Consider the following 461,373-nt stretch of genomic DNA (forward strand, 5'->3'; position numbering starts at 1 on the left):
ACGTCAGCCTGAGCAATCAGGCCAAGAATCTAAAGCAGCTTGAACAAAAGCTGGGCGATTATCCGGAAATGGATGACGACCGCATTGAACAAATCCGCTCCGCCCTAGAGAACGGCACTTACAAGATTGACGCCGAAAAACTGGCCCAGAAAATGCTTGAGATGGATGAAAGCATTTTTGGGTGAGTAAACCATGGCCGCAATTGATGATCTGAAGACTCTTCTTTCTCAGGATATCAGTCAGCTGGAAACACTGGCTGATATTCTCGAAAGGGAAAAGACCTGCCTTGCAAATTCCGACCTGCGCCAGCTGGAAGCTCTGACAAAAGAAAAGAACGATCTGCTGAGTGCTGTTCGGGAACGCGCTAAACAGAAAATCCGGACACTGGTCCAGATGGGATACCGCCCTGAGAGCGGTGAACCTTCACGTTTTATCCGCAGCGCCGGCTTTTCTGATCTTCTCCAACTCTGGAAGGAAGCCGACCAGAAGCTTCGAGCTTGCCAGACGCTGAACCAGACCAACGGTCGGGTGATCAGCCATCTCCAGAAACGCCTGTCGAAACTTACCGACATCTTCCGGGGCGCCACCGGCCAGCAAAAGCTTTACGGCGCCCAGGGACAGCAAACCACGGTATCAAGCAGCACGGTACTTGCCAGCGCCTGATGAGGGCCCTGGCAAACCGGCCTGTCTGGAGATTCACCGGGTATAAATGGTCATCTGTGAGTCCGGATGAAAACGGATGTCGTGGATACTCACGTTACCCATTGAGGCACCCTGGCTCCCGGTGACCCGGATGTTGTCCATCCTGATTTCCTCGATTCGCTCCGGGAACACCAGCATCAAAGCCCCATCCTCCCTGACCCGGTAACGAGGCTCCCCATAACGGTAGTGCACTCCAGAAATAGTCAGATCTGAATCCAGAAAATTCAGAACCGGTACGAAGATGTTGGCGGCAAGCTTCAGGCCCTCGATCACATCCGCCGATCCTTCGCCTCCCTGCTCGCCGCTACTCCCTGGATTCTCAGCCATACTGCTGACAACGCCGATACGCTGCAGCAGGGTGGGGTCTCCCTGCCCGGAAATTGTCGCCAGCTCAGTTTCACTCAGCGGGGCAAGATTCCCCCTTTCATAGAGCTCGCCCGCTTCGAGCGCCGATTGTGACGCTTCAGCCGAATTGCTCGCCGCAAAGGTAACCATGGGCTGGAAGGGCAACGTCACCATCGTGACGAGGGCCGCCGCGTTACGGTAACGGGATTGATGCTTGAGAACCCGGTAGAGTTCCTTTTCGCTGATCCAGCCGGCCTGGATGAACACCTCACCCAGGCGCTGCCCGGTTTCACGCTGAAGTCTCAGCCCCTCTGCCACCTGCCCTTTGGACACATAGCCACGATTGATAAGCAGTCGCCCAAGGCGTGATTTCTCTTCAAATCCCTGACGGATTCTCACCCAGTGTCTCCTTTTGAATAGTGAAAACCGTACTACCCGGCCCGGCCAATGTGGTCCATAACTCCCGATACCCGGAAGGTTAGCCGATCACAACACAATGTACGTGGACACAGTCCCCGTTTTACTGTCACCTTCTGGTAAGATCTGGCACCTGAAAACAGAATTCGCGGATTTGTCGCAGGAAACACTCCTGCTAGTAACACGGAGAACGGCTGCAAATGACAAACATGGTAAAACCCCTGAAAACTGTGACTCCCGCACTGCTTACGGCCCTCGCCTTACTGATGCCAACCACCACGGTGCTGGCCCAGAACAATGACCAGTCCGCCAGTGAACCTCTGCCGATGGTTCGTATGGTGACCAGCGAGGGCGCTATTGAACTTCAGCTACGTCCGGATGTCGCCCCGGATACGGTCGCCAATTTCCTGCAATATGCCAGGGATGGTTTTTTCGACGGCACCATTTTCCACCGCGTTATTCCCGGATTCATGATCCAGGGCGGTGGCTTTACCGAAGATCTCTCCCGCAAATCGACTCGGGCGCCCGTCCGCAATGAGGCGACAAAAACACTGCCGAACCTCCGTGGAACCATTGCCATGGCTCGGACCAGCGCGCCGGATTCGGCAACGTCCCAGTTCTTTATCAATCTTTCGGACAACGGGTTCCTGAACGCCGGAGTTCGCGGCCCGGGTTATGCGGTTTTTGGCAAGGTGACCCAGGGCATGGGCGTTGTCGATGCGATTGCCCGCAAACAGACCACCCGCAAACAGGGTATGGCCGACGTGCCGGTTGAGCCTGTGACCATTGAAACCGTGACTGTGGTTGAATCCGAAGGCTGACACCGTGACCTGGCCTCCTTTGCCCCCGGGGATCGAGCCCGCTGAACTTGCCTGGCACGATGGGGTCCCGGAATCGAAGCGGTATGGCGATGTCTACTTCAGCCGTGACAATGGCCTGGAGGAAACTCGCCACGTTTTTCTGAAGCATAATCAATTACCGGAGCGTTTCTCGCGGGTCCCCGAGGGCGGAAGTTTTGTTATTGCCGAAAACGGCTTCGGGACCGGCCTGAACTTTCTGGCAGCTTGGCAGGCCTGGCAGAGCCGGGCTCCAGCCAATAACGCCACCCTGCATTTTGTCTCCGTGGAACGTTTCCCCCTGACCCGGGAGGACCTTGCCCGGGCCCTGGCCTTGTGGCCAGAGTTAAAAGTGCTGGCTGATGAATTACTATCGCATTACCCGCCACTGGTACGAGGGGCTCACCGACTGGTTCTGGCCGGAGGGCGGGTTCGACTGACGCTGTTTTTCGGCGACATCAATGACGCCTGGCAATCCCTGGATTTTCACGCCGACGCCTGGTTTCTGGACGGGTTTGCCCCCGCCAGGAATCCGGATATGTGGCTGGAAACCACCATTAACCAGGTCCGAGCCCACAGTAAGCCGGGCACTACCCTGGCGACGTTCACCTCGGTCGGCCGGATTCGTCGAGCCCTGATCGACGCCGGGTTCCGCATGGAGAAAACCTCGGGATACGGTCGCAAACGGGAAATGCTGAAGGGTATTCTTGAGGCTGAGGAGCCGGCTCAACCCGAGGACCCCGGAACCATCGCCATCATTGGGGCGGGTATCGCAGGCTGTGCGCTGGCACGAAATCTGGCGGAACGGGGCTATCCGGTGAAATTAATCGACACTGGTGGGCCTGGCACCGGTGCGTCCGGAAACGCTCAGGGCGCCCTGTACGTGAAGCTTGGCGTGGAGTTCAATGACCAGACCGAACTGGCCCTTTCATCACTGACCTTTGCCCAACGCTTTTACGCCAACTGGCGCGGCAAGCACTGGCATCCGACCGGCCTGTTGCAGTTGGCTCACAGCCCGCAGGAAGAAGACCGACAGAAGAGATTCCTCCAACGCAACGATTACCCCCGGGACATTCTTTGGCCTGTTAACCGGGAGCAGGCCAGTTCAATTTCAGGCGTACCCACGGAGTCCGGCGGACTCTGGTTTCCAGGCAGTGGCTGGCTTGAACCTGCCAACCTTTGCCGGGAATTGGCAGACCATCCGCTGATTTCCACGGAATATCACGTGAAGGTTAAACGACTGCTCCCCTGCAACGGAAAATGGCATATCTCTGCGGACGATGGGAAAACCATTGCGGCCGACCGGGCGGTGATCAGCTCGGGCCATCTGAGCCCGGGGCTTATCCCGGTAAAAGGACACTTTCGGCTTAAAGCTATACGTGGCCAGGTTTCTCACCTTCCGGCACCAGCGGTCATCAACCCGAACGCCGTTATCTGTGGCAACCGGTACCTGAACCCGGCCCTCGGCGATATCGCCGTAACCGGGGCCACCTTTGACCTTCATGACAACAACCCGCTGCCTACCACCGAAAGCCATGACGAGAACATCCACGAACTCGGTTCGATGCTGCCGTCGCTTTTTTCTCCCAGAAGCGACAAACCGAGTGGCATTGATCTGGATGGCCGGGTTGCCTTTCGCTGCACCACCCATGACTATCAACCCGTTGCAGGCCCAGTTTTCGATGGCGAAAGCGCTAACCTGGATGACCTCTACCTGTTTACCGGGCTTGGTAGCAAAGGCCTGACGTACGCGCCGCTACTGGCCGAGTATCTGGCCGACCAGGTTACCGGGCAGCCTGCCTGCCTTCCGGCGAACCTCGTCAGACGTCTGGAAACCCGACGCCTATACCAGACGGATGTGGTGGTTTCGTAATAAACTCCAGCTGAAGTTTCCGGTCAGACTGCCGATAACCACTGGAAAAGTGGCGTAGTCACGGAGAGCACCCATGTCCATTTATGTCAGCGAACCCGGCCGCCCGGTCGGAACCCGACTACCGGAGACATTCCGGGCAAGGCCCGTAGGCGATGTCACTGAGCTGGCTGAAACCCAGGCCATCAATCCCGGCAGGAGTGAGGCGACGGACGCAGAGTTTCAGCAGGCAGCCAATGCCGGTCGGTATAAGGCGCTGGAAGAGTACGGCGCAGCCGCCGCAGGGGAGCGCCGTGAGGACCGCCCTTACCTGCCCGTGTCCAGTATTTCGTCGCCGACCCTGTTCACAGTTCAGGCCTCTGCAACCATTTCCGAAGCATTATCAGTGATGGATGAGCATCAGGTTCATCACCTGGTGATCATGGCGGAAAACAACGTGGCCGGCCTCGTGGATCTGCGCTGGCTCCTTGGCTGGCTTCACGAACATGAAGCCAATGCCATGAACCAGAGCCTGGTTCACATTGAGCTCCCCGCCTTCCTGACAGCGTCCCCCGAAACCGACGCCCACCAACTTGCGAGGCTGATGCTGGCCCACCAGCTCAACGCTGCTCTGGTGGTAGACGCCAGGGGCACAGCTGCGGGCATTGTGACCAGCACCGATTACCTGCGGCTATATGCCAGCGCCGGTCGCCATGAGGGAACGGTTTAGCTCCTGGCTGCCTAGTTCAAAGAAGTCAGTAGTTGCCCCTCGGGGCTGAACAGGAGCACGTACCAATCGCTGCCGGCTCTGCTTAGCGCCACAATCTCGTCATCCCGGTAATTCTCCAGATCAAGGATTTCCGAATTATCCAAGGCAAGCTGATAACGCCAGTTGTTCCTGAAGCCGGGGGCCTCCTCCACCTCCGGAACCAGCGATACCCGGGCGACGATGCCCTGCTCCAGGCCGGACACAACGCCTTCGCTGGCAAAGTCTCCGTCCGTGGCACCCGAGACAACCATGTCGCCGTCAAAAGCGGCCAACCCCTGGAGAGTTTCAGCGGCCTGATCGTTTTCGTCATTGAGGGAAAACGCCCGACTCACGATGCCTGAGGAGGAATACCCCAGAAGAAACCCTGCAGTGCTTGAGATCGACTCTCGCTCCAGCACAGGGTTGTCTTCTTCCTGCTCCAGCACCGAGTACAACCCGTCACTGGCGCCTATCAGCCAGAGTATGCTGCCCTGGAAAAGGCCAGCGGAAACCGGTTCGTCCCCGGTAGTGCCGATCTGGCTGACACTGAGTTCGCTGGTTGCGCTGGACGCGTTGAAAAAGAAGGCGTCAATGCCTCCGATTACGGGAGCCCCTTCCACAGAGCCCGCTGCGGAACCAAACAACGCCGGGCTGATGGACTGGGTACTGCCCCCTGCGACACTGTCATTGGCAGCGGAGCCAGCCTGACGGGTCCAAGCCACAGCCGGCTGCTGGGTATTGCCGTCCAGCTCGGTATCAATGCGCTGAAGGAAGCTGTCTTTGCCACCCGATGTCTGCTGCTGGTCAAACACGCCCGCAGTTTCCCCGGCCAGGACAATATAGCCGCTGTTCCGGTTGATTCCGACCCAACGCACCTGATCGTCGGCATCCGTTCCGGTCCGGGTCGTCCAGGTTGGAACGTACTCGCCCCCGTTGGTGGCCGAATCAAACCAGTACAGAGACGTTACGGCATCCTGGCCACCGAGTTCGGTTGTGCCCTCGACCGGTAGGTGCGTGCTGTAAGCAACAACAAACTCGAATCGGTCTACCTTGGTCCCGCCCTGGGTCACCTTTCGCTGTACTACGTTAATGACCGGATTTGGCGCGATCAGGCTGTCAGCGGCAGAGGATATGGCAACCTGCTGTAGCTGCCCACCACGCTGGTTGAAAATCCGCACCAGCACCCTGTCGTTATCCTGGCTGTCGTAGCCGGCAACAAATAGTCTGCCGTCGTGACCCATCGCAATGTCCGTGGCCACGAAGCCATCACTATCATTCAGCGGGAGGGGCGATGTCAGCTCGTTAAGACTGATCCGGATCAGGTTGTCAGATTCAGCCCGGGCGTAGTCCTCGCGGCCGGCCTGGAAGTTCTCATTGATGCCCATCAATATGAATAGGTCACTGAAGGCCGGATTGGCGTACCTGCCAGCGGGTACCCGTATCCGGAAAGGCACTTCATCGGTCCCCTCAGGGAAAACCAGTTCGTCATTCTCAACCCAGTTACCATCTTCCAGCCGCTCGATAACGAACTCGGAATCAAGCCGCGCCGTGGAGTCTTCAGTGTGGTTGAGCTTGGCGAAGATATCCCGGTCTCTGTCGCCGGAGAGCCTGGCAACGTACTCACGCACATCACCAACATTCAAGGTGTCCCGGCCGCCACCTTTTACGGTTTCCAGAGAAAGAACGGGCTCGTTATCCTGAATGGAAAGATTGGTGACCACGCCACCGTTACCGCTTCCGAGACCCGCCAGACCGGAACGCACTTCGGTAAGCGCCAGCCTGAGGGATTCAACGGGCTCTGGAAAGCTGTCCTCAACCACCTCAAGCGGGAGGAAGCATTCGGTGATACCTGGTTCCAGTGTGATTACACCCCGGGTATAGAAGCCCTGTTCATCGAGCTCATAGTCGATATAGTCGAGCTCATTCTCACCGGTCTCGTCCAGCGGCATCCGACTGTTGCTGCCCAACCCAACGATGTCCTTACCAGGAATAGCATCACCAGCGTTGGAGGCACTGTGATCGCAATTCTGGTGTGGAGGCGAGAATCCGACGTCGCAGCTGGATGCGTCGTAATCAGACAGAAGCTCAAAGGCCACCGCAACGCGGCTTACCGACGGTTGATCGAGGATAACCTTGACGAAGACGCGGCGCGTCGGAAGTGTCAGATCCCTGGTACCGGGGACCGAGCCGTCATCGTTGTAGAGATTGATAGTAAAGCTGTGCTCACCCTCGGTTTCCAGATCCGGCAAGGCGCACTGCTCACGGTTGCTTGCCGGGATTTCCAGGCTTTCGCCCTCCGTGAACGGCTCGGCATCGAGAGACATGACGTTGTATTTCACATCGATATCAAACGGTTGGGCGCCTGCCATGCGGCCGTCGGTTGTTACCAGGTTGATGCCTTCGGTCTTGCCCAGGTCCGCCTCGCCTCTGCTACCGCCGGTGAGGCCGGGAACGCCGCGCATTATTATGCCTTGCCGGGCCTTGTTGCTGGTGTCCTCAAGCGCCAGCCAGGACGGCGCGTTGGTGAGGGAGTAATCAAGAATTCCCTCACCACCGTAGGCCCCGAAGTTGTAGGAGTACTCAACACCGAGATAGGCAAACACCGGGGGTACGCCGAGAATGGTGGGCTGATCGGGATCTTTTTCCGTCTTGCAGCCTGACAGCCCAAGCGAAAGTAGAGCCAGAACGACAAGTTGGCGAACAGGATGAATGCGGGAGTAAAAATCGGCGCCCATGAAAAAATCCGTTGCAATCTTTGTTGTTATGGTGGGACCGCCCGGTTGATGCAGAAACACCGGGCGGTTTACACACCGTTACAGAACAACGCCATGGTAGCCAATTTGATACGCAGGGGATCTGCGCGAGTTCTCAGATTCGGTTAGCCCGCGCCCAGGCCGTGCTCTTCCAGCAACGCCACCAGCCCGGTTTCATCAAGAACAGGCACCTCTAACTGTTCAGCCTTGGCCAGTTTGGAACCGGCGGCCTCACCAGCCACCACGCAGGCCGTCTTTTTGGAAACGCTGCCGGCCACCTTGGCACCGAGGGATTCCAGCTTCTCTTTGGCTTCGTCCCGTGTCATTCCGGAAAGCGTACCGGTCAGCACCCAGGTCTGGCCTTTCAGAGGCTTCTCTCCCTCCCGGACTTCCTCTTCCTGCCACTTCACACCGGCTTCACGCAGGGCATCCAGGGTTTCGCGATTGTGGGTCTGCTCGAAAAAGCTACGGATATGACCCGCAACAATCGGCCCAACGTCGGGTACAGTTTGCAGGCTCTCCTCATCGGCTGCGGCAATGGCCTCCAGCGTTCCGAAGTGGCTCGCGAGGGCCTTGGCAGTGGCCTCACCCACCTCACGAATACCAAGGGCGTACAGGAAACGCCACAGAACCGGTTCCCTGCCCCGATCAATTGCAGCAACCAGATTGGCGGCCGACTTTTCCCCCATTCGCTCAAGTTTGACCAGGTCATCGGTTGTCAGGCGATACAGGTCGGCGACGGTCTCCACCATGCCCTGATCCACCATGATGTCGATCCACTTGTCACCCAGACCTTCAATGTCGAGGGCTTTCCGGGAAGCGTAGTGGCGGATGGCTTCCTTTCGCTGCGCGGGACAGAACAGGCCGCCTGAGCACCGGGCAACCGCTTCCCCTTCGATCTGGATGACATCCGAATCGCAGACAGGGCACTGTGAGGGTAGCTCCACTTCTTTCGCGCCTGGAGGACGTTTATCCGTTACCACCTTGACCACCTGCGGTATCACATCACCGGCGCGGCGGATAAAGACGGTATCGCCAATATGGACGTCCAGGCGACGGATTTCGTCCATGTTGTGCAGGGTAGCGTTGCTCACGGTCACCCCGCCCACAAACACGGGTTTTAACCTCGCAACCGGTGTCACAGCGCCAGTACGACCGACCTGAAACTCCACGTCCTCGATAACCGTCAGCTCTTCCTGTGCCGGAAACTTATGAGCAATCGCCCAGCGTGGTGCCCGGGAGACAAAACCAAGAGCATTCTGCTGGTCAAGCCGGTTAACCTTGAACACGATGCCGTCAATCTCGTAAGGGAGACTGTCCCGTTTTGCCATCAGTTCGTTATAGGCCTCAAGGCACTCCTCCACGCCTTTAGCCTTGCGCATCTCAGGATTAATTCGAAAACCCCAGCTCTGGACCCTCTTGAGACCATCCCATTGGGTATCTGGCAAGAAGCTTTCGTCCGTGACCGCAACGCTGTAGGCACACATTTCCAGCGGGCGCCTGGCCGTTACCGTCGACTTTTTCTGCCGAAGACTGCCGGCCGCCGCATTACGGGGATTAACGAAGGTCTTCTCGCCACGCTCCGCCAGCCGGCGATTAAGCTGCTCGAAACCGTCCTTCGGCATGTAAACTTCGCCGCGGACTTCCACCAGATCGGGCACGTCGTCGCCACGGAGCTTCAGCGGCACAGAGGGAATGGTTCGGATATTAGCGGTTATGTCCTCCCCGGAATAGCCATCCCCCCGGGTGGCGGCTGTAGTCAGGGCGCCATTCTCGTAATGCAGGCTCACCGCCAGCCCGTCCAGCTTTGGTTCGCAAACGTATTCCACGTCCTCGCTGATACCGAGCCGATCCTTTACCCGCCGGTCGAAGTCGCGGAGTTCGTCCTCGCTGAAGGCATTGTCCAGTGACAGCATGGGCAGCCGGTGAACCACTTCTTCAAAACTGGTTTCCGCGGCGCTTCCAACCCGCCGGGTGGGCGAGATGTCGGAAGCCAGCTCCGGGTAGTCGGTTTCAAGGGCCTGTAATTCCCGGAACAGCCTGTCGTATTCCGAATCGGGAACACGCGGGTCATCCAGCACGTAATAGCGGTAATTATGGTCATCAATCGCCGAACGGAGTTCTTCAACACGCTGAATGATGTCGGGCGTGGCTTTGCTCATGGACTGGCACTCTCGTCTCTCAAAAAAATGCCCGGAACAAACCGGGCATCTTGCCGTCTTTTAACGCCTGGCTTCAGACTCTCTGGGAACGCTGTTTACGCTCAAACTCCCGAATTCTCTGGCGGCAGTGCTCGATCGTTTGAGGAGTCATCACGCTGCGGCGCTCGTCTTTCAGCTCGCCGCCGAGGTTACGAACCACGGCCTGGGCAGTCTCGAGCATGAATTCGAACGCCTGCAGGGCATTGGTGGGCCCCGGCATGCTCATGAAAAAGCTGATCCCGGGCGTGGTCAGGGCCGGCATGTCCACTGGCTTGAAGGTACCGGGTTCAACGGCGTTAGCAACGCTGAACTGCACGGGGCTGGTGGTATCGGACTCTTCATGGCGGTGGTAAATATCCATGTCTCCGTGTTCCAGACCGCAGGCCTCAAACAACTTTTTAAGGGCCGGTCCCTTGAAGTCCTCACCGCTCTTCGCCAACACGTTGATCACAATCACTTCCCGGGCCTCGGGGCGATTCGCACCTGCCAGGGGCTGACCTGAATCGGGTCGTGAGGGTTCGCGCCGGGCTGTATCATCTTCCACTTCAGTCGTGACCATCGGCGGAACGGCGTCCACCTCGTCCTCGATGGCACCCCAGCCTGTTTCGAGTTCGGTTTCATCAGGCTCATGGCTGGAAAGCCCAAAATCGGAGTCCGACTCAACAGGCTCTTCGTAGTGCTCGGCCACTGACTCGGTTTCCGGTTGCGGATCCGGTTCTGGCGATTCTGGCTTCTCCGATTTGGCAGCGGCCGTTACCGGACGGGTCGGCTTGGGTTTCGGAGACCCGAATCGGCTGGGCTTTTCACGCTTTACATAGCCCCGCTCTTCAAGGGTGTCGCGGGAAATGGTCCTTGCTCCGCCATTAGGCAACTCGGGGTTGTATTCGTCATCGAGTGGCGAATCTTCAAGCTCATCAGCGCCCATACCCGATGAAATCGCAATGGATTCCTTCCGGGCACGCCGCATTCGGCGCACGCCATCAATGACAATGCCGATAATGACCAGGGTACCGATGGCAATTAACCATTCCCTAAGTGACATAGTGCTGCTGTCCTGTTTGCAGATCCTGTAACGTTGCTACTCTAAGAAAAGCCCGTAATGAATACAACGCGCACCCGGGCCAGATGGCGTTTTTGTCATGGTTGCCGGATTTCTGAGCAGCCTCAAGCCTCCGCGAGGGCCGCAGCCTCGTCAACATCGACCGACACCAGGCGCGAACACCCCGGTTCATGCATGGTTACACCCATTAACTGATCCCCCATCTCCATGGCAATCTTGTTGTGGGTAATGTAGATGAACTGAACCTGCTTGGACATCTCCTTGACCATGTTGGCATAGCGGCCCACGTTGGCATCATCCAGCGGCGCATCTACCTCGTCCAGCATACAGAAGGGTGCCGGGTTCAGCTGGAAAATCGAAAACACCAGTGCGATCGCCGTGAGGGCCTTTTCGCCGCCTGACAGCAGGTGAATGGTACTGTTCTTCTTGCCGGGCGGCCGTGCCATGATCGCAACGCCGGTTTCCAGAAGATCCTCGCCAGTCAGCTCCAGATAAGCGTTACCGCCCCCGAAGACCTTCGGGAACAGAGCCTGGAGGCCACCGTTCACCTGGTCAAAGGTTTCCTTGAAGCGCTGCCGGGTTTCCCGGTCAATCTTCCGTATGGCGTTGTCCAGTGTTTCCAGTGCTTCCATCAGATCTTCGTGCTGGGAATCCAGATAGGTCTTGCGCTCACTCTGAACCTGGTATTCCTCAATAGCCGCAAGATTGATCGCGCCCAGCCGCTGAATGCGGTTGCCGATGCGCTCCAACTCGTCCGCCCAGTCTCTCTCGTTCGCGCCCTCGGGCAACTGGGAGAGAATATCCTGCAGCTTTACGTCCAGCTCTTTTAACTGCTCAATGTGGTTGCCAGAGCGGATTTCCAGGGCCTGGGATTCCATCTTCAGTTTTTCCAGCCGGGACCGGACTTCCTGAATGCGATGATCGGTGCCGCTTCTGCCCTGCTCCTTTTCACGGACCTCCCGATCGATTTCTTCCAGGGAATCGCGGGCCGCCCCGAGCTTTTCCTCTTCCGCCAGTCGACGGTCCAGCAGTCCTTCAAGCTGCATCTGCAGATCTTCTATAGGTTCCTCGGCGCTTTCCCGGGATTCCCTCAGAATCTCCAGGCGCTCATCGATGCGTTCCTTCTGAAGCTGCATCCGGTCGATGGTCTGCCTGAGGCCGTCACGCTGACTGTGAAGAGTCTGAAGCTGAAGCTGCAACTGATGCGCGTGGTCACGGTCGTGCCGGGCCTCCTGACGTAGCCGGTCGAGATTCTCACGCAGGCTGTCGCGCTGCTCGAGAAGCCGTTCTTTTTCTTCATCGTTGTCTTCAGAGGATGCCAGTGCCAGTTGCCACTCTTCGCGGGCATCCTGCAGGCTCTCTTTCTGCCCCTCAAGGTTTTCAGAGACATCCTCAATATCGTCCCGGATTCGCTGCAGACGGGCATCAATCTGCTCGGCTCGGGCCCGCAGGCCACTTACCCTCGACGACAGGGTGCTCAGCTCACGATCCGCCTCGCTCAAACGAGTCTGGGCCTCGTCCCTGGCGGATTCCGAGCGTTCGGTGCGCTCCTGAAGTTCCTCCAGTCGCTCACTGGCCGCCTCCAGTGCTTCCTCCGCTTCCGCCAGTTGCGAGCTCAGTTCGGTCACTTTCTTCTGGCGTTCAATCACACCGACCTGGCCGGCGTCCGAGTCGGGCATCAGGACCCACTCCCGGGACACCCAGACGCCCTCCGGTGTCATCAGGCTCTGCCCGTCCCCAAGGGCAGATCGCATACCTATGGCGTCAGCGACGGTCTCTACCGCGTCGATGCCGCGAAGCAAGGAGGCAATTCCCGGTACACCTGAAACTTTCGCCGCCAGGCCGGTATTGCCCGTATCAACAGCCGCTCCGGCTTCAACGAGGGCAAGCCCCCTTGGTGCCTCTCTCATGGCGGATGAAAGCTGGTCAATGTCGGGAAGGCAAAGGCCCTGGGTAAAACGCCCAATAACCTGCTCAACGGCAAACTCCCAGCCATCGGCGATGTTGAGCTGACTGGCCACCCGGGGCATATCGCTCAGTGCGTTCTGTGAAAGCCAGGATTGCAGAACATCATCCCCGGCCCCCATTTGCTCATCCAGCAGCGCCTGCTGAGATTCCAGGGATGCGCGGAGGCTCTGGACCCTCTGGCGTTCGTCAGAAACGGTCTGCTCGGCGTCCCGTTGCTGCTGCCGGGCGTCGTAAAGCTCGTCCTGAATCGCAGCAATGCGCTCGGCCGCTTCTTCGCGCTTCAGTTCCAGTGTTTCCTGTTGCTCCAGCAACTCTTCCAGTTCCGCGCGATCCATCTGGCCTTCCAGCAATTCCTGCTCATCCTTGAGCTTGCGTTGGCGAGCCATAAACTGCTCAATGGCATCTTCAAGGGAACGAATCCTGGACTGGGCCAGCTCCGCCTGGCGCCGGGCGTCCGAAGAGCGGGCGCTGAAATCTTCCCACTGGTGCTGCCAGTCGCTCATCGCGTCTTCGGCCTGCTGCAGTTTCTCGCCCGATTCCTCGGAGCGCAGCGCCAGCGCTTCCTGTTCGGGCTCCATCATGTCGAGCTCTTCCTGGATACCCGCCAGCTTGTCCTCATCCTGCTCCAGTTCCCTGGCCAGTTCGCGCTGGTTGGCCATTGCCTGGTCCAGTTCCGCCGCCGTTTGCCGGCTTCGTTCACGCTGGTGCTCGAGGCTCTGCTCAATACGGGCGATATCGGCACCGGCTTCGTAATAGCGGGCCTGTGCCCGGTTAAAATGCTCGGTGCGTTCGTGATGATTGTCTCTCAAGGATTCCAGGGACGTCTCGAGGCTGACGCGCTCGGTGAGGTATTTCTCGAGCTCGAGTTCGGTATCCCGGATCTTGCCGTGCCAGCTTTGCAAATCAGTGTCGAGGGATTGCCAGCGAAGCACCGTCAGTTCGGCTTTTTTCTGGCGCTCTTCCTGCTTGTAAGCCTTGTACTTTTCCGCCGCTGCCGCCTGGCGTTCAAGGTGCTGCAGTTGCCGGCCAAGTTCTTCCCGCAGATCCGTCAGCCGCTCCAGGTTTTCCTGTGTGCGACGGATACGGTTTTCCGTTTCCCGGCGCCGCTCCTTGTATTTCGATATACCCGCGGCTTCCTCAATGTAGATCCGGAGTTCCTCTGGCTTGGCCTCAATCAATCGGGAGATCATGCCCTGCTCGATGATGGCGTAGCTCCGCGGGCCCAGGCCGGTACCCAGGAACAGATCAGTAATGTCACGGCGCCGACACTTGGAGCCATTCAGGAAGTACTCGGACTGCCCTTCCCGGGAAACCCGGCGACGAACGGAGATTTCGTTGAATTTCACGAATTCACCGGGCGCGGAACCATCGCTGTTATCAAAGACCAACTCAATGGAGGCCTGGCCCACGGGCTTTCTTGCGCTGGAACCGTTGAAAATGACGTCGGTCATGGATTCGCCGCGCAGGTACTTGGCGGAGCTTTCACCCATAACCCACCGAACCGCGTCGATGATGTTGGACTTGCCACAACCATTGGGGCCGACCACAGCCGTCATGTTGGATGGAAACGGAACCGTGGTGGGATCAACGAAAGATTTGAAGCCAGACAGTTTGATGGACTTCAGACGCATATCAGGCGCTCGCTTCCTGCCGTAGTATCGCCAACACCTGCTGCCTCTGGTGCTCTCCAAAGGCCTGAATCGCCGCTTGGAGACGTTCGGCGTCGTCGTTGATTGCTGCATCTGCCAGCTGGCGGAAGAAGAAAGCTGTTTCAGCGATTTCTTCCCGGAAATGCTCCAGAGCTACGAAATAGGTGCGGCTGATAGCCGGTCGAAAATTCTCAAGAGTTTCCTCGAGAAAGGGATTATCGACCAGCCCGTAAGCGTAGCGCATAACCCCGAAACCGGCGTCAATAACCTGTTCGGCGGCGTCCGCGCTGGTAGCGTTGAGAGCATCAATCACTGCCTGCAATTCGCGCACCTGGCCCATGACCCCGCCGAGCTCCTTACCGGACCAGCGTTCAAGCACCTTTCGCCCGAGCATGCACAGCAGATCGATGTAGATGTCATACAGGCTGTTGACACTCTCTGGCGTCAGGCTGGAGACCACCGCTCCCCGCCGGGGGAAAATCTCGATCAGATGGCGGCGCTCGAGAATGAGTAACGCTTCCCGCACAGAGCCACGGCTGACATTCAGTTCTCCCGACACCTTCAATTCCTGAATGCGCTCGCCGGGCTTGAGGTCTCGCGTGATGATTCGTTGCCCCAGATGCTGGGCAATTTGTTCAGACAGACTTTCCGGGGCCTGAAACCTCATAAAGTTGGTCACTCATTCCTGAAGACGGCACGATTTCAAACGCAGAAGTTTACCACAGGGAATCTATAGCCCCACCCCTTGTCTGACATTTTGCACAGCCCAGGAATGTCGCGGCAAATCACTGCCGGTTTTTTGACGGCAGTTCGTGAACTGTCACCGGACAATAAGAATTCAAGTGACTTTTTCTTTGTTACTGTATGTTTTTATTGATCTTTATTGATTAGGCACGGTTTCTGCTTTGGACAAACAGAGCACTGTAAACTTCTGCGACAGAGTGAACCGTAGTGAAAAACATACCGTCGATCCAAAAGTCTCCTTCCCAGCCCCAAAAGCTGGCTGCGCTGCGTCAGGCACATCACGACTGGAACAACACGCCGGATGTACTCACCAGGCTGACGCGCCGGCTGTCCACCACCCTGTCGCTGGAACAACAGCTGGCGATCCTGGCCGAAGAACTGGTCGCCATTATTCCTTTCGGTGCCCTCAACTACCGGCACCGGATCGGGAAACAGGATTTCGTCTATGCCACAGGCATGGGAGGCCCACACCGTTGCGAGTACCGGTTGAGCCTTGAAGGTGTCAATTATGGGACCCTGGTACTGCAACGCCGGCAGAGGTTCTCGGAACAGGAGCTGGAAGGCGTCGAGATGGTTCTGAGCGCGGCGATCTGCCCGATTCGCAACGCCTGCCAGTACGTGGCCATTGAGCAGGCATCCCTGACCGATTCCCTGACCGGCATACCCAACAAACGCGCCCTGGACGACGCTCTGCAACGCTCCAGCCTGTTATCGGAGCGCCATGGCGAGCCCTACTCGCTCGTCCTCTGCGATCTGGATCACTTCAAGACGGTCAACGACACTCACGGCCATGTAGTTGGCGACCATCTTCTGCAATTGGCAGCATCCGAGATCGAGAAGTCGATCCGAACATCAGATTCAGTCTACCGCTTTGGCGGCGAGGAGTTTGCTATCTTGCTCCCGCATACCTCGGAGCAGGATGCCAGGGATGTGGCGGAGCGAGTTCGCGAAGCGATCACCGCCATCCGGGTTGATGGCGGAGAGAAGGAGCTGAAGGTCACAACAAGTTGTGGCGTTGCCACATTCCTGCCCAAAGAGGCCCCCCAGGCATGGCTGGCAAGGGCAGACGAGGCACTTTACCGTGCCAAACACCAGGGCCGTAACTGCACCCGGGTGTTTGCCACCATTTCGTAACGATCAGCCCCGGGGCGTCTTGCTTCGAGCTCTTTCTGGCTTGGGAGCACGCCCCGCCGGTTTGGCAGGTTTGGTGTCGCTGACAGCCCATTTGTTGCCGGGGGTTTTCTTACCGGACCGCCCAGGGCTTTTCCGCCTCTGGCGGTCGTGGGCCGCTTTCTCATTTGGCGTTTTCTGGGGGATCTCAACCGCTTCGAGACCAACCGTCCGACTCAGAGTGTCTACTGCCCGCTGATCCAGCTCTTCCCATTTGCCCACGGTCAGCCTGCTCGGCAGGAAGATCGGCCCGTAGCGCACGCGTTTCAGCCGACTGACGCGAACACCCTGGGATTCCCAAAGGCGACGCACTTCCCGATTGCGCCCTTCCAGCAAGGTAACGTGGAACCACCGATTTATACCGCTACCGCCGGCCGGAGAGATATCGGTAAACTTGGCCATGCCATCTTCCAGGAGAACGCCCTGAAGCAGGCGCTCGATCATCGCGTCGTCCACTTCCCCGAAGATCCGCACCGCATATTCCCGATCAATCTGGTTGGACGGGTGCATCAGGCGATTCGCCAACTCGCCGTCTGTGGTGAAAAGCACGAGGCCCGTGGTATTGATATCCAGCCGTCCGATGGAAATCCACCGGTGCTCCTTGAGACGTGGCAAACGATCAAACACCGTCGGCCGCCCCTCGGGATCCTTTCGAGTGGTAACCTCACCCTCCGGCTTGTTATAGATCAGTACCCGGCGCATCACTTCCGCCGCCCCGGACACTTCCAGTCGCTTGCCGTCGAGTTCGAAGCGATCCTCAACAGTCGCTTTCTGCCCAGGCGCCACCGGTTGCCCATTGACCATCAGGCGGCCGGCTTCCATCCACCCTTCAATTTCCCGGCGCGAACCGATGCCCGCCCGGGCAAGCAATTTCTGAATACGCTCTGGCCCACCCTGACCCACGTTGTCCTTGGCTGGCCTGGCTGGTTTGTTGGGGCGTTCTGCCGCCATGAAATCAATCCTTACTTAGTCTCTGACTGACACCCGAATGGCGTCAGTGAAGTGTCTGGCTCGAAGATTCGTCGTCGTTCTCGGCAGTCGTCGATTCGAACTCGATCTCCGCCTGCATGTTCTTTTCAATTTCCCGGCCGATCTCTTCAAGATCGCGAACTTCATTCAGAGGCGGCATCTGGTCCAGGCCCGTGAGGTTGAAGTAGTCCAGAAACTGTTTCGTGGTCGCGTACATGGCCGGTCGACCGGGAACATCCCGGTGTCCTACGACACGCACCCACTCTCGCTCAAGCAGTGTACGAATGATATTGCTGCTTACCGTAACACCCCGGATGTCTTCGATTTCACCCCGGGTGATGGGCTGCCGGTAGGCAATCAGTGCCAGGGTTTCCAGCAGCGCCCGGGAATAGCGTTGGGGCTTTTCCTCGAACAAACGGCCCACCCAGGGCGCGAATTCCTCGCGTACCTGAATACGGTAGCCACTGGCGACCTTTTTCAATTCAAAACCGCGCCCCTCGCAGGCCGCTTCCAGAAGCACCATGACATGTTCCATCACCTGGCGCGCGGGACGCTCCTCTTCACTGAACAGTTCCCGGAGCTGGTCGAGAGACAAAGGTTTGCCCGCAGCCAACAGGGCCGCTTCGGCAATCGCCTGTATTCTCAGCAGGTGTTCTTCGTTCATGGTGTCTGATCCGTATTTCCGTGCTTTGATCGTTGTGAGGCCCTAGCTGGCTGCCCTGGCTCGAACATGAATCGGGCCCAGAACCTCGGCCTGAACAACCTCGATCAGCTGCTCTTTTACCAGTTCGAGGGTCGCCAGGAAGGTCACCACGACCCCGAGCCGTCCCTCTTCAATCGTAAACAGGCTTTCGAATGTCACGAAATGATCATCCTGAAGCACTGACAGGATTGCGGACATGCGCTCACGGGTCGAGAGCCTTTCCCGTTCAACATGGTGGCTGGTGAACAGGTCTGCCCGCTGCAGAACGCCCTGCAGCGCAAGCAGCATTTCCCGCAGGTCTACATCTGGGTGGGGCTGACTTGAGGGCATCTTCGGCAGGGCAGCCGAGGCGGCAAACGTATCCCGCTCCAGGCGCGGCAGTTCGTCGATATCTTCGGCAGCCTGCTTGAACCGTTCGTACTGCTGCAGCCGGCGAATCAGTTCGGCCCGCGGATCGACCTCTTCTTCATCGTCGCTTTCCTGTCGAGGCAGCAGCATTCTGGATTTGATTTCCGCCAATGTAGCCGCCATCACCAGATATTCAGCAGCCAGTTCGAAGCGCATGGCTTCCACGGCACCGATGTAATCCATGTATTGCCGGGTAATTTCACTGACGTCGATGTCCAGAATATTCATGTTCTGGCGACGGATAAGATACAGCAGAAGATCCAGCGGTCCTTCGAATGCCTCAAGGAAGACCGCAAGGGCATCCGGCGGAATGTAGAGGTCCTTGGGAAGATCCACCACCGGCTTGCCGGAAACCCGCGCCAGGGGCGACTGCTCCGGGGCAGCGTCCTGAGCTTCGGGCGTAGCCTGATCGGTGGATTCTTCGGTCATAACCTTTCACTCCGGATCGGCGCCCCGGCCGTATGCGCGCGGCACCGATTCCTGCGGATTCAGCGGTAATGAAGCCCCATGGCTGCCCGGACTTCCTCAAGGGTATCGCGAGCAGCATCGCGAGCGTGTTCGCGGCCTTCCTGCAGAATGGAATGCACCAGGTCCGGATTGCTCTCATACTCCCGGGCGCGTTCGTGGAGCGGGCGCTGCTCCTCGACAATCGCATCTATCAACGGCTTCTTGCAATCCAGGCAACCGATGCCCGCACTGCGACAACCGGTCTGCACCCACTCCTGGGTGTCGGCATCGGAATAGATCTTGTGCATTCCCCACACCGGGCACTTCTCGGGTTCACCCGGATCCGTGCGACGGACCCGCTGGGGATCGGTCTGCATGGTACGGACCTTCTGGGCAACGCTGTCCGGATCTTCCCGCAAACCGATATAGTTGTTGTAGGACTTGGACATTTTCTGACCGTCCAGCCCCGGCAACTTGGACTCCGGCGTCAGCAGTGGCTGCGGTTCCGGCAAAATCACCTTGCCGCCGCCCTCAATGTAGCCGTATAGACGCTCACGATCGCCAAGGGAGATATTCTGTTGCTCTTTCAGCAGAGCACGGGCCGTTTCCAGGGCGTCCATGTCGCCCTCTTCCTGGTAACGCCTCTTGAGATTGCGATAGAGCTTGGCGTTTTTCTTGCCCATCTTGACGATGGCGCCTTCCGCCTGCTCTTCAAACCCTGGCTCACGACCATAGATATGGTTGAATCGGCGGGCGATCTCCCGGGTGATTTCGACATGGGAAACCTGATCGGCACCAACCGGCACCTTTCCTGCCCGGTAGACCAGAATGTCTGCGCTCTGAAGCAGCGGGTAACCCAGGAACCCATAGGTCGCCAGATCTTTCTCCCGCAGCTTTTCCTGCTGGTCCTTGAACGTAGGCACACGTTCCAGCCAACCGAGGGGCGTGATCATCGACAACAGCAGGTGCAGTTCGGCATGCTCGGGCACCTGTGACTGAATGAACATCGTGGACGAGCCCGGGTTCACACCGGCCGCGAGCCAATCGATGACCATATCCCAGACGCTCTGTTCAATGCCGGAGGGATCGTCGTAATTGGTGGTCAGCGCGTGCCAGTCTGCCACAAAGAAGAAGCATTCAAATTCATGCTGGAGTTTAACCCAGTTTTTCAGCACACCGTGGTAGTGGCCAAGGTGAAGCTTGCCGGTCGGACGCATGCCGGACAAAACCCTTTGCTGGGAATCTACAGAACTCAAAGCACGAACTCCTTATTTGGTATTGGAACCGCCATCATAGTTCAGGCGACCCGGCATTATAAATAAAAAACCCCCGCTCTGCAGGGCAGAAACGGGGGTTTTTACTGAAAGAAGGCCAGCTTACCAGCCAGTGACTTCCTTCAGGGCCTGACCAATCTCGGCCAGACTGCGCACAGTGCGAACACCAGCGTCTTCCAGGGCGGCAAACTTGTCGTCTGCTGTACCCTTGCCACCGGAAATGATGGCACCAGCGTGGCCCATACGCTTGCCCGGAGGCGCAGTAACACCAGCGATGTAGGAAACCACCGGCTTGGAAACGTTCTGCTTGATGTAGGCCGCAGCTTCTTCCTCGGCGGTACCGCCGATCTCGCCAATCATCACAATGGCTTCGGTCTCGGGATCTTTCTCGAGCAGGGCCAGAATGTCGATGAAGTTGGAGCCCGGGATCGGGTCACCACCGATACCGATACAGGTGGACTGACCGTAGCCGAAGTCAGTGGTCTGCTTGACCGCTTCGTAAGTCAGGGTGCCTGAACGGGACACGATGCCAACCCTGCCCTTCTTGTGGATGTGGCCAGGCATGATGCCGATCTTGCACTCGTCCGGAGTGATAACACCCGGGCAGTTGGGACCAATCATGCGAACGCCCTTGCGATCCACGTATTCCTTGGCGTATAGCATATCGATGGTCGGGATACCTTCAGTGATACATACGATCAGCTGAATGCCGGCATCCGCCGCTTCGATGATGGCGTCTTTACAGAACGGCGCCGGTACGTAGATAACGGTAGCTTCTGCGCCAGTTGCTTCAACGGCGTCACGCACGGTGTTGAACACCGGCAGGCCCAGATGCTCGGTACCGCCCTTGCCGGGGCTGACGCCACCAACCATCTTGGTGCCGTAGGCAATCGCCTGCTCTGAGTGGAAGGTGCCCTGCGCGCCGGTAAAGCCCTGACAGATAACCTTGGTGTCTTTGTTAATCAGGATGCTCATTATTTACCCCCTGCGGCTTTAACAACTTGCTCTGCCGCATTCGACAGACTGGTAGCGGCAATGATGTTCAGGCCGCTCTCGGCGAGTACCTGAGTACCCTTCTCCGCGTTGTTGCCTTCAAGGCGAACCACAACAGGAACCTTGACGCCGACTTCCTTCACGGCACCGATGATGCCCTCTGCAATCATGTCGCAGCGAACGATACCACCGAAGATGTTGACCAGAACCGCCTTGACGTTGGAGTCAGACAGGATGATCTTGAATGCCTCGGAAACACGTTCCTTGGTTGCACCGCCGCCAACGTCAAGGAAGTTGGCCGGCTGGCCGCCGGACAGCTTGATGATGTCCATGGTACCCATGGCCAGGCCAGCACCGTTGACCATGCAGCCGATGTTGCCTTCCAGAGCCACGTAGTTGAGCTCCCACTTGGCCGCTTCCGCTTCCCGGGAATCTTCCTGGGACGGATCATGCATCTCGTGGATCTTCTTCTGACGGTACAGTGCGTTGCCGTCGACGCCGACTTTGGCGTCCAGGCAGTGCAGATCACCGGCCGGGGTAATAACCAGCGGGTTGATCTCTACCAGTGCCAGATCGCACTCTTCGAACAGCTTGGCCAGACCAACGAAGATCTTGGTAAACTGACCGATCTGCTTGCCTTCCAGGCCCAGCTTGAACGCGAGCTCACGGCCTTGGTACGGCTGAGCGCCAACCAGCGGGTCGATTTCCGCTTTCAGGATCTTCTCGGGCGTTTCTTCGGCAACCTTTTCGATCTCAACACCACCTTCGGTGGAGGCCATGAAAACGATGCGACGGGTGCCACGGTCGACTACCGCGCCCAGGTAAAGCTCCTGATCGATATCGGTGAGGGATTCAACCAGGATCTTGCTGACCGGCTGGCCGTTTTCATCAGTCTGGTAGGTTACCAGGTTCTGACCCAGCCACTTCTCGGCAAACTCACGGATCTCGTCTTTGCTCTTGACCAGCTTTACACCGCCAGCCTTACCACGGCCACCTGCGTGAACCTGGGCTTTTACAACCCATGCATCACCGCCGATTTCGCCAGCTGCGTCTACAGCTTCCTTGGGAGTATCACAGGCAATGCCCTTGGATACTGGCAGGCCATATTCAGCGAAAAGCTGTTTGCCCTGATATTCATGCAAATTCATAGTTAATGTCCCGAATTAAAAAATTCCTGGTTTGCGTTACTTCTTCTTGCGGCGGTTGGCGATATGGATCGCGCCACCACCGACGGCCAGAGCTGCTTCGTGCACGGACTCTGACAGAGTCGGATGTGCAAAGCAGGTCAGGGCCAGATCTTCGGCGCTGGAACCGAATTCCATGGCGATTACGCCCTGGGCAACGATTTCAGAGGCCTGGGGACCAACTACATGGAAACCGACAATGCGGTCAGTTTTTGCGTCAGCAATGATCTTGACCAGACCGGTCGCCGAGTTTGCAGCCATTGCACGACCGTTGGCCGCAAACGGGAAGGTACCTACGTTGTACTCTTCACCTTCTGCCTTCATCTGCTCTTCGGTTTTGCCAACCCAGGCAACTTCCGGGAAGGTGTAGACAACGTTCGGGATGCAGTCGTAGTTCACCTGGGGCTTGTGCCCGGCGATACGCTCAGCAACCATGATGCCTTCTTCCGACGCTTTGTGGGCCAGCATGGGTCCACGAACCACGTCACCGATCGCCCAGACACCCGGGGCTTCGGTTTTACAATTGTCATCAACAAAGATGAAGCCGCGCTCATCCATCTGGACGCCGGAGTCTTCCGACAACAGGTTGTCGGTGTAGGGCCGACGACCAACAGCAACAATCAGCTTGTCGAACTTGGCTTCGTGTTTGCCCTTGGAATCCTCATAGTTCACGTTCACCAACTTGCGCTTCACTTCCGCGCCAGTCATACGCGCGCCCATGACGATATTCAGCCCCTGCTTCTGGAACTGCTTCAGGGCATCTTTTGCCACCTGCTGGTCAACGGCCGGCAGGAAGGTGTCCTGGGCTTCCAGAACGGTCACTTCCGCGCCCAGACGAGCCCATACACTGCCGAGCTCCAGGCCTATAACGCCGGCACCAATAACGCCAAGGCGCTTCGGCACCTCGGTGAACTCCAGGGCGCCCTCGGAATCCACGATGTATTCGCCGTCGAAGGGCGCGGGCGGAATCTGGATCGGCTTGGAACCGGTGGCCAGAATGATGTTTTCGGCTTCGTAGGTCGTCGACTTGCCGTCCTTATCGGTTACTTCCACCTTGCGGTTGGCCAGCAGTTTGCCGTGGCCGTGGATGGAAGTAACGCCGTTGGACTTGAACAGGCCTGCGATACCGCCGGTCAACTGCTTAACGATGCCGCTCTTGCGCTCCATCATCTTGCCGATGTCCATTTTGACATCCTTGGCGATGATGCCCTGCATCTCGAAATCGTGGCTGGATTCCTCAAACTTGTGGGAAATCTCCAGCAACGCCTTGGAAGGAATGCAGCCAACGTTGAGGCACGTACCGCCAAGCACCTGTGCCTTGCCGTCTTCTGCAGTCCAGGATTCAACACACGCGGCCTTGAGACCCAGCTGTGCCGCTTTGATGGCCGCTACGTAGCCTCCGGGGCCTGCACCAATGACAATGACGTCGTACTTATCAGACATACTTTTATCCCGTTTCCGATTCGTTAAATGTCGGCTCAGACGTCCAGCAGAATACGTGCCGGGTCTTCAAGCATCTCCTTGATGGCAACAAGGAACTGCACCGCTTCCTTGCCATCAATCATCCGGTGGTCGTAAGAAAGCGCCAGGTACATCATCGGCTGAATCTCCACCTTGCCGTTCACGGCCATCGGACGCTCCTGGATCTTGTGCATGCCCAGGATCGCAGTCTGCGGCGGGTTCAGGATCGGAGTGGAAATCAGCGAACCGAAGATACCGCCGTTGGTAATCGTGAAGGTACCGCCGGTCATGTCTTCGATGGCCAGCTTGCCCTCTTTCGCCTTGGTGCCGTACTCGACGATCTTCTTCTCGATGTCGGCCAGGCCCATGGCGTCGGAATCGCGAAGGACCGGAACAACCAGGCCGCGATCAGTAGAAACCGCCACGCCGATATCCTGATAGCCGTGATAAACCATGTCGTTACCGTCGATGGACGCGTTCACCGCAGGGAAGCGTTTCAGGGCTTCGGTGGCAGCCTTGGTAAAGAAGGACATGAAGCCAAGCTTGATGCCGTGACGCTTCACAAAGCTGTCCTGGTAATGCTTGCGCATCTCCATGATCGGCGCCATGTTCACCTCGTTAAAGGTGGTCAGCATGGCGGCACTCTGCTGGGCATTAACCAGTCGCTTGGCGATGCTCGCACGCAGGCGGGTCATCGGCACGCGCTTCTCGGGACGTTCGCCCTGGCTAACGTTGACTTCCGGCATACCAGCCGCAGGCTGAGGCGCAGAAGCACCGCCGGAGGACTTGGCACTGTCAACGTGATTCTGAACGTCTTCCTTGGTTACACGGCCATCTTTGCCGGTACCCTTGATGCTGTTCGGATCAACGTTATTTTCCTCGGCCAGCTTGCGGGCTGCCGGACTCAGGATCGCCTCACCGGAAGATGCTTCGCTCTTGGCTTCTTCCTTTGGAGCCTCTTCCTTGCTCTCTTCTTTCTTGCCCTCGGCAGGCTTGGATTCGCCCTTGGCGCCTTCCTTGAACTTGCCGACTACCTCACCGCTTTCAACGGTATCGCCTTCGTTCTTGATAATTTCTTCAATCACACCGTCCGCCGGCGCAACAACCTCAAGAACAACCTTGTCGGTCTCGATATCGACAATCAGCTCGTCACGGGAGCAGGCTTCACCCGGCTGTTTGTGCCAGGTCGCGACGGTACCCTCTGCGACCGACTCCGGGAAAACGGGGGCTTTAATCTCAGTTGACATTACAGATCCTTAGTTCGGTAGCTCGTCAAATTTCAAACGCGTCGTTAACCAGTTTCTTCTGCTCTTCGATGTGGACAGACATATGGCCACAGGCAGGAGCAGCCGAAGCGTCACGACCGGCATACTGAAGGTACAGCTTGGGATTCTTGCGATGCAGCGCATTACGCATATGATGCTGACTGCAATACCAGGCACCCTGGTTCATCGGTTCTTCCTGACACCAGACAACGTGCTTGAGCTTGGTGTATTCGCTCAGAAGTTCGTCAAGGTCGTCTCCGGGGAAAGGATACAGCTGCTCGATCCGAACGATGGCGACGTCATCACGCTCGTCAGATTTCTTCTTCTCCAACAGATCGAAATACACCTTGCCAGAGCACAGAATCAGGCGGGTGACTTTCTTAGGATCGGACGGTTCTTTCTCTGGCAGGACGGTCTTGAAGGTACCTGAGGTCAAGTCATCAAGATCAGACGTCGCTTCCTTGTGCCGCAGCAAGCTCTTGGGCGTGATCGCTACCAGCGGCTTACGCAGCGGGCGTTTGACCTGGCGACGAAGCATATGGAATACCTGGGACGGCGTGGTCGGCACGCAGACCTGGATATTATGCTCGGCACTCAACTGCAGGAAACGCTCAAGGCGAGCGGAACTGTGCTCCGGGCCCTGCCCTTCGTAACCATGGGGCAACAGCAGGGTCAAACCGCACAGGCGTCCCCACTTGTGCTCACCACTGGTCAGGAACTGATCGATCACGACCTGTGCACCGTTGGCAAAGTCGCCGAACTGGGCTTCCCAGACCACAAGACCATCAGGCGCGGTGGTAGCATAGCCGTACTCAAAAGCCATGACCGCTTCTTCAGAAAGCAACGAGTCGTAGATTTCGAACTTGGGCTGGTCCTCAGCCAATTCAGCCAGAGCGATATGGGGCGAGCCGTCTTTCTGATTGTGAAGCACCGCATGACGGTGCGAGAACGTGCCTCGTCCAATATCCTGCCCCGTCAGGCGGATGGGGTGACCTTCATCCAACAGAGTCGCATAAGCCATGACTTCGCCGTAGCCCCAGTTGATGGACAGGGCACCCGCCGTCATTTTCTCGCGGTCCGTAACAATTTTGGAGACCTGACGCTGGATGCTGAACCCTTCAGGAACTGAGGTCAGCTTCTTGCCCAGCTTCTGGATGGTCTTCAGAGCAACGCTGGACTTGCACTTGGCAGTCCACTCGTGACCGAGGTACGGGGTCCAGTCAACGTAGAGCTCCTTGTTGGGCTCCTTGACCAGGGATTTGACCACGTGCTCGCCATTGTCCAGGGCGTCTCGGTATTCGTTCTCCATCTGCTTGGCTTCTTCCCCGGTGATCACCCCGGCTTCCACCAATTGATCCACGTACAGGTTGCGGGTGGTCTTCAGCTTACGGATCTTCTCGTACATGACCGGCTGGGTTGCTGCCGGCTCATCCGCCTCGTTGTGGCCGCGACGACGATAGCAGACCAGATCGATCACAACGTCGTTCTTGAATTCGTTGCGGTAATCCATGGCCATCTGCGTCACGAACATGACCGCTTCCGGGTCGTCCGCATTCACATGCAGGATCGGCGCCTGGATCATCTTGGCCACGTCGGTGCAGTATTCCGTGGACCGCGCATCTTCCTGCTTGCTGGTGGTGAAACCAACCTGGTTGTTGATGACGATATGGATCGTGCCACCAACGCCGAAACCGCGGGTTTGCGACATCTGGAAGGTTTCCATTACCACGCCCTGGCCGGCAAACGCCGCGTCGCCGTGCATGATAATCGGAACGACCTTGGTGCCTTCATCGTCATTGCGGCGGGTCTGGCGGGCGCGAACGGAGCCCTCAACAACCGGTGAAACGATTTCCAGGTGCGACGGGTTAAACGCCATCGCCAGGTGAACTTCGCCGCCCGGAGTCATCACGTTGGATGAGAAACCCTGGTGGTATTTCACGTCACCGGAACCGGAATCGGCGAGCTTCTTGCCTTCGAATTCGTCAAAGAGCTCCCGCGGATTCTTGCCCAGAGTGTTGACCAGAACGTTCAGGCGACCACGGTGAGCCATGCCCAGGACAATTTCCTTGGCACCGTAGGAACCGGCACGCTGAATCAGCTCGTCCAGGCAGGGGATCAGGGTCTCGCCACCCTCAAGACCAAACCGTTTCACGCCTGGATAACGGGATCCCAAGTACTTTTCAAGACCTTCAGCAGCCGTCAGACGCTCAAGGATGTGCTTACGGGTGCTATTTTCGTAGGCAGGACGTGAACGAACCGGCTCCATGCGTTGCTGGAACCAACGCTTGATGCGAGTATCGACGACATGCATGTATTCAGCGCCAATGCTTTCGCAATAGGTTTGGCGCAAGCCATCGACGATGTCTCCGAGCTTCATGGTCTCGGAACCAAGGTTCAGGGAGCCTGTCTGGAATTCCAGGTCACGGTCAGAGTCCGATAACTCATGAAATGCGGGATCAAGGTCTTCAACCTTGGGACGCTGCCATACGCCGAGCGGGTCCAGCTTCGCTTCCTGATGACCGCGGAAGCGGTAGGCGTTAATCAGCTGGAGAACACGGATCTGTTTTTTGTCCGCATCAGACGTTGCACTGGCAGGAACGCCGCCGCTGGCAAGAAAACGCTGATTACGGGAAATGTGTTCAAACTGTTCGCGGATGGAAGAGTGGACAACGTCACGGCCCTTATAGCCATCGACACTGGGAAGCTTGTCGAAATAGCTGCGCCACTCTTCGGAAACGGCATTGGGGTCTGTCAGGTAGGTTTCAAAAAGCTGTTCAACATAGGCGAGATTTCCACCCTGAAGGTGGGAAGTCTGCCATAACTGCTCCATTATGCTTTCGTGCATCTTGAATAGCTCACCTTGGGCTGGTGCGGGGGAGCCCGATATGGTCGGCCACGGGTATTTCTCAGTCAATACGGGTTTTTACGGGATCGACTTTGGCCACCACACCCGACATGGATGTTTTCCATTCCCCGGTGGTTTTTATACTCAGCAAAACAGGAGAAAACTTTGTAAGTTCCCGCCACGGCTTGCGTAGTGTGCACCCGGGTAAGACCTTTGACTATAAGCCTTTGGTTGAAGGCCCCGCAATCTTGCGAGGCCTTCCGGGTACTAACTTGATCAGAACAGTATAGCGTCTGTCGAAAATTCTGCTGCTTAAGTAGCCCTTTGCAGCAGAAGATTCCGAATGTGGCCGATAGCCCTTGTGGGGTTCAGACCTTTCGGGCAGACACTGACACAGTTCATGATTCCGCGGCAGCGGAATACGCTAAACGGGTCATCAAGGTTGGCAAGTCGCTCTTCCTGGGCTGTATCCCGGCTGTCCGCCAGGAAACGGTAGGCCTGAAGCAGGCCGGCAGGACCGATAAACTTGTCCGGATTCCACCAGAATGACGGGCAGGACGTGGAACAGCAGGCACAGAGAATACACTCGTACAGGCCGTCCAGCTTCTGGCGGTCTTCCGGAGACTGCAGACGCTCTATCGCGGGAGCAGGCTTGTCGTTAATCAGGTACGGCATGACCTTTTCGTACTGTTTGTAGAAAAGGCTCATATCAACAACCAGATCACGAATAACCGGCAGGCCCGGCAGCGGGCGAAGAACGAGCTTGTCGCCCTTCACCACCTGGGAAACAGGCGTGATACAGGCCAGGCCGTTCTTGCCGTTCATGTTCATGCCATCAGAGCCACAAACGCCCTCGCGGCAGGAACGACGGTAGGCCATTGAAGGATCCCGCTCCTTGACCAGGTTCAGCACATCAAGAACCATGAGATCCTTGCCTTCCGGAATCTCGACATCCACGTCCTGCATATAAGGCGCGTTGTCAGTCTCCGGGTTATAACGATAAAGGCTTACTAACATTTTCAGCGTCTCCCTTAGTAAGTCCGGACCTTCGGCTCAAATGTGTCGACAGTCTTCGGCGCGAAATTCACATCACGTTTACCAACACGCTTTTCCAGCGGGAAGTAAATGGAGTGCTTGAGCCAGTTTTCGTCGTCACGCTCGGTGAAGTCGTTCCGTGCGTGCGCACCACGGCTTTCCTTGCGCTCAAACGCGGAAATGGCAGTGGACAGGGCAACCTCATAAAGGTTATCCAGCTCGAGCGCTTCAATACGAGCGGTGTTGAAGGCGTTGCTGGTATCTGCCAGCTTGGTGTTGCGAACACGCTCACCAATCGCTTCCAGCTTCTTGAGGCCCTCTTCCATGCTCTTGCCATCACGGAATACACCGAAGTAAAGCTGCATGCAGTTCTGAAGATCCTTCCGAACCTCTGCAACACTTTCACCCTCAGACGCATTGTTCAGACGGTCAAGCCGCGCCATGGCGCGCTTGATGTCGTCCTCACTGGCACCGTCCACTTCAAAGCCGCCACGAAGCTGCTCTTCAATATGCAGACCCGCTGCGCGACCAAAGACCACGAGATCCAGCAGAGAGTTGCCGCCCAGACGGTTAGCGCCGTGTACAGATACACAGGCGGCCTCACCACAGGCAAACAGCCCGGGGATTGGCTTGTCTTTGCCATTCTCGTCCTGGGTCAGCGCCTGGCCACCAACGTTGGTCGGAATACCGCCCATCATGTAGTGGCAAGTCGGAACAACCGGGATCGGCTCTTTAACCGGATCAACGTGCGCAAAGGTGCGGGACAGCTCGCAGATACCTGGCAGACGCAGGTTCAGTGTCTCTTCACCCAGATGATCAAGCTTAAGCAGAACGTGATCCTTGTCGGGACCGCAGCCGCGACCTTCCAGGATCTCGATAACCATCGCACGGGCAACAACGTCCCGGCCCGCCAGGTCTTTCGCGTTCGGCGCATAGCGCTCCATGAAACGCTCGCCTTCGGCGTTGATCAGATAACCACCCTCACCCCGGCAACCCTCTGTTACCAGCGTGCCGGCACCGTAGATACCGGTCGGATGGAATTGCCACATTTCCATGTCCTGCATCGGGAAACCGGCGCGCAGCGCCATGCCGATACCATCGCCAGTGTTGATCAGGGCGTTGGTTGTGGAGGCGTAAATACGACCCGCACCACCGGTAGCCAGAACGGTCGCCTTGGACTTGATGTAGGCAACTTCGCCGGTCTCAACTTCGATGGCAACCACACCAACGACTTCGTCCTTGCTGTTCTTGACGAGATCAACTGCGTACCACTCGTTCAGGAACGTGGTACCGCCTTTGATATTGGCCTGATACAGAGTGTGCAGGAGCGCGTGACCCGTACGGTCAGCGGCGGCACAGGTGCGTGCTGCCTGGGTCGGATTATCCGGACCCTTTGACTGGCCACCGAAAGGACGCTGATAGATGCGGCCCTGCTCGGTACGGGAGAAAGGAAGACCCATGTGCTCAAGCTCGAATACCGCTTGAGGACCTACGGAACACATGTACTCAACGGCATCCTGGTCGGCGATGTAGTCCGAGCCTTTTACCGTGTCATACATGTGCCAGCGCCAGTCGTCATTCGGATCAGCACTGGCGATCGCACAGGTGATGCCGCCCTGGGCAGAGACCGTATGAGACCGCGTGGGAAAAACCTTGGTGATACACGCGGTATTGACGCCGGATTCGGTCAGCTGAAGTGCGGCGCGCATGCCGGACCCGCCACCGCCGATAACAATTGCGTCAAAGGACATGGTCTTGATATTAGCCATCGATTAAAGCCCCCAAATAATTTGAATACCCCAGACGACGTACACAAAAACACCGAGGATAACTACTGCCTGGGCCAGCAACCGTTGTCCAGCGGATTTCATGTAATCCGTTGTAACTGTCCACAACCCGACCCATGCATGCCCCGCAATCGACAACAAAGCCAGAAGCGTGAATATCTTCATCCATGCCTGGTCAAACAAAGCTGACCAGGTTTGATAGTCGACATCGGTGGAGATGAAAAAGCCGAGTAAAAACAGCGTGTACAGGGCTAATACGTAGGCCGAAACGCGCTGGATGATCCAATCCTGAATTCCGTTACGACCGATATTCGTGACACTGTTCATGCCCATACCCAAACTCCTGCCAAAAGGATAAGAATGACGGAAACCGCAACCGTGATCTTTGATGCCAGGCGGCCACTTTCGAGCTCTTCACCAATGCCCATGTCCATGAACAGGTGCTTGATGCCTGCAACCAGGTGGTACAACAGAGCAGACAAGATGCCCCAGGTAATCAGCTTGGCAAGGAAGCTGTCCAGCAGTTCACTTACGCGACTGAAGCCCTCTTCCCCCGACAGGGAAAGCTGGAGCCCGTAAAGCATGAACGCAACAGCAACAAACAGAATGATGCCGCTGATGCGGTGCAATATGGACGTGATGGCTGGCAGCGGAAAATGAAACTTGCCGAGATCGAGATTTACTGGTCGTTTGCTATTCACAGCGCTCTCACACTCTCTCTTAGTTCCGCGGGACCGGAAAACCGGGTGCGGATGGTTGGTATGTAAGGATCGGCATGCCGCTACGAAACCGGCATACGATTGGCTTGGAAGGAAAGAAACCTCCCCGCCAACCTGCTATTTACAGGCAGCGACAAAAGGTTTATCCCCGATTCCGGGCTACGGATTATAAGGAGTACCCTAACCAATTACAAACCTGCAAGGTCGCTCACGCCGCGTATTTCAGGGGGTTAAGCCAGCTATAAGGATGATTGACAAATCGTTTTCCTGCCCAAATCCGTTGTCATTCGGGATATCCCTCATTTACAGCCAATGTCAAATTATGGGTTTTCCCGACTCTTCCATTGACAAAAAAAGCCAACGCCCTATATTTTGCCGCCAGTTTTGCGATAATACGCGCCTTCTAGCGCATCTATAACTGTAGATAAAGCTGTCAAAGCTGATAAATAGGAGAGCACCATGACCGACAGGAAAGCCACGCTCTCGGTGGGGGACAAGTCCATTGAGCTACCGGTTTATTCAGGCACCGTCGGCCCTGACGTTATCGACGTACGAGGCCTAGTCCAGGAAGGCGTTTTCACATACGATCCCGGATTCGTATCCACGGCAGCCTGCGAATCGGCCATCACCTACATCGACGGTGCGAACGGTGTTCTCCTGCACCGCGGCTACCCGATTGAACAGCTGGCCGAACATTCCGACTACCTTGAAGTCTGTTATCTCCTCCTTCACGGCGAGCTCCCGAGCCCCGAAGAGAACCAGAAGTTCCACGACACCATCAAAAATCACACGATGCTGCACGACCAGATGCGGAACTTCTTCCAGGGTTTCCGTCGTGACGCACATCCGATGGCTATCATGTGCGGCGTGGTAGGCGCCTTATCTGCTTTCTATCATGGTGAAATGGACGTTGCCAGCCAGGAGCAGCGGGAAATTACCGCGCATCGCCTGATTGCAAAAATGCCGACCATTGCTGCTTGGTGCTACAAATACGCCATCGGCCAGCCTTTCATTTACCCGCGCAATGATCTCTCGTACTCCGAGAACTTCCTGCAGATGATGTTTGGCGTTCCCTGTGAGGAGTACAAGCCGAACCCGATCCTGGCCAAGGCCATGGACAAGATTTTCATCCTGCATGCGGATCATGAGCAGAACGCTTCAACGTCCACCGTGCGTCTGGCTGGCTCCACCGGTGCCAACCCCTACGCCTGTATTGCCTCCGGCATCGCTGCACTGTGGGGCCCTGCTCACGGCGGCGCAAACGAAGCAGTGCTTGATATGCTGGCCGAGATCGGCGACGAATCCAACATCGAGAAATACATCGCCAAGGCCAAGGATAAAGACGATCCATTCCGCTTGATGGGCTTCGGCCACCGGGTTTACAAAAACTTCGACCCGCGCGCCAAGGTCATGGCAGAGACCGCCCACGAGGTTCTGACGGAACTGGGCCTGGAGAACGACCCGCTGCTGAAGATCGCCCAGCGTCTCGAGAAGATCGCGCTGGAAGACGAATACTTCGTCAAGCGCAAGCTCTACCCCAACGTGGATTTCTATTCCGGCCTGATCCTCAAGGCAATCGGAATCCCGACGTCTATGTTCACCGTTATCTTCGCCCTGTCGCGGACCATTGGCTGGTTCTCGCACTGGAACGAAATGGTCAGCGGCGACTACCGCATCGGCCGCCCTCGCCAGCTCTACACCGGCTCGGATTCACGGGATTATCCTACCAAATAAGTCTGACTTTCCGGGTAAAGCACACAAAGGCCGCTGATTCAGCGGCCTTTTTTATTGCGTGCTGCCCTGCGCTTCTGTGCTAAGTTAACCCGACAAAAACACGAAAGGAGAAAGCAATGACTACAGCAGCATTTATCGGCCTTGGCGTTATGGGCTTCCCGATGGCCGGCCACCTGGCCAAGGCAGGGCTCGACGTCCGGGTCTGGAACCGGACCTCCGCCAAAGCCGAGCAATGGGCCAATGAATACTCCGGAACCAGTTGCGGCACCATTGCTGAAGCCGTTAAAGGGGCCGATATCGTGCTGACCTGTGTTGGAGCCGATACCGACCTGAAAGCGGTTTACGAAGGAGACGAAGGGATTCTCGTCAATGCCTCCGGGGGCGCAGTGCTGGTCGACCACACCACGGCTTCTGCCGGCATTGCCGAACATCTGGCCGATATCGCTCGGCAGAGGAAGATGGGGTTTGTTGATGCGCCCGTGTCCGGCGGTCAGCAAGGCGCAGAGAACGGCAAGCTGACCATTATGTGCGGAGGATCCGAACAGGACTACGCCAAAGCTGAACCGGTAATGACGCACTATGCCCGAGCGCTTAATCGAATGGGCCCGGCTGGCAGTGGCCAGAAAACCAAGATGGTAAACCAGATAGCCATCGCCGGTCTGGTACAGGGGCTCTCGGAGGCCCTGCACTTCGCCGAGCAGGCCGAGCTGGATGTGGCAAAAGTGGTGGACGTTATTTCCAAGGGCGCTGCCCAGTCGTGGCAAATGGAAAACCGTTCGGGAACCATGATTGCCGGAGAATTCGAGCACGGCTTTGCGGTTGACTGGATGCGGAAGGACCTGGGAATTTGCCTGGAAGAGGCAAGAAAAGTGAACGCGTCTCTGCCGGTTACCGCGTTGGTGGATCAGTTCTATGCAGACGTGCAGTCGATGGGTGGTAAACGCTGGGACACCTCATCGCTGATTCAGAGATTGAGGAAGTTTCGGTAGGCCTTTGAAAACGGGTCAGATGAAAGCTTTCATCTGACCCCGGCTCCATGAGTACTACTTTTTCTTATCCTGTGGCTGCCATTTCCCGTTCACATACCACGCTGACCAGCCCGTCGCTTTGCCGTCCTTCTCGGACATGACGTACTGCTCCTTACTCTTCCGGCTGTAACGGATCACCGTCGGGTTGCCCTCGGGGTCACGCTCGGGCGCGTCCATGAGGTAATCGTACTTCGGATCAACTTCCTTGCGGTGCGGTTTGATCTCCATCACCAGGGGCGGCCGCGTTTCCCGGTTTTTCGGGAACTTACTGGCGGCCAGGAACAATCCGGAGGCGCCGTCCCGAAGAACGTAGGTGTCATCTACCTTCTGGCACTGAAGCTCCGGCATAGGCACCGGGTCCATCTTGGGCGGGGCCGGCTCACCATTTTTCAGCAACTTACGGGTATTCTTGCACTCGGCATTGGTGCAACCGAAATACTTCCCGAACCGTCCCGTTTTCAGCTGCATCTCGGAGCCGCACTTGTCACACTCCAGGGTCGGGCCATCGTAGCCCTTGATGCGGAACGTGCCCTTTTCAACCTCGTAACCGGAGCAATCAGGGTTGTTACCACAAACGTGCAGTTTGCGGGTTTCGTCAACCAGATAGCTGTCCATGGCCGTGCCACACTTCGGACAACGCCGCTTCTTGCGCAGCAGGCGGGTTTCACCCTCACCTTCCACATCATCGTCAGCGCTGACCACTTCATCACCGGAAACCAGATTAATGGTGGTCTTGCAACGCTCTTTCGGCGGTAACGAATAACCGGAACAGCCGAGAAACACACCGGTGCTGGCAACACGAATCTGCATATTCCGACCACAGCTGGGACACGGAATATCGGTTTCGGTGGGCTTATTGGCGCGCATCCCTCCGTCTTCACCACTCTCGGCTTTTTCCAGCTGCTGCCGGAACCGGCCATAAAAGTCATTTAGGACTTTCTTCCACTCGACATCACCTTCGGCAATCTCATCGAGCTCATCTTCCATCCTCGCGGTGAAGTCGAAGTCCATCAGGTTCGGGAAAGATTCCGACAGGCGTTCAGTGACAATCTCGCCCATCTTTTCGGCATAGAACCGACGGTTCTGCAGCCTCACGTACCCACGATCCTGAATCGTGGAAATGATCGAGGCATAGGTAGACGGCCGACCAATGCCCTGTTTTTCAAGCTCTTTGACCAGACTTGCCTCAGTATACCTGGGTGAAGGTTTCGTGAAGTGCTGACTGGGATCAAGCTTCTTGAGATCCAGTACTTCATCCACCTTGATATCGGGCAGAGCGATGTCTTCATCTTTCTTGGCAGCCTGGGGAGCCGCTTTCAGGAAACCGTCGAACTTGATGATCCGGCCCCGGGTACGGAGCTCGTAATCGCCGTTGGCCACCACGATGGACGTGCTCAGGAATTCGGCATCGGACATCTGACAGGCAATAAACTGGCGCCAGATCAGGTCGTAGAGCTTCTCGGCATCCTTCTCAAGACCGCTGATATCCGCCGGACGACGGCTGACTTCGGTCGGACGAATGGCCTCGTGGGCCTCCTGAGCGCCCTCTTTGCTCCCGTAAACGCGGGGCTTCTCGGGCAGGTATTTGTCGCCAAACTGCTTTTCGATATAGGTCCGGCAACTGCTGATCGCATCCTGGCTCAGGTTGGTGGAGTCAGTACGCATATAGGTAATGAAACCCGCTTCATAGAGACGCTGGGCAAGCATCATTGTCTTCTTGACACTGAACCCCATACGGTTACTCGCTGCCTGCTGCAGCGTGGACGTAATAAACGGCGCTGAGGGGCGCGAACGCGTCGGTTTGTCTTCCCGCTTGGCGACCTTGAACGTGCCGGCCTTGAGGCTGCTGACGTGTTCACTGCTCTGCTGCTCGTTGACAGGTCGATACGGCTTGTCATCGTACCGGGTCACCTCAAAGCGGACCGGTTGATCAGCCTTGGCAGACGCAAGATCGGCGTGTAACTGCCAGAACTCCTCCGGAACAAACTTCCGGATTTCACGCTCCCGCTCGACGATCAGCCGCACGGCGACTGATTGCACACGGCCGGCAGACAGGCCACGGGCAATCTTGGCCCAAAGCAGAGGCGACACCATATAGCCCACAACCCGATCGAGGAAGCGACGGGCCTGCTGGGCATTCACACGGTTATTGTCCAGATTGCCAGGATCCTTGAAGGCCTCCTGGATCGCACGCTTGGTGATTTCGTTGAACACCACGCGTCGGTACTTCTCCGGTTCGCCACCAATGGTCTGCTGAAGGTGCCAGGCGATTGCCTCCCCTTCACGGTCCAAATCCGTTGCCAGATAGATATGGTCTGCTGATTTGGCCAGACGCTTGAGTTCGCTGACTACCTTCTCTTTGCCGGGAAGGATCTCGTAACGGGCGCTCCAGTCCTGGTCCGGGTCGACACCCATCCGGGCGACCAGCTGTTCACGGGACTTGCGCTTTTTATGCACCGCCTTTTCTTCAGGGCTCATCTTCCGGGTGATAGCAGCCTGCTTTGCACGCTCCTTGGGATCGGACTGGGATCCGCTGCCACTGACGGGAAGATCACGAATATGCCCGACGCTCGATTTGACGATAAAGTCAGAGCCCAGGTACTTGTTGATGGTCTTCGCTTTCGCTGGTGACTCGACAATTACGAGACTTTTACCCATATCGGAATTCTGTATCCTTGGCGATAAATCGGTCAATTAATCAGCAAACCGTAAACTCGCTGTAAAATCAGTCGGCTAGAAAACACACATACGCCGCCATCTTGTATAGGCTCACTGTTTTACAGGGTCAAGAATAGCAAGACAACCCATTCTTTTGTTTCAATCCTGCTTTTTTTCACATTCGGGAACCCTGTTGGGGCCGCCCGCTGAAACAGAAAGGCCCGGCATTTGCCGGGCCTTCTGAAACCGCTTGCTGCAATCTGGTTAACGGATTACAGACGCTCCCAGACCGTTGCAATGCCCTGGCCCAGACCGATACACATGGTGGAAACACCAAGCTTACCGCCTTTGGCCTGCATTACGTTCAGCAGGGTTGTGGAGATACGTGCACCAGAGCAGCCCAGCGGATGGCCCAGGGCAATCGCGCCGCCGTTCAGGTTCACTTTTTCTTCCATAACGCCCAGCAGTTTCAGGTCCTTGAGGACCGGCAGAGACTGGCCTGCAAAAGCTTCGTTCAGTTCCCAGAAATCGATATCTTCGACTTTCAGGCCTGCACGCTTGAGGGCTTTCTTGGTAGCAGGCACCGGGCCATAACCCATGATCGCGGGATCGCAGCCGGCAACGGCCATGCTGCGGATCTTGGCAATCGGCTTCAGTCCCAGGGCTTCAGCACGCTCTGCGGACATCAGCACCATTGCAGCCGCACCGTCGGTCAGCTGGGAAGAGGTCCCGGCAGTCACGGTACCATTTTTCGGATCAAACGCCGGCTTGAGCTGGCCCAGGGATTCCGCCGTGGTCTCCGGACGAATGGTCTCGTCCTCTTCGATCAGCTTCACAAAGCCATTCTCATCATGGCCTTGAATCGGCACGATCTCGTTCTTGAAACGGCCTTCTACGGTCGCTTCATGGGCCAGACGGTGGGAGCGGGCACCGAATTCATCCTGCTGCTCACGGGTAATCCCGTGCATCTTGGCCAGCATTTCCGCGGTCAGGCCCATCATGTTGGAGGCCTTGGCAGTGTACTTGGATGCCGCCGGATTGTGGTCGAAGCCTTCAGTCATGGGTACGTGCCCCATGTGCTCGACACCACCAACGAAGAACACATCACCGTTACCGGTCATGATGGCCTGTGCCGCAGTGTGAATCGCGCTCATGGCAGAGCCACACAGGCGGTTCACGGTCTGGGCTGCAGACTCGTGGGGAATGCGGGTCAGCAGGGAAATCTGACGCGCCACGTTGAAGCCCTGCTCCTTGGTCTGGTTTACACAGCCCCAGATAACATCTTCAACTTCTTTCGGGTCGAGCTTCGGGTTGCGCTCAAACAGTGCTTCGATCAGATTGGCGGACAGGGTCTCTGCACGCACGTTCCGGAAACAACCGTTTTTGGCACGACCCATCGGAGTCCGCACGCAATCGACGACGACAACGTCTCTCGGATTAAGGCTCATAGATCTTTCTCCGTTCGGAAATCTCGTTCAGGGTTAGCCAAAGAACTTTTCGCCAGTCTTGGCCATTTCACGCAGCTTCTCGGTCGGGTGATAAAGAGGACCAAGGTCTGCAAACTTGTCTGCGAGTTCGACGAACTTGTCCACACCCATATCGTCGATATAGCGCAGGGCACCACCACGGAATGGCGGGAAGCCGATACCGAAGATCAAGCCCATGTCTGCATCGGCGGGGTCTTCAACAATGCCGTCTTCCAGGCAGCGAACGGTTTCCAGGCACAAAGGCAGCATCATACGGGCGATGATGTCTTCGTCACTGAAATCGTTCTTACCCTGAACAACCGGTTCAAGCAACTTGTAGGTTTCTTCGTCGACAACCTTTTTCTGCTTGCCCTTGCGGTCCAGTTCATACTTGTAAAAGCCCTTGTCGTTCTTCTGTCCGTAACGGTTGTTATCGAACATCACATCAATGGCGGTTGTACCTTCATGCTTCATGCGATCCGGGAAGCCATCTGCCATCACTTCACCGGCGTGCTTACCGGTATCCATGCCGACAACGTCCAGCAGATACGCAGGGCCCATGGGCCACCCGAACTTTTCCATAACCTTGTCAACGTGCTGGAAGTCAGCACCGTCACGTACCAGGCCGATAAAGCCGCCGAAGTAAGGGAACAGAACACGGTTTACCAGGAACCCCGGGCAATCGTTAACAACGATCGGGGTCTTGCCCATGGCCTTGGCATAGGCAACGGTGGTCGCGATGGCGCGATCACTGGTCTTCTCGCCACGGATTACCTCAACCAGCGGCATCATGTGCACCGGGTTGAAGAAGTGCATGCCACAGAAGTTTTCCGGACGCTTCAGGTTCTTCGCCAGAAGATCAATGGAAATCGTCGAGGTGTTGGAAGTCAGGATGGCGTCGTCACGAACCGCATCTTCGGTTTCACGCAGAACCGCATCTTTCACCTTCGGGTTTTCAACAACCGCTTCAACCACCAGATCGACGTTCTTGAAATCGCCGTAGTTCAGGGTCGGCGTGATGCTATTGAGCACGTCGGCCATCTGATCCGGCTTCATCTTGCCTTTTTCAACACGCTTGGACAGAAGCTTCTTGGCTTCCTTCAGGCCCAGGGCGATACCGTCCTGATTGATGTCCTTCATGATGATCGGCGTGCCTTTCAGGGCAGACTGAAATGCAACACCACCACCCATAATACCGGCACCCAAAACGGCAGCCAGGTTCACGTCGTTGGCTTCTTTTTCCCAGGCCTTGGCTTTCTTCTTGAGTTCCTGGTCGTTCAGGAACAGGCCCACCAGGCACGCCGCAACGTTGGTTTTGGCCATCTTGGCGAAGCCTTTGGCTTCCACTTCGATCGCCTTGTCACGGGTCATACCGGCATGCTTCTGCATGACCTTGATGGCCTCGACAGGCGCCGGGTAGTTCTTGCCAGCCTTACCGGCAACGAATGCCTTGGAGATCTCGAACGCCATCATGCTTTCCATGGCATTGAGCTTGATCTTGCCCTTCTTCTCTTCGCGACGGGCTTCGTGGTCCAGCTTGCCTTCGTTGCACTGGTTGATAACGGCAACAGCAGCATCAACAAGCTTGTCGGACTCAAGCACAGCATCCACAGCGCCGACTTTCAGAGCCACATCTGCACGGTTCTCAGTACCACCGCTGATCCACTCAACGGCATTGTCCACACCCACCAGACGGGACAGACGCACGGTACCGCCGAAACCCGGGAAAATGCCCAGCTTCACTTCCGGCAGACCAACCTTGGCCTTTTTGTCCATCACCCGGTAGTCGGTTGCCAGACACATCTCGAAACCGCCACCCAGCGCCATACCGTTGATCGCGGTAACGGTGGGGAACGGCAGATCTTCAACAGCGTTGAAGACTTCGTTGGCCTTGAGGTTGTTGGCTACCAGATCTTCTTCGGAGCCGGCGAACAGCTCGGTGAATTCGGTAATATCGGCACCAACAATGAAGCTGTCCTTGGAGCTGGTCACTACCAGACCCTTCAGGTTCTTCTGCGCTTTCAGTGCGTCAGTCGCGGAGCGGAGCTCTTCAATAGTAAGACGGTTGAACTTGTTTACTGACTCGCCCTGCAAGTCGAAGTTCAACTGAGCGATCCCGCCTTCGATCTCTTTAACCGTGATGGCTTTACCTTCGTAAATCATCAACTGATCTCCAGTCTGTGTTTGGAACTGCTTCCAACCGGGCGGTACTTTTGGTTTACCGGCGCGGCTGTTTGTGCAGCGAGATTTCGGTCACTGCCCGACCATTCGATCCAAAAATTCATACAGTCGTTTGAATCGTGAGGGCACACGATGAAAAAAAACGGCGCATTTGTCAATTTGTTTCTTTCGGGAGGGCTGCAAAAGTCCCCGAAATACCGGGGGCAACCGAAGAAAATTGGAGCGGAATTGTTATATTTCAGTGAACTGGAAGCCACTGTTCAGAAAAAACCGGAACTTCGTCACGCAAATTTCAAAGTTATTTACATTTACGGGCAACAACGCCGCCAAAACTGCTTGATTGGCTGACAGAGTTACTTTACCTTCGATCTACGACTTTGGTCCACAATAATAAAACCGCATTACGGAGACCCATCCGATGAAAGACGCAAACCTGCGGATACGCTCCCTCGTAGCCGCACTTACTCTCCTTGCACTTACGTCCATGGGTGCCCGCGCCCAGGAGAGCGCCGATGGATTCCTCTCCGATCTTCACAATTTCCGGGTCAGTAACTATATGGCTCTGGATGCCTACTACCGTTTCAGCGGAACCGGAGACACCGATACCCTGAACGAGATTGTGCAGGGTATCAACTCGGCAAATGACTCCATGAACTCCATTGCTGGCAGCGATTCCGGCGTACTGTCAGGCGAAGATGTTGAAGGGCTGAATCAGGAGTTCGACAAATTCAAGAACCTGATGCGCGACAACATCAACGATGTGCGCAACCAGGGTTATCCCGATCTGCGCCTGGTCTCCGACATGGCCAACCAGGCACTGACCATGAGCGATAAAGCCACTGAACTATACCGGGTGGCCCAGAAAAGCTCCCAGACCGATACCAATCCGAGGGTTGAAGCCGCCCGCTCTGCTGCCGTAAAGATGGCCCAGATGATGGCCAAGTACTCGGTGAGGACTAATTCCTCCGTCGCCCAGACCTTCCAGGGCTCTTCTACCGAAACCCCGCTGGACGAACAGGCCCGGGAGCTGGATCAGCTACTGGCATCAGTTATACAGGGCCAGGGGACACCGGAACTTAAAGCGGCACTTAACGATATCTCATCCAAGTGGCAGTTCATCCGCGGCTCCTACATTAATTACAACGAAAACAACGTAGGCTTTGTGATCGACCGGTACTCCAAGGGCATTCTCAAGGGGCTTGCCACAACCATTGAGCTCCTCCAGGGTAACGCCTGACCACCTGACCTCTTTTTTCTGGCAGGCGTAATTGCCTGCCAGAAAAGCATTTTTCCGCCTCCGTTTTTGATACCCGTCAGTTTCGCGCTACACTTTCCCGACCGGATTTAAGGTACTATCCTCAGAACAATACCCCGCGTGCGAAGGAGCTATACGATGTCTGCCTATAAAAAGATGCTTGTTGCCATTGACCTCACCGAAGAAGCCCCGCAGGTGCTGAACAAGGCAAAAGCCATCAGTGAAGCCCACGGAGCCGAGCTGATGCTGGTCCACGTGGTTGAGCCTGTCGGATATGCCTATGGTGGCGATATCCCGATGGACCTTACGGAACTGCAGGACCAACTCGACAAAGCGGCCCGCGAACAGCTGGGAACCTACGGCGATCAGTACGGTGTGGCAAAGAACAATCAGGTGGTGACGGTCGGACGTCCGGAGTCTGAAATTCACAGGCTCGCCAAGGAACAGGAAGTGGACCTGGTCATCGTCGGCAGTCATGGACGCAAGGGTTTCCAGCTGTTGCTGGGCTCAACCGCCAACGGCGTTCTACATGGAACCGAATGCGATGTTCTGGCCGTTCGCATTCATTAAGGTTTGGCCAACAAAAAGGCCCGGGCATGGACCCGGGCCTACTGAGAGAGAAAGCCGCGATCAGCCCCCTTCCCCCTCCATTTTCGCCTCAAGTTTGCGAAGCTGACTTTCCAGCGAGAAACTGACACTCGAGGCCATCGAAAAGAAGTTCAGTAGTGCCTTCAGATTGCTGTCACCCTTGCAGACTGAGTGAATTCTCTGCCACAGGGCCTGGTTGACCAGCTGCAGCCTCTGGTTCCTTTCCACCAGCCCCTTCAACTCCCAGTCTGGCGTCTGATGATTCCGTTTCGCAAAGTATTGCTGCAACAGGTAGTGGGAAACGCTGCGCATAATGAATTCATCGGTGTTTGCGAACGGCAGATGATGAACGGCCATGGGCTTGAGCTCTGACAGAACCGGGCACCCGCTGGTCGCCATTTTCAGCCCGAGCAACGATCGAAGCGCCTCCTCGAGGGCCGTCTGCTTCTCATAGCTTCGACGATCATCGGTTACCTTTACTTCCACCTTCTGGTAGGCGTCCTCATCCCGAAAGGCCTCCACCACCGGCAGTATCTCGGTTGCCGCGGGACAATGGGATGATTCGGAAGCCTTCAAAGGACAGTTGCTACACTGGCAGTGTTCCAGCTGTGTCCACGACGGAAGTTTCCCGGAAGGCCGCGACGGCTTGTCCGTTACCTTGAACTCAACCGTACGACCGTCCTGAAATCTGAAATCGTAATGTACATTCATTGACTTGCCTGTTCTTCCAGCTCCATCCACCGCTCAATGACTTGCTCCAGACGGTTTTCCTTTTCCGTCAATGCTTCCAGAGTGGCCGAGACTTCATCCGGTGGGCCTGAATAGAAGTCAGCCCGCGAAATTTTTTCCTGCAGGCCGGCGACTTCCTGCTCAAGCTCCTCGATCTGCTCTGGTAACTGCTCCAGCTCGACCTTGAGCTTGTAACTCAGTTTCACGGGTTTGCCCTTCTCAGATTCTGCCCGCGATTTTGCGTTTTCTACCGGTTTCCTTGATACGGCCTTTTCGGTGTTACCGGATGTCTTGGCGTTTTTATCCTGCTTGTCCGGCCGGTTACCCGTGGCCTCTGAAGGGAAGCAACCGCCCTGCCGACGCCAGTCTGTGTAACCGCCAACGTACTCACGCACTTTGCCCGAACCGTCCAGGAAAACCGTTTCGGTGATCACATTATCAAGAAACTCACGGTCGTGACTGATCACGATCACTGTGCCGGCAAATTCCGCCAGCTGTTCTTCCAGCAACTCCAGTGTTTCAACGTCCAGATCATTGGTTGGTTCGTCGAGCACCAGGATATTCGCGGGCTTGCTGAACAGCTTGGCCAGGAGCAATCTGGCCCGCTCGCCACCAGAAAAGACGCTGACCGGAGATCTGGCTCGCTCCGGGGTAAACAGGAACTCCTGCAAATAGCCGAGCACGTGTTTGCTCTGGCCATTGATGTCGATGAACTCCCGGCCTTCGGAAAGGTTGTCCAATGCGTTCCGCGTCAGATCAAGCTCTCCGCGCAACTGATCGAAATAGGCAACCTGCAGATTGGTTCCCAGACGGATAGAACCCTCGGTTGGTTCCAGGTCCCCCAGTAAAAGCCGAACAAGTGTGGTCTTGCCGGTACCATTCTCGCCGACGAGCCCAATCTTGTCCCCCCGCAGGATAGTGAGATTCATATCCCTGATCACCGGGGTGCCATCCGGATAGGCAAAGCCCGCGTCCCTGGTTTCAACCACCAGTTTTCCGGAGCGCGCCGCATCTTCCACCGCAAAGCTTGCGGTTCCACCCCGCACCCGGCGCTGCCGGTGCTCCTCGCGCATGGCTTTGAGGGCCCGGACACGCCCCATATTACGGGTCCTGCGCGCCTTGATGCCCTGCCGGATCCAGGCCTCTTCCTGCTTGAGTCGCTTATCGAACAACGCGTTCTGCCGCTCTTCCTCTTCCAGCGCTTTCTCTTTCAGGTCGAGGTAGCGATCGTAGGTGGCAGCAAAGCTCACCAGCTTGCCCCTGTCCAACTCCACAATCCGCGTCGCCATACTCCGGATAAACGCACGATCGTGGCTGACAAACAGCATGGCGCCCCGGAATTGGCCAAGGGCCTCTTCCAACCAGGCAATTGCCGGCACATCCAGGTGGTTTGTCGGCTCATCCAACAACAGTATGTCCGGATCGGCAACCAATGCCTTGGCCAGCAGAACCCGGCGCTGCCAGCCGCCGGACAGAGTATCCAGGGTCTGATCCGGATCAACACCGTACTGCCCGAGAATGGTGGTGACCTTCTGGTCAAGGCGCCAGCCATCCAGGGCTTCGAGGCGCTCCTGGACCTTCATCAACCGGTCCAGGCTTGCCTCGTCGGCCTGCTGGGACAACTGATGGAATTCTGCAAGCAGCTTGCCGGTTTCCGGAAAGGCACCTGCGACGACTTCATAGGCCGTGCGTGCGTCCTGGGAAGGCAGGTTCTGCGGTAGCACCGCCAGAACAGCACCGTCGTCGAGACGAACCACGCCACCGTCGGGTGTCACCTCTCCGCTGACAATCTTCAACAGGGTCGACTTTCCCTCGCCGTTTCGTCCCAGCAAACACACACGCTCTCCGGCATCGATAACCAATGAGGCCTGATCCAGCAGCGGATGCATTCCATAAGCCAGGGAAACTGAGTCCAGCGTTAACAGTGGCACGTTTGGTTCTACTCCGATTTGTTGACAGTAACGGGATCACCCACCCGGATAATGCCCGGTGATTCATGAATGGCATTCTGGCCGAAGATAACGCCCTCCTGGGTTCTGCGATAGCCGGAGAGCGTCCTCAGGGGCTGCAGGGCAGCATCCTTCTGGCCCGTGGAAGGATCCACGGTGGTCATTACACAGCGCGAACAGGGCTTTACGATACTCAGATGATTGTCGCCGATCTTCAAAATCTGCCAATGATCTTCATCCCAGGCCCCCGCCCCCTCAATCACAATGTTGGGACGGAACCTGCGCATCTCCACGGGCGCCTCAAGCCGCGTATTCAGCTCTGCAAGCGAAGCAGTATTGGTCACCAGAAACGGAAATCCGTCGGCAAAACCTACCCGCCGGTATTCGTCGACACGGCCCGCATCAACGCGGCGAAAGGAGCTGTCAGGCATAAACACCAGGCGAACCGGCTTACCGCAGAACCGGCTAAGGGCATCATTTGCCTCCGGCAAACCTGTCCGGGCCTTCACCCAGTCTCGCCACACCAGGACCCGAGTCTCTTCTTCTGAGGCAATCAAGGAATACTCTCCCTCATCCGGAATACTGATAATTACCCGATCACTTTCCAGACGGGTTCCGACCCTGGCAAGTTCGGGATGCTCCCGCTGAGTGACGAATCGGCGATCGTCATCGACGATCATCCAGCGCCGATCCCCGACTGGCCCGAAATCGTCGGTATCAAAACGGGCCACTTCAATACCGGACAACGATTTGACGGGGTATACAAACAGCGAATGGACCTTCATGGCAGGCATGCCTCCTCATAGAACCAGGATGCGCAACAGGCAGCTGAGTATACCTGACCACACGCCGTGGCGCCGAGTTTACAGGTGCCCGGAAACGAAAAAACCCGGTCCTTTTCAGGACCGGGTTTTCGGAATCTGGAGCGGGAAACGAGATTCGAACTCGCGACCCCAACCTTGGCAAGGTTGTGCTCTACCAACTGAGCTATTCCCGCAATGCTGAACGGCTGTTACCGACAACGGAGGCGTATTCTACGGATCCCGACGGAGCCGTCAACCACTTTTTTGCAGGTTTTTTCCTGCCAGTGTCTTGCTGTCGCATTTCAGGAAACCGGAACTGTGCAGCCACTCTTGGTCAGGATAGTACTTGAACACCAACTGGCCGCCCTTCAGGTTATCCACCACACGCTTCACGATCTGGTTGTCCACGGCCGGGCACCCATGGCTACGACCTATACGGCCGTATTTACTGACCCAGGAATCATTCACATAGTCGGCGCCATGAATAACGATGGCACGCTGCCTGGCAAGGTCATTAATGCCCGGCTCAAGACCGTCCAGCCTGAGCGAGTAACCGTGCTTTCCGTAATAGGATTCCCCGGCCTGAAAAAGCCCGATACTGGACTGATAGCTGCCCTCGACATTGGAGAAGGCGGTCGATTCGAAATTCCCTGAATTTTTGCCATGTGCGACGAGATCACGCAGCAACAACTCACCCGTTTCGAGGTCAAAGATCCACAGTCTTTCCTGACTGGACGGCAACGAGAAATCGATAACCGCGAGCCGCTCCGGCATCTGCACACCATTGGAAACAGCGCAACGAGAAGCGTTGATTGCCGTCTTGAGAACCGCTGTGTCAATTTTCGGCGCGGCTTCACGAAGGCGATCAAGCAGCTGGTCATCCAGAGAGGCGGCAAACGAAGCCACAGGTAGCGCAGCCAACATGGCCAAAACCAGCCCAGCGGGCGAGAATCGCCGCGTTTTTTGCATTTCAATTCCCCGATAGAATGATTGAAGGACGAGAGTCGTATCGCGGTCCTGTCAGAAGTCAGTGTTAAGCATTTTATCAGGGAAAATTGCTAACCCCGTCAGAATGTACGTTTTTATACAAAACTTTAAGGAAACTGCGATTAGCTTACTGGCCGAACCGGCGCCCACCTTTAAGATACTCCAGCTCCTCCGGCGTTGATGTTCTGCCCAACGCAGTGTTGCGGTGGGGAAAGCGGCCGTACTTGTAAATGATGGCCCGGTGATCCCGGGCAGACTGCAGAAAGCTGGCCATGAAATCAGCCAGAATTCCCTGCGTAGACCTTGCAAGCTGCTCGTAACATTCCACGGACATATCCTGATCGTCCTTGAGCTCGGAATGTTGCAGAGGCATATAAAGAAACGCCCTGTGCACCGGGGCAAGCATCGTATCCTGCCCTTTCTGCATCGCTTGCCGGCAGAGCTTCCTGGCCTGGCGATCCTGATCAAATGCCATGGCACCGCCGCGGAATATATTCCGGGAAAACTGGTCAAGCAGGATGATTTCGGCCAGTACCCCGCCGGCCTCACGGCGCCAGTGGTCCAGGCCCTGCTCTGATGCAAACAGCACCATGGACAGGAAGCGCCGCCGGATTTCCTGATCGAACCTGCGATCGGACCGGAACCATTTGTTCCTATGGTCGCTGTCCGGCAGCCCATGTTTGTCCAATTCCCCAAACCAGAAATCCAGAATCTCTTTCCAATCGAACATTCACCGTCACCCTGTTACTTTAGCTATTGCCAGCCCCCTAATCTCGGCCGGCATTCCGGAATTACGACAGGCCCAACCAAATTGACTACCTCAGGAGCAGCAATGAAAGGCCCCCGCATTATTCTGTTGGCCCATGGAAGCAGTGACAAGCGCTGGTGTGAAACATTTGAACAACTTGCTGCGCCAACCCTTGCGTCCGTTAACAACGCTCGGGTTGCCTACATGGAACTGGCTAAACCATCCATGGATACAGTTATCAAAGAAGGTGTTTCGGAGGGCATAACAGAGTTTACGGTCGTCCCCCTGTTCCTTGCCGCCGGACGTCACTTGCGCAAGGACGTTCCCGCGATGATTGAAGATCTCGAAAAATCACATTGCGCAACCATTCAACTTGCGCCACCGATTGGAGAAAACCCTCTGCTGGGACAGGCGATCCGGGATGTTGTTATGCTTCAATTGGAACAGGCGCCAGCCTGAGCCGAATGTTTTGAAAACAGATTCGGCGGGCCGTGCGCAACAGGAGCAACAACTATGTCTAAAAGGATTCTGATTACCGGTGGTACCGGATTTATCGGCCATGTGCTGTGCCGCGAATTGCTGGCACGGAATTACGAGCTTACGGTTTTCAGCCGGCAATCGGCAGAAACGGTGAAGTCCAGTTGCGGTCGGGTCGAAGCGATCCGTGATCTGGAGCAGCTTCGCTCCCACCCTGGGTATGATGGTGTTATCAACCTCGCCGGTGAAGGCATCGCGAACAAACGTTGGTCAGAGGCCCGCAAACAGGAACTGCGGGACAGCCGGATTGGGGTAACCGAAACGCTGGTTGAGGTCATACGAAGTTGGGAAAGAGCGCCAGATGTTCTGGTCTCCGGATCGGCCGTTGGCTTTTACGGGGACCAGGGAGCTGCAACGGTAACCGAAGACACCAGCCCGAATGATGAGTTTACTCATCGTCTGTGCCGCGACTGGGAAAACGCGGCCAAACCCCTTGCCGACGATGGCGTGCGGGTTTGCTTCTCCCGGACCGGGGTGGTGGCAGGCCCGGATGGTGGCTTCCTTGAACGGATGATCCTACCCTTTAAATTAGGGCTGGGCGGTCGCCTTGGCAGTGGTACCCAGTACATGCCGTGGGTCCACAGGGCAGATGTGGTCGGCGCACTCATCTGGATGATGGAAAACCCGGAGGCGTCCGGCCCATACAATGTGGTGAGCCCGAACCCGGCAACGAACGCAGAATTCACTCGTAGCCTTGGAAAGGTCTTACATCGTCCTACCCTGTTTCCGGCACCTGCTCCGGTCCTCAAAGTGGCTCTGGGCGAAATGGCGCGGCTTCTTCTTACCGGCCAGAAGGCTATTCCGGAAAAGCTTGTCAGCCAACAGTTCCAGTTCCGGTATCCGGATCTGGAACAGGCGCTATCCCAATCCGTTGCTCCAGCGAAATCCCGATAAAAAGGATGAAACTCAAGGGGTGCATGATTCAGCACCCCTGATTTTTTCACAAAAGACGTTGACAGCGTTTCGAAGCTTTCTTAATATACGCGCCACCTCGACGAGGCAAGGTGTTGAAAACGTTGCGTCCCCTTCGTCTAGTGGCCTAGGACTCCGCCCTTTCACGGCGGCAACAGGGGTTCGAACCCCCTAGGGGACGCCAATTTTTCTACCTTGTTATGTAAGGGAAACCGAAGCTTCCCGATAACATCCTCAGACCGGCTTGTGGCCGTGTTTCCCTTCTTTTCTGTCTTGGTGTCCGTGCTCTTTCTGATCTTTCATCACGAAGATACCCACACCCACGAAAAAGCCAACCATCAGCAGTACAGTGGCAATACCCGCGATCACAACGGCGTCCATATACATTTTGTTTCTCCTTCCGGCGATTAACTTGATTAAACTCAGATTACGCCCGGGCCGCCCGCAAGGTATTGATCCAGGTCAACGTATTTGTCAGACCAGATGTAAGCATAAATACTGAACCACAACACATTTCCTTCGATTTTTCCTGTATTTGCAAGGCATTTGAAAGAAACTGCTGCTATAGTCAAAAGCAAAGAAAGTGTCCGATCACTTAACCGGTCTGGGTGGCTGAAGTTCAAGACATGCCAAAACTGTCGACGCGTCTTCAACGTTTTCGCACAGGCTCTCCCCTGTCTTTCAGGCTGTTGGCCTGGATTCTGCTATTCAGCTCGGCCTTTACACTTGTCGCATCCGCGCTCCAGATCTACTCCGATTATCGAAAAGACCTCTCGCAAATCGACAACCGCATGCAGGTTGTAGAGTCGGGTTACGCCTCCAGTCTTGCCCGGAGCTTGTGGGCCCTTGATCAGAAACTCCTGCAAACCCAGATGGAAGGCATACTCAGCCTACCCGATGTGGTGCACCTGCGCTTGCGAATAGAGCCGGATTCCGAGCTGGTTATGGGTGAGATCCCGAGGGCCGCGAAAACCACCTCTCACAGTTTCAGCCTCGTTCATCAGGGCGATGAAATGTTCAAGCTGGGCGAACTGACTGTCACTGCAGACCTGGACCGGGTCTACGAGGAGTTGAAACGGAAGGTGGGGGTTATTCTCCTGACCCAGTTCCTGAAAACGTTTTTTGTTTCAATCCTGATTATCGGGATCTTCCAGCACTTCGTCGCCCGTCATCTGACCACCATGGCGAATTACGCCCGGGACTTTTCCCTGCAAACCACCTCAAGACCACTGACGCTGGATAGGCCCAACACACCATCAAACCGCAACGACGAACTCGGTCGGGTCACAGATGCCATCAACCAGATGCGCGAGCGACTCAACGCAGATATGGAACGACAACAGAAGGACGCGGCTGAGATCCGGAAGTTTTCCAAAGCCATTGAACAAAGCCCCTCCTCTGTCCTGATCTGCGATCGTCAGTGGCGCATCGAGTTTGCCAACCAGAAGTTCACCCAGCTAACCGGGTACGAAGCCGCTTCGATTATCGGCAAGCACCCCGGCGCCCTTGGGAAGAACGATATTGAGAACCGTGAAAGCCGGCACCTGTGGCAATCCATCCGCCTTCAGGTTCAGCGGGTCGGCGTCTGGCAGGGGGAAGTGAATAGCGTGCGCCGTAACGGTGAGCGTTTCTGGGAGCAGCTGATTGTTACTCCCATTAAGGATGAATCCGGGGGAACTACCGGTTACCTTATCCTCGGTGAGGATATCAGCATCCGCAAACGTTATGAGCAGCAGCTCTTGCGCCAGGCCAACTACGACATCCTGACCGGACTGCCGAACCGGATGCTGGCCCTGGACCGGCTGAAGTTGGCGCTTGCCCAGGCACGCCGCGAGAGCACCCTTGTAGGGGTGATGTTCCTGGATCTGGACAACTTCAAGCACATTAACGATACGCTTGGCCATGATGCGGGCGACAATCTGCTGATTGAAGCAGCCCGGCGAATTTCGAGCTGCCTACGTGGTACCAGTACTGTTGCACGGCTGGGTGGCGATGAGTTCCTGGTAATCCTGCCGGGGCTGACTGGTCCAGAGGCCTCATCGCAGGTGGCAGAGCGTATCCTGAAAACGTTCTCTCCGCCCTACATACTCAATGGGCAGGAAGTTTTTGTAACAACGAGCATAGGCATTGCTATATTCCCAACGGATTCTGACAACAGCGGCACGCTGCTGCAGCACGCCGATGCCGCCATGTACCAGGCCAAGCATAAAGGTAAGAGTTCCTTTGCCCATTTCGCGCCGGAAATGACCGAAGTCTCCCACGAACGCCTGAAAATGGAGTCCAGCATGCGCAGGGCTCTGGAACTTAAGGAATTCGAACTGTATTTCCAGCCTATTGTTAATACTGACTCCGGCACACTTTGTTCGGTTGAAGCCCTGCTGCGGTGGAACAATCCGGCCATGGGCATGGTGATGCCCGATCGGTTCATTCCCCTGGCCGAGGAAACCGGCCTGATAACGCCTATCGGCGAGTGGGTTCTTGAGGAGGCTTGTCGTGCCGCCGTGGGATGGAAGCAGGCCACCGGAAAAGACATCGGCATTTCCGTGAACGTATCCCCACGCCAGTTCCGGGATCCGGGCTTTACCGAGGCCGTAATGCACGCCCTCTCGACCAGCGGCCTGGCACCAGAACAGCTGGAACTTGAAATTACCGAACGACTGATTCTGGACAACTCCATTGAAACTGCCGAAATCCTGCGCCAGCTCGACAAGGCCGGGATCCGATTGTCAGTAGACGATTTTGGTACAGGCTACTCTGCCCTCAGCTATCTGAAGAGTTACCCGTTTGATACCCTGAAAATTGACAAGTCCTTTGTCCAGGATGTCATGAAGGAGCCCGAGGATGCCTCTCTGGTGCGGGCCATTATCAACATGGCCCACAGCCTGGGCCTGCGGGTGATCGCTGAAGGGGTGGAAGAAGAGGCACAGACGCACTTCCTGAAAAAGGAAGGTTGCGACTTCTCCCAGGGGTACTTCTACAGTCGTCCTCTGCCAGCGCCAGATTTTGAAGCCTGGCTGGCCAGCAATGACCGGGTATAGATTCAAAACCGTTGGAACCTCACTCCCATGGAAGACACCGTACTTGTCGTGAACTGCGGCAGCTCATCCCTGAAACTCGCCTTGTTCGATAGCCAACACAGAAAGCTGGCGTCGGCTCTCGCCGAGCGCCTCGGCCAAAACGACGCCTTTGCCCACTTTGAAGGCCGGGAAGGAACCATTCCACTGGATCCCGGTGCCAGCCACGATCAGGCGCTGAATACCCTTGTTACGGCATTCCGGGATCAGGGACTGATGGCGTCGGCCCCTACGGCCGTTGGCCACCGGGTCGTTCATGGCGGCGAGACCTTCCGTGAGGCCGTACTTCTTGATGACGATGTCGTTGATGCCATTGAGGAATGTGCGGGTCTTGCGCCCCTTCACAATCCGGTCAATCTGTCCGGTATTCGCGCAACCCTGGCGCAGTTTCCCGAGGTGCCCCAGACTGCCGTTTTCGACACCGCCTTTCACCAGACCCTGCCCAAAAGGGCATTCCTCTATGCCCTGCCGGAGGCCTGGTATCGAGAGTGGGGAATTCGCCGTTATGGCTTCCACGGCACCAGTCATGCCTTCATGGCCGCCGAAGCTGCCCGTCTGCTGGGAAAAACACCCGCAACCACCTCCGTCATCTCGGCCCACCTGGGAAACGGATGCAGTATTACCGCCATCCGGGACGGGATCAGTGTCGATACCAGCATGGGTCTTACGCCATTGGAAGGCCTGGTGATGGGAACCCGTAGCGGCGATGTAGATCCTGGCCTGTTCGACTTTCTCCGCAGTAAGGGCATCGCCGCGGACGAGGTGCACCGGGTCCTGAACCAGGAAAGTGGCCTCCTAGGCCTGTCCGGGCAGACCAACGACATGCGTTCGCTCTGTGAGCTCGCGGACCATGGTCATGAGCCATCCCAAACCGCCATTGATGTGTTCTGCTTCCGCCTTGCCCGTTACGTTGGGGCCATGATGGCATCCCTCAGCCACCTGGACGCACTGGTTTTCACAGGCGGCATCGGGGAAAACAGCGCCCGGATCAGAGCGGAAACCATCAACCACCTCAAGCTCATGGGATTTGAACTCAGCCCGGACCTCAACAAGCATCATGGCGAATTCAGCGACGGCCGGATTGAAAGCGCCGACTCCAGGTTTCCCGTGTTGGTGATCCCCACCAACGAGGAACTGGTTATTGCCAGGGAAGCATCCCGGTTTGCCGGCGCTATTGCTGCAGTCTGACCCACACGCATTATCAGGAATACCATCATGGCAAAGAGTCTCTTTTTTGCACCAACATCCATGGATTCAGGGCTCACTTCGGTCTGTCTCGGTCTGCTGCGCGCCCTGGAACGGGTCGGCGTGAGCGTCGGCTTTTACAAGCCTTTCTGTCAGACCGTTCACCGCGCCGAATCCATGCATAACGCAGGTCAGGACTCCTCCGTCGCCTTCGTGCGGGCAAGCAGTCATCTGAATCCGCCAGATCCAATTGCCCTCAAAGAAGCCCAGCAACTGCTCAACAGGGGCAAATCTGATTATCTGCTCGAGACAGTGGTCGGCGAATACCAGAAAGTTGCCCAAGACGTGGACGTGGTGATCATCGAAGGCCTGGTTCCGGACCGCAGCGAAGCCTATATTGCCAGGTTAAACGTAGAGGTCGCCCGCAATCTCGGTTCCGAAGTCATCCTGGTAAGTACTCCCAAAAGCCTGGACGCCCGACAAATGGATGAAGAACTGGACTTCTCATCACGCCTTTTTGCCAACCCAAGCGACCCGGATGTCATTGGTGTCATACTGAACAAGGTGGGAGAACCGGAGCAGGCGGGGCTTGAACCCCGATCCAACAGCAACCACCCTGCTCCGCCTACCATTGATTACCGGAACCAGTGCAAAGTATTCAGCGAGGGCCGCTTTAGGCTGATTGCCGAGATTCCCTGGCAGCCGGAGCTGCTTGCACCGCGAGTCTCCGACATAACCAGGGAACTCGGGTTACCGGTTCTCAATGAGGGGCAGATGCATTCCAGGCGGGTCCAGAAGGTGTCAGTGTGTGCCCGAAGCATCCGCAATATGACCGATACCCTGAAACCCGGCACCTTGTTGGTCACACCAGGCGATCGGGAAGACATCGTAGTGACCACAGCTGTTGCTGCTCTGAACGGGGTCCCACTGGCCGGTCTGATGCTCACCGGTGGACTGATGCCGGACCAGCGCGTGATTGACCTCTGCCATCGGGCGCTGGAAACCGGTTTGCCGGTACTGGGCTCCGATGCCAATACCTATGAGACGGCCCACATGCTGGCCAATCTGTCTTCCGCCATTCCAACCGATGACCCCAACCGGATTGAAAAAGCGATGGAAGCGGTTGCGACCCGAATAGACACCGAATGGTTGCAGCAGCACCTCAAAGTCGCACGACAGAACAGACTTTCTCCTCCCGCTTTCCGGTATCAGCTATCAGAACGTGCCCGGGCAGCGAACAAACGCATCGTACTGCCTGAAGGGAGCGAACCAAGAACCGTACAGGCGGCCATCATCTGTCATAAGCGCAAGCTGGCGCGGTGTGCCCTGATCGGCAATACGGCGGAGATACGGCGGGTTGCAGATTCCCAGGATCTGGAACTGCCTGAGGACATCGAGATTATTGATCCAGCAGAAGTTCGCCAGCGCTATGTCGGTCCAATGGTAGACCTGCGCAAGCATAAGGGACTGACATCTGAAATGGCCGAAGCCATGCTCGAGGACAATGTCGTGCTCGGCACCATGATGGTGGCTCTTGATGAGGCCGATGGTCTGGTATCGGGAGCCATCCACACAACGGCCAATACCGTGCGCCCCGCACTTCAGCTGATCAAAACCCATGACAACGCGAAAGTAGTCTCTTCTGTGTTCTTCATGCTGCTTCCGCAACAGGTAGTCGTCTACGGGGACTGCGCCATTAATCCGGATCCAAATGCCGAGGAACTGGCAGACATTGCTATACAGAGCGCTGAATCAGCCGAAGCCTTCGGAATAGAGCCACTGGTCGCGATCATCAGCTACAGCACGGGTGAATCAGGCAGTGGCCAGGACGTGGACAAAGTCAGAGAAGCCACGAAAATTGCTCGTAAGCGCAGGCCGGATCTTTTGATAGACGGGCCGCTTCAATACGATGCTGCGGCCATTGAGAGCGTGGCCAGGAGCAAGGCGCCGGACAGCAAGGTTGCAGGCAAGGCTACAGTTTTCGTATTTCCGGATCTGAACACCGGTAACACCACCTACAAGGCCGTTCAGCGTAGTGCCAATGTGGTCAGTATCGGTCCAATGCTGCAGGGGCTGCGCAAGCCGGTCAACGATTTGTCCCGGGGCGCACTGGTGGAGGATATTGTGTTTACCGTTGCCTTGACCGCCGTTCAGGCCAAGCAGGTTGAAAGTGCCGGGCCTGGCTGAGGCAGCCTCCCCTTGCCCGGCCACGGGATCAGCGCTTGAGACTCTTCTGGCGCTGTTTCTTCGGACGATAGCCCTTCTTCTCGTCGTTGTCTTTTTTCACCTTCTGACGCGGCGTCAAGCGGTCCACTTTGCCGGCAAACGGGTTTTCGCCCGATTTGAACTCGAACCGGATTGGTGAACCGGTTACTTTCAGAACCTTGCGGAAGGTATTCTCAAGGTAACGCTTGTACGCGCCCGGCAGCGAATCCACCTGGTTACCGTGAACAACAATGACCGGCGGGTTAGAGCCGCCTTGGTGCGCGTAACGCAGTTTGATTCGACGCCCGTGCACCATGGGTGGCTGATGCTGGGCAATAGCATCCTGCAGAATGGCGGTCAGGCGATTGGTTGGCCATTTTGCCATGGCTGACTCGTAACACGCTTGCACCGACTCGTACATCACGCCCACACCGGAGCCATGAAGCGCCGAGATATAATGCTTATCAGCGTAATCCAGGAAGTCGAGACGACGCTGCACCTGCTCTTTGACCTTGGCGCGGTCATCGGGATCCATACCATCCCACTTGTTGATGGCAATCACCAGCGAACGGCCGGCATCAAGGACAAACCCGATCAGGTGAAGATCCTGATCCACCAACCCTTCCCGGGCATCAATGACCAGAATAACCACATGAGCGTCATCAATTGCCTGTAGCGTTTTGATAATGGAGAACTTCTCCACCACTTCGCTGACATTCTTGCGACGACGGACACCGGCGGTATCAATCAGTGTGTATTGACTGCCTTGGCGTTCGTACGGGATATAAACGCTATCCCGGGTAGTGCCCGGCATGTCGTAAACCACGACTCGCTCTTCACCGAGCATACGGTTGACCAGTGTGGATTTACCCACGTTCGGTCGGCCAACTATTCCGATACGAATGCCGGGATATCGGTCCGCCCGGTCCTCCTCTTCCCGCTCCTCCTCGGAGGGCAACAGGATTTCCAACATTGACCGGATCCCGCGATTGTGGGAAGCAGCAATCAGGAAGGTAGATTCGAAGCCAAGGCTGTAGAAATCGGATGCGGCGATGTCCGGATCCTGTCCATCTGTCTTGTTCACAACCAGATGAGCCTGCTTGCCGGACCGACGAAGACTGTCTGCAATAAGCTCATCGCCTGCGGTCAGGCCGGCACGGCCGTCCACCAGAAACAGAACAATGTCAGCCTCTTCTACCGCTTGCATGGACTGGCGGGCCATTTCGAGATCAAGGCCCTGCTCGTCACCGGTAAGACCACCGGTATCTATGACGATGAAGCGCTGCCCCTCGTAGCTGCCCTCACCGTATTTGCGGTCACGGGTAAGCCCCGGAAAATCCGCAACCAGGGCATCCCTGGAACGGGTCATCTGATTAAATAATGTCGATTTGCCGACGTTAGGGCGTCCGACAAGGGCAATAACTGGGGTCATAATTCGGGATCAATCCTGCGGCTTAACCTGGAATACGGCCATCTTTCCGCTGTTGCCAAAAACCAGCAGGTTACCATTCGGAAGGCGTTGTGCCGGTACGCGGATACCCTCATCGTCGAACTCCAGCTGCCCAACCAGCTTGCCATCCTCGCGGTCAATGGCATGCAGGTAGCCTTCGAAATCGCCTACCACCAGATAGTCTTCGTAAACCATTGGCTGGGTCAGCTGGCGCCAGGCAAGACGGTCCTGGGTCCAGACTTCCCGGCGGTCCGAGCCCCTAAGGGCAACAATGTCGCCATTGGCCGAGGCAAGATAGATCTGGCCGCCACCAATCATCGGCGAGTAAAGGCTGGATGCATTCCGGCTCCAGATCTCCTGCCCGGTGCGAATATCAACCAGGGCAAGTTTGCCCTGGTAACCAACCACCATGACCGCGGTCTCAATAACCAGGGGTTGCCCCGTCACGTCAACCAGCCTTTCGAGTTCGGTGCGCCCCTGGGCCTGGCCAACTTCGTACTGCCACATGGGCTGACCCGAGGCCGCAGTCAGCGCAATCAGTTTGCCACTGGCGAAAGAAGCAATGACCACGTCACCACCGACCAGGGGTGCCGCAGAAGCCCTCATGGACAGAACCGGCACTGTGCCATCGTACTGCCAGAGTTTTTCACCATCGGTGGTGCTGAAACCGAGAACTTTGCCATCGGTCGTCTGGGCCACCACGAGGGAGCCGTTGGACTGGGGCGACGACAGGACTTCCGTGGGCAAGGGCTGGCGCCATACCTCGGAACCATCCTCACGGGAAAGGGCTACCAGATCGGCGTTCTCGGTGGTCAGGTAGAGGTACTGCCCATCACCGCCAAGACCAGAAAAAATGCGCTCCTCAAATTCTGATTCCCAGACAACCCTGCCGGAATCCGTTTCCACTGCATAAAGCTCACCGTCCGCCGATGCCGCGTATATAAGATCACCCGTATTCAGTGGCGCCAAGTAGAGAAAATCACCATCATGACCGTCGCCCACGGACATGCTCCAGATTCTCTTGAATTCGGCGGAGGCCTCAATCTCGGGAACCGGAACAGGTTGTTCAAATGTATCCGTGGTGCTGCAGCCGGAAAGCGCAGCAAGAAGCGCCAGCCCCAGGAAAAATCCGCGTTTCGAGATCCTGTCGCGGAGTACCGGCATCAGGCATCCTCCCCGACGCCAAGGTCTGCCAGTTTCAGTTCCAGAATACCGCTACGGCCCTGTTGACTCTGCTCACGGGCAGCAAGGTAGGCCTCACGGGCGCCATCGCGGTCGCCCTGCGCAAGCAGGATATCGCCACGAAGTTCGGAATACATGGCATCAAACGAATCGGCATTGCCGGCACCGTCGATGGTGGCCAGAGCATCTTCGTACTGCCCTGCGGTAAACTGGGCGCGAGCCAGACGATTGCGGACCACAAGTGCCAAACCCTCGTGCTCACCGGTCTTTTCCAGCGCCCACTGCAGCGACTCAACAGCGGCCTCCGCATTGCCATCCTGCATCAGCTGCTGACGGGCCAGGATCAGGTTGCCGTATACCGCATAGGCACTGTCCGTGTAGTCTTCCCGGAGAGTCTGCGCCACGAAAGCGACGGTCTCACCGCTGGTCTCATCGGCCTGGTCACTGAAAGCATTGAGCAGGTTGGCGAACTGGTTGGCGGCCTCGGTCCGCTGCTGGGTCTGGTGGTTCTGCCAGGCCTGCCAGCCAAACACAATGGCCAGGGCCGCACCAATGCCGATCAGCAAAGAACTGCCGTTCTTTTTCCACCAGTCCTTGATCGCCTGGATCTGTTCTTCTTCGGTGCGCAACTCTGCCATGAGGACTCCTGTTGTCGAATTTTTGCTTTTGTATCAGTAAATTTGGTCAGAATCAGTTGGCCAACGCAGCTGCCAGAGTAGCGGCCAGCTCGTCCTGATGAATCTCGGTTTGCGGCTCATCAGCACGCAAGGGTTTCAGTCCCGCGGTTCCATTGGCCACCTCGTTCTCTCCCAGAACCACCGCGTACCTGGCACCACTTCGATCGGCCTTCTTCATCTGGCTTTTGAAACTACCGCCGCCACAATGGGAAACAATAACCCGCTCCGGCAAGGCTGCACGCAGTTTTTCAGCCAGTATAAGAGCTGGAGCCAACGCAACGTCACCCATTGCCGTCACATAAATATCGGCATTGCTGTTCACATAATCAGGAACCAGCTCAAGCGTTTCCAGCAGCAAAATTAGGCGCTCGAGGCCCATGGCAAAACCAACCGCAAACGTCGGCTTGCCACCGAGCTGTTCCACCAGGCCATCATATCGGCCACCAGCGCACACTGTGCCCTGGGCCCCAAGGCTGTCGGTTATCCATTCAAAGACGGTCTTGCCGTAATAATCCAGACCTCGAACCAACGCTGGATTCACTGAATACTCTACGCCCGCGGCATCCAGCAGTGCTCTCAGACGCTCGAAATGCCCACGGGATTCGTCATCAAGATAGGTGTCCAGGCTGGGCGCGTTTTCCAGGATCTTGCGGGTGGAAGGATCCTTGCTGTCAAGAATGCGAAGCGGATTGGATTCCAGACGACGTTGGCTGTCGGCATCCAGGTCCGACTTGAACTGACTCAGGTAATCCACCAGGGCTGTGCGGTAAACCCGACGGGACTCGGACGTTCCGATAGAATTGATTTCCAGCCGGGTATGCCCAGCAAGCCCCAGCTCTTTCCAGAGTCTTGCGGTCAGTATCAGCAACTCTGCATCGATGTCAGGACCAGTCATACCGAAACATTCCACGCCAATCTGGTGGAATTGGCGATAGCGCCCTTTTTGTGGACGTTCATGCCGGAACATGGATCCGGTATACCAGAGCCGGCGGGTCTGATTGAACAGCAAACCATGTTCCTCGGCTGCCCGAACACAACCAGCTGTACCCTCCGGGCGCAGCGTCAGGCTGTCACCGTTGCGATCTTCAAAGGTGTACATTTCCTTTTCGACAATGTCGGTGACTTCGCCAATCGATCGCTTGAACAGGTCGGTCTGTTCCACAATCGGCATGCGGATTTCCTGATAGCCATACTGGGCCAGTACCCGGCGCACCGTGGATTCCACAAACTGCCACACGGGCGTCTGCTCCGGCAGGATATCGTTCATCCCGCGAATTGCCTGAATCTTTGCCAATGTTAACCCTTAACTCTGTCTGGATGGTTATGCCCGGAAATCGAAACGATCAGCTGTCCGAACGTACAATGATCGAGTCTTCCTGTTCCTTGCGACGTGCCACTTCCTCGCGAATCAGGCGCTCCAGATCATCAGTCAGTGTGGCGTTGTCCAGCTTCTGGTTTGGCTTGCCTGCCATGTAGAAAAGATTCTTGGGGCTACCACCAGTAAGTCCGAGGTCGGCAACTTTAGCTTCACCCGGTCCATTGACGATGCATCCGATAATGGCCACATCGAGGGAGTCATTCACATCCTCCAGTCTCGCCTCCAGATCATTCATGGTCTGGATGACATCAAAGTTCTGACGTGAACAGCTCGGACAGGCGATGAAATTGATGCCGCGGCTTCGCAGGCGAAGACTCTTTAGAATATCGAAACCCACTTTGATTTCCTGCACCGGGTCCGCCGCGAGAGACACCCGTATGGTGTCGCCGATGCCATCCATCAGAAGCATGCCAAGACCAATGGAAGATTTAACCGTGCCCGAACGCAGGCCACCGGCTTCGGTAATACCCAAATGCAGCGGCTGCTCAATCTGTTGGGCGATCTTGCGGTAGGCATCCACGGTCATGAACACCTCGGACGCTTTCAGGCTCACCTTGAAGTCCTGGAAGTCATGACGATCCAGGATATCAATGTGGCGCATGGCGGATTCCACCAGCGCGTCTGCCGTGGGCTCACCGTATTTACGCTGAAGTGATTTCTCCAGAGAACCGGCATTCACACCGATACGAATAGGAATGTTGCCGTCCCGGGCTGCACTGATAACAGCACTGACGCGATCATCGCGACCGATATTCCCCGGGTTGATACGAAGACAGTCGACACCCAACTCCGCCACCCTGAGGGCGATTTTGTGATCGAAGTGTATGTCCGCGACCAGCGGCAGGGATACCTGCTCCCGAATCTTTCCGAACGCCTCTGCAGCGTCCATGGAAGGCACAGAAACCCGCACGATGTCCGCACCCGCTTCCTGCAGTGCTGTGATCTGGCCAACCGTGGCCTCCACGTCGCAGGTGTTGGTGTTGGTCATGCTCTGCACCGCAATCGGCGCGTCGCCACCCACAGGAACATTGCCCACCATGATCTGGCGGGACTTGCGTCTGATAATCGGAGAATCCTGTTTCATGTCTTACTGACCGATATAGAAAATTTGATCAAGTTTCAGATTGTCAGGGTAAATTCTGACCGGTTGTTGACAACCCGGTAGCCACCGATATCCACAGGCTCACCCTCGAAACGGATGGATTCGACCGCATCAACCGCGCCAATTACAACCCGTAGCGGTGCTGGTCCGGCAACATCAATCTGATCTCCGTTGCGCTGAAGCGAATTTACCAACCGGTTACCCGCGGCATCACTGACCTGAACCCAACAATCATCGCTGAAGCGAATCTCAAGGCGACCGGTGTCCGCCACTTCAGACAGCCCGTTTGGATTTTCAAGCACCGGCTCGGGAGTCTGAACAACCGCAGGAATCTGCTCGGTGACCGCCCCGGCAGGCTCCGACCGTGTGTCTTCAACAGTTGCCGTATCTGCCATTTCTATTGGAGCCTGAGCCTCGCCAGCATCCGGTTCAATCGCTTCCACCAACGATTCCCGCTGCTCTGCGGCCACCGCATCTGATTCCACGACCGCAGGCTCCGGATTTTCAACACGCGCTACCACTTCAGGCTCGGAGCGTTCTGACTCGGCCAATGCCTCCGTCTCACCCTGACCTTCTGGTGCAACCTCAGGCTCTGTTACCGCCTCCGAGGGCGCCGCACCCTGCTCAGGAACCAGGAAGGTAAAGGCCAGATAACCGGCAATGCCCAGAACGACCAGGAAGAAAAGAGCTTTTGCCAGCTGGCGTTTCCGACGTCTGCGACGCTCGATATCAACCAGAGGATTGGCTTCCTGCTCCTGTTCTCTCTGTTGCCGGATTGGCTCCAGTTCCTGATCCAGATCGGCAATCACCGCATCCGCATCCAGCCCCACCTGTTCTGCATAAGCCCTGACATACCCTTTCAGAAAGAGTTCACTGTCAATCTGGCTGTAATCTCCCGACTCTATCGCCTGTATGACTGACGGGCGCAAATGCTGCGCTGCGGCGACATCCCCGGTACCAAGACCGGCTTTTTCCCGTGCCTTCTGAAGCTGCTGCCCTACGGGCTCCTTCATCGCTGGCTGTGAGTTTTCTTCAGTTGCCATTAGAAATCAGCACCTTATATTGTTGGTATTCGACTGACTCCGGAAATTTGTTTCTGAGCTGAAGCGCAAGGCTCGCTTCCTGGTTTTCATCACTGTAATAGCGCGCAATACGGATGCCGGTAAGAAGGCTCTCCGGTGAGTGAACCAGGCGCTGATTTCTTTGCATCAGTGAAATCAGGCGCGAATAGTAACGAGCCGCATCGTCGTAATTGCCGGTTTCAACAGAAACCCGTGAAAGCGCCAACAAGGAGCGGGCATCGCCTCGAGTCAGCTCCACCGACCGGCGATAGGACGTGGCAGCAGCCTCAAGCTCGCCGAGCCGTTCCTGAGTCATGCCCAGGTTAAAGAATACGGAGCCGCGATCCTGATAACCGGTGTCCCGGGTGGCAGCGCGGAACTGGTCGCGAGCATCGTCCATCCGATCCTGCCCGAACAGAAAAGCACCGTAATAAACCCGCGCCCTGGTATAGGCCGGATCCTCGGAAATCGCCTTTTTGAAGTTACGCTCGGCCAGCTCCGGCTCACCCTCGGCGTTATAAACCAGGCCCATGGCTGCCCTGGCGCCAGGATCATCTGAATCCAGCTTGAGCGCTCTGTCCAGATGATGACGGGCCCGCTCAAGATTACCCTGGCCGATATAAGCGGTGGCCAGTTTCACATAGTTATCGAGGGCTTCCTGCCGATCCGCTTCCCGTGAAAAACGACTGTCAGTAGTAGTAACACAACCTGTAACCAGCAGAGTCAGCAGCATAGCGGCTAACATGGAAGAACGGCGGTTTGCTGGTGCTGTTATCACGGGTGTCCCCTTCCTCGATTGGGCTACAAGGCGTTCCTGGTTCAGGGGTTCACCTGCTGAACCTGAATGTACCTCTGGCTACGACGGGTTCTGTCTTCAACCCGACCTACCAGCTGACCACAAGCGGCATCGATATCGTCGCCCCGGGTGGTTCTGATGGTCGCAATATAGCCAGCCTCATTCAGAACCGTCTGGAACCGTCGGGTCGCATTCATACTCGGCCTTCGGAAATCGCTCTCCGGGAACGGGTTGAATGGGATCAGATTGATCTTGCACGGCAGATCCCGCAAAATCACCGCGAGCTCTTGGGCGTGCTCCGGTTGATCATTCATCCCCTCAATCACGGTGTACTCTATCGTAGCCTTGCGCTTGTCCGGCAACCGGGCAAAGTAGCGCTTGGTCGCGGCCAGCAATTCGGCAATCGGGTACTTTTTATTCAACGGAACCAGTTTGTTACGCAGTTCATCATTCGGCGCATGCAGGGAAATGGCCAGTGAAACATCGGTAACTTCCGACAACCGGTCCAAAGCCGGTACAACACCTGACGTGCTCAGGGTGACCCGGCGCTTGGAGATCCCATAGGCCAGATCCTCCATCATAAGGTTCATGGCATCTACGACATTGTCGAAATTGAGCAGGGGCTCGCCCATCCCCATCATCACCACATTGGTAATCGGCCGATCCGGGCCCGGCTCAAAAGGCATGAAGGCCTTGCGCGCAACCCAAACCTGGCCGATGACTTCTGCCGCGGTGAGATTGCGGTTGAACCCGCGCTTTCCCGTGGAGCAAAAGGTACAGTCGAGACTGCAACCGATCTGTGACGAAACGCAAAGCGTGCCTCGCTCCCCATCCGGAATCAGCACGGTCTCGACGCTGTTGCCATTGTCCATGCGCATCACCCATTTGCGGGTACCGTCTTTGGACGTTTCGTCGTAAACCACTTCGGGACCACGGATCTCGGCAACCTGCTTCAGTTTTTCCCGCAGCGCCTTGCTCATATTGGTCATTTGATCGAAGTCATCAGCGCCACGCTGATGGATCCACTGTAGAACCTGAGTGGCACGAAAACGCTTCTCCCCCAGGGTTTCGAAGAAAGCCTCGAGCTTTGCTTTCGGCATCCCCAGAAGATTGGTTTTTTCAGCGGCCGCTGTCATTTCATAACCTCGATCAGATAATCAATTCGGAGGCGACCGAACGATCGCCTCCGATCAACGCAATCAGCCCCGCGGGCAGATCTCGTTGTCATTGAAGAAGTAAGCGATTTCGCGCTCGGCAGAAGCCGCGGAATCAGAGCCGTGGACGGCGTTCGCGTCGATAGAAGATGCGAAATCCGCACGAATAGTGCCGGCATCGGCTTCTTTCGGATTGGTCGCGCCCATCAGATCACGATTTTTCAGGATCGCGCCTTCGCCTTCCAGGACCTGCACAACCACCGGACCGGAGGTCATGAATGCAACCAGGTCGTTAAAGAACGGACGCTCTTTGTGCTCTGCGTAAAAACCTTCTGCCTGCTCCTGGGTGAGGTGCATCATTTTGGCAGCAACAATGTTCAGGCCAGCTTTCTCGAAGCGGCTGTAGATTTCACCGATCACGTTTTTTGCTACCGCGTCAGGCTTGATAATCGAGAGCGTGCGCTCAGTTGCCATGGTCTTTCTCCAGTTTGTGGATGGTTAAAATTCTGGCCTGCGATTATACGCAGTCCGGGGCAAACTTCCTACCGCACTGCGCGGAGCCGGCTAACAACATCAACTATTTGCGAGCTGGCAAAGACCATTTCCTCTTCCGTGGTATACCGGCCGATGGAAAAACGCAGCGCCCGATGGGCCTGTTCATCACTCAACCCAATGCCACGGAGTACGTATGAGGGCTCTACCGTGGCTGAAGCGCAGGCCGAACCGGACGATACCGCCAGATCCCGGAGGCCCAGCATCAGGGACTCCGCATCTACCCCTTCAAAGGAAAGATTCAGGATGCCTGGAACGCGCCGGGATTCACTGCCGTTGAGGGTGACACCCTCGAGAGACTGGAGCCCCGCCAAAAACGACTCGCGCAGAGCCTCCAGCTTCTCCACCTCCTCCTCAAGCGCAGATTGGGCGATGGCGAACGCCTTCCCCATACCGACAATCTGGTGGGTAGGGAGTGTTCCTGAACGCATCCCTCGCTCATGCCCACCACCATGAATCTGCGCCTCAATACGAACATCCGGTGAACGCCTGACATACAAGGCGCCAACGCCCTTCGGGCCATAGACCTTGTGCCCGGAAAGCGCTAACAGATCCACTGGCATGGAGCTGACATCAATTGCCATCTTGCCGGCGGCCTGGGCGGCGTCCACGTGAAAAAGAATGCCCCTTTGACGCAATTCAGCACCAATGGCGGCAATATCGTTAATAGTTCCCAGCTCGTTATTCACCAACATCAGGCTCACGAGGACGGTATTTTTCTTCAGCGCATCCAACACCTGATCTAAACCGATGGCTCCATCGGCTGCCGGATCCAGCCAAGTGACTTCAGTACCCTGATGCTCGAGCCACTTGCAGGTATCAACAACCGCTTTGTGCTCGATCCTGGATGTAACAATATGAACGCCCTGCCGGCCGGCAACCGCACCCTTGATGGCAAGGTTGTCTGATTCCGTTGCACCCGATGTCCAGACAATTTCCCGTGGATCAGCGTGAACGAGGCTGGCGACCTGTTTGCGTGCAGCTTCCACTGCAGCTTCTGCCTGCCAACCATAGGCGTGGGTGCGGGATGCAGGATTGCCGAATACATCATCCAGCGTGAGGTATTTCATCATTTCATCGGCAACGGCTGGATCAACGGGCGTCGTAGCCGCGTAGTCCATATAAACGGGCTTTTTCATGGATTCCGGAAACTTGTTGATGTCAGGCCGGCGCCTGATCGGACAGGCGTTCGGTATTGATGGTTTCAGAGCCACTGTCGGACTGGCGGCGATTCTGCCGGTCCGCAACCTGGCGAATTTCATGCTTTCTCATCAGATCTCCGAGACTGATCTCACTGAGAAACTGATGAATCTGATCACTAAGATCAGACCAGAGATGGTGGGTCAGGCATTTCTCGCCATTCTGGCAATCACCTTTGTTGCCGCACCGCGTCGTATCCAGCGATTCGCTGACGGCATCAACAACTTCGGCAATGTACAGATCAGCCGCAGGACGACTGAGCCTGTATCCACCACCGGGACCGCGAATACTGACTACGAGCTTCTGGCGGCGGAGACGGGAGAAAAGCTGTTCCAGATAGGACAGTGAGATTTCCTGACGGGCCGAAATATCGGCGAGACTCACCGGCCCCTGGTCTCCATGCAGAGCCAGATCCAGCATTGCCGTTACGGCATAGCGGCCTTTGGTGGTCAACTTCATAGTGTCAGCCCCATGACGGGATTGAATCTCAAAAACGCAGCTGAGAGTATGAATTGACCAACCATTTCAGTCAAGTATTCACCGGCGCACCTCATCGTCGTCGCGAACGCAATCAAAGTCCTCTTCCTGTAACGGTGGCAACTCGCCGTTCTGGTACTCGCTGTTCACCTTGCGCAGAGCCTTGCACATGTTCTCGATGCGGTCATCCACCGCATGCATGTGATCAAGCAACGAGCGCATGGCCCGGGCAACCGGGTCTGGCATTTCCTCTGTGACACCATAGGCATCGAAGCCCATGCGTTCTTCCATCTCCTTGCGACGCGCATCATCTTCGCCTTTGCGCTTGATGATGACGCGCCCCGGAATACCAACCACCGTTGCACCCGCGGGCACTTCCTTGGTAACTACTGAATTGGAACCGATCTTGGCACCCTCGCCTACTTCAAACGGCCCCAGAATCTTCGCTCCGGCACCAACCACTACACTGTCACCGATCGTGGGATGGCGCTTACCCTTGTTCCAGCTGGTTCCGCCAAGGGTGACCCCTTGATAGAGGGTCACGTCATCGCCGATCACCGTGGTCTCGCCAATAACCACGCCCATGCCATGATCAATGAAGAACCGGCGGCCAATGGTTGCCCCAGGATGGATCTCGATGCCGGTTAGCCACCGGGCAATGGTGGAAATAGTGCGAGCAAGCCATTTCAGACCGAGACTCCACAACCAGTGAGAAAACCGATGAAAAAGCAGTGCGTGCAAACCGGGGTAATTAGTCAGCACCTCAAAGGTGTTCCTGGCGGCGGGATCCCGGTGGAACACGCTGTTTATGTCTTCCCGCAAACGCTCAAACATGGCCATTATCCTGTTCCGTCGCCGAAGTGCCGGCCTCGGTTGATTTGCTGTTATTCCGCGTGCCTGCCGCTTTTTGAACGGCAGTGAGAATACCCCTGAGAATATTGATTTCCATTTGATCCAGTCTGGCCCGCTGGAACAGTCGCCGCAAGCGCGTCATCAGTTGTCTCGGGTTCTCCCGTCGATGGAAATCCACATCAATAAGCACCTGCTCCAGGTGCCCGAAAAAGCCCTCGACATCGTGAACTTTGGCGGGCGGCACGTCCCAGCCTTCGTCCCCGGGCCTGGTCATCGACTTTAAGTATGGGCTCCCCTCACCACCTTCAAGGCTTCGCAGATAATACATCCGCAATTCATAGCACATGACCTGTACCGCCATGGCCAGATTAAGGGAGCTGTAATCCGGGTTGGAGGGAATATGGATGTGATAGTGACAACGCTGCAGCTCGTCGTTGCTGAGACCATGGTTTTCTCTTCCGAATACCATGGCAACCGGGCCGTTTTCAGCATGCCCTGCGGCAGCAGCTGCAGCCTCAGGTGGCGCACAGACCGGCCAGGGCACCTTCCTTCCCCGGGCACTCGTACCCATAACCAGCACACAATCAGCCAGAGCATCATCCAGAGAAGAAACAACCTGGGCATTATCGAGCACATCCGAAGCACCGGCTGCGCGCGCATACGAAGTCTCATCCGGAAAGGAACAGGGATTAACCAGCCACAAATTACCCAGCCCCATGTTCTTCATGGCCCGGGCGACAGCACCAATGTTGCCCGAATGGGATGTCTCTACGAGAACAATCCGGATCTGATCCTGAAATGTCTCCGTCCCTTCCTGTGGAAGTGCGCTTTTGTGCATTGTCAGCAAGCCCAAGGTTATTGATCAGGGCAGCAATGATAGCAGAAAGCACCCGCACCCTGCCCCTCCGGAGAACCCGTAACCTCTGGTTATCCGTGCTATTGCTGAGTCAAAAAACATACAAGCGGGGTGATCTTTTGCTATGATACCCGGCCTTCACACACCCGGATAATGAACACTCAGATGCAACCAGCTATTAAAATGGCCCTGCGCGTCGCGCGTCAGGGGTCCGATTATCTGAAAGCCCATTTCGAGCGTCAGGAACCCACTGGCAAGGACGACTCAGAACGCCGTCGTCAGCTGGAGCGGGTTGAGCAGTCTATCTACGACAACTTTGCCGAACAGCTCGAAAAAGCCTACAAGGACCACAGCATCGCGCCTTTGAACGAAGCGAATGCCGGAACCAGCGAGAAAAGCTGGCATATTTTTCCTGTCCTGGGCCGTGAGAATTTCCTTCGGGGTATTCCGGAGTTTGCTCTGGCACTGTCCCAGAAGAAGAATAACCGCACTGAAAACCTGCTTCTGGTAAATCCCGTTACCGGCGAAGAATACTCCGCCAGCCGCGGCCACGGCGCCGCGCTGAACAGCCGCCGGGTTCGCGCTTCGGAAATCAAACTGCCAGAGAAAGCAGCCATCGCCACCAACCTGCTGGACCAGGCCCGGAAGAGCGAGGATCCGATGCTCTGGGGCGAAATGGCCGCTGTACTGGCACGGGATTCCGGCATGTTCCGTACCTCCGGCTGTGTAGTACTGGATATCGCCCGGGTTTCCGCGGGCCTGATGGACGCGGCGATCATTTTCCGCCCCGAAGCATCCGATCTGGATCTTGGCGTCACACTCGCTATGGAATCCGGCGCACTGACTGGTGACTTCTCTGGCAACCCGTCTACCGGTAACGCCCGACAGCTGGTAGTGGCAAACCCGAAACTGTTCCGCGAAGTCCTGAAAGTGCTGCATCCGTTCCGGGGCCGCCTGCCTCGCTGAGGCTTCCGGCTCTAGCGGGCATAAAAAAACCGCCAACATTCTGTGGCGGTTTTTTTATGCCCGAAACTGGTGAAACAGATGCGGTTACATCCTGTTCAGCCACTCCGGCGGCTCTTCTTGCTCATCGGCGTTTTCCGCGCCTTCTTTTGGCGGCACGATCAGGTCGTCACGGGACACGCCCATAACCATCAGAAGGTTCGCGGACACGTAGATCGATGAGTAGGTACCAACAATCACACCAATAATCAAAGCCAGGGCGAAGTTGTTGATCGCCTCACCACCGAGGAAGTACAGCGCCAACAGTACAATCAAGGTAGTACCAGAGGTATTGATTGTCCGGGCAATGGTCTGATGAATTGACTCATTGATAATGTCCCAGGGTCCACCCACGCGCATCTTGCGGAAATTTTCCCGGATCCGGTCCGCAACAACGATGGTATCGTTCAGCGAGTAACCGATAACCGCAAGCAGGGCTGCCAGTACTGTAAGGTCGAAGGTCCACTGGAACAACGCAAAGACACCCAGAACGATAATTACATCGTGAGCAAGCGGTACCACCGAGGCAATACCGAACTTGAACTGGAATCGCATGCCCACATAGATCAGGACTACGGCAAGGGCGATCAACAAGCCAAGGCCGCTATCTTCCTTGAGCTCTTCACCAACCTGGGAGCCCACAAACTCGGAACTTACCAGTTCAAGCTCTGCGCCACCCTCCTCGAGGGTTCGGGTAACTTCCGGCGCCAGTTGATCATTATCAGCCTCGGCCATCCGCACCAACACCGTAGTGTCAGCCCCAAAGTTCTGGACAGAAAACTGCTCGTACCCGGCAGCCGTCAGCCTGGAGCGGATTTCATCAAGTTGCGGAGCCTCGGCGTATTCAAATTCAACAGAGGTACCGCCGGTGAAGTCCATACCCAGGTTCAGGCCACGGACAGCCAATAGGGCAATAGAAATAACGATCAGCGAAATGGAGATTACGGAAGCAATCTTCCGCAACCCCATGAAATCAAACGGTTGCTTTTGATCTTCAGACATTGGCGAGCTTTCCTCCGATCGACAGCTTCTCGACCCTGCGGCCGCCGTAAACAATGTTAACGATGCTGCGGCTGACCATCAGGCCAGAGAACATCGACGTCAGGATCCCGATGCAAAGTGTTACCGCAAAGCCTTTCACCGGACCGGAGCCCATGGCAAAGAGAATCACGGCAACCAGCAAAGTGGTGATGTTTGCATCAAAGATGGACACGAAAGCCCGGGAATAGCCGGAGTTGATCGCCGTCTGGGGCGGCACACCGGATTTCAGCTCTTCCTTTATCCGCTCAAAGATAAGCACGTTGGCATCCACCGCCATACCGACAGTCAGAACGATACCGGCAATGCCCGGCAAGGTCAGTGTCGCCGAGAGGATCGACATGCATGCAACAAGCAGCATCAGGTTCAGTGTCAGCGCAATGTTTGCTACCACGCCAAATCCGCGGTAGTAGACGAGCATGTAGAGCAGCACCAGACCGAAACCAAGCGCAACGGACATCATGCCGGCGTCTATGTTCTTCTGGCCAAGGCTCGGACCAATCGTCCTTTCCTGAACAAAGTACATTGGAGCGGCAAGTGCACCAGCACGCAAAAGCAGTGCGAGTTCTGCGGCTTCGGGAATGGAATCAAGCCCGGTGATCCGGAAACTGCTGCCCAGGGCGGATTGAACGGTGGCCAGGCTGATAATGCCTTTTTCAACCACGCGGTTCTCCACCTCCTGAGGCTCGCCCTCGACCATTCTGGTTTCGGTTTCCGTACGATACTCGATGAACAGCACTGCCATCCTGCGTCCAATGGCGTTGCGGGTGGCCCGGTTCATCAGATCACCACCGACGGAATCCATGGTGATATTGACCTGGGGCTGGCCGTTTTCGTCAAAGGCCTGCTGGGCATTGGCCACATTATTACCGGTGGCAATCACTTCCTGCTCGAGGCGCGCGGTACGCTGGGCCTGATCCCGGAAACTGAATTCCTCGGTTTCGCTGCCGGGGGCGTCCTGGCGGGCCTCCATGCGGAATTCAAGGTTGGCGGTGGCACCAAGTACACGCTTGGCCTGTGCAGTGTCCTGCACGCCGGGCAACTCAACAATAATCCGGTCAGAACCCTGCTGTTGAACAAGAGGTTCAGCGACGCCAAGCTCGTTCACCCGGTTGCGGATCGTTGTAAGGTTCTGCTCCAGGGCATAATCCTGAATCGCAGTGACCTCAGCTTCAGAGAGAGTCAGCACAAGAAGGAACTCATCGCCTTCGGTCTGCTCATCCAGAAGGAATTCGTTGTACTGGTCTCGCACCATGTTGAAGGCTTCGGTGCGGGAGGCCTCATCACGGAAGCTGAGAACGATCTCGCGGTTGTCCTGCACATCTCCGCCACGATAACGGATCCGCTCTTCGCGAAGCTCACGCTTGATCTGGCCAGACATGGCCTCCAGGCGCTGGCTAACCGCGGTTTCCATGTCGACTTCCAACAGGAAGTGGACACCGCCGCGAAGATCCAGACCCAACTTCATCGGGCCGGCGCCAAGACTCTTGAGCCAGCCCGGTGTTGAAGCAGCCATATTCAGTGCAACCAGGTATTCATTACCAAGAGCAGCCTGTACCAGCGGACGAGCCTGCAATTGATCCTCTGAGGTGGTGAGACGGATCAGAGCATCCCGATCCTGAAGAGTACTGCTTTTCACCTCGATGCCACGGCTTTCCAGCACATCAACGGCCCTGTCGAGCACACCGGCATTTACCTCGGTGCTACTGCGGGCGCCAGTAATCTGGATGGCGTAATCGTCGGGGAAGAGGTTGGGCAAAGCGTAGATAAACCCGATCACGAGCGCGACCAGGATAACCAGGTTTTTCCAAAGCGGATACTTGTTCAGCATGGGATCCCTTGTAGCCGGCCTAGCGGCCAGACTTGGTGTTTCAGCCAGGAAGATTCAGACCGGCCACCAGAGATGGCCGGCTAAATGGCCCCGCTCAGATGTCCTTGAGCGTGCCCTTTGGCAGCGCCGCAGCAACGGCTACTTTCTGGACTTTGATCTCTACATTGTCGGCAATTTCCACAACGATGAAATCGTCGGTTACCTTGGTGATCTTGCCGGCAACACCACCGGAGGTCACAATCTCATCACCTTTATTCAGGCCGGACATCAGAGCTTTGTGCTCTTTCGCGCGTTTGGACTGCGGACGCCAGATCAGGAAGTAGAAAATCAGGATGAAGCCTGCGAAAAAGATTACCTGGCCCATAACACCCATTCCCTGAGCAGCCGGGTCCTGTGCCATGGCAAGTGCGGGCATCAGAGCCAAAAGGCCGGCAACGAGCATTTTAATAGCTTTCATTGAATATCTCCGTTGGTTTAGCGAATAGATCAAACATTGCCCAGGGGCGGAACGGTCTCTCCGCGCAGAGCATAGAAGTCGGTTACAAAGTCCGACAATGTACCTGCTTCAATGGCCCCACGCAATCCAGCCATCAGGTTCTGATAGAACCGGAGGTTGTGGATGGTATTCAGTTGCGAGCCCAGCATTTCTCCACATTTATCCAGATGATGGAGATAACTTCTCGAAAAGCTCTCACAGGTATAACAGTCGCAGCGCTCATCCAGAGGAGCGGTGTCATGACGGTGCCGGGCATTGCGGATTTTTACAATACCGGTCGCGGTAAACAGATAGCCATTCCTGGCGTTGCGGGTCGGCATTACACAGTCGAACATGTCGACACCACGACGCACGGCCTCGACGATATCTTCCGGCCGCCCTACGCCCATCAGGTACCGCGGCTTGTCTGCCGGCATTTTCGGCGGCAAATGATCCAGAATCCGGATCATGTCTTCCTTTGGCTCGCCAACCGACAGGCCACCAATGGCGTAGCCATCGAAGCCGATGTCGGTGAGTCCTTCCAGGGACTGATCTCGCAGGCTCTCATACATGCCACCCTGAACGATGCCGAACAACGCGGCAGGGTTCCCCTCGTGGGCATCCTTGCTCCGTTGCGCCCATCGCAGCGACAACTCCATGGAGTCTTTTGCCTGTCGCTCGGTCGCCGGGTAAGGGGTGCACTCGTCAAAGATCATGACGATATCCGATCCCAGATCCCGCTGGACCTGGATAGCGATTTCCGGAGACAGCTCCACCGGTGAACCGTCTACCGGTGAGCGAAAGGTTACACCGTCCTCGGTGATCTTGCGCATCTCTCCCAGACTGAACACCTGGAAACCGCCGGAATCGGTCAGGATCGGCCCATGCCACTGGGTGAAATCGTGAAGGTCGCCGTGGGCCTTGACCACCTCGGTGCCCGGCCGGAGCATCAAGTGAAACGTATTACCCAGGATGATTTCTGCGCCGATTTCATGGATATCGCGGGGCAGCATACCCTTGACGGTGCCGTAGGTGCCAACGGGCATGAATGCGGGAGTCTCAACGGTTCCCCGGGGAAACGTCAGCCGGCCACGGCGAGCGCGCCCTTCTTCGCCCAGTTTTTCGAACGACATGAAACAGGTTTGTGTCACAAGGCCTCCCCGGCATTATCGTTACCGGCTTCATTGGATTCCACGGCTTCCCCCAGCAACATGCCCCGGCTGGGTTCCTGCCCAGTAATAAACATGGCGTCACCGTAACTGAAAAAACGGTAGCGTTCCTTCACCGCTTCACGGTAGGCCGCCATCACATTGTCATAGCCGGCGAACGCACTGACCAGCATGATCAGAGTAGATTCTGGCAGATGGAAGTTGGTTATCAGAGCATCCACAGTCTGGAACCGATAACCCGGGTAAATGAAGATGTCGGTTTCACCCGTAAACGCCCTAAGGCAACCGCCACGGCTTGCAGACTCAAGGGAGCGAACCGAGGTGGTGCCCACGGCAACCACACGCCCTCCCCTGGCACGGGTTTGCTCAATTGCATCAACTGTGTCCTGGGGAACGTTCACCACCTCACTATGCATGGTGTGATCTTCAATATTATCGACCCGGACCGGCTGGAAGGTACCGGCACCTACATGCAGCGTCACAAAGGTACTTTCAATACCACAGGCGGTCAGCTTCTCGAGCAGACGCTCATCGAAATGCAGACCCGCGGTTGGGGCTGCGACGGCCCCGGCTTCCTGGGCGTAAACAGTCTGGTAACGTTCCCGGTCGCTGGATTCGTCCGGCCGGTCAACATAAGGCGGCAGTGGCATGTGACCAATCCGCTCAAGCACTTCGAGTACTGGCTCGTCAGATTCACAGGTCAGATGAAACAGTGCTTCGTGCCGGCCCGACATTCTCAAAGAGGTGCCATCCTCGAGGATAACCTTCTGCCCCTCCTTCAATGCTTTCGAAGCACGGACATGGGCGACGATTTCGTGTTCCCCGGTCACCCGCTCTACCAGCACTTCCACCTGACCACCGGTCTCTTTTTTGCCGAAAAGGCGCGCAGGAATCACCCGGGTGTTGTTAAACACCAGCAGGTCGCCGGGCTGAAGGAGGCCAGGAAGTTCGCTGAATATATGGTGGTCGAGCTTGCCAGAGAGACCGTCAAGACAAAGCAGCCTGGACGCGCTGCGATCCTTGAGCGGATAGCGGGCGATCAATTCGTCCGGCAGGTCAAAATGAAAATCGGAGACATTCATGGAATGGACTGTTAACGACGCCGAAAGAAAGAAGATGGTAGCGGCGGGCGGACTCGAACCGCCACGGGTTTTACCCCAACGGATTTTGAATCCGTCGTGTCTACCAATTTCACCACGCCGCCATCGGAGAGTGATGGGGATTATACTGAGCTTAATCGCGAAAGCAATAAGCCAGCGGACACAACTGCCCGCTGATTCAGATATTTACAATCTGTCGAACAAGGACAGTTGCGAAACCTGCGCAAACGACTGCTGGGCCGCCTGTAGCACGAAGCTCTGGAAACTCAGGTTGCTGATCGCTTCTGCGTAGTCCACATCCTGCAACTGAGAGCGGATTTCATTGGTATAAACCGAAGAATCCTCAAGGAAGGTTTTGGTCGATTCCACCGCGTTCATCCGACCACCCAGCTCGGTCTGCTTGAGGATGATGCTCTCCTGGGCGTTGTCCAGGTTGATCAGGGAATTGGCAATCAGGTCATCGTACTGGGCCTGTCCGCCCGGACTTGTCTTGTCGATATTGTTCAAACCGGAAATCAGGTTTTCTATAGTACCGAACACCGACTGCTTTTCGTTGATCTTCAAAGTGTAGCTATCAACATCAGGGGCTGTTGGCAATGGCCCGGTAATCGTAGCTTCGACACCTGCGACTTCAAACGGCTCACCATTCTCATAGAGCCCCGGCGTAACCGACAACGGCCCGAGGCTGTTGGATGCGGTGATGACTCCATTGTCATCCACTTGAATATTGATGTCGTCCGGGAACGTGCCCGGGAAAGCCGCTTGAAGATCCGCCTCATTTACAAGTGAAACCCCGCTGATCGCGGAGCCTGACGTGACTGCGGTATTCTCCCCAGTCACCGCCGCAGGGACACGTACAAAGATATCCTTGCCGTTATCGCTGATTGGAACGGTGACGCCATCATCAATCTCGAGGACTCGCTGCCCCTCGTCGCCCTGGTATATCCAACTACCTGAGGGATCCTGCTCAAAGGCCTTTACCGAGCCCTGGAATCCGCTAAAGATATATTCGCCGGAGGCATCACGGGTATTGGCAATATTGGCCAGCTGCCCCAGGCGCTCCTCCAGCTCCGAAGAAATCGAGCGCCGGTCGTTGGCTGACAAGGATCCATTGCCCGCCTGAACCGTCAGTTCCCGTATCCGCTGAATCACATCGATCGAACTTGCAAGAGCATTCTCTTCCTGTTTCAAGCGGTTGTCCGCCAGGTCGACATTACGCTGGTAGGTTTCAACCCGAGAAAGCTCCTGGTCCAGCTTCAGAATTCGCGCCGCAGCGACCGGATCGTCGGAAGGTTTGTTTACCCTCTGGCCAGTCGAGATCTGTTGCTGGGTGCTATTCAGGCTGGTATTCAGCTCCTGGAGCCGGTTGATACCGCCTGAGAAAATCTGCTGTGATGAAATTCTGATCATGTCACATCACCTCAACCGTTACCGGAAACTCTGCAACAAGGTATTGAACAGGTCCTGAGCCACCGACATTACCTGGGCTGAGGCATTGTATGCAGCCTGATACTGGATCAGGCGGCCGGCTTCTTCATCCAGGTTGACGCCGGATACCGATTCCCGCTGATTGGTAGACTGCTCAAGCAGGGTTTTGCCGGCATCCACATCCAGTTGGCTCTGGCGGGTTTTCACACCGATATCTTCAACAAGCCCCGCGTAACCCTCGGAAAAATTCTGACTGCCGCCGTTCAGGGTATTGGCAGTGCCGAGGGCCGCCAGCAGTTCGGCATTCCGGTTGTCCGAAACGCCGTTGGAGTTGTAGTTGATCTCGAAGGTGTCACCGTCAGCCGGCTGACCGGTTATCTTGAACTGAAAGCCCTGATACTCGGCACCATCGGCCGGATTGTCGCTAAACAATTCATTGGCAACGCCCGGAGTGTAAGGCCGATTGGCCGGACCTATCGGGTTGCCACTGCCGTCCGTAACGGTAAACACCAGGCCGGTACCCGGATCATCAAATTCCACGGTAATCGGCCCGTTCGCCAACTGACCGGACGACTGAAAAGCGGGCAACAGGGAATTGGTGAACGGATTTCTCACGTTCAGCATGGTGCCCTGATCAATCTTGCCGGTTCCGATATTGTCATCTCCGGTCGTCGCTCGGACCGGGCTGGCGAAGGCCAGATCTTCCTCCCGGTTAACCACCAGGCCGATGCTTTCAGCGGCATTTCGGCTCGGCTGAATGAGGAATTTGTCTCCAGCGTTGAACGTGCCGCCTTCAACCCTGATGTTGAAGCCCGGCATGCTGATTTCCGACTGTACCGGGTCCGGGAGGCGTCCCTGGTTCACGGTTTTACCCGTGGCCTGGTCAATCAACTCGTAGCTCCGCCCGTCACCACTGAACTGCAGAGTCCAGCGTCCTGCAGGAAGCCTTGAGCTGTCGGTGATTTCGACGGCCAACTGCCCTGTCGTAGACGGGGCGTTGTTGCCATTGGGAACCACCCGGCTGCGTTGCGCCTCCAGCGAATTAATATTGGTGAAGAACAGGCCACCAAGCTCGCCCTCCAGGTCCATGCCGATTTCATGCTGATGGTTCATGGTATCCGACAGAGCAATAGCAATCCGGCCCAGCTCATCAAAGGCCGGCTTAAGACCTTCTGTATCGAAGCGCAAAAGACCGCCCAGCTTGCCACCGGTGATTTGCTCATCGATATTGAGAGTGCGCCCACCGTTGCTCAGAGTGAATTCCAGACGAGTCGGATCCTCGGCGTTTTCGCGGGTTCCAAGGGTCGACGCATTGCTGCCAACCACCAGGGAAAGACCGTTCGACAGAGACACATTGACCTGGCTGCCATCGGTCGGTGTCACCTTGATGCTGATCAGTTCGGAAAGCTGACGCAGTTTCTCATCCCGCTTATCCAGCAGTTCGTTTGGCATCTGCCCCTGGGCGATGCCCGGTGATTCAGAAATCGCCAGGTTCAGCTCCGCAATGCTCTTCAACAAGGTATTCGCATCTTTCACACCCTGCTGCATCTGGGTCTTGATAGATTCCCGCTGCTGGATAAATTCCTGGTTCAGCGCCTGGAAACGGTTTACAACCTGTTGCGCCTCACTCAGGACCAACTGGCGCTGCGGAAGGGAAGCCGGATCTTCGGCGGCATTCTGAAGGCTTGCAAAAAAGTTGTTCAGTGCATTGCTGAGGCCGGTAGATTCCCCCCCGAGCAGGTTATCAAGCCTGGCAAGCTCCGAATTGAGAGCTTGCTGTTCACCATACAGTGTGCTGTCTTCCCGCACCTGTTGAACCAGGTATTCATTGGCCAGGCGACGAATGTCCGCAACATTCACGCCGCTGCCGATGGTGCCGGCACCGGTGCGCTGGCCTTCCTGGGTTTCAAACAGCACTTCCTGGCGACTGTAACCCGGCGTGTTGGCGTTGGTTATATTGTTGCCAGTTGTGTTCAGCGCGGCCTGGTGACTGAGGATGCCGGTCAGACCAATACCTATGAGCCCTGCCATAAGCTTTACTCCTTCATCCCGTCACTGCCCATGGTCAGCGTCATCAGTGAGTCACGGTTCATGATCTGGCGGATCTTGTTGCCGTAGTTGGGGTCGGTTGCATAGCCGGCTTCCTGCAGCTTCTCTGCGAAAACCTCAGGCTGGTCTGCTACCGACAGGACGTCCCGGTATCGAGGATTGGATTCCAGGAAAGAGACATAATCCCGGAAGCTGGATTCGTAATCCCTGTAGGCCCGGAAATTGGCCTGCTCTTTCATGGGCAGCCCTTCCCGGTATTCCGTGGTGGTAATGGAGACCGCATTACCCTGCCAGCGGCTGTCCGCCTTGATACCGAAGAGGTTAAAACTGGGCTCGCCCTGCTCCCCTCGAATCATGTGCCGACCCCAGCCTGTTTCCAGTGCCGCCTGAGCCACCATGAGTTTCGGATCAATGCCCGAGTCGCGGGCAATCCGCTCGGCCACCGGCAACAGCTCCGTCACGAAGTGCTCCGGCGATTCAAATTGATGTGGCAAGTCCGCCGGTGTCGCGGCCACTGGCGATGCCGTTTTCTCAGCCACGGAAGCCACCTTTTGCAACCGCTCAGGCAGTTCGGCAGTCAGAGCGGGTAAGCTTCGGTCATAATCCGCAAGACTCGCCTTGTGGCCGGCAAGCCTGCCACCCTCGTTATCCATGCCCGGAATCTGCTGGCTCAGTTGACGTACCAGCGCCTCGGCAAGACCACTGCCCTTGCCCCCAGCCATGGTCAGACTCATCTGGCTGTCGAACATATCCCGGTACAGCTCGGACTGATTGCTCTTCAGGTAGTTGCCCTCGGCGAAGACATCACCGGCCTTGCGCATGGACTTCAGCATTTCAGACAGGAACAGGCTCTCGAACTGCCGCGCTACCTCTCGCAGAGCGGACTCTTTGTCAGTGCGAGCCTGGGCCTTCAACGCATTGAGACCGTTGAAGTCGGTGTAAACCTGGGCCTGTTGAACCTTGTAGTCCTGCATCACGCCACCTAGATAACAATCAGCTCGGCGCGCAGTGCACCGGCCTGTTTCAAGGCTTCAAGTACCGCCATGACATCACCAGGCGCCGCACCCACCTGGTTCACGGCCTGAACGATCTCGTTCAGGGTGACGGCGGGGCCGAACTTGAACATCCGCGCCGGCTCTTCAGTAATGGCAATCTGGGAATCCTGCTCAATGGCGGTGTCTCCACCGGCAAAGGGATTCGGCTGCTCAACATTGGGATTTTCCTGGATGGTCACCGTCAGATTGCCGTGTGTGACGGCAGCGGCACTGACCTGAACATTCTGGCCAACCACGATGGTGCCGGTACGGCTGTTGATGACCACTTTCGCGGCATCCTGAGCCGGATCAACCTCAATATTTTCGAGAATCGACAGAAAGCTGACCCGCTGGGACGGATCCCGCGGCGCGCGCACGGATACCGAGGTGGCATCGTGGGCATAGGCCATATCCGGTCCGAGACGATCATTAATAGCCTCGACTACACGGCGAGCCGTTGTGAAGTCCGGGCGCAGCAAATGGAAGGTAATGGTGTCGCCTTGACTGAACGGCGAAGCCACCTCCCGTTCGATAGTGGCGCCGTTGGGAATCCGGCCAACACTGGGAACGTTCACGGTGATTCGGGAGCCGTCCTGTCCCTGGGCACCAAAACCACCTACCACCAGACTGCCCTGGGCCATGGCGTAAACCTGTCCATCAGCACCTTTCAGCGGCGCCATCAGCAAGGTGCCTCCGCGCAGGCTGTCGGCGTTGCCGATGGACGACACAGTGATGTCGATTTCCTGCCCTGCTTTGGCAAAGGGCGGCAATGTCGCACTGACCGTAACCGCCGCCACGTTGGCCAAGTTCGGGTTGACGCCTTCCGGAAGGGTCACGCCAAACTGGTTCATCATGTTGCGGAAGGTCTGGTTGGTAAACGGCGCCTTGTCACCGGTTCCGTCAAGACCAACCACCAGGCCATACCCCACTAACTGGTTGTTACGCACACCTTTAATCCGGGAAAGGTCCTTAAGGCGGTCCGCCATTACCGGAGCAGCCATAACGGCCAGCGCCAGGAACCAGGCAAGAAGACGGCGCATGTTCATAGAGGCCACCACTCACTGTTGAAGAAGCGCGCAAGCCAGCCCATCTGGTTCGCCTGGTCAAAGTCGCCCGTGCCACCATAGGCAAAACGAGCATTGGCAATGCGATTGGATGCCACGGTGTTATCCGGCTGAATGTCCTGTGGGCGGACCAGCCCGGTCAGGCGGATGTACTCATCTCCATTAGTGAGCGACAGCCACTTTTCTCCACGAATCTTTAGAACACCATTCGGCAAAACTTCGGTAACTGTCACAGTGATACTGCCGGCAAGACTGTTGCTCTGATCCGCTTCCGCTGAGCCTTCGAAATCCCGCTCCTGGTTCAGGGACGTGGCAACGCCAAAGTTGCTCTTGCCCAGAACAGTCGGTTCCGGCAACGAAATGTCGTTGTCTTTAGTAATACTGGTTTCCGCATTCTTGCTGGCCCGCGTGGACTCTTCGAGATTCACGGTTAGTACATCACCCACGTTCAACGCCACGGTATCGCCGTAGAAGTTGTAGTTCCGGGAGACCTGATAAATGGAACCCGAGGCTCCGTCCCGCTGCATCATGGCCTGAGGGCGAACCGGCGCAAACTCGGGGTCATCCGGAATTGCCCGGGGGCGACTCATGGCCGTGCACCCCTGTAACACAATGAGAACCAACACAGTCGCCAATGTGCTGGCACTTCGGGTTCTCCGGTTTGATGTCATCAGTTTCATGACGTCACCTCTGGCGGCGTTAGCCAATGTTTTGAGTGATGAACTGGAGCATCTGGTCGGTTGTGGAGACCACTTTCGAGTTCATCTCGTAGGCCCGCTGGGTGGTAATCATGTTCACCAGCTCTTCCACCACCTCAACGTTGGACGCCTCTACGGAGCCCTGCTCAATACTGCCGAGTCCGGCCAGCCCGGGCTCACCTTCCGCAGGATCACCACTGGCGTTGGTCGCCTTGAACAGGTTGTTACCGATAGCCTGTAGACCCTGGGGGTTGATGAAATCCACCAGCGTAATCTGGCCCAGGTTTACCGGTGCCGCCTGATCGTCCGTTACTGCCGTCACGGTGCCGTCTTTACCAATCGTGATATTGGTGGCGTTCTCCGGCACATTGATGGCGGGCTCCAAAGGGTAGCCATCCGGGTTCACCACATCACCGTCAGCGTTGAGCTGGAACTGGCCGTCCCGGGTATAGGCAATCTGCCCGTCTGGCAACTGCACTTGCAGGAAGCCACGGCCATTGATGGCCATATCCAGGGGCTGCTCGGTTATCTGCAGGTTGCCCTGGGAGAATTGCTTGGCCGTACCCACAACCCGTACACCGGTACCCAGCTGCAGGCCGGAGGGCAGTTCCGAGTTCTGGGTTGTCAGACCGCCGGGCTGCCGGTTGATCTGGTATAGCAAATCCTGAAACACGGCCCTGTCCCGCTTGAAGCCGGTGGTGTTGACGTTCGCCAGGTTGTTGGAAATGGTGGACATGTTGGTGTCCTGAGCGCTCAACCCGGTCTTGCTGACCCAAAGTGCTGGATGCATGCTGCTTACTCCTTGCCGGGGGCAGTCAGGCGGCCATTTTTTGCCGCTTCAGGCCCCCAGGCCAATGTGTTCAGTCGTTACTTAAAGGTTCTGCAACAGCCGTGCCGTTGCTTCGGAATTCTCATTCGCGGTAGTCATTACCTTCACCTGCATCTCGTATTGCCGGGACAGCTGAAGGTTCGAAATCATCTCTTCCACCGCATTCACGTTGGAGCTCTCCAGAAACCCTGAGGCAACCCGCTGGTTTGCATCCGGTGGCTCGGGCCCATCCAGAGCCTGATCCGGCTTTCGGCGCATATGTCCGTCAAGGCCTTTCTCCAGGGCCTCCGGTGGCGGATTGACCAGTTTCAGGCGATCCACTTCAACCAGCTGGTCCGGCGGTCCACCGACAGGAACAATCGAGACGGTGCCATCGGCGCCAATCTCTACGTTATCGAAAGGGGGAAGCGCAACCGGCCCACCGTTGCCGAGTACCAGTTCGCCATTGGCCAATCGCACCAGCCCGTTTACATCCACCTGGAGGCTTCCGCTGCGGGTGAAGACTTCCTCGCCCTGATCGTTCTGAATGGCAAGCCATCCCTCGCCTTCCACAGCCACATCGAGTTTGCGACCGGTCTCCATCAGCGCACCGGCGGACAGATCGGTGCCAGGCCGTTCGGTCATGGCATAGGCACGAGTCGGGTGGTGTTCCCCGTAGACAGGCATACTGCGGGCCTGGGCGAAGTCTTTCTTGAAGCCGGTGGTGCTGACATTCGCCAGGTTATTGGCATGGGCCTGCTGGGCCAGCATATTCTGCTTGGCACCAGACATACCGATGTAGAGGGCTTTGTCCATGGGAAAACTCCTGCCGGAATTTTGACTGTTTCCAGTCTTCTTGCAGGAGTCATGCCATATTCGCTAAATTGAGGGATTAACGGAGGTTGATGATGGTCTGGGTGACCGCATCGGAGGTTTCAATGGTCTTGGCGTTGGCCTGATAGTTCCGCTGGGCGATGATCAGGTTGACCAGTTCCGCCGATAGGTCGACGTTGGATTCCTCTACCGAGCTGGCCTTGATGGAGCCGAGTGTGCCGGTATCCGGAGCACCAATGATTGGCTGACCGGATTCGAACGTTTCCACCCAGGAAGTATCGCCCACGGGAGACAAGCCGTTAGTGTTGTTAAATGACGCTAACGCGACCTGGCCCAGAGCCTGGGATTGGCCATTGGTGTATCGAGCAAACAGGACACCCTGATCCGATACGTCCAGGCCAGAAAGACGGCCGGTGGTATAGCCATTCTGCTGTTGGTCGTTCACGCCAAACGCAGCGCCATATTGCGTTGTGCCACTGAGATTGATCACGAAAGCCGATGTTGTCGGTGGCTCAGGAATGGGTGTTACTACCACCTCGCCGGCAGCTGGAGGGCCATCAGCTCCGTTAGGTTGCCCTGCGCTGTCTTTGGGTATCCAGTCATCAATGACGATTTCGCCACTGGGGTCGCCGTTTATCGACTGCAGAGCACCGTCCTGATCAAATCTTGCAGTGTATGGAGTCACGTCAGTGCCGCCAACAAACTCGCCGTCAATCTGGGCATACACCGACCATTCGCTCACCCCGACACCATTGCCTGGTGAAGGATTTTTTACAAAAAACTGTGTCAGTTCGTGAGAATTACCCAGACTGTCGTAGATCGTGGTTGATGTAGCGTGGTTATAGGTACGCTGATCCAGCGGATTGAATTGATTGGTGACGCGGATTGGTGACGCGTTGAACGCGACCTCAAAATCATTGTCAGCCGTGGTTGATGTAATCCCGGCCACCGACCGGTCCGCAGTCACGTTCACATCACCCTCGACGGTGCCGGTATCGCCGTTGCCATTACCATCGGCAAAGGTAAAGTCGAGCGTCTCACCCTGGTTATGAATCACTCGTAGAACATCGCTTCCCCCACCTCCGGTGACAATCGAGGCGGAAATCGCGGTCTCGCTGGAGTTATTGATTGAATCAACCAGATCCTGCAGAGAATTGATATTTGAGGTGTCCAGAGTCAGCGGCGAACCATTGATATCAAGGCTAAATGAAAACGAACTGGCCCCGGAGATGAAGGCGTCATCAAGAGCCGGAGTGCCGTCGAAAGTCGCCGTCGTCGTGGCCGAAGCACTCAATCCAGGCGCATCGTTTATGGTGGAGGCCGCTTCACGGGCACTGGCTGCAGGGTCAATATTCACGTTGAAGGCAGGCGAGCCGTCCGAATACTGCACATCAAAGCTCTCGCCCTGTATGGAAGCAAGAGTGAGAGGCCCGACATCCCGAACACGGGTCTCCAGCACGGACTCCCTGGAATCAAGATTCAGATCGGAGTCAAGGTTTGTCGTCCTCCTGGGAGCCAGGTTGTCTGTTGCAATCTGCAAATCTCCCCGAATTCCAGACAAATTGCCGTCCTCGTCCGCGGTGTATCCCTGTACCCGCATATTCTGGTTGTTCGTTACATAGCCTTCCTTATCGATGCCGAACTGTCCTGCACGGGAATAACGAATCTCGCCGCCGTTATTCAGGATAAAGAAACCATCGCCGGCAATCGCCATATCCAGACCGTTGTCAGTAAAGCTGATGTTGCCCTGGCCAAAGGACTGCTTCACATCCTGAACCCGGACACCGTCGCCGATCGGGTTGGTGCCTGCGCTCAGGAACCCGCTGGCGTATAGATCGCCAAACTGGGCCTTACTGCCCTTGAAGCCGACGGTGCTGGCGTTCGCAATGTTGTTGCCGGTGACGTCCAGATCCACCGATGCCGCACGAAGGCCGCTCAAACCTGTATTAAATGCCATGGTTCACCCCTTGGTGTTTCACCGGTCTCAGTTAATTTGTTTCACATCAGACAGAGCAATGGAGCCCATGCCTGCAAGATTCAGGGTTATCGAGCCGCCCTGGCCCAGGGATACGCTATCCACATTGGCGCTCACCATGGTGCCCAGTTGCTGTGGCCCATCGGGATAGGAAGCCTCCGCCACAATACGGTAGGGTCCCGGCGGCAAGGGATTGCCGTTGCCGTCCTGACCGTCCCAGCGGAAAGACGCCACACCCGCCTGACTTGCACCAAGATCAATCTGACGCACCCGCTCACCGTTTTGCCCCTCGATGGACAGGCGTAGACCGCCGGTCGATGCCGGCACCTCAATGGTTCCGGTAATTTCGCCTTCAGCGCCCAGGATCCCGATCTGGGAGGGCGCAAGTACAGTTTTACCAACCATGGCGGAGGCCTGCAGGGCCTGAGTGGAACGGAACTGTCCAACCACATCTTCCACTGTACCGGAGAGATTCTGCATCTCCTCCAGTGAGCTGAACTGGGCAAGCTGGGAGATAAATTCACCGTTGTCCTGAGGCTCCAACGGGTTCTGGTTTTTCAGCTGCGCCAACATCAGTTCCATGAACTCGTTCCGGCCCAACTCACTGGTGCCCTGGCCGCCATTCTGTTGCTTCAGCTGGTACTGGCTCAGAACATCCGACGCGTCTGTTGCATTTACTGCAGTCATGTTGTGCTCCTCACCCTGTTACTGCTGACCAAGAGTCAGAATGCGCTGCATCATGGACTTGGCTGTGTTCATGACATCCACATTCATCTGGAAACTTCTGGACGACGACATCATGTCTGCCATCTCCTCAACCACATTCACATTGGGATAAAAGACATAGCCGTCTTCGTTGGCCGCCGGGTGATGGGGCTCGTAACGCATCTGCAGCTCCGCATCACTCTCGACGATACCGTCAACCCTCACGCCGGCACCCGGGCCCTCATCGGCGCTCATGGGCAAGCCACCCTGCCCCGGAGTCATCAGAGACTGCTGAATCGCTGAGAAAACCGGCTTCCTGGCGCGATAGGTTTCCCCCGTGCTGGAACTCGCCGTCTCCGCATTGGCAATATTGGACGCGGTTGTATTCAGCCGCAGTGATTGCGCAGTCATGCCGGAACCGGCGATGTCAAAAATACTGCCCAGTGACATGAAAATTCTCCTTCGCTAATCCTGTGACTGCGGCTTATTCGCCCTTGAGGGCTTTGGTCAAACCGCTGAACTTGCTGTTCAAAAACTGGAAGCTGGCCTGGAAATCCATGGCGTTGCGCATGAAGCGGGTCTGCTCCTGCTGGGCGTCCACGGTATTACCGTCAACCGACGGCTGGTGGGGTACCCGATACATCAAATCGCTTTCCGAGGCCGACAGGGAGGTATCCATGTGCGCATCGTGCGTTTTGGCCATCTCGAATCCGCTGACCTGTTCCTGGGCCTTCTGCATCATCGCCTGGAAATCCAGATCGCGGGCTTTGAAACCCGGAGTATCAGCGTTCGCCAGGTTGTTTGCCAGAACTTCGGCACGTTTAACCCGCGCTTCAACCGCATGTTGATGAATACCCAGGGCCGAATCGAACGTAATTGCCATGCTGCCTCCCGAAAACTGCACCAGTAAGCCGACCTGTTTTTGCCGGCTGTGCTCTTTGGCAGGACTAAAGCAAGCTGAATGCCAGAATTCAGATGAGGAGTGAATTTGTCAGGAAAGCCAGTATTGACGGGCTCTGGCCAGTGGCGAATTGGCGGCCTGGGAAGAGCAGGCAGGGAACGGGCAGGAAAAAGCGGCAAGCTGCTTCCCCCGGCGCGGACCGGGGGGCGTAAAGGCAGGTTTTCAGGGCCAGTGCCGCACAAACTCATCAACCGCCGGCCTGGGGACAGCCGGCTTGGACGCGGAAACCGTTCCGGTGTAGAGAAAGCCAACGATCTGCTCATGCTCTTCAAGCCCCAGACCCGCGTGTACTGAAGAGTGGTAAGCGACAGCGCCGGTCCGCCACATCACACCGTAACCGGCATCCTGCAGAGCCAGCCCGACGAAACTCATGCCGGCCGCGGCCGACATCAACTGCTCGATTTCAGGTACTTTGGGATGCGTTTTCGGCGACGCGATACCCACAATCACCATCGGCGCTCGAAGAGGTGCACGCCTGAGCCTCTCAATCTCTTTCTCGTCGCTGTTATTGGCGCAAGTTGCGGCAAACAGTTCACCCAGAGCCTCCAGCCCTTCCCCTTCCACAACAAGGTAACGCCAAGGGCGCAGCAGGGCATGGTCAGGAGCGCGGGCGGCACAGGCGAAAGCCCGGTCGAGGGTCTCGGGGTCCGGCGCGGGCGACTCCAGCCTGGGTTCTGACGAACGGTTGAGGAGGAAATCGGTAACTGCTGTCATATATGCTCGCTGTCTGATCGCTGTTCTGATGAGTTTAAAAGAGTAGGTACAAGCCAAAACTCCCGGCTGTGAATTGTGGCTTGTACGTAATGCTGTTAACCTTTCGTCGTAGTCGGGTCTGCCAACAATTATAAATGACGCGGTCGTATAACGGTGAGTGGCAACACAATGAGCAACCAGCACACCTTCAACAACTTTTCCGAATTTTATCCTTACTACCTTGAAGAGCACAGCGACGTGACCTGTCGCCGTCTGCACTTTGCCGGCAGCCTTCTGGTTCTTATCGTGGCCTTGTGGGCACTGACTACAGGCAAGCTTTTGTGGCTTCTGGCTTTACCGGTCATCGGCTATGGCTTTGCCTGGGTGGGTCATTTCAAGTTTGAAAAGAACAGACCTGCCACCTTCAAGTACCCACTGTACAGCCTGATGGGCGACTGGGTCATGTTCCGCGACATGCTCATTGGCAGGATCCGTTTCTGAAATGATGAGTGCCCCGGCAGACCTGCGTAGTGCCAGCAGCTCAGCTGGCAGAGCCCTCTCGTCCGAGGCGGCGGGCAACCCGATCGCCATTCCCCCAATGCCCGACTACAATGGCCGGGTACTCGCATACACCTCAACGGCCGCCATTATCGTAACCGGTGCTCTCCAGGGCGCCTTTCCGCAATGGCTTCTCTGGCTGGTTGCCGGGGCCCTCACCTGGCCCCAAATCGCCCACGCCCTGACCCGCCGCACTTTCCTGAGGAATTCGCCACGCATCCGTCAGAAAATGCTGATATTTGATTGCGTTGTTGGTGGCGCTTTCATTGGCTGCATCGGGCTGATCGTCATCCCCTCCCTCGCCGTTGCACTGATGCTGATGTTCAGTTGCCTGATTGTTGGTGGTATACGTCAGTGGGTCCTGGGCACCGGCTTTATGGCGGCTTCCATTGCGGGTGCGGTTGCGATCGTCGGCCCGGCAGACGGACCACACTCGCCTCTGCTGACCAGTATTGTGTCGATTTTATCCACCGGGCTTTATATTTGCGTCACGGCTTACTACTCCCACCAGCAGGCACGGGCGTTGATGCTGGCAAAGACCCAGATCCAGAACCAGCGGGAGCAGTCCATCGCGCTTTCACACAAACTGTCCAAATACCTGTCGCCTCAGGTCTGGCAATCCATCTTTACTGGCGAGCGGGATGTGCGACTGGAAACTCAGCGCAAGAAACTTGCGGTGTTCTTCTCGGACATCAAGGGCTTCACCGAGCTGTCTGAGGAGATGGAGCCCGAGGCCCTGACCGAGCTACTTAACCACTACTTTAACGAGATGTCGGAAGTAGCCCTGAAGTATGGTGGCACCATCGACAAGATCGTCGGCGATTCCATCATGGTGTTCTTTGGCGACCCCACCAGCCGGGGCCAGCGGGAGGACGCCTTTGCCTGTGTCTCCATGGCCATCGAGATGCGCAAGCACATGAAAATCATGCGCCAGAAATGGCGCAGCCAGGGTATCAAGACCCCGCTGGAAATCCGCATGGGGATAAGCACCGGTTATACCACTGTCGGCAATTTCGGCGCGGAGAACCGGATGGATTACACCATTATCGGTAAGGAAGTGAATCTTGCCAGCCGGCTTGAGTCCCTCGCTGAGCCGGGTGAAATCCTGGTTTCCTACGAGACCTTCTCTCTGATCAAGGACAAGATCATGTGCCGGGACAAGGGCGAGATTACCGTGAAAGGCTTTGGCAAGCCGGTGCCGATCTACGAAGTGGTGGACTTCCGGCGTGATATGGGCCCCAACTGCAGCTTCCTGGAGCACGAACACAACGGTTTCGCCATGTATCTGGATTCAGACAAGATCACCGAGAAGGAACGCCAGGCCATTCTGACCGCCCTGGAAGACGCTGCAGACCGTCTGCGACGGGAAGAGGATGTTTCTTGAAGCGCGTCCCTGCGCTCACCGGGAATCGTACTACTGACGCACCAACCGCGGCCCCGCATCCCCACCGGTCTCCGTGCTTCTCCACGGATTAATATCCAACCCACCCCGACGAGTGTAACGGGCAACCACCGTGAGCGACTCTGGGCTACATCGGCCCATCAGATCGGTAAACACCGTTTCCACACAATGCTCATGGAAATCCTGTTTCTGCCGGAAGCTCACCACGTAACGCAGCAAACCAGCCCGGTCGATTTTCGGGCCAGTGTAGCTGACCAGCAGGGTGGCCCAGTCTGGTTGCCCCGTCACCGGGCAGTTGCTCTTGAGCAGATGGGAGCATAACTGCTCAGTTACCACCTCATCGCCGGCCTTGAGAGAGTCGGGTGAATACTCATACGCCACATCACTCACCGGTTCGTCATCAATGAGCTCAAAACCCTCAGGGCGACCTATCGCCTCCCCGGAGTCGTCCACGCTTAACAGGTTGACCTGGACCGCGCCACCGCAAGCGCTGGACAGATCCCTGGTAATCACTTCTGCAACCTGCTCCCGGGAGGAGTAAACCGCCTGGTTCAAAGAGTTGAGATACAGCTTCAGCGATTTGGACTCAATGATTGAAGGCGAAGCCGCAGGAAACACAATCTCTGCCCAGACCACCTCCGGCACGCCACTTGGCCGCAGCCAGGAAATTTCCCAGGCCTGCCACAGGTCCTCACCAAACCATGGCCAACGGCCGTCTTCCAGACCAAGGCGGCGGCGGTTTTCCTCCCTTGCCACGGGGAACAGCAGACCTGGGTCGTAGCTGTCCGGGTAATCACTTGCTTTGCCAAGCGGCGCGTCATTAAGTGCCATAGGTGTTCCTGAAATCAGTGGCGAATGCCTTTACCACGCTCGAGCATTCTGAGGGCAATGAATGCCAGAGCGGAGATGAAAACCAGAATCATACCAAGAGAAACGAACGGATTAACGTCTGACACGCCCAGAATCCCGTATCGGAAGCCATTCACCATATACAGGATGGGATTTGCCATGGAAACGCCCTGCCAGAACCCGGGCAGCAGATCGATACTGTAGAACACGCCCCCGAGGTACGTCAGAGGTGTCAATACGAACGTGGGCACGATGGAGATATCATCAAACTTGGTTGCGAGCATGGCGTTGATAAAGCCACCCAGCGCGAACAGCGCGGAAGTCAGGAATACAGTCACAATCATCATCGGCAGGTTGTGGATCGACAACCGGGTAAAGGCCAGTGACAGCAACGTGACAATCAGGCCGATACCGAGGCCGCGGGCCATACCTCCGGTCACGTAGCCGGCGAGGATCACCCAGTTCGGCACCGGCGACACCAGGAGCTCCTCAATGCTGCGCTGGAACTTCATCGAGAAAAACGAAGACACCACGTTGGCGTAGGAACTGGTAATCACCGCCATCATGATCAGCCCGGGCACGATAAACGACATATAATCGAAGCCGCCCATTTCGCCGATACGTGAGCCAATGAGGTTGCCAAAAATAATAAAATACAGGGTCATGGTGACTGCCGGAGGCAACAGGGTCTGCGCCCAGATGCGGGTAAACCTACGTATCTCACGGACCACAATGGTACTGAAGGCTGTGAACAAAGCATGCGGGGTCATGCTGCACCCTCCACTGCCTTGCTGGATTCTGCGGCGTTCTCCTCAACCATGCGAATGAACAGTTCCTCCAGCCGGTTGGCCTTGGTTCTCATGCTGACCACCTTGATACCCAACCGCTCAAGCTCCACGAATACCTGATTGAGCGCCTGACCTTTCTCCACTTCCACCTCCAGGGCGCCTTCCCCGTCGAGACATGTCGGAAAACCGTTAAGTTCCGGCGCGGAATCAAGGGCCTTCTCGGTATCCAGCACAAAAGTCTCCAGGCTCAGCTGCTGCAGCAAGGCTTTCTTGCTGGTGTGCTTGAGGATCTTGCCATGGTCGATAATGGCGATGTTGCGGCAAAGGGCTTCCGCTTCCTCAAGGTAATGGGTGGTCAGAATGATGGTGGTGCCCTGGCGGTTCATCTCTTCCAGGAAGGTCCACATGGAGCGGCGCAGCTCGATATCCACACCGGCGGTCGGCTCGTCCAGAATCAGCAGTTTCGGCTCGTGAACCAGGGCGCGGGCGATCATCAATCGGCGCTTCATGCCGCCGGACAACATCCGGGCCGGGGTATCCCGCTTGTCCCAGAGACCGAGCTTTTTCAGGTACTTTTCGGCCGACGCGGAGGCCTGCTTCAACGGAATTCCGTAGTAGCCGGCCTGGGTGGTGACGATATCAAAGACTTTTTCAAACTGATTGAAGTTGAACTCCTGGGGCACAACGCCGAGGTTCAGCTTGGCGTCGGAAAGATGGGTATCGGTGTCATACCCGAACACCCGTACCTTGCCTGCTGTCTTGTTCACCAGGGAGCAAACAATGCCCAGGGTGGTCGATTTGCCGGCTCCGTTGGGCCCCAGCAGGGCAAAGAAATCCCCTTCGGCGACATGTAGATCAATCCCCTTGAGAGCCTGAAACCCGTCACCATAGGTTTTGGTGAGGCCCTCAATTTCCAGTGCATTGGTCATAGATCATCCCGATTCGGTGATAAACGGCAATGAACGGCCCCAGCCGCCAGCCAAAATTTAGAATGCTATTTATTGTGACGAAGTCGCTGATTTCAAGGCCCTTATTGGCCGGAGGTGTTACCGAACCAATAACGGAAACTGCGACAGGAATCCCGATATGAGGCAAAACGCGCCCCTATAATGCGGTTACAACAAATTACAAAAGGGGCTGCCGCACCCTGAGTGCGGGCGCGCTGAATCGAAGGGAATGTACGACCAACCATGAAATCCGTTCACCGCATCCGACTAACGTTTACACTTCTGGGCGCCCTCGCCCTCTCTGGCTGCCTGGATGAAGACGGCGGTTCCGGAGACGACACCAGCAGCGGACAGGTCAACTTCAATGGCTTTAGCGGCCTCTCCTACCAAACTGCGAGCCAATCAGGCACCACTAACCCCGCAGGGGAGTTCCGCTACTACCCCGGCGAAACAATAACCTTCCGTGTTGGAGACCTGCCGTTAGTCAGTGGTGTGCCGGGCCGGCAATTCGTAACTTTGCTCGAGTTCTTCGAAGTCACGCGCACAGAGCTGGAAACGCCGATGGCGGATGATGAGGGTCTGAGCACCCACACACTGACCGAGCAACAGGTTCTGGAAAACACGACGCTGATGAACCTGTCCCGGTTTCTGATGCTTCTGAACTGGAGCCAGAATGTCTCTGAAGGAGACGGTATCGATATCCGCGACCGGGTTATTGCGCAGTTGAATACAGCCCTTCCCGACCTGACAGCACCTATTGATTTCAGTGTAAGCGAATCCGAGTTCACGGCCACCGACCCCATGTCTCCGGCCAACCAGTTACTGACTGCAATCTGCTTTTACCCGGAAGACGATGAGCTGTGTGATGAGTTACCCACCCAGGAAGAAATCGACAACGCGCCACCACGGCCGGAGAATGACGAGGATCGCGATCCGGACATTGAATACAGTGAAGACCTGCAAGCCAAAAAGGACCGGATTGAAAATGCCGTGCGTACCATGGAAGGCATCGACTCGGAGGATGCGCAGACCTATTTAACGCGCGAACTCAAGGCAATCAGTACAACCCTCGCGAACCGTTATTTCCTGGATGAGGACGTGGCCAGCCATCCGGCAACGGATACAGCTCTGAAGCAGGTTGCGGTGCGAAAGATCGGGGGCGGACTTTCCCTGGCCGAACTGGAGGCAATCAGCACACGCCCGCAGGATGTCCAGATCAATTCAGCCGACTGGCAAAGCGGAGAAGTGGAGTATTTTGTCGCCGGTCCCTCCGGCGGAGAATCCGAGCTTCTGCTCAGCTTCCGTCCGGAAGATACCTATCGCTGGGTTCGCAAACAGCTGCGTGTGATTATCCGCTGATCAGGCGGGAAAGGCTCCAACGTGACTCCACGCCGGTAACATCGTAACAGGACGGATCCAGACCCTCCGTGCCGTGCGGCAGGCAATCACGAATACGCACCGTTTCTTCAGCTTCCTTACCTTCGTTGTACCGGGCCAGATCAATGATTTTGGCGGTTTTTAACGGCCTGGAAGCAGCATCTGTCATAACCATTACACGGGGCCAGAGCCGGCGCTCCGGGGAATGTGAAACCACGATGCCCCGCTGGCCGTCGGTGAGCTCCACGAGGCTGCCGGTGGGATAGATACCAATCGCCTGAATGAAATTCTCCACCAGGTCCTCCTGGAACTCGATGTTGCGCATCTCGTAGAGCAGCGTTACCGCTTTCGCCGGCGTCATGGGCTCGGTGTGGGAACGGGGCGCAATCAAGGATTCGAAAAATTCCGCAATGCCGGCCACCTTCGCCAGCAACGGAATGCGATCCCCCCGGACACCTTCCGGGAAACCGGAACCGTTATGACGCTCGCGATGCCCTTGAACCACACTGAGCACAGCACGCGAAAGCCCACTGTCCTCCAGCATGGCAACACCACGGGTAACGTAACCACGGTAGGTAAGATATTCCTCGGCGCTCAACTGACCTTCCCGGGCCAGCACCTCGGGCGGCAAGGTTGTCTTGCCCACCTGTGACAGCAAACAACCCAAGCCGAGATGATTGAGAAGCCCTTCGTTCAAACCCAGATGTCGACCACACACCAGGGCCCAGACCGACGTGTTCAAGGCATGCCGGTAAAGGTAACTGTCATGCGCACGAGTGCGGCTGAGCCACAATAACGCATCAGGCTGGCGAACAACGCTGCTCACCATTTTGCTGGTGATCACGGCGATTGGCCTCAGATCCGGCATGCCGTGGGCAAGAAGTGTCTCGAAAAGCTGATCCAGCGCCACTTCCATATCATCCAGAAGGCGCTTGGACGTTTTCATTTCTTTCTTGAGGCTGGTAACGGTTTCGTAGGTTACCGGCTCCCGAATACTCAGCGGCGGTAATTGAAGCTGCTCTCGCCCGCCACCCCGCTTATTCAGTGTCTTGCCGAAGACCGGCTTGCTGCCGTCATTTACCTGGTTTGCTTCCCGCGCTTCCGCCACATCGACCATGACCCACTTACAGTGGGAAACCAGGGCGCGAACGTCATCCTGGGACCGAATATGAAAACCCTGGATCGGGAATGGGGTCTGGTGCCATGGTCTGTCCAGATCAGACACGAACATGCCCACTTCCAGATCATGCACTGCGACTTTCTTCTGTTGGACACCCACGGGACACCTCACACCAAACACTTTTCGATGGCTACCATTCTGACGGAACCGCCGGGAGACACAATTACAATATCGTATCGTCAGGTAACCCAAACGCGACAAAGCGTAACGCTAATCTTCAATGGGAAACAGAATGTAGCAACGTGATGGGAGTCACATATCAACGTCAGAAACTGTCACTCTGCGTCACATACCGACTCATCAAACGCAGGCAACCGGGCGCGCATCGACCCCCTTGGCGCCTTGCGCACGTAGACGGTGTAAGGCACTGAGGACGCCCGTAAGTAATCCAGGTTAAAGGCATCGTCGCCCTGCCCCTCTGTGACAACCACAGGGGTACAGGAAACCAGCAACTCCAGCTTGCTACCCACTTGAGCTATACGCGCGCCTGGAGCCGCAGGATTAATAGCCATGCAGCGGGTCGTGCCGGTTGCCGGCTGGCCGCTCCGTGCCACAAGATCCCTGCCCGGCTCGCCGCAGGCGCGAATCCCCGCCCCACAATCACCGGCGTCATCGCCATCGCGCAGACGCCAGACACGGTCACTGCATTGTGTTTCCAGTTTTACCGAGGTTGCTTTATCACTGGCCAACCACCAACCCGGGTATTCAGCGCTCTGCCAGGACAACCGCACGTGCCTCGGATCACCTGAGGAATTCTCCGCCGGAAACATTGCAGAGTGTGAGTAATAGCTGGCGCAGCCCGTTGTAAACAAAAGCATCAGGCTTGCAATAACTGGCTTGTAAGCTCTGGAAAACGCTGAAAAGATCATCTGACTGGCGTACCCCTGACGGCGGTTGATTTGGATCTGCCATTATCCATAGCAGCCGCCCTCAATCCGCCTATCAGTCACCATTTTGATCAAACTGAAGGCCATACCCGTCATTGGTTTTACGCACAACCACCATTTCAAGCACCGGTGCCGGAACAGGCAAACCCTGCACCTGAACGGTGACCTTGTCGCCAAGGCTTGGCACGAAAGGCTCAGTGTCGACAACGATAAAAACACCACCGTCGGAAATATCGCGGGTCGAGAATATGAATTCTCCCAACTCCGCGTGCACCACCTTTACTTTCGCACTCATGGCAGTGCGCATGTGCTCTCTTCGATCGTTCCCAACCATCTGAGGATTCCACTACTTTTTACATAGTTTTTATAGCCTTCCGAAGCATAACACCATTTTCAAAAAAATATGCCAACGGAGATATTGACTAAACAATTAATAGAAATGAGAATGGTTGGCGTTTTTAAACGACTGCAAATCTCAATGCAGGCACATAATACCGTAATCACCAGAAAAGGATGGGACTATGCGAATGAAACTGGCTGCCACCGCTGCAATCGCCCTCACTGCCATGCCCATGGCCGCCTCCGCAGACGGCGAGGTCAACATCTACTCCTACCGTCAGGCATACCTGCTTGAGCCCCTGCTGAACGCATTCGAGCAGGAAACCGGCATCAAGAGCAACGTTGTATTCGCCAAACAGGGCCTTGCAGAGCGTCTGGAACGTGAAGGCCGCAACAGCCCCGCTGATGTGGTGATGACCGTTGATATTTCACGCCTGAACGAGCTGGTAGAGCGTGATCTGGTACGGGGCGTGGACAACAACACCCTGGAAGAAAACATTCCGGAGAACCTTCGCCACCCAGAAGGCAAGTGGTATGCACTGACCACTCGCGGCCGTCTGATCTTCGCTTCCAAGGAGCGTGTTGAGGAAGGCGAGATTACCACCTACGAGCAACTGGCAGACGACAAGTGGGAAGGCCGCATCTGCACCCGCAGCGGCAAGCATCCTTACAACATCGCCCTGTTCTCCTCCATGCTCGCCCACCACGGTGAAGCCGAGACAGAGAAGTGGCTGGAAGGCCTGAAAGACAACCTGGCCCGCAAGCCCCAGGGTGGCGACCGTGACCAGATCAAAGCCATTGCCGAAGGGGTCTGTGATATCTCCATCGGTAACAGCTACTACTACGGCAACATGCTGCAAGATGAGAACCAGCGCCCGATCGCCGAGCAGGTTCGTCTTGTGTTCCCGAACGCCGAAGGCCGGGGAACCCACGTGAACATCAGTGGCATTTCCCTGACCAAGAGCGCGCCGAACCGCGAGAACGCCATCAAACTGATGGAATTCCTGTCCTCGCCGGAAGCCCAGCGGATCTATGCCGAGGCAAACACCGAATACCCGGCAAACCCGGAAGTACAGCCTTCCGGACTGGTTGCCGAGTGGGGTGAGATCAACCCGGACGACCTTTCTCTGCAGGAAATTGCCAACAACCGCAATGCCGCAGTCAAGCTGGTTGACCGCGTGGATTACGACGGCGAGTGATCGCCAATGGTGGGGGTGGTTCCGCCACCCTCACCCGCCATCAGGCACGCCATGACCCAAGCGGACCATGACACCGGTCATTGCAGGCACCAAACCAGGTGACTACAATCTCCCATCTTCAATTGGACAGACCCCACATCCAGATACAGGGACATTATGAGCGAGGCCGCAACCAGCGTTAATCCCGGGCTATCCCAGCCCCTGCTGGCAAAGCGTACCTCTCCAAAATGGATGATCAGCGCACTGCTGACCACCGCCATCGTCGCCCTTCCGGTTCTTTCAGTTATTTTTCTGGCGTTTTTTCCCGAAGAGAATATCTGGCCACACTTGATCGAGACCACGCTTCCCCGTTACCTGACCACGACACTCAAACTGATGATTGGTGTGGGCGCCCTTACTCTGTTGATAGGCCTGGCCTCGGCCTGGGCGGTCACTATGTGCGAGTTTCCCGGCCGCAAGTTCTTTGAATGGGCCATGCTGCTGCCTTTCGCAGTGCCGGCGTATGTTATTGCCTATGTATACACCAGCCTCCTGGACTACGCAGGGCCGGTTCAGGGCGCACTCAGAGACCTCTTCGGCTGGAGCAGTGCCGCCGATTACTGGTTCCCGGAAATCCGCAGCCTCGAAGGCGCCACGCTGATGATCGGGCTGGTCCTGTATCCTTACGTTTACCTGCTTGCCCGGGCTGCTTTTCTGGAGCAGTCCCCGTCTCTCTTCGCGGTCAGTCGCAGTCTCGGCCACTCTGCGCTGAGCACGTTCTTCAAGGTGGTTTTGCCCATCGCCCGCCCTGCGGTTGCTGTGGGTCTGTCGCTGGTGCTGATGGAAACACTGAACGATTTCGGCACCGTGGATTTCTTCGCGGTTCAGACCCTGACCGCCGGCCTGTTCGATACCTGGATGAACCTGGGCAACCTCGGCGGCGCGGCCCAGATAGCCACTACCATGCTGATCTTCGTAGTAATTCTGGTTACCCTTGAGCGTTACTCGCGAAGACGTCAGCAGCAATTCGCAGCCCGGGATAACCGGGACCCGATCCAGCGCTTCACCATGTCGTTTCCGCGCCAGATGATTTGCGTGGTCGTGTGCGCACTACCTGTACTGTTCGGGTTTATGATCCCCGGCGCAACACTTGGCCTGTATGCCTGGGAATACTTTGGTGAAAGCTGGAACCCGGATTTTGTCCGCAACACCTTCAACAGCCTGTTCCTCTCCGGCACAGCAGCTCTGACCACCCTGCTCATCGGTATCACGCTTGCCTACAGCCGCCGTCTGCACAACACTCGCAAAATGCAGGTGTTGATGCGTCTATCCAGTCTTGGTTATGCCATGCCAGGCGCGGTATTGGCCGTGGGCGTGATTGTGCCACTGGCAGGTTTTGACAATTGGCTGGACAGCCTCATGCGCGATATTTTCGGCATAAGTACCGGCCTGTTACTCAGCGGCTCGGCCTTTGCCCTGGTGTTCGCCTATACCGTGCGGTTCCTGGCGGTCTCCGCCGGTAGCGTGGAAAGTGCGTTGCAGAAAATCACACCAAGCATGGACATGGCGTCACGGTCCCTGGGACACAGTCCGGGCAACACCCTGGTGCGTGTTCACCTGCCCATGCTGAGGGGAACGCTGGTTACTGCAGCCCTGGTGGTATTCGTGGATTGCATGAAGGAATTGCCCGCCACTCTGATTCTCAGGCCATTTAACTTCGAGACACTGGCTACCTACGTGTACCAGTTTGCCTCTGACGAGCGTCTTTACCACAGCGCTCTGCCCGCCCTGATTATTGTCCTGGCAGGCATCATTCCGATCATTCTGATGAGCCGTTCAATCTCCAACAGCCGTTCAATCGCCTGACCGGTTCAAAAGTTCACCCGGGATTTCACATCCTGAACGACGAACCGCCCCTGGAATACCGCCACAGGGTCCCCTTGCGGCATAGAAGTTGGCTCCCCACAGAAGACTTCAGCCGTCAGATCAAGCCGTCCCTTGCCATGCCTCGCAAGGCTCTTGCGGAAACGTTCGGGTATCTCATCCCCTGGCAGCCGGCAGATCACGTAAAAATCGGATGTCACGGGTTCCAGATAGTCGATATTCCCGCTCTGCACCACAACGTTACCCCGGAGACCGAGGTCCCAGAGCGCCAGTTCCGTCAGGCCCCACGCAGCCGTTACCGCCGCCGAGTAAACACTGCCTCCGAACCCGGTACCCTGGTGGTTGCTGTTAGGCTCCAGAGGTGCACTGAGTAACAACGAATGGCCATCCCAGGAATGCAATTGAATCCCCAAGGCCCGAGAAAGGGGAATCTCGTCCTGGATACGTTTCTGGAAAAGGGACAACTGGCTCATAACATCCTCCTGATATCCCTTCAGTTTAGGCCTGCTTCCCCCGTTTCCCTATGCGACTTACGTCGGTTTTTTTTCCACTACAAAAAAGGCCCGGCAGAGCCGGGCCAAAACATCTTCACCTGTAATCGAAAGCGTTACTGCCAGATAACCGGCTGACGCTGCGCGTACCACTTGTCGACTTTCTCCTGGTATGCGTCTTCAACCACATTACGCTTGAGCTTCATCGTCGGCGTAAGGAAGCTGTTCTCGATCGACCACTCGTCGCTCACCACCGTAATAAATGCCAGCTGCTCGTGTGGATCCACAGTCTTGTTAACATCAGCTATCAGCTTTTTGAAGCTCTCTTCAATCTCCTGCCGGAACGCCTCATCCGCCATTTTCGGTCGGGCCTCTTCGCCCAGCATTATGAGGGCAAAGGGCTGAGTCTGATTGGCACCGGAGACACACACCATTTCGATAGCGTCGTGGGACATCAGGCGGTTCTCGATGGGTGCAGGGGCAATGTACTTGCCCTTGCTGGTCTTGAAGATTTCCTTGATGCGACCAGTGATCTTGAGTCGGCCCATCTCATCAATCTCACCCTTGTCGCCAGTTTTCAGGAAGCCGTCTTCGGTAAAGGTTTCCCGGGTTTTCTCTTCGTCCTTGTAGTAGCCCATCATGGTGGCCGGGCTCTTGATCTGGATTTCACCCTCCGGGCTGATCCGGGTTTCAACCCCCGGCGCTGACTCACCAACGTAACCCGTTCTCGACCGCCCTGGCTTGCTCATGTGGGAATAAGCAAAGTTTTCAGACATGCCATAACCTTCCAGCAACTCGAGGCCAAGGTTGCGGTACCAGTCCAGAACGTCGCTCGCCAGGGGCGCCGAGCCACTGCCGGCCAACTTGACCTTGTCCAGCCCGAGGCCTTTGAGAATCTTCTTCTTGATCAATTTGTTGACCACGGGAATCTTCAGCAACCGGTCCAGCTTCTTCTTTGGCAGTTTCTGGAGTACGCCGTGCTGGAATTTCACCCACAGGCGCGGCACGGAGAGGAACAGCGTTGGCTGGGCCCGCCGCAAATCTTCCACGAAGGTATCCAGAGATTCCGCAAAATAGAGGTGGAAGCCGGCATACAGTGATGCCAACTCAACAAAGGTACGCTCGAATACGTGAGCCAGCGGCAGGTACGATAGCATGCGCTCCTCGGAGCCCACACCGAGCACCTCCATGCCACCCTCTGCCGCATAGGCCATGTTGAAAAAGCTCAGCATGACGCCCTTGGGCTTACCGGTGCTGCCGGAGGTGTAAACAATGGTTGCCAATTCGTCCGCATCACGCTGAACGTTTTCTTCCAGGGGCGGATACCTGGCAACAATATCGTCCCAGGTTTCGAAATCATTGGGCGGGCTCAGCGGGAAGGAAATACACCGAACTGAATCCGGTACGCCCGGTTTCATCATGTCCCAGTCGTCCAGCTTGCCAACAAACACTACCTCACACTCAGCGTGATTGAGAATGTAATTGACAGTATCGGCGTTCAGGGTGGGATACAGCGGCACGGAAATGTGGCCGGCCATCCAGATGGCCCAGTCGGTCATGATCCAATGGGCGCAGTTTTTGGAGATCAGACCGATGCGGCTCTTTTCGGGGAGATTCAGGGACTTCAGGTACGACGCCATGCGCCTTGCCTCATCTACCGCCCGACCCCAGGTATAATCCACCGTTTTGCCGCCCCCGATGGGCTGAGTCATATAGACCGAATTCGCCTTGTCCTTCTCCCAGTGATAGACCATATCCAGGGGAAGTTTATTAGTTGTGTCCATGGACCTTCCTTGCAGTTCGTTGTTCGAATTATGGATGTTTTCTTATTAGACTTTCGTAGGGTATTTCAACATAGTATGAGCCGTCAAAACGTGACACAAGCAAAATAATTTGCAACTGCATCTATTACGATCATAGCACCGCTTACGGCAACATCCCCTACCCCTCCCGCCCTGTGCCTGTGGTAAACTTCCGCCCCTTCAGAATTGCAACATACCAGTTAACCTACCCGGAGATGGGCATATGGCCAAGACAACCCTGCGCACCCTGTTCAGTGCCACACTGCTGGCGCTGGCAACCCTAGTTCAGGCCCAGGAACCCCGCGTTGTAGCCATCACACAGATTGTGGAGCACCCGGCACTGGACGCCGTCTACCAGGGCATTAAAGACGAACTCGCCGAGCGCGGGTTCAAAGAAGGCGACAACCTGGAAGTGATGCATGAAAGTGCCCAGGGCAATTCCGCCATCGCCTCCCAGATTGCCCGCAAATTTGTTGGCGAAAGCCCAGACGTGATCGTGGCAATTGCTACGCCTTCTGCCCAGACCGTTGCCGCTGCGGCCCGCAATACACCGGTAATCTTTTCCGCTGTTACTGACCCGCTTGGAGCCAAGCTGGTAAGCAACATGGAAGCGCCGGGCGCCAACATCACCGGTGTGAGCGACATGCTGCCCATCGACAAACACCTGGATATGCTTCAGCGGGTGATGCCCGATGCAAAACGCATTGGCACCGTCTACAACCCGGGCGAAGCCAACGCCGTCTCCCTGGTGGAACTGCTGGAAGAGCGCCTCGCCGCCCGCGGTCTTGAACTGGTAAAAGGCGCTGCCACCAAAACCTCCGAGGTTCTGGGTGCCGCCCGCTCCCTGGTCGGCAAAGCCGATGCCATCTACCTGACCACTGATAACACCGTGATCAGTGCGGCCGAAGCTGTCATCTCTGTTGGTGAGCGCGCCGGCATTCCGGTATTCGCAGCAGACACCGCAACCGTTGAGCGCGGCGCGGTTGCGGCCCTCGGGTTTGATTACTACGACCATGGCCGCCAGACCGGCGTGATGGTTGCCCGGGTACTAAATGGCGAAAAGCCGGGCGACATGGCTGTTGAGACCATGGAAAAGCTGGATCTTTTCGTGAACCCGGCCGCCGCAGAGCGCATGGGCATCACCCTGTCCGATGATGTAATCGCAGACGCGAAGCAAGTTATCGACAGCGCCAAGTAACCCCCTGAACCCCACAGGCGGCCCTCACGAGGGGCTGCCCGTTTTATCATTGGTGATACCCGACCATGCTGAGTAACATCGCGCTTTATGGTGCCATTGAGACCGGACTGATCTACGGCCTGGTCGCCTTCGGCATCTACCTCTCCTTCCGGGTGCTCGACTTCCCGGACCTCACTGTAGACGGCAGCTTCCCCCTCGGTGCTGCCGTTGCAGCCGTACTGATCATTGAAGGCTGGAACCCCTGGCTGGCTACTGGCTGTGCGGTGATGGCCGGCATGGCCGCCGGCGCAGTCACTGCCCTGCTGAATGTAAAACTCAACATTCTGAACCTGCTGGCATCGATTCTGACCATGATCGCGCTCTACTCGGTCAACTTGCGCATCATGGGCCGCCCGAACGTGGCTCTGCTAACTGAAGAAACCGTGCTGACCCCCTGGTACAACCTGGATCTGGCCTACCATCAGGTGCCGGTGCTGCTCTTCGTCATTGTGGTCGTTGTCGCCCTGATACTTCTGTGGCGGTTTATGAAATCCGAAACCGGGCTGGCCATGCGAGCCACCGGCGCCAACGCCAGAATGGCCCGGGCACAGGGCATCGCCACCGGCGCCATGATTGTTCTTGGCGTTGCCGTCTCCAATGGCCTTGTTGGGCTCGCCGGTGCGCTCTTTGCCCAGAGCCAAGGCGCAGCTGATGTAACCATGGGCGTGGGTGTGATCGTTATTGGCCTTGCCTCCCTGATTGGCGGTGAAGCCGTAGTTACGCCATCTACGGTTGTACGTGCGCTCATCGCCTGCGTGGTTGGCGCAATCATCTACCGACTGGCCATTGCATTCGCCCTGAACGCGGATTTTCTCGGCCTGCAGGCCCAGGACCTGAACCTGATTACCGCGGTTCTGGTCACCCTGGCCATCGTGCTGCCAGGCGTGCGTTCATCCATTGCAGGCAAACTTTCCCGCAACTCTCCACGCAAAGGCGCCTGAGGAGGCAAAATGATCAGTGCAACCGATCTCCGGCTCACCTTTGGCAAAGGAACACCGCTGGAAAACCCGGCGCTCCGGGGCATGAGCCTGACCGTTAATCAGGGCGAATTCGTCACGGTGATAGGCAGTAACGGCGCCGGCAAGTCCACCTTCCTGAACGCGCTGGCCGGCGAAGTGCTGGTAGACAGCGGCCAGATCATTGTGGACAACCTGGACGTAACCAAACTGCCGACCCACAAACGGGCCGGCCGTGTTGCCCGGGTATTCCAGGACCCGCTGGCCGGAACTTGCGAAGGCCTGAGCATCGAAGAAAATCTCGCCCTGGCCATCAAGCGTGGCCAACGCCGGGGCCTGACAAGCGCCGTGAAAAGGCAGTACATGGAGAAGTTCAAGGACAGCCTTTCATCCCTGAACCTCGGCCTGGAAAAGCGCCTGGGCGACAAGATGGGCCTGCTGTCCGGCGGCCAACGCCAGGCCGTTAGCCTGCTGATGGCGAGCCTCACGCCCTCCAGCATCCTGCTGCTGGACGAACACACGGCCGCGCTGGACCCGAAAACCGCCGCATTCGTGCTGGAACTCACCACCAAGATCATCGAAGAGCAGAAGCTCACCGCACTGATGGTGACCCACAGCATGAAACAGGCGCTGGAAGTCGGCAGCCGCACGGTAATGTTGCACCAGGGTGAGGTGGTGTTTGATATCGAAGGCAGGGACCGCGAGGGCCTGGAAGTGAAGGATCTGCTCGGGTTGTTCGAAAAACAGCGCGGGTTGGAAGTGGACGACGACAGTCTGTTGCTGGGTTAATAAAAAACGGGGCCGGATTGGCCCCCGTTTTCGCTTCCTGATTGCCTGATTTTGCCAATTTCCGACCGGAATCGCACAATTTGCTATTGACACCGCAGCATCACAAAACCACAACATGTAGTGGTTTTGAACCTTTATCTCCAAACCTCTGTTTTAAAAAAAATTTCCCGGATTCAAGCCGGTTTTGATTGATTTTCTTTGCCCCGAAGCGTCTATCAATAGTTGCGTTCTTATTCACAGAACACTATATCCTGTTATACTCCTTCCAGATTCAGCCCATATATAGTGGTTAAAAAGAAAACAGGCCCAAGGCCAAAGACACGATTCTCAAGGGGTATGGCGCCGCCGGTACAAGGACTGGTGCCATCAAAAGAAGACATACCGGAAGATAGAGGGTGGAAATGAACGCTAAGGCACAGGCAGTGGTAACGACAATTCCGATGCAGGAAGCCTCGATCGACATCTGGCACAGCAAATACCAGTTGAAGACCAAGACCGGCGAGCCCGTAGACAAGAACATTAACGCAACCTACGAACGTGTTGCCAAAGCCCTTGCCGAGGTGGAGAACAAATCCGTACGCACCCAGCACATGAAGAATTTCATCTGGGCCCTGCAGAACGGTGCTATTCCCGCCGGCCGGATTACTTCCAATGCCGGTGCCGAAGCGCACAAGCCGGCAACCTCCACCATTAACTGTACCGTTTCCGGCACCGTTCAGGATTCCATGAACGACATTCTGGAAAAGAACCACGAAGCCGGCCTTACCCTCAAGGCAGGCTGTGGTATCGGTTACGAGTTCTCTACCCTGCGCCCGAAAGGCGCCTATGTGGCCGGCGCCGGTGCCACCACCTCCGGCCCGCTGTCGTTCATGGATATCTTCGACCGCATGTGCTTCACCGTGTCCTCTGCCGGTGGCCGCCGCGGCGCCCAGATGGCCACGTTCGATGTGCACCATCCAGACGTGATCGACTTCATCCAGGCCAAGCGTGAAGACGGTCGCCTGCGCCAGTTCAACCTCTCGCTGCTGATCACCGAAGACTTCATCGAAGCCGTGCGCAACGGTGATGACTGGCACCTCTCCTTCCCCGTTACCCAAAAGGAAGTGGAAGACGAGGAGCTGGACCTGAGCGACGAAAGCCAGTTTGTGTACCGGGATTTTCCGGAGCAGAAAGGCTACGTGGTAAACGATGAAGGCAAAGTTGCCTGCCGCATCTACCGCACCCTGAAAGCCCAGTTTATCTGGGACACCATCATGACCAGCACCTACGACTACGCCGAGCCGGGTTTCATCCTGATCGACAAGGTCAACCAGATGAACAACAACTGGTTCTGCGAAGACATCCGTGCCACCAACCCCTGCGGTGAGCAGCCGCTGCCCCCTTACGGCAGCTGCCTGCTGGGCTCTGTGAACCTGACCATGTTCGTGGACTACCCGTTTACCGACAAAGCCAGCTTCAACTACGAGAAATACCGCAAGGTGGTGGGCATCTTCACCCGCATGCTGGACAACGTGGTAGAGATCAACGGCCTGCCGCTGGCCGAGCAGCGCCACGAAATCACCTACAAGCGCCGCCACGGCATGGGCATCCTGGGCCTGGGTTCCACCCTAGCCATGCTGCGTATGCCCTACGGTTCTGAAGAGTCTGTGCAGTTCACCGAAGAAGTCGTACGTGAAATGGCTGTGGAGGGCTGGCGCCAGTCCCTCGCCCTGGCCGAGGAAAAAGGCGTTGCGCCGATCATGGACGACGAGTTCGAAATTACCCCCAAAATGCTCAGCAAGTGCCCGCAGCTGTCTGAAGACGGCTACAAGTTGGGCGACAAGCTCAAGGGCCGCGTACTGCACGCTAAATACAGCAAGTACATGCAACAGATTGCCAGCGTAGAGCCGAAGCTGGTGGAAGAACTGGCCGAAAAAGGTGGTCGCTTTACCCACCACACATCCATCGCACCGACCGGCACCATCAGCCTGTCACTGGCCAACAACGCCAGTAACGGCATTGAGCCGAGTTTCTCGCACCACTATGCGCGGAACATCATCCGCGAAGGCCGTAAGACAAAAGAGAAAGTCGACGTATTCTCTTTCGAGCTGCTCGCATACCGTCATATGGTGAACCCGGGCGCCATGCCTTTCTCTGAAGAGGACGACAAGAAGCTGCCGGCCTACTTCACCACCTCCGACGATGTATCGCCGGCGCAGCACGTAGACATTCAGGCCGCTGCCCAGAAGTGGGTAGATTCCTCGATTTCCAAGACCGCGAACGTTCCGACAGACTTCGACTATCAGGACTTCAAGGGCATTTACCTCTACGCCTACGACAAGGGCCTGAAGGGTTGCACCACCTTCCGCTTCAACCCGGAAGCCTTCCAGGGCGTACTGGTTAAAGAGAAGGATCTGGAAAACACCCTTTACGAGTTCACCCTGGACGACGGCAGCAAGGTCACCCTCAAGGGCAACGAACAGGTAGAGTACGACGGCGAAATCCACAACGCCGCAAACCTGTTTGACGCGCTTAAAGAAGGCACCTACGGCAAGTACTGATCCGGGAACCGACACAGGACAACGAACATGACAGTTAAAATCAGCAACAAAATCGTCGGCTACCGCGTAAAGAAGGCCGACCCAGAAGCAGCCCCCGAACACCAGGCACCGGTGCACGCGGAAACCAAGCCCGTTCAGATGAACGAATACATCGAACGGCCGGACTTCCTGCTGGGCACCACCTACAAGATCAAGCCGCCGGTGGCGGAGCACGCGATGTACATCACCATCAACGACATCCTGCTCAACGAGGGCACCGACCATGAGAGCCGGCAGCCGTACGAAGTGTTCATCAACTCCAAGTCGATGGAACACTTCCAGTGGGTTATCGCACTCACCCGCGTTATCTCCGCGGTATTCCGCAAGGGTGGCGACGTGACCTTCCTGGTGGAAGAGCTGCGCAGCGTGTACGACCCCAACGGCGGCTACTTCAAGAAAGGCGGCGTGTTCATGCCTTCCCTGGTCGCTGAAATCGGTGCCGTGATCGAGAAGCACCTGAAGGCCATCGGCCTTCTGGAAAGCGAGGAAATGAGCGAAACCACCAAACGCATCCTCGCCGAAAAGCGTGCCGAGTTCGAAGCCAACCACACCACGGCCACAAACGATGAAAAGGCCAGCGACTTCCCGCCCAACGCCACCATGTGTAGCAAGTGCAGCACAAAGGCGGTAATCGTCATGGACGGGTGTGCGACCTGTCTGTCCTGCGGCGATAGCAAATGCGGTTGAGGTGATTGACTGCAATGAGTGACGAGAAGGCCCGGAGTGAGAACTTCGGGCCTTTTTGTTTATGGGGAAAGACGATCGCTTTTAACGAAAAGTCGCTGATATCAGGAAAAACGCTCGTGGTGGTCGTTTCTATCGAAGCTCTGAGACAGGCTGGGAATCAGGACATTGAGTTTATAGAGTATTTGGTTAGATTGGCAAAGTGGTCAGCCTGGATAATTGGTCTGGAAAATGATCATCGCGACCGCTATACAAATGCTAGCGCACTAGGAATACTGATGACACCCGAAATCAATGAATTCATAAAGAAGATCACATCAGCAAAGGGTGTCACTGCGCTGTTAGTGCTCTTTTTTCTTGGGGTCTTTGTTTGAAAGAATTTGGGCTTTCTAACTGAGGTTTCCTTTACGTTCAAGCGTGTTGCTATCAGCAGCAATAACACAACAGGAGCCAAGGAATTAACACTCGGTGAATTCATGAGCGCGGGCAGTAACAATGGGCCTACATTTAGTGTTTTTATTATTCCTGGCTGGTGGCTTTCTCTTGGTAATTGTAGTTGCCCCCGCTAAACCAGACACCACCTCATTCATTTGATGCCAGTTCCGCCCGGTATTCCCAGGGCGATTTCATTTTCAGTCCCTTGTGTGGGTGACTGCGGTTATAGTCCTCGATCCATTCCGGCAACTTCGCCATCACAGAGGCGGCGTCGGGAAGATCGTTCAGGTAAATATAGTCCCTTTTGAACGTCTTCACGAAGGCCTCAGCCATGCCGTTGCTCTGCGGGCTTCTCACAGGCGTAGTGCACACCACAAAGCCCAGAGAAGATGCGAACGCTCGCGTTTCTTTGGCAATGTAGCAGCTGCCATTGTCCGTCAGCCATTCCAGCGGGTGTGGAACATGCTCTGACTGGCCGAAGCGGTATTCCAGGCTTTCCAGCAACAGGTCCTGGACCATCTCAGCGGTGACTCCCCCGGTCGTCGCCACATAGCGCATCAGTTCCCGATCACAGCAGTCCAGGCTGAAGGCCACGCGAACCACCTCCTTATTCCAACAGCGGATCTCGAAGCCGTCTGAGCACCAACGGAGGTCCGGCTTCAACGTAATGACCTGGCCGTTGTGACAACGCTCCTGAGGCCGGCCCGTGTAACGGGGCAACAACAGCCCATCCTGCTTCATCAGCCGGTACACACGCTTGTGGTTCACTCGCTCATCGTTGGCTGCAAGCAACCGATTCAAGCGTGCCGTAATCCTTCGATAGCCATTGGCCGCACGGACTTCACACAGCTCTCTGATAACCGGCAAATGCCGGTCATCGTCCTGTTTTTTGTATCTGGGACATCTACCTTTCTGGCGGCCGTGAAGGCGATCCAGAAGGTTGGAGCGCGATACCTTCAGTACCTCCGCTACCCGCTTCAGAGGGTATCGTCCGGTGGCAGCAACGGCATGCGCGAGATCAACTTTTTTGACTGAGCCACCTCCAGAGCTTCCCGGAGTATTTCAGCTTCCATCGTCTTGCGGCCCAACATCCGCTCCAGGTCCCGAACCTTTTTGTTCAGGGCCTTCACCTCGGATGCACTGACAACCTCATCACCGGATTCAATCGCGGACATGCCACCGTCTTTCATCAGCTTCTTCCAACGGAACAACAGACTTGCTGATATACCATGACGTCGCGCTACAAGCGACACTGACATGCCTGGCCGCTCACACTCAGCAACCATGAATGCCTTCTCCTGTGCGGAATACCGGCGACGACGTTGCACTCCGGTTATGACTTCGATTCTCTCCACCTTGGACACTCCTTTGCACTAGGTCTATGCCTAGGCCTTTGCTTCTACCAAGGTGTCCGGTTTAAATGGGGGCTACTACAGTAATGAGCGCCTTCTTTACTATTGCTCTCATATCAAAGCTTCAAAAATGGATGAAGTTAGATTTGTAAGTCTTCGCCTGTACTGTATTTTAGCCTCCTCGACTCAAGATGCGTAACCCATGCACTAGAGCAGGAGATACTGAATTTTCAGGGTGAGTTGATTGTTTCTTACAGCGGGTATAACTGAAGATAATCTAACAGTCGCAGGCACGGTGACCGCTTTTCCATTGCGGCTTCGCCTCCATTCCAAAGCCGCGCTTACTGCAGGCGTTATGCCTTAAAGAAGATGCCCTTCCGGCAACATGCGTTTGTGCAGGATGCGGATAACTTCAACAACACCCTCGGTGGCTACCCGATAAAAGATGCTATGGCTTCCCTGGGGGTACTGTCGGTAGCCGGAGCTGATCTCATCGCAGGATTGTCCCAGGTTCGGATTTTCACCCAGCAGATTAAAGCACTGGTCGAACTGAAAAATGTAGTGGTTTCGCTGATCCCGGCCCCATTCACGCTCCGTGTAAAGTGCTATAAATTTGAGGTCAGCTTTGGCCTTCCTGGAAAGCTTGAAATTCGGCATCAGCGCTCTTCGTTGTCCAGTTCGCGAATGAACGAGTCATAGGAGTAGTCTTCAAAACCACTGTCTTCGCCTTCTTTAAGCAGTTTGCGGAGCGTAGTCAGGCGGGTTTCGGACTCTTCAAGCAGGCGCAATCCTGCACGGACAACTTCGCTGGTTGAGCTGTACCGGCCATTTTTGAGTTGTTCCGCAATGAACGCATCAAAATGTTGGCCTAGAGTGATGCTGGTGTTCTTTTGCATGATGCCACCTCGTTAGTACCAATAATTGGTACAATTTTGTTCCAGAAAGCATAACAATGCAATCCGCGCGACAAGCGTGGCGAAACCAAGACAGATCTATTTTTCGTGACCTTCCCACTCAACCCGACTGAATCACCCAATCGATAACAGGAGACCGCGAATGACAGCCTACGTTATCGGCAACATCACCGTGAAAGACCCGGACAAATGGGCGGAATACCGTAGCCTGGTGCCAGAAACGCTGGTTCCCTGGGGTGCGGAACTGGTGCTTCGGGGTACAAAGGCAAAGGTACTTAGCGGGCAATACCGGCACACCGATACGGTTGTTATCCGCTTTCCGGATGCGGGTTCCGCCGCCGATTGGCACAACTCCGCTGCCTATCAGGCATTGGTGCCGTTGCGCACCCAGGCAGCGGATGTGGATCTGGTGACTTTCGAGGCCGATGAATAACTACTGCCAACGCCAGCACCCTGGCGCCTATACTGGATAGCAAACCACCAGAGAAACGCCATGGAACCCGAATCAACAACACTGAGCATGACCGTCCTGATGACGCCGGACAAAGCCAATTTCTCCGGCAATGTCCACGGCGGCACCCTGCTGAAGTACCTGGATGAGGTTGCCTATGCCTGCGCCAGCCGCTACGCGGGGACCTATGTCGTTACCCTGTCCGTCGACCAGGTGATGTTCCTCCAACCGATCCAAATTGGCGAGCTGGTCACCTTTCTGGCCAGTGTGAACTTCACCGGCCGTACCTCCATGGAGATCGGCATCAAAGTGGTTACCGAGAACATCCGCGACAAGTTGGTCCGGCATAGCAACAGCTGCTTTTTTACCATGGTGGCGGTTGATGACAACGGCAAAGCCGTCGCCGTGCCGCAGCTGGTTCCACGCACCGATGATCAGATCCGGCGATTTGCCAACGGTAAAGAGCGCCGCGCGATTCGTGCCGAACTCGAGGAACGCTACAGGGCGCTCCATCGCAAGTAAGCCCGGAGACCGAAAGGGAAACCAGTTCCCGAGAAAAGTCGGTTCCAGCATGTTTGAGCACTCGCGCTCGAATGGTAATGTTCAATGGTATCAGTCACCCAGATTCCGGAGGGCTCATGGCAGGTGGATGGTCAAAGGATGGTGCGGTGCAGGAACAGATCGACGCCAGTGTTGAAGACGAAATCCAACGCGCTCGCAGCCAGCTAGCCGGAGGCGAGAGCGCCGAGGAATGCGATGAGTGTGGTGTTCCGATTCCGGAGGCCCGGCGTAAGGCTATTCCCGGTGTCCGGTTGTGCATTGACTGCCAGTCGGCCCTTGAAAAGGAGCACCCTCACTCAGGCACAATCAATCGCAGAGGCAGCAAGGACAGCCAGCTTCGCTAGCCTGTCATCTCCTCATTGCATGAAAACTTTTTGATAGTGAAAACGGACCAAATGGAGAAACGCATTCCACCTGTCGCGCTGGTACTGATTGTGGGGTTACTGATGTGGCTCATCGCAGAATCAGGCCCGCGCGTAAACATTGGCGAAACGCTTCGTTTGGCAGTAGCAACCGCCCTGTTTCTGCTGGGTGCCCTGTTCGCACTGGCCGGTGTGCTTGCGTTCCGCTCCTCGAATACAACGGTAGACCCTCGCAAGCCGGAAGCCAGCTCCACGCTGGTCAGCTCAGGCGTATACCGCTATTCCCGCAATCCAATGTACCTGGGTTTCGGGTTGTGGCTCCTCGGCTGGGGCGTTTTCCTGGCGTCCGCCTGGGCCTTGATCGGCATCTTTGTCTTCATGGTGTATATGAACCGGTTCCAGATTGCACCGGAGGAGCGTGCCCTGCGGGAGATGTTCGGCGATGACTTCCGGGATTATGAGCGACGGGTGCGCCGGTGGCTTTAGATACCTTTAAAAAGTCATGACGAAGCCTGCAAGATACTTTTCGGACAACCTCGGCCAGAGTTTTCTGGTCTCCCCTACTAAGGCACCGGCAAAGACCTGGGCGCTGGTACCAGTGTTCGTCTTCATAGCCCTGTCAGTGGGCTTTAGCGCCGGCCTATTTCAACCGGGATGGCTGGATTCGCCAATCACTCCCCTGCTCCCCTTCATATTGTTTGTGTTCCCCTCATTGCTCGAAGAAGCCTTCTTCAGGGGCGTACTGATTCCGAGAAACATTCTCGAATCGGGGCGCATAAAAGCGTTTTGGCGTGTGGTGATCAGTACGTTGGTATTCGTTGCCTGGCATCCGCTCAATGCGCTGGCCTTTAATCCCACGGCTATTCCTCTTTTCCTCGATCCGTGGTTTCTCGTTATCGTGGCCGCTATGGGGCTTACCTGCGGCCACGCCTATGTGCTTTCCCGCTCTATCTGGGTACCGGTAATCATTCATTGGGCAGCGGTAACGGTTTGGGTGCTTTTTCTTGGTGGCAGAAATCTTGTGCTGGAGCTGTAACAGTTTTTCCTGCCCCCAAGCTACCAGCTGCTAACCTGTAAATGACGAAAGCATTTTCGGAGGTAGGCCCCATGCCCTACAACAACAATTCGGAATTACCAGCGAGCGTACGCAACAATTTGCCAGGCCATGCCCAGGAGATCTATCGCAAAGCATTCAACTCTGCCTGGGATGAATACAACGATCCCGAGGACCGCCGGGGCCATTCAGGCCGCGAAGAAACGGCCCACAAAGTTGCTTGGGCAGCGGTAAAACAGGAATATCACAAGGAAGGTGATAAATGGGTTAAGACTTGAACCGGTGTGCCGACAAGCAAACCTTCGGGCACAAGGCCTTGCGGGTGATGGGGCTTCGCCGAATTGCAGGCCTATGATTTAGAAGTCTTTCGTAATTGCTCGAAAATCCTCTCGTATTCGCTGGCTGAAATCGTCGGCTGCTACCTGCCCTATCTTTGGCTTCGTGAAGGCAAGACCATCTGGCTTTTGGTGCCAGGCGCGTTGATCAAATCACCCAGATCAGACCATTGAACGAACAGGCTTAATTGAGTGGTGAGCCCCCGGCCGTGTCCTGACGTACCTTTGTCGAGTGTTCTCCCTTTTAAAAACAGATAATCACGACCCTCGAAACTATGCGACGTTTATCAAGTTGGATTTTCGCACTTCTGCTACTGGTGCCCCTGCCAGGCCATTCAGAGATCGCCGACTGGCGAACAAATGTGTCGAGAGAGGCTGCGAACCTTGAGCGCCTTCACAGCCTGATTGTTGTCCATGAGGGTGAGGAAATTCTGGCATTGGATTTGAAGAACGCCGGCCTGGACACGCCAACCAACATCAAGTCGCTCTCCAAGACGGTGCTCGCTGCGCTGGTGGGTATCGGCATCGAAAAAGGCGTGTTCGAGGGAACCAATCAGCCGGTTATTGAAACTCTCGGTGACCGTGTACCAGCCTCCGCTACCGAGGGCGTGGACAGAATAACTTTAGGGCACCTTCTATCTTTGCAAGCGGGGTTACAGCGAACATCTGGCCGATACTATGGGCCGTGGGTGAACAGCGAGAACTGGGTGCGCCATGTGCTCACTCGCCCTTTTGTCGATGAGCCGGGCGGGCGCATGCTCTACTCAACCGGCAGCAGCCATCTGCTCTCCGCCGCGCTCACCGAAAGCGCCGGACGAAGCACCCTTGCCCTGGCGCGGGAGTGGTTGGGCGAGCCGCTGAATATCACGATTCCGGCCTGGGGCCGGGACCCTCAGGGAATCTATTTCGGTGGCAACAATATGCTTCTCTCGCCCCGCGACCTGGCAAAAATCGGCGAGCTGTATCGCAATGAGGGGCGTGTTGGCGACCAGCTTCTGTTTCCAGAGAACTGGGTGAGCGAATCATGGATGGAACGGGCAAGATCCGCTTACACCGATGATCCCTATGGCTACGGATGGTTCCAGCAGCCCCTAGCGGGCGAAATGGGGTATTACGGGCGGGGCTATGGCGGCCAGGTGATTTACGTAATGCCTGCTCTTCAAATGACCGTGGTGATGACGTCAGACCCTACCCCTCCGTCACCAGGTTCGTCCTTTCTGCGCCGCCAGTTCCAAATAATTGAAAATTACATTATCCCAGCCCTCAAGCACTGATTCGCCCGCCACAACGTCATTTCCTCAACTATACTCACGTGTGAAGAACACCAGGGAGGAAATGAGATGAACAGGATCGCAATTAGCCTATCTTTAGCTCTGTTGATTGCACCAGTAGCAGCGTTCGCAGAGAGCAAAATGTCTGAGGCACCGGCCAACGCTGGCGTGTATTTTGTCCAGCCAACCGATGGCGCAACCGTTGACCAAACCTTCAAAGTTGTCTTTGGCCTGCGGCATATGGGCGTGGCGCCCGCTGGCGTTGAAAAAGCAGGCACCGGGCACCACCACCTGCTGATCGATACCGATGTGCCTTCTGATTTAAGCCAATCCCTTCCGGCAACGGATCAGATCAAGCACTTTGGTGGCGGTCAAACCGAAACCGAGATCACGCTATCGCCGGGCAAACATACGCTGCAACTATTGGTGGGTGATCACATGCACGTGCCGCATAACCCGCCCGTGGTCTCCGAGCAGATCACGGTGATGGTGGAGTGACCGCCACGCTGAACGGAAAGGCCAAGCCAGAGCTGCGTTTCAGTCAATCCCATTGGTGTCCGATCATGGTACTGTGACGACAAATGACCAGAACGGATCCAAGGGATAACTGATGCGAAAGAACATTCTGATTACCGGTGCCAGCACCGGTCTCGGAGAAGGCATGGCCCGCGAATGGGCCGCCAAAGGCTGTAACCTTGCGCTGTGCGCACGTCGGGCTGACAAGCTAGAGGCTCTCCAGCGGGAATTGCAACAGGCATATCCGAATATCAGGGTGCTTGTTCGAGGCCTTGATGTCTGCAATTACGATCAGGTGTTCGAGGTGTTCCGTGGCTTCCGTGATGAGCTCGGCAGTCTCGACCGGGTGGTCGTGAACGCGGGTATTGGCAGCTCACAGCCCATAGGCCGTGGGCACTTTGCCGCCAACCGCCACACCGCAGAAACCAACTTCATCGCCGCCATTGCCCAGAGCGAGGCGGCCATGGAGATTTTCCGCGCGCAAAACAGTGGTCACCTGGTGCTGATGTCCTCGGTCAGTGGCGTCCGTGGATTCCGCGGCCCACTGAATGTTTACGCCGCCACCAAGGCCGCCGTGGCCTCCTTGGCCGAAGGCTTGCAACTGGATACCAAGGGCAAGCCCATCAACGTTAGCAACATCATGCCCGGCTACATTCTCACCGATATTAACCGCGATACGAAAAATGCGCCCTTCCGGGTGGATCTGGAAACCGGCGTGAAGGCTCTGGTGAAAGCCATCGAATCGGAAAAACGCCGGGCCTATGTGCCCTGGTGGCCCTGGACACCGCTGAGTTACGTGTTGAAGTCCCTGCCCTTCGGGATTTTCGCGAGAGCCATGTAGCCAGCCCGGAGTCCATCCGATGTTCAAATCCATCGCCCTGGCCACCCTGCTTTTCGTATTGGTGGCCTTTCTGGGATTTCAGTACTACATAACGTCAGTGCCCGACCTCGCAGAACCCGTTTCTGTAGAGGAAACCCGTTTCATTGAGCAAGACAACTCGCTCCTTATAACGCTCCGTGGCAATGGAGGCCGCCAATTCACCCTGGGCCTAAGGGGAAACATAGAGAACAAACCGGAAGAAACCGCCCTGTTCTTTATCAGCAATCCGGATTTAGTACCCTATGTCTATTGGCCAGGGCTTCGCAGCAACGATGAGAAGCGGGTGCTGGAATTAATTGAGGATGTGATAGAGAAAGGGGCTCAGGACGGAGCGATATCGCAGGTTTATGAGGTTCTGAAAAACCGGAACTGACCCTTGCGGTTTTGGAGCAGGAGAATGCACTACCCTCTTGCGGCTTGAAAATGGCTGGGGAAGCGGGTCCAAGAACTCCCCCAACCAGCGCCACGCCTGTGGCAACTTTTTAGCGCACTTTTGAGAGAAACTTCTGGGTGAGCGGGTTTTGCGGATCGGTAATCACCTGCCGTGCCTCACCGATCTCTGCAATCACACCCTCGTGGAAGTAAGCCACCCGATCAGAGACATCCCGTGCGAATCCCATTTCGTGGGTCACACAGATCATGGTCATCCCCTCTTCTGCCAACAGGCGCAGGGTATCCAGAACCTCGCCGACCAGCTCCGGGTCGAGCGCGGAGGTCACCTCGTCAAGCAGCATGTAGTCAGGCTTCATGGCCAGAGCACGGGCGATCGCCAGGCGCTGCTGCTGGCCGCCGGACATTTTCGTGGGATAGACGTCGAACTTGTCACCCAGGCCGACGTGCTCCAACTCTTTCTTGGCAATTTCAATTGCCTCTTCCTTGCTCATTTTCTTGACGATTCTGGGCGCCAGGGCGGCGTTCTCAAGCACAGTCATATGAGGAAAGGAATTCCATTGCTGAAAGACCATGCCCAGTTTCTGGCGCAGCTTGTCCTTGTTGGTCTCTTTGGCATGGACATCCACATCATCAACGAGGATCTTGCCCTTGTTGATAGGCTCAATGGCATTGATGCAATACAGGAGAGTCGACTTGCCACTGCCGGAGCCCCCGATAACGCTCACGACCTCGCCTTTCTTTACATCCAGGCTGACGCCTTTCAGTACTTCAAGATCGCCGAAGGATTTATGGACATTCTGTACGCTGATCATATTGCCATTTTCCTCTCAACATACCGGCCGTAGTGGGACAGCGGGTACGAAATAATGAAGTAAAAGATACCAACACCGATCAGGATCTCGAGCGGTTGCTGGGTTCTTGAAATCAGTTGCTCCGACGTGCGCAGCAATTCCATGTAACCGATGACCGAGACCAGGGCCGAGTCCTTGATTACACTGAGTGCAACACCCAGCCACGAGGGGAACACAGCACGCAAACCAATCGGTAACCGAATGTGGTAGATGGTTTGCCATTTGGTCATACCCAGTGAGCGCGCTGCTGTCTGCATTGAGGGACTGACGCTCTCAAAGCCACTGCGGAATACCTCGCTCATGAAGGCCATGGTATACAGCGAAAGCACAATGGAGCCCGCAACAAACGGCGCCAATGGATTCCCCATCGCACCGACAAAGGTGGAGAACAGAATAAGCTGGATGATCAGGGGAACACTTCTCAGCACGTCGAGCACGCTACCGAAAAGGACGTTGACGGCCTTGTTGCTCTCGGCACGGAGAAAGCCGACGATCAATCCCAGAATAGTGCCCACCACGATGGCGACAACAGAGATGATGATGGTATTCCAGACACCGGTCAGGATCAGACCGCTATCGCTCCAGGACAGGGGTGTGAATAAGGAATTCATCAGATTTCCCCCTTGAAGAGTCTACGAGCAAGCAGTGATGACCCAAACAACACGAGTTTGGTGATGATGAAGTACATCACAGCCGCCACAATGAAGAACTCCAGCGTTCGGAACGACAGTGACTGCAAACGCTGAGTCGTGCCAGAAAGCTCGCTCATACCCACGAGAATGCCCAGAGAGCTCATCAGGATGGACCAGACGAACTGGTTGGTCATCGGGTGGTAAATGCGCCTCAGCATCTGCGGAAGGATGATGTATCGATACGTCTGGATACTGGTCATGCCCAGGGACTTGGAGGCACTGTACTGGGTGCTCGGAATCGACTGAAAACCACCCCGGAACGTCTCCGTCAGGTAGCCCGCGTTGATGAAGACCAGTGCGCTCAGTACCGCCACATAGGGGCTGAGGTGGATACCAAATGCTCCAAGGCCGAAATAGGCCATGTAGATCTGGAACAGGGCCGGCGTATTCCGGGCGATCTCGACCCAGACCGTAGCAACCTGGCTGAAGAACTTCGTGTTATTCATTTTGGCGATCGCCAACAGTATTGCGATTACAACGCCCAGAAGCATCGCCAGAACGGATACGTGCAGGGTAACGAAGGCACCGTTCAGCAGCTGGGGCATGTTCTGGAACACAACGTTCCAGTGAAATTCGTAGTCCATACCTTGGCCATTTTATGAATGGTAGGAAACTCGACCAGAGCCCGGTAAGCAGGGCCTTGATCAGAATTTTAGGTCAGGACACCCGAGAATGAGTGCCCGACCCGGGAACCAATGCAATGACGGCCGCCTGTTTGGCGGCCGTCGGTTCGGGGCTTACTTGTTGTCCCGGAGGGACTGAATCAGATCGGCCGGCGCATCGGTACCGAAGTGCTTGTTGTAGGCTTCGTTCATGTTGCCGTCGCGAATCTGACGTACCAGGAACAGGTTCAGATAGTTGATCCAGGCAACCTCATCACGCTTGGCGATAATGCCCACCACGTCGTCATAGTTGGGAACGTAGGGACCGGCCTCAAAATCCGCGAACTCTTCGCTACGTAGTTTGGTTGCGATATTTGTGTTGGTTGAAATGATCGCGTCGACCTTGCCCTGGTAAAGGCCCAGATAGGCATCGTTCTCGGATTTGAAGGACGTGTAGTTGTCCTTCCCCCAACCCTGCTGCTCGGCATAGGCGAGGTATTCGGTTTCGTAAGTCGTGCCGAGTGCCGCACCGACCTTCAGATCCTTCAGGTCATCGAAGGATTCAATGTTCTTGTCCTCGTTGGCGATAACCTGGAATTTAAAAACGAAGTACGGGTAGGTGAAGCCAACGGTCTTGGCGCGCTCCAGTGTATCGGAGGTAGAACCGATAACCACATCAGTCTTGCCGGAGACCAGGGAGGGGATCCGCTCACCCCAGGTAAGATTTAGAACATTAACATCTACGCCGAGCGCTTCGCCCAGGTCATTACAGTAATCGACGTCGAAGCCGGCCGCCTCGTTGTTCTCGTCAAAATATCCCATTGGTGGGAAATCCAGAACCACGCCACAGTTCAGAGTGCCACGTTGAATCACGGTGTCCAGCTGATCGGCTGTCGCGCTTACGGAAGTTACCGCAGCACAAGCGAATACAAGCGGTGCTAGTTTGCGAATCATAGTTATTCTCTCTTTTTCTTTCGTGGGCGAAAAGTGTGTGTCCGTTATGCCTACACAACACGGGTTATGTGCAAAAAGCATACGTAAAAATACTACCGTAGATTATTTAGTGAAAATTTTTGAAATTTGCCATTTAGTAGGCAATTTTCCTTAATTTCCTCAATATAACCGGACTTTTTGAGCCTGCAACTCGTGATGGCGGCCAAAAAACGAACAAACGGTCATTTTTCATGTTCTTAGGTCTATGATTTAAATAATTTTTCCACCTCCTTAGTGAAAAAGACGAATTTATTACGATAACAGGCCATTTTAACTGTCTCTGAGCAACACAGCGGGGTTTAACCGCATTGCCCTGAGTGTGGGCAGGAGTCCACCCAGCAACGCCAGCGAGCTGACACCTCCGGCAACCAGCGCCCCAACCCACCATAAATCGCCTGCCGGTAGCTTCAAGGCGAGGTCAGCAACAGGTAAAGCAATTAGCGCACCAAGCGCCGTCGCAAAAACCGTTGCCAGGAAGGTCAGCAAACCGGTTTCCAGCAGCATGGATTGGCGGATAGCTCCGTGACGGGCGCCAAGGCAGTGCAACAGGTTGGCCTCGTACAGCTGGCGCCTGCGGCTGACACTGACCACGCTGGAAAGCACGAGCAGGCTGGCGAGAAGACTGACCGATGCCACAGCAGCCAGGCCCGCGGCTGCCTTGTTCAGCAGCTCGCCGGCGGTTTCCAGCCAGTCAGCGGTGCGCAGCGTGATTACATTGGGGATGTTCTGTGCCAGCCATTGCTGGGATTTCCTGGCCGCCTCATCGCTTTGGTAAACCGCGCCCACGTATAGGCTGATCAGGTCGTCGAGCGCGCCTTGCTGCAATATACCCTCGAACCAGAATCGGGTCTGGAGCCCTTTCTGCCGGTAAATTGCACGTATTTCGACGTCGATGCTCTTATCCTGTGCAGTAAAGGTGAGCTGGTCGCCTATACCCAGGCCAAGCTGGTATGCCTCCCGATCCTCCATGGCCATGTATGCGGGCTCCCCCTCGGGCGCCGGCGATTCCCACCAGTTTCCCTCTACCAGCTCCAGGGCTTCGGGGTTTCCCGAGAGATAACTCAGTTTGTATTCATCCCCCATGGCTTCCCGCCTGGCTTCGGCGTTGTCAGCAAGAACCTCCGCAATCGGCTGCTGGTTAATGGTGTCCAGACGGGAACGGACCATCGGAAGTAGCTCAACGCGACTGGAAGCATCCACCGCCTCCAGGCCGGTTTGCAGCGGTTCCATCTGATCCGGGAATACTTCGTAGAGAATTAGCGCCGGCGACTGCTCCGGTATGGTGGTTTCCAGCGCCCTCAGGAGTGTGGTAACCATCAACGTGCAGGCCACCACAAGAGTCAGCGCGGTGCCCAGTGACAGCAGCGTGGCCCGTAGCGGCGAATCCGGCCGGTGCAGATTGGCCAGGGCCAACCTCCGGGCAAACCTGCGGTCGGCAAAACCGCCGTTTTCCAGAGCCTTGGCACCGTGGCGCAATCCCTTGATCAACCCTTCCAGGAGGCCCCAGAGCAGCGTAACCGCCAGCAGGAACAGAAAGCCCAGATGAGGCGATGGGAGCCAGAAAAGAGTAGCGCAGATGTAAACGGCCAGCAGTAGATAGCTGGCAATCCGCCAGCTGCGCGGCTCGTTTGGAGCCGCCTCAACCTGTCCCCGGAAGAGTCCGGCCGGCGCAGCCGCCAGGGCTCGAGCCAGCGCCGGCAATGCAAACACATAAGCAGTAAGCACCGCGAAAAGCCAGCTCAGCAGCAAGGGAACGAACCACAAAGACAACCAGCTTCCGGCCCCCTCGGGGCCAGCCAATGCAAAGGCATCCCCCGCCAGGCTGATCGCCAGGGCGGAAAGACCTAGTCCGATACCACCACCAATCAGTCCGGCGAGGCTGCCCAATATGCCAATCTGCAGCAGGTATATGCCTACCAACGGTTTGCGGCGCAGCCCGAGTGTTTGCAGGGTGGCAATCGTGCCCAGCTTTTCATCGAGGTAGGCGTGGATGCTGTTGGCAACGCCGAGACCACCGATAAACAGTGTGGTGAAAGCGATAAGGATGAGTGCTGTGGCAATCTGGTCCAGTCGCTCGGAAATCCGTTCGCTGCGCTCGGCAAACGTGGTGATTTCCCATCGCGCATCCGGGAATGCCTGCTCGAATTCTTCAAGCCAGGTGTCGAGATTCTGCTCGGTTTGTACCCGGTATTCGTAATCCACGCGGCTGCCCGGGCGAATCAATCCGGTTGCCTCGACCGCCTGCTCAGAAATCATGATCGGCAGCCCGCGCCAATTGGCGTTCAGGCTCCGATCCGGCTGCTTCTGGATAAGACCGCTGATTCGAAAGGTGGCTGCGCCAATCTCAATCTGGTCGCCAACCGACTGGCCCAGCCGTTCTGCCAGCAAGGGATCGATAATGGCGCCCCACTGCCCTTCTTTCTGGTCTGTAAGAGCACCCAGCGGTTCATCCGGTGTGAGCTCCAGCTCGCCATAGAGAGGGTAAAGGGCATCCGGAACCAGTATTTCGGCTCGGAAGAAGCCGTCGCCGCCGCTACCGCTGACAATGGTATCGAATTCCCGCACCAGCGAAATATTTCCGGTAGCGCGAATCCATTCGAGGACATCATCGGGCAGAGGTTCGCTGGTATCCAGCTCCACGTCGCCGCCCAGCAGTGCACGGGTATCCGCCAGCAAACTCTGCTCGATCACCCTGTAAAGGCTGGCTGTAGCTGCCACGAGGGTGACGCCAAGAATCAGGCAGGCCAGGAAAATCTTCAATGCAGAAATACGTGAGCGCAGATCGGTAATCGCGAATCTGAGCATCCAGAGCGGGTTTGCGGAACGTTCAGGATGCATAGAGACGCCCACCGTCCATCCGGACCCTGTGCTGGCAACGCTCGGCAACGCGCTCGTCGTGGGTCACCAGCACCAGCGTGGATTTGCTGTCTTTATGCAAATCGAACAGCAGGGAGAGCACTTTCTCTCCGGTTTCATGGTCCAGGTTGCCTGTGGGCTCATCTCCCAATAACAGGCTCGGCTGATGAACGAGAGCCCTCGCGATCGCAACCCGTTGCTGCTCACCGCCAGAAAGCTGACCCGGGTAGTGCTGCAGTCGATGGCTGAGGCCAACCGCCTCCAGCATGGCAAGAGCTCGTTCCCGTGGCCTTGCCTCGCCGGCAATCTCGAGTGGCAGACTAACATTCCCCAGGGCCGTGAGGCCCGGCAACAGGTGAAAGGACTGGAAAATAATGCCAAGGTGCTCACTTCGCCAGTCCGCCAGAGCGTTGCCGTCCATGTCGCCCAGGCGTTGCTCACCAACCAGAATTTCGCCGCTGGTCGGGCGCTGCAGGCCAGAGAGCAACAAAAGCAGGGAGGTTTTCCCGCTGCCAGAGGGGCCTGTGATTGCCAGTGTTTCTCCCGGGGGCACCATGAGGGAGGCATTTTTGAGTACGGCGACTTTGCCGGACTCGGTGGGGTACTCGAGAAACAAACCGCTCATTTCAACACTGGTAGACACTTGCGCTCCTCTGGTTTGATGAATTTTCTGCTCTGGCGCGTATCACTGAATGATCGACGGCAGGATAAAGTTTAGAGTACGAACCCTATTTAAGAGTGGCGCACTCTCGTTTTTTGGCGCCCTCAGTCAAAACAGGAGCCCTGACCATGACCGGACCACTTGATGGCATCCGCATTATCGATCTGACGGCCATGATCTCGGGGCCGCTGGCTACCATGATGTTGGCGGATCAGGGTGCCGAGGTCATCAAGGTAGAAAATCCGGCAGGTGGCGACTTCACCCGATCCGCTGCTAATCGGCAGGGGGATATGTCGGCGCTGTACCTCAACAACAATCGCAACAAGAAGTCGGTAGCACTGAACCTGAAAGAGCAGGAAGGACGCGATGCGCTGCTTCGACTGGTGGCGACGGCCGATGTCTTCGTTCAGAACTTCCGGCCGGGTGTTATTGAAAGAATGGGGCTTGGCGAAGAGCAACTGCGTAAGGTGGCCCCGAACCTGATCATGGTATCAATCAGTGGTTTTGGGGACACCGGCCCCTACTCTCAGCGCCCGGTATACGACCCGCTGATACAGGGCCTGTCCGGATTAGCCACCGTGCAGGCGGGCGCCGATGAGCTTCGCCCCCAACTGGTGAGGACCATACTGCCCGACAAGCTCACCGGTGTAACGGCAGCCCAGGCGATTACCGCGGCTCTGTTTGCCCGCGAACGCACCGGAGAAAGCCAGCATGTCCGGTTGTCCATGCTGGACGCGATCATCGCGTTTCTCTGGAGCTCCGATATGGGCAGCCAGACCTTCATTCACAGTGAGGTGCCACAACAGGAGGCCGCGAGTCTTCAGGATCTGATCTATGAGACTACCACGGGCTACATCACCATTGCTGTCCAGAGCGACAGGGAGTGGCAGGCCCTCAGTCGCGCCCTGAACCGCCCGGAGTGGGCAGAGGATCCGCGCTTCCTGACCGCCAAACTGCGACAGGAGAATATTGACGCGAGGCTGGAGCTGATCCAGTCGGTTATCAAAACCGATACGGCCGAGCATTGGCTGGCAAGGCTTGAGGCCGAGCAAGTGCCCTGCGCCCCGGTGTTGACCCGCACCCAGGTGCTGGACCATCCCCAGGTACAGGCAAACGACGTGCTCTCGCACTACGATCACCCCCAGGCGGGCCGGCTTCGCCAGGCCCGCACGCCGTCGCGATTCTCGGCGACACCAGAGCGGCATTTTCAAGGAGCTCCGCGCCTCGGCGAGCAAACCAGCGAACTGTTGGAAGAATGCGGCTATTCCGCCGAGGACATCCAGGCGATGTGTGATTCAGGCATAGCAGCCGTGCCCGCCAGATAACACGCATACACAGCGAATCCACTGCAGCCGGACGATCCAATGCCCGTACCCGTGGTTCAACATCCAGACTACAGCTTCCCCTTTCCGGTCAGACACCGCTTCCCAATGGAAAAGTTCGGGCTGCTTGCTGACTACGCTCGCTCGAAAGGCCTTCTGACTCAAACTAACGGCTTTCGCCCTGCCCCGTGCCGGCAGGCCTGGCTGACCCGGACTCATTGCCCGGATTACCTTGCCCGCTTCGCCGGCGATCAACTCTCGGGGCGGGAGAAACGGCAGATGAATCTGCCCTGGAGCAAAGGCCTGGTCCGACGCACGTTCCTCGCCCCTTCCGGCACAGTGCTGACCGCCCAGTTGGCCCTTCAGCATGGCATTGCCTGTCATCTGGCCGGTGGCACTCATCATGCCCATTACGATTACGCTGCCGGCTTCTGCATCCTCAACGATCTGGCTATCGCCGCCAATGTGCTGTTGCAACAGGATGCCATTGAACGTGTGCTTATCTTCGATGTGGATGTGCATCAGGGTGACGGTACCGCTGCCTTGTTGGCGCAGGAGCCGAATGCCTTTACCTGCTCGATTCACTGTGAGCGCAATTACCCGTTCGAGAAAAAGGTAAGCGATCTCGATATCGCCTTACCGGATGGCCTCGAAGACGATGCCTATCTGGAGGTTGTCAGCGAGACGCTGCATAAAGCACTTGCGTTATCGCGACCGGACATCGTGCTCTACGACGCAGGGGTAGACGTTTTCAGGGATGATCCACTCGGCCGGCTGAACATTTCCGAGAAAGGGATTTTCGAGCGGGACTGTCAGGTGCTCAGTGAATTGAAACGTCGGGACATTCCGGTAGCAACGGTTATCGGCGGCGGCTACGATGATGACCGGGTGAAATTGGCAAAGCGACATGGGATTATTGTGGAAGCATCCAGCCGGGTTTTCGATTATGGCTGATCCAGCCAGTCTCTTGATGCATGGAGAAGGCTTCAGGCGGAATCAACCGGCGCGGGAGCAAGGACAGTCAGCTCAGATAAAAATGCGACCTCCGGCACAGCCGCCGGGGTCCAGTTAACGGTTCCCCCGCGAATGCAGGCAGCATAGGTCGATCTCGCAAACTTCGAAGCGGTTTAAAGGAAGACGTCTGATGCAATGCGCTCTCGTTTATGATTTCGATGGCACCCTCGCCAAAGGCAACTGCGCCGAGCACGGGCTCATGCCTACGCTAGGGCTGGATGAACATTCTGATTTCTGGCCAGCGGTGAATAGAAAGAACCGCGAGCGGGACGGCGATGAGATTCTCACCTATCTGGGAGAACTGGCCAAGCGAGCCCGGGATGTCGGGAAACACAATGAATTAAGTCCGGAGCGGCTTCAACTCCACGGGCAATCAATCCCCCTTTTCCCAGGCGTGGAAGAATGGTTCGACGACATCAATCGGTTCGCCAGCGACCAGGGAATTGCCTTGAGCCATTACATTGTTTCAAGTGGATTGGAAGAGATGATTCGTGGCACCCCTGTCGCCAAGCACTTCAAAAAGATCTTTGGTTGCCGTTACCACTACGACGCAGACTCAGGCCACGCCAAATGGCCTGCTGTTGCAATCGACTACACCACCAAGACACAGTACCTGTTTCGCATCAACAAAGGCATTGAAAACAGCTGGGACAATGTCACTATCAACGAATACATAGAGCCCGGTAACCGCGCCTACCCCTTCGACCATATGATCTATTTCGGCGACGGGGACACAGACATTCCGGCCATGAAAATGGTTAAGACTCAGGGCGGCTGCAGTCTCGCCGTATTCGACAGCGATAGGTGGGGCGAACAGAATACTCAGGAGAAGATCGAAAAACTCATCTCTGAGGAACGGGCTAACTACGTTGTGCCGGGAGACTACACAACAGGCAGCCAGTTGGATGTGACGGTTCGCGGGGTTTTGCGACTTTATAAGCGCAAGTACGGCTGAGATTTACGCATTTTTGGTCGGTTTCATTGACGCGCCCGGTTTGACATTTCGAAGCGAGGAAAGATGAGGAAACTCCTACTGATTCTGGGTCTCGCGACAGTCATTGCAGTAGCGTCGACGGTCACATCCCGTCCCATGCTGATTGAAGAGCGGGTGATCCAGATTCAGGCGGAGAGTACGCTAAGGGAATTCCCGAGTATTGAGACAGAGCCTCTGGAGTTCCAGGCTGCATTGCTGGACATGGCCGATGATGAGCTTCTTCTCCTCAAGGCCCGCGCGGCTTACATGAAATACCCGACAATGACCCGTGAAATCTTCCCTGTCTTCGGGCCAGAACCGGAATTCCGGGAGATTCTCAAGCTTTATGGCGAAAGCATCCTCCCGCCAATCCACTATTTCCTGAGCAACCCTATTGGCTCCATCGAACTGATGAACGATCTTGCCAATAAATACCAGGCGGCTGTGCAATTCTTCACCGGAAACGACAAAAGCGACACCGATGCTGCCGGCCAGCAAAGAGTTCCCAGCAAAGAGAAACTGACCCGGGAAGAACGCGGTTGGTACGCCGTGCGATTTATCGAGGAAGAAGGGCATGATTTCCTGGGTCAGTTTGTTGTGAACGAACAGGGCGACATTATCTGGGTCCGAACGGAACGGGTGTTGGAAAACATCAACCAGTTTTTCGCCAGTGGTATCCGCAACCTTGAGATCCAGCATCGTACGGGTGATGACGTGTCCGCAACCGACATTGGCTGGGCGTCGGTGGATGTACTGGTTTTTGCCAGTGCATTGAAAGTGCTTCGGGTGGGACGCGCCGCAGCAGTTTCTTCAAGAGGTGCCGCACAGGGAACACGGTCCGCAGCACTGGCTGCGCGCCTGAGTAATAGCGGACGAATGTTGATGACCACCGCCCGCTATGCGAAATGGCCAGCCGTCGTTGGCGTCGGGTACCTGGTGGTCACTCACCCGGGTATTATTAATGACTTTCTGGCCGAGGTATCTGAAGTCCTCGGCTACCCGGTCAAACTTGTGCAATTTGTCGGTTGGATGCTGATACTGCTGCCGGTGTTGTACATCGGCAGTTGGGTATTCCGTTTAATTGTGCGACCTGCCCTCGGATTGCTCGGAACCTTGATCACTGGCCTATCGCGCATTGGCCAGAGAAAATCACTTAACAGACTGGATTGATACAAATACCGCCATGTCATTTTCCCGCATTTACGAACAGGCCGTCCTCCAGAAGGGCGCCGAGAGTGAGGTTCGCGCACGACTGCCAAAGGTGGCTGAATCCGGCGAACTGGAGGCCGTTGGTGATGATCGATACCTTTCGGAAATCACCCGGTGCATCTTCAAGGCCGGTTTTGTCTGGCGGGTGATCGAAAATAAATGGCCGAAGTTTGAAGAGGCCTTCGAGGGCTTTGTGCCGCTCTACTGGCAGCAAGTTGCTCCCGAGGTCCTAGAGCGGTTAGCGGGCGATGAACGAATCGTCAGGAACTCGCAGAAAATACAGACGGTACCCGAGAATGCGCGGATGATTGTTGATGCCTCCCGGGAGCACGGCAGCTTTGGCAAGTTCCTCGCCGATTGGCCCAGCAGTGACCAGGCCGGCTTACTGATGTGGCTTAAACGCAACGGGGCCAGGCTCGGCGGCAACAGCGCCCAGTATTTTTTGCGCCGTGTAGGCTGGGACGGTTTTATTCTCTCCCGGGATGTCATTGCTGCGTTGCATCGGGAAGAGGTCCTGGATGCCTCGCCCACCAGCAAGAAGGGGCTATTGCAGGCCCAGAAAGCCTTCAAATGTTGGCACGAGGAGAGTGGCCTGCCCTACAGCCACCTCTCGAGAATCCTCTCGCTTACTATCGACTGAGCCAACCTCGATCAGTGCGATTTTTCTTGTTTATTTAATGATAATTGTTATCATTCGCCTCCGCATTAACAACGAAGGCGCATCATCCTATGAAAGTCACCTACTCCCAACGCTGCGGTTCTCTGGCACTGGTTTCACTGCTGGGCGCAAGTTCACTTGCCACGGCACAATCCCAAACCGATGGGGCTATCACACTTGAAGCTCTCGATGTGGTGTCCGATGCCATTACCGCTCCGGATTACATGCCTCTGGAAAAAACGCCGGAGGTTGGAAAACTAGACGTTCCGGTTGAAGAACAACCCTACTCGGTCTCGGTCGTCGATCGCGGATTCATCGAGGATTCCGGCGCCAAGAGTATTCAGGATGCCCTGCTTTACACACCGGGTGTCTATGCTGGCAACTTTGGTTTTGATACCCGAATTGATTCTGCAAAGGTTCGCGGAGTCGATGCCGGCCGCTATCTGGACGGTCTGCGTCAGATCTATGGCTCCTACAATACCGTTCGCACCAACGTGTATTCCCTGGAGAGCATCGAAGTGCTGAAAGGCCCCTCTTCCATGCTTTATGGCCAGAGCGATCTGGGCGGTATCGTAAACGGTGTATCCAAGCTACCCGAGGAAGAGAAGGCCGGGGAGATCTGGGCGCAGTACGGTACCTTTAATCGCAAGCAACTGGCGGTGGATGTAACCGGCCCGGTCAACGAGAGCGGTGATTTGCTCTACCGCCTAATCGCACTGGGACGCGACAGTGACACCCAGGTCGATTATGTGGAGGACGATGGCTACGTGCTGTCCCCTTCCCTGACCTGGCGTGCCACCGATGACACAAGCATTACCCTGATCCTGAACCGCCAGGAGAACAAAGGCCAGGTATCCGCCCAGTTCCTGCCACAGGCCGGCACGTTGGAGCTAGGATCACAGGGCTTCATCGGTTCCGAGCGGTTCGTTGGCGAGCCAGGCTGGGATCGCTATGACCGTGAAAAAACCGAAGCTACCCTGTTTGTTGATCACCAGCTGAACTCAAACTGGGAGGTTTCCGCTACGGCGCGTTACACCCGTTCCAGCACGGAAACCCGTGAACACTGGATCACCATTCCAAGCGTGCCCGATGCCAATGGTGAAGTACCACGTACGATTTTCACTGCAGATGCGGAAACTCGCATTCTCAACATGGATGCCCGCCTGGAAGGCGATGTTGAGCTGGGTATGACCCGCCACCGCATGATCATCGGCGCCGACCGCCAGGATGCCCTGTGGGAGCAGGATAACTACTTCTACGGCTACGGCCTGGGCGGTACCTTCAACGTATATGATCCGGAATACGGCAATCTTAACCCTGGAGTCATCAATCCTGCAGACCGGCCAGATAACGAGATTGAGCAGATTGGCCTCTATGTTGCTGACCACATCGAGATTGGCAACGTCGTTGTCTCCGCCGGGCTCCGCCATGATTGGGCCGAAAACCGCCGACTGGCCGTCTCCGGATCAGACACCGTCAGCGACGAAGAAGCCACCACCGGTCGCGCAGGTCTGATGTACCGGTTTGAAAACGGAATCTCCCCGTACATCAGCTATGCCGAAGCGTTCAGCATGAATCTGGGCTCCGACGGCACACCTGCAGCCAATACCCTGGAGCCGACCACCGGCGATCAGCAGGAAGCCGGTGTAAAGTATGTTTCCCCGGACCAGTCCCTCGGCATTACCGCCGCCTATTTCGACATCACCCAGGAAAACCGAATCAGCAATGGCAGCACACCCGGTGGCGTAGAGCAGACTGGCGCAGTGATCGATGGTTGGGAACTGCAGGTAAACAAGCGCTGGCAGCGTTTTGAAACCCAGCTTGCCTACACTGAACTGAATGCAAAGGACGACGCCTCCGGCAACCGCCTCCCCTATGTGGCTGAGCGTCAGGCTTCCTGGTGGAACCAGCTCTATATTGCCAGCAACTGGCGGTTCGGTGCCGGGGTTCGCTATGTCGGCGATAACGTTGGCTCAGGCGGCGGGCCCGTCGTTCCGTCTGTTACTCTCTTCGACGCCATGATTGGCTATACTTGGCATAACTGGGACTTCAGTGTGGATGCCAAAAACTTGGCCGATGAAGAGTACATAACCTGGTGTCGCTCCGAGGGCGCAGACTGCGGCTACGGAGAGCGGCGCACTGTGAATGCCAACGCAAAGTACCGTTTCTAAAAGGTCGCTCTGATACCCTGATTGCCGCAGGCTGTCCTCGTTTGCGGCAATCAGCTCTTCTTGCTCTTCTTCTTTTTTGCCTTCTCGTAAAGCTCTCGCAAAGCTTTCGGATTCTTCCCCTTGCCCGAACCGTGGGACTCAAGAATACGTGTCCAGATCGCCTGCTTTTCGTCCGGCGAGAGCTGTTTCCATTCCTTTTTCTCCTGTCTGGTACGACCGCAGGCTTTGCAGATAGCCTTCTTGTTGAATTCACAGGCATCAATGCAGGGTTTCTTGGTGACGGGCTCCATGGATCCTGGTTTCCTCTCCCTCTAAAGAAGTGGCTTAGTCCAAGACTGAGGACTGTGATTGTCGGATACAAGGCATGGTACCAGTGGAAAACCGAGACAGGACGCCCGCCAGTCGTCTCTAGCTAACTGAACAACGCGTTCGGGCGCCTCGGATAATGGCAGGGTCTTATCCTTCGATCCTGTTCAGTGAGGTTGCAAGTGCCGATACCCGCTGATTCGTCTCGTCTACCAGGCCATCAATTTCACCTGCCGAAGCGCTGGATTTCTGGGCCAATGAGCGCACTTCCTCAGCAACCACCGAAAAGCCCCTTCCTGCATCACCTGCCCTCGCGGCCTCAATGGCGGCGTTCAGTGCCAGAAGATTGGTCTGCTCGGCGATACCATTGATCGTGGAGACAATTCCGCTGATCTTGTTACTCACTTGCAGCACAGAATCCATGGCTTCCTGGGTTTCCTGCAGCGCAACATGACGGTCGGTGATGTCGATACCAAACAGAACGTATTTCCGGATCTCGCCGTTGAACTGCTTCAACGCAACAATCTGATAATCCAATGCCAACAGCGGCATGCCGTCCAACTGCACTGAGGATTTACCACTATATTCTCCGGTCTTCCTGAGAGCATCGATGCTTTCGCGGTTTAACCCAGACCAAAGCTTGTTCGCCGCCCGGGCTACCTTGTCCTCGGTTCCCCAGAGCTTGTAGATTAGGCCGTTAGCGCTGTGAAAACTGCCATCCGGATTGAACTCAATGGAAGCCATGGATCGTTCGATTGCTTGCAGTCGACGGGTAAAGTCCACGGTCTGCTGCTTGCTGCGGGTAATATCGGCTTCCACTGATATGAAACGCTGAACCCGACCTTTCTCATCGAACACCGGAGCAATGGACAGGGACACCCAGTAGGGCGTGCCGTTCTTGTGGTAGTTGAGGATCTCGGTGTAGAAGGGCTCCCGTCGGTCCAGATGCTCCCGGATCTGCCGTACCGTTTCAGGGTCAGTGCCATCGCCCTGTAGCAAGGGGCCTGGTTTCCGTCCCCTGCACTCTTCGAGGCTATAACCGGTCAGCTTTTCGAAGCCGGCATTGATGTATTCGATCTTGCCGTCGCCGTCGGTGATGATGATGCCGCTGTTGGCATGATCCGCCACCAGGGACAGCATCTCCATTTTCTCGCGTTTTTCGACTTCTTCCGTGACATCCTTAATGAAAGCCGTATAGGTAATGAGACCGTCAAATTCGATCTTGCTGATCGCAGCCTGGCCCCAGATTTTCGATCGGTCTTTTCGCTCAATTGTGAGTTCACGGTAACTGCCGACAATGCGGTTTTCGCCGGTTTGGCGGTTGCGGTTTACAAAGCTGTCATGCTGGCCGCGGATGGCTTCGGGCACCAGCATCTTGACGTTCTGACCAAGCACTTCCGCCCGGCTGTACCCCCACATAGCTTCAGCAGCCTTGTTAAAGAAAGTGACGTTATTGTGCTCGTCGATGGAAATGACAGCATCCATCGCCTGCTCCAACGTCTGGTTCATCATCTCGCGGGCGTACCGCTCCTCACTGATGTCCCGCACGAAAACGGTCATTTCCCCATTTGAGCCAGAATCGACGCCGGTTACCTCCAGATGGGCCCAGAATCCACGGCCCCGGGGGTTCTCCAGATAGACTTCTTCCGATTTGCCCTCCCCGTTTCTAAAGCTTCGAAGCACACCTGTGGGCAGGAGGTCGGAAGCGGCCAGGCCGATCACTTTGTCTCTGCCAATGCCCCACAACCCCTCTGCACTTGCGTTAAAGAAGGAAATTCTTTGCTGACGATCTATGGAGAGAATGGCTTGAGGCGCCTGCTCAAGAATCAGTGATGCACGGGACGGAAAAAACAGGCTGGATAGTAATTGGAGCATGGAGAACAAACCCTTGAAAGTGACGGCCCAGCCAGTGCCGGAATCCGTGAAGAACCTTTTAAAATTAATGTTATAGCGAATACGCTGGGCCCTGGAGAACAGACTTTGCCCGCATGTTTTTTATGGTAAGCGGTTTGTGAAATGGCGATAAAACCCGTCCAGCAGGCTGGGTTACCTATGCCGCCAGACCGTCTATAGTGAGACATACCAAACTGGTCGAGGCCCTTTGTGTTTTCGTCACTGACTACCGCCATTATTGCTTTTGCCATCGCCTCCTTCGTCATTGTGACAGCCGGCAGCCGACTTGCGCGGGTGGCCGATGAACTGGCTGATCGAACAGGCCTTGGAGAAGCATTGTTCGGCATCTTTCTGCTGGCCGGGGTAACATCACTACCCGACTTCGCCGCCACGCTGAGCGCGGCCATGGATTCAAGGCCGCATCTGGCCATGAGCAATGTGATGGGCAGCATGGCTGCGAACCTGGTCTTTCTGGGCATTGCGGACATCATGTACCGGAAAGCCAACCTGGAGCACGCGGCTGCGTCTTCCACCAACCTGATGCTGGCGGCGTTGTTAATCGTCTTGCTGGCGTTACCGCTATTGGCCATTGCCAGTCCACCGGTTTCCCTCTGGGGAATACACCCAATCACTCCGGTGATTACCGCAGCATATCTGTTCGGGCTGCACGTGGTTCGGACAACAGACAGTAAGCCCATGTGGTTTCCCCGACTGACACGCCAAACCGTTCCCGACAAGCCTGACAATTATCTTCATGGCGGCCTTACCCAGGCATGGGTCAGTTTCATTATTCTGGCCGCAATGACCGGCGTCGCCGGATGGGTATTGATGGAAGGGGCCAAGGTGATCAGCGACGAAACAGGTCTGTCTGATACCCTCATTGGCGGCCTGTTTACTGCGCTCGCTACATCCTCACCCGAGCTGGTCACCACCATTGCGGCCATACGCAGGAACGCGCTGACGCTGGCGGTGAGCAATATTTTCGGCACCAACTGCTTTAACATGCTGGTGATTGCATCCGCCGATATCGGCTACCCTGGCGGTTCAATCTATCACGACATTACCCCGATACAGATGACCTGGGGGCTTGTCAGCATACTGATGACAGCCACCTTGTTAATGGGAATGGTCCGGCGCCAACGCTATGGAATTGGCAAGATCGGGTTTGAAAGCGCTCTTATGCTTTCGGTCTATGCAGTGGCGCTGATCATCGTGACGATTAGCGAATAATAAGGAGATTACCCATGAAAACCATTGGTCTTCTAGGCGGCATGAGCTGGGAATCCACGCAGACCTATTACCGGCTCATCAACGAGGGCGTCAAAAACCGGCTGGGTGGGCTGCATTCAGCCAAACTGGTGCTTTTCAGCGTGGATTTCGCGGAGATTGAAGCGCTGCAACACAAGGGTGACTGGCCGGCTACTGCCGACATTCTGTCCGGGGCCGCACTGTCACTGCAGAAGGCCGGTGCGGATTTTCTGGTTATTGGCACCAACACCATGCACAAGGTTGCTCCGGAGATTGAACAGGCAATTCGGATTCCCACGCTGCACATAGCCGACGCCACAGCAAAGGTATTGGCAAAGGATGGCATTACCCGCGTCGGCCTGCTTGGTACGCGCTTCACCATGGAACAGGCATTCTACCGGGACCGGTTGGAAGATGCGGGTATTGAGGTCATTACGCCCGACGAGGTTCAGCGGGATGAGGTGCATCGGGTTATCTATGAAGAGCTTTGCCAAGGTCAGATCAAGTCCGCATCACGCAGTGCCTACCTGGATATCGTTGCGTCGCTTTCCGGGCGCGGCGCGCAGGCGGCGATACTGGGATGCACCGAAATCGGCCTGCTGATCAAGCAGGCCGATACCGAGGTTCCGCTCTACGACACCACGGAGATTCACGCCGCCCAGGCCGTCGAGCTGGCGTTAAGTCATCCGTAGAAGACCGACCAAGACGAACGCCTGCAAAAACTGGATAATGGCCGCCATTAAAAGCCATGACGCGCCAAATTCCCCGATCCAGGAATCTTTGTAATGGAAATCAACGTCAACTTTCTCGAGAACCTCAGACTTGAAGCCAAGTTTGACGATTTCACGGTCGTGACGGACCAGCCCATCCGCTACAAGGGCGACGGCTCGGCACCCAGCCCGTTTGATTACTTCCTCGCTTCCTCGGCCTTGTGCGCGGCCTACTTTGTTCGTGTTTACTGTCTGGCACGGGATATTCCCACCGAAAATATCCGCCTGTCTCAGAACAACATCGTGGATCCGGAAAACCGCTACAACCAGATCTTCAAGATCTCCGTTGAGTTGCCTGAAGACATCTCCGAGAAAGACCGGCAGGGCATTCTGCGTTCCATCGACCGCTGCACGGTGAAAAAAGTGGTCCAGACCGGCCCCACCTTCGAGATCGAGACCGTCGAGAATCTGGACGCTGATGCCCAGGCGCTACTGATGACGCAACCGGAGGGCGGCACCAAGACCTTTATCGAAGGCAAGGACCTGCCTCTGGAGCAGACCATCGCCAACATGACCGGCATCCTTGAAGACCTGGGCATGAAGATCGAGATTGCCTCCTGGCGCAACATCGTGCCCCATGTGTGGTCCCTGCATATCCGCGATGCCGCCTCGCTCATGTGCTTCACCAACGGCAAGGGCGCCACCAAGGAGAGTGCCCTCTGTTCTGCCCTGGGTGAGTTCATCGAGCGCCTGAGCTGCAACTTCTTCTACAACGACCAGTTCTTCGGGGAAGAGATCGCCAACAGTGAGTTCGTCCACTATCCGAATGAAAAGTGGTTTAAACCCGGCGCCAACGACGAGCTGCCTGAAGGCATTCTGGATGACCACTGCCGGACTATCTATAACCCGGACGGCGAGCTGGGCGGTTCCAACCTGATTGATACCAACTCCGGCAAAACCGAGCGCGGGATCGTTTCCCTGCCCTTCGTGCGCCAGTCCGATGGCGAGGTGGTGTATTTCCCCTCCAACCTGATTGAAAACCTGTTCCTCAGCAACGGCATGAGTGCCGGCAACACCCTGAACGAAGCAGAGGTGCAGTGTCTTTCGGAAATCTTCGAGCGGGCGGTGAAGAAACAGATTATTGAAGAGGAAATTGCCCTGCCGGACGTGCCCCGGGAGGTACTGAAAAAATACCCGCACATCCTGGAAGGCCTTGAGGCCCTTGAAGCCCAGGGCTTCCCGACATTGGTGAAAGACGCCTCCCTGGGCGGCCAGTTCCCGGTGATGTGCGTCACCCTGATGAACCCGCGAACCGGTGGCGTGTTTGCTTCCTTCGGTGCCCACCCTAGCTTTGAAGTGGCGCTTGAACGAAGCCTGACGGAGCTCCTGCAGGGCCGCAGCTTCGAAGGCCTAAATGATGTGCCGGCGCCCACCTTCAACAGTCTTGCCGTCACCGAACCGAACAACTTCGTGGAACACTTCATCGACTCCACCGGCGTTGTTTCCTGGCGGTTTTTCAGCGCCAGGTCCGATTATGATTTCGTTGAATGGGATTTTTCCGGCACCAACGCCGAGGAAGCCGAGTGTCTGTTCGGTATCCTCGAGGAGCTGGGCAAGGAAGTGTATGTCGCCGTCTACGAGGAACTGGGCGCGCCGGTCTGCCGAATCCTGGTTCCAGGCTATTCCGAGGTGTATCCGGTGGAAGACCTGATCATGGACAACACCAACATGGCTTTGGACTATCGGGAAGACATCCTCAACCTGCACCGCCTGGACGACGACCAACTGGCGGATCTGGTAGAGCGTTTGGAAGCCAGCCAACTGGACAATTACATGACGATCATCACCCTGATCGGCGTGGAGTTTGACGAAAACACCATCTGGGGCCAGCTCACGATCCTGGAGCTGAAGATTCTGATCTGCCTCGCCCTGGAGTGGCACGAAGAAGCCCTGGAGTTCGTCGACATGTTCCTGCAGTTCAACGACAACACCGTTGAGCGTGGTCTGTTCTACCGGGCCATGTATGGGGTGTTGGAAGTCACCCTGGATGAAGAGATGGAACTGGATGACTACATCACCAACTTCACTCGCATGTTCGGAGAGAACACTATGGAAGCGGTGGTCGGCTCGGTGAATGGTTCCGTTCGTTTCCATGGTCTTGAACCAACCAACATGCAGCTGGAAGGATTGGAAAAGCATCAGCGGTTGATTGAAAGCTACCAAAAGCTGCACGCAGCGCGCGCAGCCAAGGCGGGCCTGGCGGCCTGACCGTTGGCGGCTGAACCCTGATTATCGGGACCTGAGCTAACCGCGCTGCATTGGCGGCGCGGTCATTCCTGATCCACACTTGATCATTACAAGTAGCCTATTTGCGTTTAATGCCCGTACACCCTTGTACATTTCTGGCATACGCCAATCAAGGAGCCTTGCAATGAGCAATCCGGTGATCGCTGATAACAAGCCCAAGAAAGTCAGCCTGAAAAAAGGCGAAGAATACGCCTTCTGCGTTTGTGGCCGTTCCAACAACCAGCCCTTCTGCGACGGTTCCCATGGAGACACTGGGTTCAAACCCAAGGTCTTCAAGGCCGAAAAAGACGAAGAGGCGGTTCTGTGCCAGTGCAAACAGACCGGCAGCGCTCCTTATTGCGACGGCACCCACCAGCAATTCAGCGACGACCAGGTCGGCGAGGAAGCGCCGGATTCTGACGATGGCGGCGACGAGTCCGATGATGCGCCAAAGGCCAAATCTACGAAAGACGAACCAACGGTCGAATTTATTCACCAGCTGGCACGTGAAGGGCTGAGCAATATGGGCCATCACGGCCCCACGACCGCCATGGGCGTGCCACGACACACCCTGCCCCATTGGGATGATCTGCAGCTGATGGTAGCGCAGATGGCCAGCAAGCCGCTGGCTGACGACGCTGAAGTATCGAAAGAACTCGTGATCGGCCCTGAAGCCCGTAAGCCTCTTACCCTGACCATGCCCCTGTTCGTTTCCGACATGAGCTTTGGAGCCCTGTCGGAGGAAGCAAAGATTGCCCTGGCACGGGGCGCCGAGCTTGCCGGCACCGGCATCTGTTCCGGCGAAGGCGGCATGTTACCGGAGGAGCAGCAGGAAAATTCCCGGTACTTCTATGAACTTGCCAGCGCCAAGTTTGGCTACAAGGAGGAACTGCTCAAGAAAGTGCAGGCATTCCACTTCAAGGGTGGCCAGGGAGCCAAGACGGGTACCGGTGGCCATCTGCCCGGCAACAAGAACACCGGCAAGATATCGGAGGTCCGGAACATTCCCGAGGGGGAACCCGCCAACTCCCCTCCCACTTTCGACGATTTGCGCTCGGTTGAGGATTTCCAGCGCTTCGCCAGCCATGTTCGTGAAGTTACCGGTGGTATTCCTGTGGGTTTCAAGCTCAGTGCCAATCACATCGAGCGGGACGTGCAATTCGCCCTGGATGCCGGCGCCGACTACATCATTCTGGACGGCCGTGGCGGCGGCACCGGCGCAGCCCCCGAGATCTTCCGGGATCACATCAGTGTGCCAACCATTCCAGCCCTGGCCCGGGCCCGGCGCTACCTGGATGATCGCGGCGCAAGCGGACGGGTCACGTTGATCGTCACCGGCGGACTGCGAGTGCCTATCGATTTCGTGAAGGCCATGGCGCTGGGAGCAGACGGTATCGCCGTTGCCAACAGTGCCATGCAGTCCATTGGCTGTGTTGCGGCCCGGATCTGCAACACCAACAACTGCCCGGCAGGCATCGCGACCCAGAACAAGGATCTGCGCCAGCGGTTGAACGTGGACCAGTCAGCCAAACAACTGCAGAACTTCCTCGAGGCTTCCGTCTCGCTGATGCAGGTGATGGCCAGGGCCTGTGGCCACGACAGCCTGAGCAAACTGAATATTGATGACCTGTCCACCTGGCATCGTGAGATGGCCCTGCTCAGCGGCGTTCGCTATGCCGGTGTGCTTGATCCCTCAGCCTGATGCTCTTCGCTGGCCGCCAGGACTCGAACCCGTTCAAAATCCTCCTCGGTGAACACACCGTTCACCCCGGAAATGGCGGCCAGCTTCATGCCGTGCTTCAGGCCCAGCTTGTAGATCTCGCGCACCTTCTCCCACTCGATGTTCCGGCCCAGGGTGAAGTTCTCAAAACGCGCTTCCAGGGCCAGCACAATGGTTTCTGCCAGGCATGCATAGGCGATGCCCTTCGGCAGTCCGATGTCTTTCATGTGCACCTCGCCCGGTAGCTGGATCTCGCCGGATTCGATCACCAGCACATCCGGACGTTTGGCCACATCTTCTGCCGGAATATCCAGGGGTCGGGCTACGTCGGTGATCACGCATCCAGGCTTCACTTTCATGATATCCAGGATACGTTTGCCGGCGCCGGAAGTGGCCGTAACGATCATGTCCATTTCCGCAAGATCGCGTTCGGCCGAACCGGCAACATGCACAATGGCCCCCGGCGTTTCCTGTTCGATGCTTTCCTTGAGTGCCAACAGTTTGGCCGGCTCCGGTGCCGCAAGGTAAATCTCATCCACTGCCTTGGCCAGCAATCTGGCGCAGACCGAACCGATCGCACCCGTGGCACCCACCACCATGGCCTTGCCGGCAGCTTTGCCACTGGGACCAATACTTACCCGCCCTATTTTCTTCATGGCGTCATGGGCCGCCCACAGGGCGCCGGAGGCGCTGTAGCTGTTGCCGGTTGTGATCGGCAGCGGTGCCCGCTTGGCGACCGTTATTCCGGCATCACCCACGACCTTGGTAAACGCACCCAGGCCCATGATCTGGGCACCAAGCTTCTTCGCCAGTTTTGCCGCCTGCAGCAGCTTGGCGTAGGTAAATTCCGGCCCATGAGCCATGATCTCCCGTGGGGTGCCACCAACGGTAATGAGCCAGCCCTCTACCTCATCGCCATTCGGCGACCGGATTCCGGACACCTTCGAGTAGATGAATGGCGGTGAATACGCTATGGCCTTTTCAACCAGGTTCATCACCACTGGAGGCGAAACATTGGCAACCCAGTCCAGGGGCGGTGTTTTGGTAAGGTATTGCTGCGACAAGGGGTGAATGACAAACGCAAACCGGTTGACCCGACGGTAACCGTCCGGATACAGGATTCGTGGTTCGATACCCAGGCTCTGGATAACGTCCAGATAGTCATCCGGGCCCAACTGGTCCGGTGTCCTGGAAAGCGCCGCGCTGATCATCGCCTCCATGACATTTACCCCCACTGGGCGGCCCTCAAGCCACGGACTGTAGTCCACCACCATGGCAACCTTGCGCGAGCGCATCCAGTCCATGGCAGCATCCGTTACCCTTGAGGTAATCACGGTTTTTCCATCCAGCTCTTTAGCTGTGAAGTTCTCCAGATCGCCAATGGAGGCCACAATGACATGGGCCTCGGACACAGCGTGATGAAGCGAACCTTTTACGAGGTTCTCACCCAACCGATAAAGTGGTGTTCGGAGAATGGTCTCAACCGCTTTCACAGCCGCCGGCCTGAACATGATCGGTGCCGTCAGCGAGGTATAGGTCTCCAGTTGCTTCAGAGAGGTCAGCAACCTGGGCACTCCAAAATCTGTGTAGGGGTCCGCGAAGAACAGATTTTCAGTATGTTCTGACAGCGCCCTGGCAATTCGATAGCCGGCCTGTCCATTCATAAAGAGCACACGAGCGTTGTCGAAGAAATGCCCGAGTTCAGACTGAGTATGGCGTACGGCCCATTCCTGCAGGATAGCCCGCAAGCCCGCACCGGTGGTCACGGGCTTATCAGGCACACAGGCCTCGAGGCGAGCGGTATCGGGGTGCTCAAGCTGCTCCCGGCCCACCTCGTAATGATCGTGCACCATGCTCAGGCCGATGGCGTCTGCCTGCGTATGCACCGACTCCAGAACCGCCTCGGCCCGGGAAAGATCGCCATCCGTGCCAATTCGGATAATCCGGAAAGGCTGGCCGAGGAACGTGGTTTCCAGATCGTAATCGTATTCGGAAGATCCCTGGCTGACACTGACAACGGTTTTCATATTCAGGCTTCCCTTTTTCCTGTTGTTATCATTTACAGCCTAATTCAGGAGATCGATTTCTGCCTTAGCCCAGATCAAATTCCAGTGCACTATTCAACGTCTACAATAAGGTGATCGGCCGAACGACCACTCAGATTTTCAAGGATCAATCAGGAGCTCACTATGACCACTCAGGAAGAACTCAACGCCACCGTCCGGGAACTGGTTCAGCCCGGCAAGGGAATTCTCGCGGCAGATGAAAGCCACCCGACCATTGCCAAGCGCTTCAAAGCCGTTGGTGTAGAATCCAGCGAAGATAAACGTCGGGAGTACAGGAGCCTCATATTGTCAGCTTCCGGGCTCGGAGAATTCATCAGTGGGGTTATTCTGTTCGAAGAGACGCTGGGCCAGAACAGCCTGGATAATGTGGCCATGCCGAAGCTGCTGGCCAGCAAAGGCATCGTACCGGGCATCAAGGTAGACAAGGGCAAGGGACCCCTGGTCAATGCACCCGGCGATGAGATCACCTATGGCCTGGACGGCCTGGAGGACCGCCTGGAAATCTACAAGAACCAGGGGGCGCGGTTTGCCAAATGGCGAGACGTTTTCCATATCTCGGACACCCTGCCCTCACGGCAGGCGATCGAGGCGAATGCCGAGGTTCTCGCCCGTTACGCAGCTATCTGCCAGTCATTAGGCATCGTGCCCATCGTCGAGCCGGAAGTGTTGATCGACGGCAATCACAACGTCGAGCGCTGCGCGGAAGTCAGCGAGGCGGTGATTCGCGAGGTGTTCCATGCCCTTTACCGGCATAAGGTGGCACTGGAACACATGATCCTGAAACCCAGCATGGTGACGCCGGGCAAGGAAAGTCCGAAGGCAACGCCCGAAGAAGTGGCGAGCGCAACCCTCGACGTATTTCGAAGGGCAGTTCCGGCCGCGGTTCCCGGCATTTTCTTTCTCTCGGGCGGCCAGACCCCGGAAGAAGCCACCCTCAATCTGAACGCCATGAACAGCATGGGCGCCCAGCCCTGGGAGTTGAGCTTCTCCTACGGACGGGCGTTGCAGGAACCCGCGCAAAAGGCCTGGGCCGGCAATCTGGATAGTGGTCCAGAGGCTCAGGCAGCACTGCTCAAGCGCGCCCGCCTGAACGGTGCCGCTCGCTCGGGCAGTTACCGACCGGACATGGAGGACTGATCGGCAACTGACTCGCGTCAGCGTGTTCCCTCAGTCGCAGCCAGAGACGCAGCTCGCCATGCCGTTGAACGCCATGGTACGGCCACTGAGGGGCACATGGACCGGTACATTCACTGAATCCCGGAACAGAGCCGTGCGCGTTCCTTCCTGCACCTTGCCACCGGAGGTAGCCGGTTCGTTGGCATGGGAGGCTATAACCGCCTTCGGTTGCACCAGATCGTTGATCACGTATGCAGCCTGTTTGGGCCCGGTGGTGAAGGTATCACCGATGTTCATCACCACAAGTCCCGCACCGTAGTGATCCCTCACGACCAGCCTTTGCTCGGCGGTAATCCCGGTATCACCGGACAGGTAGACCACCAGGCCGTTGGAGAACCTGAGCACGTAGCCTGTGGGTGGTCCGACACTGGCACCCACACCGGCGGCAGCCAGATACTCCGCCAGCGGCCCGGTCAGGAACGAAGGCGATACTCCATTGCTGTGCACAGCCGGCACGGTAGTAATGGCCACGCCGTCAACCTCACGCTCGCCACCGAAACGTACCAACAGGGAGTTTGCAGGATCACCGCCGGCATCCTTCAACTTGGCAGCAAAGAAGGCAGGCATTTCGCTACCCGTAATAATTTTTGCACCGTGTTTTACCGCAATATCGACGGTATTGGATTGTGGCAATGTTGAAACGCCGGTGTCCGGAGATCCGCAAGTGCCCTGATTGGTCTTGCTGATACGCTGATCACCCACATGGTCCCCATGCATGTGGGAAACCAGAACAACATCAATTTCGCCCAGTCGGGGATCGTCCGGACCGGCGACGGTTCTGCCGGCGTCATAGAGAATTCGGGTGCCATTGGGATCTTCAAAGACCAGCGCCCGGTCCCGGCCACAGAACTCACCATCGTGGCTACCCAAGGGTGTGACTTTCACCACGTGGTCGTCGGCGACCGCCGGCATAGCGGCACCGAATAGCATAAAGACAGACATTCCGGCAGAGGCCAGCGTGTTGCGCAAACCTGCTTTGAACATGTTGTTCGTCCTCCCACTCGTTTTATTGTTGGTACCGGTATTGATACGAACGACAATGCCGTTGATACCAGTGTAGACGGCGGGCAGTTCAACATGCGCGGGGGGGGGGGTGGATCGGTGTCAGGCGGCGCGGGAGCCTGTCAGGATAACCCGCTGCTCCAGGCATGCCATCATGGGCGCCACCTGACGTATTTTCCGGGCCTCGGGCCAGAGCGCTTCCGCTTCAGCAAAACCCTGGCGGAGAAAGTTGAGCCACTGTTTTATGCGACCGGTGACATAGCGGTCTTCAAGCCAGCCCTGCAGAACGGTTGCGTACTCGCGAACAAGTTCTACAGCTTCCGGCCAGGTCATATCGGCCACCGTCTCGCCCTGCTGGCTAGCCTTGATCTTACGCGCCAGGTCCGGCCGGGCGATCAGGCCACGGCCAATCATCACGTCATCACAGCCCGACACTTCACGGCATCGCCAGTAGTCCGCGACGGTCCAGATCTCGCCGTTGGCAATAATGTGGGTCTTCACCGCTTCCCGTGCCCGGGCGATTTCCTCCCAGTAGGCCGGTGGTTTGTAGCCATCCACTTTGCTGCGAGCGTGGATTACAATCTCTTCGGCTCCGGCCGTTTCCAGGGCCTGGGCACAGGCTACACCCATGGAGCGGTCGTCATAGCCTAGCCGCATCTTGGCTGTGACGGGCACATGCACGGGCACAGCCTGACGTACCGCAGCCACAATCTCGTGCATCAGCTCCGGCTCGCGCATCAACACGCAGCCGCCCTTGTGCTTGTTCACCGTTTTGGCCGGGCAACCGAAGTTGATATCCAACTGGGTAGCGCCAAGTTCTGCCGCACGCGCGCCATGGCGTGCCATCTGGCGGGGGTCTGAACCCAGTAACTGAACGGCAACAGGGGTACCCACCTGGGTGAGCGACTGGTTTTGTAGCTCGGGGGCGTATTTGTAGAACACTCTTGGCGGCAGCATGCCGTGGGTCACGCGCACGAATTCCGTTACGCAGCGGTCAATGCCGCCAACCCTGGTGAGGGTTTCACGGATAGGTGCGTCAACCAGCCCTTCCATCGGTGCGAGAATGATCCGCATGAGTGCTCCAGCAATAACAGGGTCTGTTCAGGGTGAGGCTGATCAAAAATCAGACGGGATGGATTGTAAGGAATTTGGCGGGAAGTTGATAGACGGGCACCCCGATACCGGGGTGCCCAACCTCTTACTGACAGGTCTTATTTAACGTCGAAGCGATCGGCGTTCATGACCTTGGTCCAGGCTGCAACGAAGTCTTTCACGAACTTATCTTCGTTATCGTCCTGGGCGTATACCTCTGCGTAGGCACGCAGGATGGAGTTGGAACCGAACACAAGATCAACACGGGTCGCAGTGAACTTGGTGTTGCCGCTATTGCGATCCACGATGTTGTAAGAGTTCTTGCCAGTTGGCTCCCAACTGTTCGCCATGTCGGTCAGATTCACGAAGAAGTCATTGGTCAGCTGACCAACGCGATCCGTGAATACGCCGTGTTTGGTACCGCCATAGTTGGTGCCGAGCACCCGCATACCACCCAAAAGGACGGTCATTTCAGGCGCGGTCAGACCCATCAGCTGAGCACGGTCCAGAAGCATTTCTTCCGGCTTGACCACGTAATCCTTCTTCTGCCAGTTACGGAAGCCATCAGCGAGCGGCTCCAACGGTTCGAAGGACTCAGCATCCGTCATCTCGTCGGTGGCATCGCCACGGCCCTTGAGGAAGGGAACGTGAACTTCATGGCCTGCAGCTTTCGCCGCCATCTCGATACCCAGGTTACCACCCAGTACGATGACGTCAGCAACGCTGGAACCGGTGTCGGCAGAAATCTGTTCATACACCTTCAGCACCTTATCCAGCCGATCAGGCTCGTTACCCTGCCAGTCTCTCTGGGGAGCCAGGCGAATGCGGGCACCGTTGGCACCACCGCGCATATCAGAGCCGCGGAACGTACGGGCGCTGTCCCAGGCGGTCGTAATCAGCTCGTTCAGGCTCAGACCGGCTGCCGCAATTTTCTCTTTGACCACTTCTTCCGTGTAGTTGGTCTCTCCTTGAGGACACGGATCCTGCCAGATCAGATCTTCAGCCGGAACGCCCGGACCGATATAACGGGCTTTCGGCCCCATGTCCCGGTGCGTAAGCTTGAACCAGGCGCGGGCAAAACAGTCCTTGAAGTAGTCTGGATCTGCCATGAACTTCTCACAGATCGCACGATACTTCGGGTCCACCTTCATGGCCATGTCCGCATCGGTCATCATCGGCATGCGGCGAACAGATGGATCGCTGGTATCGACCGGCATGTGCTCTTCTTTGATATCCACCGGCTCCCACTGGTTTGCACCAGCCGGGCTCTTGGTCAACTGCCACTCATAGCCAAACAGAAGATCGAAGTAACCCATATCGAACTTGGTCGGGTTGGTCGTCCATGCGCCCTCGATGCCAGAAGTCACGGCATTGGTCGCCTTGCCCTGCAGGTTGGGGTTCATCCAACCGAGACCCTGGGTTTCCACATCAGCACCTTCCGGCTCTGCCCCAAGGGCATCGGCATCACCGTTACCGTGGGCTTTACCCACAGTGTGGCCGCCCGCGGTAAGCGCTGCAGTCTCTTCGTCATTCATCGCCATTCGGGCAAAGGTGGTGCGTACCTGCTCCGCGGTCTTCTGTGGATCCGGCTGGCCGTTCACGCCTTCCGGATTCACATAAATCAGACCCATCTGGACCGCAGCCAGCGGATTCTCCATGGTGTCCGGCTTCTCCACGTCTTCATACCGGCTGTCAGACGGTGCCAGCCACTCTTTTTCCGCACCCCAGTAAATATCTTTTTCCGGATGCCAGATATCCTCCCGGCCATAAGAGAAACCGAAGGTCTTCAGGCCAAAGGACTCGTAGGCAACATTACCGGCTAGGATATACAGATCAGCCCAGCTCACCTTGTTGCCGTATTTTTTCTTGAGCGGCCACAACAGACGGCGGGCCTTATCAAGGTTCCCGTTGTCCGGCCAGGAATTCAGTGGAGCAAATCGCTGGTTACCGGTACCTGCACCACCGCGGCCATCCGCCAGTCGATAAGTACCTGCGGCATGCCAGGCCAGACGAATCATAAGACCGCCGTAATGCCCCCAGTCAGCAGGCCACCATTCCTGGCTGTTGGTCATCAGCTCGTGCATGTCTTTTTCGAGGGCTTCGTGATCGAGCTTTTTGACTTCTTCCCGGTAGTCGAATTCTTCGCCGAGAGGGTTGGTCTTGCGGTCGTGCTGATGGAGGATGTCAAGATTGAGGTTCTCAGGCCACCAGCCGGCGACGTCGGCTTTTTCCTGAGTATTCGAGCCGTGCATTACGGGGCACTTTCCACCCGCACTGTTGTTGTCGGTCATTTCTCTCTCCTCATTGGGGTTGGCAAAACGACACTGCTTTGATTCAGGCACCTCTAACTATAGGACACAACGAATAATCTGCTCTGAGTATTTCTTATGTCCGGGATAGCGTGTGCCTATAGCGTTTCCCGCAATATTTGCGGCGTTCTTTTCGTTTACTGAGCACAAGCGTAATCACTTGAATAGTCCGCGAGGATATCGAGAAAATCCGGCCACGCGATCGAACGACTGAGTGAAAACACATTGGACATGGATCTGCTCCTGCCTAACGAGAACAGTTCCACGATAGCGTGAGGCAGATCGAACAATACAATTAATTAAAAATAAATTTATGAAAGCTTTTGTTTATCGATAGGACTTTGGCGGCCTAAAGCCGTTCAATTGAGGAGAACTTGCCGGCATCGTCAAAAACGATGCGGAAACTGCCGCGGATACCATCACGAAGGTAAAAACGGGAGAGAATACGGGCCGGGAACCGGACAGAGCGTCCGTCCCGGGCCGTGGTGTGAACATCGGTGGCAACGCCCTGATAGAGTTTGATCCACTCATCAGGGCTGATGCTGATATCCACAATGATCTGCTGCATTGGCTATCAGTTCGCCAATTCAAGCAGCAGACGGTTCAGGCGAGTAACGTAGGCACCCGGGTCCGGGAGCTGCTCACCGCTGGCCAGGGTGGCCTGATCCAGAATGACGGCTGAGAGTTCATTGAATCGCTCTTCGCCCTTTTCGCTCTCGAGGCGCTGAACCAGCGGATGGTCAACGTTGATCTCAAAGATCGGCTTGCTGTCCGGCACTTTCTGGCCAGCGGCTTCCATGATCTTCTTCATCTGGGCGCCCATGTCGAAATCGCCAACCACCAGACAAGCCGGTGAATCGGTCAGGCGATTGGTCACCCGCACTTCCTGCACACGGTCGCTCAGTGCATTCTTGATGCGCTCCAGCAGGTCCTTGTGCTCTTCGGCGGCTTCTTCCTTGTGTTTCTTGTCTTCCTCGGTCTCGATTTCGCCTAGGTCCAGGTCGCCACGGGCAACGTCCTCAAACTGCTTGCCGTCGTACTCACTGAGGTAACCCATCATCCACTCATCGATGCGATCTGTGAGGATCAGCACCTCAATGCCCTTCTTTCGGAACACTTCTAGGTGGGGGCTGCTCTTGGCCGCGGTGAAGTTGTCGGCGGTGATGTAGTAAAGCTTCTTCTGCCCTTCCTTCATCCGGCTGATGTAGTCATCCAGCGACACATTCTGTGCGCTTTCACCGGTATGGGTAGAGGCAAAGCGCAGCAGGCCGGCGATTTTCTCGCGGTTGCTGAAGTCTTCCGCCGGGCCTTCTTTCAGCACCGTGCCGAACTCGCCCCAGAACTTCTGGTACGGCTCAGGATCCTTCCTGGCCAGCTTGGACAGCATATCCAGAACCCGCTTGGTCAGCGCAGTGCGGATGCTTTCCACGGTGCTATCGTTCTGCAGGATCTCTCGGGACACGTTCAGAGACAGATCGTTGGAATCGATCACACCCTTGGCGAAGCGAAGGTACAGAGGCAGGAACTGCTCGGCGTCATCCATGATGAACACACGCTGCACATAAAGCTTCAGGCCACGGGGCGCCTCGCGGTTGTAAAGATCAAACGGTGCACGGGCCGGGATATACAGCAGGCTCGTGTAGTCCAGCTTGCCTTCCACCTTGTTGTGGGACCAGGTGAGCGGATCTTCGAAATCGTGTGCGATGTGCTTGTAAAACTCTTTGTACTCCTCGTCCTTGATTTCGGTACGCGGAAGTGTCCAGAGCGCGGTCGCATCGTTGACGGTCTCGTACTCGTCCTTCTTCTCGCCTTCATCGGACTCCGCCTTCATGACGACCGGGAAGGAGATGTGATCCGAATACTTCTTCACCAAGCTGCGCAGTTTCCAGCCGTTGGCGAATTCCTTGGTTTCGGATTTCAGGTGCAGGACGATCTGGGTACCACGGTTTTCCAGGTTCACCTGCTCAATGGAGAACTCGCCGTCGCCCCGGGATTCCCAATGCACGCCCTCTTCCGCAGGCGTACCAGCACGACGGGTGAACACATCTACCCTGTCGGCAACAATAAACGACGAGTAGAAACCCACACCAAACTGGCCGATCAGTTTGCTGTCCTTCTTTTCGTCGCCAGAAAGCTGCTGAAGGAATTCTGCGGTACCGGAACGGGCAATGGTACCGAGATTCTGGATAACATCGTCACGGGTCATGCCGATACCGTTATCGGTCAACGTGACGGTATTCGCCTCTTCATCAAAATCCAGACGAATCTTCAGCTCAGGATCGCTTTCATAGAGGCTGTCGTCCTTGAGAGCCGCAAAACGCAGTTTGTCTTCGGCATCTGAAGCGTTGGAAATCAGCTCACGAAGGAAGATTTCCTTATTGGAGTAGAGGGAATGGATCATCAAGTGAAGCAGCTGCTTCACTTCGGTCTGAAAACCCAGAGTCTCTTTTTGCGTCTCAACCGTCATGGCGTTTGTGTCTCCTGATACGAAAAAACAAGCACGAAGTTGTGCCCGAGTTACCTCATGGTTCGTGTTGAACAGAAATTGGGGGCACACCGGGGCATTTCAAGCCCCGTGGCATGAGCAAATTCAGTCTTCGAGGAGGAAATGCGCGCGGGCAGTTGCGATAGGTTGCGAACGGGATTTCTGCCAGGCGCTGACCATCACATTGGCAACCCGGTTGCCTTGGCGGGTCAGACGGCATTCAGCATAGGTTTCACGGTTGAGGCCTGCTCGAAGGTAATCCAGGGAAAAGTCGACGATGCGGGGCATACGCAGGCTTTCCTGGGACATGATCAGGTAGATATTGGCGGACATCTCCATGAAGCCGCCGATCACACCACCGTGGATGGCCGGCAGGATCGGATTTCCGAGGTTGGAGTCCTTGCAAGGCAAGCGGAAAATCAGGTCGTCCCCGAACCGCTCACACTGCAGACCAATCCAGGTGGCGTAGGGGATGCTGTTCAGCATGCGGCTGAAGTCACCGGTCTCCTGGGTATAGCGGAGGATTTCAGGATCGGTCATTCTTCACCTCCGGTTATCAGGTCCCGGTAGTGTTTTGGGCTGGCATCCTTCCCGATTCGCATAAAGGTGGCCACGCAGTTGGCAATGGTTTCACCGCCCTCCTGGTAAGCCTCACAGCGGGTAAAAATGATGTTCCGGGTTACCCGGTAGGTTTCAGCCCGGGCATAAACCGGCTTCCGGGGCTGGGCCGGGCGCATGTAGTCCACACGCAGGTCCAGCGTCGGGCAAAGTTCAAAATCTTCCAGGGCACAGAGGATCACGCAGCCTGACGTGGTATCCATCAAGGTGGTGATGGCCCCGCCGTGAATCACGCCGGTATCCGGGTTACCGATGATGCAGTCGCTGTATGGCAGGCAAAGTGTCAGGCTGCCTTTGTTGGCCTCGGTAACCGACAGGCCAAGCTCTTTGGCCTGATTGAGGGTGGCTATAAAACGGCTAACCCGTTTCCGTCGGATATCATCGTTCATTCAGGTTCAACCTGTGGATCAACTTTTGGGTTTTGGGCTGTTTTCCGACTTGCCCGGCAGCGGTTCCTCGAACACCTTACCTGCCCTCAACGCCTCCAGGGCGGTGGAACAGAACTCCCGACGGTAAAGAACAACAACCACCAATGTGGAGGCCGCCATGAAGACAATGGGATGAATGAACCAGCCTACCACGGCGAGTGCGTAATAGTAGGACCTCAGCCCAAGGTTAAATGCATCGCCAGCGAGATTGCAGATATTGCCGGCACTGCGGGCGAAAGCCTCCCGACCCGCTGGGCTGGTTTTGGTATCGTCTGGCGGAGGGGCGCTGCCCACCATCACCGAGACAAAATTGTACATCCGCATGGACCAGGTGAATTTGAAGAAGGCGTAGATAAACACCACCAACAGAACAACCATGCGCAGCTCCCAGATTTCCCGGGTGGGCAATGTGCCAAATGGCATGGTGCTGAACACTTCCATCACTTCCTGGGTGTAGCCAAGAGCGGTGATAATACCCGCGAGAATCAGCAGGCAACTGGAAGCGAAAAACGCGCCGTTCCGCTCCAGATTACCAACCACCGACGCATCGGCAATCCTGTTTTCCCGGCGCAACATGACGCGCATCCAGTCTTCCCGGTATAGGTCGAGCGTATTGGAGAGGCAGGGACGATCTGCAGCACGGCGTTTGGAGTATTCGGTATAACCGAGCCAGCAAACCAGGAACCAGAGCAAAGCGATCACTTCGAGTAGATTACCCATGGGTTGCCTTAGGTGCGAAAATGACGAAACAGTGCGGGAACAGGGGCTTATGATACGCCAAGGGCCTGCCCGTCACCACCGTCTAACACGGTGCAGTAATCCACTGATGGCCAATCATGTGCTATAAACTGCCCATTCAGGAAGCGGGCAAACGTTTCGAAAGTGCCCAACGTCGCATCATCCAAAAGGGAGCTTACTGTGAACCTGTCTGTTATCAAAACCAGCCTGGTAGCCATTGCCCTGGCACTGGCACTCAGCGGTTGCTCGGTCAATCCGGTTACCGGGGAAAAACAGCTTTCGCTGATCGGTGAAAGCCAGGAGCTCGCCATGGGCGCCGAACAGTACGTGCCCACACAGCAAACCCAGGGCGGCCGGTTTTATGTGGACCCGGAGCTGACGCTCTATGTGAGTGAGGTTGGCCAGAAAATGGCGGAGGCCAGTGACAGGCCGGATCTACCCTATGAGTTCGTGGTTCTGAACAGCAGCGTACCCAATGCCTGGGCCTTGCCCGGAGGCAAGATTGCCATTAACCGGGGCCTGCTGACCGAACTTGACGACGAAGCCCAGCTGGCCTCGGTTCTTGGTCACGAGATTGTCCATGCAGCGGCCAGACACAGTGTTCAGCGCATGCAGCAGGGCATGCTGATCAGCGCCGGTGTTGCCGGCCTTGGCTTTGCGTTATCGGATAACGAGTGGGCCGGGCTGATTATGGGTGGCGCTGCACTGGGGGCCCAGCTCGCGCTGGCGCAGTATAGCCAGGGCGATGAACTGGAATCCGATCATTACGGCATCCTCTACATGAAACAGGCGGGCTACGACCCCCAGGCTGCTGTGGAGCTGCAGGAGCTGTTCCTGAAGCTCTCCAAGGGCCGTCAGTCCAGTTTCATTGACGGCCTGTTCGCGACTCATCCTCCCTCGGCAAAACGCGTGCAGGAGAACCGCGAACTGGTACAGAAGGTTGGCGCAGGCGGTTACCGAGGCGAGGACGTCTACAAACGCAAGATGGCCAAACTCCGTTCGCTGCAACCGGCTTACGATGCCCACGACAAAGCCATGGAGCTGGCCTCAAAAGGTGAGATGAAGGCTGCGCTGGACAAGATCAACGAGGCCATTCGCCTGCTAACGCGGGAGGCCATGTTCTATGCTCTTCGCGGCCGCATTTATCAGGACCAGAAGGAAGCAGAGAAGGCCGCGGCCGACTTTGAAAAGGCGGTGGAGCTCTACCCCGAGATGTTCAAATATCGCCTGTACAATGGCCTGAATGCTCTGAGGCTCAACAATCTGGACAAGGCCAGGGAGAATCTGGCCAAAGCCAATGAAACCGTCCCCACTTCCATTGCCTTCCTGCGACTGGGCGATGTTGCGGTGAAACAGAAAAACCGGAATGAGGCCATAGCCTATTACAGCAAGGCCGCCGAGGCTGGTGGTGATGTTGCCGAGGAAGCCAGGCGGAAGCTGGCGGCCCTTACTCAGTAAAGTCCAACCGGATCATAGCGTTGCGAAGGCCGGAGTCCCGAAGGATTCCAGCCTTTTTCGTTGTCCGGATCGCAGGTTGCCGAGATGACGCGCAACTTCTGTCATCGCCTCCATTGACTTTTAGAGCAATAACTCTAAAAATCAGGTGACATCAACAACGATTGGATGACGGACATGCTAGCGAAACGTATCCAGCCCATGGTCTTCCAGGCGCGCCGCTTGTACGTGGAACTGATGTTCCAGGTGATGGGGCGAGCCCTGCAGGCCGTGAGCGAGGTGGACGAAAAGGTTCAGAACGAAGCTCGGGCCCTGCCTGACGGTTTCCTGTTTGAGATGATGGTGATGCCGGACGGCTCAAAGCTGATCGTCGAGCATACCGGCCAGGGGCGTTTCCATTACCACGGTGACAAGGCGCCGCGGCCCATCGACCTGTCGATTCAGTTCAAGCACATCGCCCATGCCTTTCTGGTGCTGTCTTTCCAGGAGAAAACGTCAGTGGCCTTCGCCAATGATCGCATGCTGGTGGATGGCGACATCAGCTATGCCGTGCGGATGACCCGGGTACTGAACCGGCTTGAGTCCTTCATCCTGCCGAAACTGGTCGCCGAGCGGGCCGTCAAGGAATACCCGGCCGACCTGCACCTGCCGGAAAAACTGATCAGCGCCGCGCGCATTTACCTGAAAGTTGCCACCAATTTCGTTGAGACAGTGAGAGCGTGATGACCAATAAATACTATGAGTTCTTCTGCCCGGTAAAAGTCATTGCCGGCAAGGCCGCCCTTGAACACATCCCTTACGAGCTGACCGGAATGGCTGCCAGGCGGCCAATGATCGTTACCGACAAGGGCGTGCGTGCTGCGGGCCTTCTGGAACCCGTGATCGCGGCTTGCGAGGAAAGCGGACTGGAAATTACCACCATCTACGATGACGTTCCGCCCGACTCCTCCACCACGGTGGTGCGCGATATTGCCGGCATCTATCGCCAGGAAAAGTGCGACTCCATCATCGCCGTGGGCGGCGGTTCGGCGATCGATACCGGCAAGGCCGTCAATATTCTGGTTTCCGAGGGTGGTGACGATATCGCCAAGTACAGCGGTGCCGGTGTGCTCAAGCATCCGCTCAAGCCCTTCTTCGTGGTGCCGACAACAGCCGGGACCGGTTCGGAAGTTACATCGGTTGCGGTCATCACCGATGAAGCCAAGGGCGTCAAGCTGCCCTTCACGTCTTCGTTCCTGCTGCCGAACGCGGCCATCATTGACCCGCGCATGACCCTCACCCTGCCGCCGCACATTACTGCCGCGACAGCGATGGACGCCATGACCCACGCGACCGAAGCGTTCACCTGCATGGCGAAAAACCCATTGAGTGACGCCTACGCGACCGCGGCCATCAAGAAAGTCAGCCAGTCGCTCCTGCAGGTCATGGACAACCCCAAAGACAGTGACGGACGACTGGAGCTCGCGCAAGCCTCTACCATGGCCGGCATTGCCTTCTCAAACTCCATGGTGGGTCTGGTGCACGCACTGGGGCACGCAACGGGGGCAGTCTGCCACCTGCCCCACGGCCTCTGCATGAGCCTGTACCTGCCCTACGCCCTGGAGTACAACCTGGAAACGATCCGGGAACCTCTGGGCGAGCTGTTGCTGTATCTTGAAGGTCCCGAGGTCTTCTCAGCGACGCCGGCAAGCCGCCGGGCAGAGGCCAGCATTTCCGCTATCCGGAAACTAAGGGATGCCCTTTACAAGCGGTGCCAGCTACCCCGAACACTGAAGGAAACCGGCAAGGTAACTGAAGCACAACTGGACCACATCGCAGAGATGGCGTTGGATGATGGCTCTATCATGTTCAATCCAAAGGAAGTAACGCTGGAGGATGCGCGCTCCGTTCTGCGCCGCGCCTGGGCATGATCGGGACACAGGGGCCTTGCGAGGCCCCTGTGTCCGGGTTGTTTTAAGATAGAAATCAAATCATTGAAATTGATCCATGAAGAGAGGAAAATTAGCAGCTTCTGGCAGGGATGATAGCCGGGTTCGTTGTCCACCTACAGTACCTTTCCGTAGAGAGCCCACTCCGCATGAAAAACCGACTTTCCTGCCTCACCTTCGCCATTCTGGGCGCCCTGCTGTTGATTTTGGCGCCACTCTCGTTTTCGGCATCAGCTTCCAAGGATATATCTGCAGAAAAACAGGTTTTCCGTTTCAATGTTTCTCCAAACGGTTACCCGCCCTACCTTATCGTGCATCAGAACCAACCCTCAGGAATCATGTGGGATGTGGTGTCCGTCGTTGCCCAGCGCCTTGGCTACAAGGTGATAGCGGAGCAGATACCGCGAAAGCGGGTTGATCAGATGCTGCTTGAGGGTTATATCGACGGAACGCCGAGGGCCCGGGAGTGGGCCGACGATCCGGAGCAATTCCTGTTTACCGACCCGGTGGTGGACATCGAAGAGGTGTTTTTCGTTCCAGCGAAATCGGGGTTCTCCTACCAGAGCCCCGACGATCTGATTTCAAAAACCATCGTCACCCATCTTGGCTACCGATACCCACTGCTCGAGCCCTACTTCGAAGAAGGTCGGATACGCCGCTTTGATGTTTCCCGGGACAAGGACATGTTTACCTTCGTGCTGCACGGCGACCGCTTTGATGCCGCCATCGCTGACCGGCTCGTGGGCAAGTGGATCCTGCGGAATGAGGGGCTGCGGCAGCAATTCGACATTTCCAGCGAGAGCATCAGCAATTATGGTTTCAGGCTGATGTTGCGTAAGGACTGGCAATCCTTTGCCAATCGGTTTAATGAAGAGTTGGCGAAGATGAAGAAGAATGGCGAACTGGACACCATTCTTGCCAATTACCGCTAGTCGCCGCCTCTACTCCAGACGCCTGAGCAACAGCATTGGCGACACGCTCAAAACCGGACGGAGCTGCCAACGACCAAACAGGGCCAGAACGACAGCGCTGACCAGCGGGATGGGCAGTACCACGTGCCAGTGCCATTGGAACGCACCTTCGAACATCCTGAACTGAAGTGCCCAGACCGCCGCCTCGGCGGCGACGACCCCAAGCACACCCGCAAAACCGCCCAGCAACGCGAATTCAAGCATGGTGCTGCGGACAAGTAGACTTTGCCGTCCACCCAGGGTGCGCAGCAGCGCCCCTTCCCGCTGTCGGTCCTGAAGCGTCGCACTGACCACCGCCGCCATCACCACAAGTGCAGCAGCAAGAATCAGCGCCAGAATCGCTTCAATAGCCTGGGTTACCTGCCGGACGATTTCCTGGATTCGCTCGATAATATGGTCGATTTCCAGTACCGATACGGTCGGGAACTGCCGGGAAAATTCATTCAATGCATCCTTCCTGTCCTTGGGCAGGTAAAAGCTGGTAATCCATGTTGCAGGCATGTCCGTCAGGCCGCCCTCCGGCGGAAAGGCCATGTAGAAGTTGGGCTTCATGCTGTCCCACTGCACCGTGCGGATGCTGGTGACGGTTTCCGTCACCTTCTCGGAGCCGATGGTGAAAGTCAGCTCATCGCCCAGTGACAGACCAAGCTGCCCGGCCAGTTCCGCTTCCACCGAGACGCCGTCCTTCTGGTTCTCGTCAAACCAAGTGCCTTGAACAATCTCGTTATCTACCGGCAAGGTAGACATCCAGGTCAGGTTCAGTTCACGGTTGAGCGCGTTGACGTTCTCGTCTTTGCTGACCGCCCGCTTGACGGGCTGACCGTTGAGTTCAGTCAGGCGTCCGCGAACCATCGGGTAAAGCTTGTCCAGAGGCTGGCCACGCTCCTGCCAGAACGCACCAACTTCCTCGACCGCTTCCGGCGCAATATTGATCAGGAAATGATTGGGAGCATCATCCGGCAACTGGGCCTGCCAATCCGCCAGCAGCGAAGTACGCACCAGTATCAGTGTGGCCGCCAGCATCAGCGTCATCGCAAATACGGCGATCTGGGACAGACTGGCCCGGCGATGCCGGTACAGGCCAACCAGGGCCAGGCGCCAGGAGTTACCGCCACCGCGGACCTTGCGCAGTGTCGCTACCATGAGCCAGCCCACCAGGCCCAGTGCACCAAGCAACAGTGCCAGACCGCCCAGTAGGGAGACCACCAGAGCCAGCTCACCGGCGTACATCCAGACCAACCCGAAAGCCGCCAAAATGGCGATAATGATATCCGGCAAGGCCTCACGCCCGGTTTCACCAGGCTGGCTTCGCAGGACACGCATGGCCGGGACATTCCGAAGTCTGCGCACCGGCGGATAGGCAAAGGCAAACAGGGAGACTAGCGCAGTCAGCAACGCAGGCACCAGGGCTGTAGGGTCGAGCTGGAAGTCCACGGGACGCTCCAGTACCTCGCTCAGCATACGAATCAGTAACCAGTAAAGCGGCATGGCCACCAACAGGCCACCGACGATACCGGTCACACCCCAGAGTGCCAGACGCTTTAGATACAAGCCGCCGATGCCGGCGCCGCTCAGGCCCAGGGTTTTCAGCAGCGCTACGGTATCGCGCTGGGACAGGGCATATTGGCGACTCGCCACAGCAACCGCCACAGCGGCCAGCAGAACCGCAAGGCTGCCACCGAGCAGCAGGAATCGTTCAGCACGTTCCAGGGAACGCGAAAAGGTTTCACCATCTCGTACGCCTTCCCATTCGTGGCTCGGCTCCAGCCGGGGCTCAAGCCATTGATAGTAAGATTCCAGCGCGGCTTCATCGCCGGCAAACAGGTAAATGTACTCAACCCGGCTGCCCTCCTGAATGACCCCGGTGGATGAGACATCGTCCACATGCATCATCACCCGCGGCGCCAGCGCTGAAAGCCGGAAACCTCCATCGGGCTCGCGAATAAGGAGGCCGGACACCGTCAGGCTCAGATTCCCGACTTCGAGGGACTCTCCGATTTCGAGATCCAGGAGTCTGAGCAGGCGCGGGTTGATCCAGACTTCTCCTGGACCGGGCCCCTGATTTACCAGCTCCCTCGGACCCGTTGGATCCCGCTGTATTTCGATATCACCTCGAAGCGGATATTCATTGCTGACGGCTTTTAACGACACCAGCTGGAAATTGTCGGCGCCCAACACCATGGTGGAGAATTCCACCATTCGTCCGGTTTTCAAACCCTGATCAGCCGCCTCTTGCATCCAGGAATCGGGAACGGGACGACCATTCTCTGCCTCCAGCTGACGATCTGCCGCCAGAAACGAACTGGCTGAAGAAACCAGGGTACGCTGCAGCTGATTGGCAAACAAAGCAATGGTGGCAACCGTGGCAACGGCAATGATCAGGGCGGCCAGAACGACGCGAACATCCCGTTCTCGCCAGTCCCTGCGAACTGACATGAGTTTTTTTGCAGCAGCCATCAGTGCGCCATCTCCTGCGCCGCTTCCGGTTCTGTCAGGACGCCGGCTTCAATATGGAACTGTCGATTGCATCGAGCCGCCAGGTGTTCGTCGTGGGTGACCATCACCAGCGTTGTACCCTGCTCCCGGTTCAGTGCCATCAAAAGATCGGAAACTGCCTGACCAGTGCGGTTATCCAGGTTTCCGGTCGGCTCATCGGCGAACAGAATCAGGGGGTCAGACGCAAATGCCCGGGCAATAGCTACCCTCTGCTGCTCACCGCCAGACAGCTGTCTGGGTGTGTGGGTCAGGCGCTCGCCTAACCCGACCCGCTCCAGCAGCTCCCGCGCCCTTTTTTCGGGGGACGCCATACCGGCAAGCTCCAGGGGCAACATGACGTTCTCAAGCGCGGTGAGCGCCGGCAAAAGCTGGAAGGACTGAAACACAAACCCGACCCGATGGGCCCGGAGCTTCGCCCGCTCGTCCTCGCTAAGTTTGCTGATCACTGATCCGTCCAGCTCGACAGTGCCCTCGCTGGGCGTGTCCAGCCCCGCCAGCAACCCCAAAAGGGTGGTTTTACCAGAACCGGATCGCCCGACAATGGCTACGGATTCTCCCCGATTGATTTCGAGAGTGACCCCTTGCAAGATCGTGAGCGTATCGGTTTCAACACTGACACGGTGAGTCAGGTTATTTACCCGTAACATTGGGCTCTGGCTATCCGGGTTAACATTGGTCATCTGATTCACGGAATCTCCCGATCCTGGGTCTCGAAAACGGCTTAAAGGTGTATTGGTTGTCTATGCATACGGCATTGGTGTACGTCAGATCAATTCTTTTTCTCGTGGTTGCCCTGCTGGCCCTGCCGGTGGCAGCCAACCAGAACACGCTGCTTATCGTCGGTGACAGCCTCAGTGCGGCCTATGGGGTGCCCTCCGAAACTTCCTGGGTGCAGCTTCTGAGAAACCGGCTCGAGAGCAACGGGTTGAAGGGCTGGGAAGTGGTCAATGCCAGCATAAGCGGAGAAACCACGGATGGCGGTGCCCGCCGGCTACCTGATCTCCTTGAGGAGAACGAACCCGATGTGGTGGTCATTGAATTGGGTGGCAACGATGGCCTTCGCGGTTTTCCGCCCAATGTTATCGAATCCAATCTCGCCTCCATGATCGAAAAGGTCCAGAACTCGGGTGCTCGCGCCGTGCTGGTGGGTATGCAGATACCTCCGAACTACGGACAGCGGTATACAGAAATGTTCGCCGGGATCTATCCGAAACTGTCTGACCAGTATGACACCGCGCTGGTTCCCTTTTTCCTGGACGGAATCTACAACCAGGCCGGGCTGATGCAGGACGACGGCATTCATCCTACCGAGGAAGCCCAGACCCAACTGTTGGAAAACGTCTGGCCGGTGCTCAAACCGATCCTGCAATAAAGCCGGCTCAGGCCAATCCTTGCAGGAAGGCCAGAGCCCGGCGCTCAGACCAGTAGAAGCCGTCGCGGGCATGTTCGACAAATCCCACATGGCCACCCCAACGGGGTGCTTCCAGACGCACATGGGCGCCGAGCTTCCGCCGCGATTCCGGAAAACAGTGCGCCGACAGGAACGGATCATCGGCAGCATTCACCATCAGCGCGGGCACCCGGATATCTCGCATCCGTCCCAGTGCCGAACACTGCGCCCAGTAATCCTGAGCATTACGGAAACCGTGCAGTGGAGCGGTGTAACGGTCATCAAACTCGTGAAAGCTGCGGATGGCATCAAACCCTGAAATATCAATCAGGTCCGGAAATCTTTCCGCCTTTTCCTGCATTTTGACCTTCAAATCCCGGAGAAAGCGCTGCATGTAGATCTTCCGGCTGGGCAACGCCAGCATATCGGCGCTGCCAGCCAGGTCACAGGGAACTGAATAGGCAACGGCGCCGCAGATCCGGCTGTCCACCCGCTCGCCCTGCTCCCCCAGGTAGAGCAACGTCAGGTTGCCTCCCATGCTGAAGCCCGACAGAAACAGGGTGTCGTAAGTGCCGGCCAGACCATGATCCACCACCAGGCTGAGGTCTTGTGTGGCGCCACTGTGGTAAAACCTTGGCTGTCGGTTCATCACACCGCCGCAGGAGCGGAAGTTCCAGGCCAGAACGTCCCAACCCTCCCGTAACAGGGCCCGGCTAAGGCCTAGCACATAGGGCCGGCGGCTGTGACCCTCCAGACCATGAGAGACAATGGCTAGGCGGTCACTGCCCTGCCGGTACCAATCCAGGTGCAGTTCGTCGTCATCTGGTGTGGTAATAATTTCCGGTTCCGGATCCACCATTGGCACCTTGCGAAACAGCGTGGGCCAGACAGACTGGACGTGGCCATTCCGCAACCACAGCGGCGGACGGTAGTGAAGGGTCCTGCTTTCGTACAATTTTTAGCCTTTCATATCAGGGGGTTGACCCCGTAAATCAAAGCGCTTAATATGCGCGCCACTTGATGCTGTTCCCCGATAGCTCAGTTGGTAGAGCAACGGACTGTTAATCCGTTTGTCGCTGGTTCGAGCCCAGCTCGGGGAGCCACTTATTCCAAAATGCCGCTGTTTCTTCAGAACCAGCGGCATTTTTCGTTTCAGACCTCAGAAAATCAGTTCGCGCTGCATGAACTCGGTCAGTACGCGGTACAACGTGAAACCATCCTCGGTGCCAATCAGTTCCCGAATGGAATGCATACCGAACTGGGGCACACCAATATCCAGAGTAGTTACGCCCAGATTCCCCGCCGTCAGTGGCCCGATGGTACTGCCACAGCCCATATCACTGCGAACCACGAACGTCTGGTGCGGCAAACCCAGCTCGTCACTAATGTGCCGATAGACCGCTGCCGAGCGGCTGTTGGTGGCGTAGCGCTGGTTGTGATTGACCTTGATCACCGGCCCCTGATTGAGAATCGGACCGTGATTCTCATCATGCTTGTCCATGTAATTCGGGTGAATGCCATGGGCGTTGTCCGCCGACACCATCATTGAGCGAGCAATAGCACGAGCCTTGCCAGAGCCGGCCCAGCGATCCAGAACCGTAGTCAGGAACGGCCCTTGTGCGCCTTCGGCCGACATGCTGCCAACTTCCTCGTGATCGTTGCAGACCAGCAGCGCGGCTTCGTCGCCGGAGGTTTTCAATAGTGATTGGAGACCAATGTAACAGCTCAGGAGATTGTCCAGGCGCGCCGAGGCAATGAAATCATCGCGCAAACCGACAAACGAAGCCTCACGGGCATCGTAGAAGCTGAGCTCGTAGCCTAGCACCTTGCGGACATTGAGTCCGGCTTCGGTCTTGACCTGTTGCGATAGCAGATCCACAAAGCTGGTCGTGTCGCTTTCGGGAACCTGCATCAGAACCGGTGGCAGATCGGTCTGGGGGTTAACCGTGCGATTGCTGTTGGCATCGCGGTCGAGATGGATGGCCAAGCTGGGAATGAATGCCACAGGCTTACGGAAATCCACCAGGGTGTCCCCTACCTTGCCGTCTTCGTCCAGCACGGTAACCCGACCGGCCAGGGAAAGATCCCGGTCAAACCAGGGATTCAGCAAAACACCGCCGTAAACCTCGACACCCAGCTGGAAAAAGCCATTGCGGCGAAGCTCCGGGTTGGGCTTGACCTTCAGGCAGGGGCTGTCGGTATGAGCGCCCACCATCCGGATCCCCGAGGTGGTGACATCTTTGCTGCCGGTTCGGAAGGCGATGATTGAGGAACCGTTGCGGATAACGTAGTAGCCCTGGTTGCTGGCCAGCGACCAGTCTTCCCGTTCGTCCAGCTCCTGAAACCCGGCCGCGCTGAGCCGTTGCTTCATGGTGTCGACTGCATGCCAGGGTGTGGGGGAAGTGTTCAGAAACTTCAATAAATCTTTGTTAAATTCAGCGTGTTCCATGATGTCCCTGATTAAAAGATAATTGCGCCAATAGTATGGCATGAAGCCGTAAAGCCTCATACTGGGTCAACGGACATTCCCTATAACCGGGTCACAAATCAACCACCACCGGGAGCCCAACGTGCCTGCACCGAGATTTCTCGACATTGAATACTGCCAGACCGACGACGCGCTTTTTCCCACCGCCATGGCCTGGTCGCTGGAGGACGGCCGAATGAAAACCGTGGTGATCGCACCTTCTGACGACTGGCTCCCGGAAGACGGTGACCTGGGTGATGTCGACCTTCTTTATCTCGAAGAACAGGGCGTGCCCCTGATTGAGCTGGCCCGGGAACTGCACCAGGACCTCCCAGACCAGATCGTTTTCGTGGACGGCCTTGATCCGGACGAGATTCTGGTAGACCTGATCTTCACGGCCGTGGCACAGGAGGCCCCGTTCGAAATCGCTCCCATCAGTGAGCTGATCACCGGTCTGGATAGCGAAACCCTGGAAGACCGCCGCCGTCAGCTCCTGTTCGAGGAAAGCCTGGAACCCCAGCTGCCTGAAAACGGCGTCTACGCTCTGCTACTGATGGCCCGGGAAGAAGGCCTGTTCGACGAGGACTGAGCAACAGACAGGACGGGCAAGGGGAAGTGTGACACGGGTCGACGTAACAAACGGTTACACGAGGCAGAATCAGCCCGTATTCGCCCACGTCAGGAATCCCGATAACAATGAACAAGGTTGTGCGAACGCCCGTCATCTGCCCGCTTGTCCCTGCGCTGCTCCTCGCCTCCCAAGCCGTTTTAGGCCAGGAGACTCCAAGGGCAGACAAACACTACATCGGCCTGCTGGCAACCACTTACAACCACCGCACCATCGGTGAAAACACCAAGGAAACCGCCTGGGGCACTGGCGGAACACTGGTGGTGGGTGGCCATATTACCGACCTGTTCCACGCCGAGCTGCGGGCCGGTGGTGGCTTCAAGGACGCCGAGATCCCTGACAGTGACCTGACCCTGAGCGTGGACTACTACGCCAGCTGGTATATGGGCCTGCACTACCCGATCACCGACTACGCCAATGTCTACGGCCAGTTCGGCTTTTCCTACATTCACGGTGAAGGCGAGGTCAGCGATCCGGCGAATGACCGCAACAGCCCCTACCTGGATCTAGATGGCGAATTTCCGGACAGCGGCTTCAGCATAAGCTGGATCGCCGGTCTCGACTTCGAGGTGATGGACAACACCTTCCTGGTGTTTGAGGGCGGAAAGCTGTTCGAAGACACCGGAACGGATGTGAATACCTTCCAGTTCTCCGGCGGCGTGCGCTACGAGTTCTAAAATGTAGGTCGGATTAGCGAAGCGTAATCCGACAATCTGCTGATACTTAATGCCGCTGAATTTTGTCGGATTACGCTTCGCTAATCCGACCTACGAATCCCGAAGAGTCAGGCCTTGTGGCGAATGTGCCAGCACCGGTGTATCCGGGCGTTGCGCTGAAAATCCTTGTCCAGGGTATCCCGCGTCACTTCAGCAACCTCGAACTCGCTTTCCAGCGTCTCGTCCAGCTTGAAGCGTCGGAAATTGCTGGAAAAGATCAGCAACCCGTCGGAACTCAACCGTGCCATGGCCTGCCTGACCAGCGTCGGATGATCCTTCTGGATATCCAGAACGCCGGCCATACGGGCAGAGTTGGAAAAGGTCGGCGGGTCCATGAAGATCAGGTCAAACCGTTGGTCCGCCGTTTTCCGGTCTGCCAGCCAGGCCAGGCAGTCTGCCTGCTCTACCCGATGCTTCTTGGGGTCGGCTCCGTTCAGCGCAAGGTTCTCCTCGGCCCAGCCGACATACGTCTTTGACATATCCAGACTGAGTGAGCGGCTGGCGCCTCCAGCCACGGCATGCACAGTAGCCGCGCCAGTATAGCAAAACAGGTTCAGAAAGCGCTGGTTTGCCGAGTGTTGCTGAATCCAGCGCCGCACCGGTCGATGATCCAGAAACAGACCGGTGTCCAGATAATCCTTGAGGTTTACCTTCAACACGCAGCCATGTTCGTGAACCTCGAAAAACTCGCCGCTGGCGGCCTGCTTCTCATACTGATTGGTACCCGTCTGTCGCTGACGCTGCTTGCACACCATGTCTTCCCGCTCCACGCCCAGTGCTTCGGGAATGATCGCAAGGGCTTCGGCCAGGCGTTCACGGGCGGAGCGCTCGTCCACTGATTTCGGAGCGGCATACTCCTGCACGTGAACGCGCCCCTCGTAGATATCGATCGCCAAGGCAAACTCCGGCATGTCCGCATCGTAAAGACGATAGCAACCAATGCCCTGCTTTCTTGCCCACTGGCCAATGCTCTTCATATTTTTCTTGAGCCGGTTACGGAGCATGGCCGCACGCTCCTCGTTGGCGATGCGAGGAGTAATCTCACCCGGAATATCAGGCGCCCGCGGTGTCATGGCGCTGACGTCATTGATCTCGAACAGCAACAACTGAGCGGGCAGCTTGCCGTTGAAAAGCCGGTATTGCTTGTAGCTTCGCAAACCGATGGACTTACCGAATTCCGGGGCCCCGGTGAATACGCCAAGGCGCCAGCCTGGAACGCTGCGTTTCACCGCGTCGCCCAGGGCCTGGTACAAGTCACCCAGCTTTCTGCGCTCACTCAACCGCTCACCGTATGGGGGATTGGTCAGCACCAGCCCCTGCGCAGACCAGTCGCCCTCAAGTTCCAGAGCATCGACCGCCCGGGCCTCAACGTGGACAACATTCTCCAGACCGGCCCTTTGAATGTTTTTCCAGGCAGTCGCGATGACCCGGCTGTCCTGATCAAAGCCCGCCATTTTGGGAATTCGCCCTTGTTTACCCTCATGGGCGCGGCGCTCCGCTTCCTGGCGCAGTGAGAACCACATCTCGGGCTGATGGCCTGGCCATTTCTCGAAGCCGAACCGTTCCTGCTTGCGGCCGGGCGCCATGTCCAGCGCCATCATGGCAGCTTCAATGACAAGAGTGCCGGACCCACACATCGGGTCCACGAAATCGCCGCCGGCCGCGGCAATCTCCGACCAGCCCGCGCGCATCAGCAATGCCGCAGCCAGGTTTTCTTTCAGTGGCGCTATGCCTTTATCCGTCCGGTAGCCGCGCATGTGCAGGCTGTGCCCGCTCAGATCAATGCCCAGGGACAAACGGCCACGATTGAGTCGGGCGGAGACAATGACATCCGGGTTTTTGGCATCCACTGAAGGACGCGGTCCGCCATTGGTCTGGAACCGGTCCACAATGCCGTCCTTGACCCTTTGGGCGCCATATTGCGTATTGCGGATGGCCTCGTTCTGCCCGAGAAACGTAACGCGAAAACTGCCGTGCACAGGAATGTGCTGTTGCCAATCCATGTGGACAACGCCGTCATAGAGCTGATCGCCGCTGTTGGCATCCACTTCGCCAATGTGAAGGATCACCCGGTTGGCGAGACGCGACCATAGACAGGCGCGATAACCACCCTCCAGGGAACCTTCCACCCAGACCCCGGCCGGGGCATTGCGCACGGTATCCAGACCAAAGGTGCTGAGCTCGTCCGCCAGTAGGTATTCCACCCCCTTCGGGCAGGTTACGAAAAATACAGATTTGGACAAGTTCAACTCCTGGTTCTTGGACGGCTTGAGGTAAGTTTCCGAAATAAGGGCTATTCCGAAAATCGAAGCAAAATTTTTAGTTCACATAACTATAAAAAAAGCGTCACATAGATGAAATAATTAGTGTACATCCGCTAAAGGTTCGACTTACCTTGTAAGTGACGCGTCGTTCCGGAAGGGTGCGAACCTTCCGTTAACAGGATCCTGACTGCTCTGGCTTGAGCTGACAATAGTGGGTTATCCCGGAGCGGGTAACACTTGTCGCAGCCACTGCAGATGTGTACACGCTTGTTCTGTTAATCCATCAGTGAGGAACGGCATGAAAAGACAGAAAAGAGACATGTACGCTCGTGCATTCAAGCGGGGTTATCTCGCTGGCGTGTCCGGAAAATCCAAAGACAGCTGCCCGATTGAACAGGCGGAAGTTCGACAGGAATGGCTGAACGGGTGGCGAGAAGGCCGCACAGATCAATGGGAGGGCATGACCGGCGTATCCGGCATCCATAAACTGGCTAACGTTACGACAGCGTGACGCCTTAACCAACCCCGATTCTTAATCTGATCTTTTTACACACAATTTGACGCAGTACCCAGAGCAACCCAAACGGGGCCTCCCGCCCCGTACCATGCGATGAAGCGCCACGGGGTACATTCCCCGCCAGGGCCCGCTAAGCGGGCCCACTTTCGTTATGGGGCACGGTAAATCACTTGACCTGCCGGATCGCCTCAACAGCTTCTTTAATCAGTTCAGGCCCCCGATAAATGAAGCCGGTGTAGATCTGGACCAGCCTGGCACCGGCCCGGACTTTCTCGGCCGCACTTTCACCGTCCATAATGCCACCCACACCAATAATCGGCAGTGATTCCCCCAGCTCCGCATAAAGCCCATGGATGACCCTGAGAGAAGCCTCCCTCACCGGTGCGCCGCTAAGGCCACCAGCTTCATCGGCATGGGTATGGCCTGCCACAGCATCCCGGCTGATCGTTGTATTGGCGGCAATCACGCCATCAAGCCCCGTCTCACGCAGTGCGGATGCCACGAAGCGGATACCATCATCATCCATGTCCGGAGCGATCTTCACCGCCACAGGCACGTACCGGCCATGCAACTTCTCGCACTGGAGCTGTTCGTCCTTGATCGCCTCCAGTAGGCCCTTCAGGGAGTCTCCAAACTGCAGATCCCGAAGACCGGGCGTGTTGGGCGAGGACACATTCACCGTTATGTAGTCGGCCCGACTGTAAACTGCCGATATCCCTTTCCGGTAATCTGACTCGGACTGGTCGTTGGGCGTATCCTTGTTCTTGCCAACATTGATTCCAAGCACGCCCTTGTAGCGGCGCTGATCCACACGGGCCAGCAAGTGGGCCAGCCCCTCGTTGTTGAAACCCATCCGGTTAATGATGGCCTGATGCTCCGGTAGCCGGAACATCCGCGGCTTGGGGTTGCCGGGCTGCGCCAGAGGCGTCACGGTACCGACTTCAATAAACCCGAAGCCCAGGGCGCCAAGCGCATCGATGTGATCGGCGTTCTTATCCAGACCTGCAGCAAGCCCGACGGGGTTCGGAAAATCCAGCCCCATAACATTTACTGGCAATGAATCTATCTTTGGTGAAAAAGCGTTCAAAACGCCTAATCGGTGCGCAAGATCGAGACCATTCAATGCAACATTGTGAGCCTGCTCCGCTGGAAGGCGGAAAAGCAGATTGCGGATAACGCCGTACATCTGAAAAAACTCCCCTGATCCAAGTGGGCGGAGTATACCGGAAGTTTTCCACAGCATCCCGGGATAGAACCAAATCAGCTCTAAATGACTGTATCATGGCACTCTCATGACCTTTTCCACGGAATCTGTGGATAAACCTGTTGAAAATCGCGGGGCAACGGTTGTCATCCCTTGATAACTGCGCCAATCTACAAATTGATCATTTTTTAACCAGTTATTTTTATGTTTATTTTCAATCGCTTATATATTTTTTTCCTAGCTGTCGACAAATACTAAACAAAATGTTAACCCGTCACCGTTTTGCAATGATGTGCATAAATCACTTGAAATCCTCCCTTTGAGGCGCCCCTGCCAAAGCCCCTGAGATTAACGTTATACTGACACCTGTCTTCTGATCTGGAGTGCTTCAATGCAAGAGCCGATTTCCCCCGCCCAACAGCACCGGGAAAACCTCGCGGGCGAAATGAAGGCCGCCTCGCGCGTGACCATTATCGGAATGATTCTCGATGCCGTGCTCGGGATCATAAAAGTCATTGGTGGTGCTCTTTTTCATTCCCAGGCCCTGCTGGTGGATGGCATTCACTCCTTTACGGATGTCGCCTCTGATCTGGTTGTTCTTGGCGTCATGAAGGTATCGCGCCAGGAGCCGGATGACGACCATCCCTACGGCCACCAGCGAATCGAAACCTTCGGCACTTTGGTTCTGGGCAGCATCCTGATTGCCGTTGGCGCCGCCCTGGCCTGGGAAAACACCCTACGCCTGATAGAGGGCGGCGTGGATACCGTGCCTGGCTGGCCGGTTCTGGTGGCAGCTGCAGCTTCTGTTGCGGGCAAGGAATGGATTTTCCGATACACACGCCATGTTGGTCTCAAGATCCGCTCGGACCTGATTATCGCCAACGCCTGGCACAGCCGAACCGATGCATTTTCCTCAGTCGTGGTTCTGGTGTCCACGGCCGGCGCCATGCTCGGCATGGTCTGGCTTGATGTGTTCGCGGCGGTGGTGATCGCAGGCATCATTATCCACATTGGCTGGAAGTTTACCTGGGACAGCGTCAAGGAGCTTGTGGATACCGGCCTCTCCCAGGAAGATACGGAGATGCTCAAAAGTATCGCCCGGGACACAAACGGAGTGCGCAACGTGCACGAACTTCGCAGCCGTCGTATGGGTCACGACATTCTGCTGGATATACACCTGGTGGTTCGCCCCGAAATCAGCGTTTCGGAAGGACATCAGATCGGCATGCAGGTTGTCTCTGGAATGCGGGATGCCCTGGACAACATTCGGGACATCAACTTCCATATCGACGCCGAAAACGACGAAGATCAGCCGCTGACCTCCGAGCGCCTGCCCTCCCGTGAAGACATCCGGGCCATCCTGGCCCGACACCTGGGAGAGTTGCCGCAACACAGCCGGCTTCGGTTGCACTATCTGAAAAACAAAGTCCATTTGGAGCTGTTCCTGGATGGCCCCGAGGGTGAGACCGTCTTCTCATCCTCGAACATCAGGGAAAAGCTCGGTGATTACCCGTGGTTTGGGAGTGTCCGGGTTTGGGTGTCCGGCCCCTGAAAGCAGCCGGCCATAGAGCCTAGCGACGCCTGTTCTCTTCCATCCTTGAAAGAAATTCATGCATGATAAGGGTATAGAGCTCACCCCCGAGGAAGCGGTCTTCCACGCCGGCATCAATGCTCGGATTGTCGTTGACTTCAATGACGGCAACGCGGTTGCCTGACTGCTTGATATCCACCCCGTACAGCCCGTTGCCGATAAGCTTGGTGGCATTCAGGGCCGCCTGAATGACATTTCTTGGCACCTCATACGTGGGCATGGTTTCAAAACCACCGCTCTCACTCTCCGACTCGCTGTGCTGATAGATCTGCCAATGGCCTTTGACCATCATGTACTTGCAGGCGTAGATGGCCCGTCCACCAAGCACACCAATGCGCCAGTCGTAATCGGTATACAGGTATTCCTGAGCCAGCACCAGGGCGGACTGCTTGAACAGATCCCTCAGGCCGGCGCGAAGGGTTTTCTCGTCTTCGGCCTTGGTAACGCCGCGGGAAAACGCACCATCCGGGATCTTGATGACCACCGGAAAGCCGAGTTCAGTGATGACCTGCTCGACAGCGTTCTTCTGATCTTTGGAAAGGATCAGTGTCTTTGGCGTGGGAACCTTGTTGTTCTTCAGGAGATCCGCAAGGAATACCTTGTTGGTACACTTGAGGATCGACACCGGGTCATCAATGACCACCATGCCTTCAGCGGCCGCCTTGCGGGCAAACCGGTAAGTGTGGTGGTCAATGGCGGTGGTCTCCCGAATGAACAACCCATCGTATTCCGGCAGGCGCATATAATCCCGGCGGGTAATCTGCTCAACGTTGATGCCCAGTTTACGTCCGGCCTTCTCGAAGCGCTTCAGGGCAACCTTGTCACTGGGCGGCATCTCCTCATCGGGATTGACCAGCACAGCCAGATCATAGCGGTAACGGCGACGGGTCCTGGGCTTCCGCCACACCATGCTGCTAAAACGATCCAGGGCGACAGCGAACACATCCTGTTCCTGTTCGCCAAGATCCGCCGGAGCGGCCGGTTTCATGGACTCGATCTGCCACTGTTTGCGGCGCTTGAAGACGATCTCAAGAATCGGGCACGGGAAACGCTCGAACAGCGCACGGGCAACCGGTCTGAGATCCGGATGCTGAGCCTGGCCAAAGTAGGTCCGGATCCGGACTTCGTGGGTCGCCGCCCGCTCGTCACTGGCGGGATCAATTGCCGAGCCGGCCGCTTCCAGCCAGTTGATGACGCTTTCATCAAGCTCTTCCAGCTCAAGGGAAAAGAGGCCTTTGCGTCCCAGGTCATTGAGCGTCATCACCGAAGGCACCACGTGGTGGCCACGGGCTTCTGCCAGAAGTGAGCAATAATAGCCCTTGCTCAGGTACCGGGCGCTCTGACACAGGTTGATGACTCTCACCCGGCTGGCGGGCGGAGCTGAGAACTGGAGGTACTGATCGAACGTCAGCACATCCTCACTGGGGTAATACGGCGCCCAGTCTTTGGCGCGGTCCACTACGATAAGCAATCGGGACATTAAAGGCATTCCTCCCTGAAAGGTCTTGCCTGTTATTTGAGGCCACAATACGCCGGCCACGATCGGTGCACAATCGGCGAATAATGCGTGCTTTTACGCATCCTTGCGGTCTTTGCGTTACCCTGACTCTCACACATAATCGCTGAGTACGGGAAGCCCACCAGCATGCCCTCCTCGCGTTTCGCAAGGCCGTCTCTCAATGCCTGATTTCCAGCTCCGACAAGCCGCCAGCAAGGATCTCGACGCCCTGGTCTTGCTCGAAAACCGGTGCTTCGCCGAAGACCGTCTTTCCAGGCGTAGCTTCCGTCGTTTTCTGGAGATGCCCAGAGACCGCTTGATTGTGGCCGAGGCCGATGGCGAACTGGTGGGCTACTGCCTGGTTCTGATGAGCGCTGCTACCCGGCTGGCCCGAATCTACTCCATTGCGGTGTCACCGGCTGTCCGTGGTCAGGGTGTGGGCGAGAAACTGGTACGGGAAGCAGAATCGGAGGCGGTGGACACTGGCCGTATCATCATGCGCCTGGAAGTCCGCGAAGATAACAAAGGCGCCATTGCCCTCTATAAGCGGCTCGGTTATCGCCAGTTTGGCACCTATCGGGATTATTACGAGGACCACGGCGACGCCCTCCGCTTTGAGCGACGGATACTTTTCTACGAGCCGTCAAGAGAGTTTCCGGCCATTCCCTACTACCCGCAGACCACGGATTTTTCCTGCGGACCGGCGGCGCTGATCATGGCGATGGCAGCTCTGGATGAGCAACAACCGGTCACTACTCTGGAAGAACTGAAAATCTGGCGGGAGGCGACTACTATTTTCATGCTCGCCGGCCATGGGGGTTGTGGCCCCCATGGTCTTGCGCTTTCAGCTTGGCATCGTGGTTTTGAAGCCAGTGCCTGGATCAGCATGGAGGGCGCCCTGTTCAAGGACACGGTCCGGAACGAGGACAAAAAAAGGGTTCTGGAGCTGGTTCACGAAGGTTTCCTGCATGACATCGGCCAGACCGACATCCAGCTGCACCATGACCCGCTGACTCTGGAAGCCATGGAAGAGGCCCTGCACGAGGGCCGCGTTCCGCTCATCCTGATCAGCACCTGGCAGTTGAACCGCAGCCGCGTTCCCCACTGGGTGACCGTGTGCGCGATCGATGACCAGTTCGTATACCTGCACGACCCGGAGATCGACGTGGAAGTCGGCGAAACCGTAGCCGACAAACAGTACCTGCCGGTCGACCGCCGGGTATTCAGCCAGATTTCCCGCTATGGCCGAAATCAGCCATTGCAGGCCGCAGTCATCGTGGGACCGAAACGGCCGGCCTGATTACCCGGTCCGCAAAGCCGCCTCTTTCAACTCGGCAATATCATCCCGTAGACGAGCGGCCGTTTCGAAATCCAGCTCGGACGCGGCCTTGTACATTTCATCCTCCAGCCGGGACACTTCCTTGAGGACTTCCTCCGGCGAGCGGTTGCCAGCCTTGGCCCGATACTGTTCCGCCTCTTCCGCCGCTTTCTGTCCCGGACGCTCAGCCTTGCGACGGCCCCGACCGCCGCCACCGGCGCCTTCCATGATATCGGCAATCTTCTTGTTCAGGCCCTGCGGGGTAATGCCCTGCTCGAGGTTATGGGCCTCCTGCTTGGCCCGGCGACGTTCTGTTTCATTAATGGCCCGCTGCATGGAGCCTGTAATCCGGTCGCCGTAGAGTATGGCCTTACCGTGAACATTTCGAGCGGCACGTCCCATGGTCTGGATCAGTGAACGCTCGGAGCGCAGGAAGCCTTCCTTGTCGGCATCCAGGATGGCTACCAGCGAGACCTCGGGCATGTCCAGACCTTCCCGCAAGAGGTTGATGCCCACCAGCACATCGAATTCACCCCGCCGGAGGTCCCGGATGATCTCGACCCGCTCCACAGTGTCGATGTCCGAGTGCAGATAGCGAACCTTGATGTCGTGTTCCATCAGAAAGTCGGTGAGGTCTTCTGCCATACGCTTGGTCAGCGTTGTCACCAGAACCCGCTCCTTCGCCTTCACCCGTGTGTGGATTTCGGAGAGCAGATCGTCCACCTGGGTAGAGGCCGGACGCACTTCGATTTCCGGGTCCAGCAGACCGGTGGGGCGCACCACCTGTTCCACCACCTGACCAGCATGCTCGGCCTCGTAAGTCGACGGGGTGGCCGACACGAAGATCATCTGCGGCGCAATTCGCTCCCATTCTTCAAACTTCATGGGCCGGTTATCCAGCGCTGATGGAAGGCGGAAACCGTACTCAACAAGGGTTTCCTTCCGGGATCGGTCGCCCTTGTACATGGCACCGATCTGGGGAATGGTCACATGGGATTCATCCACCACCAACAAGGCATTGGGCGGCAGGTAATCAAACAGTGTCGGCGGTGCCTCACCGGGTCGACGACCGGAGAGATAACGCGAGTAGTTCTCGATGCCGTTGCAATAGCCCAGCTCCAGCATCATCTCGATATCGTACCGGGTTCGCTCTTCCAGGCGCTGGGCCTCAACCAGCCGGTTGTTGTCTCTCAGCTGCTGTAGCCGCTCATCCAGCTCAACCTTGATATGCTCAACCGCATCCAGCACCGTCTGCCGGGGCGTCACATAATGCGATTTCGGGTAAATGGTTACCCGTGGCACCCGGCGCAGGACCTCGCCGGTCAACGGGTCGAAATAGCTGAGATTCTCCACCTCGTCATCGAAGAGCTCGATGCGGATAGCTTCCTTCTCGGATTCCGCCGGGAATACATCGATCACATCACCCCGAACCCGGTAATTGGCCCGGTGGAACTCGATATCGTTCCTGGTGTATTGAAGCTCGGCCAGGCGCCGGAGGATGTATCGCTGATCAATCTGATCGCCCCGGTCCAGATGCAGCATCATCTTCAGGTAGGACTGTGGGTCACCGAGGCCGTAGATGGACGAAACCGTCGCCACAATGATGGCATCCGGTCTTTCCAGTAATGCCTTGGTTGCCGACAGACGCATCTGCTCGATGTGCTCGTTAATGGACGCGTCTTTCTCGATAAACGTGTCCGACGAGGGCACGTAGGCTTCAGGCTGATAGTAGTCGTAATAGGAGACGAAATATTCTACCGCGTTGTCGGGAAAGAATTCCTTGAACTCACCATAGAGCTGGGCCGCCAGGGTCTTGTTGTGGGCCATGATAATGGTAGGCCGCTGGACCTGCTGGATGACATTGGCGATGGTGAAGGTTTTGCCGGAGCCGGTTACCCCCAGCAACGTCTGGTGTGCCAGACCGGAGTGGATACCATCCACCAGCCCCTCGATTGCCATGGGCTGATCGCCCGCTGGCTGGAACGGTGAATCCACTTTGAACGCACCTTCTCTGGCGGACACGTTTGCCTGATTACTGGCCATAACTGGCGGAAACCTCCGGTAAAACCGACGCACGGGCAAAACAGCCCCTGCCATTCGAGAAATTTAGCGATACACTGGCTTCATGATACCATCAGTGCGATCGACGGCTGGGCGAAAATCAGCCAGCAGCTCTGGCACCCGGCGGTCGCAGCCCTATCAGACGCAGCTTTAAGGAGCGCAAGTTTGGACCTTCAACTTTCCAGCCGAGTACAGGCAATCAAGCCCTCTCCCACCCTCGCAGTCACCAACAAGGCCGCGGAGCTACGCGCAGCAGGCCAGGACATCATCGGCCTGGGAGCCGGCGAGCCGGACTTCGACACACCTGATCACATCAAACAGGCAGCCATTGAAGCCATCAATAACGGCCAGACAAAGTACACCGCCGTGGATGGTACGCCAGCCCTGAAAAAAGCGATTATTGCGAAGTTCAAACGGGACAACGGCCTGGATTACGAAGCCAACCAGGTACTGGTAAGCAGTGGTGGCAAACAGAGCTTTTTCAACCTCGCACTTGCCACACTGAACCCGGGTGACGAAGCCATCATCCCTGCTCCGTACTGGGTTTCCTACCCGGATATGGTGCTGGTGGCTGAAGGCAAACCCGTGATTATCGAAACCGGCGCTGAAACCCGCTTCAAGATCACTCCGGAGCAGCTGGAAAACGCGATTACCGAGCGCACCCGCCTGTTCGTGATCAACAGCCCCTCGAACCCAAGCGGCATGGCCTACACCCTGGAAGAGCTGCAGGCCATCGGCGAGGTACTGAAGAAGCACCCGAACATCATGATCGCCACTGACGACATGTATGAGCCGATCCTCTGGACCGGCAAGCCGTTCTGCAACATCCTGAACGCCACGCCTGAGCTGTATGACCGCACCTTCGTCCTGAATGGCGTATCCAAGGCCTACTCCATGACTGGCTGGCGTATCGGCTACGCCGCGGGCCCGGCGAAAATCATCGGCGCCATGAAGAAGATCCAGTCCCAGAGCACCTCCAACCCCGCCTCCATCTCCCAGGCAGCGGCACAGGCTGCCCTTGATGGTGATCAGGGCTGCGTGGGCGAGATGATCAAGGCATTCAAAGAGCGCCACGACTGGTTGGTCGAGGCACTGAACAAGCTTCCGGGCGTCGAGTGCCTGAATGGCGACGGTACCTTTTACGTGTTCCCGAGCTTCCAGGGTGCCATCGATGCCGATTCCAGCGTCAGCACCGACGTCGAATTCGCCGAGAAACTGCTGACCGACGCCGGCGTGGCACTGGTCCCGGGCTCCGCCTTCGGCTGTCCCGGTCACATGCGCCTGAGCTTCGCGACCAGCATGGAAAACCTGGAAAAGGCTGTCGAACGTCTTCAGAAAGCGCTTGGCTAAAAAGTTCTGGCCAGGGGTTGACGGGGCGGTATTGCCAACTTAATATACGCGCCTCGTCACACGACGACGTTCCCCGATAGCTCAGTTGGTAGAGCAACGGACTGTTAATCCGTTTGTCGCTGGTTCGAGCCCAGCTCGGGGAGCCACTATTCTGAAAACCCGCTAATTCTTTGAGTTAGCGGGTTTTTTATTGCCTTCTTTTTTTGCATTACGTTTTTAACCACATCCTAGGTGGTGATGCATGCTCCTGCCCTGGCCTGCTGTCATTCGGGGCTGGTGGTGTGGGGTCGCCCTCCCAAAAACCGCTACGAGCACGTCCATGTGCGCTTGACTGTGGCCATCCATGGCCACAGACATTTTTGGGAGGGCGACCCCACACCACCGAACCAGAATTCAAAGATATACTCACGGGATATTTGCTGAGTTTCCGCAAGGTACCTAAGGATATGCAACTTGGATTTGCATAGACATGTAGGTCGGATTAGCGCAGCGTAATCCGACAAATCAGTTGAATCCCAGTTTCGCAATATCCCGCGTCGGATTACGCTGCGCTAATCCGACCTACACCCGCCTTTGTTTTTCAGGAAAAGGCGGTCAACTGAAAGGTCCAAACGGGACAGCTGGCACCATTACTCAAAGGCTAGGTCAGGATTCGAGGGCCGGACAGAGCTAGAGCCCTATCATCTCTGAGTGAATAGCCTCCAGGGCAGCCAGCGGGTCAGTTGCCTGGGTAATCGGACGGCCGATCACCAGGTAGTCGGAACCGGCTTTGAGGGCATCGGTGGGAGTCATGATGCGCTGCTGATCGCCTTTGTCAGCAGTCAACGGACGGATACCCGGTGTGATCAGCTTGAAGTCGGCGCCCTGCTCAGCTTTGAGCTTCGGTGCCTCTTGCGCGGAGCAGACGACGCCATCGAGGCCGCAGTTTTTGGTGAGGGTTGCCAGGCGGGACACCTGGGCTTCCGGGGAATCGGGGATGCCGATACCGGCGAGGTCGTCGGCGTTCATGCTGGTGAGGACCGTGACGGCGATCAACAGCGGGCGATCCGCACCAAAAGTTTCCAGGCGTTCCCGGCAGGCGGTCATCATTTTCTCGCCGCCAGAGGCGTGCACATTGACCATCCAGACACCGAGATCGGCTGCAGCCGCAACGGCTGCTGACGTGGTGTTCGGGATGTCATGAAACTTCAGGTCCAGGAATACGTCGAATCCACGCTTCTGAAGTCCTTCCACCAATTGCGGGCCGGAGCGGGTGAACAGTTCCTTGCCCACTTTCAGGCGGCATTTGCTCGGGTCCAGTTTGTCGACCAGCTCAAGGGCAGGATTCTGGGAAGGAAAATCGAGGGCGACGATGATCTTGGGATCGTTAGCGGTTTGCACGTTCACTTATCCTGCAGAAATTCGGTAAAGGTTTATTCGGCTTCAACACCCTGGATCGGGCGTACGGTTTCCCATTGCTTGCAGCTTGGGCAAAGCCAGTGCAGCTGACGGCCAGAGAAACCACAGCTGACACAGCGGTAGACGGGACGATTGGCGAGAATCAGGTGGCCAATACGGCTCACCAGCCTGCCCTCATCAGTGGTCATGCCCTTTTCATAGCCGGCCATTTCCACCAGCCTGAGCAAGCCACGGACGCTCGGGCGCGTTTCCAGTTCCTTTCTGAGCAAGTCGATCGCTCCCGGTCGTCCCGAGGCGCGCTCAACGGATTCCACCAGGGCCAGCAGCAAACTGGTACTCGGATAGCTTTCGTAGAGCTTGCGCAGCTTTTTAGCCAGCCGACCAATGTCACCGTGTTCGTGCTCGAGCTTCATCAAGCGGTCGATCGCTTCCGGCCCGAACTCGGGGTTCTGGTCAAACACTTTCAGGCACTGGTTGCCAGCCTCTCGATAACTGCCCTGACGAACCAGCAGCTTCATCAGAATCAGGTTAGCCCGAACACAGGAGCGATCGTATTCGAGCGCTTCCTTGGCCAGCTTCTGGGCGGCCCATCGGTCGTCCTGCTTCAAAGACTCTTCAGACAGCTCGCAAGTCAGGTAGGCGAGAACCTTGAACATGGCCGGGTCGGCATCGCCTCGGGTCAGGGTTCGTGCGACCTCGGCGGCTTTGCCCCATTCCTTCTCTTGCTGATAGAGGTCGATGAGCTGCTGCGAAGAGTGCCGGCCGTACTCCTTGTCGCCCATCAGCTGGTGCAATAGCGCCTCGGCGCGGTCGAGCAGACCGGCATTGAGGTAATCCCGGGCAAGCTCAAGGGTGACATGTGGCGAGAAACGTGGAGGCAACTCTGGCCTGGCTAGCAGATTCTGGTGAATCAATATGGCACGGTCCGTTTCACCCTTGTTGCGGAAATGGCTGCCAATGGAGAGGTGCAGGCTGACGGTGTCCTTGTTGACCGCAAGGGACTGTACGAAATTCTCAACCGCCTGGTCGGAGTAGTTGGTGAACAGGAACTGGAGACGGTCCTTTACCGATTCCTCATCGGAAATCGTTTTGCCGGATCGACTGTCACCGCTTCCCAGCCGGCCCACAAGCCAGCCAACGGCGACTGCAACTGTCAGCAGCAGCCACTGTAATACGATATCCATTAAAGAGTCCGGTCGTTCTGGGCCCTGGATTTCTCCAATGCCTGCTCGGCGCGATCAAGTCGTTTCTGAAGGGTTCTCCGGGACACCGAGGTGCGGACGGTGGCCAGCATGGTCATCAGCACGCCAACGAGGGCGCCGACAACGAATGCCATGATAATCCAGACGGCAACACCATGGGGTTGGGTTTCAAACAGAAGGAAGTTGAGGGAGACTGCCATTTGATTGTTGAGCGAGAATACCAGTGCCAGCAGAACCAGGACCAAAACCAACAGAATAATAAGGATCTTCTGCAATCCTGCCATAGCAATAGCACTCCCAAAGGGCTTTTATGCCCGAATTATACGCGTTCCCTGAGCAGCTGTTAAAAGCCTTTCTTCAAGCTGTCGTTGACCTGCTCTCTCAATTCTTTGCCGGGCTTGAAATGCGGCACATACTTGGCTGGTAGCTGGACAGCCTCACCGGTTTTCGGATTGCGCCCGGTACGCGCGGCCCGGTGATGAAGGGAAAAACTGCCAAATCCCCGGATTTCTATTCTCTGACCATCGGCGAGCGACTGGGACATGTGCTCAATGATGGTTTTTACAGCCAGTTCGACATCTTTAACGGAGAGCTGAGTCTGCTTGGAAGCAATCAGCTCGACCAGTTCGGACTTCGTCATGAGGCGTTTCCCTCTTTCATTTTTATTCGGCCGTCGGTTACCGGATTCCCATGACTACCTAGTTTAGCCAAACCAGAAAAAAACACAAAAAAACGGGCTCTTAGAGCCCGTTTTTTTCATACCAACCGGGATTTTAGTCCTTGTTGGCGTTTTGCTGCTGCATCTGCTCCTTGATGAGATCACCGATGGTGGTCGCACCAGAAGAGGTTTCTGCAGTCTTGGTCCGCACATTTTCCAGTGCCTGCTTGTCGTCCTCAACATCTTTGGACTTCACAGACAGGTTGATAATGCGGTTCTTGCGGTCGATGCTGATGATCTTCGCTTCAACTTCTTCGCCTTCCTTCAGCGCGTTGCGTGCGTCTTCAACACGGTCACGGCTGATTTCAGAGGCTTTCAGTACCGCTTCAACTTCGTCGTTGAGGGCGATGGTAGCCGCCTTGGCATCAACTGCAGACACAGTGCCCTTCACAATGGAGCCCTTGTCGTTCAGCTGAACGAACTCGGCGAACGGATCGCTCTCGAGCTGCTTGATACCCAGGGAAATACGCTCACGCTCCGGATCAACAGACAGGATAACGGTTTCAACTTCGTCACCCTTCTTGTATTCACGAACCGCTTCTTCGCCAGTCTCGTTCCAGCTGATGTCAGACAGGTGAACCAGACCGTCGATGCCACCATCCAGACCGATGAAGATACCAAAGTCAGTGATTGACTTGATCTTACCGGAGATGCGGTCGCCCTTGTTGAAGTTGCTGGAGAAATCTTCCCACGGGTTGGATACACACTGCTTGATACCCAGGGAAATACGACGACGCTCTTCGTCGATATCCAGAATCATCACGCCCACTTCGTCGCCTACCTGGACAACCTTGGACGGATGGATGTTCTTGTTGGTCCAGTCCATTTCAGATACGTGAACCAGCCCTTCAACACCTTCTTCCAGCTCAGCAAAGCAACCGTAGTCAGTCAGGTTGGTAACGCGTGCAGTAACCTTGCTGCCTTCCGGATAACGACCCTTGATATCAACCCAGGGATCTTCGCCCAGCTGCTTCAGGCCGAGAGAAACACGGTTGCGCTCACGATCGAACTTCAGAACCTTGACGCTGATTTCATCGCCAACATTAACGATTTCGCTCGGATGCTTGATGCGCTTCCAGGCCATATCGGTAATGTGCAGCAGGCCGTCAACACCGCCCAGATCCACGAACGCGCCGTAGTCTGTCAGGTTCTTGACGATACCCTTGATTTCCATACCCTCGGTCAGGGTTTCCAGCAGAGCTTCACGCTCGGCACTGTTCTCAGCTTCCAGAACGGCGCGGCGGGAAACAACCACATTGTTACGCTTCTGGTCGAGCTTGATAACCTTGAATTCGAGTTCTTTGTTCTCCAGGTGCGCGGTGTCGCGAACCGGACGAACGTCTACCAGCGAGCCAGGCAGGAAGGCACGGATACCGGCCAGATCGACGGTGAAACCACCCTTGACCTTGCCGTTGATGATACCTTTAACCACTTCCTCAGCTTCGAAGGACTTCTCGAGTACCTTCCAGGCTTCTGCACGCTTGGCCTTTTCACGGGACAGACGGGTCTCACCGAAGCCGTCTTCAACAGCGTCGAGAGCTACATCGACAACGTCGCCGATAGCAATTTCCAACTCGCCTTTTTCGTTAAGGAACTGGGAGGCGGGGATAACGCCTTCGGACTTCAGTCCGGCGTTAACGGTGACCCAGTCGTTATCGACGTCTACAACGGTTCCCTGGACGATGGAACCCGGTTGCATGTCAATTTCTTTTAGGCTTTCTTCAAAAAGATCCGCAAAGCTCTCGCTCATTATGAGTCCTATATGATCAACGCAAGTGTACTCCGTGCCACCAGCAACACGGTCTGTTAACAAGTTCCGGATTAAGCCTGTGGCTGGCAGATAACGCTACATCCGGCATTTCAACGACAAAAAGGTGTAGTCAGGTCTGGCCTGCTGCGGCCATACACCTGCCCAACACCTCTTCTATACTCAATCCCGTAGAATCAATGACTTGCGCATCATCTGCGGGCTTGAGAGGGGCTGCGGAACGGTTCATATCCCGTTCATCACGAACCCGTATCTCCTCTAAAAGGGCGTTAATATTAACATCGACACCCGCGTCCTTCAACTGGCTATAGCGCCGCTGGGCCCTCTCCTCGGCACTTGCCGTCAGGAAGATTTTCACCGGTGCATCCGGGAATACCACAGTCCCCATATCACGGCCATCGGCCACCAGTCCCGGCGCCTGCCGGAAATCGCGCTGGCGCTGCAAAAGGGCGTCACGGACCGGCTGCATCACAGCCACTTTTGAAGCATTGTCGCCCGCCGATTCTGTACGTATATCTGCGGTCACGTCCTGCCCTGCCAGAATGACTTTTACCGGCTCGCCTGCCGGCGTGGGCTCAAACGCCACATCCAGTCCGCCGGCAACTTTTACCAGCCCGTTCTCGTCATCCAGAGACACGCCCTGGCGAACCGCGGCGAGCGCCGTCAGCCGATACAAAGCACCACTATCAAGCAGGTGCCAGCCCAGCTTTCGGGCCAACATCTGGGTAATCGTGCCTTTGCCGGAACCCCCAGGACCATCCACGGTGATCACCGGTGCACTGCTACCAACCATTATTCAGCCCCCTCGGCTGAGATATTGATCCCCGTTCCTTGCGCAAGTTCCACAAACCCGGGGAAAGACGTTGCCACGTTGGCACAGTCGGTCACCGTGATTTCCCCCGCAGTGCGCAGGGATGCGACTGCAAAGGACATCGCGATGCGGTGGTCGCCGTGGCTGTTCACGGTACCGCCACTAATGGTCTGGCCGCCATCAATAATAATGCCGTCCGGGGTTACGGTAGTGTCCACGCCCAGTTCGGCAAGGCCATCTGCCATCACCTGGATCCGATCGCTTTCCTTGACCCGAAGCTCCTCAGCGCCCCGCAGAACCGTTCGGCCTTTGGCGCAAGCTGCAGCAATGAACAGCACCGGGAACTCGTCGATGGCCAGGGGCACCTGATCTTCAGGAATATCGATACCCTGCAACTCGGCCGAGCGGACCCGCAGGTCAGCAACCGGCTCGCCACCGATTTCGCGCTCGTCCAGAATCTCGATGCTGGCGCCCATCTGGTTCAGGATGTTGATCACACCCACCCGGGTCGGGTTCATACCAACGTGCCGAAGGATCAGATCCGAACCCGGGGCAATACTGGCCGCGACCAGGAAAAACGCCGACGAAGAAATATCGGCAGGTACATCAATATTGGTGGCCGTCAATTGACCGCCACCACTTACACTGGCCGTCGAGCCATCCCGATGAACGTGGTAGCCAAAGCCCGCCAGCATGCGCTCGGTGTGATCGCGGGTAGGGGCCGGCTCGGTGACCGACGTACTGCCCTCGGCATAAAGCCCGGCCAGCAGGAGGCACGATTTCACCTGGGCACTGGCAACGGGCATTTCATAATGAATACCGGACAGCTTCTGGCCACCACGGATTTTCAGGGGCGGGCGACCACCTTCAGCGGTATCAATAACGGCGCCCATCGCCCTGAGCGGATCGGCAACCCGCCCCATCGGGCGGCCAGAGAGACTCGCATCGCCGGTCAGCTCGGAATCAAAGGGCTGGGCCGCCAGCAATCCTGCAAACAACCGCATGGCCGTTCCGGAGTTCCCCAGATACAATGGTCCCCTTGGGGCCTGCAGCCCGTGCATGCCAACGCCATGGATGCGAACAAAGCCGTCATCCGGGCCTTCTATGGTCACGCCCATATCCCGGAATGCCTGGAGCGTGGCCAGGCTGTCCTCACCTTCCAGAAATCCTTTCACTTCGGTTACGCCGTCTGCCAGCGCACCCAGCATTATCGAACGGTGCGACATCGACTTGTCGCCTGGCACCCGGATATCACCGGTAATCGCGCCACCGGGCCGAAGACGGAACGTCACCTGCTTTTCACTGTTGTTTGTCACGTAAGCCTGTCCTGAGAGCATCTTCGAAAAGTGTTCACGCGCCGCCTTGGCGCGACTGAAAACCCGCAACAACGTGGCGCTGTCCTGATTGGCGATGGCAGTACGCAGTTGCTCGAGATCGTGGGTAAAGTGATCAATCACACGCAGAACCGCATCGCGGTTCGACAGAAAGATATCGTGCCACATCACCGGATCGCTGGCCGCAATCCGGGTAAAGTCCCTGAAGCCACCGGCGGCATAGCGGAAAATATCCATGTTCTCATCTTCACCCGCCAGGGTATCAACCAGGGAGAACGCAATGAGGTGCGGCAAGTGGCTTGTGGCTGCCAACACCTCATCGTGATACGCCACCGACATGGTCAGCACCGTGGCACCGCAGCCCTCCCACAACGCTTTCAACTGAGCAAGGTGCGACTGGCTAACGTCATCAGGCGGCGTAAGAATGACCTTGTGGTTAGCGAACAGCTCGGGGTTGGCCGCCCGAATGCCACTCTTCTCCGAACCGGCAATAGGATGGCCGGGAATGATCCGGGGCGACAGGCTGCCGAACACTGCCTCAACATCATTCACGAAACTGGACTTGGTGCTACCGACGTCGGTGAGGGTCGCGTCCGCCTCCAATGTCGGACGAATCTGCTCAAGAACCGCGCGGGTTGCCCTTACCGGCACAGCCAGCACAACCAGGTCCGCACCCCGGACAGCATCAGACACTGTTGATGCCGCCTGATCGATCACACCCAGCTCTTTGCCGAGCTGCAGCTCCTCGTCGCGCTGATCGGCTCCAACAACTGTGCCCGCCAGCCCGTTGCGACGGATTGCACAGGCCAGAGAGCCACCAATCAGCCCGAGGCCAATCACAGCTACCCGTTTAAACAGAGGCTCGAAAGACGCCATATCAGTCGCTGAGCCCCGATGCGGTCAGTGACTGGGCCAGAGCGTCGATAAAGCGCTCATTTTCTTCCGGAAGGCCGACAGACACCCGAAGATGCCGTGGCATGCCATAGCCCGCAATGGGCCGGACTATCACTCCGTGAGCCAGCAGGGACTGGTACACGCCCATGGCCTGCTCCCCCACTTCCACGGCAACAAAGTTCCCGGCCGACGGGATGTAAGCGAGCCCCATCCGGTCGAATGCCTCCTGCAACTGACGGAGACCGGCCGTATTCACATCCCGCGAACGCTGGAGGTAATCCTCATCCTCAAGCACAGCCGTGGCTGCAGACAGGGCAACCGTATCGACGTTAAAGGGCTGGCGCACCCGGTTCAGAATATCGGCAATGGCCGGCGAGCTGATGCTGTACCCGACCCTCAGGGCCGCGAGCCCCCAGGCTTTGGAAAACGTGCGGCAAACGATGAGATTCGGGAAGCGGGCCAACAATTCGACCCCGTCCGGGTATTGATCACCGGTCAGGTATTCGCAGTAGGCCTCATCCAGGACTACAAGCACATTCTCCGGAATCTTCGCCAGGAACGCCTCAATCGCATCCGCTGTGTGAACCGTGCCTGTGGGATTATTGGGGTTGGCAACAAACACCAGGCGAGTGCGATCGGTAACCGCCGCGGCCATGGCATCCAGATCGTGCCCCCACTCCCGTGCAGGCACAGACACGCCCCCGGCGCCGATGGCCTGGGTCACCAGAGGATAAACGGCAAAAGCATACTGGGAGAAGACGACGTCGGAGTCTGTATCAGCGAAGCAACGGGTAATCACTTCCAGAACATCGTTGGAGCCGTTGCCAAGGGTAATCTGATCCATCCCAACATTCAGACGCTTCGACAACGCCTGTTTCAGATTGAATCCGTTACCATCGGGATACAGACAAAGCTCGGATAACGCTTGGCGCGCCGCCTCAAGGGCCTTTTCGCTAGGCCCGAGCGGGTTTTCGTTGCTGGCAAGCTTGATGATTTCCGCCGGTTTGAGGCCCAGTTCACGGGCCAGCTCGTCGATCGGCTTGCCCGGCTGGTAGGGTGAGAGCGCCTGTACGCCGCGAACCGCCAGACTCTGGTAATCAATGGCCATAAATCGTCCTCGACACTCTTTGTTCAAAAACGCAGGTGCGGATACTCAAAGCACGCCAATCGGGTAGGAGCCCAGGCGTTTGAGCTCAACTGCCTCTTCGTCCACTTCTGCCAACACTTTCCGGACCTGCTCATCTTCCATGTGTCCCTCGAAATCGATGTAGAACACGTAGGCCCAGGTACCACTCGGCGAAGGCCGTGTTTCGATTCGGGTCAGGCTGAGGCCATGGCGGTGGAAAGGCTCTAGGAGCTGATATAGCGCTCCCGGCTTATTGCGCATGGACACCAGGATGGACGACTTGTCGTGACCGCTGGCTGGCACTTCCTCCCGGCCGATGATCAGGAATCTGGTGGTATTGTCCGGGCGATCCTCAATGCTGTTCGCCAGCTTCTCCAGACCGTAGAGCTCAGCTGCCATATCACCGGCAATGGCGGCCGTGCCCGGCTCCTCGGCAGCCCGACGGGCGGCTTCGGCATTGCTGGAGACGGTAACCCGCTCAATACCGTAGCGGTGAGTGTCCAACCACTGGCGGCACTGGGCAAACGACTGCTGATGGGAATAAATCCGGGTAATTTCCTGGTCGCCGTGCTTCGGACACACCAGCAGGTGATGGTGAATCCGCAACTGAACCTCGCCACAGATCTTCAGCGGCGAGGACATGAACATATCGAGGGTGTGGTTGATCATACCCTCGGTAGAGTTTTCGACCGGCACCACGCCATAGTGGGCGGCGCCGGATTCAACTTCCCGGAAAACCGCATCAATGGCAGGCAATGGCACACTGACTACCGAATGACCGAAATGCTTGAGCGCTGCAGCCTGGGTAAAGGTGCCAATCGGCCCCAGGAAGGCAATGTGCATGGGCTTTTCCAACGCCAGGCAGGCGGACATGATTTCCCGGAACAGGCGGGCCATTTCCTCGCCGGACAGCGGCCCCGGATTATGTTCCTTGATGCGCCTAAGCACCTGGGCTTCCCGCTCGGGGCGGTAGAAAAAGATGTCCTGCCCCGGATTGGCGGTCATTTTGACGTGGGCCACTTCCTGCGCACAGGCGGCCCTGGCACTGATCAGCTCCATGATCTTCTGATCAATCTGATCGATCTCTTCCCGAAGCTCTCCGAGCCGAACCTGCTCATCACTCATGATCAGCCACGCTCCTTCGCAAATTCGGTCATGTAGTTAATCAGCGCATCAACACCCGCCTCCGGCATCGCGTTGTAAATACTTGCGCGCATTCCGCCAACCGAGCGGTGTCCGGCGAGGTTCAGCAGGCCACGGGTATTGGCGCCCTTCAGGAACTCACCATTCAGGCCATCATCAGCCAGGGTGAACGGCACGTTCATCCAGGAGCGGAAGCGCGGGTCGATCGGGTTGGCGTAAAACTCGTTGGTATCGATAAAATCATAGAGCTTGCGGGCTTTGCGCAGGTTGATCTCACCCATCGCCTTCACACCGCCCTGCTCTTTCAGCCACTTGAAAACCAGACCGGCCAGGTACCAGGAATAGGTGGCCGGGGTGTTGTACATGGAGCCGTTATCCGCAATGACCTGATAGTTCATCATGGTCGGGGTCTCCTTGCGGGCCTTACCCAGGAGATCCTTGCGAATAATAACCACCACCAGTCCTGAGGGACCAATGTTCTTCTGGGCACCGGCATAGATCACACCGAACCTGGAGACGTCCACCGGCCTCGAAAGCATTGATGAGGACATGTCGGCGACCAGCGGTGTGCTCGGGATCTCCGGAATAAAACCGAACTCCAGACCACCGATGGTTTCGTTGGGCGTGTAGTGCAGGTAAGCCGCGTCGGCACTGGTCTGCCAGGAGGACTGGTCCGGAATGGTGGTAAAGCCACTGTCTTCCGAACTCGCCACTACGTTCACTTTGCCATAGCGACTGGCCTCGGCAATGGCCTTTTTGGACCAGATGCCGGTGTTCACGTAGTCAGCAGAACCTTTTTCGCCCAGCAGATTCAGAGGAATGGTGGAAAACTGGCTTGACGCCCCACCCTGCATAAACAGAACGGCGTAGTCGTCCGACACGCCGGCCAGTTCACGCAGATCTTTTTCTGCAGTTTCGGCAATCTGGACAAACTCGTCGCTGCGATGGCTCATTTCCATCACCGACATGCCGGTACTGCGCCAGTCGAGCATTTCATCCCGCGCCTGCCGAAGCACGCTCTCCGGCAAAGTGGCCGGACCTGCACAAAAGTTATACGCCCTGCTCATGTTGCTGCTTTCTCTCAAGTCTTACTGAATCTGTCTGTGGCAGTGCCGGCTTATTCGTCGCCGGCACCTTCACCTTTTTCGCCTTCTTCCGCGCTATCGTCTGCGGCATCGACTTCACCGTCGATTGGCTCACCGTCGATTTCTTCAGCGTCGGTTTCCGCAATCCGCTCAACACCCACCAGGCGTTCATCTTCCTGGCCAAGCTTGATCAAGCGGACGCCCTGGGTGTTACGACTCAGGACAGACACCTCATCGGTGCGGGTACGTACCAGCGTGCCCTTGTCAGAAATCAGCATCATTTCGTCCCCGTCAAACAGCTGTAGCGCTGTTACCAGGTTGCCGTTCCGCTCGGAACACTGCATCGCAATAACGCCCTGGCTACCCCGGCTGTAAGTCGGGAACTCTTCAATGGTGGTCCGCTTGCCGTACCCATTTTCAGACGCGGTCAGGATAACCCCGCCTTCCTGCGGAATAATCAGAGACACCACGTGGTGACCTTGTGGCATCTTGATGCCGCGAACACCACGGGCAGTCCGGCTCATCGGGCGCACTGCTTCCTCATTGAACCGCACAGCCTTGCCAGCGGTCGAGAACAGCATCACCTCTGCGTCGCCCTTGGTAATGGCGGCACCGATCAGGGTATCGCCCTCATCCAGGGACAGCGCAATCAGGCCGCTGCTGCGGGGACGTGAGAAGTTCGGCAGCGGCGTTTTCTTGACTACGCCAGCGGACGTGGCCATCAGTACAAACTGGTCTTCCGGATAGTCACGCACCGGCAGGAAGGTGGTGATACGTTCACCTTCTTCCAGCGGCAAAATGTTGACCATCGGACGACCACGGGAAGCCCGGCTGGCCCGCGGAATCTCGAACACCCGCAGCCAGTAGACCTTGCCGCGGTTGGAGAAGCACAGAATGGTGTCGTGGGAATTGGCAACCAGCAACTTCTCAACGAAGTCTTCATCCTTCATCGAGGTCGCAGCCTTGCCCCGGCCACCACGGCGCTGGGCCTGATAGTCTTCCACGGCCTGGGTCTTGGCATAACCACTGTGAGAAATGGTCACCACGAGGTCTTCTTCATCAATCAGGTCGGCAATCGTCAGATCACGCTGAGAGCTTGTGATCTCGGTACGGCGTTCGTCACCGAACTCGGAAACAACCGCTTCGAGTTCTTCACGGATAACCTGCATCAGGCGGTCCGGGTCGCCCAGAATCTCGAGCAGGCCAGCAATCTTCTCAAGGATGTCCTTGTACTCGTTCTGCAGCTTCTCGGTTTCCAGACCGGTCAGGCGATGCAGACGCATATCCAGAATTGCCTGGGTCTGCTCGGGGGACAGATAGTAAAGGCCATCACGCAGACCATAGATTTCCGGAAGATCGTCTGGACGACAGGCGTCCTCACCGGCCCGCTCCAGCATCGCCAGAACATCACCCGGAGCCCAGCCCCTGGCCATCAGCTTTTCTTTTGCTTCCACCGAGCTGGGCGACGCCTTGATCAGCTCAATCATCTCGTCGATGTTGGCGAGGGCAACTGTGAGGCCTTCAAGGATGTGGCCGCGTTCGCGGGCCTTGCGCAGCTCATAGATGGTCCGGCGGGTAACCACCTCTCGACGGTGCCGCACAAAGGCATCCAGCATCTGCTTCAGATTCAGCGTTTTCGGCTCGCCGTTGATCAGCGCAACCATGTTGATACCGAACACCGTCTGCAGCTGGGTGTGAGCGAACAGGTTATTGACCACCACATCCGGGTTTTCACCCCGACGCAGCTCGATCACCACACGGATACCTTCCTTGTTGGATTCGTCCCGCAGCTCGGTAATACCTTCGAGGCGCTTCTCTTTGACCAACTCGGCGATCTTTTCGATCAGGCGGGCCTTGTTAAGCTGGTACGGCAGCTCAGTAATGATGACAGCGTCGCGATTGGTTTTTTTGTCGTGCTCAATCTCATGGCGGGCACGGACATAAATACGGCCCCGGCCGGTACGGTAGGCTTCGACAATGCCGGCACGGCCATTGATGATGCCCTCGGTCGGGAAATCCGGGCCCGGGATGAATTCCATCAGCTCATCAACCGTGAGATCCGGATTATCAATCAGCGCCAGACAGCCGTTGACCACTTCCGTCAGGTTGTGGGGCGGAATATTGGTAGCCATGCCCACGGCGATACCGGAGGAACCGTTCACCAGCAGGTTCGGAACCCGGGTAGGAAGCACCTCGGGAATACGCTCGGTGCCGTCGTAGTTATCGACAAAATCGACGGTTTCCTTGTCCAGATCCGCCAACAGGGAGTGGGCGATCTTCTCCATGCGGATCTCGGTGTAACGCATGGCAGCCGCGTTATCGCCGTCAATGGAACCGAAGTTACCCTGACCGTCGACCAGCGGATAACGCAGGGAAAACGGCTGGGCCATACGTACAATGGTGTCGTAGACCGCAGAGTCACCGTGGGGGTGGTATTTACCGATAACGTCACCCACCACACGGGCGGACTTCTTGTAGGCCTTGTTCCAGTCGTTGTTCAGTTCGGACATCGCGAACAGAACACGGCGGTGAACCGGCTTGAGGCCATCCCTCACATCCGGAAGCGCCCGCCCGACGATTACACTCATGGCGTAATCGAGGTAGGACTGTTTTAACTCGTCTTCAATATTGACCGGCAGGATCTCTTTGGCTAACTCACCCATCGAGAAAGGTTCCTTTGCGTTACTGGAAGTCGTATCAGGGCCGTTTCCGGGCCCCATAGTTATTCTTCATCAAGCCGCCAAGTCTACCACAGTCGCGCCCTTTCCGGGGCAACTGTGAGGCAGCCTTAATCAAACACCACCGTCTTGTTTTCGTAGGTAATCACCCGGTCTTCGATGTGCGAACGCAGGCCCCGGGCCAACACGTTCTTTTCCACATCCTTGCCCAGACGAACCATATCCTCAATGGAATCGCTGTGGGTAATCCGGATAACGTCCTGCTCAATGATCGGGCCCTCGTCGAGATCCTGAGTCACGTAGTGGCAGGTAGCACCAATCAGCTTCACACCCCGGCTGTAGGCCTGATGGTAAGGGCGGGCACCGGCGAAGGACGGCAGGAAACTGTGATGGATGTTGATGACCTTGCCCGCGTACTTTTTACAAAGCTCACCGGGCAGAATCTGCATGTAGCGGGCAAGCACAACCACATCGGCCTCATATTTCTGGAACAGCTCATCAATGTGGGCGAAGGCGTCTGCCTTGTTTTCCTTGCTCACCGGCACATGGTGATAGGGAATCTCGTGCCACTCCACCATCCTGCGCAGGTCGTCGTGGTTGGAAATCACCGCCACAATCTCGGCGTTGATCTCCTTGCTGTGCCAGCGGTACAGCAGATCCGCCACGCAGTGGGATTCCTTGCTGCACATCAGGACAACCTTCTTCGGCTGAGCCGAATCGGCAATGTGCCAGTGCATGTTGAATTCGCGGGCAATGGGCTCGAACGCGGCACGGAACTGGTCCAGACCGAACGGAATCGAGTTGGCCTTGATTTCGTGCCGCATGAAAAACCAGCCGGTATGGGTATCCGAATGGTGACTCGCCTCGGTAATCCAGCCATTGTATGTAGACAGAAAATTACTCACCTTGGCGACAATTCCCACCCGGTCGGGGCAGGAAATCACAAGACGATAGGTATGCTCCATGAAAACCTTTCCTTAACTGAAATCCGGGAAAGCAGGTGCGTCGGGGAATCACCACCGGCATTAACGGCAGGTTAACGGTACGCACCTATGAAAATGACCGGCTATCATAGCCTATCTGAACGCCAGAAACGAGGAATGGAGAGATGGACAGAGACCTATACCAACACACTGCCAAAAACCTCGCCAAGGGGCGCTCAGGCCGCCTTTCGATTGTAGCGGCCCTGGCCTTTTTGATGACCGTCGGCCCGGCATTCGGCCAGGCCATTCTCGAAGGCGAGCGATTTCACCGGGTTACCGCGACCCAGGGCATGGTTGCCACTAGCCATACGCTGGCCACCGAGGTTGCACTCGACGTACTGAAGAACGGCGGCAATGCAATCGATGCGGCGGTAACAGCCGGTTTTGCCCTGGCCGTCACCCAGCCCCGCTCCGGCAACATTGGCGGGGGCGGCTTCATGCTGATCTCCAAAGGCGACGGCTCAGACCCGGAAGCCATCGATTATCGCGAAAAAGCGCCCGCCGCCGCCTCGGAGACCATGTTCCAGGACGAATCCGGAGGTGTGGTTAAAAACCGCAGCCGCTTCACCCACCTGGCCGCAGGCGTGCCCGGGACCGTCGCCGGCCTGGCACTGGCGCTGGAGAGACACGGCACCATCACCCTTAAACAGGCATTGGCTCCGGCCATCAAACTTGCCGAAGACGGGTTCGTGTTGCCTCAGCGTTTCACTGAAGGCCTGGAGCAGGCCCGTGAAAGGCTCGAGCGCTGGCCCGCCACCCGCGAGACCTTTTATAAGGAAGATGGGAGTTCCTGGCGCCCCGGAGAACGTTTTCGTCAGCCTGACCTGGCGGCAACGCTCCAGCGCATAGCCGATGACGGCGTGAAGGGCTTTTACGAGGGCAGAACTGCCGAGCTGATCGCCAGCGAGATGGACCGGCACGATGGGCTGATCACCCTGGAAGATCTGAAAAACTATCGCCCTGAGGTACGTACACCGGTGCACGGCACCTACCAGGGTTACGACATTTTCTCCATGTCACCCCCCTCTTCCGGTGGCACCCACATTGTCCAGATACTGAACATTCTCGAAGGGTTTCCCATGGCCGAGTTCGGCCATAACTCCGCTGATGCGATCCATCACATGGCCGAAGCCATGAAACTGGCCTACGCCGACCGTTCAAAATACCTTGGCGACACCGATTATGTGGATGTGCCGCTGACAGGGCTGACGAGCAAAGGCTACGCAGAGGAACTCCGCGAAGGCATTGATCCAGACAAGGCACGACCGGCCAGCGACATTAATCCCGGACAGCCGGCTGCCTGGGAAAGCCCGGAGACCACCCATTTCTCCGTGGTGGACAAATGGGGCAACGCGGTGTCTAACACCTACACCATCAATTTCAGTTACGGGTCCGGCATCACAGTGGAAGGCGCCGGTTTCCTGCTTAACAACGAAATGGACGATTTCAGCGCCAAGCCAGGGGTACCCAACGCCTACGGCCTGATCGGCGGCGAAGCCAACAAGGTCGAGCCAGGCAAACGCATGCTGAGCTCCATGTCGCCCACCATCGTGAAAAAGGATAGCAAGAATGTTCTGGTAACCGGCAGCCCGGGTGGCTCCCGGATCATTACCACCACCTTGCAGGTGATCCTCAATGTGATTGATCATGGCATGAACATTCAGACCGCCGTGAGCGCACCCCGCATGCACCACCAGTGGCTGCCGGATGAAATCCGGATTGAACAGGGCATCAGCCCCGACACTATCCGGCTGCTGCAGGAACGGGGGCACACGGTGGTTGGTGGTTCAGCCATGGGCGCCATCCAGAGTATCCTGATTGATGAAAAAGGAGTCCGTCACGGAGGTGCGGACCCGAGGAGGAGCACTTCGTCGGCCATGGGCTATTAACGGGCAATTGACCAGGGTCACTGACCTGAAAGGAGACTGTATGTATCTTTCTGTACAACTGAGCTGCTATCCCCTGAAAGAGGAATATAAGCAGCCAATCAAAGACCTTATCGCGCGCCTGGAGCAAACCGGGCTGGAAGTCTACCCGGGGCGAATGAGCACCGAGATTTTCGGCGACTATGATGAGGTTATGAGCGTGCTCTCGGATACCATGAAATGGTCATTCGAGACCTACGGCAAATCCGTCTTCGTGGCGAAGATCATGGAGGGCGACCGGAGACCGAAATGACAGCACCGAGCGGGCCAGACAACCAAAACCAAAAACAGAAGCCGGAGCAGAACCAACAGCCGGCAATCCCGAACCAGTTCGCGTTCCTGTGGCTCAGCGCGGCCATCTTTCTCATGGTGCTCTGGCTTCAGGACGGCGGACAACCCCGGCTTCAGGATCTGGCGTACTCCGAATTCAAAACCGCCGTCATGAATCAGCAGGTAGCGGAAGTTACTTTGAAAGAAGAAGCCATTACCGGTCTGTTTACCGACAGCGGTGCGGCAGACTTCAGCTCGGACAATCCAGCACGAACCAGCTCCCCGGGATTCCAGACCATCCGACCGCCCATGGAAGATCCTTCCCTGCTTGACCTGCTGGAAGAGCACGACGTCATCATCCGGGCCACACCCTCCGGACTACCCTGGTGGCAGGAGATGATCCGCGGCTTCCTGCCCTGGATCCTGCTGCTGGCGCTGATGTTCTGGTTCTGGGGCGCGGCCCAGAAGCGAATGACCCAGGGTGGTGGGCCGTTTGATTTCAGCCGTTCCAAAGCAAGACGGGCCCGCAAGGAAACCTCTACGGCAACGCTCGATGACGTGGCCGGCATTGAATCCGCCAAGCGGGAAATTGCCGAAATCATCGATTTTCTGAAATCCCCCGAGAAGTACCGGGCCCTCGGTGCCGTTATGCCCAAGGGCGTGCTTCTCGTCGGCCCACCGGGCACCGGTAAGACCCTGCTGGCCCGAGCTATCGCCGGCGAAGCCGAAGTGCCCTTCTACAGCATCAGTGCCTCGGAATTTATCGAGATGTTCGTGGGCGTCGGTGCCGCTCGCGTTCGGGATATGTTCAAGGAAGCCCGGAAAGACGCACCGGCGCTGATTTTCATCGACGAGCTGGACGCTATCGGCCGTTCACGGGGCGCCGGCCTGGGTGGCGGACACGATGAACGGGAACAGACTCTGAACCAGATCCTCACCGAAATGGACGGCTTCGAGGCCCATGAGAATGTTCTGGTTCTGGCGGCCACCAACCGACCGGACGTTCTGGACAGCGCCCTGCTCCGTCCGGGCCGTTTTGACCGCAAGATCACTCTGGATCGCCCACACAAAGAGGCCCGCGCGGCGATCCTGGCCGTTCACGTGCGAAAGGTACCACTGGCAAATGATGTCGACCTGGATCAACTGGCCGCGCGGACCATCGGTTTTTCCGGGGCGGACCTGAAGAACCTGGTAAATGAAGCAGCGCTCACCGCAGCCCGCGAAAGCCTGCACGAAGTGAATGCCCATTGCTTTGAGCTGGCCCGGGACAGAATTATTCTCGGCGAGGAGCGGGACACCAAGCTTAACCCGCAAGAGCGCGAGGCCGTTGCCTACCACGAGTGTGGTCACGCCATCATGGCTTACTATATGCCGAACGCAGACCCTCTCACCAAGTTGACCATCATTCCTCACGGCATGGCCATGGGAGTGACCGAGCAAACGCCCAAAGAAGACCACTATACGTATACCGAGAGCTACCTGAAGGATCGCATCAAGGTGATGCTTGGCGGTCGCTGTTCGGAAAAGCTGATCTATGGCGAAGTCAGCACCGGCGCCCAGAACGACCTCAAGGAAGCAACCGCACTGATACGCAAGATGATCGGTCAATGGGGTATGAGTGAAAAGATCGGCCCCCTCGGCCTGAGTATCGGAGAGGATCATGTATTCCTTGGCCGGGAGATGGGCATGCCAAGGGAATTCTCCGAAAAGATGGCCGAGATGATTGATGGGGAAATACAGTCCCAGCTGCTGGCCCTGGAGAAAGCGACTCTGGACTTCCTGAATGAGCACCGCAACCAATTGGAAGCATTGGCCAAAGCCGTATTGAAGCAAGAAACTCTTTCTGCCGAAGACGTCGAGGAAATCCTGCGCCAGGAAGATTCACGGAAGATTGCCTGATACTCCAATCATGGCCTAGATCACCAGGTCATGACTGAACAGCGTAATACAAAACCCAAGGACCGCTCCCAGAGGTGGACCCCAATGCCGGTCAAGCCTGGATTGAGGAGCGATGTCCTGGAAAATCAGGTACAGAATACCGCCGGAAGCCATCAACATCAGTGAGCCAAGTAACACGGGGCGCTCAGATAAGAAGAAATATCCAAACAGGCCCGCCATCGGGCCTGTGATGACCAGGCTACTCATAAAGACCAATGTCTTTCGTGAGCTGTGGCCTTCGAGGTAAAGCAACTCCCGATAAGCGTTGAACCCCTCTGGTAAATTCTGCAATGCAATGAGCAACGCCATGAGGAGTGCGATCTCGGTGTTCACCACAGCGAGCCCACCGAGCGCCGCAGCTTCCGGAATAAAATCCAGCATCACACCCAGAAGCTGAGGAGATTCACGGCGTTTCAACCCGAGAACTCGCTCTATCAGGAAGAAGATGAGCCCGCCCGCAAGAATTGCCGGAATCGCAAGAAGGGATCCCCCCATACTGGACCGGCCTTCCGGAATAAAAACTACGGCGACCGCGCCAAGCAGGATGCCGCCCCCGAGCGCGATTACAAAATGACGAAACTCCTGTTCCAGCCAATTGGGTCGGATCCGCTCGAAACTGGCGAACAGTCCGCCCAATGGAATGCAGGCGCCGGCAAGGACGGTCAGGCCAACAATTGAGAGAACATCTATGAACATCAGATAAAAGGACCTATGGGGCGACCGGTGATATTCAGGGCGTGACCGTGACGGGAAGTTTCAGGGCCGCCAGCAATTGCTCTGCGCCGGGCTCCTGAAGCAGTGTGCAGTCCCGGCTCAGCACCAACTGGACCGCCCTTTCCTGTCGCAGAATCCCGACCACAACAACCGGATCTGTTGACGGCAGAGACCTTACACGAAGCTCCGATTCCTGAATACCCAGGTCCTGCGCGACGCCTTTCAGGTCGTCTGATGGAACAGCCGAATCAACCCCCAGCATCAGCGTCACGGGTCGGTGAGAGTGACGAATCACCTCAGCGGCCGCCTGGACAGCACGGCCGTTGGCGTCCTTGTGGTCATTGAGAAACACCACAACCCTGCCCAGAGGCTCGGTCCGACCTTCACACCAGAGCAACACCCTGCCCCGGGAACGACGAACAAGGCCTTTTGCCGTGGAACCCAACCGCGCCCCGGGCGCTGAGGACCAACCAACCCGGCCCATTACCAAAAGATCCTGGGGGCCGGCGAGCGCCAGCACCTCATCAATCACATGGCCCCGGGCGACACTCAAGGTATGCCTGCCACCGTGTGGCGCTACGGCACCGGCAAGCGCCCGGCGAGCCTCGTTCGCCAACCTTTGCATTCGCTGTTCAACCTCGCCGGCAGCAAACGGTCGACTGATACCGGACGACGCGCCCACCTCGCGGGCAAAACCATAGCCAGCGCTTCGCAACTGGTTCAGTTCCTCAACAAACACGCCCAGCACATCGGCACCTGTATTCGCGGCAATCTCAGCCGCAGCCTGCAAGGCGGCATAGCTCATTCTGGAACCGTCCAGAAGCACCAGAACACGACCGTTTGTGGTGCCAGTATCAGCCTGGGCTGCTCGTGTATCAGTCACGATCCTTGCCTCCGCTGCCGTTCGCATCTTCGTTCTCGTCCCGCTTCTTGCTGGCCTCCGCGAACTTCTCGAGGCGCTCGGCAACCTTGCGATTGAAGCTGTTCTCCGGAAACTCGCCACTGCCGTCCAGCTCTCCGGCCTCAAGGCCGGTTAAAAGCTCAATCGCCTCATTGATGCGTGAAATTGGATAGATTCGGAACCGGTCTTCGGCGATCGCCTGCCTCACATCGGCTCTCAGCATAAGGTGTTCAACATTGCTTGCGGGCAGCAGAACGCCCTGCCCGCGAACGTCGCCGGCTTCCTTGCAGACATCGAAAAAGCCTTCGATCTTTTCGTTCACGCCACCCACGGCCTGAACTTCACCATGCTGGTTCATGGATCCTGTCACGGCGAAGGACTGCTTCAGTGGCACCCGGGAAATGGCTGAAAGCAGTACACAGGTTTCTGCCACCGAAGCAGAATCGCCCTCGACACCACCGTAGGATTGCTCAAAGGCCAGGCTCGCTGACAGGGAGAGTTCGCCGTCGCCGGCGTACCGGCTCGCAAGAAACCGGGAAAGAATCATCACGGCCTTGCTGTGAATGGGGCCACCAAGCTTGGCCTCCCGTTCGATATCCACCACCTGCCCCTTGCCCGGGCGGGCCGTGGCGGTAATCCGAGTAGGCTGCCCAAACATCGACGCGCCAAGTCTGAGTACCGAAAGACCATTTACCTGAGCCACTTCCTCGCCGGTGGTGGCAATCATCACTACACCCCGGCTGATTTGCTCACGACTTCGTTCTCGTACCCGGCTGGCCCGGTATTCCCGCTCATCAATGGCCTGCTGGAGATGGCCGGCTTCAACCGTATCGGCCCCAGCCTGCCCCGCCCAGTGGTCTGCCTCACTCAGGATATCCCGGAGCACCCGGTCGTGGGCGGTCAGTTTGCGCTGGTCAGCTGCCAGTCGACTGGCATGCTCAATCAGTCTCGCAACAGCGCTTCGCTCCAGGGGCCGCATTTTCAGGGCCCTGGCCATGGTGGCGATCATTCGGGCGTAGAGTTCGTAGCACTCATCATTACGGTCAAGATCGTCCTCAAAATCCGCCTCCACCTTGAACAGGTCCAGGAAATCCGGATCGTAATGAGACAACAGGTAGTACAGCATCCGGTCCCCGAGCAGAACCACCTTGACCGACACCGGAATCGGCTCCGGCTGCAAGCTGACGGTACTCACCAACCCATAAAGCCGCTCGAGAGACTCTATTCGGATTTCACCGGAGGACAGGATTCTTTTCAGGCTCTCCCAGGCCATCGGCTGCGTCAGCACCCGACGGGCATCAAGGATCAGATACCCGCCATTGGCACGGTGCATGGAGCCACCGCGAATCAGGGTGAAATCGGTATAGAGATTGCCCTGACGGGCACGATGTTCAATCTGCCCCGCCAGATGCTGATGATTCGGCAGGTCCTCATAGATAACCGGTGCGCCCGCCGTTTCGGCATTATCGACCAGCAAATTGACCTTGTATCTGGCCAGCAGGCCTGCGGGAGGCCCGTTATCGGTGTCCTGAAAGGCTTCGGCGTGCTCCACTATATCCTCGCGAACGGCATCCAGGTACTCGACAATATCCGTCAGGTGGGACCACTTTTCCCTTAGCTCCCCAATCGGGCCGCCGAGGGTCAACTGCACCATCTCTTCATTCAGGGCATGGACTCTTTCCCGGACTTCTTTGCGCATCCTGGGAATCTGCTGAATGGTTTGCTGGAGCTTTTTCTGCAGTTCCTCAACCTTGGATTCAACCAACTGTTTCTCTTCATCGGAGAAGTTCTTGTATTCCTCCGGGTCGATCACCTCGCCCTTACGCATCGGGGCAAAGGTAAAACCGGCCGGCGTCGTGATCATGGCGATGTTGTTGCGGTTCGCCTCTTCCTGGATATCAAACAGGCCCTGGTGCTGGCGCTTGGCCATTTCTTCCTGGAGCTCCTGCAACCGGGCCTGGTATTCCTCGCTTTCGAAAGTCGCCGGAATGGCCGTGCGAAGCTCCTCTGCCAGATCATTCATGTCTTTCTTGAACTGGCGCCCTTCACCGGCGGGCAGCCGAATAGCGCACGGTCGGTCTGAAAACTGGAAGTTATAGACATGGCACCAATCCGGAGGAATCGGCTGGCCGGCCGCGTGCAGGGACAGGAAACGCTCGACCAGCTCGTGCTTGCCGGCACCGGAGGGCCCTAGAACAAAGAGATTGAAACCGTCTGCCTGAATGCCGGCGCCAAATTCCAGCGCCCGCAATACCCGATCCTGACCATACGGACGCTCGAGGTCCTGCAGGTCTTCGGTGGTTTGGAAGTCCAGCCTATCTTCCGGGCAACCGTGGTAGACCTGGTTTTCGGTCAAAGGAGCGGGTATTGGCATTACATCCTCCTGATGGTGTCGGCATTACTTGGGTGTATCTATTCGAGACGCTTCTTGAACCTGAGTGAGGAAACAATCAGGCCGCCGAGGGTGAACAACGCCAGCCAATAAACATCCGGCGCCATATTTATCACCTCAACGTCCCTCAGAACCACACCGCGAATCAGGTGCATGAAGTGCGTCGCGGGCAATCCTTCTGCAATATACTGGGCTGCGACAGGCATGCCCTCATAGGGAAATATGAATCCCGACAAAAGAATCGAGGGCATCAGAACAAACACCGTCATCTGCATTGACTGTAGCTGGTTCCGGGCAATCGTTGAAATTACCAGCCCAAGCGTCAGGCTTGCGGTGATGAAAAGGAACGTGACGCCTGCGAGCTGGGCCAACCCTCCCCCAACCGGAACATGGAACAACACCCGCCCCAAACCGAGGATGATGCTGACCTGAATCACGCCAATAAAAATGTACGGAATGATCTTCCCGATCATCAATTCAATCGGTCGGACCGGCGTTGATATCAACATTTCCATGTTGCCTCGTTCCCGCTCGCGGACGATTGCGGCAGAGGTAAACATGATCATGGTCATGGTCAGAATGATCGCAACCAGACCCGGCACGATATTGACGACGGTGCGCTGCTCAGGGTTATAGAGCAGAGTTACTTCAAAGGTGGGCGTAACGCGGTTGACAGGACGGTCCAGCAATTCGGCCAGAGGCATGCCGCGCAGACTTCTGATGGCAGAGGCGATGATGGTATCGGAGCCATCCGCTATCCATTGAGCAATGGGTCGGCTGGTTTCTTCATTGGTGGCAGGTGGCGAACCAAAGCCCAATGATTGGTGCCGCGCCAACCGATTGTCGACATCGTCAGGGATGATGAGGACGGCCCTGACTTCCGCACTGGCAATCGCCACTTGAGCTTCGTCCACGTTTTCAAAGTAAGACCTGACCTCAACGACTTGCGTAGCCTTTACAATCTGCACAAGCTCCCGACTCAAGCCACTCTGGCTGAAATCGACAATACCTACCGGGATATGGCGGATATTTGTGTTGATGGCATAGCCGAATAACAACAGCTGAATCAGCGGGATCATGACAATCATGCCGAACGTCATACGATCTCGCCGGAGCTGAATCAACTCCTTGCCCAAAATGGCTCGAATGCGCCGGAGACTGTTCATTGTCGACCGCGCCCCGTGCTGGTCACGAAAACATCCTCAAGGCTTGGGCGCACCTCGGTGAGACCGTCCTCCGTACCAATAAACGGTTGCCCTGAAAGATAAGCAACGGGATTGCTAACCCGGTTCTTTACCAGCACTCGAAGTCGCGCGCCAAGTTGCGCTGCCGAAATAACGTCGGGCAACTCAAGCAGTCGATGTTTTAAGGCGCGAAGATTCAAAGAACTGACCTCAATAACCCTGGCCCCCATATTGTTCATCAGCTCATCCGGTGCTCCATCGGCTCGCTTGATCCCCCTCTCGAGAATAGCCAACTTGTGGCAGCGTTCTGCCTCATCCATGTAATGGGTTGAGACCATGATCGTCGTTCCCCCATCAATGAGATCAAACAACTGTTCCCAGAAGTCCCGGCGACTCTGGGGATCCACCGCAGAGGTGGGCTCATCGAGGAACAACAGATCTGGTTTATGAAGTGTTGCCGCGGCAAGGCTGAGACGCTGTCGCTGGCCGCCACTCATACTTCCTGCCAACTGATACCTGCTGTCACGCAGTCCATAGATAACCAGTAGCTCTTCAACCCTTGAGCGCAGCTGTCTGGCCGACAAGCTGTAGATGGTAGCGATAAACCTGAGATTTTCCTGAACGGTCAAATCATCGTACAGAGAAAACTTCTGGGTCATGTATCCTATGCGCATCCTCAGTTTTTCCGCACTGGCTGGCAAGCCAAAACCAAGTACTTCCGCCGTTCCGGCACTGGGCTTCAACAGACCGATCAACATTCGGATGGCCGTGGTCTTGCCACTGCCGTTTGGCCCCAGGAAACCATAAATGCTGCCTCGTTCGACCTCAAGATTTAGCGCCTGCACGGCCCTGGTATCACCAAAATACCGGCTAAGCCCTTCCGCCCGAATGACACATTTACTCATGGCAGTTCAACCTGGGCCGGTACTCCGTTTGGCAAATCGGCCTCTGTCTCTGGAAGCTGAACCTCTGCGCGGTACATGAGCCTGGCGCGCTCTTCCTGATTAAGCGCAAAATACGGCGTAAAGGCAGGCTCTGTGGCAATCCACCGCAAATGGCCTTTTATGGTTCGATCAAGACCATCCACTCGCACAGTCAGCTCGTCGCCAATGGCCAGTTTTACCCGATAAGGCTCTGGCACGTAGACCCGCGCAAACGGTGCCTTGCCGGCCAGAACGATCGCCAGGGGGCTGCCTGCGGTCGCTCGCTCCCCCAAATTCCAGGGAAGGTTGTCGAGAATACCGTCGCGTGTCGCGACGACAGTCAGATCGGCAAGATGTTTCTTTTCACGGGCGAGCATCGCTCTTGCCGCATCAACTCGGGACTCTGCTGCTCTCAGATCTTCTTCACGAGCGCCATTCGTTAATTCGAGCAATGCTTCCTGTGCATTGAGCAGCTTCGCATGATTGGCGTCGCGCAGTGCGATCGCTTTATCGAGGTCGGCCTGGCTGGCCAGGTTCTGTTTCCTCAGATTGAGGATCCGTGAATGATTGGCTTCACTCTCGGTGAGTTCGGCTCGGGCGCCGGCCACATTGGCCCGCGCTGCCGCAACTTCCTCCGGCCGCGCTCCGTGTCGGAGTTTTTCGAGATTGGCGACTGCCTCTGACAACTGGGCCGAAGCCCTGTCCACCTCCGCGCGCTGAAGCGTGTCGTCCAGTTTTACCAGCACAGTCCCTTTTACAACCGGAGAGCCGGGCGACACAGGAAGCTCGATAACAATTTCACTGGCGGTAGCTGTATGGGCAATCCGATCCCGTTCCAGCGTCCCCAAAGCCAGGTTGCCTGTTCTACCCTCGCATGCTGAAAGAACCAGAAACGATAAAACCAAAGCAATACGTATCACGGCATTCACCTTCTTTTGCAATAAGCCGGTCACCGCAACGGCTCTCGGCTTCGATCCGGCATGGCGATCAGCGCCAGCACAGCAAGGAAGGCGGTTGCTGACAGATACATGGCCGGTGCAGTCACAACGCCAGTTGTCGCGATAAGGAACGTGGCGACCATCGGTGTGAGTCCACCGAATACCCCAAGGCCAAGGTTAAAGGCCACGGAATAACCCGATAATCGGTCGCTCTCCGGAAACATCTCGACGAAAAGTGCAGGGGCAGAGCCCAGCGGAATCGCCAGAAGCAAAAACACCAGAGCATGTGCCAATACCACCACATAGAGAGAACCTCCGGAGCTGAGCATCCAGGCATAGAGCGGCCAGGCAACAAGCGTGAGCAAAAACAGGGAGATTGCTATCCAGCTCCTTCGACGGAGCCATCGATCACCAACGGTGGCAAACAATGGCATCGCCGGGATGACAAGCAGCATCATGCCCGTGTTGATTAATAAAGCTGTGCCTCGCGATAGAAGCTCCTGAGCTGAGAGCCATTCCGGCAGATAAACAAAAACGATGTAGTAGCACGTTCCATAACTTGAAGCGAAGGCAAGCGCCAAGAGGGTTTCCCGCCGATTGGTCGTGAACGCCTGCAGCAGCGGCGATGTCTCTTCGCGATTCTCATGGTGTTGGCTGAATCGTTCGGAATTATGCAGGTTTCGGCGAATCGCGATGGCGGCAACACCCAGGATGGCGCCTCCAAGAAACGGCAGGCGCCAGCCCCAGTCACTCAGCGCCTGCTCATCCAGCATATTGGTTACCAGCGCCGCCGCAGCGACCCCGAGCAAAGACCCGGTCATCGAGCCGATGTTGGCCCAACTGCCCGTCAAACCTCGCTTTCCATCGGGAGCAGTCTCAACCAGATACGTTGCCGACGATGAGAACTCGCCCCCAACAGAAAGACCTTGCAGCAATCGGATCAGAACGAGCAACACAGGAGCCAGCAAGCCAGCTAGCTCATAGGAAGGAAGCATCCCGAGCAGCAGAGTCGGCAAGGCCATCAGCATTACAGAGATTTGCATGGTACGAGCACGCCCGTACCGGTCGCCGAACCAACCGAAAACTGCCGCCCCCAGAGGCCGCATGAGGAAACCGGCAGCAAAAATACCGTAGGTGCCTATCAGTGCCGCAGTCGGGTTAGCAGACGAGAAAAAAACCGGAGCAATAACTCCGGCCAGATAGCCATAAACGGCAAAGTCGTACCACTCCACGACATTACCGATAAACCCCGCCATGATGCGGTGTCGAAGTTCTGGAGAGGGAGGCGTTCGCGAACTTTCGGTCATTTCCAGTCCATCCCGGTTTTACTCCTGCCTTCAGCCAAAGGGTGGCAGCAAACTCTCTGATGCAGAGAATTATAGGCGAGGGACAAAAACTAGAGATGATCTGGGGCAAGTACCCGGCTCATCAATCACCGGGCAGATGCCACTCCGTCTACCAAACGAGCGTCTTTGGCTCCTGTGAGTGCTCACAGAACAAATGCCCCACATCCGGCACGGCAAAGCAGCGAGCGCCGCCAATGCCGTGACCTTGTAGGAGGCGACCACCCCCGGATCGGTGATCACGAACCAGGACTGCTCCCACCCCATGCCGGCGGCACGGATAAACAGGCCGCTGATGGGCAGAAGCAGGCCCGGTCAGCGAGAAAGCCAACGCCAGAGGAATATGGCGGCGCCTTCTTAGAACTATAAACAAGGTAGGAATCTATGAACAACAATGCCCTGACTAGATAATTTCCGACTGATTTAAAAGCGTTTGGTTATAACGCAAGAGAGTGGCCCTCCTTGAATTGAAAAATGACGACCACAGGTAATAAACAGAACACTTGGGGACGCATAAACCGGAGCAGACACAGATGACGCAAACAGTAGCTTTTATCGGACTTGGCATCATGGGTTCGCGCATGGCGGCGAACCTCCTGGACAAGGGCGACGTCAACCTGATCGTCTACAACCGCTCGACTGAAGCCGCAAAACCGCTGAAAGACAAAGGCGCGAAAGTCGCCGATTCGGCGGCCGACGCCGTCCGGCAGGCGGATGTGGTCTTCTCAATGCTCGCCTCTCCTCCCGTTGTCGAGGATATGGCCCTCGGCAAGGATGGATTTGTCAGCGCCATGGCGGAAAATGCACTCTGGGTGGACTGCTCCACTGTGAACCCATCATTCACCGAGCACGCCGAAGAGTCCGCCAAAGCTCAGGGCATTCGGTTCATGGATGCCCCGGTTGCCGGTACCCGTGAGCCGGCTGCAAGCGGCGAACTGACCTTCCTCGTGGGAGGCAACGAAGAAGACTTTCAATCGGTAAAGCCGCTCCTTCAGACCATGGGCAAGAAAATTGTACACGTGGGCCAGGTCGGTCGCGGCACCGCCTTCAAAATGCTAGTGAACGCCATGCTGGCGCAGTCCATGCTCGCTTTTGCCGAGACCACTCTGCTGGGAGAGAAACTGGGGTTCTCAAGAGATTTCCTGATGGACACCCTGCCAAACTTACCTGTTACTCCGCCCTTTATCGGGGGTAAAGCTGAGCTGATCCGCAATGGGGACTTTGACGCTCAGTTCCCGCTCGAGCTGATGCACAAAGACCTGCACTTGTTGGAGCAAACGGCCTACGAAGTCGGCCAGCCGCTGTATCTGGCCAACCTGGCCAAAGAAGTCTATGGAAGTGCCAGCAGCAGTGGCTGGGCGCGCAAGGATTTTGCGTCGGTGTTTGAGTTTCTCAACCGGGACTGACTCGGCAATTAACATTGGCGCACATCTTCCACTACTATCAAGATAAGTGAGTGCGAGGATGACGTTGACGTGGGACTGTCGATCAAGACAACAGAATTTGCGCCGGAAGAGTTTGAACGTTTTGCCGCCAAGGTCAGGACGGATCTTAAAGCGCTCACTCGTCTTCTGAACCGGCCAGGCTTTGGTGAGGGCGAGAGTTCGATTGGCGCCGAGGTGGAGTTCTACATCGTAAATTCTGACCTGCGCGTTCAACCCATCAACACCGAAATTGCCGCACGCGTTCAGGACCCCCAGCTCACGGTTGAGCTCAACCGCTTCAATCTCGAATACAACCTCAGTCCCCAGGCTTTCAAAGGCTCTCCATTCGCCAGAACGGAGCAGGAACTGCTCGCTGCGATCCAACGGATCAACCAGCACGCCGCGTCACTGGACGGGGAGCTTGTGCCGATCGGCATTCTGCCCACACTTCGCCAGTCCGATATGGGTGCGAAGGCAATGACAGACGAGCCCCGCTATCATGCGTTATCTAAGGCGCTGATCAAGCAACGGGGCGAGCCATTCAGCATTCACATTGGTGGCAACGATGTGATCAATCTGGAAGCCGACGACGTCTACATGGAAGGCGCCAATACCTCTTTCCAGTTGCATTGGCGGGTGCCCGCACACCGTTTTGCCGATTACTTTAATGCGGTACAACTGGTCACGCCAATTGTCCTCGCTCTGGCCAGCAATTCACCCAGCCTGTTCGGCCACCATCTGTGGGACGAAACCCGGATTGCCCTGTTCAAGCAATCCATCGACAGCCGATCGCCCAACCATAAGACCTGGCGCCATCCGCCACGGGTCTATTATGGAAACGGCTGGACACGCAGCGCCTGGGAACTGTTTGCGGCCTCGGCATCGCTCTATCCCCCCATCATTCCACTGATGTCGGAGGAAGATCCGATGGCGGTTCTTGATCGTGGTGAAGTGCCCAAACTGGCCGAACTGCGACTGCACCAGGGAACCACCTGGCCCTGGAACCGGGCCATCTATGACCATACCGAAGGCGGCCACCTGCGCATTGAGATTCGCTCCATGCCCGCAGGTCCAACGGCTGTTGATATGTGTGCGAACGGGCTGTTCGTAATTGGCGCTGCGCTGGCAGTACTTGATGATATTCATCATCTGACGTCGATACTCCCCTTCCATTACACTGAACACAACTTCTACCGCGCCGCGAAATATGGCGTTGGCGCAGAAATCATATGGCCACACAAGAATCAGGTTCAGTTGCAGGATACGCCCCTGTTAACCGTGGCTCGTGAGCTGCTACCCCGAGCCCGGGAAGCATTGGCAAAAACAGCCGTGGACGAGTCAGAAATTCACCGATTGCTGGGAATCATCGAAGGCCGCATTGAAACCGCGATGTCGGGCGCCCGGTGGCAACGTCACACTACCGAATCTCTGTTCAAATCCCTGAGCCCCGATGAGGCCTTCCAGACCATGCTTTCGCTGTACATGGCCAACCAGAAGAAAAATACGCCGCTCCATGAATGGACATTGTCACCGTGAGTAACTCGAACGTTCTTGCTTATCTGAATGATCCCTCGCCCCGGACACTGGGCCGCTCCCCCCTTGAGTGGCTGGAGCAACTGCAAAAGCCGACGGTTGTTCGTGTTGCCGGTCGTGATCGCTCCCGGACCCGAGCCATGGCAACGCTGCTTCACGGCAATGAGCCCTCGGGCCTGCTTGCGCTTCATCGATGGCTGCTCGAACAGCACACCCCGGAAGTCAACATGCTGTTTCTCCTGGGTGGCATCTACCCTGCAAAGATTCCTCCCACACTCTCAATGCGACAGCTTCCAGACGGACGTGACCTCAACCGATGTTTCAGAGAACCGTTCGAGGGAGAAGAAGGGGCGATTGCCAGGGCCATGCTGGCAGAGCTCCATAACGCGAAGCCCGAATGCCTGCTGGATGTTCACAACACCTCGGGTTCAGGCCCTGCGTTCGCCGTGTCCATCACCAATGACGCAGCGCATCAGGCACTGACATCGCTCTTTACCGACCGCTTGATTATGACGGATCTACGCCTGGGGGCGCTGATGGAGTATTCCGAGCAGGAGGTGCCCACGGTAACCATCGAGTGCGGTGGTTACCAGGACGAACAGGCGCACGAACTGGCCTATGAGGGACTCGTCCGATATTGCTCAAGGCCAGATGTTTTGTCACTGGAGAAAGCGGACTGGGACGTTACCGTGCTGCGCAATCCGATCCGGGTGGAACTGGCGCCTGAAGCAACCATAGAATATCGCCTCGAGCCCACTGGCCACGCGGACCTGACCTTCCCCCCCGACATCGAGCATCGTAATTTCGGAATCGTGTCCCCGGATGAGTCCTTGGGATGGGTTGGCAAAAAAGGCCTGGACATACTCACCGCGATCGGCCACAACCGAAAGGAGAACATGGAACAGGTACTTCAGGTCAGGGATGGGCAGATCTACCCCGCCCAGGCCCTCAGGACCTTTATGATTACCACCAATCCGGTTATTGCGAAGAGTGATTGCCTGTTTTATGCGGTCAAGGCAACCGGTGAACCTATTTTTTAACACCAAGGGTAACCTGACGCCGCCAGTGAACCTGCCGCGACTGGTGTGACGTTGCTCCCGGCAGTCAGGTTGACGCACCTGCTAGATACTGTTGTCGCTTTCTGATTCTATGGAGTTGATGGCTTTTCTCAACAGCATATTAAATTCTTCTGGCTTTTCCAGCATTGGAAAGTGACCTGTTTCCTCAATATAAAAGAGTTGGTAATTTTTTATATATTTTCTGTTTTCTTCAGGTGCGGTCGGCCATAATCTGGCGTTGATTGAAACTACTGGAATAGCGATATCGTTAAATACAGTCGCAGCCTCTCCGTTTACATATTGCCCCAAATAGTTGCGGAAGGCACTTAAAGCAATTCCCTTCGGGGCAGAAGACATATCTTCTATTACCCAATTAACCAGTTGTTGGTCAGAGCCCTCTGGAAACATTGATGAAACAAAATTCTTTGCGGCACTTCTGAAATCCGCCTCAAAGGGTTGAACCATTTCGTCAATTACACCTTGAGGGGTGCGCTCCGCAACATTTTGTAAGGTATCAACCCCTACAATCCCAACTACTTTCCCTGGCATCAATCTGGCCGCTTCAGCGATTACACCGCCGCCCATTGAGTGCCCGACCAAGATGGCCCTATCAATTTCTTCTTTATCAATGATTGCTTTTACATCTTTGGCAAATGACAACATTGTAAAATTGGACCTATCTAATGAAGAGTGTCCATGGCCAGCCAAATCAACTGTAATTACTTGAAACCCATTTGCGAATACAGGAATCTGTTTTTGCCAGTAACGTCCGTCGCAACTCCAGCCGTGAACAAAAATCAGTGCAGTTTCTCCTTTGCCGGCCACATCATAAGCGATACGTTCTGAATCAAAAGACAATGCGACATCATGCCTGGGAACAAGCTGGTTACTCGCACATCCCGTCAAGAGGAGAAAAGATATTAATATGAATAACATATGTTTTTTCATGTTTGATCCTTGTTATTCATATGACGTCAGGCTCACGCGTCAGTTTGGAGCCACGAAGCGGCGGAAAACCGGGCGCTGTGCAGCCAATTGTTATGCCCTGTGTCCGATTTCGGATACAGTATTCCACGGACGAATATTCTTCAGCTGGTCCTTTAGGGCATCTTCCGCAATCTCAGTGTCGTAGGCTGCCTGAGCTCGCAACCAGTAGCCATTGGACAAACCAAAGAAACGACAGAGTCGCAGGTCCGTGTCTGCGGTTATCGAACGCTTTCCCGCAACAATCTGGCCGATCCTCTGAGCAGGCACCCCAATCTCTTTAGCCAAGCGGTATTGAGAAATACCCATCGGCTCAAGGAACTCTTCCTTCAGTAACTCGCCTGGCGTTACAGCTTCAATGTTGCGCATGAGTTACCTCCTAATGGTAATCAACAATTTCGACATCTTCCGCGCCAGCCTTGGTCCAGCGGAAGCAAACCCGGAACTGTCTGTTGATTCGAATGCTGTGCTGACCTTGGCGGTCACCATTCAAGGGCTCCAACATATTCCCGGGCGGTACTTTAAGATCATCCAACTGGCTTGCAGCCTGGAGTTGCCGAATTTTCCTCAAGGCAACTCGCTCAAAATTGACGAAGCGTCTGACGCGGCGTCCGCTTGCCAGTTTCTCGGCATCCTTACACTTGAACGATATGATCATTGGTAAATGATGACGCAGAGCGTTATTAACGTCAAGCGTTAATAGGCGGGAAGAGGGTCATAACGCTGAGGTAACCGGCGCCGGAGCGCCAGCGGAGGGAACCAAAAGCGCCACGCTTTTGGCGTCCGGCGGCCGCGTACTACAGCGATTTGTTAATTTAGCAAAACTGAGGCGTGGCCCTCGAACAACCGCCGTCTGAACCACCACCGCCGCCGAAAAAAGCATTTAATGCAAACGCTATCAGGACCGTAACTAAAGCACATTGCGTTGCTTTCCACGCGACGTTGCCAACAGATTGAGGCGATTCTTCCGGCCCTGCAACTTTATCTCTTGAGCTGAAAAGAAGGCCGAACCACAACGCATAAACGACACCAAACCCAACGAGTGGGTATGTCGAAATCAGAATGGCCGATAGCGTCACGATGAATAGCGCGCCGAGGCCAATCAGAAAATTCCAGTGTTTCGAACACTCCAATCTACTATCTCAGAGAAAACCATTTGGAGTTCTTTTCGTGCAGTGTCTTTGGCGGCTCCTTCTACCGCTTGCTTTGCAGCCTCCAGCAAGCGATTTTCCCTTCCAGTTTCCGACCTTATGGCCTCCAAGCCTTTTGCAGTAAGGCACGCTTTTGCGAATGTGCCATTGGCGAACCCACGATGTGTAATAAACCCAGAGCTTGCTTGCCAATCTACCGTGGGTCTCGCTAGCCCAGAGATTGCTTCAAATATTTCGATGTTTTTCATAAATGGCTTCCGTTCCGAAAAATTCTAACAGCTAATTATACCAACGCGTTCGTATATCACCCGTTCGTAAAACTCCATTCAAACGCGCTCAAGAAAACGGGTTTCTCTAGTAAAAACAATCTTTTGATCACCAATCACCACGACTACCGCCGGAGTTATACGCCCTTTCCTGAGCCACTCCTGCTCGCGCCATAGGCGTATAACTCCGCCAACATCACTCTCTTGACTTCAACCCAAACCGAAGTTCTGTATATAAAACAGCATTCAAGGATGAATGGATATGGATATCCCCACCCCGACACCTGCACAACCAACCCGTTTTTTGGACAAAGTTCGGAGTTTTATACGCTTCCATGGCCTCCAGCTCCCTGAAGTGATGGGCTCTGCAGAAACCGAAGTATTCCTGGATGAGGTGTTTTAACTCTCCCAGTTGCTGGCTGGAATTCGCTTAACGTGAATGTGGCTGATAAGCCGGATGGTGGGGCGGATCAGGAACTGGAAGCTGCCAATGATAAACAGCCAGATGGCCGCTTTCTCGTATTCCGGGAACAGGAACAGGATGCTGCCCACTAGAAACCAGGTGGCGATGAAAAAGTCGTTGATGATGCTTACCACCTCGTAGCGGCGCCGGATGATGAGCTCTTCCTTGCCGAGTTTCAGGGTCAGGGGGTTATCGGTGCGGTTTTCAACCATTCGTCTGGTGATCTCCGGTCCGGAAGGAGCGCGGCGGAAACCGGGTTCCGCCGCGATTGGGATTATTGCATGTCGTTAAAAGCAGCGTCGGTTCTCGCTGCCAGGATAAAGTCGTTCTTGTGCAGGCCGCCGATTTCGTGGCTCCACCAGCTCACTGCAACCTTGCCGTACTCCAGAACAACCACCGGGTGGTGGTCTTCTTCTTCGGCAAGTTCGCCAATCTTGTTGGTGAGCTCCAGGGCCTTCACAAAGTTTTTAAGTTTGTAGACCTTATGAAGCTGTTCTTCCCCGTCAATTTCCAGAATTTCCCAGTCCGGAACATCTTTATGCAGCTTCTGCTTTTCTTCCTCAGTCGCCTTGGGTGCGTTCGGGCTGCAGGCTTCACAGCTATGTGCTTTCAGGTCACTCATTTCAACCTCCATGGTTGATGATTGTACTACAAGCGTGGGTCGTGCCCTTCGCTTTATCAACCCTTCTCTTGAAATCCGGTCGCTTTCCGAATACTGTATATTTAAACAGTATTTCGAGAGTTTTCATCATGAGCGAGCTTCTGAACACGCTGATGCAGGATGCCCGTGTCTGGCAGGGGCACCGCCACACCCAGACCACACAGCCTGCAGAATCAACCGGTTACCAGGTACTGGATAACCAGCTCGGTGGCCTTGGCTGGCCCCGGGGTGCCCTGAGCGAGTGCCTGCTGGATGCACCGGGTATTGGTGAGCTGCATTTGCTTCTGCCGCTTATGCAACGGGTGTGCGAAGAGGGCAAAAGCGTGTTCTGGCTAAACCCGCCGCACACGCCCTACGCCCCTGCCCTGGCCCGGGAAGACGTCAATCTGGACCAGGTGGTGCTGATCCATACCGAAGATGAGGGCGACTTTCTGTGGACTCTTGAGAACTGCCTGCGTTCACCGGTAACGGGTCTGGTAATGGCCTGGCCTGGAAAGCTGGCCTCACGGGAAGTCCGTCGCCTGCAACTGGCTGCCGAAGCCGGGAGCAATGTTTGCGTGCTGTTCCGGGAACGCCGTTACGCCGAGCAGAATTCTCCGGCTGCCTTGCGGCTGGAGCTGGAACCGGGGGAGCAGCAGGATCTCAAGGTAAATGTGCTCAAGCGCCGGGGTAGCTGGCCCGGGCAGCGCTGTTCACTGGTCATGGCCCAGCGGGCCGATCTCTCATTCCGTGAAACCACCCGGGTTATCCGGGGCCCATGGTCGGACTCAACAAGGTAATAACGCTCCATGCTCTGGCTGTATCTGCATTTCCCGCACCTGGTGCTGGACCATATTCGGCGCACCCGTGAAGATCAGGGCGCCCTGGTGGTGGTTGAAGGCTCTGGCCAGAAGGTAATCCAGGCCTGCCCCGAAGCCAGGAGCCAGGGTATTCGTAGCGGCATGCGCCTGAAAACCGCCATCAGCCTGGCTCCGGATCTGGGCATGGTGCGAGCCGATGAAACTCAGGAGGCCAGGATTCTGGAAGATCAGGCCCGCTGGCTGTACCGCTATGCTGCCCATATTGTGCTGGTGCCGCCCGATGGCCTGCTGGCCGAAATTGGCAGCCTTCAAAAATTGTATGGTGGGCTGCCAGCCGTTTGGCAAACCGTGGAACAGGGGCTGAATGAGCGCCAGCTGAATGCCTGGATCGGTATTGGCTATACCCCTCTGGCGGCCCGGCTGATTGCCCGCGCCGGCAAGGGGGAATGCACGGCAGACAAGGGCCACATTCTTCGAAGCCTGAGCCAGATGCCCCTGCTGGCAGCGGAATTCAACGAGAAGGCGTGCACCCGCTTGCAGCGTCTGGGGCTGAACACATTGGGGGAGGTGTTTGATTTACCCCCCGGTGAACTGGCGCGGCGCCTGTCTCCGGAGTTGCTGGCCTACATCCAGAAAATCCAGGGCACCCGGCCGGATCCCCGCACGCCCTGGCAGCCGCCCCACTCGTTCCGGCAACAGGCGGATTTTGTGCAGGAAATAGAACACACCCAGGGGCTGCTGTTTCCGCTCCAGCGTATGCTCATCGAGCTGGAGGAGGATCTTTGCTGGCGCCAGCAAGATACCGACAGCTTGCGGCTGGTTCTCCGGCACCGGCATGCGGAACCAACCCGGCTGCAGATCCGCACGTCCGGGCCGGAACACAGGGCCGATAATTTCCTCAACCTGATTCGCCTGCGGCTGGAGCAGCATTCCCTGAGCGCCCCGATCGTCTCCATGGTTTTGCTGGTGAAGCGTTTCCTATCCCGGGAAGCGCCCTCCGGGCAGGATCTGCTGGGCGAAACCCAGGATCTGAATGAAGCCTGGCATACCCTGATCAGCCGGTTGCAAGCGCGTCTGGGCGACCAGGCCCTCAGGCAGCTCTCGCCTCAGGCGGATCATCGTCCCGAGCGGGCCTGGTCGGCCTCGGAAGTTCTGCGCAAAACCGGAACGCCCCTCATACCGGCGGCAGAACTGCCCAGGCGGCCGCTCTGGTTGTTGAAAGGCCCGCAACCGCTAACTGAGGCGCCCGTTACCTGGTTTTCCGGGCCTGAGCGCATCAGCGGTGGCTGGTGGGATGGCCAGCGCGTGCACCGGGATTACTACATTGCCCAGTTGAACAGCGGTCAGTTGGCCTGGGTCTTCCGGGACGCCCGGGAAGGCTGGTTTGTGCATGGGTGGTTTGGCTGATGTCCGGGCAGCAGTATGCGGAGCTGTTCTGCTTCAGTAATTTCACCTTCCTGACCGGCGCCTCTCATCCGCATGAACTGGCTGAGCGAGCACACGAGCTGGGCTACATCGCACTGGCCATCACCGATGCCTGCTCCGTTGCCGGCATTCCCCGGGCCTGGGCGGCGCTGGCAGAAAGCCCGGTCAAACTCATTACCGGCAGCTGGTTTGAGTTGTCAGATGCCTCCGCCGGCGCCACTCAGCCCCGCTTTATCCTTCTGGCCCGCACGCGCAAAGGCTATGGCCAGCTTTGCCAGTTGATCACTACCGGTCGTCGCCGGGCTGAGAAAGGCCATTACCAGCTGTTTTACCGGGACATTGAAACCCACACCCTGGATGACTGCCTGTGCCTGTGGCTGCCCCCCTCGCCTACCGAGGCAGATTCCGATCAGGCGCTGGCCTGCGGCGAGTGGCTGGCCCGCCTGTTTGACCCCCGGATCTGGATTGCGGCAGCCCGCACCCTGGAATCCGGCGAAGAGCAACGGCTGGCGCGGATACACTGGCTGGCCGATCAGTTGAGCATTCCCGTGGCTGCCGTGGGCGAGGTGCACATGCACAGTCGGGAGCGTCAACCCCTGCAGGATGTACTCACAGCCCTGTGCAATCACACCAATCTGGAGAATGCCGGCCACTGCCTGTTCCAGAATGGCGAGCGATACCTGCGCCCTATGCCCGTTCTGCAACGTCTGTTTCCGGGCGCCTGGCTACATGAAACCCTGGCCATTGCCAGCCAGTGCACCTTTGAGCCCGGCAGCCTGCGCTATGAATACCCGCCAGATCTGGTGCCGGAGGGCGAAACCCCGGCTTGCTATCTGAAACGGCTGACCCGCGAAGGCGAGCGCCGGCGTTACCCGGATGGCACACCGCTGCAGGTTCAGAGCCTGATCCGCAAGGAGCTGGGCCTGATCTCGGAGATGAACTACGAGCATTACTTCCTCACCATCCACGACATCGTGGACTTTGCCCGCAGCCGGGGTATTCTCTGCCAGGGCCGAGGTTCGGCGGCCAACTCTGCGGTTTGTTATTGTCTGGGCATCACCGAGGTGAACCCGGCCCGGGTGGAACTGCTGTTCGAGCGGTTTATTTCCAAAGACCGGAACGAGCCGCCCGATATCGATGTGGATTTCGAGCATGAGCGGCGTGAAGAGGTTATCCAGTATATCTACCGGCGTTATACTCGTGAGCGCGCCGCCCTGGCTGCCACGGTAATCCGTTACCGTCCCAAGAGCGCCATTCGGGATGTCGGCAAGGCCCTGGGGTTTGATCCGGCACTGGTGGAGCAACTGCTGGAGGGCATCGACTGGCGGGACAAGGCCACCAACTGGCGCCAGCAGATTCTGGACAAGAAAATCACCCGCAACCCACAGGTGGCGGACCAGTTCTTCACCCTGGTCAATACCCTGCTGGGCTTCCCACGGCACCTGTCCCAGCACGTGGGCGGTTTCGTGATCAGCGCCGGACCACTGGCCGAACTGGTACCGGTGGAAAACGCCGCCATGGCCGATCGCACCGTGATCCAGTGGGACAAGGACGATCTCGAGAGCCTGGGACTGATGAAGGTGGATGTGCTGGCCCTTGGTATGCTCTCCGCCATTCGAAAAGCGCTGGAACTGATCAGCGATGAAAAAGGCGAGCCTTTCCGGATACAGGACATTCCCCAGGAAGACCGTGACACCTACTCCATGCTTCAGACAGGCGACAGCATCGGCGTGTTCCAGGTGGAATCCCGGGCCCAGATCAACATGCTGCCCCGCCTGAAACCGGAAACCTACTATGACCTGGTGATCGAAGTGGCCATCGTGCGGCCTGGCCCCATCCAGGGCGACATGGTGCATCCGTACCTGCGCCGCAAACACGGCCTGGAGCCGGTGGATTACCCGAACGATGCCGTGCGCAAGGTGCTGGAGCGCACTCTTGGCGTGCCCATCTTCCAGGAACAGGTGATCAAACTGGCCATGGTGGCGGCCGGTTTCTCCGCCGGCGAAGCCGATCAGTTGCGCCGGGCCATGGCGGCCTGGAAATCCCACGGCGACCTGACCCCGTTCCGGGAAAAGCTGGTCACCGGTATGCTCGAGCGTGGTCACGATGCCGACTTCGCCGAACGGCTGTACCAGCAGATCTGCGGTTTTGGCGGCTATGGTTTCCCCGAATCCCACGCCGCCAGCTTTGCCCTGCTTGTCTACGTCTCCGCCTGGATCAAGCGGCACTATCCGGCGGCCTTTTACTGTGCCCTGCTGAACAGCCAGCCCATGGGATTCTATTCTCCGTCACAACTGGTGCAGGACGCGCGGCGGCACAATGTCACCGTGCTGCCGCCGGATGTAAACGCCAGCCAGTGGGATCACACCCTGCAAGGCGAAAACCGCCACCTGCGCCTGGGCCTGAGAATTATCCAGGGCCTGTCGGTTAATGGCGCCGAACGTATCCACCAGAACCGGCCAGCGGACGGCTACCGCTCTGCCAGCGAACTTCGCCGCCTGGCCGCCCTGAACCAGAGGGATATGGAACTGCTGGCCGGGGCCAACGCCATGCCGGCATTCACCGCCAATCGCCACCAGGCCTATTGGCAGCTGCTCGACCATGAGCAGCCCACGGAACTATTCGCTGAAGAAGCCACTGCCGACTACCAGCCGGACTACTGCCAGCAACTCCCGGAACCCTCAGAAGGCCAAAACGTTCTTGCCGACTACGCCAGCCAGGGGCTCACCCTCCAGCGTCATCCCCTCGCGCTACTCAGGGAACAAGGGCATCTGAAGTTCTGCCTCAGTGCCGAGCAGCTCAAATCCACCAAAGCCGGGATCCCTGTCCAGGTTGCTGGCCTGGTCACCGGCCGCCAGCGCCCCGGCTCCGCCTCCGGCGTTACCTTCGTCACCCTGGAAGACGAAACCGGCAACGTGAACGTGGTGGTGTGGCTGGAAACGGCACGGCGGCAGCGGAAGCCGTTACTGACTGCCCGACTGCTGCATGTAAAAGGAGTGTTGGAGCGCCAGGGGGACATTGTGCATGTGATGGCAGGGCGGCTTTCGGATCTTAGCCATCTGATTCAGTCGTTACCTGTGAATTCCAGGAATTTTCATTAAGTTCGTCACTTGCAGGTTACGTCTGTCGGATTACGGCTTCGCCTAATCCGACCTACATGATGCCTGTCTTTGATGAGAGAACTCCATGGATTCGGGAGTGGATAGGGGACCTTCTTTCAGGAATGTCTGTGGCCATGGATGGCCACAGTCAAGCGCACATGGATGTGCTCGTAGCGGTTCCTGAAAGAAGGTCCCCTATCCACTCTAACTCCAAAATTTTCAGTCTTATAAAACAATAAAACCCCGCTCGAAGGCGGGGTTTTTGTACTGCGGCGAACGAATCAGCTCAACAGCTTGATCATAACACCGGCAGCAACCGCAGAGCCGATAACACCGGCCACGTTCGGACCCATGGCGTGCATCAGCAGGAAGTTCTGCGGGTTGGCTTCCAGACCAACCTTGTTGGACACCCGCGCTGCCATCGGCACCGCAGATACACCGGCAGAACCGATCAATGGGTTGATCTGCTCCTTGCTCACCTTGTTCATCAGCTTCGCCATCAGAACACCGGTCGCTGTGCCAACACCAAATGCCACAATGCCCAGACCCAGAATGCCGAGAGTCTGGCCGTCCAGGAACTTGTCTGCCATCAGTTTGGAGCCGACAGACAGACCCAGGAAAATGGTCACGATATTGATCAGTGCATTCTGGGCTGTGTCGCTCAAACGCTCCACTACGCCACACTCTCGCATCAGATTACCGAAAGTGAACATACCCAGCAGCGGCGCTGCGTCGGGCAGGAACAAAACGACTGCAATCAATACCACAATCGGAAAAATGATTTTTTCCTGCTTGCTGACCGGGCGCAGCTGGCTCATTTTGATCTTCCGCTCCTCGGCGGAGGTCAATGCCTTCATAATGGGCGGCTGAATCATCGGTACCAGCGCCATGTAGGCGTAGGCAGAGACAGCAATTGCACCCAACAGATGGGGAGCCAGAACACTGGAAACGTAAATGGACGTCGGACCATCTGCACCGCCAATGATACCGATAGCCGCCGCTTCCAGAATCGTGAAATCCAGAACCCCAGTCCAATCCAGCAGCGCGGCACCAATAACCGTACCAAAGATACCGAACTGTGCAGCAGCACCCAGCAGCAGCGTCTTGGGGTTGGCGAGCAGCGGCCCAAAGTCCGTCATAGCCCCCACACCCATGAAGATCAGTAGCGGACCAACCGTACTTCCGATAATAACGGAGTAGAAGTTATACAGCATGCCATTGCCGTAACCGAAGTCCTGGGCAAGGGAGTTCGCCATCGCCATTTCAGAGTAACTTGCCTCTTTAACGGCCTGCTTGAAGGCCTCCTTCAACTCGGGCGTTACCGCCTGCCCGGCCTGGTAAGCCACATCCAAGGGCGCAGCCAATGCGGCCAGAATCTGCGTTGCCTCGTTCTTCAGGGCAAAGTGGATGGCATTTTCCGCCGCAGTCAGGGCAAGACCTGCCTCCGGAATATTCGCCAGAATGCCGCCGAACCCGATGGGTACCAGAAGCAATGGCTCAAATTTCTTGTTAATCGCAAGATAGAGGAGCAAGAGGCCGATGGCGATCATGATCACCTGGCCGATCTCGATGTTGAACAGGCCACTACCTGTCCAGAGTGTCATTAATTTTTCCATGGAATGCTGGCCCTTTATGCGATTGTCAGCATTTCGTCATCAGGGGAGACGGCATCACCGACCTTGATGAAGACTTCACCGATTGTGCCGGCTTTCGGTGCGCGAACCTCGGTTTCCATTTTCATGGCTTCGAGGATAATCATCACATCGCCCTCTTCAACGGTGTCACCCGGAGAAACCAGGACCTTGAAAATGTTGCCGCCCAGCGGCGCAACCACAGGCTCGCCTTCACCAGTTGCAGGTGCCGGAGCCGAGGAAGCGGCCGGTGCGGAAGCAGCACCGCCCTCGCCCTGGATCTGGCTGATCTCGCCGCCTTCGGAAACAGCAACAACAAACTTCTTGCCGTTCACTTCAACGGTGTAGGTCTCCGGGCCTTCAGACTTCTTGGCCGGAGCAGCGCTTTCGGCAGTCGGAACCGGCTCGAACGCATCCGGGTTGTTACGGTTTTCCAGGAACTTCAGGCCAATCTGCGGGAACAGAGCGTAGGTGAGAACGTCGTCTTCCACGTTTTCCGCCAGCTTGATGCCTTTCTCGTCGGCCAGCTTCTTGAGCTCGTCAGTCAGTTTGTCCATTTCCGGCTCAAGCAGATCCGCCGGACGGCAGGTAACAGGCTCTTTCCCATCCAGAACACGCTCTTGCAGTTCCTTGTTCATTGCGGCCGGTGCAGCACCATACTCGCCTTTCAGGATTGCAGAGGTTTCCTTGGAGATGGACTTGTAGCGCTCGCCGGTCAGAACGTTCAGTACCGCCTGGGTACCAACGATCTGGGAAGTCGGCGTTACCAGAGGAATGAAGCCCAGGTCTTCGCGAACCTTGGGAATCTCGTCCAGAACCTGGTCGAACTTGTCGCTGGCGTTCTGCTCACGGAGCTGGTTTTCCATGTTGGTGAGCATACCACCCGGTACCTGGGCAATCAGGATACGGGAGTCGGTACCACGGAGGCTGCCTTCGAACTTCGCGTACTTCTTGCGCACCTGACGGAAGTAGCTGGCAATTTCTTCGAGCAGGTTCAGGTCCAGACCGGTATCACGGTCGGTACCCTCAAGGATCGCAACCACGGCTTCGGTGGGCGAGTGACCGTAGGTCATACTCATGGAGGAGATGGCAGTATCCACATTATCGATACCGGCTTCCGCAGCCTTGATGGCAGTAGCGGTCGACATGCCGGTGGTGGCGTGGCACTGCATGTGAATCGGGATATCCAGCTCTTTCTTCAGACGGCTGACCAGATCGAAGGCCACGTACGGCTTGAGGATACCCGCCATGTCCTTGATCGCAATGGAGTCCGCACCCATATCGGCAACTTCTTTCGCCAGCTCTACCCACATCTCGATGGTGTGCACCGGGCTGGTGGTGTAGGCGATGGTGCCCTGGGCGTGCTTGCCGGTCTTGCGAACGGCCTTGATGGCGCGATCCAGGTTACGGGGATCGTTCATCGCATCAAAAATACGGAACACGTCGACGCCGTTCTCGGCGGCACGCTCACAGAAACGGTCAACCACATCATCCGCATAATGACGATAACCCAACAGGTTCTGGCCACGCAGAAGCATCTGCTGCTGGGTGTTGGGCATGGCTTTTTTCAGCTCGCGGATGCGCTCCCAGGGATCTTCGCCCAGGTAGCGGATGCAGGAATCAAAGGTAGCGCCGCCCCAGGATTCCAGGGACCAGAAACCGACCTTGTCGAGTTTCTCGGCAATAGGCAGCATGTCATCCAGCCGCATACGGGTGGCAAGCAGGGACTGGTGGGCGTCACGCAGGATAACGTCCGTAATCCCCAGCGGTTTCTTTGTGTCAGTCATCGTGTCAGCCTTCTGTTTAAAGGTTCTAGTCATTTACCGGTTCACTTCTTGTGGCGCGACCGGAATTGTGCAATCGCCTTCTTGATGGCCTCGGCGGTGTCAGGGTCAACCGACGCGGGCGCCTTCGGCTTGGCACGTGGCGTTTTGGCCGGGGTTGCCGGCTCTGGCGGCGCAAACCGTCCTAAGAGTTTGGACATGAGGAGTGTCGCGAATACCAGAATAATCAGGAACACGAACACAAACCCCATTCCGGCAATCATCAGATCAACGGCTTGTGACATCAGGTCAGTCATATCGAACAGCTACCTGTATTGATTTACGTTTCTCCCGAACTTTGCCCGGACTGACCAGTTAGACCAAAGTCTAACAGGCTTCCGCAACAATTCGGGGGGCAAAATCCTGCGTAATTTACCGTTTTCAGTGCTCTCCGGCAACCTGAATAAAAAAATCTATACGGGGTTTCCGAGCGTCTCGGCCTGAAAAGACACCCATTTAAACAGAAGAATCAATTCTCATTCATGCATATCGGACGCGTATTTTCCGACCTTTGACCTTGCCACTTTCAAGCCTGGCCAAAGCCTTACCTGCCAGAGCCTTTTCAACGGCCACAAAACACTGATGGTCGAACAGGTCAATCTTGCCAACAGCTTTCCCGGGCAAACCCGCTTCACCGGTTAACGCGCCCATAACATCCCCCGGACGGATCTTGTCCTTGCGGCCACCGGCAATACAAAGGGTTTTCATGGCAGGAGTGACGGGCTTCAGAGGCGTCATCAGCAGGGTCTCTGTGTCTGCCCACTCCACGCTGCGTCCTCTTTCAGATTCAATACGGGTGATCTTGTGGCCCTGGGCTGGTGTACAGAAGGTAACGGCATGGCCCTGCTCTCCCGCACGGCCGGTTCGCCCGATTCGATGAGTATGCACCTCCGGATCCCGCGCAGGTTCAGCATTGATGACCAACGGCAGGGACTTGATATCAAGGCCTCGGGCAGCCACATCGGTAGCAACCAGGATAGAGCAGCTCTGATTGCCAAAGCGCACCAGCACACTGTCCCGATCCCTTTGTTCCAGGTCTCCATGCAACGGCAGCGCGGAAAAGCCTCGCTCACCCAGTTCCTGCGCCATTTCGTCACACTGCTGTTTGGTGGTACAGAAAACAATACAGGACTCGGGCTGCCACTGGGAAAGCAGCGCCACGATGGCGTCCGATTTCGCGTGTGGCGACACTTCGTAAAACAGCTCTTCAATATCGGGATTATCACCGGTGTCTTCAGCACGCACATCTACCGGGCTTTTCTGGTACTGCTTACTCAGCTCACGAATGGGCGCGGGCCAGGTGGCCGAGAACATCATGGTCTGGCGAGAGGGCGGGGTCTGCGACAGGATATCTTCCATCGCTTCCTGAAAACCCATGTCCAGCATTCGGTCCGCTTCATCAAGTACCACGGTTTTAAGCCGCGCCAGCGAGAGGGTCTGCTTGCGGAGGTGGTCCTGAATCCTGCCCGGAGTACCCACAACAATGTGGGCGCCATGGCTGAGCGATCCGATCTGGGGACCGATAGCAACACCGCCGCACAGAGTCAGCACCTTGATGTTGTCCCGGGCCCGCGCCAACTCCCGGATGGCCTTGGCCACCTGGTCTGCCAGTTCACGGGTTGGGCATAGCACCAGAGCCTGAACCGCAAATAGCCGGGGATTGAGGCGCTCGACCAGACTGATACCAAATGCCGCCGTTTTTCCGCTACCGGTTTTGGCCATGGCAATGATGTCTTTCCCGGCCAGTCCCGGAGCAAGGGCCTTCGCCTGAATCTCTGTGGGCTGGGCAAAACCCAGCTGGTCGAGGTTCGAACGCATGGCTGCGGACAGGCCGAAGTCAGTAAAAGAAGACATAGAAGAAAATCCCGGAATCAGCGGAAGCTGGTTATGAAGGCAATATAATGAGGGCGTATACTAGCCCGAAATGATACCAGAATCTGCAACGAAAGAACGGAGTTACTGATGGCATCCCTGCAGGATCAATTGCTGAAAGCCGGCCTTGCCGACGAGAAAAAGGCCAAGGCCATTCGCAGCGAAAAACGCAAGAAGAGAAAGCAGCAACCCAAGGGCGCTGTCGAGGTTAACGAGGCCAAGATCCGGGCGCGCGAGGCTCGGGAAGAAAAAGCCGAACGGGATCGGCAGCTGAATCTGGAGCGCCAGCGCGCCGCCGAGAAAAAAGCCATCCACGCCCAGATCCGTCAGTTGGTGGAGACCAATCGACTGGATCGCAGCCGGGGCGAAACCTCCTACCAGTTTGTCCATGACAAGAAGATCAAGAAGCTTTTCGTGGACGATACCATGGTCGATCAGCTATCCCGCGGCCGCCTGGCGATTGTTTTCCTGAACGATAACTACGAGATTGTGGCAGAAGGCGTGGCCCGCAAAATCATGGAGCGGGATGAAAGCGCCGTGGTGGTACTTCATGATCGCAAGCAGGACGATGCAGGAGAGGATGATCCTTACGCAGGCTACGAAATCCCTGATGATCTGATGTGGTAACGCACTGCTCGCCTGTAGCCCCACGACTTTTGATCCTACATGCAGCCGGGAAATACATAGGTACTACTCATAACCCCAAAACTTCTGACTTTGACTATAATCTAGTTATATCCATAGAACAAAAGGGGATTACTTATGAGACTGAAAAATTCATTGAGCTTGATTGCCGGCGCCACGTTGTTGGTGTCTTTGGCCAGTATGCCGGTTGCCGCCCAGTCAGACGACCAGGTTTTCGGACGGGAACTGATGACCCAACAAGAGCTGCAGGAACACCGCACAACCATGCGCAACCTGAATACCGACGCTGAGCGGGCCCAGTATCGCCAGCTGCACCATGAGCGGATGATGCAACGAGCCAGAGAGCGTGGCGTGGAACTCAAGAAGGGCATGGGCAAAGGCCAGGGCATGGGTCAGAAGAACGGCCAAGGGATGGGCCAGAAAAATGGACAGGGCACCGGGGGGGGTGGTCACGGCAAGAATCAGCAATATAAGATGAAAGGCTCGAACAGCCAGTAGTCGGAAATTGCTGTTCCGGACCACAAAAAAGCGGGGCTGATTTTCAGCCCCGCTTTTTCTTTGCGCCTTTTAACGACAGGTTATTCAGGCATTGCTTAGACGCTTGCGCGCCCACAAGCCACCCAACGCCATCAGAACCAGGCCCGGCAGAACCGGATCGAATGGGGAACCCGGCTTGCCTGCGGTGCAGCCGAAGATGGTGCCGCCGCCGTCACTGGAAGACGCTGTGTCATCAGGATCGGTGGGCTCTTCGGGCTCCGGCTCAACCGGGGTTACCGGAATAGTTGGTTCTTCAACGGCATCGTTCAGACCGGTAACACGCAGTGTGAAGGTACAGTTTGTCTCAGTACCATCACTGGTGCAGGTTGGCCAGGAGGAAGTGTCATCCACGCTGATGGTGGTATTGACGTTAACGTTTGCAAGGTCTTCAATCGGCCCCTGTAAATAGCCTGCCCTTCTGTCCAGAGTCACCGTAGACTCATCCGCTGCAGTCAGTGTTACCGGGTCAGCGCCGGTACCGATAACAGCAGCCATCTCATCAAGTGTGAGCGTTTCGGGAACCGTCACTGAAACAGTTTCCGAAGTCTCGCTGTCTGTGTAGGTATAGGTGTTACCCACATATCCAGCAGCCACGTCATAAACTCCATCCTCACCGTCAACGGTGGGATCAGGGTCGGAGTTATACGTAGCAAATGTGAGATCATCGGTTTCTGCAGATGTATCATCCGATTCGCCAATAACCTCTGCGACCGTCGGTGGCATATCTGCCCAATCCGGATTTCCGTCAGGCTCTGCATCAAAGCTGGCGATATTTACGGCTTCACCATCGATTAGGACATCGAATGAGCCATCGTAAAGGTCCACAGCGGCTGACTGCACGAGCGAAATCGCATCGAATTGTGTATCGCCGGGATCCCCTTCACCAAGAGTTTCGACGAGCGGTAGAACATCTTTTACGTAATCCGAAACTTCATAATCAGTGTCAGTGCCATCCCCATTATCGACCGTCACTGTCACCGAGGAAGCAAATGAAGCCCCATTGGGATCCCAATTAACAGCTGGAATGTCAACAGGAATAGGATCAGTATTCGAATCATCATCATGATCGAATTCATAAACTACATTTCCATCCCATCCCATACTCGGGTCGTCCATCGCATCTTGGAAAACTTTTTCATAAGTCTGCCAGTCAGGGGCTTCAGAAGTATCGGCATTGTATGCCAAAAGGATGGAATCGTTTGCCGGATTACCGTCGTGGTCGATGAACCACCCAGTCGGGACTTCACTCAGCGTGCGCCAGTCCTCGAACAAATTGAAGTAAGGAGCCGGCATTGTTCCAGTGGTTTCTGTTGTATCTTCATCAAGTGCGGTAGCTTCCGATTCTTCGAACCCACTCACATTGGTGCTGAAGAACGGCAGACCTTCTACCTTGCTACCACCAAACAAGCCACCCGGAGATTTGCCGAGATCACCTATGGTCAGCTTGGTACTGGCGTCAGCAAACCCAAATGACAGGCCATCGCCCGCTGAAGACGCGATAAAGTCGTTACCAACACCAAAACCGGTTTCAAACCGGAAGGCGTTCAGATCGCCGCCAACCGAGTTCGATGCATCGGTAAGATTCGAGAACTTTCCAATCACTCGATAAAGTTTGGCGCTATCATCAGCGGTTACGTCTACTACCAGATCAATCGGAGCGTTTGTTTCGGTGGTCTTCAGCTTGAAGCGCTTACCTGAATCAGGGGGAGCCGTACAGTTCGTCTGCGGCGGATCCAGAAGCTGTCGATCCGGCTGGGCCATCAGACAACCAGCAAAATCGTATTTCTGCTGGGCCGTGAACGGCTCCTTGTAAACTTCAATGCCTAAACCCGGAACACCAAAATCATTTATGGGGTCCAACCAGCCAAAGCTGGCAGTTCCCTCTGTATCGGTATACACCAGGGTTTTACCTTCAACCGGTGGAACCGCAAGGTTCTCTTCGTTCACTCCCTCCATCGTTGCCGCAACAGCTACACACGGCAGGCCAATCATGGAACAAAACACGGCGCTAGCGAGCCGATTTCTCGCAAAATCTTTTTTTATACTGACCATATTGCTTTCCTTTCTAGAGCTCAGAAAAACTCAAAACACAGAGCAGTTAAGAATCGCTCTCGTCACCTACCATGGTAAAGCACAAAAAACGATAAGCAAATGCCCTTTAGGCACAACAGATAGGACAACCTAGAATGAACGGTTCTTATACTTGCGCCAGAAACACAAACCTGCAGCATCGTGATCGGCCGCACCTCCTGCCATGAGGCGCCCGCCAGCAGAAGTCTGAAAGACAATCCGCCATGGGAGAAAACTCCATAACCGCGCTCTAGGCTACAGCCAGTCATTCCTGTTGGCCCCCCAAATCGATAGATGCAGCTTTTTGTCGCACCTTTAACGTCGAACAGACCTGGATACTAATCAGATAGTGTTCACCTTTCAGCACTCGTCGGCTCACTGCTTAATGATTTTAATTTTCCGCAAGTAGCTACATTTCCGTATCAAATAAACTCGTCAAGAAACTATCTGTTACGGTATGCCTCTGGATTATTGCGAGAAAAATGGCGTTAATAGCTGCAAATAAAAGATTTGAAATCGCCCCGGTGTATCAATTGTATTTCCTGCGCCGTGAAGAAAGTGAGGCGAAACCATTCTTTGATACAGCCCTCAAGTAATAAGGACAACCATGACACTCTCGAGCTTCTTCACCAACATGACCATCCGGACCAGATTGGCTGGAGGTTTTTCGGTTCTGCTATTGCTGACCATTGTGGTGGGATTGGTGGGCGATCGGGCCCTTGAGAGCTATGGCCAGCGCTCAAATAGCGTCGCCATGCTCGGGCAGGTGAACACCAACCTCACCGAGGCACGAGTTGAAGAGAAGAACTTCCTACTGACCGGTGAAACACAGGCTGTCTCCCGGACCCAGGCACAGGGCGATCGGGTCCTGGGGCTGACCAATGACATCAAACCATTGCTGGCAGCGCCCAAAGATATCGAAACGCTGGGACAGATTCAGGCTGATGTAAAAAACTACCAGCAGCTGATGGGGCAGGTTGAAACAAACATCGGTGAGCGCGAGGAGGCGCTTGAGCGCCTGGAGACCAGCGCACGCATCTTCGGATCCTCCCTCAAGGCCCACAGTTCCCTATTCTTTGCTTCGGCCATTTTTGAGGATATGCGTCGCTCTGAGCGCAAGTTCCTCATTGAGCAGGACGATGCAAGCGTGAAAGCCTACCTTGATGACGCCAAACGGGTTCAGGGTCCCCTTAAGTCAGCAGCGATAACAGCCGAGGAAAAGGAGCAGATTAACGCGGCTCTCGATACTTATGTCTCTGAATTTCGAAACGTGGTAGACCTTACCAACGCCGGAAAGCAGTTTTCAGATGACATGGTCAGCACGGCACGAAGTGCCATCGAATCGGCAAACAACCTTCGGGCACTTCAGACCAAAAAGATGGAAGCTGACCGGCAGCAGGCATCCTGGCTGATTTTCGGCGCCACCGGCATCGCCCTCGTGCTCGGCATCCTGATGGCGTACCTCATTACTCGCGCCATCGTCTCCCCGGTTAACGAGGCGGTGAAGATTGCATCCGAAGTAGCCTCTGGCAACCTGACCGTAGACATCAAGGCGAGCGGCACCAACGAGATTGGTCGACTGATGGCGGCCTTGGCGACCATGGTAACCAGTCTCCGGGAACTGGTCAGAAGCATTGAATCCGGAGCCTCCAACATCGCCGCCTCGGCAGAGGAGCTTTCAACGGTCACCAGCCAGACCAGCGACGGCATCAATCGCCAGAAACAGGAAACCGATCAGGTTGCCACGGCCATGAATGAAATGACCGCAACCGTTGGCGAGATCGCTCGCAGCGCCGAGCAGGCCTTTTCGGTGGCCACCGATGCAGCGAGTCAGGCAGTTGATGGTGAGCGGGAAGTTCGCGAAACCGTGGACCAGGTCAACAACCTGGCGCGGGAAGTCAGCGAAAGCATGGAAACCATCCAGGGACTCCAGAAAGAGACCGCCAACATCGGCACCGTGCTGGACGTCATCAAATCCGTCGCCGAACAGACCAATCTCCTGGCACTGAACGCCGCCATTGAAGCAGCACGGGCTGGCGAGCAGGGTCGCGGTTTTGCCGTTGTGGCTGACGAGGTGCGCTCCCTCGCGCAACGGACCCAATCATCCGCCCAGGAAATCGAGACGCTGGTAACGTCTCTTCAGAGCAGTGCCGGCAACTCGGTATCTGCCATGGAGTCGAGCACTACCATGGCCTCGAACACCCTTGAGCGTGCCACGGCAACCGGAGCGACCATCGAGCGCATTGCCCGCGCCGTCGAGGACATCAAACAATACAACAGCCAGATTGCCACGGCATCCGAGCAACAGACATCTGTGGCCGAGGAAATCAACCAGAACATTACCAGCATTCGGGATGTTACCGATCAGTCCGCCGCCTCATCGAATCAAACCGCGAGCTCCAGCAGCGAGCTGGCCAGACTCGGCAGCGACCTGCAGAATCTGGTTTCCCGGTTCCGGCTTTAACTGGAAAGCCTGCTATCTACTCATCCCGATTCCAGTACACCCGAACCAGGTTCGATTCCTTGGTGTACTGGATTTCCAACTCACCGTCGTAGGCTCGCTCAATCGCTTCCCCGGCACCCCGGGGAAGGTGAAGATCGGTGAACCGAACAATCAACTCTCCCTCCGGACCGTCTTCGATACCCATGAGACGTTTCATCGGGTGTTCGACTTTTTCTTCCTCTACCTTGTTATGGATGAGTTTCAGGATTTCATCCCGATGCCTGCCGAGGAACCGTCCAGAGAGCGTGAGAATCCCCGCTGGCATATCATCCCTGATCCGCTCACAGGCGGGGCACATCATCTCGTGAGCCGCCCCACCCGGTTGGACCGCCCACTGCCAGCGCCCTTTATGAAAAACAGCGCCACAAACAGGGCACGTGGTAGGCTCCGCGGGCTTGCTTCGAGCCACATATGGGTCGTGAACTTCTTCTTTGAGGAGTCTGTCTCCGCGCCTGCGTCCCGTTACATCCCCATCCTTGCCGCTCATATCATTGCTCCCTTCCCTATTAAAGCATCGCCTGGGTTCACTGAAGCTTGTGGCGATCGAAGATTTCCCGAACCTCACGCTCGGTCTCTGCAGGCACGATAACCTTGACGAGCTTGGCGTCTTCGTCAATGTAAATGTTGTCTCTGGGAATACCGGTTGCAATCAAATCGTCCCAGGTATTCTTGGCCTGGTCGTGATCTTCATAAGTGCCGTTTATAGTTTTGCTCATGGTCGACCTCCTTGATAAACAATCTGCTAACAGCTCTTTCTTCTCATTTTGAAGGATAGCCATCAGCTTAACGATTGTGCAAATATTGATCGACCATAAATTGACTCATGGCAAGTGCCCGCACAAAGTTCAACTCTCTGTCCAGCGCCAGTTCCGGATATCGGGCATATCCTGACCTTCCCTTTCAATGTATTGCTTATGTTCCGTCAACCGGTCCTGCATGTGCTGCCTGAGGTAGGCCCCCTCTGCATAAGCCGCGGCACACGATCGACGACATCCATAACCAGATGGAATCGATCAAGATCGTTCAACACGGCCATATCAAAGGGCGTTGTTGTCGTGCCCTCCTCCTTATACCCGCGCACATGAAGATTCCGGTGATTCGTTCTCCGGTAAGCCAAGCGATGAATCAGCCAGGGATAGCCATGGAAGGCGAAGCCACCGGCCTGCGCCAAGAAATACCCTGACTCACCTTCAGCTATTTCGCATGCTGATTGAACATCGAATCAATGATATGGATGAACGCTTCATAGCAGGAGAAAAAGCCGTGACGGCCCGTTAACAGATAACCCTCAAGCCACCCCTGACAGGTGTGTTCGGAGAGGATCTCCATTACCCGGCCATCCGGTGACAAATGATCATCGTAATCCATGCGCGTTGCCTGCCAGGTCCGATCCGTCACCTCCAGCAGAGCTCCAAGTCGGTTAGACACTGTCTCATCCGGACCCATCACCCGAAAATTCCGGTTTTCTCTATTCTGCGCCATGACATCGCGGAGGTATTCGCCCAGATGTCGCGTCGCTTCCCCCAGCACTGCGCCCGGTTCCGGGACATTAACTGCGTAGTGGCCAAAATCGGGAAGTCGCAAATCCCTGAGCAACAGGCCTCCGTTGGCGTGGGGATTGGCTCCCATCCTGTGTAAACCTTGCGGGGCCAACGCTGCGAGTTCAGACCTGAGCGATCCTTTGTCGTCGAACAACTCCTCGGGCCGGTAGCTTTTCATCCAGTTTTCTAGCACACGCAGGTGCTCTGGTTAACTGGCCAACTCGGCAAAAGGTACCTGATGGGCGCGCCAGTAGCCCTCAACCCTCAAACCATCAACTTCTTTGGGGCAGGTCCACCCCTTTGGTGTTCTCAGAATGATCATTGGCCAGCGGGGGCAGCCTGCACCCCTGCCATTTCTGGCCAGAGACTGGATCGAGCGGATCTCGTCCAGAACCTCATCCATAACCGACGCCATCCTCTGATGGACTGCTAGAGGATCATCACCTTCAACAAGGTAGGGTTTGTAACCATAACCGGAAAACAGGTCCTCGAGTTCTTCCGGGCTTATTCTTGCCAGTATGGTGGGATTGGCGATCTTGTAGCCGTTTAAATGAAGGACCGGCAACACCGCACCATCAGTAACGGGATTCAGAAACTTGTTGGAGTGCCAAGCGGTTGCAGCCGGGCCGGTCTCTGCCTCACCATCACCAACCACGCAGGTCACAATCAGATCGGGATTATCGAAGGCCGCACCAAAGGCATGGCTGAGCGAGTACCCGAGCTCGCCGCCTTCATGAATCGAACCAGGCGTTTCCGGTGCGGTGTGACTGGGGATTCCGCCTGGGAAGGAGAACTGGCGAAACAGCTTTTGCATCCCTTCCTCATCACGACTCACACTGGGGTAGACTTCGGAATAGGTGCCCTCCAGATACGTGTTGGCGACAATTCCCGGCGCTCCATGACCCGGCCCCGTGACGTACATGATGTTCAGATCACGCGCTCGAATAACCCTATTAAGATGGGCATAAACCAGGTTGAGCCCGGGCACCGGGCCCCAGTGTCCCAGCAGCCTCGGTTTTATATGCTCAAGTTTCAGGGGCTGCCGCAACAGTGGGTTGTCCTGAAGATAGATCTGACCGACGGAAAGGTAATTGGCCGCCCTCCGATAGGCGTGAATGCCTTGCAGCTCATCGGGAGTAAGCGGGCCTTCATAGTGACTGAGGGTCTCCTTACTATCCATGAACTTAGCCTCCCTGCCCTGTAGCAATGGCTAGCAAACTAAAGGGAATACGCCTCGTGGAGGTCTGGCATGATGACTTCCGTATTGCTCAGCTGCGCGGCAAACGATTCCATCGTATCTTGCTCACCATGGACCAGAAACGTTCGACCTGGACTCCCGGTCCGTCGGTGCCAGGCCAACAGCTCATCGCGATCTGCGTGGGCAGAAAATCCGCCGATGGTATGGATGTTGGCTCGCACCGGAATCTCCTCGCCAAACAGTCGAATTTCTTTGGCGCCATCCACGATAAGCCGCGCCAGGGTGCCTCTGGCGGCAAATCCGACGAACACGATACTGGAGTCCTTGCGCCACAAGTGATGCTTCAGATGATGACGAACCCGGCCGCCAGTACACATGCCGGAACCCGCCATTATGACTGCGCCCGCTCCAAGCCGATTCAGCGCCATCGACTCGGAAGTCTGACGCGTGAAGTGAAGGCCTGAAAAATTAAAAGGATCCTGCCCGCCACTGAACAGATCGCACGCCTCTTTGTCATAACACTCTGGGTGACGCCGGAAAATTTCTGTTGCAGAGATAGCCATAGGAGAATCCAGAAACACTTGGGTTGAACCCGACAGGCTTCCCTCCTTAATGCCTTCTCGAAGGTAATACAGAATTTCCTGGGCCCTCTCCAGAGCGAAGGTAGGGATGATGACATTGCCGCCCGCGGCGAACGTACTGTTTATGACCTCATAAAGTTCCTCAATGGAGGGCTTCAGCGTCTTATGCAGGCGATCGCCATAGGTTGTCTCCATAACAACCACGTCCACATCGGAAGGTGGATTTGGATCCCGCAGTATAGCGCGTCCCTGATAGCCCAGATCCCCGGAGAACAACACCCGTTTCTTTCTTCTTCCCTCTTCAAGCTCCAGCAAAACAGATGCGGAACCCAGAATGTGTCCGGCATCAGAAAAGGTCGCCTGAACCCCCTTTCCCAGCGCTATAGTCTCCCCATACGTCGCTGTGCGGCCAAAATGATCGAGGCTGTTGAGTGCATCAAGAGTTGTGTATAGCGGGCCAATCAGTTTTTCTTTGCTGTGCCCATGTCGAGCATGTCTTCGGGCTTGCCTCTCGGCCTCTTCTTCCTGGAGTCCCGCTGCATCCAGCATAACCAGCTTGGCCAACTCCCTGCTTGCAGCGGTTGTGATTATTTCGCCACGAAAGCCTCGATTCACCAGAAGCGGTAATCTTCCGCAGTGATCCAGATGGGCGTGAGTGAGCAAAAGGTAATCTATCTCAGCCGGATCAAAGCCAAGCGGCTCCCGATTTTCTTCATTCAGTTCACGCCCTCCCTGGTAAAGACCGCAATCGATCAATATCTTCTGACCGCCGCATTGGACCAGATGGCATGATCCGGTTACGCCCAGATCGGCTCCGTGAAATGAAATCTCCATCAGCCTGATTCCTTTAGTTGGTGTTCGGCAGTGGACTGCCGCTGGCCCGATGCCAATGTCGGATTCCGTCCCAAATTTCCTCGGCGGTTTCCGCATACCAGAACAGTTCACGATCCTCTTCGTCGATCACTCCCTCAGCGACAAGGAAATCGACGTTTACTGCCTTGCGCCAAAAAGACTCACCCACCAACACGATCGGTAACGGCGAAATGGTTCGAGTCTGGACCAGCGTCAGAGTTTCGAACAGCTCATCCAGGGTGCCATAGCCACCCGGAAAGGCGACGAGTGCTTTCGCCCGCTTCAGAAAGTGGAGTTTACGCATGGCAAAATAGTGAAACCGGAAACACAGGTCCGGGGTGATGTAAGGATTCGGAAACTGCTCGTGGGGCAGCGTAATATTAAGACCGACAGATTTGGCTCCCACGTCAAAGGAGCCTCTATTTGCCGCCTCCATGATACCCGGCCCACCGCCCGTAACCATCGTGACGCGAGGATCTTCTGGACCGGCGCCGCACTCGGCGACCAGCCTTCCCAATCTCCTCGCTTCCTCGTAGTAACTGCTTTTCGATTCAATCGCCTTTGCCACTTGCAGGCGACGCCGGAGATCCTCGTTTTCAGGACAGCCAGCCAACGCCTCCTCGAGAGCTCTGACTTTACGTTGTGCCGCCTCAGGCTGATGCAGGCGAGTGCTACCAAACACCACGATCGTGTGCTCGATTCCGTGCTTCTGCAGCAACAGTTCGGGCTTTAGATAGTCAATCTGCAGGCGTACACCACGGGTGTCTTCCTCATTGAGAAACTCAACATCGCGGTCCGCCTGACGATAACCCGGGCTCGCAATCAGTGCCTGAACCCGCTCGAGTGCTTCCGGGTCGTCCTCCGCTGCCTTTGGAGTTTGCCAGGGCAAAGGTTCCTTCCGCTCAACTCGATGAACGGGGGGCGGCACGGACTTGTGGGGGTCCCAATCTTTGGACATAAATCCAGTCAGCCAATCAGAGACTCATTGAGTCAAAACCCTCTCAAATGGCCTCTCAAGACGCAAACACCGAGAGGTTGATGGGCAACGAGGCTTTACTGAATAAAAGTAGTCAGGCGGGGTTATGCTGTCCATCGGCCAGCAGGAGATGCAAACAAAAAACCCCGCACAAGGCGGGGTTTTTTGTTTGATATGGCGCGGCTGGGAGGATTCGAACCTCCGACCGCCTGGTTCGTAGCCAGGTACTCTATCCAGCTGAGCTACAGCCGCTTAAAACTTGTGGCAGGTTGATCGATGGCGCGGCTGGGAGGATTCGAACCTCCGACCGCCTGGTTCGTAGCCAGGTACTCTATCCAGCTGAGCTACAGCCGCACATTGATCACTTGCTGTGGTTGAATGCTACTTCAACCTGTCTCACTTTCCCGAAAGGGAAATGGCGGAGAGGGAGGGATTCGAACCCTCGGTACGATTGCTCGTACGGTTCCTTAGCAGGGAACTGGTTTCAGCCACTCACCCACCTCTCCTTGAGAACGGGGCGTATACTACCATAATTTTTCTGTTTTCATAGGGTTGACACGAGATTTTTCGGGCCCGTTTCCCCTCACCAACAAAAAAGCCGTTCAGGTTTCCCTTGAACGGCTTTCTGTCTCTCAGCTGTTGCCGGGCTCGGGCTCTTCAGAGCCTTTTTCCGACTGAATCCGCTGGTAGATTTCCTCACGGTGTACCGCGACTTCTTTCGGGGCATTGACGCCAATGCGCACCTGATTGCCTTTCACTCCCAGGACGGTGACGGTGATATCGTCGCCGACCATGAGAGTTTCGCCAACGCGGCGAGTTAGAATCAACATATCCCTTACTCCCTATCCAGAGCTACCTGTTCCGATAAATGGTTTTTTGATCTATTTATTGCTTTTATAGTGGGATCACTTACTGATCTATAGACGCACATTCCCTTATACGGTGCACGTTTGTCATAGGCTCAGTATATGATGCCCTTTTTTCGCAGGCCCCGCAGACCGACCTTTTATCTGCGGTTTTCAGGCCTCTTCCGATACCGCGGGCTTGTCCAGTTCAAATGCGCTGTGTAGCGCGCGAACCGCAAGCTCAAGGTATTTCTCGTCGATCACCACGGAAATCTTGATTTCTGATGTGGAGATCATCTGGATATTGATTCCCTCGTTGGACAGCGCCTCGAACATCTGAGTTGCCACACCAGCGTGAGAACGCATACCGACACCCACGATGCTGACTTTGGCAATCTTGCTGTCGCCGGCTACCTCACGAGCGCCCAGTTCGTCAGCAACACGCTGAAGCACTTCTTTCGCACGCTTGAAATCATTGCGATGGACGGTGAACGTGAAGGCTGTGCGGTTATCCTCACCCACGTTCTGCACGATCATATCCACTTCGATATTGGCGTCACTCACCGGCTTCAGAATGCGAAGCGCGCTGCCCGGGGTGTCCGGTACGCCGGCAATGGTCAGTTTGGCTTCATCACGGTTAAAAGCGATGCCGGAAACAACCGGTTGTTCCATGGCGTTTTCATCCTCAAGAGTAATCAGGGTGCCTTCGCCTTCCTGGAAGCTGGAAAGCACCCTTAACGGAACGTTGTATTTACCTGCAAATTCTACCGCGCGGATCTGGAGCACTTTTGAGCCCAGACTGGCCATCTCGAGCATTTCCTCGAACGTAATCCGCTCCAGCCTGCGCGCAGTGTCCACAACTCTGGGATCGGTTGTATAAACACCATCCACGTCAGTATAGATCTGGCATTCATTTGCCCTGAGCGCGGCAGCCAACGCTACGGCCGTGGTGTCAGACCCACCACGTCCCAGAGTGGTGATATTCCCACTTTCGTCCATGCCCTGGAATCCGGCAACAACTACTACCCGGCCGGCATCCAGGTCTTCGCGCATGCGCTGCTCATCAATCTGCTTGATCCGCGCCTTGGTGTGGCTGCTGTCAGTAAGGATTCGTACCTGGGATCCAGTGTAGGAACGCGCTTCACAGCCGCGCTTCTGGAGCGCCATGGACAAGAGCGCGATTGTCACCTGTTCACCCGTGGAGACCAGCACGTCCATCTCACGCGGTGTCGGCTCTTCCATAATGTCGTTCGCCAGGCCGATCAGCCGGTTGGTTTCACCGCTCATGGCGGAAACCACGACAACAACATCATGACCTTCCTTCCGAAAACGGCTCACCTTCTCGGCTACCGCTTCAATACGCTCGGTTGTTCCAACCGATGTGCCACCAAATTTCTGAACCAACAGAGCCATTATTTTCCCAATATCCGAAACGGGGACTCACAGCGGAATGATGCTCCGCCAATTAGAAGAAACGGGCGGGATTATAAACCCCAGCCCGCTCACAAAAACAGTTGCTTAAGCGATATTTTTCTCGACCCAACCGGCGACACCCGCCAGGGCGTCCTCCAGCTTGGACGGATCGTTGCCACCGCCCTGGGCCATATCGGGTCGCCCCCCGCCCTTGCCATCAACCTGAGCCGCCAGATGCTTCATCAGGTCCCCGGCCTTGATCCTGCCAGTGGCTGATTTTGTGACGCCGGCAACCAGGGTCACCTTGCCATCTTCCACGCTGGCAAGCACCACAACACCTTCGCCCAGCTTGTTCTTCAACTGATCGGCCGTTTCCATCAGGGCCTTGCGATCGGCGCCCTCGAGCTCCGAAGCCACGACCTTGAGCCCGGACACATCAACAGCGGTGCTGGCCAGATCGGTACCGGCAGAAGAGGCAAGTTTTGCCTTCAGGGCATCCACTTCCTTTTCCAGCTGACGGTTACGATCAATGGTCTGCTGAACCTTTTCAATCACGGATTCGCGGGAGCCTTTCACCAGGCGAGCCGCCTCGCGAAGAGTGCGCTCGGTACCGTCGATCCAATCCAGCGCGCCCATGCCGGTAACGGCTTCGATACGACGCACACCGGATGAGATGCCACTTTCAGAGGTAATACGGAAAAGACCAATGTCGCCGGTGCGGGAAACGTGGGTACCGCCGCAGAGTTCAACAGAGTAGTTGTCGGTACCCATGCTGAGTACCCGGACCACATCTCCGTATTTTTCCCCGAACAGGGCCATGGCGCCCTTTTCCTGGGCCTTTTCCATGTCGGTAATTTCGGTTTGTACGGGGCTGTTTTCCAGGATCTGCTCGTTCACCTGGCGTTCGATCTCGCGAAGCTGCTCCGGGGTAACGGCTTCGAAATGGGAGAAATCGAAACGCAGTTTGTCCGGATCCACCAGTGAACCTTTCTGGCTCACGTGCTCACCCAATACGTTACGCAGGGCCGCGTGCAGCAAGTGCGTCGCGGAGTGGTTGCGCTTGGTGCGCTCGCGGCGGGCATGATCAATCCGCGCGTCAACCTCCAGACCCGGGAACAGCTCGCCCTCAATCAGGGTGCCAAGGTGCAGGTGATTATCACCTTCCTTGCGCGTATCCGTCACCTTGAACCGGCCACCGCTCCAGGTCAGCAGACCGGTATCGCCCACCTGGCCACCGGACTCCGCATAGAACGGCGTGCGCTCAAGCACCACAACGGCTTCATCACCGGCTTCGGCAGTCTTTTCTTCGCCGTTGACGACGACAGCGCGAATTTTCTCGTGACCGTCAATGTGCTCGTAACCGGTAAACTCAGTCTTGCCCTCAAGCTGCAGGCCGGCGGCGTTGTAGTCGATCCCGAATTTGCTGGCTGCCCGGGCGCGCTCGCGCTGACCTTCCATCGCCTTCTCATAGCCTTCGTAATCCAGCGTCAGACCTCGTTCGCGAGCGATGTCGTTGGTCAGGTCGACCGGGAAACCATAGGTGTCATAAAGCGTGAAGATCGTCTCACCCGGAATCTCGGTACCCTTGAGCTCGGCAATGTCCTGCTCAAGCAGGCGCAGGCCCTTGTCCAGCGTCTTGGCAAACTGCTCCTCTTCCTGCAACAACACCTTTTCAATCTGCTTGCGGCTGCTGACCAGTTGCGGGAAAGCGTCACCCATCAGCTCGCACAAGGCGCCGGTGAGTTTGTAGAAGAAGGGCCCGGTTGCACCCAGCTTGTTGCCGTGGCGGGCGGCACGACGAATGATGCGGCGCAGCACAAAACCGCGCCCCTCGTTTGAGGGCATGACGCCGTCCGCGATCAGGAACGCGCAGGAGCGGATGTGGTCCGCGACCACGCGCAAAGATGCTTCCGTGGTTGCAGCACCGCCCAGAATCTGTGAGGCGGCTGCCAGCAAATCCTGGAACAGATCAATCTCATAGTTGCTATGCACACCCTGCAGAACTGCGGTGATTCGCTCCAGCCCCATGCCAGTGTCAACAGACGGCTTGGGCAGCTTCAGCATCTCTCCGTCGGCGGTGCGGTTGTACTGCATGAACACCACGTTCCAGATTTCAATGTAACGATCGCCGTCCTCTTCCGGTGACCCGGGAGGTCCACCAGCGACATCCGGACCGTGATCGTAGAAGATTTCAGTGCAGGGGCCGCAGGGACCGGTGTCCCCCATCTGCCAGAAGTTGTCAGAAGCGTAACGACCGCCTTTGTTATCGCCAATACGGACGATACGATCTGCCGGCACGCCGATTTCCTTGTTCCAGATATCGAAGGCTTCGTCGTCTTCCGCGTAAACGGTAACCCAGAGTTTTTCCTGGGGCAGGTTCAGCCAGTTTTCGCAGGTCAGGAACGTCCAGGCGTAGTTGATCGCTTCCCGCTTGAAGTAATCACCGAAACTGAAGTTGCCCAGCATCTCGAAGAAGGTGTGGTGACGGGCGGTATAGCCGACGTTTTCGAGGTCGTTGTGCTTGCCACCGGCGCGGACACATTTCTGGGAGGAGGTTGCCCGGGTGTAGTCACGCTCTTCACGACCCAGGAACAGGTCCTTGAACTGGTTCATTCCCGCATTCGTAAACAACAATGTGGGGTCGTCCGCAGGTACCAGCGAACTACTTGGAACAATGGTGTGGCCTTGCTGTTTGAAATAATCGAGGAATGCCTGTCGCAACTCTGCGGTTTTCATAGCCCTTTGATACCTTTCCAGAAACCCGGCGGAAATGCCGCCCGGTCCGCGATTGAATACGAATACTTACATGCTTGTGCAAATCCGCTACTCTAGCACACGCCGAGAACAGGAAAAACGTGAAACATCACAGGAGATTCCATGCCCCGACGCTTCCATGACGCCGAGGAACTATTCCCACCAGCCACCGCCCTCAAACGTGCCCTTGCCATTATTTACGACGGTTTGATCAGCATTGCCGTGCTGCTTGTCGCTACCTGGGTATACACCATGGTGGCCGGCTGGATCACCGGCTGGGACAGGTACGAACAGATGGCCGAGGCAGGCCAGCTTTCCGGAGACCCCGGGCTTACGTTCACCCTGTTCCTGGTTCTTTACCTCTTCTTCGGCTACTTCTGGACCCGCATCGGCCAGACCCTGGGTATGCAGGTGTGGCGGATCCGCATTGAAAATATTGACGGTACGTCGGTGAGCTGGACAAAGGCGCTCAGGCGGTATGTGACGGCTGCTGCCGTGATCTTCCTGACGCTTCTGGGCAGCTACTATTTCGGAGCAGCCACTCTGTTTCTGAGCATCCCGGCGATTGTCGCGCTGTTTTATCCGATTAACGGCCTTTCGGTTACCGATCGCCTGTCAGACAGCGTCGTTGTCTCGGTTCCGAAGGAGGCCGACGCGAAAAAGCGCGCAGCGAAGTAACAACGCCGAATCAGACGGGGCCGGCTAGCCGGCCCGGCGCATCAAGATAGCCCCTACAACGGCACTCACTGTGATCGGCACCAGCACCGCCAGCATCGGGTTGAAGCCGTAAACGAGGCTCATGGGACCCAGCAGATCCTGCGTATATTTGAAAAGCAGTCCCACCAACAGGCCAGTAAACACCCGGAACCCCATGGTGACCGAGCGCAAGGGCCCAAAAATAAAGGAAATGGCGACCAGAACCATCACTGCAGTGCCCAGAGGCATCAGGGCTTTTTTCCAGAATGCCAGCCAGTAGCGCGAGGCATTGAGGTTCTGCTCTCCAAGATACCGGGCGTAGGTGAACAAACCGGTCATGGACAGATTTTCCGGTTTTACAATCAGCACACTCAGAACACTCGGGGACAGCCCCGTTTCCCATCTCAGTGTCTGGCTTTCAGACCGGGTGGTTCTGTCGCCCTCAAACTCGGTGGTGCGCACCTTCTCCAGCAGCCAATAATCGCCCTGATAGATGGCCCGTTCCGCAAAGCTTGCCGCCAGCAGTTGCCTGTCCTCGTCAAAGCGGAAGCGCGACACACCATGAAGCACCCCATTGGGCTGCACAGCATTGAGATGAATGTAGACATTCCCTTCCTTGTGCCAGACCCCGGACGCCGACGCCACGTTAGTGCCCGCACCCAGCGCCACGGCCTTGTCACTCTGCGCCACACGCTCGGCGGGCGGAGCAACGTATTCGCCGATCAATACACCGAGGATGACAATGACCAGAGCCGGCTTCATGGCCGACCAGACAATGCGTTTGAGTGAGACACCGGCCGCCCGGATTACCGTCAGCTCCGATGAGCTGGCCATGGAGCCCAGTCCCACCAGACATCCCATGAAGGCGCCCAGCGGCAGATAATCATAGATGCGACGAGGCAGTGTCAGAAAGACATACCAGAGCGCTTCCAGCGTCTGGTAGTCATTCCGGGTATCCTCGAGCTCAGCGATAAACGCGAAAATCAGATCAAGCGACAGCACCACCACCATCACCAGGAACATGGCGCCGCCGACGGTCCGCATTACATAGCCGTCAATCCTGCGCATGGACAGCTCCCTCCCGCATCAGTCGCCTGCGATGCAGCCAGTCGGGACCAAACTGCAACCAAAGGCCAAAACCGATAAACAGGGCATGGACCCAGAGCATGCCGATCCACTCGGGAACCTTGCCCTCGGACAGCCAGTCCCGGGCAACGATCAGCAAGCCCAGGTAGGTGATGTACACCAACATCGCCGGAAGCAGATGAAAAAACCGGCCCTGGCGGGGATTCACCCGGCTCAGGCGCACAGCCAGCAAAGTCACTACCGGGACAATCAGGGGCAGTGAAAGGCGCCAGTGCAGCAAAGCACGGTCCTCAAGGCGGTCGGATTGCATCAGGCTCCAGGTACTGGCGCCCTCCTCCAGTTCCCGGGTTCCAGCCTTGCCACTCTCGATTTTCAGACCATAGGCTTCGAAATCGATGGTGGTGTAATCCAGCTCGCCAGCCGCACCCTCAAAGCGGCCACCCTCTTCAAGAATCAAAAAACGGCTCCCGGTTTCGGGGTCGATCAGCTGGGAACCGGAGTCGGCCGTGATGATGGTCAGCCCCTGACCGTTTTCGGCGTATTCTGCGATAAAGACACCCTGCAGCCGGCGCTTGTCTTGGCTCAGACCTTCGGTATACGTCACCCGCCCGCCCGAAGAGAAATCCTGGAAGCGACCCGGCGCCAGCATCTCGAACTCCGTGGCCTTGCGCTGCTCATTAAAGATTTCTTCAACCTGATTCATCCCCCAGGGCGACACGTAAAGACTCATGGCGCCGACAATAATCATCACCGGAAGACTGCCCAGAAGGGTTTTAGCCAACAAGGCCTTGTCGCTGACACCGCAGGCAAACAACACGGTCATCTCGCTTTCAAGGTACATACGACCGTAAGCGAGCAGAATGCCAATAAAAAGACCCAGGGGCAGTATCAGTTCAAGGAACCCCGGAAAACGGTAGGCCATGATCTCGAACAGCACACCGGCGGAAATACTCCCCTGGGCCGCACTATCGAGGTATTTCAGGAAACGGCCGCTCATGAACACCAGCAGCAGGATGCCGGAGACTGCAACCATGCTGATCATGATCTGGCGTATGAGGTAACGGAAAATGATGCTCAAATCGGTCTCTCTGGCCGTATCCGATGAAACGTGGAGGTAGCTGGGAACTGCGCGTATTCTATGTAACCTTGGTGCCGAATGACAGAGCAGCGGTATTACACCGATACGAAGGCGCGAACAGGCATAGAACCCTCGCCAATCGCTTGATAATTTCCGGGCAAGCCCCAATGCTAGACTAGATTACAATCAAGAACGATTCCCGCCGCTGGCGGGAACCTCGTGAACAATCAACAGGAGTTGCCATGAATTTCAGCCTGAGCAGTAAAGCCATCGCCAGCACCAAAGCAGACTGTCTCGTAGTTGGCTTGCCTGAGAAAGGTACCTGGCCAGATTCTACAAATCAGGCCGATGAGGCTTTGGGCGGGCTGATCAAGACACTCCAGAAAGCCGGCGACGTGTCCGGCAAAAATGCCACGACTTTGACCATTCCCCTGACCGATCAGCCGTGGAGCCGCCTGCTCGTGGTTGGCACGGGCAAGGATGCCGATCGCAGCCCTGCCAACTACCGTAAGGCGCTGATCGCGATGATGACCGCGCTCAAGGATGGCCCATCAAAAAGTGTTGCCATCGCCCTGGCGGACACGGCGATAATCGGCGAAGAGGCCGTGAGTTCCGAAGCCGCTCGGCTGAGCCTGATCGGTCGCACCCTGGAAGACCAGCTTTACACCTTCAGTGACTTCAAGAGCGAAAAGCCTGCTGACCGCAAGCTCAACAAAGTCGCTGTGCTCGCCTCCAGCGCAGGCAAAGCGCTCAAGGATGCCTTCAACCTCGGTCTGGCCACAGGTCGCGGCATGAACCTCACCCGGGATCTGGGCAACACCCCGCCCAACATCTGTCACCCGGAATGGTTGGCTCAGCAAGCCAAGAAACTGGCCAAGGATTACGACTGCATCAAGACCGAAGTGCTTGACGAAAAACAGATGGAAAAGATGGGCATGAACACCATCCTGGCTGTGGGCAAAGGCAGCACCCAACCCCCGCGCCTGATCGTTATGGAATACCGTGGCGGCAAGGCCAAGGACAAGCCCCATGTCCTTGTCGGTAAAGGCATTACCTTCGACACCGGCGGTATCAGCCTCAAGCCTGGCGAGGGCATGGACGAAATGAAGTACGACATGGGCGGCTCCGCCAGTGTCTTTGGCGCCATGAAAGTTCTGGCTGAAACCCAGCCCAAGATCAACGTGGTGGCCGTGATCGCCGCAGCGGAAAACATGCCCGACGGCAGCGCTTCCCGCCCGGGTGATATTGTGACCACTCTCTCGGGCATGACCGTTGAAATCCTCAACACCGACGCCGAGGGCCGTCTGGTGCTGTGCGACGCTCTCACCTATGTGAAGAAGTTCGACCCGGCCGCCGTCATCGATCTGGCAACCCTGACCGGTGCCTGCATCATCGCCTTGGGCAACCAGGCCACCGGTCTGCTCGCCAACAACGACGAACTGGCCAACGAACTCCTCGCCGCAGGCGAGCGTGCCGGTGACCGGGCCTGGCGCCTGCCGCTCTGGGACGAATACCAGAGCCAGCTCGACAGCAACTTTGCCGACATGGCCAACATTGGTGGACGCCCTGCCGGCACTATCACAGCGGCCTGCTTCCTGTCCCGGTTCGCCAAGGACTATCGCTGGGCGCACCTGGACATTGCCGGTACCGCCTGGCATTCAGGCAAGGCCAAAGGCTCTTCCGGCCGCCCGGTTCCCCTGCTGGTCGACTACCTGATGTCCCATGCCGGAAAATAACCCGGCCCCTTCTCCGGAACCCGGCAGCCCTGCTGCCGGCCCTTCCGGGCAGGAGGACCGGAATCAACGCTACTGGTTCCATATCCTCGCCCAGAACACCCCGGCCGCCCGCAACCTCCACGCCGCCAAACTCGTGGACAAAGCCTGGCAGCAGGGCGACCGCGTGTGCATCGTTTGCGATAACATGCAACATGCAGAAGAACTGGACGACCTGCTCTGGAACTTCAGCCCGGACTCATTCATCCCCCACAGCGTTGTTCCCGACTCTGCAACTACCTGCTCCGATCCCGTCGGCATCCTGCTCTGCCCGCCTGCCCCCGGGGATTGGGATACGGTCATCATTCTCTCGGCAACCTTGCCGGCCGATGCAGACCGGTTCAAGCGACTGGCCCTGGTTGCCCATAACGACCCGAATGTTCTCAATCAGGCGCGGTCGCACTTCAAGCAGTTGAGGGCTCTCGGGATTGAACCCAGGGTTCATGATCAGCGGAAGCGGGGATAGATTTTGTCGGGTTACGCTGCGCTAACCCGACCTACGGTTTAACTCGGATTTCGCCGTTGGGCAGGCGACCATGTATAATCGGGCGTCTCAATTTTCCCTTGTGAATCAACCAACGGTCACTGCAGAACCCCATGGAAAAAACCTACCAGCCAGAAAACATCGAGCGCCAGTGGTACGAAAACTGGGAATCCAAAGGGTACTTCCGCCCCAGTGGTGAAGGCCAGTCATACAGCATCGCCATCCCGCCGCCCAACGTTACCGGCAGCCTGCATATGGGCCATGCTTTCCAGCACACCATCATGGACACCCTCACCCGTTTCAAGCGCATGCAAGGCCGCAACGCACTGTGGACAGTTGGCACCGACCACGCCGGAATCGCCACCCAGATGGTGGTTGAGCGCAAACTGGCTGCGGAAGAAGACAAAACCCGCCACGTCCTGGGCCGGGAAGAGTTCATCAAGCGCATCTGGGACTGGAAAGAGCATTCCGGCGGCACCATCACCCGCCAGATCCGGCGCCTTGGCAACTCCGTGGACTGGGACAACGAGCGCTTCACCATGGACGACGGCTTCTACAAGGCCGTTCAGGAAGTGTTTATCCGCCTGTACGACGAAGGCCTGGTGTACCGGGGCAAGCGCCTGGTCAACTGGGACCCGAAACTGCATACCGCCATCTCCGATCTGGAAGTGGAAAACAAGGAAGAAAAAGGCTTTTTCTGGCACCTGCGTTACCCGCTGGCCGACGGCGCACAGACCCAGGATGGCAAGGGCTACCTGGTGGTTGCCACTACCCGGCCGGAAACCATGCTCGGTGACACGGCGGTGGCCGTGCATCCGGAAGACGAGCGCTATCAGCACCTGATTGGCAAGCATGTAATGCTGCCGCTGGTGAACCGCCGGATTCCCATTGTTGCCGACCATCACGCCGACCCTGAGAAAGGCTCCGGTTGCGTGAAGATCACCCCGGCGCACGATTTCAACGACTACGCCGTGGGCAAGCGCAACAACCTTCCGATGATCAACGTCATGACCCAGGATGCCAACATTCGGAACGTGGCCGAGGTGTTCAACGCCGACGGCACCGAAAACACCGAACTCGACGGCACCATGCCGAGCGCCTACGCCGGCCTGACCCGCGAAGCGGCCCGCAAGCAGATCGTTGCCGACATGGAAACCGAGGGCCTGGTCGAAAACATCGAGGACCATGTACTCAGCGTTCCGCGAGGTGATCGCTCCGGCCTGATCATCGAGCCGATGCTGACCGATCAATGGTTCGCCGATGCCAAGACTCTGGCCAAGCCCGCCATCGAGGCTGTGGAAGACGGCCGCATCCAGTTTGTACCCAAACAGTACGAGAACATGTATTTCTCCTGGATGCGGGACATCCAGGACTGGTGTATTTCCCGCCAGCTGTGGTGGGGCCACCGCATTCCGGCCTGGTACGACGCCGATGGCAACATCTACGTCGGCCGCAGCGAAGATGAAGTGCGCCAGAAGCACAACCTGGACGCCAATGTCGCCCTCGAGCAGGATGAAGACGTTCTCGATACCTGGTTCAGCTCTGCCCTGTGGACATTCGGAACCCTGGGCTGGCCGGAGATTACCGAACGCCTGAAGACCTTTCACCCGACCGATGTGCTGGTGACCGGCTTTGACATCATCTTCTTCTGGGTTGCCCGGATGATCATGATGACCATGCACTTCATGAAGAACGAAGACGGCACACCCCAGGTGCCCTTCCATACGGTCTATGTCACCGGTCTGATCCGGGACGAGCACGGGGATAAAATGTCCAAGTCCAAGGGCAACGTGATTGACCCGCTGGATATGATTGACGGCATCAGTCTGGATGACCTGCTGGAGAAGCGTACCGGCAACCTGATGCAGCCCAAGCTGGCCGAAAAGATCGGCAAGCGCACCCAAAAAGAATTCCCGGAGGGTATCACCGCCCACGGCACCGACGCCCTGCGCTTTACCCTGGCGGCCATGGCCACCACGGGCCGAGACATCAACTGGGACATGAAGCGCCTGGAAGGCTACCGCAACTTCTGCAACAAGCTCTGGAACGCCGCCCGCTACGTTCTGATGAACACGGAGGGCGAGGATTGCGGCGTGAACGACGAGCCGGTTGAACTGTCCCTGGCCGACCGCTGGATCATCAGCGAGCTGCAGAGCTGCGAGCAGGATGTGATCCGCCACCTGGACCAGTACCGCTTCGACCTTGCTGCCTACGCGTTGTACGAATTCATCTGGAACGAGTACTGCGACTGGTATCTGGAATTGTCCAAACCGGTGCTCAATGACGAAGGCGGCAGTGCCGAAGCCAAACGCGGCACCCGCCGCACCCTGGTGCGCGTACTGGAAGCCGTCCTGCGCCTGGCCCACCCGATGATGCCGTTCATCACCGAGGAAATCTGGCAGCGCATTGCGCCCCTGGCCGGCAAGACCGGCGACAGCATCATGCTGCAGGCCTTCCCACAGCCGGATGCCACCAAGCAGGATGCCGCGGTTACCGCCGATATTGAATGGCTGAAAGGCGTTATCGTGGCCGTGCGTAACATCCGGGGTGAGATGAATATCTCCCCGGCGAAAAAGATTCCGGTACTGCTGCGTGGCAAAGACGCCGAAGACCAGCGACGGATGAACGACAACCGCCAGTTCCTGAGTTCCCTTGCCAAGCTGGAGAGCCTTGACTGGTTCGAGAGTGACAAGGCCCCTATGTCCGCCACCCAGCTGGTGGGAGAAATGGAAGTTCTGGTCCCCATGGCTGGCCTGATCGATAAGGACGCAGAACTCAAGCGTCTGGACAAGGAGCTGGAGCGCCTGCAGAAAGAGATCGGCCGCCTGGAGGGCAAACTGGGTAACGAGAAGTTCACCGCCAAAGCCCCGGCCGAAGTGGTTGAGAAGGAGCAGGAAAAACTCCGGGACGCCCAGAGCAGCCAGGCTCGCCTGAGCCAGCAAAGGGCCGACATCGAGGCTATGTAACCGGCATGATCGGTATTCTCGGTGCAGGCTCTCTGGGCGGGCTTTGGGGCGCAATGCTACCCGCGGGTCGCGCTGCGTTCATTGCCAGGCCTGGCGAGCCGACCGACACCGATCTCAGTTACCGTTTCCGGCCCTTTGAAGGGCCGGAATCAGCCGTACGGATTCCGCTTCTAAGAGCCAGTGACAGGCCAGAGCTGATTCTGGTCACAACCAAGGCCGGTGACACCCTGGATGCCCTGGCAGGCGTGATCGACCAATTCCGAGTTGATATCCCCATCGTGCTTTTCCAGAACGGCCTGGGCAGCCAACAAGCCGTCGCCGCGCGATGGCCGGAGCGCCCGATCCTGGCCGCCAGCACCACCGAAGGCGCCAACCGGCCGGAACCAGGGCTTCTCGTGCATGCTGGTACCGGTGATACCTGGGTGGGTCCGCTGACGGAGCCAGCCAAAATCTCTGTGGACAGCGCAGTCGCCAGGCTGGAAGACTCCGGCCTGACCATTCATCCGGAACCGGCCATCCTCCAGCGACTCTGGCAGAAACTGGTTATCAATGCCGGTATCAATCCCTACACCGCTATCCTGGACTGCCCCAATGGAGAAATCCTCTCTGCGCCGCTGTACCAGAGCACCATCGACGAGCTGTGCCAGGAGCTGTCAGAGCTGATGAACGCCGCCGTCCAGATCAGGCAAACACCGGACTCCCTGCGACAACGCATCGAGCAGGTAGCAAAAAACACCGCCGGCAACACCTCATCCATGCGTGCCGATGTTCTCCGGAAACGCCAAACCGAGATAGACTTTATCAACGGATACCTGGCGAAGCTCGGAAAAGAGCTCGGTATCGGAACACCGGTGAACCAAATGCTGACCGAACAGGTACAACAACTGTCGTCACATTAACAGGAGCAGACTGATGGGCAACCGCCTTTCCAAGATTTACACCCGCACCGGAGATGATGGCTCCACGGGTCTGGCCGATGGCAATCGGATTGCCAAGAATGCACAGCGGGTTGAAGCCATGGGCACCGCCGATGAGCTGAACTGCCATATCGGGCTGTTGATCGAGACCCTGGACAGCGACGACGAGCTTATCGAAAGCCTGCGCCGTATCCAGCACCACCTTTTTGACCTGGGGGGCGAGTTCGCTATCCCCGGCAGTCGCGTGATCGGTGACGATCACATCGAATGGCTGGAAAATACCCTGGACCGGCATAACGAAGGCCTGCCACCGCTGAAGAACTTCATCCTGCCTGGCGGCACACCTGCGGCGGCGCAGTGCCATCTTGCCCGGGCCGTATCCCGTCGTACGGAACGAGTGGTTGTTGCCCTCGGCCATGAAGATTCCATCAATACCGCCTCCCGGCATTATTTGAATCGTCTTTCAGACCTGTTGTTTGTTATCGCCCGGGTGCTGGCTCGTCGCGATGGTGGCGAAGAAATTCTCTGGGAACAAAAAAAATCCGGCCTCTGAGGGCCGGATTTTCTTCACTGTTACCAGTCAGACCTTGAAGGCCTCCACCAGGCGCTGAAGCGAAGCCGTCAGCTGCGACATTTCCCGTGAGGAACCGAGCGTCTCCTCCGCGTTGGCGGCAGTCTTCTGACCCAGTTCGCCAATCTGCTCAACGTTCGAATTCACGTTCTTGGCAACGGCAGACTGCTCTTCAGCCGCCTGCGCAATCTGGTGACTCATATCCACGATCACCGAGATGCCTTTGGCGATTCTGTCCAGAGCCTCCGTTACCTCACCAGACTTCTGCACCGTTGCCTCGGTAACGTCCCGGCTATTGGTCATGGCCGACACGGCGTCTTTGACGCCGCTCTGGAGCCGGGAAATCATGCCTTCGATCTCTTCAGTCGATTTGTGCGTGCGCTGTGACAGCGAGCGGACCTCATCGGCAACTACCGCAAATCCACGCCCCTGCTCGCCGGCTCTGGCCGCTTCGATAGCAGCGTTCAGGGCCAGAAGGTTGGTTTGCTCGGCGATGGCCTTGATCTCGACCAGCACCTGACTGATGTTGTCACTGTCCTTACTGACCCGGTTGATCACTTCCACCGCAACTGAGATTTCGCCCGCCAGTTTATTGATGGTTTCAACCGTGTCAGCTACTACGCCCCGGCCGGTTTCAGTATCCTGCTCGGCACTGCTCGCGCTGTCTGCAACCCGGTGCGCACTGTCGGTGACTTCGTGAACCGCCTCAACCATCTGGTTCATGGCTTCATTGATCTGGCCGCTTTCTTCCATCTGGCGGGCCACGGCCTCGCTGTTGGCCGCCGCGGTATCGTTGACCCGGGTTGCCTGCTGGTCGACGTCCGCCGTGGTCCGGCTGACAGAACGGATCAGCTCGGCAATCCGGTCAGTCATATTATTGAATTCCGTGGTCAACTCGCCCAGCTCGTCGCGATTGCGCAAACTGATGTGAGTGGTCATATCGCCGGCGGCAACGTTCCTCGCGGCCTCGCTGAAGCGGTTGATGGCGGTGCGCACGGACATGAAGAAGCCGATATAAAGATACACAACCACCAGGAGCACGGCGACCAGGGCAATAACGATCAGGCGACGCTGGTTAATCTCACTCTCGAGCCGTGCTCGCAGGTTCGATTCGACCACACTGAACGCAGCCGTCTTGACCTCGTCGTAATGAGCCAGCTGCCCGGACATCAGATCGTCGTATTCGGTCCAGGGCATTTCCAGACGCATGGGCGTTATCACGTTCAAGTCCAGCTGATCCCGGACCACCATCAAGCTCTCGTCAACCCGTTGAATGGCATTGCCTGCCTGCTCGGCCAGGGCAGGCGATGCTTCAGAAGCAAGAGCCAAAGCCGGTGAAAGCAAGGAGCTGCGATTGGTCAGCTGGTCATAGATTTCATTCAGGGTTTCGCTCAGGGCATAGCCTACCTGCCCCTCAACCAGGGCAAAGATACCGTAGGATTTCGCCCGACCGATCACGGTGCGCGCAGCCGGAAGTGAGTCGCGAACCAGGCCCAGAATCAACTGGTTTTCCCTGGACGCCCCCTGCCCCAAACCCGAAATTTCAATGGTAGCCGAAAGCAACGCCTGTGCCTTCTGGACGAACTCCTGATAATACTTGAACTGCGGATCGAAGCTGCCCTGATAGTTATCATCAGCCCGCAGTGCCTCCCACTCCTGGCGAAGGCCCTCGACCTGATCAGCCCAGGAGCCGGTAATATCAAATGAGCGCTCTTCTGCGGTCAGAGCAGACAGCAGGCTATCAATCTCACTGGCTGCTTCCTCGGAAACTGCGGTAATGGCACTCTCATCCTTGATGATCGCCGGTGAGCGATAGTCTCGGTAATTCATCGCAGCATCCACCAGCCGGTCCACCTGCTGGAGCTGCTCCAGCCCCTCGACACCCCGAGTCATGGTCTGAACCGAGCAATTCAGCTCGGAAATGGCAAGCCAGGACAGTCCACCGATCGGTAACAGGAACAGAATGCTGATGAGACTGAACTTGTAGACCATCGGCAACCGGTTCATCAGGGCAATGGCAGGATTAATGAGTTGCTTCACAGGGACCCTCGTGCTGGCAAATAACAACTGAACGTTAGTTCTTTTCTTATATTGTCGCCTAAAGTCTTAAAACCTTAAGCATTATTTGTTGTTACACTGTAATGTTTTATAAAATTCCGGTCAGACAAACCCGGAAATAACCAGCAGAGCGAGCGTGCATATCCATACCAGCATGCTTCTGTTCAATAAATCCCTTACTGCTCTCAGGCTACGTCCTCCAAACGCTGTCCACTCATCAGGATGAATCCGCGAAAAGCGCGCTGGATCCAGTGCATACCCGGTTAACGACCCGTTGGCCGAGATCATGAGCACCTCCCCGGCTTTTTTGGTAACGCCAGTCAGGGTATGCCGTGTTTCCCGGAGCCAGCCCGCAAGGTCTCCGGCTATCCCGAAGGTCAGAGAAAGAAGCCTGGCAGGAATCCAGCCAGCAAGTTCCGACATTCGCGAAAACCGCGGTCTGGCTGGCGCCTGAGGCCACTGATCGGCGAGCGCGACCAGACCACGCGCAAGGACCGCAAGGCCGATACCGCCAACCACGTACCAGAAAGCCACCAGGAAGAAGCGCTGAAACACCGAAACCATCAGTGCCTTCGACAGGGCAAGATGCATCGCCTCAGGAGATACCGCAGCACCCCTTTCATCGGCCGGTAGAAGGTCTTTCACATGATGCCAGGCCGACTGCATGTCTCCGCGCTGCCATGCCTCTGCATAGGCCCGGAGCACCTGTCGCCAGCCCGGCGTGCCCATGAGGCCAATCAGAACCAGGAACTCCAACGGGTAAGCGGCCATCCTCCAGCCGGAGGCCACCAGGAGATACTCCGCCAGACCGAGAAGAAACGCCGGTAGAAAAACCAGTGCCAGCCCGATAGCAATCCCCGACTCATGACCCGCCCTGGCCCGACTGCCATTGCGAAACCACCGACGCCAGGCCTCATCCCCGGACAGCAAATCCAGAGAATCCAGACGCCTGCGGACCATATAGGCCAGGAGAAATACAATAAATACCATTCAGACTGTCCTCCCGGATCCACGCGCTGCTTGCAGAGCCGACCGGAAATATTGCCAGTCAAAGGCAGGGCCCGGATCGCTCTTCCTGCCGGGCGCAATGTGGCAGTGCCCGGTAATACGACCGGCCGTGATATCAGGCCAGGCCGCCATAATCAGGTCCGCCACTTCTGCCAACGTGCGATATTGTTCGGCCGTGTAGGGGATGTCATCAGTCCCTTCCAGTTCGATCCCGATTGAAAAATCGTTGCACTCCTCCTGCCCTTCAAAACACGATCGGCCCGCATGCCAGGCGCGATCAAGCAGGCTCACAAACTGGACCAGAGTTCCATCCCGACGAATCAACAGGTGGGCCGACACATGAACGCCTTCAATGGTCTCGAAATAGGGGTGTGCCGAGTGGTCAAGCTGATTACAAAAGAAGTCTTCTATTTCCGGGCCGCCAAACTGGCCAGGAGGAAGGCTGATGTTGTGGACGACCAGCAGAGAGATCGCTGCCCCGTCCGGACGAGGCCCGAAGTTCGGCGAAGGGCACCAGCGGGCGAAGGGAATCCGTCCGGTATCGCAAAGCGATTTTGCATCGGTACCGGAATCAGAAAGGCGTTCAGAAAAAACGTCTGTATCGGGCAAAGTAATTCCAAATGTTTCAGAGTATTACAGCCTCTGATTGAATCACAAAGTTGCCACGGTTGCTACGAATCAGTCCTTGCGGCTGCTGCGGAGGTTGTCAATGATCGACTCCAGTGCCCGGTCGAAAATCAGGCCATCATCCAGCATGCCGATTTTCCCGGCTTCCATGTCTGCAGCCAGCTCCTGGCGCAGGTATTCGGCCACTTTGGCGCCACTTCGATTGACAAAGATGTACTTTCCGGTGGCCTTGATATAGGCCGCAAGCTTGCAGCGCACTTTGGTTTCGTCTCGGGTAAGTTCAATCCACGAACCCACTCGGAGGCTTTCCGCCTTTTCCAGCCATTGTGGCGACACCGAAGCCGCGGCCTCGGTATCAGCGATCGCTTGGGCGGGAGTTTCGTTAACCTCAGCTGCAGGCTCTTCGGGCTCGGCCAGCGCAGGCGTTGCTCTGACTGCGTCGTCGGCTACCGGCGTAGCCACAGGAGCCTCCATGGGCTGTTCCGGAACGGATTCGGGTGCCAGCAAGTCCTTCGTTTCCGCTGACGATTCCGGACGGGACGGCGCGATCACCAGTCGCTGGAAAACATCTACGTGCGCAAGCTCCAGGTCACGAATGGCCGCATCGGTGGCAAAGGGATCCCAGGAAATCTCCTGCAGCGCCTTGCGAAGGTCATCCACAATGGCAGGAATTGCCCGCAACAGCTCTCCGCGGGTCGAGTCATTGACCGGACGAGGATCCACACTCCAAACCAACTGCTCGGTCAGGTTTCGGGCATGCTGCCAGCGATCGCTTTCTTCACCTTCCCGGAGAACCACCCACTGCAAATACTTGGTCCAGGGTTCGTTGAGGAGCCCGGCAACCGGCTCGGGAATATCCCGCTGCTCCGTCAGCTCCTGCAACAATCCTTCCGCCGCCTGGGACGCTCGCTCCTGACGGGCCCGCCCCTCTTCCGCATCCCGAAGGCGTTGCTCCACAAGCTCACGACGCCTGCGGTCGAGATCCATGAAGTGACTGAAATCCTTAAGTAACTCTTCGAACAAACTGACATTAGTGGTGAACTCACTGAGCACCCGGTCCACCACCGATTCAATCTTTTCCCGAAGCGGATCCTTTTGGCCGGCCTTTTTTTCGGTCCAGCCAATGGCCGACAGCGCCAGCTCGTTAAGCAGCTTACGAACCGGGTGACCGCCGCGATTGAAAAAATTCTTGTCGCTCAGTGCCACTTTCAGCACCGGGATCTGCAGACGGCCGATCAACGCCTTCATCACCGGGTGCAGCTGACGATCCTCCAGAATGAAGTCGAACAGCATGGAGACCAGATTGATAACATCACTGTCGACCTGCCCCACATTCAGACTTTTGCCGTCACCTGAGAGCAGGATGGGCTGGAGTTGCTCATTCAGTGGCACAACAGCACCGTCGCCCCACTTGCCACTGCTGGCCTGGGCCTCGGTAAGGCGCGCCATCAGTCGATCAGTATCAATGTAACCCTCACCTGCCGGGGCTCCTCCGCTGGCAGGAGCGGAATCGCCACGATGCAGCAGCGCACTGAGCTCCGAGAATGTGGCGTGTGATTGAGACATAGGCTGGCTCTCGCCGCTGGCGCCTGTCGGCCCTGAACTTTCCCCTGGCGTGCGCTGACTGGAGCGTGCCGGCACTTTACCGGGAGGTCGCCTCATATCAGGCATGACTCCCTCATTGATCAACGTGCGATTCGCTTCTTTGTAGAAATCACCGAGCGTATCGGCGAGCAGGCGATCAAACAGCTTAAGAACTACCAGCTTGGCCCGGATATCGATGTCCAGATCGGCGCAGGCCTCGGCAACGCCGCCGCAGATGATCTCCGGGCTCAGCGGCATCTGCGCATCTTTCAACTCAATGCCCGGCACCAGATGTCCAACCCTGACAGTAAGCAGGCGGATCTGTTCGGTGTAACGGTTCCGGAGTTTACTTATCAGGTTGTCCACAGCCACCTGCTGCTCAAGCTGGGAATGATCAACGAGGCTCAGTGAGTCCTCGTCAACCTCATCCAGAGGCCTGGCGCCCTGCTGAGGCTGGAACTTGCCGATCTCATTGAAAGACTGGCTGACATACTGGAGGATCGAGACCACCATGGCCTTACGGCGGAGTCTGAGCTCGCGCATGGCATCAAAGTAGGCGGTCTGGTCGAGGTTGGAGCCGGCTCTGTCGGCCAGTTCAAACAAGGCGTCATCGGCACGGTCGAAAAAACTGGCAAGAACGGACTTCAGGGACTGACCGGATGCGTCACGCAGGCGCACAAGAGCTGCAGGCAACGAAAACCGGGCGAGCGGTTTCCGGCCTGAAAAGCTGACAACCTTGTTATCGTGCACCATGTCGCTGCTCCGCCTTGTATTGCGCAATTGCCTGATTGTTTCTCCACTTCACATGATACGAGTTGCCCACGTCAGGTTGTGTCAGAATTTGTCACCTTTTGTGTAGACCTGACGTGCATCACAGTTTAGCAGTCCGAATCCAAGAGTTTGGCGATTCACCGGCTGCGCTTTAGAATTGGCAGCCTGAAACGCTGACAACCCACTGCACCGGACTTTTTGCCCTATGATGCCCCCTGAACTCCTCCGCCAGGCCAGAATCGAAAATGTTGCCCAGAGTCTCCGGGAAGACATTGGCGATGGTGACATCACGGCCAAACTGATACCCGCCGACAAGCAGGCGACAGGGCGAGTGATTACGCGTGAAACCGCCACGATTGCGGGCAGGGAGTGGGTAGACGAGGTTTTCCGGCAGGTGGATCCGTCCGTTGAACTCAGCTGGCAGGCAGCCGATGGCGAAACCGTTTCACCGAATCAGGTGTTGTTTACCATGCAAGGCTCTGCACGAAGCCTGCTAAGCTCCGAACGTGCCGCCCTGAACTGGCTTCAGTCCCTGTCTGGCGTTGCAACAGCCTGCGCCGGCTATGCTGCCCGGGTCGCCCACACCAATGTCCGCCTGCTGGATACCCGTAAGACCCTTCCAGGCCTGCGCATGGCCCAGAAATACGCCGTTACCTGTGGCGGCTGTTTCAATCATCGCATTGGGCTGTGGGATGCCTTCCTGATCAAGGAAAATCACATCGCCGCCTGCGGCTCTATTGCCGAAGCCATTGAGGCCGCCCACCGTATTGCCCCGGGCAAACCGGTTGAGGTGGAGACCGAGAACCTTGACGAGCTGGCGCAGGCCCTGAAGGCAGGCGCCGATATCATCATGCTGGATGAATTCTCGCTTGAAGACATGCGAACCGCGGTTGCCACCACCAGGGGTAAGGCAAAGCTTGAGGCCTCCGGAGGAATCAACGCCGACACCCTGGTCCCGATTGCCGAGACCGGCGTGGACTTCATCTCGATTGGCGCGCTGACCAAAGATGTGAAGGCTGTAGACCTGTCCATGAGACTGGACTGATCACTCCCCACTGAGCAGGCGGTCGATCACCTCCAGCTCCCGGACCAGCCTGGTGCCGGACTCCGGGCGCCTCCGGAAATGCTCTTCGGCCATCGGCGCTATGCCGGAGGCCGAGGGCAAGGGATGGTCGTTTTCGATGATGATCTTCATTCTTTCCACAAAGACAAACTGCAACCACTGGGTGAACTCCAGCGTATCGATGCAGAATGGCTGAGCACTTTGGAAAGCCTCTTCCGGCGGTGGCTCAGACTCCCAAAGCCCCAGCTGTCGCAACTCCATCTCAATGTTCAGAAGGCAGTCCGCAACCTGCCCGATCGGGTTACCGGATTCGGCCATATCAGTCTCGCTTCAGTCGTTGAGCGGCTCAAGCTCCACGGTTTCGCCATGCAGGACCCGGAACAGGTCCTCGTACTGGCGCGTCAGCGGGTGCTTGGGTGCCATGTGAATCAGGGGCTGCCGGCTCTGGTGGGACTCTTTCATCTTCACGGAACTCGAGAGACGCACAGGCAGAACCGGCAAGCCCTCCTCGGTAAGCTCCCTGACCAGCTGTTTGGGCAGGCTGGCCCGCGGCTGGAACTGGTTGGCGACAATCCCCTCAACCACAAGATCTTCGTTGTGGTCTTCCTGGAGATCGCGAATTTCGTTGAGGATGTTGTAAAGAGCCTGACGGGAAAAGTCGTCACAATCGAAGGGTATCAGGCAGCGCTGGGCCGCAATCAGGGCAGACCGCGTATAAAAATTGAGCGCTGGTGCCGTATCGATGTAGATCGCATCGAAGGATTCACCCAGTTTTTTAAGGGCTTCTCTGAGCTTGTAGATCTTGTGCTTGGCTTCCAGCTTGCGCTCGAGGAAGTCCAACTCCGGACTGGAGGGCATCACAAACAGGTTCGTGAACGATGAAGCATGGACAAATTCGTCCGGCCGGCGATTGAACACGGTAAAGGCCACCGTCTGTTCGAGCATATCCGCAACGGTATCCTTGAGCTCGCTGGCGGGCTTGCCCAGCAGGTAATGGGTGGAATTTCCCTGGGGATCGAGATCCACTACCAGGGTTCGCTTTCCACGAGCGGCGCTGATAGCTGCGAGATTGCACGTGATACTGGACTTACCGACACCGCCTTTCTGGTTGAATACCACCCGTCTCATTTCTTCTCTCCCTTGATGAACCCGTTATCGTTTTCTGCCCGGCGATGAGTGCCATCCAACTCACCACCCCATCACTGTTTTCACAAATGGAATAGTCAGTCTTCTCTGCGCCTGAAGTGAATTTTCATCCAGTATATCCAGAATCCCCAGCAAATCACCGAGCCTTCGGGGCGCCCGTCGCATAATGTAGCTGGCTACATCGTCCGCCATCACCAACCCGCGCTTCTCGGCCCGGGCCCTTAGAATCTTCAGGCGATCTTCATCCCGGTAGATACCCAACTGGATAATCAGTCCGTGGCTGAATCTGGAAACCAGATCCGGCAACTCGAAGGGCAGTCTGGCCGGCAAATCAGCCAGACTTACCAGCAAAAGGCCGCCCCGGTCATGAATCCGATTGTACAGATGAAAAACGGCCTCTTCCCACACCCGCTGGCCTACGATGCGGTCGACATCGTCCAGACAGACGATGTCATGGGTATCAAGACCCGACAAAGCATCAGGACCAAAAGGCTCAAGCTCGGCGATGCTGATACAAACCGCTGCCCTGCCCTGCTTTTCACCCAGGTGGCACACCGCCTGCAAAAGATGGCTTTTGCCCGTATCGGCATCGCCACACAGTACAACCACCGGAACATCATCAGGTTGATGACACACGGTTTCAAGACGCTGGGCTGCGCTCGTGTTCCGGTCGCCGTGAAAGTTGTCGAATCGGGCATCATCACGCAGCTTGACCCCAAGTACCAACTGGGACGCGGTCATGGCCGGGTAGCCCTCCAGGCCCGCGAACCCCACACGAACAGGTAATGCCCCCCGCTGAACACTGTCGAGATAGCCACCAGCAGAATGCCGGCATCCACCACCCAGGGCTGCATCGGCAGGTCCGCCAGAAGCACAATGATGGCCAGGGCTACAAGAATCTGGATAAAGGTATTGATCTTGCCGGGGATGCTGGGCTCCATATCGTATCGGCCAACCTTGTAGTGGTAGGCCAGAGCGCCGACCACAATGAGCAAATCACGACCCAATACCAGCAGAAACAGCCAAACCGGCAGAACATACGTGAGCGTAAGCATCAGGTACGCGGTGATCAGCAAGGCCTTGTCGGCGAGAGGGTCTGCAATTGCGCCAAGCCTGGAGCGCCAGTTGAAATGCCGCGCCAGGAAGCCGTCGACCGCATCTGTGCCAGCTGCCAGAAAGAATATCAGCAGCGCGCGCCGATAATCGCCGGCCAATAAAGCTCCCGCGAAGGGAGCGATCAGAAGAATGCGCAGGAACGTCAGGGCATTGGGAATCCAGCGCCAGCGGTGCAAATTCAAAAGACTCCCTCCGGTTACACCTTATTCGCCGCCATCGCTCCCGATGACAGAAGACGGTTGCCAACGATAATACAGAACCTGGTACAGGGATTCGAACGCCTCCCTGGCCTCTTCTTCATCGACGGGCACCGGCTGATAGGTAAACAGGTCAGTCTCTTCGGGCGCTTCCGTAGAGGTTTGCTGATTCGGGCCTGCCGGTTGCGCCTCTTCGCTCTCGGGCGACTCTTCAGTGTTCGCCACAGCCGACGCCACCTGATCCTCCGCTATCGGGGCGGTAGCCGGGGGTTCTGCTGGAACGTCGGCCTCCATCGGAACAAAGCGCGGATCCAGGGCGATGTACTCCCGGAGCTGGTCCAGCTCACCGGAAAAAGCCACTCGCAGGGTCAGCTGTTCGTCACGTACCCGATGGGCACCGACGCTAACTACAGGGGTCAGTCCCTCCAGTACCTTGTTGGCTCCGGCATAGTCTTCAAGAGAGGTAACGCCGCGCAACACAATGTCCACCTGGGGCGAATCGCCCACTTCCGACGCAGCAACCGCGTATCGGCTGGCGTATAGCTCGGCCCAACGGTTGATCATAGCCTCCGCCAGCGCTTCCGGGGTCTGGGCGGTTACTGACTCTTCACCAGCGTTCATGGCCATACCATCGAACACCCAACCGGCCCGCCATTGGCCACCAGCGCGGCTAACCCGCACCAACGCCAGGACATCGTGATCCAGATCTTCGGAAGCGGACTTCACCCGGCCAATAAACTGCCCCCAGATATCCGACAGCAATTCCCGGTTGGAGGCGAAATCCGACGGCGGAAGCGCAACCGGCAAGCCGCGTTTTCTGGCAGCCTCATCGAACGCAGCCCGCCAATTTGCAGCGCTTTCCTGCTCGGCGCCTGCAGCAGATCTGGTAACGAGTGTTCGCGAACCCCGATCCTCGGTAGCAATCCAGGCCAGCGTTAATGGTCTGTTGGCACCCCACACCGGAGCGTTGATTGAGGCCAGCGCGCGGTTGACCCCCACAGCTCCGAAGGACATGCTCAGAACACTCTGGCCGGATTCATCCCTGGCAACCTGATAGGAAAGCAGTAAGGACTCAGCATCAGACAGCAGCGTTTCAACGCCCTCCATCGCCAGTACGTCGCGGGTACCGGAAACCCGAACCAGTACCTGGCTCAGACCATCTGCATATCCCTTGGCCAATTGACCCGGCGAGGCCCCTTCCACTGGCACCTTTGCCGAATACAGACCGGAAACTGTCACCGCAGTCGCCTGGGCGGAAAACCCGGCCAGCAGAACGGTAAACAATGCAACTACCCACGCCCCGGATACAGACCTGTGTGCCGGCTTTTGTCCTGATACTGACATGAAACACCCTGCAATTCGCATGAATGGCGCATAGGATACACCATGCCCCAAGGCGTGAGTAGCGGCCCCGGATTTCGGAAAAGCAATATACATTTGGAGCGCCACACCGCACCTGTTAAAATCCGCCGCCTGACCCACTGGCCAACGGTTAAGTACACCATGAGCGAACAGAAGCCCTCCCTGACCTACCGCGATGCTGGCGTCGATATTGATGCCGGCAATGAACTCGTCAGCCGAATCAAGGACACCGCAGCGCGCACCCGCCGCCCGGAGGTTCTTGGCGGTCTCGGCGGCTTCGGCGCCATGGTCTCCATTCCCGCCGGATACAACGAGCCGGTTCTGGTTTCCGGTACTGACGGAGTGGGCACAAAGCTCAGACTGGCCATGCAACTGGACAAGCACGACAGCATCGGTATCGATCTGGTCGCCATGTGCGTGAACGATCTGGTTGTAGGCGGTGCTGAACCGCTTTTTTTCCTCGACTACTACGCGACCGGCAAGTTGAACGTGGACGTTGCCACCCAGGTCGTTGCCGGGATCGGCGAAGGCTGCGAGCAGGCTGGATGTGCGCTGGTAGGTGGTGAAACTGCCGAGATGCCGGGCATGTACGAAGGCGACGACTACGATCTGGCTGGATTCTGTGTGGGCGTTGCCGAGCGCAGCGAGATAATCGATGGCAGCCGGGTGCAGTCCGGCGACGTGCTGATCGCCTTGGGCTCTTCCGGACCACACTCCAACGGTTACTCGCTGATCCGGAAAATCCTTGAAGTGAGCAACGCCGACCTTGAGCAGCCAATGGGCGATACCACCCTGGCCAATGCCCTGATGGCGCCGACCCGTATCTACGTAAAGAATCTTCTGCAGCTGATTCGCGAAGTGGATGTCCGTGCGCTTTCCCACATCACGGGGGGTGGCCTGCCGGAAAACATTCCCAGGGTGCTCCCAAACGGCTCCATTGCTGCCATTGATACCGACAGCTGGTCTCTGCCCCCGGTATTCCAGTGGCTCAAGGACAACGGCGGTGTTGCCAGTGAAGAGATGTACCGCACGTTCAACTGCGGCATTGGCATGATTGTCTGCGTGCCCGCCAATCAGAAGGAGCTGGCTCTGGATACCCTGAAAGCACTGGGCGAGGATGCCTGGCAGGTAGGCTTGATAGAGCGTGCAGACAGCGAAGAGGCAGAAGCCTGCATTCGTTACGCGCCGGGACTTCTGTCGGCATGAAGGCAGATCAGACTCCGTTGCCCAAAATCCTGGTGCTCGCTTCCGGAAGCGGCACCAACCTCCAGGCACTTATTGACGCCAGCCGTGAGCGGGATTTTCCCGGGCAGATCATTGCCGTGGGCTGCAACCAGCCCGGTGCGCTTGCTCTTGAGCGCGCTGCCCAGGCCAATATCGAGACCTTCGTGGTAAACCACAAGAATTTCGAGTCCCGGGATGAGTTTGATGCCTCTCTGATGGCGGAAATCCTCCGATACAATCCGGATCTGATCGTTCTGGCAGGCTTCATGCGCATTCTGACCACGGATTTTGTCCGGGCATTCCGAGGCAAGATGCTGAACATTCACCCCTCCCTGCTTCCAAAGTACACCGGGCTGAACACTCACCGTCGCGCACTGGAGGCGGGCGATACTATCCACGGCGTTTCCATCCACTTCGTTACCGAAGAACTTGATGGCGGACCGGTTATTGCCCAGGCGGAAGTGTCCATCGCTCCAGACGATACGCCCGAGACTCTTGCGGAGAAGGTACAGACCAAGGAACACATCCTTTACCCCATTGTTGTGCGCTGGTTCTGTGAAGGCCGGATTCAACTGGGTAGCGATTATGTGTTGTTCGACGGCGAACCCTTGAACGCTCCCATGCGCCTGCCGGACAACTGAGCCATCGCCTGAACGAATTGTCATCCCCGCATCCTGCCCGAGCAGCTACACTGTCGCCATTGATGACGGTAATTGTTCGGGTTTAACAAGATGCTTTCACGACGTCTCATCAGACTTGGTTGCGCGGCACTGCTGGCCTGTCTCGGCATTCTTGCCGGACCGGTCACACTGCATGCCGAGACCGAAGTGGACCTGACCCCCTTCGAGGCCAGCTATACCGCAGCCATGGAGAAGGGTCTCTCCCTCAATGGCACCGCAAAACGCACACTCTCCTCCCAGGGCAACGATGTCTGGCTGTACCGCACGGATGTCGACTCCTTCATTGTCAGCATCGATGAATCGTTGGTATTCCGCTGGGAGGAAGGGCACGTCATACCCATGCGATACCGATACCGCTTATCCGGTTTCCTGATCAGCGACCGCAAGAACTCTATCGACTTCGACTGGTCCGCAGGCGTCGCAACCGGGGAATACAAGGGCAAGCCCTTCGAACTGGCGCTGGAAGAAGGCCTGCTGGATCCGCTGGGCTACCAGCTTCAGCTGCACCAGGACATCAAGAATGGCAAGCGGGAAATGACTTATCGGGTGCTCGACGGTAACTCTATCGACACCGACCGCTTTGCGGTGATCAATGGTGAGAAGATGAGTACCGGCAGTAAACAAAGAGCCACCCTCAAGGCGGAGAAGGTTCGCGAGGATTCGAAGCGCCAGACGCTGATGTGGTTTTCGCCGGAGCAGAATTTCCTACTCGTCCGCCTCAGGCAGGTTGAGCCGGACGGCAGCACCTACGAATTAAAACTCAAGGAAGCGGAGTTCGAGCGCTAGAGGCCGCGCCCGGCCTCGCGCCAGACAGCCTTCACCTCATCGGCGATGATCCGAAGGCCCTCGGCAACCCGGTCATCATCCTGCGAATAGGTTACGCGCAGACATTCATGCCGGTGCTTCCAGCCATCCTCCGGCAGCCCCGGGAAGAAATAGTGCCCGGAAACAACCAGGACACCCCGGCTCTTCAGTCGCTGATACAACTCAAGGCTGGTAATCGGCAGGTCCGGAAACCAGAGCCACAGGAACATGGCGCCTTCGGGTTTATGGACATACCAGCGACAACTGTCCTCGCCCATGGCCTCCCGGAAAACGGCCACCGCCCGCTCCATCTTCGCCTTGTAGAACGGGCAAACCACATCCCGGCTCAGGGACAGAATCTCACCGGAGCGAACCAGCGGCTCCGCCAGCATGGCGCCAAAACTGCCCGTCGCCAGGTTCATAATGGCGTTAATCCCTGATAGCGCCTTGATCACCGGCTCGGCGGCAATCACGATACCGGTCCGCGCTGCCGGCAGCCCAAGCTTTGAAAGGCTCAGGCAGAGGATGATCTGGTCGTTCCAGGTGGGAGCTGCATCGACGAACAGCAAGCTGGGAAACGGTGTGCCATAGGCGCCGTCAACGATCAGTGGCACATCGTGTTGGCGAGCAAGCCCTTCAAGCCGCGCAAGCTCTTCGTCAGTAACAACGTTACCGGTAGGATTGGTGGGGCGTGACACACAGATAGCGCCGGTCTCGCCGGTAACCTCTACGGCATCAAAATCCACCCGGTACTTGAACTCGTGGGCGTCGGTGAACGAGATGTCTGGCTGCACCGCATGGAACAGGCCCGGTTCAATACCAGCGTCAGCGTAGCCTATGTACTCGGGTGCAAGCGGCAAAAGAATATGCTTGCGGTTACCGTCGCCGTAGTCTCCGCCAAACATGTTGAACAACATGAAAAAGGCAGCCTGGCTGCCATTGGTCAGCGCAATGTTCTCGGGTTTCAGGCCCCAGCCATATTCCCGGTTGAGCAGTTCGGCGAGCGAGGCGATAAACTGCTTTTCGCCCTGGGGCGGATCGTAGATGCCGACCAGACGACGAACGTCGCCCTCGTTACGGCTCATATCCGCCAGAATTTCCTGCACCCTCTGCTGGATCTCGGGAATATGCCCAGGATTGCCGCCACCCATCATGATCATGTCGTCGCCGGATGCCATGGCATTACCCAGGTCATCCATCAGAGACGTGATGCCGGCGTCGGCGGTGAACTTTCGACCAAAAGCAGAGAGTTTCATGGGTAAAATCCATCTGACCTAATCTGAAAATAACGGGTAATACCGGAAGTGTAGCTTGCTCTGGCACTGGCGCTTATTCGCTCAGCGAGATACCCAGGTTGCTGACGCCCTCATTGGCTGCGTCCTCCCGGAGCCGGGCCACAAACTGATCGGTTGGCGTTCGTTGGCGTTTCAGCGCCAGGATCAGGTCCCGCTGAAAGGTTTTGTCTTCCTTCATCAACGGGTGGTGATCGAGCAGACGAACGAGCTCGTCTTCCTCAAGGTCTTCTCCCTCTGACAGCTCAATAAAGTTCATCACGGTCCCGGTCGCCATTTGCGAGGCATCGGTCGCGCGGTGCTTGGCCGGGTTCAGGCGGTTCAGCAGGGCCTGTTCCAGGAGCTGACAGAAGTCGAATGCCGGGTACACGCCATAGGCGTCATACGCTTCCACCTCTGGAGACAGGGCTTCCAGTTTGGCGAGCAGCTGTGGGATCGCCGATTCGGAAACGTCCTTCTGCAGCAAGTCCCACCCAAGGTCCAGAAGCTGGCGCATCTTGGCACCGGTTTTCAGACCCATGGCATCGGCAAACAGGGCATAGTTCGGGAATGAGCGCTCAGCCAGAGCGAGCAAGAAGGCGCATTCGCGCCAGCCCTGCAGTTGTGAAACGGCTTTCAGGAACTGGTTGGCGTTCATGTCCTGGGCAGGGTCACGCCGGTCTGGCCAAGATATTTGCCACCCCGGTCTTTGTAGCTGGTTTCACAGATCTCGTCGGATTCGAAGAAGAGCATCTGGGCGACGCCTTCGTTGGCGTAGATCTTTGCCGGCAGGTTGGTGGTGTTGGAAAATTCCAGGGTAACCTGGCCTTCCCATTCCGGCTCCAGCGGGGTGACGTTGACGATGATGCCGCAACGCGCGTAGGTGGACTTGCCAAGGCAGATGGTCAGGACGCTTCGCGGGATGCGGAAGTATTCAACGGTGCGGGCCAGTGCAAAGGAGTTCGGCGGGATGATGCAGACGTCGCCGGTGTAGTTGACGAAGCTGTTGTCGTCGAAGTTCTTCGGGTCCACGGTGGCGGAATGGACGTTGGTGAAGATTTTGAATTCGTTGCTGCAGCGTACGTCGTAGCCGTAGCTGGAGGTGCCGTAGGAGATCACGCGGCCTTTTTCGGTTTCACGAACCTGTCCGCTTTCAAACGGTTCGATCATGCCGTGTTGTTCGGACATCCGGCGAATCCACTTGTCGGATTTGATGCTCATTGGCGAAGTCTCGTGTCCACTGGGAAAATTGGGGCGTAGTTTACCTGTTCGCTCCGGGTCTGTCAGTGCTCGGTCACCGAAACGCTTGAGATTGAACCCGAGAGGTTCCGCTCGCGGGTCGAGAGTTCGGCCCCTACCCTTCTCGCGATATCGCGATAACGACGGGCCACTTCGGAATCCGGTTCGGCGATCACCGAGGGAGTACCGCCGTCGGTCTGTTCGCGGATGGTCATATGCAGGGGCAGCTGGCCCAGGAGAGTGGTGTCGTATTCCTGGGCAATGCGTTCGCCGCCGCCGTGGCCGAAGAGGGGTTCTTCGTGGCCGCAGTTGCTGCAGATGTGGACGCTCATGTTTTCGACAACGCCCAACACGGGGATGTCGACTTTTCGGAACATTTCGATGCCTTTCTTGCCGTCCAGCAGGGCAATGTCTTGGGGCGTGGTGACGATGACGGCGCCGGTTACCGGGACTTTCTGGGCCAGGGTAAGCTGGATGTCGCCGGTGCCAGGGGGCATGTCGACGATGAGGTAGTCGAGCTCGTTCCAGAGGGTCTGCTGCAGCAGTTGCATCACAGCGCCGCTGACCATGGGGCCACGCCAGACCATGGGGGTTTTCTCGGTAACGACGAAGGCCATGGAGTTGGCCTGGAGGCCATGGGCGTCCATGGGGACGAAGTATTTGTTTTCTCGGGTGTCCGGGCGTTTGCCTTCGGGCACGCCGAGCATCATGCCGATACTGGGCCCGTAGATGTCGGCGTCGAGGATGCCAACCCGTGCGCCTTCGGCCTGAAGTGCCAGGGCCAGGTTGACGGCGGTGGTGGATTTGCCGACACCGCCTTTGCCGGAGGCGACGGCGATGATGTTTTTGACACCGGGGACAGAAGGCAGGTCTTTCTGGACTTTGTAGGAGTGGATTTTCTGCCCTACATGAACGTCTGCGCTCTCCACGCCATCAACAAATTCAAGAGCGTTGGCAACGATCTGCTTCAGGGCGCCTGCAATCCCTTTGGACGGATACGGAAGCTCCACCATCAGGGTCACTTTTCCGCTGCCGTCTACGTTCAGGGATTTTACGGCACCCAGTTCGTAGAGGTCCTTGTTAAGGTAAGGATCACGGTACTCGCGAACCGCTGCTTGCAGGGCCTGCTCTGAAATCTGTGTCATCGGGTTCTCCGGAATAAGCTCATGCTCGATTTTAAGCACGGAAACAGGTGATTCAGGTGAAAAATATCTGCTCGGAAGGTATCATCTGTGCCCGTTTCTGACCATATGGGGTCTTTACCTGGCGCAATCAATCGAGACGGTCGCCAATCCCCGTTTTGTCTTTCCAACCCGACTAAATATAAGGTTCGGACATCACCATGACGCAAGCGAGCAAGCAACAGCGCGATATTCTGGTTACCAGCGCCCTGCCGTACGCCAACGGCCCTATCCACCTCGGACACCTGCTGGAATACATTCAGACCGATATCTGGGTGCGTTACCAGAAGATGCGGGGCCAGAATTGTTACTACGTTTGCGCCGACGATGCCCACGGCACCGCGATCATGCTCCGCGCCGAGCGTGAAGGTATTACCTCCGAGCAGCTGATCGACCGGATCCGCGAAGAGCACCAGGAAGATTTTGCCGGGTTTCATATCCGCTTCGACAACTATTACACCACCCACTCCGAAGAGAACCGTTATTTTTCGGAGTACATCTACCGCCAGCTTCAGGAAAACGGGCACATTGCCACGCGCAAGATCACCCAGTTCTACGACCCTGAAAAGAAGATGTTCCTCGCGGACCGGTTCATCAAGGGCACCTGCCCCAAGTGCAAGACCGAGGACCAGTACGGAGATAACTGCGAGGCCTGCGGCGCGACCTACACGCCGGCCGAGCTGATCAATCCGCGATCGGCGGTTTCCGGCGCTACGCCCATCAAGAAAGAGTCAGAGCACTATTTCTTCAAATTGCCGGATTTCCAGGACTTTCTTGCCAACTGGACCCGCAGTGGCACGCTGCAACCCCAGGTGGCCAACAAGCTGGCCGAGTGGCTGGATGCCGGGCTGCAGGAGTGGGACATCAGCCGGGATGCGCCCTACTTCGGTTTCGAAATTCCGGACGCGCCCGGCAAATACTTCTACGTGTGGCTCGACGCCCCCATCGGCTATCTGGCCAGCTTCAAGAACCTGTGTAACCGCGAAGACATCGATTTCGAGCACTTCTGGAAGGCCGATTCCACCGCCGAGGTCTACCACTTCATCGGCAAGGACATTATCAATTTCCACGCGCTGTTCTGGCCGTCCATGTTGCACGATGCCGGCTTCCGCACACCGACGGCGGTCTGGGCCCACGGCTTCGTAACCGTGAACGGCAAGAAGATGTCCAAGTCCCGGGGCACGTTTATCATGGCGCGCACCTACCTGGATCATCTGAATCCGGAATACCTGCGCTACTACTTCGCCGCCAAGCTGACCGGCAGCGTGGATGACATGGACCTTAACCTTGAAGACTTTGCCGCCCGGGTGAACTCGGACCTGGTGGGCAAGGTGGTCAACATTGCCAGCCGGAGCGCCGGCTTCATTACCAAGCGTTTTGACGGCCAGCTTGGCGAGGTAACCGAGCACGCCAAACTGAAAGAGTTCATCGAAGCCGGAAAGGAAATCGAGGAATTCTATGAGGCCCGCGAATTTGGCCGCGCGATGCGACGGATCATGGAGCTGGCCGACATTGCCAACCAGTATGTCAACGATGAGCAACCCTGGGTGATCGCCAAGCAGGAAGGCCAGGACGCAAATCTTCAGGCGATCTGTACCAATGCTATCAACATGTTCCATCTTCTGATGACGTACCTGGCGCCGGTACTGCCGGAAACCGCCAAGGCTTCCGAGGCATTCCTGAATGCGCCCCTGGACTGGAACAATCGTAGCGAGCGCCTGGAAAACCACGGCATCAACAAATTCAAGCCGCTGATGAACCGTGTGGACATGGCCCAGATCGAGAAGATGCTGGATGCCTCCAAGGAGGAGTTGCCCGCAGCGACCGGCAAACGGGCCCCTGCTGCCAATCTTGAGCCCATCGCGGATGAAATAGAATTTGGCGATTTCGCGAAAGTGGATCTTCGCGTCGTTAAAATTGTCAAAGCCGAGCACGTGGAAGGCGCGGACAAACTTCTTCGCCTCACCCTTGACGTAGGGCATGGCGAACGCAACGTGTTTGCTGGTATCAAGTCAGCCTACAAGCCGGAAGATCTCGAGGGACGTCTGACGGTCATGGTAGCCAACCTCAAACCCCGAAAAATGAAGTTCGGGATGTCTGAGGGCATGGTTCTGGCGGCAGGCCCCGGTGGTGAGGATATCTTCATCCTGTCCCCGGATTCCGGCGCCACCCCCGGCATGCGGATTATGTAAGGGCGGCCGGGCAGCGCTGGCAGGGGTTCAATGGAGCAAGGTAAATGACCGAATATCTGCTGATTCTGGTCAGCACCATTCTGGTGAACAATTTTGTACTGGTTCAGTTCCTGGGCCTGTGCCCATTCATGGGAGTTTCCAGCAAGCTGGAGACGGCCATGGGGATGTCGCTGGCCACCACGTTTGTGCTAACCCTGGCATCGGTGTGCAGTTACCTTGCCTACACCTATCTGCTTGAACCGCTGGACCTGGCGTTTCTTCGAACCATCACGTTTATTCTGGTGATTGCCGTCGTGGTCCAATTCACCGAGATGGTGGTTCGCAAGACAAGCCCTTTGCTCTATCGGGTGCTGGGCATCTTCCTTCCGCTGATCACCACAAACTGTGCGGTACTGGGCGTCGCCCTTCTTAACATCAACAAGAACAACAACTTTGTTGAATCAGTATTGTATGGATTTGGGGCAGCAGCGGGCTTTTCCATGGTTTTGGTGCTGTTCGCCGCCATGCGTGAGCGCATCGCCGTGGCCGACGTTCCGGTTGCCTTTCGCGGTGCTGCCATCGGTCTGGTAACGGCCGGGCTAATGGCTCTGGCTTTCCTGGGCTTTGGTGGCCTGGTCAGCGTTTGACCGGCTGGCGGGATTAGGAGTAACAGGTTATGTGGACAAGCGTTCTTGTTGCCGTTGTGGTTCTTCTGGCCCTTGCCGTTGTTTTCGGTGGCCTGCTCGGATTTGCGGCCGAACGATTCAAGGTAGAGGGTAACCCCCTGGTCGACCAGATTGATGCCCTTTTGCCCCAGACACAATGCGGCCAGTGTGGTTACCCCGGGTGTCGGCCATACGCCGAATCCATCGCCGAGGGCGGCCCGATTAACAAGTGTCCACCCGGCGGCGAGTCCACTATCAAAGCACTGGCCGACCTGCTGGATGTCGAGCCGGAACCACTGGACGCCGAGCATGGTGTCGAACAAGTGAAACGCGTCGCTGTTATTCGCGAAGACGAATGCATCGGCTGCACCAAATGCATCCAGGCCTGCCCGGTGGATGCCATTCTTGGCGCCGCAAAACACATGCATACGGTGATCGAGAGTGAATGCACCGGCTGCGATTTGTGTGTTGATCCCTGTCCGGTGGATTGCATCGACATGGTGACGGTAGAACCGGACATTCACACCTGGACCTGGAAACCGCCCAAATCTGGACTCATTGCCACCGATCGCCAGGGAGCCAGCGCCTGATGACCCAACTATGGGACTTCTCCGGCGGCATCCATCCTCCGGAACACAAAGACATCTCTACCGCGCGCCCGATTCGCAAAGCAGGTGTGGCTGACTGTCTGGTTCTGCCCCTTCAGCAGCACATCGGCGAGCCCGCCGAAGCCATTGTTGAGGTCGGCGAGCGGGTATTGAAGGGCCAGAAAATTGCCGATGTAAAAACTGGCATGGGTGTCCCTGTCCACGCGCCAACATCCGGCGTGATCGAGAGCATTGCCGACCTCCCTGTTCCCCACCCCTCGGGTATGACGGACCACTGCATTACCCTGAAACCGGATGGCGAAGACCAATGGTGCCGGCGCAATCCAGTAAAGGATTATCGGTCGCTTGAGCGGGATCAGGTTCTGCAGATCATTCGTGACGCGGGTATTTCCGGAATGGGGGGAGCCGGCTTTCCCACCAACATCAAGCTCCGGCCACCCCGGGACCGGAAGGTAAACACGCTGATTCTCAACGGTGCCGAATGCGAGCCCTACATCACTGCTGACGACATGACCATGCGGGAGAAGGCCGATGAGGTGGTTTCCGGCCTGAAAATCATGGCGTGGCTTCTACGCCCCGAGCGTTGCGTGATCGGCATAGAAGACAACAAGCCACAGGCGATTGCCGCTCTTCAAAAGGCAACCGAAGGCACCCAGACCGAAATTGCGGTTATTCCGACCAAGTATCCCTCAGGTGGTGAGAAACAGCTGATCCAGATACTGACCGGCATGGAAGTACCCAGCGGCGGAATTCCGGCCGATATCGGCGTAATGTGCCAGAACATTGGGACTGCCGTTGCTGTGGCCCAGGCGGTTTCTGAGGGAACACCTCTGATCTCCCGCGTGGTTACCATCACCGGGGAAGCCGTCCGGGACCCGGGTAATTTCGAAGCGCTTATTGGCACACCGATTGAGCATCTGCTGGAGCAGGCCGGCGTCAACCAGGACGCGGTCAGCCGGCTGGTGCTTGGCGGACCCATGATGGGCTATACGCTGACAACAGAAGCAGTACCGGTGATCAAAACCACCAACTGTGTGATCGCCGCAACGGCCGCTGAATTGCCGGCACCGCCGCCGGAGCAGCCCTGCATTCGCTGCGGGCAGTGTGCCGAAGCCTGCCCCATGGAGCTTTTACCCCAACAGCTGTTCTGGCACGCTAAGGCCACCGAATTCGAGAAGGCCGAGCACCTGAACCTGTTTGACTGCATAGAATGTGGCGCCTGTTCCTACGTTTGCCCGAGTTCGATTCCGCTGGTTCAGTACTATCGATTTGCCAAGGGCGAAATTCGTGCCCAACAGGCGGAACAGCTGAAGTCAGACAGGGCTCGTGAGCGCTTCGAAGCCCGCCAGGCGCGCCTTGAGCGGGAGCAGCAGGAGAAAGAGCTGAGGCGTAAGGAGCGCGCGAAGGCCGCTGCCGAAGCGGCGGCCAAGAAGCAGGCCGAAGCCGAAAAGGCCGCAGCCGACGGCGAGGCCATTGACGAGCGTGCCGCCAAGTCTGCGCTGGTTGAACAGGCCCTGGCCCGCAAGAAAGCAAAGGCCGAGGCGTCCCAACCGCCCGCCTCAAGCACGCCGCCAGCGGAGGATAAACCGGATATCGAGGCCCTGGAAAAACAGCTGAGCCAGGCTCAGTCGAAACTGGAAACCATGCAAGGGATGCTCGATGAAGCCAAAGCCCAGCAGGCGGACAACGTAGAGAAGCTGGAGCGGGCCGTGGCCAAGAATCACGATCGGGTAAAACGAGCTGAAGAGGCACTGTCTGAGGCCAGAGAGAAGCTGGCCGCCGGTCCAACCGGATCCCAGCCAACCCATTAACCGAGATCAGGCACCATACCCATGGCATTCGTTCAGCAGTCATCGCCCCACGCACACAGTGCCCGGCCAACATCCCGTGTGATGTTGTGGGTACTTATTGCGGCCTTGCCTGGCCTGTTGGCCCAGACGCTGTTTTTTGGCTGGGGCAACCTGATCAATGTGGTCTTCTGTATCGCCCTAGCGATCGCTTCTGAAGCCGCCCTGTTAAAGCTCAGAAAAAAACCAGTCGCATTCTTCATCAAAGACAATACTGCCGCAGTTACCGGCCTTCTGCTGGGGCTGTCACTGCCACAGTTCGCGCCCTGGTGGGTCTCAGCCGTCGCGGTGATTTCAGCCATCGTTGTCGCCAAGCAACTGTATGGCGGGCTGGGCTCAAACCCGTTCAACCCCGCCATGGTGGGCTACGCCCTGGTTCTGGTCTCATTCCCGGTTGCCATGACAACCAACTGGGCGGAACCTGCCATGCTCTGGGACGGTGCACCAGGCTTTGGTGAGACCCTGGCGACCATTGCCTCCGGCCAGCAAACAGCGGTCGATGGCTGGACCATGGCAACCCCGCTTGATGAGTACAAACACAAGATCACCACCCATACCGCGGCCGAGGTGCTCAACCATCCGACCTTTGGTGAGGGTATCGCCAAGGGCTGGGAATGGGTCAATGCGGCGTTCCTGGCCGGAGGCCTGCTGCTCATCGGCCTGCGCATTATCAGTTGGCACATTCCAGCCGGTTTTCTCGGCGGTCTGATCGTGATGAGCGTGGCCTTTGGCAGCAATGCCGACCTCTACGCGCCGCTCTCGCTGCACCTGCTGGCAGGCGGAACCATGCTTGGTGCCTTTTTTATCGCCACCGATCCGGTTTCGGCCGCTACCAGCCACCAGGGCAAACTGATTTACGGGGCCGGGATTGGCATCCTGATCTACCTGATCCGCACCTGGGGCAATTATCCGGACGCCGTGGCGTTCAGCGTTTTGCTGATGAATTTTGCGGTACCGTTCATTGATCATTACACACCCCCGCGTACATACGGGCATCACAAGGCCCGCAGGGGTGTACCGGGGAGTCAGGGATAATCATGGCCGCAGTTGCACAGTCCATCCGTCGCAGCGCCATCGGGCTCGGCTTGTTCGCCGTGATCACCGGTGGCACCATTGCCGTGACTCAGGTGGCCACCGAAGAGCGAATTCGTGAGCAGGCGGCCCGTGCAGAGGCCCAGGCCCTGTACGAGATCATTCCGGAAAGCCGGCATAACAATGACCTGCTCAGGGACACCGTGCAGTTACCCGCCAGTGAGCGGCTCGCGCAACCTGGCGCCCTGACTGTCTGGGTGGCTCGACAGAACGAACAGCCCATTGGCATGATCATGCCGGTGGTAGCGCCGGACGGTTACTCGGGTAAAATTCACCTGCTGGTAGGGGTGAACATGCAGGGCACCATTCTCGGAGTGCGAGTCACCAGTCATAAAGAAACACCCGGGCTGGGAGACCAGATCGAAACCCGGAAATCAGACTGGATCAAGAGCTTTGATGGCCGCTCTCTGGGAGAACCGCCGCATCGGGAGTGGAACGTCAAAAAGAATGGCGGAGAGTTCGACCAGTTCACCGGGGCAACCATCACGCCAAGGGCTGTTGTGAAAGCCGTTCAGAAGGCACTGATCTACTTCCGGGAAAATCGCCGGGTTATCCGGGAGCGGCTCAATGAAGAGCCGTCACCGAGGGACAATATCCTGAACCCTGAAGCGATTGCCGGCGAATCGTCCAATACGGAGCATTCCTGATCATGGCAACCAAACCATCCAGTGAAATCGTCCGGGACGGGCTCTGGGACAACAACCCTGCCCTCGTCCAGGTGCTTGGGCTCTGCCCTCTTCTTGCCGTGACCAGTACCGTTGTCAACGCCATCGGGTTGGGTCTGGCCACACTCATGGTGCTCATGGGGTCCAATCTCGCGGTCTCGCTGATTCGCAATTTCGTAAGCGAGTCTGTGCGCCTGCCGGCGTTTGTGATGATCATCGCCTCATTCGTGACCTGCGCCGAGCTGCTGATGCAGGCCTTTACCTATGAGCTGTATCTGATTCTTGGCATTTTCATTCCACTGATTGTCACCAACTGCGCCATCCTGGGCCGGGCCGACGCCTTTGCCTCAAAGAATCCACCGCTTCCGGCACTTCTGGACGGTGCCATGATGGGTCTCGGGTTTCTGGCGGTTCTGGTGGTTCTGGGTGGTCTGCGGGAGCTTATCGGACAGGGCACTCTGTTTGTCGACATGCACCTGCTGCTCGGCCCCGTTGCGGCCGACTGGGTGGTGCGTCCGTTCGACAATTACCCGGACATGCTGTTCATGATTCTTCCACCGGGCGCATTTGTGGGACTCGGCCTGCTGATCGCTCTCAAGAACGGAATCGACAATCACCTGGAAGAGCGCCGCAAAGCCAATGAACCAGCACCCGTGGCAGCAGGCAGCAAGCGGGTCCGGGTTACCGGGAACGTTTCCTGATCCCCTGGTTGCAGAAGACTGAGAGCCGATGAACAAACAGAAACGCATTGAGATCTTCACCCGTCTCCGGGAAGCCAATCCCAACCCGACCACCGAGCTGAACTACTCCAGCCCGTTTGAGCTGCTGATTGCGGTTATCCTATCAGCCCAGGCCACGGATGTGGGCGTCAACAAGGCCACGGACAAGCTGTTTCCGGTGGCCAACACGCCAGAGGCCATCTTCGCCCTGGGAGTTGATGGCCTCAAGGAATACATCAAAACCATTGGCCTGTTTAACAGCAAGGCCGAGAACGTGATCAAGACCTGTCGCATTCTGATCGAAAAACACGGAGGCCAGGTACCGGAACGCCGGGAAGATCTGGAGGCATTGCCAGGAGTCGGTCGAAAAACAGCAAACGTGGTGTTGAATACCGCCTTTGGACACATGGCGATGGCGGTGGATACCCATATCTATCGGGTGTCAAACCGCACGGGCATTGCGCCTGGCAAGAACGTTCTCGAGGTGGAGAACCGGTTGATGCGTCTGGTGCCAAAAGAGTTTCTGCTGGACGCGCACCACTGGCTGATTCTGCACGGACGCTATACCTGTACCGCCCGAAAGCCAAAATGCGGCGCCTGTATCATTGAGGACCTGTGCGAGTTCAAGCAGAAACGGGATTACCTCTGAATTCAGGGTGATAAAAAGCCGGCATTGCGCCGGCTTTTTACTTTCAGAAGCAAGGCCTGGTTACCGCTGGCCCAGCATTTTTTCCTTCAGATCCTTCTGGGCCGGCTTATCGGACAGCCAGATTCCGAACAGGGCCTTTTTGAAGGCCAGGTCACCGACGGTGTCCTTTTGCTCACCGTTCTTCAGAACCCGGACGCCTTCGCCTGGCAGATAGACCAGATCAAAGACGTCACCCTCGGTGATCTCTTCCTGGAACACCGCCATGAACTGGTCCAAATCCGCCTGGATAGATGCCATATCACCCTCGGTGGAGACCTCGAAACCTTCCAGTGTTGCCTCGGTCATGCGTTCGCTGGTGATCATCCCGGAAATTATATGCAGAGTGATCGCCTGGGGCTCATCCGCGTTAATCACTGCCTCACCATCATTGATGGTCTCGGGAACGTACAGGCCGCCGACATACAGGTCCATGAACCATTTGGAACGGGTACCTGCGCCATTAAGCGTGAGTTCGGTATCCATGGCGGAATAGGTATCCGGAACATCAACACCTTCCACGCTGAGCGCAGCCGCTGGCGCTGACAGCAGGGCTGTCATAAGCACAGAGGCCAAGCCGGTTGTAAGAGCCTTCATCATAGTCCTTTCCTTTTCGATCATTATTATTGACGTATTTCATTCGTGCACCGGGTTTCGACACCATTATCCCCACCCGGTCAGGGCATTCTATCAATGAGGCTGGCGGCCAGTGCGCAACCTGGTTCTCATTTGCAGCGATCCTGAAACACAAAAAAGCCGGCCAGGAACATCCTGGCCGGCTTTTCGATCGAAATGTCAGAGGGGTCTTACTTGAAGAGCAGGTTTCCGGACAAACCTTCCTTCTCCAGAATTTCGCGAAGGCGACGAAGCGCCTCAACCTGGATCTGCCTTACCCTTTCGCGGGTCAGACCGATTTCCTGCCCCACTTCCTCCAGCGTGCTGACCGGATAGCCCCGAAGACCGAACCGACGTGACAGGACTTCCTGCTGCTTGTCGCTGAGCTGGTCAATCCACTTCTCCAGGCAGGAACACATGTTGTTGTCCTGCAGGAGATCCGCCGGGTCCGAAGCCCCTTCATCCGCTACGGTATCCAGAAGCGACTTTTCGCCACCGGTACCAATGGGAGTGTCCATGGAAGCGACGCGCTCATTGAGACCCAACATCCGCTTAACGTCGGCCACGGGCTTGTCGACCATCCTGGCGATTTCCTCCGCCGAGGGCTCATGATCCAGTTTTTGGGTCAGTTCCCGCGCTGCACGCAGATACAGGTTGAGTTCCTTGACCACATGAATCGGCAGACGGATGGTGCGCGTCTGGTTCATGATAGCCCGCTCAATGGTCTGGCGAATCCACCAGGTGGCGTAGGTGGAGAATCGGAAACCCCGCTCCGGATCAAACTTTTCCACCGCCCTGATCAGGCCAAGGTTGCCCTCTTCGATCAGGTCCAGCAGGGTCAGCCCCCGGTTCACGTAACGTCGTGCGATCTTCACCACAAGGCGAAGGTTGCTCTCGATCATCCGTTTACGGCCGGACTCCTCTCCCTTGCGTGCCAGACGGGCAAAATAGACCTCTTCTTCCGGCGTAAGCAGGGGGGAAAAACCAATTTCGTTGAGATACAGCTGAGTGGCATCCAGCTGCTTTTGGCTGGTGAAATAACGTCCCTGGGTAGGGATGTCCTCTTCTACTTCGGCTACTTCTTCGGTCGACTCTTTTTCGACTTTCTCTTCTGCTAACAGTTGATCCTCGGCATCGTCCATGTCCGATACGCGATCAATAATGATGTCTTCTTGCTCTGCTGACATTTATCTTGCCCCGCCTCTCAATAATCCTGGATGTTCGCCCGATACTTCTTGTTATTGCGGACGTCTTTGTCTTCACGCTTTTTCTTCAGGACATTTTGTTGGTCGGCCAGTCGTGGCCTTTACCGTTCTTGTTTTTCTTGCGAACGCGGTGTTTTTGTCAGTGCCGGTGTGTGCGATCTGGGCAGCCTGCTGACTGCGTCATTTGTTAGCGCGGTGGCAGATAATGGACTGGGTCAACCGGATTGCCGTTTTTGCGAATCTCGAAATGCAACATGGGTCGTTCAGCGCCACTGCTACCGAGCTCTGCGATCACCTGCCCGGCTTTCACATCCTCCCCTTCCTGCACCAGAATCTTCCGGTTATGAGCGTAAGCACTTAAATAGTGCTCGTTGTGATTCACGATAATCAGATTGCCGTATCCAAGCAACCCGTTGCCGGCATAGACCACATTCCCCGTGGCCGCAGCCTTTACAGCATCCCCGGCTTGCCCGGCAATATCAATACCTTTATTGACTTTTCCGGATGTTGAATACCCAGCAATTACAGTGCCAACGTGGGGCCAGCGCCATTCTATTCGAGCCACGGTCTGGGTCTGGGAGGACAGAGGCGCGCCCTTGCTTGGCGCCCTGGTCACCGCGGGTTTTGTTGCCGTGCTGGCCGTCTGCTTCGGCGGAGAAGCCCGGCTTGGCGTTCTGGGAGCGGACGCAGCCGGTTTGCTCGCCGTCGTAGCCTGACCGCCGGAAGTTACATTTCCGCGAAGGTCCAGGCGAAGCACCTGCCCCGCCTTGAGATTCCAGGGCGGACCAATGCCATTGGCATTGCCCAGTTCGCGATAGTCCCGACCATACCTCCAGGCTATGCTGTAGAGGGTTTCACCGGGCTTGACGACGTGCCGGCCCCAGTACACCGGCGGATTATAAATGTCGTCTTGATAAAGTGCGGGCGTATTGCAGCCGGACAAAAGCAGCGAGACCAAGAGGGAAAAGATAAGCAACAGACTGGTCGGCGTTTTTTCCGCAGGGCGATAGGGCTCAGAGGCACCGGAAGGGAACCGCGGGGACACCGGCAAACCGGCATTGACTAGCCCACGCAAAAGTCTCACAAGAATAAAAACGACCCAGTTATGAAAAATCCGTATAAACCATCATGGTTGTCGAAGCAGTTTCTAAACTTTTTATAGTAACTTGCTAATATATTGCACATTTCCCGCAGGAAGCCAAGTTACTACCCAGCCATCTCTGTTACCTCAAGAAACACCTCTTTTGTGCGTCAGGTAACACTATGGCGCCACATCCTTCCCGAACTCCGCCGCCGATGACGCCTGTCCGCGCCGGAAACCGATCCATTCCACAAGTAGAACAAGACCGAAGCCGGCCAGCGCCATGACCAAGGCGAGTAGCACCTCAGGATCCTGGCCAGCCTGCTCAGCGTAGGTCCAGGGCCAGATACTTGCCTCACTCAGGGGCACTTGTTCACCAGAGCTGTTGACCCGCCAGCTTAAAGTTTCTTTCCAGGGCCAGACCTTGTTGAGCGCTCCGATCATGAAGCCGGTTAGCAAAGCGAGCACCAGATCATGGAAATGATGGAACGCCCAGGTGATCAGGCGGGCAACGGATAACAAACCCACCACACAACCTGCCATAAACAGCAACAGAACGCCCACATCCACCGATTTGATTGCTGCCAGCACGGGAGCATACATACCGATAATCACCAAGATGAAACTGCCTGAAATGCCGGGAAGAATCATGGCACAGATGGCAAGCGCACCGGCTCCGAAAAATGCCAGCGCAGAGGGCGATAGCTCGCTGGCGGAGAGGGTCGTGATCCACCAGGCGATAACAATGCCGAACAGCAGCGGGATCAGCAGTGCGGATTTATGGCGCCGGACCTGACGCCCCACATGCCACACCGAGGCCACGATCAAGCCGAAGAAAAAGCTCCAGATCAGGATCGGATACGCCTCCAGCAGGTAACTGATGGCTGAAGCCAGGGTGGCAATGCTGGTCAGAATGCCTGTCAGCAAACAGACGAGAAAGGTTCCGTCACAGGCGCGCCAGAAAATTTTGAACTGACCCCGAACCAAATGCCGGACGACTGCTGCGGGAACGGCGTTGATGGCTTCCAGTAGCCGGAAGTAGATGCCGGTAATGAATGCAATGGTGCCTCCGGACACTCCCGGAACAATATCAGCCGCCCCCATGGCAATGCCCCGCAGAAACACCGCAGCAGGATGATGGTTACGGGCGGTTTCGCTATCTACGTCGGAGCTGAGTACTGCAGTATCAACCATATCTATCGGACAACCCCGCCCAGGAGCGGCACAAACCGAACCGGTTCCAGCTCTTTGTGATCGAAACGATCACCACGACGGGTAACCTCCACCAATACCTGATTCTCTTCACCCACTGGCGCAATCAGAACGCCACCCTCTGCGAGCTGAGCGAGTAAGTCGGCTGGAACTTCAATGGGCGCAGCGGTCACGATAATGCCGTCAAAAGGGCCCCGCTCTGGCCAGCCCATGCCACCGTCAGCGTGTTTCAGAAACACGTTCCTGGCGCTCAGCTGGCGCAATCGGTCCCGTGCCCTGTCCTGCAGCGCCTTGATCCGCTCGACGCTGTAGATTTCCGAAAACAGGCGAGCGAGCACGGAGGTCTGATAGCCTGATCCGGTTCCCAGTTCCAGTACCCTCGATGGCCCATGAGCCAGCATCAATTCGGTCATCCGCGCCACAATGTACGGTTGGGACAGGGTCTGGCCATAGCCGATTGGCAGTGACGTATCTTCATAAGCCCGATGAGACAGCGCCTCATCCAGGAAGATGTGCCGCGGCACCTCTCCCATAATCTCAAGCACGCGGTCCGATTCGATGCCGGCTTCCCTGAGGCGCTGGACCAATCGCATCCGGGTACGTCGGGAGGTCATCCCGATGCCTTCGAGCTGAGCTGTCATGCCCGGCCCTCCATCGAATCCTCCAGAGTATCGACCCAGTCCCGCAGCCGAGACAGAGCTTCATGCCGGGTCATGTCGATATGTACCGGAGTTACCGAGACATAGCCATCTCGGACGGCGTTGAAATCAGTACCAGGGCCGGCATCACCGCCTTCACCCGCTGCTCCGATCCAGTAGCGCTCCTTGCCCCGGGGACAGGTCATCGGAACCGCACCTTCAGCCCGCTCTCGATGGCCAAGCCGGGTTACCCGAATGCCTGCCAGTTCTTCCCAGGGGACGTCCGGAACATTCACGTTGAGGATGGAGCGCGGCCCGAGCACCAGAGGACGCTCGTTCTCCAGCAGCATCCGGACCACCCTTGCAGCCGTCTCATAGTGAAAGTGCCCATCATTGACCAGGGAAACGGCGATGGCCGGGAGGCCAAGATGTCGCCCCTCGGTGGCCGCAGCAACGGTACCTGAATAAATGATGTCATCGCCCAGATTGGCGTGGGTGTTTATCCCGGAAACCACCCTGTCGAACGGCTCACTGAACAGTCCGTTAACCGCCAGGTGAACACAGTCTGTCGGCGTTCCATCCACAGAACGGAAACCGTTTGGGTGCTCTTCCACGGTGAGGGGGCGATTGAGGGTCAGAGCATTGCTCGCACCGCTGTGATCCCGATCGGGGGCCACGACCTCAAGCTCACCCAGACCTTTCAATCCCTCGAACAGGGCGATAAGCCCCGGCGAATGAACGCCGTCATCGTTCGACAACAGAATACGCACAGTGTTCTCCGCTAGCCTTGTTGTTCGTTATGTCGGCTGAGGCTCATGTCCTCGAGCTCGAAAATATCACTTAAAATCGTTGTCGCGTACTGGCCGGGCGACAGAAAAAACGTCAGTTCCAGACTGTCCTCAGCCAGCCACTGCCAGGAGAGCCTCTCCGGCTTTACCGCCAGGGGCCGTCGCTCCGGTTTCATCCGGGTGACCGAGAACAGGCTCGCCAAGCCCGGAGTTTGCGCAACAATGTCCCGTTCAAAGGCTTCAAGTGACCCGGAAGCGGTGGTACCGCCGTCACCCCACAGGGGCCCTGTCGCACCTGCCTCGGCCCAGCTGCCGTCGTCTACCCGAGCTGCCAGAACCTCATTAAACAGCCAGGAGCGTGCCGCCGAAAAATACAATACGTTTTTCGAGCCGTCGCTGCCAGCACGCTTTTTGCCGCCGCGACCTTTCCCGCCAGATCGGCTCCGACGGTTCAGGGTGGCGGGATCGAGATGCACCGCACGGTCTAGGTTAGCGCCACCATTGCCAAACCGTTGGGGACCAAAGTAATTGGGAGCGCCAATATCCGCCAGGCGCGCCAGCGCATGATCGATGACCTCGCGTTCCCCGGTAACGGCCCTCAGGGTGACAACAAAGCCATTGCCCCTGTGCTCCCCTCGCCGTAATTTCCGCGCCTGTCGCGAGGCCGCCAGAACCGGCCAGCGAGCGGCAATTTCCTCAATCAACGAGGCGTCTTCAGCTTCACGCCCTGGTCGATAGAGACTGAACCATTGGCGTGTCACCGCATGCCGATCCTTGAGCCCACAGAAGCCGACATCAAAGTTGCGACAGTCCGCCATTCTGGCCAGTTCGCGAGCGACATACTCCGTGTTATCGCCCACTTTCTCCATTTTCAGGCAGAGATGCTCTCCACTTCCTGTCGTGGCATCTGCCTCAACATCGGCGTTGCTTTCCGATAGCTCCAGTAACTCGTCGACAACAAAATCGTCGGGCGTTGTCTTTAAACGACCAGAAGCAATACGGCCACCACCTGACGTGGGCCAGTCAAGACGCCAGTGACTCACGAATCCACCGATTCAAGCAGACAAATGGCCTGACAGGCGATGCCTTCACCGCGCCCCGTAAAACCGAGTTTTTCCGTGGTAGTGGCTTTTACGCTTACCCGATTGGTAGACACACCCAGATCTTCAGAAATATTCATACGGATGGCATCGATGTGAGGTGCCATTTTGGGTGCTTGGGCGATGATGGTGGCATCCACGTTCACCACGCCAAACCCTTCATCCCGGACCCGGGTCATGACCCGGCGCAGAAGATCGCGGCTGTCGGCCCCTGCCCACTCATCGCTGGTGTCCGGGAAGAAATGCCCGATGTCGCCAAGTGCTGCAGCGCCCAGCAGCGCATCCGCCAGCGCATGCAGCAGGACATCACCATCGGAATGGGCCTTGAACCCGTAGGAATGCGGAATGCTTACACCGCCAATAATCACAGAGTCGCCTTCGCAGAAGGCATGGACATCGAAGCCCTGACCAATACGCATAATGTGCTCCGGAAAACTCCGAAAGTTCAGAATTGGCTCAGAATGAAGCCTGCCAGTGCCAGATCCGCGGGCACGGTGATCTTGATATTGTCCGACCGCCCTTCAACCAGCACCGGCATGTTACCGGAAAACTCCACGGCGGAGGACTCATCGGTCACCGGGAGCTCCCCGGCAAGAGCGGCCTCCAGGGCATCAACAAGAATACGGTAGCGAAACATCTGGGGCGTCAGAGCCCGCCACAACCCCGTGCGATCAACGGTCTCAATCACTTCCGGAAGCTCACCAGTACCGGCTTTCTTTACGGTGTCGGCAACCGGTGAGGCAAGCAGTCCCCCGACAGGGTGGTTGTAGAGCTGATCAATAAGACTAGACAGATCCCGAGTATGAAGGCATGGCCTCGCTGCATCGTGAACCAGAACCCAGTCATAATCCCTGACCTGTTCCGCCATGGCATGCAGTGCCGATAACACCGAACCGGCCCTCTCAGCACCGCCGGTGCAGGTCTGGATTCGGCTATCGCCGCTGGCCTCGGTATCAGACCACCAATGATCGGCCGGATGCAATGGCACCATACAGCCCGAAAAAGGCGCGGAATCCATCAGTCTGGAAAGGGTGATGTCGAGAATGAAACGTTGGTCGATCCGAAGGTACTGTTTCGGTTGCTCAGCCTGCATGCGCTGGCCGATGCCGGCGGCAGGAACAATCAGCCAAAGTCTCGGGGCAGGCATAGACAATCAGTTTTCAACAACCAGGAAAAAGGTCTCGTCTTCTCTTATCAGGCCGAGATTCATTCTGGCCCGCTCTTCAACGGCGCCCTGCTCATTACGCAGATTCCTGACCTCAGCGTAGAGACGTTCATTGCGGGTAGCCAGTTCGGCATTTTCTTCACGTTGCTCGGCGATTGACCGCTCCATAGCCCATACCTGCGCAAAGCTGCCTTCCCCGACCCACAGGCGCACCTGCAGCAGGAGAATCACAATTACCATTATGGTCCAGAGCAACTTCATTGCCGATTCCGTTCACAAATTTATCAATCAAAATAACAACGACGGACGTTGAGTATAGACCTTAGAGTAGATTAGCAACAAATTCTTCTAACTGCCTGTACAAAAAGGCCATCGCACCGAGACTTTCGCCCAGAACCCGATGGCCTTAACAGTTTTTCGCCGATTACCGGCCCGGCACTTTGCCAGAACCGGTTGAATCAGTCGATCAGCCCTGCCCTTTTATCTCGCTCAGGCCGCGGTACGGCGCTTTACCATCCAGAGCTTCTTCAATACGCAGAAGCCGGTTGTACTTGGCAACACGATCAGAACGGCACAGGGAGCCGGTCTTGATCTGGCCGGCGCAGGTGGCCACCGCCAGATCGGCAATGGTGGTGTCCTCGGTTTCACCGGAGCGATGCGAAATCACTGCGGTGAAACCGGCATCCTGGGCCATCTTGATGGCATCGAGGGTTTCGCTCAGGCTGCCAATCTGGTTGAACTTGATCAGGATAGAGTTACCCACACCCTTATCGATGCCCTGCTTCAGGATCTTGGTGTTCGTAACAAACAGATCGTCGCCTACCAGCTGAACCTTGCTGCCAAGTTTGTCGGTCAGCACTTTCCAGCCATCCCAGTCACTCTCGTCCATACCGTCTTCGATGGAGACGATTGGGTAACGTTCACACAGCCCAGCAAGGTAGTCGGCAAAACCTTCGGAATCGAAGCTCTTGCCTTCACCGGAAAGCTGATACTGGCCATCTTTGTAGAATTCGGAAGACGCACAGTCCAGAGCCAGGGTCACATCGGTACCCAGCTTATAGCCGGCTTTCTCCACCGCTTCCTGAATGACCGCCAGCGCGGCTTCGTTGGATGGTAGATTGGGAGCAAAACCACCCTCGTCACCAACCGCCGTGTTCAGGTTTTGGGCCTTCAGCACTTTTTTCAGGCTTTGAAAAATCTCCGCGCCAACACGCAGGGCTTCAGAGAAGCTTTTGGCGGAAACCGGCTGAACCATGAACTCCTGGATATCAACATTGTTATCCGCGTGCTCGCCACCGTTCAGGATATTCATCATCGGCACCGGCATGGAGAACTTGCCAGAGGTACCGTTGATGTCTGCAATGTGCGCATACAGCGGCTTGCCCAGGGAGATAGCTGCAGCCTTGGCCGCCGCCAGGGAAACTGCCAGGATTGCGTTGGCGCCCAGGTTGGCCTTGTTCTCGGTACCATCGAGGTCCAGCATAATCTGATCCAGAGCACGCTGATCAGCCGCATCTTTGCCTGCCAGTGCATCACGGATCTTGCTGTTCACGGCTTTTACAGCCTTCAGAACACCTTTGCCAAGGTAACGGGAAGCGTCACCGTCACGCAGCTCCAGGGCTTCCCGGGAACCCGTGGAGGCACCAGAAGGCGCGCAGGCGCTGCCGACGGTGCCGTCTTCGAGGATAACGTCGGCTTCTACTGTAGGGTTACCGCGGGAATCCAGAACCTCACGGCCTTTGATGTTGGCAATCTTGGTCATTCTTCTCTGTCTCCAAGTTCATGTTCAAATTCGGGAGCCAGAGCGAGCGGGAACGGCCCTGCGAAAACCGCTACAAGCACGTCCCTGTGCGCTTGTTTCGGGCCATCCATGGCCCTCTACATTTTCGCAGGGCCGTTCCCGCTCGCTCCCATAGTCCGCGTAAAACGCCAACACCGCCATTCAGGCGGTGTCGATAGGTTTAAAGCTTTTTACCAGATCATCCACAGCTTTCACCCGCTGCAGGAAAGGCTGCAACTGGCTGAGCCGCAGAGCGCAGGGGCCATCGCATTTGGCCTTGTCCGGGTCGGGATGGGCTTCCATGAACAGGCCGGCCAGGCCCTGGGACATGCCTGCCAAAGCCAGATCCGTAACCTGGGCCCGGCGGCCACCGGCGGAATCGGCTCGTCCGCCCGGCATCTGCAAGGAGTGGGTCACATCGAACATCACCGGTACGTCCATGGCTTTCATAATGCCAAAGCCCAGCATGTCGACGACCAGGTTGTTATAGCCGAAACTGCTGCCCCGCTCACACAGGATCACCTTGTCGTTGCCCGCTTCCTCGCACTTGGTAATGATGTGCTTCATTTCCTGGGGAGCCAGGAACTGGGCCTTCTTGATATTGATCACCGCACCGGTTTTCGCCATGGCGACCACCAGGTCCGTCTGGCGACTCAGGAAAGCCGGCAACTGGATGATGTCACAAACCTCGGCCGCCGGAGCGGCCTGGGCTGGCTCGTGGACGTCTGAGATGATGGGAACACCGAACTTGCTTTTGATGTCCGCCAGTATCTGAAGACCTTTCTCCAGGCCGGGGCCGCGAAAGGAATTCACAGAAGACCGGTTGGCTTTATCAAAAGATGCCTTGAAAACGTAGGGGATACCGAGCTTGCCGGTGGCCTCAACATAGGCCTGGGCCACTTCCATGGCCAGTTCCGGCGACTCGAGGACGTTCATGCCACCAAAGAGCACAAACGGCTTGTGGTTGGCGACGTCGATTCCCGAAACGTTTACGGTGCTCTGCGCCATAATCAGGATCCTTTCTTGCAGGCCAGCGCTGCCTCAACGAAGCCCCTGAACAGCGGGTGGCCGTCGCGAGGCGTGGAGGTAAACTCGGGGTGGAACTGACAGGCGACAAACCAGGGGTGGTCCGGCGCCTCAACAACTTCTACCAGGCGGCCATCGGTCGAACGACCAGAGATCTGGAGGCCAGCCTCTTCCAATCTCGGCAGGAAATGGTTGTTCACCTCGTAACGGTGGCGATGACGCTCGCGAATGGTTTTCTTGCCATAGCAGTTGGCAATGGTGGAACCTTCGGTGAGAACGCAGTCCTGGGCGCCGAGACGCATAGTCCCACCCAGATCGGATTCTTCCGTGCGCTCTTCACGCTCTCCGGTGGAGTCCAGCCATTCGGTGATCAGGCCCACCACTGGCTCCGGCGTGTGCTCGCGGAATTCAGTGCTGTGGGCATCTGCCAGGCCTGCCACGTTCCGGGCGTATTCAATAACGGCCACTTGCATACCCAGGCAGATACCCAGGTAAGGCACCTTGTTTTCACGGGCATACTGAACCGTGCGGATCTTGCCTTCCACGCCGCGCTCACCGAAACCACCAGGCACCAGAATCGCGTCGGCACTGGCCAGCGCACCGGTGCCATCACGCTCGATATCTTCAGAATCGATGTAGTTGATATTGACCTTGGTGCGGGTCTTGATGCCGGCGTGCAGCAGGGATTCGATCAGTGACTTGTAAGCGTCCAGAAGCTCCATGTACTTGCCGACCATGGCAATGGTCACTTCCTGCTCGGGGTTCATCAGTGATTCAACAACGTTGTCCCACTCACTGAGGTCCGCAGGCCGGGCATCCAGACCGAATCGTTCGATAACGAGCTGATCCAGGCCGTGCTCATAGAGCATGCGCGGAATGGCATAAATGGATTTGGCATCCTGGAGAGGAATAACCGCCCGCTCTTCGACGTTGGTGAACAGGGCAATCTTGCGACGTGAACTGGCGTCCACCTCGTGCTCGGAGCGGCACAGCAGGATATCCGGCTGCAGACCGATAGAGCGCATTTCTTTGACCGAGTGCTGGGTGGGCTTGGTCTTGATCTCACCCGCAGTGGCTATGTACGGAACCAGTGTCAGGTGCATGAAAAGTGCACGCTGGGGGCCCACTTCTACCTTCAGCTGACGACAGGCTTCCAGGAACGGCAGGGATTCAATGTCGCCCACTGTGCCACCGATTTCAATGAGCGCCACATCGGCGCCGGCAGCACCTTCCACAACCCGACGCTTGATTTCGTCGGTGATGTGCGGGATCACCTGAACGGTTCCGCCCAGGTAATCACCACGGCGCTCTTTGCGGATCACTTCTTCGTAAACCCGGCCAGTGGTGAAATTATTGCGCTTGCTCATCGGGGAGCGGATGAAGCGCTCATAGTGGCCCAGATCGAGGTCTGTTTCCGCGCCATCCTCGGTGACAAAAACCTCACCGTGCTGGAACGGGCTCATGGTGCCGGGGTCCACGTTGATGTACGGGTCCAGCTTGAGAATAGTGACCTTCAGGCCGCGTGCCTCGAGGATCGCAGCCAGTGAGGCTGATGCGATACCTTTCCCCAAGGAGGACACGACACCGCCGGTGACGAAAATATAACGCGTCATGCAGATTCCGTGATTGTCTGGTTCGGTGAAGGAGGGAGATTGTCATCTCAAGATGGGACGCCAGACTACCAGAAAGGCCCCATTGACTCAATCACATTCCCGCTCTATGACCAGCCGCCAACCGGCGGCACAGGCGCCTCCCGAGTATTGTTCAGAACACCATAAATCGCCAATGGCAATGAGCTCGGGTGCCTCCCCGGAACCGGCGAAAACCAGCGGCAGACGGGCCCTTTCCCAAGGTGGAACAGCGAGTTCCTGCAGCCACTTCTTGAGCGAACGGGATGGCCCAGCGGGGTGGAAACGGACCCGCTCGCCACCCTGCCTCGTAAATATCCGTATTGGCGGCAACGGCCTTTCCGGGGTAACGACAGGTTCTAACCTGAGGGACCATTCGCCCCACTTCAGGACAGGCCCCGGCTCCAGAGCGAGCGGAACGTCCGGCAACGGTCCGCGATCGGGAACCAGGTAAAGATCGCCCTGGAAACGACGCAGGCTGAAGCCATCAGTCCTGAACTCCGGCTCCCGATCTTCTCGTGCAAAAAGCAGATCCTGAATCACCTGCTGCCAGTCGCCAATTGTGGGCGCCTGAAACCCGCGCTCCCGAACCCACCAACGAATCAGATTTTTCTGCTCCGCCAGAGGGAGGGTTTTCAGGCCATCAACGGGCAGACGGTTCTGTTCGCCACCGACACCCTGCCACTGCAAGGCGGCCAGCTTACGATTAAGCGCTTCGCTTTCGGCGCAGGATTCCGCCGTATGCCGGAGCCTGCGATTAAGCCCGGGCCAGCGCTCCCGCAGAGGCGGTAGCACGGTGTGACGCAGAAAGTTCCGGTCGAATCGTTGGTCGTTATTGCTGGGATCATCCATCCATGACAGACCGGCGACCCTGGCCCAACGCTCAAGCTCGGCTCGTTCGAACCCAAGCAGGGGCCGGGCAAGCTCGGCAGCGCCCAGCGCGCGAATAGCCGGCATGCCCGCCAGCCCTGCAACACCGCTGCCCCTGAGCATCCGGAACAGAACCGTTTCGGCCTGGTCATCACCATGGTGAGCCATCAAGAGCAGGTCTCCGCGCTGCATCAGAGCCTCGAATGCAGAATACCGCGCTTTGCGGGCCGCCTCTTCGATGCCACCACCGCCAGTCGCATTGCCCCCTGGAGTAACGGTTACCCGCTCAACTACAAGCGGCACACCCAGACGATCACACAGGTCGCGGCAAAACGACTCGGTATCCGAGGCATTCGGCTGAAGTTGATGATTGATGTGCACTGCCCGTACACGGTCGGTGCGGCCATGACAATGTACTGCCAGGTGCAATAGCAGGGTGGAATCGAGGCCGCCGCTCAGGGCTACCCAAAGGCGGGTGTGATCTGGGAGTTCTCTGACCGGGGCACATAAGGCCTCCGGCCAGTGGAATCCGAAGCCGGGCTCAGCGCCCCGTGTCATAGCGGGTCAGCCGCTCGTAGCGGCGGGATACCAGCTCATCCAGTGGCAGACGGCTGAGTTCAGCGACACCTTTTGCCAGAACCTCCTTGAGGGACTCTGACATTTTTTCGGGGTTGCGGTGAGCACCGCCGAGGGGTTCAGTCACCACATTGTCCGCCAGACCAAGATCTTTCAACCGGTCCGCGGTAACACCCATGGCTTCCGCGGCCTGGGAGGCGTATTCGGCACTTTTCCAAAGGATCGAGGCACAGCCCTCGGGGGAAATAACCGCGTAGGTGGAATACTGCAGCATGTTCAGTTGATCACACACACCGATGGCCAACGCGCCACCAGAACCACCTTCACCGATTACCGTGGAGATAATGGGCGTCTTCAGGCGGGACATAACGGCCAGATTGAAGGCAATGGCCTCACTCTGGCCCCGCTCTTCCGCACCAATGCCCGGATAAGCGCCCGGCGTATCGATGAAGGTAAGAATGGGCATCTTGAACCGCTCGGCCATTTCCATCAGGCGCAGGGCCTTTCGATACCCTTCCGGGCGGGGCATACCGAAGTTGCGCTTGACCTTGTCCCGTACTTCCCGGCCCTTCTGATGACCGATGACCATTACCGGCTTGTCGTCCAGTCTGGCAGTGCCGCCAACGATCGCCAGGTCGTCGGCATAGCGACGGTCGCCGTGCAGCTCATCAAAATCCTCAAACATGGATTCGATGTAGTCCAGGGTGTAGGGCCTGCGAGGATGGCGAGCCAGTCGGGCAACGTCCCAGGGCTTGAGATCGGAGAAAATGCTCTCTGTGAGGCTGACGCTCTTTTTCTTCAGCCGGGCAATCTCGTCGGTGATATTGATGTCGGTGTCATTGCCAACCATCCGAAGCTCTTCAATCTTGGCTTCCAGGTCGGCGATTGGCTGTTCGAAATCCAGATAGTTAGGGTTCATGATGTTCCATCATTTTTTGCCAGGCGGGAAAATACTCCGCCAAACCAGAATTTGACACAAAGATAGCAGCGCCCGGTCAGTGGCTAAAGCGGACATTGGTATGAGTCCGCTATCTGACAAACTTTTAATTTTCAGCTTACTCAATCATAGACCAGTTCTACCGACTGGTCGCCTACGAGGTAACGGAGCTCCAATAGCAGGTTGTCATCCGGCTGCACCCGCCAGGACTCGCCCAACTCGATCCGGGTTGACGCCTCGGGGCTGCTGTACTCAATCCAGACCGGGCTGCCCTCACACCGGAACGGCCTGAGGGTGGTGTCCAGTTTCTCCAGCAGTCCGTTCTGTAGCTGATCGGCATGCAGATTCAGCTTCAGGCCGCGGCTGAACTGCTGGCGCGCGCTCGCCACATCCATCACCGTGCTCACCCGCATCTTCATCTGGCCGGAATAGTCGTCGTGGCTGACCTGTCCCTCCACCACGATCACCTGGTCGGACTGCAACAGTTCCCGATTTTCAAAGAAAGCTTCCGAAAACAGGGTCGCCTCGATCCGCGCGCTCCGGTCGTCCAGCGTGATGAAACACATGGTGGAGCCGGTGCGGGTTTTCATTGTGCGCTGGGCAACCACCAGGCCCGCGACCCGCTGGGGAGCCTTGTTCGGCTTCAGATCGGCAATGGAGGACCGGACAAACCGCCGAACTTCTTTCTCGTATTCATCAAATGGGTGGCCGGTCAGGTACAGCCCCAGCGTGTCCTTCTCACCCTTCAGCCGCTGCTTCTCGGGCCACTCGCGCACACCGGCCACGTCCTCATAGGGGTCACCATCGTCGCCCGCCTCGAGCATTTCACCGAACATATCCATCATACCGACGGATTCGTTCCGGGATTGCTGGCCGGCCTGTTGAACGGCCTTATCGATGCTGGCCATCAACTGAGCCCGGCTGGCGCCAAGCTTATCCATGGCGCCGCACCGGATCAGCGCTTCCATGGCGCGCTTGTTGACCTTTTTCAGGTCAATGCGTCGGCAAAAATCGAAAATATCCTGATAGGGCTCGCCATCACCACGCCCTTCGACGATGCTCTGGATCGGACCCTCACCCAGCCCCTTGATGGCCCCCAGGCCATAGACAATCTGACCCTCGTCGTTGACGGTAAAAGTGTATTCCGAACGACTGACGTCAGGCACCAGAAGATCAAGTTTCATGTTCCGGCACTCTTCCACCAGCGTGACCACCTTGTCGGTGTTCTGCATATCGGCGGTCAGTACCGCGGCCATGAATTCCGCCGGGTAGTGGGCTTTCAGCCAGAGGGTCTGGTAAGACACCAGTGCATAGGCGGCCGAGTGGGATTTGTTGAAGCCGTAACCCGCAAACTTTTCCACCAGGTCAAAGATGTTTTCGGCCAGGGTCGTGTTGATCCCGTTCTGCGCACAGCCATCCAGGAAAAACTGCTTCTGCTTGGCCATTTCTTCTGGTTTTTTCTTGCCCATGGCCCGACGAAGCATGTCCGCATTACCAAGGGAGTAACCTGCCATCACCTGGGCGATCTGCATGACCTGCTCCTGGTAAAGGATAACCCCGTAGGTGGGCTCCAGAACCGGCTTCAGGCCTTCATACTGATAATCGGGGTGTGGGAACGACATCGGCTGGCGACCGTGCTTCCGGTCGATAAAGTCGTCCACCATTCCCGACTGCAGCGGACCCGGCCGGAACAGGGCCACCAGGGCGATCATGTCTTCCAGAGAGTCCGGCTGGAGACGGCGAATCAGGTCTTTCATGCCCCGGGATTCCAGCTGGAATACCGCCGTGGTTTCGGCCTTCTTGAGCATGTCGAACGAGGGCACGTCATCCAGCGGAATCTCGTTGATGTCGAGCGGCTGCATACCCTTCCTTTCCCGGCGCGGATTGATCATGTTGAGCGCCCACTTGATGATCGTGAGCGTCCGCAGACCAAGGAAGTCGAACTTCACCAGTCCGGCGTCTTCCACATCGCCCTTGTCGAACTGGGTAACGAGGCTGCCGCCCTCGTCGTCGCAGTAAAGAGGCGAGAAATCGGTGATCTTGGTGGGTGCGATTACAACACCACCGGCGTGTTTACCTGCGTTCCGACATACCCCTTCAAGCTTGAGGGCCATTTCCCAGATTTCCTGGGCTTCCTCGTCATTCTCGAGAAATTCAACCAGTTGGGACTCCTGCTCCAGGGCTTTCTCCAGGGTCATGCCCGGTTCGAAGGGGATCATCTTGGAGAGCTTATCGGCGAGGCCGTAGGATTTGCCCTGCACCCGGGCAACGTCCCGGACAACCGCCTTCGCGGCCATGGTGCCGAAGGTAATGATCTGCGACACCGCCTCTCGACCGTATTTCTGGGCGGTGTACTCGATCACCCGATCCCGGCCTTCCATACAGAAGTCGACGTCGAAGTCGGGCATGGAGACCCGTTCCGGGTTCAGGAACCGCTCGAACAGCAGGTCGTACTCCAGAGGGTCCAGATCGGTAATTAACTGGGCGTAGGCCACCAGCGAGCCTGCACCGGAACCCCGACCGGGCCCCACCGGCACCCCGTTATTCTTGGCCCACTTGATGAAGTCCATCACGATCAGGAAGTAGCCGGGGAACCCCATCTGGATGATGATGTCCAGCTCAAAATTCAGGCGCTTGTAGTAAGCCTCGCGCTTGGCATCATATTCCGGATCGTCCTTGCTCAGGGTCTTGGCCAGCCGCTCCTCCAGACCTTCCTCCGAGACCTTCCGGAAATAGTCGTCCATGGTCATGCCGTCCGGGATCGGGTAATTGGGCAGGAAGTACTCGCCCATCCGAACCTTCACCGAGCAGCGCCGGGCAATCTCCACGGTGTTCTCGATCGCTTCCGGAATGTCGCTGAACAGCTCGATCATCTCATCGGCGCTGCGCAGGTACTGCTGGTCACTGAACCGGCGATCGCGGCGCGGATCATCCAGGGTACGACTCTCACCGATACAAACCCTGGCCTCGTGAGCCTCAAAGTCTTCCGCCTCGAGGAAGTGGACGTCGTTAGTTGCAACCACCGGGAGGCCAAGGGCACCGGCCAGCTCAACACTCAGGTGCAGACAGTCTTCGTCTCCGGGACGACCGGTGCGCTGTAACTCGAGGTAGTAGCTATCAGGGTACAAATCCATCCAGTAACGGGCGCGCTCGCGGGCCAATTCCGGTTTGCCCGCCATCAAAGCCTTGCCCACATCGCCCATTCTCGAACCAGAGAGCGCAATCAAACCGTTCGCCCGCGCCTCAAGCCACTTGCGCTGGATGATCGGTTTGCCAAACCGCTGCCCTTCGGTATAACCCAGGGAAATGATTTCGGTGAGGTTGAGATAACCGTCGTTATCCCGCGCCAGCAGCGTGATCCGGAACGGGCTCTCGGGCTCGTCCGGATTTTCCAGCCACAGATCGGCGCCAATGATGGGTTTGACGCCCGCGCCCATGGCCGCCTTGTAAAAGCGAACCAGCGAGCACATGTTGGATTGCTCGGTCAGGCCAACAGCCGGCATGCCCAGCTCGGCAACTCGTTTGATCAGCGGTTTAACCCTGACCAGGCCATCCACCATGGAGTATTCGGAATGGACGCGGAGGTGTACAAAAGTCTGCGACATAACGTCAGGTTATTCCTGCTGTGTAATTCAGTTAGGGCGACCGGCTCAACCGCCGATCACGGCCCGGAGCTCTTCTTCGGTCTGGGGTCCAAAACGGGTCTCGACCAGATCGCCGCCCGGATTCACCAGAAAAGTGGCAGGCAGCGCGACCGGTAATTTCCAGCCGAACCCCGGCCCGGGATCGTCCGCCAACATGGTAAATTCAATGCCCATACGCTCGCCCAGTTCAACCAATGCGTCGCCCTGCACCCCATCAAAATTGACGGCGAGTACGGTAATGTCGGGCGCCTTGTCCAGCTCATTGAGCTCGGGAATTTCCTCGAGGCACGGTTTGCACCATTCCGCCCAGTAGTTAACCAGCACCCACTGGCCGCGCAAGGCGTCCCAGTTCAGTTTTGTGCCTTCTGCCCGCTCAAGCTCGATTTTCTGACAGCCGGACATCACCAGAATGAGCAGCGCCACGGCCAGAACATGCAGGCCGGAACGCCCACGGACAGAATCAGGGTACTGCACTGGAAAACCTCCTGTTAGACTACCGGCCACAGAAATCGTGGACTCCATTCAGACAATCAGGCACGAAGATGACAGAACCAACCCGGATTTTCCACAACCCTCGCTGCTCGAAATCCCGCCAAACCCTTGAACTGCTTACCGAACGGGGAATTGAGCCCGAGATTATACGCTACCTGGAAACACCACCGACAGAGCAGGAACTCAAGGATATCCTGAACGCTCTGGATCTTCGCCCCCGCGAACTGATGCGCACGAAAGAAAAAGAGTATAAAGAACAGGGCCTGAACAACCCCGATCTGAGCGACGAACAACTCATCGCCGCGATGGTAGCAACACCGAAACTGATTGAACGACCGATTGTGATCGCCAACGGCAAAGCAGCACTTGGCCGCCCACCGGAAAACGTTCTCTCGATTCTGTAACGCCGAACAACCTCCTCCTAGCCAGATCAGAAGGATCTCTGACGATGTCCGATCAATTGCCCTATGTTCTCGTGCTATTTTACAGCCGCACCGGCCAGACTGCGGAGCTGGCCAGCCAGATCGGCCGTGGCGTGGCCCGGGTTAAAGGCATTGAAGCGAGGCTAAGGTCGGTACCGCCGGTTTCCCCGGATACCGAAGCGTCGCTGCCCGCCGTACCAGACTCCGGGGCGCCCTATGCCAGCAAATCCGATCTCGCAAGCTGTGCCGGCCTGGCTATTGGCAGCCCCACTCGCTTTGGCAATATGGCGGCGCCCTTGAAGCATTTCCTGGACAGCACCGGCGATCTCTGGCTGAGCGGCACCCTCGAAGGCAAACCGGCGGGCGCGTTTACCTCTACCGGCAGCCTCCATGGCGGGCAGGAAACGACTCTCATGACCATGATGATGCCGCTGCTGCATCATGGCATGGTGGTCTGCGGCCTGCCTTACTCGGAGAAGAGTCTCGGCGAAACGGACACCGGTGGCACACCCTACGGCCCTACCCACTGGGCCGGTACCGGTGAGCAGCAGCCACTGAGCAGTCACGAGAAAGCCCTGTGCCAGGCCTTTGGCGAACGTCTGGCGAGACTCACTCTGAAGCTCGCCGACTGATACACGCTTGAGTACGGGACGTACTTTGCTCTACATTTATCGATTCCGGATCACACTATGCTGAACAACCCTAAGGCCCGCATTACTGTGCGGGCAACGATCGTCCTTTATATCGGCGTGCTCGCCACCCTGCTGATAACGACGTTCTATCCGGCTCCCGTCGAGGGCGTTTCCATACCCTTGATGCTGGCGGTGAAACTGGTTCCGCTTCTGCCCTTTGCGGTCACGGTCTTTCGCGGTCACAATCGGGGCTATATCTGGATGTCCTTCGTGGTGATCTTCTACTTCACTCAGGCCGTTGTTTCGGCATGGCTGAGCGAAGGCGCCCCCGGGCCCGTCATTTTGACGGTACTGACCTTCCTGTTGTTCACTGTTGCCATGGTTCACCTGAAGGTGAACCGGCCGGTGGCAAACGGAAACACACCCTGAATACCTGGAACTGACCCTTTATGGCTGAAACAAGCAACTCCGGAACGGTGCAGCGGCCATCTGCGCCGCCCAGAAGCACCCTGACCCTGAGAGATGTTTGCACCGCACTGGTAACCAGCGGGGAAGTCAGCCAGGAAGACGCCGAACGAGTGCTCTCAGCGAACCTCGGCGCGGCAACCGGCGAAGGACAGAAAGGCAGGCGCCATCCTCTGGAACTGGTGGCGATTGCCGCGTTGACCAGCCAGAAGAGCGGTCGCACCCTGGATCTGGATCGGCTGACCCACTGGTTGGCCGATTGGGCGGGGCAACCCTATTACCATATTGATCCCCTCAAGATCGACACACCCGCCATCGCCCGGGTGATGTCTTACGCCTTCGCCCAGCGCCATGGCATCCTGGCGGTTGAGATCGGCGCCGACGAGGTGCTGATCGCCAGCACAGAGCCTTTCAAGAGCGATTGGGTGCAGAACCTTCAACAGGCCGTCCGCAAGGATATCCGGCGCGTTGTCGCCAATCCCGAGGATATCCGCCGGTACACGGTAGAGTTCTACCAGCTCGCCAATTCCGTTAGCAAGGCCAGCGGCAGCCAGGGTCCGGGTGTGGCCGGCAACCAGAATTTCGAACAATTACTGGATCTCGGTGCCAGCGAACATCCGGATGCCAATGACCAGCACGTCGTCAAGATTGTCGATTGGTTGCTGCAGTACGCCTTTGACCAGCGCGCCTCGGATATACACATTGAGCCCCGCCGTACGGTCACCCAGGTGCGGTTCCGGATAGACGGCGTGCTGCACAACGTTTACGAGTTCCCGGAACACGTGGGCGTGGCGGTTACCAGTCGGCTGAAAATTCTTGGCCGACTGAATGTGGCAGAAAAGCGCCGTCCCCAGGACGGTCGCATCAAGACGCGCAAGCCCGATAATCGCGAGGTGGAACTGCGTCTGGCCACCATGCCGACTGCCTTTGGAGAAAAGATGGTCATGCGGATCTTTGATCCGGATGTGCTATTGAAATCCTACGAGCAACTGGGGTTCGGCAAGGAAGACCGCCAGCGCTGGCAGGAAATCACGTCCCGCCCCCATGGTATCGTTCTAGTAACTGGGCCAACCGGGTCCGGAAAAACCACAACCCTGTATTCAACTCTGAAACAGATTGCCTCACCCGAGCTCAACGTCTGCACTATCGAGGATCCCATCGAAATGGTGGAGCCGGCGTTCAACCAGATGCAGGTTCAGACCAACATCGACCTGACCTTTGCCGCTGGCGTACGGGCACTGCTACGGCAGGACCCGGATATCATCATGATCGGCGAGATCCGCGATCTGGAAACGGCGGAAATGGCGGTGCAGGCCGCCCTCACGGGCCACCTGGTGCTCTCGACCCTGCACACCAACGACGCCCCGAGCGCGATCACCCGGATGATGGAACTGGGCATTCCGCCTTACCTGATTCGGGCCACGGTATTGGGCGTCATGGCACAACGGCTTGCCCGAACCCTCTGTCCTCATTGCAAATCGCCCGGCCCCGCTGATGAGCAGGCCTGGCAAACACTCACCCGGCCCTGGAAAGCGCCAGTTCCCAAGCAGTTCTATCAGCCTGTGGGTTGCCTGGAGTGTCGCAACACGGGCTATCTTGGCCGGGCAGGGGTGTATGAAATCATGACTCTGTCTGGCGCACTGCTTCGACAGATCACTGATCAGTGCGAGCTGGAGCAGCTCAGACTGGATGCCTATAAGGAGGGTATGAAGTCGTTGCGCCTTAGTGGCGCGCAGAAAGTGGCTGCCGGCCAGACAACGGTCGAGGAAATTCTGCGGGTAACGCCCGAAAGCCAGCGCTGAACCTGGTCAGGCCCCGGGTCGCAATCCGCACTGGCCCAGTAATTCCTGCCAGGCTTTGGTGTGCGCCATCATGGCCACGTCGAGTTCCCGCCACAGGCTGGCCTCGGCGCTCTGCGAGAGATGCCGCTCATACCAGCCGGCGAAACTTTCTGGCATGACCGCCCGCTGCATTTCCGCCAACTGCTCGAACGGCTCAATGAGCGCCACCCGCCCCTGAGTCACAGTGCTCATATAGGGCTGGATCTTTTCGATATACACGCTGAAGAACATGCTCTGAACGATATCCGACTGGTTGTTGGGCTGGCCGTTAATACAAAGAGGCCGTCCTTCGATTTTCTGCTTGAGCAATGCCGTCCCGTCCCGCAGCCTTGCGGTCAAAAGAAGCGCACTGTTGATTAACTGGCCGGTCCGATATTCCGCCTGCCAGCGCTGATGAACGTCGCCGGCAAAGTCGAGGGACACGACCAGGTCCTCCGAGTACAGGCGGGCCACTGCTGCGTTCAGGCTTTCAATATCAAGGGCCAGATCGGACACGGGATTGTCCTCTGGAGCGACCGGATAATAACCCTTGGCGAGGGTGAACAGCTTCTCGATTTCTTCAACGCCCCAGGTGGCATTCCAGATGGCAATGGGCAGGGATTCAAGCTTGCTGTTGATGGCACCGGTAAGCTCTTCCGAGAAATCTTCATCTTCGATATCCGGAAGGCAATCCCTGGCCGCCTGGATAAACCGGATTTCATAGCGAAGGCGATTCAGAGGCTGCATAACCCGGCCCATCACCGAGTTTTTCTCACCAACCACGTACTGGAGCTCACAACCGTAAAGAGAGAGAAAATCGAGCATTCCCATGTCCAGCTCGGGAATGGTCAGCACCCGGTCGCGGCGACGGGGAAGCTGGCTCGCGGAAGGGATGTCAGAGAACTCGGGATCGGTTTCCAGCACCCGGGCCACCCGTTCCACATACTCATCCATCATGGGTCGGGCATCAGAGAAAGGATCGCAACCGGCAAGAAGCACGGCGAGAACCGGCGCAAAGACTCTGCAAAATCCGGTTCCGGGCATTACTTCCTCCTGCGATGGCGTTACAGAGCCGTGGGCCTAGCGCTTTTGCAGCAGGGCATCGACCTCCGCAAAATCACGGGCAACAAAACGTTCGGTTTCCGGCAGGTCTCCCTCGCGAACAAGCCAAGCGGTTTGCATTCCGGCTTCCTCGGCTGCCTCAAGTTCCGCTTCCACATCAGACAGGAACAAAACCGTGCCTGCCTCGACGCCCACCTCCGACAGAATATTCCGGTATGAAACCGTCTCTTTCTTGCCGCCGATGCGGGTATCAAAATAGCCGGAGAAAAACGGCGTAAAGTCGCCTTCCGTGGTGAAGCCGAAAATCAGTTTCTGGGCCTTCACCGACCCTGATGAGTATACGAACAAACGCAGACCCCGATCATGCCAGCGCTGAAGGTAATCGGCTGCGTCAGCGTAGATATGTCCCTTCAGCTCTCCCTGCTGGTATCCCTGCTCCCAGACCATGCCCTGCAGCGCCTTCAGGGAGGTTTCCTTGCGGTCTTCCCTGATCCAGGTTTCCAGTACCTCGATCAGGCCTTCAACATTCTCACGAGCAACACCTGAAACCTCGGCCACCGCATCCAGTTGCTCAGAAACCGCAAGACTGTCCTGATGCTGGTCGCGGACGAACCCCGGCAGGTGCTTGCTGGCATAGGGAAACAGGACATCGTGCACAAACGAAATAGAGCTGGTGGTGCCTTCGATGTCCGTCAGCACAACCCGGATCATTCCGACGCTCCTGCCATCGCCTCGTAACGAGGCAGACGACCGGCGATATCTTCACCGGTAAAGTCAGCGACCCACCCTTCGGGATTGGTGAACAGGCGGATGCAGGTAAATGCCGGTTCCGGGCCCATATCGAACCAGTGGCGAGTGCCGTCGGGCACACTGATCAGATCGTTTTTCTGGCACAGCACGGCGAAAACCTCGGTGCCGAAGTGCAGGTAAAACAGACCCTGGCCACGGACAAAGAAACGAACTTCGTCTTCACTGTGGGTGTGCTCATCCAGGAACTTTTGCCGGAACGCGTCTTTCTGCGGATTGTCCGGGTTCAGGCTGATCACATCCGCGGTCTGAAAACCACATTCGTGCTTCAGTTTCGAGACTTCCTCGCTGTAGGCCTCAAGGATGTCTTCCTGGGATGCATCAGCCGGCAGATCTTTCGTTGGCCACTGCTCATACCGCACACCGTGGCGGGCCAAAAGCTCCCGTATTTCTTCAGGATTCCCGGTCACTTTGCGTGCCTTTTCGGGCTGGCTCTGGTCGAAAATACTCAGGGTAGTCATGGGCGAACCCTCATGGTTTCAAGCTCACATTCAAACAGGAATTCAAAGGCCTCGACATGGCGCAGGCAATCGGCCATGGTTTTGCCCCAGGTATACAAGCCATGGCCACGAATCAGGTAGCCTGGCTGTCCCGGATGCTCCCGGAACCATTCGCGAGTGTGCTCCGCCAACGCGTCGATGTCCTGGGTGTTGTCAAACACCGGAACTGTCAGGACTGATTCATGGGTCTCAACGCCGGTAAACGCCTTCTGCAGCTCATAGCCCTCCAGCGCCAGTGGCTGGCCGGGCTCAAGCAGACGGCTGAGCACCGTTGCCTTCACCGAGTGGGTATGCAGAACCGCGCCCACCCCGGGAAAAATCTCATACAGCACCGTATGCAGCCTTGTTTCTGCAGAGGAGCAACAGTCGCTCTGTATCGGCCGGCCGGCCAGATCGACCACCATGACATCACCCGCCCCCAGCTGGCCCTTGTGACGGCCCGAAACGGTAATGGCGATGTGTTCGGCATCGATACGGGCAGAATAGTTACTGCTGGTTGCGGGCGACCAACCCTGCTGGTACAGGAATCGACCAGCTTCCAAAATCGCATCCGCGGCGACGGCGTATCGGGTTACATCAAACACGAGTTCTCTCCCGGGTTTCAGAGCGCTTGGGACACTCCCATGGGCGACATTATAGGGACGAAGCGGCGCCCCGCAAATGATGCCGTGCCGTAATCAGATCGGCGACAATGGAGACTGCAATTTCTGCCGGTGTCTTGCTCGGAATATCGACGCCAATGGGGGCTCGCAGGCGCTCCAATGCGTCTTCTTCCAGACCCAGAGAGGCGAGCCTTTCCCGCCTGGCTTCCGAGGTTCTTCGGGATCCCATGGCGCCAACGTAAAAGGCTCTGGAGTGAAGAGCTGCCAACAACCCCATATCATCGATGCGCGGATCATGGGCGAGGGCCAGAATGCCGGACCAGGCGTCGCCAAACTGTGTCGAAATCAGATCATCGGGCAGGCGCCGGTCAAGGGGAATCTCTTCAAAACTCCAGCCAGCGGCGAAGGCCTCCCTCGGCTCACAGAGGGTGACTGCAAAATCCGCCGCGGTCGCGAATTCAAAAACGTAACGGGCGACTTCGCCGGCACCGATCAGCAACAACCGGCACTCGGGCTGCAAAGTGTGAAGGAGCTGTTCGCCGTCAAAGTGGACCGCGTTACCCGCCCGGGAGACAGAATGCTCCAGCCTCGCAGCCCCGTTTATTGGCACGCGACGAACCACCGGTTCGCGATCGCGCAAGGCAGCCGCCAATGCCTGAGCGTGATCGAGACCCGTCTGTCCCTGGAAGGGTTCGATCAGAAGCCGTATCCGGCCACCGCAAGGCAGCTGGAAATGATCCCGGTCATCATCAGTGATTCCATAATCAACGAAGACCGGATGGTCCGGTCCGTCTTCCGCTGTGCGCCGAAGCAGATCTTCTTCCAGACAGCCACCGGACACCGACCCGCTCCAGTGGCCGGATTCTGCAATCGCCAGCCAGGAGCCGACCGGACGCGGCGAGGAGCCCCAGGTGTCCACTATCGTGCAAAGCCAGGCTCTCTGACCTTCCGCCAGCCAGCGAGACATTCTGTCTAACACTGTCTGGCGGCCGGTAGCGACCGAATAGGCGACGCTTGAATCAGGCATTGGCTTTCAGTGGCAGGCTGCGCTGCCGCTTTCCATTGAGCGCAAACAGGGCATTACCCAGGGCCGGAATCACGGGCGGCACGCCCGGCTCGCCAACACCGGTCGGCGACTCGCTGCTTGCAACAATATCCACCATCACTTCAGGACGCTCGTACTGCCTCATTAGGGGGTAGTCGTGGAAGTTGCTCTGCTGGACCTCGCCATTTTCCAGCGTGATTTCTCCATAAAGTGCCGCAGTCAGCCCAAAAAGGATACCTCCCTCGATCTGGTCCTCCACGATACGGGGGTTTACGACCTGGCCACAGTCCACCGAACAGGTGACCTTGAATACCCGGATCGCACCATTCTCGATTCCGGCTTCCACCACCTGGGCAACGTACGTTCCGAAACTTCGGAACAGGGCGAGCCCCCGGGCCCGACCCTCTGGCACAGGCGACTGCCAATCAGAAAGCCTGGCAACCCGGTCAAGCACTTCAAGGTGTCTTGGCTCATGAGAAATCAGCCGACGACGGAACTGGTAAGGATCCTCACCTGCCTCATGGGCCAGTTCGTCCATGAAGGTTTCGACGGCAAACCCGTTGTGGGAAAAACCTACCGAACGCCACCAGGTAATTGGAATGCCGGGATCCGTGCGGGTGTGGCGGATATCAATGTTGGACACCCGATAGGGATACTCGATGGCGCCTTCAATCGCAGAGAAGTCTTTCGGTGTGGCAATGCCTTCGGCCATCAGCCCGACTGTGCCCAGGGTGTCGTACATGAATTTAGGTGCCCAGGGATACTGGGCCGGCGCCGCATTGCGGATATACCAGTCAAGGATTTGCGGGCCCACAATCTGGTGCTGCCAGCCTGTCAGCTCACTGCCTGACAGGCTGGCTTTCATACGGTGCAGCATTGCCGGGCGATAGAGATCGTGACGGGTGTCCTCTTCCCGGGACCAGATGACCTTAACCGGCCGTCTGACCCGATAGGCCACTGCTGCCGCTTCCTCAATATAATCCTGGGTCAGACGACGGCCGAAACCGCCGCCCAGAAAGGTGGTGTTGATGGTGATATCGTCGGGCCCAAGATTGGTCACCCGGGCTGCTGCTATCCGGCCAAGGTCCGGCGCCTGTGTCGGGGCCCACACCTCCATCCCGTCCTCTCGGTACCAGGCCGTGGCGTTCATGGGCTCCAACGTAGCATGGGCCAGGTAGGGCTGGGCATACTCCGCTTCCACAACCCGGTCGCCCTCCTCCATGGCACTGGCAAAACTACCCTCACTGCGCTCGGATTCTCCAGGATTGTCATCAGCTGCGGCGCGATAGGAATCAAATACATCGCCCGTGGACAGAGACACGGCATCCGAAAAATCCCAGTCTATCTGGAGCGCATCCTGGGCCTTCCGGGCACGCCAGTATTTGTCTGCAACAACAGCCACGCCACGCTCGATCTCAAATACATCAAGCACACCCGTCATTGCCCGGACTTGATCAGCGTTGAAGTCCCGGACGCGGCCGCCGCGTCGGGGAGACCGTGAAACAACGCCGTACACCATGTCCGGAAGATCGACATCAATTCCGTAAACTGCGGTTCCCATGGACTTCGCCCGGGCATCGAGTTTGACTAGCTGCTTGCCAATATACTTCCATTCGCTCTGCGGCTTGAGGGCTATTTCTCCACGCACAACTTCTTTAGCGGCCAACTCAACCAACTGGCCATAGGCCATGGAATCGATACCGTTCGGGTGCACCACCCTACCTTCACTGGCGCGACATTCGGTTGCTTCGACGTTCCATACACGTGCTGCAGCCATAACCAGCATTTGCCGGGCTTCCGCACCGGCCGTTCGAAGCGGCTCCCAACTGGTCGCAACACTGGTGCTACCGCCTGTCAGTTGCAGCTTGTATAGAGGATTTCGATACTCCGGCGCCACCGGTGCAAAGCGGGGTGTGATCCGTTCCGGCTGGATTTCCAGCTCCTCGGCGATGAGCGTGGTTAACCCGGTGTAGGTGCCCTGCCCCATTTCGACCCTGGCCAGGGTGAAAAAGACTTCGTCATCTTTGGTCAGTTCCAGCCAGGCATCGGGCCGCCATTCGCCTGTGTCCGGCTCGTAGCCGGTCTGGATTCCGGCACAGCCCGGCAACGTTATTGAAACCATCAGACTGCCGGAGGCACCGGCACTGACCTTGAGGAAATGCCGTCGATTCATCGCCATCTCACGCTTCCCCTCCCTGAGAACCGTTTGACGACTCAGCCCCAGCCACCGATTCCACGGCTGCAATAATCCGGGAGTAGGTTCCGCATCGACACAGATTGCCTGTCATGGCTGCAACAATCTCATCTCGCGAGGGAGCCGCACTATTGGCCAACAAGTGGGCGGCACTCATGATCTGGCCAGACTGACAGTAGCCGCACTGCGGAACGCCGTGCTCGATCCAGGCTTCCTGTAGGGCATGAAGACGAACCCCCTCCCTCAGACCTTCAATCGTAACCACATCGCCACCCGCGGCCATTTCAACGGGTGTAGAGCAGGATCGCACAGGCTGACCATTCAGGTGCACCGTACAGGCGCCACACAGACCCGCGCCGCAACCGAATTTGGTGCCCTTGAGCCCCAACTCATCACGCAACACCCACAGAAGCGGCGTATCCCCTTCAATGTTCAGCGAGCGCTCGTCGCCATTGACTGTCAGGCTCACGGCCATCCCAACCCTCTCCTTTACCTGTCTCCGGCATTATTTCCGGATTCCTTATTGTGGCTGCCCCTGCGGCAGATACCAGGGTCCTATCTAACGACTTCTTCGCCATCCTTGTTAACCCAGATCTTGCGTTCGCCGGACTCCATCTTGCCGTTCGAGTCCCAGACCTCCCGGTCCGTTGTGGCCTCTTCAACCTTGCCGTTGTCGTTCCAGATAACTCGATCCTTACAACCCGCCAGTGCCAGTACGGCGAATACAACCAATACAGCTTTTTTCACGACGATAATCTCCGTTCAGCCGCCGCAGCGGCTCTTGTTAAGGAATACCTGGGAATGGCAGCCCTAACGGCTGCCGTGGAGTTCACGATTATGCTGCTTATCCCGGTCACTCTTTCGCACCATGACATAAACAGCCCCCGTACCACCATGGTGTTTCTGGGCCGAATGAAAGGCCAGGACATCGTCCAGCTCGGGCAGCCATTTGGCGAGGTAGCTTTTCAACTGCGCGATACCATCAGGATTACGCTCGCCCTTGCCATGAAGAATGATGACCGAACGCAGGCCATAGCGCACGCAATCGCCGATGAACCTGAAGACTTCGCGCCGGGACTGCTCAACTGTCATCCGGTGCAGATCGAGGCGTGCCTCGATCGGATACTGGCCCAATCTCAGCTTGCGAAATACGCCGTGCTGGATGCCTGGCCGCTGCCAGCTCAGCACATCGTGGGCGGTGAGCGGCTCTACCATGTCGGAGGTCAGGGGGTTGGTATCCCGCACCGGCTTTTCAACAGCCGCCCTCTGGCGCTCCAGGTGACCTGGCGTCAGTTCACGGTGCGTTGTAACCTCGGCCCGGTTGGGCTTGCGGATACGCCGGACGTCTTTCATTTCCTCAAGGAAGCTGAGGCGCTCTTCTTTGGTAGTCATGGCGTTACAATTAATGACCTGTTTCAGATTCCGACTTTACCACCCGGGTAACCGGCCTTAAAGAAAACTGATCTATGTCAGACTTATTGCGACCAAAATCGTAGGGCAACAGATGCCCTGGCTGCACTACACTTCAAACAGACAATAATAACCAGCGAGTGACAACGGACATGGCCTCAGCGCACCAAGAAAATGACCGCCCGCAGAACATCCGCGCCATCATGACGTTTTTGCGGGAACACGCGCCTTTCTCCAGCATGGATGACGCCCATCTTGCGCATTTCGCAGAGAACGCCTCCATCCAGTTCTACGCCGATGGCGATGTCGTGTTGTCTCCGGATCAGGATGTCGTTAAACGATTCTACGTGGTCAAACAGGGGCGGATTCGTGGCGAGCGCCACAACGACAAGGAAGACCGTACGGAAACGACCTTCGAAATCAGCCAAGGCGAGTGCTTTCCCCTCGCCGCCATGATCGGCGAGCGGCCCACCAGAACCCTGCATCGGGCAGACGGTGACACCTTCTGCCTCAGCATCGGGCAGACGGCGTTCGTTACACTCTTTGCTGAAAGCGAACCGTTCCGGGATTTTTGCCTGCGGGGCGTCAGCAGCCTGCTCGATCAGGTAAACCGGCGCATACAGTCAAGTGCCATGGCCTCAATAGGGTCCAGCACGTCCCTCGATACGCCACTTGAACGCTATGCCCTGCGCAATCCGATCGTATGCTCACCCGATCTGCCAGTGCGTAAAGCCGTGGCCCGCATGCACGAGAACAACGTCGGCAGCATTATTGTTACCGATGAAAACCGTATCCCGACCGGCATTTTCACACTGCGGGACCTTCGCACCATGATCGCCGAGGGCGCCGGCCCCCTGGATACACCGATACAGCAGGTAATGACCAAGAATCCCTGCTGTCTTCCTTCCCACGCGGATGCGTTCGAAGCCGCCATGTTGATGGCGGAGCATCATTTTGCGCATCTTTGCGTCATCGACGATGACCATAAATTGATTGGTGTGGTTTCGGAACGAGACCTGTTCTCCCTGCAGCGCGTGGATCTGGTGAATCTTGCCCGCACCATTGGCACGGCCACCCATCTGCGCACCCTTGTCAGCCTGCGAACGGACGTATCACGTCTGGTGGATGCGATGCTCGCCCACGGCGCGGACTCCGGGCAGGTGGTCAAGATCATCACCACGCTCAATGATGTAACCGTCCGGCGGGTCCTGGAACTGAACATCAAGAAGAACGATCCGGGCATTCCCTTCACCTGGCTGACGTTTGGCAGCGAGGGCCGCCAGGAGCAGACCCTGCTGACCGACCAGGACAACGGCATACTGTTCCAGACGCCGGAAGGGATGACCGCCGACCAGGTCCGCGAAAAGCTGTTGCCCTTTGCACGAAAGGTAAACGACGAACTGGCCGAGTGCGGCTTTACCCTGTGCAAGGGCAACATCATGGCCAGTAACCCAAAGCTTTGCCTGAGCGACAAGGAATGGGACGACTGGTTTATCCGGTTCATTGACGCCTCCACGCCCCAGAACCTGGTGTATTCTTCAATTTTTCTTGATATGAGAGCCATCTACGGTCCGACAGAGCCGTTGAACGACCTCCTCGACAAGATCCTCACGCGAATCCGGAAAAACGCACTGTTCCAGAAAATGCTTGCCGGTAATGCGTTCCAACGGAAGCCGCCGCTCACCATGTTCCGCAATTTCCGCTTTATATCCGAGGGCAACAAGCACTCACTGGACCTCAAGCGTCAGGGCCTGGCTCCGTTTGTTGAGGCGGTGCGGGTTTTCGCCCTGGCGAATGGCGTTGAGACAGCGAACACGCTCGAGCGCATGGATGAGCTGGCGAAAAAAGGCGTCTTTGATCCTAAAGACGCCAACGCCTGGAAGGAGGGTTATAGCCTGATCCAGGCGATCCGGATGCGAGCCCACCAGGAAATGCTGGCGAAGGGAGAGGAGCTCACCAACTACATCGATCCCGACGATCTGAACCCACTCGACCGTCGAATCCTGCGGGAATCCTTCAGGCAGGCGCAGCGGTTGCAACAGAAACTCGAAGTTACCTACCAACTCTGACCTTCAGGCGCGAGACATGCTGGAACAGATCAAACAATGGATTGAGCATCGCCGGGGCGGAAAAATCGGTAGTCACGATCCTGGCAATCTGCCCAATCCGAAAACGCCGGGAGAGCAGCTGCTTACGGACTGCCGCCTGATCGTGCTGGATCTGGAAACAACGGGACTGAACCCCTCCAAGGACGAGGTCATCGCTATCGGGGCCGTCGCCATCCGCGGCGGCATTATCCACCTGGGCGACCAGTTCGATCTGATCCTGAGACGACCGGAACTGGACATCCGGGAAACCGTGCTCATCCACGGGATCGGTCCCGAGGCACTGACCCAGGGCCACGAAATCGAGGACGCACTGCTTTATCTTCTGGAATGGATGAACGGCGACCCGGTCCTGGCCTACCACTCGGCGTTCGATCAGAAATTCCTGGAAAAGACCCTGAAAGCGCAGCTTGGCTACACCCAGCCTCACACCTGGATGGACGTGGCAGACCTGATGCCTGCGTTTTTCCCCAACACCAAAACCGGTGGCAAAGGACTCGACAACTGGGCCGATTATTTCGGCCTTGAGGTCAGCGAACGTCACCACGCGGCTTCCGATGCCCTCGCGACGGCCGAACTGACCCTGGTCGCCCTCAACAAGGCGCGGTCGGAAGGGGTAAAAACACTGAAAGGGCTTTACGACAAGCTCCATTACCACCGGCGCCTTCAAAACATGCATCGTTTCTGAATCGATGCCAGGCGGAACGTATCATTAATAGATCGACGTCACGCCAAATTACTGAGAATTAGACCTTTTGCCAATATCTATAAATCGCTTGACCAGTAAAGTCATTAGGGACAACTAGTCGGAGAAGTACTTATATGAATAATAAATTCTCTAATCGAAGTGCCTCACCAAAAACCCACCCAACCTCCACAACAACAAAACAGGAGTGATCCTATGTCAGCAGGTCATAGCTACGATGCTGAAGCATACTGGAAGGCGAATCTGCGCCTGATATTCGGGAGCCTGATAGTCTGGGCCCTCGTATCTTACGGCTTTGCAATTCTGCTCCGTCCGATGCTTGCGGGTATTCCGATTGGTGGTACTGATCTGGGCTTCTGGTTTGCCCAACAAGGTTCCATCCTTACGTTCATCGCTCTGATCTTCCACTACGCGTGGCGCATGAACAAGATCGATGAAAAATTCGGCGTGCACGAGGAGTAAGAACGAATGAGCCAATTTGCCATTAACATCATGTTTGTAGGGGGCTCATTCCTCCTCTACATCGCAATCGCTATCTGGGCCAAGGCCGGAAGCACGAGTGACTTCTACGTTGCCGGCGGCGGTGTTCATCCGATCACCAACGGCGCTGCAATCGGCGCCGACTGGATGTCCGCGGCATCGTTTATCTCCATGGCAGGACTGATTGCTGCCGGTGGCTACGCCAACTCCACCTTCCTCATGGGCTGGACTGGCGGTTACGTTCTGCTGGCCATGCTGCTGGCTCCGTACCTGCGGAAGTTCGGCAAGTTTACGGTTCCCGAGTTTATCGGCGACCGTTTCTACAGCAAGAATGCCCGCCTGGTGGCAGTTATCTGCCTGATCGTAGCGTCTGTAACCTATGTTATCGGTCAGATGGCTGGTGCCGGTGTTGCCTTCTCCCGCTTCCTGGAAGTTGATTCCACTGTCGGCCTCATGATCGCGGCTGTCGTGGTCTTCATCTACGCAGTTATGGGTGGCATGAAGGGTATCACCTACACCCAGGTAGCCCAGTACTGCGTACTGATCATTGCCTACACCATTCCTGCGGTGTTCATTTCCCTGCAGCTGACCGGGAATCCGATTCCAGGTCTGGGTCTGTTCTCGACTCACGTGGATTCCGGCATGCCGATCCTCAGCAAGCTGAACCAGGTTATCACCGACCTCGGCTTCAATGAGTACACCGCCGATATCGACAACAAACTGAACATGGTTCTGTTTACCCTGTCGCTGATGATCGGTACTGCGGGCCTGCCACACGTTATCATCCGCTTCTTCACCGTACCCAAGGTGGCTGACGCACGCTGGTCCGCAGGCTGGGCGCTGGTATTCATCGCCCTGCTGTACCTGACTGCGCCGGCTGTTGCTTCCATGGCTCGCTTGAACCTGATGACCACCATCTACCCGGACGGCACCACAGCGGAGCCGATCCAATACGATGAGCGTCCAAACTGGATCAAGGAGTGGGAAGTAACTGGTCTTATCCAGTTCACCGACAAGAACGAAGACGGTCGTATTCAGCTTTACAACGACAGCGAAGCGTTCGCGCCCACGGCTGAAGCCCGCGGCTGGAACGGCAACGAGCTGGTCGTAAACCGGGATATCCTGGTACTGGCCAACCCGGAAATCGCCAACCTGCCAGGCTGGGTCATCGGTCTGATCGCAGCGGGTGGTCTCGCAGCAGCACTGTCCACGGCGGCCGGTCTGTTGCTAGCGATCTCTTCGGCGGTCAGTCACGACTTGATCAAAGGCTCCATCAATCCGGCTATCTCGGAGAAAGGTGAGCTGCTGGCAGCCCGGATATCCATGGCTGTGGCCATCGTTGTTGCCACGTGGCTTGGCGCGAATCCTCCCGGCTTCGCCGCGCAGGTTGTTGCATTGGCATTCGGCATCGCCGCTGCATCCCTGTTCCCGGCGCTGATGATGGGTATCTTCTCCAAGCGTGTGAACAACAAGGGCGCAATCGCCGGCATGTTGACCGGTCTGGCCTTCACCCTGGCGTACATCTTCGTGTACAAGGGCTGGCTGTTCATTCCGGGCACCAATAACCTCGCAGACACCCCGGAAAACTGGGTGCTGGGTATCTCCCCGCTGTCCATCGGCGCGGTTGGTGCAATCGTCAACTTTGCGGTAGCCTTCATTGTATCCAACGCAACTGAAGAACCGCCCGTTGAGATTCAGGAGCTGGTTGAAAGCGTCCGTTACCCACGTGGTGCCGGTCAGGCTACAGACCACTAAGCAACATCTCAGCCTGATTCGTTCAATGAACTGACAGGTTGATACTGAACGGGCTTCCTCAATGAGGGAGCCCGTTCTTTTTTGAGGAATTCATTATATGTTCTGGACATTTGTCGCTACTGTCGTTTGCGGCCTTGGCGCCGCCGGTATCGCTCTCGGTATTCGCGCCGCCACCCAAAATAAAGCCCCCAAGTGGATCATCCCGGTTTTCGCCGGCGCAGGCATGCTCGGCTATCTCATTTACATGGAATACACCTGGTTCGACCAGAAAGAAGCTCGCCTGCCGGACGAAGCGGTGGTTGTGAGCACTGAATCCGACGGCATCCTGTGGCGGCCATGGACCTTCGTGCTCCCCTACGTCACCGCATTCTCCACGGTTGACACCAAAAGCATCAGCCGTGATACCAGCAGCGAGGACATCGTCCGGTTTACCCTCTATCGCTTCGAGCAGAAAATGACGGACGCAGTTTCTCATCGCGTTCACATCATTAACTGTGCGACCCGGGAACTGGTACCTCTGGGATCGGACGGAAGCCCGCGCGTGGATAACCTTAAACTGCTCGAGCCGGGAGATCCCCTGTATGAAACCGTCTGCGCCGAGTGACACCTCGTTAGCGTGATGCACCAACCTGCTGATACTGTCGGGAACGCGTAACCATGATTAGTGCCTGGCTGCTGGTCCTCATTTCCATCACCTACATCTCCATCCTGTTCGTGATCGCCTGGGCCGGCGACAAACACCCCGGGTTATATCGCAGACGCCTGGCGCGCACGCACATATACGCACTCTCTCTGGCAGTCTACTTCACCTCCTGGACTTTCTACGGCGCCGTTGGACGCGCGACCCAGGAGGGGCTGGGGTTTCTACCCATCTACCTCGGGCCCTTGCTGGTCTTCGTGTTCGGTGCGCCCTTGCTGCGCCGGATCATCTATATCAGCAAGCGCAATAACAGTACCTCCATTGCCGACTTCATTGCCTCCCGGTACGGCAAATCCCAGCTTCTAGCCGCAATGATTGCGACCTTTGCCCTGATCGGCAGCGTTCCCTACATTGCGCTGCAACTTAAAGCCATTGCGATGGGCTTCAACGTGCTCTCGGCTACCGGAACAGGCTATGAAGAGCTGAGCACGGCGGCCTGGAGTGATTCCGCGTGGTACATCACCCTTGCCCTGGCTGTATTCACCGTTCTGTTCGGTACCCGACACCTGGAATCCACCGAGCATCATCGGGGCATGATCCAGGCCGTGGCCTTCGAGTCACTGATCAAGCTCGTGGCTTTCGTCGCCGTAGGGCTGTTCGTTGGCTACGGGCTTTACGGCGGGTTTGGCGACCTGTTTGATAGGGCCCGGGACGCCGACCTGATCGGCACCCTGACCACCGATGGTATCGAAGCGCCGGCGTTTATTACCCAGACACTTATTGCCATGCTCGCCATCATCTGCCTGCCCCGGCAATTTCATGTCATGGTGGTTGAAAATACCGATCATCGGGATTTCGAAATTGCCCGCTGGGCCATGCCGATCTACCTGATCGTGGCCAGTGCCTTTGTGCTTCCTATTGCCGCTGCCGGCCTGCTGTCGCCCGAGGCCTCTGCTGGAAATCCTGACATCCTGATACTGCAACTGCCGATCATGGCGGGCGAGGAATGGCTGGCCATACTGGCGTTCCTCGGTGGCGGGTCAGCGGCAGCAGCCATGGTAATCGTGTGCTCCGTGGCGATTGCCACCATGGTCAGTAACGAGATTATCATGCCGGCCTTGCTGAAGTTTTTCCGACCGGGCATGAACCGGCGCACGGACCTCAGCTACCTGCTACTGAGCATCCGCCGGGTCGCTATCTTTGTGGTGCTGCTCACCGCCTATGGTTTTTATCGGATGGCCGGCGAAGACTATAGCCTGACGGCCTTCGGCCTGCTCTCATTTGCGGCAGCGGCGCAGTTCGGGCCGGCGCTGGTAGGCGGCATTATCTGGCGCCGGGGCAATTACATGGGCGCCGTCTGGGGCCTTGGCATTGGTTTCCTGATGTGGTGTTACACTCTGCTACTGCCGGCACTGGCCACCACCGGCTGGGTCTCTGATACCCTGATTGAGCAGGGAATCTGGGGACTGAACTGGACACGCCCCACTGCCCTGTTCGGGTCCGAGCTGGACCAGACCAGTCACGGCATTATCTGGAGCCTCGGCATCAACACGCTGGTGTACATCGTACTTTCGATGCTGACCCGTCAACGTGTCCGCGAGAAGATCCAGATAGCCTCCTTCTTCCACGATCCGCAGCCCAAAGCGGAAACGGCCCAGCACCAGAGCTGGCAGGGCGAAATTCTGACATCCGACCTGCAGGCGCTAACCGACCGGTTCATGGGTGAAGAACGCTCGGAAACCATTTTCCGGAATTACGAACGCCGCAACGCAATCCGTTTGCACCCACACCGCCCGGCATCGGCGCATCTGATGAAATACATCGAGCGCCAGCTAGCCTCGGTCATCGGCGCCTCCACCGCCAGGGTGGTGCTCGAATCCACCCTCACCGGCCGGGACATGCAAATCGAGGATGTGGTCAGCATCGTCGACGAAGCGTCCCAGGCCATGACGTTCAGCCGGGAGTTGCTGCAGTCGGCGATTGAAAATATCAGCCTGGGCGTGTCTGTGGTTAACCACCAGCAGCAACTGGTGGTCTGGAACCACCGGTATCTGGAGCTGTTCACCTATCCCAAGGGTTTCGTCAGGGTGGGTCGGCCTGTTGAAGATCTGATGCGCTATAACCTCACCAATGCCAATCTATCAGCCCGCCGGATTGATGAGATCGTCGTTGATCGCTGCACCAGCATGCGGGAAGGCCGGCCGATGTCCTACGAGCGCCAGAGACCGGACGGTACCGTGTTACGCATCGATGGCAGCCCGATACCCGGTGGCGGCTATGTCACCACGTTCCAGGACATCACGGCCATGCGCAGAACCGAGCAGGCCCTCAAGGAGACCAACATCTATCTTGAGCAGCGGGTCAAGGAACGCACCCAGGAGCTTCAGGTCATCAATGAGCAGATGCTGAAGGCCAAATCCGTGGCCGAGCAGGCAAACCAGAGCAAGACACGCTTCCTCGCCTCGGCCAGCCATGACCTCCTGCAGCCGCTGAACGCAGCGCGGCTGTTCACCTCTGCCCTCGCTGGCAAAGCCGATGACGGTGAAATGAAAGATCTGGTCGACCACATCGACAGCTCTCTCGGGGCTGCCGAGGAGATAATCAGCACCCTGCTGGATATTTCAAAGCTGGACGCGGGTGCGTTGGAGCCGGATATCGGGGTCTTTCCCGTGAACGACATCATGCGCCACCTGGCAACCGACTTTTCGGCAATCGCCAAGGACCAGAACCTGGAGCTGCACGTTGTGCCCAGCACGGTCTGGATCCGCTCTGATTCCAAGTTGCTGCGTCGTGTGGTCCAGAATTTCCTGTCCAACGCCATACGCTACACACCGGAAGGCAAGATTCTGCTCGGGTGCCGGCGTCTTAAAGGCTATATCCGTATAGAAGTGTGGGATACCGGTCCCGGGATACCCGAGGACCAGTTGGCACACATTTTCGAGGAATTTCGTCGGTTTCAGCATGGCCGGGACAAAAAGGGCCTGGGGCTCGGTCTCGCGATCGTTGACCGTATCAGCGGCATGCTGAACCACCCGGTGAGCGTCCATTCCGTCCAGGGCCGAGGCAGCGTCTTCGGTATCACAGTGCCAACAGCGGCCCCAGAACAGAACGAGACCGCCGCCGCCAAGCCCGCATCGGGCTCACGCAGGGTATCAAACCTCGGTGGCCTGCATTTCCTGTGTATCGATAACGACCCTGCTATCCTGCAAGGCATGGTCGCATTGCTTGGGAACTGGAAATGTGACGTGACGGCCGCCGAAAGTCTGGAAGACGCCATGGAAAAACTGGAAGGGAATCGGCCCGATATTATACTTGCCGATTATCAGCTGGATGATAACAAGAACGGCCTCGATGCCATGGACAGTATTCGCGGCGCCCTTAATGCCGACATCCCGGGCATACTCATCACCGGTTATATGGCGCCTGCAGTGCGGGAGGACGCCATCAACCGCGGCTACCAGATCCTCTACAAACCGGTGAAACCGGCTGCACTGAGGGCACTGGTTAACAAGCTACTCAAACAGAAGCGCTCATGACCGATACCAAACCGGACTTTAATCCTTTCGGCAAGCTCACCTATCTCGTCATCGATGACTTCGAAAATTTCCGGCTGTCCATGCGCCAGATGTTGCGCAGTTGTGGCGCCGACACTATCGAGCTGGTTTTCAATGCCAGTCAGGCTATCCAGCACTGTACCTATAATCACGTGGATGTCGTGTTGTGCGACTTCAACCTGGGAGAGGGCAAGAATGGTCAGCATATTCTCGAAGACCTCCGGTACAAGAAATTACTGAAGCGCTCCTCCCTGTTCCTCATGGTGACGGCCGAGACCTCCAAGGAAATGGTCATGGGGGCGAGGGAGTATCAGCCCGATGCCTATCTGACCAAGCCCATCAACCGGGCAGTACTTGAGAAACGTCTGGGCGCCCTGATCAGCCAGCGCAACACGCTCATACCCATCAATCGGGAAATCGACCGGGAAAACTACCCGGAAGCCATTTCGCTCTGTCTCCAAATGTTGCCCCGGCAACCACGCTACAAGACCTGGTTGATGAAAACCCTGGGCGACCTGTATTTCCAGCTCGGAGACCTCGCGCACGCGCTCAAAACCTACGATGACGTCCTTGCGCAACGGGAATTGTCCTGGGCAAAGCTCGGACGCTGCAAAGTACTGCTCGCCAACCGAAGCTTCGACCAGGCGGTAGACGGACTTCGAGAGCTTATTGCAAACCACCCGGACTACATGGAGGCCTATGACCTTCTGGCAGAAGGGTTCGAACGGCAGGGCCGGCCGACACAGGCACAGCAGGTACTGGAAAAAGCCATAGAGCATTCCCCCAATGCATTATTACGGCAAAAGCATCTGGCACAACTGGCCGGTTCCAATCAGGATCTCGAGACCTCATCCGAGGCCTGGCAACGCACAGTAGAGCTTGGCACCCACTCGATCCACGACAATTCAGAGCACTACCTCGCCTTGGGCCAGGCGCTTTCCGACCTCAGCGAGGGGGATCTTGAAGAAGAGGGCAAAGAAAAAGCCAGGGAAGCACTGACGGTTCTCAAGACGATGGAAAAGCGATTCGAGGGTGAGGAAGGTATCAGCCTGCGGAGCCGGATCGTCCAGTGCCGGGTTCGTGCAGGACAGGGTCAGAACAAAGAGGCGAGCGAAATCCTCGAAAGGATCAGACCGGAACTCGACGATGCCACAGCCCTGGATGCAGGAACGGGTCTTGATTACGCCAAGACTCTGTTTCGACTCGGACATGAAAGCGACGCCAAAGCGCTGTTACGGGAGATGTCAGAGCGGTTCAGCAACGAGCCTGACATACTTCAGAAGATTGAAAGCCTCCTTGATGAGCCCGTAGGGTTCCGACAGAAAATCAGAGCCCGAACCCTCAACCGGGATGGCATAAAAGCGTTCGAAGCCGGGAACCTGCAAGAAGCCGCGGATATCTTTTCAAAGGCTCTGGACATTGTCCCGGACCACGCCGCCCTGAACCTTAACCTGGTTCAGGTGTTGATGAAGAAGCATGACAACAGTCCCGGCGACGCTGAGCTCCTCAAACGCTGCCAGTCATGCCTGGATCACCTGGCAGGGCTGCCAGAGCAACACCGCCAACATCGGCGCTATATCGCGTTACAACGGAAACTGAAGGGGCTGATGGTATGAAAGACCAGAATATCGATTTTTCCATGGTGCTTGCCTCAGCCGTTCATGATATGAAGAACTCGCTTGGCATGCTCCTGAATTCCCTGGACGAGCTTCGCAGCGAGCACGAGGAAAGCCTCGGGGAATCTTCGCGCTTCAATACCCTGCAGTACGAAGCCGAACGGATGCACAACGACTTGGTGCAACTCCTTGGTATCTATCGACTTGGCGAGAACAACCTCTCCGCGCACATTGAGGAGCACTTTGTGCCAGATTTCCTCTCGGAACACCTGGCCAGACACAATCCTCTTCTGCAGGGACTAGGCATTGATGTTTCCGTGGACACTGAGGACATAAACGGCTTTTTCGATGAGGACTTGTTGACCGGCGTGCTCAACAACACCATCAACAATGCCATACGCTATACCCGCAGCAGAATCCGGCTTACCGCTGGTGAGAGAGACGGTTACCTGGTGATTGGTGTTGAAGACGATGGCATGGGATATCCCGACAACATGCAGCACACGGGAACACTCAACTTCAAATCCCTTGATTTCAAGAGTGGCAGTACCAGCCTCGGGCTATTCTTCGCCTCTTCCGTCGCCAAACTGCACAGCGAGGGAAAGCGAAGTGGGTCGATAAAGCTCCACAATGGTGGAAGCCTCGGTGGTGGGGTGTTTGAGATCTGGCTGCCCTGATCCAGATTTTTTTCTGAAGGCAATAAAAAACCCCAGCATCGAGGATGCTGGGGTTTAGGAATTAGGAACCTGACGATGACCTACTCTCACATGGGCAACGCCACACTACCATCGGCGCAGGTCTGTTTCACGTCTGAGTTCGGGATGGGATCAGGTGGTTCCAGACCGCTATGGTCGTCAGGCAAAACGGTTGATCACTGGGGGACGAGATGGAGCTGAGTGATGTTGATTTCGTATGAGCGGTTAGGCTCTGCGTTATCCGCAATTGTCTTGGGTGTTATATAGTCAAGCCGCACGAGCAATTAGTATCGGTTAGCTCAACGCCTCGCAGCGCTTACACACCCGACCTATCAACGTCCTGGTCTTGAACGGCTCTTCAGGGACCTCAAGGGTCCAGGGAGATCTCATCTTGGAAGGGGCTTCCCGCTTAGATGCTTTCAGCGGTTATCCTATCCGAACATAGCTACCGGGCAATGCCACTGGCGTGACAACCCGAACACCAGAGGTTCGTCCACTCCGGTCCTCTCGTACTAGGAGCAGCTTTCCTCAAATCTCCAACGTCCACGGCAGATAGGGACCGAACTGTCTCACGACGTTCTAAACCCAGCTCGCGTACCACTTTAAATGGCGAACAGCCATACCCTTGGGACCGGCTTCAGCCCCAGGATGTGATGAGCCGACATCGAGGTGCCAAACACCGCCGTCGATGTGAACTCTTGGGCGGTATCAGCCTGTTATCCCCGGAGTACCTTTTATCCGTTGAGCGATGGCCCTTCCATACAGAACCACCGGATCACTATGACCTACTTTCGTACCTGCTCGACGTGTCTGTCTCGCAGTTAAGCGGGCTTGTGCCATTACACTAACCGCATGATGTCCGACCATGCTTAGCCCACCTTTGTGCTCCTCCGTTACGCTTTGGGAGGAGACCGCCCCAGTCAAACTACCCACCACACAGTGTCCTTAACCCCGATAAGGGGTCGAAGTTAGAACCTCAAACATGTCAGGCTGGTATTTCAAGGTTGGCTCCATGAGAACTGGCGTTCCCACTTCAAAGCCTCCCAGCTATCCTACACAAACATGCTCAAAGTTCACTGTGAAGCTATAGTAAAGGTTCACGGGGTCTTTCCGTCTAGCCGCGGATACACCGCATCTTCACGGCGATTTCAATTTCACTGAGTCTCGGGTAGAGACAGCGCCCCCATCGTTACGCCATTCGTGCAGGTCGGAACTTACCCGACAAGGAATTTCGCTACCTTAGGACCGTTATAGTTACGGCCGCCGTTTACCGGGGCTTCGATCAAGAGCTTCGCGCAAGCGCTAACCCCATCAATTAACCTTCCGGCACCGGGCAGGCGTCACACCGTATACGTCCACTTTCGTGTTTGCACAGTGCTGTGTTTTTAATAAACAGTCGCAGGGGCCTGGTATCTTCGACTGGCTTCAGCTCCACCCGCAGGGGTATCACCTAACACCAGCGTGCCTTCTCCCGAAGTTACGGCACCATTTTGCCTAGTTCCTTTACCCGAGTTCTCTCAAGCGCCTTGGTATTCTCTACCTGACCACCTGTGTCGGTTTGGGGTACGGTCTCGAATAGCCTGAAGCTTAGAAGATTTTCCTGGAAGCATGGCATCAATGACTTCCCGCTCTAAGAGCAGTCGTCGTCGCGTCTCGAGATTGTGGACCCGGATTTGCCTAAGTCCACTCCCTACTCGCTTAAACCGGGACAACCGTCGCCCGGCTCACCTAGCCTTCTCCGTCTCTCCATCGCAGCTATCCAAGGTACGGGAATATTAACCCGTTTCCCATCGACTACACCTTTCGGTCTCGCCTTAGGGGCCGACTCACCCTGCGCCGATTAGCGTTGCGCAGGAACCCTTGGTCTTCCGGCGTGGGAGTTTTTCACTCCCATTGTCGTTACTCATGTCAGCATTCGCACTTCTGATACCTCCAGCATGCTTCTCAACACACCTTCGCAGGCTTACAGAACGCTCCCCTACCCCGCATACAAAGTATGCAGCCGCAGCTTCGGTGACCAGTTTGAGCCCCGTTACATCTTCCGCGCAGGCCGACTCGACTAGTGAGCTATTACGCTTTCTTTAAAGGATGGCTGCTTCTAAGCCAACCTCCTAGCTGTCTGAGCCTTCCCACATCGTTTCCCACTTAACTGGTACTTGGGGACCTTAGCTGGCGGTCTGGGTTGTTTCCCTCTTCACGACGGACGTTAGCACCCGCCGTGTGTCTCCCGGATAGTACTCACAGGTATTCGGAGTTTGCATCGGGTTGGTAAGTCGGGATGACCCCCTAGCCGAAACAGTGCTCTACCCCCTGTGGTATTCGTCCGAGGCGCTACCTAAATAGCTTTCGGGGAGAACCAGCTATCTCCGGGCTTGATTAGCCTTTCACTCCGATCCACAAGTCATCCCCTGGCTTTTCAACGACAGTGGGTTCGGTCCTCCAGTTGATGTTACTCAACCTTCAACCTGCTCATGGATAGATCGCCCGGTTTCGGGTCTATGCCCAGCGACTAAATCGCCCTATTCAGACTCGGTTTCCCTACGGCTCCCCTAAACGGTTAACCTCGCCACTGAACATAAGTCGCTGACCCATTATACAAAAGGTACGCCGTCACGGAACAAGTCCGCTCCGACTGCTTGTACGCATACGGTTTCAGGATCTATTTCACTCCCCTCACAGGGGTTCTTTTCGCCTTTCCCTCACGGTACTGGTTCACTATCGGTCAGTCAGGAGTATTTAGCCTTGGAGGATGGTCCCCCCATGTTCAGACAGGATATCACGTGTCCCGTCCTACTCGATTTCACCAAACTCAGGTTTCGGATACGGGGCTATCACCCACTATGGCGGCACTTTCCAGAGCCTTCTCCTACCAGTTGTTTAGCTTAAGGGCTAATCCCCGTTCGCTCGCCGCTACTTAGGGAATCTCGGTTGATTTCTTTTCCTCGGGGTACTTAGATGTTTCAGTTCCCCCGGTTCGCCTCTTACACCTATGTATTCAGTGCAAGATACCCGACCGAAATCGGGTGGGTTTCCCCATTCAGAAATGCCCGGATCACAGCTTGTTTGCCAGCTCCCCGAACCTTATCGCAGGCTTCCACGTCTTTCATCGCCTCTGACTGCCAAGGCATCCACCGTATGCGCTTAGTTGCTTGACTATATAACCCCAAGACAACTGATCACGAAGTCGCGTCTTCACCAGGCAAGCCTGATGGCAACGTTTTCTTCGAGACAGCCACTTGAAGCAATAGAACAACCACTTCAACGACAACACCGGATAACGCTTGAAATCGTTATCACTCTGATCAATGAATTCCGGAGATAATGGAATCCATCAATCGTGTTCTATCTCGTCCAATTTGTTAAAGAGCAAATCTGACCCAGTGATCAGAAAGAAGATCTTCAGCGATAACTCTTAATCGAGTCACACAACTGAAAAGCTTGTTTCTGTACACTGCTAACCTAAGTTAGTCAGTAAAATGTTTGGTGGAGCTAGGCAGGATCGAACTGCCGACCTCCTGCGTGCAAGGCAGGCGCTCTCCCAGCTGAGCTATAGCCCCAATATAAAGCTATCAAGAATTGCGTAGATCTAGGCGTGTTCGGGCGCCACATAGCCTGCTATGCAAGTCCGGACACAACGACGAGCTACGTAATTCTGGTGGGTCTGGGTGGACTTGAACCACCGACCTCACCCTTATCAGGGGTGCGCTCTAACCACCTGAGCTACAGACCCAAAACACGGGCCTGCAAAGACCCATCTGCTCTCTTTATTAGCCAACCAAGTAATTCGTGTGGACTCTGACCGAAGCATTCGGCTTCGTTTAAGGAGGTGATCCAGCCGCAGGTTCCCCTACGGCTACCTTGTTACGACTTCACCCCAGTCATGAACCACACCGTGGTGATCGTCCTCCCGAAGGTTAGACTAACCACTTCTGGTGCAATCCACTCCCATGGTGTGACGGGCGGTGTGTACAAGGCCCGGGAACGTATTCACCGTGACATTCTGATTCACGATTACTAGCGATTCCGACTTCACGCAGTCGAGTTGCAGACTGCGATCCGGACTACGATGCGTTTTGTGAGATTGGCTCCCCCTCGCGGGTTTGCAGCCCTCTGTGCGCACCATTGTAGCACGTGTGTAGCCCTGGCCGTAAGGGCCATGATGACCTGACGTCATCCCCACCTTCCTCCGGTTTGTCACCGGCAGTCTCCCTAGAGTTCTCAGCCGAACTGCTAGCAACTAGGGATAGGGGTTGCGCTCGTTACGGGACTTAACCCAACATCTCACGACACGAGCTGACGACGGCCATGCAGCACCTGTGTCAGAGTTCCCGAAGGCACCAATCCATCTCTGGAAAGTTCTCTGCATGTCAAGGCCAGGTAAGGTTCTTCGCGTTGCGTCGAATTAAACCACATGCTCCACCGCTTGTGCGGGCCCCCGTCAATTCATTTGAGTTTTAACCTTGCGGCCGTACTCCCCAGGCGGTCTACTTAGTGCGTTAGCTGCGCCACTAAGACTTCAAGAGTCCCAACGGCTAGTAGACATCGTTTACGGCGTGGACTACCAGGGTATCTAATCCTGTTTGCTCCCCACGCTTTCGCACCTCAGTGTCAGTATTGGTCCAGAGTGCCGCCTTCGCCACTGGTGTTCCTTCCTATATCTACGCATTTCACCGCTACACAGGAAATTCCACACTCCTCTACCATACTCTAGCCTGACAGTTCGAAATGCCGTTCCCAGGTTAAGCCCGGGGCTTTCACATCTCGCTTATCAAACCACCTACGCGCGCTTTACGCCCAGTAATTCCGATTAACGCTTGCACCCTCCGTATTACCGCGGCTGCTGGCACGGAGTTAGCCGGTGCTTCTTCTGTGAGTAACGTCAAGGCTGGCCAATATTAGTGACCAACTTTTCCTCCTCACTGAAAGTGCTTTACAACCCGAAAGCCTTCTTCACACACGCGGCATGGCTGGATCAGGGTTGCCCCCATTGTCCAATATTCCCCACTGCTGCCTCCCGTAGGAGTTCGGGCCGTGTCTCAGTCCCGATGTGGCTGATCATCCTCTCAGACCAGCTACGGATCGTCGCCTTGGTAGGCCTTTACCCTACCAACTAGCTAATCCGACATAGGCACATCCAATAGCGCAAGGTCCGAAGATCCCCTGCTTTCCCCCGAAGGGCGTACGCGGTATTAATCCGGGTTTCCCCGGGCTATCCCCCACTACTGGGCAGTTTCCTATGCATTACTCACCCGTCCGCCGCTCGTCAGCATCTAGCAAGCTAGATCTGTTACCGCTCGACTTGCATGTGTTAAGCCTGCCGCCAGCGTTCAATCTGAGCCATGATCAAACTCTTCAGTTTAAATCATACAAGAATCCGAAGATTCTCTATTCTTGCTCAAGACAAAACTCAATTTCGACGAGTCACTGTCCTGATATTTCGTATCCGAAATACCTCGGCCAGCGCCCACACGAATTACTTGGTCAACTTTTTAAAGAGCGTTTGAGCTGTTGCTCAATCAAGGCCGCGTATTCTACATCGTTCCGCTGCCTTGTCAACCGTAAATCTGAAGATTTTTAACACTCATTTTCTTCAGTACTTTCAAACAGTTGCTTTCCGAATTTGGAGCCGCTTAAGTGGCTTACCCCTCGAAAGAGATGCGCATTTTACAGACCTCTCAGGAGGTGTCAACGATTGGCTTTGAATTTTTTTCATAAATCGTCACCGCTCCTGAACCGACCATGTCGAGAAGACCGCAATTCAGTAAAGACTCATACTTCAACAATAACTGATTCAGCAACACCGCGCGCTTTTTTCCGCGCGTCTTCCAGCGACACGCCCTTCGCCAACGCAACACCCATTCGACGGCGTCCTTTTAACTCGGGCTTCCCGAAAAGGCGTAACTGGGTCTCCGGTTCAGAAAGCGCCGACCCAAGCCCTGAGTAAGAAACCTCTGCCGAATCTCCCTCAGGAAGAATCACCGCCGAAGCCGACGGTCCGTTTTGACGGATCGTCGGGATCGGCAGACCCAGGATTGCCCGCGCGTGGAGAGCAAACTCCGAGAGATCCTGAGATACAAGGGTTACCAGCCCGGTGTCATGGGGACGTGGCGAAACTTCAGAGAACCAGACTTTGTCTCCTTTAACGAAGAGCTCTACACCATAGATGCCATACCCCCCAAGATTTTCGACCACAGACCGGGCGACTTCGGCCGAACGCTCATAGGCCAGCGGCGCCATCGGCTGAGGCTGCCAAGACTCCCGGTAGTCTCCGTCTTCCTGCCTGTGCCCTATGGGCTCACAAAACGAAACCCCATCCCGGTGTTTTAGGGTCAGCAGGGTAATCTCGTAATCGAAATCGACGAAACCTTCAACGATTACCCTTCCTTTACCGGCGCGCCCACCAGATTGGGCATATTCCCACGCCGCCTCAATATCACCCTCCGTCTTGACTGTACTTTGCCCTTTGCCGGAGGAGCTCATAACCGGCTTTACCACCAGTGGCAGCCCTATTTCCCTCACAGCTGCTAAATATTCCTCCCGAGAACCGGCAAAGCGGTATGGTGAGGTTGGCAATCCCAGCTCTTCAGCCGCAAGCCGACGAATTCCCTCACGATTCATTGTGAGGTTTACCGCTCGAGCCGTTGGAATAACGTTATATCCCTCTTCTTCCAGTTTGACGAGCTCTGGCGTGGCAATAGCTTCAATCTCGGGAACAATCAGATTCGGCTTTTCCTGCTCAATAACGCGGCGCAGGCTGACGCCGTCCAGCATGTCGATAACATGGCTCCGATGAGCCACCTGCATGGCAGGCGCATCCGCGTATCTGTCCACGGCGATCACTTCGACGCCATAGCGCTGCAACTCGATGACGACTTCTTTTCCAAGCTCACCGGATCCGCAAAAGAGAACCCTGAAGGCGTTGCCTTTCAGGGGTGTACCAATTCGAACTGAGTCAGTCATGATTTACCAACACCTATGCTAGCCGTGAATCAGGGAACCTTTTTCGCGCTCCGCCACTTTCCGGAGCACCTCGCGCCGTTCGTCGTCATCCATTCTGCTCCAGAGGGTGATCTCATCCCCGCTCCGATGACACCCCACACAGATGTCATTTTCATCAAGCGCACAGATGCTCACGCAGGGCGAGCGAACCTTGTCAGCAACACTCATTTTTTCGGCTCGCAGGGCTTGAGCTCATCGGCGTAGCGAGCAGCATTCTGAACATAATGCTGCTCACTCATTTCGAGCATCTTCTTCTGGCTATCGTTGAGCTCCCGCTTGATCTTGCCCGGCGAACCGACAACCATGGAGCCGTCCGGCACCTCCATTCCTTCGGGAATGAGGGCATTGGCGCCAATCAGGCAGTGCTTACCAATCTTTGCTCCGTTCAGAACCACAGCATTTATGCCAATTAAAGAGTAATCACCAATCTCGCACCCATGGAGCATTACCTTGTGCCCAACCGTTACACCCTTACCCAGAGTAAGAGGCATACCCGGGTCTGTATGCAGCACCGAGCCGTCCTGAACATTTGTTTCAGGCCCTATGGTGATCCACTCGTTATCACCACGTAGAACCGCATTGAACCAGACGCTGGCCTTATCCATCAGCCGAACCCGGCCTATCACCGACGCGTTCTCGGCCACAAAGTGCCCCTCACCTTCCAGTTCAGGCGTTCGGTCATTCAACTGGTAAAACATTCTCAGCCTCCTTCAGGCGGTTCAAGCAGATCGATTCCGGCATCGTACACAGCGTTCAGGAAGTCAACCAGAACCACTGCCGACAGGCCCCAGATCTCGTAGCGCTCCCAACGGTAGCAGGGTACGTAAAACGTATGGTTCAGGAAATCCAGAGCATCTGTGCGCTCCCGTCTATCTTCCAGAAAAAACGATAGAGGCACGCGGAATACACTTTCGATTTCATGGGGGTTTGGCTCCAGAGGATGATCTCCGGGAATCACACCAACGTAAGGTGTAACGAGAATTCCATAACGGGACATCACCTGACTGAGCGGCGCAATTATTTGTACTTGATCCGGCGGCAATCCGATCTCTTCATGGGTTTCACGTAAAGCCGTTGCTGCCAGAGATGGGTCTTCCGGATCCCTTTTGCCGCCGGGATAGGCGACCTGCCCACGATGGGTGCTCAGATTCTCGGACCTGAGCGTAAAGATCATCTCTGGGTTTTTCAGATCGTCGGTTACCGGAACCAGTATGCCCGCCTCAGGATAATCCAGGGCCAGCTGGCGCGGTGCATATCCAGCCAGGCGCTCGGCAAGTAAATCACGCAATGTTCATCTCCACGGTACATCCGGAGGTTGGATGAGACAGAGGCAGCCGGGATCGTTAAACTGACTACCAAACCAATTTCAGTATACGGGGAAAATCATGAAGTACTGCAGCACATGCGGCCAGCCGGTTGAACAACGCATCCCCGAAGGCGATAACCGTCACCGCTATGTCTGTGTCAGCTGCGATACCATACATTACCAGAACCCGCGGATTGTCGCCGGCACGGTTCCCGTCTGGGAGGGCCAGATACTGCTCTGTCGCCGGGCTATCGAACCTCGCTATGGTTACTGGACGCTGCCTGCCGGGTTCATGGAAAACGCGGAAACCACTATCGAGGCCGCTGAGCGGGAAACGATGGAAGAGGCCCTGGCAGAGGTGCACATTGAAGGCCTCTATTCCATCATCGACGTACCGCATATCAACCAGGTCCACATGTTCTACCGGGCCACCCTGAAAGACGGTCAATTCGGTGCCGGTGAAGAGTCACTCGAATCCAGGCTGTTCGGGTTGGACGAGATACCGTGGGACGAGATCTCTTTTCCAACCGTAAAGCGAACCCTGGAGCTTTTTCTGTCTGACTACAGGCGTGAATCCTTCGGGGTTCACGTGAGCGATATCCGCCACCCCATGGCAAAAGACCGCTAATAGAGTAATCGACTACAGCTCCTCCATTCGATAGACCTCGTAAGCAGGCTCCTCGTATGGGTGAGCCTGCTTGAGCGCCGCGAGCGCATCCTTTATGAGCTCATCTGCGCAAACCAGCTCAACCTTGTACTCATCCACTGCTTCAATCTCCCCTGCATTGCCGAGAAACGGATCGCTTCCTTCAAGCGGACGAAACTGCCCTCTTCCAAGACATTGCCAGGCACAGGAATCGTAATCACCGATTCGACCGGCGCCGGCATCGAACAATGCCTGTTTGGTTTTCTCGACGTGAGTCTCCGGAACGAAATAACACATCTTGTACATCGAAAAACCTCCTTCAGGTCGGATATTTTTTGTACAGATTAATAGCTTAGATACTTACCCACAGAATCTGTGGATAACTCTGGGGAAAGTTTTTGGGAACACGCCCTTAAACCCCGTAATCACTGCACTTCCGTTAAATTGGCGACAAAATCACCTGATTCATTTATTCTATATTTTTCAATTGGTTATGACTTTTGGGCAAAAGTTGAACCAAATTCCTAGTCTTTGTGCACAGAACAAACAGGGAGGCACCAGCAATGTGCATAAAAATACTGAGTCAAGGGGATTTTTGCCATTTTCCCCAATTTTTTCCCTTAAAAAACGCCCAAAAAAGGGGCGCAAAATAAAAAAGCCGGCTTTGGAATAAACACTCATGTTGAGCGCACCCAAAACCGGCTTGTTACTGGAACGGAAAATCAGCCGAACCAGCGTCTCGCATTTCGGAACATGCGAATCCAGGAACCGTCTTCCTGCCACTCTGAGGGGCGCCAGGAATGCTGAACAGCCCGGAACACTCGCTCGGGATGCGGCATCATGATGGTGACCCTGCCATCGCGCGTCGTCACACCAGTAATCCCGGCTTCGGACCCATTCGGGTTGTAGGGATAGCGTACCGTCGCCTGCCCCCGATTATCCACGTAGCGCAGCGCCACCAGCTCGCTTTCGGAGAGCGCTTCTGCCGACGTGCCGCTGGCAAATTCAACCCGGCCCTCGCCGTGGGCGACGGCAATCGGCATACGAGATCCGACCATGCCATCCATGAAAGCCGACGGTGACGGCATCACCTCAGCCATAACCAGCCGCGCTTCGAACTGCTCGGACTGGTTACGCACGAAACGGGGCCAGCCTTCGCTGCCTGGAATCAGTTCGTGCAGGTTGGAGAGCATCTGACAGCCATTGCACACCCCCAGCGCCAGCGTGTCCTGGCGATTGAAGAACGCCGCAAACTGGTCCCTGACGCGATCGCTGAACAGAATCGATTTGGCCCAGCCCTCTCCAGCGCCCAGAACGTCACCGTAGGAGAAACCGCCACAGGCAACCAGGCTGTTAAAGCCGTCCAGCGTAACCCGGCCGGAGAGCAGATCGCTCATATGCACGTCTACAGAATCGAAGCCGGCACGATCGAACGCGGCCGCCATCTCAACCTGACCATTGACACCCTGCTCCCGCAGAACCGCAACCTTGGGACGGGCTCCCTTGTTGATATACGAGGCAGCCACGTCGTCGTTGATATCGTAGGAAAGTTCGGCGTGGAGACCGGGATCCTCTGCATCAAGCAGGTTATCGAATTCTTCGCGGGCGCAATCGGCGTTATCCCGAAGCGACTGAACACGGTAACTGGTTTCGGCCCACAGGCGCTGAAGCTCCACCCGAGATTCATCCACCACAGTGCTACCTTCGAACGTCAAGCGAAGGTTGTCAGTATCATTCGGGCTACCGATGACACTGATGTAGTCCCCAAGACCCGCGGCAGAGAATTGCTGCAGGACAAAACCGGTGTCTTCCCTGCGCACCTGGATGACGGCACCCAGCTCTTCATTAAACAGTTCCCGGGCAAACTGACTGCGATCTTCGGCGAGGCCATCCAGCTTGATATCAACCCCACAGCGGCCGGCGAAACACATTTCGGCCAGAGTGACGAACAGGCCGCCATCTGAACGATCGTGATAGGCCAGGAGCTTACCGTCGCTGTTCAGACCCTGAATAACCGCAAAGAAAGCCTTGATGTCCTCCGGGTCATCCAGATCGGGTGCAACTGCACCGACCTGACGGTAAACCTGAGCCAGAGCGGAGCCCCCGAGGCGGTTCTGGCCGGCAGCAAGATCCAAAAGGATCAGGTCTGTCTCGCCAGCATCTTTGACCAGTTGGGGAGTCAGCGTGCTGGCAACATCAATAACCGGTGCAAAGCCACTAACAATCAACGAAAGCGGTGCAGTTACGCCTTTCTGTTCGCCACTGTCTTCTTCCCACATGGTCTTCATGGACATGGAATCCTTGCCCACGGGGATCGTGATTCCAAGCTCGGGACACAATTCCATGCCTACGGCGCGAACAGTCTCATAGAGATTCTCATCTTCACCCGGGTGGCCAGCTGCGGCCATCCAGTTAGCCGACAACCGGATATCAGACAATTTGCCGATCGGCGCTGCGGCCATATTGGTAATCACTTCGCCCACAGCCATGCGGCCGGAGGCAGGAGCATCAATTGTCGCAACCGGCGTGCGCTCGCCCATCGCCATGGCTTCACCAGTGCGGACATCGAAGGAGGTGGAAGTCACAGCCACATCAGCAACCGGAACTTGCCAGGGCCCAACCATCTGATCCCGCGCAACCAGGCCGGTAATGGTGCGGTCACCAATGGTGATCAAAAAGCTTTTGGAGCCAACGGACGGCAGGCGCAGAACACGGCGAATGGCGTCATCCAGATCGATTTTGGTGGAGTCGAAAATGGGCTTCGTAAAGGAAGCTCGGCTGACACTCCGGTGCATGCGCGGCGGCTTGCCGAACAGCACTTCCATCGGCAGGTCAACCGGCTTGTCGTCAAAGTAGGAATCGCCCAGTTCCAGGTGGTGGGCCTCTGTCGCCTCACCAATCACTGCATAGGGGCAGCGCTCACGGCGGCACAGCGCATCAAATTGCTCCAGGTTTTCCGGAGCCACTGCCATCACATACCGTTCCTGGGATTCGTTACACCAGATTTCCAGCGGTGACATTCCCGGCTCGTCACTGGGAATGTCGCGAAGCTCGAATTTGCCGCCGCGACCGCCATCTTTGACAAGCTCAGGCATAGCGTTGGACAGACCACCGGCGCCCACATCATGGATGAAAGCGATAGGGTTCTTGTCGCCCATCTGCCAGCAGCGGTCGATTACCTCCTGGCACCGACGCTCCATCTCGGGGTTGTCCCGCTGTACTGACGCAAAGTCCAGATTTTCGTTACTGGAGCCCGAATCCATGGACGAAGCCGCGCCGCCGCCCAGACCGATCAGCATGGAGGGCCCACCCAACACGATGAGTTTCCCGCCCACAGGGATATTGCCCTTCTCAACATGCTCTTCACGAATGTTGCCAAGACCACCGGCAATCATGATCGGCTTGTGGTAACCGCGGACTTCTTCGCCGGCGGCTCCGGGCACTTTTTCTTCAAAGGTCCGGAAGTAGCCCGCCAGGTTGGGACGTCCGAATTCGTTATTGAATGCCGCGCCGCCGATAGGCCCTTCAATCATTATGTCGAGCGGTGAAGCGATGCGTTCAGGTTTGCCGTAATTGATTTCCCATGGCTGGGGATCATCCGGCAGATTCAGGTTGGACACTGTGAAACCAGTCAGACCCGCCTTGGGCTTGGAGCCCCGGCCGGTTGCACCTTCGTCGCGAATTTCGCCGCCGGAGCCCGTGGCGGCGCCGGCTGCAGGGGCAATCGCCGTCGGGTGGTTGTGTGTCTCCACCTTCATCAGGATGTGAATATCTTCTTCGCTGTAACCGTAGACACCCGTCTCGGGATCCGGGAAGAAGCGACCACCACGGCTGCCCCGAATAACAGAGGCGTTGTCTTTATAAGCGGATAGCACGCCCTCGCTGTTCATCTCGAAGGTATTGCGGATCATGGCGAACAGGGATTTTTCCTGGCCCTCGCCGTCAATATCCCAGGACGCGTTGAATATCTTGTGTCGACAATGCTCGGAGTTCGCCTGGGCGAACATCATGAGTTCCACGTCAGTCGGATCCCGCTCAAGATCCGTGAAGGACTTCACCAAGTAGTCAATTTCATCTTCAGCAAGCGCCAGCCCCAGGCGCGAGTTGGCTTCAACCAGGGCATCGCGTCCACCGGCGAGAACTGGCACCCTTTCCAGGAGCCGAGGTTCTTCATGGCTGAACAACAGCTCTGCGCCGCCCATCTCATGAAATACTTTCTGGGTCATGCGGTCATGCAGCAGCGCTGCGATCTTCTCGCGCTGTTCCAGGCCAAGCTTGCGACCCGAACGAATATAGTAGGCCGTGCCTCGCTCAATCCGGTGTATCTGCCTTAGGCCGCAGTTGCGGGCGATGTCCGTTGCCTTGCTGGACCAGGGCGAGAGCGTTCCGGGGCGCGGTACCACCAGGAAAAGAACCCCGTCTGGCTCTTCCACCGGCACACTCGGACCATAGGTCAGTAGTCGGTCCAGGATAGCCTGCTCAGCGTCCGAAAGATTAGCCTCCAGATCGACAAAGTGCATGAACTCAGCATAAACATGCTCGATTTCAGGCACGATCTCCTGAATTCGGGAATGCAATTTGCGGGAGCGGAATGGCGAGAGCGCGGGAGCGCCGCGAAGTTCAAGCATGATATCAACCTGTATCGCGCGAAACGGGGAAGTCTGGGTGCAATTTGAAAGGCCGACATCATACTCGAAAGCGGGGTCAGGATACAGCGATTGAAGCGTTAATCCCGGCCCGTACAATTGACATTGTTTTGCATATTAATTAACCAGATTTATTGACCAGACATCCGACACAAAGGATCATTGGTATTGTGGAACGGAATTCCACGCTCGGGATAAACAGGGTTGTGTTGCCGTGAGCGACGCTACAACCAAATGATCCAGCCGTGACGGAGTCCATGGACTTGCTCAGAACACTTGCTGCTTTTAAAAGCGCATCCGCCAGGATAATTTTCTTCCTTGGCACCGCATTGATACTGACCGGATGCTCACAGCCCAGCACTCTCCAGGAGATCCGGGACGAGGGCGTTCTGCATGTGATCACGCGGACAGCACCCTCTATCTATGTGGAAAGCGAAGACGGGCCCACCGGCTATGACTACGAACTGGCAAAGCTGTTCGCCGATGAGCTAGGCGTAAAACTCCGCATCCGCGTCGCCGATGACAATACCGAAATCCTCTCGGTTCTGGAAAAAAACTATGCCCACCTGGGCATGCTAGGGCTTTCCAGGCAGCCGGACACGGCCGATCAGTACCACACTGTAGCTACCGGCATTACCGCACAGTCGATACTGGTTTATAACCGCGACGTGGAGCGCCCGGAATCACTGAAAGACCTCGCTGGAAAGCCTCTTCACGTGGTGGCCGACAGCAACCACGAGCACCGCCTCAATGAAGCCCGCCAGGAAAACGCTGAGCTTCAGTGGCAGGTGCATCCAGGGCTGGACGCTGCTGGCGTTCTGTCACGCGTCGAAAGCGGCGAATTCCCCTACGCGATGGTATCGTCCAACGAACTCGACCTTAACCACGTATTCTACCCAATGGTGAAGGAGGCGTTGACGGTTGGAGAGCCCGGGAAACTGGCCTGGTTTTTCCCATCAGCTCAGGATGATTCCCTGGCAAAAGCGGCCCGTCAGTTCCTGGATACTCTGGAGGCGGACGGCACCCTCGCTCAGATTGCCGAGCGATTCTATGGCCACCTGGACCGGCTTAATTACGTTGGCGCCCGTACCTTCATGCACCATGTGGAAAACCGCTTACCCAAGTACGAGACCCTGTTTCGCGACTATGCCAGGGACTTCAATATGGACTGGCGGTTGCTCGCGGCCATCGGTTACCAGGAGTCCCACTGGCGGCCCAATGCGGTATCTCCCACCGGAGTCCGTGGCCTGATGATGCTGACTCGGAATACCGCCAGCCACATCGGCATCAACAACCGCCTGGATGCCGAGGAAAGCATCCAGGGCGGCGCCAAGTATTTCCGGATCGTGCATGAGAAAATCCCGGAACGGATCCCCGAACCAGACCGCACCTGGTTTGCCCTCGCCTCTTACAACGTGGGTTTTGGGCACCTTGAGGACGCCCGTCGCCTGACCGAAGGTGCTGGGAAAGACCCCGACCGGTGGATGGATGTGAAGGAATTCCTGCCACTGCTGGCCCAAAAGGAGTGGTATACCAAGACCCGTTTTGGCTACGCACGGGGCCATGAACCGGTGATCTACGTTCAGAATATCCGGCGCTACTATGATGTTCTGGCCCGGCTCAACGAACCGGCCACACCAGCGCAAAAACCGGAAGAGCAGATCGTACAGATGGAGGAAAGCCAGAAACCAGGGATCCTGGCAGACGAACTACAGCCGGACGAAAAACTCCGTGCGGGCCTGCCGGCAGAGCTCGGCATGATCCCGCCGACCCTCTGAAACACCCGAACCGAAGCAGACTAGTCGCCACGAGCTTCGAGCGCCGTTTCCACTTGACTGGCGGAATACCCCCGACGATTAAGAAAGCGCGCCTGGCGCACTTTTTCATCCCAGTCTTCACTGAGATCCGCGAGACCGAACCGTTTATCCCGGATACCGATAGCCAACTGACACCAGTCTTCCTCGGTCATCTCATCGACGCATTCCGGAGTCTTATGCACCCCGCGCTGCTGCAGTTCGCCCAGAATCCGCAGTGGTCCGTAACCAAGATCCATTCTCTGACGGGCGTAGACGTCAGCAAACCGGTCATCGTCAAGCCAACCCTCTTTCTCGTAATCATCCAGAACGGCATCAATAATGTCGCCCGACATCTTCCTCTGACGGAGTTTCAGACTCAGCTCGAACCGGCTGTGTTCCCTTCTGGCCAGCAATCTGAGCGCCGTTACACGGGCCTTGTATTCCTGATCATCCTGATTTTCCTGTTTTGCCATACAGACCCTTTCCGCATACGCACACAAAACGCTAGACTAGCCGCGAATTTTTCCAACTGGCCAGAGCCTCAGGCTGGCCAGTCAGACTACCCGGCACTCCGAACCGGAGGCCGACGGCCGGTGGCGGCCCAACTTTGCCCGACACCGTGAACTGGTTTCAACACCCAAGGATACTCTTATGGCCGCGTTCATCCAGAAACTGTTCAAATCCCGCAAGACAACCGAGGCAACTCCAAAACAACGGAAAGCCCCTCAGCCAGAGCCTGTCAAACAGGAAGATACCCGTGCTGGCCAGAGAGAAGAACAGCTTAAAACACTGGAGGGAGCGCCGTCGCAGAGTGTCCTGACCAAACTCGCCAGTGAAGGCGTTACAGCGGATATCCGGCAGGCAGCCGCGAGCAGACTGACCGACGAAGCCAGCCTCCAGGAAGTTCAGAAACAAGCTAAAGGTCGGGATAAGGGTGTGTACCAGATCGTAAAACTGGCACTCCAGCAGCGGCGTGAAGAACAGGCCCGACTGGACAGCATCAGCCAGACCATCGCTACCCTTACCCGCCACGCGCAGGACCAGGCGAAAAGTGACGATACCAAGCTTTATGAGGCCCGGCTCGATGCCCTGCTAAAGCAATGGGCAGAGGTGGAAACACACGCCACCCCGGAACAGGCGCAGGCATTTCTCGAAGCAGTACACCTGTGCAAAGAGCGCATTGTGGCCCTGCAATCAGCGGCGGAAGATGAAAAGCGCCAGCGCGAGCAGAAGCTACAACGTCAGGAAACCCTGGATCTGCTGACCCGCACACTGGACGAGCTCAAGTCTCAACCGCCTGAGACACTGCCCTCGCTGGCGTCTCTGGATGCACTCCAGAAAACCCAGGAAAATCGCTGGCTGGAAGCAACCCGGGACACGGCAGTGGAAAAGCAGGAGCAGAAAGCCTACGAAACCGCCATGCTCGCACTGCGCAATTACCTGAGTTCTGTCCGTCGGATTACCCAGGAACGGGAAAACATCGTCGAACTTGGCGCTCTGCTCGATGGTACAGACGATGCCACGGACGAGCAGCGTACCCAGGCAAAAACACTGGTTGCCGAGATCAACTGGCCGGAAGGCTATCCCATCCCGGCAATACTCGAGCCATTGCGGAAGCTGGCCGGCAAACGCAAGAAACCGGCAGAGCCCCGGGTTAACCAGGAGCAGCAGAAAGCTCTAACGACTCGCCTCGAAGCCGAAATCAGGCAACTGGAGGAAGCTCTGGAGGCCAAGCAGCTGAAAGAATCCAAACAGCTCTTCAAAACCGCACAACAGCACTTCCGGGATCTGGACACGCGCCACGCAAAACCCTACCAGGCGCGTATGCAGCTGCTTACAGGGCAATTGCGTGAACTCTCGGACTGGCAGGGCTTCGCCACAGAACCCAAGCAGATTGCCCTGTGCGAGCAAATGGAATACCTGGCAGAGCAGCCAATGGACCCTGAAGCAAAGGCCGGACGAATCAAGGAGTTGCAGAGTGAGTGGCGCGATCTTGGCGGATCTTCAGATCGCTCGCTGTGGTCCCGGTTCAAAGCTGCCTCAGATAAGGCTTACGAGCCCTGCAAGGCCTACTTCTCTGCCAAGTCCGGCCTCAAACAAGCCAACCTGGAAAAACGGTCCGCCATTTGCGAGCAGCTCGAAAGCTTCCTGGACAATGCCGACTGGTCTTCAATTGATTGGAAAGTCGCAGAACGAATCCACCAGACCGCCCGCCAGGAGTGGAAAGAGGCCTGGCCAGTGGAATTCCGCGACAATCGGGCCGTTCAAAAGCGCTTCGATGAACTGCTCAAGAGGCTGGAAGCACCTCTGGACGAGGAACGGCGCAAAAACGAAGGCCTGAAACAGGCAATCGTGGACAAGGCCCAGACCCTGATCGAACACGAGCCGCTCCAGGAGGCCATGAACCAGGCCAAGGCCCTCCAGGGAGACTGGCAAGCCATCGGAATCACCCGCCATCGCGAAGACCGCAAACTATGGCAAGCGTTCCGAAAGGCCTGTGACCAGATCTTTGCCCGCCGTGATGCCGAGCGCTCGGAACAGCAGCAGGCATCACGGGCCGCGGACGAGACCGCGCAAGCAGGCCTGAATCAGGTTTCGGGAATATCCCCTGAAAGTGATGAACAGGCAGTCACTGCGGCCCTGGCGACGCTCAAGGAAATTGATGCCGCTGCGCTCTCAAAAGGTGTCAGAGAAAAGGTCCAGCAAGAAAAGCAGCGGCTGAGCAAGATTCTCTCAACCCTGAGACTGCAGGCAAAAATGGCTTCCTGGCAGTCTCTGGTGATGGCGGCCACAGCGGGCGAATCCGGCAGTGAATCAGCGCCTCAGCACTGGGCTGCGCTGGCCGAAACGTCAGACGCCAGCGATCCGGTCGAACTGGTGATTCGCGCAGAAATCCTTTGCGGTGTGCCCTCGCCTGAAGCCGATCAGCAGCGCCGCATGGAAATCCAGGTTCAGCGCCTTGCCAATGGCATGGGTTCCGCCGACAACAGCACGGATCAAATGCAGGATGTAGAAAAACTGCTGGCAGCCTGGTGCCTGGGTGGCACTGGCAAAAATGCGGACACGGAGCTGGCTGAGCGACTGAACAAGGCCGTCGCCAATCTGAATGTGGCCTGAGGCGCCCAGCGGTCTACTCTCGCTGATGTTCCCTGACGAATTCCCTGGCTTCCTTTACGGCGGCCAGGGATTTCTGTTTCATTCCCTTGAGCTCCTCGTCCGCCAGATAAAACATCATATCGATTGAGTGCCGGTAATACCGTGTGGGCAGCCGGTTGAGAGCCACGCACATAACATCGGTCAGATAGTCCGCTGTGTCAGACTCCTCCCGCGTTGCCTCGATGGCATCCACCACCAGCCGCTCGTAGAAATTGTCGATTGCATCTCGCAGAGACATGGCTTTCGCCTCCCGAATTCGTCAGCGGTTTCTAACACCATAGAAGCCAGTCCCCTCCTTGTCATGGTTCATGAGCAATTTCGCCAATGCGATTGGCAGCCCGCGTCATTACCCCCCGCAACCGCAACCGGCTATGGTTGTGTCATCGGTAAATCAAACCCGAAAACAATATGACCAGAGGACAAGCAATGACCACCGAGGCTTATATCTTCGATGCAGTCCGCACCCCCAGGGGGCGCGGAAAAAAAGACGGATCACTTCACAGCGTCAAACCCATCTCGCTGTTGACCACGGTGCTCCATGCGCTGCAGGAGAGGAACAGCCTGGATACCGCCCAGGTGGATGACATTGTCATGGGCTGCGTAACAGCGGTGGGCGATCAGGGTGCGGATATCGCGAAGACCGCGGCTCTGGCCGCCGACTGGGACGAAAAAGTAGCCGGTGTTACTCTCAATCGTTTCTGCGCATCCGGGCTCGAAGCAGTCAACCTCGCCGCCATGAAAGTACGCTCTGGCTGGGAAGATATGGTAGTTGCCGGTGGTGTGGAGGCCATGTCCCGGGTACCCATGGGCTCCGACGGCGGGGCCTGGGCCACAGACCCGGAGACCAACTTGCATACCGGTTTCATGCCCCAGGGCATCGGCGCAGACCTGATTGCCACCCTCGAGGGCTTCAGCCGTGAAGACGTTGATGGTTTTGCCGTGAAGTCCCAGCAGAAAGCGGCCAATGCCTGGCAGAACGGCTACTTTGCGAAGTCCATCATTCCGATCACTGACCAGAATGGCGTGGTGATCCTTGATCGCGATGAGCATGTGCGTGGCAACACTTCCCTGGAGAGTCTTTCCGGCCTGAAGCCCTCCTTCCAGATGATGGGCGAGATGGGCTTCGACGGTGTCGCCCGGGAGAAATATCATTACGTGGAGAAGATTAACCACGTTCATCATGCCGGTAACTCCTCGGGTATCGTCGACGGTGCCACCGCCATGCTCATCGGCAGTGAAGCCAAGGGAAAGGCTATGGGGCTGACTCCACGTGCCCGCATCATCGCCACGGCCGTGACCAGCACAGACCCCACCATCATGCTCACCGGCCCCGCCCCGGCAGCCCGCAAGGCACTGGAAAAGGCGGGTATGACCGCCGACCAGATCGATCTGTTTGAAGTGAACGAGGCCTTCGCCTCTGTGGTTATGCGCTTCCAGCGGGAACTCTCGGTTCCCGACGAAAAAGTGAACGTGAACGGCGGCGCTATTGCCATGGGCCACCCGCTGGGTGCCACCGGCGCTATGATTCTAGGCACTCTGCTGGACGAACTGGAGCGGCGCGAGCTGCGCTACGGCCTGGCCACACTGTGCGTCGGTGGCGGCATGGGCATTGCCACCATCATTGAGCGCGTCTGAACCCGTCCACTTTTCCAGGAGAACCAATTATGAGTGCTATTCGTTACGAACTGGGTTCAGACCAGATCCTGACCCTCATCATCGACATGCCGGGACAGTCTGCCAACACCATGAATGCCGCTTTTCGGGACGCCCTTTCGGAAACAGCCGCAAAAGTGAAAGAGGACCAGGATAATATTCGCGGCATCATCATTGCCTCCGCCAAAAAGACCTTTTTTGCCGGCGGCGACCTGAAAGAGCTGCACAAGGTTACCCGGGATGATGCCCAAACCTTTGAAGATATGGTCAACGGCCTGAAATCCCACATGCGCTTTCTGGAAACCACCGGAAAACCCGTGGTGGCCGTCATCAACGGCTCCGCCCTGGGTGGCGGCCTCGAGATTGCCCTTGCCTGTCATTTCCGCGTCGCCATTGATGACAACAGCATTCAACTGGGACTGCCGGAAGTGACTCTGGGCCTGCTGCCCGGTGGCGGCGGCACCCAGCGACTGCCTCGAATGATTGGCCTTGAGGCGGCCTTCCCGTTCCTGATGGAAGGCAAAAAGGTGAACCCGAAAGCCGCCCTCAAGGCCGGCATTATCAACGAACTGGCAGATTCTGCCGAGGACATGATCACCAAGGCCCGGGCGTTCATTGATGCAAACCCCAAATGCCAGCAGCCTTGGGACCAGAAAGGCTTCAAGTTTCCGGGCGGCGCGCCACACCATCCTGCGATGGCCCAGAAACTGGCCATCACCCCCGCCATGCTGAAACAAAAAACCAAAGGCTGTTATCCAGCGCCGGAGCGCATTCTCTCTGCCGCCGTCGAGGGTGCTCAGGTGGATTTCGACAACGCCAGCCTGATCGAGACCCGTTATTTTGCCGAGCTGGTAATTGGCCAGGTCGCCAAGAACATGACCGGCACCTTCTGGTTCCAGCTGAACGCGATCAAGGCTGGTGGCAGCCGACCCGATGGCGTTGAAAAAGAAACTTTCCGCAAAGTCGGTGTCCTCGGTGCCGGCATGATGGGCGCAGGCATTGCCTACTCAACCGCCACTCGTGGTGTGGAAGTGGTTCTGAAAGATGTCTCCGTTGAAAACGCGGAAAAAGGCAAAAGCTACTCCGAGAAACTGCTTGCCAAGAAGGTCAGCCGTGGCCGGATGACCGAAGAGCAGAAAGCAGAAATCCTGAGCCGCATCAAGGCCACAGACTCTGCGGGCGATCTGGAAGGCTGCGACCTGATTATCGAGGCGGTGTTCGAAGACAGCGAACTGAAGGCCAAAGTAACGCAGGAGGCGGAACCGAAGCTGGTTAACAACGGCATTTTTGCCTCCAACACCTCCACCATCCCCATCACCCAACTCGCCGGTGCCTCAGCAAACGCCGAGAACTTCATAGGCCTGCACTTCTTCTCACCGGTGGACAAGATGCAGCTGGTGGAAATCATCGTGGGTGAGCAAACCTCCGATGAAACCCTGGCACGCTCGTTTGACTATGTTCAGCAGATCGGCAAGATCCCGGTGGTGGTGAACGACAGCCGGGGCTTCTTCACCTCTCGGGTCTTCGGCACCTTCGTTAATGAGGGTATCTGCATGCTGGGCGAAGGCATTCACCCCTCCAGCATTGAAAATGCCGGCTTGCTGGCAGGCATGCCCGTGGGCCCTTTAGCCATTTCCGACGAAGTCAGCATGACCCTGATGCAACACATCCGGGACCAGAGCAAAAAAGATACCGAAGCCTCGGGCGGCACCTGGAATGCCCACCCCGCGGAAGCGGTCATTGATGCGATGGTCAACGAGCATGGCCGAAAGGGCAAGGCCGCAGGCGCCGGCTTCTACGACTACCCGGCCAATGGCAAGAAACACCTGTGGCCGGAGCTGGCAAACCTGTTCGTGGATTCTGACAAGGCAAGAACGGTCAAACTGCAGGAACTGAAAGACCGGATCCTGTTTATCCAGGCCATTGAAACGGTCCGTTGTCTGGAGGAAGGTGTGTTGCGTACGGTGGAAGACGCCAACATAGGCAGCATATTCGGGATTGGCTATGCGCCCTGGACCGGTGGCGCTATTCAGTTTATTAATCAGTATGGCGTAAGGGCCTTCACGGAGCGGGCATCCGAGCTTGCCAAGACCTACGGTAAACGTTTTGCACCGCCCAAACTGTTGCAGGAGAAGTCGGAAACGAACACTCCGTTCGTCTGATCCATCCTCTGCACGCCAATTGCCGGGAGGGATTACCGACTCTCCCGGCAGTTTCCTCATACGCCACAGCCCTGAGCGGCGGTGATCTCTCGGTTACGAACGTGGCGTCTTCATGGACAGATTGTCACGAACCGATACGCCCTGCCTATGGCATCGGGTGTAGTGCTTGCCTACAATAAATCTAATAAGTCACGGGTAGTCACTCCCTCTCTAACCGAGGGGCTCCCCACACCGTCAGGTACGCATTTATGACCATCGCGGAAAAAATTATGGCTCGTCGCTCTCCGGCAGGATCCGGTCGGTCCGGGGTGTGCAAGGCAATGACTGTGGCATTGCTGCTGTCAACGCCTCTGGGGCTGCACGCCAAGGTTGAAACCCCGGCGGTGTACGAGCCAGTCGCCCCCACGATTGATCAGGCGCGGGCCAACATTCTGATTGCCCGTCAGCTGCAGTTCACCCACTTCCGGGACCTCGGAATCAGCGACGAACTCTCCGGCGATGTGTTTGATGCCTACCTGGATTATCTGGACGGGCAGAGAATCTACCTTTCTCAGGACGACATTGCGAAATTCGACAAAATCCGCACGCAGTTGGGCTCGGCCCTGAAAACCGGCCAGCTGCAGCCAGGCTTTGATATCTACAATCTGGTTCAACAACGGATTATTGAGCGCCTCCAGTTTGCACTGGAAACCATCGATAAGGGCATAGATTCGCTGAATTTCTCGGCCAACGAGAGCATTCTGGTCGACCGCTCGAAAGCAGGCTGGGAAACTGACGCCAATGCGCTGGATGATCTCTGGGTGAAGCGCATCAAAAACGCGGTGTTGGCACAGCGCCTGAACGGCGCCGATGATGAAGCCATTGTTGAAACCCTGCGCCGCCGCTACGAAGGCCAGCTAAAACGCGCGTACCAGGCCCGCAGCGAAGATGCTTTCCAGGCCTATATGAATGCGTTTACCGGCATGTGGGACCCCCATACATCCTACTTTTCACCGCGCACCTCTGAAAACTTCAACATAAACATGAGCCTTTCCCTGGAAGGCATTGGAGCCGTGCTTCAGTCAGACAACGAATACACCAAGGTGGTAAGACTGGTGCCCGGCGGGCCCGCGTCCAAGCAGGGTCAACTTGAACCCGCAGATCGCATTGTTTCTGTAGCTCAGGAAGGCGAAAAACCGGTGAATGTGATTGGTTGGCGCCTGGACGAAGTTGTCGATCTTATCCGCGGGCCGAGGAATTCAACGGTCACCCTGGAAGTGATTCCGGCCAACTCCTCCGATGAGACCATTACCGAGGCCATCGCCATTAAACGCGATGAGGTAAAGCTGGAAGAACAGAGCGCCAGCAAGGACACTATCCGCCTTGAGCGCGGCGACAAGGAATACACCATTGGCGTGATCACCATCCCCACGTTCTATGCCGATTTCCAGGCTATGCAGGCAGGCGACCCGAACTACAAGAGCACCACCCGGGACGTCCGTAACCTGATCACGGAGCTAGAAGCCGACGGCGTCGATGGACTTGTGATGGATTTGAGAAACAATGGTGGCGGAGCCCTGCACGAGGCCAATGATCTGGTGGGTCTGTTTATCGACAAAGGCCCTACCGTTCAGATTCGCAACGCAAACAACGATGTACAGGTACTGAACGATGAGGATCCCTCGGTCGCCTATGACGGCCCACTGGTGGTGCTCACTAACCGCATGAGTGCGTCAGCATCCGAGATCTTCGCCGGAGCCATCCAGGACTATGGCCGCGGGCTGGTCGTCGGCTCCCAGACCTTCGGCAAGGGCACCGTTCAGGCGGTCCGTCCACTGAATCATGGCCAACTCAAGATTACCCAGTCAAAATTTTACCGGGTATCCGGTGGCTCCACCCAGCACAAGGGAGTGATTCCGGACATCGAGATTCCGTCCCGCATCGACAAGACCCGCATTGGTGAGGACGCCCTGGATCATGCCCTGCCCTGGGACCAGATCGAAGCTGTGCCGCATAGTCGCTACTTTGATTTCAGCGGAATCATTGATGAGCTTCGCAAGCGCCATGACGAGCGGTTTTCAACCAATGCCGAATTCAGCCTGCTTCAACGGGAGATCGACTTCCTGACCAAACAACGCGCCACGGACAGTGTCAGCCTGAACCTGGAAGAGCGTCGCGCCCAGCATGAACAGATTGAACGCACGCGCCTGACCATCGCGAACGCCAGACGTGAATTGAAAGGGCAGTCTCCGTTTGATTCCCTGGAAGCCCTTGAAGACTGGCAGGACCAGCAAGCGGCTGATCTGGATTCCACCGACGAAGAACTGGATTTTGTGATCCGTGAAGGGGGCCATATCATGGCTGACATGCTGGACCTGGATAACCGCATGGCGTCAATCCTGGACCCGCAACAGTTCGCGGCGCAGGCTCCAGCCTCCGCGGCAACCCGATAAGCGGACGCATCAAGGGCCCATGACTGAGAAGGAAGCCAGCGGGCAGGATAGCCGCCAGAAAGCGAGATTGCTGCAGGATATGCTTCTGGACGCTCTCCATGCAATGCGCTCGCTGGAAGAAGTTGAAGGGCTGGAAAAACCGGCTACGCCGGAGCGGACACCGGAAGGGCTCATTGACCGCCTGGCCAGCCTGACCGGCTCGGCGCTTCGATTTGGGGTCAAAGCCACCGATACGTCACTCCGGGTTGGTCGGGCGCTGATCAATTCTCAGGACCAGTTGCGGGCGATGCTCACGGCAGGCCAGTCTCTGAAGGACATCCGGGAAGTGGCCGGGCTAACCTTGTCGGAAATGAGCGAAGCCCTGAACCTCCGGGACAAGTCGGTTCTGGAAGCCATTGAAAACGGCACCTCCACTCTTTCTTTCGAGCTGATTCTGCGGCTCGCTGCCCTCATTGCCCGGAACGACCCCATTCCGTTCATTATGCGCACTACGCGCAACTACAATCCCGAAGTCTGGCAAATTCTGAACGACTGGGGCGTGGCCAGGCTACCCCTGCAATTTGAGAGGGAACGGGAGTTCATCAACATTTTCCGTCGGCATGACGACGCCCGCACACTCTCGGATGAGGGTTTCAAGAAAGTGCTGGAGTTCACCCGCCAGAGCTTCGAGATGTCCCTGCACTTTATCGAGGAGCAGGAACAGCAGGTGGCCGAGCTTCGGGCCACCTACGAAGAAGAGCATCCGGAAGTGAAAACGTCGTCTGATAAGACTGCGGCCAGAAAAAAACGGCCGGAGCGTACCCCTCCGTCAACCAAATAACGCCCGCATACCGGTAATATTCGGGTTATGCACCACACCTTTTTCCGTAACGATGGCGTCAATCAGGCTGGCAGGCGTCACGTCAAAGACCGGATTGAACACGTTGACGCCTTCCGGCGCCAGCCCGATACCGCGTATTTCCCGGATCTCGACGCCGTCGCGCTCCTCAATGGGTACATCTGCCCCGGACTCCGTGGCCATATCCACGGTACTTGAAGGCGCTACCACCATAAAGCCCACATTGTGATGGCGAGCCAGAACCGCCAGGCTGTAGGTGCCGATCTTGTTAACCACATCGCCATTGGCGGTTATGCGATCCGCGCCGACAATCACCCAGCGTACGTCTTTACGAGCCATGATTGCGGCAGCGGCACCATCGGCATTCAGTGTAACGGGAATGCCGTCCCGGGACAGTTCCCAGGCCGTCAACCGGCTACCCTGCAGCCACGGACGGGTTTCATCGGCATAGACTTCTTTCAGTAGCTTTTTCTCATTGAGCCGGCGAACAACACCCAGGGCTGTCCCATAGCCGCCGGTGGCCAGTGCGCCGGTGTTGCAATGGGTCAGCACCGAAAACGGTGTCTCGGCTCCGATAAACTCCAGGGCGTGGTCCGCCATGGCAAAATTGGCAGCCAGGTCTTCCTCGTGGATCGCCTCGGCCTCACGGGCCAGCCGTTTTACCGCCTCATCCAGCGAATGACAGGCGTGAAACACCCGCTCCATGCGCTGCAGCGCCCAGAAGAGGTTCACCGCCGTGGGCCGTGATCCCGCAAGCTCACGGATGGCCTGTTTGATTTCCGCCTTCCAGTCACCACCACCGGCGTGCCTCGCGGCCAGGGCCACCCCGTACGCTGCACTGATACCGATTGCAGGGGCACCCCGAACCACCATATCCCGGATGCTCTGAGCTACTCCGGCCGCTCCTTCCAGCGTTATCCAGTGCTCCTCCCCTGGCAGCAGGCGTTGGTCCAGCAGCTCAAGACTGCTGACATGCCAGCGTATTGCTACGGTGCCAATGCCGCGTTCGGAAGAGGGTTTCGGGATTGTTGCCATAGAAAACTGCTCCGGTTTTTCAGCGCTGAAAACTGCCAGTATAACGGTTATACTTCGGGGCTACATTTTAAAGGTGCGGAAGCCCCGCGCCATGCGCTGTAAGGCAGGATTAATGACGGCAGACACCATCACCGCAGCCGATATTCGCATCAACGCACGCTGGCTGATTCCAATTGAGCCGGCAGGCACGGTGCTTGAGAATCACGCAGTGATTATCCAGGGTAAACGCCTTGCTGCGGTGGTGCCCCAGGAGCACGCGGACCGGACGTACAGAACTCGCGAGACCGTCGATCTTCCGCACCATGTCGTCATGCCCGGCCTGATCAATATGCACGGCCACGCCGCCATGAGCCTGTTCCGCGGCATGGCGGATGATCTTCCACTAATGACCTGGCTGAATGATCACATCTGGCCGGCCGAAGGTCGCTTTATCAGCGAGCAGTTCATTGCCGATGGCACCCAACTGGCCATGGCTGAAATGCTGCGTACCGGAACCACCACGTTTTCGGACATGTATTTCTTTCCCGAAATCGCGGCGCAGGTCGCCCACGATGCCGGTATCCGAGCCCAGATCTGCTTCCCGCTGCTGGACTTCCCAACGCCCTGGGGCGCCGGTCCTGACGAGTACCTGAGCAAGGGCGCCGATTTTATCGACAGCTGGAAAAACGACGGCTACATCATGCCCGCCATTGGTCCGCATGCGCCCTATACCGTGTCAGACGGCCCGATGACCGAGGCCGTCCGGCTCTCGGAAGAAACCGGAGCCGCGATTCAGATACATCTGCACGAAACCGCCTTTGAAGTGGCCGAAGCCACCGAAAAGCTAGGTCAACGGCCCACGGCCAGACTGGCGGACCTCGGTGCGCTTCGTCCCGAAACCCAGTGCGTACATATGACCCAGATCGACGGCAGCGATATCAGTCTGCTTAAACAATCGGGCGCCCATGTCATCCATTGTCCGGAATCGAACCTTAAGCTGGCGAGCGGACTTTGTCCGGCGCAGGAACTCCTGAACAACGGAGTGAATGTCGGCATCGGAACCGACGGCGCCGCCAGCAACAATGATCTGGACCTGTTCGGAGAGCTTCGCACCGCCGCCATGGTGGCCAAGGTGGTGGCCGGAGATGCCTCCGCGTTATCGGCACACAAGGCCCTGGAAATGGCGACAATCAACGGTGCCAGGGCTCTGAGACGGGATCACGAGCTGGGCTCCCTGGTGGAGGGCAAGTTGGCGGACATCATTGCCATTGATCTGAGCGACCCGTTTTTACAGCCGGTCTACGACCCCGCCTCGCACCTCGTCTACAGCAACCATGGCCGATCGGTAAGCCATAGCTGGATTAACGGCGTACCACAAGTACAGGATGGCCGGCTTACCCGCATCGACGTTGCCGATCTGATGCTTCGGGTTGAGGACTGGGCCGGGCGAATCCGAAGCAAGGCTGACTAACCGATTTCCTATTGATTCACCAGGCAGAACCAACCATGACAAACCAGAACGTAGATCGGAACGAGATCGCCAAATTCGAAGCCCTGGCCAGCCGCTGGTGGGACCCCTCGAGCGAATTCAAGCCGCTGCACGATATCAACCCGCTGCGCCTGAACTACATTGACGAGCGGGTTTCCCTGGCCGGCAAACGGGCCCTGGATGTAGGCTGCGGTGGCGGCCTTCTGTCAGAGGGCATGGCCCAGCGCGGCGCCCATGTCACCGGTATCGACATGGGCGAGGCTCCACTGGCCGTCGCGCGGCTGCATGGCATGGAGAGCGGCGTGAACGTGGATTATCGCCAGATCACCATCGAAGAGCTGGCGCAGGACAGCGAACATGCCGGCCAGTACGACGTGGTTACCTGCCTGGAAATGCTTGAGCATGTGCCGGATCCGGCATCGGTGATCAAGGCCTGTGCGGCCATGCTGAAACCAGGCGGCCATCTGTTTGTCTCAACCATCAACCGCAACCCGAAGTCGTTCCTTTTTGCGATTGTTGGCGCCGAATACGTGCTTCGGTTGCTTCCCAAGGGCACTCACGAATGGAAAAAATTTATCCGGCCTTCGGAGATGTCTGACCACCTGCGCCACGCGGATCTGGACGTCCGGGAACTGACCGGCATGACCTACAACCCGATTACCAAAGTCTACAAACTGGGCCGGGACGTGGACGTGAATTACCTGATGCACGCCAAGGATATCCGTGAAGTCTAAAAACACTCAACAAACCTCTGCGGTCCTGTTTGACCTGGATGGAACGCTGATCGACACGGCTCCGGATTTTATCCGCTGCCTGAATCAGTTGAGGGAACAGCACGGACTGCCTGCCCTCCCCGCCGAGCATATTCGACGCTCAGTCTCAAACGGCGCACGCGCCATGATCCGGGTGGGCTTCGGCCTGGAACCGGAACATCCAGAATACCTGGAAAAACACACCGCGTTCCTCGACCTCTACGAGGCCGGCGTGGCGGTGGAGACCAGCCTGTTTGAGGGCATGGACGAGCTTCTCAAAGAACTTGAAGAGCAGGGTATCCCCTGGGGCATTGTGACCAACAAGCCCGCCAGATTCGCGGTTCCTCTGATCGAGGCCCTCGATCTGGCAGACCGATGTGCTGCACTGGTTTGCCCCGATCACGTGGCCCAGCGCAAACCTCACCCGGAGGCCCTCTTGCTGGCCTGCCAGCAGATGGGCACCGATCCGGGCGCCGGCATATACGTTGGCGACCACGAACGGGACATCGAAGCCGGTCGCAATGCGGGCATGAAAACCATCGCTGTCCGCTACGGTTACATTGAGGAGCCGGAAGCCATTAACCTGTGGCAAGCGGACCTCATCGCAGACACCGTCACGGACTTGGCAAAGCTGTTACAATAGTTCGCGAATTTTAGGATCCGGTGTTCAGCCGGTAACAGCCTGACACGGAGACAGGTTATGCATGATTACCAAGCACCCGCCGATCTTCTGAAAGACCGCATCGTTATGGTGACGGGTGCCGGCAGCGGCATTGGCCGGGCTGCAGCGAAAGCCTACGCTGCTCACGGTGCGACCGTGGTACTGGTGGGCCGTACTGTCAGCAAACTGGAAACGGTTTACGATGAAATCGAGGCCGCCGGTCACCCCAAGCCTGCCATTGTACCCATGAACTTCGAGGGCGCCGCGGTTAAAGACTACGAAGAACTGGCCATGACCCTTGAAGACAATTTTGGTCAGCTTGACGGTTTGCTGCACAACGCAGCGATTCTGGGCGATCGCAGCCCCGTGGAGCTGTACGACCCGGAAACCTGGAACAAGGTCATGCACGTAAACGCAACGGCACCGTTCCTGCTGAGCCGGGCAATGATCCCCCTGCTTCGCAAATCCGACGACGCCTCGGTGATCTTCACGTCCTCTGGTGTCGGCCGCAAGGCGAAAGCCTATTGGGGCGCCTACGCCGTCTCCAAGTTTGCCGTCGAGGGCCTGAGCCAGTTGCTGTCCGAAGAACTGGACGACGAACGTCACAATGTCCGGGTGAACAGTCTGAACCCCGGCGCGACCCGTACCAATATGAGAGCCCACGCCTACCCGGCGGAGAACCCGCAGCAAAATCCGGCACCGGAAGACCTGATGCCGATTTACCTGTATCTCATGGGCAAGGACAGCCAGGGCATCAACGGCCAGAAACTGGACGCACAGCCGAAATAATGGAACTGCTTTTCTACACAACATCCCAGTGCCACCTGTGCGAACTGGCCGAAGCCCTGCTTGTAAACACGCCCATGCCGGAACCAATCCCGGTAGACGTGGTAGACATTGCCCAGTCCGAAGAGCTGGTGGAACGCTACGGCACCCGTATACCGGTGCTGAGACGCAACGATACCGGTGCAGAACTGGACTGGCCTTTTACCAGGGATGACTTACTTACATTCCTGCAATGAGGATTGCCTGACATGTTGATGGTTATTTCGCCTGCCAAAACGCTGGACTACGAGAGCCCGCTGGCGACCAGTACCTATACCCAGCCAGAGTTCCTCGAGGACGCCTGTGAACTGGTAGACCAGCTTAAAGATCTGGAGCCGCATCAGATCAGCAATCTGATGAGCATCAGCGACAAGCTTGGACAGCTGAACGCCGAGCGCTTCCAGAACTGGCACACACCTTTTACCCCCGAGAATGCCCGGCAGGCTGTACTGGCTTTCAAGGGTGACGTGTACACGGGCCTGGACGCCCAGAGCTTCAGCGAACAGGACTTCGACTTTGCCCAGCAGCATCTGCGCATGCTTTCCGGTCTGTATGGCGTCCTGAAACCGCTGGACCTGATGCAACCCTACCGGCTGGAAATGGGTACCCGGTTCGAGAATAACCGTGGCAAGGATCTGTATGCCTTCTGGGGCAACAAGATCACAGAGAAGATCAACCGGCTGCTTGCGGATGACGACGGCGTGCTGGTCAACCTCGCCTCCAACGAGTATTTCAAAAGTGTAAAGAAGAAAGACCTTGAAGGCCGGCTGATTACCCCCCAATTCAAGGACTGGAAGAATGGTCAGTACAAGATGATCAGCTTTTATGCCAAGAAAGCCCGGGGGCTGATGTGTCGGTTTGCCATTCAGAACCGCATCACCCAAGCCGACGATCTCAAGGGATTCAACCTCGAAGGCTATTACTTCAGCGAAGACCAATCCGATAAGAACAACTGGGTTTTCCTGCGGGATGAACAGTAATCCACGTTGAAATCGGAGTCAGCAATGAACGAAGCAATGTTTTCCCAGATCGCCATGCTGGTGTTTCTGACCGGCCTTATTGTCTGGATGGGTTTCATCGTCTGGGATCTGGCCAAGAAATCCCAGGCCGGCAAGTTCGGCACCATCGCACTGTTTACGGTGCTGGGCGCCGGCGTTGTGGGCTTTATCGTTAAAACCGTACTCGTAGAGATCATGCAAATATGAAAGACAAGGACCAGCCCTGATGTGGTTTCGCAACGCCCGCGTATTCCGATTTACCAAACCCTTTGATATCTCTGCCGAAGAGCTGGAAGAAAAGCTCCAGGCCGACGCCTTCAAGCCCTGCGGACCTCAGGAAACCAGCCGCCAGGGCTGGGTTCCGCCCCTGGGCAAGCATGGCGAACAGCTGGTTCACAGTGCCAACGGCTATCACCTGATTGCCCTGCGCAAGGAGGAAAAGATTCTTCCCGGCCCGGTGGTGAAAGAAGCGGTTGAGGAGAAGGCCGAAGCCATAGAGTTCGAGCAGGGCCGGAAGGTCCGACGCAAAGAAAAGGACGAAATCAAGGAACAGGTAATGCTGGAGATGCTGCCCCAGGCCTTCTCCAAGAACCGCCGCTCCTTTGCCTACCTCGCCCCCCAGGACGGTGTTCTGGTGGTCGACGCGGGCTCCGCCAAGCAGGCGGAAGATCTGGCCTCGACTTTGCGCAAGAGCCTTGGGTCACTGCCGGTTCGTCCACCCGCGGTGGAACAGGCACCGGCTTTCACCTTTACCGGTTGGCTGAACGAATCCATCGACCTGCCCGGCAAGGTGGTTCTGGGCACTGAATGCGAACTCAAGGATCCGTCTGAAGATGGCGGCGTGGTGCGTTGCAAAGGCCTGGATCTGAAAGCCGATGAAATCCGCAACCATCTGGATGCGGGCATGCAGGTGACCAAGCTGTCCCTGACCTGGGACGACAACGTCTCCTTCGTGCTGGATGAAGAGCTGGGCATCCGTCGCCTGAAATTTGGCGAAACACTCCAGGATCAACTGGACGATGTCGACGTGGACGACCACGCTGCCAAGTTTGATGCGGCTTTCACGCTGATGACCCTTGAGCTGTCCCGGCTGATTCCAGGGCTCCTGGAAGCGCTCGGCGGCGAAGATCGCTCTGCGATTGTCGAAGAGTAAAGTCGTAAAACCGGGTCAGATACCCTTCTTGTCTGCCCCGGCCTCCCTTGCACTCTTCAGTGGGCGCTCTTTCCCAGCCGCTCTCGCTGCCAGTCTTTTTCCGGTTCGTTCAGGACCAGCCGCAGATCCATCACTTCCTCTTCGGTATTGAACTTGATTTCAAAGCCCAGATGTTCCGCCAGCTGCAGCATTGGACGATTATCCGGCAGCACATTGCCCACCATTTCCACGGTGCCCCTGGCCCGGCAGTAATCGATCATCTTCTGCATCAGGGCAACGCCGAGGCCTTCGCCCTTCATTTTATCGTGCACCATGACCGCGAACTCGCATTGCAGGTTATCGGCATCGGTCCAGGTACGAACGGTCCCCAGGGTTTCCTCGCCTTCCCCGTCTTCCCTGGGCGCGTTGGCAATAAAAACCATCTCCCGGTCGTAATCGATTTGCACCATCTGGGCAACGTCTTCCCGGGAAAAATGCTTGCGATACTGGAAGAACCGGTAACGAATGGATTCCGGCGACTGCAACTCATGGAACGCCCGGTGGGCAGGCTCATCTTCCGCCAGTACCGGTCGAATGATGACCCGGCGCCCGGATTTGGGCAACACAATCCACTCTTCGAGCTCTCTCGGATAAGGCTGAATAATTGGCCGGCCCGGCTTGTCGGCCAGGTTGATGGCGATATTCACCGCCACGGCACCCTGCTCGTTAAAGAGCAAAGGCGAGATTTCCAGGCCCTGAATCTCCGGAATATCGATTACAATCTGGGATAGCGTCACCAGGGTCTCAGACACCGCCCGGATATCTTCCTCCGGTTTCAGACTGTGTTCTTTAAGGAGTTTGTACATGTAGGTACGGCGCAGAAGTTCCCGGGCCAGCACCATATTCAGGGGCGGAAGGGCAATCTGACGATCAGTCATGACATTGATCTGGGCGCCGGCGGCGCCACACACCACCAGGGGGCCAAACAATGAGTCCCGGGTGATACCGACGCTGAACTCGATCCCGCCCACATGCTGGTAGGAACGCTGAACCGCAAACCCGAGGAAGCCACTGTTCGGAAAGTGGCTCCGGTATTCCTTCATCAGGTAGCGGCAGGAATCCATGATCGCTGCTTCGCTGTTGAGCTTCTGTACCGTGCCCTTGTACCGACGCTGGGTCGGGCTGAGGTTCAGAAAGGGGTGGCAGGCCTGCTCATGAATGATGGTGATGTCGATGGGACGCCGCTCAACCGCAAAAACCTCCAGAACCTCTTCCACGTCATCGCAATACATGGTGTCGATGGTGCTGATGCCATAATCCCGCACCAGATCCCGGGCTTCCCTGTTCGATAGATGATACCGACCTGAGCGCAACGTCCTGCTGACCACGTGACGGGTATGGGTCCGGTCAGCAAAGTGATCGGTAAAGGATTCGGGCGTTTCCGTCAGCAGCCGCTGAACCCTCTGGTGACGCACGTGCTGCATGAATGCCATGACAGCTTTTTCGGGATTGAAGAACGATGGTAGCCCGGCCCGGTAGAACTCTTCCCGGGCATCCATAACCGTACTCTGGCCGAGCCAGCAGGTGAAAACGTTCAGGCGGGTTCCCTTGGAGGCCTGCACCACCGCATCTGCAATCTGGAGGCTATCCTCAGTCAGACTCGGCGCATACATCACCAGAACGTTTGCCACTTCCGGATCCTTGGCCAGGATCTTGATGGCCTTACCATACAATTCCGGCGAGGCGTCGTAGTTGAGGTCAATCGGGTTCTTACGGGTCCAGTAAGGTGGCAGCAGCTCGGCCAGGGCCCCGACACTGGAATTCGACAGCTCCGCGAGTTCACCGCCCAAATCCGCCAGCCGGTCCACGGCCAACACTCCCGGGCCAACCCCGTTGGCCATGATCGCCAGCGTCTCGCGGCGCAAGGGACGCATTCGGGTTAACGTCTCGAGCGCATCGAACATCTGGCCGAGACCGTCCACACGGAGCACACCTGCCCGCTGAAGCATGGCGTCATAAATCGGATCGCTACGGGTCAAACCATCAGGCAAGTCATGAGGAAACCATTCGGATTCCGGCACTCGGCCGGATTTGACCGCAATCACCGGCTTGGTCCGGGAAGCCACCCGAACCGCCGACATGAAACGCCGGGCATTGGGAATGTTCTCGATGTGCAGCAGAATCGCGCGGGTCTGGGTATCCTGCGCCAGGTAGTCGATCAGGTCGTCGTGATCGATGTCCATACCATCGCCCAGGGTCAGGAAGTAGGAAAACCCTACACCACGGGCGAATGCCCAGTCTATGACCGAGCTGGCAATGGTGCCGGACTGGCCGACGAAAGCAACCCTGCCCGGGATCGCGCCCATGTGGGCGTAGGTGGCGTTCAGACTGCGGGCCGGAACCATCAGACCAATGGTGTTGGGGCCAAGTACCCGGATACCGGTTTCACGGGCGGCTTCCCGTACTGCATACATCAGTGGTTGCCCGGTTTTGCTGTGAGTACGTGACATGCCACCGGTCATCACAATCACGGTGCGCACCCCGGCCTCCCCCAGCCGCTTGATGGTCTTGGCCACAGTATCCGGAGGCGTACAGATGATTGCCAGATCCGGGGAAAAGTCCATTTTCGAAACTTTCTTGACGCAGGGAACCCCGTGCACGTTGTCGTAATCGTTCTGGTTGACCACCAGTAACCGGCCCGGATAGCCGCCCCCCATCAGGTTCCGCAACACCATACCGCCAAGGTTGTCTGCCCGCTCCGACGCACCGATCACCGCAATGGATGCGGGATTAAACAGGCTCTCCAGATACCGGGTGCTCAAGCTGACTCTCCTTTGTATGCGGCCGGCAGACCGTTGGGGAAATAAATGCAATAAAACAGGTTACTTATGAGTGTAACTGTTATCTTAGGCCTTGATACCCCGATGTGAAATGACTATCGCCCTTATAAGACCAAAGAAACACGGCATCGTGCAGTTTTCCCTGATAAGCTTGAAGAAAATATAAGCATATCGAAGGCAGTCCGAGACGTATGACCACGGCATTCTTTTCCCACGATGACTTCATGAAACACAACATGGGGCCGGAACATCCGGAAAGCCCTGAGCGGCTGGCGGCCATCATCAGCTACCTTGCTGATACTGGCCTGGACCAGAAGCTGGACTGGGTCCGACCGGAAGAAATCACCCGTGATCAGCTTCTGATGGTGCATCCGGAGAAATATCTCCATCAACTGGACCTGATGCAACCGACCCGCGGCCGCGTGTTTACCGATCCGGACACGGCCATGATGCCCGACACCCTTCGAGCCGCCCGTCTGGCAGCAGGTGCCAATGTCCAGGCCGTGGATATGGTTATGAGCAGCCAGGTTACCAACGCGTTTGTTTGTGCCCGGCCGCCTGGGCATCATGCCGAGCGGTCGAAATCCATGGGATTCTGTTTTTACAACAACGTTGCCCTCGCCGCCATGCGCGCCCTCACCTTTCATCATTTGGAGCGGGTCGCGATCATCGATTTCGACGTGCACCAGGGCAATGGCACCGTAGACATCGTCGGTGGCGACGACCGTATCCTGATGTGTTCAAGCTTCCAGCACCCCTTCTACCCGCACTCCCACGTGCACCGGCAGGCCGACAACATCGTGAATATTCCGATTGAGGCAAACTGTTCGTCTGAAGAGTACCGGAAGCAGGTGGAGGCGGGATGGCTGAAACGCCTGAATGAATTCAAACCGCAGTTGATCCTGATTTCGGCGGGTTTTGATGCCCACCGGCTGGATCCGATGGCGGAACTGAATCTGGATACGGAAGATTATCGCTGGCTGACGGAAATGATTGTGAGTGTCGCCAGTGAGCACAGCAATGACCGGATCATTTCCACCCTGGAAGGCGGGTACCACCTGCGGGCCCTGGCGGAAAGTGTCAATGCCCACCTGGAAGTACTGGACTCGGTTTACTGAAGCCGATCAGCCCCTGGGTTCACCGCCATAGCCATTGGCCTGCTGCAATTCCGGGCGGTCACCGGCCCGTTGCAGGCGGATATTGGTGCGGCGGTTATCTGCGGGCCGGTTGGATACCGGGTACTGGTCGCCGTGGGCCCGAACGGTAATCATGTTTTCATCAATACCGCTCGCCTTGAGGTAGTCGGCCACCACATTGGCGCGATCTTCGGAAAGCGCACGGTTGTCGATCCGGCTTCCAATGCTGTCACTGTGGCCATCCACGAAAATCCTCTCAACCGTGGAATCGGCGTTCACATAACCCACGATGTTATCCAGTAGTTGCCTGTCGGCATCGGACAGTTGCGTGCTGCCGCTGGCAAAAGGAACCCTCGAGCGCTGGATCTGATCAAAGTTCACAGGCAAAAGATTGGATGTACAGCGCTGGTAACGCTGGTACTCGCCGGCAAAGTTGATGTTGGAAACCTGAACCCGAACCGGGCGACCATCAAACCAGGATTCCCTGGTTACTGTCGGGCGCATCCCATCCAGCAGACCGTGGGCAACAACAAACGCCCGACGAGTATCCAGCGAGACCTGACGGCGATCATCAGACACGTTGACCGTACCCAGGGGCTTCGGCGTCACTCCCGGACGCCAGGCCGGAGCCTCCACCACAAGACTGCCCCGCCCCGGTCGCATCAGTGCAGAATCTGACTCCAGGAAAAAACTGAGACTTTCACCCGCGCGATGATTGAACACCGCCCGACCGTAACCGGGAACCTCGTGCACCAGCCGGCATTCGAATACCGACTCGGCGAGATACCACTGGCTGTTCTCGATTCCAGCGCCATAGCTGGCAGCCTGCGCAGTTGCTGGCAGAAGCAACACGGGTAGAGTGGAAGCCAGTACAGTATTCAGAAGTTGTCCAGGGCGAAATCCCATAGAGCTAGCCATCAGTGTCCGGAGTTAGCAGAGTCAAACTGTTTAACGGCCTGAGCCCGAGGTTCTTTAGTCACCAACCCGAAAACAATCGCCGCCGCCTTCTGGTATAATTCGCCAAATTTTTCCGGCCCCCTGATAACCGGGCCCAAAGCTCGCCTCGCCAAAGGTATTGCGGACAACTGCCATGACAGAAAAGCTTACCCTCACCCGCCCCGACGACTGGCACCTGCACGTCCGGGACGGCGACATTCTGACCGACGTGGTACCGGCCACGGCAGCCTGCTTCGGTCGCGCCATCATCATGCCCAACCTGGTACCACCGGTGACAACCGCCACTGATGCCACAACCTACCGGGAGCGGGTTCTCGCGGCTGCCGGCGGCAGCGTGTTCGAGCCGTTGATGACTTTGTACCTGACCGAGAGCATGACACCGGAAACCATCCGCGAGGCCAAAGCCGCCGGCGTTGTGGCCGCCAAGCTTTACCCGGCAGGTGCAACGACCAATTCCGACTCCGGTGTTAAGGATATCCGCAATATTTACCCGGTTCTGGAGGCCATGGCTGACTGCGGCATGCTGCTGCTGGTTCACGGCGAAGTCACCGATACCGACATTGACATTTTTGACCGTGAAAAGGTATTTCTTGAGCGGGTTCTGGCCCCTACCCTCGAGGCCTTCCCGAATCTCAAGGTTGTGCTGGAACATATCACCACGGCTGATTCCGCAGAGTTTGTCCGGCAACACACTGGAGGCAATCTGGGTGCAACACTGACCCCCCAGCACCTGATGTATAACCGCAACCATATGCTGGTCGGCGGCATTCGCCCGCACCTTTACTGTCTGCCAATTCTCAAACGCAATCGCCATCAACAGGCGCTGAGGGAAGCGGTAGCCAGCGGCGACAGTCGCTTTTTCCTGGGCACGGACTCAGCCCCCCATGCCAAGGATCGCAAAGAAGCCGCCTGTGGTTGTGCCGGATGCTACTCTGCCTATGGCGCCATCGGCCTGTATGCAGACATTTTCGAAGAGCTTGGCATTCTGGACAAACTCGAAGCCTTCGCGAGTTTCAACGGCGCTGATTTCTATGGTCTGCCGCGGAATACAGATACCATCACACTGGTTCGCGAACCCTGGACCATGCCGGCAGAGCTGCCTCTGTCTGACGGAACCATCGTACCTCTCAAAGCTGGTGAAACCGTTCACTGGAAGCTGGCGTAAACCTGACTTATTCCTTCTCACACACGGCCAAGACCGGAGCTTGAGTGACTGACGAAAACAAACCACCGCATCCCATGTCCCGCCGCTTCCGCGGGTTTCTGCCTGTTGTAGTCGACGTGGAAACCGCAGGATTCAACCCCGAGCGGGATGCCCTGCTGGAAGTGGCGGCGGTAATACTGACCATGGACGGCGACGGCTGGGTGCGACGAGCAGAAACCCACGTACAGCAGATTGATCCTTTCGAAGGCGCCAATCTGGAGCAATCCGCCCTTGATTTCACCGGCATCGACCCGTGGAATCCGGAGCGAGAGGCGGTACCCGAGCGGGAAGGACTCAGCGAAATTTTCAGCCCCATCCGTAAAGCGGTGAAAAACCACGACTGCAAGCGGGCCGTTCTGGTGGGCCATAACGCCACCTTCGACCACAATTTTATCTTTGCAGCGGCGCTGCGGGCCGACATCCGGCGCAACCCGTTCCATCCTTTCTCGACCTTCGACACCGCGACTCTGGCAGGCCTGGCCTATGGCCATACCGTTCTGGCCCAGGCCTGTAAGCTCGCAGGCATTCCATTCAGCAACAAGGAAGCACACTCCGCAGCCTATGACGCGGAAAAAACCGCGGATCTGTTCTGCGGCATTGTGAATCGCTGGAAAGAGCTGGGCGGCTTTCCGCCTCCGGTGATCCCCGCAGAGACCGAGTAACCGCCATAAAAAAACCCGCCGCAGCGGGTTTTTTAGTTGTGCGCCAGGCATAAGTGTGAAAGTCACGCCTCGTACTCAGCTGACTTTAAACCGGGACAGGGAATCTTTGAGCTGATGAGACAATTCCGCCAAGTCACCACTGGCTTTGGATATCTGGGCCATGGCCTGTTTGGTCTCAAAGGACTTTTCAGTAATTGTAGATACGTTGCGCGTTACTTCTTCGGCCGTGGCTGATTGCTCTTCGGATGCCGTAGCAATCTGCTCGGCCATACCGGACATCCGGGTGACCTCGTCCACTGCCTCGCGGAGCTGCAATACAACGGCTCCTGCCCGCTCGGAAATACCTCTGGCCTGGGCGCTGCAGCGGGTAACCACCTTTGAAGCACGCTCCGACGAATTGACCAGAGTTTCGATGGAACTACTTATCTCCTCGGTCGCCTTCTGGCTATTCTGGGCCAGGCTGCGCACCTCATCCGCAACCACCGCGAAGCCCCGGCCCTGTTCACCGGCCCGGGCCGCTTCAATGGCGGCATTCAGAGCCAGCAAGTTAGTCTGGTCGGCGATGGACTTTATCGAATCCAGAACCCTGGTGATGGATTCCATATTCTTTCGCAAGTCCGCTATGCCGGCCTCTGCTTCCTCCAACTCCCTGGCCATAGCACGAGTGTCAGCAGCGGAAGATTCCACCTCGGTGGCGCTGCGGCTGACCGCTTCATCAGTGCGCCGAGCACCGGCCGCCGATTCCGAGGTATTCTGGGACACCTCGCTGATGGCGGAGGACATTTCTTCAATGGCCGACGCCACCTGCTCAGTCTGCTCTGCCTGCTGATTCACACTGTCCAGAGTCTGCGAGGTAGTGCCGGACAACTGTTCAGATGCAGTGGCCTGACGCTGGGACGCTTCTTCAACCTTGAAGATCACTTCTTTCAGGTCCGACACCATCTTGAGCATGGAGCCGTATACGCCCGTGGCCCTGTCACTATTGGACGAATCAATGACCAAGTTACCCGTAGCCACCTGTTCCGCGAGTGCCTGCAATTCGGCCGGGTCTTTGCCGAGGGGTTTCATGATCCGCGCCGCAGTCCAGACTGCCACGGCCACCACAGCCAAGATCACAATAGCAATGGCTATCGCCGTCAGCGTCCACATTTCACGCACCGGCGCCAGGGCCTCGTCTTCGTCGATCTCCGCCAACAGCGCCCAGTTCAGCCCGCTTACGGTAACTGGCCTGTAGGCGGAAAACACTGGCTCGCCCCGGTAGGACGTAGCCACGCCTTCACCGGAATTTCCCGCCAGCGCCTCATCCACAGATGGCGAACTAATGCGTCCATTCTCCGGGTAGGCAAAGGAAGCCACCACGCTGCGGTTTTCCGGATCCAGATAGGAGTCTGAACGCATCAGGTTATCCGGCCCCACCAGATAGGAATCCCCGGTTTCCCCCATGCCATCTCGTTCCATCATGATGTTGTTCAGGCTGTGAATGGGGAACTGGAAGGCCAGCACGCCCAACCGCTCACCCTTTTCGGAAATTATGGGTGTTGCTACAAAGCCCGCAGGAGCGCCGTAGGAAGGTACATACTTCGTAAAATCAACAAAAGTCGGTGCAGTATCCTGTTCGTCAGACAGCGCCTGACGATAAGCCGCCGCCAGGCCAGAATCCGCGTAGGGACCGTCTTTAAGGGAGGTGGCAAAATCAACCTCTTTGGATACAGAATAGATAATGTGGCCTGTATCGGCATCAATCAGAAAAATATCGTAGTAGCCGAAAGCCTCCTGAAATTTCTTGAACGAGGTGTGCCACTGTTTATGAAGCGTGTTATAAAATTGCGCGATATGGACGTCAGCCGATACCAATTTGTCTTTCTGCCCCACAGGATTTGGGTTGTCCACGATGTAAGCCATCTGCAGAGCCAGGCTGTTTTTGCTGAGGGATGCAACAAAGTCCGATGCTGACCGTCCGCTAGCACCACCATTTTTCTGCAAGGGCGGCAAAAAATTCCGCTGGTAATAAGCCTCGGCCTTTTCTCGTAATGTCGATTGCTCCGTTTTTACCAATTTTTCATAATTATGAAACGCCAAACCAAATCCTTGGGCGGCAGTTCGGGTCCCGCGATTACTGGCCATCGCTGTCAGTTGCTGGGTAATAGTGTTGAGATAATCTTCAACACTACGCTGCTTATTGGTAGCCGCAATAGAAAGTTCTTGCAACGCCTGTTCCTTCAGGCTCTGTCGGACAATTTCGGCGTTAAAAAAAGAGATGGCAATGACGGGAAGCAGGCCAACCAGCAGCAAAGTCAGCAAAAGACGTTTTTTCAGAGTCATCGATGGCCCTCATTTAATATTGTTGTTTCGTTAATCATCGGCTATCGGCAGGTTTTCTTTAGCCCAGAAAAATTCATAAAAGAGGCGAATCTCGTTTAACCAATTAATATAATTGGAATTGCGCCAACGGATTTTTCAGAGTGCCTGCGGCTTTGCCACCGCGCGCATTTCACAGAACCCGTCGAGCCACCAGGTTGCAAAATGATCCGATTAGGCATTGGCAAGAGAGTGATTGGGTGGTTTATGAACATCCGGGTTGCCTTGCCTCATCGGGTGTTCGACCACCTGTCTCTGATAAGCATGCTGGATACGTTGAACCGGCTTCAGAGCCGTCCGCGAACCGCCGCGATACGGAACCATCGGTCCGACGCATCGGTGTCTGGTGTTGTGAGAGGACGGGGGAGTAACTCCCCCTCCCACTCGACTCAGGGGCTACCACGTTACCAGTAGATACCCCGCATGATGGCAGCAAAGGCCACCTGTTCTGTGGAGACCTTCGGTTTTTCGCCCGACCTGCTGCCGGCTGCCGCCGGCGAATCCGGGAACATCCGGTAACCGGTGTTCATGACAATTTCAGCCATCTTCGGTGCCAGAGCATGAAGGACTTGGGCAAAGATACCCAGTCGGGTGGCAATACGCTTCGGCCGATACACGATAGCATCGGCTACCATCGTCGCCGCCTCATCCGGGGTAAGTGTTGGCACCGAGTCGTAGATCTTGGTTGGCGCAATCATTGGTGTTTTGACCAGTGGCATATTAATCGTGGTGAAGGTCACATTGCGATCTGACCATTCCGAAGCGGCACAGCGGCTGAAAGCATCCAACGCAGATTTTGAGGCCACGTAAGCTGAGAATCGGGGCGCGTTGGTCAACACACCGATCGAGGAAATGTTCACCACATGGCCACGGCGATTCTCCAGCATCTTGGGCGCAAACCCCATGATCAGACGAACGGAACCGAAGTAGTTCAGCTGCATAGTGCGTTCGAAATCGTGGAAGCGGTCGAACGACAGATCCAGTGAGCGGCGAATCGAGCGCCCGGCGTTGTTGACCAGCACGTCGACCTGGCCATGGTTATCCAACACAGTCTTCACGAACCCGTCGCAGGCATCCATATCGGAAAAATCGCAGGGATAGGCATGCACGCTTGCGCCCCGGGACTCCAGCTCCGCGGCCACTTCTTTGAGGCGCTCGAGTTTGCGGGCACCAATCACCAGGATAGCGCCGGCGTCTGCCAGTTTCTGGGCGGTTGCAAGACCAATACCGGACGTAGCACCGGTCACCACACAGACACGACCTTCAACCGTGCCCTTGAGCGTGCGGTCCTTGAACAGGTCCGGATCCAGGTTGCGCTCCCAGTAATCCCAGATCACCGGGGCGTAGTCCGGCAAACGAGGCACTTCAATACCGGTACCTTTCAGAACACGCTCGGTTTCACGGGCATCGAACCGTGTCGGATAATTGATGAAAGACATCACTGAGGGCGGAATACCCATGTCGTCGAGAATTGCCGAGGTCAGGCGCTTCACCGGCGGCAGGTTCTTCAGACTCTGGCGAATGAACGGAGGGATAAAGCCGAACATACGGGAATCGATCCGCATGCCCATCCTGGGTGCGTGACCCGCCTCGCTGAAGATATTCAGAATCTCGCCAACCTTGTACGGATCGGTATCCACAAGGTGGAAACACTTGCCGTCTTCCCCGTCCAGATGGGCGATGTGATCCATCGCATTAACCACGAAATCCACCGGCACAATGTTCAGACGCCCGCCCTCGACACCAATGGTCGGCACCCACTGGGGCAGCGCGTGGCGAATTTTCTGAATCATCTTGAAGAAGTAGTAAGGTCCATCCACCTTGTCCATTTCACCGGTAGAGGTATGGCCAATCACCATGCCCGGGCGGTAGATGCGGAAGGGGACCTTGCATTCCTCTCGGACCACCTTTTCAGATTCATGCTTGGTGCGCAGGTACGGATGGTCCAGCTTCTCGGCTTCCTCGAACATGTCCTCGCGGAAAATTCCTTTGAACAGACCGGCAGCCGCAATGGACGACACGTGATGGAAGTGCTTGGCGCCCATCGCCTCTGCAGCATTCACCGCAGCCCGTGTGCCCTCGATATTGGTAGCCTGCTGGGCTTCTTCATCTGCGCCCATATCGTAAACGGCGGCAAGGTGAAAGAAGTGGTCAATTTTCCCCTTCAGGGCTTTCATTGTCTTGGCGTCGATACCCAGATTTTTGCTGGTCAGGTCGCCTATGACGGCCTTCACCTGGGTTTCATCCGCGCCCCAGCGCTCACGCAATTTGTCCAGCTTGTCCTGGGATTGTTCACGCACCAGTACGTGGACAGTGCCACCACGTGCCAGAAGCTTCTCCACGAGGAAACGGCCAATAAATCCGGTGCCACCCGTCAGGAAATAATTCATCAATCTTCCACCCTGCCTGTTGCTCTGTTGTTGTCTATCCATGCCGGCACCCATACGACTAAAGTCTTAGAGTTTTCCGGAAACGCCGGCATTGTACTTAATTGCAACCTTCATGTATCGAAATTTTTTAGAGCTTTTACTCTGTAAGCCTTTGTTTTTTATAGAGCTATTGCTCTAAATTTCCGACCCCGCAGGCCAAACGTGCCTGTCCGGTTCGCCGACACAATGTTTTTTGAGACTAGCACAGGAATTGCCCCGTGCATGCCCTATTTCCGGATTACCACAAAGCAATGAAAGCGCCCGCCAGCAATGACATAATCGGGAACTTATCGCGCCTTTTGGCATCTGTTCTTTTCACAGGAAAACCGATCTTCGGAACCCCGACCATGCAGAAAGACAATCCCAACGCAGAACGCTACATTTCCATCGCCCGGGCCTGCCTGAAGGCCATCAACGATACAGCTGATGACGCCGGTTCCCGCGAGCAGAAAATTCAGGCGGTCTACGAGGCCATCGACCAGGCCTTCCAGGCCGAGTTCGCGGATTACCGTCAGTCCGTTGCCATTATGGCCACGGTTCTGGAACGTATCGCCTCCGGCCAGCTGGACAGTGAGAAAGCCGCCGATCTGGCTCGTAGAACACTTGACCAGCAGCCCGAGAGCACGCGCAACGCGATGATGCACTGATACGCGACACGCTTCTTCGAATCACAGAGAGCCTATGAACACACGCACCGTCAGGAAGAACTCAATGCAAAACTCTATATCACGACTGTTTTCCCTGCTGACACTTGTGCTGTTCAGCACTCTTGCTCTTGCCGCCCAGATTCCGGAGAAGAGCCCCAATGACGACAACCAGTACCGGTTCATTGAACTGGACAACGGCCTGAAGGTCATCCTGGTTTCTGATCAGGATGCGGACAAGGCAGCTGCTTCGATGAACGTTGCTGTTGGTAGCGGAGATGATCCGTCGGATCGGGAGGGCCTCTCCCACTTCCTGGAGCACATGCTGTTCCTCGGTACCGAGAAATACCCCGATCCGGGCGAATACCAGCAATTCATCAAGAGCCACGGTGGCCAGCACAATGCCTTCACCGCATTCCAGGACACGAATTACTTCTTCGATGTTCAGGCCGAGTTCCTGGAACCGGCGCTGGACCGTTTCGCGCAGCAGTTCTCCGCCCCCCTGTTTACCGCCGAGCTGGTGGAGCGGGAGCGCAACGCCGTGCACTCTGAGTTCAGCGCCAAACAGAAAGAAGATGGGCGCCGATTCTATTCCGTAAAAAAGGCAGTCAGTAACCCGGACCACGCCTTCAGCCAGTTTGCCGTAGGCAACCTCAGCACCCTGGAGAACACCGAGGACAGTCGCCTCCGGCCAGATCTGATCGAGTTCTGGAAGCAGCATTACTCTTCAAACATCATGAGCCTGGCGGTTTACGGACCGCAAGCCCTGGACGAGCTGGAATCCATGGTGCGAGGCCGGTTCGATGCCATCGAAAACCGCAACCTTGAAACCAAACGCCATGTGGCCAGCCTTTACCGGGCGGAGGATCTTCCAGCCAAGGTGACGGCCGAAGCACTCAAGGATGTTAGAAGCCTGTCGCTCACTTTCCCCATTTCGTCCCAGGAAGAGAACTACCGCACCAAGCCCGCCAGCTACGTGGCCAACCTGCTCGGCCACGAAGGCCCAGGCAGTCTGTTCGATGTGCTAAAAACGGCTGGCCTGGCGGAGAGTCTGTCCGCGGGCCTGGGTATGGATACGGGCGAAAACGCCACCCTGGAGATCAGCATTTCCCTGACACCGGAAGGACTGGCTCGCCATGAGGACATCCTGCCGTTGGTATTCGATTACATCGAGAAGATTCGCCAGAAAGGGATCAGCGAGCAGCGTTTCCTGGAAATGCAGAACCTGGCACGCATTGATTTCCGGTTTCGCGAACAGGGCAACCCCCTGCACGAAGCCATGCGACTGTCCCGTCACCTCAAGGACTACCCGCCCGAGGACCTGCTGCGCGCACCCTGGCTGGTGGAACGCTTCGCGCCGGAACAGTACCGGGACATCCTGGACCAGCTGACACCGGACAACCTCCTTGCCTTCGTACTGGCGCCCGATCCGGTCCTGGAAAACCCGAACCGCACCAACTGGTATGATGCGGCCTGGACCCGGGAACCGCTCAATACGGAAGCGCTTACTGCCCAACGCCTGCCGGAACTTGCGGCCCAGTTGCGCCTGCCCGCGGAAAATCCCTTTGTACCGGAAGATCTGGCAATGGTGACAGGGCAAACCATGGACAAGCCTTCAATGCTGGCCACGCTCGAAGGAATGGACATCTGGTTTGCCCGGGATACCCGGTTCGACACCCCCAAAGCCAACGTGTTTGTGAGCCTTAGGACTCCCGCTGCCCGAGCCTCGGCCCGCAGTTATGTCCTCACCCAGCTGTTGGTGGACGCCATCAATACCAACCTGAATGCCTGGGCCTACTCCGCTAGTCTTGCCGGACTGGATTACAGCGTCTATTCGCACCTGCGGGGCATCACCGTTCGTGTAGGTGGCTACAACGACAAGCTTCACACCCTGATGAACCGCATCCTGCTTCAGCTGGACACGCCAGAGCTGACCGAGCAACGTTTCGATATTGCCCGGCAACAGATGATCGACGGACTTCAGAACAAGGCCAAGGATCGCCCTGTGGAACAGACCTCTGAGTTCGTGCAGACGTCGCTGATCGAAGGCGCCTGGTCCACAGACGAGAAACTGCGGGCGGCCCGGGAAGTCACCTTTGATGAACTGCAGTCCTTCTCGGAAGCCCTGCTCTCCCGGGTGGATCCGGTCATGCTGGCCCATGGGAACCTTACTGAAGCCTCGGCCCTTAACCTGGCCCGGCAGATCGACGCTATTGTCCTGGGTGACAGCGAGCTGACCCGGGTAGAACGCAGCCAGGTACGCCAGCTGCCAGACAATGAAACCACGGTTTCCATTGAAGTAGACCATCCGGACACCGGCTATACACTTTACATGCAGGGCGATAACACCGGCTTTGAAGAACGGGCGCGTTTCCGTCTGCTGGCCCAGATCATCAGCAGCCCCTTCTTTGAAGAGCTCCGCACTAACCGCCAATTGGGCTATATCGTTTACGCGACACCGTTTGAAATGCTGGAAACGCCGGCTCTTGGGTTTGTCGTCCAGTCGCCGTCTGCCACCCGAGTGGAGATTGATCAGGCGGTTCAGGAGTTCTCCAACAGCTTTGAGGCAACCCTGTCGGCATTGACGCCGGAGCGCCTGGATCAGGAAAAGCAGGCTGTGATCAGCAAACTTCTTGAGAGAGACCGGCAGCTGGGCGAGATTTCCAGCCGCTACTGGCGCGAGATCGATCGGGGCATGGACAGCTTCGATTCGCGGCAGCAGCTGGCCAACGCGGTAAAACAGGTCAGCCAGCAGGAACTGTTGGAGACGTTCCGACAAGCGGTTCTGGAACGGGACCAGAGCCTGCAGGTGGTCACCGGTGGTGATGGCCTGGAGGCGAGCCGGGCCCTAGGCCGGCTCACCGAACTACCGCCGGTGCCCGCCAGCTGACAAGTTCAACAAGTCTGCAAAAAACGGGCCCAGTCCTCGGGCTCGTCAACATCCCACCGGGGCTCTAGCAGATGATAGCTGAGCCCCGCCGCTTCAAGTCGTTCACGAGTTTGAGCAAGCACATCCGGCGTGCCCCAGGCGATATCGTCAAGCATGCCCTCCGCCACTTTTGAGGCGCCGATCAGGACATAGCCGCCATCGTCAGACGGACCGAGCACGACGTCATAATCCACCAGACAGGCGACCGCCTTACGGGCATAATCCGGATCCACCGACGGGCAATCACTGCCGACCACCAATGCCCGGTCATAATCCCGGAGGGACTGACTCAGGGCAAGGTGCATCCGTTCTCCGAGCGCATTGCCTTGCTGGACTTTCTGAATCAGGCCGGCGCCATCGAGCTCTTCAACAATTGCAGCTGCCTCCCCGGGACGGTCATCCGCCGGCCGATCCCACCAGAACTCAACCGGATAGCCAGTGGCACACAGATTATCCAGCACCGCCAGGGTCAGTCGAATATGGGCTTCAAGCGCCCCTATCGCGCCGAGCTCCGGCATCAACCGGGTTTTGACCCGACCGGCCTCCGGCCATTTGGCAAACTGAAGAAAGACCGCCGAGGGCGAATTACTTTGAGGCATTGCGAACATCCGATCGGTAGGTTTGGGCCAGAGACTCCGGCGATTCACCACGCCAGTAACGCCAGCGTAGCTGCCACATCAGAAAAATAGTTCGCCAGGCACCGTGCTTCTGCCAGCGGCGGCTATCGGTAACAACAGGCTCTTTTATACAGAAAGGACGGGATACCAGGCAAAGCCGACGGGAGAATTCCACATCTTCCATCAGCGGGATGAGCTTAAAACCGCCCAGCACCTCGAAGGTATCCCGGCGCACGAACATGGCCTGGTCGCCGGTACAGATACCGGTAAGGCGGGAGCGCTGATTCATGAACCAGGCAATGAGGCGGAATAGCAACCGCTCCCCACTCAGCCGCACATCGAACCGACCCCAGGCGCGGCGCGAGTGGACGAAACTTGCAAGGTGCTCGAGCGTATTTGCCGGCAAGCGCGTATCCGCATGCAGAAACAGCAGGAGATCGCCGTTTGCCGACGCCGCGCCGGCATTCATCTGAAGCGCCCGGCCCTTCTCTGACATCACAACCCTGTCGCAAAGGGGCCTGGCCAGTTCAACCGTTCGATCGCTGCTGCCGCCATCCACCACAATCACCTCATGGCCCCGGGCGCGAATCGGTTGCAGGGCGCGCAGGGTGTCGGTAACACCCGTCGCCTCCATCCAGACAGGAACAATCACGCTTAACGAGAAAGGATCTGGCAAAACAAACTCCGTGGCATTCACCGAAACCGGGCCGCACCTTGAGCCTCAGGGCTTAGCCCGCTATCATACCGCCCTTCTCGCGATAATGCCCCCGTAGCTCATCTGGATAGAGCGTCCCCCTCCTAAGGGGAAGGTAGCAGGTTCGAGTCCTGCCGGGGGTACCATCCTCCCTGAACCAATATTCGCAAAAACGGCTTCCTGAGTCGTCCAAGACCGAACATCTCCCTACCAGAATGACGAATGGTTCAACGCCGCGACGCAAGTCGATAAACCTTCCAGCGCTGCCAGGGGCCCTTCCGTGAGTGACTGCCCGATCCAACCTTCCGGTTGACTCAATGGCAGAGGCGGCTTGGCCATCGATTCAGTCAGGGTTTCGAACCCGACTTTCCCATAAAACGCTGGATCGCCGTAGGTGATCGCCACATCAACACCCTCTGCACAGAGTGAGTCCAAAGCGTGCTTAAGAAGGCGCTGACCAACTCCCTTGCCCTGCCACTGGTTTGCAACCGCCATAGGCGATAGAAGAAAGACTACTCTGGAGTCCCGTGAATAAGTCAGCCTGGTAAAAACAGCGGCCCCTACGAGATCTTCCCCTACGCTGGCAAGAAAAACATGGATATCATCAGGTGCTGTTTCGGTGAGCAGTTTCCGGACGAGATTACCGATAAGAGCGCCTTCCTCAGGGCCTTCCGAGTCGGTAAACGTTGCGGTGAAAAGGTCCTCAATTTCCTTTTCGCCCCCTCTAAACTTACTGGAAAATCTCATTTTTGAGGCCCTTTTTGTAAACTGAACCCTGTGTTGAATTGAACCAACTAGTTAGCGCTGCTCACGGAAATACCGGACCATTATCAATCGCCGACAGTGCCTCATTCACCTGAAAAATCTTGGCGTTTACGGACGGGATCCCGAAACCTTTCAAGCGGGCTGTGTGCATTTCCAGATACTTCCTCGCGCTGGCTTCGTCCTCAAAGAGATAGATGCCGCCAGCTTCCCTGGATTCACAGTTTTCCGTCCAGACTTTCCAGATAAAACCCGGCTCCGTGGCGATGGATTCCGCCAGATCCTTCATGGCATCCGCCATCTCCTGTCCGAACGGGCCATCGAACGGGAAATCGACTTGCAGCAATGTTTTCATAGACACACCACTTCAACAGAGAAAAGGTAATAATAGATCGGCGAAGTTTAACAATAATGTGGCAATGCAGTTTTCACCAGAGACGGCTCCAAAAGGTTAAGATGCAGGCCCAACTCAATTTTTGGAACCTAACATGGCCCGCTTTACCGAAATCGGAACCGCAACGATCCCCGGCAAGGGAACCCGATTACGTCTTTTACAGCGAAATGATGAATTTTCCATCAAAATTGCCGGAACCACCGGAGAATTGATGAACAGCAGGATCCACGGCTCGGAGGATGCTCTTGCCACCCTGGCGTGCGAACGGATTGCCGATCAGCCTGCTCCCCGAGTTCTTATCGGCGGCCTGGGCATGGGGTTCACGCTGGCAGCAGCGCTGGCCGCTCTGAGCGACGATGCGCAGGTGACGGTAGCCGAGCTGGTTCCCGAAGTAGAAGCCTGGAATCGCGGGCCGCTGGGCTCTGCGGCGGGCAACCCGCTGAACGACCCGAGAGCCCGGGTTCACATTGGTGATGTGGCAGAATTACTCAGAAACAGCGACGGCGAATGGGATGCCATTCTTCTCGATGTCGACAACGGTCCGGAAGGACTCACCCGCAAAGAAAACAACTGGATCTACTCTCCGGACGGCATTGCGGCCGCCCAGAAAGCGCTGCGACCTGATGGCATCCTTGCCTACTGGTCTGCCGGCCAGGAGCATTCCTTCACCGAGAGGCTGCGACGGGCAGGATTTTCTGTTGAGCCCGTCACAGTGAGGGCCTTGCGACCCGGCAAGGGTGCCCACCACGTTATCTGGCTGGCGTGGTAATCATTAATCGGCTCTACCGGAATCTGTCCTGGCTCAATTTGGGATTATTCTTTTGTTATATACTTTTTGCAAAGCCAAGAAGCCCGGGAGAGATTCAATGACCAAACCGATCATCACAACAGTCTTGCTATGCTCCTTGCTTTCCATGCCGCTGCTCGCGCAACCCCAAGCAGATAGCCCGGAAGCAATGGTTGCCGAAGCACGTTCCCTGGTAAAAAGCTTCGGCGGCTCATTGAAGCAGGCGCTCCAGGCGGCCATCAAAGAAGGCGGCCTCACAAACGGTCTTGCTGTTTGCAAGACTGTGGCACCGGAAATCGCCAGGAACAACAGCAGCGGCGGCTGGGTCATCAGTCGAACCAGTCTGAAAGTCCGGAACCCGGAAAACGCCCCCACCGACTGGCAGGAGATCCAGCTGCTGGCAATGGACAGACAGCCGGTCAAAAACGGAAAACCGGTGGAGGTCTGGCAGGTCTCCGAAGCGTCCGGACAGCCGGCGTTCCAATACATGAGCGCCATCCCGACACAGAAACTTTGCCTTGGCTGTCACGGTAAGTCCATCGCCCCGGAGGTGAAGGCAAAACTGGCTGAACTCTATCCTGAAGACAAGGCGACCGGCTTCTCCGAGGGCGATTTGCGGGGCGCATTCGTTGTTACGCGGCAAGTTCCAGTAAACTGACGGGATTAGCCATTTCGTCAGCGATTGAGAGCAGGTATGTCACTGAACTACAGAATCATTCCGGTCACGCCTTTCCAGCAGAACTGCTCATTAATCTGGTGCGAAAAAACGCGCAGGGCAGCCGTAGTCGATCCAGGCGGCGATCTGGAGAAGATTCGCGCCGCTGTGGACGAGGAAGGTGTGACGGTCGAGAAAATTCTGCTGACCCATGCCCACATTGACCATGCCGGCGGAACTGCGGAGCTTTCCAAAGAGCTGGGCATTCCCATTGAGGGGCCGCAGAAGGAAGACAATTTCTGGATTGTCGGCTTGCCCCAGCAGGCGCAGATGTTCGGGTTTCCGGCCCCGGAAGTTTTCACCCCTGATCGCTGGTTGGAAGACGGGCAGCAGGTCACCGTGGGTAACCAGACCCTGGAAGTCCTTCACTGCCCCGGCCACACACCGGGGCATGTGGTTTTTTATCACAAGGAATCCGGTCTGGCGCTTGTGGGTGACGTGCTGTTCCATGGCTCCATCGGACGCACGGATTTTCCAAGGGGCGACCACGCAACACTGATTCGCTCTATCAGAGAACAGCTGTTCCCGCTCGGCGACGAGGTTGCGTTCATTCCCGGACACGGTCCGATGTCCACCTTTGGCCGGGAGCGGGCCTCCAACCCCTTTGTTTCCGACCATCGGGGCTGAGCCTGTCGCCAACCTTTATAGTTATGCGTCAATGATTTCCCGATCCAGATGAGATTCGGGGAATAGTCGTTCACACACGAAAGAAGGAGGGAGCCGTCAGCCTGGGATTCCATGGAGTTGGCCTGAAAGCTGCAATGCATGATGACAAGCATTCGTGATTCCCAACGCAGACTGTTCGGAAACCGCGTTCCGGTTGACCGAAGGAGGAAACCCATCCATGTCCCTACTGACCTCTCTGATCCGGGCAAGCACCCAGTTCCAGCAGGCCATGGAAAAGCGCCAGATGCCCCCAACAGGGCCAGAAGCCGCGTCTGGCAAAGTCCAGACAAAGGCCATTGAAACCGAGCCGACACCTGGCGATGACCGCTTCACACCCTCGGAGAACAGCCAGTCTGACCTCTCACGGCTGAAAGCTCGCCGACTGGCCATGACCGACTACAAACAGACCGTGGGGCAGGATCTTGCCTTTGTACGGGAAACCCTGCGGCACAAACTTGCCGAATACAACCTGCACCCGGCAACCGCATTGAACGTCAGCAAAAATGAAAACGGCAGCGTTGCGGTTGAAGGGAAAATCGCGGAAGGGACCCAGGCCCAGATTGAAAAAGACTTGAACGTCAACAAAAACTTCAAGGAAGCGTTCAATCGACTCAGCGTTAACGAGCCGACGCTGCACTTTATGGACAATGCGCTCAAGCTGAACCAGGCCTATGGGGTGAACAACCCGCTGCTTGACACACTGATCAGCGAGAACCAGCAGTTCAACGGCCTGCAGGACCTGGTTCACCGTTACGACACCATACGCCGCTCCGTTAGTGCCGAGCAAATGGAAGCTGCGGGAAATAGCCGGGCGTACGCCTTCAATCTGAACGCCCGGGCATAACATAAGGGCAGATCAGACCTCGAACGGTGCCGGATCTCCTTTGCCAACGCGGGTAACCACTGGAGCCTCGCCGGTAAAGTCCACGACCGTGGTGGCTTCCATACCGCAGAACCCCCCGTCGATAATCAGATCCAGCTCATGCTCCAGGGTTTCCCGGATGTCATAGGGGTCGGTCATCGGATCGGTCTCGCCCGGCAGAATCAGCGTGCTACTCATGATTGGCTCACCAAGCTCACCCAGCAGCTCCTGAACAATGGCATTATCCGGCACCCGGACACCCACTGAACGACGCTTCGGGTGGAGCAGTCGCCGGGGCACTTCACTGGTAGCATCCAGAATGAACGTATAGGGCCCAGGAGTAAAATTCTTCAGCAACCGGTACTGGGTATTATCCACCTTGGCATATACGCCGATATCCGACAGATCCCGGCACACCAGCGTAAAATTATGCTTGTCATCCAGCCTGCGAATCCGCTTGATCCGATCCGCTGCCTGCTTGTCGCCCAGATGGCAGCCAATGGCATAGGCTGAATCCGTCGGATAAACGATCACCCCGCCACGACGCAGAATATCCACCGCCTGATTGATCAGGCGCTTCTGCGGCGTCTCCGGATGAATCTGGAAAAACTGACTCATTAACCCTCTCCCTGAGCGGTACGCGCCGCCATCGCCGGATCTTTCTTGGACCCGCCCATACAATTCGGGGACTCCGGCGCCGACTGACCGGTCGCCTCCCACTCTTCCGGTGAGTATAGATGCAACGCCAGCGCATGAACCGGACCCGCCAGTTCCTCGGCAAGCACCTTGTAGATCGCCTGATGCCTCCGCACTCTCATCTGACCCTCAAACTCCGGCGACACCAGGGTCACCTTGAAATGAGTTTCAGAGTTCGGCGGCACACTGTGCTTGTGGCTCTCGTTCTCCACCTGAAGCACACGCGCATCGAACGCGTCGTTCAGTTTGGTTTCAATTGCTTTTTGGATTTTCATAATCCAGGACTCCTAATGCTCAACTCGAGGTACAGAGGGCGAATTACGGGGAGCTCGACGTGGGTGTGGGAGAGGCCTTTCCCACAGCCACCGCCCGCTTGGCTGACAGTCTACTACAGAACGACCGACGTACCCGAGAGCCTTGACAGCATAAAGCCAAAGCGCCACATTCCCCTCCCGATTCCAAAACACACAAACTCCATGCACCTGTATATCGCCGAAAAACCAAGCCTGGGCCGCGCCATCGCCGCCGCCCTGCCAGGCCCCCACCAGAAAGGCCAGGGCTGGATACGCTGTGGCAATGGCGAAAACGCCGTCACCGTAAGCTGGTGCATCGGCCACCTTCTGGAACCGGCAGAGCCCGCGCGCTATAACCCGGCCTGGAAAAAATGGCGCCAGGAAGATCTGCCCATGTTTCCTGACAAATGGGAAGTCATGCCCAAGGACAGCGTGCGGCAGCAGCTCAAGGTGCTGGAATCCCTGATCCGCCAGGCCCAAACCATTATTCATGCCGGCGACCCGGACCGTGAAGGCCAGTTGCTGGTGGACGAGGTTATCCGCTATTTCGGCGTCAGCGCACCGGTGCAACGCATTCTGATCAACGACCTGACGCCAGCGGCTGTGGCCCGGGCTATCCAGAGCCCCAAAGACAACCGGGAATTCCGTCGGCTGTCCCATTCGGCATTGGCTCGGCAACGGGCGGACTGGCTGTATGGCATCAACCTGACCCGATTTTATACCCTCAGCTACCAGCAGCGGGGGGAGCAAGGCGTCTATTCGGTTGGCCGGGTACAAACCCCGGTGCTCGGCCTTGTGGTTGAACGTGACAACACCATCGAACACTTTCAGCCCAAGCCCTATTACCGCATTGAAGCAAGGTTCAGGGCGCAGGAGGAAGAGGCTGACCAGCAAACCTTCACCTCCCGCTGGCAGCCCAACGAGCAGTTTCAGGATTACCTGGATGAAGATAACCACCTGCTGAATCGCGAAGTTGCGCAACAGATCGCCGATAGTGTGCAAAGCCGGCCCGGCAAGGTCACCGAGTCCCGTTTTCGGGATCGGTCCGAAGCTCCACCGCTACCGTTTTCTCTCTCGGCCCTGCAGATCGAGGCAGGCCGGCTGTTCCGGATGGGCGCCAAAGAAGTGCTGGATACTGCTCAGAACCTGTACGAACGCCACCAGCTCATCACCTACCCGCGATCCGACTGCCGATACTTACCGGAAGGGCATTACGCTCAGCGGGAACAGGTGGTAAGGGCCATTGCCCGAGTGGCACCGGATCTGGAGGAAGCCTGTAACGACGCAGATCTGGACCGCAGGACTGCCGCGTGGAACGACAGACAGGTCGACGCCCACCACGCTATTATTCCAACCAGCCGCCCGACGCCCAACGGCAAGCTCAGTGCAGCGGAAGCAAAAATCTACGGCCTGATCAGCCGGTATTACCTGATGCAGTTCGCGCCAGATGCCGTACACCGGGAAGGTAAACTGACGGTGCGAGTGTCAGAGCACGAATTCCGCGCGACGGAAACAGCCATCCTGACGCCCGGCTGGAAAACGCTGGAGCTGAAACTTCGAGAAGGTCGCAAGGAACCGGACAAGGCTCCCCTTCCCAGACTCGAAAAAGGCGAACCGGTGTTCTGCGAGGATAGCAGCCTTACCGAGCGGAAGACCCAGCCACCCCAGCATTTCACGGATGCGACCCTGCTCTCGGCAATGACCAACATTGCCCGATTTGTAACCGATACCGAGCTTCGAAAAACCCTGCGCGAAACCGATGGTCTGGGCACCGAAGCGACCCGGGCCGCCATCATCGATACCTTGTTCAAGCGCGATTACCTGTACCGCGACAGTCGACATATCCGCGCCACCGACAAAGCCAAGGCGTTGATCAGCGCTCTGCCCGATTCGGTGAGCAAACCGGATCGCACGGCCGTCTGGGAAGCAAACCTGGAGAGCATTCGCCGCGGCGAGGGCGAACCGAAGAAGTTCCTGGATACCCTCAAAGAAGAAATTCGCGGCTTTCTGAACAGACCGCAGGGCCAGCCTGCCTGCGACCCCGAACCCAACGGGACAGCTTCACCCGAGGCACAGCCCCACTGCCCCAAATGCCGAGCCCCGATGCTGGAGCGAGACGGTAAATTCGGCCGATTCTATGCCTGCACCCGCTACCCGGATTGTCGTGGCACCCGACCACTGGAAGAAGCCAGCCCCCAGGATGGCACCGGCCAGAAACCCATTCCCTGCCCCCACTGTTTCTCACCCCTGGTGCGGCGAAAAGGTAAGAAAGGCTGGTTCTGGGGCTGCAGTAATTTCCCCGGCTGCCGACAAACACTGGACGACGACAACGGAAAGCCTGCAGTCCGTTTACGCAAGTCTACATAACGATACTGAACGCAGATCCACATTTTGTGATAATTACTTGATATAGCAGAGTAGTCCGCCACAAGCTCTGCTCCATAACAGGCAAGAGAGCAACACTCCGGGAGAGGCTTAATGCGTATTGCTTTGCTTGAAGATGAAACCGAACAGGCACAGCACATCCAGTCGATTCTGTCTGAACGCGGGCATCACTGCGACAGCTTTCCTACCGGCCAAAATTTCCTGAGCGCGGTGCTCCATCGCAGCTACGACCTGCTGATTCTGGACTGGCAGATTCCAGACATGACCGGCATAGACGTTCTCGAGAGCGTTCGAGCCCAGCTGAACTGGCCAATTCCAGTGGTTTTTCTTACCCAGCGGGACAGCGAGGCAGACATTGTTCGCGCGCTAGACGCCGGCGCTGACGATTACCTGGCAAAGCCCGCCCGAGCAGCGGAACTGGTCGCGCGTATCAGCGCCCTGGCAAGACGTTCCAACCCCGACAGCGAGAAGGAAGTGCTGCGCTATGGACCGTTCGAAATCAACACGCAGCAACGAGTCATTGCACTGCACGGTGAGGCACTGACCCTGACCGACAAAGACTTTGACCTGACCCTGTTCCTGTTTCAGAACCAGGGCCGACTGCTGACTCGGGAAATGCTGCTTGAACGCGTCTGGGGTCTGGCGCGGGACATCAATACCCGTACCGTCGACACGCATATGAGTCGGCTTCGCCGTCGCTTAGGCCTTAATCCGGAAAACGGCTTCCGCATCAAGACAATTTACCAGCGGGGTTACCGCCTGGAAGCCATGAAGGCGCAGGATCAGGCGTTTGACGTCGAAGAACCCGCCAGGGCAGCCAATGACTGACAGCCTGGGTCCGCGATTACCGGCACTGCTGCTGATGCTTGCAATGCTTGCTTGCGCAGCGCCCACGGCTGCAGAACTGTCCGTGACGCGTGGTTCAGTGGGGCACTCGGAGGTTTCGTCAGCCAACCCAGTACCTGAGTGGATCTACACCTTGCGACCAGGAGAGAGTTTTTCGGAAGTGGCCACCGACCTGCTCGCCCCGAATTATTCCGCAAGCCGCCTGCTGCAGTACAACAAGATTGGCAACGGCGCCATTCTGGGTGCCGGGGACAGCGTTCGAATCCCCCTTGCCTGGCTGGAGCGCCAACCGCAACCGGCACGGGCGACATCAGTAACCGGAACCGTGCAGCTGATTTCCGGAAATACCGGTCGGAAAACGCCCCTTGGTGAAGATACCCTGATCCGTGTCGGTGATGAAATTCTGTCGGCGTCCGGAACCGCCACCATTGAACTGGCGGATGGCTCGGAAGTGCGAATTTCACCGAATTCACGACTGATCTTCAACCGCCTGACCCAATACGGCAAAGCGGGCATGGTGGATACCCGGCTCCGACTCGACAGGGGCGAGATACACACCCGGGTAAAGCCGGTAATGGAAGGTGGCGCCAGATTCGAGATTGAAACTCCATCGGCTGTTGCCGCCGTTCGCGGAACCGCATTTGCACTCCAGACATCCGCGGAGGGCACTCGCCTGCAGGTAACCGAGGGCAATGTGGACTTTGGCGCGCCCGGCAAGGCCCGCCGCATTCCCGCGGGTTTCGGGGCCAGCCTGTCCACCACCGGGAATGACGGCCTGAGCATTCGCCGTCTGCCGCCAGCCCCGGCGCTCAATCCACTTCCCCCGAGACTGACCCAACTGCCCACCACCATGACCTGGCAGGAAAGCCGCGCGCCCATGCATCGGGTGGATATTTTTGAAAGCGACACCGGGCGCTGGGTGGAAAGCCGCAAACTCACCGGCAACAGCTTTGACATCGGGCGGCTGGATAACGGCAGCTATGAGGTACACCTCGCGGCGCTCGACGCGCGCGGTACCACAGGCATGCCCCGTGTCGTCCCGGTGGAAGTCGATCTTCAGGCCAGGACAGCCAGTCTTGTTTCTCCGGAAGATCGTGGCACGGTCAACGACGATATGCCCGAATTCCGCTGGCAGCTCAACGGCGATAATGAGGTGGCTCGAGTAGAGATAGCCGAGGACAGGGACTTCCGGAACCTGATCGCCACCAGCGAGTGGGCACCGGAAACGGCTGCCCTGCCCTCACGCCCGCTTGGGCCAGGCAAGTATTTCTGGCGCGTGGTAACCGAAGCAGGCGGCAACTCAGTTGCTACAACGCAGCCGCGAGAGCTTGTGGTCAATGGCAGCCTGCCTCCGGTTCGGATTATCAGCGTGAACTACATCGAAAGCCAGGTAAGGGTGTTCTGGGCAAAGGTAGACACGGCGACAGACTACCGTTTGCAACTCTCGGAGGAGCCGGGCTTCAACAACATCATCAAGGAGGCAACGCTGCCTGATACCACGGCAGCCTTGCGTCTTATTCCCGGAAGGCGGTATTTTGTGCGCCTGAAAGCTCTTTCTGATGGTACTTTGCAAAGCCGCTGGGGACCAGGGAGGGAATTGTACCTGGAATAATCCGTTGATCGACCGAAACACACAGCAGGGCTCATGAACCGGGATTGGCTGCCAATTAAAACGACCCCCTGGACTCTGGGCCTGATACTGCTGGCACTGCTCCTGCTTATCCAGACAACGGAACTGCCTCAACGCCTGGATTACTGGCTATACGACCAAGCCATCACCTCGAATCCTCTGGAAGCCTCGGATGAGGTGATTCTGGTGACGATCGACGAGCTTAGCCTGAATCGCCTGGGCCGCTGGCCCTGGCCCCGTCACCTGCACGCAGAGCTCATTGCCAAGCTCAACGAGGCAGGCGCAAAAACCATTGTGTTCGATATTCTGTTCGCCGAACCGTCGCCGGACGACCAGCAACTGGCAGAACAGATGCGAAGCCACGGCAACGTCATCCTGCCGGTCTATCTGTCTCCGCCAACGTCCCAGTACCTGTTAACTGAACAATTGCCGGTTGGAAAGCTGGCTTTAGCGGCCGCAGGACTTGGCCACGCTCACGTAGAACTGGACAGCGACGGCGTCGCTCGAGGTCTGTACCTGTTCAATGGCCTGGGGCATCAACTCTGGCCAAGCCTTGCCATGGCCGCCAGCGGGGTCGGACCACAAAATTCAGAGACCAAAGAAACCCTTCCCTATGTGAATGTTCGAGATCAGTATCGGGCCGTCCCTCTGATCGGTGGCGCGGGCTCGCTTCAGTCTTACTCGTTTGCAGAGGTCCTCACACAACCGCCCGCACCCGAACGTTTCAAGGGTAAAACAGTCTTTGTCGGCGCCACAGCAGCCGGTTTCGGCGACATACTGCCCACGCCGTTCTCGGGGCTGAGCCGTCCGATGTCCGGCGTTGAATTCCACGCCAACGTGTTTTCGGCATACATGCAGGGATTGTTGATTCGCCCGGCACCGGAGTGGGCCTCGGCCCTTCTTTCTATATCAATCATTCTGATACTCGCGCTGGCCCTGCCTCCGATGCGCCCGGCACGCACCCTGCTGGCCTGTACAGCGGCCCTGGCCGGGCTGGCCAGCCTATATCTGTTCATGCTTCTCGCGATGAAATGGTGGATACCCCTGGCGAACGCTTTGCTGGTCCCTCTGCTGGCATTTCCAGTTTCCAGCGGCCTTCGACTTGCCATGACCAACCGTTTTCTAAACCGGCAGCTGGACGACCTTGCCAGGAGCCCCCAGGTTGCCCTACCCGCGCCCTCAGGACGGAACCCAACGCAACTTCTGGAACACTTCAAGGCGCTCTTCCATCCTACAGGATGGCTTCTGATCGAGGAGAACGACGTCCTCTCCGCCCGCGGATTGTCGCGGGCCGATATTCCGGCTGACCTCCCCCCCGGCCAATGGTTCCACGACAGCAACCGAAGCTGGATTCGGCTCTTGCGTGCCGGAACCCGCTACCATCTGGGCCTGGTGCTGCCCAATGATCTTGGGCGCGAGGCCATCCAGCGCTATTTGCGCAGACTTCATCTAGAGCAGACTGATCCAGCGGATTCAGCCGCAAGACCCAGCGAAAATATCTCAGCACGAATCGAGCGGGTTCGCATCGCCACGGATCGGCTGAATCACATGCAACAGTTTATTCGCAGAAGCTTCGAGCGCATGCCAGACGGGATCATCGTGACCGATGAGCTGGGCGTTATCCGCTTTGCCAACGGCCATATAGAAGAGTGGTTCCGCGAGCCCATGCCGAGTCTAGCCGGCCTGCCCCTGGTAAGATTGCTTGAGGGGCATGACCCTCGAGAAACGCCACCCTGGCATGAAACGGTTTCCGATACCCTGACCCTGCAGCAGAGCCGCACGGTGGATTTGAGAATTCGCGACAAGGATTTCCTGATTCATTTCGCCCCGTTTTCAATGCCCGACAGTGACCAGCAAGGCATCATTGCCAACATTTCCGACATTTCGGAACTGAGAGAACAGCAGCGTCAGCATCGCGAAGCCATCGACTTTATTTCCCACGACGTGCGTTCACCTCTGGTTTCCCAGCTTGCTCTGATTGAACAATTGAAACGAGACCCCAGTCACATTGAACAGGAACAACTCGAACAGCTGGGAAGACTGGCCCGCAGAAGCTATCACCTGGCCGAGGAATTCGTGCAGCTGGCACGGGCGGAACAGTTAACAGAAACCCGGTTCTACGAATGCGAATTTCTGGCTATTGTTGAAAACGCACGAGATAGCGTCAGTGAACAGGCCGTCGAGAAACAGATACAGCTCCAGTTACACGGCACCGAAGATCTGTGGCTGAAAGGCAACGCAGAGCTTCTGGAGCGGGCAGTTATTAACCTGTTGACCAATGCAGTTCAATACAGCCCCAGTGGATCAGACGTCAGCATTCAGGTATTCCGCGCCGGGCACGAGGCCTATCTGACTATTGCCGATGAAGGCACCGGAATCGATCCGGAAGAACTCCCGCATCTGTTTGACCGCTACCGGCGTCAGAAAAGCACTGAATTGGCTGGAGTGCACGGGACGGGACTCGGGCTTTCCTTCGTTAAAACCGTCGTGGAAAAACACAGGGGGGAGATTTCGGTGTCTTCAACACTGGGAGAAGGCTCTGCTTTCACCCTCAAACTTCCGATTGCAGATCCTCTGGCCTGAGACTTCACACTTCAGGCCCGGGGCTCTGATCTCAAGAACGGATAGACTTGCTTACAACATCAGAGGGCTCACTGATCAGCCCATTGATATCCTGAACCTGGATCGTGAAATACCAGGTCCCTGCATCCAGACCACCTACTTCGTAGGACATTTCCGCTTCAGCCTGGGCATTGGTGACGACAACCTCTTCATTCAGCTCGTCAGCATCCTGACCGTATCGGATGACGTATCTATCGAGCTCACCCATCGGGATGCTCTCGCCGTTCACACGGGTCAGCGGAGCGCTCCAGCTCAATACAGCGGAACGTTCAGGAGAGGAAGTCTCGCCGCTTTGTGTACTTGCAGAACCGGAAGAACCACCACCGCCACACCCTGTGAGTAGTGCTCCCAGAACAAACGCGGCAATCCATGCCTGTGACACTTTGATGACGCGTTTCATGTGTAATCAGCACCATTTTCTCGTCGATTTTATGGAATTATATAAAACGGCGCTGATTATCGATGTGAAGTCTGTCATTTCCCTAGTTACGAAATTGTCAATTTCTCGTCAGGGATCGGCAATGAAGTAAGGGAAGTTACTGATTAGGCGAGCAAAAATTTGCCTGAAGAAACTGATAGCAGCTGGCCGTACTATAAAAAAATCTAAGCCGGGAAAGAGATGGGGGGAAGGAGGTGGTTTTAAAGCAAAAAGGCCCGCGAACGCGGGCCTTTTCTGAATAGTGGTAGCGGGGGCAGGATTCGAACCTACGACCTTCGGGTTATGAGCCCGACGAGCTACCAGACTGCTCCACCCCGCATCAAAACTGGTTGTTTACCGGGCTGCCCCGATCAACGTGCGCGTATACTAAGGATTGGATAGACAACTGTCAATCGATATCTTCAAAAAGGTCGGCACGATACTGCAGTTGCTCAGGCTTTGGCGCCAAATCCTCGCGATAGAAACCCACCTGCTCGATCACCTCCTGAATCGGGCGAAAGGAGCGGCGGTGTTCAGGGGTTGCTCCGAGGCGGCGCAGGGCTTCCAGGTGGACCGGCGTCGGATAACCTTTGTGCTGCGCCAGACCGAACCCGGGGAAACGCGCTTCCAGCGCTTCCATTTCCCGGTCACGGGTTACTTTGGCAATAATAGAAGCGGCGCTGATGGCTGCCACCCGACTATCGCCTTTGACAACCGGTTCCGACGGCCAGCGCCACTTGGGACATCGATTGCCATCCACCAGAACGTACTCAGGCACCACGGTCAGCCCCGACACTGCACGCTCCATAGCCAGCATTGTGGCCTGGTAGATATTCAGCCGGTCAATTTCCTGGGACTCGCACCGGCCAATGCTCCAGGCTTTAGCATGCTCGAGAATCTGATCGTAGAGGGCATTGCGACGCTTCTCGGTCAGCTTTTTTGAGTCAGCCAGGCCTGCGATCGGCCGATCCGGATCCAGAATGACCGCGGCAGTCACGACGGCCCCGATGAGCGGCCCCCGACCGACTTCGTCCACACCGGCAAGCAAAGAACCGGTGTAACAACACTCGAAGGGTGGCAAAGGGCTCTTGGGCATCAGTGGGCACCCTGCTCTATCAGATCTGAGATCGCCTGAGCGGCTTTTTCATCGGCCCCCTGCTTCAGCGAATGGTGCAACTCGGTAAAGGCTTCTTTAAGCCGTGCCCTCTCTTCTTTGTTCTCCAGCCGCTCAAGCACTGCTGCACCCAGACTCTCGGCCGTGGCATCGTCCTGGAGCAGCTCCGGCACAAGCTGGCGCTTGGCGAGGAGATTGGGCAATGCGACATGAGGCACCTTCACCAACTTCGACAGGAGAGCATAGCTGAACCGGCTCAGGCGGTACCCTACAACCATCGGCTTTTTAAGAAGCATCGCTTCGAGTGTTGCCGTTCCAGAAGCCAGTAGCACAACGTCGGAGACGGCCATCACATCCCTGGAACGCCCACGTACGATGGTAACCGGAAGCTTCACCTCCAACGCATCGACCAGGTGGCGCACTTGCTTCTCTCGGTCCCGGTTCACGCAGGGGATGACTAACTGCAGATCAGGTCTTCTTTCCTGTATCCAGCGAGAGGCCTCAAGGAACAAGGTACCAAGTCTCTCCACTTCTCCTGCACGACTACCGGGAAGAACCGCCAGTACGGGTGCATTCGCATCTATTTCCAACGACTCCCGCATCTTGAGAGTATCCGGCGCCATGGGAATTCGATCCGCCAGTGGATGGCCCACGAAGGCCACAGGTACCTGATGCTCCTCGTAAAACCTCGCTTCGAACGGGAACAGAGTGAGCATCAGGTTGACCGATTTGGCAATTTTGAAGATCCGCTTCTGCCGCCAGGCCCAGACCGATGGGCTGACATAATGCACGGAAAGAATGCCGGCCTCCCGGCAGCGCCGCTCGATAGCAAGCGTAAAATCCGGAGAATCGATACCGATAACAACATCCGGTGGCGTGGCGAAGAAATAGTCCAGGAGCCGGGCCCGGATGCGGAACAGTTCACGAATTCGCCCAAGAACCTCCACCAGCCCCATGACCGAAAGACGTTCCATCGGCACCAGGGAATGAAATCCCTCCGCAACCATTTCCTCCCCGCCAATGCCGACGAACCTGGCCTGGGGATAGCGTTGGCGCAGCGAACGGATCAGGCCGGCACCGAGGATATCCCCCGATGCCTCACCGGCAATGATTCCGAATGTGATTTTACGCTCGCTGATGGTCGCGTGAGAAAGATCTGTCACCGACAGGCTCCTGCCGGGTTAGCGGATGATGCCGCGGTGAGCTCCACGCAGGGAGTCAATGAGGGGACGTATTTCTGCAACATCGGAGTAGGACTTCTCAAGCTCTTCAACGGCCTGTTCTGTCGTCAGCCCCTGACGATAGATCACCTTGTAAGCGCGGCGCAAAGCCAGCAAGACATCTTTGCTGAAACCACGACGCTTGAGGCCTTCCACGTTCATGCCGTGCGGCTCGGCGGACTGACCGCTCGCCATCACATAGGCCGGGATGTCCTTGAGTACTATGCTGCCTCCGGCCGCCATGCTGTGGGGACCAATATGACAGAACTGGTGCACCATGGTCCCACCGCCCAGAATCGCGAAATCGCCGACGGATACATGGCCCGCCAGGGTGGCACAATTAGCCAGAATGGTGTTGTCACCGACGATACAGTCATGAGCGACATGCACATACGCCATCAAAAGGTTGCCGCTGCCGATACGGGTTTCACCACGGTCCTGGACCGTGCCCCGGTGGACGGTACAATTCTCGCGGATCACATTGTTGTCACCAATCACCAATGTGGTTGGCTCGCCCGCGTATTTCTTGTCCTGGCATTCCTCGCCGATACTGGAGAACTGGAAAATACGGTTATTCCGGCCGATAACCGTCGGACCCTTGACGACCACGTGGGACAGAATCTCGGTACCCTCGCCGATTTCCACATCGGGGCCAATGTAGCTCCACGGCCCGACAGTGACGTTGTCCCCGAGCCTGGCTGACGGGTCTACAATCGCCTGAGGATGGACACCCGACCAGTCATTTGTCGCCATCAAACTTCTCTCTCAGCGGTCAGAATCTCTGCCACGCAGACGACTTCACCGTCGACCAGGGCGCGACACTCGAATTTGTAAATACCCCGTTTACCGGAGATGAGTTCCGACTCCATACACAGTTGATCCCCCGGCAAAACCGGACGCTTGAACCGTGCCTTGCTCGAACCGGCGAGGTATTGTACCACGCCGTCAGCAGGTTTCCGGCCCACAGTCACAAAACCGAGAATGCCCGAAAGCTGGGCCATGGCTTCGATAATCAGGACCCCCGGCATGATCGGGTTGTTCGGGAAGTGGCCCTGGAAGAACGACTCGTTAAACGAAATATTCTTGTAGCCCTTGATCGATTTTCCCTTTTCGACCTCTGTGACCCGATCCACCAGCAAAAACGGGTATCGGTGCGGCAGGTATTCCAGAATTTCGTCGATGTTCATCATGTTGATCGGCCTCAGCCCTCTAATTTCTTTTCCAGTTCTTTTACCCGTCGCGCCAGGGTATCCAGCTGGCGAAAGCGCACGGCATTTTTGCGCCACTGACGGTTGCTATCAGCGCTGGTGCCGGATGAATAGACTCCCGGCTCCCGGATGTCCCCGGTAACCAGAGTCATTCCTGTCAGATGAACCTGATCTGCAATGTCCAAGTGGCCGGCCACGCCCGAGGCGCCACCAAACACGCAGTGCCGACCAATACGAGTACTGCCGGCAATGCCAACCATGGCCGCCATGGCGCTGTGATCACCGATGCGAACGTTATGGGCAATCTGGATCAGGTTATCGAGCTTCACACCGTTGCCAATCACCGTGTCGTCCAGTGCCCCGCGATCAATGGTGGTGTTTGCACCCACTTCCACATCATTTCCGAGCACAACCCGACCGAGTTGGGCGATACGATGCCATACGCCCTTCTCATTGGCGAAGCCAAAACCGTCGGAGCCAATAACGGCGCCGCTGAGGATGTGACAACGCGCACCGATGACCACATCGTGGGCCAGCGTTACCCTCGGCCGAATCAGCGTGCGGGATCCGACGCGGGCACGGGCACCAATAACCGAGCCTGCTCCAACAACGACTTTCTCGCCGATCTCTGCTTCCGCTTCCACTACCACGTTGGGGCCAATACAGGCGTCCTCAGCAATGCACGCAGACGGATCCACTACTGCAGTCGCGTGAACACCGGGGGTAGCAACGGGGGCGGGATCAAACCAGTGGCTCAGTTGAGCATATCCGAGATAAGGGTTATCCAGTAACAGGACGTTGGTCGGAGCATCTTTGGCCGATGCCGGCGAGACAATAACGGCCAAGGCGCGCGTATCTGCCAGGTATTTACCGTAGGACGGATTGGCAAGGAAACTGATCTGGTCGGGACCAGCAGCCTGCAAGGTCGCAAGGCCCGATACCTTCACATCAGGATCACCCCGTAGCTCCGCACCCAGGGCATTGGCAATATCCCCAAGGCGATAGGACCTTTCTGTCATTGCGAGCTCCCAAGCAACGATCAGGGCACCGGGGTGCCCGTCACAGATTAACGGTTCAGTTTTTCCAGAAGCTGAGAGGTCAGATTCATTTCCGGCTTTACATAGACGACCGCTTCGCTCGGCAGGATCAGATCGAGGTTATTTTCCTCGAGCAGCTCCTTGACCGCTGCGTCTACCTCGGGACGCGCCTGCTCGAGAAACGCCTGCTTGCGCTGATTCACTGTAGAATCCAGCCGCTGCTTCAGAAAGTTGAACTCTTTTACCTTTTCCTGGAACTCGCCGGCCAGTTTGTTACGCTCGCTCTCGTTCATCATGGCACCGTCTTTTTCCAGACGCTCCTGAAGTTTGCGAGCTTCTTCCTGCGCTTCGCGAACCCGGGCTTCATCGCCAGCAAAGTCTTTCTGAAGCGACTCGCTGAAGGTCTTGGCATCGTCAGACGAAAACAGTGCCTGACGCAGATCGACCACACCAATGCGGGTTTCGGCCATCGCCGGGAATGAAAGCGCCAGCATCACGGCAGCGAACATCAACACAAATCGGGACATTGGTTTTCTCCTGGTTTTCATCCGTAGATAATTATTATCCATGCTTTAGAAGGTCTGGCCCAGCGAGAACTGGAACACCTGGGTGTCGTCGCCCGCCTTGTCGTTCAGGGGGTAGGCAAGACTGAATGCCAATGGACCAACTGCGGTAATCCATTGGAAACCAACACCCGCCGCCATCCGGATTTCGTTCAGCTCCGGATCGAAACCCCGTGCCGTGTCAAAGACCTGGCCGGCATCCAGGAAGAACGCGGTTCTCATGGAGCGGGTATCACCGGCAAATGGTGTCGGGAAAATCAGCTCCAGGCCACCCTCGGTCAGCAGGTTGCCCCCGAACGGATCAGGATCCGAGAGGTCGTTTACGTTATTCGTTGCCCTCAAGCCAAGCGAGTTCGCCTCATAACCACGAACCGAACCATAGCCGCCCGTGTAAAAGTGCTCGTAAAATGGCATCTGGCTGCGATCGCCGTAGCCATCCCCATAACCGATCTCAGATCGCGCCCGGAAAACCCAGCGATTGTCATCAGTCACAGGGTAGTAGAAATCGGTTTTATGGGTGGCTTTATAGAAGGTCAGGTCACTGCCTGGAACCGCCACATCCAATGACAGCGAGTGACTGTAACCATCAGTCGGCAAAACACCACGGTTCAGGGTACTGCGCCGCCAGCTTCCGAACAGGAAGAAGTTGGTAAACGAATCGCCCTCTTCATCAATAAACTCACTCACCTCCTGAGAGGTAAACAGGCCTTCCTTCAAATTTGACTGGGTGATACCGGCGCCAAAGTTCAGGCGGGTGATGCTGTCGGTCGGATAGCCGAATGTAACTCGGCCACCGTACTCATCCAGAAGGAACGAGGAGATATCTTCCTCTTCGTAGTCCGTCTCGCGGGCGAATACGCTGAAGCCCCTGCTCACTCCGTCAACGGTGTAGTAAGGGTCCAGATAGGAAATGTTCGCACTCTTGATGGAATCACTGACGTTCACGCCAAACGACACCCGCTTACCGGTACCAAAGAAGTTATTCTCGGAGACATTGGCTCCAAGAATCACGCCGGAATCCTGGGAAAAACCAACAGAGGCGGACAGGCTGCCTGTGGGCTGCTCCTCAACAGCATAGTTCACATCGACCAGGTCGTCGGTGCCGGGCACTGGCACGGTTTCGACGTTTACGGTCTGGAAGAAACCAAGGCGCTCAAGTTTGGTCTTGGAGAATTCGATGCGGTCGGAGGAGGCCACGCCGCCCTCCATCTGCGTCATTTCTTGGCGCAGCACATCATCTCGGGTCGACACGTTGCCGTCGAAATTGATCCTGCGCACATAGGCCCGCTTGCCGGGCTCCACAAAGAAGGTGACTGCAGCCGTGTTGTTCTCACCGGGCTCGGGAACGGCGTTAACGTTGGCGAAGGCATAGCCCTCACGCCCGAGCCGGAATGCCAGGGATTCGGAGATTGCTGTCATACGGGAGCGGGAGAACACATCGCCTTCCTCAACCGGAATCAACGCACGCAACTCCTCTTCCCCCACGATGAGATCACCGCGAAGGTTGATCTCGGAAATGGTGTATTGGGGGCCCTCATTCAGGGCAATCGCAATGAAGACTTTTTGTTTGTCCGGGGAAATGGAGACCTGACTGGATTCCACGTTGAAATCGAGATACCCACGGTCAAGATAGAATGACCGTAGCGACTCCAGATCGCCGCTAAGCCGCTCTCTGGCGTACTTGTCCGAGTTAGTCAGGGAGTTCCACCAGCTTGTGGCCTGCAGCTCGAACAGTTCCTGCAGTTCCTCGTCACTGAAGTCCTTGTTGCCGATCAGGTTGATATGGTGAATCGCAGCGACCGAGCCCTCGTTGATATCCAGACGAATCGCAACGCGGTTTCTGGGTAGTTCCTCGGCCGTTGCCTTTACCCGGGCGTTGTAGCGCCCCTGGGCAATGTAGGAGCGCAGGATTTCCAGCTCAAGACGCTCAAGAGTTGCGCGCCGAAACACCTGCCCTTCCTGAAGCCCGGCACCCGCCAGCGCGTCCATCAACATCTCGGTTTCGATGTTCTTGTTACCCTCAATCTCGATGTCACTGATGGAGGGGCGTTCGCGCACCGTCAGGATGAGTACGCCGGCATCCCGGCTGGCCTCAATGTCGGTAAAAAGACCGGTCCGGAACAGCGATTTGATCGCATCAGCCAGCTCAGTCTCGTCCACCTGTTCACCAATATTGACAGGGAACACGGAAAACACGGTACCCGCAGATACCCTCTGCAAGCCTTCCACCTCAATATCCGCAACCGTGAACTGATCAGCAAGTGCTGGCTTCAGGCCGGACACAGCCACAGCGAGGCCAACGGCTACACCTAGAAGAGAACGTCTCATTCAAATATTTCGCCTGGTTAATGCGCGTAAGGAGCTCGCAATTCTCACAACCGCATCAGGTCGTTGTAAAGAGCAAACACCATTAATGTGAGGATCATTGCCATACCAATTCGTAATCCAAACGCCTGAGCCTGCTCGGAAAGCGGCTTTCCACGGAGGGCTTCGATGGTGTAGTAAACGATATGACCACCATCAAGAACAGGCACAGGTAAAAGATTCAGAATGCCCAGACTCACGCTGAGATAGGCAAGAAAACGCACGAAGTCTTCGAATCCGGAGCTGACACTGGCTTCAGCCACCCGGGCAATGGTGATGGGCCCACTGAGATTGCTGGGTGACAGCAGGCCGGTGACCATCTTCTTGATAGCCACCAGCGTCAAACGGGTATCTGCCCAGGTTTCGCTGAGAGCAACCGGAACAGCGGCAAGCGGACCATAGCTGACGTCACGCAGCACCTCTTCCGGCCATGAAATGGCTTCCACGCCGGCACCAACAAAACCAATTGACTCGCCACCTTCCTCTGTCCTGGCTTCCGGTGTCACCGTGACGGACTGTTCTGTGCCATTGCGCTCAATGGTTACCTGAAGTCTCTGTTCCGGGGCATTGCGAATAAACTCAACCAGCTCAAACCAGCTGCTGATCGACTCACCATTGACGGCCACGATGCGATCTCCGGGCTGCAGCCCGGCGGCCTGGGCTCGGCCGCCGTCGGAAATCTGACCCAATACAGGCGGCACAGCAGGGCGCCATGGCGTAATGCCGAATTCGGCTAACGGATTGGGCGTATCGTCACTCAGGCCCCAGCCGGAAAGTTCACCGCTCACGGTACCGCGTGCGCCACCCTCGGATACTTCCATGGAGATCAGACCATGCTCGCCAGTCCGCTCCAGAATCCGCATATTCACATCACGCCAGGAACTGACCCGATGGCCGTCCACAGCATGAATTTCCATGCCCTCGTGCAGACCGACCCGCTCGGCCACACTGTCATCACCAATCTGGCCGACAATTGGGGCAACATGGGTAACGCCAACCACACTCAGCAGCCAGTAGGCAAAAATGGCGAAAATGAAGTTGGCCACAGGGCCGGCCGCCGCTATAGCAATACGCTGGCCGGGAGGCTTGGAGGTGAAGGCCTGGTCTCTTAATTCCTCTGGCACCGGACCTTCGCGCTCATCAAGCATTTTTACATAGCCACCCAGTGGAATGGCGGCGACCGCAAACTCGGTCCCATGCTTGTCGTACCAGGAAAACATCGGTTTCCCGAAACCCACAGAGAAGCGAAGCACTTTTACGCCACAACGCCGGGCAACCCAGAAATGACCGTATTCATGGAGGGTCACCAGGATGCCCAGGGTAAGCGCGAGTGCGAGGATGGTTTCAATAATCTGCATAGCGTTCCTGATTGAATGGCTTCAGCCGGGCAGCATTCTGCTGCGACTATCAGACAGTTAACAGACCTATCTGTTCCCCTGCACGAGCCCGTGCTTCTTTATCCTTGGCAAAGATGGTGTCAAAGCTGTCCGCTGGCTCAACAGCAGTCGCAACCAACGTACGCTCTATGATAACGGGGATATCCGAAAAACACAGGGTACCCTCCAGAAAAGCGGCGACAGCAACCTCATTGGCGGCATTCAGAACCGCCGGCGCAGTGCCTCCCGCCTCAAAGGCCTCCGCAGCGAGGCGCAGGCAGGGGAAACGCACCAGATCTGGACGCTCGAAGTGAAAGCGTCCAATGGCAAACAGATCCAGGGGCGCAACGCCAGCGTCAATACGCTCCGGCCAGGCCAGGCCATTGGCGATAGGCGTTCGCATATCCGGGCTGCCAAGCTGGGCCAATACCGAGCCGTCAGCATATTCAACCATGGAGTGAATAATACTCTCGGGATGAACATGTACCTCGACTCTCTGAGGTGTCGTATTGAACAGCCAGCAAGCTTCAATCAGCTCCAGGCCTTTGTTCATCAAGGTCGCGGAGTCTACGGAAATCTTCTGCCCCATGGACCAGTTGGGGTGGGCACAGGCCTGGGCCGGCGTTACCGACCGAAGGTCTTCGACAGAATGCTCCCGGAAGGGCCCCCCGGATGCTGTCAGCAAAATCCTTGTTATACCGGCTCCGGCAGGATCCCGTATCTTGTCCGCCGGTATGCACTGGAAAATCGCATTGTGTTCGGAGTCGATCGGCAGGAGTTCCGCCCCGGCCTCGGCCACGGCATCCATAAACAGCTTGCCGGACATTACCAGGGCCTCTTTGTTGGCAAGCAATACCCGCTTCCCTGCCCGGACCGCCGATAGCGTCGGCGATAATCCCGCAGCCCCGACGATGGCTGCCATGACGGTATCAACGGCCGACGCCGAGGCAACCTCGCATAGCCCTTCAAGACCAGCAAGCACCTCGGTATCCGGCAAGTCGGCCAACAGCTCAGACAGAACAGTCGCAGCCTCGGGATCGGCCATAACGGCCACCCTTGGACGAAATTCCCGGCACAGTACTGCGAGCTCTTCCGCACGGGTACTGGCCGTGAGCGCGTAGACCGAAAACCGCTCAGGGTGAAGCCGAACAACATCAAGGGTGCTCAGACCAATAGAGCCGGTAGCCCCGAGAACACTGAGAGAGCGGGTTGCCATAGTCACCAGTGCCCGGTTGTAAGCCAACCAAGTTGGGTAATAATCAGCGCAAACACCGGAATGGCCGCTGTCAGACTGTCGATCCGGTCCATAATACCGCCATGGCCCGGAAGTAGCTGGCTACTGTCCTTGATGCCACGGTGACGCTTAAGCATGCTTTCCAGCAGGTCACCCAACACGGAAACCAGGCCGGTAGTGAGACTGGCAACAATCAAGAGCAGTGTATGGACCGGTCCTGCCGACGCCAGGAAGCTGACCACAAGGGCAAAAGCTCCCACGGCCACCAGACCACCCCAGACACCCGCCCAGGACTTGCCAGGGCTGACCCGGGGTGCCAGCTTTGCCTTACCGAAGGCCCGACCGGCAAAGTAGGCGCCGATATCGGCGACCCAGACCACACAGAACACGTAAAGAATCAGCAGCAGGTTGTTGGTGCTGTCCCCAAACTGGAAGCCACCGGTGCGCAGGTGATTCAGGCCCACCCAGGCTGGCACCAGAACGAACAGCCCCATCAGGGCTCTTGCGGGGAGACTGCCCCATTTCTCGGAGCCAGCAGGATAACTGCGAACCAGAAGAAAGCACACACCCCACCACAGCACCGCCAACCAGAGCACTGCCACAAACGGAACGTTCAGGAGCCCGTAGAGAATTATAGCGGTGGCCAGTGCGTAGCCAACCCGGCCGGAAGAACTCCGAATGCCTGACATATTCGCCCACTCCCAGGCACCCACGGTAATTATGGCGCCCGTGAAGAGTGCAAAGCCCAGGGGTGGGAGAAAAAAGATCCCGCCAATGGCGATAGGAGCAAGGACCAGTGCGGTAATAATTCGGGTTTTTAACACGGTTAACGTCGCTATCGTTCGTTATTGTTGTAGAGCCTTGGCCGCTATCTGATCATCTGTCTGGCCAAAACGACGCTGTCGACCGGCATATGCCTGCAGGGCCTTGAGCATCTCTTCCTGCTGGAAGTCAGGCCAATACACCGGTGAAAAGTAGAGCTCTGTGTAAGCCAGGTGCCACAGCACGAAATTGCTGATTCTCTGCTCACCGGCGGTACGAATCATCAGATCAGGCATTGGTAGGTCACCAATACTGAGGTGCTGCTGAATCAGGTCATCGGTAATATCAGATGGAGCCAACTGCCCGGTACGAACCTGCTCCGCGACCTTGCGCGTGGCCTGAGTGATATCCCAGTGACCACCGTAATTGGCAGCTATCACCAGCGTCATCCGGGAATTATGACGGGTCAGCTCTTCAGCCGCTTCCATGTGTTCGCGAAGCGCAGAGCTGAATGCAGACCGGTCACCAATAATGCGCAGGCGGATACCATTCCGATGAAGTTTGCGAACCTCTCGCTCCAGGGCAAACAGGAACAGCTTCATCAGAGCCGACACCTCGTCCTTGGGGCGACGCCAGTTTTCACTGGAAAAGGCAAACAGCGTGAGCACTTCCACGCCTTCACGGGCACAGGTTTCCACTACTGCCCTGACCGCATCGACACCGGCCTTGTGCCCAGCCACTCCCTTGAGACGACGGGCCTTGGCCCACCGATTGTTCCCGTCCATGATGATGGCCACATGCCGGGGCCGACTGTCTGCCGACACCGGAATCTCTGCGGATACAGTTCCCGTCATGAAATCCCCTGTGCGGCCGGAGCGCCTGGGTGCTTCGGCCTTTCAATTCGCTTGCAAGTGGGCCCGGACGGTCAAACCGCCATCAGGTCCTCTTCTTTGGCCTTGAGCATCTTCTCGACTTCCGCAATATAACGGTCGGTCAGCTTCTGGATATCATCCTCACCCTTGCGCTCGTCGTCTTCGGTAATTTCCTTTTCCTTGAGCAGATCCTTGATCATGCTGTTGGCGTCACGACGGGCATTGCGGATAGAAACGCGACCATGCTCGGCATCGGCTTTCGCCTGCTTGACCATTTCCTTACGGGTTTCTTCAGTCAACATGGGCATCGGAATGCGGATGATATCACCGCTGGTTGCCGGGTTCAGGCCCAAGTCTGACGACATGATAGCCTTCTCGATGGTCGGCATCAGGTTTTTCTCCCAGGGGGAGACTGTCAGAGTACGGTTATCCTCGACATTGACACTTGCCACCTGCTTCAGCGGTGTCTCCTGGCCGTAATAGTTCACGGTTACACTATCCAGAATAGACGGGTGAGCCCGGCCGGTACGAATTTTGTTGAACGCAGAGTTCAAAGACTCCAGGCTCTTTTTCATTTTCTTTTCGGCTTCTGCTTTGATGTCGTTAATCACTTCAGCATCCTCAATTCGTTCGTCATGTCATTCTGTAATCTGGCCCCAAGACCTTATGGGACCGGGACAGCGGGTTTATTCGATCAGTGTACCTTCTTTCTCGCCGGTTACGATGCGAGTCAGCGCGCCTGCACGATTCATATCAAAGACCCGCAGCGGCATGCCGTGGTCCCGGGCGAGGCAGATGGCTGTCAGATCCATCACGCCCAGCTTCTTGTCCAGAACCTCATCATAGGTGAGGTGATCGTATTTCTCAGCACTACTGTCCAGGTGTGGATCCGCTGAGTATACGCCATCCACCTTGGTGGCTTTGAGCACAGCATCGGCTTCGATCTCGATACCACGCAGGCAAGCAGCGGAATCGGTCGTAAAGAAGGGGTTGCCCGTGCCGGCACAGAAGATCACGACATCGCCGTCCTTGAGATCCCGTACCGCTCGACGGCGATCGTAGTGCTCGACGATTCCGCTCATCGGGATCGCCGACATCACGCGGGTCCGGATATTCGAGCGTTCGAGGGCATCACGCATCGCCAAACCGTTCATTACGGTGGCCAGCATACCCATGTGATCACCGGTCACCCGGTCCATGCCGGCAGCATTCAGGGCCGCTCCGCGGAAAAGGTTACCGCCGCCAATAACCAGACCAACCTGCACGCCAATACCAATCAACGCACCGATTTCCAGGGCCATGCGGTCAAGAACTTTGGGATCAATACCGAAATCGTGCTCTCCCATCAGGGCCTCGCCACTGAGTTTGAGCAGAACACGCTTGTATCTGGGCTGGGTTTTCGATGATGTCGGCATGATGATCCCCTTGTCGTCTGTTGGCTGCTGTCCGGCATGATACCCGTTGCAGGCTTGTATCTGACATACTCCTCAAGAAAAGGGGTATCTCAGATACAAGCCCGCCACGAAAGCCGGGAATTCCCGGCTAACGTGGCAGACTCAGGTGATGCAGTGGCTTGATGCCGGCTGCATCAAACGAAGGATCAGGCCTTGCCTGTGCCGGCTGCAGCAGCAACCTCGGCAGCAAAGTCCACTTCTTCCTTCTCAATGCCCTCACCCACTTCCAGGCGAACAAAACCAACCAGTTCGCCACCGTTGGACTTGATCAGCTCGCCAACGGTCTGGTCCGGGTTCTTGACGAAGGGCTGCTCAACAAGGCTGTTTTCCTTGAGGAACTTCTTGATGCGGCCGCCCATCATTTTCTCGACGATCTCGGCAGGCTTGCCTTCCATATCCGGCTGGGCCTTGATCACGTCCTTCTCTTTCTCAAGCTCTTCTTCCGGCATTTCTTCCGGCTTGCCAACGCGCGGGTTAACAGCAGCAGCGTGCATGGCAATGTCACGGGCGACTTCAGGATCGCCGGCAGTCAGGGCGACAACCGAAGCAATCTTGTTGTTGCTGTGGACATAACCACCAACAACCGGACCTTCAACCTTGATGATGCGACGAACGGTGATGTTCTCGCCAATCTTCTGAACCAGCGCTTCACGCTTGGCTTCCAGATCGCCTTCCATCAGCTTGGCAACGTCGGCTTCGCCCTTTTCAAAGGCAACGTTCAGAACATCGTTGGCAAAGTTCATGAAGTTGTCATCACGAGCAACAAAGTCAGTCTCGGAGTTAACTTCAAGAATGTAAGCAACGGTGTTGTCGTCAGAAATCTTGATCAGTGAAGCGCCTTCAGCGGCGGTACGACCAGCTTTTTTGGCAGCTTTCAGGCCAGAAGACTTACGCAGCTCTTCGATTGCAGCGTCCACACTGCCTTCAGCTTCAACGAGTGCCTTTTTGCACTCCATCATGCCAAGGCCGGTACGCTCACGCAGCTCTTTGACCATTGCAGCGGTAATTGCAGCCATGTTCAATCCTCTCAACTGTTCCGAATTCGGTGGGGAGGTATGCCCGAAGCAACCCCGGGCATACCTTACATCTCAAACGTGAAGATAAAGCGTCACTCAGCGGCCGGAGCAGCGCCTTCAGCGTCTTCGCTGACTTCAACAAACTCGTCAGCACCGGCAGCACCAGCCTGTGATGCCTCGAGGCAGGTGTCAGCAACGGCTTTCACGTAGATCTGGATCGCGCGGATGGCGTCGTCGTTACCCGGAATCACGTAATCAACACCGTCCGGATCGCTGTTAGTATCCACAACACCGATAACAGGAATGCCCAGCTTGTTGGCTTCCTTGATAGCGATACGCTCATGATCAACATCGATCACGAACATGGCGTCCGGCAGGCCGCCCATATCCTTGATACCACCAATCGAGCGCTCGAGGCGGTCCATTTCACGGGTGCGATCCAGTGCTTCTTTCTTGGTCAGTTTATCGAAAGTACCGTCCTGACTCTGGGTTTCCAGATCACGGTAGCGACGGATAGACTGACGAATGGTCTTGTAGTTAGTCAGCATGCCACCGAGCCAGCGGTGGTTAACGAACGGCTGACCGGCACGCTCGGCTTCTTCCTTGATGATCTTGGCCGCAGCACGCTTGGTGCCAACGAACATGATCTTGTTCTTGTTCTCTGCCAGCTGCTGAACGAACTTCAGCGCGTCGTTCATGGCAGGAACAGTCTGCTCAAGGTTGATGATATGAATCTTGTTACGGGCGCCGAAGATGAACTTCGACATTTTCGGGTTCCAGTAGCGGGTCTGGTGACCGAAGTGAGCACCTGCCTTGAGCAGGTCACGCATATTTACCTGAGCCATGATAGTTACCTTTTTAGCTTCGGGTTAGTCCTCCACGTATCCAATTACCCCAACCTGGCTCCTTGAAAAGCAGGAACAGGCACCCTGGGATAACGTGCCGACACGTGTGTGAATTTGCTGGATTCGTTTCCAGCGGGCGCGTTTATACCATATTCGGCCCGACAAACGCCATTATTTTTGACGTCGAGCTTCCTTGTACCCGGGCGGCAGGCCCCTTAAAATGCCGGTTTGGCACAAACAACGGGAAGCCCAATGCAGGTATCGATCAAGACACCGGAAGAAATCGAAAAGATGCGCGTCGCTGGCCGCCTGGCAGCCGAAGTTCTCGAGATGATCGGCGAGCACGTCAAGCCCGGCGTTTCCACCGAAGAGCTAGACCGGATTTGCCACGACTATATTGTAAATGAGCAAAAGTGCATTCCGGCACCGCTCAACTACAAGGGATTTCCGAAGTCTATCTGCACCTCGGTCAACCACGTTATCTGCCACGGGATCCCGTCTGAGAAGAAAATACTCAAGGACGGAGACATCCTTAACATTGATGTCACCGTAATAAAGGATGGCTACCACGGCGACACCAGCAAGATGTGGATCGTCGGCAAACCGAAACCGGGTACAGAACGCCTGATCCAGATCACTCAGGAGTGCCTCTATAAAGGTATCGAGCTGGTGAAGCCGGGGACCCGGCTGGGCGATATCGGCCACGTAATACAGCAGCATGCCGAGAAGCACCGTTATTCGGTGGTTCGCGACTATTGTGGCCATGGCATCGGCGCAGTGTTTCACGAGGAGCCGCAGGTAATGCATTACGGCAAGCCCGGCACCGGCCTGGAGCTACAGGAAGGCATGACCTTTACTATTGAGCCGATGATCAACCAGGGCAAGTACCAGACCAAGCTTCTGCCGGATGGCTGGACAGTGGTTACCAAGGACCACAAACTCTCTGCACAATGGGAGCACACCATCCTTGTGACGGCGGACGGCCACGAGGTCTTGACCAAGCGAAAGGAAGAGTCCTTCTAAGTGGACCAAAGCGAGCTGGAATCCCGCATCAGTAATGACCCTTCTCCGGTTACGGCGGCCCGGGAACTGTTAAAGGGCAGGTATAACGCCGATGCCGAGGCCTTCCGACAGGGCGCCGATGTGCGCGCCCTCGTCCGCTCCCGGGCTGACACGGTCGATACGGTTCTCAGACTGATCTGGAACCGCTATCCCTTTTCCGATTCACCGGACATTGCCCTGATCGCAGTTGGCGGCTACGGACGCGGCGAGCTTCATCCGCACTCCGACATCGACCTTCTTATATTGACCCGCAATGGTATCGAAGACAGCTGGCACGAAGACCTTGGCGCCTTCGTGACGCTGCTCTGGGACCTCAGACTGGATATCGGCCACAGCGTTCGCAGCATCGAAGAAAGCAAAACGGCCGCCCGTGACGACATCACCATACTGACCAATCTGCTGGAAACCCGCACCATCGCTGGCCCGGATGAACTCCGGTCGGAGCTAAGCGAGCAGGTGTACTCCGATGACGTCAGCACCGACCGCGACTATTTTATTGCCAAACGCGAAGAGCAGCAGCATCGGCACCAGAAATACGGCGATACCGAATACAACCTTGAGCCAAACGTTAAAGGCTCCCCGGGTGCCCTGCGTGATATCCAGACCATTGGCTGGATTACGAAGCGGCATTTCGGACTGCAGAACATTGCAGACCTGACCCGATTCAGCATTCTCACCGAGGAAGAACACCAGATCCTGTTCCAGGGTGAAACTTTCCTGTGGCAACTACGCTATGGCCTGCAGCTGCTGGCCGACCGGAATGAAAACCGCCTGCTGTTCGACCACCAGCGAGCCCTCGCCCAGATGCTCGGCTACAGGGACGAAGGCAAGCGACTCGGCGTTGAACTGATGATGCAGTCGTACTATCGGACGGTACTGGCACTTGCCGAGCTAACCGACGTAATTCTGCAGTACTATGATGAAGCCATTCTCGGCAGCGCGTCCGAAGACGCCATCCAGCCAATAAACAAGCGCTTCCAGATTCGCAACTACTATATCGAAGCGGTGAACAATCAGGTCTTTGCCTACGCTCCGTACGCCATTATGGAAATTTTTGTGCTGATGGCCCAGCACCCGGAGATCAAGGGCATCCGCGCGACCACCATCCGGTCCCTGCGGGCGCACCGGCACCTGATTGACGATGCATTCCGGTCCGACCTGGCCGTGACCACGCTGTTCATGGAGCTGCTCAGAACGCCCCATGCGCTGGATCAGACTCTGTCTGCCATGAAAAAGTACAACGTGCTCGGCCGCTACCTCCCGGAATTTGGCCAGATAATCGGCCAGATGCAGCACGACCTTTTCCACATTTACACCGTCGATGCCCACACCATGCGGGTCATCCGCAATATGGTCCGGCTCAGCGGCACCGAGGCCCGAGATGAATACCCCCTCGCATCCCGCCTGATCCATCGGCTGCCCAAGCTGGAGACCCTTTACATTGCGGGCATATACCACGATGTCGCCAAAGGCCGGGGTGGCGACCATTCAGAACTGGGCGCGATAGACGCCGAGGCTTTCTGTCAGAGACACCACCTCAGCGAGCGAGACACCCAACTGATTTCATGGCTGGTGGAGAACCACCTGCTGATGTCCATGACAGCGCAGCGAAAGGATATTTCTGATCCGGATATCATTCATGCGTTCGCCAGGGCGGTACCGAGCCAGGCGCACCTGGATTATCTGTATGTGCTCACCGTGTGCGACATCAGTGCTACCAACCCCAAACTCTGGAACACCTGGCGCGCCTCGCTGTTGCGCCAACTGTATATTGAGGCCAAACGGGCCTTGCGCCGGGGCACGGAAACGCCCATCGACCGGCAGGAATGGGTTCGCGCCACCCAGTCAGAAGCTCGTGAGATCCTGCACGCCCAGAACATGACCGACGATCAGATCGACGCAATCTGGGACACCGTGGACGAGGATTATTTCCTCCAGGATTCTACTGTAGATATCGCCTGGCAGACCGCAGCCATCATCCGCCATGGCGACAACCCCGACCCGCTGGTACTTATTCGTGACACCCGTGGCGGCCCCACGGACGGCTACTCTCAAATCATTATTTACATGAAGGATCGGGTTGCCCTGTTTGCTGCGACGACGGCGGTCCTTGAGCAGCTTAACCTGAACATCGTGGACGCCCGTATAAGCTCCAGCGAAGGGCCGTATTCCATCAGTTCTTACGTCGTGCTCGACGAGCAAGGCCAGCCTCTGGGTATTGACCCGGCTCGCAAGGAACGTACACGCAATCGCCTGATTGAAGAACTGGATGATCCAGAGGACTACCCGGACATCATCCACCGGCGCACACCACGGCAACTGAAACATTTCGCCTTCCCGACGGAAGTGACCTTCTCCAATGACATCATTAATCAGCGCACTGTGATGGAAGTCATCACGCCCGATCGACCTGGCCTGCTGGCGCGAGTTGGCCAGGTATTGCTGGAGCATAGGGTACGCCTGAGCAATGCCAAGATTGCCACCCTCGGCGAACGAGTAGAGGACGTTTTCTTCGTCACCGACGAGCACGGCGAACCCATCCGGGATCCGGCCGTGTGCCAGGCCCTGCAGCAAGATCTCTGTAGAATGCTGGACGACATTCAATGAATCCGAATCTGGACAGACTCCACCCCTACCCGTTTGAAAAACTGGCCAAACTGAAGGCCGGCATTAGCGTGCCTGATCATCTCCGGCCAATTTCTTTGGGGATTGGCGAGCCAAAGCATCCCTCGCCGGATTTCGTCAAACAGGTCATTGCGAACAATCTGGACAAGCTTGCCAATTACCCGACGACCCGTGGAACGGATGAACTCCGCGAGACCATCAGTCGCTGGGCGACCCGCCGATTCAAGCTGAAAGCCGACAGCCTCAGCCCGGCGAGAAATATCGTACCGGTGAACGGCACACGCGAAGCGATCTTTTCTCTGGTTCAGGCTGTGGTGGATGCCAGCAAGCCTGCCACAGTGGTCAGCCCCAACCCGTTTTACCAGGTCTACGAAGGCGCTGCCTTCCTGGCCGGCGCCACGCCCGTCTACCTTCCCTGCGACGGTTCCAACGGCTTTATTCCGGATTTTGATTCGGTGCCGGAATCCACGTGGCAGGCGTGTCAGGTGCTATTCCTGTGCTCACCAGGCAATCCCAGTGGCGCCGTGATCCCCAGGGAAATGCTGGCAAAGGTGATTGCCCTCGCCGACAGATACGACTTTATCGTTGCCTCTGACGAATGCTACTCCGAGCTTTACCCGGACGAAGGCAACCCGCCGGAAGGCCTGCTGCAAACCTGCGCCGCCATTGGCCGGGATGACTACGCCCGCTGCGTGGTGTTCCACAGCCTGTCCAAGCGCAGCAACTTGCCTGGCCTGAGGTCGGGGTTTGTCGCTGGTGACGCCAGCATTCTTGATGGCTACCTGAAGTACCGCACCTACCACGGTTGCGCCATGCCCATTCATAACCAACTGGCCAGCATTGCCGCCTGGACCGATGAGGACCACGTTCGGGAGAATCGTGCAGCCTACCGCGCCAAGTTCGAGGCAGTGGTGCCCATTCTCCGGGAGGTGATGACAGTGGATTTCCCGGACGCCGGATTCTACCTGTGGCCGCAGACCCCAATGGATGACGAGACCTTTGCCCGGGAACTCTCGGCCCAACAGAACGTGCATGTGCTGCCGGGCCGGTACCTGTCCCGGACGGTCGATGGCCACAATCCCGGAGAGAATCGGGTGAGAATGGCCCTGGTGGCACCGCTGGAAGAATGCGTTGAGGCGGCAGAACGTATTGTTGAATTTGTTAAGGCGAACAAGGCATGAAACTCTACGGCATCAAAAACTGCGACACCGTCAAGAAAGCCCGGAAGTGGCTGGACGGGCAAGGTATCGACTACGAATTCCACGACTTCAAGAAGGATGGCCTCGATAGTGAGTTGCTGTCCCGCTGGGAACAAACGGTTGGCTGGGAAATCCTGCTGAACCGCCGTGGCACCACCTGGCGCAAACTTCCCGAGGAGGTTCGTGATACCATTAGCGCCCAAAGCGCTCACGCGATCATGCTGGACAATCCATCCATCATCAAGCGCCCCGTCGTAGAAAGCGGCGATGAGGTGCGCGTGGGCTTCAGTGCAGATGAATGGTCTGCATGGCTGACCTGAACCTCAGGTAAACAGATCCAAAATTTAACTCCGGAGTCAGAAAGCCCGCACCTCTGACCCCACATTCAGAACAGGAGCAACCATCAGATGAGCTTTGCATTCGGTATCGGTATCGGCACCCAGAACAACCAGGGCGAGTGGCTGGAAGTCTTTTACCAGCAGCCGGTCATGACACCCGATAACACCCTGATGGACGTCATCTCCAATGCCCTGGATTACAAGGGTGGCAACCAGGCGATCAACGCGACCGCCGAGCAGCTCAGCCAGCTCGCCAATGCCTTGCGCCAGATTGGCCAGACAGACCAGGCATCACTGGCAGACAAAGCAGCCAATAGCAAACGCCCGGTGGTTGTTACCGTACTGGAAACGGATGACACAGCTTCCAGCACGCCCGAGGTTTATCTAAAGCTTCACCTGATTTCCCACCGCATGGCGAAACCCCATGGTTTGAAGCTGGACGGCATTTTCGGCCTGCTGCCGAACCTGGCCTGGACCAACGAAGGCGCAATTGACCTTAATGAGCTCTCCGATCGCCAGCTCCAGGCCCGCCTGGAAGGCCGCACGCTGGAAGTGAAATCGGTGGACAAATTCCCGCAGATGACCGACTACGTGGTACCGAAAGGTGTTCGCATTGCCGATACCGCACGGGTTCGTCTTGGCGCCTATGTGGGTGAAGGAACTACCGTCATGCACGAGGGCTTTATCAACTTCAACGCCGGAACCGAAGGCACCAGCATGATCGAGGGCCGGATTTCCGCCGGCGTCATGGTTGGCAAGGGCTCCGACCTGGGCGGAGGCTGTTCCACCATGGGCACCCTGTCTGGTGGAGGCAACATCATCATTGCTGTGGGCGAGAACTGCCTGATCGGCGCCAACGCCGGTATTGGCATCCCCCTGGGCGACCGCTGCAAGGTTGAAGCCGGACTGTACATCACCGCTGGCACCAAGGTCGCCCTGCTGGATGACAACAACGAGCTGGTTGAAGTTATCAAGGCCCGCGATCTGGCCAACCAGACCGACCTGCTGTTCCGGCGCAACAGCCAGACCGGCGCCGTGGAGTGCAAAACCAACAAGTCTGCCATCGAGCTGAACGAAGAGCTGCATGCAAACAACTGATTCTCCAACCCTCGAACTTGCCATTGACCTGATCAGTCGACCGTCTGTCACTCCCGACGATGCCGGCTGCCAGGAACTTATGATGTCGCGGCTGGCGCCTCTGGGTTTTGCCGGCGAAAACCTGCGTTTCGGCGATACCGATAACCTCTGGGCCCGAAAGGGCTCCGAGGGGCCAGTGCTGGCCTTTGCCGGCCATACCGACGTGGTTCCAACCGGGCCGGAGAAGAACTGGGCACACCCGCCCTTTGATCCGGTGATCAGGGAGGGCTACCTCCTGGGCCGTGGCGCCGCGGACATGAAGGGCAGCCTGGCGGCCTTCGTAACCGCATGCGAGCGCTTCGTTGCAAAATACCCTGACCACCGGGGTTCCATTGCCCTGCTGATCACCAGCGACGAAGAGGGGCCGGCCCAGCATGGCACGGTCAAAGTGGTTGAAACTCTCGAGGCCAGGAACGAAAAAATCGACTGGTGCCTGATTGGCGAGCCCTCCAGCACCCACGAAGTGGGCGATGTGATCAAGAACGGGCGCAGGGGCTCTTTGCATGGCTATCTGACGGTGCGCGGCGTTCAGGGCCATGTAGCCTATCCGCATCTGGCCGAGAACCCGGTTCACTCCGTGGCTCCGGCCCTCGATGCGCTGGCAAAGGAGTTCTGGGATAACGGCAACGATTTCTTCCCGCCAACCACATTCCAGATCACCAAACTGGAGGCCGGTACAGGCAGCAACATTATTCCCGGCGAGTGCCTGGTGCACTTCAACTTCCGCTACTGCACGGAAAACACGGCAGAAAGCCTGGAGGAACGGGTGGTCGCCATCCTGGACCGCCACAATCTGAAGTACGACCTGCAGTGGCACCTGAGTGGCCGCCCCTTCCTGACCGACAAGGGCGCCCTCGTGTCCGCCAGCCAGGAGGCCATACGCAGAGTGACCGGCCGGGAAACCGAGCTTTCAACGTCTGGAGGCACCTCGGATGGCCGATTCATTGCACCAACCGGCGCACAGGTAGTCGAACTGGGCCCCATCAACGCTACCATTCATAAAGTGGATGAGTGTGTGAAAGCCGAGGATCTCAACACCCTCTCGGACATCTACGAAGAGATTCTGATCGAACTTCTGGCCTAAAGGTCGAAACCGGACTCCAATAAAAAGGGTCAGATGAAGGCTTCACCTGACCCTTTTTTGATGCAGCGTTATCAGTAATGAGGGGGAGGCGTTTCGTCCTGCTCCGACTTGATATTGGACGGTGAGACATCCTTGAGCTGTTTGTGCAGCAACCGTTTGGCCTCCCACAATTCCCGGATATCCATTTCCTGCTTGGCCACCTGCTCGCTAAGGGTATTGATAACGTCGTCCTGAAAGGCCAGCCGTGTTTCCAGCTCGTCCAGTCGGGTTTCCAGATCGTTCTGGCTCATCGGGTATTGGTACTCCCCTGAATAGTTCTCTCTAGAATGTGATCGATGACACTGCTTATCCCGTTGCTTGGTCAGCACTCGGGATAATCTGGTATCATGCCGCTTTTGCCCGCCAGCTCTCTCGTTTTCCGGGGCACTGGCGGTTTTCACCGGCCGGATGTGCGATTTTACCCGATATCCGGTTTTTATCGTTAGCGTTACAAGAATGGAGAAATTTCAGTCAATGCGTAATCCATCCAAAGCGATCCTTTTTGCTCTCCTGATCGCCATCCCCGCGCCTTTGGTGCTTGCCTTGTTGCTGTCTTTCACACCCGAGCCACTTCGCCTGATCGCTGCAGGCCAACTTGTTGAGGCCCTGGGTAGCAATCGTGGCATCGCCGCCTACATTATCTCTCTGATCGTTTTCGGCATTGCGGGCTTCCTGGCCATTGCGTTGTCAGTCAAGAAACCGGCGGAACAGCGCAGCACGTCCCGGCCGAACAACCGTGCACCCAGCCAGAACCACGATGACGATGATGACGGCTATGACGAAAGCAGCCCCGAGGGCAATGAAGAAGGCACCGTCAAGTGGTTCAACGTCAAGAAAGGCTTTGGCTTTATTGTGCGCGACAGTGGCGATGAGGTTTTCGTTCACTTTCGCGCGATCCGCGGCCGTGGTCGTCGGGTACTGCGCCAGGGCCAATTGGTTCGCTTCAATGTTGTGGAAGCAGACAAGGGTCTTCAGGCCGACAACGTCTCTATACTGAGCGAGTAATCGCCTACTGAAAACAAAGAGGCAGCCCACGGGCTGCCTCTTTCAGTTCCAGACGACCTGTTGCTCGCCCCGGTGGTCCAGTCGCCACCACTTCTCATCTTCTACAGGCTCACCTTCTTTCCAGTCTCCGGGACTGCAGCGAATCTCGGCATCCATTGCACGCCACGCGCTGCGTGCACAGTCCAGATCACTGTTCCAGGGTACCCTGGGGCCCTCGATAATCAATGAGGTAAAACGCTTCCCGAAAGCGCAGGGATAAAGCGAGATCCTCAGCCTCTCGCCCTCGTAGCGGGCAACGCCCTTGATCACCCTCGTTACCTCACCGTCATCCAGTTCCAGTTCGTCGAGATGATTCTCAAGCCATCCCGAAGCCGCACCTGGCTCCAGATCACGAATGTAAATTTCCAGATCCTGCACCCGCTGAATCTCCGTCCTGCTGATTACAATGAAGCACATAGTGAACCGGCCCGGGCCGCGCTGCAACCCAGCGCTCCAGTTCCTGTCGCAAATCTTCAGCACAAAGCTGACGCAACGTGCCGGCCGCTTGTCGTTCGTGCCAGGCCACTTCCGCTGCCACCCGGTGGAGCTGTATCTCTCCCAGCGACGTTTCAATATCTTCGAGCGACTCATTGCGCGCAAGCGCCACCAGGGACTGGCGCCTCAGTGTGTCTGCCTGTCCTGCAAGGGCGACCGCCTCCGTTGGACCTCTGCGGGCAAAGAGATTGAGCCTTGCAGCAGCCCGCTCAAGCCACTGAAGCATTCCCCCCGGGGTGCTGACGCAACGGCTTCGGCGAGAGGCGACAAACCGGATCACCGAGCGGGGAATCTGGATATTCCATTGCTTCTCGATGGCCGCCTGATGTGCGGTCAAAATGGCCTGACGCTGGACAACACTTGAAACCGGCATGTCGAAGATGTCGAGGGTTCGGCCCAGGCGGTGCTGAAGTAATGCGGCTGCACTGCTTTCAACGGGCTCGTCAGGACCCAGCAGAAGAATAGGGCCGGCCCACTGCAACAGTAATTCAGAGGCGAGACCAGCGGGCAGGTTCATCAACGCAATCAGATCTGCGGGTGAGATATTATCCAACACGAGGACCGGCCAGCGTGCACCAACCTCTCCAAGATCGCCCTCTACCGGGCGCCCTGGCAGAACCGGAAGATCACTGGCCATGATTTCCGCTTCACGCCGCAGGTCCAGCTCAACATAATCCTGCTCCAGTGTGGGTAGCAAAGACTGCAGCCACGCCGTTTTACCCGAACCTCGCTCACCACGTACCCAGATCATGGCAGAAGAAGACGCGGCCAGACTGATTGCAACATCCTCTGCAATCTCTATCCATGGGGAATCGGTAACTACCACGGGTGCTCGCTGGAATTCATCAATGGATGGAGGTTCCCGCCCTTCCGATGAGTCAGGCCAGCGGCCGACCAGCTCAAAAACCGCCACATAGGCCTTTTCCTGCAACCGCTCCGCGTGGCGAACCAGTGTCTTCAGCAGTTGCGACCATCCAAGCCATGGTGAATCGCTGGTTTCCCGCGCCGCTGCGAACCAATACATCAGTTGGGAAGATAGCTGCCCTTCGCCACCAACTTCCGTCACTATGGGTTGTTCGCACTGGATGGTGCGGGTGAGCTCGTCCATATCTACCCCGCAACCACGAAGGAAGCGGGCTATGGAGGGCGCTGAGTCAAGCAAAGCGAGCAGGTAGTCTTCAACGGTAATCACCGAGCCACCGCGGCGTTCAACGCTTTCACGGGCTCGTAACAAAGCGGTCTGGCACTGGGGATCCAGGCATCCTTGCCAATCGTCCATCAAACTTCTCCATGTTCTGAATGCATCATCCTGATGCGAAAGCTATTTTGCAGAGCGCTATTATACCACGCTCGAGCCCCTTGCGGCGGCCCGCATCCGGCCTCACCAGGTACCAGTATTCTCCATGCTGGCCCACGGCTCTTTCGGTGGCAGCGCCTCGCCTTTCTGCAGAAGCTCTATCGAAATGTTATCCGGAGTGCGGATAAAGGCCATATGGCCATCACGGGGCGGACGATTAATCGTTACCCCATTGGCTCTAAGGTGCTCACAGAGGGCATAAATATCATCCACCCGGTAGGCCAGATGGCCGAAATTGCGCCCGCCGGTATACTCTTCCGGATCCCAGTTGTATGTAAGCTCAATCATCGGCGCCCGGTCTTCACGGGCACGGGCTTCGTCTTCCGGCGCAGCCAGAAATACCAGGGTGAATCGGCCTTTGTCGCTACTCTTGCGATTGATCTCGACCATTCCCAGCAGGTCGCAAAAAAAATGCAGCGTCTCATCCAGGTTGCTCACCCGGATCATGGTGTGAAGATATTGCATGAAGCCTCCTTCAAAACTCGATTGATCATCGTGCCTTGCCCACAGTTTACGGTATTCTGGCCATATGGATGCAAAAACAACGCCCGACCCTACTCCAGAGCTAACCACGCCGGCGCTCAGACACCTTGCCTGGCTATGCCGGGCGCCCCAGCTGCTTCAGTCACCACTGACGTTTGAGCCGCGCCGTTATCTCCCTGACGATATTGCAGAACAGCTTCAGGCCTGGGATCAAAACCCGGAAATGGCGCCTGCGCTCCTCAGAGAGACGCCCCAGAAGCGGCTCGGCTTCTATTTCGAGCGGCTTTACCGGGTATTACTGGAAGACCTGCTGGGCTGGGATGTTCTGCTGCAGAATCGACAAATCCAGTCCCACGGTCGAACCATCGGCGAGCTGGATTTTGTGGTGCACAATCGCTCTGAAGATCGAATTGAGCACCACGAAATTGCCATCAAATACTACCTGGGGGTTCCGGAGCAAAGCGGGAGAACGCTGTGGTATGGCCCGAATGCCAAAGACCGGCTCGATCTGAAAACAGACCGGATGTTGCGCATGCAAAGCCAGCGAACTGCGTTGCCCGAGGCCCGGGCATTGCTGGCAGAAGTTGGAATTGCAGAACCGGTCACTCCCCGGATATTCATGCCGGGATACCTGTTTTACCCGGCCGGGACTCAGATTACCGCTCCTGATTCCGTGCCTGCCAGTCACCTGCGCGGCCAGTGGCGCTATCTCTCACAGATTGAGCCATTGGACCTTCCCGGATGGGTGGTATTGAACAAGCCCCACTGGATTGGCCCGTGGCGCCAGAAAGAGCCGCCCGCACCTGATGCCGTGACTGCCGCGCTTAATACCATCCAGCGCCACAGCATTCCGCTCTTGTTCGCAAAGCTCAAACAGAATTCCATCAGCGGCTTGTGGCAGGAAACTAATCGCTTATTCGTGGTGCCGGACAGCTGGCCACAGTGAAAATCAGGTATCAATCAGATTTGCTGCCCACTGAGGCAAGCTTTCCTGCAAGGAGCGCCACTGTCCGTCTTCCCAGACCGCGACGCGCACATAGGGTTGATCAAGGCTGGAGTTATCAATCAGGTGCAATTCGTCCGCCAGACCGATGCATTGACGAAGATTCCTCAGAGTTCTTGGAATCCTCGACTCAATCTTGGCTTCAGGGACATTATGGCCGCCGGACGTTACCCGGGACGCCACCCGCGCCTTGTTCAGGGATGGCAATTCCAGGTGGAAGTAAAACAGCCGAACCCGAAATCCCGCCGCTTTGGCAGCTCCGACAAAATCCACTTTGGAGGGATGGGAAAAGACTGTTTCAAAGCAGAACGTCTGACGCTCCTCAAGCAATCGAAGCCGTTCCCTTTCGGCAATCAGGGCCGCTTCATAACTGTGCTTTTCGGGCGCGTCCGGCCAAACGCTGCGGGCAATGTTATCGGCGTTTACGAGGGGAATCTTCCGGCGAGCCAGAAACCGCTCATAGAAGGTTGTTTTGCCGGCACCGTTACCGCCAACCAGCAGCCAGAGTTCAGGCTGCGTTGTCACGGTCACTCAGTGCCTCAAATCGCCCATTGCGAAACTGACCGACTTCCCGGCCGCCATCCGGATATATGGCTTCCAGATAGCCGGGTTTCTCTCCAGACGCCTGATACACCGTACGTCCCCGGCTAATGGAGCGCTCCAGTTCACCGCTTTCCCGGGCCTGATCCACCTCAGCCCAGAGGTCATCACTGGAAACCGACTCGGCCACCACTGGCTCAACCCTCACCTGGCGAATGCCCTGGAGAATGGCGATCAGATCTTCTGCACTCACATCACCGGCGACAGCTCGCCCTATCTCGGCCCAATACTCGATCTGCTTGGGTGTCGAGCGCCGATGGACTGCGCCCTCAGCAGCGGCGTGGCGGACCAGCGTATCGTCAAGACGGACAGCGGTTGTCATGTTGACCTCCAGAGAAGATATCTATTCAACGACACAAATTATCGCATTTGTTGCATATTGCTACAACTAATGTGAATCGCTGCAACTACACCGACCGGGCTAAAAGGTTGACCAACATCGGATTCTGCTGCACCCTAATCTGGTTTCATTATGCAACCGGAGGGAAAAAGTGAGCGAATACAAGAACCGAGCCGTGGTGCTCAAACAGCGCCCGCAGGGCGAAATCCAGCAAGGCGATCTCGTTTTAGAACAGCGTCCTGTCCGCTCCCCCAACGAGGGAGAAGTGGTTGCTCAAATACTCTGGCTTTCGCTGGACCCTTACATGCGTCCCCGCATGAACGATGCCAAAGGTTACATGGACCCCATCGGCATTGACGAGCCCATTGTCGGCGAGAGTGTTGCACGAGTGGTGGAATCACGTTCAGACGATCTCAAGGTCGGCGACCTGGTCACTTGCTATTCTGGCTGGCAGGAATACGTCACCTTCCCGGCCGATGCGCCGATGGTTTTCAAGATTCAGCAACGGGACAACGTGCCTCTGCAAGCCTACCTCGGTGTTGCAGGCATGCCAGGGCGTACCGGTTATTGCGGCCTGATGTACGTGGGCAAGCCGAAAGCGGGCGAAACCGTGGTTGTCTCGGCAGCCTCCGGCCCGGTGGGCACCGTCGTTGGCCAGACTGCCAAATCAGAGGGTTGCAGGGTAGTTGGCGTTGCCGGCGGGCCTGAAAAGTGCGATTTCGTGGTCAATGAGCTGGGCTTCGACGCCTGTGTTGATTACAAGGCGGGCAATCTGGAAGAGGATCTGAAAGCGGCCTGCCCCGACGGCATCGACATTTACTTCGAAAACGTGGGTGGTGCCGTGACGCGCGCCGTAGCCCCGTTGCTGAACAAGGACGCCCGGGTGCCTATCTGCGGATTCGTTTCTGCCTACAATGCAACGGACATGGCCAGTGTGGAAACCCCGTTCCACGTCCTCAAAGCACTGGATCCCGTGCCCGAGCACCGGTTTTTCCTGGTAACTGAATGGCAGGACCAGCATCAGGAAATTACAGACATCCTGGCCTCACGGGTTGCCTCGGGTGAACTGAAGTACCGGGAGACCGTTGCCGAAGGCCTGGACGATGCCGTTGAAGCCTTCAAGGGCATGCTCAAAGGCCAGAACTTCGGCAAGCAGCTGGTTCACATCGCAGACTGACTGCAATACCTGAGACGCGTGTGGGCTGTGTGAATCAGTCGGAGATCTTCAGGAGCACCTTGCCGGTGTTCCTGTTCTCGGCCACATAGGCCATCGCGTCTTCGGCCTGCTCTATTGGCCAGGTGCTATCAATCAGAGGCTCAATCTGGGCGGCTGCGAGCAGTGGCCATACGTGCCGGTAGAGCGCCTGCATCACCTCGCCCTTATCCTCGACCGTACGTGAACGGAGGGTGGAACCGATCAGGCGCTGGCGTTTAACCAGCATCAGGCCCAGATCCACCTCGGCCATCCGGCCACCCATCAGCCCAATCAGTACAATCCGGCCATCAACATTCAGAACCCGCTGATCCTCGGCAATATATTTGCCGCCGACCGGATCCAGAACCATATCCACGCCGCCCCACGCAGTAACAGCATCAATGAAGGAACCCTCGTTCCGGTTCCAGACGCCACTGGCTCCCAGATCGCGGCAAACCTCCAGCTTGGCCTTATCACCGGCGGTGGCGAATACCGGGTTACCAAAGGCTGTTGCCAATTGGATGACGGCCGTTCCCAGACCACTTGCACCCGCATGCAGAAGCACCCGCTCACCCGGTTTCAAGGCCGCTTCGTGATAGAGGTTCAGCCAGGCCGTCGCGAAAACTTCGGGTATGGCCGCGGCTTTTTCCAGCGATAACCCTTTGGGAATGGGCAGAACCTGCACCGCCGGCACCACCACGCGGGTGGCGTAACCACCGCCGGTCAACAGGGCGCAGACTTCATCGCCGGGCTTGAAGTGGGTGACATCCGGTCCGACCGAGGCTATCCGACCACTGACCTCCAGCCCCAGAATGTCAGACGCGCCCGGTGGTGGCGGGTAGACACCCGCCCGCTGCATCAGGTCCGCACGATTGATGGCTGTCCAGACAACCTCGATTTCGACGTGGTCTGCTGGCGGGTCTCCCGGCCCTTCCCAGGAATCCCAGCTGAGGTTGCCCCCGGTTACCTTGATTGCTTTGATCATGTATGACGTCTCGGCCTTGCTCATATGGGCACAGGATACCCTATGTTTTTCGAGCATTGCACAAATGGCGCCTACAGATTATCAGTCGGTAACTTCCAGGTTAGACAGCCACACGCTCTGGTAGGGTTTCAGGGTAATCGAGCCGGAAAGATCATCAATGGTCATCCCGGAAATCAGGTCCTGCCAATGATCGGTGCCGATGAGATTGATGTCGCTCAGAGCTACCTGCTGCACCTCGTTACTGATGTTGTGAATGCAGAAGATGGACTGGTCGCGTCGCATGCTCTGACGCCAGAAGCCGAACAGCTGAAGCCCCAGATGGAGAGTGAACTGGGTAGCGTTAGGATGAAACGCCGGCTGTTTACGACGAATGGCGATCAGACGTTTTAGCTCCTGGAACGCCTTGCTGTGATGGCTCAGGGGATCCGCGAGCTTTTGCTCAAGATCATCCAGTTGCCACTGGCTGCGATTGATGGATCGCAGCCGACCGGTATGCTCTACCCGTTCCAGATCGTTCTCAGTGGCCAGAAGACTGTGGATGTAGAACGCCGGAATGCCCTCCAAGGCTAACATCACTGTGTGGGCGCATAGAAAGCGCTGCAATTGCCAGTGATCCCGGCCAGACTCCGCGGTGCCCTGGAGTGCGTCGTACAGGGCGATATTAATTTCGTAAGGTTGATCGCGGCCATCCGGCGTGCGCCGGTGGGAAACCTTGCCACCGAACGAATCCATGGTATTAATCAGCCGCTGCTTTTCTTCCTCAGTCAGCAGTCCATCCGTCGGTCGCATACCAACGCCGTCATGGGACGCAATAAAGTTCAGATAGGTGGTACCCATCTGCGCCGGCGGCATACTCATCAGCCAGGTTTTCAGGTGCTTGCAGTCACCGGTAACCAGGGTATTGATCAGCAGGGGCGGCAGGGAAAAGTTATAAATGACATGGGCTTCGTTGGCGTTACCGAAATAGGTCAGGTTTTCCCGATTGGGTACGTTGGTCTCGGTAATCACCACCGCATCCGGGCTGTGATGCTCGATCAGCAGGCGCAGGATTTTGATCAGCTCATGGGTTTGCTGCAGGTGGATGCATGGCGTGCCCGGCTCCTTCCAGAGAAAGGCGACGGCGTCTAGCCGGAAAATGATAATGCCGCGCTCCAGGTAGCGCCTGATGATAGAGGCGAACTCGATGAGCACCTTGGGGTTGGCAAAATTCAGATCGACCTGATCCTCACTAAACGTGCACCAGACATACCGCTCGCCATCATCGGTCTGAACCGGGTTCAGCAGTGGCGAGGTTCGAGGGCGCACCACGGCACTCAGATCATCCCGCGGATTACCTTCGAAGAAATAGTCCTTGCCCGGGTCTACCCGTTTACGGAAATTCTCGAACCAGCGGCTACGGGCCGACATATGGTTGATCACCAGATCTGCCATCAGTTTGTAATCCCGGGCGATGCGTTCGATATCCTCCCAGTTTCCGTGGGACTCGTTCACCGCCAGATAGTCCATCACCGAGAATCCATCGTCGGAGCTGTAGGGGAAAAACGGCAGTATATGCACCGACGAGACAGAATCTGAAAGGCAGTCGCCCAGGAAGCGATGCAGTGTCTGCAGCGGCTTTTCTTCCGCCCGCTGAACCGTGTCGGCATAGGTAATAAGCGCCACATCCGATTCGTCCCAGTTATTCTGGTGCGCGGGTGGCGGTGACTGATTGGGCCCCAGCCCCATAGTGGTCAGCAACTGCTCGGCCAGAAAGTCACAGTCGAGCTCCGGATAGACGACATCCAGCATGGCAACCAGCTTCGCTTTCAGAGGCTGGGTCATGGCCGGAATTCCTCATTATCCAGTTCGATCGCCTCCAGCAACTGCTCCTTGATGTCGGGAATGGCGCTTGTTACGCGGTTCCAGCTGGGAATAAAAGGCGTATCCATCGGGTTATCGAGGAAATAGGCGCCCGCCCGCATCACGTTCTGGGCGAACAGCTCTACCGCCTTCTCTTCCTTGTGTCGATCAAAAGTCAGGCCGTTGATAATAGCGTCATTCTGGTAGGTTTCCACGAAATCCAGGGCAATGCGGAAGTAGGTGGCCTTGATCGTACGGAATTTCTCATTGGAGAAAATCTCACCGTTGGTCGCCAACTTTCGGAACAGGGCCTTGGCGATATCCATGCTCATTTTCGATAGTCCCTTGGTGGCATCCTCCGGCGAAAGCTCCTGATGCTTGTGGTCATAGACATCAGCAATATCCACCTGGCACAGACGGTTGGTGGCGTAGTTACGCTTCATCTCGGACAGCACACCAATCTCCAGTCCCCAGTCGCTGGGAATACGCAGATCGTTGATCACATCCGTGCGGAACGAGAACTCACCGGCCAGGGGGTATCGGTAACTGTCCAGGTAATCCAGGAAATCGTTGGGGCCGCAGACTTTCTTCAGGGCACGAATGAGCGGTGTCACCAGCAGGCGGCTGACTCTTCCGTTCATTTTTCCGTCCGCCACCCGAGAGTAATAGCCTTTGCAGAACATGTAGTTGAAGCCAGGGTTGGCCACAGGATAGATAAGGCGAGCCACGAGGTCCCTGGAATACGTGAGGATGTCGCAGTCATGCAAGGCAACAGACTTGCTGACACCGGAGGCCAACACATAGCCAAAGCAGTACCAGACGTTTCGGCCCTTGCCCATTTCCGTCGGCGCCAGGTTCTGCTCCCGAAGCTTAAGGTCAATGTTCCTGAGGCGGGGCCCGTCGTTCCAGAGCACCTTGAAGTTCTGGGGCAGGTCCGAGAAATACTCAAGAGCATGGCGGTATTGCGCCTCGCTTGCGCGGTCCAGCCCAATAACCACCTGATCCAGATAAGGCACCTTACCCAGCTCATGCACAATATTTTTCAGGGCCGGCCCTTCCAGCTCCGAGTACAGGGAAGGCAACACCAGGGACATGGGCCGGGTCTTGCGAAAACTCATCAGCTCCGCTTCGAGCTCCTCAACCGGACGCCGAACCAGGTTATGAAGGGTTGTGATAATGCCATTCTGGTAAAAGTCGCCCATGGCGGCTCTCCTTTTTTATACCTGCACTCGAACGGGTCAGTACCCGTACTCAAACAGGAGATTGAGTACGCACTCATTCCAGCCTTCGGGGCCGGGCTTGAGGGAGCGAATGGCGTGTTTTGCCGAAGGCAATCGAACTTCTTCGCTTTTTATACCCCGGATCACCACCGGTATATCCGCCGATTCCAGCATCTGCTGATCGTTGGGGCTATCACCCAGGGCAATGGTCAACACTGGCCCATCGCCATACTGCTCCCGGTATTGCTCTTTATATTTGTTTTGCAAGAACCGGGCCCCATCGGCTTTATCAAAAATACCCATGGCATGGAGGAAACGTCCGCCCGCCACCAGGCGTAGATCCTCGGCACTCAGAGCCGCTTCAAACTCCGCCAACTCCTGCTCCGAGCCCTGCCAGATTAATGGTTCGGTTCCAAGCCGCTCTTTGGCCCGCCCGGCTGCCGCCGGGTCAAGGCCGGTCTGCGCTGCCAGCTCGGCGCCGGACATGTCAGCAAAGCTCTTGAACCGCGCGCCCTTCTTCCTTTGGGCGCCCAGCACCTCAAGGACCCGATCCCGAGTTGCACCAAAATTCACCACTTCTTCTTCGGTATTGCCCAGGGCGTGGGGCGGAATAACCACGGCTGCACCGTTTTCGACAATGAATGGATCGGTATTTCCAAGCTCTTCCCTCAATGCACGGATTTCAGGCATGGTCTTGCTGGAGTTAAGCACCAGGGGAATATTGGCCGCCTTCAGCCTGGCCAGCGCAGGGCCCGCCGCCTGCCACCGGTAATCGTCATGATCAAGCAGGGTGCCATCGAGATCGGAAAAGATGATCAAATGGGGTCTGGCCATGGCCGGTCTCCGTTAGGCCCCGAGAAACTGCGGAAGGCCGAGGGAATGGTCCTCGGCCACGCTGATCAGAACATCAGCCCTCCCAGGCATTTCAGCGAGGCAGGCACGGGTCACACGCTCATAGTGCATAACAAAACGTCCGACTTCGTCGTCGGTCATAATGCGCAAATCCTGTGCGCCACCATGTGGCTTGCCGCTTTTTGGTGCATTACGGATTTTATTCGCCAGCTTTTGCTCCTGGAGTCGACGCCATTCAAGAACACACTCCATGGAGGGAGCCTTCAACATGACCAGAAAATCGATTTCATCAAAAAACTGTCGGTATTCCCCTTTCAACTCATCGTTGACATAGCTGCGCCAGACGCCGTGAGGATCCTCGTTCGCCTCCAGAGGATTCAGCGGCTCATCAAGCGCACTGTCTTTCTCCGGTCGCGCATCCAGGCACCAGCCCTCCAGAAGAATGACCTCCGCCCTTCCGCCGAAGACAGGCCACTGATCCCGAGGAACCCGGTCGTCCCTGGACTTGTCGAAGGCAGGAATCGGGGTGGCATCTTCAGGCGCTGCACTGCGCAAGCGGTGCAAGACCTGCTGCCCCAGCGCAACGTCGTGGGTTCCAGGCACACCACGGGTTATAAACAACGGGTGTACTCGCTGGGCGAGGTCCTGGCGCTCGGCTCTAGTTAGGTAAATGTCATCCAGGGAAAAATTGGCCGCAGCCAGGTTGCGGTGCCGGAGCAGAATTTCCCGTAAAAAGAGCGTCAACGTAGACTTGCCCGTACCCTGGGCTCCGTGAATACCAACCACAATGGGTTGCTTTTCCGTATCATGGAGTGCACAGATTCGGTCTGCGAGCGGCAGAATGGTCTTTTCTACCGTTTTAGCGTAGGAGTCGGGCAGGCCCTCCTGTTGAATCAGGGCGCTGACGGTTTGTTCTAGCGAGCGATCAGACACGTTGGATTTCCGGTTTAATGGATGACTGGAGAAAGACGGCAGCAGAATTCATACCAATGGGAGTATAGGCGTTTTATGAGTGGCAACGATTTTCGAATAGAGCATCGCTACCTGGAGCTCCCCGATAGCTTTTATACCCGGGTTCAGCCATCACCACTGAAAGACTCTAAGATGGTGTGCTTCAACCACCAGCTCGCCGAACAAATGGGCTTTCGCGCTGATTCCGAATCTGATTGGACCGGTGTGGGTGCAGGGTCAGAATTACTTGAGGGTATGGACCCGGTGGCCATGAAATACACGGGCCACCAGTTCGGCGCCTACAATCCCGACCTGGGCGACGGCCGTGGCCTGCTGTTGTGGGAAACCGTTGGCCCCGATGGACGCCGCTGGGACTGGCACCTAAAAGGCGCAGGTATGACGCCCTACTCCCGCTTTGGGGATGGCCGGGCCGTGCTTCGCTCCACCATTCGCGAATACCTGTGCAGTGAAGCCATGCATGGCCTTGGCATCCCGACCACCCGGGCCCTGTTCATGGTGAGCGCCAAAGACCCTGTGCGCCGGGAATCCATCGAGACAGCCGCGGCAATGGTGCGAGTGGCCCAGAGCCATATTCGCTTCGGACACTTCGAGTTTGCCGCCCACCATGAAGGGCCTGAAAGCGTAAAGACTCTGCTCGAGCATGTGATCTCGCTGCACTTCCCTCATCTGATCAACCTGCCGGATGACGAGCGATACGCCCGATGGTTTGAGGAAGTGGTGGAACGCACGGCAAGAACGATTGCGGACTGGCAGGCAGTCGGCTTCTGCCACGGCGTGATGAACAGCGACAACATGTCCATCATCGGCGACACCTTTGATTATGGCCCCTTCGCATTCCTCGATGATTTCGATGCCGGCTATATAAGCAACCATACCGACCAGGGCGGGCGCTACGCCTACAACCGTCAACCACAAGTCGGGTTTGAAAATTGCCGTTTTCTGGCCACAGCCCTGCTCCCGGTAATGGAGGAGGACGACGTGCGCCGGGGGCTTCGCCGCTATGAAGTGGCCTACAACGAGCGCTTCCTCCAGAACATGCGAGACAAGCTTGGCCTCGCCATCGAAGATGAAGCTGACCTTAGCCTGATCATGGATACCTTCAGCATGATGCACGAGCACCATGTCGACTACACGGCCTTCTTCCGGGCGCTCTCGAATCTGCACAGCCATGGCCATGGGCCGGTGCGGGACCTGTTTGTGGATCGCAGCGTGGCGGACCAATGGCTGGAGCGCTATGAGGAGAGACTCCTGAGCGAAACCCGCGCTCACGATGCGCGGGAGTACGCCATGCGCCGCGTGAATCCGAAGTATGTGCTGAGAAACTACCTGGCCCAGCAGGTCATCCAGGAAGCGCAGAACGGGGATTACGAACCGATGAAAGCACTGTTGAAGGTTCTCGAGCGGCCCTATGACGAGCAACCGGAAAGTGAGGCTTATGCTGCATTGCCGCCGGATTGGGGCAAGCACCTGAATATCAGCTGTTCAAGCTGACTGGATGAAAAGGGAACAAGATTAAAGTCGGGGTCAGATGAAATTTTCATCTGACCCCAGGTTCAGATCTTCAGACCGCCTTGGCAGCAATGATCTTCTCGTGCCACTCCGCAGGACCTGTCTGGTGCACAGACGAGCCGCGTGAATCAACGGCGACTGTGACCGGCATGTCTTCGACCTCGAACTCGTAAATGGCTTCCATACCCAGTTCCGGGAAGGCAACCACTTCCGCATTCTTGATGGCCTTGGAGACGAGGTAAGCGGATCCGCCCACGGCCATCAGATAGACCGCACCGAATTCCTTGATAGCGTCGATGGCCACCTGACCGCGCTCGGCTTTACCGATCATGCCGGTAAGGCCGGTCTTCTCCAGCATGGTGTGGGTAAACTTGTCCATACGGGTGGCGGTCGTTGGGCCTGCAGGACCAACCACCTCCTCACGCACCGGATCAACCGGACCCACGTAGTAAATGAAGCGCCCCTTCAGATCGACCGGCAGCTCCTCGCCTTTTTCGATCATGTCCACCATCTTCTTGTGGGCCGCGTCGCGGCCGGTCAGCATCTTGCCGGAGAGCAGAACGGTTTCGCCCGGCTGCCAGTCCTTCACGTCCTCCGGCGTGACGGTATCCAGATTCACTCGACGTACGTTCTCACCCACTTCCCAGGTAATCTCCGGCCAGTCGTCCAGGCTCGGCGGCGTCTGCAGGGAAGGCCCGGTACCGTCGAGGGTGAAGTGGGCGTGACGGGTTGCCGCACAGTTCGGAATAATGGCCACCGGCTTGTTGGCGGCGTGAGTCGGGTAATCTTTGACCTTTACATCCAGGACCGTTGTCAGGCCACCGAGGCCCTGCGCACCGATACCCAGATCGTTCACCTTGTCGAATAGCTCCAGGCGCAACTCCTCGGCACGATTGGATGCACCGCGCTCCTGGAGATCGTGGATGTCAATCGGATCCAGCAGCGACTCCTTCGCCATTTCCATCGCCTTCTCAGCGGTGCCGCCGATACCGATACCCAGCATGCCGGGCGGGCACCACCCAGCTCCCATCTGTGGAACCATTTTTAGCACCCAGTCCACCACGGAATCAGATGGGTTCAGCATGGCAAATTTGGATTTGGCTTCGGAACCGCCGCCCTTGGCGGCTACGTGTACTTCAACTGTGTCTCCCGGCACCATCTTGTAATGAATGATGGCCGGCGTATTGTCACCGGTGTTCTGACGCTTACCATCCGGGTCCGCCAGAATCGATGCACGCAACACGTTATCCGGATGGGTATAGGCGCGGCGCACACCTTCATTGATGACATCGTCCAGCGGCATCTCGCACTCCCACTGAACGTTCATGCCGATATTCACGAAGACGGTCACAATGCCGGTATCCTGGCACAGCGGGCGATGCCCCTGCGCGCACATGCGAGAATTGATCAGGATCTGGGCCATCGCATCCTTGGCCGCCTGGGACTCTTCCTTCTGGTAGGCCTCATAGACGCCCTGGATAAAATCCTTCGGATGGTAGTAGGAAATGAACTGCAGCGCGTCCGCTACACTTTCAATCAGGTCGTCCTGGCGGATTACGGTGGTCATAGGCGCCTCATCAGCTTGATATCGTTATGTCGTGTCATCAAAAATCGGGAGGCGAAAGTTTACCAGAAAATCGGTTTGGCGAGTGATTCGACAGATGGCGAAGCAAGGATTAAAACCCATGAAAAACGCCACGAGAAAAAGGTATCATCCTAACCAAACTAGAATAACACCGCAGGAGACACCGTGACTGACCTCGTCCTCACCGAAATCAAAGACCGGATCCTCATCGTTCGACTGAACCGGCCAGAGCGCAAGAACGCCCTCACCCACGCTATGTACACTGCCATGGGGGACGCCCTGGAACAGGCCCGGGATGACACCAACATCCGCTGCCTACTCTTTACAGGCACAAGCGAGTGTTTCACTGCAGGCAACGACCTGGGCGAATTTGCCGCCGGCTTGCCCGGTGATTTCGAACAAACCCCAGTCGGCCGCTTTCTTTTATTACTGGCCAGCGCCACCAAACCCGTGGTGGCGTCGGTTAATGGCGCGGCCGTTGGCATTGGCACTACCATGTTACTGCACTGCGATCTGGTGTTCGCGGGCAACAACACAGCGTTCCAGATGCCCTTTGCCAGCCTCGGCCTGTGCCCAGAGGGCGGTTCAAGCCTGCTGCTGCCCTCCTGGATTGGCCGGGTGCGCACCGCCGAACTGCTGATGCTGGGCGGCGCCTTCTCAGCAGATGAAGCCTTTCGACTTGGTCTGATCAACCGGGTTTGCGAGCCTGAACAGACCGAAGCCAATGCCTTCGAGGCCTGCCAACGGCTGGCAGAAAAAGCGCCTGCCGCGATTCGCGCCACCAAAGCCCTACTGAACAAGCCAACCATGGAGGCGCTTCGTGAAACCATGCTCGAAGAGGGGCAGTTGTTTGCGCGGCGCCTGAAATCCCCCGAGGCTGCCGAAGCCTTCCGGGCTTTCATGGAAAAACGGGCACCGGATTTCTCGCGCTTCGAATAAACCTCGACAGTGCCCCAATTTCCCTGTTGCCGAACCTCGACAAACCGTTATCCGGCAACTATTTTTCTCAAAGGCCGAACTCCAATCGTGCGGGGAGGATTCAAACCACCAGAATCACACTTTTGGCTGATCAACACTTGCCATACTGTCGCTATAGTCAGAGATACAGAAATTGGCTCACAGTGCTGGCTACAATTTCAGACAACAGTTTAAGCAGAACAGGCCACTGACAACGGGCTTACCGGATCAGACCGGCCCCGTCAGCTGCCGAACATAACGACACAACAACAGGAAAAGGTTCCACCCATGTTCAAGAAAACTCTAATAAGTCTTGCCGTGGCGTCTTCCGTTGGACTTACAGGCTGCTTTGATAGCGGCGAGACGGGGGCGAATGCCAATCCAACGCCGAGCTACATCGACAAAGAGAATGAATTAGACCAGTACCTGGCAACATTTGAAGGCAAGGTGTGGCCGGTATTCGATCCCATTGCAGGGCTTGTTCCCATCCCGAGTGATCTGAACTACGGTCCCAACGGCGATGGCACCTACACAGTGCCCGACAGCACTCCGCCCGTTACTACTGCGCTGAATTCTCTCAGCGGGGTGTCAACAATCGCGCCCATTGATATCAGAATGAGCGGCTCGATCGACGACAACATTGCAGGGCCCGGCGAACCTGGCCAGAACGTTTTCTTGATCGAACTTGATTACGCCAGTCAATCGCCTCTTCAAGCGCTCAGTGCGACTGAGAGTCCGAATCCTGGTGTGTTTACAGATTTCGTAGTGACGAAAAAAACCCTTTTTGATCCTGACTTGGATAAAGTCACTGACTTTATTCGAATCCTACCGACAAGCCCTCTGAAGCCCGGCAAGCGATATATCGTTGCCATCCTTGATGAAGTGACGGCAAATGGTGAGCCAATTGTAAGCTCCCCCTCCTACACCACCATTGATTCTGGTGACGATTCGCCTGAGGGATACACTCTCGATCCGGGCGTGGACTCTGTCCGGTCTTTGATTGATGGCCTTTGGGAACCTGTAGCGGCCGGAACCATCAACGGTTACAGAAACGTTGTCGGTGGTGACCCCATCACGGAGGGCAATATAGCTCTCTCTTACAGCTTCACCACATCAAATGATGAACAGGTGCTGAAATACATTGCCAACCCGAAATATTGGCTCGGCGATCAGGTTCTTTCTGCTGCACGTCTAGGTATTACCAAAAAAATTACTGGTGCAGCCCGGCACTTTGCCTATTTGAACGACCCTGAGAACAACGACGGGCTGAGCCCCGCAGACTGGGACCTAAATGACGATGGCATCGTCGACTCAACAGATTTTGATGTAAATCAGGACGGCTCGCTCACACCTGCCGACTTCATTATCGCAGATCGGAACGGCGATTCGGTTGTTGACGCTACAGATTTCAATATTGCACTGGCTCCCGGCAGCTCACAAGGCTTTGGCTATGTCGACTTAAAAGCAGCAGTTGATGGCACTCCCATTTCAGTTGCTCTTGACAACTCAGCACTCGAGGGCTGCGATAGTGAAACCTACACTGTCCCCGTGCCCAACGTAGGCAACGTGCCAGTACCCGACCAGTCTCTGTGCGTGGGTTCCATATTCTCTGGCGCCCTCGCAAGTGAGGGCATCACATTACCACAACCGGAATCTGCTGGGTCGGAAGGCATTTCTATTTCATTCCAGGATCAGAATGTTGAGGACGCGGAAGAGGTTTCTGCAGTGCTCGGCTCTTTTGCTGGAGGCAATGTTAATGTCACCCAAGGCTCGATTGCGCTCCCCTACTATCTCGGAGTTCCGGGGACCAACACCGCCTCCGCTGCTGACACTATCAAGAATTCCTCTTGGAAAGCAGATTCCGCATTGGCAGCCAACCTGAATAACTTTCTCGATGGCGCAGGGTTTGATCTGACGCTTCCTCAAGGCACTGGCGCTTCTGAGGTTGTGAATTCATTTTACCCCTTCCCTGAGAAGAACTCCGATGTCGAAGTTCCGATGCTGGTCATGTACCCCAAACTGATTGACGCCGACCAAGACGGAACTCCAGAAACGCCATTCAACCCCCAACAGCAAAACGGCCCCGAAATTCCGGTGGTCATCTACCAGCACGGCATTACTACTGACCGAAGCGCGGCGCTTACGTTTGGTAGTGCTCTTGCCGCTAAGGGGATAGCCGTTATCGCTATCGATCAACCGCTTCATGGTGTCGATGGCACCGTAATTGCGACTGATGATCCAGTGAATGAGCCGACTGACAGCATGACAGGGTGGGCGCTTCTCTTACTAAGCAACGTGGAAAGCACAAACGGTTTGGATGCCGGCACACTGACCACTTCTGGCCTCCCGGGAGCTCTCGTTCAGTCTGCTTTGGCAAATGAGCCTGAAGCATTCCTGGCTGCAGTTGAGTCAATTGTGCGGCCCATCAGTGATGACCTTGCTGATGGACTGACAGCCCAGGCACCTGTACTGCTTCGCACTGTTCGCTTGTCAGGCAGCACCGTTGCAGGCTTGCCTCCAGTCTACACACAGCCTGGGGTGAATCCCGAGGGTGCGACAGAACGCCACTTTGGTTATGGATCAGACCAGTGCAGCGTAGTCACCGCAATGGACTTCACACCGGCAAACTACTCATCGGATGATGCCCGACCTGCTTCCGGAGATCTGTTTATAAACCTCGAGAACTTCATTAATAACCGGGATCTGCTCCGCCAGGGTTCGGTCGATCTGATGACCCTCAGAGCGTCTATCGGTGACATCGCGCCAGGCTTCGACGAGTCGAACGTTTATTTCGTAGGTCACTCGCTCGGCACTTTGAATGGTGGCGCGTTTGTAGGCGCCACAAACGTGAGCAACCGCGAGGACCTGGCGATCAAAGCAGCAAACCTCCTGACGCCAGTCGCGGGCACGGTTCGCATGCTGGAAAACTCACCAGCCTTCGCGCCTACCATTCTTGCGGGAATCAAAGCCGGCAACCCTGGACTGACGCAAGAGGTCTCTTCGCTGCAGACCTTCTTCAATGTCCTGCAGGCAACACTCGATACGGTTGATCCGATCAACTTCGCGGATGAACTCAGTGCAAATGTCCTGTTTTCTCAGATCGAAGGCGATCAGGTTGTCATCAACGATGGAGCGGACACCCTGTCAGGTGATTTCTCAGACACTGTTTGTGGTGCTGAAATTTCTGTAACCCTGAACGGTTCTGTTTCGCCGCTTTCGGGCTCCGCCCCGCTGGCACAAGTAGCCGATGCCAGCACACTGGATGCCAACAATACGCCTGCGGACCTTTCCGCGTTCGTTCGATTCCAGGGAGGCAATCACTCCACGCCAGTTTTGCCGGCTGATACAACCCAGCAAGCGGTATTTGGACAAATGGTTGCCCAGACACTTAGCCTGATTCAAAGCGGTGGCACAACAGCGTCAGTTGTGACCAATTCGCCAGACACTTCTGGCTCCGTCATAACCGATTAAGGAAGCCCTGAAAACCAAAAGCCCCTATGGATAATCATAGGGGCTTTCTTATTTTTTCTTCGATGAACGCTCGCGAAGCTATTCAACAATTACTAAAAACTGACCTCACGACCAACAATCAAAAATAATCCTCGTTATCAGCCCCAAGCACCTTCCCGATCCGGGACGTTTCCGATGGCGTTTTCTCGAACTTGATCGGGAATCCGATCTGCGGCTGCTGAGTGCCGTCTCCCCTATCAACGCCAATCACCATGTCCCTGGCCTTCAGCTGTGGGTGCTCGGCGGCCTCCGAAATGGTCAGAACCGGCTCCACACAGGCATCCTCGTCGGCAAAAATCTCCTGCCACTCCGACAATGGTTTCTCTGCAATCTTTTCTTTCAGAACCGCTTTCAGGTGTTGCTGATGCTCAGGATTCTGGCTCATGGCCAGGCTGTTTACCTCAGAGATTCCCAGGGTGTGGAACAGGCGGGAAGCAAACTGGGGTTCAAGACTGCCAACCGAAAGCCAGCGGCCATCGCGCGTCTGGTAGTAGTCGTAAAAGGAGCCACCGTTCAGCAGCGCGCGTTCCGGCTTCTGTTCCTGGCCACCGGCGAGGCAGGCCGCCCCGGCCATGGCGTTCAGCGCGAACGCGGCATCGGTCATGCTGATATCAACAAACTGCCCTTCTCCGGTCTGTTGCCGGTGAATTACCGCAGCCAGGATGCCCATCACGGCATGGTGAGAACCACCAGCTACATCCGCAATCTGTATACCCATGGGGGGCGGGCCGCTGTCGGCTCGGCCGCAGTGGCTGCTGACGCCCGCAAGAGAGAGATAATTGATGTCATGGCCCGCGCGGTCCTTGTAGGGGCCGGTCTGGCCATAACCGGTAATGGAGCAATAGATAAGACGAGGATTTACCGCCTTGAGGGCCTCGTAGCTAATGCCAAGCCGGTCCATTACTCCCGGGCGAAACTGCTCTACAACAATGTCGTGGTCTTTGACCAGCTCCAGGACTTTCTCCCGGCTCCCCGGCTCTTTGAGGTTGAGACCGAGCGACTTCTTGCCTCGATTCAGAAAACCATGAGCCGTGCTCACCCCCGCATCATGGGGCGGCATCACCCGTGTCAGATCCACCCGGTCCGGTGCTTCCACACGTAATACATCTGCCCCCATGTCCGCCAGCAGCATGGTGGCGTAGGGACCGGGCAACAAGGTACTGAAATCCAGAACTTTCAGCGAAGTCAGAGGACCCGCCATGATGATCTCCTTTTTATTGTCAGAATGGTCCGAATAGCATTCGTTTCCTTCATGCTGCCCGGTTTTGCCAACGGGGCCAACTGCCGGTTCCGTCATTCCGATTGGCCGTTTCTACCAGCCTGTCCGGACGGCTTCGGTTGCATTGTTCTGCCGGGGTTTTATGATGGGTTTCGTTTTTATGGAATGGCGAGCGTGATGTCCGATCTGACGGTTTCGAAGCACTTTGTTCAGGCTGCCCTGGGGGGTGCTGAAAGACTTGGTTTTGATACCCGGGAAATGCTCCGGGAGGCAGGGATCTCGCCCGATCTCCTGCGTATCGAGATGGCCCGGGTCAGCAGCGACCAGTTCAGCCATCTTATGCAGGTGCTCTGGAACCGGATGGGGGACGAGTTCATGGGGCTGGGGCCCCGAAGGGCCCGAACAGGGACCTTCGCAACCATGTGCGCGCTGGTGATTGACTGCCCCAATCTGGAATCGGTGTACCGGCAGGCGTTCCAGTTTTCCCGTCTGTTTGAGCCCATGGTGTCGATGGAACTGGAGGTTGGCGAAGATAAGGCTCAGCTGGTTGCCAGAATGGAAGGCGAAATCAACGACCCGAGCTTTTTCCTGCGGGAGAGCATCCTGGTGATCTGGCACCGCCTCGGCAGCTGGCTGATCGGCCAACCCATCGAGCTTGAGAAGGCCGAGTTCGATTACCCTCGGCCGCCTCATGGCGACGAATACCGACACATTTTCCACTGCCCCCTGGCGTTCGAATCCGACAAAATCGCCCTCACCTTCGACAAGCGCTTCCTGTCTGCGCCAGTTATCCGGGACAAGCCGGAGATGCGGCAGTTCCTGAAGACCTCCCCGGCAGACCTGCTATCCCGCCCAGACGAGAGCAATACATTCACGGGACGAATCCGGGCGCTGATCGGAAGGGATCTGTCGAAGCCGTTGCCGGATTTCGAATGGATTGCTGCGGAACTCCACACCAGCCCGCAGACACTGCGGCGTAGGCTGAAGCAGGAAAATACCTCGTTTCAGGAAATCAAGGATCTGCTACGGCGGGATATGGCAATTTACTACCTGAGTCGGCAGGAACTTCCCATAAACGACATCGCCGCCAAGGTCGGTTTCACCGAGCCGTCAACCTTCCACCGGGCCTTCAAGAAGTGGACCGGGGTGACGCCCGGCGCATACCGGGAAGGCGAGCGCGGCGACCTCTCCGATTGACTCAGGAACCCTAGGGGGCCTGAAGCGCACGGATCAGTTGCCCGAGCGTCTCGGCGATTTCCTGGGCCCGTTCCCGATTTTCGGCCAGTTGAAGCAGGCGGGAACCGTCCCTGGGATCATACACCCAGCAGGTTGCGACAGCCGCCTCGCAACGCCATTCAACTCTGGGGTTGATGCCAAACACCGACATTGGCTCCGTGCTTCGCAGTATCCGGCCCTCTTCGGCGCGTTTTATTTCCTGAATCTGGATTTCTTCTCCCTGAGTGCCAAGACGATATTCAACGTCTGCAGGCCGATCGAGACGGACCACCGCCTGATCTCGGCGCCAGCCGGCCAGCTCCAGCAAGCTGTTGATGTGAAGTGTCAAAGCCTCGCGGTCTGAATCCGCCAGATATAGCTTGCGCAAAGACTCAATGCGGCCCTCACCTGCGGGCTCAATGACCGCGATCTGCTCACTCTCACCGGCTGCCTGCGGCGCCAGGGCGTTCTGCTTTCTGGTCTTTTCAATCGAGGTGATCAGCTGTAGGGATTCCTGGTAATGGGCACCCTCAGCGCCGGCGCGGCCCACATAAGTTTCAAGTGCGGACTGGGCCTCATTCAAATGGGAAGACTGCAGCATCACCCGGCCCCGGTAAAAATAGTAATCGGCTGGTTTTTCCCCTTCCAGTTGCTGCAACCGGTTCAGATACTCGGCAGCCTCGCCCCAGTTCTCCGCAACCACTGCCTCTTCGGTCGCCAGCATCAACCTGCGGGTTTCGTGCTCAGGCGCCAGCGCCAGCGCCGGCCCCGCCAGAAGCATGAAAGCCAGGACGGCTCCCAAGGCAAAACAGCGACCTGTTCCAAATAATACTGCCATGGCATCTACTCCTGCTCGTTATCTGCACCAATCGCCTGTTCCTCTGAATCAGGCAGGTCGTTGTTCCCGGGATGACGAAACTCTTCACCTTCGTCTACTTCGGCCTGATCCATCATCCCCTTCGGCAACTCCTTTTTCACCCGAACACCCAGCTCTACAAAGCGATTCGCCTGGGAGATCAGATTGCCGCGCCCGCGGGTCAGAGTGTTCATGGCCGAATCATAGGTTCCCTGGGCGGTATGCAACTGTGCGCCCAAACGCTCCATTGCCTCGACAAACACCCTGAGTTTGTCATAAACCGCGCTAGCCCGCTCAGCGATTTGTCGGGCGTTCTGGCTCTGGCGCTCGTACCGCCAGATGTTCTCAATGGTTCGCAGTGTTGCCAGTAACGTGGTTGGAGTTACCACAATAATCTTTCGCTCAAAGGCTTCTGCGAAAAGGTTCTCGTCCTGCTGAAATGCTGCTACAAAAGCGGGTTCTATTGGCATGAACAGAAGCACGAAATCCGGCGAATGAAGGCCATGCAGTTGGCTGTAGTCCTTTTCACTCAACGTACGGATGTGATTTCGAACGGCCTCAACATGCTGTTTCAAAGCCTCTTCCCTGACCACGGAATCCTCGTCTTCCGTGACCCACTGCTGGTAAGCCACCAACGACACCTTGGAATCAATGATCAGGTTACGGTTGTCTGGCAGATGCACGATGACATCCGGCCGATACAGCTGATTATCGCTGTCCCGATAACTGCCCTGGGTGTCGTATTCAACCCCCTTACGAAGGCCGGACTTTTCCAGTACACGCTCGAGAATCAGCTCACCCCAGTTGCCCTGGATTTTCTTGTCGCCCTTCAGGGCACGGGTCAGGTTGGCGGCTTCTTCGGTGATCTGTCGGTTCAGGTCCTGTAGTGATTTGATCTCACTGCGCAGGGCCTGACGGTCCCGGGTTTCATTGGTGTACACGTCCTCGACGCGCTTTCGAAAGTCCTGCAGCTGATCCCTGAACGGATTGAGCAGGGTATCCAGGCTGGTTCGTGTCTGCTGGCTGAAACGCTCACTCTTCTGCTCGAAAATCTTGTTGGCAAGGTTTTCAAACTCCTGCTTCAGGGCGTCACGGTTACGCTCAAGCAGCTCCAGCTTCTCACTGGCTGAACGGCGCTCCTTATCAATTGTCACTTCCTGCTCCCGGAGCGACATGCGGGCCTCACCCAGCGCTTCAGACAGCTCTTCCGCCTTTGCCCTCAAGGTCTGACGTTCACTTTCCACCTGCGCCAGGCGCTCTTTCCGGCTCTCCAGCTCCGACTCAAGCCCGGCCAGTCGGTTCTCGAGGCTTGCGGCATGCTGCCTCCAATGTTCGACGTCCTGCTCAAGTCGACCATTCCTGCCCCAAAGCCCTTTCAGAATGACCAGAAGAATCAAAACAACCATCAGCGCCGCCATCAGATCAGGACGGGACAACATCTGTTCCATGATGGCTTCAGGCACCTGGCAATACTCCTGTTAAAATTCTTTTCAGATGAATGATCGGTACGATTCTGCTTGAACACAGTCTAACCCACGCAGGGAACCTTTTGCCCGGCGCACCGTCAAGTTGACTGGTGCTGCCGGTAAGGACCACGACTGTTTGGCAATAATTCGAAGCCCGGGCATCTAGCTCTGGACGCCCAACGTAATATCGTCTAAAAGGGTAAAATGTTCACCCGCCAAGTGGTTATTACCCTTTGGTAACCGTATGACGGGCAAGGACGGGATCAGAAATGGATAACAGATCATGTTGAAAGAATTGTGGCGAAAGCTGGGGGCGGAATTTCTCCACGATGACGGCTCCAGTCAGGACAGCCCATCCGGACTGTTCGGCACAGGCGCGTCCGGCAACAAGGAAGCATTCAGAATCCTGCCGCACATTACCCACACTGGCGAGTTTCACCTCGAGCGCCTCACCAGCCTGCTTAAAACCCGGTACGGAAAGAGTTTCGGGATGCCTTCCAGCAGTGCCGAAAGCGATGAGAACATCCGGGAGCTGATCAGTTTTGCCGCCCGAATTCAGGATCAGGATGTTCAGCGCGAACTACTGCTTTTCTACCTCAATTGCTCCCCCGTGATTCAGGAATACCTGCGTGCGGAAACCGTGCTGGGTGAGGGACATTTCCTGTCACGGTAAACACTACTGCCCCTTAACCATCTGTAAATCAACCGCACAGGTTGTATGTTGTATACTTCTCTTCCGTTTGTATCCGGTTTCACATGCACAGACCGTCATCACCGTTCCTACTCGGTTGGGACAGGCTGCCAGCTCAGGGGTTATTCATGGGTTTGAAATGTTTTCGGGCTGGACTGCCTAAACCTTCCTTCATCGCACTCGCAGGCATTCTCACGCTAACGGGATGTTCGGCAGACCGTTATTTCATGGTTCCCAAAACGGACCTCAATGAGGTTCGGGGATCCGTAAAGAGCCAGCGTGCGACTCTCGTTACCATGGAGGAAAATGCAGCGGCTCGACACGAGCAAGCCGTTGCCCAGACCCGCTCATCAACTCAAACCATCCTGGATGCCATCGCCACCCAGGTCGAAAAGCCCGAATGTCCGCCCGTTCAAGTCCAGAAGCAGTGCCCCGCAACAGACAACTCAAAAGGCCGCGCTGATCGCCTCAAGGGGAAAGTCATTGTCGGCGAGGTAGAGAATTTCTACCTCGCGGGTCCCGGCTTGATCTACAAAGCTCGAATCGACAGCGGCGCCGAAACTTCCTCCATCGACGCACGCAACATCACCCGGTTTGAGCGGGATGGCAGCAACTGGGTGCGTTTTGATGTACCCGTTCCCGGCACCGACAAGTTCGTGACCCTTGAGAAAGAAATCTCCCGTCGTGTCCGGGTTATCCAGGCCAGCGCGGACGAGGCTGAGCGCCGTGTTGTTGTCGAACTCCAGTTCTTTATTGGCGACCATCGGCAGGTAGCCGAGTTCACACTTGCCGACAGAACAAACCTGACCTATGAAGTTCTGATCGGCCGCAATATTCTGCGTGACGTAATGCTGGTTGATGTCGGCAAGGAGTACGCCACCGAATTGCCTGAATCCATCCGCAAAAGCAACGGGAACGAATCGTGACCACCCGCTCGCGCCTGCCGTTTTACATTGCCGTTTTTCTCCTCATCGCAGCGGGCATTTCGCTTGCTGTCTGGAGACACATTGAGCTTGGCATCCCCTGGCTGACAGGCGAGCAGCGTCCTGTCTGGATGGTCGAGGCCCGAATCGATTTTGACGCCGGCGACGGATCAGTGCTTGCCAGCCTCAACATACCCGAGCAACCCCCGGGATTCCGTATCCTTACCGAGCAGGCTGCATCACCTGGCTACGGCTTTTCAATCATCGACAGTTCTGGCAACCGCCGGGCGGAATGGAGCAAGCGGGAAGTCTCCGGACCACAGACTCTGTATTTTAAAGCCCAGTTTATTCCGGATCCAAACGCACAACCGGAACTTCCAGCGCGGGAACCAAAAACGCCGAGAACCTTTTGGGAAGAACCGGAAGCAACGGCCGTCGAGGAAATTCTGGAGCAGGCAAAGGCTCGGTCAAGTACCCCGGAGAGCATGACGCGAGAGCTGATTCGACTGATGCAGCCAGATACCCGGACACAAAACACCACACTGCTGGTCTCGGAAGAAAATTATCTGGACCTTCTGGTGGACATGCTCAACCACAGCGGCATCGCCGCCAGGATAGCTGATGGACTCAGGCTTGAGGATGCACGCCGTCGGCAACAGCTGATGCCCTACCTGCAGATTTACAACGGCAAACAGTGGCTCACCTTCAACCCGAAAACCGCTGAACAGGGTGTGCCTGACGATCTATTGCTCTGGCGCCAGGGCTCTGCTTCGTTACTGGATGTCGTGGGCGGGGAAAACTCCGAGGTGGGCTTTTCCATGCTCCGGCAAACTGTTCCGGCCCTGCAGCTGGCAACCATGCAATCCGCCTCCAACGGCCTCGGTTTCCTGAGCTTCTATGAGCTACCCATTGAAGAGCAAAGCATGTTCCGGATGCTGCTGTTGCTCCCACTCGGCGCACTCATGGTGGCCTTCATGCGGATTGTCATCGGCATCCGCACCTCTGGCACCTTCATGCCCGTGCTCATTGCCGTGGCGTTCGTCCAGACGACTCTGGTGCCGGGCCTGATCGCTTTCCTCTCGGTTGTCGCCATAGGTCTCCTCATGCGCGGCTATCTGTCCAGCCTCAACCTGCTGCTGGTGTCGCGGATATCCGCGTTGATCATCCTGGTTATTTTCATCACCGCGGGCCTGAGCATCATCGGCTACCAGATGGGATTCAACACAGGCATGACGGTCACCTTTTTTCCGATGGTCATTATTGCCTGGACCATTGAGCGCATGTCCATCCTCTGGGAGGAAGAAGGCGCCCACGAAGTCATGGTCCAGGGAGCCGGCAGCCTGTTTGTGGCCATCTGTGCTTATCTGCTGATGAGCGCGCCACTGGCTGGCCATCTGACCTTCAACTTCCCGGAGCTGCACCTTGTCATCCTCGGCTTGATCCTGTTGATGGGGCAATACACCGGCTACAAGCTCAGCGAGCTGAGGCGCTTTACGCCAATGAAGGCGTACGACTGACCATGGACTGGATATCGCCACGATCACTCAAGAAGCTGGGAATGCTGAATATGAACCGGCGCAATGTTGACTACATTGCCCGGTACAATGAGCGCTCCTCCTACCCCATGGTAGACAACAAACTGAAGACCAAACTGGTGGTTGCCGAGTACGGAGTAAAAACCCCGAAACTGCTTCAGGTTGTTCGCCAGCAGCATGAAATATCCCACTTCCGGGAAATGGCTGAAGATCTTGAGGGCTTTGCCATCAAACCGGCGAAAGGCTCCGGCGGCAAGGGCATTACCGTCATTACCGGTCGGGATGGCGATGAATACATCAAAGCGTCCGGTTCGCGAGTCGATTCTTCATTCCTGGAGCGTCATCTGACCAACATTCTGGCCGGGCTCTACTCACTCGCGGGCACGCCGGATGTGGCGATCGTGGAAAACCTGGTGGAGTCTGCTCCATCACTGGCAAAGTATTCGCATCAGGGTGTGCCCGACATCCGGATTATCGTTTTTCAGGGCTATCCCGTAATGGCCATGCTGAGGCTGGCTACAACCGCATCAGACGGTAAGGCAAACCTCCACCAGGGCGCTGTGGGTGTCGGCCTGGATATCGGCTCCGGGCGAGGTCTGAACGCCGTTCAGTTCAACCGCCCTATTACCCTGCACCCAGACACCGGCCTGGCACTGGAAAACATCCAGATTGAAGCATGGGATGAGATGCTGGAAATGGCTTCACGATGCTACGAGGCAACCGGGCTCGGCTACATGGGGGTCGATCTGGTGGTGGATGCCAACGAAGGGCCACTGCTGCTGGAATTGAACGCACGACCCGGACTTGCGATTCAGATGGCCAACGGTCGCGGCCTTCTTCCCAGACTGCGGGCCATCGAGTCGCTCAAACGACCACATTTTACGCCGCTGGAGCGCTCCCGTTACGCCATGGAAACGTTCGCCAGTTCCTGAATTTTCATCGGGCATAAAAAAACCGGGGCAGAAGCCCCGGTTTTTTATTTCAATGCACCCTCAGGTCAGCTCACCCCTGGCAATCAGGAGTTGCCGCTCGTGACTGAGCCCCTTAAGCAAGCCCCAGGTCATGATCAGGAGAACTACCGTAAACGGCAAACCGGCACTAATAGCGGTCGCCTGAATCGCGCCAAGTGCATCTTCACCGCCACCAAAGATCAAGGCAGCAGCAATCGCACCTTCGGCAACAACCCAGAACACACGCTGAGCAGTCGGTGCATCAGTCTTACCACCGGCTGTAATGCTGTCGATAACCAGCGAGCCGGAATCTGAGGATGTTACGAAGAACACCAGCACCAGAATAATTCCGACGAACGACAGGATCCCGGTCAGCGGCAGATTTGCAAACATCTGGAACGTTGCCAGAGAAACTTCAGTCAGGCCGTTCTCAGCCAGCTCACCAACACCCTGCTGGATCTGTTCGATAGCAGCGCCACCGAAAGCGCTCATCCATACGACTGTGATGACGGTCGGAACGATCAACACTGCGGTAACAAACTCACGTACGGTGCGTCCCTTGGAAACCCGTGCGATGAACATGCCAACGAACGGTGACCAGGAAATCCACCATGCCCAATAGAAGACGGTCCAGCCCTGGAACCAGGCTTCGTCTTCACGAGCAAACGGATTACTGAGCTGCAACGCATTGCCAACATAGTTGGAAGAAGTAACCCACAGAGTTTCCAGAATGGTCATGGTTGGACCAGCGAAAATGACGAACAACAGCAAAATGGCGGCGACGGCCATGTTAATGTTACTCAGGACTTTCACGCCGCCATCGAGGCCCCTCAGCACTGAGATCAATGCAAGCGCCGTAACGCCGACGATAATCGCCATTTGGATATTCGTTCCAGCTCCAACGTCGAAGAGATAATTAAGGCCGGAAGCCGCCTGCTGAGCACCGAAACCGAGGGACGTCGCAAGACCAAAAATAGTGGCTACGACCGCCAGAACATCGATCACGTGACCAGGCCAACCCCACACCTTGTCTCTCAGCAAAGGGAAAAAAGCGGAGCGAATGGTCAGCGGCATGTTTTTATTGAAGGCAAAGAATGCCAGGGAGAGCGCAACGATCGCATAGATGCCCCAGGGGTGCAGACCCCAGTGGTACATGGTCGCGCCCATGGCAAGATTGCGGGCTTCATTCGTGCCGGCCTCTACGTTGAGTGGTGTCTCATACCATCCTGTGTAGTAGGCCACCGGCTCGGCAACGGCCCAGAACATGAGACCAATACCCATGCCAGCCGCGAACAGCATGCAGAACCAGGAAATCGTAGAGAATTCAGGCTTGCAGTCTTGGCCACCAATACGGATTTTACCCATCGGTAGAAAGATCAACGCCAAACATACAACAACAAAGATGTTGGCACTGATCAGGAAAAACCAGTCAAACGTCGCGATGATGTCCCATTTCGCTCCATCGAGCAGCTCTTTGGCCTGCCCGGGGAACATCAGGGTCCCTATCACGAACGCAACAACCAGTATCGCCGTAATCGGAAATACCGGTGCGTGGAGATCCAGCCCGAACGGTGTGATATTGTCCTGGCCGGCCACGTAGTCCGTCGAATATTCGTCTTTAACTACCTCGCCCACGTTATGGCGCCTCCTGAGTTGGTAAGTCGTTTATTCAGAATCGGAGTTCAAACATTACAAGCGCGTTATCATAATGTTTTGAGTTCAAAACATCAAAACTACGATTATTTTAGCCGCCTTGATATTTATCATAGACCATGATCGACAACGGACCAGCCAAAGTCCGGACCAATCGAGGCAAAATCCCGCGTCGTACGACTAAACTCTTCTGCATCAGCCGCGCCATTCGAGCCGGTTTTGCGAAACAACCAGAGGATTCCATGGAAAAAACAAAGACCTTTCCGCTTCGCTATACGGCCTATGCACTGAGCATTATCGGTTTTCTCGTTTCCCTTGGTCTGGCCATAGCTCTGGATGCTGGCTATGTATTCCCACTGATATTCGGTGCTTTCGCAGCCCTTGGCACTTATGATCTGGTACAGCGGCGGCACACCGTCAGCCGCAATTATCCCATCATGGCCAACTTCCGGTACCTGCTTGAATCCGTCGGGCCTGAAATCCGGCAATATTTCATTCAGTCCGACACAGAAGAGCGTCCCTTCTCACGAGAACAGCGGACGATCGTTTATCAGCGCGCCAAGAATGTTCTCGACAAGCGACCTTTTGGCTCCCAACTCGGCATGTACGATGAGGGGTTCGAATGGATGAACCACTCGCTCGCCCCTACACGCCTCGACAGCAGTGATTTCCGGATTCTGATCGGCAGGAACTGTGAAAAGCCATACAACGCCAGTGTGTTCAATATTTCCGCCATGAGCTTCGGCTCGCTCTCGGCCAACGCCATCCTCAGCCTGAACACCGGCGCCAGAATGGGCGGCTTCTATCACGACACCGGAGAGGGCTCTATTTCTCGTTACCACCGCCAGCCGGGTGGTGATCTGGTCTGGGAGATCGGTTCCGGGTATTTCGGCTGCCGCCACGAAGACGGTTCGTTCAACGAGGACATGTTTCGACAGAATGCCGCACTTGACCAGGTAAAAATGATAGAACTCAAACTATCCCAGGGTGCAAAACCCGGCCACGGCGGTATTTTGCCCGGCGCCAAGGTTACCCCTGAGATCGCCGAAGCACGGGGCGTCTCCATCGGCGAGGATTGCGTTTCTCCTGCCAGCCATTCGGCGTTCTCAAACCCCATAGAGATGCTGGAATTCATTGACCGGCTTCGGAAGCTGTCTGGCGGCAAACCCATAGGGTTCAAGCTAGCCATTGGCCACCCCTGGGAATGGTTCGCCATTGTCAAAGCGATGCTGGAAACAGGGCGAAAACCTGATTTTATAGTGGTCGATGGAGGCGAAGGCGGCACTGGGGCTGCACCCCTGGAGTTTATCAACCGGCTGGGCATGCCGATGACGGAAGCTCTTTTGCTGGTTCACAACACACTGGTTGGCACCAACCTTCGGGAAGACATTGCCATTGGAGCCGCAGGCAAGATTACGTCGGCCTTCAACATAGCCCGAACCCTGGCCCTTGGTGCGGACTGGTGCAACGCGGCCCGCGGCTATATGTTCTCCCTGGGCTGCATACAAGCACTCAACTGTCACACCGGCCGCTGCCCTAGCGGCGTGGCAACCCAGGACCCACGGCGCGGTAACAAGCTCGACGTAGAGCTCAAGAGCCAACGGGTGTACAACTATCACAAGAATACCCTGGACGCCCTGCAGAACCTGCTTGAGGCCTCGGGCCTGAGACACCCATCCGAACTCGGCCCCGAGCACATCGTACGGCGGGTTTCCAAAACAGAGGTGCACTCTTACATGGACCTGTTCCCTTTCCTGGAACCGGGTGCGCTTCTTGAGGGAAAAACAGACCTGACCGTGTTCGATAAATACTGGGAATTCGCCCGCCCAGATACCTTCGAACCACCCGAATTCATCCTGAAACTCCGGGAAACCAAGTTACGTTAAAAAACGGGCATCAAAATCGCTATCGGATGTTTATTTTTTCCATGGGCTCGTGTAGACTTCGCTCCCGCTAAGCCACTGAGAATACTCTCAAGTTTTGATGTGGCGAAGAGCGAATCGGGGCGTAGCGCAGCTTGGTAGCGCACTTGCATGGGGTGCAAGGGGTCGTAGGTTCAAATCCTACCGTCCCGACCAGATTCCGACAAAAAGCCCGGGCCGAAAGGCCCGGGCTTTTTGTTATCTGACTTTTATTCCGTGAACGCACCTGTAAAGTCAATTTTACCTCGAGCCAGCCGCAGCCTGCCTTTGCGCTCCAGCTCTTTTAACAAACGACTGACCACCTCCCTCGCTGTTCCCAACTCGACAGCAAGCTCCTGGTGGGTAATCGTGATCGCACCCTGTCCGGCACGAGCCTCAAGCCAGTGTACGAGACGTTCGTCCATGCGCCGGAAAGCGACTTCCTCTACCAACAACATCAGATCATTCAAGCGGCGACCGTAGGATTCCATAATGCCAAGCCGGAAGTCAGCAGACTGGTCCATCAGCCGGTCGAATAAACCTCTCGGTACCATGAACACCTCGGCGTCATCCTCAACCACAGCCTCCGCCCGAAAGCCATCGCCAGTCATCAGACACCCGATCGAAAGCGTGCAAACGTCATCGGCGCCCATTCGGTATAGAACTATCCGATTACCGGATAATCCGGTCATCTGAACCTTCACACTTCCATTGAGCACAAGGGGAAGGCCCTGGCACGGATCCCCCGCACGGAAAAGGATCTTTCCATGCTCGAATCGCAGGGGCTGCAAACTGCTCAGGGCATCTCTGCGAAGGTCTTCCGGCAAAGTGTCTAGAATACTGTGGTGCAACATGGGCACTCCCATGAAATAAGTGACAGCGCTGAGGATAACCAATTCTGCGCCTCTGTGACTTTATCACTGACTGGGCCGAAGGACAGGCGCTAACCTTTATATTGTCGTCTCATATCAACCAAGGAGAATGGATCATGAGCATCAATATGGGTTCCGCGGATCGCATCATTCGTGCCGTCGTCGGCATTGTACTTCTGGCGCTTGTGTTTGTGGGTCCACAAACCGCTTGGGGCTGGATTGGCATTGTTCCTCTGGCCACTGCCGCAGTGGGCAACTGCCCCGCCTATTCAATCCTGGGCATCAAGACCTGCAAGAAGCAGTAAACGTGCAGGCATAAAAAAACCGGGGCAGCCTTGCTGTCCCGGTTTTTCTTCTGACTTTCGGAAGCGCTATTTGACCGGCGCGTTCAGAACTTCAAGCACTTCTTCCAGCTCTGTAATCATCTGACGAATCAGTTGCTTATACTGGGAGGTATCATCTTTCACCTCGTGACTGCTCAGCTTCTGCTTTGCGCCACCGATAGTGTAGCCCTGGTCATAGAGAAGGCTACGAATCTGGCGGATGGTAATAACGTCCGCACGTTGATAATACCGTCGGTTGCCACGACGCTTTACCGGCGACAGCTGCGGGAACTCCTGCTCCCAATACCGCAGGACGTGCGCTTTCACCGCACACAGCTCCGCCACCTCACCTATGGTGAAATAACGCTTCCCGGGAATCGTGGGAAGTTCGTTGTTATGACTGGGTTCCAGCATACGCTTCTACTTTTTGCTTTAGTTTTTGTCCCGGGCGAAACGTAACGACACGCCGTGCACTGATTGGAATCTCTTCACCGGTTTTCGGGTTCCGTCCCGGACGCTGCTTCTTATCCCGTAGATCGAAGTTACCGAAACCGGACAGCTTCACCTGCTCGTTGTGGCTGAGAGCGCCTCTGATCTCATCGAAAAAAGCTTCTACCATTTCCTTGGCTTCGCGTTTGTTCAGGCCCAATTCCTCGTACAACCGCTCTGCCATTTCCGCTTTCGTCAAAGCCGCCATCTCTCAACTCCTCAGTGTTGCCCCCAGCTCTTCTTTCAATGCGTCGATCACACCGTTGAAGAGCGAATGCACTTCATCCTCGTTCAATGTACGTTCGGGGTGCTGCCAGAACAGGCTCAGGGCCAGGCTTCGGTTACCCTCACCCAAGCTCTCACCTTCATAGACATCGAACGCACGCAACGCTGTCAGCTGCTCACCGGCATGCTTTTTCGCTACACGCTCCACATCGGCGAACGCTACCTCGTTTCCGATAATAATAGCCAAATCCCGACGAACTTCCGGGAATTTTGAAATTTCTTTGAAATTAGGCACATATCCGGTAACGATTGAATTCAAGAATAGCTCAAACATCAGGATCGTGCCATTAAGTTCAAGATTTTTCTGAACTTGTGGATGCAGAGTCCCCAGCCAGCCCACGCGCTCACCGTCGCGCATGAGTTCTGCAGTCTGTCCCGGGTGCAGAGCAGGATGCTGGCTGCCAACAAAATGGATCTCAATGCCAAGCAAACGGAACAGACTCTCCAAATCCCCTTTTACATCAAAGAAATCCGCGATTCTGCGACCGTTCGCCCAGTTTTCAGGAAACTGACTACCCACAACCACACCGGCAAGCATCGGTTGCTGGTTAATACGCTCGCCCTCCTGAAGGAAACGCAGGCCGGTTTCAAACAGACGGATACGCGGCTGCTGCCGATTCTGGTTATAGGCCACGGTTTTCAGCAGTCCACTCCAGAGACTGGTACGCATCACTGACAGATCCGAGGAAATCGGATTGGCCAACGCAATGCCCTGCCGATCGGGATCGACCAGTTGCTGAACTTTCGGATCGACGAAGCTGTAGGTCACAGCTTCCTGGTAGCCATGATCCACAAAGAAGTTGCGGATAGCCGAGACCGGACGAACTGCCTCCTGCTCCGGGCGGAGACCGAGTGAACCAGTGGGCTCGGTTACGGGCAGATTGTTGTAGCCATAGATCCGCCCGACTTCTTCGATCAGGTCTTCTTCAATAGAGATGTCCGGGCGGAAGCTGGGCACACTGACCCGCCAACCGTCTTTCAGGAGCTTTTCCACCCGCAGCCCGAGCCGGGTCAGGATTTCCTCGACGGTGGTTCGATCGATTTCCATACCCAGAACATCGTTCAGCCGGCGGGCTCGCAGGTCGACGACCCGATCCTCGGGAATATCCTCATCACTGACAACTTCGACAATTTCGCCAGGCTCACCACCAACGATATCCATCAGCAACCGGGTGGCCCGTTCCATAGCGTTCCGCGCCAACTTGTAGTCGACGCCTCGCTCGAACCGGTGCGATGCGTCTGTGTGGAGGCCATAGTGACGGGCCTTGCCCGCCAGCGTAATCGGATCGAAGTAAGCGGATTCCAGCACTAGATCCCGTGTTTTCGGGCTGACTCCAGAGTGCTCACCGCCCATGACACCGGCAATGGCAATTGGTTTTTCATGATCCGCAATTACCAGAGTGCCAGGGGTGAGCTCAACCTCCTGGCCATCCAAAAGGACCAGCTTTTCGCCAATCCGAGCCATTCGGACATTAATCCCGCCCTGAATTTCATCACGATCAAAGGCGTGCATGGGCTGGCCAAGTTCCAGCATGACGTAATTGGTGACATCCACAGCGGCATCAATGGAGCGAATACCTGAGCGTCGGAGCTTTTCCTGCATCCACAAGGGCGATTCCGCCTGCAAGTTTACATTCCGTAGAATTCGACCAAGATACCGTGGGCAACCCACGGGCGCCTCCACCCGGATATCAGGTACCTCAGAGTGCACCGATTCCACGGCCTCAATCGCGGGGCTGTTTACCAGCATACTGTTAAGCACGCCCACTTCCCGGGCAATGCCCTTGATGGACAGGCAGTCGGCGCGATTCGGAGTGAGATCCACATCGATGGTGACGTCGTTCAGCTTCAGATAATCCCCAACGTCCTGACCCACCGGTGCGTCCGCGGGGAGCTCCATCAGGCCATCGTGATTATCGGAGAGCCCGAGCTCAGACTCGGAGCAAAGCATGCCCTCGGAGGGCTGACCGCGAAGCTTGGCCTTCTTGATTTTGAAATCACCGGGCAGGACCGCACCAACCACCGCAAAAGGCACCTTCATACCTTCCCGAACATTTGGGGCACCGCAGACCACCTGAACTTCTGAGGAGCCATCACTTACCTGGCATACCCGCAGCTTGTCTGCATCCGGGTGGGGCTGTACCGACTGGACTTCACCAACGATTACGCCACTGAATTGACCGGCCACCGGCTCGAAACCGTCCACTTCCAGACCCGCCATGGTGATCTGGTCCATCAATTCCTGGGTGTCGATTTTCGGATTGACCCACTCGCGCAGCCACTGTTCACTGAATTTCATGGTTATTGCCTTGTCCTGATGCGGTTATGCCTGTTTGATTGGATGCCTTGCTCTTGCCTGTTAACGGAACTGTCGCAGGAAGCGTAAGTCGTTCTCAAAGAACATGCGCAGGTCGTTTACGCCATAACGAAGCATGGCCAGGCGCTCTACACCAAGGCCGAATGCGAAGCCACGGTATTCCTCAGCATCAATTCCGCAATATTCAAACACTTTCGGGTGCACCATTCCGCAGCCCATAACCTCGAGCCACTTGATGCTGCCATCGGCTTCACGACCCCACTCAATATCAACTTCCGCAGAGGGCTCGGTGAAGGGGAAATACGATGGCCGGAAACGGACCTGAAGGTCCCGCTCGAAAAACACCCGCAGGAATTCTTCAACCGTGCTTTTAAGGTCCGCAAAACTGACGTTTTTCTCGACCAGAAGCCCTTCCACCTGATGGAACATGGGGGTGTGAGTCATATCCGAATCACAGCGATAAACCCGGCCAGGGCAAATCATGCGAAAGGGCGGCTTGCCGGCTTCCATGGTTCGAATCTGTACCGGTGAGGTGTGGGTTCTCAGCAGTGTGCCCGGGTTAAAATAAAACGTGTCGTGCATCGCGCGGGCGGGATGGTGGCCAGGAATATTCAGGGCCTCGAAGTTGTGGTAATCATCTTCAATCTCAGGCCCCTGCTCGACGGTATAGCCTGCCCGGGCAAAGAAATGCTCGATTCGCTGCAGGGTGCGGGTAACCGGGTGCAACCCACCCAGATCCTGACCACGGCCGGGCAAAGTCACATCAATGGATTCACTGGCGAGCTTCTGCTCGATGGCAGCACGTTCGAGGTCGTTTCGCCGGGCATTGATGGCTTGTTCCACCTGACCCTTGGCTTCATTGATTTTCTGGCCGGCGGCGGGACGTTCCTCGGCGGACAGTTTGCCCAGAGTTTTTGCCTGCTGGGTAATCACACCCTTCTTGCCAAGATACTCAACACGAATTTGATCAAGTGCCTGCAGGCTGTCGGCGCTATCAACTGCTGCCAGACCATCCTGAACCAGTTGCTCCAGGTTTTCCATTGACCCTGCTCCAAACCAGAAATGGAAGTGCTTAAAAAGTAACTTCAAAAACAAAAATAGGGGAAGAGCGTGCCCTTCCCCTATCAGGAGGCGCCGTCATGAAATTATGAGGCGCCCATATCGATCAGCAATCGATGAAAGAGCTAAGCGATCACAGGGACGCTTTGGCCTTCTCAACAACAGCGGCAAACGCCTGCTGCTCGTTCATGGCCAGATCGGCCAGAACCTTACGATCGATTTCAACGTTAGCCTTTTTCAGGCCAGCGATCAGACGGCTGTAAGACAGACCGTTGGCGCGGGCACCAGCATTGATACGAGCAATCCACAGAGCGCGAAAAGCACGCTTACGGTTACGACGGTCACGGTAAGCGTACTGACCGGCTTTGATAACCGCTTGCTTGGCTACACGGAATACCCGGCTACGAGCGCCGTAGTAACCTTTGGCCTGATTGAGAATCTTTTTGTGACGACGGCGTGCAACCACACCACGTTTTACACGAGCCATACTTTAATCCTTCTACCTGTACTTTCTAAGGAATGATTTTCGCGGCTGGATCAGCCCGCGGTCATACGCTTGATAGATGCAACATCTGACTTGGCGATGAGCTTGGTGCCTCGCAGCTGACGCTTACGCTTCGGACTCTTCTTGGTCAGGATGTGACTGGTGAAGGACTGCTTGTGCTTGAAGCCAGTGGCGGTTTTCTTGAACCGCTTGGTGGCTCCGCTTTTGGTTTTCATCTTAGGCATTTTTAAAACTCCGCATTCTATTTTTAAATAAACAATAATGTGCCCCTGAACGACAAATCCCCCGCATGCGCGGGGGAAAAGCACCCGATCAGGTTCACTTCTTCTTGCGGGGCGCCACAACCATGGTCATCTGCCGGCCTTCCATTTTCGGCCGCATCTCTACCTGGGCAAGCTCCTCAATGTCCGCTTCAATGCGCTGCATGAGCTGCATACCAATTTCCTGGTGTGCCATCTCACGGCCACGAAAGCGGATCGTGATTTTGCCGCGGTCCCCGTTTTCAAGGAAACGTACCAGGTTGCGTAGTTTGACCTGATAATCCCCTTCTTCAGTTCCTGGACGGAACTTAAGCTCTTTGACCTGCGTCTGCTTCTGTTTTTTCTTGGCAGCCGCCTTGGCCTTCTTCTCGTCGAAGATTTTCTTGCCGTAGTCCATTATCTTACAGACGATCGGATCGGAATCCGTAACCTGGACCAGGTCAAGAGATGCCTCTTCAGCTTGCTTGATGGCATCCTCAATTGGCACTACACCGACCTGATTGCCTTCGGCATCGATAAGTCGGACTTCGGTTGCGTCAATATTCTCATTGATCGGCGCCTTTGGTGTGCGCCCACCCCGATTCGCTCGCTGTTTAATAATCAGATCTCCGTCTTTGTTTTGCCCTTGCGTTCAACATCTTCCTGTAAAAGCTGCTCGAACGCTTCGAGCGATAGTGTTCCCAGATCTTCGCCTTTGCGGGTTCTCACCGCAACGGCGTTGTTGTCGACTTCTTTGTCGCCGACAACGACAAGGTAGGGAACCTTGTTAAGAGTATGCTCGCGGATTTTAAAGCCGATCTTCTCGTTTCTCAAGTCAGCATTAACCCTATATCCCAAAGAATCCCACTTTTTCGCCAGATTCTGACAATAATCACGCTGATTATCGGTAATATTGAGGATCGCTACCTGAGTCGGCGCAAGCCAGGTCGGGAATGCACCTTCATATTCCTCGATCAGGATACCAATGAAACGCTCGAAGGAACCCAATACCGCCCGGTGCAGCATAACCGGGGTCTTCCGCTCTGAATTGTCAGCAACATACTGTGCACCCAGACGACCCGGCATCGAAAAGTCCACCTGAATAGTGCCACACTGCCACACCCGTCCGATACAGTCTTTCAGAGAGAACTCGATCTTGGGCCCGTAGAAGGCGCCCTCACCCGGCAACAACTCCCAGTCTACCCCTTCACGATTCAGCGCTTCTTCCAGGGCGGCTTCCGCCTTGTCCCAGACCTCATCGGAACCAACCCGTTTTTCCGGGCGGGTTGAGAGTTTGTACAGAATTTCGGTAAACCCGAAGTCTGTGTAGATCTCGTGCAGCATTTCGATAAATGCCGAGACTTCCTGCTGAATAGAATCTTCTTCGCAGAAGATATGGGCATCATCCTGGGTAAAGCCGCGAACGCGCATCAGTCCGTGCAGCGCTCCGGAGGCCTCATTCCGGTGGCAGGAGCCGAATTCCGCCAGCCTCAGCGGCAGATCCTTGTAGCTTTTCAGCCCCTGATTGAATACCTGTACGTGGCAGGGACAGTTCATGGGTTTGATGGCATAGTCGTGCTTCTCCGACTCGGTGGTGAACATGTCATCCTTGAACTTGTCCCAATGCCCTGACTTCTCCCAGAGGGTCCGAGACACCACCTGCGGGGTCTTTATTTCCTTGTAACCATGTTCCTGCTGCTTGCGGCGCATGTACTGTTCAACTTCCTGGTACAGGGACCAGCCATCCGGGTGCCAGAACACCATACCCGGCGCTTCTTCCTGCATATGGAACAGGCCAAGCTTTTTGCCGACCTTTCGGTGGTCCCGCTTCTCAGCCTCCTCCAGACGGTGAAGATAGGCCTTGAGATCCTTCTTGTTACCCCAGGCGGTACCGTACACGCGTTGAAGCTGCTCGTTGCTGGTGTCACCACGCCAGTAGGCGCCAGCCACCTTGGTCAGCTTGAAGGCTTTCAGCTTGCCAGTGCTTGGAACGTGGGGACCGCGACACAGATCAATAAAGTCGCCCTGGCTGTAGAAAGACAGATCTTCTTCACCGGGTATGTCCTGAATGATACGGACCTTGTATTCCTCGCCCATATCTTCAAAAAGCTTGATCGCCTCATCACGGGACATGATGGAGCGTGAAACCGGAAGATCCTGCTTGGAGAGTTCTTCCATGCGCTTCTCGATCCGCGCCAGGTCCTCATTAGTGAACGGGCGGTCGTACTTGAAGTCGTAATAGAAGCCATTGTCGATGACCGGGCCAATGGTGACCTGCGCTCCTGGAAACAGTTCCTGCACAGCCATCGCCATCAGGTGGGCCGTGGAATGACGGATTACATCAACGCCGTCTTCATCACGCTCGGTGACGATAGCAAGCTCGGCGTCATTCTCGATACGATAGCTGGTGTCCACGAGCTGGCCATCAACCTTCCCGGCAAGGGCGGCTTTGGCAAGACCAGCGCCAATATCGGCAGCGACGTCATGAACGGTTACGGGTTCGGCAAAACTGCGATGACTGCCATCAGGCAGGGTTACGACGGGCATGAAAGACTCCTGTTGGTTACTCAGCGGTGATCTATACCAGAGACCACTTGGTGACGGCACGGCGCGATACAAACCGCGGGCCGATTCGAGCCGAAGTCTAACAGAAAAAAACCCGGCAGGTTAATGCCGGGTTTTTACGGACAGACGCAGCATCAGGCCGGCTGGCCGGCGGCCTCCTCCCTGGCCCGCCGACGCAACTGACCAAACGCCAAGAGCCCCAGTAAAGCCAGAGCCGGAATAAACATCAGCTCCTTCGGCGGCCGTTCCAGATCAACCTGCACAGCATCGATGGTCCAGCCAAACTGGATCCCCGCATCCTCCGCCGGGCTGCCGAAACCAACGAAATCCACCGCCATCTTTTCGCCATCCGGGCTTAGCTCGAGGCCGGCGTCCATCAGGCGTTGCTCGGGCGTCTCGCCAGCGGGAATCTCAAGGCGCACATACGTTGTCACGTCATCCCCGTCAATCGTCATACCAGAAGCTTTCAGGACAAGCGGTTTGTCAGCCGGCACGTCCTCCACATATTCCATGATCTCGGCGCCGGGCTTGTCTGCCGTAGGCGGATAGATCATGTCCCACCAAAAACCGGGCCGGAACATAGTGAACGTGATCAGCAACAACAAAAGCGATTCCCACTTGTAGCTTTTGGTGAACCAGAAACCCTGGGTGGCCGCGGAAAAGACCAGCATCGCCGTCACCGCGCTGAAGATCGTTACCAGGAGATCAAACCAACCGCTCAACCCAATGAGCAACAACTGGGTGTTGAAAATGAACATGAACGGCAGAATCGCCGTACGGATGTCATAGGTAAAGCCCTGGACACCCGTTCGTATCGGGTCTGCCCCCGATATCGCAGCGGCGGCATAGGCCGCCAGCCCCACGGGCGGCGTATCGTCCGCCAGAATACCGAAATAGAACACAAACAGATGCACCGCAATCAGTGGCACGATCAGCCCATTCTGGGCGCCCAAAGTGACGATCACCGGCGCCATAAGGGTGGACACGACGATGTAGTTTGCTGTGGTCGGCAAACCCATACCAAGGATCAGACTGATGATGGCCGTGAAAATCAGCATCAGCAACAGATTGCCGCCGGACAGGAATTCTACAAACTCTGTCATCACCAGGCCGATACCAGTCAGGGTGACCGTCCCCACCACAATACCTGCGGTGGCAGTTGCCACGCCAATACCCACCATGTTCCGCGCGCCAGTGGCGAGCGAATGCGCCAGATCAAACACACCGTCTTTGAACGCACCGAGGAAGTTGCCGTGCTTATAGAAAAAAGCCTTCAGTGGTCGCTGTGTCACGACAATGAAAATCATGAACAGCGTGGCCCAGAACGCCGACAGCTGGGGTGAGAAACGCTCAACCGTAAGACACCACACCAGCACCACAACGGGCAGAAGGAAGTACAGTCCGGTCTTTACCGTCGGGCCAACCGGGGGCAGTTCGCCCATATCCTTGTCCGGATCGTCTTCCTCGAGTTCAGGGAATCGGGTGGCATAGCCAACCAGGCCGACATAGATGAGCACCAGCAAAGGTGCCAACACCCAGATCGCCGCTTCACCGAAAAGCGTTTTCGTCCAGCCAATCCCGTAATAAACCACGAGGGTCAGCACACTCAGGCCAATCAGGATAACGACCCAGTTCAGCATCCGCTGGGCAAGCGTCGGCTTGTTGAGACGCTCGATACCCTGCATGTTCAGCTTGCAGGCCTCAAGATGGACAATATAGATCAGTGCCACATATGAGATCAGTGCCGGCAGGATGGCGTGCTTGATGACCTCCAGGTACGAAATGCCCACATACTCGACCATCAGGAAAGCGGCTGCCCCCATGATTGGAGGTGTCAGCTGGCCGTTGGTGGACGCCGCCACTTCCACTGCGCCGGCCTTGGTAGCCGGAAAACCGACTCGCTTCATCAGCGGGATGGTGAACGTCCCGGTGGTGACAACGTTGGCGATAGACGAACCGGAAATAACGCCGCTTAAACCACTGGAAACCACTGCAGCCTTTGCAGGACCACCACGCATATGCCCCAACATGGCGTAGGCGACCTTGATAAAGTAATTACCGGCACCTGCCCGCTCAAGCAGCGCACCAAACAACACAAACAGGAAAACGAAGCTCGTGGAAACCCCGAGTGCGACACCAAACACACCCTCGGTGCCCAGCCACTGGTGCGACGCCAGCTTGCTCAGACTCACGCCTTTATGGGCGATCACATCCGGCATATAGGGGCCGGCAATCGAATAGGTGATAAAAACAGCGGCGACGATCGTCAGTGGCAATCCCAGTGCGCGACGTGTCGCTTCCAGCAACAGCACAAGCCCGACCAGCGCAACCCACAGATCCTGGGTGATAGGCGCTCCGGGGCGTGTCGAAAGCTCTTCATAAAAAACGTAAAGGTACGAGGCGCAGAAAGCCGCAACAAGCGCCAGAATCCAGTCATAGATCGGCACGATATTCACGTGCCGCCCCTTGATCATGGGAAAGGCGGAAAACGCCAGGAAAACCGCAAACGCGAGGTGGATGGAACGCGCTTCCGTGGAATTGAAAATGGCAAAATTGAGAATATAGGGGAGCGGTGACGCAATCCAGAGCTGAAACAGCGACCACATCAGGGGAACGATAAACAGAATGACCGCGGCATACCCAGTGGTCGCCCGGCCCCCGGTCTCAGTCTGCAGGATCTCGTCTACATTACCGCCACCGCCACCACCAGCCCCGTTAGCCGGATCGCTCGTCGCCATAAATTAATCCTGTCACGTAAAAGATGATTCTCTGAAAGGACGACACAGCGGGCCGAAGCCCGCTGTGTCGGAGTACAGACAGATCAGTCGATCAGGCCGGCTTCCTTGTAGTACTTGGCAGCACCCGGGTGCAGAGGCGCACTCAGGGCATCAGAGACCATCTCTTCCTTGTTCAGGTTGGCAAACGCAGGATGCAGACGCTTGAAGCTGTCGAAGTTCTCGAAAACAGCCTTCACAACGGCGTAGACAACATCGTCGGGCACATCAGTGGATGACACGAAGGTTGCCGCAACGCCAAAGGTGGTCACGTCGTCGTCACTGCCACGATACATTCCGCCAGGAATAACCGCTTTACGATAGTACGGGTTATCGTCAATCAGCTTCTGGGTGGCGGCGTTATCCACGTTAACCAGGACGCTGTCACAGGAAGTTGTCGCTTCCTTGATCGCACCGGAAGGGTGGCCAACGGTGTAGAAGAAGGCATCAATGTTGCCATCACAGAGGGCCTGGGACTGCTCTGCCGCCTTGATTTCGGCGGCCAGGGAGAATTTGTCCGTAGTCCAGCCCATTTCATTCATCAGAACTTCAGCGGTGGCACGCTGGCCAGAGCCAGGGTTACCTATGGATACCCGCTTACCTTCAAGATCTTCAAAGGCCTTGATACCGGATCCCTTGCTGGCAACAACGGTAAACGGCTCCGGGTGAAGGGAAAAGACCGCGCGAAGATCCTTGTTGGCGCCATCGTCCTTGAACTGGCTGGTGCCGTTATAGGCATGGTACTGCCAGTCAGACTGGGCGACTGCCAGATCAAGCTCGCCCTGACGGATAGCGTTCAGGTTGTAGACGGAACCACCGGTACTCTCGACGGAGCAGCGAATACCATGCTCTTTACGGTCCATGTTCACCAGACGACAGATCGCGCCGCCGGCCGGATAATAAACGCCGGTTACACCGCCGGTGCCGATGGTTACAAAGCGCTGCTCCTGAGCGGAAACGGAGGTTGAAGCAGCACCCAGGCTGACTGCGGCAGCGACAGCGAATGCGGAGGCTTTGAGTTTCAGTGTCATGTGAGTTCTTCCTTTTTTCTGTTCATTGTAATTCGGCGCCCGCTTCGAGGCGGGCAAGACTTTCGGTCAAGATAAAACATAGACCACTTCGCACCATAAATAAAGTATGGATTAGCTCGCTAACCGATTGAGCAGACAACAAAAAAGCCCGCAGCGCGGGCTTTTTTGCAAGTCTTTTCGAATGTTATTTCGCAGCTCGGGCCTTGGCAAGCATCTGATCCGGCCGCAACAAGAACCGGGCCAGAGCGGGCAACAGCCAGATGGCCCCCACCATGTTCCAGAGGAACATGAAGAACAGCAGGAAGCCCATGTCGGCCTGGAACTTGATGGGCGAGAATATCCAGGTGACAACACCCAGGCCAAGGGTTACGCCGGTAAACATAACCGCCTTACCCGTCGAACGCAGGGTCTCATAATAAGCCTCCTGAAGCGTTTTGCCCTCAAGCAGGTATTTCTCCAGCTTGCTGTAGATATAAATGCCGTAGTCAACACCTATACCGACACCCAGGGCAATAACCGGCAGGGTCGCCACTTTGATACCAATGCCGGATACCGCCATGATCGCCTCACACAGGATTGAAGTCAGCCCCAGGGGGATCACGATACACAGCACGGCACGAATGGAGCGGAAAGTCGCGAAGCACAGCAAACTCACCACGCTGTAAACGAGGATCAGCATCTTGTCCTTGGCGCCGGAGATAACCTCGTTGGTAGCGGCCTCAACACCGGCGTTACCGGCCGCCAGCAAGAACCTGTGCTCATCGGTGCTGTTGTTCTCGGCAAACTGTTCGACCCGCTCAACGACGGTTTGGAGGGTTTCTGCCTTGTGATCCTCAAGGAACACCAACACCGGCGTCAGGCTGCAATCGGTATTGATCAACCCGGCAGGCGCCTCACGAATGGACGCATTGATGATGGTCTGGTTGCGGGAGATCTCATACCACTTCCAGTTGCCCTCGTTCAGCGCCTTGGTCACCATCTTGGAGACATCTGCAAGTGATACGGAAGACTGCACGCCCGGTGTGTTCTGAAGTTCCCATTGCAGAGTATCCATGGCCCGCAGCACATTGTATTGCGTGCACTGCTCTTCCGGCGTTTTGACCATCACCACCAATACATCGGCACTGGTCGAGTAATTGTTGATGATGTAGGCGTTGTCCTTGTTATAGCGGGAGTCTGCACGAAGCTCTGGCGCACCCTGATCTAGGTCGCCGATCTTGAGGTCCTGCTTGTAATAAAGACCAAGTCCGAGGCCAATTACAGCAATCAACAACGAGATGGGCGCTACGCCTGGATGAGAGAAGTAGGACAAAAGACGCCATTTACGATCCTGTTTTTCGCCGTGATTCTGTACGTGACGGATACCGCCCTTGGAGATACCGACATAGGACATAATCAGTACATGCAACACCAGGTTGGTGAAGATCACGAACGCAACACCAATACCGGCGGCAACGGCCAGGTCCCGGATAACGTCGATCTCGATAAAGAACAGGGTCAGGAAACCAAAGGCGTCTGAAATCAGAGCCAGCATGCCCGGTATGTAAAGAGCACGGAAAGCCAGGCGCGCGGCAGTCACCGCATCAAAGCCCTTGGCAGCCTCGACGGCCATGGCATTGACAATCTGAACGCCGTGACTAATGCCGATCGCAAACACCAGGAAGGGCACCAGCACAGAATACGGGTCCAGACCATAGCCCAGGAGCCGCAGAGTTCCCAGCTGCAGGAAAACCGCAATGATTGAGGTGAAGACGGGTACCAGAGTGCCGGCAATCGCCCGGGAGTACCAGAACAACAGCAGCGTGGTCAGCAGGATGGTGATCCCGGCAAACCAGGCGATAGAACCTATCCCCTCAATCAGGTCGCCGACCTTCTTGGCAAAACCCACAATATGAATCTGGATATCCGGATTCTGTTCTTCGTATTTGTCCCGAATCTTTTCTTCAAGCTGACGGGAAAATTCGCCGTAGTCCAGAGCCTCACCGGTTTCCGGATTCTTCTCGTACAGCGGCGCATAAACAATCGTTGATTGGAAGTTATCAGAGATCAGGCGCCCGACCTCGTTAGAACGAAGAACGTTCTGACGAAGCTGCTCAAGACTGTCCCGGGAGCCGTCATAGCCGTCCGGTATGACAGTGCCACCCTGGAAACCCTGTTCGGTAACCTCGACCCAGCGAACGTTCGACGTCCAGAGAGATTTGAGGCCGGAGCGATCCACGCCGTTGAGATAGAAGACCTCGTCGGTAATCTGCTTCAGGGTCTCCATGTACTCCTGGGTGAAAATATCGCCCTCTTTTGCTTCGACGGCGATACGAACAAAGTTACCCAGATTCTCCAGGTCATCCCGATGCTCGAGCATATTCACAATGTAGGGATGCTCAAGCGGAATCATCCGCTCGAAACTGGCGTCAGGCTGAATCTTGATGGCGTTGTACCCGAGAAAAAGCGTCAACGCTGCAAAGACAATAAGAATGATGGGCCGATTGTTGAAGATCAGCCTTTCGAGAAAGGGTTCGGCCTTGGGCGTGGTCAGGTAGTGCTCGCCCTTGTCATGCTTAGGGTTGGACATTCAAAAGCCCCTCTATTGTTCGTTCGGTTGTTGCCACATCAGGGCGTTATTGAAGGTTTCTGCCACGGGCGTCTGTAATTTTTGCGCCACCTTCGCCGACAATCAGCAGGTCTGTGCCTGAAATAGGCACCGCACTCATGACACCTTCACGATCACTGCGGAAATACTCGCGGAAGGTTTCTGCGCCATTCGTGCTCATCAGTACCGCACCACTATTTCCCACCAGGGTAATGCGCCCATCATCGGCAACGACGCCGTCGTTGAGTGTAGCCCCGGCCGAATTGGGAACCATCCGCCAACTCTTGCCGAGGTCTGAAGAAAACAGCATATTGCCACGAAGGCCGAAGGCGAGAAGCTCGTTCACCTGGCCTGTACCGATAACACCGAACAGGGAGCCTTCATAAGGCGCTTCACGGCGCTCAAAGGTCTCACCACCGTCTACAGAGACATGTATCTGTCCGGCTTCACCAACGACAACCAGGGCTCCGCCCGTGATGCGGGTGATGCCGTTAAGGTGGAAGTTCTGCCGGTTGTCGATTCTTGGCGCCCAGTCTTTCCAGGTCTCACCGCCGTCCATGGTGCGCAGGAACATGCCGTAGGCGCCCACCACAAAACCGCGGTTCTCATTTTCAAACCAGACATCCAGTAGCGGGTTAACTGGACCGATGTCCATATCCGCCTGAATGTTCTCGAGGGCGAAGTAGAGGTCATCCAGCGCCCACTCGAGATCTTCTTTCTCTTCTTCGGGCGCTTCTTCGATGCGCTCCTCCATGGCGGAAATCTGCTCTTCCCGGCTCTCAATGGCCAGTTCCATGGCGCGGATACCGTCAATCTGAAGGCTCCAGGTGGCCCCGGCATCAGTCGTGTGCAGGACAACGCCGCTGTGGCCCACTGCCCAGCCATGGCTGTCGGAGCCGAAATCGATCCCTGTCAGGGTCACAGAAACAGGAACTTCACCCTGAACCCAGGTTTTCCCCTCATCGTCCGAATAGATGATATGGCCGCGCTCTCCCACAGCCACAATACGATCCCCAACCCGGGTCGCATCGGTGAGAAGATTTTCCGGGGCCAGATCCGTCGGCCGGGCCGGGGTTTCGATGATATCTGCAAGCGCAAACGCTGCAGGGGCAGACCAGACCATGGAAAGTCCAAGGCAGGCAGCGCCCAGAGTCTTGCACATCAACCTTTTAGCCATTCAGATTGCCTATTATGTTGTATTGAACTGTGTCTCTGACCGGCAAAGCCGGGAATAACTGTGAACATACCGGCAACCTTACGATTGCCGGTATGTTGGGTCGCCACTTCCTGTGGACGGGGGACGCATCCCTCGGCCAACAGCGCGTTAGCGAACACTCCTGCGGCGCAGGGAGGCCGGCGAGAAGTAGCGCTTGTTCGGGACCTCGTCGGTGAACACGCGGGTATTTGGCTCTTCTGTGTCCAGACCGAGCACATGATAACGACGGGCCTGAAGGTCATGATAGACGTCAAGAACCGTCCACACACCCGGAAGTTCATAATAATTTTTAGGCAGTCCCATCGTTACACGCCAGAGTTCGCCGCGACCATCGTATTGATCCAGCAGAACCGTGTTCCAGCTGTCCTCGTCAATGTAGAAGCGGCGCTTGCCATAAATATGGCGCTCACCGTCTTTCAGTGTGGCTTCAACCACGTGCACACGGTGAAGCTCCCAGCGGGTGAGGTCCGGGTTCAAGTGGGAGGTGCCCAGGATTTCCTCGTAAGGGAGGCCTTTTTCGCCAATACGGTAATTGTTGTAGGGGATGTAGATTTCCCGCTTGCCTTCATAGTTCCAGTTGTAGCGGTCCATGGCCCCGTTGAAGATGTCAGTATCATCGGCGGTACGCAGGTTGTCAGCCGCTGCGATCGGGGAATCGTAACCAAGGTTTGGTGCCCGGCGCACGCGGCGCTGGCCGGCGTTGTAGCCCCAACCGTTACGCGGATTGATGATCTGGTTCAGAGTTTCATGAATCAGAATGGCACCGCCGGCAAGGCGGGGTGGCGATTGGGTAAACGACAGATAATAAAAAATTACGTTATCCAGGTCCTCTTCACCACCTTCCGGGTTGTAAAAGTTGAAGAAAACTTCCTGTTGGGAGGTAACCAGCGAATAGTCGCCACTGGTCTGGACCGCCACCTCACTGGATCGACGGGTAACAGAGATGCCGCGCCAGCGGGTCAGATGGTTCCAGACCGCCTGCCAGGCTTTCTGCTCGTCATTACCGTGCAGAATCGGAAAAGGGTAGCCGCCGAAAGCACCGTCCAGACCTTCGCTCTGGCCAACAATTTCTGCGCTTACCGCGTTCTCGCGGGTGTTCTCGGCCACCCATTGGGGAACGGCATGGGTACGGCGAGACTGGTAAACAGGAACCCGAAACGTTGTCGGATAGGTTTCCAGCATCGCCCTCACGCCATCGGCGAGGTACTCTTCGTACTGCTCCATGTTGGAGGGTGTGATGGTAAACAGGACTTCATCATCGGGGAACGGATTGATGTGGTGCTGCCCAGTACCCTCGTAACCGGGAGGTGGCTCTGTCAGGCCACCAGTCCACGCCGGGATGGTTCCGGCGCTGTTGCCGGCCCTGGGTGACCCAAAGGGTGTCAACTCCTGGCCCAGGCGGGCCGCTTCACTAGCGGAAACCGCCGCCCACGCAGGCGATGATGCCACGGAGAGAGCCATCAGGCCGCCGAGAATCGCATTTTTGTTATACATCATTGTGAAACCCTAAGTGCGTCTGGAAGCCTCTGCGGAGGCTTTTTTATTGTCGTCTGATGGAATTACAGACCTTATTCCAGACTACCCGACCCCAGACTAAAGTCTATCGACCGAAAGTGCGATTTTGTAGCCGGCTTCAATCGGCAAGGCTTTTGTGCACTACCTCATAGACATCCCGTGACAATCCGGACTTGTCGCGAATACGCTCCAGGGCCGTTTTCATCAGGCCACTGTAAGCCGGCGCAAACTTTCTCCATCGGGTCAGCGGCGTCACCAGACGCGCGGCGATCTGCGGGTTGCTGTCGTCCAGGCGACAGACCTGATCTGCCAGGAATTCATAACCCGAACCATCCGGTTTGTGGAACGCCGCCAGGTTCTGGCCTGCGAATGCGCCCACCACAGAACGAATCTTGTTGGGGTTTTTCCAATCGAACGCCGGATGCTCCAGAAGATTATGGATGTCCTCCAGCTGCCCGGCCTGGTCACTGGCCGCCTGCACGGAGAACCACTGCTCAATAACCTGTGGGTCGTCCTGGAACCGATGGTAGAAGTCATCCAGTGCCCGCTGGCGATCAGCCTCAAAACCTGAATTGACCAGAGCCCGCAAGGCTCCCATCCGATCGGTCATATTGTCAGCAGCGTTCAACTGGCTGACTGCCAGGCCCCGGCCTTCCTCATCATTGATCATCAGCAACCAGGCCAGAGCGGTATTGCGGAGGCTACGACGGGCAATGGCCTCCGGCGTCACCTCATAGGGACCACTGCCCTGTTGGTGCTGGTAGCAGGCAATCAGCTCAGGTTTCAGGGCGCCGGCCAGATGCCGGAGTACCGCGTCACGAGCCCGATGGATGGCCGGCACATCGGCGTTATCCGATAGTTCAATCAGGTACGCCTCGGAGGGCAGCTGCAGCATTTTTGCCACCAGGGCCTGATCCAGCTCGGTGTCGGAAATCAGCTTGCGATAGGCCTCAACCAGTCTCGGTTCGATTTCCGCATCGTCCGGCGCCCCAACCAGCGACTGGATAACATCCACCGTCAATCTCTGGCCCGCATCCCAGCGATTGAATCCGTCCGGATCGTGGCTCATAAGGAAAAGCAGCTGTTCGCGGGTCCATGGGTAGCGTATCCGAACCGGTGCAGAAAAGTGCCGCAACAGCGACGGGACCGGCCTGGACTCGATCTCATGAAATTCAAACGTATGGACCGCTTCGGTATGTTCAAGCACCCGCTCCGTCGGCGCACTCACCTGGCCCGGCTCAAGCTGAAGCGGCAGGGACTGCCCATCCTGTCCAAGCAGGCCAAGCGCAAACGGAATGTGCTGCGGCTTCTTGTTGGTCTGCCCCGGGGTATCCGGAATGCTCTGCTCTACGGTAAGGCGATACACACCTTTTCCGGCGTCAAATTCATCCGACACGTTGAGTACCGGCGTTCCGGCCTGCTCGTACCATAGGCGGAACTGTCCCAGATCTCGACCGGAAGCATCCTCCATGGCTTTGACAAAATCATCGGTCGTTACCGCCTGGCCATCATGACGCTCAAAATACAGATCGCTGCCCTTACGGAACATGTCCGGCCCCAGCAAGGCGTGGATCATCCGCACAACCTCTGCACCTTTTTCGTAAATGGTCAGGGTATAGAAGTTGGAAATTTCCATGTAGGAAGCTGGCCGAACCGGATGGGCCATCGGGCCACCGTCTTCGGCAAACTGGGCGGTACGCAGCAGCGTCACATCCTCAATCCGCTTCACCGTCGGAGAACCCATATCCGCCGAGAACTGGGAATCCCGGAATACGGTGAAGCCTTCTTTCAGGCTGAGCTGAAACCAGTCCCGGCAGGTAACCCGGTTACCGGACCAGTTGTGAAAATACTCGTGGGCGACGATGGCTTCGATGCGCTGGAACGCCATGTCCGTGGCGGTTTCCTGGCTGGCCAGCACGCAGGAGGAGTTGAAGATATTGAGTCCCTTGTTCTCCATGGCGCCCATGTTGAAATCATCCACCGCCACAATCATGAAGATATCGAGATCGTACTCACGACCATAGACGTCCTCATCCCAGCGCATGGACCGTTTCAGGGAATCCATCGCGTGGTCGCACTTCTCGGCATTGCGGGGCTCCACGTACATGCGCAGATCGATGTCGCGCCCCGAACACGTTGAGAACGTATCCCGCTTTTCCACCAGGTCTCCGGCCACCAGGGCGAAGAGGTAGCAGGGCTTGGGGAATGGGTCTTCCCAGGTGACAAAATGCCGGCCGTTTTCCAGCTCGCCTTTTTCCACATCATTACCGTTCGAGAGAAGCACCGGATAGGCGTTCTTGTTGGCTTCGATGCGGGTACGGAAGCGTGCCATCACGTCCGGACGATCCGGGAAGAAAGTAATGCACCGGAAGCCTTCCGCCTCGCACTGGGTGCAGAACATGCCGGAGGATTTATACAGACCTTCCAGACGGGTATTGTTCTGGGGCTCTATCCAGGTCACTACCGTCAAGGTGAACTGCTTTGGTACAGAGCGGACCACTAGTTGATCGCCCCGGTCCTCAAAATCACCCGCAGACAGCTCCTCGCCGTCCAGGACAACGGATTCCAGCGTCAGACTGTCGCCGTCAAGCTCCAGGGGTGCAGATACGTCGTCAGATTCCGGGTTCCGGCGAAGCTGCAGCGTGCTGTGCACCCGCGCCCCATCTTCAAAAAGCTCGAACCTGAGGTCTACAGTGTCGACCAGATACGCGGGTACCTTGTAATCGCTCAGATAAATGGTCTGTGGCTGGCTGGTACGCATTGGTTTTCTCCAGAATTCGCGGCCTGCGGGCGCAGATATTCAGCACCCGCAGACATGAAAAGATTGACCGGGCAAGGCGCTGTCAGCCCTCCATGACCCGGAAACGGACTTCATAACCGGTGAATTTCCGAATGTTGATCACACCGGTATCCAGGATCAGGTACTGTCCCTTGATACCTTCAAGGACACCTTCCACTTCCGGCGTTTTGTCGAGATTATGGGTTTTGATTTTTTCTGGCCAGGCCTGGACCGGATAGCTCAGGCCAAGGCCCTGTTCGTCAACTTCACGGATTGAATCCTGACCGTGGGTCTGCCTGAGTGCTTCAAGATCGTTGGCGATCAGCCCGAGAATACGCTGCCGCTCTTCCAACAGGTCCAGCTCGGGAACGTCACCCTTTAACATTGCACGCCAGTTGGTCCGGTCGGCAACGTGTGTTTTACAGGCAACTTCTACCAGCCCGGCAATATACCGCGTTGCAACACGCACCATCGGAATAGCGTCTACCGCCCCCTGATCGATCCAGCGTGTCGGCACCTGGGACCCCCGGGTAATACCCACTTTCAGACCGGAAGAGTTGGCCAGATAAACCACGTGTTCCACCATGCAATGTGTTTCACCCCACTCCGGCTCGCGGCAGGTGCCAAGGTGATAGTGGCACTTTTCCGGACTCATGATGCAACTGTCACAAGCCGCCAGCTTGCGGAAGCAGGGATAACAGAAGCCCTGATTGAAACTCTTTTTAGTCTTCCGATCGCAGTGGATGCAACGGATTACGCCGTCGAAATCCAGACGCACCGGTCGGCCAATCAGATCGTTCAGGGGGATGCGGGTATCGCCCACAGCAATGGAGTAAGCCACCGGGTCGCCCGCCTCCGCCGGCATTTTGCGAAGCCGGCCGGTGACATCAATCAGCTCGCTCAAGACTTGACCTCAACAAACTGGTCCGGATCCACGTCGCCGTTACCCTGCTTGCGCTGAACCGAAGGATCGCAAGCGGTGCCGGCCTTGCTGCCCCTGTCGAGGTAGCCGGTACGCTCCTCTTCAGGAATGTTGTGCAGATTCTCATAGTAAATCACCGCTTCCAGGCTGATTTCACGCTGTTCGGGCGTCAGCTTGCGGCCGTCAGGCCATTTCCCGAGCTCAATCGACTGCCGGAGACTCCGGTAAACATTGGGGTCCAGGCGCTCGATCAGTTCTTCGTAGGTCATCCCGCTCTCCTGAAAAAACGTTCATAAAAATGTGGCAGAACCGTTTGACAGCATCAAACGATAATGATTATCATTACTTCACCAAATGACGACGGTCGTTTCATTTGGTCTCTCTCATCAGGAGCTAAAAGCTCTTTTAACGCCCCGCCTCTGGCGGGGCTTTTTTATGCGCCCCGCCTACGTCTTACGGGCAAAACCACCGCAAGGGCCAGCCCGGCAACAAATCCACCCAGGTGCGCTTCATTGGCCATACGCCCGAGCCCGATCATTTCGGGGAGCGACGTAAACCCGATCACCATCCACGCAACCGCAAAGGTAACCAGTGCAGGCGGAAACTGGAACCTCGGTGCAGATCGCTGGCTAAGCCAGCAGTAGCCCAGAATCCCATAAACCACCCCGGATAGCCCACCGAAAAGAGGCCCGGACACAAAATACTGCAAGCCATTGGAGAACAGGCTCGTAATCACAAACAGAGTGATCAATCGGGCCCGACCATCGAACCACTCGATCTGGCTGCCCAGAAACCAGAGCATGACGGAATTGAAAATTATATGGGTCCAGCTGAAGTGCAGAAAATCCGGTGTCAGCAGCCGCCAGATCTGGCCACTGGCCAGGGTGGCGGTTAACGCGTCAATACGACCGGCCATGGTGCTCCAGTCATAATCCCGGGGATCAATCATCATCAGGCCGACCGCCAGTTCATTCTGGCCCATGGCCGTGAGCCAGACCATGGCCACAGCAAACACAATAATCCCGATTACGAGCGGCGCATGACGAGGTGAAGGCTGCCAGCGCCCGCCAACAAAAACCGGCGACCGGTTCTGGCGATCCACAGCTTCCCTGATTTCGGGTTCCGCCATGAAGCGATCAAGGGCGGAGAGCACGGGTTCAGCGTGGGCAGGATCTTCCAGCCAGAGTACCTGGAAGCCCCCTTCTTCCGTAATGCGATGGGTCACACCCTGCCCGTTCAGCCAACGGCTGAAGCTGGCCAGATTCACCGTAGTATCCAACTGCTTGACTCGGTACACCGCTTACTCCGCCTCCGGAATTGATTCAGCCTCGATGCTCGGTTTAGCGCGCAACGCTGTCTTCGCTGGTCGGATAGTCCGGTTGCTCCGGCCTTTCCACATCTACCCAGACAAACTTGTCCCGGCAAAGTGCCCGCTCACCATCCATCCGATAAGCCACCAGCCGCCCGTACTTCACGGCACTGTAGTCGATGCAGGCGACATTGGACTTGAGCGGCGCCGGCTCACCCTCCATCCAGTAATGCCCCACAAACACCGGCGGCGCATCAAGGGGATAGCTGATGAGCTGTTTGCGCTCGTCCTCAGTCAGTACCCGGCTTGCCACTTCCGGTGGCAGTGGGTCTGGCTGGAATACCACATCGGCATAAGTATGCGGATCGTCGGCCCAGAACTTGGTTCGGAAAAACTCACGCACGTAGCCGTCCCGACCGGTGATGGCCATGCCCTCGGGAAGCCTGAGATCTGTTCCCCGCAAAAGCGTATCCATGACCTGCCCGGCAAAGGACTCAATAGCGGCAGACGCGTGCAGGAAGTCCTCATCGATACAGGCGCCGCCCTGCGACTGCTTGAATTTTTCGATCAGATCGCCGTCCCAGCAGGCGTGAACAACCCGGAAATCCTCATCGTCGATGAACAGCGGTATGGTATAGAACCACTCGAGAAATTCATTCCACTCGTACGGATGCGCCTCGAACTGTTCCAGCGTCTCCCGGATCAGACGGTCATGACGGGCGTTGTGCTCACGCAAAAAGGTTTTGCCGCTGCCGGGACGTGCACGCGTGCAGTAACCCAGTGCATTGTATTCATGATTGCCCATAACAATGCGGGCCGAACCGTGTTCCACCATATCCCGCACAAGGTGCAACGCCTCGCGGATGCGAGGGCCGCGATCGATAATATCGCCGATGAAGATCGCCTGGCGACGTGGGTGCTGATAAACCCCGTTGACCTTACGGTACCCCATCTGGTCCAGCAATCTGGTGAGCGTATGGGCACAACCGTGAATATCGCCAATGATGTCGTAACCGCGGCTTGCGGTCGGATTTGTTGCAGCCATGATCAACTCGCTGATATTTCACTAGCCCAGCCAAGCTTGTCACGGCAGGTGGCGTAGAAATTATGGTCGGTGGGGTGAATCAACCGGATCTTGAACGGCTTTTTGGTAATGCGAATGATATCGCCTGGCGCACAGGCAATGTTCATCTGGCCGTCAAAGCTGATTTGCGGATAGGTTTCATTGGTCTCCCCGATCACCAGTTTGATCTCACTCTTGCCATCGACAACGATCGGCCTGCTACTGAGAGTGTGGGGAAACATGGGCACCAGAACAATGGCATCCAGCTTGGGATGCATGATCGGGCCGCCCGCGGAAAGCGAGTAGGCCGTAGACCCTGTCGGAGTGGAGACGATCAGGCCATCCGAGCGCTGGCTGTAGACAAAATGACCGTCAATGAACAGATCGAAGCCGATCATCCGGGTGGATTTACCCGGATGCAGCACGACATCGTTCAGGGCGGTACCAAACCCGAGGGGCTGGCCATTACGCTCGACGTTGCCATCCAGCAAAAACCGTGTTTCCTCCATGTATTCGCCCTCCAGAACCTTACCCAGTCGTTCCTCGAGGTCGGAAGGCGATATGTCGGTCAGAAAGCCCAGACGGCCACGGTTCACCCCAAGCAAGGGAATCTTGGACTTGGCCAGCTCACGGGCGGCGCCCAGAAGGCTGCCATCACCGCCGACCACGATAACCAGATCACAGATCTCGCCCAGCAGTTTTTTGCTTGCCACCTGCAGGCCATGCCCGGGCAACATGCTGGCCGTGTCTTCCTCAAGAATGACGTGGTAGTTGTTGGCGATCAGGTACTGTTTGAGCTGGCGCAGCGATTCAACCACTTTCACGCTGCCCATACGGCCAATCACACCAATGTTCCTGAACTGATCCATGAAGTTTCCTGTGGTGTCGGGATGCGGCGGGGACAAACGAAACCGTTACCCCGGTGACAATCTGGCGTACAGTTTAACGAAAGTCACCCCGATACTGAAAAAAGTTCGGGCCTCAGGACTGGTGTTTCTCGCAACGGTCATCAATGCCCGGGCGAAATTCCGCTGGCTGACTGACTCGCAGAATCGGCTCGCCGCAGACTTTGCCATCGTCGCTTTCATGGGCGCAGACAGGATTTTCGTAGTGCGCCAGCCATTCCTGATAAGCGGGTTCATTCATGCCGCAGCGTTCTGCAGCATAGGCGGTGGGGTTGCTGAAGTAGGTTTCAATGTCTTTGAAAGGCAGTGTTACATGACCGGCGCCCGGTTGGTAGGCCACCAGAAACACCGACTGGCGCTTCAGGTGGTCCATAATGGAGTCCTCCGGCGGCTCGCGATTGCGAAGCTCGTGATTCTCCTCCTCAAGGGCAACGATTTTCTCGTCCCTTAATTCCAACTCCCGCTGACGTCGCTCCAATTGCTCCCTGAGCAGCAAGAGTTCAGCACCCGCGTTCGAGTCCTCACGCTGCTTTTCTTCACCAACAGCGGCCATCTGCTCCTGCATGGAGAGGTACTGCTCGTTTCGCTCCGACAGACGCTTTTTAAGCTGTTCATTACTCAGGCGCTGGCGCTCGTATTTCTGCTCGAGATCCGCGATATCACTGCGCAAACCCTGAATTTCCAGCCGATGCTCCCGCTGGATGTCAGACAGCGCATCGCGGTGAACACTCTGCAGGGTCTTGATCCGCAGGCGCTGTTCACGAATCAGCTGTGCCAGACGGGAACGATCCGCGGCTGCAGCGGCCTCTTCACGTTCATTGGAATCCTCAGCCTGTTCGCTCAGAACCGGAATATTTTCTTCCTGAACCGGCTCCACTTTTCGGAATTTGAGACTGTTGGCTTCAACCGCTTTGCGAATCGCCTGGAAATGGTTGTTCCCGGGTGTCATGTCCGGGTCCCAGAGATCTTCCTTGAACTTGGAGTCAGGGCATTGGCTACGGCAAACCAGCCGGATCGCACCGCCGCCCATGTCCGGCCCTTTGGCGCCTTTCCTGGCCAGCCCTTCGATAGGTACATTCCAATGACTGTCTGCCCTGCCCTCCTCATCAAACCAGATGCGGAAGAACACCAGTGCCTGGACCCGAAGATCGGCACTCAGCTCAACCAGAACAGCCCTGACATCAGTTTCGGCAAGATCGGACAGCCCTACATAGCCATCCAGGAAGGCTCCGAATTCACTGGCCCGCATCTCGCGGGCCACCTGACTCCCTTCCACAAAAAATACCGCCGAATAACCATCGGTTGCCTGGTCGGCAGACACCATTGCGCGTTCTCCACAGTTCAACGACTCGACAGACTCAAAGCTATTAGTCTAGCCAGACAATCGTTTCTGCAAAGGGAAAAACTGCAACGATTTGTGATCGTGCTTGCGGTTAGAGCTCCGCAGCCAGACGACTACCCTGGTCAATGGCCCGCTTGGCATCAAGCTCAGCCGCCACATCCGAACCGCCAATCAGGTGAACCGGCAGGCCAGCTGTTTCGAGATCGCTCTGGAGTTCACGCAGCGGCTCCTGACCCGCGCACACAATAATGGTATCCACTGGCAACACCCGATCTTCGCCCTGCTCCGCGCCCTTCGGCGTGACCGTTAGGTGCAGCCCCTCATCATCGATTTTGCGATAGGTGACACCGGGCACCATCTGAACCTGGCGGTTCTTAAGGGACGTACGGTGAATCCAACCAGTGGTCTTGCCCAGGTTCTTACCGACTTTCGATGCTTTACGCTGAAGCAGATAGACTTCGCGGGCAGGCTCCGGCACCTGAGGCTCAACGCCCTGAATACCACCCCGGTGCTCAACGCTCAGATCCACACCCCACTCACGCATGAAGTGGTCTGTGTCGATGGCGGCCGACGTGCCCTTGTGGACGATAAACTCGGAGACATCAAACCCGATACCGCCGGCACCGATCACTGCCACTTTCTGCCCGACCGGCTTGCGCTCCAGCAGGGCGTCGAGATAACCGATCACTTTCGGATGGTCGATTCCCTCAATTTCCGGAGTGCGGGGTTTGACCCCGGTCGCCAGGATCACCTCATCAAAGCCTCCGGCCTTGAGATCCTCGACGCTGATTCGGGTGTTCAGGCGCACGTCCACCTGGTGCTTGTCGAGCATCACCCGGAAATACCGCAGGGTTTCGTAGAACTCTTCCTTGCCTGGAATCAGCTTGGCAACATTGAACTGACCACCGATCTCGCTGCCTGCGTCAAACAGCGTCACCTTGTGGCCCCGCTCTGCTGCCACGGAAGCGAAGGCCAGCCCGGCCGGGCCGGCGCCAACCACCGCTATGGATTTCGGCCTGGCGGTCTTCACGTAGGTCAGTTCGGTCTCGTGACAGGCACGTGGGTTCACCAGACACGACGTCAGCTTGCCACTGAAGGTGTGATCAAGACACGCCTGGTTACAACCGATGCAGGTGTTGATTTCGTCGGCGCGATCTTCCGCCGCCTTCTGAACCAGGTCGGCATCCGCCAGGAACGGCCGGGCCATTGAAACCATGTCGGCATCGCCCTCGGCCAGGATCTTCTCTGCCACGTCCGGCATATTGATCCGGTTGGTGGTGACCAGCGGAATTCTCACCTCACCCTTCAGGCGCGCGGTCACCTTGGTAAAGGCACCACGGGGAACCGACGTGGCAATGGTGGGCACCCGGGCCTCATGCCAACCGATACCGGTATTGATGATGGTGGCACCGGCCTTCTCGATTTCCTTGGCCAGATGCACAACCTCTTCCCAGGTGCTGCCATCCTCGATCAGATCCAGCATGGACAGACGATAGATCAGGATAAAGTTCTCACCTACCCGTTCACGGACCCGGCGTACGATTTCGATGGGCAGGCGAATTCGGTTTTCGTAGCTGCCACCCCAACGGTCGGTCCGGTGGTTGGTATGAGAAACGATAAACTGGTTAATGAAATAACCTTCCGAACCCATGACCTCAACACCGTCATAGCCGGCACGTTGCGCCAGCACGGCGCAATCCGCGTAGTCCTGGATCTGCTTCTCTATGCCCGCCTCATCCAGCTCTTTCGGCTTGAACGGGTTGATCGGCGCCTGGATAGCGGAAGGTGCCACCAGCTCCGGAGAGTAGGCGTAGCGGCCCGCATGGAGAATCTGCATGCAGATCTTGCCATCGGCTTCATGCACGGCATCGGTAATGATCCTGTGCTTGTCGGATTCCTCTTCGGTGGTCATCTTGGCAGCGTGCTGGAACACCCCCCCTTCCACATTCGGAGCAATACCACCGGTAACGATCAGGCCGGCACCGCCACGGGCACGCTCTGCATAAAACGCCGACAGACGCTCAAAGCCGTTTTTGGCCTCTTCAAGCCCAGTGTGCATGGAACCCATCAGAGTGCGGTTACGCAGCTTGGTGAAGCCAAGGTCCAGCGGTTCAAGCAGGTTCGGGTATTTGGCAACGCCTGGAGTCGTGCTCGCAGTCATGTTCGGTCTCCTCATCGTGATCTTTGGCGGGGCTCCTGCAACTGCCAGGTCCCCGTTCATTGTTGAGGATTAAACTACTCGTGGTCCTTGCCATCGACAATATCCAGGGATAACATTTTATTATCTTTGCATAACATGTCAGACAAAGACTTCAATGAGCGACCAAATATCTGCCACCCCAAAAAGCCGAAACTCTCTCGGAGACATCAGTGTTCTCTATGTTTCTGCGCTCATGCGCGCGGCCGAGGCCGAAGGCGCCAACAGCACTGAACTGGCATCCCGTTTCCAACTTGACCATCAGACACTGAACTCCCCGGAAGCACGTATCAGCATTCCACGATTCATGCGCCTGGGGCACGCGGCGATCAGCGAGACCGGCAACCCTGCCCTGGGCTTGAGGATGGGGGCATTATCCCGTCCTGTCGACGCAGGTATTGCCGGGTTTGCCGGGGAAACCGCGAGCACTGTCGGGGCGGCAATCAGCATACTGATTCACTATGCCCTGCTGACCAGCCGCAACAGCCGCGGCGTACCAATGGTTTGGCCGGAAACCCGACAGGCCCAGTTCTACTCGATCCGCCCGTACAACGGCTTCAATTATTTTGTGGTGGATTCTGTTCTTGCCGCCTGGACTCAGTTCCTGAGAACCGTATCCGGTTGCTATGACGTTCTGGAAAGAGTCACCATCGAATACCAGCCCATTGGCCAGGATGATTTATTTGAAAGCTGGTTCCGCTGCCCGGTGCATTTTGGAGCGTCGAAAAACAGCCTTACTGTGCGACAGGATATCTGGGAGAGTGCGAGCCAGCAGGCCCAGCCCGCCATGCATGAAAAGCTGACAGATCTCTGCGAACGGGAACTGCAGCAGATCCGACGGGGATGGACAACGGGAGACCGGGTGAAGAACCTGCTGACACCCCTGTTCCAGGGTGAAACCCCGAGCCTTGAAACCATTGCAATGAAACTGGGCACAGCGCCATGGACTCTCCAAAGACAGCTGGCGGCCGAGGGAACCGGGTTCAGGGAATTGATGGATGAAACGCGGAAGCAACTGGCACGGGATTATATTCGAGAGACGGAGACATCACTGGCGGAAATTGCCTGGCTTCTGGGATTCGCCAATCCTGCCGCCTTTCACAAGGCGTATCGGCGGTGGTTCAGCCTGAGCCCGGGCGAACACCGAAAGCGAATCCGGCATTCCTGAGATCAGAGCTCCATGGCATCATCCCAGCCGTCATCGTCTTCGTATTCCTCGAACTGACTTTCAATCAACTCTTCTTCATAATCCCGCATGGCGGCCATCCTGTTCTTGAGTTTTCAGGAACAGACTAGATCGTCTTAGTGACAGAACGATGACACAGGGTTGCTTTCAGGCAGAAGCAAAACAGCTTCAGAAATTCTGAGGGCGTTGCAGGATACAGAGGAAGGGAAAATGGCGGAGCGGACGGGACTCGAACCCGCGACCCCCGGCGTGACAGGCCGGTATTCTAACCAACTGAACTACCGCTCCGTGCGGGTCATCACAACTCGCCTCGAAAAGGCTTGGCAATCAAGGGTGTGATTGCTCGGTGACAACGAGGGCGCATTATAAAGAGGCACCCTGTTATGTCAACGCTTTTCTGAAAATTTTTCAGAAAAGCGTCCGATTACATGGCATCGGCCATGGCATCCTTGCCCTGGGCAGTTTTGCGGTATTCGATCGGCGTCATTCCGGACCAACGCTTGAATGCGCGATAGAACGTGCTGGGCTCAGAAAAGCCGGTCAGGTAGACAATCTCATCAATGGATTCATCGGTGGTTGCCAGCAGCTGGCGGGCAAGGCGATAGCGAAAATCCGCGAGTACCTGATTAAAACTGGTTTCGGCCTCCGTCAGCCGCGTACGCAGGGTCCTCGGCTTGATGCCAAGCCGCTCGGCCACAGCATCCAGGGTAACCTCTCCACTATCGAGGAGCTCTGCGACAATCCGCTCCACCTGACCGACGATGTCCTTCTTCTCCAAACGGGCAACCTGTTCGCTGGCGAACCGCTCGTGAAGATCCAGCAGCTCCGGCTCGGCATGCGGCGAGGCGTGGGACAGCAGCTTTGCCGGGAAATAAAGCTGGTTTTCCGACGCACCGAAGGTGACGTCGCACCCTAGCACCTCGCGAACATGATCCTGGCCCTCGGAACGCTCGTGCTCGAACTCGATGCGTGACGGGTAAAAGCTGCCATCGGTGATCGAGCGAAAAAAGGTAATCAGTCCCAGCACGAAACATTCATTGAAATGCCGCAAACGGCGGACATCATCAGATGCCGCATCCAGTACCATGCAGGCATCGTCACCCTCAATAAAAAAATCTGTGTTTGCCGCGTCACTCAGCAGACGCTGATAGTTCTGGGCCCGGCGCAGACCCTCGCCGAAGGTTGGGCTGCTCAGAAAGAGGTACTCCAGCACCTGGCCCTTGTAGGCAGGCAGCAATTGCCCAAGGTGCAGACCCACATCCGGATCCCCGGAAACGTCCTCAACAGCCTGCCAGAAATACATCTGGGCACTGTGGGGGGTTCGAAGCTGCTCGGTATAAACGTAATTCTCATCCACACCCAGGCGAGTGAAGATGGCATCGGTATCGATTCCCTTCTTTTTCATCGCCTCATAAATCAGGCGCAACATCACTCCCGCGTCACGAAGTTCCTGCATAAGATTCCGCTTTTTATTGGTTAACTACTGTGACCTTCCCGACACCCGCCGTGGCACGTCAGGTCAATGCCTGATCTGGTGGGGTTTGTCAGACTCCAGAGGTTTGTCAGACTCAAGGGACCTATTAACCGCACCCTGTTAGACAATCGTCTTATATAAGAGCATATCAGGCCACAGACGCCGAGTTGTACCAAAATGTAAAAAAAAGCATACCCTTTGCTTCAAAGCTTTCTACTCAGGTAATGCCGGGATTGATGGCCCGGGCTGTCAAGGAGAACACCAATGTCAGAGACCCTCGTTTACCACAACACGCCGCCCGCCTTGTTACCGATGTATGGCAGAACACTGCTGCCAAAGCAGAAGCAAACCGGCGACGATATCAGCATCCCGGATCTCTCCGCGAGCCTGCTGGGTGTCAGCACCGCGGGCAAGAAACTGAAGCGCTACCAGCAGGTCTGCGGCTTCACGGCTGGCAGTCATCTGCCCGTTACCTGGCCCCATGTGCTAGCTTTCCCCCTGCATCTGAAACTGCTTACCGAGAAGAGCTTTCCGTTGCCGCTACTGGGCCTGGTACACCTGCGAAACACCATGACCCAGCACCGACCAATAGGCACCGGGGAAAACCTGGATCTCTTTGTAAGCCTGGGGAATACAGTGAAGAGCGGTCGGGGCGTGGAATTTGATTTGATTACCGAGGCACGCTCGGCTGGCAGACTGGTTTGGGAGGAAGCGAGCACGACGCTGTTCCGGCAGCCGGATGGTGGGAGCAAATCTTCCGGCAAAAAAACGCCGCCGGAGCTGGAGCGTTATCCGAACACCGAGAACATGAAAGCCCCCGAGTCCATTGGCCGGCAATACGCCCGGGTATCCGGTGACAGCAACCCGATCCACATGCATGCCCTGAGTGCCAAAGCATTCGGTTTTCCACGGGCAATCGCCCATGGCATGTGGACCAAGGCCCACGCACTCGCACTGCTGGAGCAACAGGAAGACTGGCAAAGTGGCGCTCTGAGCGTCAGCTGCCAGTTCAAGAAACCGCTGTTTCTGCCCGGAACAGCCCAACTGAACTGGCAAACGGGCGAAACGAGCTGGGACTATCAGGTGTTGAATGCCAAAGGCGATGCGCCTCATCTGACCGGGCGCATCGACTGGCTCTAAGAAGGCTCTCTATCCGGTGCGCAGGGAGAACCCTGGGCGCCGGCAACAGGCAGAGTAAAGTAGAAACAGGCGCCGCCATCCTCCGGTCGCTCGAAACCGATGTCGCCACCCTGGGCCTGTATCAGGGATCGGCAGGTTGACAGACCAATTCCCATACCCTCGTCCTTGGTGGTGAAGAACGGCAGAAACAGTTTCTCTTCGGCGTCTTCCGACAAACCGATGCCATGGTCTCGCACCTGGATTCGCACACAGGTGCCACCCTGCACACTCGCACTCACCTCGACAGGCGCACTGGAATCAATACTGCTGGTGGCCTCCAGGGCATTGCGGATCAGGTTAAGCGCCACCTGCTGAACCTGGACGGGGTCTGCAA

The 461,373-nt window shown here is 56.6% G+C and carries 398 protein-coding genes, 14 tRNA genes, 3 rRNA genes and 2 pseudogenes (2 of these 417 running past the window's edge); 157 read left to right on the forward strand and 260 right to left on the reverse strand.

The window, feature by feature from the left end; translation table 11 throughout:
- Nucleotides 1–185 carry the 3' portion of a flagellar biosynthesis anti-sigma factor FlgM gene (gene flgM / locus CFT65_RS12910; protein WP_064228116.1) on the forward strand. The gene continues 142 nt to the left of window position 1, outside the view, so 185 of the gene's 327 nt are visible here — the last part of the coding sequence; its start codon lies off the left edge, out of view; its stop codon occupies nucleotides 183–185.
- 7 nt (nucleotides 186–192) lie between these two features.
- The gene (locus tag CFT65_RS12915) at nucleotides 193–663 is read left to right on the forward strand and encodes a flagella synthesis protein FlgN (protein ID WP_088828538.1); all 471 of its coding nucleotides are present in this window, start codon (nucleotides 193–195) and stop codon (nucleotides 661–663) included.
- A 33-nt stretch (nucleotides 664–696) separates the two neighbouring features.
- On the opposite strand, the gene CFT65_RS12920 is transcribed toward CFT65_RS12915, so the two are convergent.
- Nucleotides 697–1,446, reverse strand: a complete 750-nt coding sequence (locus CFT65_RS12920; protein WP_088828539.1) for a pilus assembly protein PilB — start codon at nucleotides 1,444–1,446, stop codon at nucleotides 697–699.
- A 218-nt stretch (nucleotides 1,447–1,664) separates the two neighbouring features.
- On the opposite strand from CFT65_RS12920, the gene CFT65_RS12925 reads away from it, so the two are divergent.
- The 3 genes from CFT65_RS12925 (at nucleotide 1,665) to CFT65_RS12935 (ending at nucleotide 4,879) form a co-directional block, all read left to right on the forward strand.
- Nucleotides 1,665–2,285 (forward strand): peptidylprolyl isomerase, encoded by a 621-nt coding sequence (locus CFT65_RS12925; protein WP_088828540.1) that lies wholly within the window; start codon nucleotides 1,665–1,667, stop codon nucleotides 2,283–2,285.
- Between the two features lie 4 nt (nucleotides 2,286–2,289).
- On the forward strand, nucleotides 2,290–4,173 hold the full coding sequence (gene mnmC, locus CFT65_RS12930; RefSeq protein WP_088828541.1) for a bifunctional tRNA (5-methylaminomethyl-2-thiouridine)(34)-methyltransferase MnmD/FAD-dependent 5-carboxymethylaminomethyl-2-thiouridine(34) oxidoreductase MnmC: 1,884 nt from the start codon (nucleotides 2,290–2,292) through the stop codon (nucleotides 4,171–4,173).
- 73 nt (nucleotides 4,174–4,246) lie between these two features.
- On the forward strand, nucleotides 4,247–4,879 hold the full coding sequence (locus tag CFT65_RS12935; RefSeq protein ID WP_088828542.1) for a CBS domain-containing protein: 633 nt from the start codon (nucleotides 4,247–4,249) through the stop codon (nucleotides 4,877–4,879).
- Nucleotides 4,880–4,890: 11 nt separating this feature from the next.
- On the opposite strand, the gene CFT65_RS12940 is transcribed toward CFT65_RS12935, so the two are convergent.
- The 5 genes from CFT65_RS12940 to CFT65_RS12960 all read right to left on the reverse strand — a co-directional run bounded on the left by CFT65_RS12940 (nucleotide 4,891) and on the right by CFT65_RS12960 (nucleotide 15,195).
- Complete coding sequence (locus tag CFT65_RS12940) at nucleotides 4,891–7,632, reverse strand: hypothetical protein (RefSeq protein ID WP_088828543.1); 2,742 nt, start codon at nucleotides 7,630–7,632, stop codon at nucleotides 4,891–4,893.
- Between the two features lie 143 nt (nucleotides 7,633–7,775).
- Nucleotides 7,776–9,812 carry an NAD-dependent DNA ligase LigA gene (gene ligA / locus CFT65_RS12945; protein ID WP_088828544.1) on the reverse strand — a complete coding sequence of 679 codons (2,037 nt, stop codon included), beginning with the start codon at nucleotides 9,810–9,812 and terminating at the stop codon, nucleotides 7,776–7,778.
- Nucleotides 9,813–9,885: 73 nt separating this feature from the next.
- Nucleotides 9,886–10,893, reverse strand: a complete 1,008-nt coding sequence (gene zipA / locus CFT65_RS12950) for a cell division protein ZipA (RefSeq protein WP_088828545.1) — start codon at nucleotides 10,891–10,893, stop codon at nucleotides 9,886–9,888.
- Between the two features lie 122 nt (nucleotides 10,894–11,015).
- Nucleotides 11,016–14,510 (reverse strand): chromosome segregation protein SMC, encoded by a 3,495-nt coding sequence (gene smc, locus CFT65_RS12955; protein WP_088828546.1) that lies wholly within the window; start codon nucleotides 14,508–14,510, stop codon nucleotides 11,016–11,018.
- Nucleotide 14,511: 1 nt separating this feature from the next.
- Nucleotides 14,512–15,195 (reverse strand): GntR family transcriptional regulator, encoded by a 684-nt coding sequence (locus CFT65_RS12960; RefSeq protein WP_088828547.1) that lies wholly within the window; start codon nucleotides 15,193–15,195, stop codon nucleotides 14,512–14,514.
- A 284-nt stretch (nucleotides 15,196–15,479) separates the two neighbouring features.
- On the opposite strand from CFT65_RS12960, the gene CFT65_RS12965 reads away from it, so the two are divergent.
- On the forward strand, nucleotides 15,480–16,406 hold the full coding sequence (locus CFT65_RS12965; protein WP_088828548.1) for a GGDEF domain-containing protein: 927 nt from the start codon (nucleotides 15,480–15,482) through the stop codon (nucleotides 16,404–16,406).
- Nucleotides 16,407–16,409: 3 nt separating this feature from the next.
- Here CFT65_RS12965 and rluB read toward each other — a convergent pair whose 3' ends face one another.
- The 13 genes from rluB to sdhC form a co-directional block, all read right to left on the reverse strand.
- Entirely contained in the window at nucleotides 16,410–17,393 is a 984-nt protein-coding gene (rluB, locus tag CFT65_RS12970; RefSeq protein WP_088828549.1) for a 23S rRNA pseudouridine(2605) synthase RluB, read from the reverse strand.
- A gap of 43 nt (nucleotides 17,394–17,436) precedes the next feature.
- Nucleotides 17,437–18,075 carry an SMC-Scp complex subunit ScpB gene (gene scpB / locus CFT65_RS12975; RefSeq protein ID WP_088828550.1) on the reverse strand — a complete coding sequence of 213 codons (639 nt, stop codon included), beginning with the start codon at nucleotides 18,073–18,075 and terminating at the stop codon, nucleotides 17,437–17,439.
- A gap of 42 nt (nucleotides 18,076–18,117) precedes the next feature.
- Nucleotides 18,118–18,951 carry a segregation and condensation protein A gene (locus CFT65_RS12980; protein ID WP_008174399.1) on the reverse strand — a complete coding sequence of 278 codons (834 nt, stop codon included), beginning with the start codon at nucleotides 18,949–18,951 and terminating at the stop codon, nucleotides 18,118–18,120.
- Between the two features lie 59 nt (nucleotides 18,952–19,010).
- A complete protein-coding gene (locus tag CFT65_RS12985) occupies nucleotides 19,011–20,225 on the reverse strand; it encodes a tryptophan--tRNA ligase (RefSeq protein ID WP_088828551.1) in 1,215 nt (404 codons plus the stop codon).
- Between the two features lie 120 nt (nucleotides 20,226–20,345).
- A complete protein-coding gene (sucD, locus tag CFT65_RS12990; protein ID WP_088828552.1) occupies nucleotides 20,346–21,218 on the reverse strand; it encodes a succinate--CoA ligase subunit alpha in 873 nt (290 codons plus the stop codon).
- Nucleotides 21,218–22,384 carry an ADP-forming succinate--CoA ligase subunit beta gene (gene sucC / locus CFT65_RS12995; RefSeq protein ID WP_088828553.1) on the reverse strand — a complete coding sequence of 389 codons (1,167 nt, stop codon included), beginning with the start codon at nucleotides 22,382–22,384 and terminating at the stop codon, nucleotides 21,218–21,220. The genes sucD and sucC overlap by 1 nt, the downstream gene beginning before the upstream one ends.
- Nucleotides 22,385–22,420: 36 nt before the next feature.
- The gene (lpdA, locus tag CFT65_RS13000; RefSeq protein WP_088828554.1) at nucleotides 22,421–23,863 is read right to left on the reverse strand and encodes a dihydrolipoyl dehydrogenase; all 1,443 of its coding nucleotides are present in this window, start codon (nucleotides 23,861–23,863) and stop codon (nucleotides 22,421–22,423) included.
- A gap of 35 nt (nucleotides 23,864–23,898) precedes the next feature.
- Nucleotides 23,899–25,128 (reverse strand): 2-oxoglutarate dehydrogenase complex dihydrolipoyllysine-residue succinyltransferase, encoded by a 1,230-nt coding sequence (odhB, locus tag CFT65_RS13005; RefSeq protein ID WP_088828555.1) that lies wholly within the window; start codon nucleotides 25,126–25,128, stop codon nucleotides 23,899–23,901.
- A 25-nt stretch (nucleotides 25,129–25,153) separates the two neighbouring features.
- Complete coding sequence (locus CFT65_RS13010; RefSeq protein ID WP_088828556.1) at nucleotides 25,154–27,991, reverse strand: 2-oxoglutarate dehydrogenase E1 component; 2,838 nt, start codon at nucleotides 27,989–27,991, stop codon at nucleotides 25,154–25,156.
- 312 nt (nucleotides 27,992–28,303) lie between these two features.
- Nucleotides 28,304–29,008 (reverse strand): succinate dehydrogenase iron-sulfur subunit, encoded by a 705-nt coding sequence (locus tag CFT65_RS13015; protein ID WP_008174383.1) that lies wholly within the window; start codon nucleotides 29,006–29,008, stop codon nucleotides 28,304–28,306.
- Between the two features lie 14 nt (nucleotides 29,009–29,022).
- Nucleotides 29,023–30,795, reverse strand: a complete 1,773-nt coding sequence (sdhA, locus tag CFT65_RS13020) for a succinate dehydrogenase flavoprotein subunit (protein ID WP_088828557.1) — start codon at nucleotides 30,793–30,795, stop codon at nucleotides 29,023–29,025.
- 3 nt (nucleotides 30,796–30,798) lie between these two features.
- Entirely contained in the window at nucleotides 30,799–31,146 is a 348-nt protein-coding gene (gene sdhD, locus CFT65_RS13025) for a succinate dehydrogenase, hydrophobic membrane anchor protein (protein ID WP_172408494.1), read from the reverse strand.
- Nucleotides 31,137–31,514 carry a succinate dehydrogenase, cytochrome b556 subunit gene (gene sdhC / locus CFT65_RS13030; protein WP_014576924.1) on the reverse strand — a complete coding sequence of 126 codons (378 nt, stop codon included), beginning with the start codon at nucleotides 31,512–31,514 and terminating at the stop codon, nucleotides 31,137–31,139. Before sdhC ends, sdhD begins: the two co-directional genes overlap by 10 nt.
- Nucleotides 31,515–31,991: 477 nt before the next feature.
- Here sdhC and gltA point away from each other — a divergent pair, with 477 nt between their 5' ends.
- Both gltA and CFT65_RS13040 read left to right on the forward strand, forming a co-directional pair.
- On the forward strand, nucleotides 31,992–33,266 hold the full coding sequence (gene gltA, locus CFT65_RS13035; RefSeq protein ID WP_088828558.1) for a citrate synthase: 1,275 nt from the start codon (nucleotides 31,992–31,994) through the stop codon (nucleotides 33,264–33,266).
- 116 nt (nucleotides 33,267–33,382) lie between these two features.
- A complete protein-coding gene (locus CFT65_RS13040) occupies nucleotides 33,383–34,255 on the forward strand; it encodes an NAD(P)-dependent oxidoreductase (protein ID WP_088828559.1) in 873 nt (290 codons plus the stop codon).
- Between the two features lie 54 nt (nucleotides 34,256–34,309).
- Here CFT65_RS13040 and topA read toward each other — a convergent pair whose 3' ends face one another.
- The 3 genes from topA to fadB form a co-directional block, all read right to left on the reverse strand.
- Nucleotides 34,310–36,952: a type I DNA topoisomerase gene (topA, locus tag CFT65_RS13045; protein WP_088828560.1), complete on the reverse strand. Its 2,643-nt coding sequence runs from the start codon at nucleotides 36,950–36,952 to the stop codon at nucleotides 34,310–34,312.
- Between the two features lie 272 nt (nucleotides 36,953–37,224).
- Nucleotides 37,225–38,400: an acetyl-CoA C-acyltransferase FadA gene (fadA, locus tag CFT65_RS13050; protein WP_088828561.1), complete on the reverse strand. Its 1,176-nt coding sequence runs from the start codon at nucleotides 38,398–38,400 to the stop codon at nucleotides 37,225–37,227.
- Nucleotides 38,401–38,433: 33 nt separating this feature from the next.
- Nucleotides 38,434–40,581 carry a fatty acid oxidation complex subunit alpha FadB gene (fadB, locus tag CFT65_RS13055; RefSeq protein WP_088828562.1) on the reverse strand — a complete coding sequence of 716 codons (2,148 nt, stop codon included), beginning with the start codon at nucleotides 40,579–40,581 and terminating at the stop codon, nucleotides 38,434–38,436.
- 150 nt (nucleotides 40,582–40,731) lie between these two features.
- Here fadB and CFT65_RS13060 point away from each other — a divergent pair, with 150 nt between their 5' ends.
- The 3 genes from CFT65_RS13060 (at nucleotide 40,732) to CFT65_RS13070 (ending at nucleotide 42,424) form a co-directional block, all read left to right on the forward strand.
- The gene (locus tag CFT65_RS13060; RefSeq protein WP_088828563.1) at nucleotides 40,732–40,947 is read left to right on the forward strand and encodes a hypothetical protein; all 216 of its coding nucleotides are present in this window, start codon (nucleotides 40,732–40,734) and stop codon (nucleotides 40,945–40,947) included.
- Between the two features lie 70 nt (nucleotides 40,948–41,017).
- Complete coding sequence (locus CFT65_RS13065) at nucleotides 41,018–41,836, forward strand: hypothetical protein (protein ID WP_088828564.1); 819 nt, start codon at nucleotides 41,018–41,020, stop codon at nucleotides 41,834–41,836.
- Between the two features lie 156 nt (nucleotides 41,837–41,992).
- On the forward strand, nucleotides 41,993–42,424 hold the full coding sequence (locus CFT65_RS13070) for a universal stress protein (protein ID WP_053115030.1): 432 nt from the start codon (nucleotides 41,993–41,995) through the stop codon (nucleotides 42,422–42,424).
- A 60-nt stretch (nucleotides 42,425–42,484) separates the two neighbouring features.
- Here the strand turns inward: CFT65_RS13070 and CFT65_RS13075 are convergent, their stop codons facing one another.
- The 6 genes from CFT65_RS13075 to CFT65_RS13100 form a co-directional block, all read right to left on the reverse strand.
- Nucleotides 42,485–43,153 (reverse strand): DUF6901 family protein, encoded by a 669-nt coding sequence (locus tag CFT65_RS13075; RefSeq protein WP_088828565.1) that lies wholly within the window; start codon nucleotides 43,151–43,153, stop codon nucleotides 42,485–42,487.
- Complete coding sequence (locus CFT65_RS13080) at nucleotides 43,150–45,102, reverse strand: ATP-binding cassette domain-containing protein (protein WP_088828566.1); 1,953 nt, start codon at nucleotides 45,100–45,102, stop codon at nucleotides 43,150–43,152. The genes CFT65_RS13075 and CFT65_RS13080 overlap by 4 nt, the downstream gene beginning before the upstream one ends.
- A gap of 8 nt (nucleotides 45,103–45,110) precedes the next feature.
- Complete coding sequence (locus CFT65_RS13085) at nucleotides 45,111–45,905, reverse strand: MOSC domain-containing protein (protein ID WP_088829557.1); 795 nt, start codon at nucleotides 45,903–45,905, stop codon at nucleotides 45,111–45,113.
- Between the two features lie 136 nt (nucleotides 45,906–46,041).
- Nucleotides 46,042–46,117, reverse strand: a tRNA-Gly gene (locus tag CFT65_RS13090).
- Nucleotides 46,118–46,175: 58 nt separating this feature from the next.
- Nucleotides 46,176–46,847 carry a murein L,D-transpeptidase catalytic domain family protein gene (locus CFT65_RS13095; RefSeq protein WP_228705900.1) on the reverse strand — a complete coding sequence of 224 codons (672 nt, stop codon included), beginning with the start codon at nucleotides 46,845–46,847 and terminating at the stop codon, nucleotides 46,176–46,178.
- Between the two features lie 190 nt (nucleotides 46,848–47,037).
- A complete protein-coding gene (locus CFT65_RS13100; RefSeq protein WP_088828568.1) occupies nucleotides 47,038–47,640 on the reverse strand; it encodes a DUF924 family protein in 603 nt (200 codons plus the stop codon).
- Nucleotides 47,641–47,742: 102 nt separating this feature from the next.
- Between CFT65_RS13100 and CFT65_RS13105 the strand changes: the two genes are divergently transcribed.
- The 3 genes from CFT65_RS13105 to CFT65_RS13115 all read left to right on the forward strand — a co-directional run bounded on the left by CFT65_RS13105 (nucleotide 47,743) and on the right by CFT65_RS13115 (nucleotide 49,291).
- Nucleotides 47,743–48,117: a sirohydrochlorin chelatase gene (locus tag CFT65_RS13105; RefSeq protein WP_088828569.1), complete on the forward strand. Its 375-nt coding sequence runs from the start codon at nucleotides 47,743–47,745 to the stop codon at nucleotides 48,115–48,117.
- Nucleotides 48,118–48,171: 54 nt separating this feature from the next.
- On the forward strand, nucleotides 48,172–49,089 hold the full coding sequence (locus tag CFT65_RS13110) for a TIGR01777 family oxidoreductase (protein ID WP_088828570.1): 918 nt from the start codon (nucleotides 48,172–48,174) through the stop codon (nucleotides 49,087–49,089).
- A gap of 126 nt (nucleotides 49,090–49,215) precedes the next feature.
- Nucleotides 49,216–49,291: transfer RNA gene (locus tag CFT65_RS13115), tRNA-Glu, on the forward strand.
- 50 nt (nucleotides 49,292–49,341) lie between these two features.
- Here CFT65_RS13115 and ccoM read toward each other — a convergent pair.
- Nucleotides 49,342–49,494: a cytochrome c oxidase subunit CcoM gene (ccoM, locus tag CFT65_RS19520; protein WP_167352726.1), complete on the reverse strand. Its 153-nt coding sequence runs from the start codon at nucleotides 49,492–49,494 to the stop codon at nucleotides 49,342–49,344.
- A gap of 239 nt (nucleotides 49,495–49,733) precedes the next feature.
- On the opposite strand from ccoM, the gene CFT65_RS13120 reads away from it, so the two are divergent.
- Genes CFT65_RS13120 through pta form a run of 3 tightly spaced genes read left to right on the forward strand, consistent with a single transcriptional unit; the run spans nucleotide 49,734 to nucleotide 55,553 of the window.
- Nucleotides 49,734–52,145, forward strand: a complete 2,412-nt coding sequence (locus CFT65_RS13120; RefSeq protein WP_088829558.1) for an EAL domain-containing protein — start codon at nucleotides 49,734–49,736, stop codon at nucleotides 52,143–52,145.
- Nucleotides 52,146–52,172: 27 nt separating this feature from the next.
- A complete protein-coding gene (locus CFT65_RS13125) occupies nucleotides 52,173–53,369 on the forward strand; it encodes an acetate/propionate family kinase (RefSeq protein ID WP_088828571.1) in 1,197 nt (398 codons plus the stop codon).
- Nucleotides 53,370–53,396: 27 nt separating this feature from the next.
- On the forward strand, nucleotides 53,397–55,553 hold the full coding sequence (pta, locus tag CFT65_RS13130; protein WP_088828572.1) for a phosphate acetyltransferase: 2,157 nt from the start codon (nucleotides 53,397–53,399) through the stop codon (nucleotides 55,551–55,553).
- Between the two features lie 28 nt (nucleotides 55,554–55,581).
- Here pta and der read toward each other — a convergent pair whose 3' ends face one another.
- The 13 genes from der to trmJ form a co-directional block, all read right to left on the reverse strand.
- On the reverse strand, nucleotides 55,582–57,003 hold the full coding sequence (gene der / locus CFT65_RS13135) for a ribosome biogenesis GTPase Der (protein ID WP_088828573.1): 1,422 nt from the start codon (nucleotides 57,001–57,003) through the stop codon (nucleotides 55,582–55,584).
- 9 nt (nucleotides 57,004–57,012) lie between these two features.
- Nucleotides 57,013–58,185, reverse strand: a complete 1,173-nt coding sequence (gene bamB, locus CFT65_RS13140) for an outer membrane protein assembly factor BamB (protein WP_088828574.1) — start codon at nucleotides 58,183–58,185, stop codon at nucleotides 57,013–57,015.
- Nucleotides 58,185–58,841, reverse strand: a complete 657-nt coding sequence (locus CFT65_RS13145) for a YfgM family protein (RefSeq protein ID WP_088828575.1) — start codon at nucleotides 58,839–58,841, stop codon at nucleotides 58,185–58,187. Before CFT65_RS13145 ends, bamB begins: the two co-directional genes overlap by 1 nt.
- A 52-nt stretch (nucleotides 58,842–58,893) precedes the next feature.
- A complete protein-coding gene (gene hisS / locus CFT65_RS13150; RefSeq protein WP_088828576.1) occupies nucleotides 58,894–60,174 on the reverse strand; it encodes a histidine--tRNA ligase in 1,281 nt (426 codons plus the stop codon).
- 49 nt (nucleotides 60,175–60,223) lie between these two features.
- Nucleotides 60,224–61,342: a flavodoxin-dependent (E)-4-hydroxy-3-methylbut-2-enyl-diphosphate synthase gene (ispG, locus tag CFT65_RS13155; protein ID WP_088828577.1), complete on the reverse strand. Its 1,119-nt coding sequence runs from the start codon at nucleotides 61,340–61,342 to the stop codon at nucleotides 60,224–60,226.
- A gap of 35 nt (nucleotides 61,343–61,377) precedes the next feature.
- Nucleotides 61,378–62,403, reverse strand: coding sequence for a RodZ domain-containing protein (locus CFT65_RS13160; RefSeq protein ID WP_088828578.1), 1,026 nt, complete (start codon nucleotides 62,401–62,403; stop codon nucleotides 61,378–61,380).
- Nucleotides 62,393–63,166 (reverse strand): type IV pilus biogenesis/stability protein PilW, encoded by a 774-nt coding sequence (gene pilW, locus CFT65_RS13165; RefSeq protein WP_088829559.1) that lies wholly within the window; start codon nucleotides 63,164–63,166, stop codon nucleotides 62,393–62,395. The genes CFT65_RS13160 and pilW overlap by 11 nt, the downstream gene beginning before the upstream one ends.
- A gap of 74 nt (nucleotides 63,167–63,240) precedes the next feature.
- Nucleotides 63,241–64,353, reverse strand: coding sequence for a 23S rRNA (adenine(2503)-C(2))-methyltransferase RlmN (rlmN, locus tag CFT65_RS13170; protein WP_088828579.1), 1,113 nt, complete (start codon nucleotides 64,351–64,353; stop codon nucleotides 63,241–63,243).
- 63 nt (nucleotides 64,354–64,416) lie between these two features.
- Nucleotides 64,417–64,845: a nucleoside-diphosphate kinase gene (gene ndk / locus CFT65_RS13175; RefSeq protein ID WP_069184985.1), complete on the reverse strand. Its 429-nt coding sequence runs from the start codon at nucleotides 64,843–64,845 to the stop codon at nucleotides 64,417–64,419.
- Nucleotides 64,846–64,913: 68 nt separating this feature from the next.
- Nucleotides 64,914–66,062, reverse strand: a complete 1,149-nt coding sequence (locus CFT65_RS13180; protein WP_088828580.1) for an IscS subfamily cysteine desulfurase — start codon at nucleotides 66,060–66,062, stop codon at nucleotides 64,914–64,916.
- A 22-nt stretch (nucleotides 66,063–66,084) separates the two neighbouring features.
- Nucleotides 66,085–66,582 carry a Fe-S cluster assembly transcriptional regulator IscR gene (iscR, locus tag CFT65_RS13185; RefSeq protein ID WP_008174321.1) on the reverse strand — a complete coding sequence of 166 codons (498 nt, stop codon included), beginning with the start codon at nucleotides 66,580–66,582 and terminating at the stop codon, nucleotides 66,085–66,087.
- 78 nt (nucleotides 66,583–66,660) lie between these two features.
- The gene (gene cysE / locus CFT65_RS13190) at nucleotides 66,661–67,434 is read right to left on the reverse strand and encodes a serine O-acetyltransferase (RefSeq protein WP_088829560.1); all 774 of its coding nucleotides are present in this window, start codon (nucleotides 67,432–67,434) and stop codon (nucleotides 66,661–66,663) included.
- The gene (gene trmJ, locus CFT65_RS13195; RefSeq protein ID WP_088828581.1) at nucleotides 67,427–68,290 is read right to left on the reverse strand and encodes a tRNA (cytosine(32)/uridine(32)-2'-O)-methyltransferase TrmJ; all 864 of its coding nucleotides are present in this window, start codon (nucleotides 68,288–68,290) and stop codon (nucleotides 67,427–67,429) included. The genes cysE and trmJ overlap by 8 nt, the downstream gene beginning before the upstream one ends.
- Before the next feature lie 183 nt (nucleotides 68,291–68,473).
- On the opposite strand from trmJ, the gene CFT65_RS13200 reads away from it, so the two are divergent.
- Nucleotides 68,474–69,274 carry an inositol monophosphatase family protein gene (locus CFT65_RS13200; RefSeq protein ID WP_064228066.1) on the forward strand — a complete coding sequence of 267 codons (801 nt, stop codon included), beginning with the start codon at nucleotides 68,474–68,476 and terminating at the stop codon, nucleotides 69,272–69,274.
- 84 nt (nucleotides 69,275–69,358) lie between these two features.
- Here CFT65_RS13200 and secF read toward each other — a convergent pair whose 3' ends face one another.
- From secF to CFT65_RS13290, 18 genes are all read right to left on the reverse strand, one after another.
- Nucleotides 69,359–70,312 (reverse strand): protein translocase subunit SecF, encoded by a 954-nt coding sequence (gene secF, locus CFT65_RS13205; protein ID WP_088828582.1) that lies wholly within the window; start codon nucleotides 70,310–70,312, stop codon nucleotides 69,359–69,361.
- Nucleotides 70,305–72,179 (reverse strand): protein translocase subunit SecD, encoded by a 1,875-nt coding sequence (gene secD, locus CFT65_RS13210; RefSeq protein ID WP_088828583.1) that lies wholly within the window; start codon nucleotides 72,177–72,179, stop codon nucleotides 70,305–70,307. Before secD ends, secF begins: the two co-directional genes overlap by 8 nt.
- A gap of 94 nt (nucleotides 72,180–72,273) precedes the next feature.
- A complete protein-coding gene (yajC, locus tag CFT65_RS13215; RefSeq protein WP_088828584.1) occupies nucleotides 72,274–72,636 on the reverse strand; it encodes a preprotein translocase subunit YajC in 363 nt (120 codons plus the stop codon).
- A 29-nt stretch (nucleotides 72,637–72,665) separates the two neighbouring features.
- Nucleotides 72,666–73,787, reverse strand: coding sequence for a tRNA guanosine(34) transglycosylase Tgt (tgt, locus tag CFT65_RS13220; RefSeq protein WP_088829561.1), 1,122 nt, complete (start codon nucleotides 73,785–73,787; stop codon nucleotides 72,666–72,668).
- Nucleotides 73,788–73,801: 14 nt separating this feature from the next.
- Complete coding sequence (gene queA / locus CFT65_RS13225; RefSeq protein ID WP_088828585.1) at nucleotides 73,802–74,905, reverse strand: tRNA preQ1(34) S-adenosylmethionine ribosyltransferase-isomerase QueA; 1,104 nt, start codon at nucleotides 74,903–74,905, stop codon at nucleotides 73,802–73,804.
- Between the two features lie 35 nt (nucleotides 74,906–74,940).
- Nucleotides 74,941–75,027: transfer RNA gene (locus CFT65_RS13230), tRNA-Leu, on the reverse strand.
- A gap of 82 nt (nucleotides 75,028–75,109) precedes the next feature.
- Nucleotides 75,110–76,333, reverse strand: a complete 1,224-nt coding sequence (gene flgL, locus CFT65_RS13235; RefSeq protein ID WP_088828586.1) for a flagellar hook-associated protein FlgL — start codon at nucleotides 76,331–76,333, stop codon at nucleotides 75,110–75,112.
- Nucleotides 76,334–76,351: 18 nt separating this feature from the next.
- Entirely contained in the window at nucleotides 76,352–78,382 is a 2,031-nt protein-coding gene (flgK, locus tag CFT65_RS13240) for a flagellar hook-associated protein FlgK (RefSeq protein WP_088828587.1), read from the reverse strand.
- 5 nt (nucleotides 78,383–78,387) lie between these two features.
- Nucleotides 78,388–79,374: a flagellar assembly peptidoglycan hydrolase FlgJ gene (flgJ, locus tag CFT65_RS13245; RefSeq protein ID WP_088828588.1), complete on the reverse strand. Its 987-nt coding sequence runs from the start codon at nucleotides 79,372–79,374 to the stop codon at nucleotides 78,388–78,390.
- Nucleotides 79,375–79,382: 8 nt separating this feature from the next.
- The gene (locus CFT65_RS13250; protein ID WP_088828589.1) at nucleotides 79,383–80,480 is read right to left on the reverse strand and encodes a flagellar basal body P-ring protein FlgI; all 1,098 of its coding nucleotides are present in this window, start codon (nucleotides 80,478–80,480) and stop codon (nucleotides 79,383–79,385) included.
- A complete protein-coding gene (gene flgH, locus CFT65_RS13255; RefSeq protein ID WP_416376653.1) occupies nucleotides 80,477–81,178 on the reverse strand; it encodes a flagellar basal body L-ring protein FlgH in 702 nt (233 codons plus the stop codon). The genes CFT65_RS13250 and flgH overlap by 4 nt, the downstream gene beginning before the upstream one ends.
- Before the next feature lie 19 nt (nucleotides 81,179–81,197).
- The gene (flgG, locus tag CFT65_RS13260; RefSeq protein WP_088828590.1) at nucleotides 81,198–81,986 is read right to left on the reverse strand and encodes a flagellar basal-body rod protein FlgG; all 789 of its coding nucleotides are present in this window, start codon (nucleotides 81,984–81,986) and stop codon (nucleotides 81,198–81,200) included.
- A gap of 81 nt (nucleotides 81,987–82,067) precedes the next feature.
- On the reverse strand, nucleotides 82,068–82,820 hold the full coding sequence (locus CFT65_RS13265; protein WP_088828591.1) for a flagellar basal body rod protein FlgF: 753 nt from the start codon (nucleotides 82,818–82,820) through the stop codon (nucleotides 82,068–82,070).
- A gap of 76 nt (nucleotides 82,821–82,896) precedes the next feature.
- Nucleotides 82,897–84,795 (reverse strand): flagellar hook protein FlgE, encoded by a 1,899-nt coding sequence (locus CFT65_RS13270; protein WP_088828592.1) that lies wholly within the window; start codon nucleotides 84,793–84,795, stop codon nucleotides 82,897–82,899.
- Between the two features lie 27 nt (nucleotides 84,796–84,822).
- Complete coding sequence (locus CFT65_RS13275) at nucleotides 84,823–85,500, reverse strand: flagellar hook assembly protein FlgD (protein ID WP_088828593.1); 678 nt, start codon at nucleotides 85,498–85,500, stop codon at nucleotides 84,823–84,825.
- A gap of 18 nt (nucleotides 85,501–85,518) precedes the next feature.
- Nucleotides 85,519–85,968 carry a flagellar basal body rod protein FlgC gene (gene flgC, locus CFT65_RS13280; protein ID WP_088828594.1) on the reverse strand — a complete coding sequence of 150 codons (450 nt, stop codon included), beginning with the start codon at nucleotides 85,966–85,968 and terminating at the stop codon, nucleotides 85,519–85,521.
- Between the two features lie 34 nt (nucleotides 85,969–86,002).
- Entirely contained in the window at nucleotides 86,003–86,401 is a 399-nt protein-coding gene (gene flgB / locus CFT65_RS13285) for a flagellar basal body rod protein FlgB (protein WP_088828595.1), read from the reverse strand.
- A gap of 240 nt (nucleotides 86,402–86,641) precedes the next feature.
- Nucleotides 86,642–87,193 carry a nitroreductase family protein gene (locus CFT65_RS13290; protein ID WP_088828596.1) on the reverse strand — a complete coding sequence of 184 codons (552 nt, stop codon included), beginning with the start codon at nucleotides 87,191–87,193 and terminating at the stop codon, nucleotides 86,642–86,644.
- 168 nt (nucleotides 87,194–87,361) lie between these two features.
- Here CFT65_RS13290 and CFT65_RS13295 point away from each other — a divergent pair, with 168 nt between their 5' ends.
- Both CFT65_RS13295 and CFT65_RS13300 read left to right on the forward strand, forming a co-directional pair.
- A complete protein-coding gene (locus CFT65_RS13295; protein ID WP_088828597.1) occupies nucleotides 87,362–87,673 on the forward strand; it encodes an Mpo1-like protein in 312 nt (103 codons plus the stop codon).
- A 1-nt stretch (nucleotide 87,674) separates the two neighbouring features.
- A complete protein-coding gene (locus CFT65_RS13300) occupies nucleotides 87,675–89,114 on the forward strand; it encodes an adenylate/guanylate cyclase domain-containing protein (protein WP_088828598.1) in 1,440 nt (479 codons plus the stop codon).
- Nucleotides 89,115–89,144: 30 nt separating this feature from the next.
- Here the strand turns inward: CFT65_RS13300 and queF are convergent, their stop codons facing one another.
- The 3 genes from queF to CFT65_RS13315 are packed head-to-tail and all read right to left on the reverse strand — an operon-like array spanning nucleotide 89,145 to nucleotide 91,698.
- Nucleotides 89,145–89,963: an NADPH-dependent 7-cyano-7-deazaguanine reductase QueF gene (gene queF, locus CFT65_RS13305; RefSeq protein ID WP_088828599.1), complete on the reverse strand. Its 819-nt coding sequence runs from the start codon at nucleotides 89,961–89,963 to the stop codon at nucleotides 89,145–89,147.
- Nucleotides 89,964–89,977: 14 nt separating this feature from the next.
- Nucleotides 89,978–90,751 (reverse strand): ABC transporter permease, encoded by a 774-nt coding sequence (locus CFT65_RS13310; RefSeq protein WP_088828600.1) that lies wholly within the window; start codon nucleotides 90,749–90,751, stop codon nucleotides 89,978–89,980.
- A complete protein-coding gene (locus CFT65_RS13315) occupies nucleotides 90,748–91,698 on the reverse strand; it encodes an ABC transporter ATP-binding protein (protein ID WP_088828601.1) in 951 nt (316 codons plus the stop codon). Before CFT65_RS13315 ends, CFT65_RS13310 begins: the two co-directional genes overlap by 4 nt.
- A 261-nt stretch (nucleotides 91,699–91,959) precedes the next feature.
- Between CFT65_RS13315 and CFT65_RS13320 the strand changes: the two genes are divergently transcribed.
- Nucleotides 91,960–93,075 (forward strand): organic solvent ABC transporter permease, encoded by a 1,116-nt coding sequence (locus tag CFT65_RS13320; protein WP_088828602.1) that lies wholly within the window; start codon nucleotides 91,960–91,962, stop codon nucleotides 93,073–93,075.
- Here the strand turns inward: CFT65_RS13320 and CFT65_RS13325 are convergent.
- The 3 genes from CFT65_RS13325 to CFT65_RS13335 form a co-directional block, all read right to left on the reverse strand.
- Nucleotides 93,065–94,372 carry an HD-GYP domain-containing protein gene (locus CFT65_RS13325; protein WP_088828603.1) on the reverse strand — a complete coding sequence of 436 codons (1,308 nt, stop codon included), beginning with the start codon at nucleotides 94,370–94,372 and terminating at the stop codon, nucleotides 93,065–93,067. The two genes, CFT65_RS13320 and CFT65_RS13325, sit on opposite strands and share 11 nt — an antisense overlap.
- Before the next feature lie 176 nt (nucleotides 94,373–94,548).
- A complete protein-coding gene (locus CFT65_RS13330) occupies nucleotides 94,549–95,004 on the reverse strand; it encodes a hypothetical protein (protein ID WP_228705852.1) in 456 nt (151 codons plus the stop codon).
- Between the two features lie 211 nt (nucleotides 95,005–95,215).
- On the reverse strand, nucleotides 95,216–95,494 hold the full coding sequence (locus CFT65_RS13335) for a PilZ domain-containing protein (RefSeq protein ID WP_088828605.1): 279 nt from the start codon (nucleotides 95,492–95,494) through the stop codon (nucleotides 95,216–95,218).
- A gap of 187 nt (nucleotides 95,495–95,681) precedes the next feature.
- Between CFT65_RS13335 and CFT65_RS13340 the strand changes: the two genes are divergently transcribed.
- Nucleotides 95,682–96,698, forward strand: a complete 1,017-nt coding sequence (locus CFT65_RS13340; RefSeq protein ID WP_088828606.1) for a Fe(3+) ABC transporter substrate-binding protein — start codon at nucleotides 95,682–95,684, stop codon at nucleotides 96,696–96,698.
- Nucleotides 96,699–96,854: 156 nt separating this feature from the next.
- Nucleotides 96,855–98,543, forward strand: a complete 1,689-nt coding sequence (locus CFT65_RS13345; RefSeq protein WP_088828607.1) for an ABC transporter permease — start codon at nucleotides 96,855–96,857, stop codon at nucleotides 98,541–98,543.
- Nucleotides 98,544–98,548: 5 nt separating this feature from the next.
- On the opposite strand, the gene CFT65_RS13350 is transcribed toward CFT65_RS13345, so the two are convergent.
- Together CFT65_RS13350 and CFT65_RS13355 are read right to left on the reverse strand one after the other, a co-directional pair.
- Entirely contained in the window at nucleotides 98,549–99,034 is a 486-nt protein-coding gene (locus CFT65_RS13350) for a thioesterase domain-containing protein (protein ID WP_088828608.1), read from the reverse strand.
- Nucleotides 99,035–99,168: 134 nt separating this feature from the next.
- Entirely contained in the window at nucleotides 99,169–100,836 is a 1,668-nt protein-coding gene (locus CFT65_RS13355) for an AMP-binding protein (RefSeq protein WP_088828609.1), read from the reverse strand.
- A gap of 241 nt (nucleotides 100,837–101,077) precedes the next feature.
- Between CFT65_RS13355 and CFT65_RS13360 the strand changes: the two genes are divergently transcribed.
- From CFT65_RS13360 to CFT65_RS13385, 6 genes are all read left to right on the forward strand, one after another.
- Nucleotides 101,078–102,052 carry an ABC transporter substrate-binding protein gene (locus tag CFT65_RS13360; protein ID WP_088828610.1) on the forward strand — a complete coding sequence of 325 codons (975 nt, stop codon included), beginning with the start codon at nucleotides 101,078–101,080 and terminating at the stop codon, nucleotides 102,050–102,052.
- Between the two features lie 65 nt (nucleotides 102,053–102,117).
- The gene (locus CFT65_RS13365) at nucleotides 102,118–103,032 is read left to right on the forward strand and encodes an ABC transporter permease (protein ID WP_088828611.1); all 915 of its coding nucleotides are present in this window, start codon (nucleotides 102,118–102,120) and stop codon (nucleotides 103,030–103,032) included.
- Between the two features lie 9 nt (nucleotides 103,033–103,041).
- Nucleotides 103,042–103,836, forward strand: coding sequence for an ABC transporter ATP-binding protein (locus CFT65_RS13370; RefSeq protein WP_088828612.1), 795 nt, complete (start codon nucleotides 103,042–103,044; stop codon nucleotides 103,834–103,836).
- 401 nt (nucleotides 103,837–104,237) lie between these two features.
- On the forward strand, nucleotides 104,238–106,376 hold the full coding sequence (locus tag CFT65_RS13375; protein ID WP_088829563.1) for an adenosylcobalamin-dependent ribonucleoside-diphosphate reductase: 2,139 nt from the start codon (nucleotides 104,238–104,240) through the stop codon (nucleotides 106,374–106,376).
- Between the two features lie 27 nt (nucleotides 106,377–106,403).
- Entirely contained in the window at nucleotides 106,404–107,102 is a 699-nt protein-coding gene (locus CFT65_RS13380) for an NrdJb (protein WP_088828613.1), read from the forward strand.
- A 14-nt stretch (nucleotides 107,103–107,116) separates the two neighbouring features.
- The gene (locus tag CFT65_RS13385) at nucleotides 107,117–107,473 is read left to right on the forward strand and encodes a hypothetical protein (RefSeq protein ID WP_088828614.1); all 357 of its coding nucleotides are present in this window, start codon (nucleotides 107,117–107,119) and stop codon (nucleotides 107,471–107,473) included.
- Between the two features lie 208 nt (nucleotides 107,474–107,681).
- On the opposite strand, the gene CFT65_RS13390 is transcribed toward CFT65_RS13385, so the two are convergent.
- The 3 genes from CFT65_RS13390 to CFT65_RS13400 all read right to left on the reverse strand — a co-directional run bounded on the left by CFT65_RS13390 (nucleotide 107,682) and on the right by CFT65_RS13400 (nucleotide 109,782).
- Nucleotides 107,682–108,889, reverse strand: a protein-coding gene (locus CFT65_RS13390; protein WP_088826071.1) for an IS3 family transposase whose coding sequence is annotated in 2 segments (ribosomal slippage) — nucleotides 107,682–108,562 and nucleotides 108,562–108,889 — 1,209 coding nt in all. Because the reading frame shifts where the segments join, the coding sequence is not laid out codon by codon here.
- Between the two features lie 357 nt (nucleotides 108,890–109,246).
- Nucleotides 109,247–109,543, reverse strand: a complete 297-nt coding sequence (locus tag CFT65_RS13395) for a type II toxin-antitoxin system RelE/ParE family toxin (RefSeq protein ID WP_088828615.1) — start codon at nucleotides 109,541–109,543, stop codon at nucleotides 109,247–109,249.
- The gene (locus tag CFT65_RS13400) at nucleotides 109,543–109,782 is read right to left on the reverse strand and encodes a type II toxin-antitoxin system ParD family antitoxin (protein ID WP_088828616.1); all 240 of its coding nucleotides are present in this window, start codon (nucleotides 109,780–109,782) and stop codon (nucleotides 109,543–109,545) included. Before CFT65_RS13400 ends, CFT65_RS13395 begins: the two co-directional genes overlap by 1 nt.
- Before the next feature lie 160 nt (nucleotides 109,783–109,942).
- Between CFT65_RS13400 and CFT65_RS13405 the strand changes: the two genes are divergently transcribed.
- The 11 genes and pseudogenes from CFT65_RS13405 (at nucleotide 109,943) to CFT65_RS13455 (ending at nucleotide 115,603) form a co-directional block, all read left to right on the forward strand.
- Nucleotides 109,943–110,233, forward strand: coding sequence for a DUF1330 domain-containing protein (locus CFT65_RS13405; RefSeq protein WP_088828617.1), 291 nt, complete (start codon nucleotides 109,943–109,945; stop codon nucleotides 110,231–110,233).
- A 60-nt stretch (nucleotides 110,234–110,293) separates the two neighbouring features.
- Complete coding sequence (locus CFT65_RS13410; protein WP_088828618.1) at nucleotides 110,294–110,773, forward strand: acyl-CoA thioesterase; 480 nt, start codon at nucleotides 110,294–110,296, stop codon at nucleotides 110,771–110,773.
- 116 nt (nucleotides 110,774–110,889) lie between these two features.
- Nucleotides 110,890–111,156, forward strand: coding sequence for a DksA/TraR family C4-type zinc finger protein (locus tag CFT65_RS13415; protein WP_088828619.1), 267 nt, complete (start codon nucleotides 110,890–110,892; stop codon nucleotides 111,154–111,156).
- A gap of 51 nt (nucleotides 111,157–111,207) precedes the next feature.
- The gene (locus CFT65_RS13420; RefSeq protein ID WP_088828620.1) at nucleotides 111,208–111,660 is read left to right on the forward strand and encodes a methyltransferase family protein; all 453 of its coding nucleotides are present in this window, start codon (nucleotides 111,208–111,210) and stop codon (nucleotides 111,658–111,660) included.
- Between the two features lie 16 nt (nucleotides 111,661–111,676).
- Nucleotides 111,677–112,210, forward strand: coding sequence for a type II CAAX prenyl endopeptidase Rce1 family protein (locus CFT65_RS13425; protein ID WP_088828621.1), 534 nt, complete (start codon nucleotides 111,677–111,679; stop codon nucleotides 112,208–112,210).
- Nucleotides 112,211–112,281: 71 nt separating this feature from the next.
- Nucleotides 112,282–112,506: a ChaB family protein gene (locus tag CFT65_RS13430; protein WP_088828622.1), complete on the forward strand. Its 225-nt coding sequence runs from the start codon at nucleotides 112,282–112,284 to the stop codon at nucleotides 112,504–112,506.
- 105 nt (nucleotides 112,507–112,611) lie between these two features.
- Nucleotides 112,612–112,710: pseudogene (locus CFT65_RS13435) on the forward strand (hypothetical protein); the annotation flags it as partial.
- A gap of 128 nt (nucleotides 112,711–112,838) precedes the next feature.
- Nucleotides 112,839–113,837, forward strand: coding sequence for a serine hydrolase domain-containing protein (locus CFT65_RS13440; RefSeq protein ID WP_088828623.1), 999 nt, complete (start codon nucleotides 112,839–112,841; stop codon nucleotides 113,835–113,837).
- A 66-nt stretch (nucleotides 113,838–113,903) separates the two neighbouring features.
- On the forward strand, nucleotides 113,904–114,332 hold the full coding sequence (locus CFT65_RS13445) for a DUF4399 domain-containing protein (protein ID WP_088828624.1): 429 nt from the start codon (nucleotides 113,904–113,906) through the stop codon (nucleotides 114,330–114,332).
- 112 nt (nucleotides 114,333–114,444) lie between these two features.
- Complete coding sequence (locus CFT65_RS13450) at nucleotides 114,445–115,191, forward strand: SDR family oxidoreductase (protein WP_088828625.1); 747 nt, start codon at nucleotides 114,445–114,447, stop codon at nucleotides 115,189–115,191.
- 19 nt (nucleotides 115,192–115,210) lie between these two features.
- On the forward strand, nucleotides 115,211–115,603 hold the full coding sequence (locus CFT65_RS13455) for a hypothetical protein (protein ID WP_088828626.1): 393 nt from the start codon (nucleotides 115,211–115,213) through the stop codon (nucleotides 115,601–115,603).
- A 109-nt stretch (nucleotides 115,604–115,712) separates the two neighbouring features.
- Here CFT65_RS13455 and CFT65_RS13460 read toward each other — a convergent pair whose 3' ends face one another.
- The 6 genes from CFT65_RS13460 to CFT65_RS13485 all read right to left on the reverse strand — a co-directional run bounded on the left by CFT65_RS13460 (nucleotide 115,713) and on the right by CFT65_RS13485 (nucleotide 122,242).
- On the reverse strand, nucleotides 115,713–116,435 hold the full coding sequence (locus CFT65_RS13460) for an amino acid ABC transporter ATP-binding protein (RefSeq protein WP_014576841.1): 723 nt from the start codon (nucleotides 116,433–116,435) through the stop codon (nucleotides 115,713–115,715).
- Nucleotides 116,432–117,085: an amino acid ABC transporter permease gene (locus CFT65_RS13465; RefSeq protein ID WP_008169529.1), complete on the reverse strand. Its 654-nt coding sequence runs from the start codon at nucleotides 117,083–117,085 to the stop codon at nucleotides 116,432–116,434. Before CFT65_RS13465 ends, CFT65_RS13460 begins: the two co-directional genes overlap by 4 nt.
- Entirely contained in the window at nucleotides 117,085–117,750 is a 666-nt protein-coding gene (locus tag CFT65_RS13470; RefSeq protein WP_088828627.1) for an amino acid ABC transporter permease, read from the reverse strand. Before CFT65_RS13470 ends, CFT65_RS13465 begins: the two co-directional genes overlap by 1 nt.
- Nucleotides 117,751–117,903: 153 nt before the next feature.
- Nucleotides 117,904–118,722: a transporter substrate-binding domain-containing protein gene (locus CFT65_RS13475; protein ID WP_088828628.1), complete on the reverse strand. Its 819-nt coding sequence runs from the start codon at nucleotides 118,720–118,722 to the stop codon at nucleotides 117,904–117,906.
- A 309-nt stretch (nucleotides 118,723–119,031) separates the two neighbouring features.
- A complete protein-coding gene (locus tag CFT65_RS13480; protein ID WP_088828629.1) occupies nucleotides 119,032–121,599 on the reverse strand; it encodes an ABC transporter permease in 2,568 nt (855 codons plus the stop codon).
- Nucleotides 121,589–122,242 carry an ABC transporter ATP-binding protein gene (locus CFT65_RS13485; RefSeq protein ID WP_088828630.1) on the reverse strand — a complete coding sequence of 218 codons (654 nt, stop codon included), beginning with the start codon at nucleotides 122,240–122,242 and terminating at the stop codon, nucleotides 121,589–121,591. The genes CFT65_RS13480 and CFT65_RS13485 overlap by 11 nt, the downstream gene beginning before the upstream one ends.
- A gap of 164 nt (nucleotides 122,243–122,406) precedes the next feature.
- On the opposite strand from CFT65_RS13485, the gene CFT65_RS13490 reads away from it, so the two are divergent.
- The 6 genes from CFT65_RS13490 (at nucleotide 122,407) to CFT65_RS13515 (ending at nucleotide 129,625) form a co-directional block, all read left to right on the forward strand.
- Nucleotides 122,407–123,603: a CaiB/BaiF CoA transferase family protein gene (locus tag CFT65_RS13490; protein WP_088828631.1), complete on the forward strand. Its 1,197-nt coding sequence runs from the start codon at nucleotides 122,407–122,409 to the stop codon at nucleotides 123,601–123,603.
- Nucleotides 123,604–123,642: 39 nt separating this feature from the next.
- A complete protein-coding gene (locus CFT65_RS13495) occupies nucleotides 123,643–124,554 on the forward strand; it encodes a histone deacetylase (RefSeq protein WP_088828632.1) in 912 nt (303 codons plus the stop codon).
- 190 nt (nucleotides 124,555–124,744) lie between these two features.
- Nucleotides 124,745–125,569 (forward strand): haloacid dehalogenase-like hydrolase, encoded by an 825-nt coding sequence (locus CFT65_RS13500; protein WP_088828633.1) that lies wholly within the window; start codon nucleotides 124,745–124,747, stop codon nucleotides 125,567–125,569.
- 63 nt (nucleotides 125,570–125,632) lie between these two features.
- Entirely contained in the window at nucleotides 125,633–126,757 is a 1,125-nt protein-coding gene (locus tag CFT65_RS13505; RefSeq protein ID WP_088828634.1) for a hypothetical protein, read from the forward strand.
- A 13-nt stretch (nucleotides 126,758–126,770) separates the two neighbouring features.
- Entirely contained in the window at nucleotides 126,771–127,436 is a 666-nt protein-coding gene (locus tag CFT65_RS13510) for a DNA-3-methyladenine glycosylase I (protein ID WP_088828635.1), read from the forward strand.
- 89 nt (nucleotides 127,437–127,525) lie between these two features.
- A complete protein-coding gene (locus CFT65_RS13515) occupies nucleotides 127,526–129,625 on the forward strand; it encodes a TonB-dependent siderophore receptor (RefSeq protein ID WP_088828636.1) in 2,100 nt (699 codons plus the stop codon).
- A gap of 50 nt (nucleotides 129,626–129,675) precedes the next feature.
- Here CFT65_RS13515 and CFT65_RS13520 read toward each other — a convergent pair whose 3' ends face one another.
- Both CFT65_RS13520 and CFT65_RS19470 read right to left on the reverse strand, forming a co-directional pair.
- Complete coding sequence (locus tag CFT65_RS13520) at nucleotides 129,676–129,915, reverse strand: DUF1289 domain-containing protein (RefSeq protein WP_088828637.1); 240 nt, start codon at nucleotides 129,913–129,915, stop codon at nucleotides 129,676–129,678.
- Between the two features lie 166 nt (nucleotides 129,916–130,081).
- Entirely contained in the window at nucleotides 130,082–131,806 is a 1,725-nt protein-coding gene (locus CFT65_RS19470) for a PAS domain S-box protein (protein WP_088828638.1), read from the reverse strand.
- A gap of 228 nt (nucleotides 131,807–132,034) precedes the next feature.
- Between CFT65_RS19470 and CFT65_RS13530 the strand changes: the two genes are divergently transcribed.
- The 4 genes from CFT65_RS13530 to CFT65_RS13545 all read left to right on the forward strand — a co-directional run bounded on the left by CFT65_RS13530 (nucleotide 132,035) and on the right by CFT65_RS13545 (nucleotide 137,770).
- A complete protein-coding gene (locus CFT65_RS13530) occupies nucleotides 132,035–133,054 on the forward strand; it encodes a sodium:calcium antiporter (RefSeq protein WP_088828639.1) in 1,020 nt (339 codons plus the stop codon).
- A gap of 14 nt (nucleotides 133,055–133,068) precedes the next feature.
- On the forward strand, nucleotides 133,069–133,764 hold the full coding sequence (locus tag CFT65_RS13535; protein WP_088828640.1) for an aspartate/glutamate racemase family protein: 696 nt from the start codon (nucleotides 133,069–133,071) through the stop codon (nucleotides 133,762–133,764).
- A 93-nt stretch (nucleotides 133,765–133,857) separates the two neighbouring features.
- The gene (locus tag CFT65_RS13540) at nucleotides 133,858–136,050 is read left to right on the forward strand and encodes an OsmC domain/YcaO domain-containing protein (RefSeq protein WP_088828641.1); all 2,193 of its coding nucleotides are present in this window, start codon (nucleotides 133,858–133,860) and stop codon (nucleotides 136,048–136,050) included.
- 163 nt (nucleotides 136,051–136,213) lie between these two features.
- Nucleotides 136,214–137,770, forward strand: a complete 1,557-nt coding sequence (locus CFT65_RS13545; RefSeq protein ID WP_088828642.1) for a glutamate synthase-related protein — start codon at nucleotides 136,214–136,216, stop codon at nucleotides 137,768–137,770.
- On the opposite strand, the gene CFT65_RS13550 is transcribed toward CFT65_RS13545, so the two are convergent.
- Nucleotides 137,740–139,815 carry a dehydrogenase gene (locus tag CFT65_RS13550; protein ID WP_088828643.1) on the reverse strand — a complete coding sequence of 692 codons (2,076 nt, stop codon included), beginning with the start codon at nucleotides 139,813–139,815 and terminating at the stop codon, nucleotides 137,740–137,742. The genes CFT65_RS13545 and CFT65_RS13550 overlap by 31 nt on opposite strands.
- Nucleotides 139,816–139,977: 162 nt before the next feature.
- On the opposite strand from CFT65_RS13550, the gene CFT65_RS13555 reads away from it, so the two are divergent.
- The gene (locus tag CFT65_RS13555) at nucleotides 139,978–140,991 is read left to right on the forward strand and encodes a class I fructose-bisphosphate aldolase (RefSeq protein ID WP_088828644.1); all 1,014 of its coding nucleotides are present in this window, start codon (nucleotides 139,978–139,980) and stop codon (nucleotides 140,989–140,991) included.
- 30 nt (nucleotides 140,992–141,021) lie between these two features.
- Here CFT65_RS13555 and CFT65_RS13560 read toward each other — a convergent pair whose 3' ends face one another.
- From CFT65_RS13560 to CFT65_RS13595, 8 genes are all read right to left on the reverse strand, one after another.
- Complete coding sequence (locus CFT65_RS13560; RefSeq protein WP_088828645.1) at nucleotides 141,022–142,014, reverse strand: MBL fold metallo-hydrolase; 993 nt, start codon at nucleotides 142,012–142,014, stop codon at nucleotides 141,022–141,024.
- Nucleotides 142,015–142,134: 120 nt separating this feature from the next.
- A complete protein-coding gene (locus tag CFT65_RS13565) occupies nucleotides 142,135–143,106 on the reverse strand; it encodes a tRNA dihydrouridine synthase (protein ID WP_088828646.1) in 972 nt (323 codons plus the stop codon).
- A 137-nt stretch (nucleotides 143,107–143,243) separates the two neighbouring features.
- Nucleotides 143,244–145,415, reverse strand: coding sequence for a catalase/peroxidase HPI (gene katG / locus CFT65_RS13570; RefSeq protein ID WP_088828647.1), 2,172 nt, complete (start codon nucleotides 145,413–145,415; stop codon nucleotides 143,244–143,246).
- A 367-nt stretch (nucleotides 145,416–145,782) separates the two neighbouring features.
- On the reverse strand, nucleotides 145,783–146,001 hold the full coding sequence (locus CFT65_RS13575) for a DUF2835 domain-containing protein (RefSeq protein ID WP_008172004.1): 219 nt from the start codon (nucleotides 145,999–146,001) through the stop codon (nucleotides 145,783–145,785).
- A gap of 6 nt (nucleotides 146,002–146,007) precedes the next feature.
- Nucleotides 146,008–147,900: a molecular chaperone HtpG gene (htpG, locus tag CFT65_RS13580; protein ID WP_088828648.1), complete on the reverse strand. Its 1,893-nt coding sequence runs from the start codon at nucleotides 147,898–147,900 to the stop codon at nucleotides 146,008–146,010.
- A 123-nt stretch (nucleotides 147,901–148,023) separates the two neighbouring features.
- Complete coding sequence (locus CFT65_RS13585; protein WP_069184632.1) at nucleotides 148,024–148,458, reverse strand: PaaI family thioesterase; 435 nt, start codon at nucleotides 148,456–148,458, stop codon at nucleotides 148,024–148,026.
- Nucleotides 148,455–148,925 carry a PaaI family thioesterase gene (locus CFT65_RS13590; RefSeq protein ID WP_088828649.1) on the reverse strand — a complete coding sequence of 157 codons (471 nt, stop codon included), beginning with the start codon at nucleotides 148,923–148,925 and terminating at the stop codon, nucleotides 148,455–148,457. The genes CFT65_RS13585 and CFT65_RS13590 overlap by 4 nt, the downstream gene beginning before the upstream one ends.
- 18 nt (nucleotides 148,926–148,943) lie before the next feature.
- A complete protein-coding gene (locus CFT65_RS13595; protein WP_088828650.1) occupies nucleotides 148,944–149,684 on the reverse strand; it encodes a DUF599 domain-containing protein in 741 nt (246 codons plus the stop codon).
- 198 nt (nucleotides 149,685–149,882) lie between these two features.
- On the opposite strand from CFT65_RS13595, the gene CFT65_RS13600 reads away from it, so the two are divergent.
- The 4 genes from CFT65_RS13600 to CFT65_RS13615 all read left to right on the forward strand — a co-directional run bounded on the left by CFT65_RS13600 (nucleotide 149,883) and on the right by CFT65_RS13615 (nucleotide 154,017).
- Nucleotides 149,883–151,160, forward strand: coding sequence for a M48 family metalloprotease (locus CFT65_RS13600; RefSeq protein WP_088828651.1), 1,278 nt, complete (start codon nucleotides 149,883–149,885; stop codon nucleotides 151,158–151,160).
- A 174-nt stretch (nucleotides 151,161–151,334) separates the two neighbouring features.
- Nucleotides 151,335–151,880, forward strand: a complete 546-nt coding sequence (locus tag CFT65_RS13605) for a hypothetical protein (protein ID WP_088829564.1) — start codon at nucleotides 151,335–151,337, stop codon at nucleotides 151,878–151,880.
- Nucleotides 151,880–153,067 (forward strand): iron-containing alcohol dehydrogenase, encoded by a 1,188-nt coding sequence (locus CFT65_RS13610; RefSeq protein WP_088828652.1) that lies wholly within the window; start codon nucleotides 151,880–151,882, stop codon nucleotides 153,065–153,067. The genes CFT65_RS13605 and CFT65_RS13610 overlap by 1 nt, the downstream gene beginning before the upstream one ends.
- A 167-nt stretch (nucleotides 153,068–153,234) precedes the next feature.
- Complete coding sequence (locus CFT65_RS13615) at nucleotides 153,235–154,017, forward strand: substrate-binding periplasmic protein (protein WP_088828653.1); 783 nt, start codon at nucleotides 153,235–153,237, stop codon at nucleotides 154,015–154,017.
- A gap of 9 nt (nucleotides 154,018–154,026) precedes the next feature.
- Here the strand turns inward: CFT65_RS13615 and CFT65_RS13620 are convergent, their stop codons facing one another.
- Both CFT65_RS13620 and CFT65_RS13625 read right to left on the reverse strand, forming a co-directional pair.
- On the reverse strand, nucleotides 154,027–156,513 hold the full coding sequence (locus tag CFT65_RS13620; RefSeq protein WP_088828654.1) for an ABC transporter permease: 2,487 nt from the start codon (nucleotides 156,511–156,513) through the stop codon (nucleotides 154,027–154,029).
- Entirely contained in the window at nucleotides 156,513–157,232 is a 720-nt protein-coding gene (locus CFT65_RS13625) for an ABC transporter ATP-binding protein (RefSeq protein ID WP_088828655.1), read from the reverse strand. The genes CFT65_RS13620 and CFT65_RS13625 overlap by 1 nt, the downstream gene beginning before the upstream one ends.
- A gap of 62 nt (nucleotides 157,233–157,294) precedes the next feature.
- Between CFT65_RS13625 and CFT65_RS13630 the strand changes: the two genes are divergently transcribed.
- A complete protein-coding gene (locus CFT65_RS13630) occupies nucleotides 157,295–157,924 on the forward strand; it encodes an arylesterase (RefSeq protein ID WP_088828656.1) in 630 nt (209 codons plus the stop codon).
- A 7-nt stretch (nucleotides 157,925–157,931) separates the two neighbouring features.
- On the opposite strand, the gene CFT65_RS13635 is transcribed toward CFT65_RS13630, so the two are convergent.
- Complete coding sequence (locus tag CFT65_RS13635) at nucleotides 157,932–158,897, reverse strand: YheT family hydrolase (protein ID WP_172408495.1); 966 nt, start codon at nucleotides 158,895–158,897, stop codon at nucleotides 157,932–157,934.
- 72 nt (nucleotides 158,898–158,969) lie between these two features.
- On the opposite strand from CFT65_RS13635, the gene CFT65_RS13640 reads away from it, so the two are divergent.
- Nucleotides 158,970–159,045 (forward strand) — tRNA-Asn (locus tag CFT65_RS13640).
- Nucleotides 159,046–159,101: 56 nt separating this feature from the next.
- Here CFT65_RS13640 and CFT65_RS13645 read toward each other — a convergent pair.
- Complete coding sequence (locus CFT65_RS13645; RefSeq protein WP_088829566.1) at nucleotides 159,102–160,391, reverse strand: M18 family aminopeptidase; 1,290 nt, start codon at nucleotides 160,389–160,391, stop codon at nucleotides 159,102–159,104.
- 121 nt (nucleotides 160,392–160,512) lie between these two features.
- Between CFT65_RS13645 and CFT65_RS13650 the strand changes: the two genes are divergently transcribed.
- Nucleotides 160,513–160,998 carry a hypothetical protein gene (locus tag CFT65_RS13650; RefSeq protein ID WP_088828657.1) on the forward strand — a complete coding sequence of 162 codons (486 nt, stop codon included), beginning with the start codon at nucleotides 160,513–160,515 and terminating at the stop codon, nucleotides 160,996–160,998.
- Nucleotides 160,999–161,105: 107 nt separating this feature from the next.
- On the forward strand, nucleotides 161,106–161,714 hold the full coding sequence (locus tag CFT65_RS13655; protein ID WP_088828658.1) for an outer membrane beta-barrel protein: 609 nt from the start codon (nucleotides 161,106–161,108) through the stop codon (nucleotides 161,712–161,714).
- A 107-nt stretch (nucleotides 161,715–161,821) separates the two neighbouring features.
- Here CFT65_RS13655 and rlmKL read toward each other — a convergent pair whose 3' ends face one another.
- Nucleotides 161,822–163,996: a bifunctional 23S rRNA (guanine(2069)-N(7))-methyltransferase RlmK/23S rRNA (guanine(2445)-N(2))-methyltransferase RlmL gene (gene rlmKL, locus CFT65_RS13660; RefSeq protein WP_088828659.1), complete on the reverse strand. Its 2,175-nt coding sequence runs from the start codon at nucleotides 163,994–163,996 to the stop codon at nucleotides 161,822–161,824.
- Between the two features lie 319 nt (nucleotides 163,997–164,315).
- On the opposite strand from rlmKL, the gene rmf reads away from it, so the two are divergent.
- Nucleotides 164,316–164,528, forward strand: coding sequence for a ribosome modulation factor (gene rmf, locus CFT65_RS13665; protein ID WP_008172042.1), 213 nt, complete (start codon nucleotides 164,316–164,318; stop codon nucleotides 164,526–164,528).
- 172 nt (nucleotides 164,529–164,700) lie between these two features.
- Here rmf and CFT65_RS13670 read toward each other — a convergent pair whose 3' ends face one another.
- Nucleotides 164,701–165,720: a quinone-dependent dihydroorotate dehydrogenase gene (locus CFT65_RS13670; RefSeq protein WP_088828660.1), complete on the reverse strand. Its 1,020-nt coding sequence runs from the start codon at nucleotides 165,718–165,720 to the stop codon at nucleotides 164,701–164,703.
- Nucleotides 165,721–166,129: 409 nt separating this feature from the next.
- On the opposite strand from CFT65_RS13670, the gene CFT65_RS13675 reads away from it, so the two are divergent.
- On the forward strand, nucleotides 166,130–167,290 hold the full coding sequence (locus CFT65_RS13675) for a cation diffusion facilitator family transporter (protein ID WP_088828661.1): 1,161 nt from the start codon (nucleotides 166,130–166,132) through the stop codon (nucleotides 167,288–167,290).
- Nucleotides 167,291–167,309: 19 nt separating this feature from the next.
- On the opposite strand, the gene CFT65_RS13680 is transcribed toward CFT65_RS13675, so the two are convergent.
- Nucleotides 167,310–168,809 carry a RimK family protein gene (locus CFT65_RS13680; protein WP_088828662.1) on the reverse strand — a complete coding sequence of 500 codons (1,500 nt, stop codon included), beginning with the start codon at nucleotides 168,807–168,809 and terminating at the stop codon, nucleotides 167,310–167,312.
- A gap of 199 nt (nucleotides 168,810–169,008) precedes the next feature.
- Here CFT65_RS13680 and rimI point away from each other — a divergent pair, with 199 nt between their 5' ends.
- Nucleotides 169,009–170,127, forward strand: a complete 1,119-nt coding sequence (gene rimI, locus CFT65_RS13685; RefSeq protein ID WP_088828663.1) for a ribosomal protein S18-alanine N-acetyltransferase — start codon at nucleotides 169,009–169,011, stop codon at nucleotides 170,125–170,127.
- Here the strand turns inward: rimI and uvrB are convergent, their stop codons facing one another.
- Nucleotides 170,128–172,188, reverse strand: coding sequence for an excinuclease ABC subunit UvrB (gene uvrB / locus CFT65_RS13690; protein ID WP_088828664.1), 2,061 nt, complete (start codon nucleotides 172,186–172,188; stop codon nucleotides 170,128–170,130). It lies immediately after the preceding gene.
- A 183-nt stretch (nucleotides 172,189–172,371) separates the two neighbouring features.
- Here uvrB and CFT65_RS13695 point away from each other — a divergent pair, with 183 nt between their 5' ends.
- Both CFT65_RS13695 and CFT65_RS13700 read left to right on the forward strand, forming a co-directional pair.
- Complete coding sequence (locus CFT65_RS13695) at nucleotides 172,372–173,556, forward strand: pyridoxal phosphate-dependent aminotransferase (RefSeq protein WP_088828665.1); 1,185 nt, start codon at nucleotides 172,372–172,374, stop codon at nucleotides 173,554–173,556.
- Nucleotides 173,557–173,626: 70 nt separating this feature from the next.
- Nucleotides 173,627–173,702 (forward strand) — tRNA-Asn (locus CFT65_RS13700).
- A 523-nt stretch (nucleotides 173,703–174,225) separates the two neighbouring features.
- On the opposite strand, the gene pyrF is transcribed toward CFT65_RS13700, so the two are convergent.
- The 12 genes from pyrF to purU form a co-directional block, all read right to left on the reverse strand.
- Entirely contained in the window at nucleotides 174,226–174,936 is a 711-nt protein-coding gene (gene pyrF, locus CFT65_RS13705) for an orotidine-5'-phosphate decarboxylase (RefSeq protein ID WP_088828666.1), read from the reverse strand.
- 32 nt (nucleotides 174,937–174,968) lie between these two features.
- On the reverse strand, nucleotides 174,969–176,138 hold the full coding sequence (gene lapB, locus CFT65_RS13710; protein WP_088828667.1) for a lipopolysaccharide assembly protein LapB: 1,170 nt from the start codon (nucleotides 176,136–176,138) through the stop codon (nucleotides 174,969–174,971).
- Nucleotides 176,138–176,440, reverse strand: coding sequence for a LapA family protein (locus CFT65_RS13715; protein ID WP_064230620.1), 303 nt, complete (start codon nucleotides 176,438–176,440; stop codon nucleotides 176,138–176,140). Before CFT65_RS13715 ends, lapB begins: the two co-directional genes overlap by 1 nt.
- A gap of 59 nt (nucleotides 176,441–176,499) precedes the next feature.
- The gene (locus CFT65_RS13720) at nucleotides 176,500–176,796 is read right to left on the reverse strand and encodes an integration host factor subunit beta (RefSeq protein WP_008172061.1); all 297 of its coding nucleotides are present in this window, start codon (nucleotides 176,794–176,796) and stop codon (nucleotides 176,500–176,502) included.
- 133 nt (nucleotides 176,797–176,929) lie between these two features.
- Nucleotides 176,930–178,624: a 30S ribosomal protein S1 gene (gene rpsA, locus CFT65_RS13725; RefSeq protein ID WP_008172063.1), complete on the reverse strand. Its 1,695-nt coding sequence runs from the start codon at nucleotides 178,622–178,624 to the stop codon at nucleotides 176,930–176,932.
- Nucleotides 178,625–178,754: 130 nt separating this feature from the next.
- The gene (gene cmk, locus CFT65_RS13730; protein WP_088828668.1) at nucleotides 178,755–179,435 is read right to left on the reverse strand and encodes a (d)CMP kinase; all 681 of its coding nucleotides are present in this window, start codon (nucleotides 179,433–179,435) and stop codon (nucleotides 178,755–178,757) included.
- The gene (locus CFT65_RS13735; protein ID WP_088828669.1) at nucleotides 179,435–181,663 is read right to left on the reverse strand and encodes a bifunctional prephenate dehydrogenase/3-phosphoshikimate 1-carboxyvinyltransferase; all 2,229 of its coding nucleotides are present in this window, start codon (nucleotides 181,661–181,663) and stop codon (nucleotides 179,435–179,437) included. The genes cmk and CFT65_RS13735 overlap by 1 nt, the downstream gene beginning before the upstream one ends.
- 1 nt (nucleotide 181,664) lies before the next feature.
- Complete coding sequence (gene hisC / locus CFT65_RS13740) at nucleotides 181,665–182,789, reverse strand: histidinol-phosphate transaminase (protein ID WP_088828670.1); 1,125 nt, start codon at nucleotides 182,787–182,789, stop codon at nucleotides 181,665–181,667.
- Nucleotides 182,790–182,834: 45 nt separating this feature from the next.
- On the reverse strand, nucleotides 182,835–183,932 hold the full coding sequence (gene pheA / locus CFT65_RS13745; protein ID WP_088828671.1) for a prephenate dehydratase: 1,098 nt from the start codon (nucleotides 183,930–183,932) through the stop codon (nucleotides 182,835–182,837).
- A gap of 2 nt (nucleotides 183,933–183,934) precedes the next feature.
- Nucleotides 183,935–185,017: a 3-phosphoserine/phosphohydroxythreonine transaminase gene (gene serC / locus CFT65_RS13750; protein ID WP_088828672.1), complete on the reverse strand. Its 1,083-nt coding sequence runs from the start codon at nucleotides 185,015–185,017 to the stop codon at nucleotides 183,935–183,937.
- A 50-nt stretch (nucleotides 185,018–185,067) separates the two neighbouring features.
- Nucleotides 185,068–187,698 carry a DNA gyrase subunit A gene (gene gyrA, locus CFT65_RS13755; RefSeq protein ID WP_088828673.1) on the reverse strand — a complete coding sequence of 877 codons (2,631 nt, stop codon included), beginning with the start codon at nucleotides 187,696–187,698 and terminating at the stop codon, nucleotides 185,068–185,070.
- Nucleotides 187,699–187,823: 125 nt separating this feature from the next.
- Nucleotides 187,824–188,678 (reverse strand): formyltetrahydrofolate deformylase, encoded by an 855-nt coding sequence (purU, locus tag CFT65_RS13760; RefSeq protein ID WP_088828674.1) that lies wholly within the window; start codon nucleotides 188,676–188,678, stop codon nucleotides 187,824–187,826.
- Nucleotides 188,679–188,821: 143 nt separating this feature from the next.
- On the opposite strand from purU, the gene ggt reads away from it, so the two are divergent.
- Genes ggt through ftsH form a run of 3 tightly spaced genes read left to right on the forward strand, consistent with a single transcriptional unit; the run spans nucleotide 188,822 to nucleotide 192,790 of the window.
- The gene (gene ggt / locus CFT65_RS13765) at nucleotides 188,822–190,585 is read left to right on the forward strand and encodes a gamma-glutamyltransferase (RefSeq protein WP_088828675.1); all 1,764 of its coding nucleotides are present in this window, start codon (nucleotides 188,822–188,824) and stop codon (nucleotides 190,583–190,585) included.
- Nucleotides 190,586–190,625: 40 nt separating this feature from the next.
- Entirely contained in the window at nucleotides 190,626–190,874 is a 249-nt protein-coding gene (locus tag CFT65_RS13770; protein WP_088828676.1) for a YkoF family thiamine/hydroxymethylpyrimidine-binding protein, read from the forward strand.
- Nucleotides 190,871–192,790, forward strand: coding sequence for an ATP-dependent zinc metalloprotease FtsH (gene ftsH, locus CFT65_RS13775; protein ID WP_088828677.1), 1,920 nt, complete (start codon nucleotides 190,871–190,873; stop codon nucleotides 192,788–192,790). Before CFT65_RS13770 ends, ftsH begins: the two co-directional genes overlap by 4 nt.
- Before the next feature lie 15 nt (nucleotides 192,791–192,805).
- On the opposite strand, the gene CFT65_RS13780 is transcribed toward ftsH, so the two are convergent.
- The 7 genes from CFT65_RS13780 to CFT65_RS13810 form a co-directional block, all read right to left on the reverse strand.
- A complete protein-coding gene (locus CFT65_RS13780) occupies nucleotides 192,806–193,525 on the reverse strand; it encodes a ZIP family metal transporter (protein WP_088828678.1) in 720 nt (239 codons plus the stop codon).
- A gap of 34 nt (nucleotides 193,526–193,559) precedes the next feature.
- Nucleotides 193,560–194,426, reverse strand: a complete 867-nt coding sequence (locus CFT65_RS13785; RefSeq protein ID WP_088828679.1) for a universal stress protein — start codon at nucleotides 194,424–194,426, stop codon at nucleotides 193,560–193,562.
- On the reverse strand, nucleotides 194,419–196,818 hold the full coding sequence (locus tag CFT65_RS13790) for a Lon protease family protein (RefSeq protein WP_088828680.1): 2,400 nt from the start codon (nucleotides 196,816–196,818) through the stop codon (nucleotides 194,419–194,421). The genes CFT65_RS13785 and CFT65_RS13790 overlap by 8 nt, the downstream gene beginning before the upstream one ends.
- Nucleotides 196,819–196,856: 38 nt before the next feature.
- Nucleotides 196,857–198,002 carry an ABC transporter permease gene (locus CFT65_RS13795; RefSeq protein ID WP_088828681.1) on the reverse strand — a complete coding sequence of 382 codons (1,146 nt, stop codon included), beginning with the start codon at nucleotides 198,000–198,002 and terminating at the stop codon, nucleotides 196,857–196,859.
- The gene (locus CFT65_RS13800) at nucleotides 197,999–198,925 is read right to left on the reverse strand and encodes an ABC transporter ATP-binding protein (RefSeq protein WP_088828682.1); all 927 of its coding nucleotides are present in this window, start codon (nucleotides 198,923–198,925) and stop codon (nucleotides 197,999–198,001) included. Before CFT65_RS13800 ends, CFT65_RS13795 begins: the two co-directional genes overlap by 4 nt.
- Nucleotides 198,922–199,791, reverse strand: coding sequence for an HlyD family secretion protein (locus CFT65_RS13805; protein WP_228705854.1), 870 nt, complete (start codon nucleotides 199,789–199,791; stop codon nucleotides 198,922–198,924). The genes CFT65_RS13800 and CFT65_RS13805 overlap by 4 nt, the downstream gene beginning before the upstream one ends.
- A gap of 101 nt (nucleotides 199,792–199,892) precedes the next feature.
- Nucleotides 199,893–201,188, reverse strand: coding sequence for an MFS transporter (locus CFT65_RS13810; protein WP_228705855.1), 1,296 nt, complete (start codon nucleotides 201,186–201,188; stop codon nucleotides 199,893–199,895).
- A 569-nt stretch (nucleotides 201,189–201,757) separates the two neighbouring features.
- Between CFT65_RS13810 and CFT65_RS13820 the strand changes: the two genes are divergently transcribed.
- The 3 genes from CFT65_RS13820 (at nucleotide 201,758) to CFT65_RS13830 (ending at nucleotide 205,221) form a co-directional block, all read left to right on the forward strand.
- The gene (locus CFT65_RS13820; protein WP_088828684.1) at nucleotides 201,758–202,630 is read left to right on the forward strand and encodes an NAD(P)-dependent oxidoreductase; all 873 of its coding nucleotides are present in this window, start codon (nucleotides 201,758–201,760) and stop codon (nucleotides 202,628–202,630) included.
- 69 nt (nucleotides 202,631–202,699) lie between these two features.
- Nucleotides 202,700–204,184: a hypothetical protein gene (locus CFT65_RS13825; protein ID WP_088828685.1), complete on the forward strand. Its 1,485-nt coding sequence runs from the start codon at nucleotides 202,700–202,702 to the stop codon at nucleotides 204,182–204,184.
- The gene (locus CFT65_RS13830; protein ID WP_228705856.1) at nucleotides 204,181–205,221 is read left to right on the forward strand and encodes a succinylglutamate desuccinylase/aspartoacylase family protein; all 1,041 of its coding nucleotides are present in this window, start codon (nucleotides 204,181–204,183) and stop codon (nucleotides 205,219–205,221) included. Before CFT65_RS13825 ends, CFT65_RS13830 begins: the two co-directional genes overlap by 4 nt.
- A gap of 81 nt (nucleotides 205,222–205,302) precedes the next feature.
- Here CFT65_RS13830 and CFT65_RS13835 read toward each other — a convergent pair whose 3' ends face one another.
- The 6 genes from CFT65_RS13835 to CFT65_RS13860 all read right to left on the reverse strand — a co-directional run bounded on the left by CFT65_RS13835 (nucleotide 205,303) and on the right by CFT65_RS13860 (nucleotide 208,725).
- On the reverse strand, nucleotides 205,303–206,187 hold the full coding sequence (locus tag CFT65_RS13835; RefSeq protein ID WP_088828687.1) for an alpha/beta fold hydrolase: 885 nt from the start codon (nucleotides 206,185–206,187) through the stop codon (nucleotides 205,303–205,305).
- 90 nt (nucleotides 206,188–206,277) lie between these two features.
- Nucleotides 206,278–206,592, reverse strand: a complete 315-nt coding sequence (locus tag CFT65_RS13840; protein ID WP_088828688.1) for a HigA family addiction module antitoxin — start codon at nucleotides 206,590–206,592, stop codon at nucleotides 206,278–206,280.
- A gap of 10 nt (nucleotides 206,593–206,602) precedes the next feature.
- Nucleotides 206,603–206,881: a type II toxin-antitoxin system RelE/ParE family toxin gene (locus CFT65_RS13845; protein ID WP_088828689.1), complete on the reverse strand. Its 279-nt coding sequence runs from the start codon at nucleotides 206,879–206,881 to the stop codon at nucleotides 206,603–206,605.
- Nucleotides 206,882–207,325: 444 nt separating this feature from the next.
- A complete protein-coding gene (locus tag CFT65_RS13850; protein ID WP_088828690.1) occupies nucleotides 207,326–207,622 on the reverse strand; it encodes a hypothetical protein in 297 nt (98 codons plus the stop codon).
- Nucleotides 207,623–208,039: 417 nt separating this feature from the next.
- Nucleotides 208,040–208,315, reverse strand: a complete 276-nt coding sequence (locus tag CFT65_RS13855) for a YrhK family protein (RefSeq protein WP_088828691.1) — start codon at nucleotides 208,313–208,315, stop codon at nucleotides 208,040–208,042.
- A gap of 62 nt (nucleotides 208,316–208,377) precedes the next feature.
- Nucleotides 208,378–208,725 carry a 4a-hydroxytetrahydrobiopterin dehydratase gene (locus CFT65_RS13860; RefSeq protein WP_088828692.1) on the reverse strand — a complete coding sequence of 116 codons (348 nt, stop codon included), beginning with the start codon at nucleotides 208,723–208,725 and terminating at the stop codon, nucleotides 208,378–208,380.
- Nucleotides 208,726–208,853: 128 nt separating this feature from the next.
- On the opposite strand from CFT65_RS13860, the gene imuA reads away from it, so the two are divergent.
- From imuA to CFT65_RS13875, 3 genes are read left to right on the forward strand one after another with little or no spacing between them, the layout of a single operon-like run.
- Nucleotides 208,854–209,543, forward strand: coding sequence for a translesion DNA synthesis-associated protein ImuA (gene imuA, locus CFT65_RS13865; RefSeq protein WP_088828693.1), 690 nt, complete (start codon nucleotides 208,854–208,856; stop codon nucleotides 209,541–209,543).
- 9 nt (nucleotides 209,544–209,552) lie between these two features.
- The gene (locus tag CFT65_RS13870) at nucleotides 209,553–210,971 is read left to right on the forward strand and encodes a Y-family DNA polymerase (RefSeq protein WP_088828694.1); all 1,419 of its coding nucleotides are present in this window, start codon (nucleotides 209,553–209,555) and stop codon (nucleotides 210,969–210,971) included.
- Nucleotides 210,971–214,090 carry an error-prone DNA polymerase gene (locus CFT65_RS13875; RefSeq protein WP_088828695.1) on the forward strand — a complete coding sequence of 1,040 codons (3,120 nt, stop codon included), beginning with the start codon at nucleotides 210,971–210,973 and terminating at the stop codon, nucleotides 214,088–214,090. The genes CFT65_RS13870 and CFT65_RS13875 overlap by 1 nt, the downstream gene beginning before the upstream one ends.
- 281 nt (nucleotides 214,091–214,371) lie before the next feature.
- On the opposite strand, the gene CFT65_RS13880 is transcribed toward CFT65_RS13875, so the two are convergent.
- From CFT65_RS13880 to dbpA, 4 genes are all read right to left on the reverse strand, one after another.
- Nucleotides 214,372–215,706: a sodium ion-translocating decarboxylase subunit beta gene (locus CFT65_RS13880; RefSeq protein ID WP_088828696.1), complete on the reverse strand. Its 1,335-nt coding sequence runs from the start codon at nucleotides 215,704–215,706 to the stop codon at nucleotides 214,372–214,374.
- Nucleotides 215,707–215,720: 14 nt separating this feature from the next.
- Nucleotides 215,721–217,508: a sodium-extruding oxaloacetate decarboxylase subunit alpha gene (oadA, locus tag CFT65_RS13885; protein WP_088828697.1), complete on the reverse strand. Its 1,788-nt coding sequence runs from the start codon at nucleotides 217,506–217,508 to the stop codon at nucleotides 215,721–215,723.
- 41 nt (nucleotides 217,509–217,549) lie between these two features.
- Nucleotides 217,550–217,801, reverse strand: coding sequence for an OadG family protein (locus CFT65_RS13890; protein WP_088828698.1), 252 nt, complete (start codon nucleotides 217,799–217,801; stop codon nucleotides 217,550–217,552).
- Between the two features lie 223 nt (nucleotides 217,802–218,024).
- Entirely contained in the window at nucleotides 218,025–219,398 is a 1,374-nt protein-coding gene (gene dbpA / locus CFT65_RS13895) for an ATP-dependent RNA helicase DbpA (protein ID WP_088828699.1), read from the reverse strand.
- A 108-nt stretch (nucleotides 219,399–219,506) separates the two neighbouring features.
- Here dbpA and CFT65_RS13900 point away from each other — a divergent pair, with 108 nt between their 5' ends.
- Both CFT65_RS13900 and CFT65_RS13905 read left to right on the forward strand, forming a co-directional pair.
- Nucleotides 219,507–220,043 carry a DUF2058 domain-containing protein gene (locus tag CFT65_RS13900; protein ID WP_088828700.1) on the forward strand — a complete coding sequence of 179 codons (537 nt, stop codon included), beginning with the start codon at nucleotides 219,507–219,509 and terminating at the stop codon, nucleotides 220,041–220,043.
- Between the two features lie 135 nt (nucleotides 220,044–220,178).
- Complete coding sequence (locus CFT65_RS13905; RefSeq protein ID WP_088828701.1) at nucleotides 220,179–220,559, forward strand: hypothetical protein; 381 nt, start codon at nucleotides 220,179–220,181, stop codon at nucleotides 220,557–220,559.
- 84 nt (nucleotides 220,560–220,643) lie between these two features.
- Here the strand turns inward: CFT65_RS13905 and CFT65_RS13910 are convergent, their stop codons facing one another.
- On the reverse strand, nucleotides 220,644–222,650 hold the full coding sequence (locus CFT65_RS13910; RefSeq protein WP_088828702.1) for a choice-of-anchor F family protein: 2,007 nt from the start codon (nucleotides 222,648–222,650) through the stop codon (nucleotides 220,644–220,646).
- Between the two features lie 625 nt (nucleotides 222,651–223,275).
- On the opposite strand from CFT65_RS13910, the gene CFT65_RS13915 reads away from it, so the two are divergent.
- Nucleotides 223,276–225,132 carry a HAMP domain-containing methyl-accepting chemotaxis protein gene (locus CFT65_RS13915; RefSeq protein WP_088828703.1) on the forward strand — a complete coding sequence of 619 codons (1,857 nt, stop codon included), beginning with the start codon at nucleotides 223,276–223,278 and terminating at the stop codon, nucleotides 225,130–225,132.
- 16 nt (nucleotides 225,133–225,148) lie between these two features.
- On the opposite strand, the gene CFT65_RS13920 is transcribed toward CFT65_RS13915, so the two are convergent.
- The 11 genes and pseudogenes from CFT65_RS13920 to alaS form a co-directional block, all read right to left on the reverse strand.
- Nucleotides 225,149–225,658, reverse strand: coding sequence for a BCAM0308 family protein (locus CFT65_RS13920; RefSeq protein ID WP_088828704.1), 510 nt, complete (start codon nucleotides 225,656–225,658; stop codon nucleotides 225,149–225,151).
- A gap of 37 nt (nucleotides 225,659–225,695) precedes the next feature.
- Nucleotides 225,696–225,887 (reverse strand): hypothetical protein, encoded by a 192-nt coding sequence (locus CFT65_RS13925; protein WP_088828705.1) that lies wholly within the window; start codon nucleotides 225,885–225,887, stop codon nucleotides 225,696–225,698.
- A 129-nt stretch (nucleotides 225,888–226,016) separates the two neighbouring features.
- Nucleotides 226,017–227,892, reverse strand: a pseudogene (locus tag CFT65_RS13930) (phosphoketolase).
- Between the two features lie 38 nt (nucleotides 227,893–227,930).
- A complete protein-coding gene (locus CFT65_RS13935; protein ID WP_088828706.1) occupies nucleotides 227,931–229,325 on the reverse strand; it encodes an MBL fold metallo-hydrolase RNA specificity domain-containing protein in 1,395 nt (464 codons plus the stop codon).
- Between the two features lie 13 nt (nucleotides 229,326–229,338).
- Entirely contained in the window at nucleotides 229,339–230,232 is an 894-nt protein-coding gene (locus CFT65_RS13940) for a TIGR00730 family Rossman fold protein (RefSeq protein ID WP_088828707.1), read from the reverse strand.
- 262 nt (nucleotides 230,233–230,494) lie between these two features.
- Nucleotides 230,495–230,571 (reverse strand) — tRNA-Arg (locus CFT65_RS13945).
- Between the two features lie 25 nt (nucleotides 230,572–230,596).
- Nucleotides 230,597–230,673, reverse strand: a tRNA-Arg gene (locus CFT65_RS13950).
- 62 nt (nucleotides 230,674–230,735) lie between these two features.
- Nucleotides 230,736–230,825 (reverse strand) — tRNA-Ser (locus tag CFT65_RS13955).
- A gap of 126 nt (nucleotides 230,826–230,951) precedes the next feature.
- Nucleotides 230,952–231,149, reverse strand: a complete 198-nt coding sequence (gene csrA, locus CFT65_RS13960) for a carbon storage regulator CsrA (RefSeq protein ID WP_008172808.1) — start codon at nucleotides 231,147–231,149, stop codon at nucleotides 230,952–230,954.
- Between the two features lie 189 nt (nucleotides 231,150–231,338).
- Nucleotides 231,339–232,577, reverse strand: a complete 1,239-nt coding sequence (locus tag CFT65_RS13965) for an aspartate kinase (protein ID WP_088828708.1) — start codon at nucleotides 232,575–232,577, stop codon at nucleotides 231,339–231,341.
- A 105-nt stretch (nucleotides 232,578–232,682) separates the two neighbouring features.
- A complete protein-coding gene (gene alaS, locus CFT65_RS13970) occupies nucleotides 232,683–235,313 on the reverse strand; it encodes an alanine--tRNA ligase (protein ID WP_088828709.1) in 2,631 nt (876 codons plus the stop codon).
- A gap of 141 nt (nucleotides 235,314–235,454) precedes the next feature.
- Here alaS and CFT65_RS13975 point away from each other — a divergent pair, with 141 nt between their 5' ends.
- Nucleotides 235,455–236,009 (forward strand): RDD family protein, encoded by a 555-nt coding sequence (locus tag CFT65_RS13975; RefSeq protein ID WP_088828710.1) that lies wholly within the window; start codon nucleotides 235,455–235,457, stop codon nucleotides 236,007–236,009.
- A gap of 24 nt (nucleotides 236,010–236,033) precedes the next feature.
- Here CFT65_RS13975 and lptG read toward each other — a convergent pair whose 3' ends face one another.
- On the reverse strand, nucleotides 236,034–237,095 hold the full coding sequence (gene lptG, locus CFT65_RS13980) for an LPS export ABC transporter permease LptG (RefSeq protein WP_088828711.1): 1,062 nt from the start codon (nucleotides 237,093–237,095) through the stop codon (nucleotides 236,034–236,036).
- A complete protein-coding gene (lptF, locus tag CFT65_RS13985) occupies nucleotides 237,082–238,191 on the reverse strand; it encodes an LPS export ABC transporter permease LptF (RefSeq protein WP_088828712.1) in 1,110 nt (369 codons plus the stop codon). Before lptF ends, lptG begins: the two co-directional genes overlap by 14 nt.
- A 242-nt stretch (nucleotides 238,192–238,433) precedes the next feature.
- On the opposite strand from lptF, the gene CFT65_RS13990 reads away from it, so the two are divergent.
- The 5 genes from CFT65_RS13990 (at nucleotide 238,434) to CFT65_RS14010 (ending at nucleotide 244,883) form a co-directional block, all read left to right on the forward strand.
- Nucleotides 238,434–239,927: a leucyl aminopeptidase gene (locus CFT65_RS13990; RefSeq protein ID WP_088828713.1), complete on the forward strand. Its 1,494-nt coding sequence runs from the start codon at nucleotides 238,434–238,436 to the stop codon at nucleotides 239,925–239,927.
- Nucleotides 239,914–240,429 (forward strand): DNA polymerase III subunit chi, encoded by a 516-nt coding sequence (locus CFT65_RS13995; protein WP_088828714.1) that lies wholly within the window; start codon nucleotides 239,914–239,916, stop codon nucleotides 240,427–240,429. The genes CFT65_RS13990 and CFT65_RS13995 overlap by 14 nt, the downstream gene beginning before the upstream one ends.
- 131 nt (nucleotides 240,430–240,560) lie before the next feature.
- Nucleotides 240,561–243,413, forward strand: coding sequence for a valine--tRNA ligase (locus CFT65_RS14000; RefSeq protein ID WP_088828715.1), 2,853 nt, complete (start codon nucleotides 240,561–240,563; stop codon nucleotides 243,411–243,413).
- Nucleotides 243,414–243,418: 5 nt separating this feature from the next.
- Nucleotides 243,419–244,312, forward strand: coding sequence for a ketopantoate reductase family protein (locus CFT65_RS14005; RefSeq protein WP_088828716.1), 894 nt, complete (start codon nucleotides 243,419–243,421; stop codon nucleotides 244,310–244,312).
- Nucleotides 244,313–244,325: 13 nt separating this feature from the next.
- Nucleotides 244,326–244,883, forward strand: a complete 558-nt coding sequence (locus tag CFT65_RS14010) for a cob(I)yrinic acid a,c-diamide adenosyltransferase (RefSeq protein ID WP_088828717.1) — start codon at nucleotides 244,326–244,328, stop codon at nucleotides 244,881–244,883.
- A 27-nt stretch (nucleotides 244,884–244,910) separates the two neighbouring features.
- Here CFT65_RS14010 and CFT65_RS14015 read toward each other — a convergent pair whose 3' ends face one another.
- The 4 genes from CFT65_RS14015 to CFT65_RS14030 form a co-directional block, all read right to left on the reverse strand.
- The gene (locus tag CFT65_RS14015) at nucleotides 244,911–246,941 is read right to left on the reverse strand and encodes a methyl-accepting chemotaxis protein (RefSeq protein ID WP_088828718.1); all 2,031 of its coding nucleotides are present in this window, start codon (nucleotides 246,939–246,941) and stop codon (nucleotides 244,911–244,913) included.
- Nucleotides 246,942–247,061: 120 nt separating this feature from the next.
- Nucleotides 247,062–247,949 (reverse strand): histidine kinase, encoded by an 888-nt coding sequence (locus CFT65_RS14020; protein WP_088828719.1) that lies wholly within the window; start codon nucleotides 247,947–247,949, stop codon nucleotides 247,062–247,064.
- Nucleotides 247,950–248,576, reverse strand: a complete 627-nt coding sequence (ampD, locus tag CFT65_RS14025) for a 1,6-anhydro-N-acetylmuramyl-L-alanine amidase AmpD (RefSeq protein ID WP_088828720.1) — start codon at nucleotides 248,574–248,576, stop codon at nucleotides 247,950–247,952. It lies immediately after the preceding gene.
- 69 nt (nucleotides 248,577–248,645) lie between these two features.
- Entirely contained in the window at nucleotides 248,646–250,931 is a 2,286-nt protein-coding gene (locus CFT65_RS14030) for a DUF1631 domain-containing protein (RefSeq protein WP_088828721.1), read from the reverse strand.
- Nucleotides 250,932–251,154: 223 nt separating this feature from the next.
- Here CFT65_RS14030 and nadC point away from each other — a divergent pair, with 223 nt between their 5' ends.
- Nucleotides 251,155–251,994, forward strand: coding sequence for a carboxylating nicotinate-nucleotide diphosphorylase (nadC, locus tag CFT65_RS14035; protein ID WP_088828722.1), 840 nt, complete (start codon nucleotides 251,155–251,157; stop codon nucleotides 251,992–251,994).
- On the opposite strand, the gene CFT65_RS14040 is transcribed toward nadC, so the two are convergent.
- Genes CFT65_RS14040 through CFT65_RS14060 form a run of 5 tightly spaced genes read right to left on the reverse strand, consistent with a single transcriptional unit; the run spans nucleotide 251,995 to nucleotide 255,815 of the window.
- Nucleotides 251,995–252,330 (reverse strand): YqcC family protein, encoded by a 336-nt coding sequence (locus CFT65_RS14040; protein WP_088828723.1) that lies wholly within the window; start codon nucleotides 252,328–252,330, stop codon nucleotides 251,995–251,997.
- A gap of 12 nt (nucleotides 252,331–252,342) precedes the next feature.
- Nucleotides 252,343–253,140 carry a ParA family protein gene (locus CFT65_RS14045; protein ID WP_088828724.1) on the reverse strand — a complete coding sequence of 266 codons (798 nt, stop codon included), beginning with the start codon at nucleotides 253,138–253,140 and terminating at the stop codon, nucleotides 252,343–252,345.
- A gap of 60 nt (nucleotides 253,141–253,200) precedes the next feature.
- A complete protein-coding gene (gene hda, locus CFT65_RS14050) occupies nucleotides 253,201–253,899 on the reverse strand; it encodes a DnaA regulatory inactivator Hda (RefSeq protein WP_088828725.1) in 699 nt (232 codons plus the stop codon).
- Nucleotides 253,896–254,456 carry a CDP-alcohol phosphatidyltransferase family protein gene (locus CFT65_RS14055; RefSeq protein WP_172408498.1) on the reverse strand — a complete coding sequence of 187 codons (561 nt, stop codon included), beginning with the start codon at nucleotides 254,454–254,456 and terminating at the stop codon, nucleotides 253,896–253,898. The genes hda and CFT65_RS14055 overlap by 4 nt, the downstream gene beginning before the upstream one ends.
- Nucleotides 254,457–254,477: 21 nt before the next feature.
- Complete coding sequence (locus tag CFT65_RS14060; protein WP_228705857.1) at nucleotides 254,478–255,815, reverse strand: DUF2066 domain-containing protein; 1,338 nt, start codon at nucleotides 255,813–255,815, stop codon at nucleotides 254,478–254,480.
- Between the two features lie 159 nt (nucleotides 255,816–255,974).
- Here CFT65_RS14060 and purM point away from each other — a divergent pair, with 159 nt between their 5' ends.
- The 3 genes from purM (at nucleotide 255,975) to CFT65_RS14075 (ending at nucleotide 258,523) form a co-directional block, all read left to right on the forward strand.
- The gene (gene purM, locus CFT65_RS14065; protein WP_088829570.1) at nucleotides 255,975–257,039 is read left to right on the forward strand and encodes a phosphoribosylformylglycinamidine cyclo-ligase; all 1,065 of its coding nucleotides are present in this window, start codon (nucleotides 255,975–255,977) and stop codon (nucleotides 257,037–257,039) included.
- Nucleotides 257,036–257,698, forward strand: a complete 663-nt coding sequence (gene purN / locus CFT65_RS14070) for a phosphoribosylglycinamide formyltransferase (protein WP_088828727.1) — start codon at nucleotides 257,036–257,038, stop codon at nucleotides 257,696–257,698. The genes purM and purN overlap by 4 nt, the downstream gene beginning before the upstream one ends.
- 90 nt (nucleotides 257,699–257,788) lie before the next feature.
- A complete protein-coding gene (locus CFT65_RS14075) occupies nucleotides 257,789–258,523 on the forward strand; it encodes a DUF3108 domain-containing protein (RefSeq protein WP_088828728.1) in 735 nt (244 codons plus the stop codon).
- Here the strand turns inward: CFT65_RS14075 and CFT65_RS14080 are convergent.
- From CFT65_RS14080 to apbC, 4 genes are all read right to left on the reverse strand, one after another.
- Entirely contained in the window at nucleotides 258,520–259,797 is a 1,278-nt protein-coding gene (locus CFT65_RS14080; RefSeq protein ID WP_088828729.1) for a valine--pyruvate transaminase, read from the reverse strand. The two genes, CFT65_RS14075 and CFT65_RS14080, sit on opposite strands and share 4 nt — an antisense overlap.
- A 73-nt stretch (nucleotides 259,798–259,870) precedes the next feature.
- Nucleotides 259,871–260,470 (reverse strand): YjaG family protein, encoded by a 600-nt coding sequence (locus CFT65_RS14085; protein WP_088828730.1) that lies wholly within the window; start codon nucleotides 260,468–260,470, stop codon nucleotides 259,871–259,873.
- A complete protein-coding gene (gene dcd, locus CFT65_RS14090; protein WP_088828731.1) occupies nucleotides 260,467–261,033 on the reverse strand; it encodes a dCTP deaminase in 567 nt (188 codons plus the stop codon). Before dcd ends, CFT65_RS14085 begins: the two co-directional genes overlap by 4 nt.
- 62 nt (nucleotides 261,034–261,095) lie before the next feature.
- A complete protein-coding gene (gene apbC / locus CFT65_RS14095) occupies nucleotides 261,096–262,196 on the reverse strand; it encodes an iron-sulfur cluster carrier protein ApbC (protein ID WP_088828732.1) in 1,101 nt (366 codons plus the stop codon).
- Between the two features lie 197 nt (nucleotides 262,197–262,393).
- Between apbC and metG the strand changes: the two genes are divergently transcribed.
- Genes metG through nth form a run of 8 tightly spaced genes read left to right on the forward strand, consistent with a single transcriptional unit; the run spans nucleotide 262,394 to nucleotide 270,648 of the window.
- Nucleotides 262,394–264,424 carry a methionine--tRNA ligase gene (metG, locus tag CFT65_RS14100; protein ID WP_088828733.1) on the forward strand — a complete coding sequence of 677 codons (2,031 nt, stop codon included), beginning with the start codon at nucleotides 262,394–262,396 and terminating at the stop codon, nucleotides 264,422–264,424.
- A gap of 44 nt (nucleotides 264,425–264,468) precedes the next feature.
- Entirely contained in the window at nucleotides 264,469–265,050 is a 582-nt protein-coding gene (rsxA, locus tag CFT65_RS14105; RefSeq protein WP_064230563.1) for an electron transport complex subunit RsxA, read from the forward strand.
- A gap of 29 nt (nucleotides 265,051–265,079) precedes the next feature.
- Entirely contained in the window at nucleotides 265,080–265,658 is a 579-nt protein-coding gene (rsxB, locus tag CFT65_RS14110) for an electron transport complex subunit RsxB (protein WP_088828734.1), read from the forward strand.
- Nucleotides 265,658–267,487: an electron transport complex subunit RsxC gene (rsxC, locus tag CFT65_RS14115; protein ID WP_088828735.1), complete on the forward strand. Its 1,830-nt coding sequence runs from the start codon at nucleotides 265,658–265,660 to the stop codon at nucleotides 267,485–267,487. The genes rsxB and rsxC overlap by 1 nt, the downstream gene beginning before the upstream one ends.
- 21 nt (nucleotides 267,488–267,508) lie before the next feature.
- The gene (rsxD, locus tag CFT65_RS14120) at nucleotides 267,509–268,558 is read left to right on the forward strand and encodes an electron transport complex subunit RsxD (protein WP_088828736.1); all 1,050 of its coding nucleotides are present in this window, start codon (nucleotides 267,509–267,511) and stop codon (nucleotides 268,556–268,558) included.
- A gap of 2 nt (nucleotides 268,559–268,560) precedes the next feature.
- Entirely contained in the window at nucleotides 268,561–269,262 is a 702-nt protein-coding gene (rsxG, locus tag CFT65_RS14125; protein WP_088828737.1) for an electron transport complex subunit RsxG, read from the forward strand.
- Between the two features lie 2 nt (nucleotides 269,263–269,264).
- On the forward strand, nucleotides 269,265–269,981 hold the full coding sequence (locus CFT65_RS14130) for an electron transport complex subunit E (RefSeq protein WP_088828738.1): 717 nt from the start codon (nucleotides 269,265–269,267) through the stop codon (nucleotides 269,979–269,981).
- Between the two features lie 28 nt (nucleotides 269,982–270,009).
- Nucleotides 270,010–270,648: an endonuclease III gene (gene nth, locus CFT65_RS14135; protein WP_088828739.1), complete on the forward strand. Its 639-nt coding sequence runs from the start codon at nucleotides 270,010–270,012 to the stop codon at nucleotides 270,646–270,648.
- A gap of 60 nt (nucleotides 270,649–270,708) precedes the next feature.
- Here nth and CFT65_RS14140 read toward each other — a convergent pair whose 3' ends face one another.
- From CFT65_RS14140 to CFT65_RS14220, 17 genes are all read right to left on the reverse strand, one after another.
- Complete coding sequence (locus CFT65_RS14140; protein ID WP_088828740.1) at nucleotides 270,709–271,284, reverse strand: chalcone isomerase family protein; 576 nt, start codon at nucleotides 271,282–271,284, stop codon at nucleotides 270,709–270,711.
- Between the two features lie 206 nt (nucleotides 271,285–271,490).
- Nucleotides 271,491–272,486: an RNA polymerase sigma factor RpoS gene (gene rpoS / locus CFT65_RS14145; RefSeq protein ID WP_088828741.1), complete on the reverse strand. Its 996-nt coding sequence runs from the start codon at nucleotides 272,484–272,486 to the stop codon at nucleotides 271,491–271,493.
- Nucleotides 272,487–272,691: 205 nt separating this feature from the next.
- Nucleotides 272,692–273,579, reverse strand: a complete 888-nt coding sequence (locus CFT65_RS14150) for a peptidoglycan DD-metalloendopeptidase family protein (RefSeq protein ID WP_088829571.1) — start codon at nucleotides 273,577–273,579, stop codon at nucleotides 272,692–272,694.
- 186 nt (nucleotides 273,580–273,765) lie between these two features.
- Nucleotides 273,766–274,779 (reverse strand): DUF368 domain-containing protein, encoded by a 1,014-nt coding sequence (locus CFT65_RS14155; RefSeq protein ID WP_088828742.1) that lies wholly within the window; start codon nucleotides 274,777–274,779, stop codon nucleotides 273,766–273,768.
- 2 nt (nucleotides 274,780–274,781) lie between these two features.
- Nucleotides 274,782–275,438, reverse strand: a complete 657-nt coding sequence (locus CFT65_RS14160; protein WP_088828743.1) for a protein-L-isoaspartate(D-aspartate) O-methyltransferase — start codon at nucleotides 275,436–275,438, stop codon at nucleotides 274,782–274,784.
- Entirely contained in the window at nucleotides 275,435–276,205 is a 771-nt protein-coding gene (gene surE, locus CFT65_RS14165) for a 5'/3'-nucleotidase SurE (protein WP_088828744.1), read from the reverse strand. Before surE ends, CFT65_RS14160 begins: the two co-directional genes overlap by 4 nt.
- Nucleotides 276,206–276,216: 11 nt before the next feature.
- Complete coding sequence (truD, locus tag CFT65_RS14170; protein ID WP_088828745.1) at nucleotides 276,217–277,266, reverse strand: tRNA pseudouridine(13) synthase TruD; 1,050 nt, start codon at nucleotides 277,264–277,266, stop codon at nucleotides 276,217–276,219.
- Entirely contained in the window at nucleotides 277,263–277,742 is a 480-nt protein-coding gene (gene ispF / locus CFT65_RS14175; RefSeq protein ID WP_088828746.1) for a 2-C-methyl-D-erythritol 2,4-cyclodiphosphate synthase, read from the reverse strand. The genes truD and ispF overlap by 4 nt, the downstream gene beginning before the upstream one ends.
- A 26-nt stretch (nucleotides 277,743–277,768) precedes the next feature.
- Entirely contained in the window at nucleotides 277,769–278,470 is a 702-nt protein-coding gene (gene ispD, locus CFT65_RS14180) for a 2-C-methyl-D-erythritol 4-phosphate cytidylyltransferase (RefSeq protein WP_088828747.1), read from the reverse strand.
- A gap of 6 nt (nucleotides 278,471–278,476) precedes the next feature.
- Nucleotides 278,477–278,749, reverse strand: a complete 273-nt coding sequence (locus CFT65_RS14185) for a septum formation initiator family protein (protein ID WP_088828748.1) — start codon at nucleotides 278,747–278,749, stop codon at nucleotides 278,477–278,479.
- A 205-nt stretch (nucleotides 278,750–278,954) separates the two neighbouring features.
- Nucleotides 278,955–280,250 carry a phosphopyruvate hydratase gene (gene eno / locus CFT65_RS14190; protein ID WP_088828749.1) on the reverse strand — a complete coding sequence of 432 codons (1,296 nt, stop codon included), beginning with the start codon at nucleotides 280,248–280,250 and terminating at the stop codon, nucleotides 278,955–278,957.
- 180 nt (nucleotides 280,251–280,430) lie between these two features.
- On the reverse strand, nucleotides 280,431–281,276 hold the full coding sequence (gene kdsA, locus CFT65_RS14195) for a 3-deoxy-8-phosphooctulonate synthase (protein ID WP_088828750.1): 846 nt from the start codon (nucleotides 281,274–281,276) through the stop codon (nucleotides 280,431–280,433).
- Nucleotides 281,277–281,278: 2 nt separating this feature from the next.
- The gene (locus tag CFT65_RS14200) at nucleotides 281,279–282,907 is read right to left on the reverse strand and encodes a CTP synthase (protein ID WP_088828751.1); all 1,629 of its coding nucleotides are present in this window, start codon (nucleotides 282,905–282,907) and stop codon (nucleotides 281,279–281,281) included.
- Between the two features lie 87 nt (nucleotides 282,908–282,994).
- Nucleotides 282,995–284,350 (reverse strand): tRNA lysidine(34) synthetase TilS, encoded by a 1,356-nt coding sequence (tilS, locus tag CFT65_RS14205; RefSeq protein ID WP_088828752.1) that lies wholly within the window; start codon nucleotides 284,348–284,350, stop codon nucleotides 282,995–282,997.
- Nucleotides 284,334–285,287, reverse strand: a complete 954-nt coding sequence (gene accA / locus CFT65_RS14210; protein ID WP_088828753.1) for an acetyl-CoA carboxylase carboxyl transferase subunit alpha — start codon at nucleotides 285,285–285,287, stop codon at nucleotides 284,334–284,336. Before accA ends, tilS begins: the two co-directional genes overlap by 17 nt.
- Nucleotides 285,288–285,427: 140 nt before the next feature.
- Nucleotides 285,428–288,910, reverse strand: a complete 3,483-nt coding sequence (gene dnaE, locus CFT65_RS14215) for a DNA polymerase III subunit alpha (protein ID WP_088828754.1) — start codon at nucleotides 288,908–288,910, stop codon at nucleotides 285,428–285,430.
- A gap of 45 nt (nucleotides 288,911–288,955) precedes the next feature.
- A complete protein-coding gene (locus CFT65_RS14220; RefSeq protein ID WP_088828755.1) occupies nucleotides 288,956–289,423 on the reverse strand; it encodes a TlpA family protein disulfide reductase in 468 nt (155 codons plus the stop codon).
- A 68-nt stretch (nucleotides 289,424–289,491) separates the two neighbouring features.
- Between CFT65_RS14220 and arsC the strand changes: the two genes are divergently transcribed.
- The 4 genes from arsC to CFT65_RS14240 are packed head-to-tail and all read left to right on the forward strand — an operon-like array spanning nucleotide 289,492 to nucleotide 292,762.
- The gene (gene arsC / locus CFT65_RS14225) at nucleotides 289,492–289,845 is read left to right on the forward strand and encodes an arsenate reductase (glutaredoxin) (RefSeq protein WP_088828756.1); all 354 of its coding nucleotides are present in this window, start codon (nucleotides 289,492–289,494) and stop codon (nucleotides 289,843–289,845) included.
- A gap of 44 nt (nucleotides 289,846–289,889) precedes the next feature.
- Nucleotides 289,890–290,495, forward strand: a complete 606-nt coding sequence (wrbA, locus tag CFT65_RS14230; protein WP_088828757.1) for an NAD(P)H:quinone oxidoreductase — start codon at nucleotides 289,890–289,892, stop codon at nucleotides 290,493–290,495.
- Between the two features lie 57 nt (nucleotides 290,496–290,552).
- Nucleotides 290,553–290,924 carry a DUF2069 domain-containing protein gene (locus CFT65_RS14235; RefSeq protein ID WP_088828758.1) on the forward strand — a complete coding sequence of 124 codons (372 nt, stop codon included), beginning with the start codon at nucleotides 290,553–290,555 and terminating at the stop codon, nucleotides 290,922–290,924.
- A gap of 20 nt (nucleotides 290,925–290,944) precedes the next feature.
- On the forward strand, nucleotides 290,945–292,762 hold the full coding sequence (locus CFT65_RS14240) for a GspE/PulE family protein (protein WP_088828759.1): 1,818 nt from the start codon (nucleotides 290,945–290,947) through the stop codon (nucleotides 292,760–292,762).
- Between the two features lie 6 nt (nucleotides 292,763–292,768).
- Here CFT65_RS14240 and CFT65_RS14245 read toward each other — a convergent pair whose 3' ends face one another.
- The 9 genes from CFT65_RS14245 to smrA all read right to left on the reverse strand — a co-directional run bounded on the left by CFT65_RS14245 (nucleotide 292,769) and on the right by smrA (nucleotide 300,382).
- Nucleotides 292,769–293,824, reverse strand: a complete 1,056-nt coding sequence (locus CFT65_RS14245) for a DUF3080 domain-containing protein (RefSeq protein WP_088828760.1) — start codon at nucleotides 293,822–293,824, stop codon at nucleotides 292,769–292,771.
- Between the two features lie 36 nt (nucleotides 293,825–293,860).
- Entirely contained in the window at nucleotides 293,861–294,553 is a 693-nt protein-coding gene (gene mtnC, locus CFT65_RS14250) for an acireductone synthase (RefSeq protein WP_088828761.1), read from the reverse strand.
- Nucleotides 294,550–295,110 (reverse strand): 1,2-dihydroxy-3-keto-5-methylthiopentene dioxygenase, encoded by a 561-nt coding sequence (locus CFT65_RS14255; protein WP_088828762.1) that lies wholly within the window; start codon nucleotides 295,108–295,110, stop codon nucleotides 294,550–294,552. Before CFT65_RS14255 ends, mtnC begins: the two co-directional genes overlap by 4 nt.
- Nucleotides 295,107–295,733 carry a methylthioribulose 1-phosphate dehydratase gene (locus CFT65_RS14260; RefSeq protein WP_088828763.1) on the reverse strand — a complete coding sequence of 209 codons (627 nt, stop codon included), beginning with the start codon at nucleotides 295,731–295,733 and terminating at the stop codon, nucleotides 295,107–295,109. Before CFT65_RS14260 ends, CFT65_RS14255 begins: the two co-directional genes overlap by 4 nt.
- A 49-nt stretch (nucleotides 295,734–295,782) precedes the next feature.
- A complete protein-coding gene (locus CFT65_RS14265) occupies nucleotides 295,783–296,778 on the reverse strand; it encodes an XdhC family protein (RefSeq protein WP_228705858.1) in 996 nt (331 codons plus the stop codon).
- Complete coding sequence (locus tag CFT65_RS14270) at nucleotides 296,771–298,975, reverse strand: xanthine dehydrogenase family protein molybdopterin-binding subunit (protein WP_088828764.1); 2,205 nt, start codon at nucleotides 298,973–298,975, stop codon at nucleotides 296,771–296,773. Before CFT65_RS14270 ends, CFT65_RS14265 begins: the two co-directional genes overlap by 8 nt.
- Nucleotide 298,976: 1 nt before the next feature.
- Nucleotides 298,977–299,465 carry a (2Fe-2S)-binding protein gene (locus CFT65_RS14275; RefSeq protein WP_088828765.1) on the reverse strand — a complete coding sequence of 163 codons (489 nt, stop codon included), beginning with the start codon at nucleotides 299,463–299,465 and terminating at the stop codon, nucleotides 298,977–298,979.
- Nucleotides 299,466–299,545: 80 nt separating this feature from the next.
- Nucleotides 299,546–299,737, reverse strand: coding sequence for a membrane lipoprotein lipid attachment site-containing protein (locus CFT65_RS14280; RefSeq protein WP_008172919.1), 192 nt, complete (start codon nucleotides 299,735–299,737; stop codon nucleotides 299,546–299,548).
- 63 nt (nucleotides 299,738–299,800) lie between these two features.
- A complete protein-coding gene (gene smrA, locus CFT65_RS14285) occupies nucleotides 299,801–300,382 on the reverse strand; it encodes a DNA endonuclease SmrA (RefSeq protein WP_088828766.1) in 582 nt (193 codons plus the stop codon).
- A 170-nt stretch (nucleotides 300,383–300,552) separates the two neighbouring features.
- Between smrA and CFT65_RS14290 the strand changes: the two genes are divergently transcribed.
- The 8 genes from CFT65_RS14290 (at nucleotide 300,553) to CFT65_RS14325 (ending at nucleotide 311,933) form a co-directional block, all read left to right on the forward strand.
- Nucleotides 300,553–302,469, forward strand: coding sequence for a putative nucleotidyltransferase substrate binding domain-containing protein (locus CFT65_RS14290; protein WP_088828767.1), 1,917 nt, complete (start codon nucleotides 300,553–300,555; stop codon nucleotides 302,467–302,469).
- Between the two features lie 16 nt (nucleotides 302,470–302,485).
- The gene (locus CFT65_RS14295) at nucleotides 302,486–303,193 is read left to right on the forward strand and encodes a PolC-type DNA polymerase III (RefSeq protein WP_088828768.1); all 708 of its coding nucleotides are present in this window, start codon (nucleotides 302,486–302,488) and stop codon (nucleotides 303,191–303,193) included.
- 213 nt (nucleotides 303,194–303,406) lie between these two features.
- Nucleotides 303,407–303,673, forward strand: a complete 267-nt coding sequence (locus CFT65_RS14300; protein WP_008172923.1) for a DUF4212 domain-containing protein — start codon at nucleotides 303,407–303,409, stop codon at nucleotides 303,671–303,673.
- Between the two features lie 6 nt (nucleotides 303,674–303,679).
- Nucleotides 303,680–305,446 (forward strand): sodium:solute symporter family protein, encoded by a 1,767-nt coding sequence (locus CFT65_RS14305; protein WP_088828769.1) that lies wholly within the window; start codon nucleotides 303,680–303,682, stop codon nucleotides 305,444–305,446.
- Nucleotides 305,447–305,543: 97 nt separating this feature from the next.
- A complete protein-coding gene (locus CFT65_RS14310) occupies nucleotides 305,544–306,050 on the forward strand; it encodes a hypothetical protein (protein WP_088828770.1) in 507 nt (168 codons plus the stop codon).
- Between the two features lie 53 nt (nucleotides 306,051–306,103).
- The gene (locus CFT65_RS14315; RefSeq protein ID WP_088828771.1) at nucleotides 306,104–309,622 is read left to right on the forward strand and encodes a PAS domain-containing hybrid sensor histidine kinase/response regulator; all 3,519 of its coding nucleotides are present in this window, start codon (nucleotides 306,104–306,106) and stop codon (nucleotides 309,620–309,622) included.
- Nucleotides 309,619–311,256 carry a tetratricopeptide repeat protein gene (locus tag CFT65_RS14320; protein ID WP_088828772.1) on the forward strand — a complete coding sequence of 546 codons (1,638 nt, stop codon included), beginning with the start codon at nucleotides 309,619–309,621 and terminating at the stop codon, nucleotides 311,254–311,256. Before CFT65_RS14315 ends, CFT65_RS14320 begins: the two co-directional genes overlap by 4 nt.
- The gene (locus tag CFT65_RS14325) at nucleotides 311,253–311,933 is read left to right on the forward strand and encodes a sensor histidine kinase (protein ID WP_088828773.1); all 681 of its coding nucleotides are present in this window, start codon (nucleotides 311,253–311,255) and stop codon (nucleotides 311,931–311,933) included. Before CFT65_RS14320 ends, CFT65_RS14325 begins: the two co-directional genes overlap by 4 nt.
- Before the next feature lie 67 nt (nucleotides 311,934–312,000).
- On the opposite strand, the gene rrf is transcribed toward CFT65_RS14325, so the two are convergent.
- The 9 genes from rrf to CFT65_RS14370 all read right to left on the reverse strand — a co-directional run bounded on the left by rrf (nucleotide 312,001) and on the right by CFT65_RS14370 (nucleotide 320,238).
- Nucleotides 312,001–312,115, reverse strand: a 5S ribosomal RNA gene (rrf, locus tag CFT65_RS14330).
- Between the two features lie 99 nt (nucleotides 312,116–312,214).
- A 23S ribosomal RNA gene (locus tag CFT65_RS14335) occupies nucleotides 312,215–315,106 on the reverse strand.
- 326 nt (nucleotides 315,107–315,432) lie between these two features.
- Nucleotides 315,433–315,508: transfer RNA gene (locus CFT65_RS14340), tRNA-Ala, on the reverse strand.
- A gap of 96 nt (nucleotides 315,509–315,604) precedes the next feature.
- Nucleotides 315,605–315,681: transfer RNA gene (locus tag CFT65_RS14345), tRNA-Ile, on the reverse strand.
- Between the two features lie 89 nt (nucleotides 315,682–315,770).
- Nucleotides 315,771–317,310, reverse strand: a 16S ribosomal RNA gene (locus CFT65_RS14350).
- The 16S, 23S and 5S rRNA genes sit together here with 2 tRNA genes alongside, the layout of an rRNA operon.
- Nucleotides 317,311–317,720: 410 nt before the next feature.
- The gene (purT, locus tag CFT65_RS14355) at nucleotides 317,721–318,911 is read right to left on the reverse strand and encodes a formate-dependent phosphoribosylglycinamide formyltransferase (protein WP_088828774.1); all 1,191 of its coding nucleotides are present in this window, start codon (nucleotides 318,909–318,911) and stop codon (nucleotides 317,721–317,723) included.
- Between the two features lie 18 nt (nucleotides 318,912–318,929).
- Entirely contained in the window at nucleotides 318,930–319,118 is a 189-nt protein-coding gene (locus tag CFT65_RS14360) for a DUF1289 domain-containing protein (RefSeq protein ID WP_088828775.1), read from the reverse strand.
- Complete coding sequence (locus CFT65_RS14365) at nucleotides 319,115–319,648, reverse strand: gamma carbonic anhydrase family protein (protein WP_088828776.1); 534 nt, start codon at nucleotides 319,646–319,648, stop codon at nucleotides 319,115–319,117. Before CFT65_RS14365 ends, CFT65_RS14360 begins: the two co-directional genes overlap by 4 nt.
- Nucleotides 319,649–319,650: 2 nt before the next feature.
- Nucleotides 319,651–320,238, reverse strand: a complete 588-nt coding sequence (locus tag CFT65_RS14370) for an NUDIX hydrolase (RefSeq protein WP_014576689.1) — start codon at nucleotides 320,236–320,238, stop codon at nucleotides 319,651–319,653.
- A 97-nt stretch (nucleotides 320,239–320,335) separates the two neighbouring features.
- Between CFT65_RS14370 and CFT65_RS14375 the strand changes: the two genes are divergently transcribed.
- Nucleotides 320,336–320,884 (forward strand): NUDIX hydrolase, encoded by a 549-nt coding sequence (locus CFT65_RS14375; protein ID WP_088828777.1) that lies wholly within the window; start codon nucleotides 320,336–320,338, stop codon nucleotides 320,882–320,884.
- A gap of 12 nt (nucleotides 320,885–320,896) precedes the next feature.
- Here the strand turns inward: CFT65_RS14375 and CFT65_RS14380 are convergent, their stop codons facing one another.
- Nucleotides 320,897–321,208, reverse strand: a complete 312-nt coding sequence (locus tag CFT65_RS14380) for a YqfO family protein (protein WP_088828778.1) — start codon at nucleotides 321,206–321,208, stop codon at nucleotides 320,897–320,899.
- Nucleotides 321,209–321,624: 416 nt separating this feature from the next.
- A complete protein-coding gene (gene purL, locus CFT65_RS14385; protein ID WP_088828779.1) occupies nucleotides 321,625–325,530 on the reverse strand; it encodes a phosphoribosylformylglycinamidine synthase in 3,906 nt (1,301 codons plus the stop codon).
- A gap of 275 nt (nucleotides 325,531–325,805) precedes the next feature.
- Between purL and mltF the strand changes: the two genes are divergently transcribed.
- Nucleotides 325,806–327,326, forward strand: a complete 1,521-nt coding sequence (mltF, locus tag CFT65_RS14390; protein ID WP_088828780.1) for a membrane-bound lytic murein transglycosylase MltF — start codon at nucleotides 325,806–325,808, stop codon at nucleotides 327,324–327,326.
- 20 nt (nucleotides 327,327–327,346) lie between these two features.
- Here mltF and CFT65_RS14395 read toward each other — a convergent pair whose 3' ends face one another.
- Nucleotides 327,347–327,817, reverse strand: coding sequence for a regulatory protein RecX (locus CFT65_RS14395; protein ID WP_088828781.1), 471 nt, complete (start codon nucleotides 327,815–327,817; stop codon nucleotides 327,347–327,349).
- Between the two features lie 178 nt (nucleotides 327,818–327,995).
- On the opposite strand from CFT65_RS14395, the gene CFT65_RS14400 reads away from it, so the two are divergent.
- Nucleotides 327,996–330,461: a DUF349 domain-containing protein gene (locus tag CFT65_RS14400; protein ID WP_088828782.1), complete on the forward strand. Its 2,466-nt coding sequence runs from the start codon at nucleotides 327,996–327,998 to the stop codon at nucleotides 330,459–330,461.
- Nucleotides 330,462–330,474: 13 nt separating this feature from the next.
- Here the strand turns inward: CFT65_RS14400 and CFT65_RS14405 are convergent, their stop codons facing one another.
- Nucleotides 330,475–330,738: a late competence development ComFB family protein gene (locus CFT65_RS14405; protein ID WP_014576682.1), complete on the reverse strand. Its 264-nt coding sequence runs from the start codon at nucleotides 330,736–330,738 to the stop codon at nucleotides 330,475–330,477.
- Between the two features lie 188 nt (nucleotides 330,739–330,926).
- Here CFT65_RS14405 and CFT65_RS14410 point away from each other — a divergent pair, with 188 nt between their 5' ends.
- The 4 genes from CFT65_RS14410 (at nucleotide 330,927) to CFT65_RS14425 (ending at nucleotide 337,567) form a co-directional block, all read left to right on the forward strand.
- Nucleotides 330,927–332,135, forward strand: coding sequence for an acetyl-CoA C-acetyltransferase (locus CFT65_RS14410; protein ID WP_014576681.1), 1,209 nt, complete (start codon nucleotides 330,927–330,929; stop codon nucleotides 332,133–332,135).
- 29 nt (nucleotides 332,136–332,164) lie between these two features.
- The gene (locus tag CFT65_RS14415; protein WP_088828783.1) at nucleotides 332,165–334,315 is read left to right on the forward strand and encodes a 3-hydroxyacyl-CoA dehydrogenase NAD-binding domain-containing protein; all 2,151 of its coding nucleotides are present in this window, start codon (nucleotides 332,165–332,167) and stop codon (nucleotides 334,313–334,315) included.
- 248 nt (nucleotides 334,316–334,563) lie between these two features.
- A complete protein-coding gene (locus CFT65_RS14420) occupies nucleotides 334,564–336,747 on the forward strand; it encodes a carboxy terminal-processing peptidase (RefSeq protein ID WP_088828784.1) in 2,184 nt (727 codons plus the stop codon).
- A 19-nt stretch (nucleotides 336,748–336,766) separates the two neighbouring features.
- Entirely contained in the window at nucleotides 336,767–337,567 is an 801-nt protein-coding gene (locus CFT65_RS14425) for a helix-turn-helix domain-containing protein (protein ID WP_088828785.1), read from the forward strand.
- On the opposite strand, the gene mtnA is transcribed toward CFT65_RS14425, so the two are convergent.
- Complete coding sequence (mtnA, locus tag CFT65_RS14430; protein WP_088828786.1) at nucleotides 337,556–338,620, reverse strand: S-methyl-5-thioribose-1-phosphate isomerase; 1,065 nt, start codon at nucleotides 338,618–338,620, stop codon at nucleotides 337,556–337,558. The genes CFT65_RS14425 and mtnA overlap by 12 nt on opposite strands.
- 112 nt (nucleotides 338,621–338,732) lie before the next feature.
- On the opposite strand from mtnA, the gene CFT65_RS14435 reads away from it, so the two are divergent.
- The 8 genes from CFT65_RS14435 to rdgC are packed head-to-tail and all read left to right on the forward strand — an operon-like array spanning nucleotide 338,733 to nucleotide 344,477.
- Nucleotides 338,733–340,070 carry a TRZ/ATZ family hydrolase gene (locus tag CFT65_RS14435; RefSeq protein ID WP_088828787.1) on the forward strand — a complete coding sequence of 446 codons (1,338 nt, stop codon included), beginning with the start codon at nucleotides 338,733–338,735 and terminating at the stop codon, nucleotides 340,068–340,070.
- A gap of 35 nt (nucleotides 340,071–340,105) precedes the next feature.
- Complete coding sequence (gene ubiG, locus CFT65_RS14440) at nucleotides 340,106–340,822, forward strand: bifunctional 2-polyprenyl-6-hydroxyphenol methylase/3-demethylubiquinol 3-O-methyltransferase UbiG (RefSeq protein ID WP_088828788.1); 717 nt, start codon at nucleotides 340,106–340,108, stop codon at nucleotides 340,820–340,822.
- Nucleotides 340,812–341,483 carry a phosphoglycolate phosphatase gene (gene gph, locus CFT65_RS14445; protein ID WP_088828789.1) on the forward strand — a complete coding sequence of 224 codons (672 nt, stop codon included), beginning with the start codon at nucleotides 340,812–340,814 and terminating at the stop codon, nucleotides 341,481–341,483. Before ubiG ends, gph begins: the two co-directional genes overlap by 11 nt.
- 57 nt (nucleotides 341,484–341,540) lie before the next feature.
- Nucleotides 341,541–342,290, forward strand: coding sequence for a YciK family oxidoreductase (locus CFT65_RS14450; protein ID WP_088828790.1), 750 nt, complete (start codon nucleotides 341,541–341,543; stop codon nucleotides 342,288–342,290).
- On the forward strand, nucleotides 342,290–342,523 hold the full coding sequence (locus CFT65_RS14455; RefSeq protein WP_088828791.1) for a glutaredoxin family protein: 234 nt from the start codon (nucleotides 342,290–342,292) through the stop codon (nucleotides 342,521–342,523). Before CFT65_RS14450 ends, CFT65_RS14455 begins: the two co-directional genes overlap by 1 nt.
- 12 nt (nucleotides 342,524–342,535) lie before the next feature.
- Nucleotides 342,536–343,306, forward strand: a complete 771-nt coding sequence (yaaA, locus tag CFT65_RS14460) for a peroxide stress protein YaaA (RefSeq protein ID WP_088828792.1) — start codon at nucleotides 342,536–342,538, stop codon at nucleotides 343,304–343,306.
- A 24-nt stretch (nucleotides 343,307–343,330) separates the two neighbouring features.
- Nucleotides 343,331–343,531 (forward strand): DUF2788 domain-containing protein, encoded by a 201-nt coding sequence (locus tag CFT65_RS14465; RefSeq protein WP_064227465.1) that lies wholly within the window; start codon nucleotides 343,331–343,333, stop codon nucleotides 343,529–343,531.
- A gap of 19 nt (nucleotides 343,532–343,550) precedes the next feature.
- Nucleotides 343,551–344,477: a recombination-associated protein RdgC gene (rdgC, locus tag CFT65_RS14470; RefSeq protein ID WP_014576673.1), complete on the forward strand. Its 927-nt coding sequence runs from the start codon at nucleotides 343,551–343,553 to the stop codon at nucleotides 344,475–344,477.
- A 56-nt stretch (nucleotides 344,478–344,533) separates the two neighbouring features.
- On the opposite strand, the gene CFT65_RS14475 is transcribed toward rdgC, so the two are convergent.
- A complete protein-coding gene (locus CFT65_RS14475; RefSeq protein WP_088828793.1) occupies nucleotides 344,534–347,278 on the reverse strand; it encodes a GNAT family N-acetyltransferase in 2,745 nt (914 codons plus the stop codon).
- A 209-nt stretch (nucleotides 347,279–347,487) separates the two neighbouring features.
- On the opposite strand from CFT65_RS14475, the gene CFT65_RS14480 reads away from it, so the two are divergent.
- A complete protein-coding gene (locus CFT65_RS14480; protein WP_088828794.1) occupies nucleotides 347,488–348,414 on the forward strand; it encodes a histone deacetylase family protein in 927 nt (308 codons plus the stop codon).
- Nucleotides 348,415–348,420: 6 nt separating this feature from the next.
- Here the strand turns inward: CFT65_RS14480 and CFT65_RS14485 are convergent, their stop codons facing one another.
- Nucleotides 348,421–349,338 carry a flagellar protein MotY gene (locus tag CFT65_RS14485; RefSeq protein ID WP_088828795.1) on the reverse strand — a complete coding sequence of 306 codons (918 nt, stop codon included), beginning with the start codon at nucleotides 349,336–349,338 and terminating at the stop codon, nucleotides 348,421–348,423.
- A gap of 184 nt (nucleotides 349,339–349,522) precedes the next feature.
- Between CFT65_RS14485 and pyrC the strand changes: the two genes are divergently transcribed.
- Nucleotides 349,523–350,554 (forward strand): dihydroorotase, encoded by a 1,032-nt coding sequence (gene pyrC / locus CFT65_RS14490; RefSeq protein ID WP_088828796.1) that lies wholly within the window; start codon nucleotides 349,523–349,525, stop codon nucleotides 350,552–350,554.
- Nucleotides 350,555–350,598: 44 nt separating this feature from the next.
- Nucleotides 350,599–351,255, forward strand: coding sequence for a ribonuclease T (gene rnt / locus CFT65_RS14495; protein WP_088828797.1), 657 nt, complete (start codon nucleotides 350,599–350,601; stop codon nucleotides 351,253–351,255).
- 75 nt (nucleotides 351,256–351,330) lie between these two features.
- On the opposite strand, the gene CFT65_RS14500 is transcribed toward rnt, so the two are convergent.
- Both CFT65_RS14500 and CFT65_RS14505 read right to left on the reverse strand, forming a co-directional pair.
- Complete coding sequence (locus CFT65_RS14500) at nucleotides 351,331–353,577, reverse strand: methyl-accepting chemotaxis protein (RefSeq protein WP_088828798.1); 2,247 nt, start codon at nucleotides 353,575–353,577, stop codon at nucleotides 351,331–351,333.
- 440 nt (nucleotides 353,578–354,017) lie between these two features.
- Entirely contained in the window at nucleotides 354,018–356,003 is a 1,986-nt protein-coding gene (locus CFT65_RS14505; RefSeq protein WP_088828799.1) for an SDR family oxidoreductase, read from the reverse strand.
- Between the two features lie 386 nt (nucleotides 356,004–356,389).
- On the opposite strand from CFT65_RS14505, the gene CFT65_RS14510 reads away from it, so the two are divergent.
- Nucleotides 356,390–356,689, forward strand: coding sequence for a hypothetical protein (locus tag CFT65_RS14510; protein WP_088829573.1), 300 nt, complete (start codon nucleotides 356,390–356,392; stop codon nucleotides 356,687–356,689).
- A 64-nt stretch (nucleotides 356,690–356,753) separates the two neighbouring features.
- A complete protein-coding gene (locus CFT65_RS14515) occupies nucleotides 356,754–359,576 on the forward strand; it encodes an insulinase family protein (RefSeq protein ID WP_088828800.1) in 2,823 nt (940 codons plus the stop codon).
- A gap of 5 nt (nucleotides 359,577–359,581) precedes the next feature.
- Here the strand turns inward: CFT65_RS14515 and CFT65_RS14520 are convergent, their stop codons facing one another.
- Together CFT65_RS14520 and CFT65_RS14525 are read right to left on the reverse strand one after the other, a co-directional pair.
- Nucleotides 359,582–360,214 (reverse strand): TIGR04282 family arsenosugar biosynthesis glycosyltransferase, encoded by a 633-nt coding sequence (locus CFT65_RS14520; RefSeq protein ID WP_088828801.1) that lies wholly within the window; start codon nucleotides 360,212–360,214, stop codon nucleotides 359,582–359,584.
- Nucleotides 360,201–360,908: a TIGR04283 family arsenosugar biosynthesis glycosyltransferase gene (locus CFT65_RS14525; protein ID WP_088828802.1), complete on the reverse strand. Its 708-nt coding sequence runs from the start codon at nucleotides 360,906–360,908 to the stop codon at nucleotides 360,201–360,203. Before CFT65_RS14525 ends, CFT65_RS14520 begins: the two co-directional genes overlap by 14 nt.
- Nucleotides 360,909–360,995: 87 nt before the next feature.
- On the opposite strand from CFT65_RS14525, the gene CFT65_RS14530 reads away from it, so the two are divergent.
- A tRNA-Arg gene (locus CFT65_RS14530) sits at nucleotides 360,996–361,072 on the forward strand.
- Nucleotides 361,073–361,133: 61 nt separating this feature from the next.
- Here CFT65_RS14530 and CFT65_RS14535 read toward each other — a convergent pair.
- Both CFT65_RS14535 and CFT65_RS14540 read right to left on the reverse strand, forming a co-directional pair.
- Entirely contained in the window at nucleotides 361,134–361,673 is a 540-nt protein-coding gene (locus CFT65_RS14535) for a GNAT family N-acetyltransferase (protein ID WP_088828803.1), read from the reverse strand.
- Nucleotides 361,674–361,734: 61 nt separating this feature from the next.
- On the reverse strand, nucleotides 361,735–362,043 hold the full coding sequence (locus tag CFT65_RS14540; RefSeq protein ID WP_088828804.1) for a monooxygenase: 309 nt from the start codon (nucleotides 362,041–362,043) through the stop codon (nucleotides 361,735–361,737).
- 133 nt (nucleotides 362,044–362,176) lie between these two features.
- Here CFT65_RS14540 and CFT65_RS14545 point away from each other — a divergent pair, with 133 nt between their 5' ends.
- The 4 genes from CFT65_RS14545 to CFT65_RS14560 all read left to right on the forward strand — a co-directional run bounded on the left by CFT65_RS14545 (nucleotide 362,177) and on the right by CFT65_RS14560 (nucleotide 365,094).
- Nucleotides 362,177–362,851 (forward strand): spermidine synthase, encoded by a 675-nt coding sequence (locus CFT65_RS14545; RefSeq protein ID WP_088828805.1) that lies wholly within the window; start codon nucleotides 362,177–362,179, stop codon nucleotides 362,849–362,851.
- 97 nt (nucleotides 362,852–362,948) lie between these two features.
- Nucleotides 362,949–363,527, forward strand: a complete 579-nt coding sequence (locus CFT65_RS14550; RefSeq protein ID WP_088828806.1) for a Tll0287-like domain-containing protein — start codon at nucleotides 362,949–362,951, stop codon at nucleotides 363,525–363,527.
- A 36-nt stretch (nucleotides 363,528–363,563) separates the two neighbouring features.
- A complete protein-coding gene (locus tag CFT65_RS14555) occupies nucleotides 363,564–364,211 on the forward strand; it encodes an MBL fold metallo-hydrolase (RefSeq protein WP_088828807.1) in 648 nt (215 codons plus the stop codon).
- Nucleotides 364,212–364,428: 217 nt separating this feature from the next.
- Nucleotides 364,429–365,094, forward strand: a complete 666-nt coding sequence (locus CFT65_RS14560) for a hypothetical protein (RefSeq protein WP_088828808.1) — start codon at nucleotides 364,429–364,431, stop codon at nucleotides 365,092–365,094.
- A 12-nt stretch (nucleotides 365,095–365,106) separates the two neighbouring features.
- Here the strand turns inward: CFT65_RS14560 and CFT65_RS14565 are convergent, their stop codons facing one another.
- Nucleotides 365,107–365,730, reverse strand: a complete 624-nt coding sequence (locus tag CFT65_RS14565) for an L-threonylcarbamoyladenylate synthase (RefSeq protein WP_069184874.1) — start codon at nucleotides 365,728–365,730, stop codon at nucleotides 365,107–365,109.
- The gene (locus tag CFT65_RS14570; RefSeq protein WP_088828809.1) at nucleotides 365,730–366,083 is read right to left on the reverse strand and encodes a BolA family protein; all 354 of its coding nucleotides are present in this window, start codon (nucleotides 366,081–366,083) and stop codon (nucleotides 365,730–365,732) included. Before CFT65_RS14570 ends, CFT65_RS14565 begins: the two co-directional genes overlap by 1 nt.
- 201 nt (nucleotides 366,084–366,284) lie before the next feature.
- On the opposite strand from CFT65_RS14570, the gene CFT65_RS14575 reads away from it, so the two are divergent.
- The 4 genes from CFT65_RS14575 to CFT65_RS14590 all read left to right on the forward strand — a co-directional run bounded on the left by CFT65_RS14575 (nucleotide 366,285) and on the right by CFT65_RS14590 (nucleotide 373,545).
- Nucleotides 366,285–368,468, forward strand: a complete 2,184-nt coding sequence (locus CFT65_RS14575) for a DNA topoisomerase 3 (RefSeq protein ID WP_088828810.1) — start codon at nucleotides 366,285–366,287, stop codon at nucleotides 368,466–368,468.
- A gap of 111 nt (nucleotides 368,469–368,579) precedes the next feature.
- Nucleotides 368,580–369,314, forward strand: a complete 735-nt coding sequence (locus CFT65_RS14580) for a response regulator transcription factor (protein WP_088828811.1) — start codon at nucleotides 368,580–368,582, stop codon at nucleotides 369,312–369,314.
- Nucleotides 369,307–370,944, forward strand: a complete 1,638-nt coding sequence (locus CFT65_RS14585) for a FecR family protein (protein ID WP_088828812.1) — start codon at nucleotides 369,307–369,309, stop codon at nucleotides 370,942–370,944. Before CFT65_RS14580 ends, CFT65_RS14585 begins: the two co-directional genes overlap by 8 nt.
- Nucleotides 370,945–370,977: 33 nt before the next feature.
- A complete protein-coding gene (locus tag CFT65_RS14590) occupies nucleotides 370,978–373,545 on the forward strand; it encodes a CHASE2 domain-containing protein (RefSeq protein ID WP_088828813.1) in 2,568 nt (855 codons plus the stop codon).
- A gap of 31 nt (nucleotides 373,546–373,576) precedes the next feature.
- On the opposite strand, the gene CFT65_RS19310 is transcribed toward CFT65_RS14590, so the two are convergent.
- The 17 genes from CFT65_RS19310 to rpsB all read right to left on the reverse strand — a co-directional run bounded on the left by CFT65_RS19310 (nucleotide 373,577) and on the right by rpsB (nucleotide 389,067).
- The gene (locus CFT65_RS19310; protein WP_228705860.1) at nucleotides 373,577–373,984 is read right to left on the reverse strand and encodes a fibronectin type III domain-containing protein; all 408 of its coding nucleotides are present in this window, start codon (nucleotides 373,982–373,984) and stop codon (nucleotides 373,577–373,579) included.
- A 281-nt stretch (nucleotides 373,985–374,265) separates the two neighbouring features.
- Nucleotides 374,266–374,342: transfer RNA gene (locus CFT65_RS14600), tRNA-Met, on the reverse strand.
- Between the two features lie 69 nt (nucleotides 374,343–374,411).
- Nucleotides 374,412–375,098: a ribonuclease HII gene (rnhB, locus tag CFT65_RS14605; RefSeq protein WP_088828814.1), complete on the reverse strand. Its 687-nt coding sequence runs from the start codon at nucleotides 375,096–375,098 to the stop codon at nucleotides 374,412–374,414.
- Nucleotides 375,098–376,279: a lipid-A-disaccharide synthase gene (gene lpxB / locus CFT65_RS14610; protein ID WP_088828815.1), complete on the reverse strand. Its 1,182-nt coding sequence runs from the start codon at nucleotides 376,277–376,279 to the stop codon at nucleotides 375,098–375,100. Before lpxB ends, rnhB begins: the two co-directional genes overlap by 1 nt.
- Nucleotides 376,280–376,297: 18 nt before the next feature.
- On the reverse strand, nucleotides 376,298–377,089 hold the full coding sequence (gene lpxA, locus CFT65_RS14615) for an acyl-ACP--UDP-N-acetylglucosamine O-acyltransferase (RefSeq protein ID WP_088828816.1): 792 nt from the start codon (nucleotides 377,087–377,089) through the stop codon (nucleotides 376,298–376,300).
- Nucleotides 377,089–377,526 carry a 3-hydroxyacyl-ACP dehydratase FabZ gene (gene fabZ / locus CFT65_RS14620; RefSeq protein ID WP_088828817.1) on the reverse strand — a complete coding sequence of 146 codons (438 nt, stop codon included), beginning with the start codon at nucleotides 377,524–377,526 and terminating at the stop codon, nucleotides 377,089–377,091. Before fabZ ends, lpxA begins: the two co-directional genes overlap by 1 nt.
- An 11-nt stretch (nucleotides 377,527–377,537) precedes the next feature.
- Nucleotides 377,538–378,563 (reverse strand): UDP-3-O-(3-hydroxymyristoyl)glucosamine N-acyltransferase, encoded by a 1,026-nt coding sequence (lpxD, locus tag CFT65_RS14625; protein WP_088828818.1) that lies wholly within the window; start codon nucleotides 378,561–378,563, stop codon nucleotides 377,538–377,540.
- Nucleotides 378,564–378,610: 47 nt separating this feature from the next.
- Nucleotides 378,611–379,108, reverse strand: a complete 498-nt coding sequence (locus CFT65_RS14630) for an OmpH family outer membrane protein (protein WP_088828819.1) — start codon at nucleotides 379,106–379,108, stop codon at nucleotides 378,611–378,613.
- A 45-nt stretch (nucleotides 379,109–379,153) separates the two neighbouring features.
- Nucleotides 379,154–381,472, reverse strand: a complete 2,319-nt coding sequence (gene bamA / locus CFT65_RS14635) for an outer membrane protein assembly factor BamA (protein ID WP_088828820.1) — start codon at nucleotides 381,470–381,472, stop codon at nucleotides 379,154–379,156.
- 44 nt (nucleotides 381,473–381,516) lie between these two features.
- Nucleotides 381,517–382,866 carry an RIP metalloprotease RseP gene (rseP, locus tag CFT65_RS14640; protein ID WP_088828821.1) on the reverse strand — a complete coding sequence of 450 codons (1,350 nt, stop codon included), beginning with the start codon at nucleotides 382,864–382,866 and terminating at the stop codon, nucleotides 381,517–381,519.
- 49 nt (nucleotides 382,867–382,915) lie between these two features.
- On the reverse strand, nucleotides 382,916–384,100 hold the full coding sequence (gene ispC / locus CFT65_RS14645; protein WP_088828822.1) for a 1-deoxy-D-xylulose-5-phosphate reductoisomerase: 1,185 nt from the start codon (nucleotides 384,098–384,100) through the stop codon (nucleotides 382,916–382,918).
- Nucleotides 384,101–384,102: 2 nt separating this feature from the next.
- Nucleotides 384,103–384,942: a phosphatidate cytidylyltransferase gene (locus tag CFT65_RS14650; RefSeq protein WP_088828823.1), complete on the reverse strand. Its 840-nt coding sequence runs from the start codon at nucleotides 384,940–384,942 to the stop codon at nucleotides 384,103–384,105.
- 21 nt (nucleotides 384,943–384,963) lie between these two features.
- Nucleotides 384,964–385,734 carry a polyprenyl diphosphate synthase gene (uppS, locus tag CFT65_RS14655; protein WP_088828824.1) on the reverse strand — a complete coding sequence of 257 codons (771 nt, stop codon included), beginning with the start codon at nucleotides 385,732–385,734 and terminating at the stop codon, nucleotides 384,964–384,966.
- 71 nt (nucleotides 385,735–385,805) lie between these two features.
- Nucleotides 385,806–386,363 (reverse strand): ribosome recycling factor, encoded by a 558-nt coding sequence (gene frr, locus CFT65_RS14660; RefSeq protein ID WP_088828825.1) that lies wholly within the window; start codon nucleotides 386,361–386,363, stop codon nucleotides 385,806–385,808.
- A gap of 75 nt (nucleotides 386,364–386,438) precedes the next feature.
- A complete protein-coding gene (pyrH, locus tag CFT65_RS14665) occupies nucleotides 386,439–387,167 on the reverse strand; it encodes a UMP kinase (RefSeq protein WP_088828826.1) in 729 nt (242 codons plus the stop codon).
- Between the two features lie 185 nt (nucleotides 387,168–387,352).
- The gene (gene tsf, locus CFT65_RS14670) at nucleotides 387,353–388,222 is read right to left on the reverse strand and encodes a translation elongation factor Ts (protein ID WP_088828827.1); all 870 of its coding nucleotides are present in this window, start codon (nucleotides 388,220–388,222) and stop codon (nucleotides 387,353–387,355) included.
- A gap of 92 nt (nucleotides 388,223–388,314) precedes the next feature.
- A complete protein-coding gene (rpsB, locus tag CFT65_RS14675; protein WP_088828828.1) occupies nucleotides 388,315–389,067 on the reverse strand; it encodes a 30S ribosomal protein S2 in 753 nt (250 codons plus the stop codon).
- Between the two features lie 252 nt (nucleotides 389,068–389,319).
- Here rpsB and map point away from each other — a divergent pair, with 252 nt between their 5' ends.
- The 6 genes from map to dapE all read left to right on the forward strand — a co-directional run bounded on the left by map (nucleotide 389,320) and on the right by dapE (nucleotide 396,512).
- Nucleotides 389,320–390,090, forward strand: coding sequence for a type I methionyl aminopeptidase (gene map, locus CFT65_RS14680; protein WP_088828829.1), 771 nt, complete (start codon nucleotides 389,320–389,322; stop codon nucleotides 390,088–390,090).
- Nucleotides 390,091–392,736 (forward strand): [protein-PII] uridylyltransferase, encoded by a 2,646-nt coding sequence (locus CFT65_RS14685; protein ID WP_088828830.1) that lies wholly within the window; start codon nucleotides 390,091–390,093, stop codon nucleotides 392,734–392,736.
- On the forward strand, nucleotides 392,733–393,935 hold the full coding sequence (dapC, locus tag CFT65_RS14690) for a succinyldiaminopimelate transaminase (protein ID WP_088828831.1): 1,203 nt from the start codon (nucleotides 392,733–392,735) through the stop codon (nucleotides 393,933–393,935). The genes CFT65_RS14685 and dapC overlap by 4 nt, the downstream gene beginning before the upstream one ends.
- Nucleotides 393,932–394,273 carry an ArsC family reductase gene (locus CFT65_RS14695; protein ID WP_088828832.1) on the forward strand — a complete coding sequence of 114 codons (342 nt, stop codon included), beginning with the start codon at nucleotides 393,932–393,934 and terminating at the stop codon, nucleotides 394,271–394,273. The genes dapC and CFT65_RS14695 overlap by 4 nt, the downstream gene beginning before the upstream one ends.
- Nucleotides 394,274–394,360: 87 nt before the next feature.
- Nucleotides 394,361–395,389: a 2,3,4,5-tetrahydropyridine-2,6-dicarboxylate N-succinyltransferase gene (gene dapD, locus CFT65_RS14700; RefSeq protein ID WP_088828833.1), complete on the forward strand. Its 1,029-nt coding sequence runs from the start codon at nucleotides 394,361–394,363 to the stop codon at nucleotides 395,387–395,389.
- Complete coding sequence (gene dapE, locus CFT65_RS14705) at nucleotides 395,376–396,512, forward strand: succinyl-diaminopimelate desuccinylase (protein WP_088828834.1); 1,137 nt, start codon at nucleotides 395,376–395,378, stop codon at nucleotides 396,510–396,512. The genes dapD and dapE overlap by 14 nt, the downstream gene beginning before the upstream one ends.
- Nucleotides 396,513–396,583: 71 nt before the next feature.
- Here the strand turns inward: dapE and CFT65_RS14710 are convergent, their stop codons facing one another.
- Entirely contained in the window at nucleotides 396,584–396,802 is a 219-nt protein-coding gene (locus CFT65_RS14710) for a SlyX family protein (RefSeq protein WP_008170396.1), read from the reverse strand.
- Nucleotides 396,803–397,025: 223 nt separating this feature from the next.
- Here CFT65_RS14710 and CFT65_RS19475 point away from each other — a divergent pair, with 223 nt between their 5' ends.
- The gene (locus tag CFT65_RS19475; protein WP_088828835.1) at nucleotides 397,026–397,556 is read left to right on the forward strand and encodes a cold-shock protein; all 531 of its coding nucleotides are present in this window, start codon (nucleotides 397,026–397,028) and stop codon (nucleotides 397,554–397,556) included.
- Nucleotides 397,557–397,598: 42 nt separating this feature from the next.
- On the opposite strand, the gene CFT65_RS14720 is transcribed toward CFT65_RS19475, so the two are convergent.
- The 3 genes from CFT65_RS14720 to CFT65_RS14730 all read right to left on the reverse strand — a co-directional run bounded on the left by CFT65_RS14720 (nucleotide 397,599) and on the right by CFT65_RS14730 (nucleotide 399,912).
- Complete coding sequence (locus CFT65_RS14720; protein WP_088828836.1) at nucleotides 397,599–397,973, reverse strand: hypothetical protein; 375 nt, start codon at nucleotides 397,971–397,973, stop codon at nucleotides 397,599–397,601.
- Nucleotides 397,945–399,369, reverse strand: coding sequence for a hypothetical protein (locus tag CFT65_RS14725; protein ID WP_088828837.1), 1,425 nt, complete (start codon nucleotides 399,367–399,369; stop codon nucleotides 397,945–397,947). The genes CFT65_RS14720 and CFT65_RS14725 overlap by 29 nt, the downstream gene beginning before the upstream one ends.
- 102 nt (nucleotides 399,370–399,471) lie before the next feature.
- Nucleotides 399,472–399,912, reverse strand: coding sequence for a VOC family protein (locus CFT65_RS14730; RefSeq protein WP_088828838.1), 441 nt, complete (start codon nucleotides 399,910–399,912; stop codon nucleotides 399,472–399,474).
- A gap of 64 nt (nucleotides 399,913–399,976) precedes the next feature.
- Between CFT65_RS14730 and CFT65_RS14735 the strand changes: the two genes are divergently transcribed.
- Nucleotides 399,977–400,876: a DUF1853 family protein gene (locus CFT65_RS14735; RefSeq protein WP_088828839.1), complete on the forward strand. Its 900-nt coding sequence runs from the start codon at nucleotides 399,977–399,979 to the stop codon at nucleotides 400,874–400,876.
- A gap of 3 nt (nucleotides 400,877–400,879) precedes the next feature.
- On the opposite strand, the gene CFT65_RS14740 is transcribed toward CFT65_RS14735, so the two are convergent.
- Both CFT65_RS14740 and CFT65_RS14745 read right to left on the reverse strand, forming a co-directional pair.
- On the reverse strand, nucleotides 400,880–401,458 hold the full coding sequence (locus CFT65_RS14740; protein ID WP_228705861.1) for an AAA family ATPase: 579 nt from the start codon (nucleotides 401,456–401,458) through the stop codon (nucleotides 400,880–400,882).
- The gene (locus tag CFT65_RS14745) at nucleotides 401,442–401,855 is read right to left on the reverse strand and encodes a TA system antitoxin ParD family protein (protein ID WP_088828841.1); all 414 of its coding nucleotides are present in this window, start codon (nucleotides 401,853–401,855) and stop codon (nucleotides 401,442–401,444) included. Before CFT65_RS14745 ends, CFT65_RS14740 begins: the two co-directional genes overlap by 17 nt.
- A 169-nt stretch (nucleotides 401,856–402,024) precedes the next feature.
- On the opposite strand from CFT65_RS14745, the gene CFT65_RS14750 reads away from it, so the two are divergent.
- Nucleotides 402,025–403,050, forward strand: a complete 1,026-nt coding sequence (locus tag CFT65_RS14750; RefSeq protein ID WP_088828842.1) for an NADP-dependent oxidoreductase — start codon at nucleotides 402,025–402,027, stop codon at nucleotides 403,048–403,050.
- A gap of 34 nt (nucleotides 403,051–403,084) precedes the next feature.
- On the opposite strand, the gene CFT65_RS14755 is transcribed toward CFT65_RS14750, so the two are convergent.
- The 5 genes from CFT65_RS14755 to CFT65_RS14775 all read right to left on the reverse strand — a co-directional run bounded on the left by CFT65_RS14755 (nucleotide 403,085) and on the right by CFT65_RS14775 (nucleotide 408,897).
- Entirely contained in the window at nucleotides 403,085–404,053 is a 969-nt protein-coding gene (locus CFT65_RS14755) for an NAD(P)H-quinone oxidoreductase (RefSeq protein WP_088829575.1), read from the reverse strand.
- A gap of 81 nt (nucleotides 404,054–404,134) precedes the next feature.
- On the reverse strand, nucleotides 404,135–405,874 hold the full coding sequence (locus CFT65_RS14760) for a sugar phosphorylase (RefSeq protein ID WP_088828843.1): 1,740 nt from the start codon (nucleotides 405,872–405,874) through the stop codon (nucleotides 404,135–404,137).
- Complete coding sequence (locus CFT65_RS14765; RefSeq protein ID WP_088828844.1) at nucleotides 405,871–407,094, reverse strand: glycosyl transferase; 1,224 nt, start codon at nucleotides 407,092–407,094, stop codon at nucleotides 405,871–405,873. The genes CFT65_RS14760 and CFT65_RS14765 overlap by 4 nt, the downstream gene beginning before the upstream one ends.
- A 36-nt stretch (nucleotides 407,095–407,130) precedes the next feature.
- On the reverse strand, nucleotides 407,131–407,946 hold the full coding sequence (locus CFT65_RS14770; protein WP_088828845.1) for an HAD-IIB family hydrolase: 816 nt from the start codon (nucleotides 407,944–407,946) through the stop codon (nucleotides 407,131–407,133).
- 12 nt (nucleotides 407,947–407,958) lie between these two features.
- The gene (locus CFT65_RS14775; RefSeq protein ID WP_088828846.1) at nucleotides 407,959–408,897 is read right to left on the reverse strand and encodes a hypothetical protein; all 939 of its coding nucleotides are present in this window, start codon (nucleotides 408,895–408,897) and stop codon (nucleotides 407,959–407,961) included.
- A gap of 75 nt (nucleotides 408,898–408,972) precedes the next feature.
- Between CFT65_RS14775 and CFT65_RS14780 the strand changes: the two genes are divergently transcribed.
- Nucleotides 408,973–410,427, forward strand: coding sequence for a protein adenylyltransferase SelO (locus tag CFT65_RS14780; RefSeq protein ID WP_088828847.1), 1,455 nt, complete (start codon nucleotides 408,973–408,975; stop codon nucleotides 410,425–410,427).
- Between the two features lie 70 nt (nucleotides 410,428–410,497).
- Here the strand turns inward: CFT65_RS14780 and CFT65_RS14785 are convergent, their stop codons facing one another.
- Nucleotides 410,498–412,012, reverse strand: coding sequence for a fumarate hydratase (locus CFT65_RS14785; protein ID WP_088828848.1), 1,515 nt, complete (start codon nucleotides 412,010–412,012; stop codon nucleotides 410,498–410,500).
- 183 nt (nucleotides 412,013–412,195) lie between these two features.
- Here CFT65_RS14785 and CFT65_RS14790 point away from each other — a divergent pair, with 183 nt between their 5' ends.
- Complete coding sequence (locus CFT65_RS14790) at nucleotides 412,196–412,969, forward strand: enoyl-CoA hydratase (RefSeq protein ID WP_088828849.1); 774 nt, start codon at nucleotides 412,196–412,198, stop codon at nucleotides 412,967–412,969.
- A 306-nt stretch (nucleotides 412,970–413,275) separates the two neighbouring features.
- Nucleotides 413,276–416,458, forward strand: coding sequence for a hypothetical protein (locus tag CFT65_RS14795; RefSeq protein ID WP_088828850.1), 3,183 nt, complete (start codon nucleotides 413,276–413,278; stop codon nucleotides 416,456–416,458).
- 118 nt (nucleotides 416,459–416,576) lie between these two features.
- Here the strand turns inward: CFT65_RS14795 and CFT65_RS14800 are convergent, their stop codons facing one another.
- The gene (locus CFT65_RS14800) at nucleotides 416,577–417,698 is read right to left on the reverse strand and encodes a CaiB/BaiF CoA transferase family protein (RefSeq protein ID WP_172408499.1); all 1,122 of its coding nucleotides are present in this window, start codon (nucleotides 417,696–417,698) and stop codon (nucleotides 416,577–416,579) included.
- A gap of 195 nt (nucleotides 417,699–417,893) precedes the next feature.
- Here CFT65_RS14800 and CFT65_RS14805 point away from each other — a divergent pair, with 195 nt between their 5' ends.
- Nucleotides 417,894–418,913, forward strand: coding sequence for an AraC family transcriptional regulator (locus CFT65_RS14805; protein WP_088828852.1), 1,020 nt, complete (start codon nucleotides 417,894–417,896; stop codon nucleotides 418,911–418,913).
- A gap of 10 nt (nucleotides 418,914–418,923) precedes the next feature.
- On the opposite strand, the gene CFT65_RS14810 is transcribed toward CFT65_RS14805, so the two are convergent.
- Nucleotides 418,924–419,769: a hypothetical protein gene (locus tag CFT65_RS14810; protein WP_088828853.1), complete on the reverse strand. Its 846-nt coding sequence runs from the start codon at nucleotides 419,767–419,769 to the stop codon at nucleotides 418,924–418,926.
- Nucleotides 419,770–419,774: 5 nt separating this feature from the next.
- Nucleotides 419,775–421,250 carry a DNA recombination protein RmuC gene (gene rmuC / locus CFT65_RS14815; RefSeq protein WP_088828854.1) on the reverse strand — a complete coding sequence of 492 codons (1,476 nt, stop codon included), beginning with the start codon at nucleotides 421,248–421,250 and terminating at the stop codon, nucleotides 419,775–419,777.
- Nucleotides 421,251–421,536: 286 nt separating this feature from the next.
- Between rmuC and CFT65_RS14820 the strand changes: the two genes are divergently transcribed.
- From CFT65_RS14820 to CFT65_RS14835, 4 genes are all read left to right on the forward strand, one after another.
- Nucleotides 421,537–421,926 carry a hypothetical protein gene (locus CFT65_RS14820; protein WP_088828855.1) on the forward strand — a complete coding sequence of 130 codons (390 nt, stop codon included), beginning with the start codon at nucleotides 421,537–421,539 and terminating at the stop codon, nucleotides 421,924–421,926.
- A gap of 245 nt (nucleotides 421,927–422,171) precedes the next feature.
- The gene (locus CFT65_RS14825; protein WP_228705862.1) at nucleotides 422,172–422,870 is read left to right on the forward strand and encodes an ATP-dependent zinc protease; all 699 of its coding nucleotides are present in this window, start codon (nucleotides 422,172–422,174) and stop codon (nucleotides 422,868–422,870) included.
- The gene (locus tag CFT65_RS14830) at nucleotides 422,867–424,384 is read left to right on the forward strand and encodes an inactive transglutaminase family protein (protein ID WP_088828857.1); all 1,518 of its coding nucleotides are present in this window, start codon (nucleotides 422,867–422,869) and stop codon (nucleotides 424,382–424,384) included. The genes CFT65_RS14825 and CFT65_RS14830 overlap by 4 nt, the downstream gene beginning before the upstream one ends.
- A gap of 2 nt (nucleotides 424,385–424,386) precedes the next feature.
- Nucleotides 424,387–425,334 carry an alpha-L-glutamate ligase-like protein gene (locus tag CFT65_RS14835; RefSeq protein WP_088828858.1) on the forward strand — a complete coding sequence of 316 codons (948 nt, stop codon included), beginning with the start codon at nucleotides 424,387–424,389 and terminating at the stop codon, nucleotides 425,332–425,334.
- Nucleotides 425,335–425,394: 60 nt separating this feature from the next.
- Here the strand turns inward: CFT65_RS14835 and CFT65_RS14840 are convergent, their stop codons facing one another.
- Nucleotides 425,395–426,987, reverse strand: coding sequence for a BCCT family transporter (locus tag CFT65_RS14840; RefSeq protein ID WP_088828859.1), 1,593 nt, complete (start codon nucleotides 426,985–426,987; stop codon nucleotides 425,395–425,397).
- Nucleotides 426,988–427,247: 260 nt separating this feature from the next.
- Here CFT65_RS14840 and CFT65_RS14845 point away from each other — a divergent pair, with 260 nt between their 5' ends.
- The gene (locus CFT65_RS14845) at nucleotides 427,248–428,891 is read left to right on the forward strand and encodes an FMN-binding glutamate synthase family protein (protein WP_088828860.1); all 1,644 of its coding nucleotides are present in this window, start codon (nucleotides 427,248–427,250) and stop codon (nucleotides 428,889–428,891) included.
- A gap of 115 nt (nucleotides 428,892–429,006) precedes the next feature.
- A tRNA-Pro gene (locus tag CFT65_RS14850) sits at nucleotides 429,007–429,083 on the forward strand.
- Between the two features lie 53 nt (nucleotides 429,084–429,136).
- Here the strand turns inward: CFT65_RS14850 and CFT65_RS14855 are convergent.
- Nucleotides 429,137–429,760 (reverse strand): Crp/Fnr family transcriptional regulator, encoded by a 624-nt coding sequence (locus CFT65_RS14855; RefSeq protein ID WP_088829576.1) that lies wholly within the window; start codon nucleotides 429,758–429,760, stop codon nucleotides 429,137–429,139.
- Between the two features lie 134 nt (nucleotides 429,761–429,894).
- Between CFT65_RS14855 and CFT65_RS14860 the strand changes: the two genes are divergently transcribed.
- Nucleotides 429,895–430,083 carry a DUF2892 domain-containing protein gene (locus tag CFT65_RS14860; protein ID WP_088828861.1) on the forward strand — a complete coding sequence of 63 codons (189 nt, stop codon included), beginning with the start codon at nucleotides 429,895–429,897 and terminating at the stop codon, nucleotides 430,081–430,083.
- A gap of 66 nt (nucleotides 430,084–430,149) precedes the next feature.
- Here CFT65_RS14860 and CFT65_RS14865 read toward each other — a convergent pair whose 3' ends face one another.
- The 21 genes from CFT65_RS14865 to CFT65_RS14965 form a co-directional block, all read right to left on the reverse strand.
- On the reverse strand, nucleotides 430,150–430,515 hold the full coding sequence (locus CFT65_RS14865; RefSeq protein WP_008170477.1) for a MerR family transcriptional regulator: 366 nt from the start codon (nucleotides 430,513–430,515) through the stop codon (nucleotides 430,150–430,152).
- On the reverse strand, nucleotides 430,496–430,798 hold the full coding sequence (ihfA, locus tag CFT65_RS14870) for an integration host factor subunit alpha (protein ID WP_007151838.1): 303 nt from the start codon (nucleotides 430,796–430,798) through the stop codon (nucleotides 430,496–430,498). The genes CFT65_RS14865 and ihfA overlap by 20 nt, the downstream gene beginning before the upstream one ends.
- Before the next feature lie 3 nt (nucleotides 430,799–430,801).
- Nucleotides 430,802–433,174: a phenylalanine--tRNA ligase subunit beta gene (gene pheT, locus CFT65_RS14875; RefSeq protein WP_088828862.1), complete on the reverse strand. Its 2,373-nt coding sequence runs from the start codon at nucleotides 433,172–433,174 to the stop codon at nucleotides 430,802–430,804.
- A gap of 60 nt (nucleotides 433,175–433,234) precedes the next feature.
- Entirely contained in the window at nucleotides 433,235–434,233 is a 999-nt protein-coding gene (gene pheS / locus CFT65_RS14880) for a phenylalanine--tRNA ligase subunit alpha (RefSeq protein WP_088828863.1), read from the reverse strand.
- A gap of 151 nt (nucleotides 434,234–434,384) precedes the next feature.
- Nucleotides 434,385–434,738, reverse strand: a complete 354-nt coding sequence (rplT, locus tag CFT65_RS14885; RefSeq protein WP_008170485.1) for a 50S ribosomal protein L20 — start codon at nucleotides 434,736–434,738, stop codon at nucleotides 434,385–434,387.
- A 50-nt stretch (nucleotides 434,739–434,788) separates the two neighbouring features.
- A complete protein-coding gene (gene rpmI / locus CFT65_RS14890; protein ID WP_088828864.1) occupies nucleotides 434,789–434,980 on the reverse strand; it encodes a 50S ribosomal protein L35 in 192 nt (63 codons plus the stop codon).
- Nucleotides 434,981–435,074: 94 nt separating this feature from the next.
- Nucleotides 435,075–435,620 carry a translation initiation factor IF-3 gene (gene infC, locus CFT65_RS14895; protein ID WP_088828865.1) on the reverse strand — a complete coding sequence of 182 codons (546 nt, stop codon included), beginning with the start codon at nucleotides 435,618–435,620 and terminating at the stop codon, nucleotides 435,075–435,077.
- A complete protein-coding gene (gene thrS, locus CFT65_RS14900) occupies nucleotides 435,617–437,542 on the reverse strand; it encodes a threonine--tRNA ligase (protein WP_088828866.1) in 1,926 nt (641 codons plus the stop codon). The genes infC and thrS overlap by 4 nt, the downstream gene beginning before the upstream one ends.
- 152 nt (nucleotides 437,543–437,694) lie before the next feature.
- Entirely contained in the window at nucleotides 437,695–440,298 is a 2,604-nt protein-coding gene (locus CFT65_RS14905) for a TRAP transporter permease (RefSeq protein WP_088828867.1), read from the reverse strand.
- 83 nt (nucleotides 440,299–440,381) lie between these two features.
- Entirely contained in the window at nucleotides 440,382–441,365 is a 984-nt protein-coding gene (locus tag CFT65_RS14910) for a TAXI family TRAP transporter solute-binding subunit (RefSeq protein ID WP_088828868.1), read from the reverse strand.
- Nucleotides 441,366–441,549: 184 nt separating this feature from the next.
- The gene (locus CFT65_RS14915; protein WP_088828869.1) at nucleotides 441,550–443,934 is read right to left on the reverse strand and encodes an efflux RND transporter permease subunit; all 2,385 of its coding nucleotides are present in this window, start codon (nucleotides 443,932–443,934) and stop codon (nucleotides 441,550–441,552) included.
- A 46-nt stretch (nucleotides 443,935–443,980) separates the two neighbouring features.
- Nucleotides 443,981–445,129 (reverse strand): WD40/YVTN/BNR-like repeat-containing protein, encoded by a 1,149-nt coding sequence (locus CFT65_RS14920; protein WP_228705863.1) that lies wholly within the window; start codon nucleotides 445,127–445,129, stop codon nucleotides 443,981–443,983.
- A gap of 147 nt (nucleotides 445,130–445,276) precedes the next feature.
- Nucleotides 445,277–446,662 (reverse strand): DUF1329 domain-containing protein, encoded by a 1,386-nt coding sequence (locus CFT65_RS14925; RefSeq protein ID WP_416376657.1) that lies wholly within the window; start codon nucleotides 446,660–446,662, stop codon nucleotides 445,277–445,279.
- A 139-nt stretch (nucleotides 446,663–446,801) separates the two neighbouring features.
- Nucleotides 446,802–449,444: an aminopeptidase N gene (pepN, locus tag CFT65_RS14930; protein ID WP_088828872.1), complete on the reverse strand. Its 2,643-nt coding sequence runs from the start codon at nucleotides 449,442–449,444 to the stop codon at nucleotides 446,802–446,804.
- A gap of 82 nt (nucleotides 449,445–449,526) precedes the next feature.
- On the reverse strand, nucleotides 449,527–450,366 hold the full coding sequence (locus tag CFT65_RS14935; protein ID WP_088828873.1) for a DUF2797 domain-containing protein: 840 nt from the start codon (nucleotides 450,364–450,366) through the stop codon (nucleotides 449,527–449,529).
- Nucleotides 450,363–450,653: a YeaC family protein gene (locus CFT65_RS14940; RefSeq protein WP_088828874.1), complete on the reverse strand. Its 291-nt coding sequence runs from the start codon at nucleotides 450,651–450,653 to the stop codon at nucleotides 450,363–450,365. Before CFT65_RS14940 ends, CFT65_RS14935 begins: the two co-directional genes overlap by 4 nt.
- A gap of 164 nt (nucleotides 450,654–450,817) precedes the next feature.
- Nucleotides 450,818–451,681 (reverse strand): rhomboid family intramembrane serine protease, encoded by an 864-nt coding sequence (locus CFT65_RS14945; RefSeq protein ID WP_088828875.1) that lies wholly within the window; start codon nucleotides 451,679–451,681, stop codon nucleotides 450,818–450,820.
- A gap of 43 nt (nucleotides 451,682–451,724) precedes the next feature.
- Nucleotides 451,725–452,738, reverse strand: a complete 1,014-nt coding sequence (locus tag CFT65_RS14950; RefSeq protein ID WP_088828876.1) for a metallophosphoesterase — start codon at nucleotides 452,736–452,738, stop codon at nucleotides 451,725–451,727.
- Between the two features lie 2 nt (nucleotides 452,739–452,740).
- A complete protein-coding gene (locus CFT65_RS14955; protein ID WP_064227361.1) occupies nucleotides 452,741–453,625 on the reverse strand; it encodes an NAD(+) kinase in 885 nt (294 codons plus the stop codon).
- Nucleotides 453,626–453,737: 112 nt separating this feature from the next.
- Complete coding sequence (locus tag CFT65_RS14960; RefSeq protein WP_088828877.1) at nucleotides 453,738–454,985, reverse strand: DNA repair protein; 1,248 nt, start codon at nucleotides 454,983–454,985, stop codon at nucleotides 453,738–453,740.
- 109 nt (nucleotides 454,986–455,094) lie between these two features.
- On the reverse strand, nucleotides 455,095–457,164 hold the full coding sequence (locus CFT65_RS14965) for an FAD-dependent oxidoreductase (protein ID WP_088828878.1): 2,070 nt from the start codon (nucleotides 457,162–457,164) through the stop codon (nucleotides 455,095–455,097).
- A 154-nt stretch (nucleotides 457,165–457,318) separates the two neighbouring features.
- Here CFT65_RS14965 and CFT65_RS14970 point away from each other — a divergent pair, with 154 nt between their 5' ends.
- Nucleotides 457,319–458,368 (forward strand): AraC family transcriptional regulator, encoded by a 1,050-nt coding sequence (locus tag CFT65_RS14970; protein WP_088828879.1) that lies wholly within the window; start codon nucleotides 457,319–457,321, stop codon nucleotides 458,366–458,368.
- A 229-nt stretch (nucleotides 458,369–458,597) separates the two neighbouring features.
- Here CFT65_RS14970 and CFT65_RS14975 read toward each other — a convergent pair.
- Together CFT65_RS14975 and CFT65_RS14980 are read right to left on the reverse strand one after the other, a co-directional pair.
- A tRNA-Asp gene (locus tag CFT65_RS14975) sits at nucleotides 458,598–458,674 on the reverse strand.
- Nucleotides 458,675–458,810: 136 nt separating this feature from the next.
- Nucleotides 458,811–459,842, reverse strand: coding sequence for an AraC family transcriptional regulator (locus tag CFT65_RS14980; RefSeq protein WP_088828880.1), 1,032 nt, complete (start codon nucleotides 459,840–459,842; stop codon nucleotides 458,811–458,813).
- Between the two features lie 282 nt (nucleotides 459,843–460,124).
- Between CFT65_RS14980 and CFT65_RS14985 the strand changes: the two genes are divergently transcribed.
- Complete coding sequence (locus CFT65_RS14985) at nucleotides 460,125–461,000, forward strand: MaoC family dehydratase (protein ID WP_088828881.1); 876 nt, start codon at nucleotides 460,125–460,127, stop codon at nucleotides 460,998–461,000.
- Here the strand turns inward: CFT65_RS14985 and CFT65_RS14990 are convergent.
- Nucleotides 460,997–461,373: the final stretch of a response regulator gene (locus tag CFT65_RS14990; protein WP_088828882.1), read on the reverse strand. It continues 1,201 nt past the right edge of the window; 377 of the gene's 1,578 nt are visible here — the last part of the coding sequence; its start codon lies off the right edge, out of view — the gene reads right to left on this strand; the stop codon is at nucleotides 460,997–460,999. The two genes, CFT65_RS14985 and CFT65_RS14990, sit on opposite strands and share 4 nt — an antisense overlap.

It is taken from the genome of Marinobacter sp. es.048, from assembly GCF_900188435.1.
Lineage (GTDB): Bacteria > Pseudomonadota > Gammaproteobacteria > Pseudomonadales > Oleiphilaceae > Marinobacter.

Bases quoted from the DNA above. Each gene is read 5' to 3' on its own strand.
- CFT65_RS12915 (WP_088828538.1), top strand. From the start codon at position 193: ATGGCCGCAATTGATGATCTGAAGACTCTTCTTTCTCAGGATATCAGT.
- CFT65_RS12925 (WP_088828540.1), top strand. From the start codon at position 1,665: ATGACAAACATGGTAAAACCCCTGAAAACTGTGACTCCCGCACTGCTT.
- CFT65_RS12935 (WP_088828542.1), top strand. From the start codon at position 4,247: ATGTCCATTTATGTCAGCGAACCCGGCCGCCCGGTCGGAACCCGACTA.
- CFT65_RS12940 (WP_088828543.1), bottom strand. From the start codon at position 7,632: ATGGGCGCCGATTTTTACTCCCGCATTCATCCTGTTCGCCAACTTGTC.
- ligA (WP_088828544.1), bottom strand. From the start codon at position 9,812: ATGAGCAAAGCCACGCCCGACATCATTCAGCGTGTTGAAGAACTCCGT.
- zipA (WP_088828545.1), bottom strand. From the start codon at position 10,893: ATGTCACTTAGGGAATGGTTAATTGCCATCGGTACCCTGGTCATTATC.
- smc (WP_088828546.1), bottom strand. From the start codon at position 14,510: ATGCGTCTGAAGTCCATCAAACTGTCTGGCTTCAAATCTTTCGTTGAT.
- CFT65_RS12960 (WP_088828547.1), bottom strand. From the start codon at position 15,195: ATGAGGTTTCAGGCCCCGGAAAGTCTGTCTGAACAAATTGCCCAGCAT.
- rluB (WP_088828549.1), bottom strand. From the start codon at position 17,393: ATGGCGGCAGAACGCCCCAACAAACCAGCCAGGCCAGCCAAGGACAAC.
- scpB (WP_088828550.1), bottom strand. From the start codon at position 18,075: ATGAACGAAGAACACCTGCTGAGAATACAGGCGATTGCCGAAGCGGCC.
- CFT65_RS12980 (WP_008174399.1), bottom strand. From the start codon at position 18,951: ATGACCGAAGAATCCACCGATCAGGCTACGCCCGAAGCTCAGGACGCT.
- sucD (WP_088828552.1), bottom strand. From the start codon at position 21,218: ATGAGCATCCTGATTAACAAAGACACCAAGGTTATCTGTCAGGGCTTT.
- sucC (WP_088828553.1), bottom strand. From the start codon at position 22,384: ATGAATTTGCATGAATATCAGGGCAAACAGCTTTTCGCTGAATATGGC.
- lpdA (WP_088828554.1), bottom strand. From the start codon at position 23,863: ATGTCTGATAAGTACGACGTCATTGTCATTGGTGCAGGCCCCGGAGGC.
- odhB (WP_088828555.1), bottom strand. From the start codon at position 25,128: ATGTCAACTGAGATTAAAGCCCCCGTTTTCCCGGAGTCGGTCGCAGAG.
- CFT65_RS13010 (WP_088828556.1), bottom strand. From the start codon at position 27,991: ATGCACGAAAGCATAATGGAGCAGTTATGGCAGACTTCCCACCTTCAG.
- CFT65_RS13015 (WP_008174383.1), bottom strand. From the start codon at position 29,008: ATGTTAGTAAGCCTTTATCGTTATAACCCGGAGACTGACAACGCGCCT.
- sdhA (WP_088828557.1), bottom strand. From the start codon at position 30,795: ATGGCTAATATCAAGACCATGTCCTTTGACGCAATTGTTATCGGCGGT.
- sdhD (WP_172408494.1), bottom strand. From the start codon at position 31,146: ATGGGCATGAACAGTGTCACGAATATCGGTCGTAACGGAATTCAGGAT.
- gltA (WP_088828558.1), top strand. From the start codon at position 31,992: ATGACCGACAGGAAAGCCACGCTCTCGGTGGGGGACAAGTCCATTGAG.
- CFT65_RS13040 (WP_088828559.1), top strand. From the start codon at position 33,383: ATGACTACAGCAGCATTTATCGGCCTTGGCGTTATGGGCTTCCCGATG.
- topA (WP_088828560.1), bottom strand. From the start codon at position 36,952: ATGGGTAAAAGTCTCGTAATTGTCGAGTCACCAGCGAAAGCGAAGACC.
- fadA (WP_088828561.1), bottom strand. From the start codon at position 38,400: ATGAGCCTTAATCCGAGAGACGTTGTCGTCGTCGATTGCGTGCGGACT.
- fadB (WP_088828562.1), bottom strand. From the start codon at position 40,581: ATGATTTACGAAGGTAAAGCCATCACGGTTAAAGAGATCGAAGGCGGG.
- CFT65_RS13060 (WP_088828563.1), top strand. From the start codon at position 40,732: ATGAAAAAAAACGGCGCATTTGTCAATTTGTTTCTTTCGGGAGGGCTG.
- CFT65_RS13065 (WP_088828564.1), top strand. From the start codon at position 41,018: ATGAAAGACGCAAACCTGCGGATACGCTCCCTCGTAGCCGCACTTACT.
- CFT65_RS13070 (WP_053115030.1), top strand. From the start codon at position 41,993: ATGTCTGCCTATAAAAAGATGCTTGTTGCCATTGACCTCACCGAAGAA.
- CFT65_RS13075 (WP_088828565.1), bottom strand. From the start codon at position 43,153: ATGAATGTACATTACGATTTCAGATTTCAGGACGGTCGTACGGTTGAG.
- CFT65_RS13085 (WP_088829557.1), bottom strand. From the start codon at position 45,905: ATGAAGGTCCATTCGCTGTTTGTATACCCCGTCAAATCGTTGTCCGGT.
- CFT65_RS13095 (WP_228705900.1), bottom strand. From the start codon at position 46,847: ATGTTGGCTGCGCTACCTGTGGCTTCGTTTGCCGCCTCTCTGGATGAC.
- CFT65_RS13100 (WP_088828568.1), bottom strand. From the start codon at position 47,640: ATGTTCGATTGGAAAGAGATTCTGGATTTCTGGTTTGGGGAATTGGAC.
- CFT65_RS13105 (WP_088828569.1), top strand. From the start codon at position 47,743: ATGAAAGGCCCCCGCATTATTCTGTTGGCCCATGGAAGCAGTGACAAG.
- CFT65_RS13110 (WP_088828570.1), top strand. From the start codon at position 48,172: ATGTCTAAAAGGATTCTGATTACCGGTGGTACCGGATTTATCGGCCAT.
- ccoM (WP_167352726.1), bottom strand. From the start codon at position 49,494: ATGTATATGGACGCCGTTGTGATCGCGGGTATTGCCACTGTACTGCTG.
- CFT65_RS13120 (WP_088829558.1), top strand. From the start codon at position 49,734: ATGCCAAAACTGTCGACGCGTCTTCAACGTTTTCGCACAGGCTCTCCC.
- CFT65_RS13125 (WP_088828571.1), top strand. From the start codon at position 52,173: ATGGAAGACACCGTACTTGTCGTGAACTGCGGCAGCTCATCCCTGAAA.
- pta (WP_088828572.1), top strand. From the start codon at position 53,397: ATGGCAAAGAGTCTCTTTTTTGCACCAACATCCATGGATTCAGGGCTC.
- der (WP_088828573.1), bottom strand. From the start codon at position 57,003: ATGACCCCAGTTATTGCCCTTGTCGGACGCCCTAACGTCGGCAAATCG.
- bamB (WP_088828574.1), bottom strand. From the start codon at position 58,185: ATGCCGGTACTCCGCGACAGGATCTCGAAACGCGGATTTTTCCTGGGG.
- CFT65_RS13145 (WP_088828575.1), bottom strand. From the start codon at position 58,841: ATGGCAGAGTTGCGCACCGAAGAAGAACAGATCCAGGCGATCAAGGAC.
- ispG (WP_088828577.1), bottom strand. From the start codon at position 61,342: ATGAAACAGGATTCTCCGATTATCAGACGCAAGTCCCGCCAGATCATG.
- CFT65_RS13160 (WP_088828578.1), bottom strand. From the start codon at position 62,403: ATGGCAACTGAAGAAAACTCACAGCCAGCGATGAAGGAGCCCGTAGGG.
- pilW (WP_088829559.1), bottom strand. From the start codon at position 63,166: ATGTTAGCCGCTATGCTGCTGACTCTGCTGGTTACAGGTTGTGTTACT.
- rlmN (WP_088828579.1), bottom strand. From the start codon at position 64,353: ATGACAGCGGCCGCTGAAAAAACCAATCTTCTGGGGATGCCGAAAGCA.
- ndk (WP_069184985.1), bottom strand. From the start codon at position 64,845: ATGGCAACTGAGCGCACGCTCTCGATTATCAAGCCTGACGCGGTAGCA.
- CFT65_RS13180 (WP_088828580.1), bottom strand. From the start codon at position 66,062: ATGAAAAAGCCCGTTTATATGGACTACGCGGCTACGACGCCCGTTGAT.
- iscR (WP_008174321.1), bottom strand. From the start codon at position 66,582: ATGAAGTTGACCACCAAAGGCCGCTATGCCGTAACGGCAATGCTGGAT.
- cysE (WP_088829560.1), bottom strand. From the start codon at position 67,434: ATGTTTGAGCGTTTGCGGGAAGACATAAACAGCGTGTTCCACCGGGAT.
- trmJ (WP_088828581.1), bottom strand. From the start codon at position 68,290: ATGCACAAAAGCGCACTTCCACAGGAAGGGACGGAGACATTTCAGGAT.
- CFT65_RS13200 (WP_064228066.1), top strand. From the start codon at position 68,474: ATGCAACCAGCTATTAAAATGGCCCTGCGCGTCGCGCGTCAGGGGTCC.
- secF (WP_088828582.1), bottom strand. From the start codon at position 70,312: ATGTCTGAAGATCAAAAGCAACCGTTTGATTTCATGGGGTTGCGGAAG.
- secD (WP_088828583.1), bottom strand. From the start codon at position 72,179: ATGCTGAACAAGTATCCGCTTTGGAAAAACCTGGTTATCCTGGTCGCG.
- yajC (WP_088828584.1), bottom strand. From the start codon at position 72,636: ATGAAAGCTATTAAAATGCTCGTTGCCGGCCTTTTGGCTCTGATGCCC.
- tgt (WP_088829561.1), bottom strand. From the start codon at position 73,787: ATGTCGTTCGAAAAACTGGGCGAAGAAGGGCGCGCTCGCCGTGGCCGG.
- queA (WP_088828585.1), bottom strand. From the start codon at position 74,905: ATGAATGTCTCCGATTTTCATTTTGACCTGCCGGACGAATTGATCGCC.
- flgL (WP_088828586.1), bottom strand. From the start codon at position 76,333: ATGATCAGAATTTCATCACAGCAGATTTTCTCAGGCGGTATCAACCGG.
- flgK (WP_088828587.1), bottom strand. From the start codon at position 78,382: ATGGCAGGGCTCATAGGTATTGGTCTGACCGGCATCCTCAGTCACCAG.
- flgJ (WP_088828588.1), bottom strand. From the start codon at position 79,374: ATGCAGGACTACAAGGTTCAACAGGCCCAGGTTTACACCGACTTCAAC.
- CFT65_RS13250 (WP_088828589.1), bottom strand. From the start codon at position 80,480: ATGAACATGCGCCGTCTTCTTGCCTGGTTCCTGGCGCTGGCCGTTATG.
- flgH (WP_416376653.1), bottom strand. From the start codon at position 81,178: ATGAAACTGATGACATCAAACCGGAGAACCCGAAGTGCCAGCACATTG.
- flgG (WP_088828590.1), bottom strand. From the start codon at position 81,986: ATGCATCCAGCACTTTGGGTCAGCAAGACCGGGTTGAGCGCTCAGGAC.
- CFT65_RS13265 (WP_088828591.1), bottom strand. From the start codon at position 82,820: ATGGACAAAGCCCTCTACATCGGTATGTCTGGTGCCAAGCAGAATATG.
- CFT65_RS13270 (WP_088828592.1), bottom strand. From the start codon at position 84,795: ATGGCATTTAATACAGGTTTGAGCGGCCTTCGTGCGGCATCGGTGGAT.
- CFT65_RS13275 (WP_088828593.1), bottom strand. From the start codon at position 85,500: ATGACTGCAGTAAATGCAACAGACGCGTCGGATGTTCTGAGCCAGTAC.
- flgC (WP_088828594.1), bottom strand. From the start codon at position 85,968: ATGTCACTGGGCAGTATTTTTGACATCGCCGGTTCCGGCATGACTGCG.
- flgB (WP_088828595.1), bottom strand. From the start codon at position 86,401: ATGGCAATTACGTTCGATTCGGCCCTGGGTATTCATCAACATGCGGTT.
- CFT65_RS13290 (WP_088828596.1), bottom strand. From the start codon at position 87,193: ATGACAGCAGTTACCGATTTCCTCCTCAACCGTTCGTCAGAACCCAGG.
- CFT65_RS13295 (WP_088828597.1), top strand. From the start codon at position 87,362: ATGAGCAACCAGCACACCTTCAACAACTTTTCCGAATTTTATCCTTAC.
- CFT65_RS13300 (WP_088828598.1), top strand. From the start codon at position 87,675: ATGATGAGTGCCCCGGCAGACCTGCGTAGTGCCAGCAGCTCAGCTGGC.
- queF (WP_088828599.1), bottom strand. From the start codon at position 89,963: ATGGCACTTAATGACGCGCCGCTTGGCAAAGCAAGTGATTACCCGGAC.
- CFT65_RS13310 (WP_088828600.1), bottom strand. From the start codon at position 90,751: ATGACCCCGCATGCTTTGTTCACAGCCTTCAGTACCATTGTGGTCCGT.
- CFT65_RS13315 (WP_088828601.1), bottom strand. From the start codon at position 91,698: ATGACCAATGCACTGGAAATTGAGGGCCTCACCAAAACCTATGGTGAC.
- CFT65_RS13320 (WP_088828602.1), top strand. From the start codon at position 91,960: ATGAAATCCGTTCACCGCATCCGACTAACGTTTACACTTCTGGGCGCC.
- CFT65_RS13335 (WP_088828605.1), bottom strand. From the start codon at position 95,494: ATGGTTGGGAACGATCGAAGAGAGCACATGCGCACTGCCATGAGTGCG.
- CFT65_RS13340 (WP_088828606.1), top strand. From the start codon at position 95,682: ATGCGAATGAAACTGGCTGCCACCGCTGCAATCGCCCTCACTGCCATG.
- CFT65_RS13345 (WP_088828607.1), top strand. From the start codon at position 96,855: ATGAGCGAGGCCGCAACCAGCGTTAATCCCGGGCTATCCCAGCCCCTG.
- CFT65_RS13350 (WP_088828608.1), bottom strand. From the start codon at position 99,034: ATGAGCCAGTTGTCCCTTTTCCAGAAACGTATCCAGGACGAGATTCCC.
- CFT65_RS13355 (WP_088828609.1), bottom strand. From the start codon at position 100,836: ATGGACACAACTAATAAACTTCCCCTGGATATGGTCTATCACTGGGAG.
- CFT65_RS13360 (WP_088828610.1), top strand. From the start codon at position 101,078: ATGGCCAAGACAACCCTGCGCACCCTGTTCAGTGCCACACTGCTGGCG.
- CFT65_RS13365 (WP_088828611.1), top strand. From the start codon at position 102,118: ATGCTGAGTAACATCGCGCTTTATGGTGCCATTGAGACCGGACTGATC.
- CFT65_RS13370 (WP_088828612.1), top strand. From the start codon at position 103,042: ATGATCAGTGCAACCGATCTCCGGCTCACCTTTGGCAAAGGAACACCG.
- CFT65_RS13375 (WP_088829563.1), top strand. From the start codon at position 104,238: ATGAACGCTAAGGCACAGGCAGTGGTAACGACAATTCCGATGCAGGAA.
- CFT65_RS13380 (WP_088828613.1), top strand. From the start codon at position 106,404: ATGACAGTTAAAATCAGCAACAAAATCGTCGGCTACCGCGTAAAGAAG.
- CFT65_RS13385 (WP_088828614.1), top strand. From the start codon at position 107,117: ATGAGTGACGAGAAGGCCCGGAGTGAGAACTTCGGGCCTTTTTGTTTA.
- CFT65_RS13395 (WP_088828615.1), bottom strand. From the start codon at position 109,543: ATGCCGAATTTCAAGCTTTCCAGGAAGGCCAAAGCTGACCTCAAATTT.
- CFT65_RS13400 (WP_088828616.1), bottom strand. From the start codon at position 109,782: ATGCAAAAGAACACCAGCATCACTCTAGGCCAACATTTTGATGCGTTC.
- CFT65_RS13405 (WP_088828617.1), top strand. From the start codon at position 109,943: ATGACAGCCTACGTTATCGGCAACATCACCGTGAAAGACCCGGACAAA.
- CFT65_RS13410 (WP_088828618.1), top strand. From the start codon at position 110,294: ATGGAACCCGAATCAACAACACTGAGCATGACCGTCCTGATGACGCCG.
- CFT65_RS13415 (WP_088828619.1), top strand. From the start codon at position 110,890: ATGGCAGGTGGATGGTCAAAGGATGGTGCGGTGCAGGAACAGATCGAC.
- CFT65_RS13420 (WP_088828620.1), top strand. From the start codon at position 111,208: ATGGAGAAACGCATTCCACCTGTCGCGCTGGTACTGATTGTGGGGTTA.
- CFT65_RS13425 (WP_088828621.1), top strand. From the start codon at position 111,677: ATGACGAAGCCTGCAAGATACTTTTCGGACAACCTCGGCCAGAGTTTT.
- CFT65_RS13430 (WP_088828622.1), top strand. From the start codon at position 112,282: ATGCCCTACAACAACAATTCGGAATTACCAGCGAGCGTACGCAACAAT.
- CFT65_RS13440 (WP_088828623.1), top strand. From the start codon at position 112,839: ATGCGACGTTTATCAAGTTGGATTTTCGCACTTCTGCTACTGGTGCCC.
- CFT65_RS13445 (WP_088828624.1), top strand. From the start codon at position 113,904: ATGAACAGGATCGCAATTAGCCTATCTTTAGCTCTGTTGATTGCACCA.
- CFT65_RS13450 (WP_088828625.1), top strand. From the start codon at position 114,445: ATGCGAAAGAACATTCTGATTACCGGTGCCAGCACCGGTCTCGGAGAA.
- CFT65_RS13455 (WP_088828626.1), top strand. From the start codon at position 115,211: ATGTTCAAATCCATCGCCCTGGCCACCCTGCTTTTCGTATTGGTGGCC.
- CFT65_RS13460 (WP_014576841.1), bottom strand. From the start codon at position 116,435: ATGATCAGCGTACAGAATGTCCATAAATCCTTCGGCGATCTTGAAGTA.
- CFT65_RS13465 (WP_008169529.1), bottom strand. From the start codon at position 117,085: ATGAATTCCTTATTCACACCCCTGTCCTGGAGCGATAGCGGTCTGATC.
- CFT65_RS13470 (WP_088828627.1), bottom strand. From the start codon at position 117,750: ATGGACTACGAATTTCACTGGAACGTTGTGTTCCAGAACATGCCCCAG.
- CFT65_RS13475 (WP_088828628.1), bottom strand. From the start codon at position 118,722: ATGATTCGCAAACTAGCACCGCTTGTATTCGCTTGTGCTGCGGTAACT.
- CFT65_RS13480 (WP_088828629.1), bottom strand. From the start codon at position 121,599: ATGCATCCTGAACGTTCCGCAAACCCGCTCTGGATGCTCAGATTCGCG.
- CFT65_RS13485 (WP_088828630.1), bottom strand. From the start codon at position 122,242: ATGAGCGGTTTGTTTCTCGAGTACCCCACCGAGTCCGGCAAAGTCGCC.
- CFT65_RS13490 (WP_088828631.1), top strand. From the start codon at position 122,407: ATGACCGGACCACTTGATGGCATCCGCATTATCGATCTGACGGCCATG.
- CFT65_RS13495 (WP_088828632.1), top strand. From the start codon at position 123,643: ATGCCCGTACCCGTGGTTCAACATCCAGACTACAGCTTCCCCTTTCCG.
- CFT65_RS13500 (WP_088828633.1), top strand. From the start codon at position 124,745: ATGCAATGCGCTCTCGTTTATGATTTCGATGGCACCCTCGCCAAAGGC.
- CFT65_RS13505 (WP_088828634.1), top strand. From the start codon at position 125,633: ATGAGGAAACTCCTACTGATTCTGGGTCTCGCGACAGTCATTGCAGTA.
- CFT65_RS13510 (WP_088828635.1), top strand. From the start codon at position 126,771: ATGTCATTTTCCCGCATTTACGAACAGGCCGTCCTCCAGAAGGGCGCC.
- CFT65_RS13515 (WP_088828636.1), top strand. From the start codon at position 127,526: ATGAAAGTCACCTACTCCCAACGCTGCGGTTCTCTGGCACTGGTTTCA.
- CFT65_RS13520 (WP_088828637.1), bottom strand. From the start codon at position 129,915: ATGGAGCCCGTCACCAAGAAACCCTGCATTGATGCCTGTGAATTCAAC.
- CFT65_RS19470 (WP_088828638.1), bottom strand. From the start codon at position 131,806: ATGCTCCAATTACTATCCAGCCTGTTTTTTCCGTCCCGTGCATCACTG.
- CFT65_RS13535 (WP_088828640.1), top strand. From the start codon at position 133,069: ATGAAAACCATTGGTCTTCTAGGCGGCATGAGCTGGGAATCCACGCAG.
- CFT65_RS13540 (WP_088828641.1), top strand. From the start codon at position 133,858: ATGGAAATCAACGTCAACTTTCTCGAGAACCTCAGACTTGAAGCCAAG.
- CFT65_RS13545 (WP_088828642.1), top strand. From the start codon at position 136,214: ATGAGCAATCCGGTGATCGCTGATAACAAGCCCAAGAAAGTCAGCCTG.
- CFT65_RS13550 (WP_088828643.1), bottom strand. From the start codon at position 139,815: ATGAAAACCGTTGTCAGTGTCAGCCAGGGATCTTCCGAATACGATTAC.
- CFT65_RS13555 (WP_088828644.1), top strand. From the start codon at position 139,978: ATGACCACTCAGGAAGAACTCAACGCCACCGTCCGGGAACTGGTTCAG.
- CFT65_RS13560 (WP_088828645.1), bottom strand. From the start codon at position 142,014: ATGTTCAAAGCAGGTTTGCGCAACACGCTGGCCTCTGCCGGAATGTCT.
- CFT65_RS13565 (WP_088828646.1), bottom strand. From the start codon at position 143,106: ATGCGGATCATTCTCGCACCGATGGAAGGGCTGGTTGACGCACCTATC.
- katG (WP_088828647.1), bottom strand. From the start codon at position 145,415: ATGACCGACAACAACAGTGCGGGTGGAAAGTGCCCCGTAATGCACGGC.
- CFT65_RS13575 (WP_008172004.1), bottom strand. From the start codon at position 146,001: ATGCAGCAGATCATTGTGGATATCAGCATCAGCCCTGATGAGTGGATC.
- htpG (WP_088828648.1), bottom strand. From the start codon at position 147,900: ATGACGGTTGAGACGCAAAAAGAGACTCTGGGTTTTCAGACCGAAGTG.
- CFT65_RS13585 (WP_069184632.1), bottom strand. From the start codon at position 148,458: ATGACCGATCCTGAAATCCTCCGCTATACCCAGGAGACCGGTGACTTC.
- CFT65_RS13590 (WP_088828649.1), bottom strand. From the start codon at position 148,925: ATGAACGATGATATCCGACGGAAACGGGTTAGCCGTTTTATAGCCACC.
- CFT65_RS13595 (WP_088828650.1), bottom strand. From the start codon at position 149,684: ATGGGTAATCTACTCGAAGTGATCGCTTTGCTCTGGTTCCTGGTTTGC.
- CFT65_RS13605 (WP_088829564.1), top strand. From the start codon at position 151,335: ATGCTAGCGAAACGTATCCAGCCCATGGTCTTCCAGGCGCGCCGCTTG.
- CFT65_RS13610 (WP_088828652.1), top strand. From the start codon at position 151,880: ATGACCAATAAATACTATGAGTTCTTCTGCCCGGTAAAAGTCATTGCC.
- CFT65_RS13615 (WP_088828653.1), top strand. From the start codon at position 153,235: ATGAAAAACCGACTTTCCTGCCTCACCTTCGCCATTCTGGGCGCCCTG.
- CFT65_RS13620 (WP_088828654.1), bottom strand. From the start codon at position 156,513: ATGGCTGCTGCAAAAAAACTCATGTCAGTTCGCAGGGACTGGCGAGAA.
- CFT65_RS13625 (WP_088828655.1), bottom strand. From the start codon at position 157,232: ATGACCAATGTTAACCCGGATAGCCAGAGCCCAATGTTACGGGTAAAT.
- CFT65_RS13630 (WP_088828656.1), top strand. From the start codon at position 157,295: ATGCATACGGCATTGGTGTACGTCAGATCAATTCTTTTTCTCGTGGTT.
- CFT65_RS13645 (WP_088829566.1), bottom strand. From the start codon at position 160,391: ATGGAACACGCTGAATTTAACAAAGATTTATTGAAGTTTCTGAACACT.
- CFT65_RS13655 (WP_088828658.1), top strand. From the start codon at position 161,106: ATGAACAAGGTTGTGCGAACGCCCGTCATCTGCCCGCTTGTCCCTGCG.
- rmf (WP_008172042.1), top strand. From the start codon at position 164,316: ATGAAAAGACAGAAAAGAGACATGTACGCTCGTGCATTCAAGCGGGGT.
- CFT65_RS13670 (WP_088828660.1), bottom strand. From the start codon at position 165,720: ATGTACGGCGTTATCCGCAATCTGCTTTTCCGCCTTCCAGCGGAGCAG.
- CFT65_RS13675 (WP_088828661.1), top strand. From the start codon at position 166,130: ATGCAAGAGCCGATTTCCCCCGCCCAACAGCACCGGGAAAACCTCGCG.
- CFT65_RS13680 (WP_088828662.1), bottom strand. From the start codon at position 168,809: ATGTCCCGATTGCTTATCGTAGTGGACCGCGCCAAAGACTGGGCGCCG.
- rimI (WP_088828663.1), top strand. From the start codon at position 169,009: ATGCCTGATTTCCAGCTCCGACAAGCCGCCAGCAAGGATCTCGACGCC.
- uvrB (WP_088828664.1), bottom strand. From the start codon at position 172,188: ATGGCCAGTAATCAGGCAAACGTGTCCGCCAGAGAAGGTGCGTTCAAA.
- lapB (WP_088828667.1), bottom strand. From the start codon at position 176,138: ATGGATATCGTATTACAGTGGCTGCTGCTGACAGTTGCAGTCGCCGTT.
- CFT65_RS13715 (WP_064230620.1), bottom strand. From the start codon at position 176,440: ATGGCAGGATTGCAGAAGATCCTTATTATTCTGTTGGTTTTGGTCCTG.
- CFT65_RS13720 (WP_008172061.1), bottom strand. From the start codon at position 176,796: ATGACGAAGTCCGAACTGGTCGAGCTGATTGCTTCCAAGCAGACTCAG.
- rpsA (WP_008172063.1), bottom strand. From the start codon at position 178,624: ATGAGCGAGAGCTTTGCGGATCTTTTTGAAGAAAGCCTAAAAGAAATT.
- cmk (WP_088828668.1), bottom strand. From the start codon at position 179,435: ATGGTTGGTAGCAGTGCACCGGTGATCACCGTGGATGGTCCTGGGGGT.
- CFT65_RS13735 (WP_088828669.1), bottom strand. From the start codon at position 181,663: ATGGCGTCTTTCGAGCCTCTGTTTAAACGGGTAGCTGTGATTGGCCTC.
- hisC (WP_088828670.1), bottom strand. From the start codon at position 182,789: ATGGCCATTGATTACCAGAGTCTGGCGGTTCGCGGCGTACAGGCGCTC.
- pheA (WP_088828671.1), bottom strand. From the start codon at position 183,932: ATGAGTGATGAGCAGGTTCGGCTCGGAGAGCTTCGGGAAGAGATCGAT.
- serC (WP_088828672.1), bottom strand. From the start codon at position 185,017: ATGAGCAGGGCGTATAACTTTTGTGCAGGTCCGGCCACTTTGCCGGAG.
- gyrA (WP_088828673.1), bottom strand. From the start codon at position 187,698: ATGGGTGAGTTAGCCAAAGAGATCCTGCCGGTCAATATTGAAGACGAG.
- purU (WP_088828674.1), bottom strand. From the start codon at position 188,678: ATGGAGCATACCTATCGTCTTGTGATTTCCTGCCCCGACCGGGTGGGA.
- ggt (WP_088828675.1), top strand. From the start codon at position 188,822: ATGGACAGAGACCTATACCAACACACTGCCAAAAACCTCGCCAAGGGG.
- CFT65_RS13770 (WP_088828676.1), top strand. From the start codon at position 190,626: ATGTATCTTTCTGTACAACTGAGCTGCTATCCCCTGAAAGAGGAATAT.
- ftsH (WP_088828677.1), top strand. From the start codon at position 190,871: ATGACAGCACCGAGCGGGCCAGACAACCAAAACCAAAAACAGAAGCCG.
- CFT65_RS13780 (WP_088828678.1), bottom strand. From the start codon at position 193,525: ATGTTCATAGATGTTCTCTCAATTGTTGGCCTGACCGTCCTTGCCGGC.
- CFT65_RS13790 (WP_088828680.1), bottom strand. From the start codon at position 196,818: ATGCCAATACCCGCTCCTTTGACCGAAAACCAGGTCTACCACGGTTGC.
- CFT65_RS13795 (WP_088828681.1), bottom strand. From the start codon at position 198,002: ATGAACAGTCTCCGGCGCATTCGAGCCATTTTGGGCAAGGAGTTGATT.
- CFT65_RS13800 (WP_088828682.1), bottom strand. From the start codon at position 198,925: ATGAGTAAATGTGTCATTCGGGCGGAAGGGCTTAGCCGGTATTTTGGT.
- CFT65_RS13810 (WP_228705855.1), bottom strand. From the start codon at position 201,188: ATGACCGAAAGTTCGCGAACGCCTCCCTCTCCAGAACTTCGACACCGC.
- CFT65_RS13820 (WP_088828684.1), top strand. From the start codon at position 201,758: ATGACGCAAACAGTAGCTTTTATCGGACTTGGCATCATGGGTTCGCGC.
- CFT65_RS13835 (WP_088828687.1), bottom strand. From the start codon at position 206,187: ATGAAAAAACATATGTTATTCATATTAATATCTTTTCTCCTCTTGACG.
- CFT65_RS13840 (WP_088828688.1), bottom strand. From the start codon at position 206,592: ATGCGCAACATTGAAGCTGTAACGCCAGGCGAGTTACTGAAGGAAGAG.
- CFT65_RS13845 (WP_088828689.1), bottom strand. From the start codon at position 206,881: ATGATCATATCGTTCAAGTGTAAGGATGCCGAGAAACTGGCAAGCGGA.
- CFT65_RS13850 (WP_088828690.1), bottom strand. From the start codon at position 207,622: ATGAAAAACATCGAAATATTTGAAGCAATCTCTGGGCTAGCGAGACCC.
- CFT65_RS13855 (WP_088828691.1), bottom strand. From the start codon at position 208,315: ATGGTTGAAAACCGCACCGATAACCCCCTGACCCTGAAACTCGGCAAG.
- CFT65_RS13860 (WP_088828692.1), bottom strand. From the start codon at position 208,725: ATGAGTGACCTGAAAGCACATAGCTGTGAAGCCTGCAGCCCGAACGCA.
- imuA (WP_088828693.1), top strand. From the start codon at position 208,854: ATGAGCGAGCTTCTGAACACGCTGATGCAGGATGCCCGTGTCTGGCAG.
- CFT65_RS13870 (WP_088828694.1), top strand. From the start codon at position 209,553: ATGCTCTGGCTGTATCTGCATTTCCCGCACCTGGTGCTGGACCATATT.
- CFT65_RS13875 (WP_088828695.1), top strand. From the start codon at position 210,971: ATGTCCGGGCAGCAGTATGCGGAGCTGTTCTGCTTCAGTAATTTCACC.
- CFT65_RS13880 (WP_088828696.1), bottom strand. From the start codon at position 215,706: ATGGAAAAATTAATGACACTCTGGACAGGTAGTGGCCTGTTCAACATC.
- oadA (WP_088828697.1), bottom strand. From the start codon at position 217,508: ATGACTGACACAAAGAAACCGCTGGGGATTACGGACGTTATCCTGCGT.
- CFT65_RS13890 (WP_088828698.1), bottom strand. From the start codon at position 217,801: ATGACTGACCTGATGTCACAAGCCGTTGATCTGATGATTGCCGGAATG.
- dbpA (WP_088828699.1), bottom strand. From the start codon at position 219,398: ATGTCTTCTTTTACTGACTTCGGCCTGTCCGCAGCCATGCGTTCGAAC.
- CFT65_RS13900 (WP_088828700.1), top strand. From the start codon at position 219,507: ATGGCATCCCTGCAGGATCAATTGCTGAAAGCCGGCCTTGCCGACGAG.
- CFT65_RS13905 (WP_088828701.1), top strand. From the start codon at position 220,179: ATGAGACTGAAAAATTCATTGAGCTTGATTGCCGGCGCCACGTTGTTG.
- CFT65_RS13910 (WP_088828702.1), bottom strand. From the start codon at position 222,650: ATGGTCAGTATAAAAAAAGATTTTGCGAGAAATCGGCTCGCTAGCGCC.
- CFT65_RS13915 (WP_088828703.1), top strand. From the start codon at position 223,276: ATGACACTCTCGAGCTTCTTCACCAACATGACCATCCGGACCAGATTG.
- CFT65_RS13920 (WP_088828704.1), bottom strand. From the start codon at position 225,658: ATGAGCGGCAAGGATGGGGATGTAACGGGACGCAGGCGCGGAGACAGA.
- CFT65_RS13925 (WP_088828705.1), bottom strand. From the start codon at position 225,887: ATGAGCAAAACTATAAACGGCACTTATGAAGATCACGACCAGGCCAAG.
- CFT65_RS13935 (WP_088828706.1), bottom strand. From the start codon at position 229,325: ATGGAGATTTCATTTCACGGAGCCGATCTGGGCGTAACCGGATCATGC.
- csrA (WP_008172808.1), bottom strand. From the start codon at position 231,149: ATGTTGATTCTAACTCGCCGCGTTGGCGAAACTCTCATGGTCGGCGAC.
- CFT65_RS13965 (WP_088828708.1), bottom strand. From the start codon at position 232,577: ATGGCTCTGTTGGTTCAGAAATTTGGTGGCACATCGGTTGGAACAACC.
- alaS (WP_088828709.1), bottom strand. From the start codon at position 235,313: ATGAAAACCGCAGAGTTGCGACAGGCATTCCTCGATTATTTCAAACAG.
- CFT65_RS13975 (WP_088828710.1), top strand. From the start codon at position 235,455: ATGCCCCGACGCTTCCATGACGCCGAGGAACTATTCCCACCAGCCACC.
- lptG (WP_088828711.1), bottom strand. From the start codon at position 237,095: ATGCGCAGGATTGACGGCTATGTAATGCGGACCGTCGGCGGCGCCATG.
- CFT65_RS13990 (WP_088828713.1), top strand. From the start codon at position 238,434: ATGAATTTCAGCCTGAGCAGTAAAGCCATCGCCAGCACCAAAGCAGAC.
- CFT65_RS13995 (WP_088828714.1), top strand. From the start codon at position 239,914: ATGCCGGAAAATAACCCGGCCCCTTCTCCGGAACCCGGCAGCCCTGCT.
- CFT65_RS14000 (WP_088828715.1), top strand. From the start codon at position 240,561: ATGGAAAAAACCTACCAGCCAGAAAACATCGAGCGCCAGTGGTACGAA.
- CFT65_RS14005 (WP_088828716.1), top strand. From the start codon at position 243,419: ATGATCGGTATTCTCGGTGCAGGCTCTCTGGGCGGGCTTTGGGGCGCA.
- CFT65_RS14010 (WP_088828717.1), top strand. From the start codon at position 244,326: ATGGGCAACCGCCTTTCCAAGATTTACACCCGCACCGGAGATGATGGC.
- CFT65_RS14020 (WP_088828719.1), bottom strand. From the start codon at position 247,949: ATGGTATTTATTGTATTTCTCCTGGCCTATATGGTCCGCAGGCGTCTG.
- CFT65_RS14030 (WP_088828721.1), bottom strand. From the start codon at position 250,931: ATGGTGCACGATAACAAGGTTGTCAGCTTTTCAGGCCGGAAACCGCTC.
- nadC (WP_088828722.1), top strand. From the start codon at position 251,155: ATGATGCCCCCTGAACTCCTCCGCCAGGCCAGAATCGAAAATGTTGCC.
- CFT65_RS14040 (WP_088828723.1), bottom strand. From the start codon at position 252,330: ATGGCCGAATCCGGTAACCCGATCGGGCAGGTTGCGGACTGCCTTCTG.
- CFT65_RS14045 (WP_088828724.1), bottom strand. From the start codon at position 253,140: ATGAGACGGGTGGTATTCAACCAGAAAGGCGGTGTCGGTAAGTCCAGT.
- hda (WP_088828725.1), bottom strand. From the start codon at position 253,899: ATGACCGCGTCCCAGTTGGTACTTGGGGTCAAGCTGCGTGATGATGCC.
- CFT65_RS14060 (WP_228705857.1), bottom strand. From the start codon at position 255,815: ATGTCAGTATCAGGACAAAAGCCGGCACACAGGTCTGTATCCGGGGCG.
- purM (WP_088829570.1), top strand. From the start codon at position 255,975: ATGAGCGAACAGAAGCCCTCCCTGACCTACCGCGATGCTGGCGTCGAT.
- purN (WP_088828727.1), top strand. From the start codon at position 257,036: ATGAAGGCAGATCAGACTCCGTTGCCCAAAATCCTGGTGCTCGCTTCC.
- CFT65_RS14075 (WP_088828728.1), top strand. From the start codon at position 257,789: ATGCTTTCACGACGTCTCATCAGACTTGGTTGCGCGGCACTGCTGGCC.
- CFT65_RS14080 (WP_088828729.1), bottom strand. From the start codon at position 259,797: ATGAAACTCTCTGCTTTTGGTCGAAAGTTCACCGCCGACGCCGGCATC.
- CFT65_RS14085 (WP_088828730.1), bottom strand. From the start codon at position 260,470: ATGAACGCCAACCAGTTCCTGAAAGCCGTTTCACAACTGCAGGGCTGG.
- dcd (WP_088828731.1), bottom strand. From the start codon at position 261,033: ATGAGCATCAAATCCGACAAGTGGATTCGCCGGATGTCCGAACAACAC.
- apbC (WP_088828732.1), bottom strand. From the start codon at position 262,196: ATGACACAGATTTCAGAGCAGGCCCTGCAAGCAGCGGTTCGCGAGTAC.
- metG (WP_088828733.1), top strand. From the start codon at position 262,394: ATGACGCAAGCGAGCAAGCAACAGCGCGATATTCTGGTTACCAGCGCC.
- rsxA (WP_064230563.1), top strand. From the start codon at position 264,469: ATGACCGAATATCTGCTGATTCTGGTCAGCACCATTCTGGTGAACAAT.
- rsxB (WP_088828734.1), top strand. From the start codon at position 265,080: ATGTGGACAAGCGTTCTTGTTGCCGTTGTGGTTCTTCTGGCCCTTGCC.
- rsxC (WP_088828735.1), top strand. From the start codon at position 265,658: ATGACCCAACTATGGGACTTCTCCGGCGGCATCCATCCTCCGGAACAC.
- rsxD (WP_088828736.1), top strand. From the start codon at position 267,509: ATGGCATTCGTTCAGCAGTCATCGCCCCACGCACACAGTGCCCGGCCA.
- rsxG (WP_088828737.1), top strand. From the start codon at position 268,561: ATGGCCGCAGTTGCACAGTCCATCCGTCGCAGCGCCATCGGGCTCGGC.
- CFT65_RS14130 (WP_088828738.1), top strand. From the start codon at position 269,265: ATGGCAACCAAACCATCCAGTGAAATCGTCCGGGACGGGCTCTGGGAC.
- nth (WP_088828739.1), top strand. From the start codon at position 270,010: ATGAACAAACAGAAACGCATTGAGATCTTCACCCGTCTCCGGGAAGCC.
- CFT65_RS14140 (WP_088828740.1), bottom strand. From the start codon at position 271,284: ATGATGAAGGCTCTTACAACCGGCTTGGCCTCTGTGCTTATGACAGCC.
- rpoS (WP_088828741.1), bottom strand. From the start codon at position 272,486: ATGTCAGCAGAGCAAGAAGACATCATTATTGATCGCGTATCGGACATG.
- CFT65_RS14155 (WP_088828742.1), bottom strand. From the start codon at position 274,779: ATGGTTGATACTGCAGTACTCAGCTCCGACGTAGATAGCGAAACCGCC.
- CFT65_RS14160 (WP_088828743.1), bottom strand. From the start codon at position 275,438: ATGACAGCTCAGCTCGAAGGCATCGGGATGACCTCCCGACGTACCCGG.
- ispF (WP_088828746.1), bottom strand. From the start codon at position 277,742: ATGCGTATTGGTCAGGGCTTCGATGTCCATGCCTTCTGCGAAGGCGAC.
- ispD (WP_088828747.1), bottom strand. From the start codon at position 278,470: ATGCCTGCCCCGAGACTTTGGCTGATTGTTCCTGCCGCCGGCATCGGC.
- CFT65_RS14185 (WP_088828748.1), bottom strand. From the start codon at position 278,749: ATGAAGTTGCTCTGGACCATAATGGTAATTGTGATTCTCCTGCTGCAG.
- eno (WP_088828749.1), bottom strand. From the start codon at position 280,250: ATGACCAAGATTGCCAACATCAAAGGCCGTGAGGTTCTGGATTCCCGC.
- kdsA (WP_088828750.1), bottom strand. From the start codon at position 281,276: ATGGCGCAGAGCACCGTAAACGTTTCGGGAATCGACGTCGCCAACCAC.
- CFT65_RS14200 (WP_088828751.1), bottom strand. From the start codon at position 282,907: ATGACGCGTTATATTTTCGTCACCGGCGGTGTCGTGTCCTCCTTGGGG.
- tilS (WP_088828752.1), bottom strand. From the start codon at position 284,350: ATGACACGGGGCGCTGAGCCCGGCTTCGGATTCCACTGGCCGGAGGCC.
- accA (WP_088828753.1), bottom strand. From the start codon at position 285,287: ATGAACCCTAACTATCTGGATTTCGAACAGCCAATCGCCGACCTGGAA.
- dnaE (WP_088828754.1), bottom strand. From the start codon at position 288,910: ATGTCGCAGACTTTTGTACACCTCCGCGTCCATTCCGAATACTCCATG.
- arsC (WP_088828756.1), top strand. From the start codon at position 289,492: ATGACAGAACCAACCCGGATTTTCCACAACCCTCGCTGCTCGAAATCC.
- wrbA (WP_088828757.1), top strand. From the start codon at position 289,890: ATGTCCGATCAATTGCCCTATGTTCTCGTGCTATTTTACAGCCGCACC.
- CFT65_RS14235 (WP_088828758.1), top strand. From the start codon at position 290,553: ATGCTGAACAACCCTAAGGCCCGCATTACTGTGCGGGCAACGATCGTC.
- CFT65_RS14240 (WP_088828759.1), top strand. From the start codon at position 290,945: ATGGCTGAAACAAGCAACTCCGGAACGGTGCAGCGGCCATCTGCGCCG.
- CFT65_RS14245 (WP_088828760.1), bottom strand. From the start codon at position 293,824: ATGCCCGGAACCGGATTTTGCAGAGTCTTTGCGCCGGTTCTCGCCGTG.
- mtnC (WP_088828761.1), bottom strand. From the start codon at position 294,553: ATGATCCGGGTTGTGCTGACGGACATCGAAGGCACCACCAGCTCTATT.
- CFT65_RS14255 (WP_088828762.1), bottom strand. From the start codon at position 295,110: ATGACTACCCTGAGTATTTTCGACCAGAGCCAGCCCGAAAAGGCACGC.
- CFT65_RS14265 (WP_228705858.1), bottom strand. From the start codon at position 296,778: ATGCCTGATTCAAGCGTCGCCTATTCGGTCGCTACCGGCCGCCAGACA.
- CFT65_RS14270 (WP_088828764.1), bottom strand. From the start codon at position 298,975: ATGGCGATGAATCGACGGCATTTCCTCAAGGTCAGTGCCGGTGCCTCC.
- CFT65_RS14275 (WP_088828765.1), bottom strand. From the start codon at position 299,465: ATGGCCGTGAGCCTGACAGTCAATGGCGACGAGCGCTCGCTGAACATT.
- smrA (WP_088828766.1), bottom strand. From the start codon at position 300,382: ATGACTACCAAAGAAGAGCGCCTCAGCTTCCTTGAGGAAATGAAAGAC.
- CFT65_RS14290 (WP_088828767.1), top strand. From the start codon at position 300,553: ATGGCCTCAGCGCACCAAGAAAATGACCGCCCGCAGAACATCCGCGCC.
- CFT65_RS14295 (WP_088828768.1), top strand. From the start codon at position 302,486: ATGCTGGAACAGATCAAACAATGGATTGAGCATCGCCGGGGCGGAAAA.
- CFT65_RS14300 (WP_008172923.1), top strand. From the start codon at position 303,407: ATGTCAGCAGGTCATAGCTACGATGCTGAAGCATACTGGAAGGCGAAT.
- CFT65_RS14305 (WP_088828769.1), top strand. From the start codon at position 303,680: ATGAGCCAATTTGCCATTAACATCATGTTTGTAGGGGGCTCATTCCTC.
- CFT65_RS14310 (WP_088828770.1), top strand. From the start codon at position 305,544: ATGTTCTGGACATTTGTCGCTACTGTCGTTTGCGGCCTTGGCGCCGCC.
- CFT65_RS14315 (WP_088828771.1), top strand. From the start codon at position 306,104: ATGATTAGTGCCTGGCTGCTGGTCCTCATTTCCATCACCTACATCTCC.
- CFT65_RS14320 (WP_088828772.1), top strand. From the start codon at position 309,619: ATGACCGATACCAAACCGGACTTTAATCCTTTCGGCAAGCTCACCTAT.
- CFT65_RS14325 (WP_088828773.1), top strand. From the start codon at position 311,253: ATGAAAGACCAGAATATCGATTTTTCCATGGTGCTTGCCTCAGCCGTT.
- purT (WP_088828774.1), bottom strand. From the start codon at position 318,911: ATGACTGACTCAGTTCGAATTGGTACACCCCTGAAAGGCAACGCCTTC.
- CFT65_RS14360 (WP_088828775.1), bottom strand. From the start codon at position 319,118: ATGAGTGTTGCTGACAAGGTTCGCTCGCCCTGCGTGAGCATCTGTGCG.
- CFT65_RS14365 (WP_088828776.1), bottom strand. From the start codon at position 319,648: ATGTTTTACCAGTTGAATGACCGAACGCCTGAACTGGAAGGTGAGGGG.
- CFT65_RS14375 (WP_088828777.1), top strand. From the start codon at position 320,336: ATGAAGTACTGCAGCACATGCGGCCAGCCGGTTGAACAACGCATCCCC.
- CFT65_RS14380 (WP_088828778.1), bottom strand. From the start codon at position 321,208: ATGTACAAGATGTGTTATTTCGTTCCGGAGACTCACGTCGAGAAAACC.
- purL (WP_088828779.1), bottom strand. From the start codon at position 325,530: ATGCTTGAACTTCGCGGCGCTCCCGCGCTCTCGCCATTCCGCTCCCGC.
- mltF (WP_088828780.1), top strand. From the start codon at position 325,806: ATGGACTTGCTCAGAACACTTGCTGCTTTTAAAAGCGCATCCGCCAGG.
- CFT65_RS14395 (WP_088828781.1), bottom strand. From the start codon at position 327,817: ATGGCAAAACAGGAAAATCAGGATGATCAGGAATACAAGGCCCGTGTA.
- CFT65_RS14400 (WP_088828782.1), top strand. From the start codon at position 327,996: ATGGCCGCGTTCATCCAGAAACTGTTCAAATCCCGCAAGACAACCGAG.
- CFT65_RS14405 (WP_014576682.1), bottom strand. From the start codon at position 330,738: ATGTCTCTGCGAGATGCAATCGACAATTTCTACGAGCGGCTGGTGGTG.
- CFT65_RS14410 (WP_014576681.1), top strand. From the start codon at position 330,927: ATGACCACCGAGGCTTATATCTTCGATGCAGTCCGCACCCCCAGGGGG.
- CFT65_RS14415 (WP_088828783.1), top strand. From the start codon at position 332,165: ATGAGTGCTATTCGTTACGAACTGGGTTCAGACCAGATCCTGACCCTC.
- CFT65_RS14420 (WP_088828784.1), top strand. From the start codon at position 334,564: ATGACCATCGCGGAAAAAATTATGGCTCGTCGCTCTCCGGCAGGATCC.
- CFT65_RS14425 (WP_088828785.1), top strand. From the start codon at position 336,767: ATGACTGAGAAGGAAGCCAGCGGGCAGGATAGCCGCCAGAAAGCGAGA.
- mtnA (WP_088828786.1), bottom strand. From the start codon at position 338,620: ATGGCAACAATCCCGAAACCCTCTTCCGAACGCGGCATTGGCACCGTA.
- CFT65_RS14435 (WP_088828787.1), top strand. From the start codon at position 338,733: ATGACGGCAGACACCATCACCGCAGCCGATATTCGCATCAACGCACGC.
- ubiG (WP_088828788.1), top strand. From the start codon at position 340,106: ATGACAAACCAGAACGTAGATCGGAACGAGATCGCCAAATTCGAAGCC.
- CFT65_RS14450 (WP_088828790.1), top strand. From the start codon at position 341,541: ATGCATGATTACCAAGCACCCGCCGATCTTCTGAAAGACCGCATCGTT.
- CFT65_RS14455 (WP_088828791.1), top strand. From the start codon at position 342,290: ATGGAACTGCTTTTCTACACAACATCCCAGTGCCACCTGTGCGAACTG.
- yaaA (WP_088828792.1), top strand. From the start codon at position 342,536: ATGTTGATGGTTATTTCGCCTGCCAAAACGCTGGACTACGAGAGCCCG.
- CFT65_RS14465 (WP_064227465.1), top strand. From the start codon at position 343,331: ATGAACGAAGCAATGTTTTCCCAGATCGCCATGCTGGTGTTTCTGACC.
- rdgC (WP_014576673.1), top strand. From the start codon at position 343,551: ATGTGGTTTCGCAACGCCCGCGTATTCCGATTTACCAAACCCTTTGAT.
- CFT65_RS14480 (WP_088828794.1), top strand. From the start codon at position 347,488: ATGACCACGGCATTCTTTTCCCACGATGACTTCATGAAACACAACATG.
- CFT65_RS14485 (WP_088828795.1), bottom strand. From the start codon at position 349,338: ATGGGATTTCGCCCTGGACAACTTCTGAATACTGTACTGGCTTCCACT.
- pyrC (WP_088828796.1), top strand. From the start codon at position 349,523: ATGACAGAAAAGCTTACCCTCACCCGCCCCGACGACTGGCACCTGCAC.
- CFT65_RS14500 (WP_088828798.1), bottom strand. From the start codon at position 353,577: ATGACTCTGAAAAAACGTCTTTTGCTGACTTTGCTGCTGGTTGGCCTG.
- CFT65_RS14505 (WP_088828799.1), bottom strand. From the start codon at position 356,003: ATGAATTATTTCCTGACGGGTGGCACCGGATTTATTGGCCGTTTCCTC.
- CFT65_RS14510 (WP_088829573.1), top strand. From the start codon at position 356,390: ATGCAGAAAGACAATCCCAACGCAGAACGCTACATTTCCATCGCCCGG.
- CFT65_RS14515 (WP_088828800.1), top strand. From the start codon at position 356,754: ATGCAAAACTCTATATCACGACTGTTTTCCCTGCTGACACTTGTGCTG.
- CFT65_RS14520 (WP_088828801.1), bottom strand. From the start codon at position 360,214: ATGCCTCAAAGTAATTCGCCCTCGGCGGTCTTTCTTCAGTTTGCCAAA.
- CFT65_RS14535 (WP_088828803.1), bottom strand. From the start codon at position 361,673: ATGAGATTTTCCAGTAAGTTTAGAGGGGGCGAAAAGGAAATTGAGGAC.
- CFT65_RS14540 (WP_088828804.1), bottom strand. From the start codon at position 362,043: ATGAAAACATTGCTGCAAGTCGATTTCCCGTTCGATGGCCCGTTCGGA.
- CFT65_RS14545 (WP_088828805.1), top strand. From the start codon at position 362,177: ATGGCCCGCTTTACCGAAATCGGAACCGCAACGATCCCCGGCAAGGGA.
- CFT65_RS14550 (WP_088828806.1), top strand. From the start codon at position 362,949: ATGACCAAACCGATCATCACAACAGTCTTGCTATGCTCCTTGCTTTCC.
- CFT65_RS14555 (WP_088828807.1), top strand. From the start codon at position 363,564: ATGTCACTGAACTACAGAATCATTCCGGTCACGCCTTTCCAGCAGAAC.
- CFT65_RS14560 (WP_088828808.1), top strand. From the start codon at position 364,429: ATGTCCCTACTGACCTCTCTGATCCGGGCAAGCACCCAGTTCCAGCAG.
- CFT65_RS14565 (WP_069184874.1), bottom strand. From the start codon at position 365,730: ATGAGTCAGTTTTTCCAGATTCATCCGGAGACGCCGCAGAAGCGCCTG.
- CFT65_RS14570 (WP_088828809.1), bottom strand. From the start codon at position 366,083: ATGAAAATCCAAAAAGCAATTGAAACCAAACTGAACGACGCGTTCGAT.
- CFT65_RS14575 (WP_088828810.1), top strand. From the start codon at position 366,285: ATGCACCTGTATATCGCCGAAAAACCAAGCCTGGGCCGCGCCATCGCC.
- CFT65_RS14580 (WP_088828811.1), top strand. From the start codon at position 368,580: ATGCGTATTGCTTTGCTTGAAGATGAAACCGAACAGGCACAGCACATC.
- CFT65_RS14585 (WP_088828812.1), top strand. From the start codon at position 369,307: ATGACTGACAGCCTGGGTCCGCGATTACCGGCACTGCTGCTGATGCTT.
- CFT65_RS14590 (WP_088828813.1), top strand. From the start codon at position 370,978: ATGAACCGGGATTGGCTGCCAATTAAAACGACCCCCTGGACTCTGGGC.
- CFT65_RS19310 (WP_228705860.1), bottom strand. From the start codon at position 373,984: ATGAAACGCGTCATCAAAGTGTCACAGGCATGGATTGCCGCGTTTGTT.
- rnhB (WP_088828814.1), bottom strand. From the start codon at position 375,098: ATGCCCAAGAGCCCTTTGCCACCCTTCGAGTGTTGTTACACCGGTTCT.
- lpxA (WP_088828816.1), bottom strand. From the start codon at position 377,089: ATGGCGACAAATGACTGGTCGGGTGTCCATCCTCAGGCGATTGTAGAC.
- fabZ (WP_088828817.1), bottom strand. From the start codon at position 377,526: ATGATGAACATCGACGAAATTCTGGAATACCTGCCGCACCGATACCCG.
- lpxD (WP_088828818.1), bottom strand. From the start codon at position 378,563: ATGACAGAAAGGTCCTATCGCCTTGGGGATATTGCCAATGCCCTGGGT.
- CFT65_RS14630 (WP_088828819.1), bottom strand. From the start codon at position 379,108: ATGTCCCGATTTGTGTTGATGTTCGCTGCCGTGATGCTGGCGCTTTCA.
- bamA (WP_088828820.1), bottom strand. From the start codon at position 381,472: ATGAGACGTTCTCTTCTAGGTGTAGCCGTTGGCCTCGCTGTGGCTGTG.
- rseP (WP_088828821.1), bottom strand. From the start codon at position 382,866: ATGCAGATTATTGAAACCATCCTCGCACTCGCGCTTACCCTGGGCATC.
- ispC (WP_088828822.1), bottom strand. From the start codon at position 384,100: ATGGCAACCCGCTCTCTCAGTGTTCTCGGGGCTACCGGCTCTATTGGT.
- uppS (WP_088828824.1), bottom strand. From the start codon at position 385,734: ATGACGGGAACTGTATCCGCAGAGATTCCGGTGTCGGCAGACAGTCGG.
- pyrH (WP_088828826.1), bottom strand. From the start codon at position 387,167: ATGCCGACATCATCGAAAACCCAGCCCAGATACAAGCGTGTTCTGCTC.
- tsf (WP_088828827.1), bottom strand. From the start codon at position 388,222: ATGGCTGCAATTACCGCTGCAATGGTCAAAGAGCTGCGTGAGCGTACC.
- rpsB (WP_088828828.1), bottom strand. From the start codon at position 389,067: ATGGCTCAGGTAAATATGCGTGACCTGCTCAAGGCAGGTGCTCACTTC.
- map (WP_088828829.1), top strand. From the start codon at position 389,320: ATGCAGGTATCGATCAAGACACCGGAAGAAATCGAAAAGATGCGCGTC.
- dapC (WP_088828831.1), top strand. From the start codon at position 392,733: ATGAATCCGAATCTGGACAGACTCCACCCCTACCCGTTTGAAAAACTG.
- CFT65_RS14695 (WP_088828832.1), top strand. From the start codon at position 393,932: ATGAAACTCTACGGCATCAAAAACTGCGACACCGTCAAGAAAGCCCGG.
- dapD (WP_088828833.1), top strand. From the start codon at position 394,361: ATGAGCTTTGCATTCGGTATCGGTATCGGCACCCAGAACAACCAGGGC.
- dapE (WP_088828834.1), top strand. From the start codon at position 395,376: ATGCAAACAACTGATTCTCCAACCCTCGAACTTGCCATTGACCTGATC.
- CFT65_RS14710 (WP_008170396.1), bottom strand. From the start codon at position 396,802: ATGAGCCAGAACGATCTGGAAACCCGACTGGACGAGCTGGAAACACGG.
- CFT65_RS19475 (WP_088828835.1), top strand. From the start codon at position 397,026: ATGCGTAATCCATCCAAAGCGATCCTTTTTGCTCTCCTGATCGCCATC.
- CFT65_RS14725 (WP_088828837.1), bottom strand. From the start codon at position 399,369: ATGGACGATTGGCAAGGATGCCTGGATCCCCAGTGCCAGACCGCTTTG.
- CFT65_RS14730 (WP_088828838.1), bottom strand. From the start codon at position 399,912: ATGCAATATCTTCACACCATGATCCGGGTGAGCAACCTGGATGAGACG.
- CFT65_RS14735 (WP_088828839.1), top strand. From the start codon at position 399,977: ATGGATGCAAAAACAACGCCCGACCCTACTCCAGAGCTAACCACGCCG.
- CFT65_RS14745 (WP_088828841.1), bottom strand. From the start codon at position 401,855: ATGACAACCGCTGTCCGTCTTGACGATACGCTGGTCCGCCACGCCGCT.
- CFT65_RS14755 (WP_088829575.1), bottom strand. From the start codon at position 404,053: ATGATCAAAGCAATCAAGGTAACCGGGGGCAACCTCAGCTGGGATTCC.
- CFT65_RS14760 (WP_088828843.1), bottom strand. From the start codon at position 405,874: ATGACCCAGCCTCTGAAAGCGAAGCTGGTTGCCATGCTGGATGTCGTC.
- CFT65_RS14765 (WP_088828844.1), bottom strand. From the start codon at position 407,094: ATGGGCGACTTTTACCAGAATGGCATTATCACAACCCTTCATAACCTG.
- CFT65_RS14770 (WP_088828845.1), bottom strand. From the start codon at position 407,946: ATGGCCAGACCCCATTTGATCATCTTTTCCGATCTCGATGGCACCCTG.
- CFT65_RS14780 (WP_088828847.1), top strand. From the start codon at position 408,973: ATGAGTGGCAACGATTTTCGAATAGAGCATCGCTACCTGGAGCTCCCC.
- CFT65_RS14785 (WP_088828848.1), bottom strand. From the start codon at position 412,012: ATGACCACCGTAATCCGCCAGGACGACCTGATTGAAAGTGTAGCGGAC.
- CFT65_RS14795 (WP_088828850.1), top strand. From the start codon at position 413,276: ATGTTCAAGAAAACTCTAATAAGTCTTGCCGTGGCGTCTTCCGTTGGA.
- CFT65_RS14800 (WP_172408499.1), bottom strand. From the start codon at position 417,698: ATGGCGGGTCCTCTGACTTCGCTGAAAGTTCTGGATTTCAGTACCTTG.
- CFT65_RS14805 (WP_088828852.1), top strand. From the start codon at position 417,894: ATGTCCGATCTGACGGTTTCGAAGCACTTTGTTCAGGCTGCCCTGGGG.
- CFT65_RS14810 (WP_088828853.1), bottom strand. From the start codon at position 419,769: ATGGCAGTATTATTTGGAACAGGTCGCTGTTTTGCCTTGGGAGCCGTC.
- CFT65_RS14820 (WP_088828855.1), top strand. From the start codon at position 421,537: ATGTTGAAAGAATTGTGGCGAAAGCTGGGGGCGGAATTTCTCCACGAT.
- CFT65_RS14825 (WP_228705862.1), top strand. From the start codon at position 422,172: ATGGTTCCCAAAACGGACCTCAATGAGGTTCGGGGATCCGTAAAGAGC.
- CFT65_RS14835 (WP_088828858.1), top strand. From the start codon at position 424,387: ATGGACTGGATATCGCCACGATCACTCAAGAAGCTGGGAATGCTGAAT.
- CFT65_RS14845 (WP_088828860.1), top strand. From the start codon at position 427,248: ATGGAAAAAACAAAGACCTTTCCGCTTCGCTATACGGCCTATGCACTG.
- CFT65_RS14855 (WP_088829576.1), bottom strand. From the start codon at position 429,760: ATGTTGCACCACAGTATTCTAGACACTTTGCCGGAAGACCTTCGCAGA.
- CFT65_RS14860 (WP_088828861.1), top strand. From the start codon at position 429,895: ATGAGCATCAATATGGGTTCCGCGGATCGCATCATTCGTGCCGTCGTC.
- CFT65_RS14865 (WP_008170477.1), bottom strand. From the start codon at position 430,515: ATGCTGGAACCCAGTCATAACAACGAACTTCCCACGATTCCCGGGAAG.
- ihfA (WP_007151838.1), bottom strand. From the start codon at position 430,798: ATGGCGGCTTTGACGAAAGCGGAAATGGCAGAGCGGTTGTACGAGGAA.
- pheT (WP_088828862.1), bottom strand. From the start codon at position 433,174: ATGAAATTCAGTGAACAGTGGCTGCGCGAGTGGGTCAATCCGAAAATC.
- pheS (WP_088828863.1), bottom strand. From the start codon at position 434,233: ATGGAAAACCTGGAGCAACTGGTTCAGGATGGTCTGGCAGCAGTTGAT.
- rplT (WP_008170485.1), bottom strand. From the start codon at position 434,738: ATGGCTCGTGTAAAACGTGGTGTGGTTGCACGCCGTCGTCACAAAAAG.
- rpmI (WP_088828864.1), bottom strand. From the start codon at position 434,980: ATGCCTAAGATGAAAACCAAAAGCGGAGCCACCAAGCGGTTCAAGAAA.
- thrS (WP_088828866.1), bottom strand. From the start codon at position 437,542: ATGCCCGTCGTAACCCTGCCTGATGGCAGTCATCGCAGTTTTGCCGAA.
- CFT65_RS14905 (WP_088828867.1), bottom strand. From the start codon at position 440,298: ATGGCGACGAGCGATCCGGCTAACGGGGCTGGTGGTGGCGGTGGCGGT.
- CFT65_RS14910 (WP_088828868.1), bottom strand. From the start codon at position 441,365: ATGACACTGAAACTCAAAGCCTCCGCATTCGCTGTCGCTGCCGCAGTC.
- CFT65_RS14915 (WP_088828869.1), bottom strand. From the start codon at position 443,934: ATGTCCAACCCTAAGCATGACAAGGGCGAGCACTACCTGACCACGCCC.
- CFT65_RS14920 (WP_228705863.1), bottom strand. From the start codon at position 445,129: ATGGCTAAAAGGTTGATGTGCAAGACTCTGGGCGCTGCCTGCCTTGGA.
- CFT65_RS14925 (WP_416376657.1), bottom strand. From the start codon at position 446,662: ATGTATAACAAAAATGCGATTCTCGGCGGCCTGATGGCTCTCTCCGTG.
- pepN (WP_088828872.1), bottom strand. From the start codon at position 449,444: ATGCGTACCAGCCAGCCACAGACCATTTATCTGAGCGATTACAAGGTA.
- CFT65_RS14940 (WP_088828874.1), bottom strand. From the start codon at position 450,653: ATGACCTACGAAGAACTGATCGAGCGCCTGGACCCCAATGTTTACCGG.
- CFT65_RS14950 (WP_088828876.1), bottom strand. From the start codon at position 452,738: ATGGCTGCAACAAATCCGACCGCAAGCCGCGGTTACGACATCATTGGC.
- CFT65_RS14955 (WP_064227361.1), bottom strand. From the start codon at position 453,625: ATGGATCAGTTCAGGAACATTGGTGTGATTGGCCGTATGGGCAGCGTG.
- CFT65_RS14960 (WP_088828877.1), bottom strand. From the start codon at position 454,985: ATGGTGTCTGCCGACCAGGCAACCGATGGTTATTCGGCGGTATTTTTT.
- CFT65_RS14965 (WP_088828878.1), bottom strand. From the start codon at position 457,164: ATGACTGCGAGCACGACTCCAGGCGTTGCCAAATACCCGAACCTGCTT.
- CFT65_RS14970 (WP_088828879.1), top strand. From the start codon at position 457,319: ATGAGCGACCAAATATCTGCCACCCCAAAAAGCCGAAACTCTCTCGGA.
- CFT65_RS14980 (WP_088828880.1), bottom strand. From the start codon at position 459,842: ATGCAGGAACTTCGTGACGCGGGAGTGATGTTGCGCCTGATTTATGAG.
- CFT65_RS14985 (WP_088828881.1), top strand. From the start codon at position 460,125: ATGTCAGAGACCCTCGTTTACCACAACACGCCGCCCGCCTTGTTACCG.